Genomic DNA, 461,373 nt, shown 5'->3' on the forward strand with positions numbered 1-461,373 from the left:
GCGGAGTCGATATCGACGCAAACCTGTATACCCAGCGCCAGCAACAGCGTATTGAGCAGGTTCTCAAGGAACTGGATGCTGCGCCACTTCCTGCACCCGGTCAGTTTGGCGATGCCGACTACCGCGTAGCGGTCGGTGTGGCCTGGGGACAGTTCCGCAAACGTTTTTCCATTGCATCGCATCCAAAGCTGCAGCGCCTGCTGGAAATTGCCGGGGAAGATTCCATTTTTGTGGCGACGGCTCCGCCAGTGGCCTGAAATGGGTAAGAACGAAAAATAAAAAAGGGCCGGATGGCCCTTTTTTTATTTCCAATGCATTAATTTTTTCTGCGCCAGTGTATCGGTTACTGCGGAATATTTATCGAGAATATGGAAATAGCCTACGGGTAACTATACAGGGATACCATCTTTTCTGAGCGACGGCGAACGTCAGCTCTTTTCGAGAAATGTAATATTTTTATCGCGACCGCATCGTCAGTCACGTAAGCATCCTATGGCATTTTATTCATTGATTTCTCGGGAATATCGCCACGTATTTTTGCCTATGACTTTGCTGTATTTCATGGAGCTACTGATTTTTTTATAAAAATTGGCGCTTAGTTTGCCGGTAGACTTTGCAAGTGGATTGTATTCCAATCAGTTTGTTCGCCGGGAATCTTGTTTCATCCTTTTGCGTTCATCGCGATAACTTCGCGCAATCCTATCTAGATGACGATTTTTGCTCCACAAAAAAATAAACGCTAATTGGAGAGATACCATGAAGGTCCAACACCTAGTTACTTCGCTGTCACTGGTCGCACTGGCGGGCAGCCTGGGGACTCCGGCTTTTGCGCAGACCAGCGACGAGAGCCAGCAAGTGATTGAAGAAGTGGTTACAGTGGGTTCCAGAACCAAACCCCGTTCCGTAACAGAATCCCCCGTGCCGGTGGATGTACTCAATGCCAATGACCTGGCCAAAACCGGCAGCAGCGATATGCTCGATTTGTTGAAGGGCTCTGTTCCATCCTTTAACGTACACGACCAACCGATTAGTGATGCCGCCTCAATGATCCGTCCGGTCAACATGCGCGGCCTGTCCTCGGATTCAACCCTGATTCTGCTGAACGGCAAGCGCCGCCATCGCGCGTCTGTCATTGCCTTCCAGGGCGGTGGCCTGAACGACGGCGCCCAGGGCCCGGATATCTCCGTAATTCCCAGCATCGCCCTCAAACAGGTCGAAGTGCTGCGCGATGGCGCCGCGGCCCAGTACGGTTCGGACGCCATTGCCGGGGTCATGAACTTCGTGTTGAAAGACGACGCCGAGGGCGGTGCGCTGGAGCTAAAAACCGGCGAGTTTTTTGAAGGTGACGGCCAGACCACCGTGGTGGCGGGCAACTATGGCATGGCCATGACCGATTCAGGTTTCCTGAATTTAAGTTTTCAGATGAAAAATGCCGACGCCACCTCGCGCTCGGTTCAGCGCCCCGATGCACAGGCGATGATTGATGCCGGCAATACTTCTGTGCCGGTACCGGCCCAGGTCTGGGGCTCGCCCGAGATCGAAGACGACCTCACCCTGTTTGCCAATTTCGGCATCGACCTGAAAGACGGCAGCGAAATCTATGCGTTCGGTAACTACTCCAACCGCATGGTTGACGGTGGATTCTATTACCGCAACCCGAATGGCCGTGAAGGCGTATATACGGACGGTGATGGGATTCGACTGGTCGGCGCGCTGGATGGCAATGCGGCAAGCTGCGATGCCTACCGCACAACCCCGCTGGCGGATGGCTCCGATATGGTGGCTTCGGGATTGAGCGCGGACGATAACTGCTTCGTGTTCAACAAGATGATCCCCGGCGGTTACACCCCGCGCTTTATCGGCGACATTACCGATACTTCCATCACCGCAGGTCGTCGCGGCGAGCTGACCGATGGCTTCATGCAGGGCTGGAATTATGACCTGAGCGCCTCCGTTGGCCGTAACGAGGCAGATTTTGGTCTTAATAACACGATCAACCCGTCGTTTGGTCCGGACAGCAAGCGCGACTTTGACACCGGTGCCTACATCCAGCTGGAAAAAACACTGAACGTCGATGTGCAGAAGCAGTTCGATACCCTGAGTCTGGCCATGGGTGCCGAATGGCGTGAAGAGTCTTTCCAGATCATCGCTGGTGAAGGTATGTCCTGGCAGGTAGGGCCGCTGGCGGAACAGGGCTTCAATATCGGCTCACACGGTTTCGCCGGTTTCTCGATTGATTCTGCAGGCACCGCTGAACGCCGCAACTACGCGCTCTATGCTGACGTTGAGCAGCAGGTGACCGACGACCTGCTGCTGGGCGGCGCCGTGCGCTACGAAGACTTCGATTCATTCGGCGATACCGCCAACTACAAGCTGGTGTTCAACTGGCAGTTGACCGACAACATCGCGTGGCGCGGTTCCCACAGCACCGGTTTCCGCGCACCGACCCTGGGGCAGGCCTCCGTGGTCAACACCCAGACCTCCATCGTGGGCGGCCAGCTGACCCAGGCGCAAACCCTGCCGGCACCCAAGCTGGGCGAAGCGGAATTGACCCCCGAGGAGTCGGTTAACTTCGCTACCGGCCTGGTCATGTCCGCCGGTGCTCTCGACGTCACTATCGATGCCTATTACATCGAAGTAGAAGACCGCATTGCGCTGACCGATAACGCCACGCCCACCGATGCCCAGCGCTCAGCCATGGCGCTTGCCGGCGTGCCCAATCCGGAACTGATCGGACAGATCAACTACTTCGCCAACGATTTCGATACTGAAACCACTGGTGTGGATGTGGTCGCCACCTACGGTGCAGAGCTGTTCGGCGGCGCTACCGATTTCAGCCTGGCCTACAACTGGACCCAGACCGAGGTCAATGGCGGCGATGCCACCTGTGGTGGTGCCTTTGTGAATAACCAGGGGGAAATCTGTAAGGCGGTTCGTCTGGAGCGCGGCCTGCCGGAGCATCGCGCTTCCTTCACCGTGGCGCAGAACTGGGACAAGCTCAGCGCATTCGTTCGCACCAATTTCTACGGTGAGTACGTAGGGGTGCACGCGGACTGGTTTGGTGAGGAACTTAATCCCGAGTTCACAGTGGATATGGAGGTTTCCTACCAGGCCGCAGAAGCGATTGCCCTGACCGCCGGTGCGTCGAATCTGTTTGATGAGCGCGGCGGCAAGATCGACGGCTCCATCGTCGGCGAGGCAGACAATGTACTGGGTGGCCAGTACTACGAAACTTCGCCCTACGGTATTGGCGGCGGTTTTTATTACCTGAAAGCGAGTTATGAGTTCTAAAACATTGCGCTGCTTTTGAGGTTAAAAAAAGCGCCCTTCGGGGCGCTTTTTCATTTGGTCTTGCAAATGTACGAACACTGGTTTTACTTCTCACTGTTAGGCGGGTAGGAAGTCGAACAGCCCAATCGCAAAATCGGTTGCTGAAAGAAGGCACTGCTTGGGTTCCGATAGGGCTCGCGGGCTGATGAATTTACAAGCAGAGGTAATGTCATTAACCTCCGTCCGGAGTATGGCCGGTTGCCGTCTCAGCAGTTTAGTGTTTTTAGGTAGCGTGATAACAGGATTGGTTGTCCAAACCCCTGATGCCCGTCGCCGGAAGTACTACGCACAACAATAATCTTGAAGGGGAAAATTACATGCGCTATTCAATTGGCGTTTTTCTGATAGCGTGCTCGATGTTGGTCGCTGTTCCAGCTGCTCACGCAAAGGGGGGATTTTTTATTGGCGGTCAGAGCGGTCGCATTAATTTGTCGGATACGGATTTTACCGACGACAACACCGATATCCAGGCGTTGGGCCTGGGCTATCGCTGGCAAGCTGGCCGGATTGTGCAGGTCGGATTTGAAGTGGGTGGGGGCAAGCTGGGCAAATTGAAAGATGCCTATACTTACTCGTCTTATGATTATCAGTATTCGGCGCGTTCAATTCTGAATACCTCTTACGTCTATGCAGGAGCCAACGCACGATTCCAGTTTGGTGCGGAAAGCCGCTGGTTTGCACTAACCCGCATCGGTTACATGGGCTACGAGGAACGGTATAGCTTCGCGTATGAGGAGTACGATGCGTGGTACGACGCATACTACAGCTATGGTGATTCAGGTAAGGATAGTGGTGGTGGAGTCTATTTCGGTATAGGAATTGGCGTAGACGTAACATCAAACCTGAATATCAATCTGCAACACAGCGGCTACGCGTATTCCCCTTCAATTGATGAAGGTTACGAGGATGGCTTCTACACCGCAAATAGTACCGCCCTCGGATTGGAGGTGCGCTTTTGATTCACGGAAACCGTAAAGGCGGAGGAATTGCTCTTATTGTTGAGTAGCGAGCAATACCAATAAAAAACGGGCCCTAAGGCCCGTTTTTTATTTTCCGAAGAATCAGTTCTTCGCGCGCTTACGCATATTTTCCTGCAGGATTTTTTTGCGAATGCGGATGTGGTTCGGGGTCACTTCCACCAGTTCGTCGTCTTCGATGAACTCCAGTGCCTGCTCCAGGGTGTGGCGGATCGGCGGGGTCAGGGTCAGTGCCTCGTCGGTACCGGCAGCGCGGATGTTGGTCAGCTGCTTGGCCTTGGTCGGGTTCACCACCAGGTCGTTGTTGCGCGAGTGGATGCCCACAACCTGGCCTTCGTAGATGTCTTCACCGTGGCCCAGGAACAGGCGGCCGCGATCCTGCAGCGCGTACAGCGCGTAGGCCAGGGTCTTGCCCTTCACCATGGAAACCAGCACGCCGTTGATGCGCTTGGCCACATCGCCCTGCTTAACCGGGCCGTAGTGGTCGAAGATGCTGGTCATGATGCCGGAGCCGCTGGTCAGGGTCAGGAACTGGTTGCGGAAACCGATCATGCCGCGGGACGGCACGATGAAGGTCAGGCGCACGCGGCCCTTACCGTCCGGTTCCATATTGGTCAGGTCCGCTTTGCGCAGGCCCAGTTCTTCCATGATGGAACCCTGGTGCTGGTCTTCAACGTCGATCACTACCTGCTCGTAGGGCTCCTGTACTTCGCCGTCGATGATGCGCTGTACCACTTCCGGGCGGGATACACCCAGCTCGAAGCCTTCGCGACGCATGCTCTCGATCAGTACGGACAGGTGCAGTTCACCGCGGCCGGAGACCTTGAACTTGTCCGGGGAGTCGCCCTGCTCTACGCGCAGCGCCACGTTGTGGATCAGCTCCTGATCCAGGCGCTCCTTGATGTTGCGGCTGGTGACGTACTTGCCGTCCTGGCCCGCGAACGGGGAGTCGTTTACCTGGAAGGTCATGCTCACGGTGGGTTCGTCCACGGTCAGCGGCGGCAGTGCTTCCGGGTGTTCCGGGTTGCACAGGGTTTCGGAGATGTTGAGCTCGCCCACACCGGTGATACACACGATGTCGCCGGCGCTGGCCTGCTCAACTTCCACGCGCTCGAGGCCCAGGTAACCCATGACCTGCAGGATCTTGGCTTTGCGCTTGTTGCCTTCGCGGTCGAGGATCACCACCTGCTGGTTGGGCTTCAGGGTGCCGCGGGTAATGCGGCCAACGCCAATTACGCCCACGTAGCTGTTGTAGTCCAGGGCAGAAACCTGCATCTGGAAGGGGCCGTCCAGGTCAACTTTCGGCGGCTGTACCTTGTCGACGATCATCTGGAACAGCGGGGTCATGTCTTCCGCCATATCGGTGTCGTCGAGGCCGGCGATACCGTTCAGGGCGGAGGCGTAGATCACCGGGAAGTCCAGCTGCTCGTCGGTGGCGCCGAGGCTGTCGAACAGGTCGAATACCTGGTCCATTACCCAGTCCGGGCGCGCGCCCGGGCGGTCGATCTTGTTGATCACCACGATCGGGTTCAGGCCCTGCTCGAACGCCTTCTGGGTCACGAAACGGGTCTGGGGCATGGGGCCGTCCACCGCGTCCACTAGCAGCAGCACCGAGTCCACCATGGACAGTACGCGCTCTACTTCGCCGCCGAAGTCGGCGTGCCCGGGGGTGTCGACGATATTGATGCGGTAGTCGTTCCAGCGGATAGCCGTGTTCTTGGCCAGGATGGTGATGCCGCGCTCTTTTTCCTGATCGTTAGAGTCCATCACCCGCTCGGAATCGGCACTGCGGCGGTCCAGGGTGCCGGACTGCTGCAGGAGCTTGTCGACCAGGGTGGTCTTGCCATGGTCAACGTGGGCGATGATCGCAATATTGCGCAAATTGTCTATCACAGGGGTCTACCTCTGGGGTAAGCGTGGCGTCACGCAGAGTTAAGCGGGGCGGGAGCTTGGGGCCCAAAAGGCCTGCCCGGCGGCCAAAGGCGGCGATTATAGTGGCGATGCGTGACAACTGCGAGCGGGAATTGAATAAAAATAAGCCAATTTGGAGCTTCCGTGCCGTGGCTCGGGATTGGCGCGTGAAACCTGGCTCTGACCTTTCCGTCATTCGCAACCAGTTTCTTTATGTTGGTGCGGTTGAGCAATGGCGTGCTGCCTTGTCCGCCAGGCTTGGTTGTGGAAACAAACTGTTACAGATGCGGGCCTCGCGCGGCACGCGTCCCACGTTACAGTGCAACATGGCCAGTATTGTCTGGTGACGAGAATAATGACTCCGGAGCGCATTAGTACGCCTCGGGGCAAGCTAGTGGTACCCATATGAGCAATGAAGTAACTGAGCAAAACCCGCGCGATGAGAAAGAGCTGGCCACAGAAGCCAAGCCCGTCGCCGCGAGTGAATCCCAGGACGGCAGCACCGACAAGGTGACCGAACCCACCGCCGGTGAGCCGCAAAAGGCGAAACCCGAGCCGGTACGCAAATCCTGTTCCGCAGGTCTGGCCGCGTGGATGCATCAGAACCAGTTGTCGATTGCATTTACTTCTTACCAGTCGGGCCGTGTGTACATGGTCGGTGCTGAGCCCGGTGGCAAGCTGTCGTTCCACGAGCGTATTTTCCAGCGCGCCATGGGCATTGTGGGCAACCGCAAGCGCATCTACATGGGCGGCCTGTATCAGGTGTGGCGTTTTGAGAACGTACTGCAGCCGGGGCAGGTCGCAAACAAGATCTTCGATGCCTGCTATGTGCCGCGCAACGCACAGTTTACCGGTGAGGTGGATATCCACGAGCTGGGCATCCAGAAAGACGGCAAGATTGTATTCGTAAATACCAAGTACAACTGCCTGGCCGAGCCGAGCCTGACCCACAGCTTCCGCGTGATCTGGAAGCCGGAATTTATCAGCAAGATCGTGCCGGAAGACCGCTGTCACCTGAATGGCCTGGCGATGGTGGATGGCAAGCCCAAGTATGTCACCGCGGTGTGCAAGTCCGACACCATCGACGGCTGGCGCGAGCGCCGCAGCAATGGTGGCATTGTCATCGATGTGGAAACCAATGAGATCGTGTGCGAAGGCCTGTCCATGCCGCACTCCCCCCGTTGGGTCGGCGGCAAACTGTGGGTGCTGAACAGCGGCACCGGCTACCTGGGCTACGTGGATTTCGAAAACAAGCGTTTTGTCCCGCACACCTTCTGCCCCGGGTTTATGCGCGGCCTCGCCATCTACGGCGACTACGCCATCGTCGGCCTCTCCAAGCCTCGCTACGAGCGCTTTGAGGGTCTGGAGCTGGATCAGAATCTGGCAGACAAGGACTCCGAGGCGTGGTGCGGGGTGCAGTTCATCAACCTCACGAACGGCAATGTGGAGCACTGGATCCGCCTCGACGGCCCGGTCAGCGAACTGTTTGACCTCACCGTATTGCCCGGGGTGCGCTGCCCGATGGGGATCGGCCAGCAGAGCAAGGAAAACCTGACCATGGTGACCTTCGAAGACGCCACCGGCACCGGTGCAAAAACTGCCGGTTAACTGAATAGATTGGACTTGATCGTTTTGGGGGCAACAGCCCCCATTTTTTTGCCCGCGGTTTGTGTCGGGAACCGCAAGCGGCAGCGGCGCCGGCCTAGCGCTTGTTCGGCCAGCGCAGTATGGCGCGGGTGCCACCGAGATTGGGGGAGTGATCCAGGCGCAGCTCGCCCTCGTGCCACATCATCACCTTCTTGACGATATACAGGCCAAGGCCGTAGCCCTGGTCGTCGGTGGCAGAGCGGGTGAATGCATCGGTGAGTTCGAGGGCGTCGCCACCGAGGCCGGGGCCGTTATCTTCCACGGCGAGTGAGCAGAAACTGCCGTCGAAAGCGAAGCGCACATCCACGCGGTCGCGGGCGTATTTACTGGCATTGACCACCAGGTTCTGTACCGCAATCGTCAGTGCATCCGGTTCCAGCCAGGCCTCGCCATCGGGAAAGTAGTAGCCGATCTCCAGATCCGGGCACTGGACTTCCAGGGTGGATCCCAGCTCGGCGAAAAAATGTTCCAGTGCGACTGGCTTTCGCGAGATCAATTGCTCGTTGATTTCCACCCGGGCGAAACTCAAATACTTCTCCACCATCTGCTCGATATCGCGCGTCGCCCGGCCGATGACCTCGGCGCTTTCCGGGTCACTGCTGGCCAGTGCCTGCTGGAACTTGATGCGGGCCAGAGGCATGCGGATTTCGTGGGCGATGGTGCGCGCGAGATCCTGGTTCATCTGGAAATAGCCGGTGATGATGTTTGCCATGCGGCGGAAGGTTTCCGCCAGCGGGTAAATGGTGGAGCGCCGGCTGAACTGCTCCGGCATATTGAACGGTTTCTTGCTGAAGCGAATCGCCTGGTTCTGCAGGCGGTTGAGGTCGCGGAACATCGGCCAGGTCAGCAGTGCCAGCATCACCAGCATGGCGCCGATAAACAGCAGCCGCCACTGGGTCACGCTCTCTGCCGGCTGGTGCGGGAATGGGCCGATTTCGAGAATCACGTGCCCGTTGCGGTGATAAAACCGGATTTCGCCCTCGCCGGATTCCAGGCCCACGACTTCACCGGCATCCAGGCGCTCTTGCAGCTCCTGTGGAAAATGGATCGCGTTGTGCGGGTAGCTCTGGGCGATGGGCGAATCGCCGCGCTCAAGTGCTTCGGCCAGCTGCGCGGCGCTGATGGTGTATTCGTGGGGGGCGGCGGAGTAGAGGTTGTACAGCGCAGCAACCGATGAGTACACCACGATCAGCGCCAGCGCCAGAACACTGACGAGGCGCAGCATCTGCCAGCGCATCAGCGGTTCCCGCGGCTCGTCGTATTCAGCGAGTAGCCTCGCCCGCGAATGGACTGGATGGCGACACCACCGGGGATGGCGTCCAGCTTTTTGCGCAAGCGGCTCACGCGCATGTCGATCACGCGATCCAGGCCGTCGAACTCGCGCCCGATGACCCGGCGGAACAGATACTCGCGGCTGAGCAGGCGCGCAGGCTGCTCGGCAAATATCTGCAGCAGGTCGAATTCATTGGTGGTCAGCAGCAGCGGCACGCCATTCACGCGGGCATCCCGGCTCACCAGGTCAACGCTGAGCGGGCCGAAAGTGATGTCGGAGGTGGACGGCGCGGTATTGCGTGTGCCGCGCAGGTTGGCCTCGATCTTCGCCCACAGCAATTCGGGATCCACCGGCTTCACCAGGTAATCGCTGGCGCCCAGTTTCAGGCCGCTGACCTGGTCGTTTACCGAGCTGAGCGCGCTGAGGAAAATAAGCGGGCAGCTGATCTGGGTGCGGAACTGTTCCAGCAACTGGAAACCACTGGCGTCAGGCAACACCACGTCGGCGATGATGAGATCGTAGTGACGGTGGTGAATCGCCTTCATGAATTCACTGCCGTTGGCCGCGTAGGTCACATCGCAGTGCCGCTCAGACAGGAAGCGGGTAATCAGTGCCGCCAGCTGTTCGTCGTCTTCGAGCAGTAAAATGCGGTAGCCTGCGGTGTTTTGCCTGGCCCAGGTATCGATCGCGGTATTCACAACAGCCCCCAGCCGTAACGGCGGCGATGCCGTTTGGGTTGGTACTGGGCAATTTTCAGTGTGGCCGCGGCAACAGGCTCGCCACTCTCGCTTCTGGTCACCATAAATTGGATATCCTCGTCGCTGTCGACATAGACCTGGATATCCCTATCGGTTTCGCCCCAAAAACAGCGAATCAATCCTTTACCTTTTATAGATAGGCAGTAGCGCCCGTTATCATCCGCGTCGAAATCCACCGTCACCGATATGTGGCAGGTGGCATCTTCATCGCTGACTGCACATAAACTCGGGGTCAGCTGCAGCCCCGCGGTACTCCCTGCCATCGGCAGGCAGGCGCTTAAAAATAGCAGGATGCGCCGTTTCATCGCCCGCTTCCAACTGTGTATTGCACGCCGGCAAACCAGCTCAGGGTTTCCGGGTCTTCGATAAACTGCTCGTGTCGACCGTCGAGATCAAAATAGCTGTAGCGCGCCGCCAGTCGCAGTTCCAGCCGCTTGCTCAGCGGGTAGGAAAACTGCAGGCGGGCGTAGCGATCGGTGACATCATCGACCGGGTTGGATCTCAGGTAGCGCAGGTAAAACGCCTGCGCTTCCGATTCGGAGAAGTGGTAATAGTAATTCACCAGATCCGCATCTTTCTTCACTGCACCAATGCCAAACCCCAATACGCCGCCGAACAGGGGGTACTGCTTGTCGATGCTGATGTGGCTCTCGCTGCCGTAGTGCACTTGCGAGATATCGTGGAGCCAGGAAAAGGACACATCCGCGAAATCGGAGACGAGCGTGACGCTCGGGCCCGCAACCACGGATACCTTTCTTTCCAGGTCATCCACGCTGGGTGCAGCAGGGCTGTTGTGCACCAAGTAGGAGGAAATAGAGCCGGTGGTGATGGCTGTGGAATCCCCCAACTTATAAAAAATACCGTCTTCGTTCGGGCGCGCGATCACATCGATGTAAAAGCGTTCTTCTTCCAGCAGGGTGTAGCCGACTGTAAGGTCGGAAATGAAGAAGCGCTTTCCATAATAGGAGAAGGACGGCAGGAAATAAGTCTCGCCATCCTGCTTTCCGCTAATCGGATTTTCTAAAATGCCATAGCCGCTAGCGATGCTGACTTTCCACTCGGGCACCTGTACTTCTGCCGCCCTTACACCCAGGGAGCAGAATAAAAACAGCAGGGATATCAGCGTAACTCTATGCATCATGCAGCTTGGGGCGTCCTGAGTCTGACTTAATTTTGAGCATCTTGTATCACAGCGTAACGGGCTGCTCCACTGCACGTATACAAATCCATACAAACTGTTACAAAAAGGTTTCTGCCAGAGAAAATTTCGGTTGCGACCGGGATTTCCGAATTATTTTGCTTTTCTGGAAAGTAAGACCGCAAAGTCAGGTGTTTTGTGCGTTTTTCCCTATTTTTTCCTCTCCCATAGAACTCTGTTCGCACTTGCTATGAATTCCAGCACGTGCTGACTCTGCTGACAAACTGTTACTTGAAAGCCTTGGGCCACTGGATAGCGGCCATGTTTTTATGCCCGCCTCGGACACTCTCATAAAAAATTTACTCGAGTGCGAATAATCCAATCTCTGGGGAGAAGTACCTATGGCCGTAACAATAAATGGCTTTCCCGGAACCCCGAGCCAGCTGACATCAGCGGTTCGTAAGGCTCTATTCACTTCCGCCGCCGCGACGGCAATTGCCGTTGGTGCACCAGGCTATGCTGCTGCGGCTGAAATCAGCTGCGCGCCCGGTCAGCTCGGCTCACCGGTTGCTGGTGATTCTGTTGCCTGTGCGGGTAACTTCGATGAGTCCATCAACTTTGATGTGGTCGATGCGACCGTTGTGAATGCAGGGGTTGAGACCATCGTGCCCGGCGACCTGAGTGTCGTGGTTGCCGAAGGCAGCACCGCAGCGGGTATTTCTATTTCCTCGGTCACCGCAGCGGTTGCAGATACCGCGGCGACCGGCTCCATCGTGATCGAGAGCCATGGTGATATCGCCCGCGAAGGCGACGCCGGTATCGAGGTTCCGGACGGTGTCGAGCGTACCTATTACGACATGGGTATCCGTGTTGGCAGCGCCAACTCCAACGATGGTGGTCACTTCTTCGACAGCTACATGAAGCTGGATGAAAACGGCAAGGCGCCGCTGGACGAAGATGGCAACCCCACTGGCGAGCGCATCCTGTTCACCGACGCCGATGGCAACCCGATCAAGGTCGCTGCGGATGAGCTCTCTAGCTACTTGGGTGTGAATCCCGACAGCGCCGACTATGGCAAGTTGAGCAAAAATGGCCCTGAAGACAAGATCACCTTCCTGGTTGCCGAGGAAGGCACCTTCGAGGGTGGTGTCAGTGCGCTGGTCAACGCGGAAACCGAAGCCGGCAGTATTTCTATTACCAACACCGGTGATATCAGTGTCGGCAGCGGTCAGTCCGTTACCTATTACTCCGCGTTCACCGAAAAGCACAGCAGCTCCTACGATGAAATTGTAGCGTCCGGTAAAAATCCCTTCGGTGTCCTCAACAAAATCGATGTGGATGGCGATGGCGTTGCCGACATCAGTGTGTGGAACGGTGAGGACACCATCTTCGTCGATCCTGCCAATGCGCACACCGCCACCATTTTTGCCGGCGGCATCAATGCCAGCAGCACCACCGGCAATATCGCCATTGAGAACGCCGGTAGCATCACCGCGGGCGATATTTCCAAGGGCATTACTGCGTTTACCGAGAGCGGTGACATTGTCATCAGCAACAGCGGCGACATCGCCACCGGCAACGCCTCCTATGGCATCAGTGCATCCAGCGCGGTGCAGGCCATCGACTCCGGCATTACCTATACCTACAACTCCCAGGACAGCGGCACTGCCTACGCGGTGGAGTACAAGGCCGGCCGTTTCAGCCCGTTCAGCGGTTTTACTGGTCCCAGCTATACCCACTTCTACCGCGAATACACCGTTGGCTCGAAAATCGTTGACGGTACCGACAGCGTTATCGAAATCGCCAATAGCGGTAGCATCTCCGTGGGTGAGGCCGGTATCGCCATTCACGCGAAAAACCCCTCCGGTGCCGGCATTACCATCGTCAATTCCGGTGATATCGAAGTGGCCGAAGGTATTGGCGGTGCCGGCATCTATGCCTCCACCTCCGCGGGCCTGAGTGCCACCAAGGACAAGGTGGAAGTTGCCAGCTGTAACCCGTTCTTCGGCTGCCCGGCCAAGCCCTACTTCACCGTGGAAGAGGGAGAAGCCAACGAGCTGAATGTGGCCTACGGTCTCAGTGATCGCGAAGACAATATCATCGACCACAACGAAAACGGCGTTTACTACACCCATGAGGCGCCGATTCTGAGCGGCGTAGGTTTCCCCACCGGTTACTACTCCGAAGAAGTCACCAAGCACTACGCGGACGTTGTGCAGTGGAACGCCACCGGCTACTTCGACGACCGCGGTGATATCGCCATCGCCAACACAGGCACCATCGACCTGTCCGGTACCTACCGTGCCGCGGGTATCAGCGCCGTTGGTCACGGTGCCAAGACCATCCTGAACACCGGCGATATCGAAGCCGGCGCGCTGGGCACAGGCATTGCTACCCGCGGTGTCGGCGAGACCGTGATCGACAACCAGGGCAATATTTACCTGAGCGGTGCGGGCAGCGCGGCGATTCAGGTGCAGGCCTCGCCGTTCAGTATGGACAGCGTCGAGCAGACCGGTGCCGCCATTGACGAAGCCACCGCGGAAGCGTTTGGCGGCTTCGAAAATGGCGACGTGATTATTGTGAACTCCGGTTCCATCGCCGGTGCGGACACCAGCCACCTGGTCAGCTACAACGAAAACGGTGCGCTGGAAGCCTTCGCCACTACCAGCTTTGGTATCAATGCTTCCGCGCTGGGCTCGAATCGCACTGGCAGCGCCAACAAGTGGACCCAGTACGGCCAGGCGACCGTGGACAAGGTCAACGCCAGTAATTACGCCCGTGCCCAGGCGGATATGGAGGCCTACCTGGCCGGTGAAATCACCATCGATGAGGTGTACGAGTACACCAAGATCGAGATCGATGACAGCATCGAGCTGACCACCACCAGCATCCTGAATACCGGTGATATCGCCCTGTCGGATATGTCCCGCGGCATCGATGTCTCGGCGAAATACGGCGACGTGGTGGTGGAAAACCAGGGTACCATTTCCGTCGGCAACGGCATGCACGGCATGGCGCCGTCAACTTATGGCGCGGTCAGCAGCAAGTCCAGCGCGATCAACGTCAGCAACTTCGGTATCGAAGGCCTGGCGAATCACTACGTGGTCAACCGCGGCGATGTGTTCGCCGGTGATGTTGCCAATGGTGTCCGTTCCGAAAGCTGGCACGGTTCCAGCTCTGTGTTCAACGAAGGCAATATCACCGTAGGCAACGGCAGTCTGCTGGATGCCGATGCAATCGAGTACCGCGAATACAGTCACGGTGCTAACTCCACCGGCATGGCGTCTGTGGTTGGCGGTGGTAACGATGCTTACGCACTGGCGCACAACAGCGGCAATGTGACCACCGGTGACCGCGCCTTTGGCATGGTTTCTTCCAACGTATTCACGACCGGCGCCTTCCTGAGCGAGGAATTTGCGCACAACTACACCGCAGCGGCGATCAACACCGGCATTATCAGCACCGGCGACTACTCCACCGGTATGGGTGTGAACGGTTATATGGCGCTGGGCTACAACAGCGGCAGCATCAGCATTGGCAGTGGCCCGATGCAAAACTATTCGTATGTTGAGGTGGCCGCGGGTATGCGCACCCTCACCGAGGGCGGTTTGACCGCGACCCTGCTGAACACCGGTGACATTACCGGTGGCAACGAAGTGGCGGGCATGTTCGCTGAAGCCTTCTTCGCGCGCAGTGTGCAGTCCGACACCGGCAGCGTGATGGTGGGTGACGACTCCGCAGGCCTGGTGGCACGTGGACAGTCCCAGGGTATCGTGCAGAACGACGGCATGATCGTAACCGGTGACCGTTCCACCGGTATCCAGGCCTATACCACCAACTTCAATTACGGCGCTACCTACGCCACCGCGACCAACGCCGGTACGGTGAAAGTGGGTGATGAGTCCGTGGGCATGCAGGCCTTCGGTACTCTGGCGCAGATAATCAACACTGGCAGCGTTTCCGTTGGCGACGACTCCGTGGCTGTACAGCTGTCTTCCGCGATCGTGAATGCGATCGACGCTAACACCGGCGAAGAGTTTGTGCGTGCCGGTACTGTTGTGAACCAGGGTTCCATCATCGCCAGTGGCGAAGGCAGCCTGGCGATCCGTTCCACCCAGAACTACGCAGCCAATATCGTCAACCGCGGCCTGATCGAAGGCTCCGTGGTAATGGGCGGTGGCGACGACTTCTTCTACAACGGTGTGCGCACCGATGCCGACGGCTACCTGGTGGGCGCGGGCGTTATCCGCCTCAACAATGACTTCATCGACATGGGCGAAGGTAAAAATACCTTCCGCAACGTGTTCGGCGATATCGTGTTCTCCGGCGACAGCAGCATCGACCTGGGTGCTGACGGTGAGATGCAGAACTACTCATCCGGCGGCAGCTACGTAACCATCTCCAGTGTGGACGGCAACGCCGGTGACACCCTCACCATCAATGGTGATGTGCGTTTCAATGCAGTGCAGAGCAACAATGGCCTGTTCCTGCTGGATGTTGGCTCCATGGGCAGCGACCGCATTGTGGTTAACGGCAACCTCACGGCTGACGAAACCATCGACTCCGAAGGCAATACCCGGAAGTCCAATCTGCGTATCGCGATGAATGCGGTGGATCAGGGCAAGGGTGCCCAAACCACTGGCCCGGTGCTGAACGTCAACGGCGTATGGGATGTGGATTCCGTAGACCTGGCCGGTGTCGGCGGCGACTTCGCCGACACCATCCTGAGCGCCGAACTGCGCGCTGATGGCAATGGCAACTGGGTGATCGACTACACCGCTGGCCTGTCTGACCTGGGTGCGGCGGCGAGCTCTGTTTCCCACCTGGCGGAAAGCTTCTGGCTGCGTTCTTCCTCGGCGTTCTTCGACGGCGAGCGCGCGGCAAACGGCAGCGAAACCGCCCGCAGCGAAGGCCTGCACGCATGGTCGAGCATGTTCAGCACCAACAGCGATATGGAAAGCCAGGGTGATGTGGCTGGCCAGAGCCTGAGCTTTACCCAGTCCCTGGGTGGGCACGTAGCCGGTGCCACCTATTCCACCAAGCTGGGTGACCACTGGCTGTCTGTGAGCCCGATGGTTGGTCTGGGTACCGCCGACGGCAGCCAGCTGGCGCAGTCCTCCAACGCCAAGCTGGACACCAAGACCTACGCGATCACCGGTAGCTGGAGCATGAGCGATTTCTACGCGAACGCCATGTACCAGGTAGTGGATTTCGATGCGAATGTTCGCGCCCACGATTCCATGGCCTCCACCTCCGGCCAGGCCCATGGTTTCAGCCTGGAAGCGGGTTGGACCTACCTGTCCGAGTCCGGCATTGCGCTGACTCCGTTTGCGCAGTGGGATGACGTCAAGCAGGAAATCGATGCGTTCACCTCTTCTGACGGTGCCTTCGATTACGCCTACGACCTCGGTAACAGCAAGCGCGCGCGCCTCGGCCTGAACCTGCGCAAGTCCTTCTCCGTAAACGAAGGCTTCGCGATGCCGTATGCCACCGTCAGCGTGGTCGACCATATCACCAACGATATCCACAACCTGCACTCCAACGGTGTGGTGTTCACCAGTGATGTGTCCGGCAGCGGCTTCAAGCTCGACTTCGGTGTCGACGGCAAATACAAGCTGTGGACCTTCAAGAGCGGCCTCGGCGTACACGGCGGCGACACGGACAACAATGGCATCAGCGGCCATGTGGGCGTTTCGCGTAGCCTGTAACTCATGATCCACGGGGGCGCAGCGCGCCCCCTGCTCAAGAAATTTAAAAATTTCAGATGGGCGTTTGCCCACGGGAATTGACTATGTTTGTAAAAACAATGTTTGAAAAAAATAGACTCTCGCTGTGCGTTGCGATGGTTCTGGGTGCGGCCGTTTCCATGCCTCTGGCTGCACAGGAAAATGTTGAACAGAAAGCGGAATCCAGCAAAGAAGAACAGCAAACCAAGCAGACCAAAAAAGCGGTCAAAGGCCTGGTAACCCGCGAGAGCGAAGCGATTGAAAACGTCGTGGTGACCGGCTCCCTGATCCCGCGTAATACCTTCGATGGCCCCGATCCCATGACTGTGATCGGCGAAGAAGACATGAAGGCCCGCGGCCTCAACACCGTTGCCGACGTAATCGACTCGCTGGCGGCCAATACCGGCTACCGCGAAGGCGAAGCCGGCAACCTCCTGTCCGGCTTTACCGTGGGTGCCTCTGAGGCCAACCTGCGTGGCATGGGCTCCGGCCGTACCCTGGTGCTGGTCAACGGCCGCCGTATTGCCGACTACCCGATGCCGTTCGGTGGTGAGCAGAACGGTGCCGACCTGGGCACTATTCCCGGCACCGCCATGTCCCGCGTGGAAGTCCTGAACGGCAGTGCGTCCGCGATTTACGGTTCCGATGCAGTCGGTGGTGTGATCAACGTGATCACCAAGCGCGACATGGAACAGACCATCGTCACCGGCGACGTGGGCATGTATGAAGAAGGCTACGGCCTCAACAAAAACACCTCGTTCATTACTGGTAAGGTGTTTGACAAAGGCTCGGTAACCTTCAGCCTGGAACAGCGCACTTCCGATGCGGTCTACGCCGACGAAGTCGACTTCCTCAAGGACCGCGCCTACCTCACCACCGGTGTTGGTGTAACCCTGACTGACCTGAACGCGGGCACTCCGGGTCCGGTTTCGCCGATGGGTTACGACTGTGAAGCCGCCGGCATGGTCACCACCGAGACCTACGGTGAAGATGGAAAAACCGTATGTAATTTCGATGCCTCCGGTGGTATCGCGATGATCCCGGACATGGACCGCACCTCGACCTTTATCGACGGCCGCTACCAGTTCTCTGACACCATCACCGGTTTCATGACCTTCCTCGGCACCAAGCAGGAAGTATCCAGCTCGGCGCCAGCCGCCAACTGGTCCGGCACCATCATCAGCGCCGATGGCACCCGCGCGGTGAATGTTGCGCGCTCTTTCGTGCACGACCTGGGCTACACCACTTCCGGCTACGACCAGGAAATGTGGACCCTGATGATGGGTCTGGAAGGTGAAGTTGTGCTCGGCGATACCACCTGGAACTGGGACATCGGTTACTCCAAAGCCCGTTACAACATGGTGCAGAAGTACGGTGCCATCCGTGAAGACAAGCTGCGCGAATGGATCCTGGACGGCGCCCAGTACAGCCAGGAGCTGGCCCCCAACGTGTACGTGGTCAATAACAGCTTCTTCGACAACCAGCTGGTGGACAACGTATTCCGCGATGCCTCCGGTGATTTCGATGAGCTGATGGGCTACGCCACCACTTATGCGGGCTCCAGCGCGGACAGCATCAGCCTGAAAGCCGTTGGTGAGCTGAGCGACTTCGGCTTCCTGTACAACCCGGTGACCGTGGCACTGGTCGGCGATTGGGCCACCCAGTCCAGCCACATCAACCCGGACGAGCGCTCCCTGAACCTCGACGGGAACGGCTGGTTGAACGTGGGCGCGATTGAAGCCGGTGGCAGCCGCGATCGCATGGCGATTGGTGCCGAGTTCCTGATCCCGGTTGTGGAAGACCTGGAACTGACCTTCGCTACCCGTATGGATCGCTACGATGACTCGACGGCGATTGGCGGCCGCAACACCTCCTCGCTGAAGTTCCTGTACAGCCCGATGGACATGCTGAAGTTCCGCGGCAGCGTGGCGCAGACTTTCCGCGCCCCGGACATGTTCAACATTTACGGTGAGTCCACCGGTTTTACCGTGGTTGCGGATCTGCTCGGCAACAACTGTTACGCCGATGAGAACACCGATGACTGTGCGGTATACAACGTGGTTTCCACCCGCCGCGGCCGCCAGGACCTGGAAGAAGAAAAAGGTAAGGATCTTGGTTTCGGTTTGGTATTTACCCCGACCAACGACATCAGCCTGGCCGTTGACTGGTACAACGTACGCCTGGAAGACCTGGTGGTTACCGAGAGTGCTCCCGGCCTGATGCGCCAGGAATGGCAGTGTGCCACCGGTGTATTCGCCAGCGGCAGCGCCTTCTGTCAGAACGTGAATGATCGCGTGATCCGCGATGCTTCCGGTCGGGTAGAACGCGTCATCATCGAGCCGCAGAACCACGAATACACCGACATGGAAGGTGTGGACGTAACCCTGGCGGGCCAATGGGATTCCGCACGCTTCGGTAACTTCAATGCCCAGCTCAAGTACGTGAACATTCTGTCTTACGAGTGGCTGCAGTTCGCGGGCGATGAGCCGATCGAAATGCGCAACGGCCTGCGCGGCCAATCCACTCCGGCCAACAACAGCAACCTGACTCTGAGCTGGAGCAATCCGCTGACCGGTTTCCGCTCAGTGGGTGCGTCGCTGTTTATCCAGCGCCAGGGCAGTGTGAAAAACTTTGTGGGCACTGAGCGGATGGATCCCTACTACACCGCCAACCTGTCTGCCAACTACACCGCGAATGCACGTCTGAACGTGGGCGTGGCGATCAGAAACCTGACCGACGAAATGCCCAACAACGACTACAGCAACCGCTGGCCCTACTACTGGAGCTACCTGCAGCAGCCGTTCGGCCGCAGTGTAAACCTGTCGTTCAGCTACTTCCTGAGTAACTGATTTCCTGTTGATGTGTCGGCCGGTGCTTGATGATTATCTGTCGGGCGCCGGCCACAGGAGTTGAATAATGAAAGTTTTATCAATGCTTGGCGCCGCGGTGGTTACCGGTGCGATTGCGGCGATGAGCGCGCTGCCGGCGCCGGCAGTCGCGAAAGAAAAGGCTGACAAGCCGTTTGCCAGCCTGGGCGAAATGCCGGTTCCGTTTGAAGACCTGTTCCGCCCGGTGGCCTACACCAATATCCGTATTTCCCCGGACGGCAAATATTTCGCCGCTGGCCGTATGCGCGAAGATGGCATGACCGATGGCCTGATCATCGACCGTCGTACCATGGAAATTAAATCCACCCTGCAGATGTCTGGCGACGTTGGTGTCAGTGATATCCGCTGGGCCAACAAAGAGCGCGTACTGTTCAGCTTCACCATGAAATCTGCGGTCGCGGAAGACGCGAGCACTTCGCAGATTGCCGGCATGAACGTCGATGGCTCGCGCAAGGAAATCGTGTACACCGGCACCAGCGATTACGGTGGCGGTGAAGGCGCGGTACTGGCCGGCAAGATCGATGACAAGCACTACCGCATCGAGGTGTACCCGTCCGGCAGCAGTTTGAACTTCCCGCTGAAATATATTTACAAGCTGAATATCTACACTGGCAAGACTACCCGTATCGCCCGTTCCCCGATCCGTATGGGTCGCCCGGTGATGGACAAGAACGGTGAAATCACCCACTGGGTAGGCAAGCTTCCGGACGACTTTGATGCGACCGTTGTTGCCACCAAAAATGCCGGCGGCGATTGGGACGAAACCGTATTCCACAATAAGGACGGTTTCTTCGAGCCTATGGGCTGGACCAAAGACGAAGACTGGATGTGGTACACCGATACGATCGAGGCACCCACCAAAGGTCTGTACCGCTACAACGTGAAAACCGGTGAGAAGAAGCTGGTTTACCGTCACCCGAAAGTGGACTACGACCGCATCTTCAACGATGACGACGGCAACCCCTGGGGTGCACTGGTCAACTACGACTACCCGGTTGTTGTGTACATCGACGAAGATAACCACTATGCCAAGACACACAAGCGCCTGCAGGGAACCTTCCCCAACAAGCACATTCAGATCCTCAACCGTACCAGCGACGGCAATGAGTGGGTGGTGCACGTGGGTGACGACCGTGCGCCGGGCAAATACTACGTGTACAACCAGTTTGACGGCGCGCTGAAGTTCCTCGCCAACCAGGCGGACTGGATCGACCCGGCCAAGATTCCGGCTACCCACCCGGTGCGTTTCAATGCCCGTGACGGCCTGGAAATCAACGGTTACCTCACCCTGCCGGTGAACAAGGAAGCCAAGAACCTGCCGCTGATCATCCTGCCGCACGGCGGCCCGCATGGCCCGCGTGACTACTGGGGCTACAACAAGGAGCGCATTATCTTTGCCAACGCCGGCTACGCGGTGATGCATGTGAATTACCGCGGTTCCGGTGGCTACGGCCGCGATTTCCTGTTCGACTGGTACGGTCACTGGGGCATGGAAATGCAGGACGACCTGACTGACGCCACCCACTGGGCGATTCAGTCCGGTATTGCTGACGCAGACCGTATCTGTATCTACGGTGCTTCCTACGGCGGCTACGCCGCCATGCAGGGCGTCACCAAAGAACCAGACCTGTACCAGTGTGGTATCGGTTACGTCGGTGTGTACGACATGGAGATCTTCAGTACCCACGGTGATATCCGCCTGCGCAAGGCCGGCCGCAAGTACCTGGCGGAAGCCACCGGTACCGATCCGGAAGTGCACCGCCAGCGCTCCCCGGCGCGCAACGCCGAGCGCATCAAGGCACCGGTATTCCTGGTGCAGGGCGCCCGTGACGTACGCGTACCCATCGAACACTACTGGGCCATGCGCGATGCGCTGGAGAAGCAGGATCACGCGCTGGAAACCCTGGTTGCACCGCGGGCGTTCCACGGTGCGCGCGAGAAGGACAGCCAGCAAGAAATCTACTGCCGCATGATCGACTTCTTTAACCGTCACATCGGCGATGGCAAGCCCACCGATGCGCCGGCCAATGACTGTGTACCGGAAGGTGCCCACGGTCTCGAATACAAATACTACGAGGGGGTGAAACGTGGTTAAGCAACTGTTCGCAGCCGTTTCCCTGCTGGTGGCCAGCCAGGCATTCAGCCTGGACTGGCAGCGCCCGGACTGCTCCGGTTTTGACAGCTTCAGTGAATGCCGCAATGCCGAGCGCAACGGCTATCGCCAGCAGAAGCAGCAGGAGTTTCGCGAGAAGGGCCTGTCGTTCTGGTACTACGAGCGCCCGGATTTTTCCGACAACAAAAAAATCGAAAAAGCACTCAAGGACAAGGTCGAAGGTGCATTGTTTTTTTCGTTCAACGTTGAGCGGGATGGCAGTGTCTCCAGCGTTGTCCTGAAAGAAAAAACCAATGAAGAGGTGCAGGTGTTTGCAGCCCCGATTCTGGCTGCGATGAAAAACTGGCAGTTTGTGCCCTCGGAACAATCCTGGCCGAACCAGGAGTGGCGCTTTCAGTTTTACTATGAAGCTGAGCAGTGCGAAGAAGGCAAAGATGACGAAGATAAAAAGGCGTGTATGAGCGAGGAGCAATCCGCGAGCTGACACGCGATAAAGATTTCCTCTGGATCGGGAAAGCCCAACGGCGGCTCGCCGCCGATACCCCCCAGAAAAGCCCGGCATGGATGCCGGGCTTTTTTGTATCTGCGCCACGGCGCATCTGCTGCGTCAAACCAATATCTGGCTCAGCGCGCACTGCGATCATTAAAAAACCCGGCGAGTGCCGGGTTTTTTAATGGCGTGCCACCGCGTATATCAGGACGGCAGGCGGTGCAGTGCACAGATTTTGTTGCCGGAGGGGTCACGCAGGTAGGCAAGATAGAGCTTCATGCCGGAACCCTCGCGGGTACCGGGCGCGTCTTCGCAGCTGGTGCCGCCATTGGCTACGCCTGCCGCGTGCCATTCGTCGCCCTGCTCAGGGCTGGCGACGGTAAACCCGATGGTGCTGCCGTTACCGCAGGAAGCCGGATTTCCGTCGATGGGTTTAGTGAGTGCGAACACGCCGCCGTCGGTGAAGTAGAAGCAGCGACCCTTTTCATCAATGACACCGGGCTTGTAGCCGAGGACGCCCAGGATGGCATCGTAAAAGGTTTTGGATTCCTGAATATCGTTTGCGCCGAGCATTACGTGGCTGAACATCGTGATTCCTTCGAACTTTTGTGTTTTCGCGGCGAAAACGCGCCGCGGGTCGGAAGAGCATGCTAGGCCATAACGAGGATGCTGTGTACCGCTTTTACCGCAAAATGAGCGCGATGCTGTATGACCCCACGGGCACAGCCAGCCCCCCGTCGACGTTTCATCCCAGTTCGCCGTTCAGCACCTGCTTGTATACCCGGCCGGCCTCGGAACCGAATTCCTGAGCGTGCGGGTTCATGTAGCCGCACATCATGAACGCCAGGTGACGCTCTTTCTTGATATTCCAGAGGTCGGCCATCCAGTTCCACACTACGCCCTCAACCAGCGAATAGGCCTCGTAGCGGTCATTGTCGTCGTGGGCCAGCTGCCCATAGACGGAAACAAAATTCAGCCACTCCTGAAACTCTATGGATCCCGCCTGCAGCTGCTTGGAGGCTTGCCGGCGATGGATGGAGCGCGCGTGATAGCGAAGTCGGGTTAACGCGTCCTCGCCGGGTACTGGTGCTGCCATGCTGTTGCCGGACGCATCGGTCACTGACTGCTCGATGGCGGCGATGGCCGCGTCCGGGTTGCGGCAGTGCAATGTCTGCGCACGCGCTTTCCAGGTGGCGACCTTATCTTGTGTCAGCCATTCTTGCGCGTGCAGGCGGTCGGTATCGAGCGGCTTACCTGCAAGTGCGGCCTCTACGAGCGCCAGTTTCAAGTTGGCAGGATCTTCCGCGGCCGCGCTGCTATCTTCAGTCGCCTGGTCGAACGGAAGCTGTGACAACCAGCGTGGGCAGCCACATTCCAGCCACAAAAAGAAATAGCTGAATGGGTCGACCGACCTTGTCTTCATGCGCCGGTGGTAACAGAGCTCAATCAGCGAGGCCAGCGGCAGACGCCATTTGCTCCGCCATTTGTTACTTAGTGCCGCCACTTTTTTCCAGTCCTGTTCGCCCAGTGCCTGGGCCAGGATGCGCGCGAAACAAAAACGAATCATCGGCAGGGGAACGCATTCCTTGCGCAGGAAAAACAGGATTTCCAGTTGCTGCTCGAGTTCGTCGGGTGCACTGTCTGTATTCAGTGCCGCATGGAGCAACATATCACCACTGGTGATTCTGCCTTTTTTACGATCAATCTTTTTGCGCAGCCAGGCGAGGGTTTTCTGTCGCGCCTCGGGTGAAATCCGGCGTTTCCTGAGAAGTGCCCGGTAGCCATTGAATGCCGCACCTGCGCGTACCGCATGCCCATTGACTTTCAATATGAAAAAACTGAAGTAATAGCTCGGAATGACCCAGCCGGCGGCGATGGGAACGCGTATCCAGATTGACGGGAACAGCAGGAGTATCCCGGCGATCAGCAGGGCGACGCTGGCAGGGCTGTCGTAGGGCGCAAAAACGAAGTACGCGATGATTGCTGCGGCCCAGATAAGGACAACGAGTAGCCGAACCGGAGAGGCGACCTTGCGGCCATGATGTCCGCTGTTGTTGTAGGCCCTTAACGCAAAGAACAGAACCCAGAACAGGATGAATAAAATGTGCATCAGGCCACCCCGAAATACGCGCGCCACTGTGCGGCTGTGACTTGCGGTTTTTCCTGTTCCTCGCCGGGTAATGTCGGAGGCACATACCAGAATTCCGCCAACAGCCTTCGCTCAGGATCAATCAATACTGCCTGAGCTTCCCGGATGAGAAACTCGTCCCGTTCGAATGCGCCTGCGGGCGTGGTGAATTCGCCGGCCCCGGCCATTTGCAAGGCCAGCTTCCCGGTCAGCTCGCGCGCTGCGCGGTTTACGTCATTCAGGCTTGCGGATGGCGTAAGTTCCAATACCCAGAATGGCCAGGCGGAGAGCACCGGATTTTTAGAAAACGCCGGAATCATGGGTATCCTCGGCCGCGAGAACCACATCTGGAAGCAGTGCCCACAGCGACTGCGTAATGCCCCTGAGCTGCTCTGCTTTTCCCTGCTCAAGCAGGCTGTGCCCCTGGTCAACAAGCCGTTTGGCCCGCTTCATATCCCGCGCTTCGTGCACACGCGATGCGGCGTGATGGAATTGCTCAGACCAGAAATCCGGGCTCTTGCGGTAGGCGGCCTGGTTGATCCGCTCCAGTTGTTCAATGATTCTCTCCAGCTCGGTCACGCGCCCCGCTTCCAGTGCAGTGGCCATTTTCTTCTCGAGGTTGGCGAGTAACTGCTTGTCCGTTTCGCTGCCCCACTGTACGACGCAGTATTGCGCATTCAGGTACTCGGTTTCGCACTGGTCGCGCAGCTCGTTGATTTGTCCGCGCTGGGTGAGCTCCTCTACCTCGGCTTCGACTTCCAGCAGGTTGCGGTATAGCCGTTGCCGGCTATCTTCGTCTTCCATTGCGCCGGCCAGCTGGGTGCCGATTTCGCCCAGCTGTTGCTGCTGGCGTTCCAGGAGCCGCACCATGCTTTCACTGCGCTCGCGGAATGCATCCTGCTGTAATACGGCGACCCGCTGCTGCAGTGACTGCCACATGGCGCGCATGGCATGTGGATCGGCACTCGGGATGATGAGCTCGGCAACGCCGGATATGAGCAGGTTCTGGTCCGGCACTGAAGCCTGGGACTGCATGTTGCCGCCGCGATCCACCTCCAGGGAGATTTCTACCTTAGTGCCCGCGTACAGCGGCTTTTTCAGGTCTTTGGCCCGGATAACCAGATTGCCCACCCGCCGGCAGTAGCGGGCTTTGGCGCGCTCGCCCTGAACGATGGGGATATTGAGTTCCGCCTGCGTGCCGGGCATCAATGTATCGATCGTGGATTGGGTAAACGTACGTCGCGCCGGCAGTGGCGTGCCGCGCTCGAGAAAGGTTTTGACATAGCCATTGGCGAGCGCCACGCCGATGGAGCGCGACAGCGGCGGGTCGGAAAGGGTTAGCCCATGCATGATGGAAATTTTTTCCGGATGCGCGGGTACCCGCTGGCCCTGGGTGTCGAAGCAGCGCAGTTCAAACTGCGTGGCCCTGGTGGGCTGAATGCTGACGGAGGTCAGGAACGTATTTTCCTGGTTCAGGGCAATTTTTTCACCCTCCCAGCCGTCGCGAACAAACTGGATATGGGAAGGTGTGCTGCCACCGGCGCTGACCAGCCGCCCCATCACCGTGGGATCCAGTTCTGAGCAGACATTCGGGTACTGCAGCCAGAATTTGCAGCCGCTGGCGGTCTGCGGGTCGGCGCGTTCCTGTTCGCTGCCGAGGCCAATCGACACTGCGTACAGCGCTGCGCCTTCGGCCACCAGCGTCATGGGATTGCGGTCGGCGGCCGCCAGTGGTGCCAGCTCTGCGGTAATGCGGTCGCGGATTACCGGCATATTGGCCGGCCCACCCACAAGTACTGTGCGATCCAGACCGCCGTGTTCCATGCCGTGTTCTGCCAGCAGGCGCCGGCAGATTTCCAGTGCGCGGTTGAGGATCGGCTCGCACAGCAGTTCCAATTCCGCACGGGTCAGCGGCAGTTCGTCGACGATCTCCCGGCCGTCCAGCTCCAGGTCAATTTCCACCGTGGTCGAAGACTGGGTCGAGAGACGGATTTTGGCCTGTTCGACCTCGCTGTATAACTTTGCGGTCAGCGCTTTGTGCGCGGGGCTGTTCAGCGGGATGTGGATTTGATGCGCAACCTCGAGTTGGCGCACGGCCCACTCCGCGAGCAGGCGATCAATGTCGCGGCCGCCGAGAAAGTTGTCACCGTCGTGGCCGATCACTCGCAATAGGCCATCCCTCGCTTCCACCAGCGACGCATCGAAGGTGCCGCCGCCGAGGTCAAACACCAGCCAGGATTGGCCGACGGCGTCTTCAGTCCAACCGGCGGCAAACGCGGAGGCTACCGGCTCGGGCAGCAGCTCGACATTTTGCAGGCCGGCGAGATGTGCGGCCTCTGAGGTTGCCTTGCTCTGGGGGAGTTCAAATAGCGCGGGTACGGTAATGACGGCCTGGCTCGGGCGCACGCCCGCAGCGGCCTCGGTATCATCAAGCAGTGCCTTCAGTACTTCGGCGGAAAGCTGTTCTGGAGACCACTGCTTGCCGTGGCTGTCCGGGGCGGTGCGATTTCCGGTACCCATGAGGCGTTTGAATTCCCGGTGGGTATTTGCCGCGTCGCTGTCCAGGAACTTGCGGGCGCGGTCGCCGACCATGACAGTGTCGCCGGTGATGCGCACGATAGAGGGTGTGTTTTCCTGCCCGCGTTTGTTGGGTACCACCGCAACCTGTTCACCATCGAAAATCGCCGCCGCCGAGTTGGTGGTGCCCAGATCTATCCCCAGATACAGCTTGGTCATCCTGTTCCCTTTGGAATTATTTTTCTCGATTTTGGATTCTATAGGAATGGCAGTCCGCGATTCCAGAGCGAATCTTTGTGTTGCGGTATTCCAATTTAAGGCGGGAAGGCGGGTGGAGGCCGGCAGGAGCAAGTCAAGCCTGCCGAAGTGATGCAGGGCTCGTCGGCGCGCGTTGTGCTGATTTCATATTACGCAGGCGTGTCAGGTTGGACTCGCGGGTGTGTGGAGCGCCGGGTGGGATGAGCCGCGAGGATGAAGGCTAGAGCCCGGGGCCGTGTGCGGACCCCGGGACAGCAAAAAATCAGTGCTTCGGTTTCTCCGGCCGGTACACACCGACGTTGCGGTAACCTTCATCCAACAGATGTGACGCGTGCAGCTGGCTCATCACCCCGCGGTCGCAGTACAGCAGGTAGTGCTTGTCCTTATCCAGCTTGTGGAATGCAGTGCTCAGGCGGTAGAAGGGAATGGTTTCCACTTCGGTACCGTCGAGTTCCAGCGGGTTTACCTCTTCTTCTGTGGGGTGGCGGATGTCGATCACGGTGGCGCTGCCCGGTGCAGTGACAATCTCTACCGGCGGTGCATCTTCGCGCAGATCCTGCATGACTTCGTCGATATTCTGCATCACGCGGTTGCTGACAGCGCGATCGAGCACGCTGAAATCGAAGCGGGTTTCCTCGTGCAGCACTTTTTCCATCTTCGCGCGGGTGGTGGGTTTTACTGAAATCACACCGCAGTACTCCGGCATGTTTGCGGCAAATTCTTCAGTACCGATTTCCCGGGCGGTGCGAATGATGTCGGTTTTGTCGGAGGCGATCAGCGGGCGCAATACCAGGGTATCGGTGACACTGTCGATGACGGCAAGGTTCTTCAGTGTCTGGCTGGATACCTGGGCAATGGCTTCACCGGTAACCACGGCGTCCACTTCAAGCTCCTTGGCGATCACGGAGGCGGCGCGCAGCATCATGCGCTTGAGGGTAACCCCCATGTAGGAGTCGTCGACATTCTCGAGGATTTCCGCCACCACTTCGTCAAACGGTACCGTGACGAAACGCACCCGGTGCGACGCGGCGTATTTTTCCCACAGGTAGAAGGCCACCTCTTTTACGCCGAGCTCGTGCTGGCGGCCACCGAGGTTGAAAAACAGGTAGTGGGTACGGATGCCGCGCTTGATTGTCAGGTAGCTGGCGACGGTGGAGTCGAAGCCACCGGAGACCAGTGACAGGACCGGATCCTGGGTGCCGAGCGGGAAGCCGCCGAGACCCTGGTGCAGCTGCTCGATGATGTTCAGCTTGTCGTGGCGGATTTCCAGCTTCACCGTGATATCGGGGTTTTTCAGCTTTACGCCCGCGGCTTCGGTATTCTGGTTCAGGCCGCCGCCGACGTATTGCTCCACGTCCAGCGACTGGAAGTCGTGTTTACCGGTGCGCTTGGCGCGCACACAGAAGGTTTTGCCGGCGAGCTTGTCGCCCCAGGCGGCCAGGGTCTTCTGGTAGATATCGTCGAGGTCACCCAGCGGGAACTGCTGCACCCGGGCGAAGTTGGCAATACCGGGAGTGTGCGACAGCACTTCTTCGATGCGATCCGATAGGTGGGATACGGCGTCTGGTGCGATCACGTCAATCTTTTCCCAGTCCTTGCGCACCTGAATGCGGTCATCCAGCTGGCGCAGCAGCTTGCGCAGGTTGTCTGCGAGCTGGCGCGACATGCGCTTGCGCACCGGGTTGCTCTTGATAGTGATCTCTGGGAAAAACTTGACGACAAAGTGCATAGGGAGTGTGCCGAATACCGCGAGTGAAGTTGCCGGGGCTGCGGGGCGCCATGGCCCAGTTATAGGCTGGGAGCCGCAGACCCTGTAAAAGGTGGCGAATTATAAACTCGCCGGGGGGATTTTGCTTGTCGCACCAATATGGTGCTTTGCGGCGGGCATGGGTTTCATTTTGGTGCATGTTTGCTTGTGGTCGCGTCAATTTTGAGATTAAGCTGCCCCTTCGGCTATTGATTTATCGGCTCTGCGTCGGCGAGCGGCTGTTTTGGCGGCCTTGCCCCAATTTGGCACACTCCTTGCTTATTCAGTTGCCACAAGTACAGCGAATTGGCGCGACACATAACTTTTAATTCTTGGAGGACTGCAATGTCAGCGAAAACGCTCGGGCTCATTAAAGAGAGCGAAGCAAAATGGGTAGACCTGCGCTTCACCGATACCAAAGGTAAGGAACAACACGTTTCCATTCCGTCTAAGGAAGTTGGCAGCGAGTTCTTCGAAGAAGGCAAGATGTTCGATGGTTCTTCCATCGCTGGCTGGAAGGGCATCAACGAATCCGACATGATCCTGATGCCGGACGACGAGACCGCATTCCTGGATCCGTTCACCGACGAAGCGACCGTCATCATTCGCTGTAACATCGTTGACCCGATCACCGGTCAGGGTTACGAGCGCGACCCGCGCTCCATCGCACTGCGCGCCGAAGAGTACCTGAAGTCCACCGGTCTGGGTGACACTGTACTGATGGGTCCGGAGCCCGAGTTCTTCGTATTCGACGACATCACCTGGGGTGCCGAAATGGGTGGCGCCTTCTACAAGATCAACTCCCAGGAAGCGGCCTGGTCTTCTGGCGCCAGCTACGCCGAAGGCAACATGGGTCACCGCCCGGGCGTGAAAGGCGGCTACTTCCCGGTTCCGCCGGTCGACTCCCTGCACGACATTCGTGCGGCCATGTGTTCCGCGATGGAATCCATGGGTCTGGAGATTGAAGTGCACCACCACGAAGTGGGTACTGCTGGCCAGTGTGAAATCGGCGTTGGCGCCAACACCCTGACCAAGAAAGCGGACGAAGTTCAGATCCTGAAGTACGCGGTGCACAACGTAGCGCACGCTTACGGCAAGACTGCGACCTTCATGCCGAAGCCGCTGGTAGGCGACAACGGTTCTGGTATGCACGTGCACCAGTCCTTCAGCAAGGACGGTGTTAACCAGTTCGCTGGTGACGCTTACGCTGGCCTGTCTGAAACTGCCCTGTACTACATCGGCGGTATCATCAAGCACGCGCGTGCCCTGAACGCCATCTGTAACCCGGGCACCAACTCCTACAAGCGTCTGGTACCTGGCTTCGAAGCCCCGGTAATCCTGGCCTACTCCGCGCGCAACCGCTCTGCGTCTATCCGCATTCCGTTCGTGCCGAGCCCGAAAGGCAAGCGTATCGAGACCCGCTTCCCGGATCCGATCGCCAACCCTTACCTGGCCTTCGCTGCCCTGCTGATGGCAGGCCTCGACGGCGTGAAGAACAAAATTCACCCTGGCGACCCGGCGGACAAAGATCTGTACGATCTGGAGCCGGAAGAGCTGGCCGAGTACCCGACCGTTGCTTCCAGCCTGGAACAGGCTCTGGACGCACTGGATCAGGATCGTGCCTTCCTGACCGAAGGTGGTGTATTCACTGATGACGCCATCGACGCCTTCATCGCCCTGAAGCGTGAAGAAGTACAGCGTGTGAACATGACCACTCACCCGGTCGAGTTCGAAATGTACTACTCCTGCTGATCACTTTTCAGCAGTTATGGCCCTCGCCTTGCGCAGGGGCCCGCAAAAACCCGCGCCATCAGGTGCGGGTTTTTTTTATGTGGGTACACTAGCCTTTAACTGAATAGTCAGGGAAAAGAAGCACCATGAAGAACAATGTGAAGCGCCTTCTGGGCTCTGTTCTGGCGGTGGTTGTGGCCGTGCCTGTGATGGCTGCGGCGGACACGGCGAAGGGGCAGGATGTCAAACCGGTGACCTCAGCGGGAAGCACGGTGTACAAGGTGGTAGGCCCCGACGGAAAAGTCACCTTCAGCGATACGCCGCCGCCGGGTCAAAAGGCGGAGAAGGTCAGGATTGGGCCTACCAACGTGCAGCCGATTACGCTGCCGCGCCCTTTGCCCACAAGGAAACTGTCGCCCAAGTCCGACGAAGATGCCGGATATGATGACCTGGGGCCGGTTAATTTCGCCATTGTCAGCCCCGCCAATGATGCCACCATCCCGCCAGGGCAGCGGTATATCCTGTTGCAGGTGGCGATGGATCCTGTGCCCAGGGGCGGTTACGAGTTCTTTGCGGTGATCGACGGCCAGCGCTGGTCCGGCACCTCCAGCGGCACCAGTCTCGACATCTCCGCGCTGGAGCGGGGTACCCACACCATCCAGGCAGTATTGCTCGGGGTCAATGGTGAGCCGCTGGCGGAATCCCAGCCGATCCAGGTGCATGTGAAAAGACCGGGCGGGCAAGTGCCGGACTTCCCGGCCAAGCAGGCACCCAAGGCGCCCCAGATGCCTCAGGCTCCGGGCGTGGTTCCGCCAGGGCGACCCCAGCCACGCCGTTAATCCGCTTCCAGTTTGATCCCCAGTTTGGTGCGTGCCCACGCTGTCGGTTGCGCACCAAATATCCCCCGCGACTTCCCGCTCTGTACATCGACTGTCGGCAGTTGCAAATTGCAGCTGGTTAAATAATGCCCTATGCACCATAATGGTGCGCTAGTTTGACCGCTTCGCTGGGCATGCCCCGCAAGTGCCACCGCCCTTCGCTTTCTGCGCCATTTTGGTTTGCTTCTTGCACTGCCATTAGGCAACAGAACCGTACAGAGAACCGGAATACCGCATGCTCAATGATCGTCAGTTACGGCTACTGCTGGATAACCTCACTTCGGCCGTGCTGGTACTCGATGAAAACCTTTCGATTTGCTACCTGAACTCCGCAGCCGAGGATCTGGTGGCCGCCTCCAGTGCACGCGCCGTGGGCCAGCCACTGGCAGACGTGGTGCGCGAGTCCCTGTCTGCCGACCAGGCGTTGCGCAGTGCACTGGCCACCGGGCAGAAATACACCATGCGGCGGGCGCTGTGGATCCTGCACAACCTCGAAGAGTGCACGGTGGACTATTCGGTGACCCCACTCTCCGAGCTGGGCCTGCTGTTGCTCGAGGTGCAGTCCATGGATCGCCTGCTGCGGATTGCCCGCGAAGACGCCCTGCTCTCCGCCCAGGAAACCACCCGCAATCTGGTGCGGGGGATGGCCCACGAAGTCAAGAATCCGCTCGGCGGAATACGCGGAGCGGCACAGTTGCTGCAAAGGGAATTGAAAGATCTCGAGATGGGTGTCTATCCCGACGAGGGCCTGGCGGAATATACCCAGATCATCATTGAGGAAGCGGATCGCCTGCGTAACCTCGTGGATCGCATGCTGGGACCGCGCAAGCCTCTCGCATTGCGGCCGGTAAATGTACACGCGATTACCGAGCGCGTGGCGCAGCTGATCGAAGCCGAGTGCGATGGCGCTCTGCAGATCCAGCGCGATTACGACCCGTCGATCCCGGATATTCCCGCGGACAGCGAGCAGCTGATACAGGCGGTACTGAACATCGCTCGCAATGCCATGCAGGCCATCGATGAGAGTATCGGCCTCGCAGAGGGAAGCATTTCAGTGCGCACCCGGGTACAGCGCCAGTTCACCATCGGCCGGCGTCAGTGCCCGCTGGTATGCCGTATCGATATTGTCGACAACGGCCCGGGGATACCGGAAGACATTCGCGAGCGGATCTTCTACCCGATGATCTCCGGGCGCGCAGAGGGATCGGGGCTGGGGCTGTCGATCTCCCAGCACATCATCAATCAGCACCGGGGGCTGATCAAATGTGAAAGCCGGCCCGGTCAGACGGAGTTCCAGATTTATTTGCCGCTGTTGACGGACTAGCAGCCCATAAAAGACTTATTAAAAGAACGCAGACCGGAAAACTATTATGAACAATCGCGTTTGGATTATTGATGACGACCGCTCTATCCGTTGGGTACTGGAACGCGCACTCAGCCGCGCGGGCATAGATACCACCTGCTACGAAAACGGTGACCGAGCCCTCGATGACTTCTACAGCGAACAGCCGGATGTAGTCATCAGCGATATCCGCATGCCGGGATCCGACGGCTTTAAGTTATTGCAGCGCTTCCAGGCGGAGCGCCCCGCGCTGCCCATCATTATCATGACCGCGCACTCGGATCTCGATAGTGCGGTGGCCGCCTATCAGGGCGGTGCCTTCGAATACCTGCCGAAACCTTTCGATGTCGATGAAGCCGTGGCGGTAACGCGACGCGCGCTGGCACATGCCAATGAGCAGCAAATCGAAGAGCCGGTAACGATTGATAACGGCACCAGCTCGAAAGAAATCATTGGTGAAGCGCCGGCAATGCAGGAGGTGTTTCGCGCGATTGGCCGCCTGTCCCATTCCAATATCACGGTGTTGATCAATGGCGAATCGGGCACCGGTAAGGAGCTGGTGGCGCAGGCGCTGCACAATCACAGCCCGCGCAAGAGCCAGCCTTTTATCGCGCTGAACATGGCGGCCATCCCGAAAGACCTGATGGAGTCGGAGCTGTTTGGCCATGAGAAAGGTGCGTTTACCGGCGCCAGCGCCCAGCGCGCCGGACGCTTTGAGCAGGCCAATGGCGGCACCCTGTTTCTCGACGAAATTGGCGATATGCCGGCAGAGACGCAAACCCGTCTGCTGCGTGTGCTGGCTGACGGGGAATTTTACCGGGTGGGCGGGCACACGCCGGTTAAAGTGGACGTCCGCATCATCGCCGCCACGCACCAGAACCTGGAAAAGCTGGTGCAGGAACACAAGTTCCGGGAAGACCTTTTCCACCGCCTCAATGTCATCCGCATCCATATTCCCCGTCTCTCAGATCGCCGGGAAGACATCCCGCGCCTGGTGCGCCACTTCTTCAATAGTGCGGCGAAAGACCTGGGGGTAGAGCCCAAAATCCTGCTCAAGGAGACCGAAGAATACCTCGCCAATCTCGACTGGCCGGGTAACGTGCGCCAGCTGGAGAATACCTGCCGCTGGATTACTGTCATGGCTTCTGGCCGTGAGGTGCATGTGGATGACCTGCCCCCGGAACTCCACCAGCAGAGCGCCACCAGCGATGCGCCGCAGGACTGGCAGAAAGCCCTGCGTTTGTGGGCTGACCAGGCGCTCGCCACCGGCCGCCGGGAGATCCTCAGCGAGGCAGTGCCCGCCTTTGAGCGCGCACTGATCGAGATTGCTCTCAAGCACACTGCCGGGCGCAAGCGCGATGCCGCCGAGCTGCTGGGGTGGGGGCGGAACACGCTGACCCGCAAACTCAAAGAGCTGGGCATGAGTGGTGGGGAAGACTGATCACAGATCTTTCCCGTGCAATGATCGATGTAAAACGGGCGGCCATGGCCGCCCGTTTTTTATTTCTACACTGAAGATCTGCCGTGGCCTCAGCGGAGAATTACTTTCCACCGGGAAACTGACCGGCATCGCTGGAACCCGGTACGCTGCTTTGGTCTAATGCGCGGCCGTTTCATCTTTTAGTCACCGTTATCACGGAAATCGTCTTATGAGTAACCTGCCCAGTTGCCCACAGTGTGCATCCGAATACACGTATGAAGATCGCGACCTGTTTATCTGTCCCGAGTGTGGACACGAATGGTCCCAAAGTGCCAGTGAAGAAAATGAAGGCGGCTTGAACGTAAGCGATGCCAATGGCAACCGCCTGCAGGACGGGGATACGGTTACCGTCATCAAGGACCTGAAAGTTAAGGGTTCGTCGCTGGTGGTCAAGGTCGGCACCAAGGTGAAGAATATCCGCCTGGTGGATTCCGACCACAACATCGACTGCAAGATCGATGGGATCGGGCCGATGAAGCTGAAGTCCGAGTTCGTGAAGAAAGCCTGAGCCGGGCTCTCCCCAAAGTCTCCGCCTAGCGGGTTGTCGTGCTTGTCAGCCATATCAACCTGAGACCTCTCTGATTCAGTAAGGCAGTCGAAGAAATCTGAACCAAACTTGGAGTAGGTTTCTGCCCGGGTATTGCGGAATAGATGAAGATACTGGATGCGTGGCTTCCCCTGCCACTGGCCGGGGTTTATTTCGGCTGTTTCCTGCTGGTGATGGTGGCGCTGGCGTTTGGTTACGCGGCTGGCCGTCGTTTCACCAGGCGCCACGAAACGCTGCAGGATGCGTCCCTTGGCAGTGCCGTCGCCGCGACACTGGGGCTGCTCGCGTTTATGCTGGCCTTTACGTTCAACATGACCGCGGATCGCTTCAGTCAGCGCAAGGCACTGTTGATGGAGGATGTAAACGCGATTGGGACGACATATCTGCGCGCTGATTTCCTGAGTGAGGAAGGGCGTGGTGAGGCGCGTACACTTTTGCGTGAGTACGCCGCCCTGCGCAGTTTTTCTCCAAACAAATTCGGAGAGGAAGAATTTGCGCAGGCCAATAGACGCACCGAGGAAATCCAGAAAATGCTCTGGGCGCTGGTCGATCGCCACCTGCAGCAGAACTTTGACCCCACGCGGCTGCGGGCTTTTTATGAGCCCCTCAACCAAATGATCGATTTGCATGCCCTGCGGATACAGGTGGGGATGGTGCATAAAATACCCACGGCGATCTGGGTCGCGCTCTATGCGATCACTGCGTTCGCGATGTTCGGTATGGGTATGCAACTGGGGGTAAGCGGCAGTGCGTCGCCCCTCGCTGCTGTGGCCCTGGCCTTGTCGTTTTCGCTAGTGATTGTCTTGATTGCCGACCTCGATCGCAGCTATGAGGGCTGGCTGCTGGTGGATCAGGGCCCAATGAAAGCGTTGGCTGAATCGCTCAAGCGCGGAGCGGAAATACCCTGAAGAGAAAGCCCGCGCTACAGCAATCAATGTCCCGGCGGGGATTTGGTAATGGTCAGTACGATCTCGCCCACGCGGAAGCCCCATTTGCGCAGTTCGGACTCTCCGATCAGCACATTGTCTGTGGTCAGGTACATGCGGTCATCGACGGTCAGCTCGATTGTCGAATCTTTATAGGGCACGTCAAGCACATAGCGCATAAACGCCGCGTTACCCCGCACCCGAAGCTCCGCGGTACCGATGACGTCTTCTGCCGTGGCGTAAAAGACACGGGTGCCGCTGGCATCTTCCTGAGGTGTCAGCTGCCAGTTGCGGTACTGGATTTCACCGTCATCGAATTCAAAACGCTCTTTCAGTAAACCGCGACTGCCCTGCCAGCTGGCCTCAATCGTGGCATTAAACGTGCGTGTCACCTCGCCGCTGCGGTTCTTCACGATGCCGTGGGCCTGCAGCGATCCCTGAAAAAACTTCTCGGGAATGAACGCCGGGCTGCGACCATCGTAGTGTTCCAGGCCGGGAGCGCTGCAGCCGACACCCGTAAAAATGAACAAAAAAAAACAACCGCGAATTAAACCTTTCATGCGTTTTTCCCCATAACCTTCAGAAACCAGTGGTGTTTATACGGTGGATAACTGGGGCTGGATGACCGGGGAAAAATTGGCAGATCGGGAATGAGGCCTGCGGGAGTTGCCTACCGCTTCAGCCGCCAGATACGCGATCCGGCAGCTGAGGCAAAACTGCTTGGCTGTTGAACGAGTATTACTCCCGGGGCGCAGCCAGATCCTGTTCGCCATCCTTCTCAACGTCCTCGGCTCCCTCAAGTGGGGACGATTCCCTCGGCGGGATCAGCGGTTGTCCATTGCTGATGAACTCGCGCATGAATATTTCCCAAAAAGCCATAAACAGCGCGGCCAGCAAAGGGCCGATGGCGAAACCACTGATGCCGAACATGATCAGCCCGCCTACAGTAGAAAATAGCACGATATAGTCCGGTAACTTGGTGTCGCGCCCCACCAGGATCGGGCGCAGTAGGTTGTCCACCAGGCTGATGACCGCGACGCCGTACACCATCAACACCGTTGCCTTGACGGAATCACCGGTTGCATACAGATAAATTCCCGCCGGGAACCAGATCAATGCCGCGCCCACCGCAGGTAGCAATGACAGCATGGTCATGACCACGCCCCACAATAGGGGGGCGGGCAGGCCGAGGGCCCAGAAAATCAGGCCGCCCAGCGCGCCCTGGGTAACAGCCACAACCAGGTTGCCCTTGATGGTGGCCCGGGTTACCTCGGCAAATTTTGCCAGCAGCAGTTTTTCCCGCTCGTCGCCCAGTGGCAGTGCGCGAATCAGCAGTGCCACCAGCGAGTTGCCGTCGCGGATCAGGAAAAACGTCAGGTACAGCATGAGGCCGAGGCTGACGAAGAAGTTGAGGGTGTTTTGCCCGAGCGCGAGCGCATTTTTGGCGAGGAAGCTGCCGGCGGTCATCAGCCCACCCAACAGGCGCTCCTTGGCGCCGCTCAGGTCGATACCCATGCGTTCGAGAAAGGCATTGACGCCGGGAAAGGCAGCGCGAACCTGCTCGACCTTTTCCCCCAGGTTGATTTCCCCGGACTGCACGCGCTGGTAAAGGTTGGCCCCTTCACTGACAAACGAACTTGCCACCAGTAATACCGGAATCACCACCACCACAATGCACAGGAGCAGGGTCAGGAGCGCAGTGAGGTTAGGCCATTTGGGGAAGCGGTGCAGAAAATGGCGATACACCGGGTGAAAGATCAGCGCGGTCGCACAGGCCCAGAAAATAGGCGTGAAAAATGGCTTGAGCAGAAACGCGAAGGCCAGTGACACCGCCAGTAAAGCGTAAATAAAAGAGCGTCGTTCGAGTTTTTCCTGCACCCGGGCATCCTTTGCATTTGTTGTTATTGAACAGCCGGTTATGTAAACAGATAGGCCGCGGGTTTACCAGCGCCGGTATCCGCAGGTGTCGACGTGAAAACGGATGCCGCTGTAGATACCGAGCCCCATATTCCATTTGCGGCCATGGTTCTTGTGAATCCGGCGCAGCTTGGGCAGCAGCTGCTTGCGGGAGTAGTCGTCCTGCGGAATCATGTCCAGGCCGCAAAAGTGCATGTGCTTGCTGGTGCGTGCGCCGCCGGCTTTGGCGTTGTAGCTGGACGTGCGCCAGCCCGACAGGATGATCACCGGGCCCACTTCCGGGATGACAAATTCCTTCAGGGCCTTGAGTGTGTCCACCATGGTTTCCCAGTTCTCTTCCGGAGGGATCGCGAAGGGCGGCTCCCCGATTTTTTGCCAGTCACTCCCCTGGCGCATGAGCTGGAAGGGGGGGATCACCTCGGCGACCTCATTGATGGTGAGGAAGTGTGAAAGGCGATCGAAGTGCGCGCGGTTGTCTCCCTCCGTCAGGAACTTCTCAAATGCGGCAGCCGAAGCGGCGGCGTAACCCTTGATGTCGTGCACCATCGGTACATCCGGGACAACCACCTCCGGTATGGGCTCTGGCGTTGGGACATACTCCACCGGCGTCACGATACGCTCGGCGAGTTCGGCGACCTTCTCCACCGTTAATACCACCAGTGCGATGGTGCCGATCAGGGTCAGCGCGATAATCCAGATCAGCCGCCGCCGTTCGATGTGGATGTCGAAGAATTCGTGATCCGGTGTTTCTTTGATATCCATTGCTTACCGCCTGCTCATCCTTCCCGGGTTCGGTTACCAGCTGCGGAAGCCGCAGGTGTCGACATGAAAGCGGACGCCACTGTAAATCCCCAGTCCCATATGGCTGTCGGGCCCGAGGCGGGCGTGCAGGTTGCGCAATTCCTCAATCAACTCCTTGCGGCTGATATTGGAGCGCGGCACCAGGTCGAGTCCACAGAAGGTCTTGTGCTTGCTGCCTTTGGATCCGCCGGCCTTGCGGTTGTAGCGGTCGGTGCGGAAAGCCGAGACAACATCGACGGGGCCGATCGCGGGTATCACTTCGTCGCGGATCAGCTTGAGCGTGGGCAGCATGTTGTTCCAGTAATCGCGGGGCGGAATGGCGAACGGGGCCTCGTCGATATCCAGCCAGTCGCTGCCCTGGCGCAGCAGGTTTTCCGGTGCCGTGGCATCGGCAACACCGGCGCTTTCAAGGAAGCTGGTGAGCTCTCCGAACGCGCGCCGGTTGCGACCGTCGCGTAGAAACTGTTTGAGGCTTGCCTGGGTCGCAAAGCGGTAACCCTTGACTTCGTAATAGGGCTTTTCCAGAGATTTGAAGTGCAGGTAGAGCCACAGCGCCAGCAACAGGGCCAGCAATAGTGCAACGAGACCGGCAACAACCCACCAGTTGGTCTGTTGGCTCGGTGGCAGGCGCTCATAGCGGCGCCTGATTTTGAAAAATGGATTTCCCGACGGCATGCCCGTTGCCCGAATTTCCGCTGACAGGTTCGCCGGTCTGGCCGGCGCCGAGGTGCAATCACCAGCTTTCCCGGTGGGGAAATCCGGCCCTCTTTTCACTATAGCTTTCGCGCGAAAGCCTGCCTGCCGCCTGTGGCCGGGCATAAAAAAAGCGGCCCGTAGGCCGCTTTTCAGGGGGGCAGTGAGGGCCTTGGCTTACGCCTGCGGGCCCGCTGCTTTCACATCATCGCTGACGTTGAATTTTTCGATGTTTTCGGCAAACAGCGCGGCGAGCTTTTTCGCAGCGGCGTCGTAGGCGCCAGCATCCGCCCAGGCGTTGCGCGGGTTCAGGTAGCTGTTGTCTACGCCGGGCACCTGCACCGGGATATCCAGGTTCATGATTTCCAGGTGCTCGGTTTCTGCACCTTCCAGGGCGCCGCTCTGGATGGCCGCGATTACGGCGCGGGTTACCGGAATCGGGAAGCGCTTGCCGTTGTCGCCGGAGCCGCCGGTCCAGCCGGTATTCACCAGGTAAACCTTGGAACCGAAGTCTTGGATGCGCTTCATCAGCAGGTCGGCATACTCACGCGGGGCGCGCGGCATGAAGGGTGCGCCGAAGCAGGTGGAGAAGGTCGGGTGAATGCCCGCTTCTGCGCCCAGTTCGGTGGAGCCCACACGAGCGGTATAGCCAGACAGGAAGTGGTAAGCCGCAGCTTCCTTGGACAGGATGGAAACCGGGGGCAGTACGCCGGAAACGTCGCAGGTCAGGAAGATCACGTTTTTCGGTTCGCCGGCGCGGTTTTCCAGCTGGCGCATTTCCACGTGCTCCAGCGGGTAGGAGCAGCGGCCGTTTTCAGTCAGGCTGGTGTCGTGGTAGTCCGGGGTGCCGGCTTCGTCGATCACCACGTTTTCAACGATGGCGCCAAAGCGGATGGCGTCCCAGATCACCGGCTCGTTTTTCTGGCTCAGGTTGATGGTCTTGGCGTAGCAGCCACCTTCCATATTGAACACGCCACCTTTGGCCCAGCCGTGCTCGTCGTCGCCGATCAGGTAGCGTTCCGGGTCGGCAGACAGGGTGGTCTTGCCGGTGCCGGACAGGCCGAAGAACAGGCACACGTCGCCGTCTTTGCCCACGTTGGCCGCGCAGTGCATCGGCATTACGTCTTTTTCCGGCAGCAGGAAGTTCTGCACGGAGAACATCGCTTTCTTCATCTCGCCGGCATAACGCATACCCGCCAGCAGCACTTTGCGCTGGGCAAAGTTGATGATCACGCAGCCTTCGGAATTGGTGCCGTCACGGCTGGGGTCGCACTCGAAGTTGGCGGCATGCAGGATGCGCCACTCTTCCTTGCCCTTGGGGTTGTAGGTGTCCGGGCGGATAAACATGTTGCGGCCGAACAGGGTGTGCCAGGCGGTCTGGGCGGTAACTTTCACCGGGATGTAGTGGTCTTCGTCCTGGCCTACGTGCAGCTGCTGTACAAAGCTGTCGTGGCTGGCAACGAAGTCTTCTACGCGATTCCACAGGGCGTCGAACTTGTCTGCCGGGAACGGACGGTTTACGCCGCCCCACTCGATGCTGTCAGCGGTGGAGGGCTCTTCGACCACAAAGCGGTCAGCGGGAGAGCGGCCAGTGCGCGCGCCAGTTACGGTCACCAGGGCGCCGGTGTCGGAGAGTTTCCCCTCACCGCGCTGGAGTGCCTGCTCGACCAGTTGCGCTGACGCCAGGTTTTTCAGTACCTGCACCTTGTCGTCGATCTGTGCCATTCGTTTATTACCCGTGAAAGTTGTATCAGTGAAACAAATAGTAGGGGTCGACAGTAAAAACGGCGACCCAAGCTGATTGGCGGGCGCATTATGGCAAACTTCAAATTGCGCGGGTAGAAAAACTGTATGTTTTTTAGTCTATTGACAGCGTTGTCAGGTACTTTTTTGCAAAAAAAATATCAATTCTAGTGATGTAGTTTTTTTACTTCATAAATGCGGGAAATATTTGCTGACTACAGGGAAATTTACAAAACCGCGCCCTGGTTCTGGGCTGGCTGCAAAGTGGAAAAAGGGGGCTCAGGTAGCCGATATCGCGGGGTGTGGGCTCTCGGGATGAGAGCGGGATAGAGCATTGCGGGTTGGGGACTGCGCCGGGAACCCGGCGCAGTAACTGGCTCAGTGCAGGGTATGCGGGGGGGCGTTGAACAGGGTTTCGATCTTTTCGCGGTCGAAGCGGTACTGGCGGTTGCAGAACTGGCAGTCCGCGGTGATTTCCCCACCCTGCTCTTCCAGCAGCTGGTAGACATCTTCCGGCCCCATGGCGATCAGCGCGCGCGCGCTGCGATCCGGTGAGCAGCTGCACTTGAAGCGGATATTGGCTGTGCCCAGGGTCGCTGGTGCCAGCTCGTGGAACAGGCGAACCAGCAGCTGGTCGTGGGGCAGGTTGTGCAGCTCTTCCGGGGTAACAGTGGCTGCCAGGTGTACCGCGGTTTCCCAGGCCTCTTCGTTCTCTTCCTGGCTGGCGGCGTTATTTCCCGGTAGTACCTGCAGCATGATGCCGCCGACGGTGTCTGCGCTGGATTCAATCCAGAAGCGGGTCTGCAGCTGTTCTGACTGGGTGAAGTAGTCTTCCAGGCACCCGGCCAGCGTGTCCTTTTCCAGCGGCACTATGCCCTGATAGCGCTCCCCGTCCTGGGGATCCACAGTGATGACCAGGGCGCCACGGTTGCCGACCAGCTCGCGCAGGGTTGCGCCCTCCTTGATCTCCGCGCCTTCCGCGACTCGCGCCAGTCCGCGCACGTCGCTGTGGTGAGTGCACTCGGCGACCAGCAGTGGGACATCGCCCTCACCGCGGGCCTGAAGCATCAGGATGCCTTCAAATTTGAGCGTGGTGGAGAGCAGGCAGGCGGCGGCGAGAAACTCGCCCAGCAGCTTCTGTACGGGCTGAGGCAGGTCGTTGTGCTCGAGTACCTCCCGGTAGCTCCGGCTAAGCGTGACCAACTGGCCGCGGATATCGTGCTCAGAAAAGATAAAGCGTTCCAACTGGTCGGACATATCAAGGCGCCTCGCTAAAAAATGGGGGGGCGATTTTAGGCCGCTAAGGGCTTTTATGATAGCCGTGGACGATCCGGGTTCGTTGTTGGCAATGGTTTGCGGTGTTACTTACCCGCAGGACTGGCGAATCTGTGCTTCGAGCTCCCGGGCACGCTGTTCGCGCTCGCGCTCGCTGATCGTGGACTTATTGCCTTCGGCATCGACGAAGTACACCGGCCCCTTCAGTATTCGCAGCGACCGCTGTGCGCGGCTGCAGGCGGCCTGTCGCTGGCGTTGCTGGCTTTGCAGTTGCTGGCGTTTCTGGTCCTGGTAGTCGCGCTCTATCTGGTCGGCGCGGTGGCGATCCGGCAAGGTCTGCTGCCGGGGCGCATCGGCGCGATTCAGGGGCTTCAGCTGGCTGCCCACAGCCTCGGCTTTCGCCTCAAGCGGCGGGCGGTCGCCGAAGTGCACTTTGCCTTCGTCATCCACCCACCGGTACAGCTCTCCCGCCGCCGCCGGCAGGCTGGCGGCGAGTACGATCAAGAGCGCGAGTCCTTTCCCCATGATTGCAATTTCCTGCTCGCTGGATTCCTGTCGCTATTAAACCGCTTCAGGGCGCTGCTTCGCCAGCGCCGGCGTGCTCGCGGTTGGCGAGGGTACTGAACAGGCCCTGGGAGTGGCGCTCGGGAATCTGGTAGGTCTGCAGGATAAAGGGTTGCTGCTCGAGCGCGGAGGCGGCATCCAGCACCATGCGGTAACCCGCGCTGTCCTGCAAATTGATAAAGGGCGCTTCATTGGCCTCCATCAGCTGGGCGAATTGCTGGAAGTCCCGGACTTTGATGTCGTTGACCGATTCGATAATCCAGTTTTTCCAGTCGTGGTAGCCGAGGTTGACCGGCGCCGGCAGCACTTTGAGGGCGACCACGAGTTCCTGCTGTTCCGGGCTGGACCACTGGTTGCGGGCGTACAGGTATTCGATCGGCGCCTTGGAGTGCCAGTTGTTGCCCCAGCGCTTGATCAGGTTCATGTTCAGCGGCACGAACACCACGCCGCCGTAGATGTAGTAACGCGGGCGCTGGTCGAATTTCTCACCCTGTACCAGCGAGCGTGAGGGTGGTGTGGCCGCGAGGGTGATCCGGGCATTGTGGATCTCGCCGTTGCGTGCGAAGCGCACTGGCAGCTCGTCGCCCACGTGGTGGTGATCCACAGCGTAGTGGTAATTGGTGCGCTGGTTTTTGCGCCACTCGATGGTGCGATCGGCGGCGACCTCAAAGCCGTCCACCGCCAGCAGCACATCGCCGGGCTGCAGCACAGCGGCGGCCGGCGCGTCCGCAAACACGCGTACCACCAGGGCCCCCTGCTGATCCTCTGACAGGCCGGCAGCGGCTTTCATCGACGGGCTTTCCAGGCTCTGGGTAACCACGCCCAGTTCCGGGAAGCCTTGATGTATCCCGTCTTCGGCATCCTTGAGCACGTGCTCGATCACACTCGGGGGGACGAAATAGCCCAGGTTCTCGGCGCCGTTACTGTGGTTGGTCTGCATCGCGACGCCCACAATCCGGCCGCCGGAAATCACCGGGCCGCCGCTGTTGCCGGGATTGATTGCCGCGTCGATCTGGCCGGCCATCAGGTAGCTCTCGGCGTGGGCGTAGTACTGGTGTTCGACCCGCGACAGCACGCCACGGGTGATGGAAAGGGATTTGCCGCCAATCGGGTAACCGTAGACCGTCACTTCTTCCTGCAGATCCGGCAGTTTGCCCAGCGCGAGGGGGCGGGTGTCTTCGAAGAAGTTTTCGTCGTCGACGGTGAGCAGGGCCAGGTCGGCGTCGTGGGAGACGAATTTGACCTGCGCGCGAAACTTCTCGGCGTCGCCGTGGCGCTGTACCTGGATAAAGCTGCCGTTGGCGACCACGTGCGCGTTGGTAAGGATTTGCTTACCTTCTATCACTGCGCCTGAGCCGGACAGCTGCTGGGCGTTGAGCAGGGCCCAGGGGTTGAAGTAGTCGGGGGCGGCGGCAGTGGTGTAGATCTTGATGATCGAGCGCTTGATCTGCTCCCGCTCGCGGTTCTCCGCGCTGGCGGGCTGGGCGAAACACAGGATCAGCAGGCAGAAAGTCAGCAGTTGTTTCATTGCGGCGTTGCTTTATTCATTAGATTGTTGGGGAGTTTAGCACTTTGGCTCCGGCTGGCGGCTTGGGGCTCCGATTGTTGCGCGTACCACTTCTCCCTCCTGCGGCGGCCGGGAGCTGGGTGGGGTTTTCAGGACCGCTGTGCATACATTCCTGTACGCTTCGTCGGCAACGTCCCTGTTGCCGACGATCCTGAAAACCCCACCCAGCCCCCGGCCTTCACTTCGAGTACTGTGCTTCGTCGCTTTGGGAATTTGGCTCAAATTCCGGAGGGCACCACCAAAGCATGTCAGTCTTGCGACTCCTGTATAAAACGGTGAATCTGCCGACGCTGTTTTTTGTTCGGCCTTTCACTGGTGATCACCGCATTATTGGCCTTGCGCTCGGCGGCATACTGTTCCCTTTTCGCGATGCTTTCGTCCGTTTCCCGGTACAGCGCCTGGGCAATATCCGCCCCGCGGCGTTGATCCGATAGCGCGATGACCTCCACGACTTTTTCATCCCAGCCCTGACGAATCTTGAGCAGAGTGCCGGTAGAAATTTCCTTGCTCGCTTTTACCCGTTGGCCGTCGGCGTGCACCTTGCCGCCTTCGATTGCCTGTTTGGCAATACTGCGGGTCTTGAAGAAGCGTGCGGCCCATAGCCACTTATCGATACGTACTTTTTCCATCAAAAATCTTCAAAGCATTTGTTCGCTAACGAAGCGCGAAAATTGGGGTTGAAGGCTGGGTAATGGGTGGGGCTTTTCAGGATCGTCGGCGACAGGGATGTCGCCGCCGAAGCGCCCATGGATGGGTTCACAGCGGTCCTGAAAAGCCCCACCCAGTGCCCTGCCGCCACACTGGTGATTCAGCGTCAGAGATCAGGACGCTGTCACTGGGACGGATGCAAAATCTCGTCGAAATCATGAATCGCAGGAAAATCGGCAATCTCCCGCGCCGGACTCTTGCTGTCCGGCTGGCGGATGCACAGCAGATGCTCGATGCCGTAATCGCGCGCGGCACTGAGGACATGGAGGTTGTCGTCCACAAACAGGGTACGCCCGGGGTGGAACGGCTGGCGTTCCTGCAGGGCGTGCCAGAACAGCGTGCTTTCCTTGGCGTGACCCAGGTCGTGGGAAGAGACGATCTCGTCCAGCCACTGATCAATGCCGGTGATCTCCAGCTTGTGCCCCAGGCCATCCGGGTGTGCATTAGTGACCAGCAGCGCGCGTTTGCCCATGGTGCGCAGGCTGCGCAGGAAGCGATCAGTATGGGGCCTGAGCGCAATGCGATCCTCGATCTCGCGATAGATCGCCGGGACATCCAGCTTCAGGGTGTCGGACCAGTACTGCAGGCAGTACCAGTCCAGGGTGCCCCGCAACTCATCGGTCAGCTGGATAACCAGCGCTTGCGCTTCCGGCACGGAAATCCCGTTGGCCTCGGCATAGCGCAGCGGCAAATGCTCCATCCAGAAGTGGTTGTCGTAGTGCAGATCCAGCAGGGTGCCGTCCATATCCAGCAGCACCGTATCGATCTGGCTCCAGTCCAGCATACTTACCTCAACTGACCGCCGCCTGTGGGGCGCGGCTGTATAAAAATTCGGCGGACATTATGCCCTCAAGCGCTGCGACTCGACAAATCAGCGCGCATCAGGCCAAAAACCAGCAGGGCCTGGGCCCCGTAGTACGTCAGCATAATCCAGGTACCTGCCGCCGGTACCGGATCCACAAACCGATTGATCGCGATAAGCGCGTCGGAAACCATGAAGGTGACAGCGCCGGCAAACAGCAGCGAGGAACCGCTGCGGTGGGCGGCAGCAGACAGGGCCATGGCGACGATCGCCACAATGTAACAGGCCACAGGGATTGCCAGTTCACCGGCACCGGGCACTACCTGCCGGGCGAGCAGCAAGGCCGCGAGCAGTATCGCAACCGCGCGCAGAACAAAGCGGCGGCTGCCAAACCGGGGGGCGCGCAGGAAGTTTCCGGCGTAGGTCAGCTGGGCCAGCAGGAAGGCACCCAGGCCGAACACAAAGTGGTTGGGAAACTGGATGGCCAGAAGTACATCACCGGTCGCAGACAGCGCCAGCGCCACCAGGGCCAGCAGGCGTGTGGTGCCAGCGAGGTGCCGGTTCGCCAGCCATGCCAGCATCAGAATGGGCACAATTTTCAGCAGCGCCATCCAGTTGCCTTCAGTGTTGGTTGCATCCAGCGCCATATAGACCGCAGAAGACAGCGTGAACGCGAGCAGTGGTACCCGCTGATCGTTCAGTGAAGGCATTGCCGGGGGCGTGCTGGGGGTGGCCGCAGAGCTGTTCATCGTATTTCTCCCATTTTCTTATACATTTTTATCTTTTATTGTCGTGAGTATTCTTCAAAGCCCCCGGCGGCGCAATCCACCGGCAGGCGATTCCATAATTGATCAGGGAGTGAATAAATGAAAGCCAACAACATCCTCGAAACCATCGGCAATACCCCTCACGTGCGGATCAACAACCTGTTCCGCGACGACATCGAGGTATGGATGAAGGTCGAGCGCTTCAATCCCGGCAGCAGCATCAAGGATCGCATCGCACTGGGTATGATCGAGGATGCCGAGGCGAGCGGGAAGCTCAAGCCCGGTGGCGTCATCGTCGAGCCGACATCCGGCAACACCGGCATCGGGCTCGCCATGGTGGCCGCCGTCAGGGGCTATCGCCTGATCCTGACCATGCCTGAGTCCATGTCCATCGAACGCCGCAAAATCATGAAGGCACTCGGTGCCGAGCTGGTACTGACACCAAAAGAAAATGGCATGCCCGGCGCCATTGCCAGGGCCGAGGAAATCCTTGCCGAGCACGACAACAGCTGGATGCCGCAGCAGTTCACCAATCCGGCGAATGTTGAAGCACACCGCAAGACCACGGCAAAAGAAATCATTGCCGACTTTCCCGAGGGGCTGGATTACCTGATCACTGGCGTCGGTACCGGCGGCCATATCACCGGTTGCGCCGAAGTGCTGAAGGCGGCCATGTCGAATCTGCAGGTGTTTGCGGTGGAGCCCGAGAAGTCCCAGGTCATTGCTGGCAAGGAAAAAGGCATGCACCGCCTGCAGGGTATTGGCGCCGGTTTCGTTCCCGAGGTGCTGAACAGGGAGGCGCTGGATGGCACCGTCGCCGTCAGCGAGGAAGACAGCTTCGAAATGGCGCGCCAGTGCGCACTGAAAGAGGGGATTTTTGTCGGGATTTCCTCTGGTGCTTCGCTCGCCGCGGTGAAGCAGCGCGAGGGAGATTTTGCTCCGGGCAGCCGCGTGCTGATCTTCAGTTACGACACCGGCGAGCGCTATCTGTCGATCGACGACCTGTTCACAGCCTGATTCCCGATTTTCCCCGCTTCATTACCGCACCGCCGCCCCAAAAGGGCGGCGGTCTGCGTATAATCCCCGGTTTTTACGATAACGACTCAGGTTAGGGGGAATTCCATGGAAAACGTCGTCACGCGGGAACTGCTGGACAAGGTCATTGCCATCTCGGTAGCGGCAGGCGAGGCCATTTTGGAGGTGTATAACGCCAGTGGCGATATTGAAGTGGACACGAAGTCGGATGACTCGCCGGTAACGGCAGCAGACCTGGCGGCCCACAAGATCCTGGCGCCGGCCCTGGCCGAGCTGCTGGACGGGGTTCCGGTACTGTCCGAAGAGGGCCAGATGCCCGGCTATGACGTGCGTGGCCAGTGGGATCGGTACTGGATCATCGACCCCCTCGACGGCACCAAGGAGTTCATTCGTCGCAATGGCGAATTCACGGTCAACGTTGCCTTGATTGAAAACGGCGAGCCGGTGATGGGGGTGGTACACGTCCCGGTCCTGGACATTACCTATGCGGGTGCCAAATCCGCAGGCGCCTTCAAGCGCGATGCCACTGGTGAAAAAGAAATCCGCGTGCGCGCCATGCAGCCGCGACTCGACAACCGTGAGCCGATCGAAATCGTCGCCAGCCGCAGCCATGGTGCGGGCGCAGTAGATGCGCTGCTTGAGCGCATCGAGGGCAGCCTCGGCGAGACCGGCCTCAAGAATATGGGCAGCTCGCTCAAGCTGTGCCTGGTTGCCGAAGGGGCCGCCGACCTGTACCCGCGCCTGGCGCCCACCTGTGAATGGGATACCGCGGCCGCGCAGGCTGTAGTGGAGGCCGCTGGAGGCATCGTTGTGGATGAGCAGTTCAACCTGCTGCGCTACAACCAGAAAGAAGAACTGCTGAACCCGTTTTTCTACGTGATTGGCGACCAGTCATTCAACTGGAAAACCCTGCTCGTCAGTTAATTTCCTCGTCTAGGCTTTACCCAGTAACCGGCCGTTGCGTTGTTTCTAGCGACGGCCCTCCACTTCTGCGAGGTGAAGCCGTGGCCCATAACCAGAGCCCGCACGTCAATATTGATGAACACGAAATCCGCCTGCTGCGCCAGCGGCTGGAGCAGGAGATCCGCTGGCTAAGCAGTCAGATGGATGGGTTGCAGGGCTCTGATGTCAATCCGGATATTTCGCTGCTGCAAACCTACCGCGAAATGATTTTTTCCCGCAGGGCGCTACTGGGGCGCATACCCCGCTGACCCGGTCAATGCATCGCGGACATTTGAGCACCACCTATTTTTTCTTCCGCCCCACTGGGCACGACTTTTTCTCCCAGCCAATTGGGCTCGACGGCCCGCAGGGACAGATCGCGTTCCCTGCGCTTTGGCTACGCCTTTCCCTGTGTACAGGCGAAAACTAATTACGTCGCGCAATTTCTTTAGTTGATGACATTTTCGTTCATGCCCCAACAATTGCGTCTACGCTTGGTGGGATAAAAGTCAACGGATAAAGAGAGCCCTTCATGCGCTACCCGGTTGTGGTTCACAACATTGAGTTTGCCGGATACGGCGCCATCGCGCCGGACCTTCCCCACTGCCATTGCCACGGTGAATCGCTCGAAACCACCCTGCAGAAAATGGCGGAAACAATTACCGAACGATTGGAAGAATTGCAGGCGGCGGGAGATCCGGTACCGGAACCCGGTGATATTGAGGTGCTGCGAAAAAACCCGGCTTTTGTCGGCGGTATCTGGGCGATTATCGACGTAGAGTCCAATGAACTCAGCCCAAAACCCTGATCTTTATCCCGGTTACAGGCGTGCAGTATTGAATCCAGAAATTTAAAAATGCGCCGATAGATTCGGCCAGGAAGTGTTCGAGCCAAGGATGGTTAATATGAAGAAAGTGGTCTTTCTCCTTGCATTTTTTGCCTCCAGCTGTGCATTCGCGCAGTGGAATAACCCGTTTGATGCCTACTGCGCCGGTGAATACCGTTTCATTGGCACCCTCGGCGTGGGCGTGGGTGAACTGCAGATCAATGATGAACAGGATCTTGCCGGCTATGCCAGTATTGGAGTGACACCGGCGGCAGGCGTCTGGCAGGTGGAGTTGCGCTATACCGGATTTGACGACGGCAGCGTGTCGGTGGGGCAGTGGGGAATCGGCGCCAAGGTGGATTTTACCGTGACCTGCGATGTGCAGTGCCTGTACTGGATGGTGGGGTGGAACTACGGTGAATTCGATGTAAATACCATCGACAAATATGACACGATCTATGTGGTGAATGACGAAACCGATGACAACTACTGGAATGCCGGTATCGGTTATCGCTACAAGTGGACGCAGGACTTCGATACATCCATCGAATACAACTACAACGATTTAGACGCCCGGGTACACTTCTTCGACGGTGTTTCTGATGTGCGCTTCGACCTCGGGCACCTGCGCACCCTTACGGTCAATTTTGCTTACCGGTTCTGACAAGACATTTACGAAAACAGGGCGTTTGTGCAAGCAAGGCGCCGGCGAAAAACGACTAGAAAAATATGCCCAAAAAAGGGCCCGGAATTCCCGGGCCCTCCCATCAACAGTGCTCAATAGGCGTATGACAGGCTCAGGTTGAGGCCGTCATCCCGCCCCAGCTGATAGCCGTTGTAGTGGGCGGAAAGACTGCTGGTCCACTCAAGCCCCAGCCGGATGCCCGCAAGGGCGCCCTGTTGCGGCACCAGATTCGCGCCCACCGCCACATCAAAAAATTCACCGCCGTAGTTCGCCTGGAAGTCCGCCGGGCTGGCATGGTTGTGCGGGCCATTGTAGTGGCCGTTGATATCCAGCTGCTTTGCATAGGCAAGACGCGCGGATGCGCTCACCCAGTCTGTCAGCCGGTAGGCGCTCCAGACCGTAGCGCCATAGCGTTCACCAAAACTGAACCCGGAACTGTTCTTATCCTCCATGGGCAGGCGTGCGCTGCCCTGGGCGCCCCAGCTGAGGTTATTGCGGCCACTGGTATAGGTGACAGAGGGCATCAGATCCCAGGTCCCGCTGCCCAGTTGCATCCCATAGTGCACGAACCGGCCGCTGGCATTTTTCAGATCCACATCGCCGGTTGGGGCGCTGACCCCAAGTGTGGCGTGCAGCTTGTAGCCATTGTTGTCGGCAAGGCGGAATAGCCCGGCGAACACGGTGTCGCCAGTACCGCTGGTGCCGTGACTGTGACTGCCGTGCATGGCCATGCCGTCGCCGCTCATGTCTCCCATGTTCCCCATGCCCATATCGCCGTTTGTATCACCGGTGGTATGGCTGCCTGTGGTCATCGCCATGGTCATATCCATGGACATGGTCTGGGGCATAAACATCAGGGTCAGGTTGTCGTTCAGCGCATACATGATGTCCAGCATGTGCATTTCCATGGTCATATCGGTCGCCATCATGGAGAAGCCTGCTGCATTGAGCTCGGCACTGGAGGTCTTCTCCGATCCCTGGTAGAGGCCGGAATAGCTTTCGCGCATATACCGGTAACCGACCATCCACTCGCCTTGCTTGTGCATGTGGTCACTCATGACCCCGGCGGGGGCATGGCCCTCCGGCAGGAACGTGGGCGTGTTGCCGTCGTGGGCAAAAGCGGTGGCCGTTAGCTGGGTCAGCATCAGTGCGGTGGTGATTTTTTTCAGTTCGAAGCGAAACATGTGTGGTTTCCTGAGTTTTTTCAGCCGCGGCACCTCCGATTTTCAGGTGCGCGCGCGACTGCCCCTGCCGGCTGCGACAGGAGTCAACGATGTATTGGGTTTGGTCTTTTACAGCTGGTAATCAGGACAGCTGGTAATCAGGAAATTTCAGGCGGGGCGCGTCCGGGCGGGCGGATGTAGAGCGTAATCTTTGGGGAAAAATCGCGCGCGGCCGGGGCCCGGCCTGCGGCGGCAAGTACCAGCTCGGGCTGCCACTGGCCCGAGTGTGACGCCGCCACCGCGGTGGCGGAAAAACTGCAGTGATTGTCGGAAAAAAGTTTGGCCGTGGCACTATCGTGCTGGTGGCTGCCTGTGCCTGCTTCGGTCGTCGTCGCATTAGCGGGTTGCAGGTTGTGCGATACTGGATGCGACGGGTTGTGATGCGACGAGCTGTGGTGGGATGGCGAGTCTGTATAGCCGGCCCCGCCTGTGAGACCCAGCAACAGCGCGCTGCGGCTGTCGCCGTGACACAACTCGTACAGCGAGCCGCCGGCCACCGCTGCGGGCATAAAACCCGGCGGCACCAGCCCGCGCGCGGCCAGGAAAACACCCAGCAATACTACGGCAAGCCAGGGCGGCAGGCGGTAGCTGCGAGTGTTGATCGCGCGCGCAGGATGCTGTTTCAAGAGGGACTCTGTTTCTTAACCGGGGACTGGCGAGGTGGGGTCAGAGTTTACCACTGCGCTTCAGCTGCCAATAGGTTTCCACCAGCGACATGTGCATCAATTCCGGTTCCGTGTCGGCCAAAATAACATTGCGTGCACGCAGCTGCTGCAGCAACCGGCTGCGCCGCTGCAGGAAATCCCGCGTTGCCCCATTCTCCAGTGCACTCTCGAAATCCGTTACCGGCTGATCCAGCAGACGATCCAGGCTGGTTTCCCGCAGGCAGGCCACCATGACCAGGTGATGCCGCGAAAGCTGTTGCACCGCGGCGAGCAGTTCATCGCTGTCCTCGTCGCGCACGTTCGTCAGCAATATCACCAGCGCGCGCCGCTGCTGGCGGGCCAGCAGCAGCTCGGCGGCGGCGGTGTAGTCGCTGTGGGCGGTGCCAGAATGCAGGTCGTAGACCTGGTTCAGCAGCAGGTTGATCCCGCCCTCGCCCTTCGCCGGCGGCACCCGGCGCTGATCGCCGGCAAAGCACTGCAGCCCGACGGCATCGCCCTGGCGGATAGCCACATAGGCCGACAGCAACAGGGCATTCAGTGCGTGGTCGAAGTGGCTGAGTTCGCCATCCTGAGTGCGCATGCGGCGGCCACAGTCGAGCAGAAAGATGATTTCCTGATCCCGCTCATCCTGGTATTCGCGGCTCACCAGCTTGCGAGCGCGTGCACTTGCGCGCCAATCCACCTGGCGCTGGCTGTCGCCCAGGCGGTATTCCCGCAGCTGGCGAAAGTCCAGCCCTTCGCCGCGGCGCTGCTGCTGGTGTACCCCGAGAAATCGCAGGGTCTGCTCTGCAGAGAGCGCCTGCAGCGAGGAAATACCGAGGAAGTTGGGGTAAATCTTTGCCGACTGCTCTGTGCCCAGCAGGACTTTCTGCTGCCAGAGTCCCCAGGGTGACGCCACCAGCGCCTCCAGCCGGCCGAACTGTGCCAGCCCACGCTTGCGCGGCGTAGCCCGATAGCCGGTGTCGATACTGTGCCCGGGGGCGAGGTGGATCGACAGCGGCAGCTCCCCCGTGCGCAGTGCATCGGGGTGGCGGTCGGACAGCAGCAGGGTCAGGGGGCGCGAACCGTCGTTACTCAGCTGGACAGCCACGTGCTGGCCGACACCCAGGGCCAGGTTGCCCGGCAACTGCCGCTGTCCGTTGAGTCCATCGCAGGAGCGGCCGGTGATGAAGTCGAGCAGTGCGGCTGTGGCCAACAGCCCGAAGCCGATCCACCAGAATGTCTCCGCCTCGCTGGCAAGCCCCGGCCACCACAGGCGTGCAACACTCAGTAGCAGGGCTGCGGCGCAGCACCAGAGCAGCAGCCGGAGTAATCGCGGGGACGGTCTCACAGCCGCGGTGCCTCGACGGATTCGATGATCTGTGCAAGAACGTTGTCGGCAGTCTGGCCGTCGATTTCCATTTCCGGGGACACTGCTACCCGGTGGCGCATCACCGGGATCGCCATCGCCTTGATGTCATCCGGCAGCACAAACTCGCGACCCTGCATCAGCGCGTGCGCGCGTGCGGCGAGGATCAGGCCGATACTGGCGCGGGGGCCGGCACTGCGGCGCAGCTGGCTGGACTCCCGGGTGGCCCGTACCAGGCGCACCGCATAGCCGAGAACCTGCTGATCCAGTTCCACCTGCGGTACCAGGGCCTGCAGGCGCTGCAACTGCTCGGTGCCCAGGATGGGCTCGGCGTCCTGTTGCAGCTGCCGCTCAATGCGCCCGCTGCTGGCCGCGGCGGCGAGCTGCTCTTCCGCTGCCTGACTGGGGAAGTCGATCAGTACCTTGAGCAGGAAGCGATCCAGCTCCGCTTCCGGTAGCGGGTAGGTACCTTCCTGTTCGATGGGATTCTGGGTGGCCAGCACCATGAAGGGGCGCGGCGTCGGGTGGGCCTCGCCATCGATGGTCACCTGTTGTTCCTGCATGACCTCCAGCAGTGCGGCCTGGGTCTTGGCCGGTGCGCGATTGATTTCGTCAGCCAGCAGCAGGTTGGTGAACACCGGGCCGCGGCGCACTTCGAAACGGCTCTCGCCCATATGGAAAATGGCGTGGCCGGTAACGTCCGCGGGCATCAGGTCCGGGGTGAACTGGATGCGGCGGAACTCTCCGCCAAAGCCGCGCGCAAGGCTGCGCACCAGCAGGGTTTTGCCGAGCCCCGGCACCCCCTCCAGCAACACGTGCCCACCGGCGAGCAGTGCGATCAGCACCTGATCCACAACGGCCTGCTGGCCGATCACCACCCGGTTGATGCGCGTGCGCAACTGTTCGAGCAGCGTGCCCGCCTGTTGCCACTGGCTGGCGGTCTGGGCCTCGGCGTTGACCGGGGCGTGAACGGGGGTTTCGCTGGTGGTGATGTCACTCATAGGGCGGCCTCAATAATCTGGATGCTGCGCATGCGCGCGGTAAAGTCCTGTTCACTGCGGGGCGTTGCTTCCCACAGGGTGTTGAATACCTCTGAGCTGGCGAGCCCGCTGCGCGCGGCGACAGCCTCGGCAAGTTCCCGCTGTCGCGCCGGCGGCAGCGCGCGCGCTATCTCCGCGGGCTGCCCGCTGATTTTCTGCAACAGCGGGCGCCGGGCGCTTTCGAATAGCGCCTGGGCGCGATCACTGCGCCAGTAAAATTGTCCGCAGGCACGGATGTGTTCCAGCAGGGAGCGCCGTTCGGCTGGCGGGGACGGCCTCAGGGGGCCGAAGCGGCGGCTGCGGTTTGCGACCCACGCCAGCAGGGCGAGAAAGCCGGCAAGAAAGAATTCCGTGGCATAGCGCCGTGCCAGTGTACTGAGGCCATCAAAATGCGGGCGCGTGATCATCACCAGCTCGCGTTCGCCGACCAGGTGGGCGAGAAAATAGGCGTGATCGAACTCGCCGATACGCTCGTTCTGCCACAGGCCGACATCGGCCAGCACGGTGACGCGGCCGCGGCCGCGCTCGAACTGCACCATCGGCGATTGATCCGGGTAGTTGGCAAAGCGCACCCAGCGCAGGTAACCACCGTCCACCTCGGTGGCGTACTCCTCGGCCATGAGCTCATGGGTGAGCACCTGTACCGGGTTGAAAAACAGCGTGTACCCGGCGCCGCTGTCGCTGGTGAAAAAGAGCAGCCGGTCGTCGTCGACTTCCGGATTGCGGCGGCTTTCTTCCTCCAACTTCTCTTCTGCCGGCTTTTCTTCCGCGAATGCTTCGTCCGCGTCAACGTCGGTTTCCCTGTCAGCGCCCTGCCCGCGGTCAATGCGGCGATTGTGTTCGCGCATCAGCTCGCTCAGCGTCTTGGTGCGAATATCTGCCGCCTGCTCGCCAAAGACTTCGCGCACCTGTTGGTTGAAGTAGAGGTCGATTTCGCCGCGGGTGACGGCGAGCCCGAGATAATCCAGCAGCTGGTCGCGCTCGTGGTCGGCATTACCGCCGCTGGCGACCACAATGGCTTCGCCACCCTGCTCTACCCAGTGCAGGAACTGCTGCAGGCGCTCAGCGTTGTAAATCTGGCTGGAGCTCGTGAGAAACAGGGCATCGTCCTGTCCCAATTCACCGACCACGGCGATATTGTCAGCGCGCCGGTGGGGAATGCCCACGTCGGTGAGAAACTGCTCGGCCGCGAGAAAGCGGTTGCGGCGGGCCTCGGGGCCGAAGCCGCGGTCGACCTGTTCGCTGTAGCGCTCGAAAAAAAACAGGAACAGTGCCGCGGCGGCCGCCGCCAGCAGCAGGGTGATAGCAATGGCTAACCGGCTAACTTTCATCGCGGAATACCTCGCGCCACTGGTTGCAGAGTGATTGCAGGTGCGCCGTCTGTGGCGCGCGGTGGGCGTAGGCCTGGCGCTGCCAAGTTGCGGTGAGCAGGGTAAAAAACTGCACCAGCGCCGGTTGCAGGCGCGTGTCCTGAACCGCATCGTCGCGCACCAGTTGCGCGCACTCGCTCTCGGTAAAGTGATCCTGGAAATCACAGGCGTAACGCGAGATCAGGTTGGACAGGGTTGCTCTGTATAAAAGGCCAAGCGCCTCGCGCTGTTTGCCCGCCTGCCACAGGCGCTGCACTTCACCGGTGACATCCTCAGGCAGGCTTTCGCGGCGTACATCGAGGCCAAACAGGGTTTCGGGCTGGCTTTTCTCTGCCGGCACTCTGGGCTTATAACCCAGGCCGCGGCGAATGTGATGGCGGAAATGCCACAGCAGGAAGGCGATCAGTGCGGCCGCCAGTAGCCACAGCAGTACCTCGACAATAGCCGCCAGCAGCGGCCCGATATCCCCGGCTTCGCCAGTGGGTTCATCGCTGTCGGTTTGCCGCGCCTCCAGCCACTCCACCAATGCGATCAACCATTCTGGATAGCGGAATTCGCTGGATTTGAATTCCTTGAGGCGCCAGCCGCTGACTTCCTCCCGCTGGTGGAAGTCTTCCCCGGCCAGTGTTGCGTCGATGACTTCCTGTGCCTGGGCGGGGGTGACCGGATCCGCGTTCGCTGGTAGCGGATTACCCAGCAGCATTGCGAGACTGCAGGCCAGTACCATGGCGGTGGTCGCGGCGGCGCGCGCCCGTGGACTGCGTTGGCGTGCTGCCGGCGACTGCCGGTCGAGGCGCTCGCGCAACTTGCGAAACTGGATTTCGATATCCCAGGCTTCCAGCGCCACGCGACGGCCGATATACAGCATGAAGCCGCCGCAAATATAAAAGGGTGCGACGGCGGCCATTGCCAGCAGGTAAACGCCATTGGTGACCCAGGTATACAGGGTGACATCGGAAGCCAGCAGCGGTATCCAGTCGATTTCGAGCTGTTCCGGCAGCATCAGGTAACTGAGGGCCGCAATCCCGATCAGCAGCCCCATTTCCACATGGGCGCCGACGATATGCAGCCAGCTGGCGGTGCCTGCGCCATCGCGATGCAGCACCGAGATACGCGCCGAGCGCACCTGGCCGCGACTGCCTTCAAGCACCGTAACCGGAAGGTCGAAAGCGCGCGTGAAGCTGAGCCGCCGCACGCTGATCCACGACAGCCAGTCGCGCGCGTTAGCTTGGCGGAAGAGACCGAGCGCCTGCCGCCAGCCGAGGGTTTCGCCAAACAGTTGCCGGCTCACCACGAGCAATGGCAGCCGTTCGTAGGCGGGCTTCAGCCACCAGGCGGCCATCAGCCCCCAGTTTGGGTTCGCAGGAACCAGCAGGGCGGCGAGCAGATAGATCGCTGCAGCGGGCAGCAGCCACAGTCCGGCCATCAGTGCCCAATGGCGCCGCGCGAGCAGTACGCCCAGGTCGACGGATTCCCAGTTGGAGCGCAGGCGGGCTTCTACCGTGAGCTGGTTGAGGTTCACGCGGCACCTCCATTGGCTGGCTGCACAGCGGCTCCCGCCGTCGGATAGTGGCGGCCGGCGAGCACGCAGTAAGCGATCACCAGAAGCCAGAAGAAGCCACCCACGGCGAGCTTGACGCTGATATCGACCTGGGTGCTGGACGACCAAAAGGCTTCCAGGAATGCCGCAATCACCAGCATCAGGAAGGTGCCGTACATGATTTTCATCGCATCGCGCCCGGCATTGCGCAGGGCATGCATGCGCCGGAGCGCGCCCGGGTTCACGAGCGCGTGGCCGAGGCGCAGTCCCGCGGCACCTGCGAATACAATCGCGGTCAGTTCAAAGGCACCGTGGCCGATGACGAAGGGGTAGAAGGTGGAAGCGAAACCCACCCGGGATATATGCCCGAAGACGGCGCCGAGATAGATACCGTTGAACACCAGGAAGAATATGGAGCCGAGGCCGAACAGAATGCCGGAGGCAAAGGTACGGAAGGCGATGCCGATATTGTTCTTGATATAGAAGCCAAACATCATCAGGTCGGAATCCGAGCCGCGCTCGCGGCCGAGGACATCGTTGGCCGGGTCGTACATGGATTCAAACTGGGTGACCTGCTCCGGCGACATGACCGCGTAGATCAGCGCATCGTTCCAGTAACAGCCGAGCCCCATCACCAGCGCCGGGGCAAGGAACAGCGCGCACGCGAGCCACACGAACGAAGCCTGTTCACGCAGCGCGCGGGGAAAACCGCTGAATATGAATTCCAGCCAGCGATTGCCCGATACGGATGTCTGCTGGTAAAGGCGCTGGTGGCATTCCATTACCAGTTGGTTGAGACGAGCGATCAGGCTGCTGGTGTATTGGCGTTCCTTGGCCACTGCCAGTTGCTGACACAGGCGGCGGTAGCTGGCGGGCAGGTCTGAGGCCGCGTCATCTTCCGCCTGGGTATTTTTTTCATAGCCGGCGAGCCAGCGTTCAAGTTGCTGCCAGAGCGGTTGGTGGCGGGCTTCGAATTCTTTCTGCTTCATTTTTGCTGTCCCGCTTGTTTTTCCCGGCGCGCGCCGAGCAGCCAGCGCCCGATTCCCTGCAGCTGCTGCAGGCCGGAAGAACCGGATTTTCCGGTTAGGGGTTGCAGCAGGTCGGCCAGTTCCTGTTGGCGGGCGTTGCTGAGCTCGGTGTTTCGTTCAGTCAGGCTGACGATGGCCTGTTGATCCTGCAGTTGCAGGCCGCGGGGCGGCGGTGCTGGAGGCACGTCGGGCAACTGCGCGGTGTTCTTGTGAGGTTCCCGGTACACCACGATGGTGCCGGCAGCGAAGTCCCCCAGGCGTTGGAAATACCGGCTGCAGGTCATGCTGACAATGCCCGCGCTATAGCCAAACGGGAGAAAATCGGCGAAGCGCAGCAGGTTGCGCATGATTGATGCGCTCCAGGTAACCGGGGTCAGGTTGTCGTTGACCACGGCGAGAGAAAAGGCTTTTTTGCCGGGCGTCTGCCCGCCTTTGAGCACTTCGAAAAAGACCGGGTAAAACCACTCCAGAAAAAACGAGCCCAGGAGCCAGAAGCCCCAGCCGGCGCGGCCGGCGAATGTCAGCGCGATACCGAGCGCGAGCAGGATCAGGGAGCGGTAAAAGAGGTCGACCGCATAGGCGAGAATACGTGGCACCGGACCTGCCAGCTGTGCGGTAAGGTCAATGCCCTCCGGGGTCTCTGTCCCGTAGAGGGTATCCAGCCGGTTAATGTCGGGTTCGGATTGAGCGTGGCTGGACTGGTGCATCATATGGGCAAATCGCAGCAGGGGGAGTTGCGGTGGCGAAACCGCGAGTGGCTGCGCCACTCACGGTTGTCTGGCCACCTCGGGAATTACACGTCCGGGTTGGCTTCATGGCCGCCGAACATGTTGCGGTACAGTACACCGTACGCGATGCTCATCAGCGGAATCGCCCAGATAAGGCCGATCAGCAGTGCCAGGAAACCGGCCAGGTACACCAGGAACACCACAATCCCGAAACCGAAAATGGCGAACCAGTGCTTGGTGACCGCTTTACGGGAGGTCTCCAGTGCCTGCCAGGGCCCCATGTTCTTGTCCACAATCAGCGGGGTCATCATCAGGTAACCGATGGCCAGATAGATACCCGGCAGAACCAGCAGTACCAGGCCAACGGCAATCAGTAGGTACATCAGTACCATGCCAATCGCCAGCGGCAGCATCTTGTCGAAGTGAGCAAACACTTCGGTGCCGGAAACCGTTTCATCGCGGGCGATCTTGATGCCGATCATAATCAGACCGGCACTGAGCGGTGCGGTAGCCGCAAGAACGATAAGGTCAGAAAGGATACCGGCAACACCGCCGTTCTCGGAGGGGTCGGTCAAAGACTGGCCGGTGATCATGGCGGCAATGACGGAAATGGCAATGGTCGCCAGCGTGTACAGTATGACGCCCAGCCAGATGGTGCCCTTGTTACCACCGGTGCGCTGCCAGGCTTCGCTCAGGGTGTCGCCGATGGCTACCCGATAGTCTCCTGCAAGCGCTTTAGGGATGGAACCGAAGTTGGAAGCATCGCTGGAGGCTTCAGTCAGTTCCGCCTGGGGCGCGTTGTAAATATCACTCATGGTCGAAATTCCTTGATCGAGTGCGTTTTTGTTATTTGAGCGGATGGTTGTGGCGGCTCCGGGTGTAATCCGGCGCCAGCATCCGGACGGCCCAACGATAACACAGTCACAGAGCCCCATGGCGTGCAAATCACGCTTGTGTAATTGCCTGTAATTGGGCGCTGGGCGAGGATACTATTTCGGGTAGCGGGGCCCGGATTTGGGAAGTAAGGCGTTGAGTATGAAAAAGTGGTGGTGGCGCGGTTTATTGCTGCTGTTTTTGGGCGCTCTGGTCTATGCGGCTCTGCCGTGGTACTCCGCGCGTCAGTTGATCGAGGCGTCGCAACAGGGTGATGTGGCCCAGATGGAGCGCTATATCGACTTTCCGCAACTGCGAACCAATATCAAGCAGCGGCTGCAGCAGGAGCTGCGAACTTCGATGGGGCACAGTGTGCCCAAAGAATTCGACGGACTGTTCGCCGCGGGATCCGAGCTGATACTTGGGCCTGTGGTGGAGCGGCTGATTAGTCCGCAGGGAATCTCTGAGCTGATCCAGGGTCGCAGGGAGTGGCGCGAACTGGAAAAAGAATTAGCCGGCGCGGTTGCTCCGGGAAATGAACGCGACCAAATCCCGCCGACAGGCGAAGCCCAGACAGAATCCAGAACGGATGCGGCCCGCGCACAGGAGCGCCATCGGTGGCAATTGCAGCGCTGGTATTTCAGCGGAGTGAATCAGGTGATCGTAGTGTGTGGCAGTAACGCCGATGAAAAGCGAAAGCAGGTGGAGCTTTATCTCGAGCGCCAGGGACTGCGCTGGCGCCTGGTTGATATGGCGTTAGTGGATAGGCGTGAGCAAGAGGGTTAATTGTGGATACGAGTGTGGAAAAGTATGAGTCGGTGAATGTATTTGGCGATCCGTTGCTGGAGTGCAGTGCCAACCCTGTCACCGGTTTCTTTCGCGATGGCTGTTGCAATACCAACGGCCAGGATCTTGGTTCCCATACCGTATGTGTGGAAGTGACCGAAGCATTTCTGGAGTTTTCGCGGAAAAAGGGCAATGACCTGTCCACCCCAGTGGAAGAGTTCGGTTTTCCCGGTCTGCATCCGGGGGATCGCTGGTGTCTGTGCGCGGCTCGTTGGCTGGAGGCCCAGCAGGCCGATATGGCTCCGCGGGTTTACCTGCAGCGTACGCACCGGCAGGCACTGGACATAGTGCCCATGGCATTGCTGCGCCAATACGCGGTAGATCTCAATTGAGCGGGGATGTGTAAGGGGGAGAAAAAACAAAGGGCTCTGTAGCAAGCCATCCTAGCTTACTCAGAGCCAGCCTTGCGGCCAAACCAACTCACAGGATGAAAAATTGTTGGCGAGCACACAGTCCATGTTTCCCCTTCGGCTCTGTGAGACAACCTCCGGATATGCTCAAGCGTAAGCTTGCGCCTTGCGGAGTGAACGAACAATAGCCCTTTGGAGTCAAATGACGCCACCACGTAATTTATTTGTGACTGGCTCGCAAAAAATAGTGTGCGTTCTAGCATGTTTCGCAAAAGGCGACTGATTTATTCCTGCCGGTACCCAATCTGAATTCAGACTTTACTGAATCCTTCCGTCACATATTTTGACACCAGTTGTCCCGTCGTTTTACAGCGGGCTTTTTTCAGCAGGCTCTTGCGGTGATTTTTCACCGTGTTTTCCGAAATGCATAACACCTCGGCTATCTGCGCACTGGTTTGGCCGTGGGTAAGCAATTGCAGTATTTCTGCCTCGCGCGCGGTGAAGATGGAGAGTTTGTTTGCGAATTTTTTATTTTTCGGAGTGACATCAATATTGATAAAGGATTCGCCGCCGAACAAATGCAGAAGCGATAATTTGTAATTGTTGTCCGCGGTCAAATGAGAGATGTCGGTGTGAATCCCGAGTGCGGCGGCAGCGCCATACTCCTCGTCCGTGGCGAAAATAACGCTCTGGTGATTGAACAGGCGGTAATCGCCGGTGCGGGTTTTCATCCGAAAGCAGTAAGAGATCTTGTAGTTTTTCAGGTTCTGCCTGCCGATGTCGTCGCTCAGCATGCGGATGGCGGTCTCTTCCGCATTGGCAACGAACGACACATCCTCTGGATGTATGCAGTCGATAAGATCCTGGATCGACGCTGTAGCCGGGTTTAGGCCGAGCAATTCTTCTATGGACGGGCTCAGATATCTGGGCTGATCAATATCGCAAAAATGCACGATGAAGTGGTAGGACGGGCCGCTGCTGAAGGTGGCAGCCATGGCCTGATCGATTTCCTTTTGGCTCAGGCGGATTCTTTTGCTCGAGAAGAATTCCGGGAAATTATTCCGGGCCCGCTGGATCAGATTGGCTTCCTGTTCGCGATTGTTCATGGGTATGCTGTATTGCCTGTCTTGAATTTGTATTGGGTTATCGGGAGCGACGGGCTGAACTTAAATCAGGCCATCGACAATACAGCTACCCAGCAACTGGTTCATGTTCTGGCACTTGGCCTTTTTCAGGATTCTTTTGCGGTGATTTTTTACGGTAAATTCTGAAAGTGTCAGTTCCTTGGCAATTTCAGCACTGGTCAAACCGGTCGAAATCAGCCTGATGACGGTGACCTCGCGCTCGGTAAACAGCGTGTGGCTGGGTGTGGTCTCTGGCCGTGGAAGCACTACGTCCAAATTAAGGAATGACGGTTCCCCGTCCATGCCAATCAATGATACGCAGTGATTGTTCTCTGTGGCCAAATGGGAGATGTCGGTGTAAACCTTGAGCATCTTGCCCGCCCTTCCGGCCTGATCGGTCGTGAGCACGGCGGACTGGTGGTTGAACAGGCGGTAACTGCCATCGGCGACCTTCATGCGGAAGCAGTAGGAAAACTTGTACTGCTTGACTTTGTCGATGCCGATTTTGTCGCGAAACATTTTGATCGCGGTATCTTCGGCGCGGGCGACAAAGGCGATATCTTCCGGATGTATCTGGTCGAGGACTTCCGCAAACGTGAGGGTTTCGCGCTTGAGCCCCTGGACGCTTTCCATCTGCTCGCTGATATGCCGCAGGCTCAGGTCTGCCAGGTCAAAAACGAAATAGTAGAAAGGCCCGTTACTGAACACAGAGGAAACCAGCTGATCCAGGCTGAACTCGGACAGCTCAGTCATGTGCTTGGTAAACAGGTCACTGTGCTCCCGCCAAACCTGCAGCAACAGGTCAAGCGTTGGACGAATTGCGTCATCTTTCCCCGGCATTGCTAGGGATCCCCCAATTTTGTTGTCCCTACTCCCTATTCTCGTGTTGTTCTGGGAGTAAGTTGTGACATATGTCACGTTTCTAGTGGGACACTTGTACCAAAAGTGGATGGATGGACGCAATCAAAATTTAGGTCACCGCCATAAAAGACAGGTTGCCGGGCCAATATATCGCCAAACTGCTTTGATTTTGTGGGGTGAGATGGGCATGGGAGGTGTCAATAGCAGGTGCTGCGGAAAACCCGCAGCACCTGCTGTGCACCTTAAGAGGGCAGGAAGTCGATGGAGTAATTCAGTGTGGATTTCTCCACATTCGCGGTGCCAAAGTTGATCAGGCGAATGCGGGCCAGCAACTTGCGTTCAAGGTCGTCATCACCCAGTTCACTGCTGACCAGGGTCACCGCAGAAATGGTGCCGTTGGCCTCAATCACCAGCTTAACGGTGACCTTGCCGGCCAGGGTGGGATCCCGTCGCAAGGCGCGGTTGTAAATCGCAAAGATCGCGCCCTTGTTGGCTTCCATGATCTGGCGGATAGACTCCTCGCCGCGTGTACCGCGTTCACGGCGCGCTTCTTTGGCACTCGAACTGGCGGCGGCACTGGCTTCGGCCACTTCTACTTGCGTGGTCTTGCGCCCCGCGAGCGCTGAGCCCCCGGTATCGCGGCTCAGGCTGCCGGTGTTGATACCGCCGCTGGCTGCCTTGGACTTGTCACTGATCAGGGAGCGGTCAACTTTCTGCGCGCTGGCAGCGCCGCTGGACAGGTTGTTCGCGCTGGCCACCGCACTAACGTCGAGGCTGTCGCGCATGTCCATCAGGTCGTCCTGCAACTGCATCAGGCCGCTGTTGGCTGCTTTTTCCCTGGCCTTGGCCACCTCGGCCGCGGGGGCCTTTTCGGACAGCGGCTTTGGCTTCACGGTCTTGATGGGTTCCGGTTTGGGTTTTTCCACCGGCTTAGGTTCCGGTTTCTTCAATTCGGCCGGCTTTTTCTTCTCCGCTGGTTTGGGTTTGGGCTTTTCTACCGGCTTCGGCAGCTCCTTTTTTTCCAGGATCACCCGGGCCAGCTGGGGAGGCAGTTGTTCTTTCTGCTCCCGGGTCAATTCCGCGGCGGGAATAAAGGTAAACAGCGCACAGGTCACCACCAACGCAACCAGGCCGATTTTGAGGAACCGGGCAAAGCGCTGGTCTTCCTCTTCCGTGGCGGCCCAGGGCAGGGTTGAGTTGTAGTAGTGCCAGGGCATCAATGCGGATGAATTCATCGTTACCCTCCTCAGGACCCGGCCGCAGCCGGGTCTTCCGCCGCAGTCTGGGTAACCGCCAGGTCGATATCCCGGTAATCCGCCGCAGCACAGGTATTCATGATCTGCTTCAGCAGCGCATAGGGCACCTCTTCATCACCGAGAATGGTGATCGGGCGGCCCGTTGCCTGTTGTGCTTCGGACAGCGGTTCCGCGCGGCTGGCGAGGTACTTGAGTTCATCCAGCAGCGGCTTGATCTGTTCGTGGCTCGCGGGAATATCAGCAATTTGCGTAATAACGCGATTGCCCACAATGAGTTGTTTGCCATCTACCCGCACCACCGTGGTCGTCTCGGGCTTTTGCGTGGAGGTGGACTCCGGAAGTTTGATGGTCTTGTCGGCTTGCAGCACTTCCACATCGGAAGAGTTCACCAGCAGGAAAAACACCAGGATGGTGAAGATATCCATCAGTGAAACCAGGTTCAGCTTGGTCTGCTTATGCCTGCGCTGCTTGCGGCTCTTCAGCTTGCCGCCAATCGTCGCTTTCATATCAGTTGCCTGCTACCGGTTGATTCTCGGACGCACTGTTCTGTGACGTACCCGCCTGCGGCGCGTCGCCCAGTGATATCTGCGGGAACAGCTCCGCATCCACCACCGAGGCTGCCACCACCGCGCGGAACGAGCGCGCGGTATCCATGGCGGTCACCAGGGTGCGATACGGTGTTCCGGGCTCCGAGAGAATCACCAGATCCTTCTTGTCGATATCTTTTTCCCGCAGGCTGCGCTTCACTTCCTGCAATACATCGGACACCAGTTTGAAATCCGGCTGGCCGTCCCGGTGTGGAATCCGCTTCACGCGGATTCCGGCCGGATAATTGATGTCGATGAACTCGCCGCGCAGCACCATTTCCAGTTGGCGATTTTCAGGCTGTTCCTGCGCACTGGCGTCGGACAGACCCGGAAGATTCAGGTTCAGTATGGAAATATGGGAAAACACCATATTCAGCAGCAATACCGGTACCAGCACCGTCATCAGGCTCATGAACGAGGTGATGTCGAGATCCGGATCGGTTTCCAGCCTGCGTCGAATAGCCATGGTTATCTCTTTTATCGAGTTATTCTGGGTGCACGACGGATCAGGCAGTTGCGCCCGCTTTGGCAGCCGGGCGCGCCGTGGCTTCGGTTTTCTGGCCGCGGGTCAGGGTCAGCAGGTTGAGGAATTTCACACCGGCCATTTCCAGGCTGTCGATGATCTCGTTGGTTTTGTTCTGCAGCATGGAGTAAGCCAGCAGCAGTGGAATGGCGGAGATCAGGCCGAAGGCGGTGGTGTTCATTGCCACGGAGATACTGGAAGACAGCATCGATGCCTTCTCGGACGGGTCGGCGTTGGCTACCGCTGTAAAAGCAGCAATCAGGCCGATGATGGTGCCGAGCAGGCCCAGCAGGGTGGCGATGTTGGCCAGGGTTGCGAGGTAGTTGGTGCGTTTTTCCAGGCGCGGCACGGCTTCGAGAATGCTCTCTTCGATGGCGAGGGCAATGTTTTCATCCTTGCGCGCGTGCTGTGCGGTGGAGATACCGGCGGCGACGATTTTGCCCATGGGGGCTTTTTCCTGCTGCGAGTACTTCAGCGCTGCGGCGAAGTTGCGCTGCTGCATCAAGGGCAGTATCTGGCCGTAGGCACGACGGTTCGCCATCTTCGCACGGGACAGAAATACCCAGCGCTCTACTACCAGCACAATGCCAATAACCAGAACCAGGGCAATGGGATACATGAATGGGCCGCCGGTTTGGAAAAAGCGCAGCAGTGTGTTGAAAAACTCCATGGTCAAATCTCCGGGACTAAAGATTTAAAAATACATAAAAATGATGAACTTCCGTGTGAAGGGGATGACGCTGGGTATTGGTTCGTTAGACCTTCCGCGAGAGGGACCTCGCGGAAGAGCCCCCATGGATGGGTTCACGGCGTGTCTAACGAACCAATACCCAGTGGCAGCACCGCCACAGGACTTGTTTTAAAATTTGTTGCCAGCCCGATCAGGGCTCTCCTAATCTCGCTTGGTGGCGGCCAAGCACCGGGGATTATTTTTCGAAACCACTGTGAATACATCCCTGTACGTTGCGTCGGAAACATCCCTGTTTCCGACGCTTTCGAAAAATAATCCCCGGTAATTGGCCTTCGCGTCGTACTTCTGTACTTCGTTTGTCGAGTAAGAGAACGTTATTTATCGCCTTCCTGCTTTAGTAATTTTATTTCCCGCTGCAACTCAGAATATTCCTGATGCTGAAACGTATGGGTAATTGCATGCGGCAATGTGCTCTCAACCCGCTCCAGGCTCGCAGCCTGTTTCCACGGGATGATGTACAGCACCTTCGGCTGCTCCTGGCTGCCGATAATCGTGGATTCCAGAGTGATCACCTCACCGGATTCCTCCTGCGCAAATACAATAGCCGGGAGCAGCATAAACAGAAGTGAAACAATTTTCTTCACTGGTTACATTCTCCGCTCGAGATCCATGATCCAGCCCTTCAGTACCCGGTCTTCTTCCGTTTGCAGCGCCTGCGCCTCGCGGTAGTGATGCAAAGCCTGTTCCGGTTGGTGCAGGTAGAGGTCAAAAAGAATCCCCAGGTTGCGGTGCGCCGTGCTGAAATCCGGCCAGCGCGCCAGCGCTTTTTCGTACGCGCCCTGCGCTTCCTCAAAGCGGCCCTGATCCCGCAGCAATACGCCCAGGCTGTTCCAGGCAAATACATTGTTCTCATTCGCGGCCACCGCCTGCTTAAGGCTGCTTTCCGCCGGCTCCGGCTGCTTGAGCTTCATCTGCACGATGGACAGGTTCAGCCAGGCACCGGAAAGCTGTGGCCACTGGCTTACCACCTGCTGCAATTCTGTTTCTGCTGCGGTGTACTGCTGGCTTTCGAAAAACTGCCGGGCGCGCTGCAATGCCTGCTCCGCTTCAGCAGGGACACTGCCAGCCTGGGCAAGGTACGGATTTGGCGTAACCGCACGCTGGCCATTTTCATCCACGCTGGGTGTGGCTTCCGGCTCTACCGGATTACTGCCACAGGCGCTGAGCAGCGCGGCCAGCGACAGAGTACCAAACCACTTCAACATATTCAGATCAGTACGCAGCATCGCTCCACTCCACAGTCGTTTCCGGTTTGCGATAGCGGGCCGGCAGCAGCGTTTCCAGTGAGGAGAAGCTGCTTTTGATCCAGTCGTCATAAATTCCGCTGGCGGTGCGCTGGATATTGGCTTCGTGCAGCTCGATCGCCTTCTCCTCAAACGGATAAGCCTGCTCTTCCAGCAAAATTTCATACTGTTCCAACTCCAACGGATTCAGGCCATTGGGGCGCTGGGAGTCCATCAGATCCCGGCTCAGCTGGCGGTAAACCTCGGCGAGGCGGAAATTCGCCGCGGTGGTGAACTCGGCAATACCGAAGTCCAGCACCTTGCGGTAGTCGGCCACCGTGGCCTCCATCGCCTGTTTCTTGTTTTTCAGGCTCTGCTTCAATGGCAGGGTCAGCGACAGGCGCTCGAACCGCGCATAGCTCTGCGCTGCCAGCTCAGTCTGTGCGGAGGCAGCGAGATAACGGCCACGGGGTTCGGAAACCTTGTTGCCTGCGAGGCTCTGCAGCCACAGGTTGCGCTCACGCTGGTTGCCGGATGTTGCGTACAGGGAAACCAGTTGCTGCTGCGCCTCCAGGTTTTGCAGCGCCGGCTGGCGCCAGGTGCGCACGTACTGGCGGTAAGCATCAATGGCCTTCTGTGCCGCACCGGCCTGCTGGAATTGCTCCGCCGCCAGGTACAGCGAGCTGCGGCGCACTTCCGGGTCGCTGTCGTTTGCTGCCAGAAGCAGCAGCTCGTCGGCGGCGGCACCTGGCATATCCAGGCCCTGGTAAATCGCCACCGCCTTGGCGGTAAGTGACGGGGTCAGGCGATGGTTGGGGTAGAACTGGCGGAAGTCAGCAACCTCTGCGCGTGCCACCGGCCAGCGCTCGAGTTTGATCAGCTGGTTGATCGCATCGTACTGGGCCACCGCCGCCACCTCTGAGCGACCGCTGTCACGCACGCGCAGGAGCAGCGCGATGGCCTCTTCGGTGGGCGCAATGTATTCGAGGCTGTCACTGGTAAGGTGAACCTGCTGCAACAGGATTTCCGCCTGTTTGTAGATCGCTGACTGCAGGCGGTCGCGAATCGCCAGGTATTCCGGGTCACTGCTGGTGATACTGGCAAACAGCTGCGCGTAGGCACTTTCCGCGACCGGGAAATTGTCGGTTTCGAAGTGGCTGTGCCCCAACAGCAACAGAATGCGGCGACGCTGTTGGGCATTGGGGGGAGGCTGCCAGTTTGCCGCTTTTTCCGCGGCGGCGATGGTTTCCGCGTGGCGGAACTGCTCGAACAGGTTGTTGGCGGCATCCAGCTGTACCGCCAGAGCGCGGCTGTCCTGTGGCCAGGTTTCGGCAAACTTGAGGCTGGTCTCCGTTTTGCGATCCAGCCACAGGGTGGCCTGTTCCGGGTTCTTTTCCCGCTCGTGCATCTGCCCGGCCATCAGGATCGCGGCGTAACCCGCTTCGGTGGCCTGTGTCAGTCCGGTCCGTTCCGCGTATTCCCAGGCCACTTTGCTGTAGGCCTCGTAGGCCTGTGCATACAGGCCGGCCTCGTTCAGGCATTCGGCCATCAGGAACGTGAGCTGCGGGACTTTCGCGTCGTCTGGGAAGGTTTGCAGGTATTCGCCGTAAAGTGCCGAGGCGGCCAAAAATGCGGATTGGGAATCCCGTTTGGCTTTGGCCACTGCACTGGCTTTGCTGGTGCGCTTGGCGGCTTCCCGGGCCAGTGCCTGGCCGCGGGCGTGATCGAAGCGTGCCAGCTCCTCCAGCCACGGTTTCAGTTGCCCGCGCAGATCCGCGCGCAGTGCGTCATCGGCGTCTATCCAGTAGAGGCTGTTGATACCGTAGCGGGTGACGAAATCGCGTTTCGCCGGCAGCACCTCGCTGGGGAAATTGCCTTGCTGCAGGATTTCCACCGCGCGCACATGCATGGAAGGCGCGATACGGCTGTCGGGATTGCGCTCCACATAGGTCAGGAATGTCTGGGCACCATCGCGGTAGCGTTCGCTCTCCGCGTACCAGTCACCGAGGGCACGGTACAGTTCGTGCTGATAAGAACGAGAGGAACGAGAGGAGCGTGAGCTGGGCTCCAGATTTTCAGTATTAAAGGACTCGATCACCTCGGCCCCGCCCAGGTAATTGAAGCCCAGTGCCAGTACCCGCAGGGTATCGTCGGCCAGGCGACGCTGGCCTTTTTCCAGTTCATCGAGGGGCAGTGGCTTTTCGGAATTTTCTGCCAGCAGTTCGTCCAGCAGGCTCAGGAAGGTCTCTCCCGCGTCGCGATAGCGCGCATCCTTGAACCGGCTCCAGCCGAGCATATAGCGCGCATTCTGTGCGAAGGGGGTTTGCCCCTGGGCGAGTACCGCGGCGAAATCGCGCTCCGCCGCCCGGTATTGCCTGCGGCTGAAGGCAGCTTCGCCGCGGCGGAACAACGCTTCGGCAATGAACGGGGAATCCGGAGCGGTTTCGATAATGCTTTCCAGCGCGTTCAGCGCACCGCCGGTATTGCCGTCGATCGCGCGCGCGCGGGCCAGTCGGTATGCGAGGTAATCGTCGTCGGCGGAGGTTTGCAGCAGCGCTTCATAGCGGCGCACAGCCTCCCGGTAGGCGACGGCCATTTCGGGGTTGTCTGCCTGCTGTTGCTCGAGGCGCTCCATCTCAAGGTCGGCCAGGCGCAACTGAATCTGGCGCCGGGTGCGCGGATCGCTGTTTGCCGCCAGGGCTTTTTCATAACTGGTGATCAGCGTCGGCAGCGCCACCACGGGAACTACCACTTTGGGCTCCGGTGGCGGCAGGCTGGCGGCGGGCAGTTGTGCCAGCGTGGTGCCCGGGTCGAACTGGCTGGCACAGCCGCTGAACAGTGCGCTGCAGCAGATCGCGACTGCCAGCAGTTTCTTGTGGCGACGCATAGGAGAGAACCCGTGGGGTGAAACCGGCATCATGAATCCGCCCCTGCTGGCTCGCTAGTGGCCGTAGGCACTTTATCGGCTGTAGGCACTGCGTCGGCTGCGGGCGGCGCAAGCTGACCCTGCATGGCGGCGTCCTGAATCCGTGCGATGGCGAGGCGGGTATGCGCCATATATTGCTGCACGCGCTGTTGTGCCGAATAGAGGGCGGCCTGTAAATCCGTGCGGATCGCGTCTTCAACCTGCGCGCTCGCGCGATCGATATTGCGCTGCTGTTGCGCAAGGCGCAGGCCCGCATCCGAGACGCTGCCCGCCAGCAGGTTCAGTTGCGGCGCCTCGGCGGCGATGTGCGCGACGTGTCGCTGGCGCCGTGCGGCTTCGGTGAGTTCCGTCTCCAGCGCGGCAATGGCCTTGTGGTTTTTCCACAGGTTGTCGTGGTACTGCTCCGATGCCTGCCACTGCAGCAGGCCGCGTGCCCGTGCCAGCGTCTGCTGTTGATAGTTGCTGGTTTTGCCGGCGCGGGTCAGCCGTTGGTAGCGTTCTTGCGCACTGCGCAGCATTTCCAGGAACTCGGCAGCTTCGCCACCGTCGCTGGCCAGCAGCGCAAGCCCGTCCTGATCCGCTTCGATACGGGCAACGCTGGCCTTGAGCTTCGCCAGCTGCTGCTCGGCAATCTGTACCTGCTGGTCATACTGAGCACTTTCGTGCTGTTGCAGGATGCTGTTGCGGCGCTGTTCGCGCTCGTCGATCAGGTTGTGGAATTCCGGCAGCCGCTGCTGCCAGCGTACCAGTACCCGCTGCAGCTGTTGCAGGTCGCGCAATTCCGACAGCTGCAGTTGCAGGCGGTCGCTCTGCATCATCTGCAGCAGGTAGCGCTGGTTGTCGCGGATCAGCGGCGGTGTTTCGGCATCTTCCAGCCAGCCGTAGCGCTGCAGGTTCGGCACGCCCCCTTCGGTCTCTTCCATGAGTGGGAACTGCAGTCCGGCGCTGGCGCTGTGCAGTGCCTGCAGGTCTGCCAGTGCCTGCTGGTATTGGGCTTCCGCATGCTGGTAAGCCTGCAGGGCCAGCTGCGGGCGTTGCAGCTGTTCGTAACTGTATGGCAGCGCCAGCAATGCTTCCTGCACCTGCGGGGACAGCGGGTTCTGCTGGATCAGGTAACTCAGGGCATCCACGGCCTGTTGGTGGACGCCGCTGTTGACCGCGGCCCAGCCGAGGCCGAGCAGTGCATCGCCGGACCAGGGGGTGTCCAGGCGCACGCTGCGGAATTCCTCCGCCGCCGCCGCATAGTCGTTATTCAATGCCAGCGCATAACCGGCGCCGATACGGGCTTTGTCACGCAGGATACGCAGCTCTTCACCAGCTTCTGGATCACGCTCCACCAATGCTGCCGCGCGGCGATATTCCTGGGCCGCTGTGGATAACTGCTGCTGTCGTGCCAGCGCTGCGCCGAGGTTGATGTGCCCCAGTACCTGCTCGGCTACGGGCAGCTCCGCCATGGCCAGCAATTGTTGCGCCTGCTCCAGGTCGCCGTTGCGAATCGAAAGATTCAGCGTGAGCGAGGACTGGCGCAGCGCGCCGGATTTTTCCAGCTGGGTGGCCGCAGTGTCCCAGTTGCCGTGACGGTAGTTCAGTTCTGCAAGTTTCAGCCAGGCGATTTCGCGGAAGCGGCTGAGGCGCTGCTGATCTTCGTCACTGCCGGCGCGTTGCAATTGTTTTTCAAACAGGGTCGCGGCCTGTTTTTCCAGTCCAAAAGCGAGACTGATACCACCGCGAATCAGGTCGGCGTTATCCGCGTGATGGGCTATACCGCCGCGTAAATCCGATACCATCAGGGTGCTGAGGGCGTCAAAGGTATTGCCCTGGAAATAGTGATACAGCGCAGCGCCATAGCGCATGTCCTGCGCCTGCTGGTATTTGCGTTCACTGGATTGCGAAGGCGTGTCGGCGTTCTGGGCACCCGCGGGCGCGGCAGCGGTCAGCATCGCGGCAATGGCGAGTGTCAGCGGGGCGCGCTTCAGGGTTGTGGAAAACTGCATGGCGACGGCGAACTCAGGGCGCGGGCCATTCAATCACTTCGAACTCCGGCTGCTGCTTGCCGCTGGAATCAGTGATGCGCAGTTCGATCACTGCAGGCTCGTCGGTTTTCTTGAGTTCCAGGGTGGCGGCGCGCTTGAATTCGCGCTGCTCCGGGCCAATGCCGGTGAAGTAGGCAGTGATCGTGTGCTCGCCGGATTTCAGGTTGCCCTTGAACAGCGGCTGGATGCCACCGCGGATCAGCGCCTGGTTCTGGTGCTCGGTGTAGAGGTGGGTCTCCACCAGCGTGTTGTCGATGTGCAGCTTGACCGTATCCAGGTCAAAGAAATGGCCCACATCCATGGAGACATAAACCGCAACCTGGCTCTGCGCCGGGAACAGCAGGTCTTCTTCCAGTACCAGCAGATCCCGGTTCAGTTTCAGTACTTCCTGCTTCAGGTCCTCTAGGTCGCCACTGGGCATATCGCCGCTTTGCGAAATAGCCGGGCTGGCCAGGGTAAAGGCCAGCAGCGCGAACAGGGAGCGGAAATGGCGGCGCGGGGAATACATGTTGGTGCCTGAAGGTGTATGCATTGTTGTTTGGGTTGTCATCGGATTATCTCAGGGTGCCTCGTTTCCGGTGTGATCCAGTTGGCAATTACTGTTGCAGTCCGCTACTGAAAAACATCCGGTGACCCGCATCGATGACGATGGCTTCAAATCCGGGCAAATTTTCAATCAGAGTCAGGCCCTCCTGCTTACCCAGTACAAACACACTGGTGGAAAGGGGGTCGGTATCGAACCCTTTGGGGCCGATGATACTCACACTGATCAGCTTGTCGTTATCGTTCTCGTTACCGCGGTCATCGGTTTCCGTGGGCTTGCCGGTGGCCGGGTTGAAAATGTGGTGTACCCGGTGCTGGTCGTCGTCGATAAAAAAGCGTTCGTAGTCACCGGAGGTGGAGATCGCGGTGTCTTCCAGTGGGATCACCGCAGCATTCTTGCCTTTGTCGCGGGGATGGCGGATACCGACCAGCCAGGGCTTGCCGCGCTTGTCGCCGAGCAGGCGCGCATCGCCGCCGGCGCTGACGTTGGCATTCTGGATGCCGTAGTGTTGCAGAATCGCGACAGCGCGATCCACCGCATAGCCCTTGGCAATGCCGCCGAGATCGATTTTGGTGCGCGGGTCGTCGAACGCGAGCGTGCGATTTTCCCGGTCCAGTTTTATATGGCGGTAGTTGACCGCGGGCAGCAGTTTTTCCGTGGTTGCCCCATCCGCCTGTTGCCCCTCGCGAAAATCGTACAGGCTGCCGAGGGTGGCGAAGGTGATATCGAAAGCGCCCCCTGTCCTGTCGCTGTACCACAGCGACTTGTCCACAATCCCGGCCAGCTCTGCGCTAATGGGCACGGGCTTCCCCGCGCCGGCGCCGCGGTTTACTGCAGAAAGTTCGCTGTCGGCTTTGTAGGGCGAGAGCGCGCGATCAATACGGTGGAACTCTTCCATCACCGCGCGACTGATTTCCCGCGCCTTGTCTTCATCCTCGTGCCAGAACTGCAGGTGCACCTCGGTGCCCATGATGGCCTGTTTTTCATAGTGCCATTCGGCAGCGGCCTGGCCTGCGAGTAGCAGGCCGGCAAGCAGGGTGAAAAAACGCGAGCGATACATCGGTAAAACCACTGGTCAGCGAATGGGCGCGAAGGCGGTGAGACTGTCCATCAGGCTGGCATTACCGAGGCCGTGATTGGGGAACAGGCTGGCGAAGTTATTCTGCTCATTGTGCAACGCCATATAGTTCAGCACCACCGTCTGCACCAGCTGGTTGACGTTGTTCGCTGCCGGGCTGCCCGCTGTCTCTACGTCGCCGGAAGCACGCATATAACCCAATTGCTGGTGGCGGGCCTGTTCATCGGCGGTGCCGCCGAGCAGTTGCGGGCGGCCCGCGGGGTTGTAAACCAGGAAGAACGAAGCCGCGGTCTGCTGGTTGTCCCCGGTCCACACGCCCTTGCCGCGCCCCTCTGCGGAGTCATCGATCATGCCGTTACTGAATACGGAGCCATCGCTGAATACATAGATCATCAGCGGCTGGCCAACGCGCGCGGCGTACTCCAGGCAGGCACCGATGCAGCGGCCGGCACGCAGGTCGCGGATCTCGCCGGTCGCGCGGTCGCCGGTGTGGTAGTCGTAACCGCCCATGGTGATGGTGCCGGCGCCGGCATAACCGTTGATCACCAGTTTCATGGTGGAGGCGGCTTTCTGGAATTCGCGATCGCCAGAAAATTCTTCAGCAGTGAAAATGCCGCTTGGTCCGACAATGTCTGGATCCTGCACAGGGTCAAGGTCACTGGGATTGCCAAAGCGATCAGCCAGGTCTGCACTTTTCATATAACCGCACTTCACCAGATCCCGGATTACTGCATCGTTGGTGACTTTGCCCACTTTGTTTCCGGAAATGCGGTACATGGACTCCATCACTTCGACGGTATCTTCCTGGTTCAGCAGGCCAACCAGATCACCCACGTCTACCAGGCCGGTCACGTCAGAGGGGCGGTCCACTTTTGTCGGGCGCACTTCCGGATTGATCAGATCCGCCGGTGCCATGGAATTGCCACCGGATTCACTGGTCTGGGAACCAATCAGCGCTAGCAGTGATCCGTTGGCTCCGGCGCGGTTGATGCCGTACATGGGGTTGTGGGGATTGTTGCCGGTATCGTTTTCCGAGCGTGCCGGAATCACTGCGCCGTTGATGGCTGCGCGATTGCCTATAGCCACTTTATCCAGTATTCCGCGCAGCATCTGGCTGTCGCTGTGAAAGGCGAGACCGAGCTCGTTGTTGATAAAGCTGTTGCCGGCGGCGTCGGTGAGCGATGGGACCATGTCACCGGGTAAGCCCTGTTTGCTGTAGCCGGCGGTACTGAGAAAGTCCAGCTGGCCACCTTGCTTGCCGACAAGAACATTGGAGCCAGCAATATTGGCACCGCCGGCCAGGTCGAAGCAGATAAAAGGAATCTTACCCGCCCCATCCTTGCTCACTCCACAAACACTGCGAATAGCTTCAAGGTCTGAAGACAGTGCTGCCTGGGCAGCCCTTGGATTAGCAAACAGGCTGAATATCGAGCCGCCCAGCACGGTGGCCATACCGGCGCGAAAACCCTGGCCGAGGAAGTCCCGCCGGCTCACTGGGCGGTGATGATCCGGGTGGCGCAGTGGCTGATCCAGTTCGAAATGTTTTTTCTTGCTCATGTTTTCATACTCCGGTGCATTTGCTCCGGTTATCAGTGAATCAGAATCATTGCGCTGCCCATGGCTGCGGCACAGGTGGCTGTCACCGTGTTTACGGTGGTGGCTGGCTTGCTGCAATCGCCCTGGGTACAAATGGATGCCTTGTCGATCAGAGAGCTTAGCTCCGCGCGCACGACGCTCTCATCAGGTGCGCTATCCAATTGTTCACTGTGGCCAATGGCTGCGGGCCAGTCGATGGGCCGTCCGAGCAGCTTGTCCAGCAATGGGTTGATAATCTGGTCGCGTTTGGCCGTAGTATCGAAGGCTTCGTTGACGCTCGCGCTGAAGTCAAAACCTGGGAAGTATTCGGCACGCGCCACTTCATTATTGGCCAGGGTACTACAGTATTTAACTGCCAGTTGGGTAATACCCATCTGATGTGCGGCGAGGAAGCCGCGCACGTCGGCCTCCACTGGCAGCTGCTGTTTTACCTGCTCCCATGTTTCTGCGACCTCAGACATCGGAATGCCAGTTGCCGCCGACAGTGCCGCGTTAATCTGTTCAAAGCGACGGATGCCGATGCGCGGCTGCGGCGCAAGGTCTGCGGGGGCGGCGGGCGCTGCCGGCATGGCTTCTACGCGCACGAACTCCTCATCGCCCAAACGCTCAAACGTGAGGAAAAACTCGTCGGCCGTTGGGCCTTTTTCCAGCGAAATGATGGTACCCAGCGGCGAGAGTGTCTGGCCGCTTTCCGCGGTGTATTCGGACGCGCTCACGACCGTGTCGAGATTTGCCCAGGCCTGGCCAACGGCGGCCTCGCGGCCGTTGATGCCGATGCGCATGCCCTTGATGACAATGCCATCCGGCGACGCGCCGCTTTCGAGCGAGATGAATTTGGGCTCGCTGAACAGGTAGCCGTGGTTGTCGTACTGCTGGACTTCGAACATCACGTAGCCCTGCGGCACGCCGGTCTGCTCCTCGACCTTGAACAGCAACAGGTATTTTTCACCCACACCGGCTTCGTAGTTGGTGAGGATGTCGTCCTGGTTGAGGGCGCGGGAGTGGATCGCCAGCAGGCGGATGGAACCCTGCCATACGTGCTCGTTGGAAGCCTCGCTGCCGATCACCAGTGCATAGGTATCGTCCCAGGTAGACAGCAGGCCAGCGTCCACAGGATCGGCATCGCCGGTAAATTCACCGTTGACGTAGAGGCGGCGTCCGTTGATCGGATCGAACGTTGCCACCACATGTTGCAGGGTTGCCTGCACCCGCTCCGCCATATCGTCGGTGATCAGCGCGGGCATGCCGTCGGCATCGGTGCTGGTGTCGTTGCGGTTCTGGAAGGTGTAGTTGTACATCGCCTGGCCGAGGGTGAAGTTGCGGATATTGTTGCCAGCGGAGTAGCTGACGATCCGCGCCGGGCCTTCCTGCACCACATTGGCGGGGGCCACCCAGGCCTCGATGGTGTATTCGCCGGTCGCGCTCAGGGTATCGAACAGTTTTTTACTGGTCGCGGTCGCGCCCTGGGCCTTGCCGCCTTTCAACTGCAGTCCCCAGGAGCCGAGCCATTCCACATCCCCGGAGAGCTGCAGGTCGATGGCGGGGTTCACGCCGGAGGTGTCGTAGGCGGTGTTGCCGCTGCCGGTTTTGAATTCGTACAGGGCGATGGCGTTGTTCTCGATGCGACCGCCACCGCTGGCGACGATGCCGTCGGTGAGGTAGAGCGCTTTACTCAATACCCATTCCGGATCGACTTCCGTGAGTGAGATGCCGTTGGCGAAATCGCGGATGGCCGCGGCCATGGCATCGGCGTTGCTGGCGCAGTCGTTCCAGCAGTTGTGGAACTCGTCCCCGAGGCGCACCACAAAGCGGGAGTTTTCCGGGGTGTCGAGATCCATACGGGCCTTGGCGGCTTCGTAGGCTTTGTCCACATCGCTGCTGGCGAAATAGGGCTGCTGCGCAGTTGCGGCGTCTTCGCTGTGGCAGTTGGAACAGTAGAGTTCCAGCAGCGGATAGACCGTGGTGGCGAAATTGCCGCTGCTTTCCGGGAAGCTTTTGCTCGCACCCACGGTGCGTTCGGGTGGTGCGGTCAGGTTGATGGTGCTGGCTTCAGAGCCGGCAGCCGCCGCCCACTCTTCGATGTAGTTGGTGATGATTTCCGCACAGGCGTCGGCGCTGGACAGCCAGCAGTTGTGGCCGCTGGCCACTTTGGTGACGAGGCGGGATTCCGCCGGTTCCCCCAGGTTGACCAGCTCACGCCCTTCGCCGTGGGCGAGGTTGATGTCGTCCTTGCGCACGAAGCGCGGGCTCTGGTTGCCTTCGATATGGCAGCTGCCGCAGCGATTTTCCGCGGCGAGGTTGTCCCAGATATAGCGCTTGTAGTTCTGAACGTCCTCACTTTCCGGTGCCGGGCCTGAATAGGTGGCATCGCCGGGCGTGGGGTTGGTATTCGGCTGCTCTTCCGTCGCCTGACCACTGCCGCCGCTGCAGGCGGCGAGCAGGGTGGACGCGAGCAGGCCTGAAACGATCAATGCCTTGCGCAGCATTGTTTGTGCGTTTACCTGTTTCATATTCTTATTCCCCCGCACAGTAAACCGCAGCATCGGCATATACCTGCTTCAGCTTGTAACCGCCGCTGGTGAAGTCATCGGTAATACTCTCGATGCGGTTGCGATCCTGGCTGTCTTCTGGTGCGCGCAGGCAAACCTGTTCAAATACTTTTGTCACCTGGCACTGGGCAAAGGCGCGGCTGCTGGCCAGTTCGCGGCCCAGTGACTTGGCGCCGTTGCCGGAACCGGGAAGCGCATCGTCCCAGCCCAGGTACATGTTCGGCCCTTCGCGCCAGTAGTTGTCCCACTTGTCGTCCGGGATTACATAGCCATAGGGGAAGGTGGCACTGTTGATATGATTTTTCGCTTTCACCCGGGTGCCTGTTGCAGGGTCGGTTTCGCCGGTACTGTTGTAATCGAGAAAACCATTTTCGCCGGTGGGATCATTGTCGGCGTCGTAGATGAAATCGTAATAGGCGAAGGCCTGGGCCATCGGATCCATGCCGCTGTGGCAGCCGATGCAGTTGTTCTGGAAAACGCGGCTGTCACCGCCGGGGCTGCGGCTCACGTCCTGGCGGATGCGATCCGGCGTGCGTGAGGTATCGTGTACCTGCTCCATATCCCGGCACAGGTGGTTCATCAGGGTAAAGCGAAACATGGCGCGGTTGGTGCCGGCGTAAAAGAAAGACTTGGCGGCGCCGCGGCTGGTGATGATACCGGCGGTGGCATCGCTCGGCAGGCCGGTTACCGCAGACTGGGTTTTGCGCTCCAATGCGGTTTGCAGTGGATAGCCCCTGTTTTCCAACTCGACATAGTGATTGTTGTTGCTGTTGCTGTAAGCGGGCAGGCCCAGGCCGCTGGCGCCAGTGTAGAGGACGTCTTCGAATAGAATCTCGCGGAAGTCTTCGTCATCGCGCACTATGCCGATCACCGTCGCGGTGTAATCGTTCAGCGGGGCAAAATTGTCACCGTCCCGATTGGTCCAGGGCGTGGCGAGGTTTTTCAGGGTGACGTTGTAGAATGCATCATTTTCCATTGCCCGGTAGGCCGCCGCTTCGGGATTACCGCTGTCGATATCCTCGGCCATCGCCGTGAGCACCGAGACTTCGGGTTTTACCCCAGTGAGGCGGCTGTGGATCTGTGCGGCCTGCTCTTCCGGGCCGGCGAGCGCCGGGACAGTGAGGCAGGCAGACGCCGCGAGCAGCAGGCGCGCAGCGAACGATGACTTATTCATGGGTATGATTGCGCTGTAAACGTACGTTGTGACTGGCCAACGATACTAAAGAAGGTTCAAAAATTCGCCAGCGGGAAAAATTTAATCCGTGTTCTGGTTGGCAAAAACAGTGTGCGCGGCTTGAGCCTGTGGTGGGCAATCGCGAAAATCAGGCCAATAAATCTGGCAAACAGTCTGGGACGAACGTCCAGCTTTCCCGCCATCGTCACGGTGAGTGGTTACTACGGAAGAGGAAACTCCCTTGAACAAATTGTGTACGCTGGCCCATTTGTCCGGCGGACTCATTGCATTATTGCTGCTTGGGGGCTGCTCCGGTGGTAGCGGTGAAGGCTCCGGCCTGGGCGGTGGCGATCAGGCGGAAGACCCGGTGGTTGTCGATTACCCGGTGGCCTATGTGCGCCGCAGCCTGCGTTTTGAAGACGATGGTGCGCTGGTGGGGGACAGCCTTTATTCCCCCTCCGCCTTCAATCCCGGCGCAGAGCTTGTATTGCGCGATCGCGCCACGGCAAGCGCGCCCGAACGCGTACTGACCGAAGACCTGTTCGTCAGCGATGAAGCTGCCGGTATCGTATTCGAGGGTGGTTACGACGTTAAAGACCTGACCGTATCCGCCGATGGTCGGCTGATGGCCTTCGCCATGCGCGCACCGGATATCGAAGGCCTGGATGACGACGAGCAGCCGAGCTGGAATATCTGGCTGTACGATTTTGAATCCGCCGAACTGAAGCGCGCGATTTCGTCAGACCTGACTGCGGAAGCGGGTGATGATATTGCCCCCGCCTTTTTGCCCGATGGCCGCATTGTATTCAGTTCCACCCGCCAGCGCCGTTCCCGCGCACTGCTGCTGGACGACGACAAGCCGCAGTTCGGCGCGCTAGCGGAAGACCTGCGGGAGCCCGCTTTTGTACTGCACGTGATGGAAGCCGACGGCACCGATATCCGTCAGATTTCCTATAACCAGAGCCACGATCTCTCGCCCACCGTACTGTTCAACGGCCGCATCCTGTTCAACCGCTGGGACAATATGGGCGGGCGCGACCGCCTGAGCCTGTACACCGTCAATCCCGACGGCACCGACCTGCAGTTCCACTACGGCTACCACAGCCAGGCCACCGGCATCAGCGCCACCGGTGAACCTGTGCCTGCGGCATTCAGCAAGCCGCAGCAAATGCCCGACGGCCGTATCCTCGTCACCCTGCGCTCGCCGGAAGGTATTACCTACGGTGGCGATATGGTGCTGATCGATGCTGAGAATTTCACCGAAGCTTACAGCGAGCCGGAACAGGAAGGCGTACTGCAGGGGCAGGCGTCACTCTCGGTCGAGGAAGTGATTACCGACGGCGGCCTGTCCCCGCACGGTCTGTTTGCAAACGCCTGGGCATTTCACGACGGTACCAGTCGCCTGCTGGTGAGCTGGAGCGAATGCCGGGTGATCGAGCCGGAAACCGAGCTCGCCCGTCCCTGTACTGACGAGTGGCTGGCGACCGAGGGCATTGTGCCGGCAGACCCGCTCTACGGCCTGTGGATCTATGACTATGTAGAGGGCACCCAGCGCCCGATCATCCAGCCGGTAGAAGGCCTGATGATCAGCGAGGGCGTCACCGCCGACCCGCGCCCGGTGCCGGAATTTATTCCCGAGCCGATTCCCGGTGTGGATAGCGACCGCGACCTGGTGCAGGAAGGCATGGCGGTACTGGATATCCGCAGTGTCTACGACTTTGACGGCGAGCAGGTTGTGGATATCTCCACGCTGGCGGATCCACTGCAGACCACCGCCGCCGAGCGCCCGGCGCGTTTCCTGCGGGTGGTGAAAGCGGTGGGTATTCCCGACCGCGATACGCTGGACTTTGATCGCGCGGCTTTTGGCCGCAGCCGCGCGCAGACCATGCGCGAGATCATCGGCTACACCCCGATCCAGCCGGACGGCTCGGTGCGGGTAAAAGTGCCGGCGGATATGCCGCTCGCCATTTCCGTGGTGGATGCCGATGGCCGTCGTATTGTCGGCCGCCATAACAACTGGCTGCAGTTCCGCGCCGGTGAAGTGCGCCAGTGCCAGGGATGCCACAGCGCCGATAGCGAAGTGCCCCACGGCCGTACCGATAAACAGCCGCAGTCGGCCTGGGCCGGCGCGCCTACGAGCGGTGCTCCCTTCGCCAATACCGAAGGTGCGCTGATCGCAGAAATGGGCGAAACCATGGCCCAGCTGCTGGCGCGCATTGCCGGCGAGGCAAGCCTGGAAGGCGATATCCGCTTCAGCGACCTGTGGACCGACCCGGCGCTGCGTGCAAAGGACCCGAGTACCGAACTGCTGCTGAGCGAGCTGCTGACCCCGCAGCCCACCAGCCTTGCCTGCCAGAGTGCCTGGACCCCGGATTGCCGTGCGGTGATTCACTACCCCGAACATATCCAGCCGATCTGGGATCTGCCGCGGGAAATTACCGATGCGACGGGGACGGTGATCGAGGATCGCACCTGTTCCACCTGCCACACCAATCGCGATGCGGCGGGCATGGCGCAGGTGCCGCCGGGACAGCTGGATCTGAGCGCGGATCAGTCGCCGGTCAATACCAACTTCAGTACGTCCTATGTCGAGCTGCTGTTCAATAATCCTACCCAGGAACTCAGCGAGGGGGCGGTGCAGAATGTGCTGGTGCAGGACACCGACGACAATGGCGAGCTGCTGTTCGAAACCGATGATAATGGCGAGCTGATCCTGGATGCCGCCGGCAACCCGATACCTGTTATGGTTACCGTCGACATCGAGCGGATCATGGATACCGCCGGTGCCAGCGCGAGCCGCTTCTTCAGCGTATTTGCCCCCGGCGGCGCGCACGCGGGTGAACTCTCCGCGGCGGAATTACGCCTGATTTCAGAGTGGCTGGATATCGGTGCGCAGTATTACAACAACCCATTCGATGCACCGGTCAATTAAGCAGATGAAAAGGCAGCCCGGCAATTTTTCACTCCGACAGGCCTATTGGCTGCTGGCGCTGGCCGGCGCCCTCCTGGCCCCTTGTACTGCGATCGCGCAGCCCGTCGCCGAAGGCGGCAGTGTGGCGGTAACGGAAAGTTTCAGCGCGCGACAGTTCACCCAGCAGGCACCAGGGGATCTGCCCGAGGATGCCGAGCGGGTTGTGGTGGGTTCCGAATTCCTCAACCTGTACACCGGCCCGGGGCGCGGCTATGTGATCAGCAATGTGGTCGAATACGGCGAGCCCCTGTGGCTGCTGAAGCGCCGCACCGACTGGGTCAAGGTGATGACCCGCCGGGGCAAGACCGGCTGGGCAAAGATTGCCGACCTCGATGAAATATTCACCGCGCAAGGCGAGCCGGTGGCGGTGCCCACACCGGGTATCGACGACTACCGCGAGCAGAACCTGCGCCTCGGGTTTGCCTATGGCGATTTTGCCGGCGCCAACTCCATGGGGGTGTCGCTGGGCTACCGATTTACCCAGAATATCTCCGCCGAAGTGCGCGCAGCGCAGACCATCGGTGCTTACTCCGACAGCCAGACCTACCAGGTTGCGGTGGTGCACCAGCCATTTCCCCAATGGCGGCTGTCGCCCTACTTCCTGCTGGGAACCGGCATCAATATCACCTCCCCCAATGCCACCATCGTCGCCACCGAAGACCGCCAGGACACGGCGATGCTGACTGGCATTGGGGTCACGACCTATCTTTCCCGCCGCTTTGCCCTGCGCGCCGAAGTGGCCAATCACTACCTGCTCACCTCGCGGGAAAATAACCAGGAGATTGTCGAGTGGAAACTCGGGTTCGACGTATTTATGTAAGGCTCGCCGGCTTGCTGCTCGCGGGCTCGCTGTCCTCAGGCGCCCTGGCCCAGTACAGCCAGGATATCGACGAGATTATTTCGCCGGATCTGGAGCGCCGTGAAATCCGCGAGGCCAAGATCGACAGCGAAGACTTCGAATTCACCGCCTATCTCGGCGGCATCATGAGCGTGGAAGATTTTGGCTCCAATGCCCTGTATGGCGGCAGCCTTGCCTACCACATCAGCGAAGACTTCTTTATGGAAGCGGCCTACGGGCAGACCACCTTGGGCGAGTCCAGTTACGAGCGCCTCAGCGGTTCCGCGCCGCTGTTGACTGACGACGAGCGCGAGCTGTCCATGTACAACCTCTCGCTGGCCTGGAACTTCCTGCCAGGGGAGATTTTTGTGTTCGACGACTGGGCGCTCAACAGCAACCTGTACCTGATCGGCGGCATCGGCAATACCAGCTTTGCCGATGAGGAGCACTTCACCTACAACGTCGGTGCCGGCGTGCGGGTGCTGGCCCAGGACTGGTTGGCGGTGCGCATCGATGTGCGCGACCATATTTTTGAACACGAAATCTTTGGCGAGCCGCTGACCACCAACAACCTGTCGGCGCAGCTCGGTATTTCCATCTATTTCTGACTTGCTGCCTTTAAAACAATAAACCCGGAGAAATCGAATGCGTAAACTGATTGCCGCTCTCTGTGCTTCCGCCGCCCTGCTGGCCGGCGCCCCATCGATGGCCAAGGCACCCGCCAGCGACTTTACCCTGGCTTCCCTCAAAGACGGCAACCTGCGTCTGAGCGAACAGCGCGGCGACGTGATCATGCTGAATTTCTGGGCCTCCTGGTGCGGCCCCTGCCGCGAGGAAATGCCGCTGCTGAACGATCTGCACGCGCGTTACGAATCCGCCGGTTTCAAGGTTTGGGGTGTGAACGTGGATGCCAACCGCGACGACGCCCAGGCCATGCTGAAAAAAATCCCGGTGGAATTCCCGGTATTGTTCGACGGTGAAAGCCAGGTGAGCCAGCTGTTTGGTGTCGAAGCCATGCCGAGCTCGGTATTCATCGATCGCGACGGCAATGTGCGCTACGTGCACAAGGGCTACCGCAGCGGCGATGAGGCCGAGTACAAGAAAATCATCAAGGAACTGATCCGGGAATAAACCATGGCCAAGCGCGCGCTGTTACTTCTTCCACTGTTCCTGCTGCTGGGCGGCTGCGAAACCCTGATGCCGGAGCCCTGGGTAAAGCCCTACGAGCGGCATTACCTCGCGGATCCGATCATGAGCTTCGAGCGCGATCCGGTGGCCGCGGGGTATATGAACCACGTCTACGAAGCGCGTGAAGCCGCCAGGGGCGCAGAAGGTGGGTCAGGAGGCGGCTGTGGCTGCAATTGATCGTGCAAAAATCGTCGCGGCTATTATTGGGTTTTGGCTACCTGCCAGCCTGATCGCCGCGGTACTGCCGGAAGAGCGGGCCGATACCATGTACCACTCCTACAGTGGCGGTGGTGTCACCATCGATGGCCCGTCGATCCTGGTGCGCAAGAATGTCGGCAACAAGCTCTCACTGTCGGCCAATTATTACGTGGATATGATTTCCGGTGCCTCCATCGATGTGCAGGCAACCGCAAGCCGCTATTCCGAACAGCGCGATGAGTTTTCGCTGGGGGTCGACTATCTGGTGGATAAAGCCACCCTGAGTCTGAATTACACCAACTCCAGCGAAAGCGATTACCAGGCGGAAACCGTCGGTTTTGGTATCAGGCAGGATTTCTTCGGGGATCTCAGTACCCTGTCCATGCGTGTGAGCTTCGGCAGCGACGATGTCATGCGCAACGGCGACGAGGACTTCCTCGAGCAGGCCGAGCACCGCCGCTATGCCATCGGCTGGAGCCAGATCCTCACCCAGAAGCTGATTGCGGAACTGAGCGTGGAAACGGTGGCCGACGAGGGCTTCCTGAACAATCCCTACCGCAGCGTGCGCTACCTGGATCCGAATGCCGGCAGCGGCTTCAGCTACCAGGCCGAGCTCTACCCCACCACCCGCAACAGCGATGCCGTCGCCCTGCGCGCCAAGTACCGCCTGCCGTACCGGGCCGCGGTAAAAAGTGAATACCGCCGCTACGCAGACAGCTGGGGCATCAGTGCAGACAACCTGGAGCTGCGCTACACCCACCCGCTGGAGCAGGAGAACATCATTCTCGAGGGCAAGCTGCGCTTCTATAAACAGAGCGGGGCGGACTTCTACAGTGACCTTTTCCCCTACCTGAACGCCACCAACTTCCGCGCACGGGATAAAGAGCTGAGCGACTTCACCAGTACCGCTATTGGCATCGGCGCCTCCTACCTGTTGCCGGATCGCTGGTCCCTGTTTGATCGCAAGAACACGGTGAATCTCTATTGGGATTACATCATGTTCGATTACGACAACTTCCACGATGTGCGGGTGCACAACGGCGATTCTGTTTACCTACCGGGCGAGGAGCCCGCCTACAGTTTCAACGCCCACGTTGTGCGGCTGTTCTGGTCGGTGTGGTTCTGAAAAACTGATTTACAGGGGCCGCAAAGGCCCCTAAAGTTCGCCCGCATTGCCCGGTGACACCCGACTGCTCTGGCGGACTTTTCCTCCCGATTTCATCCGGTGCTCACCCGCGGCTGCCATACTCGAGCCAGCTGTGTTTCCCTCTGTTTTGCCACGCCCGGTGGATCCCATGTTCAGTTATCGCCACGCTTTCCACGCCGGCAACTTCGCCGATGTACTCAAACACTTCGTACAGGTGGAAATTATTTCGCACCTGCAGAAGAAAGACGCACCTTTCGACTATATCGATACCCACGCCGGTGCGGGGATGTACCGGTTGCAGTCGGATATGGCGCAGAAAAACCAGGAGTACCTGAACGGAATCGGCAAATTACAGGGCAGCGACGCCCTGCCGGAACTGGCGCCTTACCTGGCGCTCATCGACGACTTTAACCCGGGCGGCCAGCTGCAGCGCTATCCCGGTTCGCCGATGATCGCCGCCCAGATGTTGCGGGCCCAGGACAAAGGCTGGCTGTATGAGCTGCACCCCAGCGACGCCGAACTACTGCGCAACAACTTTGCCGGCAACCGCAATTGCCGGGTGCGCGTCGAGGACGGCTTCAAGGGCCTGAATGGCCTGCTGCCGACCCAGTCCCGGCGCGCGCTGGTGCTGATCGACCCACCGTATGAGCAGAAAGAGGACTACCAGCGCGTGGTCGCGGCGCTGAGCCTGATCCACCGCAAGATGGCCACGGCCACAGTGGCCATCTGGTACCCGGTGGTGGAGCGCAAGCGCATCGACAGCCTGGAAAAGCAGATCGCGGCCACCGGTATCCGCAAGATTGAACTGTTCGAGCTGGGCATTCGTGCCGACAGCGAAGGTCACGGCATGACGTCCTCAGGGATGATCGTGGTGAACCCGCCGTGGACGCTGAAGGAAAAAATGCAGGCGCTGCTGCCGAAGCTGGCACAGCTGCTAAGCGAGGACGGTGCAGCACACTTTCGCTGTGAGACCCTGGCCGGCGAATAGAGTTGCCCGTGAACGGATAGATATAAAAAAGCCCGGGAATTCCGGGCTTTTTTATTGGGGGGAGTTGACCTGGAATCAGTCCTTCCAGAACTGCCACCACTTCTCGCTGTGCTCGGCGCGCGCGGCCTGGCCCTGCTCGGAGCCCTTGTCCATCTCCTTGCGCTCCTGCTCAGCTTTCTTGGCCTGCTGCTTTTCCTTCCCCTTCAGCTTTTCTTCCGGCATCTCTGTATCGGACTTCTCGTCCTTGGGCAGGCGGGCCATACGGTCGACCTTCTTGCCGTCGTGCTTGCCTTCGGCATGCTCGTACTTGGCCTTTCTCTTCTCAGCAAACGCGCGCTTTTCTTCCTCGGTCAGGCGATAGGGCTCGGCTTTCGCCTCTGCCTTCTCATGGGCGTGGGCCTTGGCCGCTTCCTGGCGGGCTTCAATCTGCTCGGGGGTCGGCTTGTCTTTGCCGACGGCTTCGGGCTTGTCTGCCAGTGCCGGCGCGGAAATTGCCAGGCTGGTCATGGCGGCGATCAGAATCTTGTTCATGTGGACTCCTGTCGGTGTGTAGTAGTTGGGGGTAGTTTGCGTGTAGCTACGTGAATTGTGGCTGAACGGATTGTGAGGGTTCCGGGTGACGGTATCACGGCTGCACAGTGTGCTGTGTGAAGGGGCCAGCAAAAGGTGCGTTTCAAGTGGCAGTAGCGCAGCCTCGCCCAACCGGGTGGGGTTCACGCTTAAGTGTGTTGTTCATATTTTAAACGACTTGGAAGCCGGGGAATGAACCCCTGTGTGATTTTTGTTCAGGAAGTTGCGCGCCCTTACAGCATTCGTAGAAATCGGTGACAACTACGGGTTTATCCGGTAGTTTTTCACGGATAAATCGTGAGGCTATTCCCATTTTTTTGGCAGATCCGGTAGCTTCGCGCTGGCGGATCAAACTCCCTGGCGGCTTTGGCTTCGCTCAGGAACCAATGGAAGTGCATGAGCAGCAGAACTCAAAATAATTAATAACAACGCTCGGTAGTACATATGAACATCAGTGACTATTTCTCCAAGGTTCTCCAGGCACCACTGAAAAACATTCAATGGTCTTGGGGCGCAGAAAATGACAAGGCTGTTTTCCTGCGCAGCTGGGTGCCCGAGTTCGATGGCCGGCGTGTCTATGTGTTGGGAGACCGGGACGATTACGGCAGTCCGGGCTACGGCGAGCGCATCCGTCATATTGAATCCATCAACTCCGGCATGCCCGGCTTCGTGGTACTACTGGAACCACTGGACGCGACAGCTGACAAATGGACCATCAAGCGCTTTGAGGAAAAGGTCTATCCCATCAAATGTTTCGAGCGCGAAGCCGACGAGTGGTTTGCCGTGCTAGAGGACGGTGTTGAGATATCCGTAGCCAATGGATTCGATCCAGAAGCCGAGCTGGATAAGCTCATGGACTGCAACGCCACCGAAACAATCAGAAAGGCGGCCAAATCCTGGAAGCTTATTGGGGTAAAGGAGGGTGAGGCGATCTTTAAGCACCCTACCAAATTGACCCGCTTGATCATTGATGTCGACACTGGTGAGTACCGCCGAACATAAGCGCAACACCAACGCATTTTAGCCGTGGACATTTTCGGCAGCCACAGCGTTGATAGGTTTGACGATCTCGCCGGGCTAGAAGAAACATCCGTGCTGTGGCGCTTGGTAGTTGTTCTGCAGGTGTCAGTGATCTTCATGTTCTACGACCGGCATATTTTTTACGGCAAAGCGCGGCATTCCGAAGAGCGCAAAATCATCAAGTATTAAAGATAAATAATAAGAATGGAACACAATAAATACGACATCATTGGCGATATTCACGGCCATGCCGATGCGCTGATTGAACTGTTGGAAAAACTCGGTTACAGCGAAACTGAAACCGGCTACTCTCACCCAGAGCGCAAAGTCATTTTCCTTGGTGACTTTATTGACCGCGGTGAACACCTGGCCCAGCATCGAAAATTGCTGGGAGTGGTGATGAAGATGGTCAAAAATGGTCACGCCAAAGCCATTATGGGCAACCATGAATTCAACGCCCTGGCGTATCACACGGAAGTAAACGGCGAGCCCCTGCGCCCACACACAGATAAAAACACCAAGCAGCACCGGGCGTTTCTCAATGAATACGACAATGACCCGGAAGCCAAGGCCGAGGTGCTGGACTTCTTCTACACACTGCCCATGTGGCTGGATCTGGGTGCCCTGCGCGTCGTGCACGCCTGTTGGCATTCTGAACTGATCGAGCAGTTGGAACATAAAATCAACGGTGCTCGCCTGACCCGTGAGCTGGTGGTAGAGGCCAGTACTAAGGGTACGGAGCTGTATCACGCGGTTGAAACGCTTCTGAAAGGTGTAGAAGTCTCGCTGCCAAAAGGTGTGACTTTCCTAGACAAAAGCGGTCACCCACGTACTGATGTGCGAGTGCAGTGGTGGAACCGCGCCGCCAGTAAGCTGGGAGAGATCGCCCTGCCGCTTGGGGTGGATATCGGTGAGGCCGCCGCCCAGCCAGTGCGCGGCAATATTCCCTATTACCCAGAGGACAGTGTCCCCTGCTTTGTTGGCCACTATTGGCTCAAAGGCACACCAGCTCCACAGGCCCACAACGTTGCTTGTCTGGATTATTCCGTGGCCGCGAGTGAGGGCGATAGACAGCTAGTGGCCTATCGCTTCAGTGGTGAAAAAAACCTGAGCAAAGATAACTACGTATCCGTCCGTCCCGCATAACGGACGATACGGCTACCGGAACTCCACCTACTAAACAAAGAAGCCATTTAAAAGGCCACTGTATGTACCAGATCGACAAAAACGCCAATCGAATTTCTCCACTTAAAGAGAAGAAATTCTCCGAGCTGGGCTTCCGCGAGCGCGAACATTTGCAAGAATGGATTGCTGCGAATCCAGAAGTGCTTGGAGAGGAGCTGCTGATTATCCAGAAGGAGTTCGACGGCTTCGACGAAACCCGTGAGCGCCTCGATCTGCTGGCCCTGGACAAGCAGGGGCACCTGGTAGTGATCGAAAACAAACTGGACGATTCTGGCCGCGATGTTACCTGGCAGACCCTCAAGTACGCCTCTTACTGCGCTGGGCTTACCAAAAGCCAGATTGTCGCCATCTACCAACAGTATCTGGATAAATACGAGCAGGGCGACAGTGCCCAGCAGCGCCTTACGGACTTCTTCGACGATATTGAGTTTGACGAGCTCACTCTCAATCCGGGCTCCGATCAGCGCATTATTTTTGTGGCGGCTAACTTTCGTCGTGAAGTCACTTCCACCGCCTTGTGGCTAATGGATCACCGCATTCGTATCCAATGTATCAAAGCCGTGCCCTTCGCAATCGGGGAGCAACTGCTGCTCAAGCTGGATCAGATCATTCCGGTGAAGGAAGCCGAACAATATATGATCGGCATTAGCGAGAAGAAACAGGAAGAGCAATCCAACGAGCGCTCACTGGCAAACAGCCATCTGATACGGCAGAAATTCTGGAAAGTCTTTCTAGACACTATCCGCGAAAGTGACTGCCGACTCTACGACAACGTCAATCCGAGCAAGGATGGTTGGAGCAGTACTGGCTCCGGGGTGAGTGGCATTGTGTATATCGTGGTCTTTGGCCGCAATTGCATGCGGGTCGAGTTCTTTATCGGCCGCGGCAGCCAGGAGGAGAACAAGTATCTTTTTGACCAGCTGGCAGCCCGCCGCGAAGAATTTAATCAAAAATTCGGTGCCCCGCTGGACTGGGAGCGCCTGGATCATAAAAAGGCCTGTCGGATCAGTTATGAAGCTCCTGCTGACGGTTTCAACTCCGACGAATGGCCGCGTATTGCTACTTGGCTGACGGATCATGTATCTCGGCTCGAAAAGACCTTCCGGCCGGAAATTCCCAATCTGAAAAGCCTGCTGGCGCAGCGGCAGGAAGAGGGCGTGGGCGAAATTTAACGGCGATTTAGTCAAGAGTTGGATGAGTGGATCTTGGGGTTTGGCACGGGGTGGCAATTCGCAGTAGGGCCAGTGCATAGGGGCCGGAGGGCGATTTTGTGGGTGCGAAATTTTGGGCGGGCGCCGTAACCCCACCTTGCGGGTATGCAGGGAGTGGACTTGTGTAGTGGTCAACTTATTCCGGACAGTAAGTTAAGTTTTTCTTCGGCCTTTGCAGGCGGTATACCATCGTTGTGCTGGTGGGGACGTTCCCAGTTGTAATAGATCATCAGATAGTGGCTGATGTCCCGGCTTGCTTATGCGAAGGGGTGGTAGCCGAGCGAAGGTATCCATTCACTTTTCAGGCTGCGGAACAGCCTTTCCATCGGTGCATTGTCCCAGCAGTTACCACGGCGACTCATACTCTGGGTCATCCGGTATCGCCACAGTCGCTGCCGGAAAAGGCGGCTCGCATATTGGCTGCCCTGATCCGAGTTGATATCTTGCGGTTTCCCTCGATGCTCCCAAGCCATTTTCAACGCCTTTACTGCAAGCGCGGCATCTGGCTGTTCTGATATTGTCCATCCAACTATACGATGTGCATACAGGTCGATAACTGTGGTTAAGTAGCACCAGCGAGAACCGGCCCAGATATATGTGATGTCACCGCACCAAACCTGATTTGGTCTCTCCACATCGAACTGGCGATCAAGCTCATTCGGTATATCTGGTCGCTCAACGGTCGCCCTCTTGTATTTATGCGGGCCCGGCTGCTTACAGATCAGACCAGCCTCTCTCATCAGACTGCGAACTTTAAAGCGTCCGATAGCCACGCCCTGATCGTTGAGTAATCCTACGATTTTGCGGCTGCCCGCAGAACTATGGCTACGCGTGAAGATCTCGTTGATCTGGGTCCGGAGCTGTAGCCTGGAGGTGTCCACGACATTGTTCCGGTTCCTGTATTCGTAATAACATGATCGAGGTGCTTCAAACGCGTCACAGACCAGTTCCACGGACTCCTGCTCACTCAATCGGGCTATCAGCGCGTACGATTCATCTCGTCGGACATCAAGAGAGCGGTAGCCTTTTCTAGTATCTCTTTCTCCCGCTCCAGATGGTTGATGCGGGCTTCAAGTTCTTGGATTCTTTGCTGTTCCGGGGTGAGGGCTTTGCTGGCCGGCGTCACACCACCACGTTCAGCCTCGAGTTGGTTCACCCAGCGGCGGATAGCAGTTGTGCCGACATCCAAAGTCCGGGCCGCATCTGATATCGAATACCCTTGGTCAATGACCAAGCGGACAGCCTCCAGCTTGAACTCGGGGAGAAGGATCGACGTTGACTACTCATTGAACACCTCTGATTCGGGTGGCAACCTTACCACCTAAGTTGGTGTCCTGGATTAGTAAACCGCTACACTTTCAAAACTGATTGTGGTAGCAACGGTTCAGACCTTGAGGCCGCCGATGCTAGTAGAGGGCGCGTCGGACCTTATCCAGTCTGCGGCGAAAAAGATCACTTCTTCTGAAGGCGCGCGCGTCTTGCCCTTGAGGGCACATTCCCAGATAGTAAGCACCCGCCAACCACACTGTTCTAGGTTCTTCAGGTTACGGACGTCACGCTCAGCGTTTCCCTCGAGCTTTTTACGCCAGAAAGCCTCTCTGCTGGATGGCCACTTAAAAAGGTGGCAGCCGTGACAATGCCAAAAACAGCCGTTGACCTGTATTACCGCCCGATATTTCGGGAAAACGAGGTCGGGCCTGCCGGGAAGTCGCTTGCCCTGCCATTTGTAAGAACTCCCAAGTCTGTGTCTCAGCCCCAACCGGTGCAAACCACTACGTATGATTTTCTCCGGGCGAGTGTCCTGGCCACGAATGCCTGCCATCATTTGCGACCGCTTCTCGCGGTCTACAATGTCCATAAACTTGTATGTTCTGTATACATATACAGTCCTTCTCAATATACTCCAGTTAGCACTCGGGCTTTCATCTGGGTCAAACCTGTGACATTATCCGCTGGGTCAAACCTGTGACATCCGGTGTAAGCTGGGCCATCATGGTCCGGTCAAAAAGCAATCAAAAAGAAGTCTCTTCAGCATGGCACATCCACAAGATATACAACAGCTTCTTGGATCAGCAGTACGCATCTGGGGGCAGAAGCATGTTGCTGAAGCGATGGGAGTGGAGCGGGAGACTGTCAACCGGTGGCTCAAGAAAAAGGGCATTGATGAGCTGAACGGAAATTTTGCAAATTACCAGAAAGCACTCAAAAGCCTGTTTCCGGCTAAGCCTCGCGATTATGACAAGCGCAAGTTTGACTTCATTGACCTGTTTGCCGGTATCGGCGGCTTACGCAAGGCCTTTGAAGGTATCGGTGGCAAGTGTGTGTTTACCAGTGAATGGGATGAGTATGCCCAGCGCACCTATATGGCCAACCACTACGACGACCACGTAATAAACGGCAATATCAAGGATATTACTGAAGGTCACCGGCTCGCCGAGCAGCGGGGAGTGTGCGCAACGGAGCTTTCCGAGCGGGAGATTGCCGGTTTCATCGCTGAAAGCATCCCGGATCATCACGTTTTGCTGGCGGGATTTCCTTGTCAACCATTCTCCATCGCCGGGGTCAGCAAGAAAAATGCGCTCGGCCGCGCGCACGGCTTTGACTGCAAAATACAGGGAACCTTGTTCTTCGATATCTGCAAGATTCTGAAGGTAAAGCGACCCGCGTGTTTTTTGCTCGAAAATGTCAAGAACCTGAAAAGCCACAACAAGGGTGATACCTACCGAACCATACTCGAGGCCCTGGATGATGCCGGATATACGGTTCCGGTTCCTCAGGTAATGAATGCCAAAGACTGGTTGCCGCAAAATCGCGAGAGAATCGTCATTGTAGGTTTCCGCAAGGATCTCGGGATTGGTAACGGGTTTGATCTGGGCAAGGTAAAACCGAAAGCGGGTGAGGCGGTAGAGTCACTCGGAGAGCTTCTGGACCCGGCAAGCAGAATCGATCCCAAATACACGCTGACAGAAGGCCTGTGGAACTACCTTCGGGCCTACAAAGCAAAGCATCGTGGGAATGGTAACGGGTTCGGGTATGACCTGTTTACGCCCCAGTCAACCTATACCCGGACGCTGTCAGCCCGCTACTATAAGGATGGTTCGGAGATCCTCCTTGCCAAAAACCCCCGGCACGCTAGCAAGTGCGAGGATGGCAAAGACATCCCCCGGCGCCTTACGCCCGCCGAGTGTGCTCGACTGATGGGCTTTGACAGGCCGGGGGAATCCGAATTCAGAATACCGGTATCGGACACGCGCGCCTATAAACAGTTTGGCAACTCTGTCGTAGTGCCGATGTTTGAATCTGTGGCCCGTGAGATGAAAAAGCATATTTTTCAGGCGCTACGGCAGGAATCCCCCACAGAGAAAACGGCCAGTCATCGGCAGGGAGAGCTGTTCCTCGCAGGCTGATCAACCTGAAGGCTTTTCATTTTGCAGATAAATTCGCCAAGGCTCAGAATTTCGCTTCTGGGCCCTGGTGGAAACCTTTTCCGAATGGATTTGGGTACAACAAGGCGAATCCCGGCGGCTGACAGTTCCCGGAACTGGTTTTCGGAGATTCCTTCCTGCAGGGTAAACAGATATTTTACGCGGATCCGGTCCGCTTCATTGATAACCTGGCGCCAGCGGTCTTTCAGCGTGGTTTTGACGGCAAGCATGTTCAAGCGGCTGTCGGGAAAATTTCCGTCGTAGTAACTTTCACCATCGGGAAATAGGAAGTCTGGCCGTTTATTTCCCTCGGTCTTCACTTGTGTCGCAAAGCGGGTTAACCCCTCCTCGATGAAAATCCTCTCAAGGTGCAGCTCCAGCGACCTACCCGCACGGGATTTTCGGCGATTGCCAACAGAATTGGCAAGACTGATAAAGCTGCTGACGCTCTGAAACCCGTTACCGATCAACGGCATTACGTGACAGCTTTCCACCGTTCGGAACACCCGGTACTCATCTTCATATCGTTTCAGCAGTCGTTTATCCGGAGAAATACCGGAATAGGGGTAGGCCGTCGCTACGTAGTCGGAAATCTGCTTTCCTGTTGGAAAGTTAACGCCCCATTCTTCCGGGAGAGAAAGTTCTTCTGATGGACCGGGATGCACAAAGTGAGTCCCGCCTATCAGCGTTGTAAACGGCTGGAAAACGGTAACAGTAGGCAAAACTTCACCAATCAGCCCCTCGAGATAATCCTCTTCCTCCGTGTTGTCGCACATCCATATGTGAAGATAATCTGTGTCAAATCCGGCAACATTTTTCTCAAAAGCAACTATTGTCAGCGCACCGGTATTATCCGGGTCCTGTAAAGGCGCATATTCAACTCCCTGTTTCCAGCGGGTAATTCGCTGCTCGTCTCTTCCGTTGCGCTTATTCTCTGAGCGTTTGCTATTGTAATAAATAACCCGCAGGTACTGAGAAGGCAAATCATGCGATTGCACTTGCCCCTGACATATAACAGAAGGATTGGCCTCATCGTTCGTAAAAATTGACGGAAATGCGAGCCTGCTAAACTCGTGGGGAATATATATACCTGCCCCGTGGCCGCCGGTCAGCCCGGTGTCGTTGGCGGAAAGGCGTTTGACATAGGCGTGCCAGCTGGAGCCCTGCTTTTCCCCAATCCATTCTTGTAGTTTGGAAACGCTCACCTGCAATCAGCCCCTTGCCCTATCTGTTTTCCGACAGAATTCTGTTAATAACGTGTTTTTGACCAAACACCTCCAGTAGCGCCTGGGCGCGGGTAATACCCACATAAAGAAGTTCGTAGCTGGAGGAAATGTCGGTACTCGCAACAAGAAAGATCACCGGGCTCTCCAGTCCCTTGAATCTCCGGATGGTGTCGACGCAGATGTTATCGTCGTTCCGGTGTTCGGCATCTGATGCTCTGTATCTGCCTATGCGTACACCCCGACTGTCCCGGAAAGCTTCCAGCTCTTGTCTATCGGAAAAAAGAATTGCAATATCGCCGGGGCTGATATCTTCTGCATTGACCAGCTCGCCAACACGCTCAGCCAGCCTGGGTTTCAGATCGGAATCGCCGGAAATGACATGAAATGCTGGCTTTTCGCCATCAGGGCCTATTGCCCGAACCGGGCTGCCTTGATAGAAGTTTTCCGCGGTGTTAAAGATGGCCCGGGTATTGCGAAAGTTTCTGGTTAGCCTGTGCTTTGCCAGTGGAAGCGACTTGATATAGCTCGTACTTGTGTGCATGACACGCTGATTGTCATCGTAAAAAATGTACAGCACACCGTCCTCGCCATTCCTGACAACAACTTCAAGCGAGGCTAGCCAGTCATCGGTGAAGTCCTGTCCCTCATCAACAATAACTGCGTCGTATTCCTCAAGTCCTGCATCGCAAAAGTTATCCACCAGATCTTCTGCAAGTTCCGAAACACTGAATTCTTCCGGGTTCAGCCCGGCGCCAATGGCTACATCTCGGCAGTAGCGGTGGAAGTGCCTTGCTGTGACCCCGTGGTAACCATCCATTTTTTCCTGAAGGTAATTTCCAAGCGGTCTGTTAAAGCAAAGCAGAAGTACGCGCTTTCCGGCCTCTGCCAGCATTACTGTCTTCTCAATGGCGAGAATGGTTTTGCCTGTCCCCGCCGCTCCGGCTATCGCCATCCGCTGGTTTTCTTCCATTTCCTTCAGGATAAAAATCTGGTCATTCGTACGCAGGTTAATCGTCTGAAGATCATCCCTCAAATATGAGCCAAGGGGAACGTGAAGGTGAATCGGGCGGGTAAGCATGTCGCTCAGTGCGGCTACGCCGTCGTTACCAAGAGCTTCCGTCTTATCGTTTTCATCCAAAGTACCGTCAAGGCGCGAGGCGACCCATGCGTCCAGGTGGTTGATGTCGCTGTTGAAAGCGAAAAGTTTCAGTGGCATGTCCGGACGGAAATCCCTCGCAGGCCGGGTGCTGTGAGGTAATATGACTCCGTGTCTTGCACAGATATAGCGCGGCTTCCAGAGCGGAGATTCTTTCAGCTTCTCAAGAATGTGATATTTGCTTTTGCGTGCCTGCTCTACCGGATTCTTGATGTGGCGGGGGATCCCGTGCCGATCTGTACTGGACCAATTGTCGTCCCGGTCAATCTCAACCCTTCCTCCTTTGACTTCAATTGTCAGAAGGCCTTTCTGCGGGTGAGCAACTAGAAAGTCCGCCTCGCCATCAACTTCACTCCCGTCCGGGTTCGTACCAAGCCAGGGGCTGGAGTAAAACACGCAATAACGCTCATCCAGCTGCTCTCTTAATGCGTTGTATATCATGACCTCACTGGAGCGCCGAGCGTCATCTCGTATTTCCCTAGGCAAAGATTCCGGAAAAATTCTGGCCATCTAACGCGTTCCCCCGGTGGTCAAATCTGAAAAGAACCCGATGCTGCGGTCTTCCGGCGTTCCAACAAGCATGGCCCGGTCCAGAAACCGGTTGAAGTCCTCGCAGGAAGTCTCGGGTGCAAGCAGGCAGCTGTGGCATGCCGCAAGCGTGGCAGATTCTGTGGCAGCAACCAGTCCCTTGATGCATAGTGGGTCGGAGGAGCACCATTCATTGGCCCTTATTGCCTCGAGAAACATCGGGCCGAAGCGATCAGGCAATCCCTGTCGTTGAAGACCACCGAGAGTGCCATCGGAATCACTGGTCGCGGTGTAGATCATGACACCCGCCATATCTTGATCGTTGCTGCCCAGATATAGGCGCTCCCTCAGTGAGGCCGAAGAGTAGCCACATTGAAGGGCAAGCTGTTTCATAAGGATGTGTGCCAGAGAGTGGATCAGAAGGAAGCGGGCCCCAAGCTCCGGAGAAACTTCGCAGGATGAATCGTTGTCCGGATTAAGTACCCGGCTTTCCTTGTAGTTTTTCAGCGCGGATGCGCGAGCTTTAACTTCCGGCCTCGATTCCCAGGCGGAAAGCCGCTCTGGACACAGCGAGATAAAAATTCCCTCTCCACGAACTTCTATTGCTGGCAGCCAGCCCATAGGGCGTTGTGAAAGATATTGCGATCTGATCGGTGCCTGCCCTGAACTTCCCGGCATGGGCTCAATACGGGTGAATCCCTGAAGCGCTCGGATTTCTCGCAGGCTCACGACACGCAACAGACTGTTCAGGTGCGGCAGTGTTGATGGAAGGCTACAGGAGCGAACCTCAAATTCATCTCCTGCGCGTTGACGGCGTGATGCAGCCAGCCTGAACTGTTGATATTCGTCCCAGCGCAGGTTGCCACTACTGCATTTTTCACTCTCCGCTATTTTCTCCTCAACGAGTTCCTTGAAACTAGCCTTTTCGATATTGCCAATATCCTCGGATATTTGTTCCCAGAACTGATCGATATGGCGTTCCCGGTTCTCTTTTGCGGAATGTGTCTCATCCCCTTTGATAGTTGCAATGTCATTCCAGCGATATCCCAGCTGCCTGATGATTTCTTCAGACCAGGGAGGAATAACCAGTGCGGACTGCATCAGTGGGAAGTAAATATTGGACGCACCCCGTTGGAGCGTGACGGATTTTTGCTCGCAGACCTCGTCACCATCAATTAGCCATGGCCGTGCTCCGCTGCAGGCATGATCCTTGTGCGCCTCTGGAGAAAATATGAACTCCAAAGACTTCCGTTTTCCGCATTTCCCGCAGCTAAGTACAAGCCCTGCAAGACCGGGCCCTTCCGCCTCAAGCTTGAATTTTTTACCATTTGAGCATGGGGAGCCTGAGTGGACCCACCGGGACCAGGGGAAGTCTTCAAGGTGTCCGTGCCGGCAGGCTGTTACGAAACGAACAGGAACGACATATACATTTTCGTTGGACTCGGACTTGGAACTGCAACCGGAACAGTACCTGGAAGGGTCACCCGGGCTCTGGCCCCACCGTCGTGCTGGCTGGATGATGTGGCACTTCGGGCACTGTAGCCAGCCGGGGAAGCGCTTGCCCGTCAGCGGAATTACCGTGTCTTTATCGGAAGGCGTATCCGGTGATACCGGTGGCAATCGGAAATGGGATACATGAAGCTTCTGGGCAAGGCGTGGCTCAGTCAGTCTTTTCATATCAGAGGCGACTGCACCAGCTTCTTCGGCAGCTTGCTCCCAGTATTCGAGCCCACCCGCGACCACAGATACTGCTGCGCCTGATCCCGGCGCGCGGAAATCGATAATGGCACCCGGACCGTAGTTCATGATGATATTGCTTTGACGAATTTTTCCGAGCTCTTTTTTTGACATGTTTTCTTTCCTTTTATCGCTCCGTCAGAACGAACAGGCTTCCAGGCTCGACATTGCGCATCGAATTTGGGGTAGGGGTTGCTCTGCCGTGGTACGTGCCCGCTCTGGACTTGATTTCTGCAGCACGTTCCGCCGATAGGAGAAGACTTTTACTGTAGGCTCTGTCATTCCAGTAATTTTGATAATCCTTCGCGCTACCGAGCCATTTCTCCAGAAATTCCTGGAGTGCATCTTCAACGCTGTCGGCTTCTTCTTCGTCAATATCCTCTGCGCGAGCTACCACATACTCGATAAGATCCTGCAGTTGCTCCTCGTAATCACTGACCTTCCAGGCTTCATCGCTAAGCTCCGGAATCAGATGCCGTGCGAGGATGACCAGAACCGCATGCAGTGCCTTGTCCCTTGCTCTGGGTGCGAAAGGGGTGACGCTCGTCGCCTCGACTTCGCGATATAACGCCTTGTGCCATGTGTTGAATGTCTCGAAATGAGAGCGGTCCCTGGACTTGGCGTTATTGTAAATGGAAAGTACCAGTCCACCAGGTCCACCGCGCCGGCGACCGACCCGGCTTGTGGCCTGGATGTATTCCGCGATTGTCTTGGGCTGTCCATTCACGATCATTGAGCCGAGCCGTGGAACGTCCACGCCCACACTGATCATGTTGCTGGCAAGCACCACGTCACAGGTACCGGCCTCCTCGAATGTTTTGTTCAACTGGTCGAGGTAATTCTTGATTTCAGATGAGCTGACGCGGCTGGTCAGCTCCATCGGCTCGGATATCCTCCGGGTATTTTCTGTGCGTCTTCCCGAATAGTCTGCAAGGGAGTTGGTGACGTCATCCTGCATCAGAACAAGCGCGCCACCCAGCTCCCGCAGGGAATTGAAATAGGCAACCAGCGTCCAGAAGTCATCCCGGGTTTGATCTGAGATCTCGGGGGAGGACACTGCCTGTAACAGGCTCGCCGACAGGGCCTGAAGTGTGAATTTGGCAGATCTGCCAGCTGTGGTAATGCCAACATATTGGCGACCGGGGTCATCCTCGTCCTCTACGGCAAAGCCCGAATTACTTGCATCAAGAATTGGTGGCGGGAACAGGCAGGTTTCACGGTTGAACAGGTTTTTTATTTGTGACGACGCCTGTCGGATCGTCGCAGTGGAGGCGATAATTTTCGGGACTACTTCACCCCGGCTGCAGAGTTTGTCGATAGCAATTTCATAGATACCGGTCAGGGTGCCCAGTGGCCCTGATATCAGGTGCAGCTCGTCCTGGATGATCAGGTCAGGCTGGCGGAAACGGGTGTTAAGGCCAAACAACTGCGCAGTGTCTTTCTTGCGTGCAATTTGCGCGAATTTATCCACTGTTCCAATTACCAGCGAGGGCTTGTGTCTGTATACGCTGTTGTCGACCGTCCAGACGGGAAGTGGCGCTTCCCGCCAAAGACAGTCCGGATGATCACAATTGGCAATGATCTGTTCATTCGTGCTATCAATCTTCCAGCTCAGCCGTGTGTCTTTATGCCTAGGACAGTATTTGAGCTGGTCTGGTCGATTGTGCGCATGGGCATCGGCCATTGCGTCCCTAGCATCTTTGAACTTGTTGGGGGTTGTATCGGATCCGACCCACAAGCCAAGGGAAAAGGGAATATCCCCAAGGCTGACTTTAATGTCGGGCGGTGCTCCATATCCCTGCCTCAGTGCGTCACACGCACTTATCAGCGCCGCAGCGCGCTGGAACTGCTGTACCGTCAGCAGACGAAGTGTGTAGCGCATAAAAGAGGCCACGCCTGCTCCCTGTTCGCCATAGCGGAGTCGTCGCAGGATAATCGTGAAAGCGATCAGCCCGAGGTATGCCTCGGTTTTTCCTCCGCCTGTCGGAAACCAGAGCAGATCTGCGGTTTTACGGTGCTTGTGTTCATCATCCGCGACCGATTCCAGCGTGAGCAGAAAGAAACCCAGCTGGAACGGGCGCCAGATCAGTGGCGACTTGTCGTCCGGCGCGGCCCATTGTCGCTGCAACTGGATCGCCCGGTTGGCAAGCCTGAAGGCGGTTTGGACGTTGCTATCGCTTCCTATGAGGTCGATAGCGCCTTGCATACGTTGGCGAACTTCATCTGCGTTATTGATATGACTTCTGGCCTGGTCACGCAGATTTTCATCAAGTGACTCAATAGATTCATTCTGCTCCTGATACCACTGTTCATAGAGTGAAGGAAGTCTTTTCAGTCCGGATACAAGTTGATCGTCTCTTGCTGTCGATAGCCACTCAGTACTGAGAATACCTTCCTGGGAAAGAGGTGCGAAATTTTTTACCCCCTCGCTGCTCATTGCCTTTACCGTGCTTGTCGGAAGCCAGGTAGAAGCCACAGAGGAAACACCGTCTTCGTTTTCAGACCAGGTTGCTGCACATGTGTGGCCCACAGCGTATTCCTTCACATCCCGGTAAATAAGCTGTGCCATCCGGGTATCCTCATCAATTGCGGATCCACCCAGGGGGCGCGGACAGAAATGGGTGTTCTCACCGCAAGTGACGACGAGTCCAGTTTGAAAGAATGTAAGCTCTTCTGCGCGGGATCTTTCGTACTCCTTGGGTAACTTGTGTTCATTAATCATTGCCACAGTGACAAGTTGTTGCTTACCCCAGGAGCTTGTGCGTATATGCAGGCCAAGTCCTTCAATGCCCGTCTCTTGCGGCGGGAAGTCACGCGAAGGAAAATCAAGAGTGACATCTTCCAAGCGGGCATCCAGGGGAAACCTTTGCCATAAAACCCGCTTGGATTTTTCTCCGTCAGCTTGCGCGTCTTCTTTGGTGTTAGCGACCGGGCGATAGACGGCGCCTTGAATCTGGATGTTAACTGACGGCTTATCAGTCCCGTCGATAACAAACGAGATGCCTGCGCTGGCGGGCCGCTTGACCGTAGCCAGAGACACCTCGTCCTGGGAAACGTCATTTGCATCTATGTCCCGCCGTCCTTCCGCTTGCAGCTGGTCTGCATCCTCCTGCGCAATATCCGTTGCCGGTGGAAAAAGTATGCCGGTCAAGTAAACGTCAGTAGGGTATGCATGCAGTTGCTCATCCTCCCTGAGAGGGCCGAGGAGGTCCTCTGTGATTCGCTTCACCAATGTTGTCTTGTCTGACATTTCACTTGTCCCTGCTAGTTGAAGAAGACCTTTGGAAATCCGGTGATTACCGGTGCAAGCAAGAATCCACTATGGCGCCACGGGGGCAACAGCTGCTCCCGGTGTGCCTCGGGAATAACCAGCGTTGTTGCTCCGGTCATCCTGATATGTCTGATTTTGCTGCTGGGGCGGAGGCTTTTGGCACCATTTTTTTCGCTCACGATTCTGCCAATCCCCCAGAGGTCATACGAGAATGTCCTGGACATAAGCCCGATTATTCGTCCGGTTTCTGCGACCCTGATGATATTGGCCTTCAATGTATGTTCGTAGAATATTTCGAGCTCAACAGGTGTTTTCGAATTTTCCCAGAGCCACTGCTGGAGCTCTGCATGGTCGATCTCCAGTCGTTCATCAGCCAGTGATAAAGGGTCAATATCGCCGCCAAGACCGACTTCAATCATGCGCGCATTCTTGTCTTTGCGTGGCTTCCTGTAGGTTCTTCTGCCATCGTATCGCGACGAATACAGCTTGTTGCCCTGCCCAACCATCAGTCGTTTTCGTGCACGTGTTGCACCAACGAAAAGTACGCGCTCTTCCTCGGCAATTTCAGCCGGGCTCTTTACATAGTCGGATTCCGGATTGTCGTCTATAGACGAATCCGGAGGCAGCATCAGGTGAACCTGATTGGCCTCGCGCCCCTTGGAGGCGTGGATTGTCCCCAGCGTCGCTCCGGGCAGTTCGCTTTCGTCGACCAGGAGTTCAATCGGTGGTCTGTCCCGGCCAACCAGCTCCCGCAGTCGGGATACTTTTACCTTCCGGTCACGGGTACCGGCCATCTTGCGGAGGAGTGTCCATGCGTTTTCAACGGTTTCACTGTTCAGGCTTGGCGCTTCAACACCATGTGCTTCACATAGCTCACTGAACTGTTGTTGCTCGATGAGATCATCACCGTATTGTGCGAAGAGGTGTCCTATCCATGGATGAACCCGCTCTGGCATACCTGACATGCGAATTTTGTGATTGATACCGTCTTTCCACAGAAAGGCCGAGTCCATCAGCACTTCTGCGCGGGTGCGGTAGAGCACAAGGTGGTCGGACTTTTCAGCAATGTCCTGTTTGGTCGCAGGTCCTACCTTGCCGTGGGCACAGCTCGCAATCAGCTGCTTCATTTCTTTCCAGCCGGATTTATTGCTTTCCACCCGGTCAAGCAGCCTTTCTCTCCCCTGGGTGAAAAGGCGTTTCAGGTTCGGGTCGGTTGTGCGATGGATATTGTCCAGTCGTAGTCTTTGGAATTGGGAACGGCTCTCTGCCATCAGTCGTTCCACTACTGTGCGGGAGTGGTGTGTGTCACGCTGCTCTGAATCATTAGTGAATCCGTAAATCGCCTGTGCGCTGTCAGCGAATACGGTCACGCCGCAGGCCGGATCCAGATTCCGAATGATCTGCATTGCGAGTTCAGCGCGATCCCCTACCAGATCCTGACCTTCATCCAGAATGACATGCTCGAATTCCTGCAGGTAGTCGAGTAGGCCTTCATCTGCATCGTCGAGTAACTCTATAAAGCGCTTGATATTACCTTCATAGCTTCTCATCAGGATGGCCGGATCTCCCTCATTCAGGCCCTTGAGAACCTGCCAGGTAAAGGAGTCGAGGGTCAGAATCTGGAGCCCTTTGACCCGGGATTTGTCTTCCGTAAGCGCCTCGATACGGTCACGCAGTTCCTTGACGGCTGTCCGGGTAAAGCTGATCAGAAAAATCTTGGATGCTTCAAGATCGCCTTGTTCAACAAGGTGGGCGACCCGGGCACAGGCTACTGCTGTCTTGCCGGAGCCGGGGCCTGCCTCCACTATCCGGTAGGCGTCTTCATCCAGCTCTATTACCGTGCGCTGTTCGGAATCCCAGTTCGCAGGCGTGACAAATGCATCCGCTTCAGCGGGGAACACGCCTTTATCAGAGCCTTGGCCGGTTAGCGATGGCTCACTTGTTTTCGGCTCCGGTTGCTCGTGCTTCAGCTTATCCAGCTTGGCGCTTACACAGGATAACAGGCTCGGTACGCGTTTATTCCTCGTCCTGTGCCGAAGCTCGTCGAGAATGGATTCAAGGATCTCAACGTCAGACGTGTTTTTCTCGAAGAGATCTTGCAGCTGCTCGAAGGAGAGCTGGGTATAAGGTCTGTCTTTCATGGTTCCCGTCCCCGATTGTCGGGCTCCGGCGGTCAGGTCTTCTAACCGTGGAGCTCGAAAATCGACCAGCTCCGGGGCGATACGCCGGATGTTATTTTTATTTTGCGGGTTTCAGGTTTCGCACCCGAGTACCGATGGAACGATAGTACCGATGGGGGGGGGTTACGGCAACAATGTGATATGAGTCGCATTTCTTGTTCAGGAATCACCTGGGCTCTCTGTCGATAACGCCTCTGTATTTTCTCGGCGAGCATGTGCCTGCCCGGAGTGGGTGGGGAGTGAAACCCATCACATTTGCGGGTAGTATCCTCCGGTTGCCTGAAATAACTCGATAAAACTGGTTGGGCCGCGCTGGAATGGACAAAAAAAACTTTCCGAAGGTGATATCTGTACAAAATTTATCATCCCAGCGCTGGAATGGGCCGGATGGGATATCCATCGCCATCTGCGCAGGAAAGCAGCGGAGCAGAAAGCCAGAGGGCTCAGGCGCATAACGGACGAGGATGGGCAACTCGCCGTTGCCTGCCTCGGTAATATCCTGGTTGAATTGGAGTGGGGGCGCTGGTAAGCCTGATGTCCACAAAAGAAATAATAATAAAAAACCTGTTTCGAGAAGTGTCCGCCCATGTCGGGCAAGAGGATTACACCACCGCGCAGCGGCTCCTGGATCGTGCCGCCAATGAGTATGGGCGCCATCCTGAGGTTGATCGTTTTCTCGACAAGCTATACCGGAATCTTGGCCTGGAACGCCCACAAGCCGATCCTGGATTTGAGCTTCTTGACCTCCCCTCGGCTGACGACCTCGATTACTTGACGAAGCAGGAAGCTCTTCACCAAGAGGAAGATTTTGTTGTCGAAGTACCTCCCACTGACCCGGTGCCCAAAGCGCCCTCAGCGCGTAAAAAGCTACAACTGAAACGCAATCGGGGTGATAGTGACAGCGAGAGTACGGAAGGCCCTAAGATCGTTTACCGCAGCCGCGCCACCAAAAGCGCTTTTGAGTCCGCTGCAGAACCCGGCGAAGTTGCTACACATTCAGAACCTGAAAGGACAAACCAAGTCTCGGCTACCACAGAAGGAGAAATGGAAGCCGATCCCACTCCGGCAATTGTTGACTCCCCCGAGCCTTCTCCCGTTTCCGAAGCGCCAGTCCCAGTAATCCCCGACCCCGAACCGGAAGCGCTGACCCGACCGGATTCTTCCACGCCAACAGCGGAGAAATCCCAAGCCGTTTCGCCATCCCCGATAGCTGAGAGTTACGACGACGATGAAGACGTCGATTCGGAATATCTGGGCACCGAAGATTGGCAGCAGTCCCAGCTGCTTTTCGAGGAGGACGATACCGACGAAGAGCCAGCGGATGAAACGGCTTCACCTACCAGTGTGGATTGCAGCGAGGACTTTTCCTATGAAGACCTGCTCGCCCTGGATGAGTGGGACGATGCCGGCGAAGACGAGGACATCCGGGCGGACGACGAGCTGGGGCTCGACGAACAGCTCACGCTGCAGCAGCGCGCCCGACAGGTAGCCATCGAGTTCCGGCTGGAAAACGATCTGGACGAGGGTTGGCTCGCGTTCCTGACCGATGTATTCACCACACGTGGTCGTGGGGCGGTACGCAAGGCCATGCAGTGGGCCATCGACCGGGATATCAATCTGGAGCAGCTGGAACTGGCGCAAGAGCTTAAAGCCTTGTGGAAAGTACGGCAGGACTACTGGACCAACTTGAATCACGCCTGGGCGAGGGGAGAGTGCGCGGAGGCCACCTACCGCTTGCTGAGCTGGCGCCTGGCTATCCGTATTGTAACGGCGTTTGATGCCATTCCTGCTTTTGAAGAGCTGGACTTGATGTTGGAACACGAATACGAGTACTGGATTAGCCACATTGTTCTGCGCCGAACCTACCCCGTTTTCCAACGCTATCTCAGCAGTTATCGCTTCTCGGCCTCGCCGCGCCTGCTCCCCGCAAGTCAGGGCTATCACTTTACCGGGGAGGAGTGGGCTGAGCCGGAAGCCTTTTCGCTGGAGCCCGCTCACGGGTACCAGCTTGCACAGCAAATGACGGAAATGGGAGTCGACGGTGTGAACAGGCCTCCTGTCAGCAACTACGGATTCAGTGATATGCCGATGGATAAGCTGCAGGAGCGCTGGCAAAAGCCAGAAGATAACAAGGACAAAAAGGAGTCCGCCAAAGAGTCTCCCGCCCTGAAAGCCCGCGGCCCCAGAAAACAGCCGATCGTCAGGCGTACACCCGCCTTCCTGCTCGAAGAGGCAACTTCATGATCAATGAATCCCTATTACCGGTAAAAGGCTGCCTGGTGACCCGCGATGATATGGGCCTGGGCGTTGTTCAGGGTACGGTCAAGGGAACCAGCGGCTGGCGTGCCAAGGTCTTCTGGACGCAACTGAAGGACCACAAGTACGAACCCCTCGACGGTCTGCAAAGCGCCTTCAAGCCTCAGATGGAAGTCCAGCATCGAGCGACCATGATCGGCTGGGAAAGCCTGGGCCAGGGCAGGGTGATTAAATCCAGAGTGGTGGCCGGTAGTGAACAGGTGTTGGTGGAGTTCTTCCACTCCGGTGAACGACGCTGGCTGCCGTATCAGGTGCTGGAGTGGATCAAGGGGCCTGTGCATCGTTTTCAACTGAACCAGTTTGAGAAAGCCGGCAGTGCCGAGCGCATGCGCCTGCGGATTCTGGCCCACGCCATCGACAACTGGCACCAGAACACCGGCGCACTTTCCGGCCTGGATATCGACCCGCTGCCCCACCAGATCCATCTGGTGCACCACATCGTCAACTCCGGCAACCTGAACTGGATGATCGCCGATGATGTGGGCCTTGGTAAAACCATTGAAACCGGCATGCTGATCTCGGCGCTCAAGCGTCGAGAGGAAGCAAAGCGTATTCTGCTAATCACTCCCGCAGGCCTGACTAGGCAATGGCAGGAAGAACTCTACGAAAAGTTCGGGCTGGATGGCTTCCGTATCTACGGCAACGAGTTCACCATCGACGAGCCCCGCCACTGGAAGATGTACGACCATGTGATCGCCTCCATCGACCGCCTGAAAAGTGATGAACATTTGGAGCTACTGCGCCACGCCGAGCCATGGGACCTGGTGATCTTTGACGAGGCCCACCGCCTGAGCCGCCGCCAGTACGGGATGAAATTCGACTCCTCGCAGCGCTTTGACCTGGCCCGCACTTTGCGGCCACTGACAAAGGCGATGGTGTTGCTGACCGCGACCCCGCATCAGGGCAAGCAGGACAAGTTCCAGAGCTTGCTGCAACTGCTGCGCCCTGAACGTAAAGAGGATATCCGCGACCTCGCGCTGAACCCCGAGATCCTCGGTGAGATGGTATTCCGCAACAACAAGTCCGACGTGACCGACGCCGAGGGCAATTTCATTTTCCAGGGCAAGACGACCAAGTCGATAAGCGTGGGGGTCTCGCCAGAAGCGGTGGCCTTCGATAAGGCACTGCAGGAATATCTCCAGGAGGGCTACGCCGCAGGTAACAGACTCGGCTACAAAGGCAATGCCATCGGCTTCGTGATGACGGTCTACCGCAAGCTGGCGACCTCCAGTGCAGCAGCCATCATGGCGGCGCTACAGCGTCGACGGCAGCGCCTGCTGGTCGATGGACAACAACAGAAAGCGGCAATCGAGAGTGACGAACGCTTTATCGGTGAGACCGAGGAACTGTTCGACAGCAGCGCCACCGAATTTTTCCAAGGCGAATTGGAATTACTGGATGAGTTAATCGAGAAGTGTCGAGCTTACCTCGCCAATGATGAAAAACTGAATGGCTTTCTTAAGCAGCTTACTCCGCAGGTTCTGGCACGTAACCCAGACGAAAAAATCCTGATATTCACTGAATACCGTTCCACTCAGGAATACCTGCAGCACGCGCTGGCCAACCACTTTGGTGCACACAAGGTGAGCCTGATTAATGGCAGCATGGATCAGCCATCGCGCAAACTGGCGATCCAGCAATTTGAAGGTGAAGGCCAGTTCCTGATCTCCACCGAGGCTGGCGGCGAGGGCATAAACCTCCAGTCCAAATGCCACATCATGGTGAACTACGACCTGCCTTGGAACCCCATGCGACTGGTGCAACGCATTGGCCGACTCTATCGCTACGGCCAAAAGAAGCGTGTCGTGGTCTTCAATATGCAGGCTAAGAACACCCTGGATGACCAGATAACCCAGCTGATGTACGAGCGAATCGACCAGGTTGTAAACGATATGGCTGCGCTTGGTTCCGAATTCAATGAGCGCATGCACGACGATATCGTCGGTGAGATTGCTGGCTTGATTGATGTTGAAGAGATCCTGGAGGCTGCCAACGGCACCAGCATAGACCGCACTGCTGAACGGATCGAAGAGGCGCTGCAGCGAGCCAAAGAGTCAGCCGACAAACAGAAGGATCTATTTGAGCATGCGGAAACCTTCGATGCATCCCGGCTGGCAGGCAAGATAAATATCGAATCGCACCATTTACACAGCTTTGCAGAAGGGATGTATACGGTACTTGGTATCGAGGTTGTAGAGCGCTCTCATGGCAATAAGGTGTGGGCATTGCAGTTTTCTGAGCAGCAAATGGACGAGCTGGGCACCCGTCGCAGCCGCCGTAAGGTGACTTTTGATCGAGTGATTGCCAGCCAGTCTCGTGAGATTGAGTTGCTAGAGCCAGGTCATTTTTTATTCGATTATTTGCTCGACAAGGCGAGGCGCTATGAATTTGGTGGGGTGAACAGCGTTATCAAACTTGGCCAGGTTGCTGATCAAGAATCTAATAAGTCGTCGATGCCAAAGCTGCTGACAGCAGGTTACCTATGTTGGCAAGACCTTGCTGGTATACGCCGAAATCAGGAGTTCAGCATTTGGGGCGTGGATGGAGGGGGGAAAGTATCCAAAAACTCTCGGGCTCTGCTGCAGAAGTTAACCAGAAAGTGGGAGGATGGCGCGCTTGAGGTAGGGGCGGAGAAAGAGCTACTTTCCTCTGTGGAGCGAAGAATGGATGAAGGTTTGCAAGGTGACGCTTCTAAGTTGCTATTGCCGGAACTCAGGGAATTTATCGCTATAGGCAGGGTAGAGCCTTAGCCTTTATTCTAGTGGCCGGAATTGACTTGGGTAATCCTTAGATACCTTGATGGTTTGGATTGGATGGTTGTGTATTGTGCAGAGCGTTAGCTTCGCAGAATTCTAAAAAAAGATCCGGAAATAAGATTGTGTTTGATCTACCAGTGATGACCAGATGACATCGAGTTTAGTGCCCAGAGGTGGAAGAATCGTAATAGCCTAAGGGCTATTACGCCCCTGCGAGCTTCACGCTGGCGCGCTCGTTGTAAATCGCTGGCGCGATTAGTGGAACCACATCGGTGGTTCTCAACCACCTCCGAGTCGCTGTGCTTCCATCAATAGCACGTCGGAGAAGATGGGTTTTGTGATCTATGCTTGCGCCGGACATTCGGTTACTCGCCTCTTTCATAGGCCGGATCTCAGCCTGCTCTTCCGTATTAGGCCAATTCTCTGCTGCTCCGGGGTAAGGGCCTTACTGGCCATCATCTCACCGCCATGCCCAGCCTCTAGCTGATTCACCGAGTGGCGGATGGCGATTGTGCCAATATCCTGAAAGCGCGCGTCATCTGATATTGAGTACCCTTGATCCACGACCAGACGAGCAGTATCGAGTCTGAACTTTGGGGAAAAGGATCGACGCTGTCTACCCTTTGAGACACCTCTGTCTTACCACCTAAATTGGTGTCCGGGATTAGCAGGCCACTACAATCCCTGCTTTTAAAAGCTCGGTTAATCAGTTAGTTCGCATGTTATGGCACTAGTTTGGCTGGTTGCTTCAGTTTTGGGTGCGAGAATCAAGAGTTCTTCAATCGCAGATTCTTTAGAAATTTTTTGGGTTCCGGCATCAAACTCGGATGGGGTAAGTTTGTGTTCGAGAAAGAATTGGTACTGTGATTCATAGCCTTCCAGGACTGAATTTCTTGAAACCATATTGTTCATGGAAGTGATCAGTTCCTGTTCATTTTTATCCAGACTGTCTGAAAACAGGCTTTTCACTCTGGAGAATGTTGAACTGGAGGTTCTGGAACGCAGGTTGTCTATCCACTCAAAACCGCGGTCTTCATTGTGCGCGAAGTCCATCCAGGTGGCTAATTGACTGGAAGGCAGGAGTTCCACATATTTTTTTTCTAGGAATCTTTCTGGATTTTCCCCCAGAACAAGCTCTGAGGCGATCCGCTGGCTCTTCTGTCTCCAGGCTTTTCTGCCATTTCCGAGCTCAGCAACGGCTTTATCAAACATGCCCAGCTCTGCACTGCATCGTGCACGCATCAGGAAGGCGGTACAGAAGAAGTGTTGGTAAGTCATAGCCTCAAGCAGGTCATCCGACTGATCGAGGTGCTCGGAGTAATGCATGGCCGCGTGGCCCAGCGACTCTCTGGATGAGTGCAGGATATGAGTGCGATGCCCAATGTCGGTAGGTAAAGAGGCAAGCTCATCTGCCGCAAGAAGTAGGGAGGCTCGACGGTCGGTATCGAGGAAGGTCTTGATCCAGGTGACCTTTTTGTCGATCTCCTTTACTCGGTTCTCAACCTTTTTCAGGCTGGCGTAGAGCACGGCAAAGCTTACTGCACTGACGGCCAGATTCAGGCCGGAGAGGGCCATGGTGGCCTGGCTCATCTGGACCAACTGCTGGGTGGTCTTGGCGATGTTGTGGAGCTGAAAGGTATTGAAGATATCGAATGGCGCACTGAGGACACCCAGTGGATTCAAGGCTGAAGATGCCGCCGGTATAAGGTGCCTGACTATCCTACCTCCGGCATCACGGATAACGCCGCCGTGGACGGAATACTTACCACTTAGAACTCCCATTGCTACTGACTCCGGGATGCTGCGTTCTAGAGTTAGGAGGTGTTCGATCATTGGTGCCGCTGCTTATTTTTGTGATATGGGTCATGTTAATGGTTTGGGTTTGGTTTGGAAATGTTGGTGGGTGGAGGTGGTGAGGGTTCGGGTTTGGTGGGGGACTGCAGCGGCAGTGGTTGAGCGGAAGAATCGTAATAGCCTAAGGGCTATTACGCCCCTGCGGGCTTCGCGCTGGCGCGCTCGTTGCAAATCGCTGGCGCGATTAGTCGAACCACATCGGTGGTGCTCAACCGCCCCTCGGAACCATAAAAAAAGCCGCACCCTTTCGGGAGCGGCTTTTTGTATGGTGCCCAGAGGCGGAATCGAACCACCGACACGGGGATTTTCAATCCCCTGCTCTACCGACTGAGCTATCTGGGCTTCGCTTTTTACCGGGTGTCTCCGGTAGCGAGGCGCGTATTAAACCCGCTTCGCTTGGGGGAGTCAACCCTTTGATTGATAAAAAGTTTTTCCAATTGCGACCGGCGGTTCCTGCGCGGTCGCTTTGGTGGGTTCGGGTGGTCTATTTGTCGCCTTCCGGCACGAAGCCTTCTGCTGCGTCGTACTCTTCGCCGCTGAGGAATTTCGCCATCTGCTCGCTTAAATAGGCGCGGGCGGAGGGTTCCATCATGTTGAGGCGCTTCTCGTTGATGAGCATGGTCTGGTGTGCCATCCACTCCTGCCAGGCCTTGGCGGAGACGTGTTCGAAGATGTCCTGGCCTTTGGGGCCGGGCATGGGCGGGTTGGGGAGTCCTTCCAGTTCCTGTTGGTACTTGCGGCAGAAGACGGTGCGGGACATGGGTGCTCCTAGTAATTCACGTTTGGTTCGTTATGCCCTGGGCTGGCAAGACGACTTAATACGGTGCCAGTAATGGCTCTTTAAGCGCCAGCAGCTGTTTGACCAGCTTGGCGATGGGTGCCGGCAGTCCGAGATCCTGTCCGGATCGGGGCCGGTCGAGCTGGCGCAGTTTATACCAGCCGCTGGGGCCTTCTGCCACCTGTGTGGGCTTCTTCGGCAGGGTTATCCACACCGGGTGAATGTCCAGGTGGAAATGGCTGAAGGTGTGGCGCATGGGTGGCAGCGGCTGGATTTCAGTCGCGCTGAGGTCGCGGGCGGCCAGCCATTCCTGCGCGCTGGCTTCGCCACCGTCGTCGCCTTCCAGCTGCGGTGGTATCCACAGGCCGCCCCAGATGCCGGTGGCGGGGCGCTGTTCCAGGTACAGTTCGCCGTCGTGTTCGATCAGCAGCAGGGTAGCCTGGCGCTCCGGCTTCTCCTTGCGGGGCTTTTTGCCGGGGTAATCGGTGGGGTTGCCCTGCAGGCGCGCGGTGCAGTGTCTGGTAAACGGGCAGCGCTCACAGGCGGGCCTGGAGCGGGTGCAGAGGGTGGCGCCCAGATCCATCATGGCCTGGGTGTAATCGCCGCTGCGGCTCTCCGGGGTATAGCGCTCGGCGATTTCCCACAGCTGGTTGGCGACCGCGGTCTGCCCCGGCCAGCCTGCAACCGCGTGGATGCGTGCGAGCACGCGCTTTACGTTGCCGTCGAGAATCGGCGCGACGAGGCCCATGCTGATGCTGGCAATGGCGCCGGCGGTGGAGCGGCCGATACCCGGGAGTTCGGCCAGGGCCTCTACATCCGCGGGGAACTCACCGCCGTGCTGGTTGACCACCGTCTGTGCGCATTTGTGCAGGTTGCGCGCGCGGGCGTAGTAGCCGAGGCCGCTCCAGTGAGCGAGTACTTCGTCCTGGGTTGCCGCGGCCAGTGCTTGCACGGTAGGGAAGCTCTGCATGAAGCGCTGGTAGTAAGGGATCACTGCGCTGACCTGGGTCTGCTGCAGCATGATCTCCGATACCCACACCCGGTAGGGGTTGATGTCCTGCTGCCAGGGCAGGTCGTGGCGCCCGTGCTGGTCGAACCAGGTGAGCAGGTCTTGCTGGAATTTTTTTGGGGTAATCGGTTTTGGCATGGCTGAAACGAAAATGGGCACCGCTGAGGGTGCCCATGGTACGGTGTTCCGGCCCGCCGTCATACCCGCTTGAGGCGGTATGACAGCATGCGGGCTCAGTCGCCGCGGTTGAACAGGCCCTTGAACCTGTCCTTGAGGTCGTCCACCTTCTCTTTCACCTTGTCGCCGTACTTCTTCTCGGCCTTGTACTTCAGCTCTTCGCGGATCAGGTCGTCCAGGCGGCGACTGTCCGGTTTACAGGTGGTGGCGCCGGCCTCGTTGAAGTTGGCCTTGCAGCGCAGGGGAAGCGGGCGGTTGCGCCAGCGGTCGTTCTGCACCGAGCAGCCGTTGCCGGAGGTCTTGTTGCCCACCAGTGCCAGGCCGAGGGCGAAGTCGAACTTCTGCTTTTCCAGTTCGACGGTGCCGTCACCGGTCAGTGCGATGTTTTCCACTCCGGCGTTGATCTGCTGCACTTTGGCCATGTCGCCATCCAGGTTCACGCTGGCGCGCAGATCCTGCAGGCGGGTGCTCTGGGGCCAGTCCTTCTCCGGCATTGGCGTCTTCTCGGCGTAGCTCACCAGCTGGCACATGCCTTTTTCCAGGTTGAATGGCGCCAGCGCCAGCTCGGCGGCATTCAGTTGAACCGCAGCATTCAGGTTTTTCTGCAGTGCCAGGGTGTCGGCGCCACTGGTCTGGGCCACCCAGGTGATATCGGTTTTACCGGACAGCGTCACTTTGTTCGCATCCGCCGCTTCCGGTTCGTCACTGGCGAACAGGGCTTCCTGTATCTTGGAAATTTCCACGCCGGTCAGGCCGCCGCTCAGCTCGCCGCGGGCGGATTTGCCGCGCGCGTTGAATACGCCGGTGCTGTTCAGTTGGCCGCCGTAGAGGCCGGCGGCCAGTTTGTTCAGCTGGTAGAGGCCGTTATTGATGTCGACGGCCAGTTGCGGCTCGTCGATATCAAAGTCCAGTGCGCGCAGCTTTTTCAGGTTCAGATCCAGTTTGGCATTGAAGCCGCGCATGGATTCCAGCGGCAGGGGCACTGGCTGGGCTGCGGCCACGTCCGCGGCAAGCTCCTGCTCTTCCGGGGTGGCAACCGGCGGCGGCAGGTAGTCGTCCACATTCAGCTCGCCGCCGCTCAAGCTCAGTGCCACGGAGGGAGCGTCGCCGGCTTTGTAGCTGGCACTGCCGTTGAGGGCGTTGCCGTCCAGGGTCAGCTGCAGGGGCTCCAGCTTGAGCTGTTTGTCGGTGCCGCTGATGTCGGATTCGATTCGCAGCTTCTGCAGCGCGCTGGCGCTCTGGGCTTTGTATTCACTGCCGACGGCCGCCAGCCAGCCGGTGAGCGGTGCCACTTCGGTATTGAGGTTGAGCTGGATCTGCCAGGGCTGGTCGGCCTTTTCGCGGCGCACAAAGCCGCGCATGGAGACTTCCGCCTTTGCGCCTTCCGCACTGCTGAGCTTGATGTTGGCGGGCTGCAGGCGCAGGCCGTTTAGCCCCTTGTCGATCGCCAGTGAACTGTCGATATCGACGGTGATGGGTTCCGGCAGGTCGCTGCCGGCAATCTCCGCGGTCAGCGCCACCTTGCCGGGCTTGCCGCCGGGTACCAGGTTGTCGGCGCCTACGTGCAGCTTGCTGATCGCGTACTCGGTGCCGGTCTTTTTGTCGGTGTAGCGCAGCACGCCGTCTTCCACGCGCAGCTGTTCCAGGGCCAGGTGCAGTTCGCTGCTGGCTTCTTCGCCGGTCTCTTTCTCGGGCACTTCGAGTTTGGGCGGCTGGGATTGCTGTTGCTGTTTATCCAGCTCGGCCTTGGCCTCCATGGCGTCGGCGATCAGTTCCCAGTTGCCTTTGCCGTCCTTGCCCACGGTGAGTTCCACCTGCGGGCCTGCCAGCAGGATTTCCTTGGCTTCGATGCGTTTTTTCAGCAGTGGCATCAGCGCTACGCCGACGGCAACCTTGTCGGCCTGCAGCAGCGGCTCTTCCGGCAGTGGCAGCGGGGCCAGTTTTACGCCTTCCAGCTTCAGCGCAATATTGGGCCAGAGTTGCCAGCCGATATCGCCATCGAGGGTCAGGGCGATACCCTGCTCGGCAGCCAGTTCCTGAATTTTGGGTTTGTACTGGTTGGCATCGAGACCGGTGAGGAACCAGGCGATGATCCCGGCCAGCAGAGCAAAAAAAATGACGAGAAACAAAAGTCCGCGTTTGATCCAGGCCATACAGGCGTGTCCTTATTCTGGGGAAATTCGGAAAAAGGTGGCGCTACCCGGGCGGCGAGGCCGGGGTAGCGTAGATGCGGACTATTGAAGCAGGTGGCGGTCGGAAATGAAACCTTGTACCTGCATTGGCGTGGCTGGCGTCTCAATTAGAGAGACGCGGTGGGCGGTGCTGTGTTGGTGGCGTGCCTGTCGACACGGTTTTTCGGCACCGCAGGGTGCGGCCAGCAGCCGGTTACGCGTCGGTTCCCCGCCCAGCGCGCAGTACCAGCTCTGATACTGCGTTGTGCACGCGGAAAAAGACACTGCGAATGATCGCCACGGTGATGTTGGTGCCCTCTTTGATGGTAATGCCGATCAGTTTGCCCAGGCGAATGATCAGGCGCGTGACCCAGTGCGACAGCTTCTTGCCAAATTCGTAAGCCTTTTGCAGGAAGATCGCGAGCTGATCCAGCAGCGTAAAGGTTGAGCTGCCGGTGACCACCAGTGCGATTCCGGCGAGTTCCACCACTTTCTTCAGAACCCACATTACCGCTTCGGCAGCCACCCAGGCGGTGTTCAGGGTCAGGGATAGTGGGCCGTCGGATTCAAGCCAGCTTTGGATGCTGCGCTGGATCGGCGCTGGTGGGCGTTTCTTGCGCACCAGGTCCCAGTTGTGCTTTTCCTCGTTGCCTGACAAAGACGCTATGTAGTTCTTCATCAGGTGGTATTCAGCAGGATTGAGGGCCAGGCCGGACTTTAACAGGAGGTCACCGGGGCCGTTGTCGGAAACGTGGATGAATGGCCATGTGGGTACCATGGGCACGGGATCGGTGCGGTGGTATACGCGAAATATGTTGTTCTGGCCCAGGCGCCGGTCTGCACCATCCGCGAAAAAGTTCAGGCCGACCCGCGGGCTGCCAAACGTATACAGTTTTACCGTGCGGCCGCTTTTTGCCTTCAGGTAATCCGCAACGAGCGTGGCCAGGGCGCCGCCCAGGCTGTGGCCTACGCAATGGATGGTGTGGACTTTGGCCGGAAGGTTGCCGATGAATTTTTCCAGGTCGGGAAGTAGCGACTGGAAGCTGTAGAAAAACCCCTGGTGAACCTGGCCGCCGGTGTGGAATTGCTTCAGGCCTGCGTTGAGGTCGGTGAGGGCGTCGTAGCCGTTGGCGGTGCCCCTGACTGCAATCAGCGCCTCGCCCGTGCGATGTTTCGTTCCCAGTGCGGCCAGGCCCAGAGGCTGCTCTTTTTTCAGGACTATGAAGGCGCCGGTTTTTCCGTTCAGCTGGTTGCCCGGCTCGAAATCAAACTGGTCTGAATAAAGATCAAAAAACAGCTGCCTGTTTTTTTCGTTTTTAATCAGGTAAATGTCATTGGCAATATTTGCACTTAATTCCGGTGTGAGCAGCGCCATTTTGATTCCCTTCTTTTTTATGGTCAGTCTTCATTGGCCCAGGTACAGGGTGTGCTGAGGATGGATCCGAATGCCCGCTGGGTTTTTGCCTCGTTGCTTAGTTCGCACACAAGCTTGAGTGGTTTGCCATTCATTTCGCTGTTAAGTGCGGCTTCCCTTTTGGCGTAATTCCAGATCACATATTCCTTGTCGTCAAATTCGACCGTTATATATTGTGAGGAGACAAACTCCATCGGCAGGAACTTGGTGAAAGAAGTTTCGAACTGTGCCGGTAACGTTACTTCCCCGTTTTCGTCCGCATTGAATTCATCAACTATTTCTTTTCTCCAGTCGACGGTTCGAGTGACTTTGGCACCGTTTGCAGGCTTTCCGTCGAGCTGTATTGCAATGTGCATTTCGGAAAAGGTGCATGAGCGCATAGGGTTGGAACCTGACATGGCGACTCCTGGTTTAGAGCAAGAAACAGTGGTCATTATTGCAATAAAAATCCATTTAATTTTTTGCAATATTCTTCTCCGGGAAAACAAGTCTGGCCATTGTAATTGGAACGACTGATCTGTCGAGTCAATATCAGGAAATTTAAATTAACTGGTACGATGGTTCTTTTTATTGTGAGATTTATTGCCAATTAATTACGGGGGCTCGAGCCCTGACTGCCGTTTTTGTCTGGAAGCGTAATGCCCTTTTGGGATGGGCCGTGGTGAGTGTCGGCAGGTATGGCGGGGTGGAAGGGGAAGCTAGTGCCCGGCTAAGGTAGCCGGGCACTGAATGCTGAGTTGTTGGTACCGAAAACCCTAGAAATGGATCCTTACGCCGGCTTCGATACTGCGCCCGGCCTCCGGGGCGTAGTCGCGCAGCAGGGATGTGGCGTTGCGGATCTCCTCGTCCAGCAGGTTGCGCGCGTTGGCAAACAGCACGGCGTCGTTGCCGGCCAGCTTGAAGTTGTACTGCGCGGTGAGATCCATGCGGGTGTAGGCGGCGGTCGCTTCCTCAAGTTCGCCGGGGCGATCCTGGGCGGTGGCGCGGGTGTTACGCCACTGCCAGTTCCAGTTGTCATAATCGCCGCCGAGGCCGAAGCCGTAGCGCAGCGGCGGCAGGCGAGGCACGTCCCGGCTTTCGCCGGCAATGCGGTCGTCGAAGCTGGCGCGCACGCTATCGCCAAACAGGGTCAGGCTAAGGGACTGTGACAGCGGAAACTGCACCGATGCCTCGGCACCGTAAAAGGTGGCGTCGCGGTTGGTGTAGCCGTAGATATCGAACTCGCTTTCTTCATCCACCAGCCCGGTGTTGGCGGCGTAGATGTAATCACCAATGCGGTTGTAGAACACACTGGCTTCCACCTTGGCGGCATGCCAGCCATCGGCGTCCTTGTTGTGGTGGTGGTAACCCAGTTCCAGGTTGATGGAGTTTTCCTTGTCGAGGGACTCACTGCCGATGATGTAGCGGGACTCCGCCAGGTGCGCGCCGTCGGCAAACAGCTCTTCGGCCACCGGTGCGCGCTCGGCACTGGTGAGGCCCATGCTCAGGTGCTGGTGTTCGGCGAGGAAGTACTGCAGCGCGGTGCTGATGCCGACGAGGTCGAAGTCTTTGTCGTTACCGTATTCCGGTTCCACGTTGACGTTTTCCAGTCGCGCGCCCAGATCCAGGTGCCACTTGCCCCACTCGCGCTCCTTCATGGTGAAGGCGCCGATGGCACGGGTAATGGATGGGCGGATAAAGGCCTCGTCGCCAATCGCCGCGAAGTCCTTGCGGGACAACTGCAGGCCGTAGGCGCCGCGCCACTCGCCGCCGTCGTCATGGGTCAGCTCGATACGGCTTTCCCAGGCCTTGTTGGTGAACCGGGTGCCCTCGTCATAATGACCATCGTGGGGCTCCAGCTCCACATGCGCATAGTCGGTATGGCCGAGGCGGAAGCTGAGCTTGTCCCAGTAGTCATCGCCGAAGTCGTGTTCGCCCTTTAGGTCGTAGCGGGTCTGGGCCAGGTCGATACGCACACCGGCTTCCTCTGCGTGTTCCTCGTGGCCGTGCTCTTCCTCCAGCGCGTGCGCCTCACCCTCTTCTTCTTCGTGGTGGGCGTGGGTGCCGAGGGGGATGCCGTAGTTGTTTTCCAGACGGTTGACTGACAGGCCGATAAAGCCGCTGTCGGTCACCCAGGACAGGCCGGCACTGCCGCTCTTGGCGCGGGCATTGGTATTGCCCACGAAGCCATCGGTATTGAACTCTTCCTCATGGGCCTCTTCGCCCGCGTGCGCTTCGTGTTCGTGTTCTTTGTGCTCGAGGATTGCCAGGCCCGGGATCTGGGTGTTGCCATTTTCGCGGTACACGCCGTCCAGGTACCAGGCCAGGTTGCCGGCCCCGCCCTGCAGGCGGAACACACCGGCGTCCTGTGCGTTGGCGGTGTCGTGGCGCATTTCCACCGCGCCCTCAACGGCTTGCGGCACCTTGCTGGGGATGCGGCCGTCGATCACGTTCACCACCCCGCCAATGGCGCCGCTGCCGTAGCGCAGTGCCGCTGGGCCGCGCAGGATCTCAATGCTGTTGGCGAGCAGGGGTTCGATGCTGGCGGCGTGGTCAGAGCTGGTGTTGGACGCGTCTGCCACATCCAGGTTGTCGCTCAGGATTTTCACCCGGTTGGCGCTCTGGCCGCGAATGACCGGTAGGCCGACACCGCCACCAAACGAAGCGTTGGCAACCCCCAGCTGGCTGTTGAGGGTCTGGCCGAGAGTGGCGGCCGCGGACTTGCGCAGGTCGTCGCCATTCAGCACGGATACCGGCGCCGCGACCGCATCGGCGGGTTTAGCCAGGGGGGAAACGGTCACGTTGACCTCTTCCAGGGTCGCTTTCTTGTCGGCGGACTGCGCGGATACGGAAGCGGACAGCGCACAGGCAACAGCCAGCGCCAGAGTGTTTACTCGGTACATAATTTTTATTCCTGTCACGGATCGGCGGCGACCACCCAAAGGCCGGCGCCAAAAACTCAATTCGGGTTTTTATCGATCAGCTGAGTGACAGGGGTGCGGGCGGGCCGCGGGCGTTCTGGCGCTCCGGCTGGCTGTCGCGCGCCACCGGGGCCTGTTGCTGGATATAGAGGGGGGCCAGGTCTTCGCGGATATAGACGAAGGGGCCGCTGACAGCCGCGGGCATGTGGTTGAAACAGAGTTCGCACAGCTCGTGGGACTTGTCCTGCAGGTGAATATGCTCCGCCAGTACCGGCTGTGCGCAGATGAACGCAAGCAGCAGCACCAGGCTGGCCCAGAAACGGGATTTATGGGAGGAGCGCATATTCATGGGGGCGTATGTTATTTGATCGTACAGGCAAATCAAGTTTCATGTGAGACTATCGGCCAAAATCCATCCGGTTTGGGCGTATAATTCGCGCCTTCTACCTCATTGGGTGGCAAAGCTGCTGCCCAGTTGCAATCAAGGATGTAAAAGCCCATGCGCACCGCCAGCGTCAACCGCGACACCCTGGAAACCAAGATCAAGGTCAGCCTCAACCTCGATGGCAAAGGCACCGGCAAATTCGATACCGGCGTACCCTTCCTCGAGCACATGATGGACCAGATCGCCCGCCACGGCATGATCGACCTGGACATCACCTGCGATGGCGACACTCATATCGACGACCACCACACCGTGGAAGATATCGGCATTACGCTCGGCAAGGCCATCAACCAGGCGGTGGGCGACAAAAAGGGCATGACCCGTTACGGCCACAGCTACGTGCCGCTGGACGAAGCCCTGTCCCGGGTCGTGATCGACTTCTCCGGCCGTCCCGGGCTGGTGATGAACGTGCCGTTTACCCAGAAGCGCATCGGCCAGTTCGACACCGAACTGTTCTACGAATTCTTCCAGGGCTTCGTCAACCACGCCCTGGTCACCGTGCACATTGACTGCCTGCGCGGCCACAACGCCCACCACCAGATCGAAACCGTATTCAAGGCCTTCGGCCGCGCCCTGCGCATGGCGCTCACGCCGGATCCGCGTATGGAAGGCGCCATGCCCTCCACCAAAGGTGTGCTCTGAGGAAATTGCAGAATGCAGAAGATCGTCGTCCTCGACTACGGTATGGGCAACCTGCACTCGGTTGCCAGTGCCCTGCAGAAAGTTGCCCCCGATGACAAAGTCGTTCTCGCCACCACGCCGGAAGAGGCCGAAGGCGCTGACCGCCTGATCGTCCCCGGCGTCGGCGCCATCCGCGACTGTATGGAAGGCTTCATCCGCCCCGGCTTCGTGCCACTGCTGAACCAGTGCATCGAGTCCGGCATGCCGGTACTGGGTATCTGTGTGGGCATGCAGATCATGATGGCCCACAGCGAAGAGAATAACGGCGTCGATTGCCTGGGTATCTTCCCGCAGCCGGTGAAGTTCTTCGGTACCGACCTGCATGAAGAGGGCGCAGCTGGCGCCCGCGGCTCACGGTTAAAGGTTCCCCATATGGGCTGGAACCGCGTGCAGCAGAGAATCGTCCACCCGCTGTGGGCGGACATCGAAGACGGCAGCCGATTCTATTTCGTGCACAGCTACTATGTGCCGGCGGAGAACAATGATGCTGTGGCCGGGGAAACCACGTACGGCGTGAGGCTTGCAGCGGCGGTTACGCGGGAAAATATTTTCGCGACCCAGTTCCATCCGGAAAAAAGTGCGGATGCCGGTTTGCAGTTGCTGAAGAATTTCGTCAGCTGGAATGGCAGCGCCTGATTTTGCGTGAGAGTCTGCTTAATTGAAGCGCTGACGAAGTAACAATCTATTCGCGAAGGCGGAGTGCCGGGGATAGGGTTTCGGAAGCGTCGGCAACAGGGATGCTGCCGACGCAACGTACAGGGATGTATTCACAGTGGTTCCGAAACCCTATCCCCGGTGCTGCGCCGCCACCGGACCAGCAGAGAACGATGCGGGCCCGGATCAATCTACAGGAAGTGAATTAAATGATCGTAATCCCAGCCATTGATCTGAAAGACGGCCAGTGCGTACGCCTGCGCCAGGGTGAAATGGAAGACGCTACCGTCTTCTCTGATGACCCGGTTGCCACCGCCGAGCACTGGCTCAACCAGGGCGCCAAGCGGCTGCATCTCGTGGATCTCAATGGCGCCTTCGCCGGCAACCCGGTGAACGCCGAAGCCGTCAACGCCATCGCCCGGCAGTTCCCCAAATTCCCCGTGCAGATCGGCGGCGGCATTCGCGACCTCAAAACCATCGAGTGGTATCTCGATGCCGGTGTTACCTGGACCATCATCGGCACCGCCGCAGTCAAAAATCCAAAACTGGTTAAAGAAGCCTGCCGGGAATTCGAAGGTCACATCATCGTCGGCCTCGATGCCAAAGACGGACTGGTCGCCACCGAAGGCTGGGCCGAAGTGTCCGACGTACAGGCCACCGAACTCGCCAAGCAGTTCCAGGACTGCGGCGTCAGCTCGATCGTCTATACCGACATCGCCCGCGACGGCATGATGCAGGGCGTCAACATCGAAGCCACCCTGGAAATGGCCCGCGCAGTCCAGATCCCCATCATCGCCTCCGGCGGCGTCAGCAGCATCGACGACATTCGCCAGCTGCTCGAAGCCAAAGAGATCTACGGGGCCATCACCGGCCGCGCCATCTACGAAGACAAGCTCGACCTGCGCGAAGCGCAGAAACTGTGTGACGAGTGGGATAAATAGCAGGAAAAGTTTATGGGCCTCGCCAAACGCATCATCCCCTGTCTCGACGTCGATGCCGGACGAGTCGTCAAAGGCGTAAACTTTGTCGATATCCGCGATGCCGGAGATCCGGTGGAAGTCGCCCGCCGCTACAACGAAGCGGGTGCGGACGAAGTCACCTTCCTCGATATCACCGCCACCCATGAAGAGCGCGACACCACCCTGCACACCGTGGAAAAAATGGCCTCCCAGGTCTTTATTCCGCTGACCGTAGGTGGCGGTGTGCGCACCCTGCAGGATATTCGCAATCTGCTGAATGCCGGCGCCGACAAAACCGCGATCAACTCCGCCGCAGTGCACAATCCCGAATTCGTGCGCGAAGCGGCCGACCGCTTCGGCAGCCAGTGCATCGTGGTGGCCATCGATGCCAAGCAGGTTGGCGACGGCAAGTGGGAGATATTTACCCACGGTGGCCGCAAGCCGACCGGAATCGACGCGGTTGAGTGGGCAAAGAAAATGGATCGGTACGGCGCCGGGGAAATCCTGCTGACCAGCATGGATCGCGACGGAACCAAGAACGGCTTTGACCTCGCCCTCACTCGCGCGGTCAGCGATGCGGTGTCAGTGCCCGTGATTGCTTCCGGTGGCGTGGGCAACCTGCAACATCTCGCCGACGGCGTGCTGCAGGGTGGCGCCGACGCCGTACTGGCAGCAAGTATTTTTCACTTCGGGGAATATACCGTGGGCGAAGCCAAGGCATTCATGCAGAATGCCGGCATTGAAATGCGAATCTGACCAGGCTGGCTTCTGCGACGCTGATCTTCAGAACTTGTGCGCGTTGCGCCAGCGGCGCGCACGCAGACTGCCAAAGGGCCGGACATTCCCGGTGTATTCTCTGGCCGGATTCAGGAATTTTTCTACCGCATTTTCCGCTTCTGCGCGACAGGAATAGGGGCCGAATACCTTGCCCCCCCTGATATTGAAATACCAGTTGTCACCGAGTTTATAGAAGCGCTCTGCGCGGGGTGGGATTGGCTGCTCCTCTTCGCCACGGCGATACTGCTGCATGACTACCTCGCTACATCTTCAACTGCAAAACTTCAAAAAACCGGCACGCTCACTTTAATACTAGCCAAAGTTTGCGTGCCGGTTTTGCGCCTGACTTCCCGCTGGAAGTCCAGGGGGTTAACGGTTCTCTGCGCGAATCTGCGCTGCGTGCTCGGCAGGTGCCGCGCTGTCTGCGGTACTCGGTGCCGGTGCCTGGTAACGCTGCACGTAGAGGTTGAGCCCCTTGAGCACGTTCAGCGCCTCGAATACCTGGTTGTCCTGGCTGTACCAGTCCTCGCGCTTGGATTTCGCCCGCTTGCGGTCTTCCGAGCCACTTTCCGCACCGCCGTTGCCGTTGCCCAGGTGTCCGGCCAGATCCGCTTCAGTGGTGCGCGAGCGACCGTCCATGCGGGTAACCGTGGCGCGTTCAACGGTGATATCCGGCTTGATACCCTGGGCCTGTATCGAGCGGCCCTTGGGGGTGAAATACAGCGCAGTGGTCAGCTTGATCGCGCGGTCTTCATTGATCGGGATTACGGTCTGCACCGAGCCCTTACCAAAACTGTCGGTGCCCATTACCACCGCGCGGCGGTGATCCTGCAGGGCGCCCGCCACGATCTCGGCCGCTGACGCGGAGCCGTCATTGATCAGTACCACCAACGGCGCGCCCTTGGTGACATCACCGGGGCTGGCGGAATAGCGCAGGTTCGAGGATTCATTGCGGCCCTCGGTGTACACAACCAGGCCCTCTTCGAGGAAGGCGTCCACCACTTCCACCGAAGACTGCAGTACGCCACCGGGATTGTTGCGCAGGTCGATCACCAGGCCTTTGAGCTCGCCCTGCTTTTGCAGTTTTTTCATTGCCCGCATCAGGTCGCCGCCGGTGTCCAGCTGGAACTGGCTGATGCGCAGGTAGCCATAGCCGTCTTCGAGCATCTCGCCGCGCACACTGTACACCCGCACCTTGTCGCGCTTGAGGGTAACGTCGAATGGTTCCTTGTGGCCTTTGCGGCCGATGGTGAGCGTCACTTCGCTGCCCACCGGTCCGCGCATTTTCTCCACCGCTTCATCGAGGCTCACGCCGCGCAGCGACTTGCCTGCCAGGCGCAGGATGACATCGCCGGCGCGCAGGTCGGCGCGCGCAGCGGGCGTGTCGTCCATGGGCGTAACGATCGTGATGTAATCGTCTTCGATACCGACCTCGATACCCAGGCCGGCAAACTCACCGGTGGTGTTGGCCTGCAGGTCGTCGAAGGAGCGGCTGTCGAGGTAGGCGGAGTGGGGATCCAGTCCCTGCAGCATGCCCTTGATGGCATATTCCAACAGGGTGCTGTCGTCCACTTCCTCAACGTATCCCTGCCGTATCTGCTCGAAGACTTTGGCAAAGCTGCGCAGGTCCTCCAGTGGCAGGCGGGACTGGGCCTCAAGGGAAGGGGTCTCGGCACCGTCGCCCTGGCTGAGTCCGATCAGCGGCAATGCGGTAAGGGCTGCCGCGCCAATGAAGCGGGCCAGCGATTTCGGGGTGAACATAATCTGCGCGTCCTTGGCATTTATCGTTTCTTTCCAAGAAGAATTGTAGACCCGGAATTAGAACTGGGCCGGCAAACTGGCGGTAATTGCAAGGGAGTGGCGGGCGGGAGCAGACAGGGCAGGATTAACCTGGCCCGGCGTCAGAGCGCCGGGCGCGGAAGCGTGAAAATCAGCGATACAGATTGAACAGCTGCTTGTTTTCGGTGAGGTAAAGCCAGCCTTTGGCAATGCGGTAGATGCTCCAGACATACCAGGCAATCGCCAGTGGGAATGCCAGGAATGTGCCAAGCCCAAAGGTCAGCGCAAAAATAGCCAGGCCGATGACAAGCAGGATTGCGAGGAACAGCAACCCCTTCCAGAAGCTTTGGATCTGCCAGCGCAGGTGCTGTTCGTAATAGGTGCCCCGGGCGTCATCCAGCTTGATATAGGCCAGAATCAGGGCGATGAATATGGTGATGCCGATAAAGTAAGACAGGGCCTGCAGCGCGTAGTTGAGGTGGCAGATCTGCCGCAGGCTGCTGTCTCTTTCGATGTACTGTCCCTGTTGTGTACCGGTCTGTTCCATGACTCTTCCTTCTGTATCAGTGCGCATTGCTATCCGGGGAAATCTTGCGGGTTTGTCAGCATTTCGCCAAACGATACCGAAGCGCGAAATGCGCGACAAATTTTTATCGCACTTTGTCAGCGCTGCTTCTATATCAGCCGCGACACCAGGCGGTTGGATCCTGCGGCTTGCCGTGGCGGCGAATTTCGAAATACAGCCCGCTGTGGGAAAGTCCACCGGTATTGCCGACCTTGGCGATGGTATCGCCGCGCTCCACCCACTCGCCGATGGCGCGGGTCAGTGACTGGTTGTGTCCGTAGAGGCTCATGTAACCGTCGCCGTGGTCGAGGATGATCAGCATGCCCTGGCCGCGCAGGTAATCGGAAAACACCACCCGGCCGCGGTGAATGGCCTGAACCGGATTGCCCTCATTGGCGCGGATAGTGACTCCGGTCCAGGTAATACCATTGGCGCGGCGCTGGCCGAAGGCATTGGCGCGGCGACCCTGGGTCGGCCACTGCATGCGCCCGCGCTGCTTGGCGAACGGGGTCTGGTCGCTGGGGTTGATCAGGTTGGCGATCGCGCGGCCAACCTCGTCCACCAGGCGCTGCAGGCGGCTGCGGTCGCCGTGCAGTTTATCCAGTTCGCCGCTCTTGCTGGCCAGTTGTGTCGCCAGTTTGTCGAGGGTGCGCTGGCGCGCCTGCTGGGCGCTGGTCAGGGCGCGGCGCTTGTCTTCCAGCTGGTCGCGCTCGCGGGCCAGGGTATCCTGCTCGCGCTGGATGCCACTGCTGACGGTTTCTAGTTCGGAGAGGGTACTGACGTAGTCGTCGATGACGCGGCTGCGTTGCTTGAGAAAGTAGTCGTGGTAGCGGAGTTGGCGGGCGATGTGCTGGGGATCTTGCTGGTTGAGGAGCAGCTTGATCTGCTCCTGGCGACCGAGTCGGTAAGCGGCGGCGACTTCCTGCTCGACCCGCCGCTGCATACTTCGCCGGGATTCCTCCAGCTGTTTTTCTTCCTGCTTCAGTTCCTGCAGCTTCTGGCCGCGGCTCTGCATGTCGGATTTGATCTTGTCGATCCGCTGCAGCAGTTCGGAAATATCTTTCTCGTTGGCTTCCAGATCCTTGAGCAGCTGGTCGCGCTCACTTTTGACCTGGTTCAGCTCCTGCTGCAGGGTTTCGATGCGCTGCTTGATTTCCGCCAGCCGCGCCTGCTGTTCTTCATCGGCCGCCTGTGCAAAACAGGCGGGCGCGAACAGCAGGGCGGATAGCAGTGCAGCGATGGCATACGCAGAAAATTTCATGGCGAAAAGCTTACCTGAATTTGGCCCAGTCCAACTTAGTCCAACTTTACCAGAGGCTCGCCACTCATTTCTGCTGGTTGTGTCATACCCATCAGAGTCAGCATGGTCGGCGCCACGTCCGCAAGGCTGCCGCCGTCGCGCATGGTCACGTTGCGCTCACCCACATACACGAAGGGTACCGGCAGGGTGGAATGCTGGGTGCTCACCTGGCCGGAGCCGGCGTCGTACATTTCTTCCACATTGCCGTGGTCGGCGGTGATCAGCACCTCGCCGCCGGCGGCCAGTGCAGCCTTGATCACGCGATCCACACAGCCGTCCAGTGCCTCCACGGCTTTTACCGCGGCTTCGAATACGCCGGTGTGGCCGACCATGTCGCCGTTGGCGTAGTTGCAGATGATGGCGTCGAACTTGCCGCTCTCGATGGCTTCCACCAGCTTGTCGGTCACTTCCGGTGCGCTCATTTCCGGCTGCAGGTCGTAGGTGGCCACATCTGGCGATTTGATCAGCACGCGCTCTTCACCGCTGTAGGGCTCTTCGCGGCCGCCGCTGAAGAAGAAGGTCACATGGGCGTATTTTTCGGTTTCGGCGATGCGCAGCTGGGTCTTGCCCTGGTTCTGCAGGTATTCGCCAAAGGTATTGACCAGCGCTTCCGGCGGGAAGGCGCAGCTGGCGTTGATGTCGCCGGCGTATTCTGTGGTCATCACAAAGTCGGCCAGCTTGGGCTGCGCCGCGCGCTCAAAGCCGTCGAAGGCCGGGTCGGTAAAGGCGCGGGTCAGCTGGCGCGCGCGATCCGGGCGGAAGTTCATAAAGATCAGCGCGTCGCCATCGGCCAGCGGTGCCGGGGCGCCGATCAGGGTCGGGGCGACGAACTCGTCGTTTTCATCGCGCGCATAGGCCGCCGCGAGTGCCGCCAGGGCGTCGTCGGCCCGGTGCTTGGCGGTGCCCTGGGTAATCAGGTCGTAGACCGGCTGTACCCGGTCCCAGCGCTGGTCGCGATCCATGGCAAAGTAGCGGCCGCTGAGGCTGGCGATACGGGCATTGCCGACGGAATCGCATACCTGCATCAGGCGCGCGATGGAGGGCTCGGCACTGCGCGGCGGGGTGTCGCGGCCATCGGTAAACGCGTGGACGTAAATCGCCCTGGCTCCGCGCTGTGCGGCCAGGGTGACCATGGCGACGATATGGTCTTCGTGACTGTGGACACCGCCTTCCGACAGCAGGCCCATAATATGTACGGCACCGTTGCCGGCCACGGCCTTGTCGACGGCGGCGGTATAGGCCGGGTTGCGGAAGAAGTCGCCGTCCTGGATCGCCTTGTTGATGCGGGTGAAGTTCTGGTACACCACGCGGCCGGCGCCGAGGGTCATATGGCCCACTTCGGAGTTGCCCATCTGGCCTTCCGGCAGGCCCACGGCCATGCCGGACGTGTGGATCAGGGTCTTCGGGCGGGTGGCCCAGATCTCGTCCCATACCGGGGAGTTCGCCGCCGCAATGGCGTTGTGCTCGGCGTGCTCACTGTGGCCGAAGCCGTCGAGAATGAGCAGAACCAGGGGGCGTTTGGGCGATAACTCAGCGGATGCCATGGGATCAGATTTCCTGTGTTGGGTTGATAGAGATCTCGGGCGTCGATGCCGGAAAACTGGTGATTTTTGCGTCACCAATTTGCAGGGGGCGGATTTTAACCTGTTTCGGGTCGGAAGGTCAGGTATTGATCAGCTTTGGGTTGCCCCGTGCAGTGAAATTGCTGGTTAATAATTGGTCATGCCTCGTGTATACTCCGCCCCCTTTACAGGGCTCGGTCACAGGCCGGCTTTGACCACGGCGACCTTTCGGTCGCACACAACAACAAACAGAGAGTTATTGGGGGCGAAGTGGACTTTTTCGTCTTTATCAGCGAGCAATGGCTGCTGGTGAGCCTTTTGGTGGCGCTGCTTTATGCGCTGGCTATTTCCGAACGCCTGAAAGCGGGCAAACCCGCCTCGGCCCATGAGGCTACGCGGCTGATCAACAGCGATGAAGCCAAGGTGGTGGATCTGCGCGATCGCTCCGAGTTCACCGCCGGGCATATTGTGGACGCAATCCATATTCCCCACAGCGAGTTTGAGAAACGCGCTGGTGAACTGGCGCAGTTCAAGGACAAGACCATCATCCTGGCCGACAAGATGGGCCAACACGCCGGTGCCGTCGGTCGCCAGCTGAAGAAGGCCGGCTATAACGTGCGCCGCCTGGAAGGTGGCATGTCCGAGTGGTCGAACCAGAAGTTGCCGCTGGTCAAGGGTTGATCTATCACGGGGTAGCCGGCTCCTAGAGCGGCTACCCTGCGTATTCAGAGGTACTCAATCGTGAAAGACGTCGTTATCTATACCACCCGCTACTGCCCGTTCTGCATCCGTGCCAAGTACCTGCTGGACAACAAGAATGTCCCGTACAAGGAAATTTCCGTGGACGGCAAGCCGGGGCTGCGGGCAGAAATGACCGCCAAGGCCGGGCGACACACGGTGCCGCAGATCTGGATTGGCAATCATCACGTGGGTGGTTGCGATGAACTGATGGCGATTGAACGCAGCGGTCAGCTCGACAAGCTGTTGGCGTAATTCTCGGCCTGAAATTCAAGAAATTTTGATTACAGCCTTGAAAGGGTATTTCGAGGCCCCCATTTGAAGACTCATACAGGGAGTCTTCTATCAGGGAAGGCAGTTAATAAACCTTTTATAAAAGAACAGGCAGTAACATGGCTGAAGAACTCAACGGCGCAGCGGCCAACGCAGAAGCCCAACAAGTACAATTCGCGATGCAGCGCATCTACCTCAAAGACCTGTCCTTCGAGACTCCGATGGGCGCTGAGGTTTTCAAGAAGCAGTGGAAACCAGCTGTTAACCAGGAACTGAACACCAAAACCGCAAAGATCGACGAAGATCTTTACGAAGTGGCCCTGACCCTGACCATCACCGTCAAGCTGGAAGAAGAGACCGCTTTCCTGGTGGAAGTAGAGCAGGCTGGCCTGTTCGCCGTTAAAGGTCTGGAAGGCGCTCAGCTGGCGCAGGCTCTGAACACTGCCTGCCCGACCATCCTGTTCCCGTATGCCCGCGAAGTGGTAGACAACGTAGTGACCAAGGGTTCTTTCCCGGCCCTGATGCTGCCGCCGATCAACTTCGACGCCCTGTTCGCCGCTGCCCTGCAGCAGGCCCAGAAGCAGGCCGCCGAGCAAGGCGCAGAAGAGAAGACCGAAGCTTAATTTCGAGTTTCAGCTCTCTGATAAAAAGGCTCCTTCGGGGGCCTTTTTTGTTTTTTCGTTCTTATTTTTTGGCGCCTGTGGCGAGCACGCTGGCGGTAACTATTTGCGGGACACGCCGTAAACCCATCCCTGGGGGCTCGGCTGCGGCCGTCCTGGCCGCAGACGGTCCCGCAAATAGTTACCGCCAGCGCGCTCTTCGCATGTGATTTCAAGGCTATTCACGAAGCACAGCAGTGAGATATGAAGGGGCTGATACCTGATGCACGTTCGCGAGACCTTCTGCGACAGGGATGTCGCGGAAGAGCCCCCAGGGATGGGTTTACGGCGTGTCTCGCGAACGTGCATCAGGTAGCAGGCCCGCTACAAACTTTTTACGGAGCTACTCCATGAATTGGGATTTTTCGGCCCCTTACATTTACAAAGTCCAGGTAGCAGCAGAGCACGTTGACGGCCTTCACCACGCCAACAATGCAGAATACGTGCGCTGGTGCGAGCGCGCTGCCTGGGCGCACAGTGTGGAGCTGGGGCTCGATGTCACCAATTACCAATCCATGGACCGGGGAATGGCAATCCGGCAGGCGGGGTACGACTATATACTGGCCGCCAGAGAGGGCGATGAACTGCTGATCGGCACCTGGCTTACCAAGGTCGACGGCCGCCTCAATATGACCCGCAAGTTCCAGGTCTACCGCGCCGCCGATCAAGCCCTGATCCTGCGTGCGACCTGGGAAATGGTCTGCATCGAACTCTCCAGCGGCAAGCCCAAGCGCATGCCGCAGACCTTCAAGGACATCTACTGCCCGGCCGTGGTTGAAGAGGTTGCACCCGCGTCTGACCAGTGATCCGCATCGATAACCGCCAGCAACTGGAGTGGACATGAGCGAAGAGATCACCCTGACCAAAAACACCGGCGCCCTCAAAGGCAAGACGATTTTCATTACCGGTGCCAGCCGCGGCATCGGCCGCGCCATCGCCCTCAAGTGCGCCGCCGACGGAGCCAATATCGCCATCGCGGCGAAATCCGCCGAACCCCATCCCAAGCTGCCCGGCACCATCTACACCGTGGCCGAGGAAATTGAAGCTGCCGGCGGCAAGGCCCTGCCCATCCAGGTGGATGTACGCGATGAGCAGCAGGTCGCGGATGCGCTCAAGAAAACCGCCGACACCTTCGGTTGTATCGACGCAGTGATCAACAACGCCGGTGCCATCAACCTCACCAACGTCGAGTCGACGCCGCCCAAGCGCTACGACCTGATGCTCGACGTCAATGCGCGCGCGGTATACCTCACCGCCCACCTCGCCATCCCCTACCTGAAGCAGTCGGACTGCGCGCATATCCTGAGCCTGTCGCCGCCGCTGAACCTGGAGCCGCGCTGGCTGGGGCCCTTCGCACCCTATGCCCTGTCCAAGTTCGGCATGACCATCCTCAGCATGGGGCTCGCGGAAGAGCTGCGTGAAGCGGGGGTCAGTGTCGCAACCCTGTGGCCGCGCACGCTGGTGGCTACAGCGGCCATCGAGTTTGCCGTGGGATCAAGGGAAATGTTCGAGCAGAGCCGCAAGCCAGTGGTGATGGCGGATGCGGCTTACGAGGTCTTGATTACCCGCAACCAGGGGCTCAATGGGGCCCAGCTGATTGATGAGGTACTTTTGCACGAGCGGGGGGTGGAAGATTTCACCCAGTATGCGCACAATCCCGCCAAGGCCGACCAACTGGCGGTGGATCTGTTTCTCGACCCCTGAGTCGAGGGACGTGCCCGCCGCCGGGGCCATGAGTGCAGAGGTATTTCGGGGGAATTGTGGAAAAAGACGATCAAGAACTGTTTCACGGCGCCATGGGCGCGCTGGGTGACGTGAAGCCGCTGGCCCCGAAGCACAAGACCGTAAACCTCAACAAGCAGGCCGATGACAAGCTCAACCTGCGCGCACGCCGCGAAGCGGCTACTGCGCAGACCGCCCTGGAACTTAATCCGCTGGGCGGCGAGTTCGTGGAGCCGGTGGAACCCTGGGATCCGATCGAATTCAAGCGCGATGGCGTGCAGAACGGGGTTTATCGCAACCTGCGCCTGGGCAAGTACCACGTGGACGCGCGCCTCGACTTGCACCATCACACCATCGAAATGGCGCGCAGCGCGCTGTATCAGTTTGTACGGGATTGCATGGATTCGGATGTGCGCTGCGCCCTGGTGACGCACGGCAAGGGTGAGGGACGCAAGCAGCCGGCGCTGCTGAAAAGCTGTGTCAACGCCTGGTTGCCGCAGCTTCCGGAAGTACTCGCGTTCCACAGTGCACAGAAGCAGCACGGGGGGCTGGGAGCTACCTACATTCTGCTGCGCAAGAGCGAGCGCAAGCGGCAGCAAAACCTCGAGCAGCACCAGCGACGCAACCGATAAAAAATGCTTCCGCGTAACTTGTTTGTCACGTCTGCTATCTAATCTACGCCCACAACGAAATGTGGCTTGTCCGGTTGCGTTACTGCAGCCGCCTCAGCGTCGTTGTTCTTCTCTCTTTGCATCTAACCATCGTTAGTGCTTTAGCTTCCGGGTTTGGAAGTGCCTCCGCTTGGAGGATTGGTTTTACCCTTCTTGAATGGTATTTAGCGGCCCTGGTGGCCGCTTTTTTTTATGCTGCTTTTGCCCGGGTATCAGCCGCCGGCCGGGGGCAGTTCCCGCGTCTGCTGAAATTCCAGCCGGGTACCGTCGGCTCCGGTGAGTATCAGCCTGTCCACACCGAGATCGGCGCGGTTGACCCTCGGCAGCGCCAGCAGGAAATCCTGTTCCAGCTCGCTGCTGCTCCGGCGGTCGCCCATGCGGGAGATTTTGGGTGGCTTGAGCCATTCGATACCGCCGTCTTCGGCGAGCGAAAATTTGCCGAGGTAGGGGTTTGTGCCCGCACTGCCGCGGACGAAGCCCAGCTTGTCACAGGTAAAGTAGGGGCGGTCGCGCCAGACCTTGCGCCAGAACATGTGGGATTTATGCTCGCGGCCATCTACGGTCAGGCTCTCCAGTAGCCATTGATGGGTGCAAATGGTTTCGGTGGTTGCTTCTTCCATCAGAAGGGGGCTCGCGCCCTGCTCATCGACATGACTGCAGGCCGAAATGAGCAGCGATAGCAGCAGGGAAACTGCCAGAGAAAATCCCGGGCGCGGGGGCGCGAAGTGGACGTGGCGCTGAGCGGGCATGGAATCCTTCCGGTGACTGTTTGCGCCATTTAACATGATTTAGCCGCCGTCGTCTGTGACAAGTCCCTCCAATACCGGAACAAAAAGACGCAGCAGTCAGCGCTCTGACTTGATGTATTCGATATAGATATCGCCTGGAATATCACGCAGGATCAGGCGCGCACCGCCACTTTTGACGAACGCCTGGCGGGTACCGGACAGGGCGCGGAGGTACTGGCTTTCCTGCTCCATCATTGGCGGTGGCCCGGCTTTTTTGGTGGAAGCGAAACTCGCCGTATCCCAGAGTATCTGGCCGCTATCGGTAATCTGCATGCTGCCGCGGTAGGTATTGATGCCGCTTTTCCCCATGGCCTGGCCGTCGGTGTTGCACAGGAAGGTAAAGGATTCCGGTTGGTCTACCTGCACGGCATTGCCATTGAGTCGCAGGAGGCGCATCTCCCATTTGCTGCCACACACGCTGGACAGCGAGCCGGGTTGCTGGATGGGCTTGTCGTCACTGCTGCTCATGCCCACGCACCCGGCGATAACAATCCCCAGCCCCGCGAGCCAAACCAAAAAAAGCCTGCTCATAGTCGCTTGTCCCTGCTTGCAGATACCCCAAGCTTAGCCGGAGGCTGCGGAAACGCGTGGACTCCGGCGACAAGCTGAGGTGGATGCCGTCACAGTTGGGCGATAAATCGCCTGCCTAGGACTCGCGTACGCAACGCACGACGATTTTTGTTTCGAGCTCGCGCTCAAAGCAGCGGAATTTGGTGCCGTTGACGTTCAGTGACTTGGGGCTGCGCGAAGGCGCTTCGCTGGTTCTTACCGACATATGATCGGGTTGGCCCATATTGGGGGGGATGGCGCTGCTGAACGCCTGGTTTGCGTGACTTTCCCTCGGCTCGGTTGCGGTACAACCGGCGACAATCCCTGCCGCTACCGCCGCAGCCAGCAGAATACAACTGAATTTCTGCACGCTGATACCTCGGTGGCTGGTATGGCGAACGCGACACTTATCTGTCGCCTTCACTGTTCAGGTTAGAAGACCCTGATGCCAAAGAGGGGAAATGCCCGCCAATTTGTTTAAGGTTGCGCCGGAAAGAAAATCGCAGCGGCAAAAAAGGGGGCCACAGAGCCCCCAAGGTAAAACACAACGCTAATTGCGAAACGACTTAGAAGTTGTAGCTACCGGTTAGTGCAACGGTGCGCGGTGCGCCGTAGTAGCCGGTAACCAGCGCAGCGGAGTCATAGCCAGCGTTGCGGTACTCTTCGTCTTTCAGGTTTTTACCCTGCAGGCTCACCTGCCAGTTGCCATCGCCGCTGAAGTAGGTGACACCGGCATCCAGTAGGGTAACGGAACCTTCGTCCAGCAAGCTTGGCGCCGCGTAAATCTGGATACCGTCGCGGTAGGAAACCGAGCCATTCACTACCAGCTCGCCACCGGCAACGTCCATGTTGTAGGACATCTGGTAAAGGCCGGTAGTGGCCGGGCTGTACTGCAGGTTGTCCCAGGCATCGGCCAGGTCTACTTCCACGAATTCACCCGGGTTCGCGCCTGGCACCTTGGCCAAGACTTCCAGGTAATCACCGTCGGTGTAGCCGAGCACCAGGTTGGAGGTCAGGCGGTCGGTGAGGCTGGCCATCAGTTCCACTTCGAAGCCGCGGATCTCAGCCTCACCGGCATTGATTACCGAGCTGGCAAAGCCGCCGGTGGACTGGGAGAAGTCCTGCACCGTGACCTGCATGTCTTCATAGTCGGTACTGAATGCCGCGAAATTCAGGCGCACGCGATCTTCGAACAGCTGGGTCTTGATACCCACTTCGAAGGTGTCCGCAGTTTCCGGGTCGTAGCCGTTGACGGTTTCCGGAGTTACGGAGGCGTCGCCGCGCATATCGAAGCCGCCACTCTTGAAGCCAGAGCTGAAGCTGCCGTACACCATGGTGTCGTCATTGATCTGGTAGTTGGCCGCCACCTTGGGTGAGAACTGTCCCCAGGAGTCGCTATTGGTGTAGTCGGTCAAAATGCCGATTGGCTGTTCGAAAGCCGGCGTACCGTCATAGTGATCGGCAAACATCGGGGAATAGAGGCCGAAATAGTTCGCCTTGAACACGTCCGCGGATTTTTCGTCGCGGGTGTAGCGGCCACCGAGGATTACGCTGAAATCGTCAGTGATGGCATAGTCAAAATTGGCGTAAGCGGCGAGGCTCTCGGTATCCACGCTGCCGCTGACGTTCTGTGTCAGGCCGAGTGGCAGGGCCGGAGAGAGAATGCTGTAGATACCCAGTACGGCATCGAAGCCGCCGGATGCGGTGCCATCGTAATAGTAGATACCGGATACCAGGTTGGCGCGGTCGCTGCTCCAGTTCAGCTGGAATTCCTGGGTGAACTGTTCGTCGTCGTAGAACGCAGGCACATCGAAATCGGGGCGCGGGCTGCTGTCGAAGTCGATGTTGGTGGTGGTCTCACCAGTGCGGGTGGCGGTGATGGATTTCAGGGTGACGCTGTCGGACACTTTCCATTCCGCGGTCACGGATGCGCCGCTGCTTTCCACCGAGTTGTCGGAAGGCATGTTGGAGCGGTGATCGAAGACGTTATCGAGAGGCTGCTCGCCACCGTAGGGGTTGGTGAACATCAGGTGGCCGAAGCGCGCGTTGGAGTCGTCTTTGGTGGTGTCTGCTGCCAGGCGGATGAACCAGTCATCGTTCGGAGTGATTTCCATGGACACGCGGGCGCTGGTGACGTCTTTGTTGTAGTTGTCAGCACCGGTAATAATGTTTTCACCGAAGCCATCGCGCTGGTAGCTGGCTACCGCCGCGCCAACCGCTACCTTGCTGCCAAGGCCAACCTGACCGCTCAGCACCAGGTCGCGCTGGTTGTAGGAACCGACGCCGCCACGGATTCTGAATTCGGTATCACCGGTCATTTTTTTGGTGACATATTTCACCGCGCCGCCGATGGTGTTTTTGCCATACAGGGTGCCCTGCGGGCCGCGCAGAACCTCGATGCGCTCAACATCGAATACGTCCATCACCGCACCCTGGGGACGGGCAACGTAGATGTCATCCACATAGATGCCGACACCAGGCTCAAAGCCCCACAGAGGATCCTGCTGGCCGATACCGCGGATATAAGCGGTGAGGGTGGAGTTGGTGCCGCGGCTGACCTGCAGGGTGGTATTCGGGCTCAGCTTCTGTACGTCGGTCAGGTCGGCAACGCCGTTCTCGATCAGGGCGTCTTCGCCGAATGCGGTTACCGCTACTGGTACTTCCTGCAAAGACTGCTCGCGCTTCTGGGCGGTGACGGTCACTTCTTCCAGTGCCTTGTTGTCCGCATAGCTCAAGCTGGCGCCGCAGGCGAGCATGATGCCCACGGCGAGAGGATTGAATTTTATTGTTTTACGCATGACTCTCTCCGATCACCAGTTATGGTTTTTATATAGGAATGTTCCGGACTAGCACTCTAGCCACTCTCTGTCCCTTTGCCTGCTAGACCAAGGTATGACGATCCGGTGGTAGCGGGGGCAGGACAGAAAACAGACAATCGGTTAGGCTCTCAATATAACCAAAATAATGAAAGGTGCGCCAATTGTTCAGTCTGCCCATGCTGGCCGCCGTCGGCCTTGCCTACCTGCTGCTACTGTTCGCCATTGCCTTCTGGGGCGATCGGCTGCCGGCCGCCCGTATCCGTCCGATCAAGCCGTTGTTGCTGGCGCTGGCCGGTACCTACACCAGTGCGTGGATGTTCTTCGGTACCCCGGCGCAGGCGGTGCACGAGGGCTGGCTGCTGCCACCGACGTTTGTCGGCGCCAGCCTGATGCTGATTTTCGGTGCACCGCTGCTGGTGCGTTTTGTGCGTCTGTCCAAGCAACAGGGCTCCACCTCCATCGCCGATTTCATCAGTGCCCAGTACGGTGGCACCCAGTGGCTGGCGGCGGTGGTGGCGCTGCTGGCGGTGGTCGCCGTGGTGCCCTACTTGTCGCTGCAGCTGCGCGCCGTAGCGGACAGCTTCCTGCTGCTCGCCCGCGGCGACGACATCAATCCCTCGTCCGTCACCGCCATCGTCGCGGCGACCCTGGGCCTGTTTGCGCTGTTGTTCGGTACCCGGCATATCGACAGCAGCGTGCACCGCAATGGCATGTTGCTGGCGGTGGCCTTCGAGGCGCTGGTCAAGATCGGCGCGATCGTGGCGGTGGCCTGGTTCCTGCTGAACACCGCCTTTGACGGCGCCACCGACCTGACCCGCGCCGCGCTGGCCAGCGAGCGCGTTGCCGCCATGGCCGAGGCGCGCGGGGCCGACACCGGCTTTTTCGCGGTGGTGGTGCTGGGAATGGCCGCGATTTTCTGCCTGCCGCGACAGTTCCACATCCTGATGATCGAGAGCGATGACGAGCGCGATATCGGCCCGGTGCGCAAGCTGATCCCGGTGTATCTCGGCATCCTGTCGGCGGCGATTCTGGTGGTGGGTTACGGCGGCCTGCTGTGGCTGCCGGGCGCCGGCGGCGATGGTGCTGGCTACAGCAACCCGGAGCGTTTTGTGCTCGGCGTGCCGCTGGAAAGCGGCCAGTCGTGGCTGGCCCTGCTGGCGTTTGTGGGTGGCCTGTCCGCCGGTTCCAGCATGGTGATCATCGCCACCATTGCACTGTCCACCATGATCGCCAACACCATGATCGTGCCCTGGTGGCTGCGCCGCCTGCAGGCCAGGCCTGTGGGCAAGGTGCTGGGAACGGATCTGCGGCGGGTGCGGCGGGTGATTATCGGGCTGCTGATGCTGGCTGCGTTCGGGGTCAACGAGGCGATCGGGCCCGGGGTCAGTCTGGGGACTTTCGGGCTGCTGTCGCTGGCCCTGGTGGCGCAACTGGCACCGGCAATGATCGCCGCGGTGACCTGGCCATCGCACTGGCCGCGCCTGCGTTCACTGGCGGTGCTGGTGGGATTGCTGTTGGGTAGCGCGGTGTGGGCGCTTTCGGCACTGCCGGCGGCGCTTGGCCATGCGGACGTGCTTGGACTCTGGCTGGGGCTCCACTGGAATCCGCTGACTGTCAGCTGTGTCCTCGGCCTCGGGGTCAACGGTCTCGCACTGGTGCTGGTGTCACTGCTGCAGCAGCGCTTTGCGCCCCGCCGCGGCAGCGCGGAATCCGCGCCGGTGGACAAGGTGCGCCTGCGCCAGTTGCTGGCGCGCTTCGTTGGTGAGGATGCGGCAGACCGCGCGCTGGCGCCGCTGTTGCAGAAGACTGCGGGCAAGGTGGGGGCGCACGCGTACCGCGAGGCGGTGGAGAAAATCCTTGCCGGCATTGTCGGCAGTACCAGCGCGCGCCGCCTGGTTCGCCAGCTGAGCGAGCCGGACACCGCGGCACAGCAGCTGGATCAGGCTTCGGCCATCTACCAGTTCGGGCGCGGGTTGCTGCAGAGCAGCATCGACAACATCGACCAGGGCATCTCGGTGGTGGACGCCAACCTCAATCTGGTGGCGTGGAACCGCCGCTACCTGGAGCTGTTCCGCTACCCGCAGGAAATGATCTACGTCGGCCGCCCGGTGGCGGAACTGGTGCGCTACAACGCGAGCCGCGGCGAGTGCGGCCCCGGCTCGGTGGAAATGCATGTGGATAAGCGGGTGGAGCACCTGCGCAACGGCACTGCCTACCGGGTGCAGCGCCATCGCACCGACGGCACCGTGCTCGAAATCCGCGGCAACCCGCTGCCCGGCGGTGGCTTCGTCACCACCTATACCGACGTTTCCGATTACCAGCGGGCGCTGGCGGAGCTCACTGAAATACGTAACTCGCTCGAGCAGAAGGTGGTGCACCGTACCACCGAGCTGGAAACCGTCAACGACGAGCTGCAGGCGCTGAACCGCGAGCTGCACGCGGCCAGTGCGGGCAAGACCCGTTTCCTGGCCGCGGCCAGCCACGACCTTGTGCAGCCATTGAATGCCAGCCGCCTTTTCCTCGATGCACTGGCCGCGCGCGAACTGGAGGACAGCAGCCGCCAGCTGCTCACCCGCGCGGACAGTGCGCTGGCGGCGGCGGAGCAGCTGATCACCGATATGTTGCAGATCGCGCGCATGGATGCGGGGGATATCCGACCGGCATTCAGCGCGGTATCCCTCGACAGCATCCTCGACGACGCGGTGGCCCAGGCGCGCATTGCTGCCAGCAGCCGCGGCATTCGCCTGCGCTATCGCCGCAGTAATCTCTGGGTGCGCAGCGACGAAAAAATGCTGCGCCGCATCGTGCAGAACCTGCTGGATAACGCGGTCAAATACACCCGCCGTGGCGGTGTGCTGATCGGTGTGCGCCGTTGCGGGCAGGCGGTTTCACTGGAGGTCTGGGATACCGGAGTCGGCATCGCCGCAGAACAGCAGCAGGATGTGTTCCGGGAGTTCTGCCGCCTGACGCCGAAAGAACTGGCCGATGGCGGCCAGCGCCAGCACGGCTACGGCCTTGGCCTGGCCACTGTGGAGCGCCTGTGCCGCCTGCTGCACAGCCCGGTCACCCTGGGCTCGAAACCCGGCCGCGGCAGTGTGTTCAAGGTGCGTCTGGCACTGGCTGCGGCGCAGGCCGCAACCCGGGCATTGCCGGGAACCGCGAACGGGCGCGGGGCGAAGCTGGATCTGCAGGTGCTGTGTGTGGACAACGAGCCCTCGATTCTGGAGGCGATGGCGGCGCTGCTGGAAGGCTGGGGCTGTCGCGTGCATTGTGCCCGCGACCGGGCCGAGGCACTGGCGTGCGCAGAACCGGATCTGTTGCTGATGGATTTCCACCTGGATGACGGCGACAACGGCATCGACCTGGCGGCGGAATTGCTGGCGCGCTGGGGCGGCGATGTGCCCTGCGTGATCATCTCTGCGGAAAATACCAACACCGTCAAAACCCAGGCGCGCAGTGCCGGCTGGCAATTCCTGCAGAAGCCACTGCGTCCGGCGGCGCTGCGTGCGTTACTGCAGCAGCGACAAAAAAGCACAACGGCAGCGGTTCCTGCGACCAAGGTCGTATAGGCAAGGCGCAGCGACCGAAGCAGTCTGAAAGCCAATTCCATCAATAATAAAAAGCGGTATCCAAGCGATGAAAAAATACCTGTTGGAAATCCTGATGTTCAGCGCCTATGCGTTGTTCGCGGCCAGCTGGGTGTCGGGCGCCATTCTGACGCCGGCGATCCAGGCATCGTTCGGCGAGGAGGGCTTCGCCAACGCCACCTGGGGCAGCAACGTGATTACCCTGGCCAAGATCGTCGGCAACCTGGCGGCCGCCGCCCTGCTGATGCGCCTCGGTGCCAAGCGCGCCTTTGCCCTGGCCATCGTGCTGATTGCCACTGGCGGCTTTGGCGCACTGGCGGACAGCTACGGCGCGTGGCTGGTTTCGCGCCTGTCCCTCGGCCTTGGTGGCGCGCTGGCAATCGTCTATTTCGCGCCGGTGGTACTGCACTACTTTTCTGCCGAGGAGCGACCACTGATCAACGGTGTGAATGCGGCGGCCTTCAATACCGGCAACCTTCTCGCCCTGCTTTCGACCACCGCGCTGGCAACCTGGCTGGGCGCGTGGGAATCCGTCGTGGCACTGTATGGGGTGATGGTGTTGGCGCTGGGGGTGCTGTGGTGGTTGAGCGCCGAAGACTTTTCCCTGTCCGGTGGTGGCGACAAGCCTGCGGAAGACTATGGCCTCAGGGAAGGTATGCGGGAGTCTTTTAACTGGTGGCTGCCTCTGGCCTACTGCGGTGTTCTTTTCTGCTATATCGCCATATTTTCTCTGTTCCCGCTGATCGATGGCTTTGCCGTGGCCAGCAAGCACCTCTCTGCGGTAATGATCGCTGCGGGGATGGTGGGAACAGTCGCCGGTATTATCGCGACCAAGCGCCTTCCGTTGCGCTTGCCGGTACTGCGCTACGCGGGACTGGCGCTGGTGGTTTTTGCCGCATTGATGGTCACCAGTAAAAATCCGATGGTTGCCTATTCAGCGGCCGCACTCGCCGGTTTCTGCATGTTTTTGCCGATGACCGCTCTGGTCACCCTGCCACAGGAATTGCCGTGCATGACACCGGCAAGAATCACCGTAACCTTCGCCATGTTCTGGTCTGTCTCTTACGGGGTGGAAACGGCACTGATGTACGGTGCCGGCGTGCTGGCGGACATCAGCGGCGAGCCGGCGATGGCGGCGTACTTTGCGGTGGCCTGCTCGGCCTCCCTGTTTGTGTTCTCTTTCCTGTTGCCGGAGAGCGGCAAGAAACCGCTGTCTTCTGAAGAAAACCTGGAGGCCAACAATGCGTCAGCTTGAAGCAAAACTTGCCACCTGGCTGGAGGCGGTGAACGCGCAGGTGGCTGCGTTGAAAGCAGCCGGTTTCGAACCAACGCCGATCAGCGCGCGTGAAAGCCTCGCCAACCTCACGCGGACGTTTGTCGAGCCGGGGCCGGAAATGTCCGCATGTGAAACCCTGGTGCATGGTGGTGAGTACGCGGTGCCGGTGAGGATTTACCAGCCAGCGAAGCGCCAGCCGGGGCCGGTGATCATTTACTGCCATGGCGGTGGCCATATGGCGGGCAGTGTGTCGGTCTACGATCCCATTTGCCGCCGCATCGCCGATGCCTGTGGGCGGACGCTGGTTTCCGTTGAGTATCGCCTGGCGCCGGAAAATCCGTATCCGGCCGCCCTGAACGACCTGGTCAGTGTGGTGCGGCATCTGGGCGCGGCACTGGATAAAAAAGGCATTGAGCACGATGGCCGCTGGATCCTGATGGGGGATTCCGGTGGCGGCGCCCTGTGTGCCTCAGCGTCCCGCCTGCTGCAACACCAGCCGCATTCGGTGGTTGCCCAGGTGCTGATTTATCCGAGCCTGGATTACACGATGCAGCTGCCTTCCATTGTGGAAAATGGCAGTGGCTACCTGCTCGAGAAAGAAAAGATCCTCTGGTACTTCGAGAATTATTTCCAGGGGGCGGAAAACCCTTTTCAGACGTCGCCGCTGCACGGCGAATTTACGCAAAACCTGCCCAAGACCCTGGTGGTTACCGCGGAATTCTGTGCATTACGGGATGAGGGCAAGTTGTATGTGGATAAAGTGCGCGAGGCGGGTGTGGCGGCCGAGCTGATCAATTTTGACGATATGATCCATGCGTTCCTGAATTTGGAATCCATGGTGCCGGAAGCCTGTGGGCGGTTTTATCGGCATGTGGCGGAGTTTGTTGCGGGCCTCTGAGCTTGCATCGTGCTCTATTTTTCCTGTGTGGCGGCAGGGTAGCGGGTACAGGTTTTCAGGACCGCTGTGAATACATCCCTGTACGCTCTGTCGGCAACATCCCTGTTGCCGACAGTCCTGAAAACCTGCACCCGCTACCCTGCCTTCGTATCGAATCTATTTACGCTGTAAGCGAATCTCACGCAAAAAATAATTGGCTAGCTACGGCAAAATTGGGGTCTTCATCTCACGAAGCAGAGAGCGGAAAATCGAAGGCAAAGTGCCGGGTATCCGTTTTTGAAAGCGTCAGCGACAGGGCCGTCGCTGACGCAGCGTACAGGGATGTATTCACAGCGGTTTCAAAAACGGATACCCGGTGCTTTGCCGCCACGGTGGTTGGAAAAGGCCGGAGACCACAGCCTTCAAATCTGGATCAACGCCTGCGCTTCACGAATCAACTGCTTGCGATCGCGCAGTTCCAGCTTCCTGAGAATGGCAGTGACGTGACTTTTGACTGTGGGCTCGGTGATATCCAGATCAAAGGCAATCTGCTTGTTCAGCATGCCCTGGGCAATCATCTGGAAAATCTTGAGTTGCTGCGGTGTCAGCTGACCAAGCTTTTCTGCCAGTGCGCTCTCGCTTTCCGCTTCCAATGCTTCAGCACTGAACCACTGCTCGCCCGCCAGCACGGATTCGATACATTGCAGAATTTCATCCGGGCGCGCGGTCTTGGAGAGAAAGCCGCTGGCGCCGAGGCTCGCAGCCTGCTGGATTACCGCGTGCCTGTCGCTACCTGAAACCACTACCACGGGAACGGCCGGATAATCGTTGCGGATGCGCGCGAGACCGCTGAAGCCCTCGCTGCCGGGCATGTTCAGATCCAGCAACAGCAGATCCACTTCGGTATCGGCAAGCCGTGCCAGGGTGGAATCCAGATCCTCGCTCTGCAGCAGGTCTGAATTCGGAAAGTGGCTGGATAGCGTGGTCACCAGTGCATCACGGTACAGCGGGTGATCGTCGGCAATCAGTAATTGATAATTCACGGCAGCACCCTGAAGGATGAAGGAATCGGGTGCCAACGATACTACTGCGCGCTCCATCCACCGTCCACCGGCAAGGCGGCACCGGTAATGGTGCCGGCGAAACTGCCACACAGGTACAGCGCCAGTTCGGCGATGGCTTCCGGGCCGGTGGCGCGTGCCAGCGGCTGCTTGGCGCCCACCAGCTGTGCCCGCGCGGACTCGATATCGATCTGTTGCTCGCGGGCTATGGACTCGATCTGCGGCTGGATCAGCGGGGTTTCCACCCAGCCCGGGCAGATGGCGTTGGCGGTGATGCCGGCGTCGGCATTTTCCAGTGCCAGCACCTTGGTTAATCCCACCAGTCCGTGCTTGGCCGCGCAGTAGGCTGCCTTGTTTTCCGAGGCCACCAGGCCGTGTACCGAGGCAATATTGATGATGCGTCCCCAGTTGCCCGCGCGCATCGCAGGCAGCAGTTCGCGGCTCAGGAAAAAGCCCGCGCTCAGATTGATCGCGAGGATCTGGTGCCACTTGTCGGTAGGGAACTCGTGGGCCGGCGCGGTGAACTGGATGCCGGCATTATTGATGAGCACCGAAGGGTTGCCGATGGCCTCGCGGGTGTCCGCCGCCAGTTGCACGCAGCCTTGTTCTTCCGCGATGTTCGCACTGCTGAAACCCACTTTCCCCGCATAGCCGGAAAACGCTTCGCACAGTGCGCGGCCTTCTTCAGGTGTGGCCAGCCCATGCAGCATCACATGGTGACCCGCGCGCGCGAAGCAGTGGGCAATGGCGAGGCCGATGCCACTGGTGGAACCGGTTATGAGTACGGCGTGTGATGAATCCTGCTGCACAGCAAACTCCCGCGGCTGTTATCACTTATTGTTTGCAGAAATCCTAACGCGGCTGTCCCGGTCGGTCTGTATGACCAAGGTATGAATTGCACGAAGCCGCCCGGAAGGCGGCTTCGATGTTTATACGGGATTGCGAGCCCGCTCAGCGGCGATGGCCATGCCCGCCATGGTGGCGTCCCGGGCGCGTGCTGTGATGGGGACGGTTATAGTGGTGCGGGCGGTTGTAGTAGTGACGGTTGTTATACCGACCGTGGTGACGATAGTAGTGGTTGCCGCGATACCGGTAGTGACGGGGGTAGTAACCGCGCGGGTAATAGCCGCGATAGTAGCGCGGGGAGGAATAGTAAAAAGAAACGCTGCTGGACGGATAGACATACGGGCGTGAGTAGGGGTAGGTGGAATAACCGACGCTACCGGAGCTGTAATAGCCATCGGACACACAGGCACCGAGTGTCAGGGTTCCGAAGACGGTTGCGGCCAACAGGCCTTTCTTGACGAGTCTCTTCATGGTGACTTCTCCGTGATTTGGAGTTGGCAGTGCACCGCAGCAGGTATGTCTCGCGCATACCTTACAGCTGCGAATGCGCTAAGCGGTATCGTGCAGATCAGCGGGGCTGTTGCGGGTACCGGTGATAGTGAGACGGGGATCCGCCGCGGAACTGACCGCCTTGCCAGTAGTAATTGGGATGGCGCACATTGTGGCAGCGTCCATCCTGATGGCAGTGGTAGTAGCGGCCCTGCACTGAGTAGTACCCGGGGCGATCACTGGTATTGATGGCCGTAGTGGTACTGGTCATATCCTGCATGCTGCTGCACCCGGAAAGGGTAAGTAGTGCAGCGGCACCAATCGTCCCTGCGAGTCCTCCATAAATACGCTTCATATAAACCTCCACGCCGAGCGGCGGGTCTCAACTGTTCACTTCCGATCCGTATTACACAGGTACGTGTTGACAAAAACGGGCAGCGGCCTGTGGCAATGCGAAACTCAAGTGGAAACCAATTAAAGGGTGGCGCAGTGGCGATCACGACGGTTTGAGGTGAAAGGCAACAACCAAAACGAAATGAGAGAAGTGGGGGATAGACGAAAAAGGAAGAAAGGGCGCCGACCGGGAGGCCGGCGCAGGGGCGTCAGGCCGAGAGCAGTTGCTGCAACTGGTTGTCCAGCAGCTGCTGGAGCTTGGGATTGAGCGCGGTCACTTCCGCCCCCCAGGCGGTGTCGTGGTACTGGATGCGGTTATCCAGGGATTCGTCGTCGCGCAATGCCGGGTGCAGGCACAGGCCGCGCGACTGGGACAGCAGTTGTTCTCCGCGGAAGTCGAACTCTGTGGATTTTGTCGGCAGCACCGCCACAGCCAGCTGCAGTCCGGTCGCGCGGCTCGACTGCTGCAGCCCGCGCAACAGCAGGCCCGCGCAGACGGCGCGGAAGGCGGCATCGTCGCCAGCGAAACCGAGACCAACGGCAGGCCCGGCACTGGGCAGGGCCTGGCCATCGTAGATGCGCGAGAGCAACTTCAGGCGCCCCTCGAGTTCTGTCTCCAGGTTGTCGAGGGCGCTGCGCGAGAGCTGGTTCCCCAGCTGTGCCCAGTTGAGGGGACGCAGGTAGAGGCCGGCGGTGATTTCCGGCGGCGGTTTCGGCTGTGCCCGCGGCACCGTGAGCGCGGCGCGCCGCGCAGGTCGCACCTGGGTTACCGCCAGGGCGCAGGCGGCGCTGAACGGGAGTGCGAAAACCAGGCACAGCAGCAGGCTTGCCCAAGGGTAGGCGGTGCTCTCACCGGGGCGCACGTTCAGGGAGACGCTGCCGGCGAGGCTGTCGTGGAGCACCACCGGCTCGGTGATGGTCTCGCCCCGCTCCCGTTCCCCGGCCTGTGCCAGCGGACTGGAGTCCACGTCCTGAACCGTTACCCCGTAAATGGCTGGCAGTGCGAGCGCTTGCTGGGCCAGCAACTGCAGGCTGATGCGGTCACCGGCCACAATCTGTTCCAGGCTCTGCGCTGCGATCAGCGTGGCCGCGGCGCGCGCGCTGGCCCTGTCGCGCGCGGCCGTGCTGGCTTTCTGCTGGCCGTAGGCGTGGCCGAGGGTCGCGAGGCAGAACATTGCCACGGTAAGCCAGATCGCCGCCGCCAGCAGCTGCTGCTGGCGGGTGCGGCTAAGTCCCTGGATAAAGTCGGGGATCTGCTGTGAAAGTGCGGAAAATCGGGAAAAGTGCTGTTTCATAATTGTTATTGCCGTTTGCTCGCGGCCACCGGGCCAGCGTTCGATTTTATCCCACTCCTTCAGAGAAAAAAGGCGCCGGGCTATAATGCGCGGCCAAATTGCGCGCGGATTCCCCGCGCCTACCTACCCGCGTCTACCTAGATAGACTCAGCACAGAGAGCCAGCCATGGATGCATCTCCCACCGCCACCCAGCGCCAGCAGGCGTTTTCCCTGACGGCCGCAGCGCTGGACAGCCTCGCTTCCGACGGCATACGCGTGCGCTACCTGCGCCTTGATCGTGGCGACGATCACTGGCACCTGGGATTGCAGTGGTCACCGGAGCAGCAAACCTCGCTGGTCAATGGTGAGGTTTTCGCCGCACTGCCTGCGGCGCCTGCGCCGGTGCGCGCGCCCTGGTGTCTCACCCTGCTGACGGATACCCTGCAGCTGGCACAGTTGCAAGCTGTGCGCCACTTTGTCGCCGCGCAGCAGTGGCGCTTGATTGCGGCCGATACTCTTGCGTGCCGCGAGGACTGCACGGTGGTGCGTCTGCAGCTTGATGCCGCACTGGATTTTCACGCTGCGCGACAGGCACTGCTGGCGCTGGCGGAGCGGATCGGCGTTGAACTGGTACTGCAGACCGGCGCGAGCCATAAACCGCCCAGGCTTGCCTGTTTCGATATGGACTCCACCCTGATCCAGGCGGAAGTCATCGACGAGCTGGCCAAGATCGCCGGCGTCGGCCATCAGGTAGCGGAAATCACCGCAGCGGCGATGCGCGGTGAACTGGATTTCCAGCAGAGCTTCCGCAAGCGCATGAGCCTGCTGCGCGGCTTCACTGAGCAAAGCCTTTCTGAAATTGCCCCGCAACTGCCCCTGATGACCGGTGCCCAGCGGCTGCTCAGAGCCCTGCGCGCACTCGGTTGTAAAACCGCGATTCTCTCCGGCGGCTTTACCTATTTCGCCCACTACCTGCAGGCCAACCATCTGGCGGTCGACGTTGTGCACGCGAACCAGCTGGAGTTTGAAGCCGGTAGCCTGACCGGCGGTGTGATCGAGCCGATTGTCGACGGCGCGCGCAAAGCGCTGCTGCTCGAGGAGCTGGCTGCGGAAATGGAACTGTCTCTGGACGAAGTGATTGCGGTGGGTGACGGCGCCAATGACCTGCCGATGCTGTCGCTGGGCGCACTCGGCATCGCGTTTCATGCAAAACCGAAAGTGCGCGCCGAGGCGCCGCAGGCCATCGACAGGTTCGGCCTGGACGCGGCGCTCTACCTGTTTGGTCTCAACGACCACCAGATTGCCGCACTGCTCGAGGACTGAACCTCAGGCATTGTTCCTCGCCTGAACAGCCGGAGCCCCAGCGGGGCTCCGGCGTTCGGTCAGCCTTTTCCCGCACCGATCAGCGAACTTTCCAGCTCACCCATACCGCGCGGTATGTCGACGGGTACCCGAAGGTCGCGCATGGTGCAGCCGAGCGCGTGTAACGTGCGGAATAAATTCTGCGCGCGGCACTGTTCTCCCATCTGCCCGATACGCACGATCGGCAGCCCGAAGGATCCGGAAATTTCCACCTGATAGTTCTGGGACATATACGCACAAATTTCGCGATTGCCCAGCGTGCCCGGCGCCTCGATACCGATTACCGAATTCAACCGGCTCTCTTCAGGGATGAAGAGCTTGAGTCCCATTGCCTGAATGCCGTTTTGCAGGGATTTCGAGCAGCGTTCGTGGCGTGAGAACCGCGCCTCGAGGCCTTCCAGACAGATAAGGCGCAGCGCTTCATGCAGCGCCAAAACCCCGGAAACCGGCGCGGTGTAGTGGTAGGAACCCTTGTGCCAGAAATTCTCGGCGAGCTGGGCATCCAGGCACCAGTGCGACGGTGTCCACTGCCGGCTTTGGATTTTCTGCCAGGCATCTTCTGAAAAGGCCACCAGGGAAACACCGGGGATGGACGACAGGCCTTTCTGCCCTCCGGTAATGACCGCATCGATTTTCCAGTCGTCCATCTGCAGTGGCATTGTGCTCAGGGTACACACGGCATCGACGATGGTGATGCAGCCTCTTTTCTTTGCCTCAATGGCCAGCGCTGGCAGGTTTTTATTGAAGGTGGTGTTCGATGTTTCCCCCTGCACAATGGTGATGCAGTCGGGCTCAAAGGTTTCGATGGCAGCAATGAACCGATCGAGTTCGACCTGGGATTTTTCCGGGCAGGACAGGGTTTCAACCGTAGCGCCAAGGCGCTGACACATTTCCGCCATGCGGTGACTGAAGTAGCCGTTGCACACACACAGTACCCTGGTGTCTTTGGTCACCAGGTTCGCAATCGCCATTTCCATCGCCGCCGAACCGGGACCGGCAACCCCCAGTATCCAGGGCGAGCGGGTCTGGAAAACGTACTGCGACATCTCTTTCACCTGCCCGATGATTTTTGACATGGTGGCGCCGAGGTGATTGATCACGTTCCTGTTCGCATTGGCCACCAGTTCTGGAATCGGTACCGGACCTGCGCCCATCATCAGCAGTGGCTCGGCCGGCAAGATATCGTTGAGCGAAGAAATTTTCGGGGCGGGTAGAAGTCCGGTTTCAGTGACGTGTTCCATACAGATTTTTTCAGTTCAGGAGTTTTGGGTTAATAACGTTTTCAGGTTTGGCGGACAGGCTCAATCGATTTTCGCGGACAACAGGTTTTCCTTGGTTCGCATAGCGTGTAACTGGGCTGACAAACGTTCAGCAAAAAGCGGGCAAAACATGGGACGGGAGTACTCGATACCAGGCTTCTCCTCCCGCATGTGGATGCACACTGGGGCACGGTAGAACGTCGATATTTCAGGCCTGGACACCGGTTTCTGCCTGGGAGCGTTTATATCAATCAGGCACTCAAACAGGCAGTCGGGAGAGCGGCGACAGAAATACTCAGTAGGAGCGAACGAGACCAATGGCCGGAGACAGCCCGGAGCTGATTTCCGCAAACGGCATTGGCGGTCTGCGCTCGCGCTTGCCGTCCTGGTAGCACACTTGCTGATCGCAGGCCGTGACAGCCAACATCAGCGCGATCAAAGCGAGGGCGGCGAGAAATCGTGAGCGCATGGTTGTCCCTATTATGCGATTGGCGATTGTCATCGGGGGGTAGTGCCAATTAGACGAGCGGCAACGAAAAATAGTTGCACTCGGGGTGGCTGAGCTTAAGAGAATTGCGCCGCTATTCACAGTCCTCTGCGCAGTATTGCCAATATCTGGCGCGAAACTCCTTGTGTCGCACCGGGCACTGTCCACTGTGCTCGCCGGTGAGCACAGTGGGCAGGCCATTGTTATATCTGTGTCGTATCAGTCCAGCGCCTGGGGCGGGTGTTCCGCCTCCAGATCGGCGACATCGCGGCTGACCTGTCCCGGCGAACCGGTGCGCCGCGCCAGCACATCGTAGGCGACGGGCACGATGTAGACGGTGAACAGTGTCGCCGCCAGCACCCCGAACAGCACCACGGTACCGATCACGGCGCGGGTCTCGGAGCCCGCGCCGGATGACAGCAGCAGGGGCAGCGATCCGGCGGCGGTGGTAATGCCTGTCATCAGGATGGGCCGCAGGCGCGTACCTGCGGCCTCGCGCAGGGCCTGGCCGAACGCCATGCCGCGATCCCTCAACTGGTTGGCGAATTCCACGATCAAGATGCCGTTCTTGGCCGCGAGCCCCACCAGCATGATCAGGCCCACCTGGCTGTAGATATTCAGCGACTGCTGTGTGGCCAGAAGCCCTGCCAGCGCGCCCGCCATGGCCAGGGGCACGGTGAGGATGATCACCAGCGGGTGCACGAAGCTCTCGAACTGTGCCGCGAGCACCAGGAATACCACCAGGGTGCCGAGCAGGATCGCGAACAGGATGGTGTTGCCGGAGTCCTGGAAGTTCTTCGACTGTCCCTTGTAATCCACCATCGGTGTGCCATCCAGCTTCTCGTCCACCAGCTGGTTCAGGTAAGTGAGCGCTTCACCCAGTGCCAGGCCATCGGCCAGGTTGGCATCCAGGGTGATGGAGCGGATGCGGTTGTAGCGCTGTAGCTGTGGCGAGTCGGCGTACTCGGAAACCTCGATCAGGCTCTGCAGCGGAATCAGCGCGCCGCTGGTGGTGGAGCGCACGTAGATGTTGTCGAGGCTGTCGGGACTGCGCTGCAGGGCCCTTTCGCCTTCGAGAATCACGTCGTACTCCTCGCCGTTGTTGATGAACGTGGTGGCGCGCAGGGAGCCAAACATGGTTTGCAGGGTGGTGCCCACGTCGCTTACCTGCACACCGAGGTCGGCGGCGCGCTCGTAATCCACGTTGATACGCAATTGCGGTTGGGTCTCCTTGTAATCCCAGTCGGCGCCCAGCAGGCCGGGGTTGGATTCGGCCAGTGCGTCATTCAGCTGGTCGCGCCACTGGGTCAGTTGTTCGTAGCTGCTGCCGCCGAGCACAAACTGCACCGGCTTGCCGAGTCCGCCGCCAAAGCCCTGGCGCATTACCGGGAAGGCGCGCACGCCGCTCAGGTCAGCGACACTGGCCCGCACCTGGTTCATCAGCTCGAAGCCGGATGGACGCTCGCCCCAGGGCGCCAAGGTGAAGATCACCATGCCGGTATTGAACGTGGCCGAAGTGCCAAAGGAGCGCGGCGAGCGCACCAGCAGGCGCCTCACATAACCCTTTTCCACCAGCGGCATGGTGCGCCGCTCGATCTCTTCCATATACTCCTGCATGTAGTCGTAGCTGGCGCCCTCGGGGCCGTTCACCAGCAGGAAGAAGGCGCCGCGATCTTCCCGCGGCGCGTATTCGCTGGGAATAAACCGGAACGCCAGTGCGGCGAACCCGAGCACGGCCACGAATACCGCGCCGGCAATCCAGTGGTGGCGCAGGAAAAAGTCCAGCCCGCGGCTGTAGCCGTGCTGTACCCGCGTGAGCTGTGCGTCCATAAAGCGGGTGATCGGGCTGCCCTGGCTGCTGGGGCGCAGCAATTTCGCGGCCACCACAGGCGACAGGGTAAGTGCGGTGATGGACGAGAAGATCACCGCCGCCGACATGGTCAGGGCAAACTCGGAAAACAGCCGGCCGATGTCGCCTTCGAGAAACGTGATCGGCGCGAACACCGCCACCAGCACCAGGGTGGTGGCAACGACGGCAAAGCCTACCTCGCGGGTGCCGCGGTAGGCGGCCAGCAGGGGTGGCTCGCCGTATTCGTCCATGCGCCGGAACACGTTTTCCAGCACCACGATGGCGTCGTCCACCACCAGCCCGATGGCCAGTACCATCGCCAGCAGCGTGAGCAGGTTGATACTGAAGCCGAAGGCGTACAGCAGGATCGAAGTCGCAATCAGGGACACCGGTACGGTGACGGCCGGCACCAGGGTCGCGCGCCAGTTGCCGAGAAACAGGTAGATGACCAGCACCACCAGGATCACTGCAATGATCAGGGTGGAGTACACCTCGTCGATCGCCTCGGCCACGAATACCGAAGCGTCATAGCTCTGCGCCAGGTGCATGCCCTCGGGCAGGCTCTGGTTCACCCGCACCAGTTCTTCCTTGGCCGCCTCTGCCACGGCGATGATGTTGCCGGTGGACTGACGGCTAATGCCGATGCCCACCATGGGTTCGCCGTTGCCGCGGAAGGTCGAGCGCTCCTCCACCGAACTCAGCTCCACACGCGCGACGTCGCCGAGGCGCACCACGTGACCGTTGTCACCGGTGGTGATGGCGAGCCGTGCGAAATCCTCCGCGCTGGTGAACTGGCGCTGCAGGCGCAGGGTGAACTGGCGCTCGCTGGACTCCAGGTAGCCCGCCGGCAGCTCGCGGTTCTCCGCGCGCAGCGCGCGCTCGATATCGCCGCTGGTGACGTTGTGTGCAGCCATGGCGCTGCGGTCGAGCCAGATCCGCATGGCGAAATCCTTGGCGCCGCCGACCCGCACCCGGGCCACGCCGTCGAGCACGGAAAAGCGGTCGACCAGGTAGCGGTTGGCGTAGTCCGTGAGCTCGGGAATGCTGAGGCGATCGGAGGTGAGGTTGAGCCACAGCACCACATCGTCGTTGCTGTCGACTTTCTCGATCTCGGGGGGATCGGCCTCCACCGGCAGGTTGTTGAGCACACCGGCAACCCGGTCGCGCACATCGTTGGCGGCGCCGTCGACGTCGCGGTTGATGTTGAACTCGATCGAGATCGACGAGCGCCCGTCGGAGCTGGAGGAGCTGACGGTTTTGATACCCTCGATACCGGCGATGCGATCCTCGATCTGGCGGGTGATGCGGTTCTCGACGATATCTGCGGAGGCGCCGGGATAGTTGGTGGTGATCGACACGATGGGCGGGTCGATGTCCGGATATTCCCTGAGTGCCAGGCGGTCGAAACTGATCAGGCCGAACACCACCAGCAGCAGGGACAGAACCAGCGCGAGTACCGGGCGCTTGACCGCTGTATCACTGATGATCATTGTGCGGCGGCTCCGGTCGCTTGCTGCAGGGATACCGCCTGGCCGTCGCGGATGTGCAGGGTGCCGCGGGTAACCACCTGCTGGTCGGCGTCGAGCCCGGACAGGATTTCCACCTTGCCCTCGTAGCGGCGGCCGAGCTGTACCTGCCGGCGGCGCACAACCGGCTCACTGCCGCTGTGGTCGACCACGAACACGGACTGGCTGCCGGCCAACGGTATCAGTGCGCTCTCGGGGATGGTAAGCGCGGTGCGGGGATTGCTGATGATACGCACGCGCAGCAGCATGCCGGGCTTGAGCTGTTCATCCGGGTTTTCCAGCCGCGCGCGCACGGTAAAGGCGCGGGTCTGCGGGTCGACCCGGGCTTCGGCGATCATCACTTCGCCGTTGAACACGCGCTCCGGCATGGCCTGGCTCACGGCCTCGATTTTCATGCCGCCGTAGACCGCCGCAAGCTGCCGCTCTGGCACCGTAAAGTCGAGCTTGATGCGAGAAATATCCTGTAGTGTGGTGATCTCGGTGGTCGGTGTGACGAGACTGCCGAGGCTGATATTGCGCAGCCCCAGCTGGCCGTCAAAGGGGGCGCGGATGATGCGGTCATCGATGCGCGCTTGCAGCGCCTGCACCTGCGCACGGGTTTCGGCGACCAGGGTTTCACTGGCTTCCAGCTGTTCGCGGGTGGCGAGGTTTTTCTTGACCAGTCCGCGCAGGCGCTCGGTGTCGCGCTCGTGACGCCGCAGGCTGGCGCGGGCGCCGGCGAGCTCGGCCTTTTCCTCGCCGTGGCTCAGCTCCACCAGTACATCGCCGGCCTTTACCCGCTGGCCGCTTTCGAAGGCCAGGCGGGAAACATACTCGGTCTCGCCGGCGCGCAGGGAGACAAACTCCCAGGCTTTTGCCGTGCCCAGGGCCTCGATCGGGTTGGACACTTCCTCTTGGGTTACGGATGCTGTGCGCACGGCAACCGGCATGCTGCCGGGTGAGTTCTGGGCCGGCGCAGGTTGGCTGAGGGCGAACAGCGTGAGACTGATGACACCGAGAGTTTTCATTATTGGAGGTACTACCTGGGTTTTGAATCGGGTTCTTGGTTGCGGGCGCTATTTTACGCACGGAACGCCGGCATGGGCAGCAGACTGAGCAGCAACATCCGGGCCAGCTTGTGGGCGTGCTGCCTGAAGATACGGGGAGGGGGTGTGATTGGATTCGCCGGCCGCACCCGCCGTAACGGGCGCGACCGGGACTATACCGGCAGGTTAGCGCCGCTTATTCGCTGTCGTCACCGTAGATGATTTTGCTGTTGACCTTGACGGTCAGCGGGTGGTAACCCGGCTTGGCTTTCTCGAAGATGCGCTTGGCTTCGTCGGTCTTGCCGTGCTCCACCATATTGCGATACAGCGGACGCAGGAACTTATTGCGGCCTATGCTGACCAGGAAATCCTCCAGCCGTGCGTTGGCCGGCTGGTAATCATTGCGCACGGCAATCATCAGCCAGCTGAAAGCGATTTCATTGTTCTTGGACTGGGTCAGGTCAAATGCTTCATCCAGTGCCTTCAGCTGGTCTTCGCTCAGTTTCTCCGGCATGCCGTCGAGGAAGTACTTCCACTGGTGGAAGGTCCAGCCTTTGGTGTCGATGTCACTCGCCTTGATTTCGCCGTTCAGCCACTGCTCGCGGATCGGATCCAGCTTGGTGAACGCATCGGACTGCGGGTGCGGTGCGCCTTCCGGGATGCCCGGCTCGAAAATCCATTGTTGGATACGCGCGCGATCCAACTGCTCCGGGTACTGCTTGAGCAGGGTCTGATCCAGGTACTTCACGAAGTCTTCCGTGGTGATGCTCTGGAACGCAAAGTGATTGAAGTACTCCAGCAGGAATTTGTCGAAATTCTCGCGGCCGACTTTCTGTTCCAGCTCGTACAGGAACAGTGAACCTTTCTCGTACGGAATGTTCGAGAACACTTCATCGGGATCGCGGCCGCGCAGGTCGATGGCCATGATCTCGTCTTTGTCTTCGCGATCGTCCAGATCCGCTTTCAGGTCGTCGTAACCCAGCGCCATCTCCATCTTGTAGCGATCGTCGCCGTACACAAACTGCATGATGCGGTTGGTGAGGTAGGTGGTGAAGCCCTCATTCAGCCACAGGTCGCGCCAGCTGGCGTTGGTGATCAGGTTGCCGGACCAGGAGTGGGCCAACTCGTGGGCGATCAGCGCCACCAGGCTCTTGTCGCCGGCAATTACGGTGGGGGTGATGAACGACAGGCGCGGGTTTTCCATGCCGCCGAAGGGGAAGCTCGGGGGCAGGATCAGCAGGTCGTAGCGATCCCAGCGGTAGGGGCCGAAGTTCTGCTCGGTGGCCTCCAGCATGGATTCGGTGTCTTCGAACTCCTTCGCCGCCGCTTCCAGCAGTTCCGGCTCGGCGTACACACCAGTGCGCTCGCCCATGGGCTTGAATTCGAGATTGCCGATGCCGATCGCAATCAGGTAGGAAGGAATGGCCTGGGGCATTTCGAACTCGAACACGCCGTCCATTTCCGCATCCGGATCATTGTTGGCGCTCATGACTGCGCGCAGATCCTTCGGCGTGCGGATGGTGGCCTTGTAGGTCACGCGCACTTTTGGGGAATCCTGCAGTGGGATGAAGCTGCGGGCGTGGATGGCCTGGGCCTGGGTGAACAGAAACGGGTGCTTTTTGCCGGCGGTTTGCTGCGGTTCCAGCCACTGTACACCGGAGGCGCCCGGGGAGGTCTGGTATTCGATGGCGACCTTGTTGGCGCCCTTCGGCAGGGTGATTTTCAGCGGGGTGCCCAGGTGCGGATCCTGCTTGCCCAGGCTGAACTTGACCGGTTTCAGGTCGCTGCCAATACCCGCGCGTACGGCCTTGATATCCAGTTCGCGGGTATCGAGGATCAGCGGCTTGTTTTTACTGTTCAGCGCCTTGATGTCCAGGATGGCCTGGCCAGAGAGCACCTTGTTGTCGAAGTCGGCGGTGAGGTCGAAATCGACATGCTTGACCACGTAATCATTGCTGTTGGCAAAGGAGTGGTAGTCGACACCGGACTCGGGCGCAGCCTTGTCTGCCATAGGCGCCTCTTTCTCGAGGTTCTCCGGCTTGTACTCGGTGGCGCTCTCTGGGATCTGCTCGGCGCTCGGCTTTTCCGCCGGGGCTTCGCTTTTGCTGCAGCCGGCGGTAACGGCGGCGAGGGAGCAGGCCAGCAGGCCGGCGCCGATCAGGCGGCCGAATCTGGCGTTGAACAATTGGGGCGACATGCGATGGCTCCGTGATTGTTGTTGTGCTTGAAGTGAAGGAAGCGGATAAATTCTTCGCGGCACAGAATACCGAATTGCGGTAGCAACTTGGAAATTCGGTGCAGAAAATTATCGCTCTGGCGTAAAACAGTCTGTTTTTTATGCGGGCGGGATAGGCTGCGGCAGCGGCGGACTGGCCGCCACTGCCGGATTGTGGTCAATCCAGGCTGAAATCGAAATTCATCTCGTCCGCCGGGGGCTGCACATAGTAGCCCTGGATGTAGTCGGTGCCGGTCTGCCACAGGGTGGGCAGCATGCTGGCCTGCTCAACATGCGGAACGATCACCTGAGTGTTGATGGACTTCAGCTGGCCGACCAGCTTCACCAAATTCTCGCTGTCTTCGCCCTCGTCCTGGACTTCGCGCACGAAGGAGGCATCAATCTTGGCGATGTCGACGCTGACGTGTTCCAGTGACTTGAATGGGCTCAGGCCAGTGCCGAAGTGGCAGATGGCCACGCGGCAGCCCATGTCCTGAACCAGTTTGGTGAAGTCGCGGGCGGCGTGCAGGTTGCTGTTGATATCCTCGGCGCGCAGCTGGAAGGTCACCGCTTTGGGCGGCACTTTTGCTGCTTTGAACGCGACGCCGAGCCAGGCGGGCAGGCTGGTGTCCTTGAGGGAGGCGGCGGTCAGGTGCAGCAGTAGCGAGACTTCTTCGCCTTTGGCGCGATGCGCCGCGGCGGCCTTGATCGCGCTGAGGATGACCCAGCGATCCATTTTGGTGGACAGCCCTGCATCGCCAAGGGCTTCGAGGAAGGCGATGGGGGCCAGCTGCTCCTTGCCGTCCACAAGGCGCACCAGCACTTCGTAAATCTTTTCGCCACTGCCCTGCAGGCTGAGAATCGGCTGGTAAAGCAGCTTGAGGTTGCCGGCTTCCAGAGCCTGGACGACACGGGCGCGGTGATAGGTATCGGCGTCGCCAGTGGCTTCGCTGTCGGGCTCGAACAGGGCAAAGCCGTTGCTGGTGTGTTTGGCGAGGGCCTGCTCGTGGGCCTTGCGCGCCTGCTCAAGTACCTTGTCCGCATTGCCGGAGGTTTCGCTCATCAGCGAGATGCCGATGGAAGCGGTGATATGCAGGGTCTTGTCGGCGGCTTCGAAAATGGTGTCGGCGATTTTCTGCAGCAGCTCTTTGGCGCGCATTTCCGCACTGTCCGGCGTGGTTTCCGGCATCAGCAGGCTGTAGCTCGATTCCCCATAGCGGGCGATGACGTCGCCGCGGCGCACGCAGCCCTGCAGCAGCTGGGCGAGCTTGCGGTGCATGTCGTCGGTACCGGCTACGCCCAGGATCTGCTGTACAGACTCTTCGTAGCGGTCGATCTCGATATGCATCAGGCCGCCAGTACGCTGGGAGCCAGCGGCGGACTGAATCGCGGTGTCGAGCAGTTGTACAAAGCGCTGGCGGTTGTACAGGCCGGTGGCCGCATCGCGGTGCTTGGCTTCGCTGAGCTTGGCTTCCAGTTCTTCAGTATTGCCCGTGCTGGCGGCGATACGCACCTGCAGGCAGCGCTCTTCGTCGTAGATGGTGGTGAGTACTTCGGCCTTGATGGGCAGCGGCGTGCCTTTGGCGGTTTTCGCCGTGAACTGCCACTCTTGGGCTTCCACTTCGTTGTTGTTGATCGCGCACTGGCGCAGGAATTCCCGCGCGTCTGGCTGCTCGCCCTCGGCGATCATGTCGATCAGCGGCTGATATTCCACATCGTCGCGGTCTTCGTAGCCGAAACGCTCGGCGAAGGAGCTGTTGGCGTACACCAGCAGCCCGTCAGAAACGTAGGCGATGGCGTCTTTGGAGCTGTCGAGCAATTCCTTGGTGCGTTTCAGGGTCGCGTGGTAGCGGCGATCGTGGATCCGGGCCTGGCGGCGCTCTTCGAGGGCGACCAGTTCGCGCTGTATCACCAGCAGCAGGTGCTGGTCGTCGTCCACGGTAATCACATCCCTGGCGCCGGCCTTGAGCCCTTCAACGACTGCTTGTGAACCGGTGCGTTCGCTGATCAGGATGGTCGGGACATCTTTCTGCAGCTTGTTGATGGTGCGGATCGCCGTGGTCGGGTCCAGTTGCTGGCTCTGTTCGGTGGCAATCAGAAGATCCCAGGCGTGTTCCTGCAGGAGCTTGGTCAGGGCGGCTTCACTGGTGACATGCTGGGCGCGATTGGAGCGCCCCGCATTGTGCAGCATGCTCACCAGTCGCTGGGCTTCGGCGGGGGAGTCATTAATCAGAAGAAGTCGAATGGTGTTGTCGCTGCTCATTTTTTTCCCGTTGTACTGCTTTGCGGCGGTTTTTTTTGACTTTCTTCAACCCTTGCGCCCAATGGCCCTGAAGACAGGCACTACCGTACCAGTCATGCAGGGGGCGCAGGAGGATAGCCACATGGCCAGTAGTTTAGGCCGCGCGCGCGGTGGGGAACAAGTGCATAGTCGGCAAAGCGGGCTTATCGAGTCCATTGCCACTGTACAGCGCGCGGGATCAGGAAAAATCGAAGATGGCAAAACTGCCGGTACCCAGTGTCCGCTGATGCAGCGTCACGCAGCGGGCTTGCCCGGCGGCTACCACATCGACGCTATCACCGGGCTGGAACAGTGGGGTGGGCAAAATCAGCTCCGGTGCGCGGCCGCAGTCACCGGTGAGGAGGGCGGCGATGGGATCCGTGCGCCGTCCATCCCGGGTGTGGCGGTGGACGCGAACCGCACTGGTATGACCGCCGAGCAGCTCAACCCCGGCGCGGCACTGATCCGGGAGCGCATACTGCCAGCGCACCACAGCCACTTCCCAGCGGCCACTCATAGCGATGCCGATCAGGTCGCCACTGCGGAGTTTGCCGTGCACCCCTGGGGGTAAGCGCAGGCCCGCGCCGTTGGGACTGGTATTGAGCAGGGTGCACGGAATACTCCGGTAGCGTCCCTGGTCGCGGTGCTCGTGATCCCGTCGCGTGGTGGGGGCGCTGGGCAGGGCTACTTCATATTCTGCGAGCGAATCTCCGGTGCGGAAATCCACCGCGCCAACGTCCATGACCAGTCGCTGAGTCTCCCGGGCGGGCGAGCCAAACGTCGCCCCGACTTCCGGCGGTGCCGCGGCGCTGCGGTTCAGGTGGTGGCAAATGGCGGTAATACCGATGACGACTTCACAGCGGACATTCACCGGGGTTCGGCGGCCGTCGCGGCTGAGGTCCCCACCCCACAGGTTGTGCACCCTTTGCAGCACATCGAGCGCAATGTCGGCCGGCCGCTGCATGCGGAGCTGCAAATGTCGCAGTGGCCGGCCGAGGTCAACGGTCCAGCCCTGGGGTATTGAAAAGTGTCTGGGTTCCACCCCGGCATTCTGCAGGCGCATCGACGGGATCGGGGCCTGATCCAGTTTGATATTGGCCAGCAGGGCGCGGCTTCCGGGGCAGTGCTGATCCAGGATGGTCGCGTCCTTCGCCCATCGCCCGCACAGTCGCCACAAGTCCTGTTGTTCGGTGCTTGAGAATTGCAGGGGGTTGGTGCTGGCGAAAAGCGCGCAGTGCAGATATGGGGTGTTAAGACGTTCTATTCCAAGAACATTGGCACTTGGCTGCTTGCGCGCGAACGGGTCAAAAACCCGGTGCCGGCTCAGTCCCCGTTCACGTGCCAGCTTCAATAGCAGTTGCAGTCGAATCCAGGTGTGCTTGGGGGTGGCGAGATGGAACTGGCTACTGATGTAAATCAGGCGCCGCAGGCTGTCACTGGCGCGGTGCAGGGCCAGGCGCAGGTGCCGCCGGGCAAACGGGGTATCGCGATCATTGGCCAGCTCTGCGCACACGCTGGAGAATGCCTGAGCGAGGTGCTGATGCAGGATACAGGCAATTTGCACCGAGCGGTGGGCCTCCCGGGTCTGGGCGCCGCCGTATTGGGGGAGCTGGGCCAGCCCGAGGCTTTGGCCAAGCTCGATCACCGCGGGCCGCAAAACTTCCAGGCAAGCGAGCCGCTGGCTGGCTTTGGCCTGCCAGCGGGCGATCTCGCTCAACAGGCTGCGCAGGGTTGCTGCGCGACGCTGTGCCGCTTCATCACCAATGTTCTGGGGAAGGGCGTGCCGAAGCCAGCGTTGCAGCTGGCGGTGGTTGCGGCAGCCACAGGACAGCCGGGGTAAATCGCGCTTTGCGGTGGTGAGTTTGTCGCCGGGGTTGCCGGCCCTTCGATGGTCTCGGGGTTCTGGCCGACTGATGTCGCGGCGTCCGGCTCGGGCATCCCGCCCGATCTCCGGTTCGGCTATTTGTGCATCCTGCATGGTAATGACCGGTTTTTATCTTTCCGGAGTATACGAGGCGCATCAGCCTAAACAATTCATTGGGGTGGATTCACGCGACAGAAATGTGAGGTTACGCCAGATGAATTGAGTGCTGATATGCAATAAAGGCGCTCAATTTTCCTCGGGCCAGCTCGGGTCAACTCGTGTCACACGGGTGTTTTGGATCTTTCGCCCGGGATTTCCCGAACCAGACGGGGTACCAGGTAGCCCGGCAGGCGCTGGCGGATGGCTTCCACAAGATCCTTTGCCCGCGCATCACTGACCTCGAAGTGAGCCGCGCCCTGCACCCGGTCTAGCTGGTGCAGGTAATAGGGTAGTACACCTGCGTCGAACAGCGCTTCCGATAGTGCCGCCAGCGCTTCTACCGAGTCGTTGACGCCCCGCAGCAACACCGACTGGTTGAGCAGGGTGACCCCGGCGCGGCGCAGCCGGGCCAGTGCCGCGCGCACGTCGCCATCGATTTCATTGGCGTGGTTGCAGTGCAATACGAGCACGGGTTTCAGCCGACTGTTGGCGAACCAGGACAGCAATTCATCGTTAATCCGCGAGGGGGCAACAATGGGCAGGCGCGTGTGAATACGCAGCTTGTCCACGTGCGCAATGGCTGCCAGCTCACCTGCGAGCCATCCCAGCTGGCGGTCGTTCAGTACCAGGGGGTCGCCACCGCTCAGGATGACTTCGCACAGGTCGTGCTGGGCGCGGATGTAATCCAGGGCTTGCTGCCACTGGCTGCGGTTCAGGTGGTTGTCGCCGTAGGGAAAGGCGCGGCGGAAGCAGTAGCGGCAATTAATTGCACACTGGCCTGCCGTAATCAGCAGCAGGCGGCCGCGGTACTTGTGAACCACGCCCGGCACAGGGTTGGCATTGGCTTCTTCCAGGGGGTCGTTGCTGAATCCCGGGGTGGCATCCAGTTCCAGCCCTGAAGGCAGTGCCTGTAATAGCAGCGGATCATTGGGGTCGCCCGCGCGGATACGCTGGAGGTAGGGACGCGGCACCCTCAGCTGGAAGAGCTTTGCTGCTGCCTGCAATTGTGGCAGCTGCCCGGCACTCAATTGCAGCAGGTCGAGTAACTCCTGCGGGTCAGTGACCAGATCAGCCATTTCCTCCTGCCAGCGGCGGCTCCCGCTATCAATCAACCGAACATGTGTCACTGGCAAATCCGCACTCATAGGCCTGTACATCAAAAGGCGCGATTGTACCAGAAATCGGTTTTGTGGCGATTTCTTGTACAGATCCCGCGTGGTAACAAATATTTTCTTCGAGGGATACCTGACAGAACTGCTAGGTGACGCTCCCGGCTGTGATCCATAGGCTTCGCACCGTTGTCGGCGACTTGTCAGTCGCATTTGGCGAAGGGTGATGGTCGGGTGCCGAGTGTACATCTGCCTCCCCTTCCCGGCATCGCCGCAGATTGCGGTTTTCCCCCCAGCCACCTGTTAACCATTCGATCAGTGAGTCAGGAAACCATGGAACAAGTTCAGAGCAAGCGCCCGGCGGTGAAAAAAACAGAACCCAAATCGAGCGCTGCGCAAGCGGCAGCCGGTAAGCGTGAACCAACCACACCTCTTGAACCGGTGCCACCGAGTAACACCGCACTTTTCCCCGCAATCACCGAAATGCCGGAGAATCGCGAACACGTACTCTGGTATGACTCCCGCGTTTTGGACAGCCTGAGCGCCGAAGAACGCAAGGCTATTGTGCAGCGCCTCGGGCAGGGCAGATACAACGGTGTGGTGCTTTATGGGGATAATTTCGAGTCCCTGGACCAGGGTGTGTCTCCGCGATTGCAGCGGGTATTGCACCTGGAAAATCGCCAGGAGTGGCAGAAGTTTGCCGAGCTGCTCGAAAGCGATGCGGGCAAAAAGCAAATCTCTGTCATCTCCAGCCAGCAGGCAGACGTACTGGCCTGTGCCCGTGAGGCGGGCTACCGCACAAGCCTCCGTATGCATGTCGACAACGCGGCAAGCCTGCATGCGTCGTTCCACCAGGGAATGCACTACGACCACCTGATGGTGTCATTCAAGGATCCCACCAATATCCCCCTCGAACTGGTTATTGCCGAACTGCACAAAACCAATACGGTGCTGCTGAAAGAAGTTCACCAGGATGTGGACGATGCGGTGATCGCTCTGGGGGTGCTTGAACTCGGCAGTGACGGCGTGCTGGCCAGCTTTACCACCATGGAACAGTTTGATCGCTTTGCCAGCAAGATGGACGCCCAGGACTCTCCGAAAATCGACATCCAGGTAGGCACCATCGACCGCATAACGCACCTGGGACTCGGTTACCGTGCCTGTATCGACACCACGCACATGTTCAATCCGGACGAGGGCATTCTTGTCGGCTCCACGTCGACCGGGGGTCTCCTCTGCTGCCCGGAAGTTTTCCATTTGCCGTACATGGAACTGCGGCCGTTTCGCATCAATGCGGCATCGGTGCACAGCTACGTGTTCCAGAGCAATGATCGCACCGCTTACATCAGCGAGCTGCGTGCAGGCAGTCAGTTGACGACGGTCAATTCCCGTGGCGAAACCAGGCAGGTTTATGTAGGGCGCACCAAAACGGAAATTCGCCCACTGCTGCTGATCGAAGCCTCTTTCCCGGAGAACCGCAAGGTCAACATCATCATGCAGGACGATTGGCATGTACGCATTTTTTCCGATCAGGCCAAACCCCTCAATGTCACCGAATTGAAACCGGGAGACCGCGTTCTTGGTTTTGGTACCGAGCCCGGACGCCATGTCGGGGTAAAGGTAGACGAACACATCATCGAACTTTGATTCCTGCCACAACCAGGCGCCGCTGTGCGCCTGGTTTATTGCCTTCAATCAAAAAAGAGGAGTGTGGAAGTGCACCAGGTACTGATTACCGGCGCTACAGGTTTTGTTGGCAGCGCACTTGCGGCCAGCTTTCTCGCCCGCGGTGCAGGCGTCACGGCGATATCACGCAATGACCCGGATGGCGTTCGCACCTTGAATGCCATTTTGAGTGCAGCACATGGGTTTGAACTGGACATCAGCGGGGCAGTAAAAAAACACCTGCGCGTTATTGATATCGATTTCGCCACGCTTGAAAGCACCTTGTCTGACGAGGTGCTGGAAAATATTACGGAAGTTTGGCATGTGGCGGCGGAAATGAGCTATTCCGCGCACAAGCTTGCCCAGTCTTTCGAGACCAATGTGGGAACGACCGCCCGGCTCTACCAGGCTGTCGCACAGCGCGCTTGCGGGTGCCGCCGCTTCTATTATGTTTCCACTGCGTATGTGGCCGGGCTCGCCGGAGGGCCGGTACGCGAGCAGCTGCATGCGCAGAGTCAAATGGTCAACACTTACCAGGTGACCAAATGGAGCGCGGAACAATCGCTGCGCTTGCTGCATGAGCGGCACAAACTGCCGGTATCGATTTTCCGCCCCACCGTCGTTGTCGGTCACAGTCACACCGGCTGGACGCTGCGAAATGGTTTCGGTTTCTACATGTTCCAGGATGCGGTGCTGGCCGTTGCCCGTGCCGGGCACAAGGAGCTGGCCCTTGACCTGCTGCCCAGGATTCGTCCCGATCTGGTTCCCATTGATCAGCTTGCGAACGATGCCTGTTCACTGACACTGCGCAACGACGTCGGAACAGAATTCGAAGTATTTCATAGTGCTGGTGGCATCGGTGTGGCGATAGACGAGCTGGTGAAGGTTTGGGGTGAAGTGGCGCGGGTGAAAACCCGGCTGGGAAAACCCACCACGTCACTGGAACAGAAGTTTGATCGCGCCATCGGGCCCAACCGTCCGTTCGCCATGACCGAATGGCAGTTTGATCGATCCAGCCTGGATGCTGCGATCGATCGCCATTCGCCGGTGCGTCCGCTGTCCCGTGAGCAGATACGCAACCTGTGTCAGTGGTATGCCGGTGATGTCGCACTCGAGCATGCCCGCCATGCTGTTGAGGCCGGTTGAGGTATCCGGTTGTGACTACGCTAGCAACAGCTGAAGTCGATGTTTCACGTCAGGGGGCGTTTCCTCCCGTGGACGCTCTGGCGGAAGTGTTTGAGCATCTGGCGGAAATGGCCAATGTCAACACAAACCAGATCATCGTCGTAAGTGGCCGTCTGGATCCCGAGATTCTGCAGCAGAGCGTTTCCCGCGCGGCCGCGCAGATTCCATTGCTGCATACACACCCGGTTGGCGGCCGCCTTCAGCCGAGGGATACGGCAGCACACAACTGGGTTGTGCATCGGGAATATGCGGGGGCCTGTGATTTTTCCGATTCTGATTTCCGTCACCTGCTGATGGACTTCAGCGATCAAAACCGCCTCTCATGGCGGCAGCGCCCGCCTCTGCAGGTGTTGTTGATAACCGCTGCGGACGGCACCAATTCCTGCGTTTACCTGAGCAGTCACCATGGGGTTGCCGATGCGCGAAGCGATTGTCTGCTACTGCGTTCAATCATCGATCATTACGCGTATCTGAGCGGAGTACCGGGGGTTACGCCTCCAGCCAGCGAGCTGCCATTTTCCCCTTTGCCGCGAATCCGCCCCCAGTGGTATCGGCCGCTGGCGCGAGCATTGCGCTTGCTGCGGGCGGGCTTCAGCGTTGTTGCGGATCTGGTGCGCAGCGACGGTGGCTTAGCGGTCGACTATGCCGGCCAGCGGTGGGAGCCAGGTACCGGGCACAATGCGATCGCGCAGCTCGATTTCTTTCAAAGCCTGATGCCGCTGGAACTGGAATCCCGCGTGGCGCGGACTGCGCGCACCGCTGGTGTTACGGTCAATACGGTGTTGTGTGCGGCGCTGGCGCAAATGATGGATCGCACTGCTGGCAGTGTGGCGAATGGTCATCTGCGGATTACCTGTGCGGTCAGCTTACGCCGCCTTATTGAGCGGGATTACGATCGCAGCTTCCGCAACTACCTGATCCCCAGCAATATCCGCCTGCACCGGGGCCAGGACTCCTTATCACTGGTGCGCAGTGTGCACCGGGCAATTGGCCATGCGCGCAGTGACCAGCAGGTTGGCACCGAGCTCGGTCGCCTTGAAGCTTTGCTGCCTCTGCTGCGCCTGCGCCGCTTGCGCGGGCTGACGCGAACGATGCTGAACCGATGCCAGGGAACCAATGCCTGCTATTCGAACCCGGGGCGCATCGAGGAGAACTTTTCCGAGTTCGGATCCCTTGAACACGCCACCCAGAGCTATGTGGGTTTTGGCTGTCTGGTGCCGCCGTACGATTTCATTCTCTACACCCCTACGGTTAATGGGCGTATGCAACTTGACCTGGTATATCGCCGCGCCGTGTTCAGCGATATCAAACAGCAGTTCGTCGCACCTTATCTCGAAACGTTACAGCAACTGCTGGACGACATGGATTCCTGTTCGGAGTTAAAACAGAAATGACTGATTTATTACTGGCCGCATTCCTTGTCGTTCTGGGATATCTGTTTTTTATCTTTGTACGCCTGGGATTTATCGGTCGCCTTGCCTTGCTGGCGCGGTGGGATGACCGGGTTGACTCCGTGCTTGAGTATGCCGCGCATCGTCACGGCGACCGCAAACTGGTGGAACTGGCGCAGCCCCTGAGTTGGAGTGACAAGAAGCAGTGGAGCGCCATGGACATTCTCGCTGTGGCCAATCGGATATCGGCGTGCCTCCATCACCTGGGCGTCAATGAGGGTGACCGGGTTGCTATCTATAAATCCAATCAGTTTGACTACTTTATATTTTCGGTAGCGGCGCTGCGTATAGGTGCCATCGCGGTGCCAATCAATGTCAATGTGGCCGCGGATATTGCGGCAGGTTACATGGAACGCGTGGGTGTAAAGTTGCTCATGAGCGATGCCGGAGGATGGGAGAAACTTGCCAATCTTGGAAAAGAGTTTCCCTTTGCATCTCTGAGGCAAATGGTCGTGGTTGACCAGTTAGAGCACTGCGAGCAGGCGCCCGTTTGGCAACACGCCCTGGCCGACCTGCTGGCTGCTGATCTATCTCCGGCACCGATGCGCAGACGCGGCGCGGCGGATCCGCTGTATATCGTGCATACGTCCGGTACTACCGGCGTTCCCAAAGGCGTTATTCTCAAGCAGGAAGGTATCGCGCAGTCGCTGCGTTCGATTGTGCTATTCAATCCGGTTTCTCCCCGTGATCTCGCCTGTTTTGCCTTGCCACTAAACCATCAGGTGTCCCACCTCTATCTGCACGGTGTTTTACTGATGGGGGTTCCGTGTGTTCTCGATGGCGAGATGACCGCCGATGGCCTGATGCAATTGCTGCGGCGGCGCAAACCCAGCATCTTCTTCGGGTTCCCGATTACTTATACCCGCCTGATCGAAGCAGGCGTCACCGATCTGGATCTGGAGTGCCTGCGAATCTGGGGCACGACCGCCGACGCCAGCCACGAAGTTCATCAGCGCGCGCTTTTGCCCCATGGCTCATTCTTCAAACGTATAGGTCTTCCGTTTCGCGGCTCGCTTTTTGTTGATGGATTGGGTTCCAGTGAGGTTGGTATTGCCGCGCTACTGCGAATCACCACGCCGTGGACGAAAAAATTCGGTCGCCGCGTTGGTCGCCGCACCCCGCTGGGGCCGCAAATAAAAATTGCTGATGCCATGGGTAACCCCGTAGCGCAAGGCGAGGTGGGGCGCTTGATGATTCGCGGCAAGAGTATGTTCGGCGGGTACTGGAATGCCCACGATGTGTTCTATTCCGCAACGCGTGATGGTTGGTGGTTTACCGGTGACATGGTGCGACTCGGTGATGATGGCGAGGTCGTGCACCTCGATCGTGAAGTCGATGTGATGCACACCGCCCGAGGCGTAGTTTACACGCTGCCGATTGAAGAAATCGTGCTGAAACATCCCGCGGTACTCGACACCTGTGTTTTTGGCGTGTGCCCCGAAAAAGGCGCACAGGAGGTGCCCGCAGCGGTAGTGGCACTGCGCAGCGAAGCGCAGACCACAGATCCCCAGGCCCTGCACAACGAACTGAATCAGCTGCTTTCCCAATCCCAGCATTTGGCGCATTTGTGGGTTATCGACTGGCAGGCCTTTCCGATCGGCGCGACCGGAAAAACCCTGAAAAGACAGCTGCGTGAACGTTACAGCGACCTGCTGCAAGCCGCCCAACAGATTCCTTCCCGCGACCGTGAGTACACACCATGCGACGTCAGCGAACTGCATTCCTCCTGATCATCGCATGGTCGTGCGGTGTTGCTGTATCGCCCGCGTCGGCCGATACGAACTGGGCGTTTGCGGCAGATCCAGGAACCCGCTGGGCCAGCGAAAGCGAGTGGACCCTGCAGTTGCTACATGAGCGTGAAGAATTGTTTGCGCCGCTGGGTGGCGACTCCGCCCAGCGCAGCGCCGCCGAATTGAGGCTGGACTTCCAATTGCGCTGCAATGCGGTTCCCTGCGAGGGAACCCGCTTGATTCTCAAACCGCGCCTGGTGGCAGACAGGCATGACCGGCCGGCTGCGCTTCCGGATCCGAAGCCGGACTGGCTGGCAGAAGGGTATGTCCTGCATGAATCCGGGAAAAGTGTGCGCATTGGCGCCGGCAAACGGCTGATGGGATGGGGGCCTTCGCTGCTGTACAGCCCGACCAATCGCCTGTTTCCCGACAACGGTGCGGTCACGCCGCGGCGCGATATTCCGGGTAAGCCGATGGTGTTTGGCAGTGCGAACTTTTCCTCACGCGGACGGGTCACGGCGCTAGTTGCGGACCCTCGCCTCGATGATGTGGCGGGTATCGACAGTGACGGGGGCTTTTCACTGGCGCGGGCGGAATGGAACTGGGTGGAAGGCCAGCTGACAACAGCCGGCGCCGTCACCGGTGGTGGCGGAGGGTTTCGTCCCTACGTCGGCGGCTACGTTCAGCACGGTATTGGTGATGCGTGGACGATTGGGGCGGAGGTCGCAGCCTCGCGCGGCTACGCGGACGGTGAAGCCGATGCGGCGGGACTGTTGCAGAACCGCCAGCGCTCGCGCTGGGACGGTGTTGCGAACCTGCGCTACGGCGCCACCTCTGGTGCCGAGATCGGCGTGGAGCTCATTTACAACGGATTCGCACTCAGTGACGAGGAAATACGAAACCCACTGCTTGCCGCCTACCCGTCGGCCGGGCGCGGGCCGTCGCGCAATCGTCCCTTGCACCCTTTTGTGCAGTCGCAATATCTACTGGTGCAAGGCACCTGGCCGAAACTGTTTGGCGACCGCCGTTGGGGTTTGACCACGCGGTTTTTACAGGGCCTGGATCGCAGCAGCACCAGCGCGTTTTCCGAATTGTCTTTTAGTCCCGGTGACACCAGCACCCTTTATCTGGGCGTGTCGCACAGCCGCGCTGGTCGCGAACTGGAAATGAGCCAGCCGGTAACACGCAGTATTTATTTCGCGGTGGACGCCTTTTTCTAGGCGACGGAATCGATGGTGAGAGTTAAGGAAACAAGGAGAAAAAATGAACCTGGTCGAATTCAAGTCCGTCAGTAAACGCTATCGGCTCGGCGAGCTGGAAGTGACCGCCCTGGAGCAGGTCGACTTTGCCGTAGCTAGAGGCGACTTTGTTGCCTTGACTGGTCCCAGTGGCAGCGGCAAAACCACCATGCTGAATCTGATAGGGTGCCTGGATTACCCCAGTGATGGCGAAATTCGCGTGTTGGGGCAGCCAGTTAACCAGCTGGATGATCGCTCGCTGGATAGGCTGCGCAGCCAGACCTACGGGATTATTTTCCAGAACTTCAACCTGATTCCTGTGCTCACCGCGCTGGAGAACGTTGCACTACCCCTGTATTTACACAAACTGCCAAAATCGGAAATGGATCGTCGCGCGCATCGCGCACTAGAGTCTGTGGGCTTGTCGCGTTTCACCGACTTTCTTCCGGACCAGCTTTCCGGTGGGCAGCGTCAGCGCGTCGCGGTTGCCAGGGCGTTGGTCACCGAGCCCAAACTGATTCTTGCAGACGAGCCCACAGCCAGCCTGGACAGCGCCAGTGCACTGTCACTGGTTGAGTTGATGAAGAACCTCAACCGGGAACAGCAAGTGACATTCGTTTTCTCCACGCACGACCAGCGTTTGTTGTCGCATGTTGATCGCGTAGTGGAGTTGCGTGATGGCTGCCTGATGGCGGCTGCGGATACACAGCTGCATGCGGAAGCGGACAGCACCGCAATGGCAACTGGCGAGAGTGAGGTGGCGTGATGTGGGCCCTCGCTTTTCGCAATCTCTATCGCGACCGGCGTCGCACTATTGCCACGGTCATTGCAGTAGGCGTCGGTTTGTTCGCAGTGCTGATGTTTCTCGGGTATATCCGCTTTGTAGAGAGCTCGCTGGCATCGGTGGTGATCTATCGGGATGTGAATGCCCATGTGCAGGTCTACCGCAAGGACGGCCCCGCGCAACTGGCTGCCAGCCCGGCCAAGTACTCCCTGGATCGAACGGATCAGCAAATGATTCGTGAGGTCGCTGCCAGCCTGCCGTACTTCCTGCGCGCGTCCGAGCAGCTGATGGGTGTCGGCATGGTACAGGCCGGTGGCGAGAGCGCGGTATTTTTGGCGCGTGGTGTCGACCCGGAGTTTGAGAAAGTACTGCAGGCAGAAAGTCCCCTGGCGCCAACGACAAGCCTGCCGGACGACGGTCTGCTGCTCACCACACAATTGCAGGATTTACTCCGCTACCCGGAGCGCGGTACTGAGCTGCAGTTATTCAGTGCCTCCTATGCCAATCGTATGAATGCGATTGAGGCACCACTAGCGGGTGAATTTTCCACTGGTATCGAGGCGATTGAAGACAAGGGGCTGAAGGCGCCGCTGACGCTGCTGCAATCACTCTACGACACGGACGCGGTATCGCGCGTGCTCATTCAGCTGGACGATCGCTCCCACAGTGCAGATTTTCGTCGCGAGCTGGCTGCGGCGTTGGCGAGCCGCGCACCGGATCGCTTTGAAGTGACCACTTGGGATCATCCGCAAATTGGCCAGCTCTATGCCAGCTTCATGGGATTTTTCACCATGGTGTTTGCATTCACGGGTATTGTCGTATTCACCATCGCCCTGATCACTATCCAGCACACTGTGGCCATGAATATTGCAGATCGCACCCGGGAGATCGGCATGTTGCGGGCAATGGGTTTTAGCCGCGGGCGCGTTGCCGGCGTTTTCCTGCGCGAAAGCGTGCTCACTACGTTGGCTGCGGCGCTGCTGGCAATAATTTCCGCATACATTGCGAACATCGGTTTGCGCGCTTCCGGTGTGGAAACCCAGCTGCCGCGCATCGCTGAGCCGACTGCGCTGGCACTGGAACTGCCGTTGTACTGGGCCCTCGTGGCAACGGCATGCATGGGTGCCGGTATTACCTTGGGCGCGCTGCTCAGTGCCAGAAGGCGGATTGGCGGAGATGTGCGGCCGGGTACCCGCGGGGTGCCACTTACGCGCTTGCTGGCGTCCGGCGCCTGCCTGTTATTCGCACTGGGATTATTGCCTCCAGCGCCTGCGCAGGCGCAAAGCCAAGATGTGGCCAGTGAAGGCGCGGCAGCGCCGGGCGTGGATGTACTGCGCGACTGGTTGCGCTCGGCAGATCTCGCCCGCGGAGGATGGGGCAGTTATCAGTGGAAGCTGCATATTCGTACGGAAGACCCCGCTGGCGCGACGGATACACAGTACGACATTGCGGTGCGCGACGGTCGAGCGATTGCGTTAACCACGGCACCGCGACGCTATCGCGGAGAAAAAATCCTCATCGCATCCCGCGCTATGTGGTACGCCAAGCCGGGATTGCGCAAACCCGTCAGTATCAGTCCGCAGCAGCGGCTGGTTGGCGAGGCGGCCAATGGCGATATCGCCGCGACCCAATATGCCCGGGACTACACCCCTGAATACCTGGGTACTGAAGTGATCGACGGTGTGCCGTGCGACAAGCTGAAACTCACGGCAGCGTCCGAGGGTGCCACTTACGAATCCATTATCTATTACCTGGATCAGCACACACGCCTGGGCATCAAGGCGGAGTTCCTGACCGCCAGTGGCATGACCTTCAAGCGCGCCTTCTTCGAGTACGGGAACAGGGTGCAGGTGGACGGATCAGAGCTCCCGTTTATTTCGCGCATGAAAATCGTCAATGCGAACTTTCCTGAACGCTACAGCGTGCTTGAGTACGACCAGGTCACCAGGGCGAATCCGCCTGAAAGCCTGTTTTCCGTCGACACGCTGATGACCCTGTAGGAGGCGTCATGAATATCTCTCTTTTGCTCGGTATGTCGTTGCGCAATCTTTGGCGAAATGGGCGCAAATCCCGTGGCACCTTTGCGGTGATGTGCGTATCGATCCTCGCTTTGTGCCTGCTGTCCGGTTACATGCAGGCCAATGTTGAATTGATTCGCGATGCCTTTATGCGCTGGGGAGCGCGTGGACATCTGGTGATTGAAAAGCCGGCTTCTGATCTGGCCCGACAGGTTGAGGGCGCTGGTCAAATACCGCTTACCCTGAAAACGCAGGCCCGCATCGAGGCCGTGCTCAAGGGCGATGCAGATGTTGTTACGAGTGCCCGCATACTGCGTATTTCCGGCATGGTGTCGAACGCGACGGTCAGCACGATTTTTGCCGGTATTGGCCAGGACGTGCAGGAAATTCGCCAGATCAAAGGGCCTGCCTACGAGTTTGACGTGGTCGCCGGCACACCGCTGTGGATGGAGACACGTGCGCAACCGCTGATTCTCGGCCAGGGCCTTGCGGCCATTCTCGGCTGTCAGGTTCCCGACACCGGCTTTGCACCGCTGCAACCTGGTGATACACCGGTCTCGCGTCCGCTGGACTGCCCTGAAATCCCACTTGAGCTTACCGCGGCAACGCGCGGAACCGCGCGCATCAATGTGATACAGGCACAGCCCACCGGCATTATGGATTGGGGGATCAAGGAGGTGAACGATCGCCTGGTGGTGCTGCCGATGGCCGATGCCCAGAGCCTGCTGAATACCTCGGATGTCAGCGAATATCACGTGCTGCTGCGCGAGGGCGTCAGCCTCAGCGCAGCGCGCGATCGTATCGCTGCAGCTTTGCAAGCGGAGGGCGTCGAGGGGGTCGAAGTGTTCCGCTGGTCTGATCGAGCCGCATTCTATGTGCAGGTAAAGGCGGTACTTGGTGGCTTTCTCAATTTCATCGCATTTATTGCCTGTGCGATTGGGTTCACCAGTCTGCTGAATGCCAGCTACATGAATTTTTCGCAGCGCGCGCGCGAATTCGCCACGTTGCGCAGTCTTGGCTTCCCGCGACGTTTCGTTCTCGGCCTCACTGCACTTGAGAACAGCTGGCTGGCGCTGGGCGCAGCGGCACTGGGCATCGGCGGTGCATCTCTCATTGTGCTGGCCGTACGCCGGGCTCAGATCATGTGGACGCCACCGGGTTCGAGCAATGCGGTGCCGGTCGATCTGGCGTGGGTATGGCCAACTTATATCGCGGCGGCATTAGCAGTCGTTTTGATTGCAGCCTGCGCCAGCGCCATCCCCACGCGAAAAATTCTTAGACGGCCAATCCGCGCTGTTTTATCCGATCGGTGACCCTGGCCCGAAACATGGAAAGGAGACAGTTCAATGACTGAAATGGCACGCAAGCGTCGCTGGCAGCGTTTTGTTGATCCGCAGTCCGGCAGGGCGCTGATCGTTCCGCTCGATCACGGCCTGACGATGGGACCCATCTCCGGAATAGCCCGGCCCGAAGATATTTTTTCATGGGTCAATTCAGGTGCAGTTACCGGAGTGGTTTTGCACAAGGGGCTGGCCGCACGGCTCGCTGGCGATCTCGAATGCGGCCTGGTGGTTCATCTTACCGGGTCTCTCAGTCTCGATGAAAAACCGGATTTAAAACATCTGGTAACGAGCGTCGAGGCTGCGGTTCGCCTTGGTGCCGATGCCGTTTCCGTACAAACGAATTTTTCCGCCGCGACCGCTTCGCACAATTTGCGTTTGATGGGCCAGGTGGTGGATCAGGCCCACGCCTGGGGCCTGCCGGTAATGAGCATGGTGTACGACAAGTCGCCGTCCACTGGCCAGGCGCTGCTGCGCATCCGGCACTTCATGCGCGCTGCGGTGGAACTGGGCGTGGATGCGCTGAAGGTGGCGGCGCCGACGTCCCTGGAGGCGGTGCCCGAAATGCTGGACGGGATCCAGAGCCACACACCGGTGCTGTTTGCTGGTGGGACACTGGCCGATGAGCGCGCCTTGCTCGATCTTGCGGCTGCGGTCCGGCGCTATAACGCGGGCGGTATGTGCGTGGGGCGCAATATATTTCAGCGGGCAAATCCCGCGCGGACCCTCGGGCGCTTACTGGACGTATTTCGCGGTGGCACCACCACAGAAATCGCATTTGCTTGCAGGGAGACAAGGGATGAGGTGGAAGTGGCTGTATAGCACAGCGCAATTTAATACCCGCCGGCCAGACCGGGTTCATCGTCCAATTTGCTGAACAGAGAGAAATTTTGCCGTGATCCATATTGATGCCAGATCAAATAATGTCGACCTGCTGGTTGATCGCCATGTCCGTGCCGGGCGCGGAAACCACCCTGCGTTGGTGGAGTGTAATCTGGCTGGCCGCCGCACCCTGACGTACTGTGAATTGCAGCGTGCGACTTTGGCAGCCGTGCGGGAATTGCACGTGCAATTAGCGGGTAGCCGTTTTCAAAGACACATTGCCCTTGTGGGCGGCGCCACTCTGGAGAATGTTGTGTATTGGCTTGCGGCAATGCGCGCGGGCCACCTGCCTTTTCTGGTGCACCCCGCGCTTCCTGAAGATCAGTACGCCACCTTGTGGGAAGGTTTCGATCCGGATCTGATCCTGGCTGACCGCTGCGCGGAAGCGGCCCTGGGTCAGGGTGCGGAACCGATGCTATCGGTCGAGGAACTGGTCAGTGCTGGATCGGCGTTGCCGCAACCCGCAGAAGTGAGCGCGTTGTCTGCCAGTCTGGATTTACGCCCGGCACTGGTGCTTGCGACTTCAGGCTCCACGGGCAATCCAAAGCTGTGTGTGCACAGCCACCGGGCCTTTTGGGAATTTGAGCGCACAGTGACACGCCCCATGTGGGGCATTCGGCCAGATGATCGCGTACTGGCGAGCAGTGGTCCGTATTTCTCCTTCGGCCTGCAGGGATTGCATGTACCCCTGAGTCAGGGCGCCACTGCAGTGATGCTGCCGCAGTGGCAGCAGCACACGGATTTCCTCGATGTTATCGAGGCGGAGGCAGTAAGCGTTTTCCTCGCCGTTCCAACCTTATATCACTTGCTCATGGCCCGCGCGCAGCGGAATTACCACCTGGACAGCCTGCGCCTTTCCATGTCTGCGGGTGAGCGATTGCCGCCGGTTATTCGCCAGCGCTGGGAAGCGTGGAGTGGCTCGCAGATGCTGAACTCGATCGGCACCACGGAAACCTTTGCACCTTACCTGTCGGAATGTTCGCAGGGCGCGCGTGCACTGCAGCGTGTGGCGGGTTTTCACTATACCGAAACCAGGCACGGGCATGACGGCTCGCTATCCCTTGCTCTCAGCAATGGCTGCCTGATGTTGGGGTACCTGAATGCGGATACCGATTGCCTGCGCGAGCCTGTGCCGGTCGAGTTTGATACGGGCGACCTGTTTCTGCGAGAAGAGGCCGGCTACCAATTTGTATCCCGCATCAGTGAGCGCATCAAAGTGGCGGGCCACTGGGTAAGCCCGCAGGAGCTGGAGGAATTTCTGCTCGCGGACAAGCGAGTCGAAAAAGCGGCGGCATTGCCCGTGGAAACACCGGACGGTTTGACGCGGTTGCGAGCGTATGTGGTGGCAAAAAGTCATGGCTACACGGCGACAGCATTGATCGATGACCTGATGAAACGCATCCGCGACGAGTTGCATCCGCGGGCCTTGCGACCTGACCGCATCGAGTTGGTCGAGGACATTGCCACTACGCCCAGTGGCAAACTCAAGCGACAGGAATTGCGCGGCCTGGTCGAGCGCCCGGCGGCGAAGGCCGGGGCGATGTTAACCAGCTGACATTGACTGTCTTGAACCCGCCCATGGCGTTGCTTGCCGTGGGCGGGGTGGGATCAGGGATGGATCAGCCTCAGGGAAAGTGCCCGCGCAACAGCCTGTCGCCGATTAGAGACGCCCAGCTTATGGATGATATTCCTGACGTGAAAATTCACAGTGGCTTCCGAACAACTGAGGATGCGCGAAATTTCCCACGAGGATTTTCCCGCTGCCGCCCAGTGCAGGCATTCGCCCTCGCGCCGGGTCAGCTTCACGGCGCACTCAAACGCGGACTCCTCGATGCGGCAGATGGCTTCATACGCATACGACGTCATCAAGTGAATCGTCGGCAAAGTTTCGGTCAACCAGGATTCCAGGCGCTCATCAAAACCCGCCCCGTTAGCTACCGTGATCATCATAGCGCGGTTGTGCACGGCGCTGTGAAGTGCGGTGGCGACTCCGGAAGCGATACCGTGCGACACCGACTCTTCATACAGCTGGCTGGCCTGTCCGGGAAAGTGGGCCCTGTGCCAAATGAGCGGTACCAGCGACTGCCGGCAGTGACCAACCACGGGGTCGAGCTTCTCCCAGCCCTGATGTTTATAGCGCTCTACGCAGGAGCGCGGATAGTTGGTGTGCACCCGATAGCGGGGATCTCCGGATCCCGCTTTTCCCTCGACACCGATAAGAAAAAAGTCAAACCCTATGGCGTTGACTGCTTGCTCGATATGCGTTTTGACCTGCTCGATGGTCTTCGCTGCCAACAAATCAGGCAATGCCCGAACCACTTCCATTTGCGGGCTCAAGTCGTTTCACCTCCATTAAATCCGAATTTGTTGAAGTATGCCGCTGCGGTTAGCCATAGATAGGAAAATTTTATCTCAATTTCATGACAGTCAGGGGGGGTAATCGGTACCTCCGGGCAAAACTGAGAACAAATGCCGATGAGGTCGCAATCGGCCGGTTTAAACTGTACACACACTGGAATTGAAAGGAGAAAACTCCAGATGGATATGTACCTTGAGTTGCTTGAAAATAATAAAGAAGCCCTGATCGAACGTGCCAGGGGGCACTCATTTTTGCAGCGCTGTCGAACAGGGGATGTTCCGCTCGCGGAGCTGAAGATTTTTCTCGCGCAACAGGGCCTCTACAGCGCTTACTTTACCCGCTACCTGTGCGCGATGATGGCTAGCCTTCCGGATAACGATGCGGTGTTGGCGCTGGCAGAAAACCTGTTTGAAGAATTGGGCCTTGAGCCCGGAAGCCCACAGCCCCATCACCTGATATTCCGCGATATGTTGCGGCACTTTGATATCGATCTTGCGCGGAGCCCCATGCTGCCTGGCACTCGTCGATTAATAGAACGGATGTTCCATCATTGCCGCGATTTGTCGCCCAGTGCCGGTTTGGGCGCATTGTGCCTGGGTGCAGAAGCGCTGGTTCCGCCGCTGTATAGCGACATCGTCGCCGGTTTTCGCGCTCAGGGTGTGAGTGACAAGGCACTGGAATTTTTCCTGTTGCATATCGAGTGTGATGACGGCCATGCGGAGACTATTCGGGACATTATGGTGGGCATCGCGGACAGGGATCCCTCCCAGATTGACGTGATGTTGAACGCCGGGCGTGACATGGTTGATGCGCGCCTCCATTTCTTTGACTCTATCGAAGATTGTTTTCGGAAAACGCAGACTGCGCAGCCAGAGCAGGATCGCATGCGCGAAGCAATTCCAGCATGAGTGACCTATTGCCACCGGTTATTGATCCTGAGAGGAGAGATTTTTCATGGCCGACACAATGATGCTGGATAAGGAAACACTCGTGCAAAATGCGCGAGAGAAAATGACCCGGCACCTCGCAATGCCGGATTGGTCGCTGCGGGAAAAAATAGCGCTTACCTGCCGGATTTTATTTGGCGAAGGACACGATTCAGGCCTCGCGGGACAGATCACTGCGCGTGCTGAGGCGCCGGGCACCTATTACACCCAGAGGCTCGGCCTCGGCTTTGACGAGATAAATGCTTCCAATTTACTGGTCGTCGATGAGGATCTGGAACTGGTAGCCGGAGAAGGGATGCCCAACCCGGCCAATCGTTTTCACTCCTGGATTTATCGGTCGCGGCCGGACGTAAACTGTATTGTGCATACCCATCCCCTGCACATCTCGGCGTTGTCCATGTTGGCTCGTCCGCTGCGAATTGCGCATATGGACACCTGCCTGTTGCATGATGATGTCGCGTTACTCGAAAAGTGGCCTGGCGTCCCGGTTGGGAACGGTGAGGGCGAAATTATCGCGGGTGTGCTTGGAAACAAGCGCGCCGCGTTGCTCGCCCACCACGGGCTGGTGGTCGCGTGCCGCTCGGTCGAGGAGGCATGTGTGATCGCGATTCAGTGCGAGCGCGCCGCCAAACTGCAGCTGCTGGCCGAATCCGCCGGAGCCATCCAGGAAATCGACTCGGTACTGGCGACCGAAGCGCACGACTGGGTTCTGCAGGAAAAGCGGATTCAGGCCACATTTGCCTACTTTGCCCGCCGTGCATTGCGCGCCCTGTCCGGCAGCGGTGAGAGTCCGCTGGTATAGGTGGCGACGGGCGCGGCCGATTTGGTCACGCCCGTCACAGGATCCGTCACTCGGGCAATTTTGACGTAGGAGGCTGCTCCCATGCTGCACAGGCTGCACCGAATCTCGGCCCTGCTGATCGGCTGTTACGTTGCCGGTCATATTGCCAATCATATGCTGGCGCTCCTGGGTGTGGATGCCCATATCGCCTATATGGAGCAGTACCGGCACATATACCGCGCGCCGGTCATTGAGCCTGTGTTGCTGACCTGTGTGCTGTTTCAGGTGGCGTCCGGGCTGGTGTTTATCGCGCGCCGCTGGGGTAAACGCCGGGGCTTTTTCGACCACGTCCAGGCGATTTCCGGTGGGTATCTCGCGTTCTTCCTTCTTTTTCATGTCGGTGCGGTGCTGTACGGGCGGACGGTTCAGGGCGTCGATACAAACTTTTACTTTGCCGCTGCCGGTTTGCACCTGGGTTATTTCCCGCTGTTCTTCATGCCGTATTACACGCTTGCCGTGGCGGCATTCTTTTCCCATGTGGCCTGTGGCCTGCGCTGGCTGTTGCGCAGTCACCTGTCACAGCGTTTGCGTGACCGCCTGGCCATAGCGGTGATGCTGCTGGGTTTACTGCTGGGACTGGTTATTGTTGCCGCCTTTGCTGGCGCTTTCTATGCCGTCGAGATCCCTTCAGCCTACTGTTTTAGCGATTGCTAGAGCTTGCTGTTCGTTCTTGCTGCGTCACTCCTGTATAATCCCGCCCCATTCTGTGATGACCATTAGGGCTTTCTTTATTTATGGCTAGCTACTCCACCAACGAATTCAAGGGCGGTCTCAAGGTAATGCTGGACGGCGACCCTTGCTCCATTGTGGAAAATGAATTCGTCAAGCCCGGTAAAGGGCAAGCGTTTAACCGCGTCAAGCTGCGCAACCTGAAGACCGGTCGCGTGTGGGAGCGTACTTTCCGTTCCGGTGAGAGCCTGGAATCCGCGGACGTGATGGACCGCGATATGGAATATCTCTACAACGACGGTGAGTTCTTCCACTTCATGGAGCCGGAGACCTTCGAGCAGCATCAGGCCGATGCGAGCACTGTTGGCGATGCGGCCAAGTGGCTGAAGGAACAGGACGTGTGCGTGGTAACCCTGTATAACGGCGCGCCGCTGGCGGTGACTCCGCCCAACCACGTTATCCTGGAAATCGCCGATACCGATCCGGGTGTACGCGGTGATACCGCTCAGGGTGGCACCAAGCCGGCGACCCTGGTTACCGGTGCTGTGGTCAAGGTGCCGCTGTTCCTGGAAATTGGCGACACGATCAAAGTGGACACGCGCTCCGCTGAATACCTGGGTCGCGCCAAGGAAGACTGATCGCGACAAGGCCGTCCCGGCAGGCACCTGTGAGCAGGTTCGGCGGCGGCCAGAATTGTGGGTGCAAACCTGGCTACTGCAGTCTCACCCAGTGTCCTGTCGGCAGCGCCTGATGCTGCTGGCAGGTACCAAAACTGTACCTGATACCCGGCGTTCACGTTCGGGATCACTGCCGTTCGGCAACTACACTCAACCTCTCAGATCATTTTTGCTGCCTGATACCCATGGCTGATGCTCTCTGGCGCCCGACCGCCCCCCTGGACAATCTCCGCCGCCGCGCCACACTGCTGGCCGATATCCGGCGTTTTTTCACTGAGCGCGATGTGCTCGAAGTGGAAGTGCCGGTGCTTTCCCGCCGCGCCACCAGTGATCCCCACATTGAGTCCATCAGTGCCGACTGCAGCGGGGACCGGGCCTATCTGGCAACCAGCCCGGAATTTGGGCTCAAGCGCCTGGTGGCGGGAGGCTTCGGCGATTGCTACTACCTTGGCAAGGCGTTTCGCGACGGTGAGGCCGGTGGCCGCCACAATCCCGAATTCACCATGCTGGAATGGTACCGGCTGGGGTGGGATGACCACCGCCTGATGATCGAGGTGGGGGAGCTCCTGTCGCGGCTGCTGAAGATCTCGCGCGTCTGCTCCTACAGCTACCGGGCATTGTTCCTGCAAATGCTGGGGCTGGATCCACACCGGGCGACCTTCGCCGAGCTCAAGGCGTGCGTGACTGAGCATCTGGACATTTCCTTCGAGCCGGCCGGGCGGGATGAGTGTCTCGACCTGCTGATGAGCCACTACATCGAGCCGCGCATGAGTTCCGGTATCACGCTGTTGTATGACTTCCCGGCGAGCCAGGCGGCCTTGGCGCGGGTGGAAGAGGACGAGCAGGGGGTTCCCGTCGCGCGGCGCTTCGAAGCCTATGTAGGTGGAATGGAGCTGGCGAACGGTTACTGGGAACTGACCGATGCCGCGGAGCAACTGCGTCGCTTTGAAGCAGACCAGCGCTACCGCGAGGCGCACGGCAGGCCGGTTCGGCCATTCGAGGAGCGTCTGGTGGAGGCTCTGGTTGCGGGGATGCCCGATTGTGCCGGCGTTGCCCTTGGCGTGGATCGGCTGGTGATGCTGGCCTGTGAAGCGGAGCGCATTGACCAGGTGGTAGCCTTTCCGATCGACCGCGCCTGAACCAGCCCGGGCCGGGGGTGACCCGGCCTGGGGTCAGCTGTTTTCGCCACCGCGGTCCGGGCTATTTCCGTTAGCGCCCTGGCGAGAGTTGGGCACGTGCGCGCCACTGCGCTCGGGGGCGAAGTCGAAGCGTGTTACTTCGCCCACAGCGTAAAAGCCGGCATTCAGCCACAGATCCTGCTGCTCCTCATCCACCAGTGCCACCGTGTGTTTGTGGTGGCTGTGGATAACTTCGCCGAGCAAGTGCTGGAACATGGCGGTGCCGATGCCGCGCTTGCGGAATTCCGGCAGGGTGCCCAGGTCGTAAAAGCCGAGGGCATCGGCAGAAGAAAACAGGCTGCCGGTGGCGACAGGCTGCCCCTGAAACAGGCCGAGATAAAACTTCAGGCGGCTGTACTTGTGCTCGGGCAGCGTGGAGACATGCTGGTAAAACTTTTTCACCTGCGCCCGCTCCCGCGGACTGTCGTGTATTTCTGCGATCAACTCACCGAAGGACAGCAGATCCTCCGCGTTGGCTACCGCACGGATCTCGAGATCCGCGAGCGGCTTGCCGTCCGTTGCGAGCTGTTTGACTTCCGCGGCCATCGCAATGAGCGGGGGCTGCTCCACCAGGCCCATTTCTTTCAGGGCTTCTTCGTCCAGCGGCCGGCTGGCACAGTGCCAGAGGGAAAAGGGGCTGTGGCGTTCGGCAAAGTAATCCACCACAAAGCGCTGGAGAATGCGCGGCAGTGCCACAGCGTTGCTCACAACCTGGTTAAAGCGGGTGGAAAGCAGGCCGCTATCGGTGCGCAGCAGGCCGGTGATTTCCTTGCTCTGTTTGGGGTTGAGCAGGTCGGCGCAGTATCCGGCACGGTTTTCCAGATTGCGGCAGACGAGATTTTTGGCACTGAGACTGTATTTCATGGTTACAGGATAGCTCCGCCGCAGGGACGCGGTATTGGGTGGATTGCGGAGCTGTCAGTAAATTCAGCCCAACTGATCGACCTGCGACAGGGCACATTGGTTCATTGACAGTGCCGGTTGGTCGCAACTGGCCACGCCAATCACTTTCGCGGGCACTCCCGCCACCAGGGACTTCTCGGGTACCGGCTTGAGCACCACGCTGCCGGAGGCGATCTGCGAACAGCGGCCGATCTCGATATTGCCGAGGATCTTAGTACCGGCACCGATCAGTACACCGCAGCGAACCTTCGGGTGACGGTCGCCAGACTCTTTACCGGTGCCGCCAAGGGTGACCGACTGCATGATCGACACATTGTCTTCCACCACCGCGGTTTCGCCGATGACGATGCCGGTGGCGTGATCCAGCAGGATGCCCTGCCCGAGCTGCGCGGCGGGGTGGATGTCGACCGCGAACACCACCGAGATGCGGTGCTGTAAAAACAGCGCCAGCGAGCGGCGGTTCTGCAGCCACAGCCAGTGGGCCACGCGCCACGCCTGCAGGGCGTGGAAACCCTTGAAGTACAGGAAGGGTTCGTAAAGCGAGTGGCAGGCGCTGTCGCGCTGATCCACCGCGGCGAGGTCGGCGCGGGCCGCGGCGCCGATGGCCGGATCCGCCTGCAGCGCCTCGTCGATCACCTCGCGGATCAGCAGTGCCGGTGCCACGGCACTGTCGAGCTTGTTGGCGAGGTGGAAGCTGAGGGCGGCTTCCAGCGTGGTGTGATTGAGAATGGTGGCGTGCAGAAAACTCGCGAGAATCGGTTCCCGCTCAACCTGTACCGCCACGTCCCGGCGGATGCTGTCCCACAGTGCGTCCTGATCCAGCCCGGTTTGGGTATCTTCCATTTTGTACTCCTTCCTTTCGCGTGAGCGTAGCGCGGTTACACCGCGCCCAGTGTCAGCGGCGGCTCCTGCAGCATGGAAAGCTGCTCGCGCAGCGCGACTATGTGCTCCGCCCAGTAGCGCGGGGTATTAAACCAGGGAAATGCCATCGGGAACGCCGGATCCTGCCAGCGCCGCGCGAGCCAGGCGGCGTGGTGCATCTGGCGCAGGCAACGCAGCGGCTCGACCAGTTGCAGCTGCTGCGGATCGAAAGGGTGGAAAGTCTCGTAGCCTTCCACCACGGCGTCGAGATAGGCGGTCTGCTCGGCGCGATTGCCGGAGATCAGCATCCAGATGTCCTGGATCGCCGGCCCCTGCATGCAGTCGTCGAGATCGACAAACCAGGGGGTATCGTCGCGCCACAGGAAGTTGCCGCTGTGGCAGTCGCCGTGCAGCCGCAGGGTCTGCCAGTCGCGCTCGAATGCCGGCGCAATCTGCTCGAGCACGTGGGCACTGACGGTTTCGTAGGCCTCGCGGTTCTCCCGCGGCAGGAAATCGCCGCTGAGGATGAACTCGCGGCTTTCGATGGCAAAGGTCTCGAGCGAGAGCGCGCGGCGGTGTTCAAACGGGCGTGCGGCGCCAATGGCGTGAATCCGCCCGAGCATGGTGCCTACCTGTTCCAGGTGGTCGAAGTTATCCAGCTCCACCTGGCGGCCGCCGCGGCGTGGGAACAGCGCAAAGCGGAAGCCGTGGGCTTCGTGCAGCGTGTCGCCGTTGATTTCCAGCGGGGCCACCACGGATACCTCGGCCTCGGCCAGTTCGCGGGAAAACTGGTGTTCTTCGCGGATCTGCGCATCGCTCCAGCGCTCCGGGCGATAGAACTTGGCGATCAATGGCTGGGATTCGTCGATCCCGACCTGGTAGACGCGGTTCTCGTAGCTGTTGAGGGGGAAAATGCGCGCGTCGGAGAGCAGGCCGACACTTTCCACACAGTCGATTACGGTATCTGGCGTCAGGGAATCGTAGGGGTGCTGGCTATCTGACATGTCGTACATCGCGCTTGTGGCCGGCTGGGAAGCGCATGCTAACGCGCCGTACCTGGCAGCACAATCAAACAACGCCGGTGGTGTTTCTCAATGGCGATCCGCAGACGGCCACCTTCCGCGATTCCCGGCTTGGCCGGGGCCTGTGGCGCGGGTATTCAGTGGTCGCTGAATTCCCGCGCCCGGTGCCACGGGGGCTCAAACCGCGATTTTTTCCAGCGCCAGGCTGCCGATGGAATAGCCGGCACCAAAGGAGCAGATAACGCCCTTGCTGCCCACCGGCAGGTCGTCGCTGTGCAGGTTGAACGCGATCACTGAGCCGGCACAACCGGTATTGGCGTAGCGATCCAGCACGATGGGCGCGCGCTCGGGAGTAGCTTCATCGCCCATCAGTTTTTTCGCGATCAACTGGTTCATGTTGATGTTGGCCTGGTGCAGCCACCAGCGGCTGATGGCCTTGGGCTCGATGCCCAGCTCTTCCACCTGGCTTTCCAGGTGCGCGGCGGCCATCGGGCAGACTTCCTTGAACACCTTGCGGCCGTTCTGGCGGAACAGCTTGCCTGGGCCGAACGGATCCACATCCGCGGCGCGGGAGGTGTAGCTGAAGTTGGAGCGGATATTGTTGGAAAACACGGTCTTGGCCTTGGTGCCGAGAATTTCCCAGGCCGTTTCCGCGTTGCAGCCTTCGCGGCGCTCGATCACGCTGGCCACGGCGACATCACCGAAAATAAAGTGGCTGTCGCGGTCGGTGTAGTCGACTTGCGGTGAGGCCAGTTCCGGATTGATCACCAGAACCGCGCGCGCGGAGCCCGAGCTCACCGCGTCTACGGCGCGCTGCAGGGCAAAGGTGGCGGAGGAGCAGGCCACTTCCATGTCGAAGCCGAATCCGTCGATGCCCAGTGCACCCTGGATCTCGATGGCGATGGCCGGATAGGAGCGTTGCAGGTAAGACGCGCTGACAATCACGGCGTCGATGTCTTCCGGGCGCTTGTTGGCCTTTTCCATTGCCAGGCGTGCGGCCTTCAGGCCCATTTCCGCCTGCAGGCACAGCTCGTCGTCGGCGCGCTCCGGCAGGTAGGGGCGCATGCGCTCGGGATCGAGGATGCCCTCTTTGGAGATCACATAGCGGTTTTTGATACCGGAAGCCTTCTCGATGAACTCGGCGGAGGAGTGCGGCTTGGCCTCAACTTCGCCGGCTTCGATGGCGGCGGCGTGCTCGCGGTTGAACTTGTCCGCGTAGGTGTTCAGTGCAGCTACCAGTTCTTCATTGCTGATCGCTTCTGGCGGCGTCCACAGGCCGGTGCCGCTGATGACGATGCCGCGGGGCATTTTGTATTCACTCATCATTACTTCATCCTGTGTGTCGCGCCTGGCCACGGCCGGGCGACCTTCTACTTTAACGTTAGCAGCCTGTATACGCAGTGATCACTCGGCCACGAAGGGCGTGTATTGTGACGCCAAGGGGCACTCTGGTCTAGAAAACGGCGCCCAAGTACCAGGTAGATGCTGGGCCAGACTGGAAAAGGCTTAGGGCGTTCTGGCCAGCGCGTAAGTACTCACCAGTCGCGCACCGGCGGCCAGCAGGGTCGCAGAGGCCGCTTCAACGGTGGCGCCGGTGGTGACCACATCGTCCACCAGGCCAATATGCAGGTCTTTAACGTCTGCAGATGCGCGAAAACTCCGGGACAGGTTTTTCAGGCGCTCACTGCGCTTGAGCTGCTGTTGGCTGCCGGTAAACGCTGTTTTACGGAGCATCCGGGCCTTCACCGGCAGCTGCCAATGTCGCCCCCAAATATCGGCAATCAGCTGCGCCTGGTTGTAGCCGCGCACGAGCTGGCGGCGCCAGTGCAGTGGCATGGGTACGAGTACATCCGGGCGCTGGTCATCGGCGACAGGTGGCAGCAGTTGCTGCGCTGCGACCTCGGCCAGGGTGCGCCCGGCGGTGAGGTCTGCGCGATATTTAAAGCGCTGGATCAGCTGCGCGATCGGGTAGGCGTAGAGCCAGCAGGCGTGGCAGCGGTGGTTGCTCGGCGGTTGCTGCTGGCAGCGGGCGCACAGGGTGTCAGCGCCGCCGGTCAGCGGCAGCGCACACAGCCGGCAGGCGTGCCCGAGCAGCGGGAGTTCCTGGCGGCACGGCGTGCAGGTGCCGCAGGCGTCAGCGCCTCCGGCGTTGCACAGTACACAGTGAGTCAGGCTTCGCCGCAGCTGGCCCGAAATATAAGCGAACACGCCGGAGTCCCTCCCTGACGATCCGTAAAAATGACCTGTAAACCATTTGTGGTTCATTTGGTTGACAGCGGTTGGGCCACCGCTACACTGGCAGGCCTTCAACCTTCGATCCCCGGCCAGATAATGACCAATAAGTCTCGCGGCCCCCGAGGAGAGTAATCCCTGTGACTGCCACCCAGCAAATTCCCGAAGCGACTATCCGCCACGACTGGACTCGCCAGCAGGTGCTCGACCTGTTCGCGCTGCCGTTCAACGATCTGCTGTTCACCGCGCAGCAGGTACACCGGACACACTTTGACGCCAACCGGGTTCAGGTGAGCACCCTGTGTTCCATCAAGACCGGCGCCTGTCCGGAAGACTGCACTTACTGCCCCCAGAGCGCCCGTTACGATACCGGCCTTGAGCGCGAAAAGCTGATGAAGGTGGAAAAGGTGGTCGAGGAGGCGCGCGCAGCCAAGGCCAGCGGTGCCACTCGCTTCTGCATGGGGGCGGCCTGGCGCTCGCCGAAAAACAAGGACATGCCCTACGTCACCCAGATGGTGCGCGAGGTCAAAGCGCTGGGCCTGGAAACCTGCATGACCCTCGGCATGCTCAGCGATGAGCAGGCGAAAGACCTGGCGGACGCCGGCCTGGATTACTACAACCACAACCTGGATACCTCGCCGGAATACTACGGCGAGATCATTACGACCCGCACTTACCAGAATCGCCTGGATACCCTGGCCAATGTGCGCGCAGCGGGTATGAAAGTTTGTGCGGGCGGTATTATTGGCCTCGGCGAAGGGGAAAAGGATCGCGCCGGCCTGCTGATGCAGCTGGCAAACCTGCCCGAGCACCCGGAGTCTGTGCCGATCAATATGCTGGTAAAAGTGGCGGGTACACCGCTGGCGGAAAACGAGGATCTGGATCCGTTCGAATTTATCCGCTGCATCGCCGTGGCCCGCATCATGATGCCGAAATCCCACGTGCGCCTGTCGGCCGGTCGCGAGTCGATGAACGACGAGATGCAGTCGCTGGCATTCCTCGCGGGTGCCAACTCCATTTTCTATGGCGAGAAGCTGCTCACCACCGGCAACCCGGAAGCCAACAAGGATATGCAGCTGTTTGCCCGCCTCGGCATCAAACCCGAGGAGTACCAGCAGTACGAGGACGAGACGGCAGTGGAAGCCGAGCTGCAGGCGCAGATTGCCGAACAGCAGAATGATCCGTTCTTCTACGACGCCGCCAAGGCGTAATTCGGGTCAGCGGTTTTGACCTCCAGCCTGCAAGCCTTCCTGCGCGAGCGCCTGGCCGAACGCCGGGCGCAACAGCTGTACCGCAGTCACAAGATTCTGGACGCCGCACCGGGGCCGGTAGCGGTGGTGGACGGTCGCGAGCTGGTGACCTTCAGCAGTAACGACTATCTGGGTCTTGCCACCCATCCCGAGGTGATCGCCGCGCAGCAGCGGGGTGCCGGGCTGGGTGCCGGGGCCACGGCCTCGCACCTGGTCAATGGCCACTTCGCCATCCACCAGCAACTGCAGGACAAAATTGCGGAAGTGACCGGTCGCGACGCGGCGCTGCTGTTTGGCAGCGGCTATATGGCGAATGTCGGCGTGATCAACGCGCTCGTCGGTCGCGGGGACTTTGTGGTGCAGGACAAACTCAACCACGCCTCCCTGATTGACGGCGGTCGCCTCAGTGGCGCCCAGTACCTGCGCTTCGGCCACAGTGATCTCGCGGGGCTGGAGCGGCAGCTGCAGCGGGCGCGCGACCGCGGTGACGGCAAAATCCTGCTGGCGGTGGACGGCGTCTACAGCATGGATGGCGACACCGCGCCACTGGCCGAGATGGCCCGGCTCTGCGCGCACTACAATGCGTGGCTGATGGTGGATGAAGCCCACGGCTTTGGCGTCATGGGCAGCGACGCTTTCCCGTCGGCAGGCAGTGCCGCCGCTGCGGGCCTGGATCAGGACTCGGCGCCCATAATCATGGGCACCCTGGGCAAGGCGGCTGGAAATGGCGGTGCCTTCGTGGCGGGTTCCAGAGACCTGATCGATTATCTCACCCAGTTTGCGCGTACCTACATCTACACCACGGGAATGCCGCCTGCGGTGGCGGCGGGCAATTTGGCCGCAATCGAGCTGATGCAGCGGGAACCGCTGCGCCGGGTCCTGCAAAACCGGATTGAATATTTCCGCACGCGCGCAGGCGCGCTCGGTCTGCCACTGAAAAATTCCCTGAGTGCCATCCAGCCCCTCGTGCTCGGCAGTGAGGAAACCGTGCTCGCCGTGGCGCAGCACCTGCAGCAGCGGGGCTTTCTGGTCGGTGCCATTCGTCCACCCACGGTTCCGGCCGGCACGGCGCGGTTGCGGATTACCCTGTCGGCGGCCCATTTCGAACAACAGATCGACGGCCTGCTGGGTGCGCTGGTTGTCGCCCTGAATGAAATTCGCAGGCCGGAAAGTGCCGGGGAGGTTGAGTGAGCGCCCAAATAGAGCACATTGTGTTCCTGCACGGCTGGGGAGGTGACAGCCGCTGCTGGGCGCCACTGCTTGGCGAACTCGCAGGAGTGGCTCAGGCGTGCCACTGCATTGACCTGCCGGGTTTCGGGAAACGCGCCACAGACGGCTGGCCCGATACCGAAACCCTGCTGGCGGAACTCGAGGCCGAGCTGCCTGAACACTGTCTGCTGGTCGGCTGGTCTCTGGGTGGGATGCTGGCGGCGCAGCTGGCCGCGCGCTCGCACAAGGTGCGCGCGCTGGTGACCATTGCTGCGAATGGTTGCTTTGTCGCCCGCGAAACCTGGCCCGGCATGGCGCCGGCGGTGTTTGAACAATTCTGCAGTGCCCAGCGCAGTGACCCGGTAAAAAACTGGCAGCGCTTTTGTGGTCTGCAGGCTCGCGGCGACAGCGCCATGCGCAGCCTGCTGAAAATGCTCAAAAGCTGGCAACCGGAAACCGTACCCGCAAGCTGGGATCCGGCGCTGGAATGTCTTGGCCAGCTGGATAACCGTGCAGCCCTGTCCCGGCTGAGCGTGCCGGCGCTGCACATTTTCGGCGCTGAAGATGCGCTGGTGCCGGTGGAGGCTGCGGCGCAGCTGCGCGGGCTGGGCTGCCAGGTCGAGATTGTTGAGGGCGCGGGACACTGCCCGCACCTCGGCAATCCGGGCGCAGTGGCGGGACTGCTGAAACGCATGCTGGCGGAACCGGATCAAGCGCCCCTGGAGAAGACCGCAGTGGCCCGGGCCTTTGGCCGGGCAGCGGCCAGTTACGATGCCGCCGCCCACCTGCAGCGGGCGGTCTGCCGACAACTGCTGGGGCGGGTCGACGCGCTTGGCGGCGGGCAGCCGCGGCGCATCCTGGATCTTGGCAGCGGCACCGGGTTTGGCAGCGCGCTATTGCGCCGGCGCTTCCCGCAGGCGGAGATCATCGCCCTCGATATTGCCCCGCAAATGCTGGCCTATGCGCGAGACCACCGGCCGCAAGCGGATGCCTATATCGCCGCGGATGCCGAACAGCTGCCGCTGGCGGATGACTCTTTTGATCTCGTGTTCTCCAGTTTCGCCCTGCAGTGGTGCTATCGCCTGCCGCAGCTGTTTGCAGAAATTCGCCGCATTACCGCGCCGGGCGGGCGGGCACTCATTTCGACCCTCGGCCCCGGTACCCTGCATGAACTCAAGGACAGCTGGGCACGGGTGGATGACGGGGTGCATGTGAACCGTTTCCTGCCGGCGGCCGACTGGCTGAACTCAGCGCAGGGCGCGGGCTTGCGGGCAACGCTCGAAAGCGAGATGCGCGTGCTGCACTTTGACAGTGTCACGGCGCTGATGCGTGAGCTGAAAAGCATTGGCGCACAGAATGTGAACCGCGGCGCGGGAAGGGGGCTGTTGGGGCGCGCGCGCCTGCGCAAGCTGGCGGACGCCTATGATCACTTCAGGGGGGCTGCGGGATTACCGGCGACTTATGAAGTGCTTTACCTGCAGCTCGCCCGAGAGGCGATGGAACTACCGCAGGGACCGGCCGCAGCGCAGGCGGGAGGGCCCGCCGCGGCGCGGCAGGCCCGGGACTGAACCCGACTCAGGGGAAGATTTCGATCGGCGTACCGGTATTGACCATGGCCCAGATTTCGTCCATCTCCGGGTTGGTGACGGCGATACAGCCATCGGTCCAGTTCATCCGCGTGAGGTATTTTTCGATACCTTTCCAGTGCGGTTTCTGGCCGTGAATCATGATCGCGCCACCGGGGCTGCGACCCATCTTTTTCGCCCGTGCGCGGTCAGCAGCGTTCGGGTAGGAAACCTGGATAGCCCGGTAATAGGTGCTGTTTTTCTTTTTCCAGTTCAGGGTGTAGCGGCCTTCTGGCGTGCGCGAATCACCCTCATACTGTTTATGCCCCACGGGATTCTTGCCAAATACCACTTTGTAACTTTTCACGACCTTGCCGGCGCGCTTAAGCTGCATCAGGTGTTTGGATTTGTACACGACCACTTCATCCACAGGCTGGATCTTGGCAAGTGCCAGGGTCGGCAAAAGAAGCAGGGCAATCAGACTCAGTTTTATGTATCGCATGGCTCTCGACGGTTATCAAAGGGTTTCCGGGGCAAAAACAGCTTCCCTGCTCTCGCGCGCCAAGGCTCCTGCCGAGGTGGCGGGGGAACACTGGTTGCGCGGTGCGACTTAAACACGCAAATGCGTTATGACAGCGCTGTCTTAGGCTGTCTGCCCAGACCAGAGTCGGGGCACTTATTAGGCAATTTTCCTAACCCCGATGGCTCTTCGTGAAGAGGGGTGTTCAAATATTGCTCTAGATGGACAATTTATCATCACGTAGGCGACGTTTAAAGAGGCGTCAAGAAAAAAGACTGAATTGATAGAGGAAGATTCCGTGACCCACACGTTTTTCGTGACCGGTACCAATACCGAAGTCGGCAAAACCTATGTCAGCGCTGCGCTGCTGCAGGCGGCGGCAGCGCGTGGACTGCAGACGGCTGCGGTCAAACCGGTGGCCTCCGGCTGCGAGCTCACCGAAGAGGGGCTGCGCAACAGCGATGCGCTGACCCTGCAGCAGGCCATGACCCTGGATTTGCCCTATCAGCAGGTGAACCCGGTAGCGCTGGAGCCCGCCATTGCGCCGCATATCGCGGCAATGGAGGCGCGCAAGAACCTGGATGCCGGCAGGCTCGCCGGTGTCTGTCGAGGCGTGATGAGCAGTGCCGCCGATTTTGTGGTGATCGAGGGCGCGGGTGGCTGGCGTGTGCCTCTGGGGCCGCGCACGATGCTTTCGGATCTGCCCCGGACCCTGCAATTGCCGGTCATCCTGGTCGTCGGTATGGAGCTCGGCTGTATCAATCACGCGCTGCTGACCGCCGAAGCCATCCGCCGCGACGGCCTGCAACTGGCGGGTTGGGTTGGCAACTTCGTGCGCGAGGCCGGCATGGCGCGGGCCGAGGAAAACCTGGGCACCCTGCGCGCGCTGCTGCCGGCACCCTGTCTCGGGGTGCTGCCGTTTGATGAGCAGGCAGACTACCGCAATGCAGCGGCCCTGCTGGACCTGTCTCCACTGTTGCCGGCGGCCGATCAGCCAGAAGCGGAGTAATCCGCCCAATACCCCGCCCTGTGGCCGAGAAATCGGGCCCGGGGCAACTACTCGTCCCTTCTGAAAACGACTGACCAAGCGCCCGTATTCCTGCGGGTGGCTTGACTTAGGCATGCCTTGGCCCTAGATTCAAACAATTGTTTGAAACAACTGATTGATCTCAAGATTCTGGAGAAGCGAGACCATGGCCGAGTACAAGGCGCCACTGCGCGAGATGAATTTCTTACTGCACGAGGTATTTGAGGCAGACAAGCTGTGGGCGCGCTTGCCAGCGCTGGCGGAAACCGCCGACCGCGAAACGGCTGATGCCATCCTCGAAGAGATGGCCAAGGTCGCCGCCAATACCCTCGACCCGATCAACCGCTCCGGTGACGAAGAAGGCTGCCACTGGAACGACGGTGTGGTGACTACCCCGAAGGGCTTCCCGGAAGCTTACGCCACCTACTGCGAAGGCGGCTGGGGCGCTCTGGTGGGCAACCCGGAATTCGGTGGCATGGGCATGCCGAAAATGCTGGGTGCGCAGGTGGAAGAAATGATCTGTGCCGCCAACATCTCCTTCGCGCTCTACCCGGTGCTGACCAACGGCGCCTGCCTGGCGATCGACGCCCACGCTACCCAGGAGCTGAAAGAAAAGTACCTGCCGAACATGTACGCCGGCACCTGGGCCGGCGCCATGGATCTGACCGAGCCGCACGCCGGTACCGACCTGGGCATCATCCGCACCAAGGCGGAGCCGCAGGAAGACGGCAGCTACAGCATCACCGGCTCCAAAATCTTCATTACCGGCGGTGACCACGACCTGTCCGAGAATATCATTCACCTGGTACTGGCCAAGCTCCCGGACGCGCCGAAGGGCCCGAAAGGCATCTCCCTGTTCCTGGTACCAAAGATACTCGTCAACGAAGACGGCAGCCTGGGCGAGCGCAATGGCGTGAGCTGTGGCTCCATCGAGCACAAGATGGGTATCAAGGCTTCCGCCACCTGCGCCATGAACTTCGACGGCGCCAAGGGCTGGCTGGTGGGCGAAGTGAACAAGGGCCTCGCCGCCATGTTCACCATGATGAACTACGAGCGCCTGGGTGTAGGTATTCAGGGCCTGGGCGCTTCCGAGCGTTCCTACCAGAGTGCCATCGAATACGCCCGCGACCGCGTGCAGAGCCGCTCCCCGGAAGGTGCCAAGCAGCCGGAAAAAGCTGCAGACCCGATCATCGTGCATCCGGACGTGCGCCGCATGCTGCTGACCCAGAAAGCCTACATCGGCGGTGGCCGCGCCCTGTCCACCTATGTGGCCAAGTGGCTGGATATCGCCAAGTTCGGCGAGGGTGAGGAAAAACAGCACGCAGAAGCCATGGTGGCGCTGCTGACCCCGGTGGCCAAGGCCTTCTTCACCGACAAGGGCCTCGAGTGCACCGTGATCGGCCAGCAGGTGTTCGGCGGCCACGGTTATATCCGCGAGTGGGGCCAGGAGCAGCTGGTGCGCGACGTGCGTATCACCCAGATCTACGAGGGCACCAACGGTATCCAGGCACTGGATCTGATCGGCCGCAAGACCGTGGCCAACGGCGGCGCCTTCTTTGATCTGTTCGCCGCAGACGTGCAGTCGTTCATTGATGCCAACAGCGATAACGAAGCCCTGGCGGAATTCATCCAGCCGCTGGCGACCGAGCTGCAGCGCCTGAAAGACGTGACCGCCGCGGTGATCGAAGCGTCCAAGACCGACCCCAACGCGCCGGGCGCAGCTTCCGTGGACTACCTGAACCTGTTCGGTTATGTGGCTTACGCCTACATGTGGGCGAAAGCGGCAAGCGTTGCACTGCCGCAGGCCGAAGCGGACGACTTCTACCGCGGACAGGTAAAAACCGCACGCTTCTACTTTGCCCGTCTGCTGCCGCAGGCCACGGCGCTGGCCACCAGCGTACTCGCCGGCAGCGCCACCCTGATGGACGTGGAAGAAGACCTGTTCTGATTTTCGGCGACGACATCCCTGAATTTGATCTGCTGATCAGCCCCGCCTAGCGGGGCTTTTTTCGTTATGGCGTCTCTTATAGACTCGGGGCATCACAATAAAAAAGCCTGAGGCCAGTACCCTCATGACAGAAAAAGATCACGCTGTTGCCGCGAAAAAACTCTCAGCCGAAGACCAGGCCAGGGTAGACCAGTACCTGCAAAGCGGTCATAACGATGTGGAGCGCAAGCCATTCCGCCCCCTCATGTTGCTGGCGGTGATCGTCGGTGTCCTCACGGCGCTGTCCCTGCTCAGCCTGTTCATCGCACGTACCAAGGGGGTGGTGTGATGGCCGGAACCGAACAGGAAGCCGGGCGATTTATTCCTCTCGCTTTCCAACGACTCGACGAAGCTGACATGGCCACGCGGGCACGAGCGTTTTACCAGCACATGCGCAGCCGGCGTTCGGTGCGGGATTTCTCCGCGCAACCGCTGCCGCGCAGTGTGATCGAGGACGCACTGCGCACTGCCGGCAGCGCCCCCAGCGGCGCTAACATGCAGCCGTGGCATTTCAGCGTGGTGGAGTCTGCGGAAGTAAAACGCGAGATTCGCCTGGCGGCGGAAGAAGAGGAGCGGGAGTTCTACCAGCGCCGCGCGTCTGACGAGTGGCTGGATGCCCTGGCGCCGCTGGGCACCGATGCCCATAAGCCATTTCTCGAGACTGCCCCCTACCTGATCGTGATCTTCCTGAAAAAGTTCTCTGCGGCTGAAGGCGGCGAACAGCGTAAGAATTACTACACCTCGGAGTCGGTCGGTATTGCCACCGGGATGCTGCTGGCGGCCCTGCACAATGCCGGTGTGGCCACCCTCACCCATACCCCCAGCCCGATGAAATTTCTGAACCGGATCCTCAAACGCCCCGACTCCGAGCGCCCCTATATGATTGTGGTGGCGGGGCTGCCGGCGGACGGCGTACAGGTTCCCGCAATCGGCAAAAAACCTTTGCAGGAGATCGCGGAATTTATCTGACTTGCCGGGTCTGCCACCCAATTTTGAAAGGGATTTATTCGATGAAAGGGAAAATATTCGCCACGCTGCTGCTGGCTTTTGGCATTTCCGGTTGTGACACTTTGGGGCGCATAGCGCTGGAGCAGGCGACTGACAGCCGCATACGCTATGGCGCGCAGTGTGAGTCACTACGTATGCAATGCCGCCCTGAGAACTACCGGCAGTGGCAAACATCCAAAGGCGAGCTGGGATGCTCGTGCGCTGGTTCGCCCGAGCAGTCTCGTTACCCGACCGGTATACAGGATCCGCTCTAGCACGGCAGTGTGAACCGCTGGTTTAACCGACGTTGTGGCCGTTGTTGCCCCTCGCGATCAAATACTGCCACTCGGGCTCGGCCACTGGCTGTATCGACAGGCGCCCCTGCTTCACAAGTACCATCTCGGCCAGTGCCGGATCCCGCTTGATCTCTGCCAGTGGCACCGGGCGCGCAAACTGGCTTTGCCACTGGATGTCGACGCAGAACCATCGGGGTTTATCTGTGCTGGCCTTGGGATCGAAGTATTTGCTCTCCGGGTTGAACTGCGCCGGATCCGGGTAGGCGGCCCGGACTACCCTGGCAGTGCCCACGATGGCGGGGACTTTACAGGCACTGTGATAGAACAGGACGCCATCGCCCTCGGCCACCTGGTCGCGTAGGAAGTTGCGTGCCTGATAGTTGCGGATGCCGTCCCAGCGACCGGTTTGCCCGGTTTCTGCCTTCAGGTCATCCAGGCCGTATTCATCCGGTTCCGACTTGAAAAGCCAGTACTTCATCCGCGTTCCCCTCGGTTTGATCGCGCCATCTGCGGCAATCTGTCTGTCTGATGCGTTTGGTGGTATTTCGCCGGCGGCACCGGTCGTTTAGTCTATTTTCCCAGATTGGCGCACTTTCTGCGCCGTTTATGGAGATTTATGGGTACTTCGGTTTTCAGCTGGCTGTCAGACAAGCTCGCCTCCCAGCGCTGCCAATACTGGGCGCTACAGTGCAGCGGCTGGGGCGGTTATACCCTGCTGACGTTCATTGGCGGTTTTTTCTGGGTGGAGAATCACTGGCTCTACACCGGCTATATCGCCGTGGCAGCCGCATCCGGTATCGCCATATCCGAAGCCATGCGCCGTGGATTCCAGAGGCTGTGGGACAAACCGGCAGCATCGCGCCTGACAGGCTCGCTGCTGGTGGTGATACTGGCTGCGGCGCTGTGGGCAGCGATCAAATTCGGCGGTTCCCTGTGGCTGTACGGCAAGGAGAGCGAGGAACACCCGGTCGTGCTCGGGGTGTACTGGTTCTCCTATTCGTTCCTGATTTACATGACCTGGGCGGCGCTTTACTACGGCATCAAGTATTACCAGGCCTCTCTGCTGCAGCAGGAAAAGGCCCTGAAGGCGGAGTCCATCGCGCATCAGTCGCAGTTGAAGATGTTGCGCTACCAGCTCAACCCGCATTTCCTGTTCAATACCCTGAACGCCATTTCGACCCTGATTCTGGATCAGGACGGGAAGACCGCCAACAATATGGTGACCCGCCTGTCACAGTTCCTGCGTCACTCGCTGGACAACGACCCGATGCAGAAGGTCACCCTGGCAAAGGAGGTCGAGGCGCTGGAGCTGTACCTGGATATCGAGAAGGTGCGCTTCGCCGATCGCCTGCAGGTCAACGTGGATCTGGAAGGGGATGCGCCAAAGGGCCTGGTTCCCAGTCTGCTGCTGCAACCTCTGGTGGAAAATGCGATCAAATATGGCATCTCCCAGCGCGAGTGGGGTGGTGAGATCAATATCCGTGCGCGGGTGTTTGCCGGTGAGCTGCTGATCGAGGTAAGTGACAATGGCCCCGGGGTTTCAGAGGCGGCACTGGCGGGGCTGGGCAAGGGCAGCGGCGTCGGTATCCGCAATACCTGTGAGCGCTTGCGCGCGCTTTATGGCGACGAGCAGAAAACCCGCTTCTGCAACCTGCCCGGTGGCGGGCTGGCGGTAAACCTGCGAATCCCGTTCGAGCAGGATGCCTGAGCCACGAGATGTAGTTCGAATTCAATAAACGGTAAGTACACATGACCGGTAGCAGTGACATTCTCAAGACCATCATCGTTGACGACGAACCCCTGGCCCGCCGCGGTCTGCGCCTGCGCCTGGAGCACCTTGGCGGTGTCGAGGTGATTGCCGAGTGCAGCAATGGGCGCGAAGCCCTGGAGCAGATTGTCGCGCTGCACCCGGATGTAGTCTTTCTCGATATCCAGATGCCGGGAGTGAGTGGGCTGGAACTGGTGCAATTGTTGCCACAGGAAGACCTGCCGCAAATCGTGTTTGTCACCGCCTATGACCAGTACGCGGTGGAGGCATTCGAGATCAATGCGGTGGACTATGTGCTGAAGCCCATCGAAGAAGAGCGTCTCAGCCTTGCCCTCAATCGGGTGCGGCAAAAACTCGGCAGCGAAAACCTGGCGGCCCAGCGTGAACAGCTGCTGGAGGCGGTAGCAGACCTTACCCAGGAATCGCCGGAAGTTCTGGAGGAAAGGCTGGCCGCAGGCGAGCTGGGTGGCAGCCGTTATCCGGAAAAAATTGCGATCAAGGATTCCGGTAAAATTACCCTGGTTCCCGCGCGGGAGATCGACTGGATCGATGCCGCCGGTGACTACATGTGCGTACACGCCAAGGGTGAAACCCATGTGATGCGCATTACCATGAAGGAGCTGGAGCAGCAGCTGGATCCGAAAATTTTTCAGCGTATCCACCGCTCCACCATCGTCAACCTGCAGCGGGTGCAGGAAATCTGCGCGCATATCAATGGCGAATATCACCTGGTGTTGAGCAATGGTGAGCGCCTGAAGATGAGCCGCAGTTATAAAAACAAGGTTCAGCACTTCGTTTAAGTGTAATCCCGGCATTATTTGTACCCTATAACTCCCGGCGCGACTGAACCAACACGCCGGGAGTTCCCATGCCCTCATCCGATATCGAGCTCGCCACCCGGCCCATGCTGAAACTGCTGGCCGACAACTGGTGGGTGCTGCTTGTGCGCGGCCTGTTCGCGATACTTTTCGGCGTGCTGACATTTGTCTGGCCCGGGATCTCCCTGCTGAGCCTGATTATCCTGTTTGGTGCCTATTCCCTGGTGGATGGCGTTATTGCCTTGTACGGAGCCTTCAAGGGCCGGGGTGAAACACGCGGCTATTCGCTGTGGTGGCTGCTGTTTGTGGGCTTCAGCGGGATTGCCGCAGGTATCGTTACTTTTATTTATCCACAGGTAACGGCGCTGGTGCTGGTGATTTTTATCGGGGCCTGGGCGCTGGTGCGTGGGATATTCGAGATCATCGGCGCGGTTCGCCTGCGCCGGGAGATCGAGCACGAATGGCTGCTGATTCTCGCTGGCGTTATCTCGGTGCTGTTTGGCCTGGCCCTGCTGGTCAGTCCCGGGGCGGGGGCGCTGGCGCTGCTGTGGCTGATCGGTGGATACGCGATTCTGTTTGGCCTGATCCTGGTGTGGCTGTCATTTCGCCTGCGCAAGGTGGCGCGAATGTAAATTACGCGGGCGTCAACCGACTGGCATAGTTTGCGCATGGCGAGAAAGCATCGTCGCTCAACATTGATTTGCCGCCACGTGCGGGGCAAACTGGGTTCGGCATAGCTAAACAATAACAAGAGCCCGATATGAGTGAAGCACTGATCTTCCTCGATCCCAATGCAGGAAAAAGTCTGCAATCACAGATACGGGAAAAACTGATACAGGGCATTTTCTCCGGCAGTATTCCCGCCGGGCACAAGATGCCTTCTTCGCGCCGCATGGCCGAGCAGCTGAGTGTCGCCCGCAATACAGTGGTGCTGGCTTATCAACAGCTGGTAGATGACGGTTTGCTGGTTACGCGTGAACGCAGTGGTTTTTTCGTCAGCGATACCATTCCTCAGCAGGGGGTAATCAGTTACGGCCCCGCCGCCGCGTCTGTGAATGACGAAGCTGAGCGACGTTTCTGGCGTGTGCACTGCAACCCGGTTACGGTCAACCGTCGCGCGCTGCAGGCGCGACCAGCGAACTGGTTGCAGTACCCCTTCCCCTTTGTCAGCAACGAATACGATCCCCGGCTCTATCCTGGCAATGAGTGGCGAGAGTGCGCGCGGGATATATTCAGTGCCCGGGAAGTGGCACAGTGGGCAACGCTTGGCAGCAATGAAGATGACCGTTTCCTGGTTGAGCAGGTTTGTACCCGGCTCTTGCCGCGGCGCGGAATTTATGTGGATTCCGGCCAGTTACTGCTGGCCAGCGGTTTGGATCAGGCCTGTTACCTTCTGGGTGAATTGCTGCTCGGCAAAGGGCGCAAGCTCGCACTGGTGACGCCCGCAGCCCCCGAAACTGCTGATATTTTTCTGGGTACTGGTGCCGACCTGCTGTCTCTGGGACAGGACTCCGATGGCCCTGTTATCGACGGCCGGCTGCATGAAGCGGACTGTGTTTACCTGGAGCCGAATGTCCAGAACCCCACCGCCGTTACCACAAGTCTCGAGCGTCGCAGGCAAATTCTGCAACAGGTTCAAAGTCAGCAGGCTGTGATTATTGAAAATGACTGCGAACTCGATTTTTGCTACCACGCCAATGCACTGCCGCCACTAAAGAGTATGGAGCAGGGCAACTCAGTCATCTATCTGTATCAAATTCCGAAAATTATTGATCCGGGGATGCAGCTCGCGTTTGTGGTTGCACCGAAGCCCGTAATTCGGCGACTGCGGGCATTAAGGTACACGCTGCGGGAAAAGGTTCCGGCACTGAATCAGCGGATGTTGGGGAAATTTATTGCAGAAGGTCACTATGACGCTGCACTGTTCCGAATTACCCAGCAGTTGCGCGAGCGCTGGGTGGCACTTGGTGAAGCCCTGATGTATCACCTGCCCAAGCTCAAGGTCCGCAGGGCAAGCTGTGGCACCAGTTGCTGGCTTGAGCTGCCTGAGCATATTGATGCCCATCAGTTGCAAGTACTGGCGGAAAAGAACGGCCTTCTCCTGGAAGCGGTCGGCGACGGGCATGCCGTGCGACTGGGTTTCTCCGCGATTGACACCGGCAAGATAGAGGCCGGGATCAAGATTCTGGCAAACCTGATCGACGGCGAGCTGGAGGCTGCAGAGGAGAACCTGCATTGCGCGATCGGACGACGCCTGTCCGCCGAAAACCTGGCTAATGAAATGCCGGGTGCCGTTTTGCTCGGTACCAACACTCTCGGCGAGTATTACAGAATCGAACTGAGGCCGGATGGCACCATGCTGGGTTATTCGCGCAACGATGTGGATATTGATGAGACCGATACCGGGCGTTGGTGGCTGGATGGTGACCGATGGGTGCGGCAGTGGAGAAACTGGTCCTACGGCCGCCGGGCCAGCTTCCATGTGGTTATCGACGGGCATCGCATCAAATGGTTTGGCGAAACCGGTAAATTGATCGATACGGCGATCATCGCCAGTGAGTAGCCGGCCTACGATACGTTTTCCGGAGGTATTCCCCCGGATCAAATAAACGTTTGGGTATGCCAGATGATAAGCCGGTTACGATTGGCCAGGTACCGGATCCAGTCGCGTTGCCGCTGCCACAGCCGGCAGGCACAGTAGCAGTACAGCAGTCGCGATCAGTACCAGCTGAGTATAACTGCCACCTCCACTAATAAAGTAACCGGCCAGCAGCGGGCCGCAGGCCAAGCCGGATTTCGAAGCAAAGCCGCCAAAGGCCCCCATCTGGCCCGTGGCATCGAAACGGGATGCCATCGTAAGAAAATAGGGTACGCAGAATGCCCAGGTCATTCCGGTGACCACATTGGCAAGGATGAACACCGGGCGAATATTACTGAATACAAACAGTGCCAGTCCGACAATGGTTATCACCAGCGCCGCCAATAGCGGACCGGCCAGTGGCAGGCGCTGTCCTGTCACCGCTGCCAAGGCAGCACCGCTGATCGCAATCAAATTGGCCCAGAATAGGGTCTGGCTGATGAAATCGAGAGAAAGTTCAAACGACTTTCCGAGATCGAAGATAAACGCAAACAGGGCCATATTCGCCAGCTGAAAGCAGAATAGGGCGATAAGAGTCACTGCGATCGGCACTAGCTGCCGTTGGTACCCCGAACCTGCCTTTGCCACTCGAGAGGTGGGCTCGCCTGCTTGAGGCAGAGGGTACTCGGCAATCAACGGCAGTATAAAAAGTGTAATTGTACTGAAGCAGATAAGTGCATAAAAAGGCACATAAGTGCCGTGCTGTTTGACCAGTGGTGGCAGCAGCAGCATACCGATCGCGCCACCTATGTATTGCACCAGTAACACCATGCTGTAGCTGCGGCCAGCGATACCGCTGCGTGCAATTACCGCAAACCCCAGCCCTACCAGAGCTCCGCCGAGGATGCCATGCAGCAGCCGCAGGGGAATGAGCAATTCAAGGTTTCCCAGTTTGATAGTCAGGACGTCCATGGCGATAGAGCCACACAGCAATGCCATTGCGGTTAGCTTCCAGCGCGGGATATACCGGATCAGCCAGGATATACAGAAAGCGCCAATTACTGCGCCTATCGTGTTCGAGAAAGTGATTTTTCCTGCCTGCTCTGCGGATAGCCCGGCTCCGGCCATGAGTGCGTCGACGATGACGGGAAAGATATTGACGTAGTAGAGCCCCGCCGATGACAAAAAAGCCAGGAAGAGGCTCGCCAGCCAACCGTCACTGACCAGAAAGCGCCGGCGAATCTGCATCGGTTCAGGCTGCGCATCTATGCCCGCGCGTGCTTGGCCACTGTTTCCCTGCATATTTGCTCCGGAACTTGCTTCGGTGTTTATCTGTGCGGCATTCGCGCCGCCCTGTTGCGGATCAAAGCTAACTTATTACACGCCTGCGGATAGTGCCAGTTGACGCTCGGGGATGGAGCCACTTTCCGCGATTGCAGTCATTTTGGGACTAAAAAACCAAGGTGGACTAGCTGGGCCCGCGAATCTGGACCTATAGCTTGTTGATTACCTGGTTCAAGATTGAACCAGGTCGGGCGCAAGGCGTCCTGATGATGCTAAGCAGGGATCCATGAGTGATGAGTAATAAACGCCGTGCCTTCGGTATCGCCGCGCTACAGCTGAAGCTGGACGAGGTCGACAACCTCGAACTGTTGCTGCAGAAAATCCAGCGCACCAAGTTGCGCTACCCATGGGTCAAGATGGTTGTCCTGAGCGAGCTGGCAGTGCGCGGCGTGGGTGCGCAACATGCCTGCGAGTTGCCTTCCCCGCAGGAAAATGCATTTTGCCGCACCGCGCGAGAGCTGGGTATATGGCTGATACCGGGTTCCATGTATGAAAAATGTGGCGCTGCGGTATTCAATACAACACCGGTCATCGCACCCTCCGGTGAAGTCGTTGCACGCTACCGGAAGATATACCCGTTCCTGCCGTATGAAAAAGGCGTGACCGGTGGTGACCGATTTGTCGTATTCGACGTGCCCGGCGTGGGTCGCTTTGGCGTGTCCATCTGCTACGACATGTGGTTTCCGGAGACCACCAGGGCACTGGTCTGGCTGGGCGCTGAAGTCATTATCCATCCTACCAAGACCGACACCATCGATCGCAAGGATGAACTCTCTATTGTTCGCGCCAGTGCCTCGATGAATCAGTGTTACATCGTCGATGTAAATTCCGCAGGCACGCAAGGCGTCGGCCATTCTCTGGTTGTCGGCCCAGAGGGGGAGACGATCCATCAGGCAAGTGTCGAGGAAGAAATCATCGCGTTTGAAATTGATGTGGAAAAAGTCGAGCAGGTTCGCGAGCGCGGTATGAAAGGCCTGGGCCAAACCCTGAAAAGTTTTCGCGATGGCCGTGTGCGCTACCCCCAATACGAAGAGGGTGCTGTTTCCGCGGCATTGGAAAACCTTGGGGAGCTGAAAATTCCAGAGTAACTACAAATATTCCGTTTCCACTCAAAGGATGAAAAGTAAGGAGTCACGGCGTTATACACTGTCTGGCACTAGGTTGTCGCGGTGTGCCGGCAAGTAAAACCCATACAGGCGGGCGCTGTCTGGCCGGCGAAAAAATCACAATACGAGAACCAAACCTAGCAGAGGGCATCATGAAAACTACGTTCAAGCAGGGGTTTAGCAAGTCTAGATTGGCCGGCGCGGTTGCCGCGGTATCTGCGGGAACGATGTTTGCTGTTCCAAACGCTGTATTCGCACAGGAAGCGGATAGCGTTGAAGAAATCATCGTTACCGCAACACGCCGGGATACCAGTATTCAGGACGTTCCCTACAATATCAGCGCCGTGTCCGGGGATGATCTGGAAAAAGCGAATATCAAGGACGTATCGGAATTGATGCGCTCCCTGCCCGGGGTGCAGTACATTGACCGCGACTGGCGCTCCGGTGGCGTGGTGAACGGTATCCTGATGCGCGGTGTGAACATTGACGCCGGCACCCAGGGTGATGTGCAGCTGAGTGCTGCGCCGCCGGTTGCCACTTACCTGAACAATACGCCGTTGTTTGTCAGCCTGGCACTGCGCGATATCGAGCGCGTGGAGGTGTTGCGCGGCCCGCAGGGCACGCTGTATGGATCCGGCGCACTCGGGGGCGCCGTGCGGTACATTCAGCGCGCGCCGAAAATGGAAGAGTTTGAGGCGAATGTTTCCGGCTATTACAGCCAGACCGAGGGTTCGTCTGGCTGGAATCACGGCGTCGATGGCATCGTCAATATCCCGATGGGGGACAAGCTGGCGGCGCGAATGTCTTTCGGGACATTAAAACGAGCGGGCATTATTGATTACGCCAATGCTTATGTACTCGATGGTTCCGCGGTACCGGTACTTGAGAACCCTGCAGATGTCGTAAATAGCCCTGCACTGTATCAAGACATCGAAGATGCCGATGAGGTCAACGTAGATTACGCGCGGGCCAGCCTGCGGTTTGAGCCAAATGAGAAGTTCTCGGCACAACTGGATTACTTTACCCAGGAAGGTGACGCCGGTGGCCGACGCCAGCAGACCGAAAGCATGGACGACTATGAATTCGGCGGTCTTATTTTGGAACCCTCGGAGCGGGAACTGGATCTCGTTAGCCTGGAACTCGAAGTGGATCTCGGATTTGCCACGCTTACATCCAGTACCTCGCAATACGATCACGATTCCACTGCGGTGACCGACAACACCGGGTTTTATGCCAACGCCGGTTTTGGCTTCTACTATGCCGGCTCGCCGCGACCGCTGAACCGTGCCACCCGCACGTTCGAAGACAGTTCGCTGGTGCAGGAGTTGCGCCTGGTATCGAATACAGAAGGCGCAATTGACTGGATCCTCGGCGCCTACTACCAGGATCAGAATTTCGGCATGACCCAGCTTTCGGAGACTCCCGGGCTGAATGATTGGGTTGTTGCATCGCTGGAGCAAGGTGCCCCCGGGCTCGATGAAGGCCCCTGGCTGCCGGAAACCGGCGCTGACTGGTATGCCTACTGGTGGTTAATGGATACCTCCAGTGATGTGGATTGGCGTTACAGTCGCAACATGAACTATGTCGAAAAAGCCTTTTTCGGTGAGCTTACCTACCATGTTTCCGATCGCTGGCAGGTTACAGCCGGTGCGCGCAAGTTCGATGTGGAATCCGAAATCGACAGCCGCGCCGAACTGCCGTTCTGGTTCATGCTGGATGAGTTTGATCAGTCATTCAGTGATTCCGATACGATCTTCAAGCTGAACACCTCGGTGGACCTGACGGAAACCGATATGGTCTATGCCACCTGGTCGCAGGGCTATCGCCGTGGTGGGGCCAATGCCGTATCCACGTCGGGGCCATTCCCTGAAGATCCGGGCCTGCTGAGCTATGGGGCTGATACCGTCGACAATTACGAAATCGGCATCAAGGGTACATTGGACAGAAGACTCCAATACAATGCCGCACTTTTCCGGGTGAACTGGGACGATGTGCAGCTGAATACGGCTGGCCCTGTATCCGGGTACTTTGTCGTGGTAAATGGTGATGAAGCGGTAAGCCAGGGGCTCGAACTGTCATTGAATGGGCAGTTTACCGATACCCTGGATGGCGGCATCAGCTACACCTATGTCGATGCCGAGCTGACCGAGGATATTCTTTTCCCCGGGCAAACTGTCAGTACACGTGAGGCGGGATCAGCCTTGCCGGGAATTCCGGAGCATGCTGTTACTGCTCGTATTGGTTACCTGCAGTCACTGAGTAGTGGCCTGTCAATGTATTACCAGATGAATGGTTACTACCAGTCCGAAACCGAAAACAGTGCGTCGAGCAGTCCGCGCGAGGCGGCCACGCACGATGGTTTCGCTTTGCTCAATGCATCTGTTTCTCTCTCTGCTGATGCCTGGAACCTGGATCTGTTCGTAAAAAATATCGCGAATGAAGACGGGGTGACCGGCGCGCGTACCCAGGCTACCTGGGGCCAGAATTATGCCGGCAGTCAGTCGCAGTGGTTTAACTACAGTTATGCCAACGACGCATCCAGCAGCTTTATCACCATGCCCAGAACCTTGGGTATGTCTGCGACCTATCGTTTCTAAGCGGAGAGTTCCTGACCTTTCGGGAAATGCTTGGCCGGTCTACTCGACCGGCTTTTTTATTCCTGCGATTGAGGCGATCTGCTAAGGTCTCGGGTGGTTAAACTTTGACTTTATACGATGGGTGAATCCTTGGCAGTCACCAGTAATCAGGATCAAAGCAGGTATCGGCAGGCCGTACAGCTTTTCAGGGACAAATCCTTTGAAGCTGCGCTGGTGACGATAACGGATGCGATAGAGCATAATCAGTTGCTCGAATCGGAAGTCATCAACGCTGGCCGTCTGCAGGCGGATATCCTGCTGGCCCAAGGTGAAGTGCAATGCGCACTGGCGGTACTGAATCAAACCCTGGGCAAGATTGCGCAAGGCCATCCGGCTTATCTCCCGGTCATGCTGCACCGGGCATCCATCCTGCTGCGTGCCGGAGATATCGCCGGCGCTGCCCGGCTGGACTACAGCGCTCTGATGGCATGCAGCGACGTCACTCTGCTGGCACAGGCTGGCTACATCTATGCATTGTGTGAGCAGCATGAGAAGGCCTTGCAGGTGTATCGCGCAGCGCTCAGACTGGATCCGGATCAGCCACAATTATTGTTTAACCTTGCATCGGCCTGTCGTGCCATGGGGTTACTGGATGAGTCCGAAACACTTTACAACAGAGTGATTGCCCGCAAACCCCAGGACTGGGAGGCGTACAAAAATCGCAGTGACCTGCGTACCCAGACCCCGCAGCGCAATAATGTCGATTCCCTGAAGGCTCTGATATCCAGCAGAGAACTGCCCATGCAGGGGCGTGTGCAGTTGAGCTTTGCCCTGGCCAAGGAGCTGGAAGATCTGGGCCACTTTGAGGAAAGTTTCCACTTCCTCGCGCAGGGTTGTGCCGCACGCCGTGCTGGTTTGCGCTATGACCTGGATAAAGACCTGTCAGTAATGCATGCCATTCGCGAGACTTACGATGCCGGATACTTCCGCACTTCGGGTTACTCGGGCGAAGAGGGCAAGGGCATTATCTTTATTCTCGGTATGCCGAGAACCGGTACTACCCTGGTCGATCGAATACTTACTGCGGCCAGTGGCGTGGTTTCCGCGGGCGAGCCCGATACCTTTGCCCGCTATCTCACCGAAATGGTCGTTTCCCAGCGCACTTCAGAAATTCCTGACAAGCCTGCATTCGTCCGGGCGTCTGGCAAACTGGATTTTGCCCGGCTGGGCCAGCGCTATGCGGAACAGTTGAACGCACGCGCGGCACAGCGACACGCGAGTATCATCATCGATAAAAATCCGATGAATTTTCTCTACGCAGGTTTGATCCAGCGTGCCTTGCCTGGCGCGCGGATTATTCATCTGCGGCGCGGTGCCATGGATACCTGCTACGCGATATATAAAACTCTGTTCAAAACTGCTTACCCATTTTCCTATGACCTGGACGAACTGGGGCGCTACTACCTTGCTTACCGCGATCTGATGGCCCATTGGCACCGGGTGATACCCGGGTGTATTTACGATCTGGATTACGAAGCCCTGGTGCAGAACCCCGAAAGCGAGGCTCGCAAGCTGCTGGAGTATTGCGGGCTGAGCTGGCAGGACGCCGTGCTGGATTTTCACCGCAACCGCGCGCAGGGGACGGCGACCGCCAGTGCCGCTCAGGTTCGGCAACCCATGTATACCTCATCCATCGGCAAGTGGCGACGCTACGAGCGTCAACTGGCACCGCTGATACACAGGTTACAGCAGGGTCAAGTCGGCCTGTAGAAAGTGAGGAGTCCATGGGTACATGCATGCGGTATCCATTTCTCTGCCTGGCGGTAGTGACATTGCTTACGGGCTGCTATTCCCTGGGGCCAGAAAGCAGGCACTTTTCAGCCGATCCCATTTCAGGGAAAAGTCCCGTTAAGGGTGCTGCGCCCAGTGACGGCAACGAGGCAGATTTTTATTTCGGGGCTTTAAACACGCTCACAGGCAGCGGCCGGGTGTCGCGAACGTTACTTACTTACGATGACCTGATTCCCGGTATCGGCTCCGGTGCGCCGGTCAATCTTTCTGCCTACGCTCTCCCGGAGGGGGCGGCTCATCCCGTGCATGTATTTGCGGGCACACTTGCGCTCAGTGGTGAGAAGACGGCGGGTAAGTTTGCCGAGATCAAGGATCTCTACGGTTACACCGGTGGTGATGACCACCCGCGCAAACATCTGCCGCCGTTTGAGTTCCAGTTCCTTCAGGCGGGGAGTTATATCTTCCCTCTGCGGCGGGAATCGATCGCCGGCAATCATCCGGACTGGGAGTATGTACTGACACCGGGCCGAGTGTGGCAGGAGCAGGGTGACCTCGGGTACAGCCGGGTTGCACTACCTTTTGCGCTGCAGGAGCGCAATGCCAACTGCATGCACAACGGGGTACTGAGTTTTCTGTTTAAGGCCGATGGTTCGATTTCAAGGGCGGCCTATCAGATCAGCAGCGAAACCTGTCTGTATTTCAAGGCCGACTGGTGGGGAATACTGGAGGCCTCTTACACGCCGCAAATAATCCCCGACCAAAAGGCACTGATCCAGCGCTACCAGAGAGAGCTAGACGCGCGTATGCCGGTGAAGCCCTTGTCGGCCCTGGCGGTGGATTATCCGGGGGCCGATTACGCAGTGTTTGCCAACCCCAGTGGCAACGATTCGCCCGAAGTTACTCTCGCCGGATTCGTGGTTGACGGAACGCACTACCGCGGCGATTGCGCAACCCGTCATGGTGACTACCCCTACTGCGACTCCCTGGTACTTCCATCTTATTCCACTGCTAAGGGGCTGTTCGCCGGTTTGGCCATGATGCGCCTGCAGCAGTTGTATCCCGGTGTACGCGACGCCGAAGTCAGCCGTTACATTGATGCCTGCAGCGACCACCGCTGGCACGATGTCACGCTGAACGATCTTCTGGATATGACGACCGGCAATTACCACAGCGATGCATACATGGAAGATGAAGACTCGCCGCACACGGAGGGACTGTTTTTTGCGGAAAAACACCAGCAAAAAATCCAGTACAGCTGCGACTATTACACCCGAAAAAGTCCACCGGGCAGCCAGTGGGTGTATCACACTTCGGATACCTATATTGCCGGCACTCTGATGGCCGAATACCTGAGGGCGTTGGGCGGTGATGAGGTCGATCTGTTTACCGATATTGTGGTTTCCGATCTCTGGGATCCCATCGGAATCAGCGCGACGGGCCGCTACACGCGCCGGACCTATGACTCGCGCCGGCAGCCTTTTTCAGGCTGGGGCCTTATGTGGTTACCTGACGATGTTGCGAAGATTGCGCGTTTTGTTGCGCTGGACGAGGGCAGGGTCGATGGCCAGGCAAAGCTGAACGTCGACGAGCTGGATGCGGCATTACAGCGGCGTTCCGCCGATAAAGGTGCCGAGCCTCTGGCCGCCTATCGCTACAACAACGGATTCTGGGCCTATGATGTGGGCGGGCAGCTGGAGGGTTGTAGCGGAGAGCTGTGGATCCCGTTTTTATCCGGGTATGGCGGCATTACCATCGCACTTTTGCCAAACCAGAGTATCTACTATTACTTCAGTGACCGCGGTGACTTCGGCTGGTTACACGCTGTGCGTGCCGCACACAGTATTCGTCGCCTTTGCCCGTAATTGCTCGAGTGCGTTACCAAAATAAAAAACGGCAGCCAGTGGCTGCCGTTTCTGGTTGCGCAATTCGCGCGTTACTGCACGCTGGTGACCAGTGCCTGGCCTTGTTCCTGTAATGCCATACACAGGTTGATGCTTTCATCGGTTTGCGCCAGTGCGCGTTCATAACCGGGTACCAGTTTTTTCTGCTGGGTGAACAGCATCTGTACTTCCTTCAGGGAGCCCAGGTCACAGAAGCCTGCGGCAAAGCGCGGGGTGTTGCGACGCCACTGTTCCGGGATCTTGGCGACCACAGCACTGAAGTTGTCGCGCAGCCAGTCCCAGTTTTTGGCCTGCAGTGTCGGCTCAGAGAGCGCGTTCTGGATCAGACCGAACGCTTCCCGCGCGCCCATCGCATCGCTCAGCGCCAGGCTGTGGATAGTGCCGAGCTGCGACGGATCGGTAATGCGGCCGAGGGCATTGGCACTGGCGCTGTCAAACAGCGGGTCGTCAAGTTCGCTGCGAATGCGGATCAGGTGATCGACAAATGCCTTGCCGGAATCCTGCACGGCAACGGTCAGTGCGCTCTCGTAGAGGTCGGAGTCGAGTGCTTTGGGATCCCGCGCCCGGTTAAAGCCGGTGAACTTTTCGGCCTTTTCCTTGAGCAGCTGGCGTGCGGCCGGCTGTTTCGCATCCAGTGCGAGAACGCCGAGCAGTGTACTGTGCAGCAGCTTGCTGTCGTTGTCGCTGCTGTTTTCCAGCTGCGCGACTTTTTCGCCGTACAACTTCTGCAGGAATGCATGCCAATCCGCCTGCTGGTCTTTTTGTGCGTAGCGATCCCCGTATTTTGCCAGGTAGCCGAGCGGCGCTTCGACCACCTGGCGCTTGTCCGACCCGGCTGACTTCTGGATCGCGGCAATCAGTAATTGCGGCTGGAGTTGGCCGGCCTCGAACGCGGCAAAGGCGCTGTCGATAACGGCCAGCTGCTCGGTGGGCGCGAGGCTGTCGAACTGCTCGATCAGTGCCTGCCAGGCCTGCTCTGGCATGGAAAAGCGGTAGTAGCCGCTGCCGTTGACGTTCGGCAGCACCCACGCCGGGCAGGCGCCACCGGAGACTTCCAGAGACTGCTCCGGCTCGGTGAGGAATTCGCACTGCTCGGTTCCGCTGCTGCTGCGCATGCAGAACGGGATGCTCCATTTTTTACCGGCGTCGGCAATCGGTGAACCGAGGGGCTTGTAGCGCTGTTGCTGGATGTGCACCTTGGCTTTGCCCTCGGTGTTGCAGTCCAGGGTCAGTTGCAGCAGCGGTACCCCCTTCTGTTCCACAAACGTGCGGAAGGTGTCGGTGAGGCGCGGGCTCTGGGTTTCCTCGCCAATCACGCGGTAGAAGTCGGGGGAATCGGCTACGCCATCGGCGAAGGTTTCGATGTAGCGACCGAGAGCCGGGCGGAAGGTATCGGCACCGAAGTACTGGTCGACCATGTGGATGACACCCAGGCTCTTGGCGTAGGTGATGGCGTCATAGGCGTTGCGGATATCGTTGTTGTCGTCGATCGGCTCGCGGATGGCGCGGGTACTGGCAAGTGAATCCAGCTTCATCGCGCTGATGGCGCGCACGGCGGCATTCAGGTCATGGCCGCCGTCTGGCTCCATGATGATCAGTACCAGCGGCGTACCCCAGGTGGCAAAGCCTTCCTTCAACCACAGGTCGTCCCACCAGGGTGGGGTAACCAGGTTGCCGAACCACATGTGCGCGATCTCATGGGCGTGCACGCCGAGCAGGGCCAGGCGCAGGCCCGGCGCTGGCTCTTCGCCTTCCACCAGGATGCGCTGCTCGCGATAGGTGATGGCCGCAGAGAGTTCGGTGGCGCCACTGGGCCACTGGGGCGCGGCGATGATGTCCAGCTTGCGGAACGGGTAGGGGCGCTGCAGCTGCTCTTCAAAAATGCGCAGCATTTCGGGAGTAACATCGAGGATGTATTTCAGATCCTTGCCGCGGCCCTTGCGCGCGAAGCCGCGCAGGGGCAGCTCTTCTTTACGGTATTTGTTCGCGGGAATCGCCGGGCGTTCCACCACATCAAACGGGCCTACCGCCAGTGACAGCAGGTAGGTGGGCATGGGGCGGGTCTGGGCAAAGGTGACCTTCTCCATGCCATTGCCGGCGTCAGTGCGGTTTACTTCCGGGGCGTTGCCGATGGCCACATAGCCTTTGGGGATGGTCAGGTTGATGTCATACGTCGCTTTGAGGCCCGGTTCGTCGAACCCGGGCAGGAAGCGCCGCGCCTGGATGGATTCGGACTTGGCCAGTGCATAGGACTCGCCCTGTTCCACTACCTTGAACAGGCCGGCCAGGTTTTTATCAAACGGCGCGCTGTACTTGATGCGCAGGGTGATTTCCCCGGCGGGCACACCGCCGGCAAAATCCACTCTCACTACACCGCTTTCCAGCAACTGGCGGTAATGCGCCGGCACTACCTTGTCCTTTGTCGCGTTTTCGCCACTGGCGACCAGTGCATTGATATCGGCGACATCGATGTTGTTGCCGTGCATCCAGATGTGGTCGGTGGGTGCGTCCAGTTCGATGTCGATCTCTACCTGGCCGTCAAAGCGCTCCTGGCGGGGATCCAGGTTGAGGTCGAGGCGGTAGGCCCTGGGGCGGACGCCATCGGGCAGTTTGCCGGCGGGCGGCTGGCCATCGTTTTCGGTGGTGGTGGCCACTGCGTCCGCGGAGGTTTCGGCAGCGGGTTTATCCACAGTGGGTGTGGACTTGTTCTTGGTATCGCAGCCGCTGAGGACGATCAGTCCTGCAAGGATGCTGGTGAGGGCAAGTTGTCGCATGATTTCCGTTATTGGTTGGGAAAACTCCTATTTTAGCGGTTTGCCGGGGAGAATTTAAAAGGCAAACGGGACAGGTGGGTTTGCGCGGGCGCCGGGTGGAGTTTTGTGCCACCCCGGCGCCGGCTCCCTGAGTTACAGATGTGGAATCGTCAGCACCGATTGCCGGTCGCGCCGGTAGGGCACGGTGATGTCGTAATGGGTATCTGCGGGCTTCTGGTAAATGCTGCCCTGGGTATCGATCGCCAGGGTCACCACATGCCCGGCGGGCACGTCGTAGGAGGTGGTGAACAGTTCCAGGGCGATTTTCTGCGCGCGGCCGACGGTGGCATTGCGCAGGGTAAAGGGCGCGTGGGTGATCAGCCTGCCCCAGCCAAAGGCGTCGGTATCGTACAGGTGCACCTGCAGCTGTACCTCTGGCTTGCTCGGCACTATCCACATTTCCAGGGTGGGGGTGCCGCGGATCCTGAACGTGCTCCAGTGCAGTGGCGAGTTGTACTCGATGGCGTAATAGCCGTTGATACCGGTCATGTTGGTATAAATCGGTATGCCGAAGCCCTCAAGCACGTCTGACAGAAGCGGGATGCCGGTGCCGGCCTTGGTGTCGGCGCCGCCGTGAAACTCGTTATTCCAGCCCCAGCCGCTGTAGGTGCCGGTTTCCATGCTGGCGTTGTTGAAGTAGCTCAGGCGCGGGTGCAGATAGTAGCGGGCAGTCTTGTCGGTTACCGGGAAGTCGGCGAACTGTTCCCGCCGGTTGCTGATGCGCACCGTCATATCGACCCTGGGCTCGCTGTCGATACCGTTGGCCTCGCCTTTCAGGTAGTGGTCGAACCAGCGGAAACTGGTGGCCCAGATATGCCCCTCATTGCCGCCGAGTATTTCACCCACCGCGTGAGTGCCCGGATTCAGCATTAGTTTCTTGGGCCCGTCCAACAGACTGTAAAGCTGGGTCATGCTGTTGGGTTTGAACAGGTAATCGGCGAAGTTGTTCGACATCAGCACCGCGGTACCGTTGGCATTCAGCTGGTCTACATAGCTGAGTGCAGAGCGCGGTGCGGCGAAGTTGTACACGCTGTCGATATCATTGCCGGAGCGCAGATTGCTCCAGAGGGTATCCACCGCAGGGTCGAGGTTGAAGGCGGTGAGGGTCAGCAGCGTGCCCCACACCAGGTTGACCGTATCGTTGGGGTACAGCCCCTCGACGATGTCGGACCAGCCGGAAAGCGCCGCCACAGCATCCACCCGCGGATCCTGGGCTGCGACCACCAGCGAAGTGCCGGCACCATAGGAAATACCCGCCAGCCCCAGCTTGCCCACCGGGTAATGGGCCTCGAGCCAGTCAATCAGGACCCGTGCATCGGCAATCGTATTCGGGCCGCTTACATCCACTGTGCCGCCAGAGGCACCGAAGCCGCGGGTGGAGTAGCTCAGCACCAGATAACCATTTTCGGCCAGCGCTTTGGCCTGGGCCAGATACTGGTTCTTGTCCAGCACCCAGCTGTTGGTGAACAGCACCGTGGGGTAGCCATCCGCCGGCGCCGGGGTTTCCGGGATAAACAGGTTGGCGTCGATCTCGGTGCCGTCAAAGCTGGTGATTTCCACATCAGCGATAAAGGTGGGGCCGGCCTGGGACGGCAATGGGGTGAACAGCGACAGGGCGCCGGCGAGCAGCGCCGGCAGGGCGAGTGTCTTCATCGTTTTCTCTCGGGTTGTTTTGTTTTATTGCTTTTATTCGTGCCTGAGGCGGTGCTGATTTACAGGCGTTCCCGATTCTAGAAGAGCGGTTGGGGGCAATTCTGACCGTTAGTGCCAACTGGAATGGCATTCCCGGTCACTGGCGGAGGGTTAAACGCGAAACTCTTCGGTCGATGTGTGACTGGTACGGACTTTCAGGTCGAAACCCAATGGTCACGCCTGTGGCGCGCACTGGCGACTGGCACGCGACGGCGCCATTTTCATTGAGCCCGCGAGGGTGAAGTATAGACCGTTACCGGTGTCCCGAGAGTTCTGGAGATAAATTGGTCTTTTTTTGACCAGCGAAAACAGGTAGTGTGCCCATTCGCGCAACGGTGTTCAAAAAACAGCCAGTTGCCCCGAGCATTTTCAACCGGGTGGCCAGAATATGTTTTCAAGATTGCTTGCTTCCGTAGTCATATTTTCCAGCGCTCTGCTGTTTGCTGGGGGCGCCATGGCAGGCAATCTGGCCAAAGATACCTGGCATCAAATTGACAGCGCTAATTTTCACATCCTCACCAATGGTGACCCGGCTGCGGTGCGCACGCTGGCGGAGGATCTCGAGCGCTATCGCGCCGTGGCCCTCGACCTGCTGGGTGCGAAAGATGACGGCACCAAGCTGACCATCTATGCCGCTGCGGATCGCGACAGCTACGCCGGCCTGGTGGGCGACGATCTCGCCGAGCTGACCAACGGCCTGTTCGACACAACGGCGGAGGGCAGCTACGCGCTGGTAAATCTCGACGGCCGTACCGGTGAGCGCCAGCTGGAAGCGCGGGAGTTCCTGTTTCACGAGTACACCCACTTCCTGAGCTACAACGGTACCACCACTCACTACCCCTACTGGTATAGCGAGGGTTTTGCCGAGTTCATGTCCACCATGACCTTTGGCCCCAACAACACCTACCAGATAGGTGCCATCCCCGGCGAACGGGCCATGACCCTGCTGTACACCAGCCCGCTGCCGCTGAAGCAACTGCTGGAAGCCACCGCCTACAATACGCCGGATGAAGACAAAGGCCGGGTGTATGCCAGCGGCTGGATGCTGGCCCACTGGCTGATCATGAACAGCGGCAAGGCCGAGCAGTTCAAGGGCTTTGTGAAGGACTACAACAACGGCGCCGATCCGGTCAAAGCGCTGACCAAGAACCTGGGCATGTCCTTCAGCCAGATTGAAAAGTCGTACACCGCGCGTTTCCAGAACGGCAAGTTCGACCTCGCCCGCGGCAAGGTGCCGGCGAGCTTCAAACCGGCGCGCCCGAAAGTGAAAGCGCTGAGTGGCCAGCAGACCGTGGTGGAGTTGGCGCGTTTCCTGGTGAAGTCTGGCTATAACCTCGAGGGCATCGAATCGATGGTGCGCTACGCGGAAAAGAATGGCCTCTACACCCCTGAACTCAACGCGGTGCGCGCCGATGCCGCTACCCGTGTCGGTGATTTTGCGCGCGCCGAACAGATGCTGGGTCAGGTGTCACCGAGCGATCGCAAGAGCTTCTGGTACCAGAAAGCCGAAGGCTGGTTGTGGCTGAACCGCGAAATGGGCAACTTCGGCGAAGATCGCAATAAAGCGGCTCTGAAGAAGGCGCGTGACACTTTCGTCAACCTGGTCAACAACCAGTCCGAGCAGGCCATGCACTGGTACGGTCTGGCGCTGACCATGGAGATGCTGGGTTACCCGAAAAAGCAGTACACGGAAATGCTGGAGCAGGCCTACCTGCGCGCGCCCCGCGAACAACACATTGCGCAGTGGATGGCCCAGGAGCTGTACAACCAGAAAGACGCGGAGTATTTCGCCCAGGTGGCCCAGCCGCTGATGCTGGAGATGACCAACGAAGCGGAATACAACCAGATGAAGATGATGCTGGCGGAGCTGAAACCGAAGAACTCTGAGGGCCCCAAGGGCGGGGCCAAAGGTACCGCCAAGGATAGTGACAAGCTGTCGGCCCCTTAACCGCCACCGACCGCTGTCATTTGTACACTGGGGAGCCAAAGGCTCCCTTTTTTTGTCCGGCTTCGCGGCAGGTACGGCGCCTACTGCTCATAAAGTTCAAGGGGCAGGCCGTCCGGGTCACTGAAAAAAGTGAAGCGCTTGCCGGTGTACTCGTCTGTCCGCACCGGCTCCACCTCCACGCCCTGCTGTTCGAGCAGGGCCTTGCTCTCTTCGACGGAATCCACCACAAACGCCAGGTGTCTTAGCCCCTGTGCTTCCGGGTAGCTGGGCCTTGCCGGTGCGCCGGGAAATGAAAACAGCTCCACCTGGCCACCGTCCGGCAGTTGCAGGTCGAGCTTCCAGGAGTCCCGCGGCTGGCGGTAATTTTCCGCAAGTATTTTCAGCCCCAGGATTTCGCTGTAGAAATGCCGCGAGCGCTGGTAGTCAGAACAGATGATGGCGGCGTGGTGGATCGCTTTCAGCTTCAGCATGAACTTCTCTGGTTTTGTGCACTCGCCAGAGTCTGGCAAACGAAACGGTGAGCAGGGAAGTAAAACAGATAAGAATCGGGCCGGCCAGCGTGGTGCCGGTGGGGTTCAGTCGAGGGATTTGAGTTTGCCTCGGAAGCTGTCGATATCCCGGTAACCCTTTGCCTGCATGATTGTGGATAACTCACCGGCGATGCGTGCAAAGCAATCGACCCCCTCGCGCATCAGCTGGGTGCCGATCTGCACCGCACTCGCGCCACACAGAATATGCTCGAAGGCGTCCTCGCCGGTTTTTACCCCGCCGCAGCCGATAATTGCAATATCCTCCCGCAGCAATGTGTAGAACTTGCGCACATTGGCCAGCGCGGTGGGCTTGATGAAATCGCCGCCGATCCCGCCAAAGCCGGACTTGGGCTTGATCACCACCGACTCGGCCTGTACATCGATCACCAGTCCATTACCGATGCTGTTCACGCAGGTTACAAACGCGATCGGGAAATCGTTCAGCACCGCCGCCATCATGTCGAAGTGTGGCAAGTCGAAGTAGGGCGGCAGCTTTACCCCTAACGGCTGATCCACATACTCGAATATGCGCTCGAGCAGCGCGCGGCTCTGCTCAAAGTCGTAACCGGTTTGCGGTTTTCCGGGCACATTGGGGCAGGACAGGTTCAGCTCGATTGCCGAGATCGCCGCTTCCCCGGCCAGGGCCCGGACAATCTCGATATTGTCGTCGTGGCTGAGGCCGGATACCGACATGAAATAGGGCTTGCCAAAGGACTGCGCGCGGCGGGCGTACTCCAGGTAATAGCGGTAGCCCTCGTTGGGCAGCCCCATGCTGTTGATGCTGCCCCAGGCGGTCTCCACATAGCGGGGCTCGGGGTTGCCCGCGCGCGGTTCCAGGGTGGCGCTCTTGCTCAGGATAGCACCGGCCTCACTGTTGCCGAGAGCGTCGAGTTCTTCGCTCGTGGTGCACAAAGGGCCGGAGGCGTTGTACAGGCAGGAGGTGAGTGACGAACCGGCGATGGTGGTTGCTAGGGAAACAGAGCGGGGCATAGCGGCGCCTAAATCAGCAGAAACACACAGGGTGACTTCTTTAGGTTCTAGCAGATCCACTGCCCTGCGGCCTGCGCCAGCGGCAGATAAAGCGCGTATTTCCCCGGAGCTTCAACACCCCGGAGCGCAGCCTGTGTTTGTGCTCAGTGAAAAGGGAAGCCCTGATTGTTGCCGAGAATGTCCCGCAGAACGGCAGCGCCATCGGGACTGTGCAGCCAGATCAATGCGCCGATATTGGCCAGCACGGTGAGCCAGAAAATAAACCGGAACGGCTGCTTGCGCGATTTGTGCCGCAATGTCTTCTGTGCCACCAGGGCCCCGGGCCAGCCGCCGGCCAGTGCCAGCAGGTGCAGGCTGCTCTCCTTGGTGCGCCAGCGGCCCTGGCGGGCGGCAGACTTGTCGAGATAATAGAGCAGGTAAGTCAGCAGGCTGAAAACCCCATACGCCAGCAAAATCACCGGCGGCAATTTCCCTGAGGCGACCGAGAGCGCGACCAATCCCAAAAATACCAGGGCAATGACTATTGGCGCTGATTTCCCTTTTTCGCTCCTCTTGTGACTCTGGTGATCCGCCACTTGCTCGCCGGCATAAACTGCGTCGATCGCGCGGGTGCGCCCGCCTTTGTCGGTGGACACCCGGTAAATTACCGTATCGCCCACGTTGGGACGGCGCTGCCGGTTGTGGAAAGCTTTTATATGAACAAACACCTGCTTGCCGCCCGCCATCGGTTCGACAAAACCAAACCCCTTGTCATCATTCCAGTTAACGATTCTGCCTTTGCTACGCTTGCCCTGCTCCGCCATTTGCTGCCTGCTGTTTACCTGTTGCCTGAAGCGCGCGTTTGAACGCGAGCACTGGGGATATAGTGGTTACGGGATGTTGCAGCGATTCACCCAGGGTGTAAACCACACTCGGGCATTTATCGCGTTTGCTGCAGAGAGGTTCCAGGATAACAATACATAAATCAGAGCGATCAGGATTTAAAAGTGCCGGTGTGTTTGCTACCGTACGCGGCCTTTTATGGATTGCGCGCGTGGCTAGGATGGCTAATTTACTTGCGTGGCAATACTGGTCCTCGCCGTATGCAAGGTCGGCGGTGGTCTGGTTTGCCTTCTTCTTGCTGTATAACTTCTATTGCTTCTTCTGGCGTCACTACATAGGTGGAGGCCTGTACGATTTTACCGAGTCGCAAATATTCTGGGTGAAGGAGTGGGGTGTTGTACTGCTGCTGAGCTTTATCGGCCTGAGCCTGGTGGAGCGTACTCACGCAAACAGGCTGGTCAATCTCTCGGTCATCGGTTTTGGCGCTGTGTGCCTGGTGAGCAGCACGTCGAGAATATTTATTGACTACGGGTTCTACGGCACGAACTGGGGGCAATCACTGGTGGTGCTGGCTCCCAAATACCTGATTGCAAGTATGTTTGTGGTCGCCGGCTGGTGGGCCTGCCTGTTGCAACGGGAAGGTGGCCATGGGGTTGATGTGGAAACCGCAGCAGCGCAGGGGGAAACCCTGCAGGTCGAACACCTGGGCGTACCCAGATCCCTGCCGCTCGCACAGATTCAATACATTGCTGCTGCAGGCAATTACGTCGAAATACATGACAAGTTCCACAGCTATGTCCAGCGTGGCACCATCAAGCAGTTCGCTGATCTGCTACCTGATACCGAGTTTATGCGCGTGCATCGCAGTTACATTATCAATCTGCAGAAAGTGACTCAGCTAACCAACGCCGAAAGCGGCGCGGCCAGCATAGTGCTGGAACAGGGGCACAAGATTGCTGTGAGTAAAACGTATAAGCGCGCACTGAAAAACAGACTCGCCCATCTTTTGCCCCACTGCGCTCGTCCCTAAACCGGTCAGTTCATCACAAACCGCTTAAAAACAATGACTTAGGCTCTATCTTTGTTGCCGAAACAATCACCAGCAACGAGGTAGCGATGAACGCAAAAGCACAGACAGGCCACCGCGTCCTGCACTGGGTAATGGCAGGGCTGATATTTGTATTGCTTGGGTCCGGTTATTACATGACCACTGAGAGCGACTACGCGCTCTACCACTGGCACAAGTCAGTCGGGATCGTGGTGGCGAGTCTGCTCGCCGGACGCATCTTCTACCGCCTGATACGGCCCTGGCGATCAACTGTCGTAGGCACCCGGGAAGTTGCGGTCAGAATTTACCATTGGCTGTTGCTTGCCGTGATACTGGCGATGGTGCTTTCCGGGCTGAGCTACAGCGGTTTTGGTGGCTACGGTATCGCGCTGTTTGGGGTAGAACTGCTGCCCGTGAACCCAGGGCCCGGAGGAGAGATAGTGCCGCTCGCGGCTGGGCTCTCGGATTTCGGCCGGAACCTCCATGTCACCACCGGTTATCTGCTCCTGTTGCTGATAGCCATACATATCGGCGCAGCACTCAAACATCACTTTATCGACAGAGATAACACCCTGGTATTTATGCTTAAGGGCCGACAATAAGGAATGTTGACTATGAAATGTTGCCAGATTTTTTTCCTGGGCCTGCTGCTCTTTTGGGGCGCACACCTGCAGGCACAGGCGAACTCACCGATTCCGATGAATGTTGCTGAGGGCGAGGAATTTTCCGATCTGCACGCTTTTGGTGAGGCGGTGGGTGACAAACGCATCGTATTACTGGACGAGCTGACCCATGGCGAGCATGAAAATTTTGCGCTCAAAGCGCGTCTGGTGCGATATCTGCACCAGCACAAGGGCTTCGGCGCACTGGTGCTGGAAAGCGGCTTGTACGACGTGGCGCAGATCTGGCAGCAGCCGGAGAAATCCATTCGCAGCCAGGCACCGGGCAATATTTTTTACATGTACGCAAACAGTGAGCCGGTGAATGCGCTTTTTGATTACATAGACGCACAGCGCAAAAGTGAGCGCCCACTGGAGCTGGCGGGTTTCGATGGCCGCCTCAGTGGTGAGTATTCACTGGCCGGTGTGGGATCTTTTATCAAAGCCTCGTCAGAACGCTTTGCTCCCGAACTGAGTAAAAGTGTGGATTGGCAAGGATACCTGGCGCTAACGCAGCAAGTACTTGCCCGCAATGCCGGGAAGACCACCGAAGAGGAGAAGCTGCAGTATGTGCATACCAGCCATCGTTTGATGGCTGCGCTAAACCAGGCAGATCTTCAGGGCCAGGGTTACGCGCGAGCGGACTATGCGGCGCGGCTCATCCACGGTATTGCGATGGTTGCCCAGAATCTCTGGGGACAGCGCCGTCAGGACGAAAACGACATTGCCATGGCCGACAATGTGCAGTGGCTGTTGGACAACCAGCTCAAAGGCGAAAAGATCATCGTTTGGGGGCATTACGTACACCTGAACTACGCCGGCACGGTGCCGCACCGCTACGACAATCTGGGCAGCCTGCTGCGCCGCCGTCATGGAGATGATATGTACCAGGCGCATATCGCCGCCAGTGAGGGTCGCTATCGCAGTTTTGTGGATATGCAGGTAAAAGCCATTGAGTCGCGCCCCCAGCCCTATGTGGAAAAGACTGTTATTCAGCAGCAGGCGCAAGCCGAAAAAGGCGCTGTGTTCCTTGGGCGGGCAGCCATTGATGAACTGGTAGGGCGCAACCCGAAAGAAGCCGTGTTTTACGGTATGCAGTATGCAGATGTTATCCCCGGCCCGGAATGGTCGCAGTATTGGGACGGGATGTTTGTAGTACCGGAAAGCTCCCCTTCCGCAGCCAGCCCGGGAGGAGAGCTGGCGGAAAGGGAGTAAGCGGTCAATAGGATTGGCTGGGCACAATTGTATTGTGCCCAGCAGGCAGAACGCTAAAACTCTGTAGCTTGTTCTTTTTTGAGCTGGCTTTGCATCAGCCCGACGAGGGTTAATTCTTGAGGTTGCGCCTGCATTGCCAGTCCAGTGATAACGCCCAGTTGATTCTGTTGCGGCTGGTTCTGGCTGAGTTTCCACTTGCCGGCGATTGAAATTACCTCTATTTCCAGCCCGACAATCGCAGGTAGCATTTTTTCGATGTAGCCGACCGGCGCATCAGCGGTAGACCAGGGGCTATCCTGGCTGGCCTCGTGTTGTACAGTCAACTCGTCGATTAGTGCTCTAATCCACTCTGAATCCTGAATAAAGCGCACGCGACCCTTTACGTGTACCACGGCATAATTCCAGGTAGGTACGCCTTTGCCGCTCTCCTGCTTGGTCGGGTAAAAGTTTGGGGATACGTAGCCATTTGGGCCATGAAAAATGGCAAGTATTTCACTGCCCTCTTGGGCTTGCTTCCACAGCAGATTGCCTTTGCTAATATGTGCCTTAAGCACTTTATTTCCTTTGTCCCCTGTGAGCAAAAATGGCAGGTGTTGCGCGTCCAGACCGGACTCGGTGTGAGTGACCAGGGTTCCGAAAGGAAAGTCACGAATCAGCTGATCCAATAGCGCCGGGTCTTCCTGCTGGAAGGCTTTAGGTATGTACATACATCTACCAGGATAGTGTCTATAAAAATTGGTGCCGGGGTTGGTATTCTAGCCGCATCCAACGAAATAACGCAGTTCAGTGATGCCTAATGTCAAGACGTCGAAGAGTGTTAAAATCACCGAAAATTGAATGATCCAGTTTGTGAGTGACCAATTGTCGACAGAGCGGTCTTAGTGCTCGTCCCCGGCGTAAACCCACATCGGCTCGGTGTTGCCTGCCCTTTCAAAGCCAAGCGCCTTGTAAAACTCGATAGCATCACCATCTGCAGTCAGCATTTGCTGGTGAAAATCACCATAAATGTCCTGCATTGCCTGCATCATTTTGCGGCCAACACCTTTACCGTGAAACGCCGGGTCAACCAGCATATGGGGATAGTACACCACCAGATGGCCGTCGGAGATGGCGTTGCCAACGCCGACCAGTACACCTGAAACCCGTGCCGTGACCAGTGTATGCGAGTTGCGCAGGGCTGGGATGAGCCGGTCAGGCTTTTCGGCGGATGACCATTTGTTGGCCCGGTACAGTTTTAAAATTTCATGTTCGGTGATCGTTCCATTGATCTCTATTTCTACATCCATATCTAACTCTGCTTATCGATCTTCTAATTTTGTTTGGTTTTTCATTCCTTCTCCTTATTTTTGAAGGCTTCCTGTGTTTTAGATTTTTTGCCGCTTGTTGGCGCGTTATAAATGTGATTAATTGCTGCCTTATCCCAGACCGAAGAAGCGCAGACCGAGTTTGATTGTGGCGCTGAAGCCTGCGGCTAGAATATAAAAGAGAAAGAATGCTGATGCTGCACCAGCGCCAGTTCCCCAGGTTTTTGCTTTGTTCGAAAGGATTATGAAAAATCCAATAATTCCTAACAGCCAAAATAGCCAAAAACTGTGGGTAAAAAACGGTAAAATGTTGAATGCAGCAAATACAGTAAAAAGCGACATTCCCTCCTTTTTTTCTGAGTAATGCAATGTGTTGGCTAAGACAAGCGCGCCGTAAATAGCGTATGGCCACCAGGACAGCCAGGCGAAGTTAGAGGCAGCTGGCTCGGAAGTAGCGGCGGTTTTATTGGATAAATCTACAATGGCCTTACCATCTTGCACTACCAGCCAATATATCAGCAGAACTATTATTGCCTGTCCTGGCAATTGGTAGAGCAACAGTTCTGGTCCTGTCCTAAGTTGATTAAGACGATGCAGTAGCCTCTGGGCTATCATTCCGCTAAGAATGATCATCATAAGAGATGCGGATACAAGCCAGAAGTTGTCGGTGTAAAAAAATGCTAAAAACGGACTCAGGATCATTATGCTATCGCTAACCTGATAGCTGGAATAGTCAGTTTGTTGGCCAGTAGCGAGGGTGCGGCGATGTTCTTTCATGTCAGCGATAAGACCGACAATGAGAGCGATGCCCACGCTGATTAAAAGGTAGGTTTCTTTCATGATTGGGATACAACTGGGGTTGTAAAAGTGTTTTTTAGTGTATTGATCAGTGCTATATAAACCTTGAATTCATAGGTTTGCCGAAAATTTGGATGTCCACTTTTGAATGCGCATGAAGGTCCTTTTAGTGCTGCCAAGTTAATGAGGTTGGAATGTCTGTATCAGTTTGTTGCTGACTCACCTTTCCGCAAGTATGAAAAAAAGCCACTTCTACTCCTGTATTGATCGTCTTGAAAGTCTAATTTTAGAGTGTGTTGACTTGTCAGACTTAATGTAACTCTCAGATCTGGATATCGTGTTTTCATCTATGAATTCAAATTCCAGCCAGTTCTGATGGTTGGCCTGTAAGCTATCAAGATTAGTTGCATCAAGGAATTCGAATGAGGGGGCATTTATGTTGCCTGAACTTTTCAGCTTTAGTCTGGGTTGGTTGCCTTGGGGACAATAATGTGTAGCAAGCAGGTTTTCACCATCTAGGTGGTACATCGTCATGGAATGCGATGCGCCTTTGTAGACCCAGTTTTCAACTAGTACGCTACCATTGGCGCTGAGATGAAATGAAATGTAAAAAGTTTCCCCATCGCTGCCCTCTTTATTCCAATCTCCGACGAGCGTTTTCAACTTTTGGAATGAATCAGCAGCGATATTTGTCTGCTCGGCAATGGCAGAAGTGCATATTAGGGCAAGGAGGATTACCCAGAAAGGTTTCATTGAGTCAATTCCTTATGACGATTTGATTTTGGTTTGTATGTCCTAATATTTACAGCGAATCTACGGGTGCTTCCAACGACAACAGCACGGCTGTCGCCAGTGGCAGCCATGCGTACTCGCTAAAATTCACCGATCAGTCTCGCCTGCTTTCCCCGCTTCAAGGATGGGAGGCCCGGCTTCTGTGGGAATATATATTCTCTCGCCTTTGCCTTCTTGAAGGCCCTTTATCCATATATAGCGTGGGTATTCCTCATTGTTCTTGGGAGATTCCCCGATAATCCTGTTCGCCTCGGCCACTGCCTTGGCTCTTTTTATATCTGCCAAACCCTCTGCCTTTGCATGAGCAACGTTTGCCTTGTCCTCTGCTTCGGCAAGGGTGACTTTGGCTCTGGCCCGCATTAAGGTGGCTTGCTCGCGGGCCTTTGCTTCTTCAATGAGGGTCTGCTTTGACCATTCCGCTTCCTTAATTGAGAAAGGGGAATCCAGAGCGAAGCTCTATTTTGAGCTGTTTTTATGTTTTATTTAACGGGGAGCGTTGAAGTCATCATTCAAAACAGTTTTCGACTGATACGCGACTTTTTGAAGGTAAAGTATTTTCGCCGGGTCCTCTGTGGTCGCTAGCTCAATATTCATGTTTATGCTGAATTTAACGGCGTTTCGTGTAATACCAGTGTCCTGGCCAAAGCCGCCATTTCCTAACCTCAATAGAACTTAGCGGTTTATTCAGTAGTGAGCGGATGTATCACCATATCTGTTTGCGGGTACATGCTCTTGGGCATATATAGGAACATCTCTATCTACGCTTTCACTACCAACTCCTCCAAAAACAATCTTACCTTGGGCTGCTCTGCCGCACTGCTTTTGAATGTAACCGCATTTTGTATCTGATAACAGAAACGTTGTGGGAACAGTGTTACCAATTGGCCATTCTCTAGGTACTGATGTGCCAAGTATTGCGGTAGGAAACCGATGAACTTTCCGGACAGGATCATCGCCAGCCGCGCGGCCATGTGGTTGGCAGTGGAGCGGTTGGGGAACAGGCGGTACAGGTGCGCCGCGCCAGAAAGTACCGCGTGGCTGGGGGCCGCGAGTTCCTGTTCGGTCAGGGTTTCCTCCGGCAGGTTGGGATCCATGGCGCAGGGGTGGGTGGCACCGCAGTAGAGCATCGACTGGTGGCTGAACAATGGCTGGTAGCTGAGGCCGGGGCGGCGTGAATGCAGTGGGTTGATGCCCACATCGGCGCGGCCAGCGAGGATTTCCAGCTCGAGTTCCTGGGGCGCAGCGAGCTGTACATTCAGCTTCAGCTGCGGCGCGCGCTCGCGCAGGCGCGCGAGGGTTGTGGGCAAATTCAGCTGGGGGATATCGAGGACATCGTCGGGCAATACGATGCGCAGCTCCCCGGTGAGTTGCGACTGGATGGCGTTGACCTGGCTCTTGAACTGGGCGAGATGGCCGTCCAGCTCTTCGATGGCCTGGAACAGGGCTTCGCCTTCCGGGGTGAGCTTGAAGTCGGCACGGCCGCGCGAGCGCAGGCACAGCTGCATACCGAGGCGGGTCTCCAGGTCGCTCAGATGCACGCTGATGGTGGAGCGGCTGATATTCAGCGCCACTTCCGCAGGCGCCAGGCCGCCCGCGTGCACCACTTCGCGAAAGACCCGCAGCAGGCGGAGATCCATATCGCTCATGCGCCCGGAAAGGGCGGACTTGGCGGGTTGTTTGGGGTTGGGGCTGGATTTTGAGGCCACGGGCGTCACCACTTGTGAGTATTGGCAGGGACGTTAGCGCAAAGTTTGGTTTTGGTAAATTTTAGTTTCAAAAATTCTACTATTCGCGGCTGAATACCCGGTCCAGAATCCCTGCATACGTTGAAATCAGTGATTTTTAAGGGGTATTCGATGGAACTGAACAATAACCAATTGTTGAAAACCCAAAACTATATCGAGGGCCAGTGGCGGGATGGCGCCGCGAAGTTGGCGGTTACTGACCCGGCAACCGGCAAGGTGCTGGCGGAAATCGCCGATGGCACCGCCGCTGACGCCGAGCAGGCGGTGGCCGCGGCCCATGCGGCCTTCCCGGCCTGGAGCCGCAAGACCGCCGGCGAGCGCGCGGCGATACTGAAGCGCTGGTACCAGCTGATTGTGGATAACCGTGAAGACCTGGCGCGCCTGCTGACCCTGGAGCAGGGCAAGCCGCTGGCGGAAGCCCTGGGCGAGATCGATTACGGCGCCTCTTTCATTGAATGGTTTGCTGAGGAGTGTCGCCGCGCCTACGGCCAGACCATTCCGACGCACAATGCGGGCATGCGCCTCTCCACCATCCGCCAGCCGGTGGGTGTGGTGACCTGCATCACCCCGTGGAACTTCCCCAACGCGATGATCACCCGCAAGGCGGGGCCGGCGCTGGCCGCAGGCTGCACCGTGGTGGTGAAACCGGCGAGCGAGACGCCGCTGTCGGCCCTGGCGCTGTGTGCCCTGGGTGAAGCGGCGGGTCTGCCGGCGGGTACGCTGAACGTGGTGGTGGGATCCGATTCCGCGGCCATCGGCAGGGTGCTGACCCAGGATCCGCGCGTGGCCAAGTTTACCTTCACCGGTTCGACGCCGGTGGGCAAGCTGCTGATGGCGCAGTGCGCGAGTACGGTGAAGAAGATGTCCATGGAGTTGGGCGGTAATGCGCCGTTTATCGTGTTCGACGATGCGGATATTGATATGGCGGTAACCGCATGCATGGCGACCAAGTTCCGCAACGCAGGTCAGACCTGTGTCTCTACCAACCGCATTTATGTGCAGGAGTCGGTGCACGATGCGTTTGTGGATAAGTTGGCGGCGGCGATTGAGAAGCTGCAGGCGGGTCACGGCCTTGAGGAAGGCACTACACTGGGGCCGTTGATTTTCCGCCGCGCGGTGGATCGCGTGCACGGTCTGGTGGAAGAGGCAGTGGCCAATGGCGCGAAGCTGCGCCTGGGCGGTGATTTCCTGCCGAACGGTGAGAACTATTACGCGGCGACGCTGCTGACGGATGTGGATGACGCGATGCGTATTTCCCATGAGGAGATTTTCGGCCCGCTGGCGGTGGTGCAGAAGTTCCGCGAGGAAGAGGAAGTGATCCAGCGCGCCAACAATACGCCGTTCGGGTTGGCGGCGTATGTGATGAGTGAAAACATCCACAGGGCGAATCGCGTGGTCGAGGCGCTGGAGTACGGCATGGTGGCCTGCAATGCGGGTGTTTTCTCCACCACAGTGGCGCCGTTTGGTGGCATCAAGGAATCCGGCATCGGCCGCGAAGGCGGCGTCGAAGGCATGGCCGAATTCTACGAGACCAAGTACTGCTGTTACGGGGTTTGAGCCTGGTCGCGACCCGCTGACTGTCCAAGACCTGTTGTAGCGGCAAAGCGCCGGGGATCGTTTTTCGAAACCGCTGTAAACCGATCCCCGGTGCTTCGCCTTCGTTTCTGACCCGGTTACTGCGTCAGAAAAACATTGAAAATTACTTAATGAACTCGGAGCGAGTCATGTCCGAACTGAATACCAATGCATTCTGGATGCCCTTCACCCCAAACCGCTCTTTCAAGGCGGCGCCGCGTATTGTTGAGCGTGCGGAAGGCATTTACCTGTTTGAAAAATCCGGCCGCAAGATCATTGACGCTACCGCAGGCCTGTGGTGTTCCAACGCCGGTCACTGCCGCAGCGAAATTGCCGATGCGATTCACCAGCAGGCTCTGAAGCTGGATTACAGCTCCATTTTCAATTTTGGCCACGAACTGAGCTTCGAATACTCCGAGCGCCTGGTGCAGTACACCCCCGACGGCCTGAACAAGGTGTTCTTCGGCAACTCCGGTTCCGAAGCGGTGGAGTCTGCGCTGAAGATCGCGCTGCAGTACCAGCGCGCGCGTGGCAAGGGCAGCCGCACCATGTTTATCGGCCGCGAGAAGGGTTACCACGGGGTTAACTTCGGTGGTATTTCTGTCGGCGGTATCGCACCCAACTACCAGAGTTTTGGCCAGCCGGTGAAGGCGAATCACATGCGCCATACGCTGGATATTGAGCGCAATGCCTTCAGCAAGGGCCTGCCGGAGCACGGGGTGGAACTGGCGGAAGACCTGGAGCGTCTGGTGGCCTTCCACGGTGCGGATCAGATTGCCGCGGTGATCGTGGAGCCATTCTCCGGTGCCGGTGGTGTGGTGCTGCCGCCGAAGGGTTACCTGCAGCGCCTGCGCGAGATCTGCGACAAGCACGATCTGCTGCTGATTTTTGACGAGGTGATTTCCGGTTGGGGCCGTACCGGTTCGCCGTTTGCGTCGCAGGAATTCGGTGTGGCCCCGGATATGATCACGTCCGCAAAAGGCATCACCAATGCCACCGTGCCGCTGGGTGCGGTGTTCGTGAACGACAAGATCTACAACACCGTGGTCGACGCAGCGGCGGAAGGCATGGTGGAGTTTTTCCACGGTTATACCTACTCGGCGCATCCGGTGGCCTGTGCGGCCGGTATGGCGACGCTGGATATCTACGAGCGCGAAGGGCTGCTGACCCGTGCCGCTGGCGACATCGGTAAGTACTGGGAAAATGCCCTGCACAGCCTGGCTGATCTCGACAATGTCATCGATGTGCGCAATTACGGTCTTGTCGGCGCGATCGAACTGCGCGCGCCGGAAAACCTCAAGGGCAAGTTTGGGGCCAAGGCGTCGGCACTGGCGTGGGAAGCGGGTGTGATGGCGCGCGGTATCGGCGATGCGCTGTGCATGTCGCCGCCGCTGATCATCGAAACCCACGAAATCGATGCGATCGTGAGCAAGCTGCGCGACGTTATCGCCGGTCTGCGCTGATCTTTCGGCAATTCCTGCGCAAGTCGCTCGGGGTCGTCCTGACACCCGAGTGCATGATGCGCTGAGGCCAATCGTTATTTTGAATTGGGCTCAGCGATACTAGACTAAGGGTGTAGTCGGCTGTGTGCCACAAGTGCGGAGCTACAATGAAGTGCTTGTGCGCTATGACACAAATCGCCGGTCTCATGAGAGAGGGCGGCGCTGCCGACTACCCTTTTTAGCATTGTGCAGCCGTTGCCGCCTGCCTGCGGGGAGGCGGCAGTGGCTGTGCGGTGCTGCTTAACTGCAGACTGCAGTCTTTTCCGCGGGGGCGATGATACTACCTGACCAAGTTGTACTGAGGTGGTCATGGCGCTTGCCCGACATTTCCTTGTGATTCTTCTTCTATTGGTTTTCTGTGCCGGTGCGCAGGCCCAGTCCTCTGGCCAGTCAAGCCTGGAGGCGACCGACGATTATCAGCGCGATCCCAACCGGTTGCGTTCGCTGCCGGAGTCGGCAACGAAACTGCAGCTGAGTGGCCAGACGTACTATTACACGGGTGGCTATTTTTACCGGCGCGAGGATGACGGATATCTGCGGGTGGAGCCGCCGCTGGGGGCGAGGCTGAATTTTCTGCCCTATGGCAGTGCCGGATTCGACATAGACGGGCAGCGCTTTTATCTCAGCGGCACCGGAACCTTCTATCGTTTCGACCCCCGTCGCGGCACCTATACCGTCACTACGCCACCCTACCAGTGGCGGCGCTATTACGGCGGCGGCGCTATTGTTGGCGCCTATGAAGATCGCCTGTACGGTTACGAGGCAGAGCTCGAGGCCGAGAAGCTCAAAGAGCGCATCGGTATCCCCCGTGCGTACCCGCCTCCTGCAGTCGATGACGAGCAAGTCGTGCCTCTGGTGGAATCCGAGCGTCGCGGCGTCTATCGCGATCCGCGCCGCCGCCCGGGACGACCCTACGCAAATGTTCGACCGGATTATGATTCTGCCGGCGAGCGCTATGACGACCGCGCTCTGCTGGAGAGCGCCTGCCGCGAACAGGCGGCCACCGCTGCCCGGCGAGGCAGTAGCCTGGAAAGCCAGCGCCTGCGGCTATACCGGCGCGCCTATCGCGATTGCATTCAGCGTTTCGAGCCCCGATAAGCGCTTCGCCTGCTCATCTACACTGTGTGAAGGTCGTGCGGCCCGGTGAACAGGAAAGGAATCTGTATTCTCTGGATCTGCTTGCTCAAGAAAGGCGCGCGGCTTTGCTGCGGCCGGCCATAGCCAGGGCCGGTCAGTGGCACGCGTACAACTGCCTGAACAGGGACGTCGATGGTCGTCATTCCCACCCGAGAACTTTTCCACCCCGGTAGCCTCCTCCGCCAGTGCCTGCTGTGCGCGTGTGTGACCCTGTTCATGTTGCTGGCCGCCGCGGCCTCGGCGCAGCTGCCCGGTTCTGCGCCGAAAGAATTTTCTCCCGTCATCCCCGATTTCGATAACCTCGCGGCCGACTGGTGGACAGGCTGGCCGGACGCCAAGCCGGATCAGCGCAAGCAGTGGCTGGCGGACGTGGACAAGGCCTGGCGGGAGTGGAGTAAAAACCTGCCGGAGGAGGAAGATCTGGCCAAGCAGGTTGCCTCGGTCAACGTGCGCATCGATGGCATCCGCAATACCTGGGTCAAGCGTGAGCAGCTGAAAAAAGTGGGTGTATTGCAGGATGTGGAGTTTCCTGACACACCGAGCATCCTGCAGTGGGCGCAGGCCGACGCCGGTGTTGCGCGCGGCCGGCAGCGCTATAACGGGCTGCAGCTGGAAATGTCGCAGATGGATGAGAGCGTCGCCCAGTCACTCAGCCGCCTGCGGGAAAAGGTGCTGGAGCTGCGGGATATCGGCAAGAAAGACGCCGACCATCTGGTGGCGACGGTCGCACTGTTTTATGCCCAGATCGCCCATTTGCAGACGCTGGAAGAGCAGCGGATGCTGCGCGAGCAGCTCACCGCGTGGGGCGACGAACTGAAATTTGCCGACACCGAACTGAAGCGCATGCTCGATGAACTTCAGTACAGTGAGGAGGCTGACAAGCGCCTGCAGAAAGCTCAGAGCGCGGAAAAGGGCACACTGGAGGAGCTGGCCAAAGAGCGCAGTGCGGCGCAAAACCTTATCTTTGAAACCTCCGATGCCACGGTGACCCTTCAGGAACAGATCAAGATCATGAATTACAGCGTCGAGGCGCTGGCCAACCGTCTCGAACTGCGCAAGCAGGAACTGCTGCTGGCAATGAACAGCGTGCTGCAGCCGGATGCAAAAAAGCAGGAGCTGTCGCTGAGCAAGGATCTGGTTCCAAAAACCCAGAGTATCCGTGAGAACCTGACCCGGCAGTTGAATATTCGCCAGCGGCAGATTGTCGCCTGGGCCGGCGAAGACGCTAAAAGCATGAATAAATGGTGGCGCCAGTTTGAAAAGGTCGACAGCGGTCTCAGCCGAGTGGGCGACCTGATCAACGATGTACAGCGCTACGAAAATGCGCAGCTCTACGTTTACCAGCGCCAGCAGGGCTGGTGGCAGACGCTGGGGGATCAGATTGGCCACCAGCTGAGGGATATACGCAACAGCTGGCGCAAGCTTGCCAATTACAAGCTGTTCACCATCAGTGAACAGCCGATCACCCTGCGGGATATCGCGCAGATGATTCTGGTGATCATCGGCGCCTGGGCGGTGTCGCGCCTGCTGGCGTGGTTTTTCCGTCGCATGGTGCGGCGCAAGCGCACCAGTGAGCATGTCGCCTACAACCTGGAGCGGGTGTTCAACTACTGTATCGTACTGATCACCTTTCTGATCGTGCTCAGCATGGTGGGCCTGGATACTTCCAAGCTGACCCTGATTGCCGGGGCCCTGTCGGTGGGCCTGGGTTTCGGCATGCAGGCGATTTTTTCCAATTTTATCTCCGGCATTATCCTGCTGTTTGAGCAGCCGTTGCGGGTCGGGGATCTGGTGGAACTGGAGTCCGGGGTGTTCGGGCGCATCCGCGACATCAATGTGCGCTCGACCCGCATCACCACCCGCGACAATGTGGACATCCTGGTGCCCAATTCAGAGTTTGTCACCGGGCGGGTGACCAACCACACGCTGGAAGACCCGGTGCGGCGCATCCATGTGCCGTTCGGCGTGGCCTATGGTACTGACCCGGAGGTGGTGCGCGAGGCGGCCATGCAGGCGGCAGAGCGGGTACCGGTGACCTTCAGCAACTGGCAGCGCAAGACCGAAGTGTGGCTCACCGGCTTTGGCGACAGCTCGCTGGATTTCAAGCTGGTGGTATGGGTGAACAGCAATGCGGTTTCTTCCCTGGGTGACCTGGCTGCCATGTACAACCTGGAACTGCTGCGGGAGTTTGACGAGCGCGGCATCGAGATTCCCTTTCCGCAGCGGGATGTCCATGTGCGCAGCTGGGGCCCGCCGGTGCCGGGTGTGGCGACGTCGCACAGCGAGAGTATTTCAGTTCCCCACGCCGGCTCTGCAGGTGTCGAGGACTGGCATGGCGATGAGGGCGCCGGTGACGGCTCCGATGACGCGGGAGGCGGGGATGACGGCGCCGGCGGTGAATCCGGAAGCGCTCCCGGTCATTAGGCCACTGGCCGCGCGCCGACTGTTGGTGATCCGCGCCGCGACCTGTATTCTGGGCCCTGACTAAAAATTCCTCAGGGACGCGTCTGTGCTGATCATTCCTATCCAGAACAAACCCGACTGGCGGCGACCGCCTCTGGTGTGTTTTGCGTTGATCGTCATCAACCTGCTGGTATTCGTGCTCTATCAGGGGGGCGACGAGGCCCGCTGGCAGCAGGCGGAAGATTTTTATTTCGACAGTGAATTGCCCGAACTGGAGGAGCGCCGCTTCTTCGAGTTTGTCGACCTGGAGCACCCGGAGTGGCGTACCCAGGCCCAGGGGGCGGGCGAAGAATTCATATACCAGCAGCTATTGTGGAGCCACGAGTTTCACCATTGGTTATTGCCGCGGTTGCAGGCCGAAGGTGAGCAGCAGTGGCTGCAGCAACGGCGGGAATTTGCCGGGTTGCGGGATCGGCTCTCCAGTTTTGCCTACGGCCTGACCCCGGCGGAGCCGACTGTTCAGGGCCTGTTCGGGCACATGTTCCTGCATGGCGGCTGGGATCACCTACTGGGGAATATGATCTTCCTGCTGTTGTTTGGCCTCTCGGTGGAGTTGGCCCTCGGGGCGCGCTGGTTTATCGGGCTTTACCTGCTGGGCGGCCTGGCGGCGGCGGGACTGCACTGCCTGGTGGAGGCTGGTAGCCGGATGCCGGTGATTGGCGCATCCGGGGCGGTGTCTGCAGTTATGGGCATGTTCGTCGCGGTTTACGGGGTGCGCCGGCTGCGTTTCTTCTACACCCTGGGTTTTGCATTTGGCGAGTTCAGCGCGCCGGCGTTGCTGGTATTGCCGCTGTGGCTCGGCAAGGAAGTCTTCGGGTACCTGTTTGGCAGTGACAACATTGCCTACTGGGCGCACTTCGGCGGGCTGGTGGCCGGTTTTGCCGCTACCATGCTGCTGATCCGCCTGCGTCCAGCGGAAACCCTGCATGTCGAGGAAGACCTGCCGCCGTCCCCGGCGCAATTGGCACTGGCGCGTATCGAGTCCATGCAGAATCACGGCAAGTTGCTGGAAGCGGGGCAGGCCGCCGCCGCGGTGATCCGCCAACACCCAGAATCCCTGCCGTTAATCCACAAGGGCATCGAGCTCTCTGCGCTGGCGCCCAATTCCGAGGCGCATCATCGCGCCTGTATGGCGCTGTTTGCGCTGGCACAAAAGCCCGGTGGCGACTTTGTGCCCATCGCGCAGGGGGTAAGGGATTATCTCGGGCGCACCGCGGTGCCGCGCGCGCTGACGGTTAAAATCAGTCTGGTGCTGGCACAGCGTGCGGCACAGGAAAAAGACTGGGCGCTGGTGGAAGAGTTGCTGCAACGGTTGGTGGCGCGCCAGCAGCGGCACCCGCTGATGGCGCGACTGGCGCAGGGACTGGTAAACCACTACCGCCGCTGTGGTGATGAAGAGCGCGCTCGGCGAGCAGTGGCACTGGCTCAGGCTTCTGTTCTGGCGGCGGCGCAGTAAACGCGCCGCGGGGCGGTCAGGCTGTGGCTGGCGCTTCTGCGGCGAGAATCTTCAGCAGTTGCCTCGCCTCACCGGTAACGCGGCTGTTGGGAAACTTCTGCAGCACAAAGGTCAGCAGTTTCCGGCTATTGTCCGTGCGGTTAAATCCGTCCATATAGATTTTGGCCAGCAGCAGGTAGGCCGTATCCAGGCGCGTGTAGTCCGGGTCGCTCTTGTGCAGGTTGTTGATGAGTGCCAGCGCCGGCTTGAACTGGTGCTGGTGATACAGCGCCTCGGCCAGCTGGTGGCGCAGCAGGGACTTGTCGATCACAGGAGCGCCCTGGGTTGCGCTGTGGGTCAGGTACAGCTCCGCTGCCTTGTGCGCCTGGCCGAGATTCACAAACCGCTCCAGCAGGTGTGGTCCCAGTTCACGCAGGGCTTTTTTGTCGTCGATGGCCAGCAGTAGCCGGTAATACCGGTCGTTGAGGGCAATATCGCTGGGGTGCTGGCGCAGGGCCGTCACCAGTTTCTTGCGGGCCTCCTCGCCGCGGCTCTCCCGCAGCAGAATCCGCGCATCGGCCAGCGCCTTGCGCCGCTCAAACTCCTTTTCCTCTAGGAATTCTTCGTCATCAATAACCGCGCTGACGCCCAGTTTCTGCTGCCGTGTCAGGCAGATGTAACCCATCATGGCACTGGTGACGATGGAAAAATAACTGGTGGCAAAGCCAAACACCGGCAGCAGCATCCACTCCGGAAGTCTTTCTGCCACGATCGGCAGCAGGTAGCCAGGCGCTGCGGAAACCGCGCTGGTGGAAAGCCATAGCAGCCAATAGGGCCAGCCGATAATCAGCGTGAACTGCAGCAACTTGAGCGGATTTGCCGCGGCACGCAGGCTGTGCTCAAGCGCCAGCACGATCATTGCCGCGGGTGCCAGCAACGACAGTGCGATGGAGTAAACCTGCACCGCACCCTCCCCGAGCCCCGCCATCAGCACACCGGCCCCACCGGCGATCAGGATCATCCCGATCACCTTGCCCAGCATCGCCCAGCTGCGCCCGTCCTGTGCGTCGCCGTAGGTCGGTGCCTGCAGCTGGCCCCTGGCCAGCTGTTCGATGACCAGCAGGTTGTAGCGGATCACCAGTGCAGTCACCGCCACAATGACAACGATCGAGATCAACCCGAGCCCGGTCATGGCCAGCGCGGCCACCGCGGCGATCGCCGATATGCTCAGCGGCCCCGCTGCCAGCCCGTAGCGAAAAAAGAATGGCGCCATTTGCCAGAATGGCTGCGCCTTGTTACTCGCCCCCACATTGCTCAGGCGCTGGTTACACAGCACGCACTTGGGGGTGGATTTGTAATAGTTGTCTGCCGCGCCGGGTACGCAATCCGTGCAGTAGCCCCTGTGGCATGGCTGGCAGTGCCAAACGCTGTGGGCACCGGAGTGGTAGTTGCAGGACTCGCCCATGGTTACTTCCCTGTAAACGTAAATTCAGTCCTTCGAGTTTATCGGCAGTATCACCGCTGGCGCAAACGACCACTTGTGCGATGCTAAACTGGCCCCCATATCAATGCCTTAACACACTCCAAAACATCAAGGTGTACAGATGACAACAGCGATGCAGGTACGGCTGGAAACCACCGCGGCGGCGGCACAATGGGGCAAGAATGCGCTCCTGAGCTTCAGTGATAACGAGGCGCGCATCCACGCGACCGAGGCCACTGGCGGCACCCTGGTCGCGGTGCAGCGGGCTGCCCGTCGCCTCGACGGCATGGGCGTCACCGACGTCGAACTGACTGGCGCCAACTGGGATATCGAGAGTCGCTGGAGTTTCTGGGCGGGCTATTACAACCCCAACCGCAAGAGCACATTTGCCTGGGGGCTGGATAATGGCGAGGACCTCAAGGAACTGGAGGCCCGCAAGGCCGCGAGCCTGTGGGTGCGGGAAATCACCAACGGCAGCCCGGAAACCGTCTCCCCCCGTGCCCTTGCCGAGAGCGCGGCCGATATGTTGCAGCAGCTGGCCCCGGATGCGGTGAGCTATCGCATAGTCGCGGGCGATGAACTGGTGCAGGAAGGCTTTGCCGGTATCTACAATGTGGGCCGCGGCAGTGTGCGCGAACCGGTCATGCTGCAGCTCGACTACAACCCGACGGGCAATGCCGACGCGCCGGTGGATATCTGTCTGGTGGGCAAGGGCATCACCTTTGATTCCGGTGGCTACAGCATCAAGCCCTCTGCCGGCATGGCTACCATGAAGTCCGATATGGGCGGCGCGGCCATGGTCAGCGGCGGCCTGGCGCTGGCGATAGCGCGGGGACTGCAGAAGCGTATCAAGCTGTACCTGTGCTGTGCGGAAAACCTGATTTCCGGTACCGCGTTCAAACTCGGCGATATCATCCACTACAAAAATGGCGTCACTGCTGAAATCCTCAATACGGACGCGGAAGGGCGTCTGGTGCTGGCGGACGGCCTGATTGCGGCCAGTGAAGAAAACCCGCGCTATATCCTCGATGCCGCAACCCTGACCGGTGCCGCCAAAATGGCCGTGGGCCGGGATTACAACTCGGTACTGAGCTTCGAAGATGAAATGGCGCAGAAGGTGCTGGATGCCGCACGCCTGGAAAATGAAAAAGCCTGGCGCCTGCCGCTGGAGAAGTTCCACCTGGAGCAGATTCCTTCCGGCTTTGCGGAAATAGCCAATATTGGCATCGACGGCAGCCCGGGTGCTTCGACTGCCGCGGCGTTCCTGGCGCGCTTCGTTCGCGACGAAGGGCGCGCGTGGGTACATATGGACCTGTCGGCCTCCTATTCCCCCGCGGCCAACGACCAGTGGGCCCAGGGTGCCAAAGGCCACGGCGTTCGCACCATTGCCAGATTCCTGCTGGACAACTAAGGCTCAGAGCGGAATAGCAGCCCTGCAAGGCGCTCCCGAAGCGCCTTGCTTTTAATGTGCTTTGACAGCGGCGCAGAAACTGTGAGGAGTGAAACCATGGAAGAGTATCAGGTAATGATTCAATCCCGGGAGTGGCTGGTTGGCTGGGGCACGCTCTCGCTTATCAATGCGGGTCTGGCGCAGGGCAAAAATCGCAGCGGACTTTTCTGGTGGATCATCAGCCTGATCTTCGGGCCGCTGGCGACACTGATTATTGTTTTGTTGGGGAAAGTACCCGAAGAGCGTTGAATGCTTTCTCGCGGGTATGGAGATGAGGTTGCGATCTGCTGGAAGTAAACCTGCGCTCTGTCAGTAACGATCTGTTTACCCTGTCGCGATGCTTTGTGAAATTTGTAGAGCACTGCCATAAAAAACCGGCCAAAAGCCGGTTTTTTATGGCGCTCGAGTGTCAAACCACGGCACCGATATGCCAGGGCGCGAATTCGTTGTCGCCGTAGTTGAGCTTTTCACTCGCGCTGCGCTCGCCGGAAGCGATGGAAAGAACATACTGGAAAATGTTCTCACCGCATTCCGCTACGGAATAACGTTTGTCGAGAATACCTCCGCAATCCACGTCCATATCCTCGCGCATGCGCTCAAACAGCATGGAATTGCTGGCCAGCTTGATACTGGGCACCGGCTTGCCACCAAAGGCCGAGCCGCGGCCGGTAGTAAAGCAGACTACATTTGCTCCGCTGGCAACCTGGCCGGTAACCGATACCGGGTCGAAACCGGGGCTGTCCATAAACACCAGGCCTTTCTTGCGCACCTGTTCTGCATAGAGGTAAACATCCTGCAGTGCGGTGGTACCGCCTTTCGCCTGCGCGCCGAGCGACTTTTCGGCGATGGTGGTAAGGCCACCCGCCTTGTTGCCCGGGGATGGATTGTTGTTGAGTTCCACCCCATTCATGCTGGTGTACTTTTCCCACCAGTGAATACGATCCACTAATTTCTGTGCAACCGCAGGGGTGGCGGCGCGGCGGGTCAGCAGGTGTTCGGCCCCGTAGATTTCCGGTGTTTCCGAGTAGATCACGGTACCGCCATTGCGCACCAGTATGTCCGCGGCGGCACCGAGGGCTGCGTTGGCGGTAATGCCGGAATAGGCATCACTGCCACCGCATTGCACCGCCAGGGTCAGTTCTGAAGCCGGCACCGGCTGGCGCTGGCAGGCATTGGCCGCCGGCAGCATGGCGGTGAGGCGCTCGATACCGGCTTCAATCGCGGCACGGGTTCCGCCGAGCTGCTGAATGGTCATTACCTGGAAAGCGTCGCTCTCCTGCAGGCCGGTTTCGCGCATCATGCTGCTGATCTGCATCGCTTCACAGCCGAGGCCAATCAGCAGCACACCGGCGAAATTGGGATGGCGGATATAGCCGTGCAACGTGCGCAGCAGTGTCTGGTAGCCCTCCCCGGAGGTGGACATGCCGCAGCCGCTGTCGTGTCCCAGGGCAACGATACCGTCGATATTTGGGTAGTCGCCCAGTAAACCGCTGTTTTGGAAGTGCGCGGCTACCGCGCGGGAAACCGTTACCGAACAGTTCACCGTGGATACCACGGCCAGGTAGTTGCGCGTGCCCACTTTGCCATTTGGGCGCAGGTAGCCATCGAAAGTGGCGCGCTGCTCGGGGGCAACTAACTCAGTGGGGATATAGTTTTTGCAGAATTCATGTTCCGGGCGGTGGTTGCCGGCTTCGAGATTGTGCTCGTGTACGTGCGTACCCGGCGCAATATCCTCGCGTGCGAAACCGATGACCTGGCCGTACTTGATAATCGCTTCACCCTGGCGGATGAACCGCACACATACCTTGTGCATCGCCGGTATATCGGTAATCAGGGCCAGCATGCTTCCACCCCAGTTCACCAGTGTTCCGGCGGGCAGCGGAGCCTTGCTGACGGCGACATTATCGTCGGAATGAATGTGAATGAGATCCATCTTTTTCTGACTCCGCTTACAGACTAGAAAGGGATCTGTAGCCAGCTGCGGTTATGGTTGTCGTTATGATTGGTCGCAATCTAACACTATATTGGTAAGGCCGCAATCGTAAGTCTAGCGTAATTTGGTAAGACTGAGGTGGAAACAATCGTATTGTGGTGGCTAAACCCCATCTGCTAAACTGCGCCGACATAAATCGGCAACTTTATATATAGATACGATTCTGACACGGGAGTGGCTTAATGCAGGGTGCGCGACTTTATCAGCAAGTGGCGGAGAAGTTGGCCGCCGCGATCGCCGCGGGCGACTATCCCGCGGGTACCCGCTTGCCTGCGGAGCGCAAGCTTGCCGAGCGTTTCGAGGTGAGTCGTCCCACCGTGCGCGAGGCGATCATCGCGCTGGAACTGGCGGGATGTGTAGAAGTTAAGGGTGGTTCCGGTGTCTATGTGACGAGCCAGGAAGTCAGTGGTTTTTCTGCCGGTGAATCCGATATCGGGGCTTTCGAAATCCTGCAGGCGCGGATCATGTTCGAAGGCGAAGCGGCAGGCCTGGCCGCCCGTGAAATGACAGAAGAGGAAGTCACCGAACTGGAGTCCATCCTCCAGGAAATGGTCGCGGAGAACGCGACGGAAGCCACTGCAGAAGTCGCGGATGAGAAGTTCCACCTGCATATCGCCCGCGGCACCCATAATGACGCTGTAGTCTCTGTGTGTGAGCACCTGTGGAAGCTGCGCAACAGTTCCTCGGTTTCTGCGCGAATTCTGGAAAAAGTGCGCCAGACGGGATCCAAGCCCCGTATTGAGGAGCACCGCAAGATTCTGGATGCAATCCGCAAGCGCGATCCCGAAGGTGCGCGTAACGCGATGCGTGATCACCTGCAGCGTGTTGTGCAGCAGTTGCTGGATGCCACCGAGGCCGAGGCACTGGAGGCGGCACGCCGTGAAATGAACGCGGCACGCCAGCGTTTCGCCCTGCCCTGAGATCTTTTTCCGCTATTCTGTCGATGGGCCAGCCGCTCATAAACTGAGCTGGCCCGATTCCCCTGTTATCCCCCACCGCGTTTCCCGCTTGCCTCCGTTCACAGCGCCCCTTGCTGTAGCCTGAATTCCAATCGAATAGGTTCACTTGTGGTGAGTCTTGCCGGCCATTTCATCCCTGTGGATTATTGCCCTGCTTAAATTGGTATGACAGTATTGCCGCAACCTCCATTCTGGTCTTGCCACATTTTCTGGCACTACCGAGTTACTGCATAAAAAAATAAGCCCCGGGAGGCGCCTATGACCGGACTGAACCGGCGAGTTTTTCTGCAATCCCTGATGGCCGCCGCCGTAGTGCCCGCCATTCCCTACCTGATTCCGCAGGCCCTGGCGATGAGCCGCCCGCCACAGGCGCAGTACAGCGGCCCGTGGCGCGCCGTGCCTGAAATACTGTCGTCCATCAAACTGCCGGCAATTCCGGCGCGGGACTTCAACCTGAGGTCGCTGGGTGCCAGGGGTATGGGCGAAGATGCCAGTGCGGCGTTTGCGCGTGCAGTGGAAGAGTGCCGCAGCGCCGGCGGCGGGCGCATCGTCGTCCCGGCAGGCAAGTACCGTACCGGGCCGATTCACCTGGTCTCGAACACGGAACTGCACCTGCAGGAAGGTGCGGAGATTCACTTTATCCCCGAGCCCGAACGCTACCTGCCCGAGGTGAAAACCCGCTGGGAAGGCCTCGAGCTAATGGGCTACTCCCCCCTGATCTATGCCTACCAGTGCGAAAACGTTGCTGTTACCGGCAAGGGATTGATCGATGGTGGAGCCGACTGCGACACCTGGTGGCCCTGGAAGGGCAAAAACGGTAAATGCACACAGAGCTCCGATGATGGCGTGACCCAGCACGCGGCCCGCAAGGCCCTGATGGATGACGCGGAAAAAGGCCTGCCGGTTGCCGATCGTCACTACGGCGAGGGGGCCTACCTGCGCCCGCCGCTGGTGCAGTTTTACGAGTGCAACAACGTCCTGATCGAGGGCGTTACCCTGGAGAACTCCCCGTTCTGGGTGATCCATCCCGTACTGTGTGAAAGCGTCACTGTGCGCGGGGTCACCACCCGCAGCCACGGCCCCAATTCTGACGGCTGCGACCCGGAATCCTGCCGCAACGTGTTGATCGAGGACTGCCTGTTTGACAACGGCGATGACTGCATTGCGATCAAGTCTGGTCGCAACGCCGATGGTCGCCGGGTCAATGTGCCCACCGAAAATGTGGTGGTGCGCAACTGCCAGATGCGCGATGGCCACGGCGGGCTGGTACTCGGCAGCGAAATATCTGGTGGAGTGCGCAATGTTTTCCTCGAGGACTGCGTCATGAGCAGCCCGAACCTGGAGCGCGGCCTGCGGATCAAGACCAACGCCATGCGCGGCGGGAACATTCACGATATCTACGTGCGTAACCTGAGAATCGGCCAGGTCAGGGATGTCATCGTGATCAACTTCTTCTACGAAGAGGGTGACCAGGGCGACTTCGACCCGAATGTTTACAACATCCAGGTCGAAAACCTGGTTTGCGATCAGGCAGAGCGGGCCTTCCATATTCGCGGATTTGCCCGCGCGCCAATTCGCGGGCTGCAGATTTCGAACAGCCGCATCCAGCGGGCCGGCTCCCTGGGTGTGATCGAGGAGGTGACTGGCCTGACCGTTGACGACGTACAAATCAATGGCAAGGCCTTTCAGCCGAGCTGACGCGAACCCCGCTAACCGGCATGAACTGTGGGCGGCTGCCGCAGAGTTTGTGGTCGTCGCCAGCAATTCGGCGCGAAAATCAACGCAATTGGCCAGCTAACCCATCGATACTTCTTGAAATTGGTCAGCCAAAAGTTGCCAGTTGGTAATCCGTGTGCGAAGATCGGCTCGCCTAATAAGTAATAATAAGCGGTAAAACCAAAAAACCGGGTTTTACCAAAATAACGACGATAGCGGAGATGAGAGTCATGAAGACTTTTGAGCTCAAACCCCTCACTCTAGCGATGGCCATAATTGCGGTACCGGCTATAGCTCAGGAAGCCCAGCAAGCAAACAGGGACGACGCCAGCCTGGAAGAAGTTACGGTAACCGCCAGTTACCGCGACAGCCTGTCCAAAGCCCTGGATCAAAAGCGCGATGCGGTAGGTAGTAAAGACACTATTCTGGCGGAAGATATCGCCGATTTCCCTGACCTTAACCTGGCTGAATCCCTGCAGCGTATTCCGGGTGTAGCGATTACCCGCGATGCCGGTGAAGGCCGCAATATTTCTGTACGCGGCCTCGGTGCTCAGTTTACGCGTGTGCGTATCAATGGCCTGGAAGCGATCTCCACCACCGGTGGCGCCGACTCTTCCGGTGGCGCCAACCGCGACCGATCTTTCGATTTCAATACCTTTGCTTCCGAACTCTTCTCAAACCTGACAGTACACAAAACCATGTCAGCGGATTTGGATGAAGGCTCTCTGGGGGCAACGGTGGATCTGAATACCGGCCGTCCGCTGGATATGGCTGATGACTTCACCTTTGCTGCGAACATGCAGTACGGCTACAACAGCCAGTCGGAAGAAGCGAATCCGCGTACTTCGTTCCTGGTCGGTGGCAAAAACGAAGCCGAAACATTTGGCTGGATGGCGTCTTACTCATATTCCGATCGCAACATTCTCGAGCAGGGATTCTCCACAGTACGCTGGACCAAGAGTGAAGAGATCGCCAACTGTTCTGCTTGTGCCGACGATGCCGAGCTGGCCGCGCTGAATGAAGGCTTTTTCCCGCGTATTCCTCGTTACGGAAAATTTGCCCATGAGCAGGAGCGCCAGGGCTTTACCGGCACCCTGCAATTTCGCCCCACCGACCGCACTGAAATCCTGGTTGATTACCTGACCTCGAATTTCGATGCGACCCGGGAAGAAGAGTTTGTTTCCGTCAGTCTCAAAGAAAAGAGCAATTACCCGGAGTTCGACGTAACTGACTACGTTATGGATGGCAGTGGCACCATTACTTCCATGACTGTAGACAATTACGATCTGCGCGTTGAACATCGTTACGATGAACTGGAAACCGAATTCGAGCAGTTCTCGATCCGCGCATCCCACGACTTCACCGACCGCCTGCGCGGTGACGTATTGTGGGGCTCCTCCGAGTCCAATTTCAGCAACCCGACGCAGACTACCGCCATCGTGGATGCAATTGATGTACAAAACACTTTCTCCTATAACGCGACGACTGCTGGTGGCAGCATCGACTTCGCCGATTTCGATACTTCAAATCCGGCAAATTTTGACTTTGTAGAGCTTCGTCACCGTCCGAATACTGTAGACAACACATTTGATACCGTTGCCTTCAACCTCGAATTTGACCTGACCGAAGAACTCAGCCTGAAAGGCGGTGTGTCGCAGAAGAGCTTTGAGTTTGACGTGCAGGAAATGCGTGCCGGACCAAAATTCAGCGGCATTTCCGCTACCGAGCTGCAGGGCCGTAGCACCAGCATGAATGGCGTTACCTGGTTTTCCCCCGATGTGGATTCCACTCTTGCAACTTACGCCGACGCAGTTGCTGACAGTATGGCTCCTCGTGCCCAGGATATCCGCAATGTGAAGGAAGACAGCACCGGCTACTATGTGCAGCTGGGTTGGAACAGCGAAATTGGCGGGATGCCGTTGCGCGGCAATGTGGGTGTGCGCAGGGTTACCACCGAGGTGGATTCCAGTGGCCTGACCGACCTGGATGGCGAATTGATCGGCGTGAACGTGGTGAACGAATACACTGATACGCTGCCGTCCCTGAACCTGGCGCTGGATGTACACGAAGACATGGTTGTGCGTTTTTCTGTTGCCGATGTCATGGCGCGCCCGTCGCTGGGCTCCCTGACTCCGGGGGGTAGCATCGACCAGTTCAACGGCGCGGTGAAATACGGTAACCCGAATCTGGATCCATTCCGCGCGCGTGCTTACGACGTGTCTTACGAATGGTACTTCTCTGACGACGCCGTATTCGCGGCCGCCTATTTCTACAAAGATATAGACTCCTTCATTACTTCCACTACCGATACCAATCGCCGCTGGGCCGAAACCGGTCTGGATGCTTCCCTGCTGCGGAATGAAGGTTCCAATGGCGTGGACGATCTCTGGGATATTTCCCGTAACGTCAACGGCGACGGTGGTGAGCTGAACGGTATCGAGCTGCAGTACCAGCAGGTGTTCTTCGACAATTACGGTCTGTTGCTGAACTACACCTACGTCGACTCGGAAATGAACTACGCCAAACCTGGCGAAGAACCGATTTACGACGTGCTTACCGGTATGTCCAAGAATACCTACAACGCCACCGTCTACTACGAGAACGAAGACTTCAGTGCGCGTGTCTCCTACTCCAAGCGCGATGATTACCTGACCCAGTCTCCGGCTGCCGTTCGCAATGACAACGACAAGGAGTACACCGAAGGCACTGCCAACATCGACTTCGTGGCAAGCTACAACGTAAACGACAACTGGAAACTGAGCTTCGAGGGCATCAACCTCACCAACGAGCCGAACCGCCAGATGATCGATACTGCAGGCCGCATCGTGGTGGATCACACCACTGGTCGTCAGTACTACGTCGGTGCGCAATACAAGTTCTGATTGGATTTACCGATACAGAATGATGTAGTAACGGCTGGGTGCAGGAATTCTGCCGGTGGAAACACCGGCGTGTGGATTCGCAATCGCACCCGGCCGTTTTTCGATTCCATTACAGAATAAAACCCGAATTCGTGGAGAAGTCTGTGAAACTGTCTGAGAAGTCCAATCGCAATATCGGCGTGAATGCCGCGGCATTTGCTCTGGCGGTCGCCACGCTGACTGCCTGTGGCGAGAAATCAGAAAAATCCAGTCAGGAAGGTGCCGCAGCAGCTGCTACTGGGGCCGCAAGCACGATCGCAACCCTGGAACTTTCCAATCCGTCTGGTTTTCCTCGTGTGGATGAGGCGGTTTACCTCAGTTACTACGAACTCGGTCTCGAGCAGGGATTCGCATCACCAATAGCGGTGTGGAACCAGGCGGACGTCATTCCGGTTCAGGCGATCGATAAGGATGCGGATGGCAGCAGGGACGGCATTTTGTTCACAGTGGATGTCGCTGTGGACGAGACCCTGAAACTGCGCATCGCAAAGGCGGATGCTCAGCCATTGCAGAGCGCCAAGCGCACACAGGCGGAAATATCGCACAAAGTGGGCGGCGAATGGAAAGAGCGCGAATACCTCGGTGGCAGTTTCCAGAATGTGAACGTGCTGGAAGTACCTGCAGAGCACACAGATCATTCATGGTACATCCGTTACGAAGGTCCGGGTATTGAGTCCGACCTCGTCGGTTACCGCGTGTACCTGGACTGGCGCAACGGTTTCGATATTTTTGGCAAGCAAACCCGCGAGCCGGTACTCCACGGCGTGGGGCAGGACGGGTTTGATTCCTACCACGAACCTGCAGACTGGGGCATGGACATCCTCAAGGTCGGCAGTGCCCTCGGTGTTGGTGGTTACGGCTACTGGGATGGCGAAAAAGTCATTCGTGTAAGTGATGTGCAGGACTGGCGTGCTGAAATTACCGAAAATGGCAATCTCTACTCCGCCTTCAAAATCGACTACACAGGCTGGAAACCAGTCGAAGACAAGCGGACCGATCTTTCTGCGGTACTGTCCATGCATGCAGGCAGTCGCCTGGTGGAAGTGAATGCAAAAACCAGCGAAGAGCTGGATAACCTGGTGGCCGGTATCGTCAATCACCCGGGTACTGAGCTGATTGTTGGTGACATGGATATCACCGGCCATGCCTGGACCTATATCGGTACCTATGGTGCGCAGAGCCTCGACGGCAGCAATCTGGGTATGGCGGTGCTGGCGAAGCGTAAGGCCATCGACGAAGTGACCAGCGACGAGCACAACCAGGTGGCGATCCTCAAGCCGGCGGACAAGGAAATACAGTATTACTTTGTTGCAGCCTGGGAAAAGGAGGTGGCAAGTGAGCATGGCCCGATTACCAGCAAAGCCGAGTTTGAAACTTACCTGAAACAGGAAGCGGAAAAACTCACCAAGCCCCTGCGCCAGCGCCTGACCACTGCGGCCAGCGAAGCGGAAACCAAGCAGCCACTCACCGCTGAGGTGGCACTGGAATGGAGCAAGCGTTTAGCGGATTCAGAATTGCAGCGCAAAACCCTGGACTACGCCTTTGGTGGGTTCGACCATATCCGCAAGCGCCCGTCCTACTTTGAATACACCACTGGCATGGTGATGCAGGCCTACGATGAACTGAACCAGGTGGCACCGGAAACCCGCTACAGCGACGCGGTGAATACGGTAATGGGCTCATTCGTAAACCCGGATGGCAGTATCAACGGCTATGAACAGGACAAATACAACATCGACAGCATCCGTGCCGGCACCGTGCTGTTGCGCATGTATGAGCGCAATCAGGAGCAGAGCTACAGGAAAGCCGTAGACACACTCTATGAGCAGCTGGAGCACCATCCTCGCACCTCTGAGGGTGCCTTCTGGCACAAGAAGCGCTATCCGTATCAGGTATGGCTGGATGGCGTGTACATGGGTATTCCGTTTCTCGCCCAGTACGAACAGCTGATGCACGACGACCCGGATGTTGCTGAAGTGCTGGCGGAATTCAAATTGGTGCACAAGCGCCTGAAAGACCCGGAGACCGGTCTCTACTATCACGCGTGGGATGAAAAGCGCGAGCAGGAGTGGGCCGACAAGGAAACCGGACATTCCGGTTACCACTGGGCCCGCGGCATGGGCTGGCTGGCGATGGCATTGGTGGATGTGCTGGATTACCTCCCACAGGAAAATGCGGAAGAGCGCCAGTACCTGCTGGATATGATCGCCGAAATTGCACCGGTCATCGAGCAGTACCAGGATCCAGAAACCGGTACCTGGTGGCAGATCATCGACAAGCCCGGCGAGCGCGGCAATTACCGTGAGTCCACCGCCAGCACCATGTTCACCTATTTCTACGCCAAGGCGCTGAACCAGGGCTATCTGCCAAAAGACAAATATCTGGAGACCGCCAAAAAAGCCTATCAGGGGCTGCTTGATGAGTTCGTGCAGGTACACGCCGATGGCACCATCAGCATTACCGACATGTGCCAGGTTGCAGGTCTCGGCTATGGCCGCGATGGCAGCTACGAGTACTACATGAGCGAGCCGATCTACGACGACGATCCCAAGGGCACTGCGCCGTTTATTACGTCCGGCGTTGAGATGTACAAGTTGTTGCAGTCTGAATCTTAAAACTTTCGCTATAGCAGGTAGGTTCGTAGCCGAAAGGAAGATTTGAAGGCTTTGATGGCCGGGGCCTACTCGAGAGACCGTCTGCGGCCAGGACGGCCGCAGCCGAGCCCCCATGGATGGGTTTACGGCGTGTCTCTCGAGTAGGCCCCGGGTAGCAAAGCCGCCACTGATATCACTACGAAGCTTCACCTGTGAAGATGTATAAATACGGGGCCGATCATGACCACTACATTTGAAGAACGTTTTGCCAGTCACCCGGCAGACTATGTGCAATACGACACCGAGCGCCTGCGCGATGAATTCCTGGTACCGAAACTCTTTTCAGCGGATACCGTGCACCTGACTTACAGCCACGTTGACCGCATGATGATCGGTGGTGTCATGCCAGTCGATACCGAGGTCAAACTGGAAACGGTCGACGCGCTGAAATCCGACTATTTTCTGGAGCGCCGCGAGCTGGGCGTTATCAATATCGGCGCTCCGGGCTGTGTCGAGGTGGACGGTACCGTCTATGAAATCGGCACCAAGGAAGCACTGTATGTGAGTCGCGGCTCTCAGGACGTGAAGTTTTCCAGCAACAGCAAATCCGCACCGGCGAAATTCTACATCCTGTCGACACCCGCCCACCGTGAGTTCCCGACCCGTAAAGTGGGGCAGGGGGATGCGCAGGTCATCGAGCTGGGTGCGTCCGAAACCTGCAACAAGCGCACGCTGCGCAAACTGCTGGTGAAAGATGTACTGGAAACCTGCCAGCTGCAGATGGGCATGACTGAACTGGCGGCGGGCAGCTGCTGGAACACCATGCCCTGTCATACCCACAGCCGCCGCATGGAAGTCTACATGTATTTCAATGTGCCCCAGGATCAGGCGGTATGTCACTTCATGGGGCCTCCCCAGCAGACTCGCGCCATATGGATGGCGAACGAGCAGGCGGTTATCTCGCCGACCTGGTCATTGCACTCCGGCGTCGGTACCAGCAACTACACCTTTATCTGGGGTATGGCTGGAGAGAATCACGATTACGACGATATGGATAAAGTACAGCCAAACGAGCTTCGCTGATCCAAAAAAAATACATGTTTGCCAGAAGCCTTCAAGCCGGTTGCTGGCAAGAAATTAGAGGTGCGTTATGTCCAAGTCACTGTTTGACCTCAACGGAAAACTAGCGCTGGTAACCGGTGCTACCCACGGCCTGGGTATGGCAATGGCCGAAGGCCTCGGGAACGCCGGTGCAAAGCTCGTTATCACCGGTCACTCCTCGCAGGAAAAACTCGACGCTGCGGTTGCCACATTGCGTGAGAAGGGCCTCGATGCCCACGGCTACCTGTTCAATGTTACCGACGAGCCTGTAGTCAATGACATGGTCGGCGTGATCGAACAGGAGCAGGGAGCGATTGATATCCTGGTAAACAATGCGGGAATCATTCGGCGCGTACCACTGCTGGAGATGGAACTGTCCGAGTGGAATAAAGTTCTGGATACCAACCTTACCGGCGTGGTGACCATGACCCGACCGGTGGTACGGCGCATGATTGAGCGCGGCGCGGGCAAGATCATCAACATCTGCTCCATGATGAGTGAGTTGGGGCGCGATTCTGTTTCGGCCTATGCCGCGGCAAAAGGCGGCCTGAAAATGCTGACGCGCAATATGGCCACCGAATGGGCGCGCCACAACATCCAGGTGAACGGTATTGGTCCTGGCTACTTCGCGACTGCCCAGACCGCACCCATCCGTGTGGATGGCAATCCGTTCAACGACTTTATTATCAATCGCACGCCGGCAGGTCGCTGGGGTAACCCGGAGGACCTGCAGGGGGCAGCCGTATTCCTCTCCAGCGAGGCGAGCAATTTCGTGAATGGCCAGATCGTCTATGTCGATGGTGGAATCCTCGCCACCATTGGCAAGCCAAGCAACGAAGCTTAACGCCGCCCTGCAATGGTCTGATGGAAGCCTGGTGCGCTTCCATTACAGCAACCGTCAATAACGTCACTATCGCATTGCCGGGCCCTGCCCGGCTTTTTTATGCCGCTACCACCCTCCAGCATACTTCGTGTCCGCTAACCCATAATCCTGTGCTGACTCTCGCGCTTTCCATGTCAAATTATCCCTGTGTTGCTTGCGGTGGGTCTTAGCCTTTCTAGACTGAAGGAAGAGAGCGAGAAGCGGCGCGTGAATCCCTGTGTAGCCCATACAGCATTCGGGCATATCCAGCGCTGGCTTCATTTCATTTGGCAATGAAGCAGGTATTTCATCTTGGCCAAAATCGATCAGCAGGAGATGGCAGCGCACAAACGCCGGGAGGGACGGCTGGTGCTGTTTATTCTGGTTTTTCTCTTTCCGCTGCTGGCCGTGGCCATTGTTGGTGGCTACGGATTTTTCATCTGGATCATGCAGATGATCTTTGGTCCACCTGGGCCACCGGCATAATCCCCAGGCTCTACTCCGTTATTCAGTCAAGTGTGATGCGGTGACTCCTCTCCGAAAGGCTATTGCCGAAGCATTCCGGTCTGGGGCGTCGTTAAACGCGCCCGGAAAATTGGTAGGTAAGAAATGCCCTGTTCCGAATCAGAAACAGACGATGGAAAGGCGCTGCACATTGTCAGCCTGATCGCTCATGTACTTCCGCAACGACAAGCCGCGGTCAGTGCATGGATAGAGCGCCAGCCCCAGCTGGATATCCAGCTGTCCACGCCTGAGGGAAAGCTGGTTTTGCTTTTAGAGGCTGGAGACCGCTTTGAAATCAATGACCGGATTGCCAGCATCCGCGACCGGCAGGGGGTGGTGAATGTTGTGATGGTCTATCACCGGGAAATGCCACTCGCCGAGGCAGGGGACTTTCTGGTGGAAGATGCTGCAGACCCACAGCCCGTGAAAATTCTGGGAGATGAATAGCATGGCCATTACCCGACGCGAATTTACCCGGGCCAGCGCACTGGCGGCTGCGGCAACAGCAGCCGGCCTGGCCGTTCCGGCCAGCGCTCAAAACCTCATCGCCAAAGGTGACAGCAACGAACTGAAATGGAGTAAGGCACCCTGCCGATTCTGTGGTACCGGCTGTCATGTCATGGTGGGCACCAAGGGCAATCAGGTAGTGGCCACTCACGGTGACATCAAAGCGGAAGTCAATCGTGGCCTGAACTGTGTAAAAGGTTATTTCCTGTCAAAAATCATGTACGGCAGCGACCGCCTGACCAAGCCGCTGTTACGCATGAAGAACGGCCGCTATCACAAAGACGGAAAGTTCACCGAAGTCTCCTGGGATCGCGCTTTCGATATCATGGAGGAAAAGTACAAGACGGCGTTGAAAGAGCATGGCCCCGAATCGATCGGCATGTTCGGTTCCGGGCAGTGGACCGTCTGGGAGGGCTACGCCGGCAGCAAGTTCATGAAGGCCGGCTTGCGCAGTAACAATATCGACCCGAATGCGCGGCACTGCATGGCCTCCGCCGTCATGGGTTTTATGCGTTCTTTCGGCATCGATGAGCCCATGGGCTGTTACGACGATATCGAAAATGCGGATGCATTTGTGCTGTGGGGATCAAACATGGCAGAAATGCACCCGATTCTGTGGAGCCGGGTAACGGATCGCCGCTTGTCTCATCCCGGCAGTAAGGTAGCGGTCCTGTCTACCTATGAACACCGCAGTTTCGAACTGGCGGATATACCCATCATATTTACCCCACATTCCGACCTGCTCATCCTGAATTTCATTGCCAACTACATCATCGAGAATGGCAAGGTAAACCAGGACTTCGTCAAGAAACATACCCGCTTTGTGCGTGGGCAGACCAACATCGGTTACGGCTTGCGGGATGAGCACGAGCTGGAGGTCAAGGCTGAAGGCCGATCCAAGGCGAATACCTGGACGGACATGAGCTTTGAAGAATATGCGGACTTCGTCAAAGAGTTCACGCTTGACCGGGTTGCGAAGGAAACTGGCGTTCCCGAGGAGCGACTCACCGAGCTGGCGGAGCTCTATGCCGATCCCAAAGTCAAAATCATGTCGTTCTGGACAATGGGCTTCAACCAGCATACCCGCGGCGTGTGGGCCAATAACCTTTGTTACAACATTCACCTGTTGACCGGGAAAATCTCCAGTCCCGGTAACAGTCCGTTTTCACTTACCGGGCAGCCATCGGCCTGTGGAACCGCGCGGGAAGTCGGCACTTTCGCCCATCGGCTGCCCGCGGATATGGTGGTCACAAACCCGAAGCACCGCGCAACGGCAGAAAAAATCTGGAAATTGCCGGCGGGCACAATTCCCGAAAAGCCGGGGTTTCATGCGGTTGCCCAGAGTCGGGCCCTGAAGGATGGAAAACTCAGGGTCTACTGGACCCAGGTGACAAACAATGCCCAGGCCGGCCCGAATTTGATGGAAGAGCTGTTGCCGGGCTGGCGCAACCCGGACACGTTCATCATTGTTTCCGATGTGTACCCGACAACCTCTGCACAGGCTGCCGATCTTATTCTGCCATCGGCCATGTGGGTGGAAAAAGAAGGCGCATATGGCAATGCTGAGCGCCGTACTCAATTCTGGCATCAGCTGGTCAAGCCGCCGGAAGGCGCAAAGTCCGATCTCTGGCAGCTGGTGGAATTCTCCAAACGGTTCAAGACCGACGAAGTTTGGCCCAAAGATCTTTTGGATAAAGCACCGGAGTACAAGGGCAAGACCCTGTACGACGTGCTCTATGCCAATGGCAAGGTAAACCGCTTCCAGAATTCCGAGCGGGATGCGGAGTACAGCAATGACGAAGCGGATGATTTCGGCTTTTATATTCAGAAGGGGCTTTTTGAGGAGTACGCGGAGTTTGGCCGCGGCCACGGGCACGATCTTGCGCCATTCGATCGCTACCATCAGGAGCGCGGTCTGCGCTGGCCCGTAGTCAATGGCAAGGAAACCCTCTGGCGGTTCCGCGAGGGTTACGACCCTTATGTGAAAAAAGGTTCGGGAGTTCAGTTTTATGGCTATGAAGACGGCCGCGCGCGCATATTTGCACTGCCGTATGAACCCCCGGCGGAATCCCCGGATAAGGAGTATCCCTTCTGGCTGTGTACCGGACGTGTGCTTGAACACTGGCACACGGGGTCAATGACCCAACGGGTACCGGAGCTGTTCCGGGCGGTACCCTATGGCCTTGTGTATATGAATGCAGACGATGCGAAAGCGCAGGGCTTCCGGCGCGGAAGTGAGGTCAAGGTCATCAGTCGCCGCGGGGAAATGGTTGGTCGGGTGGAGACCCGCGGGCGGATCATGCCGCCCGCAGGGCTGGTGTATGTACCCTTCTTTGATGCCGAGCGGCTGATCAACAAGGTCACGCTGGATGCGACAGATCCGATTTCCAAACAGACGGACTTCAAAAAATGCGCGGTTCGTCTGGAACTGGTTAATCTGGCGTAGGCGCCCGAGGTGAGATCATGAACAGAAAGCAGGTATTTGCCGCAGTCGCGGCAGTTATCATCCTCGCGTGCGGTTTGGCCACGATCGCCGAGCAGTTCCCGCCCACGCCGGGACCTGACGGCATCCGCAAGGGCGGAACGCTCTTTGAGGAACTTACCCCGCAACAAATAGCCGATCCGGTAAATGCGCAAGAAAAGCGGGTTCGAGCCTACCCGGAGCAGCCACCCACCATCCCGCATACCATTCGCGATTATCAGATCGACAAAAACAATAATCGCTGCCTCGACTGCCACACGCGCATCCAGACCGGTGTCAGTGGGGCACCCATGATCAGTATTACGCATTTCATGGATCGGGATTTCCAGGTTTTGGCAACCGTAGCGCCAAGACGTTACTTCTGTCTGCAATGCCACGTACCGCAAACCAGCGCGAAGCCACCGGTGGGTAACACTTTCCAGGATGTGGATATTCTTATGCGCAACCAGAAAGGCAAGCAGTCCTCCGAGAGCGGAGAGTAGGCCTGGTGAGGTGCGAAACAAGCAAGCTGCGGGAAGTGTGTAATGATCAAATGGGTTAAAAGCTACTGGCAGACGCTGCGCGAACCACCGATCGCATTCAGCCTTGGTTTTCTACTGTTATCTGGCTTTATTGCCGGGATCATATTCTGGGGCGGTTTCAACACCGCACTGGAAGCGACCAATACGGAGAAATTCTGTATCAGCTGCCACGAGATGCACGACAATGTGTATCAGGAACTGAAAGGTACGGTGCACTGGACAAACCGCTCCGGCGTACGTGCTACCTGCCCGGACTGCCATGTGCCCCATGAATGGACGCACAAAATAGCGCGCAAAATGCAGGCGTCAAAAGAAGTCTGGGGCAAGATTTTCGGGACGATAAATACCCGCGAAAAGTTTCTCGACAAGCGTCTGGAGCTGGCCAAGCACGAGTGGGCGCGGCTGAAAGCTAACGATTCACTCGAATGCCGCAATTGCCACGACTTCGAATATATGGACTTCAGCGTGCAGAGTGAACGGGCGCGGCGCCTGCACTCCACGCAGCTGGCTACCGGTAATGCGACCTGCATCGACTGCCACCGCGGCATCGCCCACCAGTTGCCGAATATGGCCGATGAGGATGCGTGGGGGCCAGACAATCCCGAGCACGACAACAGCGAATTTCCATCCGAGGATAAACCGGAGTAGCGCCAATCTTCGGCAGCAAAAAAAAAGCCCGCGGCATTCACCGCGGGCCTGAATAATGCTCGAATACTGGAGATTCAAGCGATGACTACAAAAACAAGAATGATCCAAACAGAATTATTTACACAGCGCTGAAGCGTTCGCGTACACAAGCCAGGGTGCCATTTTCGGAAAGCTTTTCCAGCCATTCGGCCACCGCTTCCTGCAGGCGCTCGTTGTGGCGGAGGTCATCGCCAAATACCGGGGTAAAAGCGAGGAAAGCCGCAGTCAGTGCGTGGGGATTGCCGGACTGATGGTCGTGCAGCTCTTTCAGCTGCGCCGCCAGAGGGTCTGAAACCTCAATTGCATTTCCGGATTCATCTACGGCGGACACGTAGCGGATCCAGTTGGCGAGGGCAAAGCTCAGCACATCGATCGGACCCTGAGTTTCCAGCTGGTGACGGAGGGTGCCCAGCCAGCGCTGGGGAATCTTCTGCGAGCCGTCCATCGCGATCTGCCAGGTGCGGTGCCGCAGCGCGCGGTTTTCAAATCGTTCAATCAGCTGTGCCTGATAGGCGGCAACATCAAAATCCGTTGGCACCTCGATGGATGTCGTGGCCTCGGTCTTCATAAAGTGCAATGCCAGCTTGTTGAATGCCGGCTCCGCCATCACCTCGGCAACGGTCTCAAAGCCCGCGAGATAGCCGCTGTACGCCAGCATGGAGTGGCTGCCGTTCAGCAGGCGCAGCTTGATCAGCTCATAGACCTCTACATCGTCCACAAAGGTCGCGCCGGCCTTGTCCCAATCCGGGCGGCCGCGCAGAAAATTGTCTTCTACTACCCATTGTGAGAAAGGCTCCGCCATCACCGCCGCCTCATCGCGACAGCCCAGTAACGCTTCCAGCTCATCGCGGTCTGCGTCAGTCGTCGCGGGTACAATGCGGTCGACCATGGTCGCAGGAGTAGTCGTATTATCCGCGATCCACGCCGCAAGCTCGGCGTCAACCTGTTGCGCATACTGCACCAGCACGCGGCCCAGCAGCTTGCCGTTGGACGGCAGGTTATCGCAGGACAGAACGGTAAAGCCCGGCAGGCCACGCGCCTTGCGTAACTTCAGCGCACCGACGATAAAACCCAGTGCGGATTTAGGCTGCCCGGGATTTTCCAGGTCGTGCACCACATCCGGATGCTGCGGGTTCAGGTTACCGCTGGCGGGGTCGTGACAATACCCCTTCTCGGTAATGGTCAGGGAGACGATCCGAATTTCTTCGCGCGCCAGCAACTCCAATAGCTGCTGCGGGCTTTCCGGGGCTACATACACATCGCTTACGGCACCGATGATCTGCACCTTGGTGCCGGCATTGGATTTTTCCACTAAGGAGTACAGGCCGTTTTGCGGCACCAGCTGATCGCGCACACCGGGGGAGCGCAGGCTCGCGCCGATAATGCCCCAGCTATTCTCCCCGGCGGCAATACGGTTTTCGGTGTACCACGCCTGGTGCGCGCGGTGGAATGCGCCGATGCCCAGATGCACGATGCCGGGAGTGACTTCATTGCGGTCGTAGGCGGGTTTGATGACCTCGGGAGGGAGGTTTTCGAGAATGCTGTTGTTGAGTCTTTCTTGGCTCATATTTTTCTACTCGGTTGAGCGAATTCGTATTCGCTTACGAAGTAACGCGGCTGAATTTAAGCAGGAGTGCCGGGGATATGTTTTCAGAAGCGTCGCAAACAGGATGTTTGCGACGCAGCGCCCAGGGATGGGTTCACAGCGGTTCTGAAAACATATCCCCGGTGCTCCGGCGCCACTGAACTAGCAACAGAGCACCAGAGCACGGATTAGAATCAGAGCTTGTAGGCTTTCTTCGCCAGATTGTAGGCGAGGTCCGCGGCCAGTTCGAAGGCTTCGTCTTCCTGCAGGCGGTGGTCCGCGACCAGTTGTGCCAGCCAGGTGCAGTCCATACGGCGTGCCACATCGTGACGGGCGGGAATGGACAGGAACGCGCGGGTGTCATCATTGAAGCCTACGGTATTGTAGAAACCAGCGGTCTCGGTCACCTGCTCACGGAAACGACGCATGCCTTCCGGGCTGTCGTGGAACCACCAGGCCGGGCCCAGCTTCAGCGCCGGGTAGTGACCTGCCAGCGGCGCCAGTTCGCGGCTGTAGCTGGTTTCATCCAGGGTAAACAGAATGATGCTCAGGTTTGGCTCATTACCCACCGCTTCCAGCAAAGGCTGCAGCGCGTGCACATAGTCGGTCTGGGAAGGAATGTCACAGCCCTTATCGCGGCCGAAGCGCTCAAACACCACCTTGTTATGGTTGCGGAACGAGCCCGGGTGAATCTGCATCACCAAGCCATCCTCAATGCTCATGCGCGCCATCTCGGTCAGCATCTGCCCGCGGAACAGCTCCGCATCGGCCGCGCTGCAATTGCCATCGCGCACTTTCATAAACAGCGCTTCTGCTTCCGCCGGCGACAGGTTCGCAGTAGTGGCAGTGGGGTGGCCGTGGTCGGTCGAGGTCGCGCCCATCTTTTTGAAGAATTCCCGGCGATTGCGCAACGCCGCCAGGTAGCCAGCCCAGGAAGAGGTATCTTCACCGGTGATTTCCGCCAGCTGCGCCAGGTTATCCACAAAGCCTTCAAATTCCGGATCGAGCACAGGATCCGGGCGGAAGGCGGTGATCACGCGACCTTTCCAGCCACTGTCCAGGATCTTCTGGTGATGGCGCAAGTCGTCCAGCGGCGACTCGGTGGTAGCAATCACCTCGATATTGAAACGCTCAAACAGTGCGCGCGGCAGGAACGCCGGCTGGCGCAGGTAACTGTCGATACGCTCGTAGTATTCCTGGGCGGTGTCGCCATTAAGCTGCACATCCAGCTCGAACACATCGTGAAAAACGGTATCCAGCCAGGTGCGCGATGGTGTACCGCGGAACAGGTAGTAGTTTTCCGCAAAAATCTGCCAGATCTTGCGAGGATCCTGTTCAACCGGCGTGCCGTCGTGGGTGCGGATGCCCAGACTCTCCAGCGGAATACCCTGGGAATAGAGCATGCGGAATACATAGTGATCCGGGCGGATCAGCAGATTGGTCGGATTACCGAAAGGCTGGTTGTCGGCAAACCAGGAAGGATCCGTGTGTCCATGTGGGCTGATGATCGGCAGATCCTTGACGCTCTCGTAGAGCTTGCGCGCGATATCCCGGCTGACCTTATCGGCCGGAAACAGACGGTCGGGATGCAGAATCAGGGGGCGTGTCATTTCGGATGCTTCCAGATTTTCGGGTTGTTTTTGGGGTGGCCGGAGTTAAGCGTCCAGCCCCTGTTTATTCTTGTATGTTCTCATCGCCACTTAGGCAATCATGCCTATGCGCAACTGTCGTCCCTGATCGAGTTTAAATGTGGGGTACAACAGGGAAAAAGGCCGGCTCCCTCGGCGACGGCCTGTAGGGAGCGGGCGGTGTGCGCCAAAACTGGGGAAAAGGAAGCCCAAACCAGCTTCAATAACCCAATGCGCCAGGCGATGGAGAAAACCCCAGTGCATCAACAGCACCGAGTGTTGTCATGGTGCCAAAAATTGGTTATACCAGTCAACCATTCTGGTAAGGCATTTTGTCTGCAGCCCTGATAGCCTTTACTATTCGGGGCGCGTGGTCATGGAAGCCAAAAGATAACAAGCACAAATGTACAGCGGGAGAGTCGAGTGAAACTGGCGGCACTGGGAGAGGTAATGGTTGAGCTGGCACCGCAGGTGGCGGGCCAGGCAGGCGAGCAGGGGCGTGCGCTGTTGCGTCAGTCCTACGCCGGAGACACCTATAACACCGCGGTGTATGCCGCCCGTTACGGCGTATCAGTCAGTTACGTAACCCTGCTGGGGGATGACCCCTACAGTGAGGAAGTACTCACCCGGCTCGAAGGTGAAGGCATCGATACCAGCGCCATCGCGCGCTTGCCGGGGCGCTGTCCCGGACTCTACATGATCCAGAATACCGCTGATGGCGAGCGTTACTTCACCTACTGGCGCGGCGAGGCACCAGCGCGGGAACTGTTTGCCGATCCAGTGCGTCGCGAACTGCTGAAGGCGCATCTGCTCCAGATGGCTTGCCTGTACCTTTCCGGTATTACCCTCGCAATTATGACCGCCAGCGCCCGCACTGAGCTGCTCGGTTTCCTGCGCGAATACCGCGCCGCCGGCGGCCGCGTGGCCTTCGACAGCAACTACCGCCCCCGCCTGTGGCGCTCGGCGCAAGAGGCCCGTGAAGTGGTCGCGGCCTTTATGGCAGTCACCGATATGGCACTGCTCACCTTCGAAGACGAGCAGGCCCTGTGGGGCGATATAGACGTTGCAGAGTGCCTGCAGCGCAACCGTGGTCACGGCATGGCAGAGCTTGTGATCAAGCGCGGTGCCGAACCGGTACTGTTGCACTACGAGGGTGAACTTACCGCCGTCGGTGTGCCACCAGTGGCGCTGGTCGTGGATACCACCGGCGCTGGCGACTCCTTCAATGCTGGCTATCTGGCGGCGAGGTTGCAAGGTACGAGCCCGGAGGCATCCATTGCCGCAGGTAATCGCTGTGCCGCACAGGTCATCGGTTACCGGGGCGCCATCATCCCGCTGCCTGAATTTGTGAGCGCGGCGCAGTCGTCGGCGCCGGAAGCCTGTTGAGTGACTCTCATCGCAGGTTAAAAAGACGTTGAGTTGGCGCTATATTCATCTTTAGTGCGGGCCGAGCCTTTGGGCTCCCCCCTGCACCCCTTTTCTGCGAAAACCACGATCAGGGAATGGGCGCCATTGCATTGCGCCGCCTGACCGCTGTCGATACAATGGCCTGACCAGTTTGGTCTTCCGCTGGCGATGAGCAGCAGCAAGCACCAGAAAACCTGTAAATCGATAAGAAATAAATCGCAGGTAAAACGATGATGATAACGAGAAGGTTCTTTCGTTGGCCCAGCGCCTGCGGCGCGTATTGTCTCAGCGGCCGCGGTACTCGCCGGTTGTTGGTTGCGGCGCTGGCAGGCTCCGCGCTGATACTGGCCAGCTGTGGGTTCAAGGAATCCCAGGTGGCGCTCAAGCTCGCACACACTCTGGATCAGCAGCACTCCGTACACCGCGCCATGGTGTTTATGGATGAGCGCCTGCGGGAGCTGTCCGGCGACTCCATGCGCATCGATATCTATTCCGGCGGCCAGCTGGGCAGCGAGCGCGAACTGATCGAACTGCTGCAGATTGGCAGCCTGGCCATGACCAAGGTCTCCGCCAGCCCCATGGAGGGGTTTGTGCCGGAGATGAAGGTCTTCAATCTCCCCTATGTGTTCCGCGACTCCGAGCATTTCTGGAATGTGCTGCAGAGCGATATCGGCAAAGACCTGCTGGTAGCCTGTGAGCGCGCGCGCCTGCGCGGCCTGGGTTATCTGGATGCCGGCAGCCGCAGTTTCTACATGAACGATGTGGCCGTGCAGACCCCGGCGGATCTGAACGGGCAGAAAATCCGCGTTCAGAACAGCCAGACCGCGATCAAAATGGTAAACACCCTGGGTGGTGCCGCCACCCCGGTGAGCTGGGGCGAACTCTACACCGCACTGCAGCAGGGTGTGGTCAATGGTGCGGAAAACAACCCGCCCAGTTTCTACCTCTCCAAGCACTACGAAGTCTCCAAGTACTACACCCTGGATGAGCACACCTATGTGCCGGATCTGCTGCTGATCAGCACCGAGGTGTGGAACAAGCTGAACCCGCAGCAGCAGGGCTGGCTGCAACAGGCTGTCGATGAAGCCGTCGATTACCAGCGCACGCTGTGGCAGGAGTCCACCGAGGAATCCCTGGCCGCGGTCAAGGCAGCCGGTGTGGAAGTGATCTACCCGGATAAGCAGCCGTTTATCGATGCGGTAAAGCCCCTGCATGACAGCTATGAAGGCACCGAAGTTGGCGCGCTGCTGGCAGAAATAAAAGCAATAAATTAGTCCGGTTGGCGAGGAATCAGGCCAGCCCGCAGGAGCCTGCTTTCATGCGAGCAGAAGTTTTCGCCTGAAAGCAGTCACTTGTAAGATAAGAATTAATAAAAAATAAAAGCCCACTAAATAACCATAAAAAGTGGAACGCAAAAGATGATGCAAAAAGTTGAAAAAGCACTGGGTACTGTGCTGGCTGCATTGCTGGCACTGATGGTGCTGGATGTAACCTGGCAGATCCTGACCCGTTTTCTGCCCATGCAGCCGAGCTCGTATACGGAAGAGCTGGCGCGGTACCTGCTGGTGTGGATTGGCCTGCTCGGCGGCGCCTTCGCGTACCGCAAGCGCTCCCACCTGGGCATCGACCTGCTCACCAACGCGCTGCATGGCAATGCGCGCAAATTCCTGCAGATTTTTGTCGTAATGGTGTGCTTTGTTTTCGCTGCCGGAGCGATGGTGTACGGCGGCAGCAAACTGATGCTGCTGACCTTCGAGTTGGAGCAGTACTCAGCGGCACTGAATATTCCCATGGGCTACGTCTACAGCGTCCTGCCGCTGTCCGGCCTGCTGATCTGCCTGTTTTCTGTTGATCACCTCGTCGAGCTGGTCAGGGCGAAAGTCGAGCTGCCGGCGGATTTCGACTCGGATGTTCATCCCTACAGCGAAGGCCTGGAGTCTGGCGGTGTGATGAGCGAGCAAAAAGAAAAACAGAAACAGCCCGAAGCTGCAGAAGCCTGAGCGAGGAGAGACACCGTGGAAGTTGCCGTTATCGTACTGCTGGTCAGTTTTCTGATCCTGCTCGCCCTGAATGTGCCCATTTCCATCAGCATCGGTGCGGCTACCGTGCTGACCATGCTGTGCACCATCGATTTTGATCCCGCCATGATCACCATGGCCCAGCGTATGGCCAGCGGTATCGACAGTTTTGCATTGCTTGCAATCCCGTTTTTTATTTTCTCCGGCATGCTGATGGGCAGCGGCGGCATTGCCCGGCGCATCATCGACTTTGCCCGGGTTCTTGTCGGCATGTTGCCCGGCGGCCTGGCGTTCGTGAATATCATCAGCTGCACGCTGTTTGGTTCCATTTCCGGTTCTGCGGTGGCGGCGACTTCGGCCATCGGCGGCTTCATGATTCCTTCGATGACCAAAGAAGGCTATGACAAGAATTTCAATACGGCGGTGACAGTTGCATCTTCCACAACCGGCCTGTTGATTCCGCCCAGTAATATTTTGATCGTATTTTCCCTTGCCAGTGGTGGCGTTTCCATCGCCGCGCTGTTTATTGCCGGTTACCTGCCGGGGCTTTTACTGGCACTCGGCCTGATGGTGGTGTGCGGTATCTGGGCAAAAGCGAAAGGCTATCCGGTGGGTGAAAAGCCCACGCTGAAAGAGGCCGTGCAGAAGACGGTGGATGCGGTACCCAGCCTGTTTCTGATTTTTATCGTAATTGGCGGCATCATCAGCGGTTTCTTCACCGCCACGGAAGCCAGCGCCGTGGCCGTGCTCTACTCGCTGCTTTTGTCCTGTGCGGTTTATAAGGAAGTGAAGTGGGGTGAATTGCCGGCGTTGCTGACCAAATCCGTGGAAACCACGGCGATCGTGATGTTCCTGATTGCGGCCTCTTCGGCGATGTCGTGGATCATGTCGTACCAGAATATTCCGCAGACCATCAGCCAGGCATTGATCACTCTCAGCGAAAACCCACTGTTGATCCTGCTGACCATCAACCTGATCCTGCTCGCCGTTGGCGCATTTATGGATATGACGCCGGCGGTGCTGATTTTCACCCCGATCTTCCTGCCAGTGGTTACCGAGCTGGGTATGTCACCGCTGCAGTTCGGCATTGTGATGATCCTCAACCTGTGTATCGGGCTGTGCACGCCGCCGGTGGGCAGTGTGCTGTTTGTGGGTGCGAGTATTTCCAAGACATCAATTACCGCGCTGATTCGCCCGCTCTTGCCGATGTACCTGATGATGTTTGTGGTGCTGGCTCTGGTCACCCTGGTGCCTGCGATCAGCGAATTCCTGCCGCGGGCACTTGGGTTGATTGAATGACGCTTTGTTGGATCACTATTCGAAGCGTAGAGTGGTATTACCACTAATCTAGATTTGTTTACCTTGCATCATCATCAGGATGGAACTTCGCCGGGCTTATAGCCCGGCTTTTTTATGCCCATGTGCTATTGGTCAGCCGAACGAACTTACACGCCGGTTTATTTTTCCTGCGTGCCCCGATCTGATTACCGTCAAAAATCGTTTTTATTGTGTAATTTAGCGTCAGCGTGTGCCTGGATGGGGCTATTGGCGCCACTGGCGCTGCTGTTGGAGGAATCTGGTGATCGATTCAACGCACAATTCCCTAAGTTTGGCCAAACAATATCGTTAACAGGCTTTACAGTTATTTTATAACTGGCTAACCTCTCCTATCTTTTTGGTATTGCCAATTTTCTGCTGAAGAGCACTTGAAACAACAATAATGGCAAACCAGTGAATAGGGCGGACCCCGCTGTATCCCGCCCACAGCGATGATGATTGGTCCGACTCCCCTTCCGTAGTATCCCGGGGCAACTCTCCGCGGCCGGTCGTCCTTACCAACTACGCAATAATAAAAACGGAAGGTCACATGCAATTTGAGCTGAAGAAAACGGCAATGCTGGGTGCATTGCTGGGCAGCCTCGTGTCCGCGGGTGTTACCGCAGATGACGGGTTTGCCTCCCTGAACGGCGGGACAACCGGCGGCGCCGGTGGTGAAGTTGTCTACGCAACCACCGGAACAGAAATCCACCAGGCACTGTGCAATCGCGCTTCCAGTGATACGCCGATCATCATTCACGTCGAAGGCGTCATCAACCACGGCAATACCACCAAGGTATCCGGCGCCAGCTGTAATACCGCCGAAGACAAGATCGAGATCAAGGAAGTCAGCAACGTCTCGATCATTGGAGTCGGCAGCGGTGCACTGTTCGATGAGCTGGGTATCCATCTGCGCAGCGCGTCCAACATCATCCTGCAGAACCTGCACGTGCGGAACGTAAAAAAATCCGGTTCGCCCACGTCCAATGGTGGCGATGCCATCGGTATGGAAAGCAATGTGTACAACGTGTGGGCCGACCACCTCACCCTGGAAGCCTCCGGTGGTGAAAGCGAAGGCTATGACGCGCTGTTCGATATGAAGGCGGAAACCAAGTACGTCACCCTTTCTTACAGCATTCTGCGCAACTCCGGTCGCGGCGGTCTCGTCGGCTCCAGCGACACCGACGACAACAACGGCCCGGTGACGTTTCACCACAACCTGTACGAAAACATCGATTCCCGTACACCGTTGTTGCGCCACGCTACGGCGCATGCCTACAACAATTACTATCGCCAGTTGAACGCGTCCGGCATGAATCCGCGTATCGGCGGTGTGATGAAGGCGGAGCACAATTACTTCGAGGACTCGAAAGATCCGCTCGGGACTTTCTACACCGACGACATGGGTTACTGGGAAGTGAACGGCAATATATGGTCGAACATTACCTGGACTGCAGAGGGTACCGACAACCATCCCGCCGGCCCGAATCCCGTGTCCACAACCACGGTCAATATTCCCTACAGTTACAGTCTGGATGACGCCGCGTGTGTGCCGCAGATCGTGCTCGCTGCTGCGGGTGCCAATACCGGATTGCTCGTATCTGATGGTGCCTGTGAGGTTGATCCGGGCTCTTCGTCTTCTTCATCTTCCGGTGGCAGTACTTCCAGTGGTTCCTCCAGCTCCGGGGGCACCAGCTCCTCGTCGAGTTCTTCGTCCTCATCCAGCTCCGGGGGCACCGGCAGCTCGGGTGGCGGTGTGCCAGCTGAGCTCGGCCCCAACCTGGCGTTGTCCGGTGATGCCGACGGTACCAGTAAAGGCGGCGGTACCAGTTACGGCAACGCAGTGGATGGCGACCTCACCACCTACTGGCAGCCATCGTCCACCAGCGGCGAGCGCATCTCCGCGAAAAACTTCGGTAGCATTTTCAACACGGTGATCATCCGCGAGATTGGTAATGCTGTGCGGGGCTGGCGCCTGGTAAATAACGACACCGGTGCTGAACTGGCATCCGGTAGCAGCATTGGCAGCGAGATGCAGGTTTACCTCGGCGATGTGAGCATGGACAAGATCAACCTGATGATCGACAGCGCCAGCAGTGCACCGCAGATTGCCGAGCTGGAAATCTATAACGCTAGCGGTGACGTGGGTTCTTCCTCTGGTGGTACCAGTTCCGGCAGTTCATCCAGCTCCGGCGGCAGCAGTTCCGGTGGCACGGTGGATCTCGCGGTAACCACTTCCGGTTCCGACGCCCACCTCAACTGGAATGTTACCAATATCGATATCCAGAACCAGGAGGTATATCGGGATACGGATCCCGATCCGAGTGGTCGTGTGAGGATCGCTACCAGTGTTGCCGGCAATAGCTACACGGATGCTGGCCTGGCGGACGGTAACTACTACTACTGGATCAAGGTGACTGATACCGCGGGTGTCGTGACCAACTCCAACGGCGACGATGCGGTAATTGTCACGGCGGTATCCACCCTGAAACTGGAGGAGGCCGAGGCTGGTTTCTGCGCGGTAGACGGTGCACTGGAGAGTGAACACGCAGGCTTTACCGGTGCCGGCTACGCCAACACCGACAACAGTGCCGGCATGGGCGTGGGCTGGTCGGTGGTGGTTCCGGTGGCAGGCGCCTACACATTGCAGTGGCGCTTTGCCAATGGATCCGGTGATCGCCCGGCCGCAGTGCTGGTGAATGGCAGCAGCCAGGGCAGTGTGGCCATGGCGGATACCGGTGCCTGGAGCAACTACACCGACAGTGCCTCGATAAGTGTCAATCTTGTTGCGGGCTATAACGAAATCCGCCTGGAAGCGACTGGCGGCAGCGGCCTTGCCAATATCGACAGCCTTTCTGTAACCGGGGTTGCCCCGGAAGCCGGTGACTGTGCCGGTGGCAGTGCCTCCAGTAGCAGCTCCTCTTCCGGTGGCACCACCAGTTCCTCCAGCAGTAGCTCCTCTTCGGGAGGCACAACCAGCTCGAGCAGCAGTTCGTCCTCTGGCGGATCGACCAGCAGCAGTTCATCAAGCTCTTCCTCTGGAGGTAGTTCGTCTGGCGGCGCTTTCCCGTCTCCAGAGGTGAGCAATGCCTGCTACACCCTGGCCACCGATCCGAATGTGAACTGGCGGGATTCTGCCGAGCTGGATACCGACCAGGAAATTGTCGAGTGCCTGTTCCAGACGCTCGGCCGCGCCGTCGGCTACGGTGAAAATGCCATGGGTGGTTACGACCCGAACGGCAACAGTCAGCTGACCGTCATCACCAAAAATGATCCACAGGGACGCTCGGTTGAGCAGCAGATTCTCGATGCGGTCACCGGTGACGACTACAACTGGATCGTGTTCGACAAGTTTGATTTTGCCAGTGAGTCCGAAGTGGCGATGTACCGCAATAACTGCGGCGATGCGGCGGTGCAGGCTGCGATTGGCGGCACCGAAGCGCAGTGTATTGATTACCGCCAGTGGTGTGCGGACAACGGTTACAGTGATCACGACGCCTGTATGGCAGAGTTTTTCAATAATCGCCTGAACAACGCCAGCCTGCCGATCCGCAATACCAAGATCGGTTCCCACAAAACCCTCGACGGCCGTCAGGCCAACGCCTACTTCCGCTTCAATGGTTTTGCCATCGGTGCCGACAGCAGTGGCGCGCCTACCCAGACTGCCGAGCACGTGATCCTGACCCATCTGCATTTCCGCGGCGCCGGCCATACCGAAGATCACGGCCTGGATCCGGACATGATTCGCAACACCGGCGCGTCTCATGAAATCTGGATTCACAAGAACACCTTCGATACCACCGGTGACTCGGCGTTTGATGTGAAAGTGGGTGCCTACAACATCACCATGAGCTTCAACAAGCTGGTGAATGTAAAACGTGCGGCCCTGCATGGTTCCAGTGACAGTCGAACCATCAATGAGCAGATTCGCACCACCATGCACCACAACATGTTTGTCACGACCGACGACCACTACAGCAGTCTGGGAAATACCTTGCGCCGTATTCCGCTGATCCGTCGCGGTACTTCGCACATGTTCAATAACTTCTTCATGAACTACCGCAAGGACATTCTGAGTGTGCGCGTGGGTGCGAGTGTGCTGTGGCAGGACAACATGTTCCTGATCAACCGGGATTTCCAGGAAAAAGATGACCCGATACAGGCGTTGACTGAGCGTGGTGATGAACTCGCACGGGATGTGGCGGATGGCAATTTCCGCACCGACGGCTCCCTGCTGTGGTTCTCTGACGCCGCCTGCAACCTGGATCCGGCAATTGAGTACGAGATCACCAATGCCTCCGGTTCGGTGGGTGACCTGTCCCTGGATTACACCCAGTACTCCCGCGATGTGATGGCTGCGCAGAACCTGCCTGCGAGCCAGGCGATGGCCGACTACATCATCGCCACGGCCGGAAAAAATGGCGAGATCCCGTTCAACTCACCATTAGGTTTTGACCAGAGCTATGTCATCGGTCTTGGGGAGGTCGCCTGCCAGTAAGCGTAGTCCACCGACTGATGTGAATGGCGAACCCAGCCACCATCTGGTGGATGGGTTCGTGCGTTTTTATCTGGGTTACACATTCATCCGCCCTGCCGCAGTTCTATTGGGGGAATGAGCAGGGCGGTGGATACACCGCTGATTCAGAGATGGTCAGCGGAATTAAAACAAGAGAGCAGATAACAAAAAGGAGAAGCCGATGAGAGTTCACGGCGTTTTGATGGCCGCATTGCTCGGCAGCCTGTTGGGCGGCTGTAGTGATGACGGAACCAAAAAAGAACTTGTCGAGCTGGAGCCGATCGTGAAGGCGGAACCGGAGCCCGAACCAGGTCCCGAACCAGAGCCCGAACCAGAGCCCGAACCAGAGCCCGAACCAGAGCCCGAACCAGAGCCCGAACCAGAGCCCGAACCAGAGCCTGAACCAGAGCCTGAACCAGAGCCCGAGCCCGAGCCCGAGCCAGAGCCTGAACCAACGGCCTTCATCTGCCCGGAAACCGGCCTCTATTTTTGTGACGATTTTGAAGATGGTGAATTCGCCAGTACCTGGGATGCAGTGATCGATGGCTACGGCCTTGCCGATCCGGGCACGTTCGACATCCTCGACGATGGCAGCAGCAAATCCCTGCGCTTTACCGCCGGCACCCGCGGGGTAAACCTGCGCGAAGGTGAGTTGATCCTGGTGAAGCCGGAAGCCTTTGGCAGTGTCCCGGCGGACTATTTTGTTGAGTACCGCATTCGCCCCCGTAACAACAGCAATACCGGTAATAAATACCTGTATGGCATAGGCCGCTACCAGGGGCCGTTGCAATGGTATTTCGGCGGCCTGAACATGCAGAGCAGCAGTGAATCCACCCAGGTGGAAGCGGGCCATGCGTCAACGCCGGATGGCGGTGCCACCGGTTCGGTCAGCCGTCTGGTGCAAGCGGGGAAACCGCTCGTGCTGGGTACCCAGGATGGCGTGGATGGCACCTGGTATACCGTGCGTTACGATCTGGTAGGCAGCAGCGTAACGGTGTATCTGGATGGCGAAGAGCTGGGTACCTACACCGATGATGCCAGCCAGTATAACGCGGCCGGCCTGATCGGATTCTTTACCTATAACCGCTCGTTTGAAGTGGATTACGTAAAAGTCGGCGACCCGGCTGTCAAACCGGTGCAGCTCACCATCGACTACGCCGAGCCGGCCTGGGTCGCCACCGCCGGGGATCCGCCACTGCAGATCAATGTCACCGCGGTGAAAAGTGATGGTGTTACCGCGGATACGTTTAGTGTGGTATCCAGCGATGCCTCCGTCGTTTCCGTGACAGTGAATGGCACAGCCGTTACGCTCAATCCGCTCGCCGAAGGTACTGCCGACATCACGTTTACCAGTGGCTCCGACAGCAGCCTGCAGCGCACGGTGCACGCAGAAATCGCCAAGGCGTTTGCGATGCCGGCGGTGGACTATGGGGATATCAGTGCGAAGGTGACGCCGCTACCGGGTGCTACCGGCGAGTACGAAGATACGCGGCTTAGCATTACCTTTGACGGTGTGCCAACGTTGAATGCTGAGGTTGGCTCAGTGCGTATCTTCCGCGCCGACGATGACAGCGAGGTGGACGTCATCCGCGCAGGTGGTGAAGCCGACACGCTGGGCTACCTGGGGCAGGGCAGTGCCCGCACTATCGCGGTAAATCCGTTTGTGGTGGAAGGCAACACCCTCACCATCTCTCCGCATACCGCAATGCTGGAGCAGGGCGTTGAATATTATGTGGTGATCAGTAGCGAACTGGTAAGCGGTACCGAACTCAATGGTGTGACCTTTGCCGGCCTCGGCAAAAATGCCGGATGGACATTCACCACCCGCGCGGCGGGACCCGCAGGTGCCGACGTGACGGTCGACGATGATGGTGCTGCCGACTTCCGGACTGTGCAGGGTGCACTGAATTATGTGATGGAAAATGTAGGTGCGAACGATCCGGCAACGATCACCATTGCCGCGGGCAGCTACCGCGAGCCGCTGTTCCTGACCGGTAAGAACAACCTGACCATCAAGGGGGCCGGGGCTGATCAGACGCGGATTCATTATGAAAACTACGAGGGGTTGAATAGCGGCAGTGACAATCGTGCCCTGTTCCTGGTCAAGAGCAGCGACCTGCTCATGCTGGAAGACCTCACCATCGAAAATACCCACCGCCGCACCGGTGCGGGCGATCAGGCGGAAACCATTTACTTCAACAGTGACGGTCGCCTGATTGTGCGCGATGCCGCTTTTATTTCCGAGCAGGACACACTGCTGTTGAAGGGGTACAACTGGTTCTTCAACTCACTGGTTGCCGGCAATGTGGATTTCATCTGGGGCTACAGCACCGCAACCGTGTTTGAGGAAACCGAGATCCGCTCATTGGGCGACTCCAAGTTCGAAGCCGGTTCCACAGGTAGTGGCGGATATGTCCTGCAGGCGCGCACTCCGGTAGCGAGCGCGCCGGGCTTTGTGTTCCTGAACTCAAAACTCACCCAGGCTGCAGGCCCTACCGGTGTCACCATCGAACCAGGCAGTACTTATCTTGCGCGCAGCGGTGGCAATAGCAGTTACTACGACAATGTCACTTTCATCAATACCGCCATGGATTCCCACGTGGCAGGCATTGGCTGGGCCTATGCCGGCATCAACAGCCAGCCTGCACCTAACCCGGGTGCGGCATCGGCCGATGCGGGCTGGCGTGAATACGGCAGCACCGACCTCGGTGGCAATCCGCTGGATCTGAGCAATCGCTGTGACAGCAACGGCAGCTGCTATCTGTTGAGCGAGGAGGAAGTGGCCAGCCGCTTCTGCTCGCGCGCGCAGATTTTCTCCAGCTGGAATGGCGGTGAAGGCTGGGATCCGTATCCGGAAGATACCAGTGATGACCACTGTGTGATTGAAACCGCACCTGCGGAAGCCTGGAGCGGTAATGGCATTGTGCTGGGAGGCAGTACTACCGGTATCAGCGGCAGCATTGACGCACAGACCGAGGACAGCGTGACCTTTACCGCCCAGGGCGGCAAGTTTGAAAGCACAAAAATGTCTTTCTACATGGTGTCCCAGCAGGTAACCGGTGATTTCACTCTCATTGCCAGGGTCAAGTCGGTAGGTACCTTGCGGGAAAATGCGTCCTATCAGTTCCCCGCTGGCCTGATGCTGTGTGAATGCGATACTGCCAGCGCAACCAGTTCGGTTTTCGGGCATGCGAGTGTCAACGACCTGACTGAAGATGCCACCGTTAATCTGGTGGCCAGTTATGGTCATGTGACTGCAGCGGGTGGTAGTTGGGGTAAAACCGGAAGTACCCCGGTTGCCGCCGGAGACAGCCTGTACCTGAAGCTGGAGCGCAGTGGCGAAAATTACACTGCGAGCTATTCCATTGATGGGGGTGCGACCTATAGCGGCCTCGGCGGCGGTGGCCTTTCCGGACTGCCGGATACTGCCAGTGTCGGACTGTTTGCTGCACCCAATGGCTCAGGCAGCCAGAGTTTTACCTTCGAAGATATCCAGTTGACTCAGTAACCAGCTGAAAGGCGCTCCGCAGCAATACGTTGCTGTCCGGGGCGTTTTCCCAAAGTACAAATGCCGCGTTTTTGCGCGGCATTTGTATTTCTCCGGATAGGAATATTCGCCTTTGCCGGCATTTGTGGCGGGGCGCACTCGTCACGCGAGGCGAAAACATAATGCGCAAGCTATGCCGTATCGGGTTTGCACGCCAGTGGTCTGACAGCCATTGGGAAGCTGAGTAAAAGCCAGCGTTGCTGGCAAGCCACTCCTCTGCATTTGAGGTGCGGTTCGGCAGATAAACAAAACTCCGATTGCCAATTTCAGTTCCACTTTTGTTTTGGTCAGGCCAAATTTCGGGTGTATTACTAAGCGCTTTTGCGGATAAGTTCGCGTTTTACGAGGTAATGCCGTGTAATTTCACTACATAATCGTCGCAAAATTGCACAACAATTGGGCATTTTGTCCGGCAAATCCACGCTCGCGGTATTGGTCATCAAAAACTCCCTTACCAATTACGGTTTGGCCTTGTCTATGCCAAACCAATCTGTTTTCATTGCCAAACCAATAAGTATTAGAAGCTGGGCCTTAGTGGTATCCAGGCTCATAAAAATAACGATTGAACATGAGAGATGAGGTGAGGATGAAAGCTTTACGCTGGACTCAGTCTGCGCTTGCGCTCTGTATTATGGGAACCCTGACTGCCTGCGGGAGCGGCAGCGACAACAGCGCCGGAGAGGGGGATATTGCAGATCTCCCCGAGCCACCTCCCGTCGTAGTGGTGCCGCCAGAAGAGAGTGGCATCGTCAACACCCCGCTTCCGTTGCTGGAAAACTTTGGTGAATACACCGGTTTCGATGACAGTGACACAATCGATTTCTTCAGCGACAACTACAAGTCCCTGGCGACAGCGCAAGAAAACAGCGAGTACGAAGATGCGTTCCCGTACTTCTATTACCCCACCTGCTGTTTCTTCCTCGAAGACGATCCCAACAACGGGCCGGCGGTGGATAAAACCCGTCTCGCGATTATCAGCGATAACGGCGACCCATCGCTGCTGGTGAGTAACGCCCGCTTCAGTATTGCCCAGACCCGTTCCGAACTCGCCGGTGAGGTTGCCGACCCCAAGAAAAACTCGACCAGCGGCAGTGCCGCAGCAGGTTGGGGTGAACTCGACCTGTCCGAGCCCTACCGCATTTCTTTCTGCGTGGCCTCTGCCAGTGGCTCAAGCAGCAAGACCCAGATCTATGTAGACAACAACTCCACCGGTGAAGCGAACTCCCTGCATGGAAGCGATTCCATTATTTTTGACGTGCCCACCGATGCACTGGTCGTGGGCAAACGGGTAGTGATCAATGTGCCCGGGGATGTGTACCTGCAACAGGATGGTGAGCCGGTGCTGGATGTCCCTGCACTGGTGGGTACCGAGCAATCCTTCCTGCAATTCCGGGTGTCCAGTGGCGGTACCGCAATCATCGACGACCTGTTGATCGAGAAGCAGACTGAAAACGGCCAGGCGGATCTGCCGGCCTGTACCCCATTCCAGCCCGCCACAGCGCCGGATGTGCCGGAGGGCCTGAGCCTGTTTGCGACGGACGCGCAGATGTCAGTGAGCTGGGACTCCGTACTGGGAGCCGCCACCTATGATGTGGCCTATGGCACCAGTAGCGACATTGCTGCCGCGACCCTGGTCGAGGGACTGGAGAAATCCGATACCACCCTCACCGATCTGGAAAATGGCAGTGAGTACTACGTATGGGTACGTGCGGTGAACAATGTTGGGCCGTCTGACTGGAGTGCTCCAGCGACCGCCACACCTGAAGCGCCCGTGGGTGACAGCTGCACGGTAACCGAGCAGGTGAATCCATCCCCGGCCAACGGCATCCTCTGGAACCTGTACGATGGGTGTACCCACCCGGGTACCTTCGGCTCTGTTGTGATCAACGGCAGTGAAGACGCAAACTTCGCCATGGATCCGGAGGAGGAGCCGTTCTTCAGCACCAGCGAGCTGGGCGTAATGAACCTCGACACCATCGGTGCCGATGCCAAGCCCGTCGGTGACCTTACCGGAATTATCGCCGGCGACGCGGCTACCTATCCGAAATACTTCACCTTTATTGCGCGTATCGATACTGCTTACGCAGCGAGCCAGGGTGCGCGCGGTTTTGAAATCGAAACCCACCTCGGGGATGCCGGTATTGATGGCCGCGGTCCGGCGCGCATCAAAACCGTCCTGCGTCCTGACAGCGGCAAGCTGCAGTTGGAGCGCTTCCTTTCCACCCTCGAGGCCGACGGTGATGAGGAAACCGCGGAAATCGACATGGACATGAGTGATGGGTTCCACACCTATCAGGTCACCTTCACGGTAAACGACCCGGCCACAGCGGGTACCGATTACATCACCGCAACGGTCTACCGCGACGGTGTTGAAGAGGGCAGCTTTGTCGGTAACGGCCGTGACGGCGGTTCCTCCACCAGCCAGTTGCGTATTGGTGAGGGCTCCAGCAGCGCTTTCTATGCGGATGTGGACTGGATGGTGTGGAGCGATAGCGCCACTGCTGCCAGCCTGACCCCGGAGCAACTGGTGGGCGAGCTGCCCTCCGATATCGGCGATCTGGCGGAATACGCGGGTGACGGCCAGGAGCCTGAAGTAGATCCCAACCTGGTGCTGAGTGAAAACTTTGACGCTGCCAGCGACGGCGATGGCGCCAGCAGCAGCCTGTTTACCGCCGCATACAAGAGTATTTCCAGCAACCCGGTCTTGCCGTTCTACAACGCCAACAACGCGGCATCCCGCATCGCGGTAGCCGGAGGCGCGCTCAGCTTTTTCAACGCGCGCTTCACCCTGGGGGATCCGGACGGCGCAGACAAAACCACCACAGACCTGGACACTACCACCCGCGGCGATATCGACCTGAGTAAACCGTACATCATCCGCTTTGACGTGATCACCAATGACCACCCTGCGGATGACGATGGCAAATGCCAATTGTATGTCGACAACGATGGAACCAGTTCGGATCAGTCGATCCACGGCGGTGATTCGAAGATCTTCGAGAAGCTGGTCGGCGTTATCTCCGATACCGACAGCGCAACCGGCCCGGTGACCATCACGGTTAGCCCGGATGAGACCGGTTACCTCGTGGGGACTGCCACCTCATTCATTCAGTTCCGCTGCGACAGCCGCGTGGATACTCCGGTTGCCATCGATAACCTGGTTATCGAGTACCAGTAAAAATAGCGAAAGACGGCTGCACCTGCGGGTGCAGCCGCAATTGGCACATTGCCTAAGAACAAGGGAGATGGGAGAGTCAAAATGACCTATAAAAAACAGATTCTCGCCGTGGCCATTGCCATGGCCGCCTCCACCAGTCTGGCAGCCCAGGAAGCTCAGCAAGCTGAGACCGAAGCGCAGCCGCAGCAGGTGGAAGCACAACAGATTGAAACGGTGGAGGAAGAAACTTCTTCCGGGTATTCCGCTGGTCTCGCTGCACAGAACGCTGAAACCGAAACGGGAATTCAGCCTGAAGCGGCACAACAGATCGAGCCGGCAGAAGACGAAAGCTCTTCCGATTTTGCGGTCGAGGAAGTCTACGTCGAAGGGGTAAAGAGCGCAGAACTGAATGCCCGCCAGGCCGAGCGGGACAAGAACGTATTCAGCTCCGTCATCACCCAGGATGACTCCGGTAACTTCGCGGACCAGAACGTGGCGGAATCCCTGCAGCGCCTGCCGGGTATCACCCTGCAGAGCTCCGAGGGCGAAGGTAAATTTATCAACCTGCGCGGTCTGGGCCCGGGCTTTGTCTCTGTCCAGATGAACGGTTCCGAGATGGCCAACAGTGGCGGTGGCCCGGCAGACTCCGAAAGCCGTGGTTTCTCCCTCGATGCGCTGCCAGCGGATGTACTGCAGTCCATCGAAGTACTGAAGTCTCTGACGCCGGACATGGATCTGAACTCGATCGGTGGCAGCGTCAACGTCACCACTATTTCCGCGCTGGATCGCGGAGAGAACACCGTCAAGCTGCGCGCTCAGGGTGCCTACCAGGATCAGAGCGGCGAAAGCTCGCCCAAGTTCACCCTGCAGGGCACTAACATTTTTGCCAATGAAACCATTGGCTTCAGCTACTCACTGTCCTATGAAAATCGCGTGAGCGAAGGCTATGAATCCCGCGCCCATGACAGCAGCCTGCCGCGCTACATTTCGGTCGACGGTGTGGATGGCCCGATGCTGATTCCGTTTGAATTGCAGAATCGCCAGGAGAACGCCGAGCGCGAACGTATCGCCGGCATTTTTGACCTGGAATACCGGCCCAACGATAGCAGCAAGTACTACGCCCGCTACAGCAACACGGTGTACACCGATGAAGACATCGCGATGCGCGAATACTACCGCTGGGGGCAGGCAGATGACGACGAGGTCGTGTACCTGGACCCGGCCACCAATACTTTTGGCAGCGGTGGCATCGACCTGCAGCATCAGTATTTCATGCAGGAATCCGAAAGCGACACCAAGGTATTCGCGCTCGGCGGTGAAAACCTGTTCGGTAACGGTTACACCCTCGACTACGAGCTGACGCATTCCAGCGCCACCCAGGATACGCCCGACAGCCGCCGGGTGCAGTTCCGTGTGCGCGACATTACCGCGCTGGGCCGCACTGGCGATGACTTCCTCAACGGCCAGATTGTGCACCCGGACCAGCTTGCTACGCTCGCCGGGCTCGAGAGCATGGCCGGCGGTAACGTCGGCCCGAATGGTTACCTGGTCGGCGAGCAGGTTCAGGCGAACATGCTCTACGATAACCTGTTTATGGAGCAGGCCTATCGAGAAGACACCATCGACCAGGCCAGTCTGAACTTGCGTAAAGATTTCGACATGGGCCCGGTAAACTTCGTGAAAACCGGTTTCAAAATCAAAAACCGTGAGCGCAACCGCGACAAGAACCGCATAAGCGTGGATCCCCGCGATAAATATTTCTATGGCTGTGCTGGTGACGAGGCCTGTGAGGACTCCGCGCGTTCCGCACTGGGAAATTACGAAACCTTTATCCCGGACAATCCCCTGTTTGACCACGCATTTATCAGCAAGGCCGCGGCGGAACAGCTGATCGACGCTACGCGTAAAATCGGTGACAACTACGACCCGGAAGAGCGCGAGCTGGAAAGTACCCGCAACGACTATGACATCACGGAAGATACCGCGGCTGCCTACGTCATGGGTGAGTTCCAGGTCACCGAAACCGGTGCCCTGATTGCGGGTGTACGTTATGAAAAGACCGACTTCAACTCCACCGGTTATCTTTCCATTCGCAACGACCGCGAAGAGAGTGCGGATCAGCTGGAGTCGTTCGATATTGCCGTGCCGCTGGACGACACCGCGAACTCCTACAGCGGCCTGTTCCCGAGCCTGCACTATCGCGATGAGCTGCGCGATGACCTGCTGTTGCGCGCGTCGCTGTGGACATCGTTCTCCCGTCCATCCTTCGATGAGGCCCGTGCCTATGCCCAGGTACGCGACCGGGTGATCTTCTGTAACTACGACGCCGCAGCGGGTCTTGCAGGCGATGACCAGTGTTCCGACAGGCCGGCCGACCTGCAGGGTGCTATCGCAGAGGCGGACTATACGGACGAGTACAAATCCCGGAACCTGACCATGTCCTCGGACAACATCGTGGAAATCGGCAACCCGAAACTGGATCCGATGACTGCCACCAACTTCGATATTTCCCTGGGTTGGTACGCGGATGAGAACCTGTTTATCCAGGCGGCGGCGTTCTACAAGCAGATCGATGACTTCATTGTGGAAGTGTCCGGTGCAGACCTGAACCTGGCCGACCTGCCGTACACCCTGCCGGTGAATCAGGTGACGATGTTCAATATTCCGTCCGACCTGCAGCTCTCCAACGCGCAGACATTCCTGAATGGTAAAGGGGCCGATGTCTACGGTCTTGAGGTCACTTACAACCAGTACTTCATGGAAGGCATCCTGGCGAACTTCTTCATTCAGTCCAATTTCACCCTGCTGAATTCCGAAGCGGATGTGGGTGCGAGCGTACGTGCGGACAAGATTCGTCTGCCGGAACAGGCGGACGTGACTGTGAACACCACCCTTGGTTGGGAGAATGATGACTTCTCCGTGCGCTTTATCACTAACTACCGCAGTGAAATCCTCAAGCGCATCGGTTCCTGTACCGATACCGACATAGCGGCGGATGCGGCCCTCGGTTACGCACAGAACTGTAATGCGTGGGCGGATGTTTACCAGGATGCCGGCGTGACCTACGACATCAAAGCGACGTACAGCGTGAACGACAGCATCAAACTGTATTTCGATGCGGTGAATATCACAGACGAAAGCAATATCCAGTACTTCGAGGGTAATGCGGCCTCCAGCGGACACATGATGTACCTGCGGGAAACCTATGGCCCCACTTACCAGCTGGGATTGAACGTTCAATTCTGAGTTTGAATGCGCATTCGGTAGCCACATTTGCCCCGCTCCGCGGGGCTTTTTTGGCTGAAAAAACAAGAACCACGAGTTACTGCCCGGGCATAAACGGGAGCCGGCCGCTTCGCCGGTTCCACGGGGGTGGCAATTTGAGACCACGGAAAATAGGTGCATCCATGCAACACAATTTATTCACCAGCATTACTGCGCTCGCGGTGTCGTTACTTCTAACGGCCTGTGGTGGCGGCTCCAGCGGCTCGGATACCTCCCCGCCAGTGTTTGGTTCGTCCTCCAGTTCTTCCTCATCGAGCAGTTCGTCTTCCGGGGGCAGCTCCAGCTCATCGAGCAGCTCCTCCTCCGGTGGCAGCTCCAGTTCTTCCAGCAGTTCATCTTCCGGTGGCAGTTCCTCCAGTTCATCGTCTTCCGGTGGCGCAACCGAAATATCTGCAGCCTGTGAACAGCTGGCGACGGATCCGGCAGTGAACTGGCGCGATTCCGCAGAGCTGGATACAGACCAGGAAATTGTGGCGTGCCTGTCGAAAACCCTCGGCCGTGCGGTGGGCTACGGTGAAAATGCGACTGGTGGTTACGATGCGGCGGGTAGCAGCGCGCTGGTGGTGATCAAGAAGAACCAGGCCAAGTCCGTCGAGCAGCAAATTTATGATGCAGTAAGCAGTGACAGCTACAACTGGATCGTATTTGACAAGCTGGACTTCGCCAGTGAAACAGAGCTCTCCTTTCACAAGCTGTACTGCAACCGCAGCGAGATGCAGACCGCGATTGGCGGCACCGAAGCCCAGTGCATGGATTACACCCAGTGGTGTGCGGACAACGGTATTACTGACGCACAGGCGTGTTTGCAGGAATTCTTCAATGTGCGCCTGAATACCAGCGGCGTTTCATTCGGTAATGCGGGTGTTGGCTCGAACACGACCATCGACGGACGCCAGGCCAATGCCTACTTCCGTTTCAATGGTTTCGAGGTCAGCGATAAAGATAATGTCATCTTCACCGGTCTGGACTTCCGCGGTGCGGGTCATACTGAGGATCACGCACGGGATCCGGACATGATCCGCAATGACGGCGCCACCAATGTGTGGATTCACCAGAACAGCTTCGATCTCACCGGGGATTCCGCCTTCGACGTCAAAGGCGGCGCCCGCGATATCACCATGTCATTCAACCGACTGGTGGATGTGAAGCGCGCGAGCCTGCATGGTTCCAGTGATACTGAAACGGGCGTGGAAAATATTCGCACGACCATGCACCACAACGCCTTTATCACGACCGACGCGCGTTATGCGGATTTCAGCAGTACTGCGCGCCGCGTGCCGCTGATCCGCGGTGGCCGCACCCATATGTTTAACAACGTGTTCATGAACTACCGCAAGGATGTATTCAGTGCCCGCGTTGGCGCGCAGGTTTTGTGGGACAGCAATGCGCTGTTTGTGAACAGCAGCCACGGCGTTTCCACAAGTACCCTTGCCGCCGAGCTGGCGCGGGATAACTACACCAGTGATGACGCCGGCAACCAGAGTAACTTCCGTTCCGAGGATTCTTTGGTATGGCTGTCGGACGCTGCGTGCACGCTGGGTGAATCGAGTTCGGAAATCACCAATGCCTGGGGTACGGTCGCAGACCTGAGTGCAGACTACTCGGAAGACTCCCTGGACATGATTGATGCACAGAAAACAGCGGCAGGGCAGGATCTGGTGGACTATGTCCTGTCTACCGCGGGTGTTGGCGGTGAGTTGCCATTCAACTCACCCCTGGCCAACAGCCAGGCCTACGTGCTCGACCTCGACAAGGCGGTCTGCCAGTAATCCTTGGCATTGCCCCGCCTGAAGCCGGGCGCGGCCGATGTAGACGGTGCAGGGTGCCCGCTGCTCGCGAGAGCACCGGGCACTTTGTGTATCGGGATTGCTGATCTGCACAAAACTGACCCATAGGTCTGTACAATATCGGCTAAAGCAACGATTAATTTTCGCTAGTGGCAATCGTTCGCAATAATTCACCCATCACACAACCTCAGCCGAACAACGGCGGAGGCGTGGCAGAGGATGAATACGATGAAGAAGACCTGCAGTTTTGCCGTTGTGCACATGGCCGTAGCCTTTACGGTGGGCTTCGCAATGACCGGGGACATCCTGGTCGGCAGCGCCCTGGCGCTGGTGGAGCCGGCATGCAATACCGTCGCGTACTATTTCCACGAAAAGTGGTGGAGTCGCAGCGGAAACTACAAAGGCGACGATGGAAGCAATAGAAGCGGCGTTTACGCGGCTTGAGTGCAATCGCGGACTTCAGTTGTAACCAAAAACAAAACAGCGTTCCAATTCTTCCGGTGGTCGGATGTCAACGTTGCTTCGTTTGCCGTCGGCAGACAGGGCGGCCTCGGGGGCGGGTGAGCCGGTTTCCGATCCCGGCAGTGGATGGGCACTGCGAGGGTTGCGGGCGGGGGACTGCGGTCTTTCCGGTAACTGCGTTTTCATAACCGGTACTGCTCTCTCGTTCGGTATCTGTTACTGCGGAGGTGCCTGAACCTGCACCAAATTGTTGTACTTCTAACTTTAGTGTAAGCGGGGCGCGGTCAGCGCAGCTTTTGCGCCAGCATTACCTGCTGCACAGGAGAAATCCCCCGGGTGTGAAAATGGTGGCAAAAAATGGGTATTTCAGCCGCCGGGGTAGGGGATGAACTCCTGATCGTCGCCGGGCACTGTTGGGAACTTTCCGGCTTTCCACTCGGCGATGGCCTGCGCAATACGCTCCTTGCGACTCGAGACAAAATTCCAATCGATATGGCGCTCCCCCAGCGCTTCGCCGCCGATAATGGCGATACGGCTTTCAGCCTCGGCTTCCACAACCACGCCAGCCCGGGGCTTGAAAATGGCCAGCGCAAATTCCGGGATGCTGGACTCCCTTGCCCGTAGCGCTCCACTGGCCACATACACCGCGCGTTCATCCGCCGCTGGCAATTCGAGCTTCTGCCCCGCTTGCAGGTGTGCTTCCACATACAGAGTGTTGGCAAAGGTCTGCACCGGGGACGCGCAACCGTAGGCACTGCCCATCATCACCCGCACCGCTACGCCGTCGACACTGGTGGTGGGAATGTCGGCGGACGGGTAGTGCGTAAACGCCGGGGCCAGCTCTTCGTCCTTTTCCGGCAGTGCCAGCCACAGTTGCAGCCCGTGCAGCCGGTGGTCGCTGGCGCGCAGGGTTTCCGTTTCCCGCTCGGAATGCACGATGCCGCGCCCGGTGAGCATCAGGTTGATATCGCCCGGGCGAATGGCCTGCAGGCTGCCGAGCGAGTCGCGGTGCAGGATTTCCCCTTCAAACAGGTAGGTGACGGTGGCGATGCCGATATGGGGATGCGGGCGTACATCGATCCCGCTGCCGGCGGCAAATTCCGCCGGCCCCATGTGGTCAAAGAAAATCCACGGCCCCACCATTCTGCGCTCGCGGGTGGGTAGCACCCGGCGCACGGAGAATCCGCCCAGATCCTTTTCCCGCGGCTCGATAATCAATTCGATAGCGCCACAGCCGGCGACGGTATCGCATTCCTGAATGGCTTCCGGGGTGAGGTTGCTCATGCTTCCCTGTCCTGTGCATGGGTGTATTTATTTGCTCAGTGCTGCAGCCGCCGAGTCCAGTCACACAGAGCGTGAACCAGCTTGGCGATATGCTGGCGGGTGTCGTCGTCGGTCAGCTGGCCGTTTTCAAACTTCTTGTGTGCGCTGGCGATCATCACTTCGGGCTTGTTGATGAAATGCGCATCCAGATAAATCAGGATGCGCCGCAGGTCGTACTGGGCGCGGGCGCCGCCGAACAGGCTCATACTGGCGCTCATCACCGCTACGGGCTTGTCGGCAAAGGGCTGTGGATCCAGGCGCGACAGCCAGTCGATGGCGTTCTTCAGCACGCCGGACACCGAATAGTTGTACTCGGGCGTGGCAAACAGTATGGCGTCGGCGTCGAGCACCTGCCGGCTCAGCTGCTCGACGGCACCGGGAACCTGTTTGTCCTTCAGATCCTGATCATAGAGCGGGATTTGTGCCAGTTCTGCAAAAGAAATTTTCGCCTGGTCGCCAGTCAGTCCGGCAGCTGTGTGCAGGGCAGCCTTGTTGAAGGAGTCTTTCCGCAGGCTGCCGCAGATACCAAGGATTTTTATGGGGGTGGGTGACATGCGATTGGTCTCGAAGGCTGTGGAAAACTTCAAAGATAGCAGTCGCAGCCACCCATCGATGATCCGCCGATACGGTCGCAACAAATCAATTACGGCAAAAGCTATTTAAGGCTTCTTGTAAATAGATTTTTGCAATCGCTCTGAGAGAAACATACCATTTCAGTCGTGGTGCCAAGACCCCTATCTTTATTCCTGTAGTCAACGACGTAAAGGGAACTCATCATGACCAAACGCATCACCACTAACAGCAACGCACCGGTACTGGATTGCAACTACAGCAACAATTACTACGGTGACCAGGTATGTGTTCTGAAAAAATCATAACCGCACTTGTTACCGAGCTTGTTCTGAAAGCACTTGATACCCATACCCGGGAAAAAGAAGCCGGCCGCAGTTGAGCCGGCTTGCTGATATATTTTTTACCGGTTGAATCCGGGCCAGTCAGAGGATGTTATGGGTTCAGTTTCCGGTCTTTAAGAAACCAGGTTGCGAAAACATTCTCCACCACGGGTACCACATTGATGCCCACCATCCACTGCGGGCCGAAGGCATCCGGGCGCTGGGTGTAATAGTTGGCTTCCACACTGAATTTCCAGGGTGTTTTGCCCAGAATGACGGTTTTACCCACAGACAGGTTGATCGGCACCGTCCAGGTCTCGGTTTTCCAGTTGTAGGTCGATATTGGTGCAGTACTGATACTCCATGCATTACCCGGCAGGTAGGCGGCAAACCCCTGTAAGGTAGTAAGGCTTACGCTCTCGTCTCCCCAGCCCGCCACATCCCACTGGTGATTGGGAAAAAAACCGACGATGTATTTTTTCGACATCTTCGCAATCAGAAATTCGGGGCCCAGCAAGACTTTGCCACCGCCGAGTTCGCTGACGGTTGCCGTGGGCAGGGTGCCGGCGATCCCGCCGGACAGGACCAATCCGGACTCCGTCATGTGGCCGTAGGCGACATCAAATCCGATATCCCCCAGTCCAAGCGACTGGGTGAACTTTCCCCTTTCTTCGTCATAGACGGGCTGATCAAAAAATACTGGAAATGCCGGACGTACAAAGAATGTGTCGCCGCCACCGAGCTTAATTGGGAATGATGGTTGAAACAGCAGCTCGTAGCCGCGCTGCCCATCCGCATCGGGCAGGCTCCCTTCAAACCAGCGGAATTGATTTTTGAAGGTCAGGCGCGCCAGAGAGGTGTTGGGGTTGGAAAGTTGGCGGCTGACTTCATTGGCGGACATATCGCCGTCCTCTGCTTCAATGCAGGATGCCGCGCAAAGCCATAGCAGCAGAATCTGGACTGGTCGGAAGTGCACTGTCAGGGCTCCGCGTCTGATTGCCTGGATAGTCGTGCCTGTAAGCCTAGTTCGCCAAGCGGGTCACCGTGTTGATCAGTGTGCGGAATAATCAGTCATGGCGGCAGTATGTTAAATTGCGCGAATTTACATCTGTGCAGCGACAGTCTGCGAAGTGGATGTCTCCCTGTTATCCGCATACAACAGAGCCGCTGAACGACTATGAAACTACGCCGCCTCTTTTCCTCCGCGACCATTGGCCTTGCGGTTCTGCTCTCGGCCTGCTCCGGACCGGAAACCCCGCAACAGGTAACCGAGACGTTCTGGGAAGCTGCGATCAATGAAGACGCATCCGTTGTCGCCCGCTACTCGACCCTGGAACGTGCTGAGGACTACGACGCTTTTTCTGCGGACTGGCACAACTATCGCCCGCAGTGGGGCAGGGTGGTCATCGATGGCGACCAGGCCAGCGTGGTTTCCAAGCTGTCGAGCACCGAAGAAACCGGGCCGCGCCGCCGCAAATTTACGACTTATCTGGTTCGCCAAGACGGCGAATGGCTGGTGGATTACGAGCGCACAGCCATGAGTATTAATGGCGGGGTATTTGGTGACCTGTTGAAGAAGTTCGACCTTTTCAGCCGCGACCTGTCGCAGCAGCTCGACGAGAAAACCATTGAGGCGGGCTCACAGATGGAGCAGATGCTGGAAGAGCTGGAAAGCGCCGGCAAAGATCTGCGCGAGCAGGCCAATGAGGCCCTGGAGATCTATTCGGAAGAGCTGCGCCGGGCGATAGAAGAAGTGGATGAGTCCCTGCAGCGGGCGCTGGAGGAAAACAGCGAAGACTTGCACGGACAAGACGAGGCTCCGCAGAAGGAGCCGGTGCTGATATAAATTGAGGACTCTGTAATAGCCCGGGTTGGTGACGGTCTTATTGTTTGCCTGGCCTACTTGCTTTCAGCCTGGCAACCTTCGGTTGGCAGTTGTGATGGAGAAGCGTTTGTTGGGACTCCGGTGTTATCTCCCGGGAGGTGCGCCGGGCCGATAGCCAGGCAGCCGGGCAGGGGGCGCGGTTGGATACGCTCCTCCACAAAAGCCGCCACCTCTTCCTTGGGCGCGCGGTGGTCGGCGTCTTTGGGTTTGGATTTGTCTCTGTATCCCTTGTCACTCCACATATACAGGATGTGCTTGGCCTGCTCTACCTCTGTTTTTGTACATTGGAACAGTGGGTAGTGCCCCTCGGGGTTGGCGATGGAGGCCTGCTCCTGCCTGGCGGCTTCCGAGAGCTGCACCGTAATGGTGGACATAATCTTTTCCATCAGCTCGCGGTAGTTGGTGATGGGGGAGCGCTGCTTCCGATAGGCATTGCTGGTGTTGGACAACCAGCGCGAAACGGAAAACGTCGCGCGCAGGCAGCGGCGGTGGCCGATGGGACACAGCCAGTAAAATTCGTCGGAGCGTATGTGTAAAGATTGCGCTTCGAAGTAGAGCCAGTGGCTGCCGTTGCGGGCGAGCCACTGGTTGTTCAGTGGCGCTAGGTGGTCGCGCCAGCGATACTTAGTCAGGTCAAACGGGTCGCGCTCTTCTTTGTAACCCAGGTGGCAGCTCGCCAGCCAGTCTTCACTGAATAATCCCTTGGCGTAGCGCAGCATGTCGTCGCGGCGAAACAGGCTACAGTTGATTGGCAGTTCGTCGATTTCTTCTACGACCAGTTCCACTTCCAGATTCCCGAGGCTGCCGCGGTCCAGCAGGGGGCGCCCGGTAAAATTCCAGCCGCACGTCCAGATTTTGATGCGACGATCTGCATATTCGCTGCCAGGAGGGAAAGGAGCTTTGGTATTGTCGATGGCTTCAAAAGTACCGGGGGCGTTCAGATCGAAGGCGTTCGGTTCATTGTCACACGCAAAAGGCATGTAAACGCTAGGTTGCAGCGGGGGCGCTTGTAAACTTACCTGCGTGCCCGACAGGTCCTTTATTACCGGGCGTGCCTTGCGCCAGTCGGGCCCCTTGGGATTTTGTTCGTTGCCAAACCACATGTTGATATCCTGTTGCGGCGCCGATTCAGGGCTTATTGCGGTTGTTGATCAGCTGCTCCAGCTGATCGCCGGTGTTCTTGAAGTAATGATTGCGCGCACCGGGCAACGAGGCCACTACTGTAGGCGCGAACTTGTGCAGGGCTTTTACTACCGCGACCGCCAGGGCCGCGGATCCCCCGGTAGCCGCGGCGAGAGCGCCGGCCGCGCCTGCTGCTCCCCATTTCTTGATCAAGTAATCACCGGTTTGATAGGCGAGGTTTACAGTTTTCCCCAGCCGCTCTTCCCGCGGGGTGTTGTGAATCAGGTCGTTACCTGCGCTCAGCAGTGGCGCCAGGCCAAACTGTTCGCCGCCGATGGTCTGTGCCAAGCCGGGTGAGGCGTTGTGCCATTTGTCGTCCTGAGTGTCCATATTTAGCTTGCGGCGGGCAAGGTCTGCGCGGAAACGGCTGCGGGTGTGGTCGCTGAGGAAGATTTTCTGGCGCTCCTGCAAGTTAATCTGCTGCCGTTGCAGTTGCTCCATGGCTTCAATCAATACCCATGCGCCATCATCGTGGCTGGTCCACTCTACATGCAGGCCCTGCTGATGGGCTTCCAGCATGTGTTGGGCAAGAATGTGCGCGGCCTTGCGCTGCTGCGCCGTACCCTCATTGCCAAAGGAGTTGAGGGTGCGCCAGCCGGCCAGCCATGCGCTGTTTTCCGGGGGTATATAAAGCAGTTGGAAGCCGGATTTTTCTAAGCCGCTGCGCTTGGCTTTGTCGCCGCGGCTGATATGGCTGGTCATCACCGGTACGACGCGGTCTTCGCCAAGGTATTGCCCGTTGACCCCGGCTTTTATCGGTTTTTCGGCTGTCCCTGGCACCAATGCGGTGCCGGTCAGTTGCGGGCTGGGCTCCTCCGAAAAGTCGAGGTTGGCGCGTCTGTTTGGTTCTATTTGCCACAACGCGGGCCGGGTTTTGCTCTGTGCATGGTCCGGCACCATCCGGATCGCCACAATCTCCACATCCGTCTGGCAGTCCCCGTAATAGCTGTTCAGCTCATACTCAATTTCAAACCCGCCGGCGACGAGCAGGCGCCGGCTCGGGTTGTTGGGTTGCAGCATGGCGTTGAGCGGACTTACGTCGCCGCGCAGGCTGTCGACGGCTTTGATCAGTGTCTGTGCGTGGTAGCCGGCGCTGCTTTGCTGTGTGCTGAGTTGACGGAAGTTGTCCAGCAATTCCCGGTCGCTGCCATTGGCAAAAATTGCGCGCCCGGAATTGCGTACGCCCCACGCCTGTAGAGCATTTGATTGTTGAGGCGCTTGCAGTTGTCCCATGAGCAAAATCCTTTTGCGTGTTATTCCATCCTTTGATTTGTGCGGGGAGACTATCAAAACGGTGGGAAAAGTCGCAAAAATAGTTGAGGCACCATGGTGCTAACTATGTATTTTGTTAGGAAAGCAGGGCCAGTAAGTCCTCACTGCTGCCCGGCAGTTTGCTGGATTTGGTGGCATCGAACAGGGAATCCGCCAGCGCCTGTTTGTGCCGCTGCATTTGCTGAATGCGCTCTTCGACGGTGTCTTCCGCAACGAGCTTGTACACGAATACCGGTTTATCCTGGCCGATACGGTAAGCGCGATCAGTGGCCTGGTTTTCCACAGCCGGGTTCCACCAGGGGTCCATGTGGATCACCACATCCGCAGCGGTGAGGTTGAGGCCGCTACCGCCCGCCTTGAGACTGATCAGGAATACCCGAACCTCTCCGTTCTGGAATGCATCAATCGCCTGCTGCCGCTTGCGGGTCTGGCCGGTGAGCTTGGTGTAGGAAATACTCTGTGCATTGAGCTGCTCCTCGATCAGCTTCAGTACCTGGGTGAACTGGGAGAAAATCAGGATATTGCGACCTTCTTCCAGCAGTTGCGGCAGGGTCTCTGCCAGCCAATCCAGTTTGGCACTCTCCTGGGGACGGCCAGTCCCACCCAGTTTGACCAGACGGGGATCAATACAGGCCTGCCGAAGTTTCAATAAGGCATCCAGAAATTCGATCTGGCTCTTGGCCATGCCCTGGCTCGCAACCAGCGCGCGAATGCGTTCTTCCATACTCGCACGCACACTTTCGTACAGTGCACGCTGCGTGCCGGGCAGTTGCAAATACTGCACGGTTTCCGTTTTTGGCGGCAAATCAGAAACCACTTCAGTCTTGGTGCGTCGCAACATGAATGGCCGAACCTTGCGCGCGAGTTCCCGCTGGCGCTCTGTGTCCCGGTCATTTTCGATGGGGGTGCGGTACAGCTGCTGGAATGCCTTGCGCCCGCCCAGTAACCCCGGCAGGGCAAAGTCCATCAGCGACCAGAGTTCCCCCAGGTGATTCTCCAGTGGTGTACCCGTCAGGCACAGGCGGGCTTCACTGTCGATTGTGCGTACGCACTCGGCAATTTTGGTGGTGGGATTTTTAATGGCCTGGGCTTCGTCCAACACCACCAGGCTGAATTTGTTTTTGTGGTAGCGCGCCTCGTCACGTACCAGCAGCGGGTAGGTAGTAATGACCAGGTCGCTTGTGTCCAGCTGCCTGAATGCGGGATCTCTATCGGGCCCGTGAATCAGTGTAACCTTCAAATCTGGCACAAATTGCGCAGCCTCATGCAGCCAGTTGCCGGTCAGGCTGGTTGGCGCGACCACCAGCACCGGCACGTCGAGCGCGCCCTGCTCTTTGATGTGTTGAACCAGCGCGAGGGTCTGCAGGGTTTTACCCAGGCCCATATCATCGGCGAGGATGCCGCCAAAGCCATAGCGCTGGAGAAAGACGAGCCAGTTAAATCCTTCCTGTTGGTATCCGCGCAGTTCGGCATGGAGCCCTTTGGGCACCGGAATATTTTCGAGCCCAGAAAAATCCCGCAGGCGCTGCATCAATTTGCGGGTAAGCGGTGCCTGCCGCTGATCCAGTTGCGGGATATCCGCCAGTTGCGCAGCCTGGAATGGGGGCATCAGCATCGGTTTGTCGAGTTTTTTCTGGTTGAGCAGGTCGGCCAGGATCGTGCGGATGCTATGCAGGGGTTTGGTGTCTACCTGTACCCAGTCGCCGTTGAGGGTCAGAGTAAGCTCGTCGGGCGTGCCGCATTCGAGCCAGTGTTCCAGCAATGTCGCGGTCTGTAATTTGCTGCCGTCGGCCAAGATGAGATCCAGACCGAGCTGGAACCAGTGATTTTTCGCATCGGCGATATTAATGGAAAAGTGCGCCTGCTTGATGTCAAAGCGGTAGCTGGGATGCGTTTCCACTGTCCAGCCATCCTGCTCCAGTTCCGGCAGAGTGTGTGTCAGGAAATGGTTCCACGCGGCGGGAATATTCGCGGGATCTTTCTCATCCAGCAGCCAGATTTCCCGTTGCCCGCCGAGTTCTTCCATCATCAGGTAGAAACCCTGCTCATGGATTTCATCACAGCAGGCGTGTTCGGCTTGGATATCGCGCTGGATCTGATAGTGATGGCCGCCGCGCTCGCAGAGCGTTTCGGCGCCACTGAAATCCTTGCTGTAAGGCGCGGGCAGGGCAAAGCCGGCGTAAGCGAAATGTACGTATATGGCGGGCAGCCGGTAGCGCCCAACATCCAGCGTCAGCAGAGTCAGGGTTGGGGTGAATTCGGTAACCCGGCTGAGCACAGGTTCAACCGGCAATGGCAGCTGGTCTTTCGGGATCAGCTGGCGCACTTGTACGGCCATGTGTGCCAGATCCCTTTCGGCCACGGGTGGCATGCAGAGCAGGTGTGTCAACTGGTTGCTCGGCACCGTAGTGAAAATATCGCCGATGCTGGCCGCTTCCATATCCAGGTAACTGGGCGGGGTAACCGGGATTGGCAGCCAGCGGGCCGGATCATCGATGCCTTCCAGTTCCCCGACCAGCTGCTGTTGGTCGTGCTCCACCGTACGCCAGTGCCAGTGGAGATTTTTTGCCGGCCCTTTGCTGATGGCATTGTCATCAAAGAAGAAACGTTCGCTGTTCAGTAAATGGACCAGCGCGCGGTGGCCGGACTCGCCACGCAGTTCAAGCTGGCCAGCGGCGTTGGCGCGCGGGAGCAATTGCAGGATGCTGACATCTGCGTCCAGCAGGTGGCCGGGACGGTTCCAGCCCAGATTGCGGACGTCCGGCTGAAAATAACGCAGCTGGCTCCAGCTACCGTCTTTTTTCAGGTACCCCTTTCTGGTAATGAGGCGCAGTCGTGCCGGAGAGGCGCGTCTGTCCACTTCCAGAAAATACACCAGGTAATGGCGGCCATGCTGTAGAGGCTCCTCCTCCCGCCGCGGTGCTGGCGGCAGGTCCGCCAGCCATTGCTGCCAGTCAGCCTGTTTGGGCTGCATGGCAGTTCTTTTGCCAGGCTGAGTGGATTGTGCCGACTGTTCACTTGCGTCGGCAATTTGCGCGTCCCGGTACAGTTTTAGTGCTGTTGCTACGGCATGTTTGCAATTGAGTGACACCGGGCAGGAACATAGTCCGACCAGCCTGCCGGCATCCACATCCAATTCTACGCGGTAGATATGCCGCGCAGAGCCTTTCACGCGACCGTGGTAAATCTTCTTTGTTTCATCGTAATAAGCCTCCAGAACCCGCCCGCGTTCCAAATAGTCCTGCCCGCGGGCAAAAGATCGGCTGTCGGCCATTCTTTGGATGTCGGTGAGACGAAATGTGATCAAGGAGGCTCCAGTGGCTGGTGGCGAGACAGTTACAAATTAGCCGTAGGGGCCATTGCCGGTCGTGGCGGGATACCAATGTGGTGAAACTTTACCATGATGCGGGTGCGATGATCAGCGGTGGATTTGGCGCGGCCTGCCTACTTTGCGATACAACAATCACAGTACCGTGTCACAGATTGGTGGCTGCACATTCGTATCCCTGAATCGTTGGCAGGTATGCTATGCCTGTTATCCAGAAAATTAGTAGAGGATAGTCTATGCCGGTTTTGTCCAGTCTCCGGTCGTATGTTGAGAGCTTCAGGTTTTCCAGGATCGGTCTGGTTTTAACGGCGGCTCTGGTTCTGGTTGCCTGTGAAAAAGCAGACTCGGCGAAGCAGGTGCCGCTGACATCAGAGGTGAAAATCCTGGAATTGCGCGCACCCGATTGCGGGCGTGACGAGGATTGCCCATCAGTAGCCATTACACGGGAGGTCTTTGCTGGGCAGCCGGCACTGAATGAGGCCATTCAGCGGCAATTATTGCATCAATTACAAGGCAATGGTGACGAGTCTGGGGCCTCAGGAGGTGGCAGTCTGGAGGACGTAGCCAAGGCGTTTATTGCCGAAGCTGCGCAAGCGGCAGATGTTTCTGCAGCCCAATGGGATCTCAGCGCCGAAGCAAAAATCCTAAACCGCCGCGGTAACCTGCTGACAGTCGAGATCAGCACTTACATCTATAGCGGTGGCGCGCACGGCATGCCTGCAATGCACTGGCTGAACTGGGATCTTGCGGCGGATAGTGAGGTGACTCTGGATGATGTGATCAAGCCGCAGCAGAAAGAAGCATTTTGGGCGTTGGTGGAAGCGGCACATAAGCACTGGCTGGAAAAGCAGAAAGCGGATGATGATTTTCGCAACAACTGGCCTTTTGCGCGCACGGAAAATTTTCGTTTTGATGATGAGGGAATGGTATTCCTGTACGGCGTTTACACACTTGCGCCGTACTCTTCCGGTTTTGTTGAATTGAATGTGCCCAGGGGGGAACTGGATAAAGTGATTTTGGATACGTATCTACTGCAGGAATAATCGAGCCCTGCGGCATGAAATGGCAACGTACCGTTGAGGCTGGACCGGATTCGCCGCCTCGACAAGTTACGCTAGAAAAACCATTTATTGCCGGAGGATTTTCTCCATCGCCTTGCCCTTTGCCAGCTCATCAATCAGCTTGTCCAGGTAGCGTATTTTGCGCATCAACGGATCTTCGACGTCTTCCACGCGCACCCCGCAAACCACACCCTTGATCAGAATACATTTAGGGTGAATGGACGGCGCCTGTGCAAAAAAGGTGGATACATCATTTCCCTGCTCGATTTGCTGTTGTAATCCGGTCTGATCGTAGCCGGTGAGCCAGCAGATAATCCGGTCTACCTCGTCTTGTGTACGACCTTTGCGTTCGGCTTTTTGTACATACATCGGGTAAATCCTGGAGAAGGGCATCGCGAATATTTTGTGTGTAGGCATGCTGGCTGTGCTCTCGTGTTGATATCTGCGAAGACTGGAACTCTGCCCCTAAACGCTACTGACTGTTCATTAAATCGATGTCAAAGCTTGATTTTATAGCCTTTCACTAGTCGGGATGAACCCGGCAGGTTCACCTCCTTTGGCCTGGGAAAGTGCCAGCAACCGGAATCTTTTGATTGGCGCGGGTAAGAACTGTCAATCTTTTCAGGGCCGCCCCGTTTCTTTCTGGTTTATAGTGATAGCCCATCGCGCTTTTCTGTAACCGGGCGGCAAAGGCCAGCTTTTGCGGGATGCCATTTTGTCCCGGTTGCCATACGGTCGGGATTAGCCAAAAATTCCCGGGCCAACAGCCGTATTCGTCCTTCCGGAGTCCCATGTTAATCAACGCAGATTTCTCCCTGCCCGCCGCAGTCACCGCCGATCAATACCAGTGGAAAGCCTCGCCGCAGAGCGGGGTCGAGCGGGTGATGCTCGACCGTGTGGGGGAAGAAAAAGCCCGTGCCACCAGCATCGTGCGGTATGCCGCCGCATCCCGCTTTCCTGAACATCAGCACCCTGGCGGCGAAGAGATTCTGGTGCTCTCCGGCACCTTCTCCGATGAGCACGGTGACTATCCGGCCGGCTGGTACCTGCGCAACCCGCCTGGCACAAGCCATGCCCCCTTCAGCGATGAGGGCGCGGTTATTTTCGTTAAGCTCTGGCAGATGCCCGCAGATGAGCGGCGCAGCGTAAGGATAGACACCAGCGCCCCGGCCGTGTGGCACAGTGCCGGCGACCGCGAGACCTGCCCGCTGTTCACGGGCGACTATGAGCAGGTATGCCTGCAACGCCTGGCTGCGGGTACCGCGATGTTTCCCGAGGCGGTCGAGAGTGCCGAACTGCTGGTGCTCAGCGGCGCGCTGGTCGCCGGCGAGCAGTGCTATGGGCAGGGCAGCTGGATCCGCCTGCCTGCGGGTGAATATCCGGAGTTCACTGCCGGTGCCGAAGGCGCAACGTTTTACCTTAAGACCGGCCACCTCGGTGGTGCGCTGCCGGAGATCCCGGGTTGAACACCGCAAGTGTTGCCATAGTTGGCGGAGGCCTGAGCGGGCTATATGCCGCGTATCTTCTGGAGCAGCGCGGCATCAAGGATTATGTCCTCTTCGAGGCGCGGGGCTGTTTGGGTGGCCGAATTGCCTCGGCGAGTGCCGTGAATGGTGTGCCGGGGGAGCGCGGCGTGGAGGCACCAATCGATCGCTTTGACCTGGGGCCTACCTGGTTCTGGCCCGGCATTCAGCCCCAGTTAGACCAGCTGATTCGCGAGCTCGGCCTGGAGCGGTTCGAACAGTTCGAGACCGGCGACATGATGGTGGAGCGCACGCCCAGTGCGCCCCCGCAAAGGATGCAGGGATATCTGACCTCACCCGCTTCCATGCGCCTGCGGGGTGGCATGGGAGCGCTCACGGATGCACTCTGCGGTCACCTGGACGCGGGGCGTATCTTTATCAGTCATGCCGTGCGCCGTATCCGCGCCGATGCCACATATATCGAGTTAGATACGGAAGACAGCACCGGACGAAGCATCCCCTGGCACGCCGAGCATGTCCTGCTGGCGATACCGCCGCGCCTGCTGGCCGGCAGCATCGAGTTTTCCCCGGCCCTGCCGGAAGCGCTGGCGCAGGCATGGCGCGCGACTGCCACCTGGATGGCGCCCCACGCCAAGTATGTTGCTGTCTACGATACGCCGTTCTGGCGCGACCACGGCCTGTCTGGTGAAGCCCGCAGCGCGCGGGGGCCGCTCACCGAGATCCACGATGCGTCGATGCCCGAAGGCAGCGGGGCACTGTTCGGATTCTTTGGGGTGCCCGCGCAGGTGCGCATGGGGGTGTCGGATGAGGTGCTCTGTTCTCACTGTCGGGCACAATTCGTCAGGCTGTTCGGTACCCAGGCGGCGACCCCCAAAGCGGAATTCATCAAGGACTGGGCCAGGGATCCCTATACGGCGACCGCTGCCGACCTTGATGAAGCGGGTCACCACGGACAGGCGCCACCGAGCACTGCCGGCTCGGGGCCATGGCGTGAGCGCCTGACCGCCATTGCCAGTGAGTTCTCGCCGCAGTTTCCCGGCTATGTGGCCGGCGCGATCGAGGCCGCAACCATGGGCGTGGAGCGGTTGCCCGAGCATCCGGGCTGAAGCCCACCGGTAATCCGGAGCTGGAAGACCCTGAACGCGCCGGAAAGAATAATGTCGATCACGAAAAATCAGGTATGGAAAGTAGTAACTCCAGCACAGTCGAGCTGATCACCAAACCAGACGGGCGCACAGCCCGCGGCAATATCTGGCGACTGGCGATTGCCCAGGCACTGGCCGGCGCGAACTCTGTCGTGGCTTATGCTACCGGTGCCATCATGGGCAACAACCTGGCTCCGTCACCCGTACTGGCGACACTGCCGCTATCCATCTTCGTGGTGGGTATGGCGCTTTGTATCCTTCCAGCGGGGGTGGTCGCCGGCCGCTTTGGTCGCCGCGCGGCATTTTTGGCGGGCGCAGGTGCTGGCGTCATTGCCGGTCTGCTGGCGATGTACGCGACGTTTGTGGATAGTTTCTGGTTGTTCTGCGTGTCCACGTTTTTTGGCGGGGCCTATGCGGCAGTGGTGTTGTCGTTTCGTTTCGCTGCGGCTGATGCGGTAGCACCAGAGCGCAAGGCTCAGGCGCTGTCCATGGTGATGGCCGGCGGTGTTGCGGCCGGTGTCGTTGGTCCCCAGCTGGTCACCTGGACGATGGATCTGTGGCCGCAACATCTGTTCGCGGTGACTTTCCTGGCGCAGGCTGCTGTGGCAGTGGTGTCGGCAATGGTGCTTTTCGGTGTCGATCTCCCGAAACCCTCGGCCACTGAACTTGGTGGCGGACGTCCGCTGAGCCGCATCGTGCGGCAGCCGCAATTTATCGTCGCGGCGACCTGCGGGGCCATCTCTTACACACTGATGAACTTCCTGATGACTGCCGCTCCTCTGGCCATGCACCTGCATGGGCATTCACAGGCGTCGTCCAACCTCGGCCTGCAGTGGCATGTCATCGCCATGTTCGCGCCCAGCTTTTTTACCGGTAACTTGATTGCCCGTTTCGGCGCTGTACGGGTTATGGCGGCGGGCCTGCTGTTAATCGGCGCATCCGCCGGGATTGGTCTGGATGGAACCGATGTCGCGCACTTCTGGTGGACGCTCATCCTGCTGGGGCTGGGATGGAACTTCGGGTTTCTCGGTGCTTCTGCACTGGTGCTGGAGTGCCATACGCCGGCGGAGAAGACCCGGGTGCAGTCGCTGAATGATTTCATTGTGTTCGGGCTGATGGCACTGGGGTCATTTCTGTCCGGTGGCATCCTGAGTGCTTATGGATGGGATGTAGTGTTGTGGGTTTCGTTTGTGCCACTGATTTTCACAATATTTGCACTCGCGCTGCTGCAGAGCCGCAGACTTCCAGCCGGTTAGCCAGTCGATCACTTGGGGCACCTCGATTCGGATGCTTTTGTACTGAGACCATTGCTTGATCATGGGGTATATCGGGGGTGGTGGTACGGTGAAGATCTCTTGTTCACGCGCTGTGTCGGTCTGCACGCACAGATGTTGCTGCATGACAGCCGGAAAAATTGGGGAAAAGGATTGCAGTATTGTGCTTTGGCTGGGGCGTGAAGCTGGATAGGTGGGAGAGTGGTGGGCCTTCCGGGACTTGAACCCAGGACCTGCCGATTATGAGTCGGATGCTCTAACCAACTGAGCTAAAGGCCCCCAAAGAGGTGCTTGCGACAGTGCGCGAGCGGGATGGCAAAGTACTCGATTTTTCCCGTCAAATCAATATTTTGCCATCCGGGGGCACATTGGTGGGGGTTACCAGTTCCAGTTGAACCCGAGATTGGCGCTGCCGCCGGACCAGTCGAGGTTGTCGAGGGAGCGCTGGAATCCGACATTCAGAAAAGCGCTGCCGAGGCGATGGTCGAGCAGGACTATGCCGCCACCAAATTCGCTCCAGGTGGCTTCGCGCTCCATGTCGAGCTGCAGCTTGAGGTCGAACTGCAGCTGATCGTTACCGCCGAGGGTGTGCCAGACATTACCGTAAAGGTAGGCGCGTAAATTAAGGCCGGCGATATCGCTCTCTGTGTTGTATGCGCGCAGGCCAAGACGGAAATTCACTTCAGGGGTCATATCCGGCTCCACCCAGGAAACCCCGTCATTGAATGCGCTGAGGTTGCTGTAGTTCACCACCAGCTGGGCCTGGGGTTCGAGGTTGAAGCTGTCACCAGCCCGCAGCGTGACACCCTTTTCCATGGCGGCGGTGAGCTGTGGGCCGTAGGCTGTATCGCCCATCCCGCGCAGTGATTCGCTGTGTAATTTCAAATAGGCGACCTTTGCGGTGAAGTCGAAGTAGCTCTGGTCGGGTCTGTAATCGTTGAAGTAATAGCCGGCGTATATCGTGCCCAGCTCATTGCGGCCTGAGCGGTAATTGTCGAAGCCGCGAGCAAATCCGAAGACGTCGCCACGGGCCTGGCTGCTGCCGAAAAAGAGTCCCATTTCCCGCGCTCCACCGGTACAGGTGGGTTCCCCCCAGAAATTGCTTCCGATTTGCAGGCCGGTTATCTCGCCATCGAAGCGGTTGTTCACGTCACCGCGCCAGTTCTGATCTGTACTCAGGTGATACACGCGCATCCAGTCGTCATTGACTCCGTCAAACCAGCTGCGCTGTTCGCCGCGGCGCCTGTGGTAGCTGCCAATTTCCTGCAGGGAGGTGAGCCGGGCCAGTGATTTTGCCTGGGCGTAGAGGGGAATCTCAGGCCGGTACAGGTGCACGGGGGGGGCGCTGGCGGCTGGCGTGGCCTGTGCCGGGCTGGCTGCTGTGGTGCCGATCCCGAGCATTGAAACACTGCCGCTGTCGGCGGGTGCCGTGGCCGGCTGATCTCCGGGGCGCAGGGTCGAGCGCAGATACCAGTTGTCACTTTCACCGGGATCATCTGATCCCCGGAAGAGGAAGTATTCGTAGGGCCCGGCGGAAACGGAGCCGTCCATGTAGAAGGCGCCGTCGTCGGTGGTGCCACCGTCCCGGGTTTCTATAACGAGAATGCCATCTTCGGTCGGTGCACCGCTGCCGGCGAGTCGGCGAAATACCAGCTCAGTACTGCCGCTGGCATGGCCGCGATTAATGATCAGCCGATCGCTCAGGCTGTCGTCATCCCCGGCCACCATGTCCATGTAAATGCGCCCGCTACCGCCGTAATCGCCATCGATCAGCAGGCGATTGGCTGAGGTACCGCGCAGGTCGATGGTGCCCTGATTGTGGACTGCAAGGGGCTGCCCGGCACTGGAGAGAATGCTGGCACTGAAGTAGGGGAGCAGCAGGGCGCTGGACTGGGAGATTTCCAGCAGGCCCGGCAAGGCGTCGCTGCCGCCGAGGGTGAGGTCGCTGGTGAATTCGAGGCGCGTCTGCTCCATAAGCCGCAGCGTTTCCCAGTGCTGCAGGCGGGCGGGGTTTTGCAGGGTGACACCGTACAGACTCAGGCTGTCGTTGCCACCGCCGCCGCTGATCAGCGTGTAATCACTGTGAGTAACGTAACTGTCACCGTGCAGGCTGTAGTGATCGTCACTGCTGCCGAGCAGGATGTCGGCTAGGGTGAGGGGGGAGATCAGTGCAGCAGTGAGGGGGATGGCAAAGCTGAGCAGTTTGGGCGAGCAGGTGCAGGCAGCTCTCCCGTTGCGGGGATACGACATAATTCCGTCCCTGGGCGTTATTGGCAATGCGCACGCAGATCCGTTGCGTGCAGTCCAGTAGGTGCGTCAGTTCCGGAAAGTTTAGCCGAGGGCAGGGGGTGGGCCGGACACCGGGCCCGGCGGTCACAAATATTGTCAGCTTATCCAGCGGGGCAGGAGGATGCAGCCCCAGCTGGCCAGCCACAGCAGCAGGGAAAGGGAAACCGCGGCGGAAGCGGTGTCCTTGGCAATTTTGGACAGCGGGTGTTTTTCCGGGCCGATGCGGTCGACGACCGCTTCGATGGCGCTGTTGAGCAGTTCAACAATCATGACCAGCAGGGTGACGCCGATCAGCAGTGCGCGCTCGACGCCGGTGTTGCCCAGCCAGAGTGCTGCGGGGATCAGGATGATCGCGAGGGTGACTTCCTGGCGAAAGGCCGCCTCATTGCGCCAGGTGGCTAGCAGCCCGGCCCAGGAGTAGCCGGTGGCGTCGATCAGGCGGGAGATGCCGGTTTTTCCGGGCTTGTTCACGAATTGCTCTTGCATGGCTGTGTACTTGTGATCCCTGGTTGCAGTCACGGCTTGCGAGCCGTTGGTTCTGCGGCGGATTCTGGCCGCAGGGGTGTCAAAAAAGTGTCAAAAAAAAGCCCGGGCTAGCCGGGCTTTTCTGTGGACTTAGTCGTCCAGGAAGCTGCGCAGGTGTTCGGAGCGCGAAGGGTGGCGCAGTTTGCGCAACGCCTTGGCTTCGATCTGGCGAATTCGCTCGCGGGTCACGTCGAACTGCTTGCCCACTTCCTCGAGGGTGTGGTCAGTGTTCATGTCGATACCGAAGCGCATCCGCAGAACCTTGGCTTCACGGGCCGTCAGGCCGGCAAGCACGGAGCGGGTTGCGTCGTGCAGGCCGGTGGCGGTTGCGGTGTCTACCGGGGAAGACTGGTTCTGGTCTTCGATGAAGTCGCCCAGATGGGAGTCTTCGTCGTCACCGATCGGCGTTTCCATGGAGATCGGCTCTTTGGCGATCTTCAGCACTTTACGCACTTTGTCTTCCGGCATATCCATGCGCTCGCCCAGCTCTTCCGGCGTGGGTTCGCGGCCCATCTCCTGCAGCATCTGGCGGCTGATGCGATTGAGCTTGTTGATGGTCTCAATCATGTGCACCGGAATACGGATGGTGCGCGCCTGATCCGCGATGGAGCGGGTGATTGCCTGGCGAATCCACCACGTGGCGTAAGTGGAGAACTTGTAGCCGCGGCGGTATTCGAACTTGTCCACAGCCTTCATCAGACCGATGTTGCCCTCCTGAATCAGATCCAGGAACTGCAGGCCGCGGTTGGTGTACTTCTTGGCGATGGAGATTACCAGGCGCAGGTTCGCCTCAACCATTTCCTTCTTGGCGCGACGGGAGCGGGCTTCACCGATGGACATGCGGCGGTTGATCTCTTTGATCTGGCCGATATCCAGCATGGCCTTGTCCTGGGCCTGGGTCAGCTTGCGCTGGGCGCGCTGAATCTCTTCTGCTACCTGACGCAGGGCGTCGGAGTAGTCGCGCTTTTTCTTGATGATGGACGGGATCCAGTCATCGTTGGTCTCGTTGCCGGGGAATTCCTTGATAAAGGTCTTACGCGGCATACGGGCGCGCTTGATACACAGGTTCATGACGATGCGCTCTTGCTCGCGCACTTCGTCCAGAATGCTGCGTACCTGGTTGTACAGCGGGTCGAACTGGCGCGGGGCAAGCTTGAAGAAGCGGAAGATCTCGCCCACGGCTTCCATGGCCTCACCGGCCTCTTTGGAGTCGCGGCCGTGCTTCTTGATTGCGGCGTCAGCTTTCTTCTGCGCGGCGATCAGGGCACTCATGCGCTCTGCGAGCTCTTCCGGGTCGATGCCGCCTACGTTTTCCTCTTCCTCCTGGGTGTCGGAATCGTCGTCGTCATCATCGGCGGCGTCGTCGCTGTCATCGTCGCTGCTGTCGTCGACTTTGCTTTCTTCCGCAGCCTGGCCTGCCTGCGCACCGGGAGGCACATCTTCGGCAGGGTCAAGCCAGCCGGCGATCACGTCGGGAATACGGCGCTCTTCTTTCTCGATCAGCGCGTACTCGTCGATGACCTGCTGCACGGCGCCGGGCCAGTAGGCGAGAGCAGCCATCAGCTCGCGCAGGCCTTCTTCGATGCGCTTGGCGATGGCGATCTCACCCTCGCGGGTAAGCAGTTCCACGGTGCCCATTTCGCGCATGTACATGCGCACCGGGTCGGTGGTACGGCCGACATCGGATTCCACTGCGGCCAGGGCCGCGGCAGCCTCTGCGGCGGCGATTTCATCGGCGGAGCTATCGCCCTCGGCCATCAACAGTTCTTCGGCATCGGGTGCGCTTTCGAACACCTTGATACCCATGTCGTTGATCATGCCGATGATGTCTTCGACCTGATCCGGATCGGAGATGTCTTCCGGGAGGTGGTCGTTCACCTCCGCATAGGTCAGATAGCCCTGCTCTTTACCGCGGGCGATCAGTTCCTTGATGCGGGAGGTGGTTTGTTGCTGCTGGGTTTTGTCGGTCATGCACAACCCTGAATTCTGGGGATTGAAAATCTGGACTTTTGTCTGGACAAAGACGCGGGATTATAGCGTATTTGCGATAGCAATAACCACAGTGACTGTCAAGGCAGTGGTGGCTTAGAGATATGGGCGCCTGTCGTCTGGATCCCGCCAGTCCGTAGGCGGGAAGTGGATATGGAGCCATGTGGGCAAATTTCAAGGGTTCAACACAATGAATTGCCGGTCAGTCTGATTTGCGCCGCCAGTGGGCCAGCAGGGCCAACTGTTCGGCGCCCAATTGATTGCCGCTGCTCTTCAATTGGTCGAGCAGGTCGCGGTTGCGCTGCTTCTCCGCGGCGCGCTCCAGTCGGCGCAGGCAGTCGCTGAACTCGGTTTGCGGATCGTACTCCTCATACTGGCCGTTGATGGCCAGCAGGCGCGCGCCAGTGACCAGCTGCGAGTTGCCGAGTTGTGCCAGCTGGTCGCAGGACTCCGCGCCATGGTGGGCACGCCAGTACCCGAGCAGCTGGTTGAGGTTGTAATCGGGGCGGCTCTTGAGCAGGTCAACGAGGTCGGCGAACAGCTGCAGGTCGGCATCGTTACTGGAGCGAAAATGGGCACTGTCGTCAATGAGCTGGGCCAGCTGCGGGTGGTGCAGCAGCAGGGCGATCAGCATGCGCTCCGCGGGCAGCCGGTATTGACCACTGCGGCGAGTGGGAGCGCCCTGGCGGAAGTGCTCCTCCGCGATGGATGCGTGCTCATCCGCCGGTATGTCGTAATCGTCATACTCCGGAGGTGTGGCGAAGTCTTCCGGCCCCGGGGGCGGGCTCTGCAACGGTTGGCCTGGAGGCGGCTGCACCGTTGCCGGCGGGGTCGGCTGTGGTTTGTTCTGTGCGGGCGGTGCAGCGGGCTGGGCCTGCTGGGCCAGTTTGGCCGCGCGGGCCTTTTCCGCGGCGATGACTTCTTCCAGCATCTCCAGTTCAAGGCCGGTGCGCCGCGCCAGTTGCTGGAACATCAGCTGGCGATAGACGCCGGCAGGCAGCAGGTCGAGCAGGGGGGCGGCGGCCTTGGACAGGCGTGCGCGCCCGTCCATGGTCTGGAGGTTGATCCCTTCGCCGAGCAGGTCGAACAGGAAATCCTCCAGTGGGCGGCCCTGCTCATCAATCATCTGGTCAAAGCGTTCGCCGCCGATCTGGCGCACCAGGGTGTCGGGGTCTTCCCCTTCCGGCAGTAACAGGAAGCGCAGGCTGCGGCCGTCCTGCATATGCGGCAGTGCGGCCTCCAGGGCGCGACGGGCAGCAGTGCGGCCGGCGTTGTCGCCGTCAAAGCAGAACACCAGCTCCTGGGTGTGGCGGAAGGCCAGCTGGATATGCTCCTCGCCGCAGGCTGTGCCCAGTGTGGCGACTGCGCAGCGGATATCGAACTGGGCCAGGGCCACCACATCCATGTAGCCCTCCACCACGATCAGCCGCTTGAGTTCCCGGTTGGCCTGACGGGCTTCCCACAGGCCATAGAGCTCGCGCCCCTTGTGGAAGATCGGTGTTTCCGGAGAGTTGAGGTACTTGGGCTTGTCGTCGCCCAGCACCCGGCCGCCGAATCCGATGGTGCGTCCGCGCTGGTCGCGGATCGGGAACATGATGCGGTTGCGGAAGCGGTCGTAATGGTGGCGTTTGCCGGGTTCGGTCTTGCCCGGGTTGCCGTCGCTGTCCTGGCGGCGGATGGCGAGGCCGGCCAGCTCCAGCTGCTCCGCCTTCTCTGCAGTGGTGCCCAGCTGGTTGAGGAGGTTGTCCCAGCCTGGGGGTGCCAGGCCGATACCAAAGTCCTTGGCGATAGCCCCCGTCAGCCCCCGGTTGCGCAGGTAGGCGATGGCCTTGGCGGCGACCTTGTGGTCTTTCAGCTGGCTGCGATAGTAGTCCGCGGCCTTTTCGGTCAGCTGATAGAGGGACTGGCTTTCCTGCTGGCGCTTGATCTGCCCCGGGGCCAGCTGCTCGCGCGGCACTTCGATGCCCAGGCTGGCGGCGAGTTTTTCCACCGCTTCCGGGAACGGCAGGCGGTCGTATTCCATAAGGAATCCGACCGCATTGCCACTGGCGCCACATCCAAAGCAGTAATAGAACTGTTTGTCCGGGCTGACGGTGAAGGAGGGTGTTTTTTCATCGTGGAACGGGCAGCAGGCAGAGTAGTTTTTCCCTGTCTTGCGGAGCTTCACCCGGCTATCGACCACCGGGACTATGTCGGCGCGGGCCAACAGGTCGTCGATGAAGTACTGGGGTATCTTGCCTGCCATATGCGGATTCTTTGCTGGTCGCGATTTAGTTGAAGGCAGCCTTGACCAGCTTGCTGACCGCGCCCATGTCCGCGCGGCCCTGCACCTGGGGCTTAACCAGCGCCATGACCTTGCCCATGTCTGCCATGCTGCTGGCACCGGTTTCCGCTACGGCGGCGGAGACGATCTCGGCAATTTCGGCTTCGCTCAGCTGTTCCGGCAGGAACTCCTGGATCACCTCAATTTCCTGCTGTTCCACTGCCGCCAGTTCCGGGCGCCCGGCTTTTTCATACTGGGTGATGGAATCGCGGCGCTGCTTGGTCATTTTGTCCAGCAGGGCGAGAATGCGGGCGTCATCCAGCTCGATACGCTCGTCCACTTCCACGCGCTTGATCTCGGCGTTGATAAGTCGCAGGGTCGCCAGGCGGGCCTTTTCGCGCGCTCTCATGGCATCTTTGGTGGCGGTGGAGAGGGTTTCCTTGAGTGTGCTCATTGGTGTTCGTCCGGTTTCGGTTACGAATGGGAATTCAGGTGGTTGGGGCGACTAAGCATAGCGCCAAGCCCGGCCAGCCTGAAGAGGGCTGAGCGGTGTCCTGCGCGGTGAGCGGGCAATAAAAAACGGCGCGCGAGCGGACTCGGGCGCCGTTTTGATCGCGAACCGTGTTCGCATCAGCGTGCTGTGATCGAGAGAATGAGCTCGAACTCAGTAGAGACGCTGGAACTTGCGGTTTTCGCGCTGCATTTTCTTGGCGTGACGCTTAACAGCAGCGGCAGCCTTGCGCTTGCGAACGGAAGTGGGCTTCTCGTAAAACTCACGGCGACGTACTTCGGAGAGTACACCGGCTTTCTCGCAGGAGCGCTTGAAGCGGCGCAGGGCGATGTCAAAAGGTTCGTTGTCTTTGATACGTACTGAAGGCATTAGCTTACCTGTTAAATTCGTTTCTCTCGGCCTATCCGGCAAATTGCTCATCTCGCAGATGCAATCCGGAGGCCGGTTCACAGCGAGGGCGCAAATTCTATACAGATGATTTGGCCTTCGCAAGCCTTGCGGGCGGAATCTCTGCGACTGCCAGTCCCGCTTTGGACAGGATGGCAACTATAGTGCAGCGGAGAGCCCCTTCCCTGATGGGGGTATTGAGGGGATCCTATGGACTGCGCCTGCTAGAGAGTATGATAGCGCCCCCAAAGCCACCTCCGCAGCCCGGTGGTGGCTGAATAGTGAGTCATTTGAATAGACGAGAGAGCTTTGCGAGTACTCGGAATTGAAACCTCCTGCGATGAGACCGGCGTTGCCCTGTATGACAGCGAGCAGGGGCTGCTGGGTCACGCCCTTTACAGTCAGGTGAAGCTGCACGCCGACTATGGCGGGGTAGTGCCAGAGCTGGCCAGCCGCGATCACGTGCGCAAGCTGTTGCCCCTGATTCGGGAAGTGATGGCAGAGAGCAATACTGTTGCGGCGGACATCGACGGGGTCGCCTTCACGGCGGGCCCGGGCCTGATCGGCGCCCTGATGGTGGGCGCCTGTGCTGGTCGCGCACTGGCGTACGGCTGGAATGTGCCGGCAATCGGGGTGCACCACATGGAGGGCCACTTGCTGGCCCCTATGCTGGAGGAAAACCCGCCTGCGTTCCCGTTTGTGGCATTGCTGGTTTCCGGTGGGCATACCCAGTTGGTGGATGTTCAGGGGTTGGGGCACTACGAGCTTCTGGGGGAATCCCTCGATGATGCCGCCGGCGAGGCGTTCGACAAGGCGGCCAAGATGCTGGATCTCGATTACCCGGGTGGACCGCGGCTGGCGGCGCTGGCTGAGCAGGGGGATCCTCTGCGGTTTACCTTTCCGCGGCCGATGACCGATCGCCCGGGTCTCGACTTCAGTTTTTCCGGCCTGAAAACCTATACCCTGACCACCGTGCAACAGCATGCCCTGGAAGATGGCCTGCCGGATGAGCAGACCTGTGCCGATATTGCTGCTGCGTTCCAGGATGCGGTTGTGGATACGCTGGTGATCAAGTGCCGCCGCGCGCTCAAGCAGGCCGGGCGCAAGACATTGGTTATTGCCGGCGGGGTCTCCGCAAACAAGTTGCTGCGCCAGCGCCTGGAAGCGCGCCTGGCAGAAGACGGTTGCAGTGTGTATTACCCGCGCCACGAATTCTGCACCGACAATGGCGCCATGATCGCCTACGCTGGCTGCCTCAGATTGCAGGCCGGGCAGCGGGCGGATCTCGACATAGAAGTCCGTCCGCGCTGGCCGCTTACTGAGCTGGCCGGTGTGCGGGACGGAAAATAGGGAGAACTGGATTGGATATCGTATATATCCGCGACCTGAAGATAGACACCATCATCGGTATCTACGAATGGGAGCGCGAGGTGAAGCAGACCGTAAGCCTGGATCTCGAGATGGCTTTTGATATCAGGGAAGCGGCGCGCACCGACAACATTGAGCACACCCTCAACTACAAGGCTGTGGCCAAGCGACTGATCGCGTTTATCGAGGGCAGTGAATTCCTGTTGGTGGAAACCATGGCCGAGCAGGTGGCGGAGATCGTGCGCAAGGAGTTCAATGTGAGCTGGCTGCGCCTGCGCCTGTCCAAGCCCGGCGCTGTGCGCGGTGCGCGCGATGTAGGGGTGATTATCGAGCGCGGCAGCAAGTTGGCCGCTGGAGCGGTGTGAGTATGGCCAGGGTCTATCTGAGTCTCGGCAGCAATATCAATCGTTGCGAGCACCTGAGTGCCGGCCTCGATGCGCTGGTGCGTGAATTCGGTGACCTGCAAATGTCGCAGGTCTACGAAAGTGAGGCGGTCGGATTTGAGGGCGACAATTTTTATAATCTCGTTGCTGCGGTAGAAACTGACCTGCCAGTAGGTGAGCTGGCGCTGCGGCTGCGCCAGATTGAAGACGACAACGGCCGCCTGCGCAGCGGTCCCAAATTCAGTGCGCGAACACTGGATATCGATATTCTCACCTACGATGATCGCGCCGGGGATGTGGATGGGGTGACGCTCCCGCGCGATGAAATTCTCAAAAATGCGTTCGTATTGTTGCCGCTGTCGGAGCTGGCGCCGGATTCGGTGCATCCGGTTGAGGGAAAAACGTATCAGCAGTTGTGGGACGAATACGATCAGGCCTTACAGAAACTGTGGCCGGTGGAATTTGACTGGCCGTGAGGTGAGGCGATAAAAAAAGCGGCCATGATGGCCGCTTTTTTATTTTGAGGCCGCCGGAAAATCAGCTCAGGCTTGCCAGTGCTTCTTTGGTGAAAGGCACAATCTCTTCTTCGCGGCCTTCGCGTACTTTTACCAGCCAGTTCGGATCCTGCAGCAGCGCGCGGCCTACAGCGATCATATCGAACTCGTTGTTGTCCATGCGGCGAATCAGCTCGTCCAGGCCGGTGGGGTTGGCGGTGCCGCCCATGCCCTGGTTATTGCCACCGATAAAATCGTCGTCGAGACCGACGCTGCCGACAGAAATTACCGGTTTGCCGGTAAGTTCCTTGGTCCAGCCTGCGAGGTTCATGTCAGAGCCTTCAAATTCCGGTACCCAGAAGCGTCTTGTGGAAGCGTGGAAAATGTCGACGCCGGCATTTACCAGCGGGTTCAGGAAGCGCTGCAGTTCTTCCGGGGTCTGCGCCAGGCGGGCGTCATAGTCCTGCTGTTTCCACTGGGAATAGCGCAGCACGATTGCGAAGTCCTCACCCACCGCATCGCGCACCGCCTCAACAATCTCTACCGCAAAGCGGGTACGGTTTTCCAGGGAGCCGCCGTACTCGTCGTCACGCTGGTTGGTGCCCTCCCAGAAAAACTGGTCGATCAGATATCCGTGGGCGCCATGGATTTCGACACCGTCAAAACCGACCTCTTTGGCGGCTCTGGCTGCATCGGCGAAGGCCTTGATGGTGTCCTGAATGTCGGCCCTGGTCATGGTATGGCCGCTGGGCTTGCCGGGCTTGAACAGGCCGGAAGGTGAGTGGCCGGGAACAGATTTGTCCGGGCCGGTGCCTTCCTGGCGCACCGATCCTACATGCCACAGCTGGGGAATGATCTGGCCACCGGCGGCATGCACTTCATCCACCACATTTTTCCAGCCGGCCAGGGCTTCCTCTCCATGGATGGCGGGCACATTTTCGTATCCATTGGCGGCGGGGTGGCCGACGAAGGTTCCTTCAGTGATGATCAGGCCCACATCGCCCTCGGCACGGCGGCGGTAGTATCCGGCCACCTGGTCGTTGGCGACATAGCCGGGCGACGCGGTGCGGGTCATCGGGGCCATGGCCACGCGGTTGCGCAGTTTCAGGGATTTGTGCTCGAAAGGACGCAACAGACTGTCCAGCGACGCGCTCATATCACACTCCGGGTAATTCTCAGGTAATACATAAAACCGAACCCGCCTGGGCGGGTCAATATGGTTGCGTTATGAAACTTCATTTGGTTTCTTATTGCAACCTTATTCACTTATACTGCCCGGCATGACACGTAAACGATTTGATGACCTGGGTTGCTCGGTAGCCTGTGCGCTCAACGAAGTGGGTGATTGGTGGTCGCTGCTGGTAATCAAGCAGGCGATGCTGGGCACGCGGCGCTTTGTTGATTTCCAGAACAGCCTCGGCATAGCCAAGAATATTCTGTGTGACCGCCTGTCCCGCCTGGTCGACAACGGTGTGCTGGTGCGCGTGAACGTCGGAGAGCACGGCACGCGCTATGAGTATCGCCTGACCGAAAAGGGCCGGGATCTGTTTACGGTAGTGGTTGCGCTGCGCCAGTGGAGTGAGCGCTGGAACGGCAACAAGGATGAGATGCGTTTGGTCGCGCGTGACACAGGTATGCCGATCGCCCCGGTGGCAGTGCAGAGTGCGGATGGAGACCCGTTGAGGATTACGGACGTACTGTTTGTCGATGAGAATGGCGAGCCAGTGGAGCAGGCAGGCTAATGGCAGGGCGCAGCCGGCAACCGGCAGCGCCCTTCAGTTCCGCTTTATTTCTTCCCGTTTTTCAACTGCCGTAACGTCTCTTGGTGTTGTCGCAGCTCAGGCTTGTTGGCAAAGATTTCCTCTTCCGACAGTCCTTTCAGCTCGTGGGGGAAAACCAGCCATGCATCGGTTTCATGCAGGTAATAGTCTGGTGTCTGGTTGGTGCGGTTGCGGCTGGGCTTGAAGTACGGGCAAGCGATGCGAATTTCCGGGGTGTTTTTCTTGCAGGCCTTGCGCATGTCCGAGATGGCCTGCTGGACACTGAGGCCGGTATCGTAAACGTCATCTACCATCAGCATTTTCTGGTGCGATTCCACCTGCTTGATGAGGTAGGTGAGGCCGTGCACCTTGACCTCTTTCTCGCGCTGATCCAGTCCTGAATAGGACGATGTCCGGATGGCGATATGATCCGCGTGGAAGCCCAGGAAATCGAACATCTCCTGTACCGCGATCCCGATTGGTGCGCCGCCGCGCCAGACGCCGACGATGTAGTCAGGGCGAAAGCCGCTTTCCACCACCTTCAGTGCCAGCGTATAGGAATCCTCCAGCAGGGACTGGGCGGAAATGTACTGTTTTTCACTCACGCGGATACCTCTCTTCGTGCCGCGGTTTACATGTTCAGGCTGCGGCCCCCATCAACCGCCAGCACCTGGCCGGTAATATAGGGTGCATAGGAAACCAGGAAGCGCGCCGTGCTGGCAATGTCTCTCGGGTCGCCACTGCGTCCCAGCGGGATGCGTGCCAGTATCTGTTCTTTGTTATAGCCTTCATTTTCCTGTTCTGGCCACAGAATTGCACCCGGCGCTATGGCATTGACGCGCACCTCAGGTGCCAGTTCCCGTGCGAGGCTCTTGGTCAGCATAACCAGTCCGGCCTTGGCGGCGCAGTATACGGTGTGCTGGGGCATGGGTTTTTCGGCGTGGATATCGGCCAAATTAACGATACACCCATTGTGCGCCTTCAGGCTGGGCGCCAGTGCCTGACACAGGAAAAACGGTGTTTTCAGGTTGCTGCCGACCAGTGTATCCCAGTGTTCCTCATTGGCGGTGCCTATGGGGGTGGGGAAGAAGGCGGAGGCATTGTTGACCAGCACGTCAAGGCCGCCAAAAGCGTCCAGTGCTGTGTTAGCCAGCGCCTCGCACTCTGCGGCGCTGGACAGGTCGCTCTGTAACGCGATTGCGGAGCGGTGGCGCCTGGCATTCAGGGATTCGACCAGGCTATGCGCCGCGTCAGCTGAATGGCGGTAGTGAATGATGATGTTGTGGTCGCGATGTAGCTCTTCCGCAATGGCGCGTCCGAGCCGGGCTGCGGCGCCGGTAATCAGGGCGGTGGGCATCTTATCTGCTCGTCAGGATGTAATTAGCGTACGGGGAAGTGGGTCAGGCACGATAACAGTCTTTCAGTGCGGCAATGGCTTCAATTCGCGCGCGATCCAGTGCCTTGCCCAATTCTGCACCCTCAAAGCCGGCATCCATCAGGGCCTGGGGGCTTACAGCAGCTGCTGCATCCCGCGCGGCACGTAAATAGTTCACCTGGGGGTAGTCCCGGTCTTCCATCCCCAGGCGTCCGCGGGCATCGGCTTCGCAGCTTAGCAGGAACTGTTCATACTTCTGCGGGTTGCGCAGGCCGTCGAGGGCGCGCAGCAGTTTCATGATGGTTTGCGGGCGCAATTCAAACGCCTTGTGGCAGTGGAGGTGGTACTCACATACCCCGAGCGCCAGGGATTTGATCGGATTGGGTACTCTCAGGCGCTCGCACACAGCTTTGACGAGCGGCAAACCGGCACTCTCGTGGCCCCGATGGCTGGGCAGGACTTCTTCCGGCGTGATGCCCTTGCCCAGATCGTGTACCAGCACGGCGAAGCGCACCGGCAGTTCTGCTGGGGCCTGGCGCAGGGCGCGCAACACGTGATCCCCGGTGTCCACTTCCGGGTGGTGCTGCGGTGGCTGAGGCACCCCGAACAGGCGGTCGACCTCTGGCAGCAGGACTGCCAGTGCGCCGCATTCACGCAGCACCTCAATAAACACATCAGGGCGTGGTTCCAGCAAAGCGCGGCTGACTTCTTTCCAGACGCGCTCTGCCACGAGATGTTCCACTTCCCCTGCATCTACCATCCCGCGCATCAGCGTCATAGTTTCCGGCGCTACGGAAAAGCCCAGCGGTTGATAGCGCGCGGCGAACCGGGCAACGCGCAGGATTCTCAGGGGATCCTCGGCGAAGGCTGGGGAAACGTGCCGCAACAGGCGTGCGTGCAGATCCGATTGTCCGCCGTAAGGATCAATGATTTCACCGTCTTCGGTTTCCGCCATGGCATTGACGGTGAGATCCCGGCGCTGGAGATCCTGCTCGAGGGTGACATCGGGACTGGCGTATACGGTGAAGCCGCCATAACCGTGGCCGCTTTTGCGCTCGGTGCGTGCCAGGGCGTGTTCGTCGCCGGTTTCGGGGTGCAGGAATACCGGGAAATCCTTGCCTACCGGGCGAAAGCCAAGCGCCAGCATTTCAGCCTCGGTTGCCCCGACGACCACCCAGTCTTGCTCGTGTACCGGGCGCTGGAGAAGTTTGTCGCGCACTGCGCCGCCGACGAGATAGGTTTTCACAGGAACCCCTCCGGGGAGTGGTCTTGTTTGGGGCTGATAAAAGAATGGGGGCCGGAATTTGCCATAAATCCACTAAACCTGGCTGTGTCGCGGCTGGCGTCAGGGTGAAAGACAGAGAGAAGGGGCTGGAAGATAAAAAAAAGGCCCCGAAAAAACAAGGGGGCCCAGGGTCTTAGGGTATTCGTAAATACGAAAGCTCAACAAGCTCGTGCGCGCCAGGAGGGGGTGGATAGGAGCAAAAAGACCGAAATTGCTACGCTATCGCATCAGATGGGCGCATATTGCTGGCGAATTAGTGACCATTCAGCAATGTGGCGACTATTCTATTTAACCTGTCATACCTGTCAACCTTGGATATTACGAATTTATTGAGGGGAGTGCCGGCTAGTTCGTTAAACATATATGGGCGTAGTATTTACACCTGTTTATTTGCTTTAATGCAGCATAATTGATAATTAAAAGCGCGATTCGTGGGGGAAAGTAATAATTATGAGCGAAGTGAACGTGCTAACTACGGGTGAGGCGGCCCGTTATTGCGGAGTCAATTTCCGCACAGTAATCCGCTGGATCGAACGCGGGCAGTTGAAAGCCTACAAACTTCCCGGTCGAGGTGATCACCGGATTTGTGTGGAAGACTTTGTCAGCTTCCTGCGCGACAACGCGATGCCGGTTCCCGCTGATCTTGCCGCGGCAAGCCGCAAAGTATTGCTGGTTTCTGCGGCGCCTGAGCTGGTAGCCAGCCGCCTTGTGCTCCAGCAGGCGGGATTTGATGTGGATCTGGCTACAGACAGTTTCTCGGCCGGGGCATTGCTGGTAAGTGCCAAGCCCGCGGTTCTTGTCCTTGATGCCAACCTGGCGGGTGTGGAAGGTTTCCAGATTCTGGACATGATCCGATCGCGCAGCGAATTTTCATCTGTGACAACCCTGCTGGTGGCTCCAGAGGGTGAAGTCGACCAGCAGCGCTGGGTGACGGCCGGGGCAGATGCGGTTGTGCCTGCTAACTGTGACCGCAATGCACTGCTGGCCCGAATCAACCTGCTGCTGGACTTGTAACCGGGATTTTCGGATTGGAGCTGGCTCTCTCCATGACGCGAAGCGGGCGTTAGCCCGCGTCGACATTTCCTGCCTGCGGGATACAACTGGCTGCCGCCGCTGACTCAAATCGGTTTCGGCACCAGCATGTATTCCTCTTCCTCTGAACGGTCTCTTCCCTGCTCTGGGCAGTGGAAGCTCGCTGTAATTTCATCCCCATTAAAGCTGTGTAAATGCACATCAAAGCCCCACAAGCGGTGCAGGTGGCGCATGACTTCGGCTGTGTCGCGCCCCAGTGGGCGGCGCTGGTGCTGGGTGTGGTGCAGCGTCAGTGAGCGATCCCCCCTGGTATCTACGGAGTAGACCTGGATGTTCGGTTCCCGATTGCCAAGATTGTACTGGCCTGCAAGCTTGGCGCGGAGCTCGCGGTAGCCATCTTCATTGTGAATTGCGTTGACCAGTATTTCCTTTTCGCGGTCGTCGTCTGAAATACAGAATAATTTCATATCCCGCATGACTTTGGGGGACAGGAACTGCAGGATGAAACTCTCGTCTTTGAAGTCGCGCATGGCGAACTGCAGTGTTTCTTTCCAGTTGGTGCCGGCAATATCCGGGAACCAGGCCCGATCTTCCTCTGTGGGGTTCTCGCAGATGCGCCTCAAATCGGTGAAAATACTAAACCCGAGTGCGTATGGATTGATGCCGTTGTAATACGGGCTGTCGTAAGATGGCTGGTAAATTACACTGGTGTGGCTCTGGAGGAATTCCATCATGAAGCCATCGGTGACTTTACCGCGCTGGTAGAGCTCGTTTAGTAAGGTGTAATGCCAGAAGGTAGCCCAGCCTTCATTCATGACCTGGGTCTGGCGCTGTGGATAAAAGTACTGCGCCATCTTGCGGACGATTCGCACAAGCTCTCGCTGCCAGTTCTCCAGCAGCGGTGCATTTTTTTCGATGAAATACAGGATGTTTTCCTGGGGTTCATCAGGGAAGCGCTGGACTGCAACCTGCTCGTCACCTCCATTCAACTTCGGAATGGTTCGCCACAGGTCATTGAGTTGGCGCTGCCGATACTCCTCACGTTCTTTTTGTCGCCGCTCCTCCTCATGTGCGGAAATAGGATAGGGGCGCTTATAGCGATCCACACCGTAATTCATCAGGGCATGGCAGGAATCCAGTAATGCCTCGACTTCATCGACGCCGTGTCGCTCTTCGCAGCGGGCGATATAGTTTTTGGCGAACAGAAGGTAGTCAATAATACTGCTGGCATCAGTCCAGCTTCTGAACAGGTAGTTGCCTTTAAAAAATGAATTGTGCCCATAACTGGCGTGAGCGATCACCAGGGCCTGCATGGCCATGGTGTTTTCTTCCATGAGGTAAGCGATGCAGGGGTTTGAGTTGATTACAATCTCGTAAGCCAGTCCCATGCGTCCGCGCTGGTAGTTGTTCTCAACGCTGATGAATTGTTTGCCGAAGGACCAGTGGTTGTAACCCACCGGCATTCCAACCGATGAGTAGGCATCCATCATTTGCTCTGAACAGATGATTTCTATCTGGTTGGGATAGGTGTCCAGCCCGAATTCCTTGGCAATTTGCCCAATTTCCCGGTCGTATTCCTGAATAAGCTCGAAAGTCCACTCGGAAGTTGTGGAAATTGGTTGCTTGTTTTCAAATGTGGTATCGAGCATCACGCGGCAACCTTCTGACTGAATAACTGGCGGAATACCGGGTATATATCCTGAAGGTCGACGATCTGCTCCATGGCGAAGTGGTCAGGAAACACCTGGGCAACGCTCTGGTATTCCTCCCACAATGCCTGATGGTCACGGGGAGTAATCTCTACGTAGGAGTAGTACTGCACGTGGGGCATGATGTCATCGATGAGGATTTTATGGCAGGTGCTGGAGTCGTCATTCCAGTTGTCGCCATCCGAGGCCTGCGCGCCATAGATATTCCATTCGCTGTCGGGATAGCGGTCGCGCATGATATCGCGCATCAGTTTGAGTGCGCTCGAAACAATGGTTCCGCCGGTTTCCCGGGAGTAGAAAAACTCCTGTTCATCGACCTCTTTGGCGCTGGTGTGGTGTCGAATGAATACTACTTCGGTATATTCATAACTCCGTTGCAGGAATAGATAGAGCAGCAGGAAGAAACGCTTGGCCATATCCTTTGTGGCCTGATTCATCGAACCGGACACGTCCATCAGGCAGAACATAACGGCCTTTGAGCGTGGGCGCGGCTGGCGAACCAGGAGGTTGTACTTCAGGTCGAAGTCGTCAAGGAATGGGATCCGATTTACCCGGCTCCTTAGATCTTCGATTTTGAGCCGAAGCTGCTCAATAATCCTCTGGTCGCGGAGTGCTGGATCTTTCTCTTCCTCCAGTTGTAACTCCTGTTCCAGTAATTTGAGATTGCGGCGCTTGCCACCGCTCAATGCGATGCGCCGTGCATTGGCCGCGCGCATGGAACGAACAACGTTCAAGCGGCCTGGTGTGCCCTCGTTGCTGATTCCTGCCCGAACAACCTGGAACGACTCATTTCCCGCAAGCTTGCGTTTTACCATGTTGGGCAGTTGCAAACCTTCGAACATAAAGTCGAGGAATTCTTCCTGGGAAATCTGGAAGACAAACTCATCCATGCCTTCGCCGCTGTCACTGGCGCCGCTGCCGCCAGATCCACTTCCCTGTCCCTGCCCAGGTCGCGGAATTCGGTCGCCGGTGATGAACTCCTTGTTGCCGGGTAACACCTGTTCCATGTGGCCGCCGCGGCCATTCGAGAATATGGGCTCATTCAGGTCGCGGGTGGGAATACTGATCTTCTCGCCTTTGCCCATGTCGGTGATGGATCGGCTGTTCATCGCTTCGCCGACAGCCTTCTTGATATGTGCCTTGTAACGGCGCAGGAATCGCTGGCGGTTTACGGTGCTTTTCTTCTTGCCATTCAGGCGTCGGTCGATGATATAGCTCATAGTACTGCCTTAGACCTGGTGCATTCAGGTCGTAAATTGGCGGCCACCATGGGTGGCCGCCAGTGGGCCGGCTGGAGTTACTGAGATTTGCGCACCCGTAGATACCACTCGGAAAGCAGTCGCACTTGTTTCTCGGTATATCCACGCTCAACCATGCGGTCAACAAAATCTGCATGTTTCTTCTGGTCGTCTGCAGAAGCCTTGGTGTTGAAGGAGATTACTGGGAGAAGGTCTTCCGTATTCGAGAACATTTTTTTCTCGATCACTGCGCGCAATTTCTCATATGAACGCCAGTCCGGATTCTTGCCCTGGTTGCCAGCGCGGGCGCGCAGGACAAAGTTGACTATTTCATTGCGGAAATCTTTCGGGTTGGAGATTCCGGCGGGCTTTTCAGTTTTCTCCAGCTCTTCATTGAGCGCTGCGCGATCCAGTATTTCGCCGGTCTCCGGATCCCGATATTCCTGATCCTGAATCCAGAAGTCTGCATAGGTCACATATCGGTCAAACAGGTTTTGACCGTATTCTGCATAGGACTCCAGGTAGGCCGTCTGGATCTCCTTGCCGATGAACTCTACATAACGGGGTGCCAGGTACTCCTTGATGAATCCAAGGTAGTTCTCCTGAATTTCCGGCTGGAATTGCTCCTGCTCAATTTGTTGCTCAAGTACGTAGAGCAGATGTACCGGGTTGGCCGCCACTTCGGTTGCGTCGAAATTGAATACCTTCGACAGGATCTTGAACGCGAAGCGGGTTGACAGGCCATTCATACCCTCGTCGACACCGGCGTTGTCACGGTACTCCTGCATGGTCTTTGCTTTGGGATCCGTGTCTTTCAGGTTTTCGCCATCGTACACTCGCATCTTCGAGAAAATGCTGGAGTTCTCCGGGTTTTTTACGCGGGAGAGAACGGAAAACTGCGCGAGCATACGCAGGGTGTCCGGCGCGCAAGGTGCATTCGCGAGGGAGCTGTGTTCCAGCAGCTTGTCGTAAATCTTGATCTCTTCTTTAACCCGCAAGCAGTAGGGTACTTTTACGATATAGATCCGATCAAGGAATGCTTCATTGTTGCGATTGTTCCGGAACGACTGCCACTCGGATTCGTTGGAGTGGGCGAGGATAATGCCGTTGAATGGAATTGCACCGAGACCTTCCGTACTGTTGTAGTTTCCTTCCTGGGTTGCGGTAAGGAGCGGGTGCAGTACCTTGATGGGGGCTTTGAACATCTCCACGAATTCCATCAGGCCCTGATTGGATCGGCACAGGCTTCCGGAAAAGCTGTACGCATCCGGGTCGTTCTGCGGATAGTCCTCCAGCTTGCGAATGTCGACCTTGCCGACCAGCGCAGAAATGTCCTGGTTGTTCTCATCGCCCGGTTCGGTTTTCGCAATAGCGATTTGATCGAGTATCGATGGGCGGACTTTTACGACTCTGAATTTACTGATGTCTCCCTTGTATTCATGCAGTCGTTTCACTGCCCAGGGCGACATGATGGTATTCACGTAGCGGCGAGGGATGCCATAGTCTTCTTCCAGGATTTGGCCGTCCTCAGTAGGGGAGAATAGCGCCAGAGGCGACTCAAATACTGGCGACCCCTTGATGGCGTAGATGGGTACTTGCTCCATGAGTGACTTGAGCCGCTCTGCCAGGGAAGACTTGCCGCCGCCCACCGGGCCGAGTAGATACAGGATCTGCTTCTTCTCTTCGAGGCCCTGGGCCGCGTGACGGAAGAAAGAGACAATCTGCTCAATTGCTTCCTCCATTCCATAGAATTCATTGAACGCCTTGTATCGCTTGATGACCTTATTGGAAAAGATGCGCGAGAGTCGGGGGTCGCGAGAGGTGTCGACCAGCTCCGCCTCGCCAATGGCCATCAGCATCCGCTCTGCGGGTGAGGCATAGGCGCTGCGGTCGTTTTTGCACAGTTCCAGGTACTCCTGGATGGTGAGTTCTTCTTCCTGAATCGACTCGTAGCGTTCCAGGTAGTGATTGAATATCGACATGTCGTACGACTCCCTGTAGCGTACCGCGCCAGTAACCGGCCTCCTGCCGTGGAGTGCCAATTGCGCTGCAGCGTGGTGGTGATCGCGAATACATCCCGCAACGATTGCTGAAGAGCGCTGACGCGCGAGAACGCTATCTTTATTGCCTATTGATTGCGCGACGGTTCTGCTGTCGCACAGGGGACTGCATTCAGTTCCCGCATCTTCAGGATAGCCATGGTTGTGACGTTCAATGTCGGATAGCCGCAAGAAAGGTTGATATATGCGCCTGTTTTGCGAATGGCTTCCAGCGCGTAAAATGCGTCACATTACTCATGCCTGGATCGGAAAATCTTCCGGTATTCAGCGCAATAGCAAAAAATACGACATGAAAACCGCGAAATAAGGAAAATCATGAAAGTTTTGGTTACCGGCGGTGCCGGCTATATCGGCAGCCATACCTGTGTGGAATTGATAGAGGCCGGGCTGGAGCCGATTGTGGTGGACAATCTCTGTAACAGTAGTGCAGAAGCGTTGCGAAGGGTGGAGGCTATTACCGGCAAAGCGGTGGCGTTGCATCGGGTGGATATCCAGGATGCCGAGGGGTTGCGAGAAGTTTTTCGCCAAAACCAGGTGTCAGCTGTGATTCATTTTGCCGGCCTGAAGGCTGTTGGTGAATCAGTTTCCCAGCCCCGTCGTTATTACCAGAACAATGTTGCTGGTACGTTGACCCTGTGCGAAGTGATGGAGGAGTTTGGTGTTCGCCAGTTAATCTTCAGTTCTTCTGCCACGGTGTATGGTGATCCGGCGAGTGTGCCGATTCGTGAAGATTTCCCTACCGGCGCGACCAATCCATATGGCGCCAGTAAACTAATGGTCGAAGACATCCTGCGCGATCTCTGTAAGGCACCGGGCAATACATGGAAAGTCAGCCTGTTACGCTACTTCAATCCTATTGGCGCCCATGAGAGTGGCACGATTGGCGAAGATCCTGCAGGTATTCCCAACAACCTTCTGCCCTATGTAGCCCAGGTCGCTGTTGGCCGTTTGCCGCAGTTGCAAGTTTTCGGTGATGATTACCCGACACCGGATGGCACCGGGGTGCGGGACTACATTCATGTTGTTGATCTTGCCCGGGGGCATTTGGCGGCTTTGCACCGGATGCAGCAGGTTGATGCTTCAAGTGGGTGTCACACTTACAATCTTGGCACCGGTCGCGGCAGTTCTGTGCTGGAAATTGTTCGTGCTTTCGCTGAGGTTTCCGGAAGAGAAATTCCCTATGCGATTGTTCCGCGCCGACCGGGAGATATCGCAGAGTGTTATGCAGATCCCGCATATGCCGAACAGGAGCTTGGCTGGCGAGCAGAGTATGATTTGAATCGAATGGTTGAAGATACCTGGCGCTGGCAGTCCAATAACCCTAATGGATACCGGGAGTCCTAAGTAAGTCTTGGTGCTGGCATTTCGCCGGTGAACCGTGTTTCATGGTGCGTGTTTACTGGCGAATTGAGACTTCGACTGGTTAGAATGAACTTGAAAAAAAAGATTGATTGAGCGGTAGATACCTGAAACTTGATAAAAACCTACATGGAGGCTGGGGGGATGAGTGAAGGGCTGAAATTTGGAATGATGGAGGGGAGCTACTTTCCACTTGTGGTAACACATGAGGATCCCTCGTTCGATATTGCCCATTGGGCACAGCAGAATCGAAGTGAAATTCGTGAGCTGCTAAACAAGCATGGTGCAGTCCTGTTTCGCGGGTTTGATATTAAGGATATTGCCGAGTTTGAGCGATTAGCGGTTGCATCCACGAATGGCGACTGGGTTCCATACCTGGAAGCGACATCTCCCAGGGACCATGTCCAAAGCCGGACTTCGACTTCTACTCGTTACCAAAATGATCGCACGATCTTCTTCCATAACGAGAAATCCTATTCCGGCGAATGGCCATACAATTTGTTTTTTTACTGTGATGTAGAACCGAAGGTCGGTGGGGAAACGCCACTTTCAGATTGCCGTCAGCTGTATCTGGATATTCCGGAAGATATCCGTGAAAAGTTTGAGCGAAAAAAGCTCAAGTATGTCCGAAGGTTCAGCAACAATATGGGAATTCCATGGAAGCAGGCTTTCAATGTTGAAACCCGTGCTGAGATGGAGCAGTTTTGCCGCGATAACTATATCAACGACCTGCAATGGGCAGATGATGGTACTCCCATACTCTCATACGTGAGGAACACGGCCATAGATCACCCATTAACTGGTGAGAGAGTTTGGTTTAATCACGGCACCTTTTTCAATGTTCATTCCCTTGAGCCTGAGCTCAAGGAGTTTTTCCTCGAAACCGTTGGGCAGGATGGGTTGCCTTACAATACCTACTATGGCGATGGAGAGGAAATCGAGGAGGAAGTTGTTCAGGTTTTGCGCTACTTGTATGAAAAAAATTCTTTTTCATTTAAGTGGCGGCAGAGAGATGTCATATTGATTGACAATATGCTTCTCTCTCACGGCCGCCGCCCTTTTGAAGGTGAACGTAGTATTCTTGTCACCATGACCGGTCGAGTGGACTACACCGAAGTCAACTCGATTTAGCCGTAGCGGTTACGGATATGACGGGTGTTGCTGCAGTTGCAGTAGCACCTGATCCAAAGTAGATAGTGTAAAGTTTTTGTCCCATATACAGGGATAGGCCAAAAAAGGCCGTCATAGATAAGGCAAGTCCTGCCGGTACCCCCATCGCAGTAATAAGCTCAGCCAAAGGGCGAACCAGCTCATGGCCAATAAATAGTGGGAAGGCCAGAATCCCAATCACTGATAATATTTGCAGAGATGAATCGAGCGGGCCAACTTCGCTGGACTGCTTGCGACAAAGATAATTAAAGATGCCGACAGTGCCTAGCAGGATGCAGCCCAAATAGAATGGCCAAGTCCAAAGGTACAGCCCTTTTGGCCAGTCGAACCAGCGAACATATTCTCCGGTTTCCACCGAAATTATTACCGATAAAAGTATCAGTAATGCACCGGCATGGGCATAAGGAGCGAGTGAATCTCCGCGCTCTATTGAATGCTTCAGGGAGTTGCCAATGGCTGCTCCCAGCAGAACACCCGCAGACATTTCCAGGTAGTTGTATTTTGCCGTGAGCAGAAGAATCCAAGGTTGGACCAGTGCGTTTTGGGACGGTGCGATCTCTGTAGAATCAATAGCCAAATGAAGACAATAGAATGCGCAGGAAAAGGACAGGCAGGTCATACTGAATGCGCTGAATAACCGTAATACTCGTAGCCACAATGGAATGCTGAGTACTGCGAACAAATAGTAGAAAATTACTGAATAATAAGCGTTGGCAACATCAAGCGGTTTAAGCCCCTCACCTGCCATATAGATATTGGCTATACGTATCAATGCCAGAGCGGTCATGCCGGCTACAAGCAGCAGAACATTGCGCATTGCAAGCTTGTCTACGGATTTTCGGTTTTTATCAAACCGAGGCAACATAAAGAAACCGATGCCCGCGCCAAATACGATCGCAAACCCGGGTGTCCCGGAACTGTAAACCGGCGCCAAGTAGCGGTTTATCTGCCCGGCTAAAGCTGGTAAACGCTCAATAACACCTGGCATCCAGTGCGCAGCAATATTCATAAGGACCAAGAGTCCCCGCATTGCATTCAGTGCCAGACTTGCGGACGCCATGGGCGTTCGAAAATTTTCACCGATTTCAGGAGGTTGTTGTTGAGTATTGCCCGTTGTTGGGCTTGTGGCTACTTTATGCGTGTGGTCTATTTCTTGATATTTTTTTTGCGAGGCGAATTCTGGTTCTGTAGCAAGTATCTGACGGATACTCATACCTTCAAAAATTTTCCGACAGGTTGTTCGCTTCAAACCCGCTGCTTCCATGCGCATGGTGACGCGAATAGCCGATAGTGAGTCACCGCCTAGGTCGAAGAAGTTGTCATCAAGCCCGATGTTGTCGATTTTCAAGGCCTCTCGCCAGATTTCAACCAGTCTGAATTCCATGCCATGATCGATTTCTCTTGCAGCCTGTCGGGATTCGTCACCCAAATCTAACGGTGCCTGGCTATTCTTGGTCTGCTGGACTATTTGGGCAATGGTGAACCCTTGAAAAATTTTCTTGCAGGTTTCTTTAGGGACGCCAGCCTTCTCCATGCGAAGTGCGACACGGATGGCGGAAAGTGAATCACCGCCCAAGCCAAAAAAGGTCTCGTTTTCGCTGACCTGATCCAGCTTTAGTACGTCTTGCCAGATGGCAATAAGGCTTTTAGATAGCGTATCTTTGGGGAGATCCTCGAGCGAAGTTGCGGCGTTGGTGGCACAATCTAGGCTGTTGAGTATTTGCGAAATACTGAGGCCGGAAAAAATTTTCCGAGAAACTTCGCGAGGAATGCCAGATTTTTCCATTCGGGTAGCGACGCGAATTGCGGAGAGGGAGTCACCGCCCAAGTCAAAGAAATTGTCTTGGACTGATATTGGGTGCACCTTGAGAATTTCTTCCCAGATTGCGATAAGCTGGCTTTCGCTAGCTGTGCTTTCATTAATAGATTCTGGGCGAACTGGAGGAATCGGTGCGGCGGATGGCGGGGTATTCGAGTTTAAGAGTTTGGTCAGTTCATTTCGCTTTACTTTGCCCGTGCTCGTTTGGGGAAACGCTTCGAGCTTCAGTAGTGGCCAGTTGGCACCTCTAATGCCATTGTCAGCAAGTATTTGGCGAAAGGCATCGGTCAAGAGTAGATCTGGGCATTTACATTGACTGGAAATTGCGAGTGCAGGCTGATCTCCAAGGTCTTTGTGGGGAACTTTAAATACCGCAATTCCAGATTGCAGTTTAAGACGGCTGCGTAACGCTTGTTCGAGGCTATCGGGAGAAAGTTTTATCCCCCCGCAATTGATCAGGTCATCCATGCGACCATCAAAGAACAGATATCCATCGACTTCGTGGCCGCGGTCATTGGTGGTGAACCAGCCTTCGCTGTCTACCAGGGATTCCTTCCGCCCTTCAATTAAAAGCGCACTGGCCATGTGTGGGCCGCGTATCTGGATTGCGCCGGTTTCACTGATTTTTAACTCCACACCGGGCGTTGCGTGACCGACCGACTCCAGTTGGTGTTCTGGTGTTTTATCGATACGTAAAAATGTTGTGCGGGATGCTTCCGAAAGTCCGTAGTGTTGCGCAATATATGCATTCGGAAAGAGTTCGCGAAGCTGTACTTTTTCCTCCGCACTCATGTATTGGCTGCCGATTTCAATCCAGCGCACCTTTGCGCCGACATGCTCGAATAGTTTTGGCTCTTCCAGTAGCAGGCGCCAAAGTGATGGCACGGCGGAGATGGCGTTTATTTCATCCCTCTCCAGCATCTGCTGGATTTCTATGGGATTGAATCCGTGTTCGGGCAAAAAGAACCTGCCTCCGACGGCGCTAACTGCCCGGCAGCGTCCAAATCCGAACGAATAGTTGACGGGGACGCCAACATATTCGCGAATAGTAGAGTCCATTTCCATCGCGGAAATAATCCGCTCGGTTGTATTCGCTAGTCCCTGATGGGATAACAGGACGCCTTTTGGTTGCCCCTCAGTGCCCGAAGTAAACAGAATCTGGGCGCCGCGTTTAGATTTTTTGGGCGTGTATGCCGGTCCGTCATACCAGCCAAACACCTCACGGATGGATATTGTTTCTTTGATTTGGACGTTCGGTACGCGCCGTGGATCCCAGTCGGTGCCGATATTTATGAAGAGATCGCCTTGGTTCAGTACCGTAAATGCTTGGTGGACGTATTCAAGGGAGTTCTTTGCTTCAAGTCCTGTGGCTAGCTCGGTCATTTGACGGTCCTGTCGAATCAGCTCGTTTTTCTCGGTTTGGAAGGCGCGACACAAGCGCTGAGTGCCTGTTTGCAAAAGGCAGCGTTGATGACTCAAAAATGAGTGAGCAGGAATGGAAGGGAGGTCGAAAGGAGCGACGCCTTCGTGGGTAGGTATAACGATCCCTGTTCATTTCAATGCTGCCCAGTTGTGGTCACGGGCATTTGGCGCGATTTTCTTTACAATCCACTGTATTCGCGCCAGAAACCATTATTTACTGAAAGCAGGGGAATAATCTAGCCCGCGGGAGAAATGCGTGACGGGTCAGAGGGATTCATCGCAATCCGCACAGTAAAAGCTTTCATCATCCAGCCGCATCGCGGTCAGATAGCCTCCCCAGACGCAACCGGTGTCCAGGGCATACACATTCCTGGTATTCGCCTCGCCTTCCAGGGCGGCCCAGTGCCCGAAAATGACCCGGTCGTTTTTTGTTTTGCGGTGGTCAAAACTGAACCAGGGACGGTAGTCGTGGTGTGCCGCCAGCGGGCCCTGTTTGGTGACGAGATCCAGAGTGCCGTCCGCTTTGCAGAAGCGCATGCGGGTGAAATAGTTGGTGATCGAGCGCAGGCGTTCGACGCCGATCAGGTGGTCACTCCACAAGTGTGGTTCGTTGCCGTACATACCGAAGAAATAGGCCTCGGCCATGGCCGGATCCTGCAGCGCCCTGTGCACCTCTCCAGCGAGTTCCAGCGCCTTGCTCATACTCCACATCGGTGGGATACCGGCATGTACCATGGAGAAATACTTGCCGGCCACTTTCTTGTGCACCATGAGTGGCTGCTTTTGTAGCCAGCCCAGGAGTTTGTCGGCGTCCTTGGCTCGCAACACTTCGGCCAGATCGTGTTCCTTGTCTGTCAGCCGCTTGGCGCCGTGGGCGAGTGCCAGCAGGTGCAGGTCGTGGTTGCCGAGCACGGCGGTGATCTGGCTGCGGTGTTCGTAGAGAAATCGAAGGGTGCCGAGGCTGTCGGGGCCTCGATGCACCATATCCCCAGCCAGCCAGAGCTTATCCCTGTCGGGATTGAAACGGATCTTCTGCAGCAGCCGGTGTAACGGTTCCAGGCAGCCTTGTATATCGCCAATTGCGTAAGTAGCCACGATGCGGTCGCTTACTCGGTGTCTTGTGCTGGTGGTGCCAGCGTGGAACAGAAGTCGGCGAGCTGCACGTATTCCTGCACGCTGAGGGTTTCGGGGCGGCGGCTGGTATCCACGGGCAGCTGTGTCATGTCCATATCCGGGAACAGCGGCTTGAGAGCGTTGCGCAGGGTCTTGCGGCGCTGCTGGAAGGCGACGCTGACGATGCGCTCCAGCAGTTTTTCGTCTTTGGCCGGGTGCGGCAGCGTCTGGTGAGGGATCAGGCGAACGATCGCGGAATCCACTTTTGGCGCGGGGCGGAAAGACTGGGGGGGTACCGGGAACAGGCCCTGTACGCGGCAGAAGTATTGGGTCATGACGCTCAAGCGCCCGTAAGACTTGGCGCCCGGCACCGCCGCCAGGCGATCCACCACCTCTTTCTGCAACATAAAGTGCATGTCCTGCACTTTGCCGCGGAAGCTCAGTAGGTGGAACAGCAGCGGGGTCGAGATGTTATACGGCAGGTTACCAACAATGCGCAGTTGCTCTCCCTCACCGGCCAGGCTGCCGAAGTCGAATTTCAGCGCGTCCTTTTCGATGATGGTGAAGTCCGGGTAGTCGCGGAACTTGAATTGCAGCATCGGAATGAGGTCGCGATCCAGCTCAACCGCAGTCAGCGAAGGGCAGCGATCCAGCAGCAGAGCGGTAATCGCGCCCTGCCCCGGGCCGATTTCCACCAGCTTGTCAGTGTCTTTCGGGCCGATGGCACGCACGATGCGCTCAATGATGTTCTCGTCCACCAGGAAGTTCTGGCCGAAGCGCTTGCGCGCCTTGTGTTGGAAAAAATTGTCCATGAATTGGTTTGTTCGCCTGCAAGCAGGCTCCTGCAAAGAAGAGTCGTTAAATATGACGCAGTTGAGCCAGGGTGATGGCCTGGCTCAGGGCCGCCTCGAGGCTGCCGGTCTCGGCGATACCCTGCCCGGCGATATTGAGCGCGGTGCCGTGATCCACGGAAGTGCGGATGAATGGCAATCCCAGGGTGATGTTGATGGCGCGCCCGAAACCCTTGAATTTTAACACCGGCAAGCCCTGGTCGTGGTACATGGCGAGTACGGCGTCGCAGCGGGCCAGCTGGGGCGGGGTAAACAGGGTATCTGCGGGCAGGGGGCCAATGAGCTCCAGGCCAAGTGCACGCAGGGTGTCGAGTGCGGGCTCGATGACTTCGATTTCCTCGCGCCCCAGGTGACCGCCTTCACCGGCGTGGGGGTTCAGGCCGCATACACCGATACGCGGACGCTCGATACGGAACTGGTCGCGCAGGCTGCGGTGCAGGATCGTGAGTACCTGCTGCAGGGATTGTGTGCTGATTGCGGCGCTCACATCTTTCAGCGGCAAATGGGTCGTGGCCAGGGCAACACGCAGGTCATCAGCGGCGAGCATCATCACCACTTTTTCCACGCCCGCCTGTTCGGCAAAGAATTCAGTGTGACCGGAAAACGGCACTCCGGATTCATTGATCACGCCCTTGTGCACGGGGCCTGTCACTACGGCATCGAACTCCCGGGTCAGGCAACCCGCAGCCGCGCGGCGCAGGGTTTCCAGCACGTAGGGGCCATTCGCCGGATCCAGTTGGCCGGGGGTGGCGGCGTTGGCCAGATCAACTGGCACAACGTGCAGGCTGTTTGCCGGTGTGGGTTCCGCAGGGGTATCTGCGCGAAATGGAATGAGCGTGAGAGGCATGTTCAGGCGGGCAGCCGCCTCACTCAGCAGCGTCGGATCGGCAATCGCAATTATCTGGGCCGGGCCGCTGGCGGGCCCGGAAGCGGCCAGTTTGACCGCCAGTTCAGGGCCTATCCCGGCGGGCTCGCCGGGCGTAAAGGCAATGCGGGGGATCATGGGCCTTACTGTTCTTCGCTCGGCTTCACGTCAGCGGCGGACGCATCCCCGGCTTCGGGCAGCTTGATTTCCACGAACGCCTGGTCGCGGATCTCCTGGCGCCAGTTCTGCAGTTCTTCCTCATAGCGGCGGTTGCGCAGCAGGTTGGCTGCCTGGTTGCGGATGTATTGATCCGTCATATCCTGCTGGCGGCGGCCTTCGACGCGCAGCAGGTGCCAGCCAAACTGGCTGCGGAATGGCATGCTCATCTCGCCTACCGGTGTGCTGTCCATCGCCTGGGTAAACTCCGGTACAAACTGGCCAGGGTTGGACCAGCCGAGGTCACCGCCCTGCAGCATGGTGCCGATATCTTCAGAATTCTCTTTCGCGGCATCCTCGAACTTGAGGTCGCCAGACTCGATTTTGCCACGCAGATCCATCAACAGCTTGTAAGCGTCGTCGTCACTGCGGATGGCGGAAGTCTTGACCAGGATGTGGCGCACTTTGGTTTGCTCTACGACCTGCTCAGAGGCACCGCCGCGTTGGTCATGAATTTTCAGGAGGTGGAAACCGGCGTCACTGCGGAATGGCTTGGACGTGTCGCCCACCTTCAGGTCTACCAGGGCATCGGCGAACAGGGTAGGGAGCTCTACGGTCTTGCGCCAGCCGAGGTCGCCGCCTTGCAGGGCGTTCTGGCCGGACGAGTTGCGGATGGCCAGTGCGCGGAAGTCTTCACCGCCAATGGCTTTTTCGTAGATGGATTCCGCTTTGGTGCGCGCCGCGGCCACTTCTTCCGCGGGTGCACTGGAGCCCACTGCGATCAGGATATGGCCGAGCTGGTACTGGGGCGACTTCCAGAATTCGCCCTCTTTGGAGCGCAGGAAGTTGTTGATGTCCTGGTCGGTAATCTGGATGCGGCGGTTTACGCTGCCCTGTTCTACCCGGCGGATAATCAGCTCGTGTCGGATCTGCTGCCGGAAGGCGTTATTGGAGATGCCATCCGCTTCCAGCTTGCGTTGAAACTGCTCCGGAGACAGCCCCATGTTCTGCTGCACCCGGGCGATTGCCTGATCCAGCTCGCTGTCAGAGATGGTGACACCGGCGCGCGCGCCCATCTGCAGCTGCAGGCGTTCGACAATGAGCTGCTCCAGCACCTGCCGGCGCAGGATGTCCATGGGTGGAGCCTGCACGTTTTGCGCGGCGATCTGCTGAGTGATGGTATTGAGGCGCTGTTGCAGCTCACTGGCCATGACCACATCGTCATCGACAACGGCAACCACTCGGTCGAGTTTCTGTACCTGAGCCAGGGCTGGCAATGTGAATGCGCACAGAGCGGCAAGGGTCAGCAGGCCGCGGCGGGTGAAGTTGAACATCTGCATTATTGTCATCACTGTTTCAGTACTTCTCTTTGTTCAAAGTTGGCAATGCCCTGGCTGAGCATACGGGTAACCGAGCCGCCAAGGCCAGCCAGACCTTTCAACTGCAGTTCCAGGTAGATGCCCTCGTCGAACTCAAGCTCTTCGGGGGTCACAACGTCTGCCAGGTCATTGTCGAGTCTGCGACGCCATACTACGCGAGTGCGGTAGCAGCATGTGTCGTATTCGATCCCGGCCAGGTACTCCAGTTCCCGGTCAAAGGTAATATCGTAGTTTGCCCGCGCCAGCAGGGACAGGCGAGTGTTTATGGGCCACGCCGCCGAGAGGTCGACCTGTTCGACCGGGCCTCGGGTCAGGTTGCCGTCGTCGTCGAACACTTCATCTGCGCGCAGGTAGCGGTAGCCGACATTGAACAGTCTGAAGTCGTCGTCGAGATAGCGCAGGCTGACGTTGCCGCGATCAATGGTGTGATCGCTGTCATCGTAGATCAGTTCGCTGCTGATGCGCAGGTCATTGGTGGGGCGGCTTTCCAGGCGTGCGGCGAACTCGGAACGCGGTGCCAGTTCGACTTGGCCATTCAACTCGATACGGACGTCGTCGGCGTAGAAAATCTGCCCCGCACTGGCGGAAAACAGGTCGCGGCCGCTGGCCGGGTCGATGATGCGGGATGTCAGGCCCAGCGCGGCGCGATCCGCATCATCGATGCGGTCATGGCCATTGAAGCGACTGCTGCGGAACAGCTGGTCATAGCTGAACGTAAACAGGGACGTATCGAACAGCAGGTCGTTGCCGCCGTCGCGGGGGCGGGTGCTGACATTGAAAAAGTCGCTCTGATCCGCCTCACTGCTGGTAAAGGCGAACAGGCGGGGCTCCAGGGTCTGGATATATTCGTGGCCGAAGAACAGGCCGTCGCGCTCGAAGAACAGCCCGGTGTCGATAGACAGCTGGCCGGCGGAGGCTTCCGGGGTATCCAAGGCTGGGTCAGCGAGAAAGGTATCCTCGAGCTCGTAGCCGAGGTAGATCCCGGTGAGTTTCGGGTTGAAAAAGCCCCACAACCACTGTTTGTCCCAGCCGAAGCTGTAGTCGATCCGGGTGCGCGTGGCATTGACGAAATTGCGGCTGCTCTCGGTCACGCTGTCAGGGTCATCCACATCGGCAATAAAACGGATGGTCTGGGTATCCGAGTGATCAAAGCCGGTAACCTCGTGCTCCATCAGGAGTTGCCAGTCGCCCCACTTGTAATTGCCGTTCAGGTTGACCCGGGGCAACTGGCTGTAGGTGTCGAAGCGATCCTTGACCAGCTGCTGGTATTCCTGGGCGCGCACGCTGGCAAGCCAGTGCTCACTGGCGAGGCTGGCCTCGGCCATCTGACTGAGGGCGGTTTCCGCGGACGCGTTGACGTTCTGCGGCACCTGCAGGTCGGCCGTGTCGAGGTCGCGGAAATAATCCGGGTCGCTGACCTTGGCGTAGTCGACATTGGTGCGCCACAAGCCGCCATTACCGCCCCTCTGGTTCACATTCACGAACCAGCGATCCTCACCCTTGGCGGGCAGTACCAGGTCTTCCGGGAAGCCCTCGCGGATCAGCTCACGGGCATCTTCATCATTGCCGCCCTTATCGTCGGGCAGGCCGGCAAGGCGAACCTCGGTGTTGAACAGCGGGCTCAGGTAACGGGTTTCCAGTTCCAGGCCGGTTCCGCGGTACTGGATATAGCGGGGTGTTATGGTGGCGTCGAGCTGGGGGGCTATGTTCCAGTAATAGGGAATGCCGATGTCCCAGCCATTGTCCTCATCGTTGCTGATACTGGGGAACAGGAAGCCGGACATGCGGTCGCTGCCCACCGGGAAGCGCAGGTAGGGGAAGTAAAACACCGGGATGTCGGCGATTTCCAGGCGCACATTGCGCGCGGTGCCCTGGCGCTCCACATTGTCGATGGCGATTTCGCCACCGGTCATGCGCCAGAAAACGTCATCCGGCTCACAGCGTGTATAGGTACCCTGAGTGAGGATCAGCTCACCGCTGGCTTCCCGGGAGGCATGCCGGGCGGTGCCGTGCACAAACTGGTCGTGCACTACATAGGTTGCGTCTTCAATCGAGGCGGCCTTGCTGTCGGTCTGGATCTCGGCGGCTTTGCCGCGCACCAGCAGGTTTGGCTCGCGCATCTCGATCGCGCCGCTGAGATAGGCGGAGTTTTCGTTGCGGTTGATATCCACCTGGTCCGCAAACAGCTGGCGGTAGCCCTGAGTGGCGTGCACATTGCCCCGCAGCTGGGCGGTGCCGTCGTCCAGCCAGTTTGCGTTATCCGCAGTAGCCCTGAGTGGGGCCTCTTCCGGCAGCAGGTTGGCGTCGGGGTAGTCTCGCGCCGGCGCGATGAAGGTGCCGCCGCAAACCGGCGGTAGCAGGCTGCGCTCTTCCGCGTCCAGCTGACTCCTGGGAAACCAGTCGAGGTGCAGGTACGGATTTTCACCGGACTGAGACACAGGCGCGGTTTCCTCGGCGGCCGCCCACAGGGGCTGCGCGGCAAGGAAGCCAATAACGAGTGTGCGTGGGCGCGACAATTGTCCTATTGCTAGCGCCAAACGGCGCCAGTGGGCAGCTTCCAGCATCGAATGAATTGTTCCGGCTATCTTTAGAGTCTGTTCCGTTGGCGAGATTGCGCGATAGCAGCCGCGGCTGCGCAGCCAGAGTGCCCGGATGATGCCGGCAATTGTGACAAGATTCATTGAACCTGTGACGCTGCCAGCGGGTCTGAAGCGCAAAAATCAGCGAAGGATTCTACTTGAATGGCCGTAGCCATGGAAACAATAGCGGGTGATACGTGCCGCGAGCGCAGTTACAATGCACAGTTTTTAGGCGGTCATCCATTCGCACCGGGCCGAGGCGCGCGCCGATCCGGTAAAGTTGGCAGCACCAGTAGCGTCCCAATGTCGCTGCGGGAAACAAATAATAGAGCAGTAAATCGAAAGCAGGTGGTGGATGACTGAGTGTGTAAACGAAAGCCAGGATGAGCGTCGCGAGCAACTGCGCGAGTGGGCCGCACGCGCGCTTGAGGGCGGACATGAGCAGCTTGGCTTGCCGCCGCTACGCGAAACCCTGAGTCTTCAGCCGCTTTCCGGGGACGCGGGCTTTCGTCGCTATTTTCGCGCTGATACGGCCCCAAGCCTGATTGCGGTGGATTCGCCGCCGCAGAAAACCAATGTGAAACGCTTTGTGGCGCTGGCGGATTACCTGCGCCGGAACGGCATCCACACGCCCCTGGTGATCGCCGCCGATGTCGAGCGTGGTTACATGCTGTTGGAAGATCTCGGCGATACCCAGCTCTTGCGGGCACTCAATAGTGACAGCGTTTCGGGGCTGTATGCCGAGGTGTTGAATGAGCTGCTGTGCCTGCAGCAGATCCCGCGCGCAGAAGGGCTTTTCCCGCCCTATGACCGCGAGCTGTTGCATTTGGAAATGCGCCTGCTGCCGGAATGGCTGATTGGCAAGCTGCTGGGGCGGGCGCTGAGCGAAGAAGAAAATCACCTGCTCGAGCGCACCTTTGCGCATCTGCTCGACAGCGCCTGTGCCCAGCCCCAGGTACTGGTGCACCGGGATTACCACAGCCGCAACCTGATGGTGAGCGAGGGGCAGCGCCCGGGCGTGGTGGATTTTCAGGATGCCGTTTGGGGGCCGGTCACCTATGACCTGGCTTCGCTGCTGCGCGACTGCTATATCCGCTGGCCTCGCGAGCAGGTGGAAAACTGGGCGCTGGCCTACGCGGCCATTGCTGTCGACGCGGGAATTATCCCGGAAGTGGCACCTGAGACCTTTTTGCGCTGGTTTGACTGGATAGGCCTGCAGCGTCATATCAAAGTGCTGGGCCTCTTCCCGCGCCTGTATTTGCGCGACGGCAAACACGGGTACCTGCCGGATCTGCCTCTGGTGATTCGATACACCCTGGAAGTCAGCGAAAAGTATCCCGAACTGCAGCCATTCGCCCAGTGGTTCCGCGCCGAAATCCTGCCATTGATCGAGCAGCAGGACTGGTATCGCGACTACCGCACTGCCGGAGAGCGCGCCACGGCAGCAGCTGAACAGCCCGAATAAGCAACGTATGAATACCTCAACTCATAAGGCCCCGGTTGCCATGCTGCTCGCCGCTGGTTTCGGCAAGCGCATGCGACCACTCACCGACTTCACGCCCAAGCCGCTGATCCCGGTACTGGGCAAACCGTTGATCGAGTATGCGCTGGAGCGCCTCGCGGCGGCTGGCGTATCCCGGGTGGTGGTCAACCTGGCGCATCTCGGCGAGCAGATCAGGGATCACCTGGGGAGTGGCGAGCGCTGGGGAATCCAGATTCAATACTCCGTGGAAGATCAGCCGCTGGAAACTGCCGGTGGTATTACCAGGGCGCTGCCCCTGCTGGGGAGCGAGCCCTTCCTTGTAGTGAACGGCGATGTCTGGTGTGACTTTGACTTCACCCACTGGATTCATCGCCCGCTGCCTGACGGTTGCCCGGGCCGCCTGCTGATGGTGCCCAATCCGCCCCATAACCCCGAGGGGGATTTTGGCATCGACGGCGGCTTGCTGTCGGGAACGGCCAAGCCCCGCTACACCTTTGCCGGCATCAGCTGGCTGCGGCCGGAAATCCTCACCTCTTATCCGCATGCCCGCGAGTGCTACGGGCTCGGTGAGGTATTTACCCACAATGAAGACCTGATGCAGGCGGAAGTCTATGGGGGTGACTGGTGTGATGTGGGGACGCCAGAGCGGCTGCATAACCTGGAGCTGCGGCTGCGTGGCGAATCGTAAGCGCGCGATACCGCGAATACCGCCCGTACGGATTGAAACTTTGCCCGTGCGTGTGGCCACCACCGCGTTATTTTCGGTGGTCGGGCCTGCAATACAATTAAACCAATGATATTTGGACGAGATGATGCCGGATTACAAAATTGCCCCTTCCATTCTTTCTGCTGACTTTGCCCGCCTGGGCGAAGAGGTCGACAATGTGCTCGCCGCTGGCGCGGACTGGGTGCACTTCGATGTGATGGACAACCATTACGTGCCCAACCTCACTATCGGCCCGATGGTGTGCAAGGCGCTGCGCAATCACGGCGTGGAAGCGCCCATTGACGTGCACCTGATGGTCGAGCCGGTCGATGACATGATCCGCATGTTTGCCGACGCCGGGGCCACCTACATTACCTTCCACCCGGAAGCCAGCAAGCACGTAGACCGTTCGCTGCAGCTTATCCGCTCCCTCGGCTGCAAAGCCGGTCTGGTCTTCAATCCGGCCACCAGCCTGGATGCAGCCCAGTATGTGATGGACAAGCTCGACATGATCCTGCTCATGTCGGTAAACCCGGGTTTCGGCGGGCAGAAGTTTATCCCGGCCACCCTGGGCAAGCTCCGTGAAGCACGCAAGCTGATCGACGACTCCGGCCTGGATATCCGCCTGGAAATCGACGGTGGTGTGACCAAAGACAACATTCGGGAAATCGCCCAGGCCGGTGCCGACAGTTTTGTCGCCGGTTCCGCGATCTTTAATGCGGATGACTATGCTGAAATCATTAAAGCCATGCGCGCAGAATTGGCGCAGGCTTAAAGCGCAATATGGGGTGGCGCTCCGTATCCGGGTTCGGCGGGCGTGAGCCTGAATTGAAGCTGGAGTGCCGGGTAAGGGATTTTGAAAGCGTCGCAAACAGGGAAGTTTGCGACGCAGCGTACAGGGACGTATTCACCGCGGTTTCAAAATCCCTTACCCGGTGCTCCGGCGCCACAGTGGGCGAGAAGAGCCTTGAAGAACCCCCGAAAGCCGGAGCTTGCCCACCCCACAAGACATTTGTACACTTGCTCGCCGGAATACAGGGAAGCAACTCGACGCTGCGAGATTCTGACATTGAACTGCACTGCCCACCTCAACAACAGCTGGCGATGGCGCCACTGATCCGCTCTGAAGTCTGACGACCCATGCCGGTCGCCCGGACGCCTTTCCCGCGGGTAGGATTCCACAACACAGACGTGGCCCGGCCCCCGAAAAAACAAAGTAAAACAAAGCATTGCATAGACACGGAGTCGCCATGACCCCCAGCGAATACGCCCAACTTGCGTCTGCAGGATACAACCGCATACCACTGGTCCGCCGCGTACTGGCCGACATAGAAACCCCGCTGACCACCTACATGAAGCTCGCCGCCCGCGATGGTGGCCGCTACAGCTACCTGCTGGAATCGGTGCAGGGCGGTGAAAAGTGGGGGCGCTATTCCATTATCGGCCTGCCCGCACGCACCATCCTCAAGGTATCCGGTCACGAGGTGACCATCGAGCGCGATGGTAAAATCGTCGAGCAGAGCACCGTCGAGGATCCGCTGGCCTTCGTTGAGACGTTTCAGGGCCGCTACAAGGTGCCGGAACTGCCGGGGCTGCCACGTTTTAACGGTGGCCTGGTGGGTTACTTTGGCTACGATTGCGTGCGCTATATCGAGCCCAGGCTGGCGAACAGCTGCCCGCCGGATACTCTCGGCAACCCGGATATCCTGTTGATGGTCAGTGACGAGCTGGTAGTGTTCGACAACCTCGCCGGGGCCGTGATCTTTATTGTGCACGCGGATCCTGCGCAGGAAGATGCCTACGCCCAGGCCCAGCGCCGCCTGGACGAACTGGTCGGTCAGCTGTCACAGCCGCTGACTGCAGTGGATCCGCTCGGCATTGATGGCGATCACACCGCGGAAGAAACGTTTACCTCCCATTTCGGCGAAGATGCCTTCAAGCAGGGCGTGCACACGGTGAAAGAGTACATCCTCGCCGGCGATGTGATGCAGGTGGTTCCATCCCAGCGTCTGTCTGCGCCCTATACCGCGCCGCCGCTGAACCTGTACCGCGCCCTGCGCAGTCTCAACCCTTCGCCCTATATGTATTTCCTCGACCTGGGTGACCATCAGGTAGTGGGCTCCAGTCCGGAGATTCTGGTACACCTGGAAGACGGCGATATGACCGTGCGCCCAATTGCCGGCACCCGCCGCCGGGGCGCGACCGAGGAGCAGGACCTGGCGCTGGAGCAAGAACTGCTGGCAGATCCCAAAGAAATCGCTGAGCACCTGATGCTGATCGACCTGGGGCGCAACGATGTTGGTCGTGTGGCGCAGACCGGTACTGTACAGGTGACCGACAAGATGGTGGTGGAGCGTTACTCCCACGTGATGCATATCGTTTCCAATGTCACCGGCAAGATTAAGCCCGGACTGACCGGAATCGACGCGCTGCGCGCTGCCCACCCCGCGGGCACCTTATCCGGGGCACCGAAAATCCGTGCGATGGAAATCATCGACGAGCTGGAGCCGGAGAAACGCGGTATCTACGGCGGTGCTGTGGGTTACCTGGCGTGGAACGGCAATATGGACACCGCAATCGCCATTCGCACAGCGGTGATCAAAGACCAAAAGGTTTACGTCCAGGCCGGCGCCGGCCTGGTGGCAGATTCAGACCCACAATCCGAGTGGGATGAAACCATGAACAAGGCCCGTGCGCTGTTCCGCGCGGTGGCCATTGCAAACGGGCAATAACGCGTTGAGCGCGCAACCATTGGAAGAAGTAGTACCGATGAGCGAACTTTCTGTACCGCAGAAAAATACTTTGGCCGAAACTTGTCGCCGTCTGGCCGAGGCGCCGCTGTTCAGTCAGGTCATCATAGGCCTGATCCTGATCAACGCCGTGGCGGTAGGCATGGAAACCTCCAGCTGGATACTGGAGCGTTACAGCGGCCTGTTGTACGGGGTGAACCAGCTGATCCTGGTTGCATTCATGGTCGAGGCGTTGGTCAAGATCGCCGCCCACGGCAGTCGCCCGTGGCGCTATTTCGCCAACGGCTGGAACTGCTTTGACTTCAGCATCATTGTGCTGAGCCTGATCCCGGCGGCTGGCCCGATGGCCACCCTGGCCCGCCTGGTGCGGGTATTGCGGGTGCTGCGTCTTGTATCGGCCTTTCCGGAGTTGCGCCTGCTGGTGGATACACTGCTGCGCAGTCTGCCGAGCATGTTCCATATCAGCCTGCTGATGGGCATCATTTTTTACATTTACGCGGTGGCGGGGTACTTCCTGTTCCACGAAATCGATCCGACCCACTGGCGCAGCCTGCCGATTGCACTGCTGAGCCTGTTCCGGATTGTTACCTTCGAGGACTGGACCGATATCATGTACACGGCAATGGAGACCATGCCGTATGCCTGGCTGTACTTCATCAGCTTTGTGGTGATGGGGGCGTTTGTGATGATCAACCTGTTTATCGGTGTGGTGCTGAACAACCTGGAAGAAGCCAAGCTGCGCCGCCTGGATGAGCTGAGCATGCCGCCCAGCCAGACTGAAATCCTGCGCGAGCTGCGCGCGACCCAGGAATCCCTGGCCCGCCTGCAGAAGCGGTTGGGGAATGAATTAGAACTGTCGGACGGGAATGAAAAAGGAACCAGATCATGATCCTGATGATCGACAACTACGACTCCTTCACCTGGAATGTGGTGCAGTACCTGGCGGAGCTGGGTGCCGAGGTCGTGGTCAAGCGCAACGATGAGATCAGCGTGGCGGACATCGAGCGGCTGAACCCGGAGAAGATCGTGATCTCTCCCGGCCCGTGTACACCCAATGAGGCGGGCATCTCCATGGAGGCCATTCGCACCTTTGCCGGCAAGGTTCCGATACTCGGAATCTGCCTTGGGCACCAGAGTATCGGCCAGGTATTTGGTGGTCGGGTGGTGCGTGCCGGGCAGGTCATGCACGGCAAGACGTCACCGATCGTGCACAGCAACGTTGGTGTGTTCAAGGGTCTGTCGAACCCGTTTGAGGCTACCCGTTACCACTCGCTGGTGGTGGAGAAGGGCAGCCTGCCGGAGTGTCTGGAAGTTACCGCGTGGACAGAAACGGAAGACGGCGAGATTGACGAGATCATGGGACTGCGTCACCGTGAGCTGCCGATCGAAGGGGTGCAGTTCCATCCCGAGTCGATCCTGACCCAGCACGGGCACGATATGCTGAGGAATTTTCTGGAGTCTTGAGGTTCGGCGTCTCGACGATGGCCGGTGGCGGCGCTGCTACCGGTATCCGTTTGCGAGACACGCCGTGAACCCATCCCTGGGGGCTCTTCGAAAACATCCCTGTTTTCGAAGGTCTCGCAAACGGATACCGGTACCAGCGCCTGTGCGTCGAAGTCCGGTTCCTTTGCACCCCCGGGGCTAATTCAAAGGGAAGGGGAGTAGAACAATGAATATCCAGCAGGCCATTGCCAAACTGGTGGATGGCGACCACCTCACCAGAGCGGAAATGCGTGATGCCATGGGGCAGATCATGCAGGGGGACGCGGAAGATGCACAGATCGGTGCTTTCCTGGTTGCCCTGCGGATGGGCGGCGAGACGGTGGAGGAAATCACCGGTGCCGTCGAGGTCATGCGCGAGCTGGCCACCAAGGTATCCATCGACCTGACCAATGCTGTGGATATTGTCGGAACCGGTGGTGACGGTGCCAACCTGTTTAATGTCTCCAGTGCATCGAGCTTTGTCGCCGCCGCCGCCGGGGCGCGGGTTGCCAAGCACGGCAACCGCTCGGTTTCCTCCGCGTCCGGTGCCGCGGATCTGCTGGAAAAGGCCGGAATCTATCTGCCGCTTTCCCCGGAGCAGGTGGCCCGCTGTATTGACGGCGTGGGGGTGGGTTTCATGTTTGCTCCCAGTTACCACAGCGCCATGCGCCACGCGATCGGCCCGCGCAAGGCGCTGGGCTTGCGCACCATCTTCAATCTCCTCGGTCCGCTTACCAACCCCGCCGGTGTCAAACGCCAGGTGATCGGGGTCTATGACCCGCACTATTGCCGCATGCTCGCGGAGGTACTGCAGAGCCTGGGCTCAGAGCATGTGATGGTGTTGCACAGCGACGACGGCCTGGATGAAATCAGCCTTGCCGCCGATACCCGTGGCTGGGAACTGAAAAATGGCGAGCTTAAAAAGATTACACTGAGCCCGGAAGATTTCGGCATTGAGCGCCAGAACCTCGATGGCCTGTGTGTCGATGGCTCGGAAGCGTCACTGGCGCTGATCCGCGATGCCCTCGGCAAGCGCGAAACCCCCGCCGGTAACAAGGCAGCTGATATTATTGCCCTCAATGCCGGCATGGCGATCTATGTGAGTGGCGTTGCCGCGAGCCCCCAGGAGGGGGTGAGCATGGCCCAGGATGCCATCTACACTGGCCTCGCCGGAGAAAAAATAAACGAGCTGGCCGCATTTACCAGCGCATTCAAAGAGTGAAGTAATGGATACGCCAACGATTCTGAAAACCATCGTTGAACGCAAGTGGCAGGAAATTGCCGAACGCAAACAACAGGTTTCCCTGGATGAGATCCAGCAGCGCGCCCTGCAGCAGCCGCCGTGTCGTGGATTTGTGGGCGCGATCGAAGCCAAGCGCAACGCTGGTGAGGCCGCCGTGATCGCAGAGATCAAAAAGGCATCGCCGAGCAAGGGGGTGATCCGCGAAGATTTCATCCCGGCCGAGATTGCCACCAGCTACGAAAAAGGCGGCGCAGCCTGTCTATCCGTATTGACCGATGTGGACTTTTTCCAGGGCGCCGATGAATACCTGCAGCAGGCCCGCAACGCCGTGCGTCTGCCAGTCATCCGCAAGGATTTTATCGTCGACCCCTACCAGGTCTACGAGGCCCGTGCGATTGGTGCCGACTGCATCCTGTTGATCGCGGCCTGCCTGGATGACGCGAAGCTGAAAGAGCTCAATGACCTGGCAATCGAGCTGGGTATGGACGTGCTGGTGGAGGTGCATGACCGCGTGGAGCTTGAGCGCGCGCTGCAGTTGCCGAATCGCCTGATCGGAATCAACAACCGCAACCTGCATACGTTTGAAGTGCAGCTGGAAACCACCTTCAAATTGCTGGATCTGATTCCGGACGACCGCATTGTCGTGACCGAGAGTGGCATTCACACCACCGACGATGTTGCCGCAATGCGTGGCCACAATGTGGATACTTTCCTGGTTGGCGAAGCGTTTATGCGTGAGCCCGAGCCAGGCCGTCGCTTGCTGGAACTGTTCAACTGATCCTGCCAGTTGGCAGGCCGGGCGACCGCCTGCCACCTCAAGGCCACCTTCCCCACAACACTCGTGCCCATAACCACATCGGCGCGAAATGCAGTACCATTGGGTCATGGACCTGCTGCAAGATTTCAACGTTGTCGAGCCCAGCCCGGTGATCCGCCGGCCGGATTATTCCGCGCTGCGCCAGAAACTGCCGGAGCTGGACTTTGCCTGCGACCAGCCGCTGCCGGAATCGGTGGTTTCCTACCGCAATTTTTACCGGCTGAACTTTGCCGAGGCGAGCGCGACGGGCATCGGAACCTTCAAGGCGGCAGGCTTTGAGCTTGTTGCGCAATACTGGCTGGTGGATGCCCCCAAGGGCACCCTGTTTATCTGCCACGGCTATTTTGACCACACCGGGATATACGGTGCCGCCATCCGCTTCGGCTTGGAGCGGGGCTATAACGTGGTTATTTTCGATTTCCCGGGGCACGGTCTCTCCAGTGGCGAGCCGGTGGCCATCGATACCTTCCTGCAGTATCGGGAATCCCTGGAGACGATACTGCGCCGGGCGCAGGGGAAAATGCCGGAACCCTGGCACGGCATGGGCCAGAGTACCGGTGGGGCCGCCTTGCTCGGCTATCTGCAGTACAGCTATTGGCAGCCATTCGACAAGATCATGCTTCTGGCCCCGCTGGTGCGTCCCGCGCGCTGGCACCTGCGCAAGTGGATGTATTACCTCGGGCGCTACCTGATGCCGCATCCCAACCGCGGGTTCAACATCAATACCCACGATGCGGAATTTGCCCGCCGCCAGGCACATCGCGACCCGCTACAGTCCCCGGTGATGTCGATTCGCTGGCTGGGGGCTATGGTGGACTGGCTGAAATCTTTTCCCAAGACCGCACGCAACTCCAAGCGGATTCTGGTGGTGCAGGGCACCGACGATGGCACGGTCGACTGGCGCTATAACATGCGCGCTATCCGCGACCGCTTTCCCAACAGCAAGAGAGTCATCGTACGTGGCGCCCGCCACCAGATGATCAATGAAACCCAGCCTTACCGGAAACAGATCATCCAGGCTCTGGACGACTGGCTCGCAGAGTAAGGCGGTTCACTCACAGCGCGGTCTTCCTCAACTGGCGGCGCTTCTGCCGCTGTACCAGCGCATCAATCGAATAAAGCAGCAGTGCAAACCACACGATGGCGAAGGTGACCAGCTTGCTCTCGCTCAAGGGTTCCCCATAGACGAAGGTCGCCAGCAGCAGCATCAGGGTTGGGCCGAGGTACTGCAGGAAGCCCACGGTAGACAGGTTCAGGCGGCGCGCGGCGATATTGAACAGCAGCAGTGGTGTCAGGGTGATGGGGCCCGCAAACAGCAGCAGGCTGTTCAGCTGCCAGGAGTTGGTGAGCAGATTGCTGGATGGGCTGTCCGTCCACAACAGGAAGCCGATGGCGATGGGCAGCATATACAGGGTTTCCACGGCGAGGCCGGTCAGACTGTCGACCGGGGCGCGCTTGCGCACCAGACCATAGAAGCCAAAGGTCAAAGCCAGGAACAGGGCAATCAGCGGCACACGTCCAAACTGCCACAATTCGTAGCCGATCCCGACAGCCGCCAGCGCCACGGCCAGCCATTGCAGTGGGCGCAGTCGCTCGCCCAGAAACAGCACGCCGAGCAGCACACTGATCAGGGGGTTGATGTAGTAGCCGAGGCTGGCATCCAGAATGTGCTGGTTGGTGATTGCCCAGATAAACACCAGCCAGTTGGTACCGATCAGCAATGTGGACAACAGCAGCGTGGTCATTTTCTTGCGCGAAGCCAGGGTCTCCCGGAAGTCTTTCAGCTTGCCAAGCAGTACCAGCAGCACCACGGCGAGGATGAATGACCAGACGCTGCGGTGACTCAGGATTTCCGGGGCGGAAATGCCGTCGAGCAAATTGAAATACAGTGGCGCCAGCCCCCAGATGAGAAAGGCACCAATGCCGGCCAGCAGGCCTGCCGCGGCGGAGTCGGAATTCTGGTTTTGCACGTGAAACAACCCTTGGCTCTGCGCACAGCGGAAACTGCACTGCGGGATGCGGAAGCGAGCCGGTCAGTCAGGAAGAAAAGAAAAAGAAACCCGGGCGGCGGGTAGCCGTCCGGGTTTGGCAGAGTCTAACAGACGCACGGCGCGCCTGTCAGGAAGGGGGCTTAAAACAGTACGCGGCAGCGCAGGGTGCCGGGAATGTTCTTGAGCTTCTCCAGCGCCAGATCCGAGTACTCCGCATCCACGTCGATTACCACGTAACCCACGGTTTCGTTGGTTTGCAGGTACTGGGCGGAGATATTGATGCCGTTTTCCGAGAACACCTGGTTGATCGCGCCCAGCACACCGGGCACATTCTTGTGGATGTGCAGCAGGCGGTGTGTGCCGGAGTGGCCGGGCAGGGCAACTTCCGGGAAGTTCACGGAGCTGGTGGTGGTGCCGTTGTCGGAATAAAGCGCCAGCTTGTCGGACACTTCCACGCCGATGTTTTCCTGGGCTTCTACCGTGGAGCCTCCGACATGCGGCGTCAGCAGGGCATTGTCGAGGCCGCGCAGTGGCGATACGAACTCGTCGTCATTGCCGCGTGGTTCCACCGGGAATACATCGATTGCAGTCGCCGCCAGGTGGCCGCTCTTAAGTGCTTCCGCCAGCGGCTCGATTTCCACAACTGTGCCGCGGGAAGCGTTGATCAGGATGGAGCCCTTCTTCATCTTGGCAATCTGCTCGGCGCCGATCATCCACTTGGTGGAGGGCAGTTCCGGCACGTGCAGGGAAACCACGTCAGACAGGGCCAGCAATTCGTCGAGGGAGTTCACCTGGGTGGCGTTGCCCAGCGGCAGCTTGGTGACTACGTCGAAGAAAATCACGCGCATGCCGATGCCTTCAGCCAGCACGGAAACCTGCGAGCCGATAGCGCCGTAGCCTACCAGGCCGAGGGTCTTGCCGCGGGCCTCGTAGGAGCCCACTGCGGATTTCTGCCAGCCACCGCGATGGCAGACCATGTTCTTTTCGGGAATGCCGCGCAGCAGCATGATCGCTTCGGCGATCACCAGTTCAGCTACGCTACGGGTATTCGAGTAAGGTGCATTGAACACCGCGATACCGAGATCGGTTGCGGCTTTCAGGTCTACCTGGTTGGTGCCGATGCAGAAGCAGCCCACGGCGATCAGCTTGGGCGCGTTTTCCAATACCTTGCGGGTCAGTTGGGTGCGGGAGCGGATCCCGATAAAGTGGGCATCGGCGATCTTCTCGATCAGCTGATCTTCCGGCAGCGCGGTCTTGATATATTCCACGTTGGTGTAACCGCGGGAAGTCAGCAGGTCTACAGCGGACTGGTGTACGCCTTCCAGCAACAGAATACGGATTTTGTCTTTCTGCAAAGACTCTTTTGGGAAAGCACTGGGCGGAGCCATATCGAATCTCTTGGCCGTGCGCGATGACATTACCAATAACGGGGACATCGCGGCATATTAGCGAAAAAGGGCGAAAGTCAGTTGGAGCTCGCCGGGGATCCCGGCGAGGGCCGCATCATACCACAAGGGTTTTCCAAAGCTTTATACGCAATGTCTATCCTAGCTATCGAATTTGGTTATGTATAAGCATCAATTTACCTGTAATTCTCCTGTCGACCTGCCGTTGGGCAAAATAGTGTGTGTCGGGCGCAACTACGCTGCCCATGCGGAAGAGCTGAACAACCCCATTCCCGAAGAGCCGTTGTTGTTCATCAAACCGGCCACTTCTGCAGTCCCCATGAGTGAACCTATCCACTTGCCACGGGGGCGGGGCAGCTGCCATTTCGAGGGCGAGCTGGCACTGCTTATCGGTGAGCGCCTCACGGGTGTGAACCCTGCAGAGGTTCCGCCGGCAATTGCCGGCCTTGGGCTGGCGCTGGATCTGACCCTGCGGGAGTTGCAGGCGGACCTCAAAAAGCAGGGCCAGCCGTGGGAAAAGGCCAAGGGCTTCGACGGCGCCTGCCCCTTGTCGCCTTTCGTGAAGTTGGACTGGCTGCCCAACTGGGACGAGCTCACCTATACCCTGTGGCTCAATGGCGAGATCCGTCAGCGGGGCAAGACCAACCACATGCTGACGCCGATCCTGGATCTGGTGGCTTACATCAGCGGCTATTTTACCCTGATGCCCGGCGATGTCGTTCTCACTGGTACGCCCGCGGGCGTGGGCGAGTTGCTGGTGGGCGACCGGATAGCGATGGGGCTGGAGGAGGACTGGCTGCGGGTGGAAACCTCGGTGACCTGAGATCCCGTTGGCCGGCCATGCCTGCTGCAGGTGATGACCGATGGCGGCCGCTTGATTGATCGGTACCATCGGATACCCGCCGCACCCGGAGTCAGGGGCGGCGGTAACTGGATATTGGAAAGCGGGGTTCAAACCCGAGTTGCCGGTACAGGCCCTCGCCCATTTTCGATGCCTGCAGGGTGACATAGCGCGCACCGGATTGCTGGCAGTGGTTCAGCAGGGCCTGCATCAGCGCACGTGCGATACCCTGGCCGCGGAAGGTATCGGGCACACCGACCTGGTGGATCCCCATCACCTCACCGGTGCGGAACAGCAGGGCGGTGCCCACCGGCTTGCCGTCGCGTTCTGCCAGCCACAGGGAGGCGTCCGCGCGGGCCATCAGGCCGGAGATCACCGGCACATCGAGTGCATAGCCGAAGGCCTCTCCGCACACCCTTACCCAGATATCAATGTCGATTGCAGACTGTACCGGGCGCAGCGCCAGGCAGTTGTCGAGGCCCACTGGCGCCCGGGTTGCCAGTTCCAGGTGCATCGCCAGTTGCTCGAGGCAGGGTTCAAACCCGGACTCACGCAGTGCCGATTCCAAGTGCCTATTCTCACCCCACACCGGCACCATCGCCGCCGGCCCAAAGCGCTTCAGGATGTTCTGCAGGGCCTCACTTTCAGGAAGAACCCCATTGCTTCCAAACCAGTGGCGGTTGGGCCAGCGATGGCAGGCATATACGTCCACTGTTTCGGCGCCAAACAGGCGCTGTGCGCCCGCGGCGCGCCACAGCGCGGTGAGGTTTTCAATGTTGGCCTTATCCAGCGCATCATCGCGGAGAGAGTTATTGCTGAACTTGTCCGCTTCGTCCTGTGTCATTACGCGTTCCATGGTTGCTCCGGGTATTTCATTCCCAGTTAATCAGTACTATGCCGGCCATCAGTGCCGCGACGCCCGTTCCCCGCAGGAGGGAAATCGGCTTGGCGGGCAGGTCGAACCAGCCGAAGTGGCTGGAGATCACGGCCACCAGAATCTGCCCGGTCAGGGCAAACGACATCATGCTGCCAACCCCCATGCGTGGGATCAGGAAGTAGAACAATCCCACCCCAAAGGCACTCAGCAGGCCCCCGAACCACAGATACCAGGGCACAGCCTGGATGGCGGCGAGCGTGGGGTACTGGCGCACGGAGACCGCGATGGCGAGCACCGAGACCAGGCAGCTGACTGCAAATGCGACCGCGGTGCCGAGCAGGGAGCTGCGCAGCAGGACGCCGAGCTGTGCATTGATGCTGGCCTGTACCGCAATTGCTGCGCCGGCCAGCAATGCCAGGGCTGCGAGGGCCATCATGCTAGACAACCTGGGCGAAATCGCTCGCCGCCAGGCGTACTTTTGCGAGTCCCGCATGATCATCGTCCGGGTGACGGCGTCCCAGGGCGCACACGGCGGTTGCCGTGAGCCCCTGCTCGATCAGCCCCAAAACCTGGTCGAATCCGTGTGACGCGAACCCGGTCATCGGGCAGCTGTCGATCCCCATGCTGGCCGCCGCTGTGAGCAGTGTTCCCAGGGCAATGAAAACCTGTTCCCGCGCCCAGCCCGTGCGCTGGGCCGGCGTCATGCCGGCGATCACGGTTTTCATATGGTTGGACATGCCCGCGTGGGCTTCTTGTGATAGGGCGCGTGCGCTGCCGAGCAGGGCCATATAGCGGTCAACCGTGTGTTCACCCAGATCGGTTTCGGCGGCAAATACCAGCAGGTGCGAGCAGTGCAGGATCTTGTCCTGTCCCATGGCGTGGGGAAGCAGGCTTTTGCGCACTTCCCGGGAGTCCACCTGGATCAGCCGATAGGGCTGCAAACCATAGGCCGAGGCGCTCAGCCGGGTGGCGTCGACAAGGGTTTCGATATCGCCCGCCGGCAGGCGCTCTTCACTAAATCGGCGCACGGCGTAACGCCATTGCAACGCGGATAATACTTGCATCGCTCTCTCCTGAATCTGGCACTTGATGAGGGAAAAGAGTAATTCCCTGGAACGCGGTGCAGTCTAGGGGGGCGGGTTGCCGCAGGCATTTACATAGGTTGATCGATCAGCAGGTTTTTTCGTATCCGGCTAAGTTGTGTGGGTGTTATCCCCAGATGGGAGGCAATGTGGTACTGCGGCAGACGCTGGGCCAGGTTTGGGAAGTCCTGCAGAAAGCGTTGATAGCGCACACTGGCCCCTTCCTGTACCAGGGAGACTTCCCGGGGCTCCTTGTGCATCAGCCAGTGCCGCTCAAGATAGTGGATGTGGTACAGCTTCAGGTCTTCATGTTCCTGAAGCAGGCGGCGGTATCCAGCGTGGTCAATTTCGATGATGGCGGAGTCTTCCAGCGCATCGATGGTGTAAAGCGACGGTTCACCGCGCAGCAGTGCCGTCATCGAGCCGGGGAAGCGCCCCTCGGGGAAAAAGTTCTTGTTGTACTGCGCGCCTTTTTCATCGATTACGTACACCCGCAACAGGCCCTGATGAACGTACGCAAATGATCGGGGTGTTTCCCCCGCAGCGTAGAGTTCTGTGCCTTTTTTAATCTGGCGCCAGGTGCAGATCGCGCGATAGGCGCTCCAGGTAGCATCGCTGAGCGGGTAGTAGTCATGCAGGGTATTGCGCAAGGCGATGAATGCGGCTTCTTGCCGGGACAGGGATTGGGGGGGTGCGGAAGACATGAAACTCCTGGCCGGGCCCGTGAAATGGAGCCGTTTTGTTGCCTCTTGGGCTGATTTCGGGCGGCAATTATAAATAGCCCTCGCGCGTGTCCCCAGCTAAATTTGACTGGGGTGGTTGCGGCGGCCTGGTGGGGCCATCACCAGTGGAAACTAAGATTGTCCCATTCCAAAACCACCACTAAGATGCGCACATTTGTACTCATTCAGCGGGAAAAGCGATGACAGATCTCAACCAGAAGGCCACCATCCGAATCCTCACTACCGGTGGCACCATTGAAAAGAGCTACTGCGAAGCTGAAGGCACGTTGAAGAACCGCGCCTCCATCATTCGCGATGGCCTGATTGCCAGCCTGCGCCTGCCCTACACCCATCTGGAACTGGAAAGTGTCCTCAACAAGGACTCGCTGGAGATGGACGACAGCGACCGCATGCAGATCTGCAGCGCCATTGCCCGCACAGCCGAGGAAGGTGATCCGATCGTGGTGCTGCACGGCACCGATACCATGTCGGTCACTGCCGAGTACTGCTACAAGCAGATGGGGACGCCGAAAGTCGCGGTGGTGTTCACCGGCGCCATGAAGCCCATGGGCTTTATCGATTCCGACGCCCGCCAGAACGTCACTGAAGCCCTGCTGGCCGCGCGGCTGATGGATCCCGGCTTCTATATCGCTTTCCACAACCGGGTGTTCGAGATGCCCGGTGCGCGCAAGAACCTGGAAACCGGTACTTTCGAGGCTGTCTGAGCACAAATTTCACGGTATGATGCCGGGCTCTTTGATTTGTGATCACATTTTAGGTATAAACTGAATAATTCTTCAGTTTTAACCGTCTTCTACCAAAAATCGAGGTGTGCCATGGCAGAACAGAATAAGACCCCGCAAACCCTGCAGGAGTGGCAGGCGCTGGCCGCCGAGCTGAACATCGAGGGACGCGCATTTATCAACGGCGAATATGTCGATGCGCTCTCCGGTGAAACCCGCCCGAGCATCAACCCCGCCGATGGCAAAGAGCTGGCGCAGATCGCCAGCTGTGGCCCGGCCGATGCCGAGCGCGCGGTGAAAGTGGCCCGCGACACCTTTGAATCCGGCGTGTGGTCGCACATGCCGCCGATGCAGCGCAAGAAAATCCTCGTGCGTTTCGCCGAGCTGATCGAGCAGAACAGGGTTGAAATCGCCCTGCTGGAGAGCCTCGATGCGGGCAAGCCAATCAGCGATACCATGAACGTCGATGTACCCAGCGCGGTGACCACCATCCGTTGGAACGCCGAGGCGATCGACAAGATTTATGACGAAATTGCCCCCACTGGCCCGACCGAGATCGGCCTGATCACCCGCATGCCACTGGGGGTGGTTGCCGCCATCGTGCCCTGGAACTTCCCGCTCTCCACCACCGCGTGGAAACTGGGCCCGGCATTGGCAACCGGCAACAGCGTGATCCTGAAGCCGGCATCGAATACCCCGCTGACGGCGATCAAACTGGCGGGGCTGGCGAAAGAGGCCGGCCTCCCCGATGGCGTGCTGAATGTGCTTCCGGGGCCGGGCAGCAGCCTGGGCAAAGCCCTCGGCCTGCACATGGATATCGACGGCCTGACCTTCACCGGTTCCACTGAGGTGGGCAAGACCCTCACCGAATACTCCGGCCAGTCAAACCTCAAGCGCACTTTCCTCGAACTCGGCGGCAAGAGCCCGAATATCGTGTTTGCCGACGCGGACCTGGACAAGGCGGCGGAAGCGGCAGCACTGGCCGTGTTCTACAACCAGGGGGAAACCTGTACCGCAGGAACCCGCCTGCTGGTGGAAAAAGGCATTGCTGATACCTTCATCGAAAAAGTGAAGAAAGCCTCCGAGCGTTTTATGCCTGGTCATCCGCAAGACCCGAACACGGTGATGGGTGCGCTGATCGACCAGAGCCAGTTCGATACCGTGGAGTTTTACGTTGCCAAGGGCCTGGAGCAGGGCGCACAACTGGTGTGCGGCGGCAAACCCGCGGCTGCGGTGGAAGGTGGGCACTATTACGAGCCGACCATTTTCAAAAGCGTCAGTGGCGATATGACAATCGCCCGAGAGGAAATCTTCGGCCCGGTGCTGTCGGTGATCGAGTTCGAGACCGAGGAAGAGGCGCTGAAGATTGCCAACGACTCCATCTACGGCCTTGCGTCTGGCGTATGGACCAAAGATATCAGCCGCGCTCACCGCATGGCTCGTGATATCCGCGCCGGTTCCGTCTGGGTAAACAACTACTTCGGCGGTGACATCACCGTACCGTTTGGCGGGTTCAAGCAGTCCGGCAACGGCCGCGACAAGTCCCTGCACGCACTGGACAAATACTGTGAGCTGAAGTCCACCTGGATTGATATCAGCTAAATCCGGATTTGATTTTGACTCCTTTGGGCCGCCTGTGCGGCCCTTTTTTGTGGCCCGGCATAATTGACGCGGAGCATGCGTGAGACCGGCTGTTGCGGTATCCCCACCCCGGTAATTAACGTGATTGCCAACATGTGAAGCTGAATTCTGTGATGAGTGACCATCGCTCGTCGCTGAATCCCGACTAAGATGATGGGCAAGCTGGCTCTGCCGCCTGCAGTGCCATGAGGAGGCCTCAAATGACAGAAAGCCAAAACCGCGTGCCCTCCCTGATCCTGGGATTGGGAATATTTCTTGGCCTCGCCGCGCTGGGATATTTTGTGCTGCAAGCGGTGGAGCGCTTTAAAGGCTTCGAGCGCACGGTGACCGCAAAAGGCCTGGCCGAGCGTGAATTTCCGGCGGATATCGTCATCTGGCCGATCCAGTTTACCGCTGCCGATAATGACCTCACGGCGCTTTACCTGACCATCGCCGGCAGCAGTGAAAAGATCCAGCAGTACCTCGAAAAGAAGGGTGTAGCGGCTGAAGCCATCTCGGTATCGCTGCCCTCGATCACAGACAAATCCGCCCAGCAGTACGGCGGCAACCAGAATTCCCCCTATCGCTACACCGCCTTGCAGACGGTGACCGTATATTCCGATAAGGTCGACAGTGTGCGGGCAGCCATGCCGGGGCTCGCAGACCTGGGGCGCGATGGAATCGTGTTCTCCCAGGGTAACTATCAGGCACAGCCGGAATATATCTTTACCCGTTTGAACGAAGTGAAGCCGCTGATGGTCGAAGAGGCCACCAAGCAGGCGCGCTTTGTGGCAGAGAAATTTGCCGGGGACTCCGGCAGCCGGTTGGGCAAGATTCGCCGCGCATCACAGGGACAGTTCAGCATCGGCGACCGCGACAAGAATAATCCGCATATCAAGAAAGTGCGGGTGGTCTCCACTATTGAATATTACCTCGCAGATTAAGGTGAATTTATGAAACACCCCCTGATAGCAACACTACTGATGGCCGCCATGACCACCGGCGCGGCCGTGGCGGTCGCCAAGCCGGATAAGTCCGGCGATCTTCCGCCGGGTTTGCAGAAGAAGGTAGATCGCGGCGGCGAGCTGCCCCCGGGCTGGAAGAAAAAACTGCAAAAGGGCCATCGGTTGGACGATTCCATCTACAGTCACGCGGTGATTGTGCAGCCAGTGGATCGCCATGGCCTGGTCACCGTGCGTATCGAAGGTGAGCTGGTTCGTCTTGTCCACGCGACCCACGAGATCGTCGACATTCTTTCTCACAGATAATGTGCATCGGAGCCTGCTGACGCTATACCTGCAGGCTCCGGCTTGATTTTTAGAGTTTGATAGCTGTGGAGCAAAACCGATGGGAACATTTCATCACGGCTTTTCCGTCAGTATCGAACGCGCCGGTGACGAGCGTGTATTACTTTCCCTGCATGCCCGCGGCAAGCTCGAACATCAGGACTATGAAACCTTTGTTCCCATGCTTGAGTCTGCGATCGCCGGCATGGAGCACCCAAAAGTCGATGTCCTGTTCGATATGCGGGAGCTCGAGGGCTGGGAGATCCGGGCGGCCTGGGATGACCTCAAGCTAGGCATCAAACACGGGCGCCAGTTCAACCGTGTTGCCATGATCGGCAGCAAATACTGGCAGGAAGCCGCGGCGAAGATCGGCAGCTGGTTTATTGGCGGTGAAGCCCGCTTGTTTGACGAACCGGCAGAAGCCTTGGCCTGGCTGCAGCAAAGCGCATAAACTGTTTTCCTCCTATTTCCCAAACAGCCCCTGCCCTGCCGGCAGTGGCCGTTTGTCATATCCTGCGAAAATAAACTCGATTACATCTTGGTGGGGAAAGCGCATGTTTGAATGGATCGCGAGCCCGGAAGCATGGGTGGCACTGGCTACCCTGGCGGCTCTGGAAATTGTCCTAGGTATCGACAATATCATCTTCATTTCCATTCTGGTGGGGCGTCTGCCGGACCATCAGCGAGAGCCGGCGCGCCTGATCGGTCTGGCGCTGGCGATGATTACCCGTCTGGGATTACTGTTTTCGATTGCCTGGATCATGGGGCTCACCGAACCATGGTTTACGGTATTGGGCGAAGAAATTTCCGGACGTGATGTGATATTGATCGGCGGTGGCCTGTTCCTTTTGGCCAAGGCAACGCATGAAATCCACAACAGTCTTGAGGGCGTTGACGGCAGTGCCGGCAGCGCAGCCGCGGCCAGCTTTGGTATGGTGCTGGTGCAAATCGCGATTCTGGATATCGTATTCTCCCTCGACTCGGTGATAACCGCGGTCGGGCTGGTGGACCATGTCTCCATCATGGCCATCGCAATCATCCTCGCGGTTGCCGTCATGCTGTTCGCCGCCAGGCCCATCGGGGACTTCGTCGACCGTCACCCGACCATCAAGATGCTGGCACTTTCCTTCCTGATACTGGTGGGCGTTACCCTGATTATTGAAGGGTTCGACGTGCATGTGCCCAAAGGCTATATCTATTTCGCCATGGCATTTTCGGTCGCGGTGGAAATGCTCAATATCCGTTTGCGGAAAAAGCAGGCTTCAGCGGTGAAACTCCACAAAGCTTTACGGGAAGATTAGTCGAGACAAAAAAGGGGCGATACCATCGCCCCTTTCCTATTCAGGCCACCTGTTTCAGTCGTCGGCGACCCGGTGTCTGCGGCCGTGTCGGGTAATTCGGGCCGGTGGGAACTGAACTGTTGTGGAGGTACTGCAGGATCGCATCCTGCAAGCGGGCAGCGCCTCCCTGTATCCCCTGGTTGCCGAAAAGGCGATTGAACTCAATCACATAGGGGTGCTCGCCGACCATCGCAATATCCCAGCCGGCGTGGTTGATATCCAGGGTGCGCGCCAGGTGCAGGGCCAGCTCGATGGCCGCCTGTGGTACCGGGCTGTGATCCACGCTGCCGCCCTTGGAGACGTTGTTGTAAAACCCCTGCGCGGACTGCAGGCGCCAGTAAGCGGTTACCACCTGATCACCCACAATCACAATGCGGATGTCGCGGTCGATGGGCAGCCACTCCTGTACGTAGAGCACGTCTGTCTTTTCGAGGTAGGCTTTCCAGTCTTCCCGGTCTTCAATCAGCCAGACACCACAGCCCCGGGCAGCCTTGGGCAGCTTGGCGACAAAGGGGTGATCCATTTGATCCCACAGGGTGGCCGCATTTTCCGGGGTGTTGGCCAGGATCCGGGTACAGGGAGTATTGGACGGGGCAACCAGCTCGAAGGCCCGGGTCATTTCGATCTTGTTGTGGCCCAGGCGATAGCTCGATTCACTGGGAAAAACGCGAGCGCCGAGGCTGTAGGTAAGGGCGTTAAGCTGCCAGTATTCGGGGAACAGAACCCATTCCGCCTCGGCAATTTCCGCTTTGTACTTGAAGACCTCTTCGGGCTTTAATTGCAGTGTATCTGCGAAACCGAGCGTTCTGAAAACGTCAAAAGAAACCCATGCCACCGGTTAAAACACACACAAGTTGAGATGCGCGTTTTTACCGGCAGCAGGGTTCTGGCGTCAAGCTTTTTCCGCCAGAACACAGGGCGATTTCTGACCGATTAGCCGGCAACCTTCGCAGTTACCTGGATCTCGATCTTCATGGCATCGTCCAGCAGGCGGGCTTCGAACACGGTGGCTGCCGGGCGTACTTCGCCCAACCATTTCTGCAGCACCGGCCAGCAGGGCTGGAAGTCGTCGCGGTTGGGCAGGATATAGGTCACCCGGACAATCTCCGCGATGGAAGAGCCGGCTTCTTTCAGGGCCTGTTCAATATTCGCAAAGCACTGGTCGGCCTGTTCGGCGGCATCGCTGCTGATGGAGCTAGTGGCGTAGTTGTAGCCGGTGGTGCCGGATACGAAGACATAATCGCCATCGACCACTGCTCGGGAATAGCCGATCTTGGTTTCAAACTCCGATCCGCTGGAAATAAGCCTTCTGCTCATGAGTTGTCCTCCGTGAGAGCATAAATTTTGGAGGCGCGATCATGGCGTGTTCCGCGTTTTCACGCAACGCTCGTATAGCGCTTCGGTTTGTGTGCCTGAACCGTCAGACCATCTTTATCCACATCGGCGGGCCACTTTAACGTTGGGCCAGTTTCTGAAACCCTGGCGTCGGGGTATAACCTCCGGATTTCGTTGAGATCGCTTTGCGATAGTTCTGCAGCCCGCCGATGCGCTTTTCACCAGGCGTGTAATGGATATCAAAGCCGTTAGAGTCAACACGGAAGCCGCCACCAGACATTGGCGTATCGGCAACGCGCGGTGCTGCTGTCATCGCCGCGTCATTTGGTTCGTTGTAACCGCTGTCTGAAATGGCCAATAGACGGTCTTTCTCTTATTTTAATTTGGCGGTTTTTATCGGGGTTTTATACCAGGCTTTACTTGTGTGAGCAGTTTCTCACTCGTCGAGGGCACAGATATATAAATGGTAGTGGCGAACAGGTTTAGGTGAAATAGCAGGCTTTTTCTACGGATTCTGCCATTAAGTTCGCTGCTCTCCGGCCGACATAATTATTAGGCCTTTTGATCCATTTGAGATTTACCCGCTCTCATACACTTTCATTCGTTCGAAAATTTGTGCTCGTTCGGGCGGGTTTTCTTTGCTTGGCGCAAAATGACCCAAAAGGGCTATTGAGGCGCTGTGCCGCAGCCGGCATCATCCGCGCCTCGCGTTTTAATTGTGACGCAGTTCTCAAAATGGCGTTTGCTGGGGTAATTGTTAGGTGCCATTTACGGAATCTTGCGTTTCAACTCGGGTGTTGGGGCTCGAGCGGAGACGTATCAGGAAGACACTCAAGTTAAAAGAATTGGGGAATACAAGAATGTATAAGAAGCTTGCTTTGGCCATGGCGGTCACGGCGCTCACCGCCTGTGGCGGTGGTGGCGGTAGCAGTTCGCCGGATACAGATGGCGGCAACAGCGGCGGTAACAACAATGGTGGTACCGGCACGGCCAGCCCGGTACCGGTAGGTGGTACTGCAGCGAAGGGGATTATCTCCGGTGCACAGGTGGTTGCGAAGAGCGATACTGGCGTAGTGCTCGGCAGCGCAGTTACTGCAGAAGATGGTTCTTACTCCATCGAACTCGACGGTTATACCGGTGCCATTCGTCTGGAGCTGAGTGCACCTGAAAGCGACATCGCACTGGTAACCTGTGACACTGCAAAGTGCCGTACCGCCGGTGAGAATGATCAGGACAGTAATGCCGATGGCGTCATTACTTTCTCTGAACAGTACGCTCTCGACTACACACTGAGCTCCGTGGTGTTCGTCGAAGAGTCCGCGACCTCAATTACTTCCAGCATTACCGCATTGACTACTCTGGTTGCAGAAAAAGCGGGCACGACTCTGGATCAGGCGTCGATCAGCGCAGCCAATGCCTTTGTTAAGGATACTTTTGGCCTGGACGCTGATCCGAGTACCGTAGCTCCGGTAGACCTCACCAGCGCGACATCTGCTGGTGAGCAGGATCTGCGCTTCGCGCTGATCAACGCCGCAATCGAAGCGGCTGCGGAAGGCGGTGACGTTGCAGCGCAGCTGGAAAGCCTGAGTGCGGGCTTCGCTGCCAACACCGTGGATGCCGCGCTGCTGGAAAACGTGAACGCAGCAATCGACAGTGTCGCCACCGCGACCAGTGAAGGTAACAGCGAACTGGCCGGGGTAGCCGATGCGGCTGCGGGTGCGATAAAGGCAACAGGCGACGCGATTGTAGAAAATTGTGCGAATGGGATCTGTACACCCGATGTAGAAGTGATCGGTGACCTGACCAGCAATCTTGAGCAAGCCAAGGCGCTGGTAGCCACCGCGCGCAAGGTGTCGGTTGAGGCCCTGGAAGCGATCAAATCCGAACTGGACGAGACTTCTGAAGGCTATAACCAGGACAACCTGGTTGTACAGATGGATAGCGCAGCGCAGATCCTGTCAGATGACAACCGCGAAAACATCGGCGCTATCGCTGAAGTGGCGGGCCTGCTGGCAGAGCAGATCTTCCGTGACATTGCGGGTGAACAAGTATTCACAAGCCTGGCTGACGCCGCAGCGGCCGCCTATGGTGAGGCCGAGCATTGCGAATGGATGGCAACGGAATACCAGGCGCAGTGCCGGGCTGATTACGAAGCTGAAAAGGCTGTGTATGTGGCCAAGTTCGCGGCTGGCACTGTCACTCATACAGGCCAAGCCTGGAGCGTGACCGATGCCCTGTTTGATGCAGACGGCAACGCGACCACCACTGAAGACCAGGTGGCAATTGACCTGACCATCGGCATGCCCGAGATCCAGTCCAAGGTATTCGAAGGCGAAGAACGCCTATACGTTGAGGCGGGTACACACGTGCTTGCTATCCGTGGTATGGCAACCCTGGGTGACAGCAGCTTCAAGATCAATGAAGGTTCAGGTTTCTCTCTTGAGCTGTCTGAGCAATTGATCGACATCAATGTGGGTACCGGCGAGGGTGAAGATCCACTGGGCGAACCGCAGATTGAAAACCTTGCGCTCAACCTGGATGCAGAAATTTTTAATGCCACCTACCGCTTTAACGGCTCAGTGGAGATCACCGGTGAAAAATCGGAGGCGATGTACAACTCCTTCGACCCGGCGATGAACGACAAATCCGCGCACGCTCTACTGCCGGAGAAGCTCGCACTTTCCGGGGTGTTTGAGGAGCTGGCCACGGCGAAATCCCTGGAAGCTTCCGTGGTGGTAACCATCGATAACGCCGATGACTTCCTGTACGTGCTGGAGGGCTTCGAACGCGATGACCTGACCAGCTACAGCTATAACGCCGCGGATAACACCGTGACCGTTAAGATCGGTGAGGGAAACAACTACGCGGTTGCGACTTATGCGCTCACCGAAGTGGTATACGATGAGTACTACAGTGAGTTCTTTATCAGCGCTTCCTGTAACGAAGTTGTTGGGGATGCCAGCTGCCCGGTGCAGCAGGATTACTACTTCTGGGGACTCAACGACGTTCGCTCCGATCTGACCCAGCTGGAGTGTGAGAGTGCGTCTTACAACGGCTACTGGGACTGGGCATCCAACAGTTGCTACATCTGGGTAAGCCCGGAACAAAGCAATGTTGTGCAGGATCTGCGCGTTGCGTTCACCGCGGAATACAGTTATCTGCTGGACGGCCTGTACGCTGGCGTAGCTGGTGAAGGTTGGTACCGCGCTGGCCCGAGCGAGTGGTGGCCGGACTATGTTGGCAAATCCATTCTGGCCGGTACCAGTGGCACCATTGCGTCGGAGCTGGTTGAATCCGACATCAACTTCGACGCTGAAAACCGTTACCTGAAAGCCACCTTCCGTGTAAGCGCCCATGGTAACCTGTCCGCAAACCTTCCGGCGATGGATGTCGAGCTGGTAGCGAAGCGCACTGGCTATGAAGTGGCGGAAGTGGTTCTGAGCCTGGCCTGGGGTACTGACAGCCTGCGGGTTGAATATCCCTTCAGTGGCGAAGGCAGCAACACCATCATTCTGTCCGACGGCAAGGGTGCTGAGTTCAGTCTCGAGCTGGCTGCTGATGGCGAGACCGTTACTGGTGTAATTACCAAAGACGGCACCGTATACGGTACCCTGGCAGAAGAAAATAACGCTTATGTGATTACCTGGATAGACAATGGTATTGAAACACTGCTTTAAGCGGTGTGACTCTCACAGGAGCAATAAAGGCCACCTTTGGTGGCCTTTTCTGTTTTTGATACTGGTGAATGTGCCGGAAGAGTCAGTCGCACTGGAAAATAATGGGATTCAGCTGCAATTCACCACACGAACCGTGAGTGAAGCGCTGCCGATCAAAGAATTCGCCGATGAGTGGCGCCAGCCACCGGGCAAAGGTGACAGTACCTGGACCCGCAATCGCTTCTTTCAGGGCGTATGGTATGAGGGATGGGGCTTTGGATATACCCAGCGTTTCGACTATCAGCTGGGCTACAACGAGGCCACCACGGATCTCTATTATCGGGATGAAAATGACCTTGATGCACCCGCAGGGCGGGTACCGGTTTTGCTGAAAATCTCCCAACTGCGAGCACAGGGTGTAAAACTCCAACGCCGTTGGCAATGGTCATCCGGATTTTTCGCGCAAGCGGATCTCTCCTTGTTGAGTGCCAGTGATTTTCAGGATGGGATTCTTGCCGGCGAGTTGGGGAGCAACGGCGACTTTTTTTCCGGTAGTGCCAGGCTCGACTATCGTTACAGCGAAGACCTGTTGCTGGAGCACCAGTTTGAGCCACCTAAAGGGCGGGGCTTGGCGCTGGATCTGAATCTGGGTTATACGGGAACGCATCGCTCAGCCAGGCTGATACTTCAGGATCTGTACAGTGCAATCGAGTGGCGGCAGGCGCCGCATACTCAGGGCGCATTTGATACTGTTGATCGGGATGTGGCGAATGCAGTGCAGCTCAGCCCTTTGTTTTCTGGCAAGCGCCTGCTGACCGACTATCGCCAGCGCATGCCGCTCTTCGCAGAGGCGCAGTATACGGAATACCGACCGTCATCTGACTGGATGCTGGATCTCGAATACTTCGATGGCGATTTACGCTACCGCCCTGGTATACGCTGGGGGCGATTGCCGGGTAACCCCTACCTCGGGTACGAAATGATTGATGGGCAGTGGCTCGTACAGTTCAGTGATGATCGGGGCATGTGGAGCTTCCAGCTGGGATCTGACAGTACAAGCTGGGAGAAGGCCAATAGCCTGACGCTCGCATTTGGCTTTAGCCTGCCGGTTTTCTAGGCATCAGGTACCACAGGAGTGCCGCTACGATGAGGAGGGCGGGCACATCGCCCAGTAGATTGGCCCGCTCAGTTTTATCCGCCAGAGCCTGAATCAACATGATTCCGCCATGTACGATGCTGGACCAGATCGTAAACCAGATCAGGCTGCGATTTGCCAGTGGATCGCGGGCAGCGAGGATCAGGAATACGCCCAGCGTTGCATAAATGCCCATGATCATTTGTTCGTATTCAGGCTGGCGTGGGGTCCAGCCCCAGCCTTCCGGCCAGATCCACATCATCATGGCATAGATGCCAAAGATGAAGAAAATGCCGGTCACTACCAGTAATATTTTCAATAATGTCAATTTCCTGGCTGCTTCCATAATCTGATTCCACAAATTTCAATTTACCGGAGCAAGCATAGTTACTTCTGGAAAAATCTGTTGATTGATAAGTCGTATGGTATTAGCTGGCGGAGTAAGCTCTCAAAAATATTTACGCCTCTGGAGCGGATTTTATGACGTGTTGATTGTTACTGGAGAGTACCCTCTGATCCCTTAGTTGATAGATGTTACGTAAATTAAGTTGTGCAGCGGTATTGTCTGCATCCAAATACAGTGCATGGTTATAACTCATTTCTGCCAGATCAAGAGCGCCGTGCTGCCGGTAGAGGTAGCCGAGGGTTGTCCAAGCAATTGCAGATTGCTGATGTAGCGCCAAAGCGTTGCCTATATGTGAAAATGCCAATGGCAAGTCGCCATTGTTGGAGGCCTCCAGCGCCAGGTTGTTCATATACATGGATTTAACTTCTTCATCTCCCAGAGGGATATGTGGATACCGGGATCGTGGCGTGAAGTTGATCTCGATCACTTGTGAGGACCAGCCATAGGATACTTCCGCATTAATATGCAAAATACTTTGCTGTACCTGTCGGCCATTCGCATTGCGGATTTTTGCGCTGCCTAGTGGTGCGTCTACCCGATTGAAATGTGCTTCCAACCCTACCCCTCGTGCCAGGGCAACGATTAACGCCGCGAATGAAATACAATTTCCGCGTCTATCTTTGAAAGCTTCAGCTGCATTTGTGGTTCGATTCAGGTCGTATTCGAGTCTGAATTCATTGAGCTTGAGAGTCCGGATTGCTTGACGGAATCGTCGGCTAGGGGTGAGGGAAGGATCGATGGATTTCAGGAAGTCTTGCATTTCTTCACTGGTGGCAAGTAAGTCCGTTGATTTTTCTGACGTAATACCGCTAGCTGCAACTCGTGTCTGCTCAAGAATGTGCCTGGTATTTTCGGGCGAGTAGTGCGCCTTGATATCAGGAGTTTGGGTTGCACAACCCATTTGAAAAATAATGATCAAAATCGCAATCCAGCGCATTAGTCCATTCCTCCTTGTAGGTATCTTTTAAGATGCACCTAAATTGGAAAACGGATGTTCTGTAACGGTGGATGCCCGGAATTAGTCGATAAACTGAATCGCCAGGTCTCTGCGGCGCGATGAATGGAAGCTAGCAGCGGGTGAACGGAATTGGCTGTTGGTCGCGTAAAAGGGGGTGAATGACAGCGATTGTTGCGTTGTACAGATCTGTGATCTTTGGTAGAGGTTTCTCGGCGTGGCAAATGCTGGGGAATGGGTGCCCCGGAAATATTCCGGGGCAGGCCGCGCGGAGCGTCGGGCAATAATGTTTACTTGTCCTGATTCTCCAGTCGGATCTCCTCTTCCCGGCGCAGATATCCCGCCTGTTCGGCATCCTGCTCGAGTCCTTGGCTCATGGGCATGGCGCGGGTTTGCTGGTTTAGCTGGTGGAGTTGTGAAGCATTGCCGAGATCACGCGCACTGGTAATCGTAGCGATGGATTCGCGATCCTTGAGGAAGTTGACTACGTCGGTTTTGATGCTCTGCAGCTCCCGTTCATCCCGGTGCATTTCCAGGATATGGCGGGGGTGTTCCAGGTTTTGCATGCCAGTGGAGGCAAAGGTGGATGACACGATACGGGACACCACGACCCATGGCGTGATACTGCTGCGAACCAGGGTATTTTCAGAGCGGGTGCTGTCGTGAATACCGGTACCCGTGGAAATCTTGGACTCGGTAAAGGTACCTTCACACTTGAAGTACACCAGCAGCGACTCGAACTGGATTTCAGCAAAGTAGATGTGTGCGGCATTGCCCAGCAGCTGACCAAACGACTTGAGCAGGAAGCCGACAAGTAACAGGTGCAGCGCACCCATACCCATGCCCAGCAGGGTAAAGATCTGTTCGCTGTTCAGGATCTGCTTGAGCGTGCCGGTTTCCGGCGCAGCGATAAAGCTGTAGATATCCACGGCTTTGTACGCCAGCATCAGGGTGAACAGTATCGCGATGACGCTCAATACATTGCCGCCGATGAGGGTTGCCAATCGGACTTTCCTGAAGCCCTCGCCCAGATCCAGGGGCTTCACCCTGGGCTGTACTTCCTGGATCATCTCGCCGCGGAATCCGCCTTTGCCGTCGGTTTGTTCCTGTAGCTGAGGATCCAGCTCGCGGTAAACCCGGTTTGGCACTTCCTTGTAACGGCGATTTGCCATCACCAGGTTATCGAGATTGATGAAAATCTCATTAGGATGTACGGATTCCTGCCAGTTCTCCCGCAGCTCGGAAACTTCGACAACCGGGGTGGTGGCGGACAGGCGCATGCGCATCAGCGCGAACACCAGTGCAGCGCTGCCTGCACCGAGGAGCAGCACGGAAAAAATATACAGGCCGGGATTCAGTGATGGGATCTGGGCGGTGAATGTATCCAGCTGCTCAGGCGTTACCCTGCTTTTGGCGAATATCCAGGATGCGACCAAGCCGGCGATCACCGGCACAATCAGCGCAAGGCTGATGGTCTTGGTCAGGGCACTGCCGCCGAGAGACTCAATATGGCGCTCAGCCTTGCGGTTGATCGGCTTTCCTGCCCGTCGCCAGACCAGGAGCAGGTAAACCATCAGCAGGATGGAGTACACCGGGAACAGCAGTTCACCGGCTGCACCGGCAAAGCCCGCAAGGGACACAAAGGCCACCAGGCCATAGGCGATCAGGCCCACTGCGGTACTGACCCAGGCGCCAAAAAGACGCTGGGCAAAGTTGCGTATCGGGTAGGGCATGAACAGAAGCTTGGGCACAAAGGTGTGCAGCAGGCGCGCGAGGAAACCCTGGGGTTCGGTGAAGGTCGCGTTCTTGCGGCCGACCAGCATTTCTTCCAGTTGCTTTGCGGTATAGGCCACATAGCTGGACTCTTCCTGGGCGGTACTGCTTTCCGACTTGCTGCGGTTGGTGGCGAGCGAGGTGGGGTGGTTGCGGCCGACAAAATAGCGCAGGGTTGCGTAGATGCCGCCCGCAAGTACCTTGATACCGCCGCCGAGCAGCAGCAGGCCGAAGGCCATAAGGATCCAGCCGGCGCCGGCATTCTCTTTGACCGTGCCTGCCGCAGAAATCAGCAGAACCAGACCGGCGATGGCCTGTAAACCACCGCGGACGGCGTTAACCGCGCCCTCGGCCTTGAATGGATTTTTAAGCCCAAGGTCGATCGATCCATAATCGAACGCCATGCTCACCCCCTGAAACGTGTAATGCTCTAAAAAATGGATTGGCAAAGCGTGCTTGGCGTTTGTGAAATTCCGCACACTTTTCCGGGGTGGGGTTATAGCACGGTTATCAGGTACCGGCGAGTTGCCGGGCGGATTTCCCAAGCCAAGAAAAAAGGCCCCGAAGGGCCTTTAATCAAGGGTTCAATGTCAGCCGGCAGTGTGGCTGCCCATGGCTTCCGCCATGTCCAGGCAGCGCTGGTTTCTGAAATGACGATTTTTCAGGGCTTTCTCCAGCAGCGGATTCAGTTGCTTGCCGCTATTGAGGATGCCTTCTACCTGTTCAACGCCATCCTTACTGCAGTTCAGTGGGAACAGGCGTGCATAAGTGCCCACCAGCTCCGGTGCGTCACTGCTGTTCACTTCGTCCAGTGCGGCAACAATGCGATCCGCGTTGGCAACGTACAGCTCCTGCTGCCCGGTGGGGAACAGGGCGCTGGCGGCATACTTGAGCTGTGCCAGTTTGAACTGGTCGCGGTGCTCCAGGATGTTGCCCAGCCACTTGGCCTTGACGGCCTGCTGCGGGCGCATGGCTTCGGCGGCGATGGCATTCAGCTGCGAGCGGTCGGAACTGTCTTTCGCCAGTTCGTCTTTGATCGCTTTTTCATAATCACCGAAGAGGTGCTCATTCTGCAGCGCAATCAGGTTCCAGCGCTTGTCCGGATCCAGGCTCAGGCCCTTGATGCTGAGCTTGCCGTTCAGCAGTTTCTCGGCATTGGCCAGAGCCTGTTGGCTGTGGGCAACGCTGGTGAAGGTTGCGAACCAGACTTTCTGCGCATCGCTACCTGCTGCGGCGCTGTTCAGCTGATCCCAGGCAAAGCTTTCAATCGCCTGTTGCAGTTGTTTGCGCTCGCTGCCGTCCATGTCGATCTGGCTCATCACCATGAAGTGGCCAGTGAGGTGGCGGGAGATCATGCGAATGACGTTGATGTCCTGCTCGGCGCCGCCATTGGCGAGGGCGAAGCGCACGTAGTCGTCCATCGGCAGTTTTGCATCCAGCACGCTGTCTTCGAGGCTCTGCCACATCATGAGGCGGGTGAAGGGGCTCGCGATGTCGTTGATGTGCTTGGACATGTTGTCCACGGATACCTGATCCAGGGTGACCTTGGCAAAGGCCCAGTCGCCCTCATTGGGGTACACGATCTGCGGGCAGACTTCGCCTTTGGCTGCGGTGACTTCGGTGCTGGCACCGCTGTAAGTCACCGGGATGGCCTTGCTCAATACCATCTCGTCGCCCTGCAGGTTGTACAGGCCAACCTGGGTACGCTGTTCGCGCAGGGTCGGGTAGTCCGCCGGTGCACTCTGCTCGATGGTCAGGCTGGCGATCTTGCCGCCTTCACACTGGAAGCTGGCGTGGATGCTGTTGAGGCCCGCCTGGTACAGCCACTGCTGTTGCCACTCACTCAGGTCCTTGCCGGCGGCCTTGCCGAGGTGACCCATAAAGTCATTCAGGGTGGAGTTCTTGTAGGAGAGGTCCTTCAGGTAGTTGGAAACCCCTTTGCGGAACTCTTCCTTGCCCAGGTAGTAAGGCAGCTGCTTGAGGATGGAACCACCCTTGCCGTAGGTAATACCGTCGAAGTTGGCGAATGCCTCATCGGTGTTTTTCACCGGCAGCTGGATTGCATGGGTGGTGGGCAGCTGGTCTGCATCGTAGGCCCACTGCTTGGTACCCAGGTAGAAGTTCTCCCAGGCATCGTCGAATTCGCTGTTTTCCGCCAGCGCCAGGTTGGCCATGTAGGTGGCGAAGCTTTCGTTCAGCCACAGGTCGTCCCACCAGTTCATGGTTACCAGGTCGCCGAACCACATGTGCGCCATTTCGTGGGCGATTACGTTGGCCAGGCGCATGCGCTGGGCCTGGGTTTTTTCGCCGCGGGAAACGTAGGTTTCATTGAAGGTAACCGCGGCCACGTTTTCCATGGCGCCGGCGTTGAAGTCGGGCACGATGACCTGATCGTATTTAACGAACGGGTAATCCACTTCGAAGTACTTCTGGAAGAATTCAAAAGACTGTTTGGTGAAGGTGAACCAGTCTTGCGGCTTCACGTATTCCGCCAGGGTTTTGCGCGCGAACAGGCGCAGCGGGATACCGTCGGCATCGTCTTCCCACACGGTGAAAGGACCGGCGTGCAGTGAGAAAATGTAGGAAGAAAATTTCTTCGACTGCGGGAATACCCAGTGGTTGACGTCGCCGTTCGCCTTCACGCTTTCCTCACGCACGGAAGAAATCACGCTCCAGTCTTTCGGCGCGGTCACATCCAGGGTGTAGTGCGCTTTCAGGTTCGGCTGGTCGAAGTGCGGGAACAGGCGGTTGGCGTCGTAGGGTTCGAAGTCGGTGTACATGTACACCTCGCCATCCACCGGGTCTTCAAAGCGGTGCAGGCCGGAACCGTTCGTGGAGTACACGTGGGTGTAGTCGATCGCGATGGCGTGCTTGCGGCCTTCCAGGTATTTCGGTTCGATGGTGATGAACTGGCCGTTGTAGGCAAACGGAACGGTGTTGCCATCGACCTGCACGTCTTTCACTTCACCGCCGGCAAAGTCGATGGTCAGCGGCTGCAGCAGGTTGCGGCGGAATTGGGTGTCAGCAATCACGCGGCCGGAAAAGACTTCGCCGGTCTTGTCGATGGTGACAGACAGGGTGTAGTCCACCTGGGCGATCTGCTCCTTGCGCAGCTGGGCATAGGTTTCAGACAGTCCCGGTACGTCAGCACGGGCCTCGGCGGATTTGGCCTGCGCATGCGCGGTGCTGGTGCCTGCAGTCTGTTGGAGCTGGTTTGGTTCGAGGCTGCAGGCAGCCAGTACGGCACTGCACAGCACGCCAAGGGCGAATTTTCCGGAATGGTTCATAAAGACCCCGTGTAAATTTGTTATGCGGGAGCGCGTTGTGACAGGATTTTCAACGCGAGGTGCATCCTTATATCACGGGGCAGAATTTCATATAGGCGCTTCATCCCGGTGAAACGGCATTTCATCGCGGATGCTCGAAGGGGCCGTTTTTCCGGCAGCGAAAACAAAATGCCCCGCTTGAAGCGGGGCATTGGCGTGGGTCATTGGCGCGGCAGCTTGTGCGAGATTTCAGAACGCGCGCGACCAACCGAAACGCAGGATATCCTGATCCATGGCCAGCTCGGCTTCGCCACCACCAAATGCGGCGGGGATGGAGTTGTTGCCCTGCACTTTGTTCTCGAACGCGTGGGTGTAAGACACGGTGAACTCGCCCACGCTGGTATTCCAGTCTGCGCCGAGGCTCCCGTGATCCTCGATCACACCGGGGGCGAGGATATTGATAAAGGCTTCACCGTCGGGGATCGGCTGCTCGGCGTGGCTGAAGCCGGCGCGCAGGGTGAGCGCATCGGTGAGCCGGTAGGCGGCGCCAATCTTGGTTACTTCCACGTCCTCCCAGCCAAAGCCGGGGCCATCTTCGGCGCCCAGCGGCTTGCCCTCGAACAGCAGGCCGAGGGAGTTGCCCACGGAACCGGTGTCGCTATACAGGATACGTTGCCAGTCCGCCGCCAGCGTCAGGCGCGGGGTCGCCGTCCAGCTCAGGCCGGCGCCATAGTTTTCCGGGATGTCAAAACCGCCGCCATCGGCGAACAGACCCTGATAGCGGTCGAAGTCGCTGGTCTCAATCCGCGAAGACCAGGTGAGCCCCAGGCTCAGGTTTTCGTGCAGGCGGCCGATCCAGCCGAGTTTTACCCCCCAGCCGTGGGCGGTGTCGTGTCCGCGGTCGGTGACGTTGCCGGCACTGGCGGAAACGTAGGGGTTGTCGAAAGCCTGCAGGCCGGTGGCTTCAAAGCGCTGCACGGCGAAGGTGGCGGCAACCCCGAAGGCGTGTTCCGGCGTCGGGCGGTAGGCCAGCGACGGAGTGATGAACAGCTGGGCGAGATCCACGCCGGCGGCTCCACTGGAGCCGAATGCGGCAAACGGGTTGCTTTCATAGCTCGTGTTCATGCCGCCGTTGCCGTATACGGCAATGCCGTAGCTCAGGCTCGGCGACAGGGCGCGGGTGTAGCCCAGCTCGGGGATGACGAAATCGGTCTTGTCATTGCCGTCGTAGTCGCCGTCGGCACCGGCCTGGTTGCCGCTGATACGCGCACTGCGATCAGGGCTGAACCAGGTGAGGCCTATGTCCAGTCGATCGCCCACCAGCGCGGTGCCCGCGGGGTTGTTGGCCGCGGTCAATGCGTCCTGCGGCAGGGCGATGCCCACGCCGGCCATCGCCTGCGCCTTGGGGCCGGCACCTTCGACGAAATAGCCATTGGTGGCCTGGGCGGAGAAGGCGGTGAGCAGTGCGGTGGAAGAAGCGATGGCGGCGGACAGGGGGGCGAGCTTGATGGTCATTGAACCTACTTAGTCAGGGCAAAAATTCGCACAGGGGGCGCTAATTGGGACGCTGATTCTAAGTTGGCGGTCATTGGCCGGTGAAATATGAAATATTTCTATGCTTATGCCCAAGTGGCGCCGCAGACAGCGCTGGTGATCGCAGCTCGGGATTCGGTGGAATGGCAAACTGCTGCGGTCGCTTGAGACGCAGCGGGAAAAACTCCCGCTGGCGATCCTGACATCGTATAGGGTTTAGCGCGTGCGCCGGGTGGCTCAGAAGGTCACGGCCGCCTGCGGTCGCAGTGCCGAAGGCGTGGTCGCCAGTGAGCTGAGCAGAAACCAGCGTGGCAGCGTATTGACAAGTTGGCGGTCGCCGACAATCTTGAGGCCGCGCTGGGTGCGAGCTTCTTCCAGTGGCAGCGTGCCGCCCCAGACTTCGATCAGTGTGCGCGCTGAACCGCTGAAGTAGACGTTTACATCCCGCCCCGGATCCTCGGTGCACAGGTCGCGTTCCGAGCCATTGGCCATCAGCCACCAGTTTGGAAATACCGGCACATCATTGAACTGGAATTTGAGTACGGCTTTACCGCCGGGGAAGTAGCTGTCGTCCAGGCGCCGCTGGATGTCCCATAGCAGTAACTCCGGATCCAGTTCCTCGTCGGCGATTTGTGCCCGGGCCCAGTACAGGCCCCAGTGCCCCAGCATGACTACCAGGGGGCCGACGGCGCGCCCGGATTCAGTCAGGAAGTATTCGTAGCCCTTGCCACCGTCAATCCTCTGGCGGTAAAGCAGTTCCGCCTGCTCCAGCTCGCGCAGGCGCTTGGCGAGTAAAGAAGGGGAAATACGTGACAGGCCGCGCTGCAGCTCGCTGTATTTACAGGTGCCGTGCAGGAGTTCGCGCAGGATCAGCAGCGTCCATCGTTCGCACAGGAGTTCCGCAGCCTTGGCGACGGGGCAAAACAGGCCGTACTTCATTATTGTTCCCTCAATAAGGTTTGGTGATACGGCAGCTACATAATCTGTAGCGAGATACTACATCTTATGCACTAGGTGACCAATTTTTCCTTTGCCAGAATGCACGCCTGTCGCAACTGATGAGCAAAAACAGGGAGAACATCATGGCAACGGAAACTGTGCGGGAATATCCATCCACCCCCGGTAATGGCGCTTCAATCACCAGTCGCACGCTGGTTTTTATTTACAGTATTTTCGCCTACGCAGTGGGCTGCTCGAGTCTGGTCGCACTCATCCTGTGGATGACCGGGCTGTTGCCCGTCGGGCTGCCACTGATTGCCCAGGGGCCCGTATTCGACAGCAGTGGTGTGGCAATCGCATGGAACCTGGCGTGGGTCATTGGTTTCGGCTACAAGCACACCGCCATGGCGCGTCCTCGCTTCAAAAACTGGTACAGCCAGTATTTTCCCGAAGCCAGCGTGCGCAGTACCTATGTGCTGGCCACCGGTGTTTACCTGCTGCCAATGCTTTATTTCTGGTCGCCGATGCCGGCGTCGGTCTGGCAGGCTGAAGGCATCACCCATGCCATACTCCTTGCCCTGGGTGGGCTCGGCTGGGTGATTCTGTTTGCCGCCACCTTCACCATCGACCACTTCGAACTATTTGGTTTGCGGCAGGGGTGGGAACACCTGCGCGGGCGCCCGGTTTCCAGCCCGCACTTTGTGCAGCGCGGTCTCTACCGCTATATCCGTCACCCGATCATGACCGGCATGTTGCTGGGCATCTGGTTCGTGCCGGAAATGTCAGCGCAGAAACTGCTGATGACGCTGGCACTGACTGCCTACGTGTTTATCGGTTTGTGGTTTGAGGAGCGCGCGCTGAAACGCACACTGGGTGCTGACTACGAAGAGTACAGCCGGCAGGTGGGACGCCTGCTGCCCCGGCTCGGTCGCTGAAATCCCGTTAGCGCAAAGGTATAAAACAAAAAAAACCGGCACGGGGCCGGTTTTTTTTGCGTCTGGAAAAACTCAGTTGCTCGGGAAGGAGAACTGCGCACCTTCACGCACACCACTGGACGGCCAGCGCTGGGTGATGGTTTTGCGATTGGTGTAGAAGCGCACACCATCCGGGCCGTAGGCGGACAGGCTGCCGAACAGGGAGCGCTTCCAGCCGCCGAAGCTGTGGTAGGAAACCGGCACCGGCAGCGGTACGTTGATACCCACCATGCCGACGAGGATGTTATCGCTGAAGTAGCGCGCCGCTTCGCCGTCGCGGGTAAAAATGCAGGTGCCGTTGCCGTACTCGTGATCGTTGATCATCTGCATGGCTTCTTCCATGCTGTTGGCGCGCACTACCAGCAGCACCGGGCCGAAGATTTCTTCTTCGTAGCAGGTCATGCCCGGCTTTACGTTGTCGATCAGGGTACCGCCGACAAAGAAACCGTTCTCGTAGCCGGCCACTTTCGGGTTGCGGCCGTCCACCACAATGGTGGCGCCCTGCTGCTCGGCGCTGGTGATGTAGCCATTCACCTTGTTCATGTGCGCTTCGGTGATTACCGGGCCGAAGTCGTTGCTGCTGTCGGTGTAGGCACCGACTTTCAGCTTCTGCATTTCTGCGCTCATTTTCTCGATCAGTGCATCGGCGGCGGCGTCGCCCACGCACACGGCTACTGACAGTGCCATGCAGCGTTCGCCGGAAGAGCCAAAGGCGGCACCGGTCAGTGCGGCTACCGCATTGTCCATGTCCGCGTCGGGCATGATGATCGCATGGTTCTTGGCGCCGCCCAGAGCCTGGCAGCGTTTGCCATGGGCGCTCGCGGTGGCGTATACGTATTCGGCAATCGGGGTGGAGCCCACGAAGCTGACGGCCTGCACGTGGGGATCGGTGAGCAGGGTGTCCACGGCAACCTTGTCACCGTTCACCACGTTCATTACGCCGTCCGGCAGGCCGGCTTCCTGCAGCAGCTTCGCCAGGTACAGGGAGGCGGACGGGTTGCGCTCGGATGGCTTCAGTACGAAGGTGTTGCCGCACACGATCGCCAGCGGGAACATCCACAGCGGTACCATCGCCGGGAAGTTGAACGGGGTGATACCGGCCACCACGCCGAGCGGCTGCATCTCGCTCCAGGAGTCGATGTTCGGGCCCACATTGCGGCTGTGTTCGCCTTTCAGCATCTGCGGCGCATAGCAGGCAAATTCCACGTTCTCGATGCCGCGGGTCAGTTCGCCCATGGCGTCGTGGGAAATCTTGCCGTGCTCCTCGCCGATCATTGCGCAGATCTGCTCGGCGTTGTCTTCCAGCAATTGCTTGAACTTGAACATCACCTTGGCGCGTTTGGCCGGTGGGGTGTTGCGCCACGCGGGGTAGGCGGCCTGGGCGGCAGCAATGGCTTCCTCGACAGTGCTCTTGGCCGCGATGGCCACCTGCTTGGTTGCCTCGCCGGTCGCCGGGTTGAAAACGTCCTGGGTGCGCTCGGCAGCGTCTACTACCTGGCCGTTGATAAAGTGACCCACAATGCTCATGTCTTTCCTCGCTCTCAATTCGGTATTCGTCGTTTTTTTATCGCCATGCCGGACCTGATCCGGCATCCAGCGTCGAGCCACTGGACTCCGGCCTGTGCCGGAGTGACGTGTGGGGGAATTAACCCGCCGCTACCTCGGCAACAGCATCGCCGAGCGCGCTGACCAGGGTGTCGACTTCATCGGGCTGCGCCACAAATGGCAGGCCCAGCTGGATGGTGTCGCCGCCGTAGCGCACGTAGAAACCCTTCTCCCACATCTTCATGGCGATCTGATAGGGACGCAGCAGCGGCTCACCCGGTGCCGCCTCGATGGTGAGGCCGGCGGCCACGCCGCAGTTGCGGATGTCGGTGATCAGAGGGCTGCCTTTCAGCTGGTGCACACGCTCTTCCAGCACTACCGCCAGTTCCCCGGCGCGGGCGAACAGGTTTTCCTTCTCCAGGATATCCAGGGAGGCCAGTGCCGCCGCGCAGGACACCGGGTGCGCGGAGTAGGTGTAGCCGTGTGGCAGCTCCAGCAGGTACTCTGGGCCACCCTGCTCCATAAAGGTGTCGTAGATTTCCTGCTTGGCAATCACCGCACCCATGGGCACCGCACCATTGGTGAGCTGTTTGGCGGTGTTGAGGATGTCCGGGGTTACGCCGAAGGCCTCGGCACCGGTGGCGGCGCCCATGCGGCCGAACGCGGTGATCACCTCGTCGAAGATCAGCAGGATGTTGTGCTGGGTGCAGATCTCACGCAGGCGCTGCAGGTAGCCCACCGGCGGCGGCAGCACACCGGCGGAACCGGCCATCGGCTCCACGATCACCGCAGCGATGTTGGAGGCGTCGTGCAGGGCGATCATTTCCAGCAGCTCGTCGGCCAGGTGTGCGCCTTCCTCCGGCATGCCCTTGCAGAACTTGTTCTGCGGCAGCACGGTGTGCGGCAGGTGGTCGGCATCCACGGCAGTGCCGTACAGGGCGCGGTTGGCGCCGATACCACCGACGCTGATACCGCCGAAGTTCACCCCGTGGTAGCCCTTGGCGCGGCCGATCAGCTTGGTCTTGCTGGGCATGCCCTTCTTGCGCCAGTAAGCGCGGGCGATCTTCAGGGAGGTCTCGGCCGACTCGGAGCCGGAGCCGGTGAAGAACACGCGGTTCAGGCCTTCCGGCATGAACTGGGTGATGCGTTCGGCCAGTTCGAAAGCCTTCGGGTGGCCAAACTGGAACGCCGGGGAGTAGTCCAGGGTACGTAACTGCTCACTTACTGCATCGGCGATTTCCACGCGGTTGTGGCCGGCGCCACAGGTCCACAGGCCGGAGAGGCCATCGAAGATACGGCGGCCATCGGCGCTGGTGTAATAGCAACCATCGGCACCGGTAATGATCCGCGGGTCTTTCTTGAACTGGCGGTTGCCTGTGTAGGCCATCCAGTGGGCATCCAGTTGAGACTGGGTCAGCCCGGCAAACTTGTCGCTCACGCTACTCTCCATTTCTTGTTATTTCCGCCCTGTTGGCGGTTGAGTTGCGGCAAATGTAGAAGAGGATCAAAGTTTCATAAATTGCAATTTATCGATCTTTAGTTTCATATATATGAAACTTTGTGAGGGGAAGCCATATGGCGCGCAAACAGGCAGCACTGCTGGGGCAGCTGAGTGACATCGACCTGCGGCTGCTGCGGGTATTCCGCGCGGTGGCGGAGGCGGGAGGCTTTACCGCGGCGGAGCTGGAGCTGAATGTGGGGCGCTCCACCATCAGCCGGCATATCAAGGACCTGGAAGTGCGCCTCGGGGTCAACCTGTGCCGCCGTGGTCGCGGCGGCTTCGCGCTCACCGATGAGGGACGCCAGATCTACCAGGCCACCCTCCGCTTGCTCGCTTCCCTGGACACTTTCCGCGGTGAGGTGGCGGATGTGCACAAGCGCATGACCGGGCATATCGCCATCGCCCTGTTTGACAAGATGGTCACCAACCCTGCGGCCCGTATCGGCGAGGCCCTGCGCCGCTTCGATGACCTGGCGCCGGAAGTGAGCCTGGATATCCACATCGAGCCCATCAACGAAATTGAGCGCGGGGTGATGGAAGGGCGTTTCCAGCTGGGGGTAATTCCCGCGCACCGCGCATCCCCCAGCCTCGAATACCAGCACCTGTTCTATGAGCAGATGTACCTCTATTGCGGCTATCGCCACCCCCTGTTCGAAACCGCAGACATCTCTATCGACGACGATGCGATCCGCAACTCGAAGTATGCAGGGCTTGGTTACCACTCGCCGAACATGGAGGTGGGCAATCGCCTGGGTCTCGAGCGGGACATTACCGTCAACGACCAGGAGGCCATCGTCCACTGCCTGCAGTCCGGCCGCTATATCGGCTATCTGCCGGATCACTATGCGGAAACGTTTTTGAAGAAAGGGGAGATCCGGGCGATCTGTCCACAGCGCTATCACTACGAATGCGATTTCGTCGCGATCCAGCGGGTTTCACCGAGGCCGTCACGGATTGTCCAGACATTGTGGGACTGTTTGGCAACTGTGCATGTCTAACGTACCAAAAAATATATTTACCAGTATTGGCCGTATAAAACTTAGCTCCCATTAATAGCAATGAATATTCGGGGCGTCTTGGAAGGCAGTTGTACTTAGGGTACCTTGCGCGACTTTAAAATCTTTGACCCGAATGGATTTGAAATGACAAGGATTGATCGCCTGGATGCCCTAAGGGGGATTGCTGCTCTGTTGGTGGTTTGGCAGCACACCTCCGAATCCTTCGTAAAAATTCCTGGAGTGGCCGAGCGCGGGAGCTGGTTGGCTGATGTGGCCTGGAGTGTGGATTTCGGGCGTATCGGTGTTGTGTGCTTTTTCCTGATTTCGGGATTTATCATTCCTCATAGTTTTTCTTCGGGGCAGGGGGCGTTAAAACAGTTTGCAGTTAGACGCTTCTTTCGGCTTTTCCCCATCTACTGGCTTTCCGTGTTGCTCGCAATTCTTATTGGTGGTGTTTTTGCCAGCCGGTCATGGGAGCCGGCAACCATTGTGGCGAATCTTACCATGCTGCAGAAAATCTTTGGCTACGCGCACATACAGGGGCTGTACTGGACTCTGCAGGTCGAATTGATCTTTTACAGTATCTGTGCCGGTCTGTTTTTTGCCGGAAAACTGCGCAACATGGTTTTCTTGACGATTCTTTCAGTCGGGCTGGTAGCCCTGTTTGCTGTGCAGGAAATTTTCATTCGACTGCAGGGGTGGGGTTTAGGTGTGTCAGCAGAGTTGAGGTATATCCCTTACTTTCTGGCGATAATGTTTTGCGGGACGATCCTGCGAGCAGTGATCTGGGATGACAATAGCTTGAGGATGAAGATTTTCTTCCTGATGGCACCTGCAGCAGCGTTTTCTATCCCGGTGGGTGTTCTTTTTCTGCACTGGGTTGGCATTTCCGTTATCGATGCGCCGATTCGTTTTGGTGCGCCCTACCCGATAGCTCTGGCAGTTTTCCTGTTGGCGGTATTTTTGCCGTGGCAGGTGCCGAAGCTGCTTTCCTGGCTGGGTCTTATAAGTTACTCAGTCTATTTGTTTCACCCGGTTGTAATGACACTGGTGCACTGGCTACACAAGCAATCTTGGGCCGCTTTTACCGGCCACTGGTCCCTGTGGGTATTCATGGGGTGGGCGTTTTTGGTCACTATTCTGATCGCATCAGCGACATACTATCTCGTGGAGCGGCCCGCGATTCAACTCGGACGGCGATTTAGCCGTGGCCGGGAAGTCGAACCGCTCGCTGTGGCATAACCATGGTTTGATGGGATTGATTAGGACTTTTATAGAGGTAAGTCTTAAATTAGCCTGAATTGCCGACGCCTTGCCTCCGCGAGGGCCTGTCGCCGCCGCATTTCCCGCTCAAGCTTCCAGCGCCGTTTATCTTCGTCTGTGGGCCATGCATCTGCTTCGGCCAGGGTGTGGATAACCGCCCGCCATAACTGTTCACAGTCCAGTCGCAGGGGGTTGTGGATAATCGGGTAGCGGTTTTCCTCATCACAGACCTGCAGCCAGCCGTGCAGCTGATGGTGCACCAGCAGTGTCGCCCTGGTATTGGAGCTTTTGGCCGCAAGGTTAATGAATGCCGAATGCAGCTGTGCACGGAAATTCTGTGTGCCCGCCATAAAGGCCACCGTGTTTTCGTGGTATTTCAGCTGCAGCTGGTAAAAGCGGTTGGGATGCATGGCTCTGTGCTGTTTGGCTGTGTACCGGTCAGAAGGAGACGCAGGTGTGGTTGCGCAGCCTGAGAACCGCCTGTTGCGCAAACTGCGTTTTGTAGGCCTGCATCACTTCCGCGATGGCCTTTTCACTTGTCCGGTTACCCGGGTGTACCACCAACAATATGTAACTGGGTTCGTGAATGATGTCGCCGGTACCGGATTGCCACTGCCCTGCGCCAGATAAGACGGTCAGTCCACGGGGGAACCTGGGTGTGATGGTATCTTGCAGAAATGCCCGCCACGCGTCGTCGTCCACGTCGCCGTCCGGCATTTTGGTTCCGAAAAACAGTTGGTCGTAAACCTGCGGGGTTTCGCCAGTGCGACAAGTGAGTGCAAGAGGGGAGGAGGGCGTAAGCGGGGTGGTACAGGCGGTAAGGCCAAAGCCAGCCACCATGTAGCCGATAAGAATGATGTTGCGCAAGCGCCCTCCCTGTCTCGCTGTATCAGTGCAGGAGACAGGTTACAGAGGGCGCGTGGCCAGTTCCAGTTAGAAGAAGATGAACTTGGCAATAAACAGTGCCGCCAGCGCATAGACGCTGATGCTCACATCTTTGGAGCGGCCGCTCAGGGTCTTGATCACTGCATAGGCGATAAAGCCCAGGGCGATACCGTTGGCGATGGAGAACGACAGCGGCATCATCACCGCCGCGATCACCGCCGGTGCGGCTTCGGTAATGTCATCCCAGTCGATGTTGGACAGGCCGGAAGTCATCAGCACCGCCACATACATCAGCGCGCCTGCGGTGGCACAGGCCGGCACCATTCCCACTAGCGGCGAGAAGAACAGGGCCAGCAGGAACAGGCCTGCACACACAACAGCGGTAAGACCGGTGCGGCCACCGGCGGCCACACCCGCGGTACTTTCCACATAGGTGGTGGTGGTGGACGAGCCGATCAGGGAGCCCACGGCAGACGCGGAGCTGTCCGCCATCAGGGCTTTACCCATACCCGGAAGCTGGCCTTTCTCATCCAGCAGTTTGGCGCGGTCGGCGGTGCTCAGCAGAGTGCCGGCGGTGTCGAACAGGTCCACAAACAGGAAGGCGAAGATCACGCTGATCATGCCTACGTTCAAAGCACCGGCGATGTCCAGCTGCAGGAAGGTCGGCGCCATGCTCGGTGGTGCCGACACCAGGCCGCCAAATGCAACCTTGCCCATGATCAGCGCGATGGCAGTCACCACCAGAATACCGATCATCACCGCACCGAGTACCTTGCGGTGAGCCAGCGCAGCAATCAGGAAAAAGCTCAACGCGGCCAGCACCGCATCGCTGGAGGTGATATCACCGAGGGTCACCAGGGTCGCCGGGCTCGCAGTGACGATACCGGCACTTTTCAGCGCGATGATCGCGAGGAACAGACCCACGCCGGCGGCCAGTGCCTGGCGCAAAGACATCGGAATACTGTCGATGACCCACTGGCGCACCTTGAAGATGCTCAGCAGCAGGAACACCACACCGGAGATAAACACCGCGCCCAGCGCCACCTGCCAGCTGTAGCCCATCTCACCGACAACCACGTAGCTGAAAAACGCGTTCAGGCCCATGCCGGGTGCCAGGGCAAAGGGGTAATTGGCGTAGAGCCCCATGATCAGGCAGCCAACCGCAGCGGCGAGACAGGTCGCAGTGAATACCGCTCCCTGATCCATACCGGCGGCCGCCATGATATTGGGGTTCACAAACACGATGTACGCCATGGTCAGGAAGGTCGTCAGGCCGGCGACAACTTCCTGGCGCACGCTGGTCTGGCGTTCCGAAATCTTGAACAAACGCTCCAGCAGCGAGGGCTGCGGAACTGCGTGTGACGCGGGTGTTGAAGTAACCGGGGTCGTGGTGTTTTCAGTCATGTTTTGGAGGCCGGGTCTTGTTTTGGTTGATTGATCAATTGCTGGATTCGTCCAGCAAACCTCTCTGCGATCAGAAGTGGTACTTCACCAGCAAGTTCACATTGCGCTCGTTGGAGTCGATACCGAAGGTGCCGTCCTTGATGCCAAACTTGTCATTCCAGTGCACATACTCCACACCGGCATACAGCTTTTTCGGTTTGCCGGCGCGCGCACCGATATCCCACTTCAGCTGCGACGTGAAGTTCATGCTTGAGTGTGCGTCGGCGGATGCGCTGGCCCAGTCGAGGAAACCGTCGTAGAGAAATTCTTCGCTGCCCAATTTAAACGGCAGGCCCCACGCCAGCGTCAGCTGTTCGTTATCGGCCTTGTCTTCATTGTTGCGCTGGTACAGGTTCGCCTGGAAGAAAGTGAAACCGGGTACATCCAGATCGAAACCCACACCAGCGAGAGTGTTTGCAAAATGTGGGCCGGTTGCGGTGAGGCGATCGGGGTCATCCATATTGCCGAGCTCGAGCTGCCCTGCCAGCAGGACGTCCTTAACCGGACCAAAAGCCAATTTCTTGCCGCTCAGCTTGCCCAGGCTCAGGCGCGGGGATATTTCGGAGTACCACTCTTTGGAGTTGTCATCCGACACCAGATAATCACTGAACAGGAACAGGTCACCCCAGCTGTGGCCACTGGCGTGCTCAAAGGTCATCACGGTGCGCTTGGAGTCGTTGCTGTCCAGGCTGTAGTGCACCTTGTAGTCGTTGCCGCGCAGGCCGGTCAGGCTGTTGTCCTGCCAGAACATTTCGGCGGAGCTGGAGACAGAGAACAAACCGGCGGCAAAAGCCAGTAGCGGGGACTTGGTCAGCTTCATTGGGTACCTCAGATTCGGCTGGCGGAGTCCATCCCGCGGCGATTGGCGACTTAATAGTCAGAAATTGGTTAAAAAATAAGCGCGGAATCTACCGGAATTAGACGTGCTTTTCCACTGCCATGACGGGCAATTGTGCTGCGAATGACCGCAGGGTAAGGGGTGTTTTTTGCTTTCAGTTGGGGATTCCTTGGGGCGCTGTTTGGAATTGGAGCTCTCACATAAGCCGAAGATTCGCCTGCGTGCTTGAATTCAGGTCGGGTATTCCTTCGACAGGGACGGAAGCTTTGATCCCGCCCGGCATCCCGCAGGGGGCCGAGGGGGTAAGAAGCGGCTCCCGCGTCTCGCCGGTCGCTGCGTTCTGCTAATCTGCCAGTGAGTTTTCCACTGCTGCAGGCGTGTGAAATCAACTGTGCCTGCAGGCAAACCTGCCGCCAACCGGTGTGCTTGCCATCGAGAGGAACGTCGATGAAATCCAACTGTATGCACCTGGCGATACCCGCCGGTGACCTGGAAGCAGCGAAAACCTTTTACTGTGATGTGCTGGGCTGCAAAACCGGCAACAGTGAAGCCGGGCGCTGGGTGGACATTGATTTCTGGGGCAATGAACTCACGCTGCACCAGAGCGAGGAGCAGCTGCCCAGTGTGCGCCACGATGTGGACATGGGCGCGGTGGCGGTGCCGCACTTTGGTGCGCACCTGCCGAACGATGAATTCCAGGCATTGAAGGGGCGCATCGAGGCCGCCGGCCTCACTTACCTGGACAAACCGTATCGTCGGTTTGTGGGCAATGAATACGAGCAGGAAACCTTCTTTATCCAGGATCCCAACGGAAACGTGCTGGAAATGAAATCCATGGTCAATCCCGAGCTGATGTTCAAATAGCCACCGGGGATCCAGCCCGCGCTGCTGGGGGCTGCACACCCGAATCGAGCATTAAAGATTAACGATGCTGGTCAGCGCGGTGAACGTGGTGGCGGTGCCGAGCAGGGTCAGATAGCCGATACCCAGGATCGTGAATTTGACCGAAGTCGCCAGCCAGCCCTGCCGGTAAACCCGTTTCTGCATCAGCAGCAGGTACACCGGCACCCACACGGCCAGCGCGCTCAGCGTCAGGGTAAACAGGGTGTCTACAAAAGTTCCTGGTGTTGCCAGCCAGGCGCGCAGATCGAACAGCACGACCGCCAGCAATAAAGCCAGGGACAAAAACGCGTGGCTGTGCAGGGCGACGATCAGGTGCTCCATATACAGGCGGCGCTTCAGCAGATACAACACGCTGAGGAGCAGCGCAAAAAATGGCAGCATGATAAACAGCGCCGATGGAATCGCGCCAAACAGGGCATCCTTGAGCAGGTTTGGATCCTGCTGGATACGCCCGATGTTGTTCGCCAGTCTCTCGCTCTTCTTTTCCAGCCAGGTATTGATTGCCTGCGGTGCGCCGGCGATCTGCAGCGGGTTGGAGTTGCGCTGCTGCGGTTGGCTGTCACTGTCGATAACGGCAGTCGGATCCAGTTCCCGGATACGGCGTTGTGCCTGGCCCCGCACCACCTGTTCAAAACCCGCCATCACGCCGCGCATACCCGGTACATCGGTGGATTCCCTGGCCGCGTCCTCGATGTCCGCAAGGGCCTGGTCACGCAAGCGCAGGACTTCCTCAATGCTGGTGGCCTCGGCGATATTCTGTTCAACGCCGGACAGCTGAATCCGTCCTTCTGCATCGGTGACGTTCACAGTAGTGACATCACGCCAGTCGCTGCTGAACTGTGCCAGGAAGAAAGCTGTCAGGCACAGGAACACAAACAGGCGCACCGGACTCACATAACGCATGCGGCGGCCAGCGAGATATTCATTGGTCAGGAAGCCGGGTTTGCAGAGCAGTGGGCCGAGGGTGCGTGAAATCCGCGAATCGAGGCCGAACACCGATTCGAAAAAATCCCCAATTAATTCCGGGAAGTGCCGCACGAGGCCTTTTGCCGGCTGGCCGCAGGCGTAGCAATGAGATCCGAGCAACGGCTCGTTGCAGTTCCCGCACCTGGCTTCCGGTGTGCCTGCCGGATCATTAGCCGTCGGTTTAGGTGCCTGCTCCGGCAGCTGCCCGCTTGTTGTTTCCTGTTCCGTCAGGATATCCGTTTCACTCATGGCGCAATCGCGGGCCCGCCGCATAAATCAGAGACTAAGGGTTAACCCGTGAATACCGGCTGCAAGCGCGGGCAAACGGGCGTGGAGGATGCCTGATCATAAGGGCAAACCGGCGCCCGGGACACTACCGGCCGCTTGTGCGATCTCGCCAGCTGCAACGATGAATGCTGTTTTATCCCTCGAGACAGGTGAGGCAGGCGAGGTGTGCCGACAAGTAAAGATTGTCGTGCCAATACTCGTGGCGACGATCAATGAAACCGGCACCTGCGTACTACGCTAAACGGTTCAGAGTGCGGGAAAGAAGCGGTGCCGAGGATCCTGCGCCAATGATAAAAATCCGAGGGCACAATGACCATTCTCGCGATCGATCTGGGTACCACCAACAGTGCCTGCGCCATCTGGCGTGACGGCGACGCCATATATATCCCCAACAAACTTGGCGACCTGCTTACGCCTTCGGTCGTGGGCATTGATGCCCGCGGTGAAGTACTGGTGGGCAGGGCGGCGAAAGAGCGGCTTATTACAAACCCGGCCGATACCGTGGCTGTGTTCAAGCGGTTGATGGGTACCTCGCATAAAGTCGTCATCGCCAACCGGACATTCAATGCCGTCGAACTGTCGTCACTGGTGATCAAATCACTCAAGGAGGATGCCGAGGCATTTCTCGGGTGCCCGGTGGAGCAGGCGGTTATCAGCGTGCCAGCCTACTTCAATGACAACCAGCGTTTTGCCACCAAGAAAGCCGGTGAACTGGCCGGCCTCAGGGTCGATCGCCTGATCAACGAACCGACAGCCGCTGCCATGGCCTACGGGCTGCACGAAAAGAAAGAGGGGGTGTTTGTTGTCGTGGATCTCGGTGGCGGAACCCTGGATGTAACCGTACTGGAATTTTTCGAAGGCGTGATGCAGGTGCATGCTTCGGCCGGAGACAACTTTCTGGGCGGGGAAGATTTTGTCGACGCCATGGTGGATGCCGCACTGAAACTCGCGGGTTGTGACCGAAGTGGGCTGTCGCCGACAGAGCTGCACCAGCTGCATATCAAAATGGAAACGGCGAAACGCCGCATATCCGGTGCGGCACAGGAGATTACTTTTACCGGGGCAGGACAGTCCCATTCGATTTCGGTCGACAGCGACTGGTTTGTCAGGGTGGTAACCCCGCTGCTGGTGCGACTGCAGCGACCGATTGGGAACGCGCTGCGGGATGCAGGTATCTCACCGTCGGAAATTGACGAGGTTGTGCTGGTTGGCGGAGCTACCAAAATGGCCGCGGTGCGTTCGGCGGTGGCAAAACTGTTCCGTCGCTTGCCGGCCTGTACGATTGATCCTGACTTTGCCGTGGTAAAAGGTGGGGCAGTGCAGGCCGGGTTGGCAACGAAGGATGCCGCACTGGAGGATCTTGTGCTGACCGACGTATGTCCGTTCACCCTCGGCATCAACTCGCTGGATGGAGACAAGGGTGAGTATCTTGAGGTGTTTTCTCCCATCATTGAGCGCAACGCCACCGTGCCCGTCAGCCGGGTCAAGCGCTTCTATACCGTAGCGGACAATCAGACTGAAATTAAGATCAGCGTCTATCAGGGGGAGCACCGGCAGCCGTCCAAGAATGTCTTTCTTGGCAGTATGGATATTGCAGTGCCGAATAACCGGGCCATGGAAGAGTCGGTTGACGTGCGCTTCAGCTATGACATGAACGGTATTCTGGATGTTGATGTCACCGTGGTGAGCAGTGGGCGTAAATATAACAAGGTCATCAAGAATTCCCCTGCCAGCCTCAGTGAGGAGGAATTCAAGAAATCCCTGGCACGCCTGCAGAAACTGAAATTCCACCCGCGCGAGAGTGAGAAAAACCGAGCGCTGCTGGCGCGGGGGGAGCGCCTGTACGAAATGTCACTCGGCGAAAACCGCGAGAGGATCGGCCAGATAATTTCCGGTTTTGAGGCGGTACTGAATCGCCAGAACGAAGTGGACATCGCCAAGGCACAGAAGGAGTTTGAGCAGCGGCTGGAGGAGTATGATCTGGAGGAGTGGCTGTAATGAACTGCTGGGGCATTCTCGAGATTCCGGAGGCCAGTGATCGCATTACGATCAAGAAGGCCTATGCACGCCTGATCAAAAAGTTCCGGCCGGATGAAGCGCCGCAGGAATTCCAGAAAATCAACGATGCGTACCAGGAGGCACTCTTTCGGCTCGAATATCCTGGCTCCACTGATGATCAGACGCCACATGGGCGAAGCGAGCCGCTTGGCGAGGACACCGCGAAGGGAGACGCCGTACCGGAAGAATTCCTGCCCCCGGGGATGACCGCAGAAGTGTTTCACCGTATCAATGAGGCGATAGAACATTTTCCGGAGGATCAGTTTGAGCTGGAGCTGGAGGATTACCGGATTACGCGGCAGGATGGGGGCTTTACCGTCGAGTGCCTGAGCGCGCTGGAGGCCCAGGAACCGGCACAGTACCTGGATGACCCCCAGCAACAGGCCCTGGCGGATGCGCTTGCCCGGCTGGACTCTATCTTCGCCGCACCGGATACCGCCAATGAAAGGCACTGGGATTTTCTCGCCGACTGTCGCTATCTGCTGGATGCGGAATTCCGCTACCACCTGACGGGCCAAATCCTGCAGAAAATCGCCCAGTACAACCTTTCGCGGTCTGGAGCTGCGCAGGCACCGGTGGGGGTGGGGGCGATGGAGCGGCTCGATCAATATCTCAATTTTAGCCAGTTGAGCAATTCCGATTTTCACTGGATCAGTGAGCGGGAGTGGAATGCACTTCGTGTGCCGCGTGATGCGAGTTCGCCGGCTGGACTGGGTGTCAAAGGTGGGCGAGTGGAGCGCGCGAGCCTGATCGGATTTTATGAAGCCACGGATCGGGGTATCTGGCGGGAACTGATGCCACTGTTTGGCGGTGCGGTGATGGTTACTGGGCTGGTATTGCTCGCGATTTTCTTATATTCACGAGGTTTCAGTCAGTTCTTTTCTCTGGCAATACCCGCATTATTGACTCTATTTTTCAAGTGTTACTTGTCAAGTCGGTAAAGGCCGCTTCGGCAAATCAGTTTTTTTAGATCAAAAAAAACGGGCCCGTAGGGCCCGTTTTCGGATATCCAGTACGATTACAGTACTACGATATTCTCTGCCTGCAGGCCTTTGGCGCCTTGAGTTACATTGAACTCAACGGCCTGGCCTTCGGTCAGGGTGCGGAAGCCGGTGCTGGCGATGGCGCTGAAGTGCGCAAATACGTCTGGGCCAGACTGCTGCTCAATAAAGCCAAAGCCTTTGGTTTCGTCGAACCACTTAACGGTTCCAGTCACTGTATTGGACATTGATAAATCCTGGTGTTGAATCGGATTGGTGCCTACGAGAGGCGGTGTTGCTTGGAAAATAAGCCGAGACTTAAAAACACAGGACGAGGTATTACGAGTAAAACAGCGAAATGTAGATTGTAAATATTTGGCTTTCTTTCTAGCAGGCAACCACTCTATAGGTATCCGGGCGGGCTGTCTACAAAATGTTCAGGTTTCTGTGAATTCTCTGCCGGTTGGCCAGTCAGGCGCACGGAATCCGGGCACTCTGGGGGCTTTAGTGGCCTGCAGGGGCTCTTTCCGCTTGTCGCGTCCGGGAACAGGGGCCGTTTTCCGGCGTTTCACTGGCGACGAGGAGGTCAGCCGTTGTTGTCGATCTTTTCGCGCAGCCGGCCGAACACATCGCGGATCAGTCGTTTTGCTGCCGGCGTTTTCTGGTCGATCTCACTGCGCAGTGCCAATAATTCCTGATTCTCCGGCTCCACGGCCAGGCCGCGCTTGACGTTGCGATCCGCCATTTTGAGGTCGCCTTCCAGCAGGCTGGCACGGGCGCGACGGGTGTATTCCGCCACCACCAGCCGGATTCCGGCCTGCGCGTGCGGATTATCGGCATCCAGTGCCAGTGCCTCGCGGTAAAAATGCAGGGCGTTATTGTCTTTTGGACGGTTCAGATCCCCGCGCTCCAGGGCCTCGGCGCCGCGTGCCACGTAGTCCTGCACCCGTCTTTCTGTCACCAGGGCCAGCCCTTTGAGGGCGTCGCGATTGTCCTCATCCAGCAGCAGTACCTGGCGAAAGTAATAACGGGCGTTGTCCTGTTCCGGGAATATATAGCGCTCCTGCTCCAGGCCCAGTTCTGCCTGTTGCAGCAGGCGGTCGATCTCACGATCCGTCTCGCTTTCATGGGTGAGTGCGAGCAGCAGGAGTACTGCGCTGGCAATCCCCGCAGCTGGCAGCAATAAGCGCTGTTTGCCAGCAAGCCAGCGCCGGATATCCGGGCGCCTGTGCTTGGAGGAACCGCCGGGGTTGGCCGGCAACAGCAGCGGATCAATTGCTGCTACCAGCTCTTCACTGCTGCGAAAGCGCGCGCCGGGCTGTTTGGCCAGCATGCGCGACAGCAGTGGCGACAGGTAGTCGTAATGGGCCGGCAACTCGGGCAGCGGCAACTGGATATGATTAATGGCTGTACTGGTATGGCTCTCGCCCTTGAACGGGTTATACCCGAGCAACAGCTCCAGCAGGATCACACCCAGGCCGTAGATATCGGTGGTGATATCCAGCGGCTTGCCCTGGGCTTGCTCGGGGCTGCTGTAAGAAGGGCTGCCGAGGCTGAAGCCGGCCTGGGTCAGGTCCGAGTTGTTGTCCACATCCTTGGCGATGCCGAAGTCGGTCAGCACGGCGGTACCGTCGTCGCGGAACAGGATATTGGCCGGCTTTACGTCGCGGTGGATGATGCCTTTGGCGTGCACCACCGCAAGTCCCTGGGCAATCTCGCGGATCAGGCGCAATACCGCATCGGGTTCGCGAAAACGTTCCCGATTTTCATCCAGGTCACCACCGCCCACAAACTCCATCGCGATGTAATGGTCGCCACCGGGCAGGGTGGAAATATCGTGGATGGTGATGATGTGGGGGTTGCTGAGGCTGGCAATAAAATGCGCTTCGTTGATAAAGCGTTCATTCAGCTGCGCTTCGTGGCTGTTGCGCAATACCTTGATCGCCACCTTGCGGTTCAGGGATTCCTGGGTGGCCAGGTAAACCGATGCCATACCGCCCTGGCCAATGGGGCCGTGCACGGTGTAACCGGGTATATGAAGTTGGGAGTGCGTCATAACTTCCAGCTTTGCCAACAGAGGGGGTGGGCTGCCGAAGTGGTCTTCAGCAATCGATGTACCAATGGGAAGCTGGCAAGGATACCGATGCAACAAGGTGAGATAAACCGACACCGGCACAAAACCGGGCAAGATACCGCTGGCTAGCGGTAATGGACTGGCACAGCAGCCTGTGGACGCTGGCGAGGCTGGTACAAAGCGGTGATATTTTGTGCAGTTCGGTATTGTGCACAGGCAAGGCGGCAAAAAGGCGCACGTTCCTTGCCGCCAGGAGTAATCAGGTGGTAAACCGGTGCAGGGCAGGCCTCACCACCGGTTTTTGATCCGAAGCAGGACAGTCAGCGTAGCTGGCGGTAGCGCAGGGAGCGCTACTGTTGGCCTGCTATTTACCCTGTTCCTGCTGTTGCAGCTCGGTCATGAAATCACAGGTAATGAGCTTGATACCACGCTCTCTCGCCACTTCCTCGACCCGCTTTTTGATCTTCGAACGAACAAAGACCGGAGCCATTTTCAGGGCTTCCTCGGCGAAGATATCCCATTCCAGTTCTTCAGTGCTCATGGCTCAGTCTCCAAGTTTGGCTATCGCGATCTGGTAATTGTTGTGCTGATTTCAAAGTCTATCGGCTGGGGGAGTGGTGAATATGCGAAAAGTCATTTTTGGACTAAGGTTCCAATCGCCTCTCTTCCATTATTTTCAGATCCTTTGACAACACCCCGTAGCCGAGCCACTGCCCTTTGCCAGTATCGGCTGATTTGGCTCGCACGAGGCTCGGGGGAGAAGGTCGATCTTTGCCGGCGATTTTCATATGCTTCGGTGCTTATCCTAGGCAGGGCGTATCATCGAACATTTCGCACACGCCAAAAGCGTCGCTCGCCCCGTTCACTCCACACACTGTGCAACCAGTAACTCTCTATGACGAACTCCCCCGACACCGCAGGCAGCGCCGCTGCAAACATGAGCGCGCGAGACATGATGTCTGCGCTGTGGCAATTCGTGCGCCCCTACAGAGCGGTGCTGGCCGGCTCGGCTGTGGCGCTGGTTTTTACCGCAGGGATCACCCTGTCAATTGGGCAGGGCGTGCGCCTGCTGGTGGATCAGGGGCTGACGGGAGATTCCAGTGAAGCACTGGCTCATGCAGTGCTGGTCATCATGGTGTTGGCGGTACTTATGGCGGTGGGCACCTATGCGCGGCATTATCTGGTGTCCTGGCTTGGGGAACGGGTAGTGGCGGATCTGCGCAAGGCGGTGTTCGACCATATCGTTACCCTGCACCCGAGCTACTTCGAGACCAACCGCAGTGGCGAAATCATGTCGCGCCTCACCACCGACACCACGCTGTTGCAACACATCATCGGCACTTCCTTTTCCATGGCGTTGCGCAGCGCGCTGATGTTCGTGGGCTCCCTGATCCTGTTGCTGTTCACCAACCTGAAACTGAGCCTGATGGTGCTGGTGGGGGTGCCGCTGGTGCTGCTGCCGATCGTGCTGTACGGACGCCGGGTAAGGAAGCTGTCCAAGGCCAGCCAGGACTCCATCGCCGATGTGGGCAGCTATGCGGGTGAGGTTATCCAGCATATAAAAACCGTGCAGAGCTACACCCGCGAGCGCGACGAGCAGCGCGCGTTCGCCCGCGAAGTGGAAACCGCGTTCGATGTCGCCAAGCGGCGTGTGCGCCAGCGCTCTTTGCTGATTGCCGTGGTGATCCTGCTGATGTTTGGCGCCGTGAGTGCGCTGTTATGGGTCGGCGGCAATGACATGATCGCCGGGCGCATGAGCAGCGGCGACCTCGCCGCCTTTGTGTTTTACGCGATGATGATGGGCTCTGCGGTTGCCACCATTTCCGAAGTATACGGGGAGCTGCAGCGGGCCACCGGTGCCACTGAGCGATTAATGGATCTGCTTGGCGTTGAAGCGGAGATTCCACCGAGCGTGTCACCCGCGGAACCTGAGTTATCCACAGGCGCCAAAAAGGCAGAGGTCATTTTTGAGGCTGTGGATTTTAGTTATCCCTCGCGCCCCGATCAGCCTGCGATACGCGGGCTGACCCTGAAGGTCGCAGCGGGCAAAAGCCTCGCCCTGGTGGGCCCTTCCGGCGCCGGCAAGTCCACCCTGCTGGAACTGCTGCAGCGCTTTTACGACCCCCTGGGCGGGCATATCACACTGGATGGTGTGGATATCCGCGAGATGGATACCGGCACCCTGCGCCGGCAGATTGCCGTGGTGCCACAGCAGCCGGCCCTGTTTACCGCGGATGTCTGGTACAACATCCGTTACGGCAAGCCCGATGCGAGTGATGAGGAAGTGATAGCCGCGGCCAAGGCCGCCCATGCACACGAATTCATCACGCAACTCCCGGATGGCTACAACAGCCATTTGGGCGAACAGGGCACGCGCCTGTCCGGAGGCCAGAAGCAGCGCCTGGCCATCGCCCGCGCGATACTGAAAGACCCGAAAATCCTGCTGCTGGACGAAGCCACCAGCGCCCTCGATGCCGAGAGCGAATATCACGTGCAGCGGGCACTGGAAGCGCTGATGCAGGGACGCACCACCATGATCATCGCCCACCGGCTGGCGACCATCCTGCATGCAGACAGCATTGCGGTCATGGATCAGGGGCAGGTTGTGGCGCAGGGCAAGCACGCGGAACTCGTTGAAATTTCGCCGTTATACAAGCGCCTGGCGGAGCTGCAATTCAAGGAATCCCGCGTTTAATTTTCGTTAGGCACTTATACATGATCCGTGTGGCAAGATTCGATACCGTTTGATAACAACGAAAAATGATTCGAATGCCGCCATATCAATAGAAGCAAGTTAGCAGGGATAGGCTTATGCCAGAGGGAAGTTCAGTCGTTGTTTTACGAAAAGGGAGTGCACTCGATTCGCTTCTGGCAGGGCTCGGGAAGCTTGGAGTTTCTGGCATCGATCAGGATTTTGACGAGTCAGATCGTTTCCTGGTCGTGTCTTTCGGGCATGAGGGGGATTACAGTGAGGCTCGTCTAACCGCATTGCTAAGGAAACTGGCAAAGGAAGCGTGCGGTGAACAATTCCGGGCGCTTCACCAAGATGAGTACGGCCAAGAAATTTTCTGGGTCTGCAATCAGGGAAAAATTCGCAAGTATCAGCATGGAGAGGATGACGAGGGTGCCGGTATCGTCAAGGCTTATCGTCATTTTCATGCCGATCTGGGTAACCTCTGGTTTGGGTTTCACTCTGAGGATGATATTGAGGTGATGTCCGAACGATTTGGACACTTTGATAGTCAGGGTAAGAAAGCAAAGCAGGCATTTCGTGCTGCTGACTACAGTGCAATGATCAATACAGGTGAAAAATTTCTTGAGCAAATGGTTCGGGCGCCCTATGCCTCCAGTAAGTGGGACTTCCATATACCAGTATATGAGTCGTTTGCTAAATATTATGCCGCAAAGAGCGCTGTTCCCCCGGATGAAGGAACTTTCAGGTTTCAGCGCACATTTTATTTTCCCGATTTCCTGGGCTATGCGTGGAGTTGGTCATTTCAGGGCAAGGAAGTGGTTCTGTTATTGACCTTTCCCGGTAGCCTGGGCATGGATCGTAACCTCATTGTGAACAAATCAGGCTTGTCTCTCGATCAGCTCATTATTCTTGATTGGCACGGTGAGATATCCCTGCTTTCAAGGTACGAGCTTGGCGAGCGAAGCGAGGTGAGTGTCTTATTTGAACAGCTTGTCGAATGCCATGATCCTTTTACCAATGAAAAATTATACCCACCTTCCACGGACTACCTGTGGCAAAGTTTGCCATCCGGCTACCAGTTGCTGGTAAATGAATATGGATTTGATGGCATGACAATCAATGTCAACCTTCATCTTGGTAAGAGTGAAAAAGGCAGGTATTTTTGCGCTGATTATGGCGGTGACATTCCCTCGGTTACAGTAAATGACAGGAAATTTTGTCAGTGGCTGGATGAGATCCCTGAAGAAAAATGGTCGGTACTGGCCTTCGCGCCCAAAGGCCATGAGGGGACAAATGTGATCTATTGTCGCGCTCAGGTAGTCTTCGACGAAAAGATGAACATCAAGAGCGTGTTGTGGGCCAAGGTCAGTCGGATCTATCGTGATGATGAAGGTAAAAGCCTGGAGGATCACTGGATCTTTGCGGGAAGCACTTGATCAAGTGCCGGCTATAAAATTTTCGGTATCAGTATATTGATACTGGTGGGGGGAAGAGGCGATTCATTGCGCCTCCGTCCGCCACACTTTCGCAGGCAGCGTCTCAATATTTAAAAAGGTTTACCCCGAGAATCCCTCCTGCAGCTGGTTGGCGATCACACCCGTGGATTCTTCCGAAACAATCGCGTAAATACCGGTTTCATGATCGCGAACTACGTTCATATATCTCTCATCGGTCATAAAGACACTCAGGCGTCTGCCGATCACGATGCGGCCCAGTAGATGCTCAAGCTTTTTACTGGATAAATCTCTGCTGATGTTGCCAAGGTTGATGCGATTCCATTTGGGATCCAGTAGTGTCGAGATATCCGTGAGCGTAAACTGGCTTATATCCTTCCGCACAAGATAGCCAAGCAGGGTGTAAAGGAGATCAATGTTGGGGAATAATAAAAAATCGGTTTCGCTATGCCAGTTTTTTATATCTTCAGGCGTTATTTTTTCTCCCAGAGTGAAGTTTCCTGCAGGAATTTTTTTTGACTTCAAGTTGGGGTCATTAGCGATCGCCGCTTTCCATATAGCCTTAAATTTCTCTTTATAGGGCTTTTTCAGGGACTTGCACTGCACGACAAGATTGTTGAAGTTTTCTCCCGTTACCGCAATTCCGGAAAAGTCAGCGCCGTGATCCAGTAGCATTTGCACCATCTCTCCGGCACGCTTCCGGGTCGAGAAGTCGCCAATGCCAAAGTCACGACTGAGGGCATGGACAATGGGCGTTGCACCGTTAATGTCCCTGGCGTTTACATCGGCTCCTTGCCTGATAAGCCATTCAGCCTGTTCGAGATTGGAAAAAGCTGCAGCCCGGATCAGCGCACTTGAGCCGCTCAATGTGCTTCTTTGATCCACATCGACGCCCAAGCTGTGTAGCTTTTCCGTTATCGATAATGCCAGGGTCACTTTCTTGGCCATACTTGAACGCTCAATGGCGTCGTACATTACTGGCGTGCCAGCAGTCCTGAGGTATGGATCGCGCTCGCTGAGCCAGTCCGCAGTAGCCCAAGCGCCATAAAAGCAAGCCCAGCCCGTCACTGCCCTGTCGTTAGTGAGGCCCATATCCAGCTCGACTTGACCAAGGATCCTGAAAATGGACTGAAGTTGCCTATACCGATTGGCCAGTGAACTGGTTGGGCTGAGGGACATTTCGAGCAAAATACCAGAAGCCAGCCAGACCGGTGCTCCTTGCATAAAAGCATCTTTACTCAGTCGCTTGTTAAGGTTGCCGCCTTTTTCGATAAATACCTGAAAGCTCTCCGCGTATTTCTTCGCTGCCGACTTTCGCATACCGGCATTGCCCGGGCTGTTGATCATCTCCTCGGCGCGGTAAAAGGCCTTGAGAAGTTCCAAGACCATAAGCGCATGGTCGGGCTTGGCAATGTTGCCAATACAGCTGATGGTAGTTTCTTCCATGATTCCCAATCCGGATTTTCGTTCAGTGACAGGATTAATCAGGCTTAGTCAGAAACGACTTCCCAGCTGCCTTCATTGAAAACGAGAGCGGCCTCGGAAGCGAACAGATCTGGGCAGTTGTTGTGCCACCATTCCCATGCTTCCGGAGATTTTTCCTTAAGTAACTCGAATGCGTCCAGAGCCAATACGATGGGAGAGTTGTAATGTATTGATTTACCAGAAGAGGCATCAACTTCGGGGGGGATCTCGTCAATCTCCAGGTCGCCATTAAGCGCACCTGCGGTGAGCGGGAGCTTCATTCCAATCCACTGCTCCCTTACCCAATCAGGAGCAAAGCCCGACGGGGTTGAAGTGATTAGCAGTGAGCACCCGGAGTCCTGGCTGACCATGCCAAGAACCTCCTCGCTGAGGTATTCGAACACATCCTTGTCATGCCCTTGCTGGTCATAAACCTCGTTGCCATTGATAAAGAGCTTGCCATCTTGATGGACGATGCTGGAGAACTCCGACTCATCGTACTCTTCATCATGTTCGTAGTTTGCGCTTATTGCCTCTACAAAAGGGCCGAATAAAACGAACATCTGGAAGAGAAAGTCCAGGCCATCACTTCCGCATACAAAAGTCGCGGAAACAGATGCGCTTTCAGCATCTAATATTTCAAGACCCTCCAGGTACTCCAGGTACTCCGGGTACATCTCGTGAAGTGCACCGAAATCCTTGAGCGCGGAAGATGGCAGAAACTTTAGTGCATCCCGGCATCCGTCAAGATCGAAATTTGAAAGGCATTCCATTGCTTGCTTGAATTCACGGGCGTGGTCTTGGCTCGTCAGTGAGAGGTTTACGTAGGATTCCATACTTCCCTTACTCAGCTACTAGATTAAATGCAAAGGCAGAGTGGCAGTCATTGCCTGTTTTTTTGAGTATCGCTTATGGCATCAATGACACCGCTAATCAGTCGAGGGTCCTGGTGTGTAATCATTCCCAGGGAACATGAGCGCCGAAACTGGTTTTGTCCCAAAAGCCTTGTCGCTGGTGCGGCGATAGCACCGGAATACAAGTAATACCGAAACGGCGCGGCTCTGGCCCATCAAGGCGCATTTTATAACATGCAAAATGTCACTTTTGCAGAACTAATTACCCTAAATGATCTATGGTTTGGGATATTTTCTCGATGGTATGGCGGGCAAGATGTGGGCGTTGTGGGTGGGCGTAAAGAAATATCACCTGCGAGGCGGCGTACAGCCGGCGCGCCCTGTCAGGTTCAGAAACAAAAAAGCCGGCAGTGGAGGCTCTGCCGGCTTTTTTGTGGATGCGTTTTCCGCAGGGAGGATCAGGCCGCTTTGGCTTCCGCGCGTGCGCGGTCTGCCAGGTACTCGTCGTAGGTGCCCTGGAAGTCGATCAGTTTATTGTCCTTGATCTCCAGTACCCGGGTGGCCAGGGACGATACGAACTGACGGTCGTGGCTGACGAAGATCAGGGTGCCCTCGTAGTGGGACAGGGCCTTGTTCAGTGCTTCGATGGATTCCATATCCAGGTGGTTGGTGGGCTCGTCCATGACCAGCACGTTGGTGTCCATCATCATCAGCTTGCCGAACAGCAGGCGGTTTTTCTCACCACCGGAACACACCCGCGCCTTCTTGTTGGCGTCGTCAGCGGTAAACAGCAGGCGGCCGAGCATGCCGCGCACGGTCAGGTCGTCGTGCTTGGGCGTGCGCCACTGGGACATCCACTCGAAGATGGTCAGGTCGTTGTCGAAGTCGGCACTGCTGTCCTGCGGGCAGTAGCCGATGGCCGCATTTTCCGACCACTTCACCACGCCGCTGTTGGCTTGCAGCTCGTCCACCAGGCAGCGCAGGAAGGTTGTCTTGCCGACACCGTTCTCGCCAATGACCGCCAGGCGCGCGCCTGCTTCCAGAATCATCTCTCCACCGGCAAACAGCGATTCGCCTTCGAAGCCGTGGGACAGGTCTTCGAGGGTCAGCGCCTGGCGGTGCAGCTTCTTGCACTGCTGGAACGTGATGTAGGGTTTTACCCGGCTGGAAGGCTTGATCTCCTCCAGCTTGATCTTCTCCATCTTCTTGGCTCGCGAGCTGGCCTGCTTGGCCTTGGACGCGTTGGCGGAGAAGCGGTTTACGAACGACTGCAGTTCTTCCAGCTCGGCCGATTTCTTCGCATTTTCAGCGTGCAGCTGTTCCTGAATCAGGGTGGAGGCCGCAACAAAGTCCTCGTAGTTGCCCGGGAAAATACGCAGCTCACCGTAGTCGATATCCGCCATATGTGTGCACACCTGGTTCAGGAAGTGGCGGTCGTGGGAAATGATGATCATGGTGCTGCGGCGCTGGTTCAGCACCTCCGCCAGCCAGTGGATGGTGTGGATATCCAGGTTGTTGGTCGGCTCGTCCAGCAGCAGGATGTCCGGATCCGCAAACAGCGCCTGCGCCAGCAGTACCCGCAGTTTCCAGCCCGGGGCTACCTGTTTCATCAGGCCGAAGTGCAGGGATTCCTCGATGCCCGCTTCCAGCAGGATCTCACCGGCACGGCTCTCGGCACTGTAGCCGTCCAGCTCGGCGAACTGGACTTCCAGGTCGGCCACGCGCATGCCGTCTTCCTCGCTCATCTCCGGCAGCGCATAGATGCGGTCGCGCTCCTGCTTGATCTCCCACAGGCGGGTATCGCCCATGATCACCGCGTCCACCACGGTGTATTCCTCGAACGCGAACTGATCCTGGCTCAGGATGCCCAACGTGCAGCCGGGGGCAATGGATACATTGCCGGCGGTCGGTGCCAGCGCACCGCTCAGGATCTTCATAAAGGTGGACTTGCCGCAGCCATTGGCCCCGATCAGGCCGTAGCGGTTGCCATTGCCGAACTTGGCAGAGATGTTTTCAAACAGCGGCTGGGCACCAAACTGCATGGTGATGTTGGCGGTGGTGATCAAGAGCGTGTTCCCGAGGGCTTGGAGGTGGGCGGTATTGATAAATGTCGCCGGCGCGCAGGCGGACGGCGGGCCGCGCACTATAAAGATTCGGAAAGCCAGTGTCGAGAAATATGTTTAAAAGTTGAGCAGTGCCCGAGCTCGAAGGCTCAACGAGCGCAATAGCCGTGCCCACTGAATATGTGGTCAGGAAGCGAGCATATCCAGGATACTATGTCGCAGCCAAGCCTGCGACGGGGTCTCCTGTGTACCCGGGCAAGATGGCGAAATACCGTGATCGACCCACGCTATGGGGCAAAATTGTCACAGCTTCTGTGACAGTCGCGGGTTCCGTGAAGGCAAGGTAAATATTACTTTGCGTGGAACCTGCGCTGCATTGACTTGCTTCTTGCTTAAAGAGGTTACTTGCCCTGCTTGATGTACATGGCGATCTTGTCCGCATGTCCCTCGATCAAACCGCGTGCTGAACCGGTTGCGGTTGGGTTCTTGGATACGACTTCCATCTGGCCGACGACACTGTCAGTTTGCAGGTCACGAATAATGACGGTGGTGGTAATGTTGTCGGCGCCGGCCATGACTCCAGCCAGGGCGCGGGCCGCACCGTGACGCATGTAATAGTTGGTGAACGTAATCTCAACGACCTTGTTCGGCTCAGTGCCATTGACTAGTCCGAGCGCCTGGAATTTTGTATTCAGCTGGTTCTTGAAAATGGACATGCCCTTGTCGGTGACGCTAGCCTGATCGATTATTTCGTACGAAAAGGAATCGCTGGCCTGGTAAGCGAACCCCTGCACCACATTCAGGTTGGTGCCGACACAGCCTGACATAATGATTGCCAGAGTAGAAAGCAGGGCGATTTTCAGAGACTTCATTTTTTTCCTTATTGTTTTTTGGATGTTTTTTAGGCGCAGTCAATTGGTGATGAATATTCGTCAGACTTGACGTGATCTGCGGGAGAATTGTGATACGCATCATGAGTTGACTGCGGAATGTTTTATAGCACGCAGGTGCAATCAAGGCCAGATGTACCGACATACTGATTCATCCCAATTTGGATGGCTGTTCGCGGGATTCCCCAGCTTGAGATACGGCTATGCAGTTGGTCGCTGGCGTTGTCCGAATCTGCTGGTGTGACAAGCCCAAAATTAAAGCAAGTCCTAAAAAGCACCGCTGCACGTGTGGCTCGGCAATCATGGCCACTTATGTTTTTTTCAGGAATTAATCTTGGAAAAGTTAAAAAGGATGTGACCGGCGACTACACTGAAACAGTAACCTGCTATTACATTTTCGCAGTTAAAAAAAGAGCCCGGAGCCCCTGCGCAATGCAATACACAGGGACTCCGGGCTCATTTGCGTATCCAGGCTGAAATCAGAACTCGAATTCAGTCTGCCAGCGCAGGGTCGCGTCTTCGGTGGTGTCGTTCAGGCCGAACATCACACCCAGCTCCCACTTCATTTTGCTGTCGCCGAAACGGGTATTGCCCAGCAGCGCAGGGCCAATGGCCTGGGTGTACTCGTCCACGTAATACTCAACCGCAGGCTCCAGGCTTGGGCCCATGCGATATTTCACCTGCATTGATCCCAGAGCTTCAAGCTCGTCTTCAGTCCTGTCATCGCCGAACTGCTTCTCCAGGAAGATGTTGGCAGTGGCGACGAGTTTGCCGAAGCGCTTTTGTATGATAGGGCCGGCCTTGAATTCCCACAGGTCGTACTCGAGTTCTTTCTCGATCTCTACCAGGGCGCCGAAGTCCGCCCAGTATTCGCCCGCTTCGCTCAGCTGGAACTTGTTCTCGATTTCGACTTCTTCAATTTCGAATTTTCCGTCTTCCTTTTCACCAATGAGGTAACCCTCGACAAACCAGTTCTGGGTTACACCATAACCTACCGCGAATTTCACTTCGTGTGCGTCGGACGACTCGAGTCCGTGGATACCGCGCATCTCCAGTTCCAGCTCACCCAGTTCAACCTGAGGGCCGTAGACTTTATCGATGCCGGCAAAGGAGGGGGCGGAGAACAGCGCCGCGGCAAGTGCAGCCGTGGGCAAGACATTACGAGTTTTCATCGGGGATGGATCCAATTAATTAATTATTTGTGAGCTCAGAATTCGGCACGCTGGCATTTTCTTCGGGCGACTGTTTCTGTTTTGCCAGTCGCATGCCCGAGCCGATCAAGATAAGGGTCGCTATGTAGAAACTGAGGTGAACAGCGGTGGGACGATCCTGGTAGCCGATCAGTACGTGCAGCACTTCGCCAACCATGGAGCGCTGGGACAGCAGGCTCGAAGTGTTCCACAGTGGTTTGCTGCCGGAGATCACGCCGGCCTGTACCAGGTAACCGGCTGCGCTTGCGGCCATACCGGCGGCCAGGAGCAGGATCATCCAGCCGGTAACGCGGAACAGTTGTGCGGGGGGAATACGCAGGAGGCCGAAATAAATCAGCGCGCCAAACGCGCAGCCACCGGCCAGCCCCAGCAGCCCACCGATAAGCAGCGAACTGCCGTCGCTCCCGCCGGCGGCGATGCCGTGCATGAACAGCACGACTTCCGAGCCCTCACGCAGAACCGCCAGGCCAACGGCGGTAGACAGGAAGTACATTGGCAACTCGCCGCTGGACACGCTGCTACCGACGCGTTTGAGGTGGGTAATCAGTGTCTTCGCATGGCGAGACATCCACATGTTGTGCCACGCGAGCATCGCCACCGCGCTGAACAGAATTGCGGCGTTAAACAGCTCCTGTCCGGCACCCTCGAAGGACATCGAGATCTGCTCTGCAATGCTGGCCACCAGTACCGCACCTGCCAGGCCGCCAGCGACGCCGGCAGTTATCCACAGGTGCCGCTTCAGTACACCCTGGGTCGCAGCCAGCACGATAGTGATCACCAGTGCGGCTTCTAGAACTTCGCGAAAAACGATAATCGCTGAACTGAACATGGAGTTATCTGCCGGAAAATTATTGGGCGACGATGGTCCCTTGGGCGGTGTCTTCGTGGAATTCGCCGAAGTAGCTGTATTCACCCGGTTCCATCGGATCCAGGAAGATCACCACCTTGCTGTTGCCGGACACAATTTTTTCCCGGTACAGGTCGTAGCTTTCGAACTCTTCCGGGGTCGGATCCTGGTTGACCACCAGCAGCTTTACCTTCTGTCCCGCGGGCACTACGAGTTTGGCGGGTTCGAATTTGTGATCCTTGATCACGATGGTGAATTCCTTCACTTCTGCCATGGCGTTAGAGGCGGCGGCCGAGAGTGCCAGGATTGAGGCTGTAACGAGTGTGCGTACCATTAGGTTCAACTCCAATCTAAATAAGAACGCTTCGCATTATATTGATCTCATTCCTTACAACAAGCTTACAAACGGTTAATTTCACAGCAATGGACAAATCGTACAAAAAGTGAACGGGCTTGAACGGCTGACGCGACGGGGGCAGGGGTTAACGGCCGCAGCTGAGGTGGCAGGCGTTGTGAAGGGGGACAGACGGAAGAAAAAGAAGTGGGGAGAGAGTGAAATGGGGAAAGAGAGTTCGGCTGGGTGTTTACCCGACCCTAGCCACAAAGACTGGCCGCTCGCCGGGGAGCGCCCGCGAGTGCGGGCGCTGGGGGCAGGGGTGCCGGGCGATCAGGCTTCCACTTGGACATACGGTGCAAGGAACGTCATGTAGTCGGCCTTGCCAATCGGGGCGCCCAGCTTACGCAGGATGGCGTAGGCCATGGAAATGTGGAAATACACATTCGGCATCAGGAAGTCGTTGATGTACTGGCGTGCCGGCAGGTCGGCGAAGCGGCCCGGGCCGAGACCGAGGTGTTTCACTTCATCCAGTTTGCTGTCATCTGCGGTTATGCCGGCGATCATTTCTTTGGTAGCGGCGATATGCGCTCGTGCCTGCGCCAGTGAGCCCACCTCAGCACCGAAGTTTTCAATCGGCTGATCCGCGCACCACTGGGCGAAACCGCGCGGCTGGTTGCAGACAAACGCAATCTGGGTACCAAACGGATGCATGTCTTCCGCCAGTCGCTCCTGCATCAGTGCGTCCGCATCGGCAACGTGCTGCTCGCCGATAGACAGAATGTGCTCGAGCACGTCCAGGCGCGAAGTGAAGATACGTTTGATCTCATTGATTTCTTGGTTGGCCATGATGGATTCTCATTGGGGAAATTGTATGCACGAAACATACGCTTAATGGCGGCGAGTTTGGCTGATTCAAGGGGGGGGAGTGTGTGGACGGTGCTGGTGGTTTGGGTAGCTGATGGTGTGGATGGCTGGTGCGGGCACCGGGCCGCCTTCGCAGACGACACGGTGTCGCGGCTACCTATGCTAAGGCACTACAGCTCACGATTCTTGATCGTGGGATCCAGGGTTACCTGGCTGACCACGTTGCCGTGATCGTCGAGCTTGTACGCGACCAGAGAATAGGTGTAGAGATTCTGGTTGTCGTCCTTGTCCGTAACCTTGAGGGTGCGGTGGTCGTCCTCGGTTTTCTGGTTATAAAATTCGGTGCCGTTGTCGCCGCTTGGCTGGAAGGAATCCGGTATGTTGGCATCGCCAACAACAAACTTATAACCTTCCAGAAAGCCGCTCTTCAATTTGAATACCAGCTCTACCGGCGCCGTGTTTTCCTTGACCCGGATATTGCCAGACGCATCAATCGAAACCGAATTGGTTTCCGTGTCTGCAGAAAATTTTGCATCGCATTCCCATGCGGGTGCATAGTCGATTTCAATTTCAAATTCAATTTGCTGTACAGCATCCATAACTTCACCCATCGTCATCTCCTTGCGTTGGTTTGTACTTCTTGTTTTACCGCTTTGCTGAATCCGATACATGCCTGTATTACATCGGGCAGGGCATCGGGATTTTCATCGAGTCCTTCCAGTTGCTTGTCCAGAATAGCCGCACCACAATTCATCAGGGTTCCGGAGGACAGTTTGATCTGCTGTAGCATCTCTCGCCCCTGCGAGAGCAATTCGCTGCGCGCGACCACCGATAGCTGCGGGTCGGAGGCCGTTAGCAACCGGGTGAGTACGCTTAACTGGACAAAACTGTCTTCATGGAAGTGGGATCCCTCACCTGCACGCCATTGTGCAAATGCATTGGCGCTCTCCAAGAGTTGCGTGCGGCTTTGGTTAGCCGAATATTTCAATGGCAACAGTAGCTCCGCACGCCAGCGCAATTTTTGCGCGTGCAGGTGATCCGGGAGCGCGCTGGCCAGGGCGCGAATCTCTGACAACATCGCGTCAGGTGCAGGGGATAGTTCCGGCTGGTTCGAGTAAATGGCGGCGATCAGATAAAACTCGTAAGCGCGGATCTTGAAATCCGTATTTGCGGGATCCAGCTGTAGCAGCTTGGCGGCGGTCTTGTGCCCCAGCTGGATAAAGTGATCCCGTTGCTCATGATTACCCAGCGCATGGTAGTGATTTACCAGCGCATTCTGCGCGGTAATCACGTAGTCGGTCAGGTTTGCCCGCTGTGGCTCTTCAGTGAGCCAGGCGTCGATCATTTCCAGCTGGCTAAGTCGGAATTCAATGGCCTTCGTTTGATCGCCCTTGCGGTTATAGGCTGTGGCAATCCAGGCTTCGTTATTGATTGCCGCCTCGCGTGACTCCTCGTCCTGGGGAAGGCGCGACAAAATATTTTGGGCCTGCACAAACAGCGCCAGGCTCTCATCCAGTGACGCCATCTCAATTTTCATTACCGCGAGCGTATTGAGCGCGTAAAAAACTTCCCGCTGCCAGTCCGGATTTTCCGGCTCGCTCGCGGCCAGCCTTTTTGCCAGGGCCAGATACTGTTCAAACCAGCGCAAGGCCTCCTGGAAACTGCCGCGCTGATAGTCGGGAAACCCGACCCAGAACACGCTCTGTGCATGGTCGAAAATGCGTTGTGGGTTATTCGGATCCTGTGCAAGCAGTTCTGCCGTTGCGTTGGCGGCATTGCCAAACAGCACCACAGCACCATCGGTATCGCCGGCGAGATTGCGGATTTCCCCAAGCAGGTGCATGGCTGCGGCCTTTCGCCCGAGGGCATCTTGTTCCAGATGCTGGTCACTGCGCGCGTCGTAAAAGTCGAGCACTTTTTTGCCGACCACATCGAGTACGTCCAGGCGACCAACAGGCTCCAGCTTGTCGCGCAGGTCGGTCAACATGAAGTTGATCAGGTCTTCAGCTGCGAGCCGGCGCTGCTCTGCCAGGTCCCGCGCGGCCATGGTGGTATAGGTGAGGCCGCTGAGCACCGTCACCGCGACCATCGCCGCCGCAGTGATGAGTTTCTGGATCCTCAGGCGCCGCTGGTGATCGCGCTGTACCAGCTCATCCAGTGCCAGGCCGGACATGGCCGTAATCAACTTGAGCAATGCCAATCGTTTGCCATCGCCCTGCGGCCGCAGGTCGGAGGCCAGCGGCTCCGCGGCCGTTTCGCTCAGGTTGCCGCTTTCATCCAGGCGAAAGCGTAGTGCCTGCGGCAAGCACTCCTGTTCCGGTGAGCCGCTGGCACTGGCAAACGGCTCGCCCGCAACAATCACGGCGAGAATTCGGGACTCGCCGTACTTTCGCTTGAAGTAGAGGATCTCTTCGTTCACCCACTTGGAACGGGCAGAAGCTGGCGAGCACACCACCAGCAGATAGTCACTTTGATCCAGCGTGCTGTGCAGCTCCTGCCCAAGGTCAGCGGCTACGGAAAGGTCGGTTCTATCCCTGAAAACTTTGCCAAATCTTGCCGGCAGTACGCCTGCTGACGTTTTTCTACCGATCAGGTTTTTCGGAAAGCGAAAGGATTCCAGCGCCCTTTGTAGCCAGATGGCGCAGCGTTCGACTTGATGGCTGTAACTAATGAAAGCCCGGTACCGCTGGGGAGAGTGGGTGTCGCTCATGGGATGAGCCCGGTTCCGGCTAGGAATAAAGGTAGCGGCCAGCTTATTCGATAAATTTTTTCTTTGCCAGCGGGCAATAGTGGGGATAGGTCAGAATGTCAGTTGGGCACTATTTCCAACGGGGGCAACAGGGGGGCTCCTCGGCGGGCAAATCGTGTCGCCGTGTGGATATAGTGCCGCATCGGCAATCACTGCGGTGCGGGAGGTGCCCAATCGGGTTACCTGCCCGCAGCGGCTGCAGGTATCGTAGCTAGAGCGCGTAGCGCGCAATATAGTGGGCGATGTCCATAAGCCGAGACTTGCCACTGAATTCGAAGCGCACCTTGCCCAGTGAGGAAAAATAGAGCTCCAGTTCGCTGTCGATGTCGAAGGTGCCTGAGGTTTCCACCGAGTAGGCCACAATGTTCTTGTAGGGCAGGGACGTGAAATCTTTTTTGCTGCCGGTGATGCCCTGAACATTAACCGCGATAATGCGCTTGCTGGTAAATACCACCCCGTCGCGCATGGATTTGAACGAATCCAGCACTTCCTCGCCGTCGAGCAGCAATGGGGCTACTTTTTCGGCAAAGTCTGAATTCTGCTTAAGTTTGAACAGGCTCTTATTGTTAAAGTCGATCATTGGCTTACTGTCTGCTTGTGGCGATTAAAATTTTTGGGGAAAGTTCGGTGCGTATGTTTATACCGTCACTAAACTTTTGCCTACCTTATATTACTCGTCGCTGAATTTGCATAATAATTCCACCACAACCTGATGTGTTTCCCAGATATTTCTACGAGCGACTATGGCTATGTCCGCAATACCCCAAGCACGGCTAGAGCACATTTACCAGACTGAATCGCGTCGGGTACTGGCAACCCTGATTCGCCTGCTGGGGGATTTTGACCTGGCGGAAGAGGCGCTGCACGAGGCCTTTGCTGCGGCACTGGCACAGTGGCCCGCAGACGGCATACCGGATAACCCCCGGGCCTGGCTGGTATCCGCCGGTCGTTTCAAGGCCATTGACCAGCTGCGCCGCAGGGCGCGCTTTGATGTGTCGTACGAAGATATCGCTGAGCGCCTCGAAGCAGAACTGACGATTGAACCGGAAGAAGAACCGGCTATCGAGGATGACCGGTTGCGGCTGATCTTTACCTGCTGCCACCCGAGCCTGGCGCCGGAAGCGCGGCTGGCGCTCACCTTGCGCGAAGTGTGCGGCCTGACCACCGAAGAAATAGCCCGTGCGTTCCTCACCTCCGCGCCCACCCTGGCGCAACGTATCGTGCGCGCCAAGGCAAAAATCCGAGATGCAAACATTCCCTATGAAGTCCCGGACGCAAGCCAGCTGCCAGAACGCCTTGAGAGTGTACTGCATGCCATTTACCTGATCTTCAATGAGGGATATTCCGCCTCCGCCGGTGACGCGCTGATCCGCCACGACTTGTCAGCCGAGGCTATTCGTCTCGCGCGCCTGTTGTGCGAGCTGCTGCCCGAGCCTGAAGCCGAGGGCCTGCTGGCGCTGTTGCTTCTACAGCACTCGCGCCGTGCGGCCCGTGTCTGTGCCGCCGGCGATCTCATCCTGCTGGAACAGCAGGATCGGACACTGTGGGATCAGCAGCAGATCCGCGAGGGTATAAACCTGGTTCTGCGTGCGCTGGCGAGCCGCCGCTTTGGTGCCTACACCCTGCAGGCTGCCATTGCCGCAGTACATGCGGAAGCCGCTTCCTTCGAGGCCACGGACTGGCCACAGATTGTCGGCTTGTATGAAGCTTTGCTGGAAATGACCCCGTCACCAGTAATCGAACTCAACCGCGCAGTAGCGGTGGCGATGCGCGATGGTCCCGAGGAGGGACTGCGGTTGATCGAGACCCTGCTTGCGCGGGGTGCGCTTGCGGATTACCACCTGTGCCATGCCGCCCGCGCTGATCTGTATCGGCGCCTTGGGCAAAAGGATGAAGCTCGCGCCGCCTATAAGGCTGCCCTGACCCTGACACAGCAGGGGCCGGAACAGCGTTTTCTCGCGCGCCGCCTTGCCGAGCTGGACGCTGGCTGACTCGAATAGAAAAAAATTTTATTCACCTGTCGAATTTCACCAATCCCGTTCGACTAACCAGTGAACGGCTCAAAATCAACGGAGCTATCCGCATTGCATCACAGTGTCGCCTTGCACCGGCGGGCACTATAGCGATAAACCATTTCGGGCGAACTTCGCCGTTACGGAAACACAAGGAGCACTGCATGAAGTATCTGGCGTTGGTCTATTACGATGAAACCCTGATGGAGCGCAAATCCCAGCAGGAATGGGATGCGCTCAATCAGGAATGCATCGCGTGTGTCGAGCACCTGAGTGCCGGCGGTCACTTTATCAGCGGAAGCCCGCTATTGCCCACAAGCTCTGCCACCACGGTGCGGGTGCGCGACAATCGTGTCACGGTTACCGATGGCCCCTTTGCCGAGACCAAGGAACAGCTGGCTGGCTTTTATATGCTGGAAGCGAAAGACCTCAACGAGGCTATCGCGCTTGCCAGCAAAATACCCCCCGCCCGCTACGGCTCGGTGGAGGTGCGCCCGGCACGGGAGTTATTGGCAAGCGGTAACGAGGCCGGCGGTAACGCTATTGAATTGGCAGGAGAGGCACAATGAGTGGCACGGTACGTTTGCATCGCGTGTTGCGCGCACCGACCGAGCGCGTGTATCGCGCGTTCCTGAATCCGCACGCAATGGCCAAGTGGTGTCCGCCAGATGGTTTTTATGCCACGTACGAACACCTGGATGCGCGGGTGGGCGGCACCTTCAAGGCATCCTTTACCAACTTCAGTAATGGCCAAAGCCACGCCTTCGGCGGCGAATTCCAGGAGCTGGTGGAGAACCGGCGGATCCGCTACACCGATGCTTTCGATGACCCGAATGTACCGGGAACCATGAGCGTTACCGTCGAGCTCAAGGCGGTGTCCTGCGGAACGGAGCTCACCATCATTCAGGAAGGTATCCCCGAAATGATCCCGCTGGAAATGTGCTATCTGGGCTGGCAGGAATCCATGGCTGCACTGGCCCGGCTGGTCGAGCCGGAGATCAGCGAGTAGCGACGCCTTTATAAACTGTTAAACAACGATGTCATCAACACAAGGAAATACCGTGAAAAACTTCCTCGCTATCTATCTGGGCACGCCAGACTCCATGCAGAAATGGGACCACCTTTCCGAGGCAGAACAGCAGCAGCGCATACAGGAAGGCATGGCCGCCTGGAATGGCTGGATGGAAACACACAAGGATATTCTGGTAGCTGAGGGTGGGCCGCTGGGCAAGACCAAGCGCATCGATTCCGCTGGCGTCAGCGACATTCGCAACAACATTACCGGTTATGTCATTGTCAAAGCCGAATCCCATGAAGCCGCCGCGAAGCTGTTTGAGGGCCACCCGAGCTTCAGCATCTTCCCTGGGGATGGTGTAGAGGTAATGGAGTGTATGCCGATTCCCACTGCGTGAATGTAGCTTGAAATGAAAAATGCCCCGATGCAGAAGGAGTTCTGGCGGGGCGTTTTGCTATCCGAAAGCGACCAATCAGAATTGGACGGCCGGGCTTTTCCCCAGCGCTTTCATGGGCACAATGTCCGGCTGCGGAAAGGTTTGATGGAACCGCGCACAGTACCCGCATCCCCGGTCGCTGGCTCGAATTTCCCGGACGCGACAGGTAATTGAAACGAACAGGTTTGCTGCAGGTAATCCTATGTACGCCTCAACGGCGTACAACGAGGGCATCTGTTTGAAGAGGGCGGGACTAGGCCTGGCTAGCGGGCTTTATCACAAAGCCTTTTTCGATACCGGATTGGAAACCGACTTTTTCATACAGCCTGTGCGCGGCTACCCGGCTTTCACCAGAAAGCAGCATGACTTTGTAACAACCTGATTCCCAGGCTGACTCAAGGGCCTTCTGCATAACCTTCTGGCTCAGGCCCCTGCGCTTATACTGCTCGGCAGTAACCACATGCTCGATGATTCCGAATGGCCGGGCGCCATTCGTGATCGTCGGCACTATGCCCAGCTGGCAGGTGGACGCCAGTTCGCCATCAATCTCGGCGACGATCAGCTGGACGTTTGGACTGGTCAACAACGCTTTCCAATGCGTCACCGCATCGTCCGCATCGATTACCGGGTCATGCGGGCGCAATTCACCGTAGAGTTTCAGTAAGCCCTGAAGGTCGCCTTCGTTGCAAAGTCTGACGTGTTCCATATCGACATTTTCCCGCTTACTGAATTATGCGTTTTCGGCCGAGATGCGCTGGCTATAGCGTTTTCCCAGGGCAATGCCGGCTGCGAGGAACAGAATGTGGATTGTCAGCATGATTACCATCGGTAGGCTCAGGGCCGCAAACGGGTTTTGCAGGGGCGCCTGGTAAATGAGCGCAGTGCCAACGATCGTGTAAAGCCAGAAGCCTGCCAGCAGGGACAGCAATGCCGGGCCGGTCGCCAGCGATAAGCGTTTAACGACTAAATAGCCCGCTGCAAGCAGTGGTAAGCCGTACGCGAGTATCTGCTGAACTGAAGTTAGCAAAACAAACCCCAAATTTGGGCTTTGTTGAAACCATGAAAAAAATTCTTTAGGGATAGTTACTGCGGCAAGGTAGCCCATAAGCGTCATGCTGATCGCTGACGCAAGTGCTCCGGCAATGGCTGCGAGAAATATCTTGCTGTATACGTTCATAGTCCTGATCCTTTGGATATCTTGCCGCTCTTCCTGACGGCATTTTTTTATGATCTGTATCGCGTATATGCGGGGCAACGGTCGGCGTCCTGTTGCCGGCGCCTGCAGATTGCCCCTTGTGCTTTTATAGTGTGCCCGTGTTTATTAATGATTGGAACTTCATTTCTTTATTGCGCCCCAGGGGGTTTTGGCGGCGGGCTGCGCTGGCTTGTCCGTTGGTTGCTCCCGTTTGCCGGGTTTGCTCGGTTTGCCGGGTTTGCTCGGTTTGCGGCTTTTGGACGAAAAGTTCAGGTTCGACGCCGGTAGATCCTTCACGACCGGAAACTCCTCGATGGTTACGCGATCGATGATTTTTCCCAGCCGGCGCTCTACCGCGCACAGCCGCTTGAAATCGTCTTTGGAGACCAGTGACACCGCCTCCCCAGATAGCCCAGCGCGGCCGGTGCGGCCGATGCGGTGGATGTACTCGTCGGCCTCGTCGGGCATATCGTAATTCACAACCCGCGCCAGTTCATCGATATCAATGCCGCGCGCGGCCACCCCAGTGGCCACCAGAATCTTGATCTTGCCCGCCTTGAAGTCATCCAGTATGCGCGAACGGGAGGCCTGGCTTCTGCCGCCATGGATGGATTCCGCCGCGATGCCGCGTTTCTCCAGCTGGCTCACCAGCTTCGCGGCACCGTGCTGGGTGCGGATAAAGATCAGCGCCTGATCCCAGTTGCGCTCCCTGATCAGGTGGCTGAGCAGCGCCGACTTATTGTGCTTGTCGACTGCAATCAACCACTGGGAAATTTTCGGTGCGGTTTTCTGGTTGTGGGCGATGGATACTTCAAACGGGTTATCCACCACACTGTCTGCCAGGGATTTGACCTGACGCGACATGGTGGCGGAGAACAGCAGGCTCTGGCGCTCGTGGGGAAGGCGCGCAATGATTTTATTCAGGTCGTCGATAAAGCCCATATCCAGCATGCGGTCGGCTTCGTCCAGTACCAGTATTTCCAGCTCGTCAAAATAGAGAGCGCGCTGGTGCGCAAGATCCAGCAGGCGCCCCGGGGTGGCTACCACAATATCCACACCCTCGATCAGCTGTTGCTTCTGCGGCTCCAGGTCTACGCCACCCACCATCGCCATCGAGGCGACGTTGAGGTGCTTGCCATACAGCTCGATGTTGTCCTGCACCTGCATCCCCAGCTCGCGGGTAGGCACCAGAATCAGCGCGCGCAAACGCTTGGCGCGGCGCTTACGCTCACCGCTCAGCGCCTGCAGTATCGGCAATACAAAGGCGGCAGTTTTGCCGGTTCCGGTCTGCGCAGTGCCAATCACGTCGCGCCCGTCCAGAATGGCCGGGATCGCCTTGCGCTGGATTTCGGTTGGGGTGGAATAGCCTTTGTCTTCAAGGGCTTGCAGGATCGGATCGCTCAATCCCAGGGTGCGGAATGTCATCTGGACTCTCTGTTCGGGCATGGGCCGCTCGGTGCTCGGCGGCGGGTTTCAGCGCGGCATGGTAACAGTAAAGCCCAGAATCGATGGTGGTCTTTAACCGCGGCAAGGGCGTTTCACGCCGCCGCCATCGCCAGCAGCCTCTCCGCCTGGCGGCGCAATTCCCCCCGCAACTCCGTTGGCGCAAGAATCTCGAAGGTAAATGGCAGCCGCACCAGCTGCGCCGCAAACCAGTTCAGGCAGCCGGTGTGTGCCCGCCACAGTACCGCATCGCCTTTTGGGGTAAGCAGCCCCAGTTCCTCGCCGAGTACCGCGCTGGCACTGGCAAGATCCGTGTGCAGCAACAGCTCCACGTCGATGCCCGCGTCCATGCGGGCAAAGCTGGTGGTGAGATAGGCGGCGGCATCAAAATCCCGTGGGCGCTGGAACGGGATATCCAGCTGGCGCAGCTGCTGCATACGGTCGAGGCGAAAGGTGCGGAGTTCTGCACGCAGGTGGCAGTGGCCCACCGCGTACCAGCGGCCATAGCGGAACACCAGGCCGTACGGGTCGAACTCGCGCTGCGTTGAATTTCCGATGCCGCCGTTGCTGTCGCGGCCACCGGTGTAGCCGAACACCGTGCGGCGCTGGTGCTGGGTGGCGCTGGCCAGGGTTGCCAGCGTGACACTGTCTGCGGCCGCGTTCGGCACCAGCTCCAGTGTCACGCTTTCATCCAGTGCGCGCAGCTGCTGTCGCAGCTTCTGTGGCATCACCCGTTCGAGCTTGGCCTGGGCACTGGCCACCGCGCTGGAGATATCGCCCACACTCAGGCTGCGTGCCGCCAGCAGGCCGAGGGAAATGGCCAGGGTTTCCTCGTTGGTGAACATCATCGGCGGCAGCTTGTAGCCAGACACCAGCCGGTAACCGCCATGGCGCCCGCGCTCCGCCGTCAGGGGAATGCCGATCTCTTCAAGCGTCGCGATATAGCGGCGCAGCGTGCGGCCGTCCACCCCGAGTGTCTGTGCCAGCGCACTGCCTGTGGCGGTACCGTGGCTCTGCAGCAGTTCCAGCAGCGCCAGTACCCGCGTCGTCGGATTCGACATCAGTTGCATCCTGCAAAATTTAATAGGGCGGAATATAGCCTATTTAGGAATTACAGTGCTCCCGTTCCGATCACTAGCCCAGGCAACCGCCGGGCAATAAGCAAACCAAACAGCAATGGAGAGCTGCAATGAACGATGAAGTCATCCTGTATACCAACCCGCAATCCCGTGGCCGCACCGTGCGCTGGATGCTGGAGGAGCTGGCTGCGCCCTATCGCACAGAGGTGCTTGAATACGGCGGCAGCATCAAGTCGCCGGCCTACCTCAAGATCAACCCCATGGGCAAAGTGCCGGCCATTGTGCACGGCAACCAGGTGGTGACAGAAAGTGCCGCCATCTGCGCGTACCTGGCGGATGCCTTCCCACAGGCGGGGCTGGCACCGCGCCCGGAAGAGCGCGGCAGCTATTATCGCTGGCTGCTGTTTGCCGCGGGGCCACTGGAGGCGGCGATTACCGACTTCAAAATATTCGGTATTGAACCCGACGCACAGAAGCAGACGATGGTGGGCTATGGCTCCTATGGGGCCGTGCTCGATACCCTTTCCGGCTGGTTCCGGGAGCACCGCTACGCAACCGGCGATCGCTTTACCGCCGCCGATGTGTTTGTGGGTGCACAGATCGCCTGGGGGCTGGAATTCGGCACTATTGAAAAGCGTATCGAATTTATCGACTACGCCAAGCGCGTCACCGACCGCGACGCCTACGTGCTTGCGACAGAAAAAGATGATGCGCTGGAGGTGACCGCCTGATGCAAAAGACCTACCAAGGCAGCTGCCACTGTGGCGCGGTCAAATATGAAGCGGATATCGACCTGGGGGCTGGCACCGGCAAATGCAACTGCTCTATGTGCACCAAGACCCGGGAGTGGAGTGCGGTGATCAAGCCGGAAAATTTCCGCCTGCTGCAGGGTGATGATGCGCTCAGCAACTACCAGTTCGGCAGCAAACAGGTGTATCACCCGTTCTGTAAGCACTGCGGCGTGCGATCGTTCGGCAAGGGCTATGTGGAAGAGCTCGGTGGGGATTTTGTCGCAGTGTATGTGACGGCGCTGAACAATATTGATCCGCGGGAGTTGATCGACGCACCAGTTCAGTATTTTGATGGGCGCAACGACAACTGGTTTAACACGCCGGCGGAAACGCGTCACTTGTAATCGCAAGCGCGGCCCGGCACTGGGCCGCTGACACCTGAAATGATCCTTCTGACTCAGGGGGCTGCGAGCGGATTATTCACAGCTGAGCGCTGCGGAACCGCGCAATGGCTTCGGCCAGCTGGTCCAGTGCCGGGCCTAGTGCACGGGTAACCTGTTGCGGGTTGCCAAATTGCTCGCGGGCCTGCTGTTGAGGGGCCAGCTCCAGCAGAAAAGCGCCGCCGCTGGATTTGCCGGCAATATGCAAAGTCTGGTTTTTCTGCATACGCAGCTTATCCGTATAGTCCGGTCTCAGCCTGGCACCCTGTCTCGCCAGCGTCTGCAGAATTTTGTCCTGCTCCAGTAATTGTGTGGCGAGAGCCTTAGTGCTGGCGCTGAGCGAGCGGTCGTCCACAATAATCTGTGCTCCGCCAACGTACTCGGCATCGGCCAGGCTGGCTTCGGGCGGTAAGCGGTCGGCATCAAAATGGAGTGCCACAATCGTGCTGCCTGCATGCACCGCGCTGCGTAACAAATCGTCGTAGGCGGCATAGGCGTTATCGAAATCCAGTTTGTTGGCAATGCGCGCGGTGGGGAGCTGCTCTTCAACGCGCGCGATTTCCACCGTAAGCCCCTGTGCCCGCAGCGCCCCGGCAAGGTAGTCTGCAGCCGGGTCGATATAGTCGCGCTCGCGGCCCTCGGCGCCGTTACTGGCCTCACTGTACTCGCCCGGGCGAGTGTGGTCGGTGGCAATCAGGACAGCCACACCATCGAGCTCAGGTTGTGAGCGCTCGGCAGCGTTTACATGGTCTGCGAGCAGCGGCAGACAGACGGCACACAGGGTGGAAAGTATTAGCGGGAGTGGAGTACGCATGGCAACCAGTGTCTTTTTATCAGTAGAGCCTCAAATGCTGGTGCCTTGGTCTGCGCGCGGCAAATCCCAAACCATCGGCCCGGCCTATGCATCTGGCACTCGCTGCCAATGGGTTTTGGGTCATGAAACCGAGTGAGAGTAATTTTCGAAGGTGCCCGGAAGAACCCCGGGCATTGTTGCGCGGTTACATCACCCAATCGGGCAAGCCGCATTCTCCCCCTCACCCCAGGCCATCACCGGCTGCATAAACCAATGCGACCCCCAGGGCGAATAGCCGGTGATCGACACGCCGGCATCCTGCTCCTGCTCCACATTGATCACCGCCACTATATTGCCGCCCTCGTGCTGCGGGCCGCTCAGGCCCAGGGCTTCTCGGCGTATGGTGAACTGGGTGAGGGTGTCGGTGACGGCGGTGATGGCGTAGTGCCAGATGCCGGAGGCGCCGCCGATCAGGTTGTTGAGGGTATTGATGGTGGCGTCCTGACGGATGCCCTCCACGCAGCTGTCCATATTGATCTGCAGGTTGCGCACGGAATCCCGGTAGGGGATGGCGGGGGCGGTGCTGTATACCCGGCCAAAGGTGGAGTCGCTCAGTTTCTCGGCAAATTCGTCGGGGTTATTGGGGGGCAGCAGGGTGGCGCAGCCCTGCAGGGCGAGGGTGCCGAGTAGCAGGCAAAGAGTCTTTTTCATCTGGGATCTGCTCTTTTTCGTGTTGTTTATTATCTGGTAACGGTCGTGTGTAACTGGCAGGGCGCGATCGGTTACCCGCTGGGAATGGCGCCTGCTCGCCGTTTGGGGTGTGTTATAGCACGCAAAAACCTCGCGGAGGATAGTGTGTGACATGGCGATAACTGGAAGTTTGCGCTCGCTCACATTGTGTGCCACCGCCACGTCGTTGGGGCGCAAATTGATGCCTTAACGGAGCTCCCAGTGCGGTCGGTTACGTTGAGCGCCTGACCGCTGCCAGTGCCGCCTTGATCCGCTGGCGCAACCAGGCCCGCAACGGATCGTCCTGGGTGCGCTGGTGCCAGATCTGCAGAATATCCACGTCCGGAAGTTTGACCGGGCAGGGGTAGGTCACCAGGTCGGGCAGGCTGCGGCAGGCCTGCTTGGCCACCGAACTCAGGCAGGTGATCAGCAGGTCACTGCCCTCGACGGTGGTGGCGGGGGACAGGAAGCTCGACAGTCCCGCCACGATGCGCCGCTGGTGGCCGAGCTTGTGCAGTTTCTTGTCCACAATACCGTCCAGGTCACCGGTCAGGGTGGTGACCAGGTGCCCGCAGGCCAGGAAGGCTTCGAGGTCCAGTTCCCCCTGTATGTGCCGGTTACTGCGGCTCGCCAGTACGCTGAAGCCCTCCTTGTGCACCCTCTGCTGATAAAAAGACGCGGGCAACTGCTCGAAGAAGCCCGCAATGGCGATATCGCAGGCGCCGGTTTCCAGCTCGGTGCGCGGCAGGCGGCCGCGGGTGTTGTGAAACACCAGCTGCAGTTTGGGCGCCTGCTCACTGATCACCGGCAGCAGTTTGGGCAGCAACAACTGTTCGATAAAGTCGGTGCCAAAAATATGCACCCGGTCTTCCCGCAGCAGGAAGCTCTCTTCGTCGCAGTAGTCGTAAAAGGATTCCAGCGAGCGCACCAGCGCCTGGATCTGCGGCGCCAGCTGGTGTGCCCGCGGCGTCGGCGTCAGTCCGCGCGGGGCGCGGGCAAACAGGGTGTCGTCGAACTCGCTGCGCAGCTTGGCCAGCTTGTGGCTGAGCGCCGGCTGGCTCAGGTTCATGCGCTCCGCCGCCACCGAGGCGTTGCGCTCCTCGTACAGTACCTGGAACAGCTTGAGCAGGTTCAGGTCTTTATTCCCGATATTCATAGTTTCCGATATTCAAATTTTGAAAGACTGTAATTCAATGAATCGAATTATCTTATATCAGGATCTGCCCTAGCATAGCCCCCAATCCGGCAGCGGCCCGCCCGAGCGGGGCCGGCTGCCGGCGCAAACTGTCTATTGGAGACCTTACATGAAGAAACTGTTTTCGATCGTTGTGGCGCTACTGGCGCTGTCGTCCGCAAGCCTCGCCCTGGCCGCGCCGCGGGTATTGATCGTGGCCACCAGCCACGAGCAGATGGGGGATACCGACGAGAAAACCGGCCTGTGGTTGTCGGAACTGACCCACCCCTACCACGAGCTCAAAAAGGCGGGCTTTGAAGTGGAAATCGCCAGCATCAAGGGCGGTGCGGTACCGGTGGACGCGCGCAGCCTGGCGGATGACGATGCGGTGAACTTTGAATTCCTCGCCAGCCCGCAAACCCGCAGCCTGCTGGACAACACCCGCAAGCTCGCGGACGTCAGTCCCAAGCGCTACCAGGCCATCCTGTTCGCCGGCGGCCACGGCACCGTGTGGGACTTCCCCAAGAGCCCCGCGGTGAACAGCGTCGCCTCCGCCATCTATGCAGACGGCGGTTATGTGGCGGCACTGTGCCATGGCCCGGCGGCGTTGCTGAACGTCACAGGCCCAGACGGCAAGCCGATTATTGCCGGCAAGAAGGTCGCGGGCTTCAGCAATGTGGAAGAAAAAGCGGTGGGCCTGGCAGAGGTAGTGCCCTACCTGCTGCAGGACGAGCTGACCGCACTCGGCGCCAACTACCAGGAAGGCAAAGCGTGGGAAAGCTTTGTGGTACAGGACGGCCGCATCATCACCGGCCAGAACCCGCAGTCTGCGGCGGAGCTGGGTCAGGTGCTGGCCAAGGCCCTGAAGAAGTAAACGCTAGCTCGTAAACGTAAAGAGCCCGGTGACTGACTGTGTTGAGACTGACACAGGTGGTCACCGGGCTCTTTTGTTTCTCATGTAGAGGTAAAAGCCTACTATCAACGGATTGGGATTACCTATGCTACGGATGCAGAGGGCATAAATATCCGACTGTCATTGAATGTCATGAGCAAAGAAAAAGTTAAGCACATTAGCGATAAGCAGCGAGAGCGTGACTCCAGAGATATTTCGGAAGCCATTCGTCGTGCGCGACAGCATATTCGCAATATCGACTCGGATGAAATCAATGAGCCCGATGGTCTTGTATCGGGTGATATGAAAAAAATTCTCGACGACCCGGACCCTTACGAAGATGACACCGGCGATGAGCACGGAAAGTAATAACCCGAAAGAAAAATTGGACAAGCAGATTCAGGAAATTCCAGGTGAGGTTGATCCAAAGTCAGTAATTACTGACGCGGCGCCAACTATCTGAGCTGATAATATTTCAACCTCTTTTAACTCGCTATTAATCGCGGTTGAAAATTGTGTGTTTGTATTGAACTTCATCCTCAACTTCTTCAGACCTGAAGACGCTGAAAACAGTTTGTTGTGAAGAGGCAGCCTCTAAGGCATGGGCGGCAACATCATTGCCGTTATCGCCGATTACTTCCCACTGAGCTTGATCAAAGCGGATTATTTTAGAGGCATCGACGAGTTCGAATTTCTTGTCCATAAGGCCATTTCTTGCGTTGCCTACTATTTCTTGCAGTGTATTTAGGATGTCAGCCGAAGATGGTGAAGGCACAAATGCCTCGCAAAAATAGAAATCGCAGTCGTCAAAATCAATGTCGCAGCCGGGAAGGGCGCGGCATTTCAAAAATACAATCCATATGTCAGTTGAAGTCATTTTTCGTTTCGTCTAATGAATCTGACACAAAGTAGACGTGAGCAGCTAATCCGCGCGAAGAGATAGTTCGGTAGTTCCAGTTTAGGGGCCGGGTATTTGTTGCTCACTACGATTAGGGCCGTTTATATCACAATGTGATTCGCAGTCCAGCAAAGTAATGGATTGGATGCAGGTGGCAACGTACAGTGTGGAATACCCGAAGAACCTCGCGGTTAACGGCAGCGGCTCAAATATTTACACCGACGGAGGTAATGCCATCCTGGCCACTACGACGAACGGCTTTCAGCGAGAATTCTTCCGTAAATACCAATGCCTTATTCTTACGTATGGTACACCTCCGTGTTAGGCAGAAACCTAACTATACAGGGTGTCTACTTTCTGTGGGTAAGTCTTGAACCTAACGCCAAGCTCACCGGCAAATTTGGAGCGCAGCGGAAAATTTTTCCGAATGCAGCGCCTTGTTAGAGCATTTACATGGACAGCCTGAATTCTTCAATTTTTGCTCCGATTAAATCTTCAGCACCGCCCGATGATAAAAGCATATTTTCTACATCAGTATCGTCAAGTACAAGAATCAATTTTTGATGTACCATCCATTGTTCTCGAATGGTGTGCAAGCAACCAGCGGAGTCACCGCCATTTCTAGAAAATATGATGCCAAATAAACCCGCTCCATGAGGCTTTAGGTAATTCGCGATTTGAAGGACATCACTCTTCTTCACTTTTCTAGAGTAATTTTTTGCATCTACGACAACATAGTCTGCAGAGTATTTTTCGCGCAAAAATGACCAAAACCCATCCGTTGCATAATTTGGTACAATGAAATCTCTTCGGTTTGACTTGGTAAAATCGTTAACTTCTTGAATCGGCTTATCAAGAGGAGGGCAAAATAATTCTTCTATGATTTCACCAATGAGGCCCTGATATAAGTAGCAATCTTTACGACCCGGATTACATGCCTTTAACTTGCCAAGCAAGTCTCGATCTCTACTACCTTCTTGCTCCCCGGCAATGGCAGTTAGAAGCATTTTAAAGTAGCTACTATCAGCTTTTTGTATTCCCGCTTTGAAATTCTTAATGAGATAGTCTGCGTCCCACACCTCTATGTCGTGAGATTCAATGTTGTGCTTTATCTCGTTCGGCAATCTACCAGGTATGGCCAGGACTTTTTTGCATTCGCCTATAAGCTTGCCGTACTCCAAAATTTGTTCGATTATTTTAGAGCTGTGGCTTCTTGTGATTGCTTTATTGGATTTACACTCAATAAGGATCTTCGCTTTCCGGCTGTCTTCTATAAGAATGTCTGCTCTTGCCCTTTGAGATTCTCCAATTATCGCTTCAAGTTGAATATTTTGATTAGGGCTCGTTTCCTTAAGAACCTGATAAAGGAAGTTTACAAACTCAATCTCTTTTGGACCCATGTCCATATACCGATGACAATTTGGGCATAGCAGAAGGAAATTCTCTTCCGCCATGCTACCACCTTGATGGAGCGGCGTAATCGAAGCTAGCTCTAAAGGGATTTGCTCTCCAGAAATGGAGCACATTGCACATTTATTATTGTGTTTTGCAATGAGGTTCGCCCGCATTTCAGCCGACGGAATCCTTCGTTTATTTAATGTATGATCCATGATCTATTTTCGAACTCGAATTTCGCTCTAACGCCGCAATCAGGCGCGGCTTACTTTGTGTGCTTTTTGCACGAAAATGGGAGCGCAGCGACAGTGCAAAAAGCGCACAAAGTAAGACGTCGGCTGCATTGCTTTTTTAGCTGCCTATAGCAGGCTGGACTCCGCCCTTCCTTCTCTTGTAAATAACGCTATTAGAGAAAATTTGGAGAACGCGCTACTTGTAGACAGGTGTTCTTTACACCAAAATTTTACATTTTCAGCGTAGTCTTTGACTGAAGACTCCCACTCTGAAATTGAAGCAAAACACTCGGGTTGGAATCTGCGATCTATATGAGTGAACTGGCATTTGACCGCAATGGGTGAATCTATTTCCTTAGCATCGTCAGTAACGACAATAGTTAGAACCGAGTAGACAACATCCCATTCAATCAAAAAAAATCTAGAGTTATGCTTAATATTTTTGTGCAGGAAGCTTATTGAATAGTCTAAGCAATCAATGACATCAGAATTTACAGAGCGATCATCTTCAGATTCGCGATCTGAAAAATGAATTTCGTGCTCCGTTAAGTCACCAACTACTACACCAAATGGATTTGGCCCAGTATTTTTACTCCACTCTAATCCCATCAAAATCCCTACTATGTATGCTATTTACTCGCTTTACAGCTAACGCCCACAGCAGGGGCAGCTTACCTTATGCGCGATTTGCGCGAAAATGGGAGCGTAGCGACCCGCGCAAAACGTGCATAAGGTAAGCTGTCCCGCGGAGGCCCGAAGGGCCGGAGCTTTACTGCCTGTGATTGTTATGAGCTTTGCCACTGTTCCATACGCTCTCTTGAGATGCTAACTGCTTGCTCACTGAATAGATCAGGGTAACGAAGGATGACATTTTCAAATGCATAATCCTCTAGCCCCATTTCTACTAGAGAGGTATAACCTTGAGTTTCAGTTGGACGGTTGACAGCTCTTTCTACGGCACCAATGATCCCGTGGCGAGAAATCATTTGCCAAGTGCGGCCGGCACGAGTTTTCTTCCCATTCTTTGTACTCAACACTTCTTCGTATGCATACACAGCCTCAAGAGCTTCGCGTTCCGCTTGCGTCTCCGCACCATAAGCTTCTGCGCGAAGCTGAACAGCACGCTCTTTAGCTTGTAGAGCCAAATCTTCGCGCCCTCGCTCGCTACAGTTCTTTGCAAAAATTTCGCATTTTTCGGGAGTAATTATCTTTTTAACTTTATCGTCCATGCATATTCTCGAATTTGACTGAATCATAACGCCCAGCGCAGGCGTAGCCAGCGCGGAGCGCATTTTGTGTTAATGTTTGAGCGCCAGCGAGTAACACAAAAGGTGCGTAGCGTTGGCTGTCGCTCTGCCGCTGCTTGTTACATGCGGCTACAGAGCACCGGCTTCAACAGCTTTGTTGAGTCTTTCCTCTACTACGCGCCACAATGCTTTACTACCCGAAGATATTTTTTTTGAGTTAACCTCAAATACCTGTTCTTTAGAAATGTTGTTTTTCTTCCAGCTGTGGCCGTTATCATAAATATTGTGTAGTAGTGGAGGTAGCCGATCTATTGACTTGGCAAATTTTGCGTCCGGAGTTAGGCCATCCTCAAACTCTTCCCACAGCTGAATAAATTCAGATGCCAAATGTTGTGGAAGGATATTTAGCGTTTCTTTAAGACTATCCTTCTCTTCCATTTTCTCAGCATCAGATAAAGCCTGATACACGATACGGTCCCCGCTACCTATTTCGCCCAGATCATGAATAAGCAACATTTTTACGACTCGGTTTATATCCACAGCTTCATTTGCATACTCTTTGAGCACAAGCGCACAAAGTGCCACATGCCAACTATGTTCACCGGAATTTTCATAGCGCTCTAGGCCAACTGGTCGAGTTTTTCGGGTAACCGCCTTTAGTTTTTCTACTTCAACAATGAACTCAAGAATTTTTTCGATATCTTCCATGCGACCTCTTTCGGCATGTAACAGTTTATTCAATAGCCCCAGATCTAGGAATAATGCCTAGATCTGGAATTAAATGCCTATATCTAGGCATTCTGCCTAAATATGTTCGTCCGCTGGTTCGAGCCAGAACTCCACTGAAGCGCTTGGGGCAGTGGTAGCTATGCTGACTTGCTGAGCTGGTTGCCGCTCTTGTTTGCGCTTCAGTTACTATTTGGGGAAAGTAAAATTTCTATGAGCGAGGGAGAGCCTTTGGTGCGAAATGTGACGCAGTTCTATTTTATGTTGTGGCGTCTGTTATAACACGCAGCCCTATGATTGGCGAGGCGCTGTAATCGGCTGCAATTTTCGAAGTTTGTACTCACTTACATTTTGCGGTGCGGACGCTTGGGTATCGCCGATCAGAGATAGCTTTCATGTTATGGACTTGTTCTTCAGCCTTGTAGGTACTCGCTAGTGTGTATCCGGTAAAGCGTTCTGGTATTTCAGGGACGCATCCCTTACAGCCGTAGCTCCACCATCCATACCCAATTTAACCTCAACCCACCGACACCCCGTCGCCCAACCCCACGACTCCTGCTATCTTCCTCTGCATAACAATGCAAAGAATCGCCCCATGCCCCGCAACCTTACCGCCTCATTGGCGCTGCTGACCGCACTTTCCATCCCGGCTCTCAGCCTGTTCGGCTGCGACCGCTCCGGTACCCAGTCCGAGCCGAAGCCGCAATCAGAGGCGGCGTCCAAGGCCCCGGCCGAGCAAGAAGCCAAGCCCGATTTCTCCATCGACTACCAGCAGTTCCAGCTGGATAACGGCCTCAACGTGCTGTTCCACTTCGACCGCTCCGATCCGGTGGTGGCGGTGTCGCTGACGGCCCATGTGGGTTCGGCGCGGGAGAAGGAAGGGCGCACCGGCTTTGCCCATCTGTTTGAGCATCTGCTGTTCCTGGAGTCGGAGAACCTGGGCAAGGGTGGGCTGGATGCGATGAGTGCGCGCATTGGCGGCTCCGGGGCCAATGGTTCCACTTCCCGCGATGTCACCAATTACTACCAGACGGTGCCCAAGGATGCGCTGGCGAAGATGCTGTGGGCGGAGGCGGACAAGCTGGGCTGGTTTATCAATACGGTGACCGATCCGGTGTTTGAGGGTCCGGTTGACGGTGCTCCATTCAGAATACCCAAGCGAAAAGCTATCTCCGGTACGCTGATGTCCGAGATCTTTAGGAGGTTGGTAGCCTGTTAGTGGTGGCAAGCCGGCAGCCCTGCTGAGGCCATATGGCCTCGGCGGACTGTCTCACACAGTTATGTGTTGGAGTGGCTGAGTATTTCAGATTTGGAATATCTCTGTTCCAGCGGGTGTTTCAAGCTGAACGCGCTGCCTGATACATGGATGTTGAGGCCCTGTGCAGCCGCTTTTCGGATGTCCGAGGTGTGCGCAAAAATCAGGTAAAAGACCCGCGCAAAAAATGCGTAGCCGATGATCATAAATACGACTTCTGCGATCGTGAGGTAGGTGGACTCAAGCGCGCCGAAGCTGTCACTCTGCAGCAAATACGCGATAGACATAGAGATGAACCCTATTACAAAGCCCAGCATATTCGCTCTGAGGATAATCTCGTTATCTGTTTCAATCCTTTCTGGAAACATCATGCTCTCTCTCCTTGTGAACACGGTCTTGTTTAATCGTCCCTGGTATAGGCATGCCGCCTAACTGATTGGTTGGTTATCCCGGTAAATTTCCTGATATTTTTCCGGTATTTTCCCGATATTCATCCCCGTCTTCAAAATTATAAACAATGGTTTGCGAGAAATTGGCCTCATTTTACAAAAGTTAGATCAATTCCATTAGTGCGCTAAGTTCTATAGCTGGTAGTTCCACCCCAGCTGCAACACTTCATCATCTACCCCAAACGGCAGGCGCCCGGAGGCGTACCCTACAAACGCATAACCGCGCTGGTTGTCACTGGGGATGCGCAGCGAGAACTGCAGCAGCCGGCTGCGGTGCAGGTTCGCATCTACGATGGCTTGCTCGGCATCCAGTTCGCGGTAGTAGCGGTAGTCGTAGGCGAGGATTACGTCGCGGCCGTCAAACTGCGCCAGTGGAGTGGTCATGGATATTTCTGCTGCGGCGCGGTAGTAACTGTCGAGCTTGCCCAGCAGTTGCTCCCGCACTTCATCCTCTTGGGGATCAACCTGGCCAACGGTGAGGGACATGACCGGTTCTGCGAGCAGCAGGCTGTCGCTCCCCGGGCGACCGGTGGCGGCGCGGATGATGCTCGGGACAAAGTCCAGCAGTGAGTAAAACTGCCGTACAACGTGGCTTCCCTGTGCCGATGGCATTTCCCAGGCGGCGGTGAGGCCGGCCACGGTATTTTTGTTGTGGAACTCCTGATCCGTCTCGTAGCTGATTGCGCCCTTTACCTGCCAGCTGCCGAACGGGCACCGGTTGCGCGGGCTTTCGCCTTCGGGCAGTTGCGGAATGGTACCGGGCTCGATGGCGATCGGTGCCTGCATGGTAGCTACAACGGTTTCGTAGCAGTCACCGGTGGTCGCGATGTCCGTATCCAGGCCGAAGTGCATCAGATCCTGTGCACGAATGTCATCGTCGAACGAGTAGATCCCACGCGCAGAAGCATTGATGAACCCCAGCTCGATATCCTGAAACGCAAAATCGATTCCAAGGCCGGTGCGCTGGTTCTCGCTTGAGCTCAGTGCCACCAGCTTGACGGAGTTCCTGTCCGTGATCTCGGCCTCGGTAGCTGCCGCGCACAGCAGGCCGAGTGCGCACAGGGCCACGGATATCCGTTTTGCCATCATGCGGTTCCTTCCAGCTCGTCGGCGAATACCAGCTGCCTGTCCAGCAGTTGTGCGAGATCGTCCAACGTCTTGCCTGCGGGCTGCTTGAGCAGGTTCGCCACTTGTGTTTTCAATGTTTTGAGGTGGGCGCTGGTGCTTTCGCCCGCTGGCAGGTTTTCAAAACGCGGGTGATACAGCCGAAACAGGTAGGCAGTAAATTTGTCGGCGGTGTTTATCGCCTTTACATCCTGGTGAAGCGCAGAGGCACCGGGGTTGTAGTAGCGCAGCATGGTCAGCGAGTAGCTGCCGGCACTGGAGAATGGTGTCAGGGTTGCGTTGATCTCCGCTACTTCCGGATGTGCAAGCGTGCCCCAGGCCGCGCCTGCAGCCATGTTGGGTTTGCTCCAGGACATGTGGATTTCCCGTAGTTATTGAACTGAGATCGTTTCGACAGCAAGCGATGGGTGACACCAGAGAATACTGCGCCGCGCCGACCGGGAACAGAGGAATACCGACGGGTAAGGGCGAACAGGCAGCAATTTGGCGCGCAATTCTTTTCTGGTTTGCGTGTTCATGGTGCTTGGCTCATGTGCACGGGATATTTGCATAGAAAGAGTGCAGGGAATGGGGACAAAGAAAGGCTGCGCTGAAAGAGGGCTTGGGGCAGGACTGACGCTTGCGGTAAAGCGCGTGATTTCAACGCCGGACGGATCTGGTGCTTGGGGCCATCGCTGTCGCCCGGTGCCCACAGTCCTGCTATCTTCCCGTCAATAACGAACAGGTGAACGCACCAGGTACAGGAACGCATCATGTTAAGGAATTTATTCGGGTCGGCGGCATTGGTTGCCGCCGCATCCATTCCCGCCCTAGGGCTGGTCGGTTGTGACAAGCCCGCTACCGAATCCACATCCAGGCCCGCAGCGCAAACCGCTACCCAATTCGCCATCGACTACCAGCAGTTCCAGCTGAAGAACGGCCTCAATGTGCTGTTCCATATCGATCGCTCGGATCCGGTGGTGGCGGTATCACTGACGGCCCATGTGGGGTCGGCGCGGGAGAAGGCGGGGCGTACCGGTTTTGCGCACCTGTTCGAGCACCTGCTGTTCCTGGAGTCCGAGAATCTGGGCAAGGGCGGGCTGGATGCAATGAGTGCGCGCATCGGCGGCTCCGGGGCCAATGGCTCCACCTCCCGCGATGTCACCAACTATTACCAGACCGTACCCAAAGATGCGCTGGAAAAAATGCTGTGGGCCGAGGCGGACAAGCTGGGCTGGTTTATCAACACCGTGACCGAGCCGGTACTGGCGAAGGAAAAACAGGTGGTGAAAAACGAGAAGCGCCAGAGCTACGACAACCGCCCTTACGGCCACACCCAGTACGTCATCGACCGCAACCTGTACCCGCAGGGGCACCCCTACAACTGGCAGGTGATCGGCTCTCTGGAAGACCTGCAGAACGCGACGCTGGCTGATGTGAAGGAATTCTTCCGCCGCTGGTATGTGCCCAACAACGTGACCCTGGTGGTGGCCGGGGATTTCGATACCGAGCAGGCCAAAGCCTGGGTGCACAAATATTTTGATGAGGTACCGGCGGGCGAGCCGATCGAGCGCGCACCGAAACAGGCGGCGGCTCTGAAGGCACCGGTGCGCCGCGTCCACGAAGACAACTTCGCCCGCGAGCCGGCGCTCACGCTGGCGTGGCCCGCGGTGGAGCGCTACCACCCGGACAGCTACCCGCTGGCGGTGCTGACCGAATACCTGTCTGACGGCAAGCGCGCGCCCCTGTACCGGGTGCTGGTGGAAGACCAGCAGCTGACCGCCGACGTGTCCATGGGCGGTTACGAATCCGAGCTGGCGGGGCAGGTCCAGCTGCAGGTGCAGGCGTTTGAGGGGCGCGACCTCGACCAGGTGTTCGCGGGTATTGAACAGGCATTTGCGCTGTTTGAGAAAGAAGGTATCGCGGAAAAAGACCTGGAGCGCATCAAGGCGGGTCAGGAAATCGCTTTCTACAATAGCCTGTCCAGTGTGCTCGGCAAGGGCTTCCAGCTGGCCCAGTACCAGATCTACGCAGGGAATCCCGGCTATGTGACTGAGGATATCCAGCGCCTTCTGGCGGTGACCGCCGACGATGTGCAGCGTGTTTACCATAAGTACATCAAGGGCAAACCATTTGTAGCGGCGAGCTTCGTACCCAAGGGCGAAGCCGAGCTGGCGCTGGCGGATTCCAGCGTGGCGCAGGTGGCGGAAGAGCAGATCGTCAACGGCGCTGAGGAGCAGTTCGATGCCTCGGTGCAGGCAGACTACGAGCGGACCCCGTCGACGTTTGACCGCAGCAAGGAACCGGAATACGGCGAGCCCGCGGAAACCACGGTGCCTGCCGTGTGGCAGGCAACGCTGGCAAACGGTTTACAGGTCTCGGGTATCGAAAGCCGCGAAGTGCCCACGGTGAACTTCAGTTTGGTGATCGACGGTGGTCAGTTGCACGAGCAGCTGGACAAGACCGGCGTGGCCAACCTGACTGCGATGCTGATGCAGCGCGGCACGGCCAAGCGCACACCGGAGGAACTGGAAACAGCCATCCAGACCCTCGGTGCCAGTATCGAGGTCTCGGCAGATAAAGACAGTTTCCGTTTTGATGTCACTACCCTTGCGCGCAACTTCGAGGCAGTGTTTGCACTGCTGGAAGAAATGCTGCTGGAGCCGCGCTGGGACGCAAACGAACTGGTACTCGCCAAGAAGAATGTGGCGAGCCAGCTGACCCGCGCCGCCTCCGAGCCCAACGCCATTGCCAGCAATACCTTTGCGCGCCTGCTGCATGGCAAGGACAGCGTTCGAGGTTACAGCCTGCTGGGTACCGAGGACTCTGTGTCTGCCATCACCATGGACGACCTGAAGGCCTACCACCGCGACTACCTGTCGCCCAGCGTGACCCGCACCCATGTGGTGGGTGATATCACCCGGGAAAAATTTATTGCCGCCACCGAATCACTCGCAAAGCGCTGGCCCGCACACAAGGTGGAAATCCCCAATCCACCGTCCGTGGCTGTGGCACCGGGTATATATTTTGTGGACGTGCCGGATGCCAAGCAGTCGGTACTGCGCATCGGCCGCCCAGCCATGTCTGCGCTGTCGGAGGATTACTACCCCGCTGTATTCACCAACTACATTCTCGGCGGCGGCGGTTTTGCATCGCGCCTCACCCAGGAATTGCGTGAAGGCAAAGGCTACACCTACGGCATCGGTTCCGGCCTCGCAGCGGAGAAAACCCAGGGTGTCTTCCAGATCGGCACCGGCGTGCGCGCCAATGTCACTGCGGAATCCGTGGAGCTGATTCGCGATATTCTCAAGGACTATGCGCCGACCTATACCGGGGAAGACCTGCAAACCTCACGCTCCTATTTGACCCGAAGCAACGCGCGTGCGTTCGAGACCGCGAACGCCAAACTCGGCCTGCTGGAAAACATGAGCACCTACGGCTGGCCTGCCGACTACGTGCGCCAGCGCGAGGCTATTGCCAATGGCATGACGGTGCAGAATGTGCAGAAAATCGCTGAAACCTATATGCAGCCGGATTCCATGATCTGGGTGGTTGTCGGCGACAGGGCCACGCAGCTCAGTCGTTTGCAAAACCTGGGATTCGGTGAAGTGACACTAATTGACGGCGCGCAGCTGACCGAGGCCGCAGCGGCTTCGGAGGTGGTGCAGGTAGCGCACTAATACGCCGATCCGCTGCTTTTCGCCATCTACGGCGCCCGAGCCTATAACCTTTGTATATGCGGGAAAACGCTTGCTCGCGAGGGAGGGCGCTTCCCACCTGCTCAAGTGGCAGTAGAAGGTTTGCAGGAGGAAGATATGGCTTGTGGTCACCTTAAAGTCGGCGCTCCGGACTGGCGATCTCTCCATCACATCTCGCAGCTGGTTCCGGATGATCCGAGGGATCAGGCCCAGTTTCGCCTGCCCGGTGACGTCAAAACGGTTGGTGAAACGTTTGTTGTCGGTATCATCCCGGTTGTGCGCCTGGTGCTGCCCGGACATTGCAAAGGTGAGTGGGTTGCTGCAAACCTGCACTTTGCCGAGCACAGTGCGGATCTCCGTGCGGCCCTGGTCGAGGAGTGGGAGCAGGAGCTCGACAGTAGCAAGAAGCCTCCGGAATCGTTTCACCTGGATATCGATTTTGGTGAGGTGACCTTTGACGACCTGATGGAACTGCTGGAAAGCGAGGGTAATCTCGGTGATTTTCCGGTGAGCGCCATGTTGCGGCTCGCGGTCAGCTTCTCCGGGAAGGGAAAAAAGAACGGCGCGAGCGAGCTGGTGTCGCCGTGCTTCCGCGGGGAAATGCTGGCAACGCATATCGACTATATCCCGAGCCCCCCGGATCCCGGGCATCCCTGGCCCTATTTTGAGTGTCATTCACACTGGTTCCGCGAACCACTCAAGAAGAAAGATCGGCGCTGGTTTACCAAGTGCTTCGGCAGTTGCCCGAAAACCCGTTGTGCCTGTAATAAAAAGGGCCACGGCCACTGCTGGGGATTGCATTTCTGCTGGTGCTGAACGCAATGCCCGCTTGCATGTAGCGGGTATCAGGAAGGACGCCCACGAACCATGGACTATAAACTCTACTATTGGGATCTCCCATTTCGCGGTGTATTTATCCAGCTACTTCTGGAAGATGTGAATGCGGCCTATACAAAGCACGATGCTACCGAAATTTACCCGGAGCGTAGCTTAAAAATTGCTAACCCCGGCATGGCCTCGCCCTACCTGTATGACTACCAACTCAAGAAATATTTTTCGCAGATGCCGGCGATAATGATGCACGTCGCCAGGCGATATGGCTACCTGCCCAAGCGTGACGAAACCCATACCCTTGCCCTGAAAACTATCCTTGATTGCAATGACGTGCTTCTGGAAATCACCAACTTCCACGGGCTGGCGATGTGGGACAGGAAAAGCTGGGAGACCTTCCGCTACTCACGCCTTTCGGACTGGATGAGGGTTTTCGAAAAGACCGGGTTGGATCATGGTCTGGAAAAAGACGAAGGCTTTCTGCTTGGCTCAACGGTTTCGGTAGCGGATATCGCCACTTCTGCGTTGTTTGGAACCATGATGTATGCGTTTCCTGCTCTGGAGGCGGATCTGGAAGAGCACGCGCCTGCGGTGTTGGCCCTGGTAAGGCGCATTGAAGGGCGCCCTGCGATACGGCACTTCTTGGAGCAGCAGCGTAGCGTTTGGGAGCGCAGTTATTGCGGCGGGCAGATCGAGCGATCCCTGCGCAAAATGCTGGCGTCCTGATTTTGCACAAGGCATTAAAAAAGGGGAGCCGAAGCTCCCCAAGTATGCCTACAGGATGATGGATCAGAAAAAACCGAGCGGGTTGGTGTCGTAACTTACCAGCAGGTTTTTGGTCTGCTGGTAGTGCTCCAGCGCCCGTTTGTGGGTTTCACGGCCGATGCCGGACTTCTTGTAGCCACCGAAGGCGGCATGGGCCGGGTACTGGTGGTAGCAGTTGGTCCAGATGCGCCCGGCCTGGATATTGCGGCCCATGCGATAGGCGAGGTTCATGTCCCGGGTCCACACGCCTGCGCCCAGTCCGTATTCGGTGTCGTTGGCAATCGCCAGCGCCTCCGCCTCGTCCTTGAACGTAGTGACACCCACCACCGGGCCGAAGATTTCCTCCTGGAAAATACGCATCTGGTTGTGGCCTTTCAGCAGTGTCGGCTGTACGTAATAACCCTTGCGGAATTCGCCCTCGAGCTGTTCGGCGCCGCCGCCAAAAATGACCTCGGCGCCTTCACGCTGGCCGATTTCGATATAGGTCATGATCTTGTCGAACTGCTCCACCGAAGCCTGGGCGCCGACCTGTGTTTCCGTATCGAGCGGGTTACCGCGCCTGATTGTCCTGGTGCGTGTGACCACATGCTGCATAAAGTCGTCGTAGATGGATTCCTGGATCAGGGCGCGGGATGGGCAGGTGCAGACTTCCCCCTGGTTGAAAAACGCCAGCACCAGTCCTTCCACCGCCTTGCTGATAAATGCCTCTTCCTGCTGCATCACATCGGCGAAGTAGATGTTCGGGGATTTACCGCCCAGCTCCACGGTTGAAGGAATGAGGTTGTCCGCTGCACACTTGAGGATGTGACCACCGACGGCGGTGGAGCCGGTAAACGCGATCTTGGCGATGCGGTTACTGGAGGCCAGTGCCTGGCCGGCTTCCTCACCGATACCATTGACGATATTGATTACCCCGGCGGGCACCAGATCGCTGATCAGTTCCATCAACACCAGAATCGAGGCTGGCGTCTGCTCTGCGGGCTTCAGAACCACGCAATTTCCCGCGGCCAGGGCAGGGCCCAGTTTCCAGGCGGCCATCAGGATCGGGAAGTTCCACGGAATGATCTGGCCGACCACGCCCAGTGGTTCGTGCAGGTGGTAAGAAACCGTGTGCTCGTCGAGCTCCGCCATGCTGCCTTCCTGTGCGCGCAGGCAGCCGGCGAAGTAGCGGAAGTGATCAACCGACAGCGGGATATCTGCGGCCAGTGTTTCGCGCACGGCCTTGCCGTTATCCCAGGTTTCGGCCACCGCCAGTAGTTCCAGGTTCTGCTCGATGCGGTCGGCAATTTTCAGCAGGGTATTGGCGCGTTCGGCGGCGGCGGTCTTGCCCCAGGCATCTTTGGCGGCGTGGGCGGCATCCAGTGCCAACTCGATGTCGGCTGCGCTGGAACGGGGCACTTCACAGAATACCTCGCCGGTCACCGGCGAAATATTTTCCATGTAATTGCCATGAACCGGTGGCACCCACTCGCCACCGATAAAGTTTTCATAGCGCGCTTTGAAGTTGATCAGGGCGCCATCCTGTCCGGGTTGTGCATAGATCATCGCTATTTTCCTCTTCGGGAGATTATTCTGTTTGTTGGTGCCTGCCGGAGGCGTTGTGCTCTACCGGCACCGGGGGTACTCTTGAAGCGCGATGAGATCCCCGGCTTATTGGGTTGTTGGCCACTAGAACATAACGACTGTGGGCGCAGGGTACTTTCCCCTGAGTACAGATCAGTTGACCCTGAATCCAGCGCCTTGCAATAAAATAAAAACAACGACAGAAATCCTATGAGCGAAGCACTGACCTGCAGCCGGCGTCAGCCGCGGGAGCTGGTGGAGAACCGGGTGTCGTTTGCCGGCCCCAGCTCCGAACTGAGCATTTACGACACCTATCTCCCCGCTGAGCGGGTTGGCCTGTCTGCGGGCGAATTGCTGTATTGCGGCATGATCAGTGGGCGCAAAGTCATGCATGCCGCCAATGACTACAGTGCAGACTTCCTGCCCCAGGAGTCTTTTGTGCTGGCTCCCGGCGAGCGGGTTGCGATTGACTTTCCCGAAGCGCGGATTGAAAACCCAACCTCCTGCCTGACCGTCGAAATAACCCGCGAACGGGTTGAGAAGATCTGTGCTCAGTTGAATGGCACGGCACCGCTACAGCGAGAGTTCGAGGATTGGCGTTACCGCCCGGATTCTTTGATTCACACTCGCCACAGCCCGGCTACACAGTCGCTGTTGCAGCGCCTGGTTAGTACGTTTACCGAGAATTCCGACGATCGTGATTTACTGGTGGATTTCGGCATCAGCGAGCTGGTTGTGCGCATGTTGCGCCAGCAAACGCGAAGCTTCCTGCTGAGCCTGTGCGAGAGCAATCCTGAGGTCAATGGGTTGGGCGCGGCGCTGCATCATATCCAGCAAAACCTGGATCAGCCGCTGGATATTGATTTGCTGGGAAAAATCGCCTGCATGAGCCGCAGCCGTTTTTTCAGTGAATTCAAAAAACACCTTGGCTGCACGCCCCTGGAATTCCAGCAGCACCTGCGTATGGAGGCGGCCAAAGTGCGCTTGGCGCGGGGCGAGTCCGTGACGCGCGTATGTTTCGACCTCGGTTATCGCCATCTGAGCCATTTCAGTCGGCGCTTTCATCAGCAGTTTGGTATCAGCCCAAAGCAGTATCGTGATTCCTGCGCAGTAGCTATCGCACAGTAGGATTCTGATTGTCAATTTCACTTTCTCGCCCGATATCATCACTGTTAACGGGTTCTGCCCCGCGCCACTTGAAGCGAGGTTTATCCCTCGCTCGTCTATTCTCCTCTAGCCAGAAGTAGTCAGCCTGTTCAGGCATTACGTCACTTAACTGCCTCATTTCTTTGCCGGCTGTTGCGTAAAAATGGGGAAAAACGCCAATTGGAGGGCGCATGAAATCAGTATCGGGAAAGAGGGGTTACACGGCGGCCACAATGGTTTTTGCGGCTGCTTTGTGCAGTGGCAATGTCGCCAGCGCCGAAGAATACAGTATCAAAAAGGGAGAATTTGCCGGGTCTTTTGAGACCTCATTTTTTACGTTTAATGGAGAGACAGTTATTTCAACGATTGCGAATGGCAGTACCGACAAGAAAGGCCCTGGAGAATACCAGAGCCAAACGCTCAGTGACCTGACTTACTTCTCCCCGGCGCGCTATTGCAAAAGTGCGGATGGTCAGTTTGACGGAATCGCATTTTTTGTGTCTAAGTCAAGGGCTGTATTGACGTTCAAAAAGGGGCAGCTTTACCTGGAAGCCGGGTCAGGCAGCGCGCCAGTAAATCCAGATGGTTGTATGTACGTGGACACCAATGATGGCCAGAACCACTTCGAACTCGGGGTGACTTACAATGTCACCGGCGGTTCTGGCAAGTTTTCAGGTGCCAGCGGCAGCCTCTATAGCGAGTCTGAAGGGGTCGTGCTCGAGGCCACCGAAGGCTACGTTGGTGACGCCCTGTTCGGCGCGACTACCGGGAAATTAAGCGGGGACTTTTGTACGGACTGCCCTTAGTCGCAGGTCGAGGACATGTAAGCATGCTTGTAGGAATTCAGCCGGGGCAGTGGTTATTCCCGGCTGCTTTCCTCCACCGCATTTAACAAAAGGCTCAGGGCATCATTAAAACATCCATCCCCATGTAAATGATTGATACCTGGCTCATGCAGATTGGCTGCGATTACGTCGGGCAATCTTAATCCGGGCAATGTCATGCCGAACAGGGCTGGAGATGGTGCAGCCGCTTGTGCTGATCCGCGCTTGTAGACCGACAACCCCTCTTTGTAGGTTTGCAATACCTTGAGATCATCCAGCTGATCTTGTGGCACTGTCAGTGGGTTGTCAGAAAGTACAACGAGATCAGCGAGTTTTCCCACTTCAATAGATCCCTTTTTGTCTTCCTCAAAATGCTGCCACGCTGGCCACAGCGTCATGGCTTTCAGTGCTGTTGCTACCGGTACGCGATGTTGCGGGCCGAGCACGCGGCCGCTGCGGGTGCGGCGCGTCACGGTGGCAGAGAGCACACGCATGGAATCCGGCAGCGCTACCGGCGCATCGTGGTGGGTGCCGAACATCATCCCCTGCTCAAGTATCCAGCCGGTGGGCGAGATATTTTCCGCGCGCTCCGGCCCGAGTACGGATTCCCGGTGATAGTCACCCCAGTAAAAGGTATGCATGGGAAACAGTGAAGGGAAAATCCCAAGTTTCTTGATCTCGTCCACCTGATCCCTGCGCAATGTCTGCCCATGAATCAGTACCGGGCGGTTGTGTACCTTCGGATGCTTGGCTTCGGCGGCCTTGACCGCCTTGATGAACAGGTCGATGGCAGCATCGCCATTGCAGTGCACGATAATCTGCCAGTTGTTGGCATAGGCTTTCTCTACAGCGTCCAGCGTCTGCTGTTCGGTGATGGCGGCATAGCCGCGGTAGTCCTTGTCCTGGCCCGGTGGCGGTTTGAAATAGGGCTTGGTCAGCCAGGCGGTTTTTCCCTGGGGCGAGCCGTCGATGGTGAGCTTGGCGCCGCCCACCCGGAGGTGGTGGTGGTATTCCCGCGTAGGGTGGATATCAGGAACCTCAAGAATATCCGGGTAGACGATCACGTCGATCTTCAACGCGCCGCTGTCTGCCACGCGCCTTAGCGCATTCAACGAGGCGCCGGTGGCCCGCCCCTCCTGCGCGGTGGTGTAGCCATAGGACGCGAGCAGCCTGGTACCTTCGATCGCAAAGCGCTCGTTGGCTTGCGCGTCCAGCGACTTGCCAAAGGCGGCGGCAAGCTGAAAGAACGCATATTCCTCTGCGACCCCATTGGGCGTCTTGGCGTCCGCCTCGCGCTGGAACACGCCGCCTTCCGGGTTTTTGGTGTCAGCAGAGATGCCTGCAATTTTCAGTGCCTTCGAGTTGCCCACACCAATGTGCCCGGACTGGTGAATGATCAGGATCGGGAGTTCTGTGGAAACCTGGTCGAGATCCTTGCGGGTAGGGTGTCGCTGTTCTGCCAGCTGTGAATTGTCGTAGCCGAAACCGACTATCCAGCCGATCTGTTTGATGGCGCTCTGGTTGGCTGAGGCCCAGTCTTTCAGCAGTTTCAGCAGCGAAGGGATGTCTTTGCCCGTGCCGTCCGGCGGTGGCAAAAGATTCGCGGTCATTGCCTGGATGCCGATCATCCATGCGTGACCATGGGAATCCACAAAGCCGGGGAGCATGGTCTTGCCCGCGAGATCAACTTTCTGCGTGTTTACGCCGGCGGTTTTTGACACGTCCTCGTATTTTCCAACCGCGAGGATTTTTCCATCCTTGACTGCCACGGCGTCTGCTTTGGGCTGCGCGTCATTGATGGTAAGGATAGTGCCGTTGTGGAATATGGTGTCCGCTGTGCCTGCGCCCAGCGCCAGTAGCGGGGTTACGCCAAGCAGTGTTGCGATAAATAAGCGCAGAAATACATGCATCAGGTCGGCGACCTCAATAATTGCCGTGTGTCACTGCAATATAGCCCCGATTGCCGGTGCTTCAGTCAAAGCCTTTGGTGCCTGATAAGATTTCGGGGCCAGCGATGAATAACCTCATTCTGGCCCTGACTGCAACGGGTCAAAAGGTGTCAGGCGCATGGATAATCTGACGGGCCCGCTTCTTAAGGTCTGCGAGTTCTTCCGAATCCATTTTGTCCAGTAGGCTCAGCATCATCGCCATACGTGGATTTTCGTTAAAGTACTCGCGTTTCTCCGCGAGGAAATTCCAGTAGAGGCTGTTGAATGGGCAGGCATCTTCGCCGGTTTTTTCCTTCACGTTATAGTGGCAATCCTGGCAGTAATTGCTCATCTTGTTGATATAGCTGCCGCTGCTGATATAGGGTTTTGTAGCTACCAGGCCACCGTCGGCAAACTGGCTCATGCCACGGGTATTGGTGATCTCGACCCACTCGATGGCGTCAATATAAATACCCAGATACCACGCATCGACCTGGTCTGGGTGTACCTGGGTAAGCAGGGCGAAATTGCCGGTAATCATCAGGCGCTGGATGTGGTGCGCATAGGCGTGCTCGAGACTGTTTTTGATCGCCTGGTGCAGGCAGTTCATGCGTGTGTCTGCGGTCCAGTAAAAGTCCGGCAGTGAGTTGTGGTTCTGCAGGCGATTACACCTGGCGTAGCCCGGCATCTCGCGCCAGTAGACTCCGCGCATATATTCACGCCAGCCGAGGATCTGCCGCACGAAACCCTCGACTTCGTTGATGGAAATGGTGTCTTTGTTTTGTTGCCAGTGTGCGATGACTGCATCGATGACTTCGCGGGGGTGTAACAGTTTGCAGTTCATGGCGAAGCTGAGGCGGCTGTGGAACAGGTAGGTCTCGTCCGGATCCATGGCATCCTGAAAGTCGCCGAAGTGCACCAGCAGGTGTGTGCAGAAGTGCCGCAGCACTTTCAGGCAGTCCTCGCGGGTGGTGGGCCAGGAAAAATGCAGCGCATCGATCTGCCCGAACGTCTGTACCCCGGCCTGCTCGATGCGCTGCAGTGTCTCGCGCACATCCTTGCGGAAGCCGCGTTCGTGGGGAATGGCGGGTTCACCTTTCCACTTCTTGCGGTTGCTTTTATCGTAGTTCCACTCACCGCCGGTCGGCGCGTCGCCATCCATCAGTACATTGTGCTGGCGCCGCATATGCCGGTAGAAACTCTCCATCAGCAGTGACTTTTTGCCGTCAAAAAAGCGCGCCAGCTCATCTCTGCCTGTCAGGAAGTGTTCGCTGTCGAAGGCCTCTGATTCGATACTGAGGTCGTCGGCCAGCTGTTGCAGCTGCTGGTCGAGCCGGTATTCGTCGGGCTGTTGATATTCAAATTTCTGGATACCGTGGGAGTGGACCAGGTTGGCGATATTGGTGCCGAGCTTCTGGGTGTTGTCCGGATGGTCGAGGCGGTAGTGGATGACCTGCTTGCCCCGCGCTTGCAGCCACTCCGCAAAAGCTTGCATCGCCTCGAAGAAGGCGACGACTTTCTGGATGTGGTGACGGACGTAGTCGGTCTCCTGGCGCATCTCGGCGATGAAATACAGGGTGTCGGCATCGTCGCTACGGAACCAGGAGTGGCTGTGATTGAGCTGGTCGCCGAGGATCAGTCGCAGGGTTTTCAACAGCTGGTTCCGTCCCTTGGTTACTGATGAGGTGTTTCTGTTTGAAAGTAGTGTGTTCTACGTTCCCCGGCCAGTAACGGTTTTCTCCTGCCTACTTTTCCAGATAGAACTCCGAGTAATTCTTCAAGGCGTTGAAATCGCCGTACAGGTATTTCTGCGGAAACCCCGGTGAAATGACAACGAATCTGACCAGGACGCCCGGTTTCCCGAATGGTCGCTTGAATGGCTCCAGATAGAGCGCCAATGTCAGTGGCTCGGCCGCCAGGGGCCCGACAGGGGCGCGGTAGGTAATTGTACGGTCGGTGACTTCGATGGAGGTTTTGGGGAATTTTGGCAGGGACAGATCCTTCAGGTTGATGTTGTCATTCGCCAGTGACTCAGGTGAGGTTCCGGCTCTGCGCTGTTGCCAGATGGCTTGCTCACGCGCCGAACGGATCTGCTCGAAAACGGACCAGAGATGGTTGTTGAATGTGTTCCAGAACGGATTGACCAGCTCCGGATTGGTACCAAATACCCAGTGGGTTTTCTCCTCGAATAGCCGCGGCTGACTTTCCTGATCTATCTGGGTATGCAGGATACCTGCAAACAGGCGCTGATCCCGCTTGACGGCATTGCGTTCCAGCGCTTCAGGTAGTTGCTGCTGCTTTTCGAAATGGAGATAGGTCTGGTAGTTGCGCCAGACTGCGTATCGTGCGAGTGCGGAAAATATTGCGCTGGCGACTTCACTGCTTTCATTGGGGCGCAGTTTATGGGTGCGAAGCTTGGCCAGCGACTGCTCGAGAAACTCCCGCATTTCCTGTTGCTCGCGGTCGTAAATCGCCTGTGCATCATCCAGTTCGCTGCTGGGATATTCATTTCTGCCGAGACTGAGCTGCTTGGCCGCAAGGGAAATTTGCTCCATGGCTTCGCGTTTCGCGCCAAATCCGGCAAGCCAGTTCACTGATACTGCGATGCATACTACGGATGCCGCCAGCGTAACCAAGGATACCCCCGAGGCCCCTTGCCGGCGATCCGGGAGCAGGAGCAGGATCGCCAGTCCGGCGAGGCTGAGGAGGCCGAGCAGGCCGACTTTACTGGAGTAGCCCTTGACTTCCGCGAACAGGAAGCAAGCCCTGAGCAGGAGCAGGTGTCCGATAATGAAAGGCCAGTAGCCGAAATCGATGCCGGCACCGGGCAGTGCCTGTACCTTGTTCAGGTAGCCATCAGCGATAAACACGATGGTAAGAAAAAGGCCCGAAAGTGACAGCCATTTCGCAGCCCTGATACTTTCTCCATCCGCGCTGGTGACTTCGGGCAGGGCGAAATGTTGCGAATCCTGTGGCTCTGCAGTATCACCACTCACTTGCGCGGCTAGCGACTCTGCCTGGCGGTATTTTTCAAAGTAGAGGCCACAGGACTGGCACTGCTCCGGTGTAATTTCATGGGACTGGCATTTGGGGCAAGCCGGGGCATCGCCGGAGTCATTGGCCGATTGTGATAGCGCGGCAGGCTGGGCGTTCGCTGGCTGATTTTCCAGTCTCACATCCGTTTGTTGCGCGACCTGGTCACGTACTTCGCTGATTTCCCCTAGAGCGCCAATTTTTGCAAACTGTCGCTGGTATGACCTGGCGGTAAACTGGTTGATACCCTCACGGCGAAAGCTGCTGCGGCCATCCAGCAGCGGTAGCGTATCCTCGATCGAGACCTGGAATATGTTAGCGAGGGCAGTGGCAACCTCGCCGGGCTTGGCTGAAGGGTGCAGCTTTCCGTTGAATTCAAAGGTATAGCGCTTCATGTTGCTTAGGCCAGCGGGTTGCGAATCAGCTGGCAGCAAAAGGCCAGCAGCATGAGTTGTTCCGTGGTCGTCCGCTCCGAATCCAGCAACTTTATTGCGGGCTCGGGCTCCAGGTATACCAGAGCCACGAGATTGCCACCGGCGTTGAGTACCGGGCGCGCGGAATCGAGCAGCCATTGCTGATCGCCGTTGTGTGTGGCCTTGCCCGCGCGCTTCCTGCGCATAAAACCGAACAGTTTTCCCAGGTACTCCGAATAGGTGGCGACGGTGCCGAGGGCGGTGTTTTCCAGCAACTGGTCACGTATCTGGTTCGCCAGCTCCTGTCCGCTATGGGTGACCCGTATATGCCGGTGCCACTGAAAAAGCTGCATGCCCCCTGCGTCGCATAGTTCGGCGCTCTCTGCGGAGTGCTGCAAACTGGCGATATGGGTGCCGTTATCGTTGTAGATCCGGTGCTGGATACGGCCAATTTTGGTATTGCACTGTTCAAGTACAGCGATACGTTCCTGGTGCTGGCTATCGCTCAGTGAATAGAGCTGTCGAGGCTGCAGCCAGCGCGGCAGGCAGATAATGGTCAGTAACAGGAAGGCGATGCCGGAAATAGTGACCAGGAGATTTTGCTGAAGGTGGACCGACAGAAAATGCAGTAAATAGCGCTGCAAGATCAGCCCGACAAATGTGCAGGCCAGCAGGAGTACCAGTGGATTCCAGTAGGCTGAATAGGTGTCTAGCTTTACCGCAGATTGACCCCGCTGGGTTTTGATCTCCTGCGTATGAGGCAGGCTGACCAGTGGCGGCGCTATCCTGTGGGATTCCGGGATCAGGATTGTCTGGTCGTGTTTGGTCGATTTGCTGTGCTTGGTGGTTTCTGTAATTCCGGCCTTAAAACACTCGGGGGTAAACTGGATTTTCAGCTCGGTGCGCAGCCCCACTTTGGTCAGCTTCTGTTGCCAGGATCGCGCACTGGCCCAGTCCAGTTTTTTCTTGATCGTTACCACCTTGCCGGACAGCAAGCGGTTCGCTACTGACGGCTCGAGCCCAAATTGCTTTTGCAGGTTTAGCCCCACGTGCTCCACTGAGCGCCCTTCGACAACGCGTCCGCGCGTGATTACTTGGTACTTTTCCATTTAGTCGTCACCAATACCTAGGCGCGATTCAATAGTGGCGGCACTGTATCGGCCAAGTAATAGCAGAGCGACTGCACCGGTGAGCGTGACCAGCGGAAACAGGGCAATATCATTCTCGAAAGGCTGGAAGTTTGCGTGCATTGCAGATAGCGCGGCGAGCAGCCAGAGGGCACTGGCGATCAGGCGGATCAGGTTTTGTCGGCGTACCTGGCGCAGCACTATGACAAACCACGCGGAAGCAAGTGGCTTTTCTTTCAAAATTGGTTCTCCATAACCAATGGGGAGGCAGGACTCCACCGCGAAAGATATTGAAGGGCGTGAAGGCGCTGTGATCCCGCTCGCCCGCGTCGTGGAAAACGGGTGCGGGGCAGGTGCGCGGTTCCGCAATTTTTGTGTGACGTGTTTTATAACATGGTTCCGACGGAAAATGGGAGGTCTGGAGGTGGGTGAAAAGGGGTTGGTTGGTAATCACATACCGTCGGCTGTGTGTAGTTTGCTGCAACCAGGCCGGCTCTTTCTTTGTATTCTGTAACCACTTTGCACGAGAGACGCGCAGGCCAGGGCTGACTTCAGCTACGAGAGGTGTTTTTCGAAAGGATATGTACTCATTTGATGGCAGCCTGTCTAAAGACGGCGGGCGCGGCGACGCTCCTCACCTCTGCTCGGCATCCGCCGGACTACAATTGCTGGCGACTGCAAATAACGAACAGACTCGCTGAGGCGGCGCGCAGCTCGTGCCGGAAAGGGATTTTGACGCATAGCCAAGAGTATTCCACGGGCCGGAGAGGACACACGGCGCTGCAACTTGCGGTGCTGGTGGTACCGATCACGATTACGCTGTGGCTATTGACGCTGCTGGATCCGGTACATGCCCAGGGTGCACTGGTTTTTGGCATCGAGTGGGTGCCGAGCCTTGGGGTGGCACTTTATTTTCTGGTTGATGGCCTCAGCCTGCTTTTCGCGCTGCTGGTTAGTGGTATCGGTATTTTTGTCACTGTCTATGCTGCCGGTTACCTTCGCGGTCACCCTCTGTTGCCGCGTTTTTACTTTTATTTATTGTTGTTCATGTCTGGCATGCTCGGCCTGGTGCTGGCAGGCAACTTGATCACGCTGTTTGTATTCTGGGAAATTACCACGCTTGCCAGCTACCTGCTGATCGGTTTTGACCATGCCAGCGCCACCGCACGGCGATCGGCATTACAGGCGCTACTGATTACCGCTCTCGGTGGCCTGGCATTGCTTGCGGGACTGCTTCTGCTGGGCATTACCGCGGGTAGTTTCGATCTGCTAGTCGTGTTGGCGCAGGGCGAGCGGATGCGGGAAAGCCCACTCTACACCGCAATTTTTACACTCATTATTCTTGGTGCCTTTGCAAAATCTGCACAGGTTCCCCTCCATTTCTGGTTGCCCAATGCTATGGCGGCCCCGACTCCGGTGAGTGCCTATTTGCATTCAGCGACCATGGTCAAGGCCGGCATCTATCTGATCGCGCGGCTGCATCCGGTGCTGGCTTCCACTGACCTGTGGATCTGGACTCTGACGCTGGTAGGGGCTGCTACGGCGGTCATGGGCGCGGTGATGGCATTGCGCCAGACCGACCTCAAACTGGCCCTCGCGTACACGACATTGGTGGCGCTGGGCACCTTGACCATGTTTCTGGGTTCTGACGACACCGTGGCGGTGGCGGCCGCGGTCACATTTATCCTGGTGCATTCTTTTTATAAAGCGGCGCTGTTTATGGTGGTGGGCATTGTCGATCACCAGACTGGTACCCGGGATCTCCATGCATTGGGCGGTCTGGCCGGGCGGCTGCCGGTGACGTTTATTGCCGCGTTGGCGGCGGGTCTCTCGATGGCGGGCTTCCCGCCCTTTCTCGGTTTTATCGGTAAGGAACTGAAGTACGAGGGCGCCCTGGCAATTGCCACGGAGCCGGTGCTGGTGGCCGGGGCGGCAGTGTTTGCCAATGCGCTTATGGTGGCTGTGGCTGCCACGGTGGTACTGAAGCCCTTCTGCGGCCGTCGGCCTGCAGCGCTGGCCGAGGTCCGCGAGGCACCGGCGGCTTTGTGGGTCGGGCCACTGCTGCTCGCCGCCCTGGGGTTGACCTTCGGCCTGGCACCGGGGCTGGTCGCGGACAGTCTGGTGCAGCCCGCGGTGACTGCGATCCTTGGCAGGCCGGAAGTGGTAAAGCTGAAGCTCTGGCACGGGATAAATCTGCCTCTGCTTTTGAGTGTACTGACGCTGGCATTGGGGGTTGCCGCCTTTGTGTGGCAGCACCGCACCCGGGCGCTGCTGAGTCTGGCGGCGCGCTGTCTTCCCTTTAGTGCAGACCGTTTCTGGGATCGCGCGCTGGCCGCGTTGCGGCGGGGTGCGTATGTGCAGACGCGTTTTCTGCAGCACGGTTTTCTGAAGGGTTATCTGGCGGTGACCTTCGGGGCCGTAGCTGTCTGTCTGTTATGGGTACTGGCAGATAGTGGCGGTCTGTCGGGTGAGCTGAACTGGCCCAGCCTGACCGTCAAGGGATGGGCGGCGTTGGCTCTGGTGCTGGCAGGTACGCTGGTGGCGGCCGGCTGTCGTGAGCCGCTGACGGCGATTTGCAGCCTGGGCGCCATGGGAGTGGGCATCGCGCTGATTTACCTGTTCTTCGGCGCGCCGGATGTGGCGATCACACAATTACTGGTGGAGACCCTCTTCCTGGTGCTGGTGGCCCTGGTTTTGCACCGCCTGCCGTTGGCCAGCGAGATCCATATTCCCCGGTGGCGCATCGCCGATGCTGCGCTGGCCGCATCGGTGGGGATCGCCGTTACCCTGACGATGCTGGTGGTGCTGCAACAGCCATTCGACAGCGGTACTAAAGACTACTTTGAGCAGGCTGCGGTGCCGGAGGCATTCGGGCGCAATATCGTCAACGTCATCCTGGTGGACTTCCGTGCCCTGGATACATTCGCCGAGGTGGTAGTGGTTCTGATCGCCGCTGTGGGGGCTGCCGCCCTGCTCGGGGGCTCACTGAGGCGCAGGGGATCGCAACAGCTGAAAAACCCGGGGCGCAGGTTGTGAATTCCATTGTGCTGCAGGGGGCAACACGCCTGTTGGTAGCCCTGCTGCTGTTGTTTTCGGTCTACATGCTGCTGCGCGGCCACAATCTGCCGGGCGGCGGATTTATCGCCGGCCTGATTGCGGCGGCAGCGTTCATTCTCTATGCATTGGCCTGGGATGTCCGCACTGCGCGCGTGGCGCTGCGTGTCTCGCCGACGCGACTGGCCGCCAGCGGCGCACTGCTGGCGGCGCTGTCTGCAGTACCTGGTGGGTTGTGGGGGCAGCCGCCCTTCACCGGTCTGTGGCTGTTTGTTGGCGGTGATGCAGGTGACAAGGGCGTACCCCTCAGTACGGTTTTGCTGTTCGATATCGGGGTTTACCTGACGGTACTGGGCTCGGTGCTGACCCTGTTCTTTACCCTGGAGGAAGACTGACGTGGAAACGGCCCTGGCTGTACTCGTCGGCATCATGGCCGCTACAGGTGTTTACCTGATGCTGACGGCTAACCTGCTGCGTTACATGTTTGGCCTGGTGTTGCTGAGCAATGCTGCGAATCTGGCGATCTTTGCCGTTGGTCGGCTAACGCGTGCGGTGCCGCCGTTGGTGCCGGAAGGACTGAAAGCACCGGCGGAGCCGGTGGCGAACGCTCTGCCGCAAGCGATGATTCTGACAGCGATCGTTATTGGCTTTGGCTTGCTGGCATTCACGCTGGCGCTGATTGTGCGCTGCTATCGCGATCTGGGTACCCTCGATGCCAGCACCATGCGTCTGGCGGAGCCCCCCATGGCCGATGGGGAGCACTGACTTGGGCTGGCTGCTGGCGCTGCCATTTTTGATCCCCATTGTCGCCGGGCTTCTGGCGCTGATGGTCCGCAACAAAGTGTGGCTGGCACGCACCATCGGACTGTTCGGGTGTGTTGCGTTGCTGCTGGTGACCGCGGGCATTTTCATTTTGGTCATCCGGCACGGGCCGCTCGCGGCGCAGATGGGTAACTGGCCTGCCCCTTTTGGTATTACGCTGGTGGCTGATCGGCTCAGCGCCATCATGCTACTGGTCGCCGGGCTGGTGGGGGTGTCGGTGGCGGTGTTTGGGCTGGCGGATATCGACCGGCGTCGTGAGCGGTTGGGCTACCAGGGATTTTTCCAACTGCTGTTGGCTGGTGTCTGTGGCAGTTTTGTCACCGGCGACCTGTTCAACCTCTACGTCTGGTTCGAGGTGATGCTCATCGCTTCGTTCGCGCTGCTGGTGCTGGGCGGCGACCGGCTGCAGCTGGATGGTGGCATTAAGTATGTGGCGCTTAATCTCGTATCGACCTTGCTGATGCTGATCGCTATTGGGTTGATATACGGTCTCACCGGCACTCTGAATATGGCAGCCCTGCATCTGGCGATGGCGGAGGTACAGCAGCCGGCTGCAATCAATACGCTGGCAGTGTTGTTTATCGGTGCATTTGGCATCAAGGCCGCATTGTTTCCTCTGTTTTTCTGGTTACCTGCGTCTTATCACGTACCGCCGGTGGCGGTCACGGCAGTTTTTGCCGGGCTGCTGACCAAGGTGGGGGTCTACGCACTAATACGGACTTTCACGCTGATTTTCCCGGCAGACCTGGCTCTGGCACACGAGCTGCTGTTGGCAATGGCACTGCTGACCATGGTCACCGGTGTTCTGGGTGCGGCAGCGCAATACGAATTCCGTAGAATTCTTGCTTTTCACATCATCAGCCAGATCGGGTTTCTGGTACTCGGGCTGGCGCTGTTCAGCCCGCTGGCGTTGGCTGGCTCCATCTTTTACATGGTCCACAATATTGTGGCCAAGACCAACTTGTTGCTGATTAGCGGTACTGCCCGGCGCATGGTGGGTAGTTTCGAACTGGCAAAAATCGGAGGTCTTTACCGTGCAAGCCCGTTGCTGGCCGCGCTATTTTTTATCGCTGCGTTCAGCCTTGCAGGCTTCCCGCCGCTTTCTGGCTTCTGGGCCAAGCTTCTGCTGGTGATGGCAAGTCTGGAGCAGGCGGCCTACTGGGTGGTGGCGGTAGTGCTACTGACGGGCGCGCTGACCCTCTATTCGATGAGCAAAATCTGGGCCGGGGCATTCTGGGAGCCCCATCCGCACAATGGCCCAAAGCCACTGCGCATGTTCGATCCATCAGAGCGCCTACAGCGGCTGGCACCGTCGGTGGTACTGGTGATTGTTACCCTGGGCCTGGGTTTATTTCCGGAGCCGATGATCGCGTTTTCCAAGGCTGTGGCGGAGGAACTGTTAAACCCGACCGGTTACATCGATGTGGTTTTGAACGGGCGCGGAAACTGAGGGCATAGGGGTGAATACAGCGTGAAGCTTTTTCTGATGAATATTCTTCTGGCGATCAGCTGGTCAGCCCTGACCGGCAATGCTTCGCTGGCGAACTTTATGGTGGGGTTTGCGATTGGCTACGGTGCCATTGCGCTGTCGCCGGTGCACTCGGGACGCCGGGAATACTTCCGCAGGTTGCCACATATCCTGGGGCTGTCACTTTTTTTTCTGCGCGAACTGCTGGTGTCCGGCCTGCGTACTACGCGTGAAGTTCTGTCCCCGATACGGCGCAGTCGTCCACAGGTAATTCGCGTGCCCACCGAGCTGCGCGACCGCAACCAGCTGCTGCTGTTTTCTCAGCTGGTTTCGCTGACGCCCGGTACTCTGGTGCTTGACGTTTCGCCAGCGGGCGATGCCCTGTATGTACACACGATGTTTGTGACCGATGCGGAAAAATTTCGCAGCGAGCTTCGTGATGGTCTGGAAAAAAGGATTCGGGAGGCTCTCGGCTGATGTTACAGATGATCATGGAAGGGCGTTCACCATTGTTGACTCTCGCGGTGAACGTCGCATCCTGGTTCTTGTTGCTGGCGTTAGCCTTGAGTTTTTACCGCCTCGTTCGCGGCCCATCGCTGGCTGACCGGGTGGTGGCGCTGGATGTGCTGAATATCCTCGCAGTGGCTTACTGTGCGCTGTTGGCGATCGCGTCCGGCCGGGCGATTTATCTGGACGCGGCGATCGCACTGGCTCTGGTGGCCTTTCTGGTAACAGTGGCCTTCGCACGCTTTGTGGAGCGCAGCGAAGCGGTTTCCCCTCCGGGAGCCGATGCGGGAGGTCACCGTGGTGATCGCTGAAGTGCTGCTGGCATTGCTCATTCTTGCGGGAAGCTTTTTCGGCCTTGCCGCGGCCGTGGGACTGGTGCGAATGCCGGATATCTATATGCGCATGAGTACTTCAGGAAAGGCCGCGACCCTGTGTTGCGGATTGCTTTTATGCGGGGTGGCACTTCTTTTCCAGGATGCGCGCATAACTGCGCGGGCTGTGGCTGCAATCTTGTTTCTCTTCCTGACGGTGCCGGTGGGTGCTCATATGATTGCGCGAGCCGCATTCCGTACCGGCTCGCCTATGTGGGGCAGGCCGGGTACTGATCAGGATGTGAAACTGGATGCGTCGGATCAGGAGTTGTGAGTAGCCGTACCAGACCCCAATTTGGTCTGCAGACGGCGGGACATATGGCTGCTCAAGTTTGCATGGGAGTTTGTGGATTGCACCACAGCTGGCGGTAGCTGCCGCCGGGATCGTACTGCTCGGCCTGCCGTTGAATATTGAAGCGTCGATCACGGGGGGCATTGCCCACGCCGCTGTTGTACATCCAGTTGCCATAATTGCTGTGGACGTCGTAGTCGATCAGCAGGCTTTCAAACCAGGCGGCACCAATGCGCCAGTCCTGTTTCATTTCCCGGGCCCAGAAACTGGCCACGTTCTGCCGGCCGCGGTTGCTCATCCAGCCGGTCAGTGCCAGCTCACGCATATTGGCATTTATAAAGTCGTACTGTGTTTCCCCACGGATCCAGTTCTGCAGCGTTTGCGTGTCGTGGTGCCAGTCGTACTCCTGCCCGCGGATACCATTGAGGCTGAATATTCGGTCGCAATGCTTGCGGGATATGTATTTAAAAAAATCCCGCCACAGCAGCTCGAACACCAGCCAGTAAGTGTCTTCATTGGCAATGACGTCACGCTCAAACGCACGCAACGCCCAGTAGACCTGGCGGGGGGACAGGCTGCCGTTGGCCAGCCACGGAGACAGCTTACTGCTGTATTCGGTGCCGATAAGGCCATTGCGCGTCTGCTTGTAACGAGTGATGTTTTCACTCTGCCAGAAGTAGTGTGTCAACCGTTGCGCCCCCGCTGTACTGCCGCCTGCAAATGGAAAGGCGCTACGAGGGTCGATAGAAAAACCATCCAGCCCAAGATCCACGAGGGTTGGGAGCTCGCCCTCTGGCACCGGAGCGCGACGATTTTCGGCTGGGCACGCCGGTGGTATCGCAAGCGCTGCACGTACATTCCAGTTGGCTTCCACCACCTTGCGGAACGCGGTAAAAACTTCAGGTATCTCGGAAACATCCCCGTATGGGAGATCATCCGGATGCACGAGAAACTGGTCGTAATATGCGTGCAGCTTGAGCGTTTGGTTTTGCCGGTGCGTGCGCAGGTGACCAATCTCAATGCGCTCGTCCCGCGTCCATTCCTGCTGCAGGTAAATATCTCGAATTCCGCAATCTGTCGCCAGCGCGGTGATTTCATCGGCAGGGAAACCGCGGCGTATGATTAGCGGTATATTGAGTGCTCGAAGCTGGCGGCGAAGATCCTGCAGGCTCTGCAGGAGAAACTGTGCGCGAAATTTTTCGGTGCGCAGAAAGCCGTTGGCGTCGCGCTGGAAAAACTTGGGATCGAAACAGTAGAGCGCGATGACCCGCCCTTTACCTGCACATGCGGCGGTGAGTGCGGCATTGTCCGCGCAGCGGAGGTTGTTGTGAAACCAGACCAGGTTCATGGCGGGCGTTGCTGCTGCTTGCGCTGACGACGACAGCGTTCACTGCAGTAGCGGACACTGTCCCAGCTGTGTTTCCATTTGCGTCGCCAGAGGAAGGGGCGCTGGCACACTGGGCAGATTTTCGCTGGCAGATCCGACTTGCGCTTCACGGTCTGAACCCGGTGTACTTTCGCAACGGCTTCAGTCCCGCAGAATTTCCCTGGAGATGATCAGTTTCATGATCTCATTGGTGCCCGCGTAAATACGCTGGACGCGCGCGTCGGCCCAGGCGCGGGCGATGGGGTATTCCCACATATAGCCAAAGCCGCCGTGCAATTGCATACATTCATCGAGCAGCTTGCACTGGAAATCGGTAGCCAGCAGCTTGGCCTTGGCGGCAGTGGATACGTCCAGTTTGCTGTCGTAATGCAGTTCCAGGCAGCGGTCGATGAACACCCGCAGAGCGGTGAGTTCACTGTCGAGTTCGGCGAGTTTGAACTGGGTGTTCTGGAAGGCGGCGATTGGCTTGCCGAACGCTTTGCGTTCTTTCACGTAATCGATGGTCCAGCCAATGGCGGCCTCGCAGTTGGCGATGGCATTGACGGCAACGCTGAGACGCTCCTGCGGCAATTCCTGCATCAGATAGATAAATCCCTGGCCTTCACCCCCCAGCAGGTTTTCCACCGGCACTTTCACATCGTCGAAGAACAGTTCCGAGGTGTCCTGGGCTTTCATGCCCACTTTTTCCAGGTTGGTGCCTTTCTTGAATCCGGGAGAGTCGGCTTCCACCAGCAGCAGGCTGACGCCGGCGGCCCCTTCGCCGGGGTTGGTTTTGGCAACCACTACTACCAGGTCTGCGTGCTGGCCGTTGGTAATGAAGGTTTTGGAACCGTTGAGGACGTAATGATCCCCATTTTTAATCGCGCTGGTGCGAACTCCCTGCAGGTCCGAGCCGGCGCCGGGTTCCGTCATGGCAATTGCGGTGACTATATCGCCACTGATACAGCCGGGCAGGTACTTCTGCTTCTGTTCTTCGGTGCCGTAATTGACGATGTAAGGCACGGCGATATCCGAGTGCAGTCCCCAGCCGATTCCGGTCAGACCCAGTCGGGAAATCTCTTCATCAACGATGGCGTTGTAGCCGAAGTCGAGCTCGAGGCCACCGTACGCCTCGGGAACTTGCGGGCACAGAAAGCCCATGGCGCCAGCTTTGCGCCACAGCTCGCGGTCGACCTGCCCGTCTTTTTCCCACTGGTGGTGATAGGGAGCGGCCTCGGTTTCGAGGAACTTGCTGACGCTGTCGCGAAACTGTTCGTGTTCAGTGGTATAGACCGTTCTTTGGATCATATGCGGTGCCGATTATTTTTTTTAAGGATTGTCAGTCCCAATAAATTAGCTCATGTCCCAAGCGTCGCAATAGCGAATAGCGCGGATTCTTGCCTCGGGCATTAAGAATCCTGATTTGTTTCCGAAGTCTTATTCGGAAACGGCCTAATCGGTGGATTTGGGTGCCGTACACTGAGAGGAGTATTTCCGAAGAGCGCAATCGAGAGGTAAACCAATGGCTGACAATCTTCTGGAAATGGCGGTTCGCCATTTGGGGTCTTCAGGGCTGGGTGCGCTGGGCAAGGCCTTGGGGCTACCGGACGGCCAGGCTGAACCTGCATTCACGACCAGTGCGGCATCGGTGATCGCCAGTATGTTGAACAAGGCCGGTAGCGAGAGCGGCCTGGGTGCGTTGATGAATCTCGTCACTGAGAGCAATTCTCTGGACTTGTCATCCCCGGCTGACATCTTCACGGATCCGGGGAAAATGACCAGCCTGCAGCAGGCTGGTGGCAGTCTGCTCGATGGGATTCTCGGAACCAAGCGCGATGGCGCAATTGGTGTGCTGTCATCGGCGCTGGGGCTGGACAGCACCAAGAGCGGCAGCCTGCTGCGTATTGCGGCGCCGGTGATCATGTCCCTGGTGGGCAAGCTGGTGAAGAGCAAGGGGCTGAATATGGGTGGCCTCGCCGCGCTGCTGCTGGGGCAAAAGGCCCATGTGCGCGACAAGATTCCGCCAGGCCTGCTGAAAGAGCTGGGCGTGGCAAACCTGGATGAACTGGCCGAGCGCACGGTGGTGGAAACCACCCCGCGCGAGAAGGTACGCGCGGCGGCAACGCCGCCACCGGCCAGGAAAGGGGGTATCGGCAAATGGCTGTGGCCGCTGTTGATCGCCCTGGGTGTGCTCTGGGCGCTGAATATGTGCGCTAAAAAAGACCGGCTGGATGATGGCACCGGAGCGGTGATCGAACAGCAGGAGGAAGTGATCGTCGAGGAAACACCTACAGAGCCCATGGAAACGGCCCCGGATACCGGGCCTGTGGAACCCATGGAAACCTCCCCGATGCCGCCGGCTACAGATGAAGCGACTGCTGACTTCGGTACGGCATTCCGGGAGTACCTGGCCAACGCCCAGCGGGATCCGAACCGCGAGTTTGCCCTGAATATCGAATTCCCGACCGATGGCAGCATGCCCAATGCGGAGTCCCTGCCAGACGTACAGACGCTGATCAAGATCATGCAGGAATTCCCGGGGCTGTCCATTGCGCTGGAAGGGCATACTGACACCGATGGCGACGCTGCGGCCAACCAGAAGCTGTCTGAATCTCGTGCCCAGGCGGTGATGAAGATGCTGACGGATGCCGGCATCGACGCGAGTCGCGTAAGCGCCACCGGTATGGGATCTTCCAGCCCGATTGCCGACAACGACACTGAAGAGGGCAAGCAGAAGAACCGCCGCATTGCGGTGAAGGTGACCAGCTTCAGCGAGTAATGACGAGGTACTAGGTCTGAACCCAAAAAAACCCGCGGCATGCCGCGGGTTTTTTTATGTGCACATTAACTGCGGAATTTTTCCCGGTAGGCGCCTGGTGCCAGGCCGGTCCACTTCTTGAACGCGCGATTGAAAGCACTGGGTTCGGAGAAGCCAAGCCGCTCGGCAATTTCTGCGACGGCGGTTTCCTGCTGCTTCAGCTGGTACATGGCCATATCGCGGCGCACGGAATCCTTGATGTCCTGCCAGCTATTGCCTTCATCCTTCAGGCGTCGACGCAGCGTCTGTGGCGACGTGTACAGGCGTTCGGCCACATCGTCGAGGGAAAGGTTCTCGATGCTGTTGTCGCTCTGCAACATGCGGCGTATGCGGCCGGTAAAACTGTTGTCAGACTTGTACTGGGTCAGCAGGCATTCCGGCGCACGCGAGAGAAACTCCGATAGCTGTTGAGCGTCGCGCACCAGCGGCATGCTCAGGTAGCGGGTGCTGAACACCAGGCAGGTTTCCTTCTGGTGGAAGTAGTGCCGGCAGGGGAACATGTCGTTGTATTCCTCATCGTAGTCCGGCGGCGGAAAAGCCAGGTGCACCCGCTCCAGCAGGATGGTGCGATCGATCAGCCAGCTGAAAAAACGCAGCCAGATCACCGCAATGGACTCGACGAAGTTCTGGTTCGGCAGCTGCTTGGCGTTGCCGTGATGGAAGATCAGGCGGGCCTCCTCGCCGTCGTCTACCAGTTTGATGTGCAGGTCATCGCTCACCATACTGACGAAGCGCCCGGAGCGCAGCAGGGCGCGGCGCAGGTTGGGGCAGCCAAGCACGGCGTGTCCCATCATGGCAAAGGTGCCCGGCTGCCACGGACGTGCCAGGTACCCGCCGGACTCGTCCCCCAGCAGATCCCACAACTGGCGCAGCAGGCGCGCCAGCTGCTCGCGCCCAATGCGTGCGTCCGCTTCGGCACTGCTCGCCGGGTCAATGTCGGCATCGCGCAGCAGCTGTTCGCAGTCGATGCCAGCGGCGCGCGCGCCCACAAGATGTGCGTGCACGGTGGCGGCCAGAATCCCCTTTTGCGCGTAGTGTGCCTGCTGTTCTTCTTGCTGCCCGGTGTGCGCGGAGGTATCCCCGCTGGCACCTGGCTGAATTTCTGTCTCCATGGTCACGCTTCCGGCTAATTTTTTGGCTCTCATCGGCGTGGCGGATTATGCAAAAAGGTGCATAAAAAGTCCCGTCCCGACGGTGGCAGATCGCCCGCAGCTTGGTGTGATGTGACCGTTCCGTGCTACAAATGCGGGAAAGTTTATGTCCAAGGGAGTAAATCTTGAGTCAGTTACCCAGTGTATTGAACCCCACCATTTGCAGGCGGCTGTTGATTACCTACCTGATTGAGCAGTTGCCGAAACCCAATAACCCTGCTCTGGAGGAGGTCACCGGCTGGCCCCGCCGCACCGTGCAGGACATCATCGCCAAGGGATTGCCGGGGCACGGCACCCGGGTGGCGTTCGTGCAGCAGGGGGTGCGCAATAACGATGGTTATTACTCGCTGGAGGACTGGGGATCGATTGACCGGGAATGGGTATACCGGCACCTGACGGCGATTTGCCAGGCGTTGGAACTGGCGCCGGAGAAGGTGCCGGCGCCGCAGGAGAGCTGAGCGGGTAGGGGAGAGACCGGCTTACTGCGCCGGGGAATCTCGCTGCAAAATGGTGTTGACCTGATTCAACAGCTCCGGGTCTGAGCGCAGCTGCTCGGCAATGGACTGGTATTCCTCTTTGCTGAGGCCCGCGCCCTGTACGGCGGAAAGCATTTTGCCCTGGGCTTCTACGTTGATCGCTTCTGCGGCAGCGGCATCGGCGGCAGCTTTGAGTTTGGGGGCATATTCGCGGCTGAGATCCACGATTGCGCGGTACGCATCGGCAAATTTTTCAAGCTGTGCCTGACTGACAGTTTCGGCAAATGCACCGCCGGCGGCGAGCAGCAGTGCAAGGGCCGCGGTGTAGATAAAGTTTGGCTTCATGAGCACCTCTCGATTTATCGGATAAAACGCATCTGTGCGGGGCGCACGCCCAGCGTTTTTGGAGGGCTACAGAGCCTTGGCGGGATTGGGCGGCAAAGCTGCTGTCTGCAAAGGGTAGTCGTTATTGGGTCGCGCTTGCGTTATTCGCCGCCATCCTGCGAGGGTGTTGACCGGTGTCTCAGAACAGGCCGAGGAACTTTTTGCGCTTCTTCAATGATGCTTCGCAACTGTTGAGTTGCCGCTGGTAACTTTGGGAGCGCGCGGAAACCTTGTGGGCGACATTCTGGAGCCATTTTTTGTTGCGGTAAGTGCGGCGGTTAAAGCCGCCATGCCCCTCGTGGTAGGCGAGGTACAGGCTGTAGGTGTCGTTGGGCTTGATACGGCACTGGCGCTGGCTGGTGTTGTGGTACCAGCCTACGAAGTCGATCGCATCGGCAAAGTCATCGCGATCGGCGCCGTAGTTACTGGTGGCGCGCTGGTAGCCGCGCCAGGTAGCGCCAAGCGCCTGGGCGTAGCCGTAGGCATCCGAGGGGCGCGGGCCGGGAAAGATCCACAGGATCCGGGTGCGCGGTGGCTTGGCGTCGTGTACGAAGCGGGATTCCTGGTGCAGGGTCGCCATCATGCTGGCGATGGGTGTATTCCATTTGCGCGAGGCTTTGGCGGCATCGTGATACCAGTCGTCTTTCTCACGGAATATCTCACAGATATCGTCCGTATTACTGGGCGGGGTGGTAGCGCAGCCCGCCGCCAGCAGCGGCAGGGCGAGTAGCGCGAGTTTGAGCTTGTTATTGTTGTCAGCCATCAGTCTCGGTCGGGTTGCTTCACACTTTGGATTTTATGGTCTTTACGCCATCGGCGGTGCCGAGTAACAGGATATCAGCTGGACGGGCCGCGAACAGACCGTTGGTTACCACGCCGGTGATATTGTTGATCGCGGCTTCCAGCTCAATGGGCTTGGCGATCTGCATGTTGTGTACGTCGAGGATGACGTTGCCGTTGTCTGTCACCACGCCTTCCCGGTAAACCGGGTCGCCGCCCAGTTTAACCAATTCCCGCGCCACATAAGAACGCGCCATGGGTATCACTTCAACCGGCAGCGGGAAGTCCCCGAGTACCTTCACCCACTTGCTCTCGTCAGCAATGCACACAAACTCATCGGAACAGGCGGCGACGATCTTCTCGCGGGTGAGGGCGGCACCGCCACCTTTGATCAGCTCCAGCAGCGGGTTGGTCTCATCTGCGCCGTCAACGTACACGCGAATGCTGTCCACGGCGTTGAGGTCGTAGACCGGGATGCCGTGGGATTTGAGTCGCTCAGCGGAGGCTTCCGAACTGGCGACGGCGCCATCGAACAGGCCTTTTTTCTCGGCCAGGAAGTCGATGAAAAAATTCGCTGTGGAGCCCGTGCCCACACCGACGATGGTCTCGGCCTCCAGCATGGGGGTGATGTATTCGACGGCGGCGCGGGCGACTTCGCGCTTGAGTTGATCCTGGTTCATGGGTGGTCCTGCGTCCTTTTGTGCAACTTTTGCTATCAAAAATTCGGTTTTCGAATATTTTTTCGCGCAAAAATGGTTTTAAAGTGGCTTTGCTGCTGTGTAGGGATTAGACTGGCGGGCTCTGTATAATCTACCGGCTGCCGATTTCTGTCATGCCCAAGTCCTATATCAAGCGCATTTTAGACGCGCGTATTTACGATGTCGCCACTGAAACCCCGTTGGAGCCGATGCGGCAGCTGTCCCATCGCACGGGTAATCGCATTCAGCTGAAGCGTGAAGACCTGCAAGCGGTGTTTTCATTCAAGATTCGTGGCGCTTATAACAAGCTGCTGCAATTGCCCCAGGAACAGCGTGCGCGCGGTGTGATTGCCGCCTCCGCCGGCAACCACGCCCAGGGGCTGGCGATGGGTGCCCAGCAGCTGGGTATTCGCGCCACCATCGTTATGCCTTCCACAACACCAGCGATCAAGGTGAACGCGGTGCGCATGCGCGGCGCGGAAGTGGTACTGCACGGCGATACGTTTGACGAGGCGGCGGCACGGGCGAGGGAGCTGGTGGAAGAGCGCGGGCTGGTGTTCGTGCATCCGTATGATGACCCGGACGTGATCGCGGGCCAGGGCACGGTAGCGATGGAACTGCTGCGCCAGCAGCCGGGCCACCTCGATGCGGTGTTTATTCCCGTAGGCGGCGGCGGCCTGGCTGCCGGTATGGCGGCATACATCAAATATGTGCGGCCGGAGATCAAGGTCTATGCGGTGGAGCCGGAAGATGCGGCCTGCCTGAAAGTGGCCATGGATGCCGGCTACCGCGAGCGCTTGCCGCAAGTTGGCCTGTTTGCTGACGGCGTCGCGGTAGCGCAGATTGGCGAGGAAACCTTCCGGGTATTGCGCGAGACCATCGACGGTGTGATCACGGTAACGACCGACGAGATTTGTGCGGCGATCAAGGATATCTTCGAAGACACGCGTTCGATTGCCGAACCGGCTGGTGCCGTGGGCCTGGCGGGACTGAAAAAGTACATAGAAGAGAGCGGCTGCCAGAATCAGGCGCTGGCTACGGTGTGCAGCGGCGCCAATACCAATTTTGATCGCCTGCGCTATATCAGCGAGCGCACCGAGATTGGCGAGAAGCGCGAAGCGGTATTGGCAGTGACGATCCCCGAGAGGCCTGGCAGCTACCTGCAGTTCTGCCGCGATCTGGGCGACCGCTCCATTACCGAATTCAATTACCGCTTTGCCGGCGGCGACAGCAATGGCAGCGAGGCGCATATCTTTGTCGGCATGCAGGTGACGACGGATGCCGATCGCCAGCAACTGGTGCGACAGTTGGCCGAGCGCGATTACCAGGTGACGGATCTCACCGACAATGAGATGGCGAAGTTGCATATCCGCCATCTTGTCGGGGGGCGTGCGCTGGGGGTGGAGAATGAAGTGGTCTACCGCTTTGAATTCCCGGAGCGCCCCGGGGCCTTGCGCAACTTCCTGGAGCAGTTGGCGGGGCGCTGGAATATCACCCTGTTCCACTACCGCAACCACGGTGCAGCCTACGGGCGGGTACTCGTTGGCCTGGAAGTGGCGGAGGCCGATCGGCCGGCGCTGCGCGAGTTACTGGATCAGCTGCATTACCCTTTCTGGGATGAGACCGAGAACCCGGCCTATCGCTTCTTTTTGGCCCGCGGCGCCTGATCGGGCACAGGTCTTGCACCCGACTGGTGCGTCGCGCCCCGGCCCTTGCGTCGAGTAGTTCACAGCAAGCGATCTGTCGAACTTGCAATTTCTGAAATGTGAGGTTTCTCTCAAAAAAAAATACTTGACGGGTTACTATTTGGCCACTGATCGAGTATCTTTTAACCGGTTGACGAGACGTTGAATCTTTAGTGAAAAGGCCGAGAACTTTTTGCGGAGAGGCAGTCTAAGACACCGGACCGGCGGCGCAGATCGCCGGCAGATACCAAAAGATTCGAAAACTACAAGATTCGAAATTTACAGGATGGTCCCATGAAGCCCGATGCATTGACACTCGCAGTAGTTGTCTTTGTCGCGGGGGTGTTGCTGAGCAGTGCCGGCCTGACAGAGGTGTTCTCCTCTGATCAGGAAGAAGCTCCGGCGGCGCTTCAGCAGGGCGTGGTTACTCGCTAACCTCGCAGCCCGCGCGTAGCAAAATCAAAAAAGCCGAACCCCAGGGTTCGGCTTTTTTGTTTCCGGGGTTGTGGTATCGCCAGGTGGCGCTAGTCGCAGTGGTACAGGCGCTGATCGGTGGCGACCATCGCGAGGGGAATATCCCAGTTATCCACAGGTAACCTGTCGACACATTGCAGTTGGTGCGCGGTACCGATCAGCCTGGGGCCGCAGCCCGGCAGCTGGTGCTTGAAGGCGAAGGTGCGGTCGTAGAGACCGGCGCCCATACCCAGGCGACCGCCATGGGGATCGAACGCGACCAGAGGCAGCAGTACCACGTCGAGAAAGTGCGGCGCACGCAACTGGCTGTGGGTTTTGCCACTGAGTGGCTCGGGAATGCCGTAGCGGTTGCGGAAACTCAGGGGCTCGCCGTACCAGCGATGAAAGGCCAGCTTTTGCCTGGGGCGCTGTGGCAGTACTGGCAGGTAAAACTTCTTGTCCGGAAAGCGTTCCAGCAGGAGGCGCAGGTCGACTTCGCCATCCATCGGCCAGTAGATACCTATATGCTGCGCCTGTCGTATGTCCGCACTCAGTGCCAGGCGATTGCACAGGCGGCGGCTGGCGGTACGTTGCTGATTGGCATTCAGTGCGCGGCGCGCAGTGCGCATGAGGCGTCGCAGCTGAGACTTCGGCAGCTTGCCCGCGTTGGATAAAGTGTGGGGATCCGGCATCGGTCAGGTGTGCACAGAAAGGAAATAAAAGAGCCCCGGAAGATGCGGCTGATGACGTAGCCTTGAACCGTAAGGCTCAAGGTGGCGGTTCCCGAGATGCATTAGGCTTTCCGCTACGTGGCGGACTTGCACACCAGCACCCGCTGGAAACCTCCAGGGTGATATTATCGGCTCGAGGACATAGTCAACTGGCCAACCCTCCAGGGCCAGACGAAGTATAACTCTTGGGGCTACAAAAGGCTAAAGGGCTTTTGCCGGAAAATGTGCTCCGGGCGCCAATGTCAAGAGTATCCAGGTGCGGGAGTGGCGCGAGCCGGGGAATCAGGACGCGTCGAACTTGCTCAATGCAGCCTGCACTTTTTCGTGCAGGCGCTCAATCATCTGCTCTTCCACTGGCTGGCGAGCGAGCTCCGCCTTGGCCTGGATCAGTTCGTGAGCAATATTGAGGGCTGCCATTACGGCGATACGTTCGCCGCCGATGACTGAACCACTGTTGCGGATGCGGGCCATGCGTTCATTGAGCAGTTTTGCCGATGCCTGCAGGCCGGCCTGCTCTTCTTCCGAGCAGGCAACGCGATACTCCTTGTCGAGTATGGTTACGGCCATGGTGGCGGTGTTCTGGGGTTTGCTGCTCATTGGTTTTCTTGGTTCAGCCCTTTCAGGCGGTTGATCATGGTTTCAACCCGGCTGCGGGCCGCTTCGTTGTTCTGGATTAACCGTTGGCGTTCATGTTGCCACTGGCTTTGCTGTTCACGCAGTGCGCGATTGTCGGCGGCCAGTTGCTGGAGCTGGTTGATCAGCGTATCCAACTTGAGTTCTAACGCCTGTATTTTGTCCATATTTCCTGCGTTTACGATTCGCCGCGAACCCCTGCGGCTGATGTCGGGCAGGGTCGCCGGCAACGGGACTACCTGCGGGCGGCGGTTTACTCGAATGAAGCGTCCGCCGTCTGTCATCCTCACCAAATCGTGCAACAAATGTGCGGTGAGGTCGCTTATACCTGTGCCACGACTGTCAGCGCCGGGCGATTCCGCTACTATATTGCTGGCGTATTAGAGGGTCAATTACCCCGCACGATGTTGCCCCACACAATTTCACCAGTTTGTGGAAAAATCGCACCCAAAACACACCCGGGTTGAGACATGTGTGGTTTTTGTTTCGACCGCCCTTCGAATTATTTAGGAGTAGAGTATGGCTGCAGCGGATAGCCTGTTTGACGATCTCGCCAGCCAGATCCTGGCCGCCGGTGGCAAAATTGGCCCCAGTGAACTGCATGGATTTATTTGTGGCCTGCTCAGCAGCGGCGCGCGCCCGGATAAATCGCGCTGGCAGAAGGAGCTTGTGGAATTCCTTGATCTGGAGGCGATTCCAGCCGACCTGCAGCGGGATGCCGTCGCCCTGGCGGACGATAGCCTGAAGGCACTTTCAGACACCGAGTTCTCTTTCCAGCCACTTTTGTCAGGCAGCGAAGACCTGGCCGAAAAAGGCCAGAGCCTGTGCCTGTGGTGTGAGGGGTTCCTGCATGGTTTCGGCGTCGGGAAATATTCCCGCGATCTGCTGCCCACCAGTAGTGAGGCGTTGAAAGACCTTACCGAAATTGCCCAGCTGGACGCCCAGCAAATGGAAAACTCCAAAGAGCAGGAAGCGCAGCTGTTTGAAGTCCAGGAGTATGTACGTGTTGCGGCACTGAATATTTTTGTCGAATGTAACGGCCCTGGCGGTGACGGCGGTACCCTGCCTGCGGATGGCGGACATACGGTGCACTGATGACAATCTCCCGCGCGGAATATATACGTCGCCGACAGCGTTTGCTGGAAGCCCTGCCGGAAAACAGCCTTGCTATTGTGCCTTCGGCGCGGGAGCAGCTGCGCTCCCGAGATACCTATTTCCCTTTTCGGCAGGACAGTGACTTCAATTACCTGACGGGGTTTGCCGAGCCCGAGTCACTGCTGGTGATGATGCCCGGCAGGCAGCAGGGGGAGTCACTGCTCTTTTGTCGCGAGCGGGATGCGGAAAAAGAACTTTGGGATGGCCCGAGAACCGGCCCGGAGCAGGCTGCGGAAACCTGTGGCCTGTGCGATGCCTTTCCGATTGGCGACCTGGATGACATTCTCCCGGGGCTGATGGAAGGGCGCGATTATATTTACTACACCATGGGACGTTTCCCCCAGCTGGATCGCCGCCTGCAGAGTTACCTCGCAGCCATTGCCAATGCGCCCGGAACCAAAGGTGCTCCGGAAATAATCAGCCTCGATCCCCTGCTGCACGATTTGCGCCTGTTCAAGAGCGCGGCGGAAATCCGCCTGATGGCGCGCGCCGCCGAGATCAGTGCGCAGGGCCACTGCCGGGCCATGGCCGCGTGTCGGCCGGGCCTGTCGGAGTATCACCTCGAAGCCGAATTCCTGCACAGCTGCATGGCGGCGGGCGCGCGTGAACTCGCTTACCCGAGTATCGTGGGCGGCGGAGCCAATGCTCTGGTTATGCATTACTGCAGCAACAGTGCACCGCTGCGAAATGGCGACCTGGTACTGATGGATGCCGGATGCGAGTTCCGGGGTTACGCGGCGGATATCACCCGCACCTTCCCGGTCAACGGCCGCTTCAGCGGGGCGCAAAAAGCCGTGTACGAAATTGTTCTGGCCGGCCAGCAGGCCGCCATCGACCATATTGCCGTTGGCAACCACTGGGATCAGCCTCACCTGGCAAGCGTCAAAGTAATTACTGAGGGCTTGAAAGAGCTCGGTTTGCTGCGGGGAGATCTCAGCGGCCTGATCGAGTCCGGGGCCTACCGGCGTTTTTACATGCACCGGGTAGGTCACTGGCTTGGGATGGATGTGCATGATGTTGGCGATTACAAGGTGCATGGCCAGTGGCGCCAGCTTGAGGCGGGTATGGTGATGACGGTGGAGCCCGGGATCTATATTCCCGCGGGTGATGAGCGGGTTCCGGAAAAATTCCGCGGTATCGGAATTCGTATTGAAGATGACGTCGCGCTGATGAAGGGCGGGCCGCAGGTGTTATCGTCGGCGGCGCCCAAGTCGGTTGCCGATATCGAGCACCTGATGCGCGCAGGTGACCTGGTTCAGGAGGCTCTGCTGTGAACGCGAAAGACACTGTAGATGTGGCGATTGTAGGCGGCGGCATGGCCGGGGCCTGCCTGGCGCTGCTGCTTTCCCATCACTGCCCGGATTTAAAGGTGGCATTGCTGGAAAAGCACGGCTTGCAGGAACCTGGGGGTGCGATCGAACTCCCCAGTTTTGACGCCCGGGCAACGGCGATTGCTGCCGGCAGCCTGCAGGTATTTGACCAGCTGGGGTTGTGGCCCGACTTGCGAGAATTCGCTGCGCCGATCCGCCGGGTCGAGGTGTCGGACCGGGGGCACACAATGGGGGCGTCGCTCGATGCCGGGCGCGAAGCGCACGCAAGCTTTGAAGGGATGCTCGGCGCGGTAATCGAAAACGCGGCCCTGGGGCCGGCTCTGTACCGCGCCCTGTCTGCCACTGCGACCCGGGTTCTGGCACCGGCGCAAGTCGCCGGGGTGTCTGTGAATTCAGCTGGCGCCAGTGTGGGGTGGCGGGGTGACGGTGGCAGCGAACAACAGTTGCAGGCCGGGTTGCTGGTCATTGCCGATGGTGTGGATTCGCCGCTGTGTCGCAGTCTCGGCATCGAAACCCGTGAAGTGCACTACCAGCAGCGCGCGCTGGTCACTACTGTTGGTCTTCTGCGCGATCACGGCGGAGTGGCGTACGAGCGCTTTACCGACTCCGGGCCGATGGCCCTGTTGCCGCTTCCGAAGCGCAACGGTGTCCATCGCGCGGCGCTGGTCTGGACTTGCGATGAAGGGGACGCGGATCAAATCATGAACCTGCCGGAGCGCGAGTTTATTGCCCGTCTGCAGGAGGCTTTCGGCTGGCGGGCGGGGCGGATCCTGCGCGCAGGCAATGTGCACGGATACCCGCTCAAGTTATCACTGGCGCGCGAGCAGGTGCGCCGCAGTATTGCCCTGGTGGGTAACTGTGCGCACTTCCTGCACCCGGTGGCCGGGCAGGGGTTCAATCTCACCTTGCGAGACTGCGAAGGGCTGGCGCGAACCCTCGCACTACACCAGTCAGAGATTGCCCGCGGGCAACTTCTCGCCGGAGAGCTAGACTTAATGCAGGCGTACTGGCGCGAACGTCAACTAGATCAGCAACTGACGATTGGCTTTAGCGATCGCACACCACCACTCTTTGCGGCACGCAACCTGTTCGCGCAGGGACTGCGGCAGGCGGGCCTGCTGGGACTGACCCTGGCGCCGCCCCTTAGGTCGGGTTTCGTGCGCCAGGCTGCGGGTCTGGGTATTTAATTTTCATAAGGCATCGGAATAAGAACCGGAGACCAACGGCCTATGAACAGACAACGGATGGATATCACCATCGTTGGCGGCGGTATGGTGGGCATGGCACAAGCGGCTCTGCTGGCCGTGCGCCACCCTCAACTGCGAATCTCACTGCTCGAGGCATCGACCATCGAACCACAGGTCAAGCCGGATGCGTACGATGCCCGCGTGGTGGCCCTGACGGAAGCTTCCCGGGAACTGCTGGAAGAAGTCGGTGCCTGGCAGCTGATCGCCGGCAAGCGGGAGTGTCCCTATACACAGATGCGGGTCTGGGATGCCGAGGGCACCGGCTCGGTCTGGTTTGATTGCCGCGATGTGAAGCTGCCAAACCTGGGCCACATTGTGGAAAACAATGTGGTACTGGCGGCACTGCGGGAGCGTGTGGAGGCTCTACCGAATGTGGATCTGGTGACCGGCTTCAAGCTGGAAAGCTGGTGGCGCGACTGTGGCCTCTGGCACCTGCAGGCCCGCAACGAGAATCACGATGCGATTGACGGCCTGAATGAAGCGCCGCCGGTGCTTACCACACGGCTGTTGATTGGCGCTGACGGCGCCCGCTCCCGGGTCCGGGACATGCTGCGCATCCGCACCCGGGATGTGGAGTACAAGCAGACGGCACTGGTGTGCGTGGCGCGCTGCGAACAGTCCCACCAGTTCACTGCCTGGCAGCGCTTCCTGTCTACCGGGCCGCTGGCGTTTCTGCCACTGTCCGGGCTCGGTGACGACAAACACTGCGCGGTAGTCTGGTCTGCCGATGATGAGCTCGCCCGTGAACTGGTGATGCTGGATGACAAGGCGTTTGCCCTGAATCTGGAAAAGGCCTTCGAAAGCCGGCTGGGCACCGTGGAATTTGTCAGTGAGCGATTCTCCTTTGCACTGCGGGCGCGCCATGCAGAAGCTTACTTTGGTCCGGGGGCCGCGTTGATCGGGGATGCCGCGCACAGCATTCATCCGCTTGCCGGGCAGGGCGTCAACCTGGGGTTGATGGATGTGCGGGTGCTGACGGAAGAAATTGACCGCGGACTCAAGCGCGACCTGAACCCTTCCCATGCTTCAGTGCTGGCCCGCTATCAGCGCCGGCGTAAAGGCGAGAATGCCGCGACCCTGAAAGCCATGAGTACCTTCAAGTCCCTGTTTGGCGCCGGCGACTTGCACTGGCGCTGGCTGCGCAATACGGGGTTAAGTATGGTGGATGCGAGTCCGCTGTTGAAAAAGCGGATCATTATGCGCGCCATGTCTGTGTGATGCGTCCTGTTAAGCGCGGCTGCGCGGGCCGCGCTTTTGTATCTCCGCGGTGTCTCTGCCCGCGCTACTGTCGCTGCCGGTTTTGCCGGCCCGCCCCGCAAAAATTTGTTAGAGTCCCCGCACACTTTAATCATCGAAGTCAGCCCGCCGCCATACCGGTGCTGGCGGTTGCTGTCGGTACAGGGGTGCAGAGTTGAGCGATTGGGTAACTGTCTACGAATTTTCCTTGCAGGATGACCTTTCCGCGGTGGCGGCGTTTATTCGTCGCCATCAGTTGCCAATGCGTATCAGTGAAGAACGCAATCACCAGTGCGTAGCCACACTGGCACCGCAACTGGTAGAGCCGATGCGACAGCTGCTGCAACGCTGGCAGGCGGGTGAGGTGGCGCTGGAGAATATCTCGGTGCATGTCTACGAGCAGCAACCACAGGGCGAGCAGGTTGCGGCTGCTGATAACCCCGACAGCGACCCCGTCCAGCCTGCTGATCCGGCGGATTCCCCTGATCCCGATGAGCCGGTTCCCGCTGCGTCGACGGCGGGCCAGGTGCCGCATTCGGTGATTCCCCAGTGGCCCCTGAGCCAGACGCCACTTTGCCTTTTGCTGGTAGTGCTGTGTTTTCTGGGCTGGTTTTTGCAAATCATGGGGTGGGATTCTGGCCTGATGATTTACCCCCAGGTTGCAGGCTCTGTTCATGGGTCCGACTCCAGCCTGAACATGCATTTGGCCCAGGGTGAATACTGGCGACTCTGGACGCCGGCAATCATCCATTTTTCTTTGCCACACGCGCTGTTCAACAGCCTTGGGGTGTGGATCGTTGGCCGCTCGCTGGAAGCGCGCGCGGGAACCTTGCTGTTCGGGCTTTTGGTATTGATCAGTGCGCCGGTATCCAACCTCGCGCAGTATTTTTGGTCGCCGGAAGTAAAATTCGGCGGAATGTCTGGCGTTGTCTACGCGCTTGTTGGCGCGGCCATTGTGATTCAGCGCTGGCAGCCCGGCTGGAGGGAGGTGCCGCCTTCGATCCTGTGGACCATGGTTGTGTGGTTGTTCCTGTGCGCATTTGGAATCATCGAGTACCTGCTTTCTGTCGGTATCGCCAATGCCGCCCATGTCGGGGGCTTTGCCACCGGCGCGGTTCTTGCTTTACTGTTCTGCCTTGCCGGCGGCGGCAAGCATTTCGCCCCGGAGCCTCCCTCCCGGAATTCAGCACGTGAGACTTTCTGATTTCCTATGTTGCTACTGGTTATATATGTTCTGATCGCACTGGGGTTTTCTTTCCTGTGCTCCATCGCCGAGTCCGTAATCCTGAGTGTCACCCGGCCGTACATCAGTTTGCTGGAGCGGGATGGGCAGCGCGCGGGGCGCGTATTGCGGCAGTTGAAGGATGATATCAATGCGCCGCTGGCTGCAATCCTGACCCTGAATACTGTCGCCCACACCGCTGGCGCCGCCGGTGCCGGTGCCCAGGCAGCCGCGGTATTTGGCAGTCATTACCTGGGGATTGCCTCTGCGATTCTCACGCTTCTGATCCTGGTGTTTTCTGAAATCATCCCCAAAACCCTGGGCGCGCTTTACTGGCGTCAGCTGGCGCCGGTAACCGGTTATTGCCTGCGTTACCTGGTGTGGGTATTGAAGCCATTTGTGTGGTTGTCGGAATGGCTTACCCGCGGGCTCACCCGGGGGCCGACACTCACCGGCTTCAGCCGGGAGGAATTTGCGGTCATGGCCGAGCTGGGTGAGGCCGAAGGTCAGCTGGAACGCCACGAGACCAGCATCCTTCACAACCTGTTTTTTACCCTGCGCGACCACACCGTGCGAGAGGTGATGACACCGCGCACCGTAGTGTTCTCCCTGTCCCGGGATATGACCGTCGGCGAGGCCTATGGCGAAGTGGAAAGAAGCCGCTTTTCCCGTATTCCGATCTACGAACAGGATGATCCGGAGCTGGTGGTGGGGTTTGTGCTCAAGCAGGATCTGCTGCTGGCCTATGCGCGCGGCGAGCTGGATCGCCAGCTGCGCAGCCTCAGTCGCGACCTGCTGATGTTGCCGGAGACGGCCGCGATCTATCAGGTGTTTCACAAAATGCTGTCGCGGCGGGTACAGATCAGCGCGGTGGTGGATGAATACGGCAGCCTCGAGGGGCTGGTGACGCTCGAAGATATTCTCGAAACCCTGCTGGGCGAGGAGATCGTTGACGAGGCGGATAAAACCCCGGATCGGCAGGAGCTGGCAAAGCGCTTGTGGCGCTGGCGATCCAAGCGCTATGGCCTGCGGGTTGATGAGTCGGCCCAGTCTGAATCGGACGAAGAGGAACCCCATGAGGCCCTGCAACGCAAAATTGGCGAGGTGTTGAAGGGCGATGGCGATAAAGACAGGGATAAAGACGGCTGACACAGGAACACCGGGGCTGTCTCAGGTTCCAAGAAGCAGTAAACCGTTTGCGCGCAACGGGGGTATGGGATTAATGGCTGGCGGCACTCGGGCGATAAATGTCCGCCATTCGTCGCAGGGCACTTGAAAAATACCTGCGGCGGGCAGATAAAGAAGTAACTGAACAAGAAACTGAAATCACTGAGCGATTAAGCGTGCGCCTCGGAATTCTGCTGGTACTTCTGCAATCCATGTTGCTCTGCGCCGAAGGGCGTGCAGAGCCGATGGTATTGCAGCTGGATGCTGCGGATAAGCAGATCAGCACGCTGTTGCAGGATCCAGGCTCATCGCCATCGGATGACGGTGAGCCGCAAATCGTTTCAGCCGCGCACTTGCGTTCGCCATCACCAGCGTTGGCGATGCCCCTCACACACCCTTCCGGCTCCTTCTTTTCTCACGCGCGTGTTGCGCACACCATTCGCGGGCCTCCTGCCCGGTAATAATTTTTCTTTCCCTACACCGTTATACCCCGGCGGATTTCTGTTTTACCGGCCGGAGAGTAAAGAAGTTTGGGTGTGCAGTTGCGCGCTTTGCAAACGCGCACCCGATTTGAAGAGAATTATTGCCATGAAAAAGCTCAATCTCACGCCTCTGCATGACGCAGACAAGTTGGTATTTCCGGAGGAGTTTGATGACTTGTCACTGGATTCGCCGGCGCTGAATTTCGTCACTGACTTCAAACAGCACCACCCTTCGATCCTGACCGCTTCGGTTTCGGCGATGGATGCGGCGCAAGTTTTGCGCACAGGCCACCTCACCTCGGTTCTGGTCATGGATCATCGGGGTGACTTTATTGGCCTGCTCACAGCCGAAGACGTTTCCCACCAACGGGTGATGCAATATGTGGCGGCGGGGATCAGCCGCCACGAGCTGACCGTCGGTGACCTCATGCGTACCCGTGACCGGTTACAACAGTTGAGTTTTGACGAATTGAAGCACGCCAGTATCCGTGACGTACTCGGGACACTGCGCCGGAGCGGGCAGCGTCACTGCCTGGTGGTGGATACCGATCGCCATCAGGTGCGGGGGCTGATCAGTGCGGACGAGGTGGCGGCACGCCTGCATATGGAGTTTCCGATAGAGACTCCAGCGAATATTGCCGAGCTGTTGCGCTCCGTAACCGCGATGCACTGAAAAGCGAATGGCGCAGACGGCCCGGCCCGGTTAGCGGGCCGGGTCGATATTTTCCCCGAGGCTGTTATTCACCCGGAACCAGCCGGTAACGCTGTAGCGGGAGCGATTGCTGGTGAGCACTTCGTGGGGAAAGTCCTCGGACAGGAAAACCACCATTTGTCCGAACCGCGGGGCAACTTTCTCTATTACCTCGTCGCTGTCGGGCGCATAGATCTGCAGTTCCCCGCCGTCCTTTGGCTGCCAGTTGGGGGTCAAGTACAGAACCGTGCTGACAATGCGGTTGGTGCCGCCCTTGAACGCGTCCACATGCTTTTTGTAGTAGCTGCCGGGCTCGTAACGGGCATAGTGGCACTCGTAGTCAAACAGGCCCAGAAAGAGCCGCCGGTTCAGGCCCAGGCGCAGGCTTTCCGCCCATTCCAGGTAGGCGCTGACCGCCGGGTTGCTCTTGTCGAGCCAGAAGATCTCGTCGGTGCGCACAAAGTGGTTCAGCTGGTGGTCGCTCTCGCGGCCGATGCCTGCGCTTTGGAAGCGGGTGCGGTCGATGGAGCGGAAATGGCGCAACAGGGCGCCCAGTAATGCCGGGGGCAGTGGCGCGGGCAATACGATATAGCCGGGGCCGCGCAGGGCCGTCGCGATGCGGTCGAGCGGATCCTCACCATCGGGGGCGCGACGCCAGAGATCTTCCGCCGCAGAATGCAAAGTGTTCAATAGGGGTAAGTCCAAACCGGTGGCCTGGGTGGCCGCTATCGGGGAGGGTACGCCGCGCAACAGAGGGCTGGGCCGGTCTGGCGCGGGCACTATTTATACTGTCTGTTTTCTGTTCGCGCCAGCGATAATTTCCACAATTTTCGCCCGGGTATTGGCCGCCGGCAAACACGGATATGGCGGCCGGGCTCGCTACGGTTCGCCGCCGCCGACCGCCGCCAAGCCCGATTACCCCTGGGCTTTACTGGTGGGTGAAAATTGCGCCAAGTGCCTGTGGGTCGGCGCCCTGTCCTCCACTCAGGCAAATACATAAAATTTTTCACTGTTGCTGCTAGTCTTTGCAGAGTGTTGCCATCTGGCATCTCCCGTTCCGCGGCCGTTAGAATACGCCGCCATAAATAGCCGCTGGCAGCCGCAGGGCGCGGTGGTATCAGGAAACACCTTCAGACATCGGGAATCAAAATGGGAAACAAAACGGCACTTTACGATGCCCATGTCGCCATGGGCGGCAAAATGGTGGATTTTGGCGGCTGGGATATGCCCCTGCATTACGGCTCCCAGCTGGATGAGCATCACAAGGTGCGTAAAGAAGCCGGCATGTTCGACGTTTCCCACATGACCGTCGTCGATATCGAGGGTGCCGGTGCAACCGATTACCTGCGCAAGCTGGTTGCCAATGACGTGGCCAAGCTGGCCGGTAATCCCGGCAAAGCGCTCTACACTGGCATGCTCAATGAAAAAGGCGGCGTAGTAGACGACCTGATCGTTTACTTCCGCGACCCGGGCTACCGTGTGGTTGTAAACTGCGCGACCCGTGAGAAAGACCTGGCTTGGATGAACCAGCAGGCACAGGAATTTGACGTAACCCTGACCGAGCGCCCGAACCTGGCGATGGTGGCCATCCAGGGCCCGCTGGCGATCGAGAAGGTCAAGGAAGTGATGGGCATCGACTGGACTGCGGCGATTGACGGGCTCAAGGTCTTCCAGAGTTTTGCGCGCGGTGACTGGTTTGTGGCGCGCACCGGTTATACCGGTGAAGACGGCCTGGAAATCATGCTGGCCAATGATGATGCCAGTGGCTTCTGGCAGGCACTGGCGGACGCGGGTGTCGCTCCCTGTGGTCTGGGCGCGCGCGACACGCTGCGCCTGGAAGCCGGTATGAACCTGTACGGCCACGAGATGGATGACGAAACCTCTCCGCTGGAAGCCAATATGGGCTGGACCATTGCGTGGGAGCCTGAGTCCCGCGATTTCATCGGCCGCAAGGCGCTGGAAGCGCAGAAACAGGCCGGCGTGGAGAACAAACTGGTGGGCCTGGTACTGCAAGAGCGCGGTGTTTTGCGCGCTGGCCAGTCCGTAGTAGTGGACGGCACCGAGCGTCGCGGTATCATCACCAGCGGTACATTCTCACCGACACTCGGCTACTCCATTGCGATGGCACGGGTGCCGGTCAGTGTGGGGGATACTGCCCAGGTTGAGATCCGCAACAAACTGGTTCCGGTTCGGGTGGTTAAGGCGAGCTTTGTACGCAACGGCAAGCCCCTGGTGTAAGCGTTTTCGTTACACCGATATTCTGAATTCCGATTTATTTGCAGACACTGCTTAGCAGTTTATTTTGAGGGAAACGCTCATGAGCGAGATTCGCAGCGAATTGAAATACGCTTCCAGCCACGAATGGGCTCGTCTGGAAGAAGACGGCACTGTTACCGTGGGCATCAGTGACCATGCCCAGGATGCCCTGGGTGATGTGGTTTACGTTGAAACCCCGGAAGTTGGCGCCACGCTGTCTGCCGGTGAAGAAGCGGGTGTCGTTGAGTCTGTAAAGGCGGCCAGTGACATCTACTCGCCGATCTCCGGTGAAGTGGTTGCAGTGAACGAAGCGCTGGCAGACGAGCCGGAAACCGTTAACTCCAGCCCCTACGACGATGGCTGGTTCTTCCGTATCAAGCCCAGCGACGAGAGCGAGCTGGACAAGCTGCTGGACGCGGACGCTTACAAGGCGGAAAGCGAAGAGGACTGATCCCTTTTCGATACGCCAACAAAAACGCCGGGCTATGCCCGGCGTTTTTGTTTGTGCGGTGATGCGACCCTTGGCGGCGTTCGGCGCCTCGTTGCCAGCCGCTGGTGGCTCGTCAGTGCCCTGAAGTCGCCGCCGCCTGCTGTGGCTGCACCAGTGCCTTCAGCCCCAGGTCCTGAAGGTACCCGTGCAGTTTTTCCTCGATCTGTTCCGGGCACTCCATCTTCAATACCTGCTGCAGCAGGCGGTCGAGTTCGGATTTCTTCACTTCCCGCAGTGCAGCTTTGACCCGCGGCAGGTTGGTGGCGTTCATGGACAGCACATCGTAGCCCATGGCGACCAGCAGCAGGGCGCCGCCGGGATCCCCGGCCAGCTCACCGCAGATTCCCACCTTGGTACTGGTTTCGTGCCCGGCCGTAACCACTTGCAGCAGCGCCTGCAACACGGCGGGATGGAAACTGTGATAGATGCTCGCCACGCGGCTGTTGTTGCGATCCACCGCCAGCAGGTACTGGGTCAGGTCATTGCTGCCCACCGACATAAAGTCTACCCGCGCGGCCAGTTCGCGCGCCTGATACACCGCAGAGGGAACCTCAATCATGATTCCCAGCGGCGGGCGCTGGATGGCGTAGCCTTCGTCCAGCAGCTCATCGTAGGCGCGGTCGACCAGTTTGCGCGCGGCCTCCAGTTCGCTCACACCGCTGATCATCGGCAGCATGATGCGCAGGTTATCCAGGCCAACGCTGGCTTTCATCATCGCCCGCACCTGGGCGAGAAAAATTTCCGGGTGGTCGAGGGTAACGCGGATGCCGCGCCAGCCCAGGAAAGGATTGGTCTCGTCGATCGGGAAGTAGGTCAGCGCCTTGTCACCACCGATATCCAGCGTGCGCATGGTGACCGGTCGTGGGGCGAAAGCCTGGAGCTGTTCGCGATAGATTTCCCGCTGCTCCTCTTCCGACGGGAAGCGGTCCCGGAGCAGGAAAGGCACTTCGGTGCGATACAGGCCGACGCCTTCGGCGCCGCGCTCAAGGGAGCGCACCACGTCGGCCATCAGTCCGGTATTTACCCACAGGCGTACCCGGTGGCCATCCGCGGTTTCACACGGCAGCTTTGCCAGGTGATCGAGATTGCGCGCCAGCTCGCGCTCTTCCTCGACGATCGCATCGTAGCGGCGCTTCAATTCGGGCCCCGGGTGAATGTGCAGCTCCCCGCGGTAGCCATCCACCACCAGATCCGCGCCGTCGATCTGCTCCCAGGGCAGATCCTGGGCACCCATCACCGCTGGCAGGCCCATGGCCCGGGCAATGATGGCCACATGGCTGTTGGCGGACCCTTTCACTGAAACCAGGCCGGCGAGCTTGCTCGGCGGCACATCCGCGAGCACCGCGGCAGTCAGTTCCTCGCCAACCAGAATGGTGTTTTCCGGGTAGTCCCGCTGGCTTTGCTGTTGCTGGCGGAGATGCATCAGCACCCGTCCACCCAGGTCGCGAACATCGGCAGCGCGATCGCGGAAATAGGAGTCGGACATGGCCTCGAAGCGGCGCACGTGTTCCAGCATCACCTCGGCCCAGGCGCGACTGGCGGTGACCTGTTGGCGAATACGCTCACACACTTCAACCGCAATCGAGTTATCGTCGAGCATGCTGATGTAGGCGTCGAACAGGGCGCGCTCTTCCTTGTTCAGGTTGTCCTTGAGCTTTTCGCCCACGGCCCGTATCTCATCCCGCGCTGCGGCAAGGGCGTCCTGGAACAGCTCCAGCTCTGCATCCACATCGGTGGTGCAGGCGAAGGGCACGGTGGCGAGGTTGGCAGGCGGCGCCACGATGTGCGCGCGGCCGATGGCGACGCCCGGCGACGCGGCAATACCGCCAAATTTTGCTTCGTGGCGCTGTTGGCCAATGGTGGCCAGGGCCCCGGTCGCTTCGGCGTGGGCGATAACGCCGGCCAGCTGGGCAGACAGGGTCACCAGGAAGGCTTCTTCGCCCTCGTCAAAACGACGTTTTTCTGCCTGCTGGATGACCAGTACGCCAAGGACGTTGCGGTGATGGATGATGGGGGTGCCGAGAAAGGCTGAGAAACGTTCTTCGCCGGTGGCGGGGAAGTACTGATAGGCGGGGTGGGCTTCGGCCTGCTCCAGGTTGATCGGTTCCTCGCGGGTAACCACGTTGCCCACCAGGCCCTCGCCGGGCGCCAGGTAAACCTGGCCCACCGCATCCTGGTTCAGGCCCTGGGTGGCCATCAGGACGTAATTACCGGTTTGCTTGTCGCGGAGGTAAACCGAGCACACTTTGGTATGCATCACCTCACGCACGCGCCGGACGATGATATCCAGCACCGAGGGCAGATCCCGGGCGGTGTTTACTTCCTGAACGATGCTACGCAGTGATCCGAGCAAATTGGCTTCCTCGCCGTATGTCTATGGCTCCGGTAGGAACCGGAGAGCGCTGGCGGTCGAGGGCGACCGCCGCGCTGGCCGGGTTAGCGGTCGCGCTGGAGCCAGCGTCTTTCCAATTGTAATTGCGTGGGCGCCAGCTCTGTGAGTGCACGCCGGTAGACTTCCCGCTTGAACGTCACCACTTTAGTCAGCGGGTGCCAGTAACTCACCCAGCGCCAATGGTCGAACTCCGGTTTGTAGCCGTTGTTAAAGCTGATATTGCTCTCTTCGGCCTTCAGCTGCAGTAAATACCACTTTTGTTTCTGGCCTATGCACAGTGGCTCAGAGCGCTTGCGCACCAGGCGCTGCGGCAACCGATAGCGCAGCCAGCCCCGGGTGGAGGCCAGCATGGTGACCTGGCTGCGGGTGAGCCCGATTTCTTCATAGAGTTCCCGGTAAAGCGCCTGTTCGGGTGTTTCACCGGGATTGATGCCGCCCTGCGGGAATTGCCACGCGTCTTTGCCGCCTACCCTGCGCGCCCAGAGAGCCTGGCCGCGCTCGTTCAGAACGATGATACCGACGTTGGGACGAAAGCCCTCACTGTCGATATTGCTGTCGTTATTCGAACCGTTACCAGTGGCTTCTGCGGCCTGCCGGCGGTCATTTCTACCGCTCTTGGTCTTGTCGTTGCGCGCAGAATTTCTGGCGGGTTTGCGGCGTTTTTTTCGCCCGGCGGGGGATTGCTTGCCGTCGCCCAAAATACCGTCCTCAATTCTGTATGGTGCGGTGTTTGCCGCACGCAGTTGTCCAGCATTGTTCCACAGCGACTGAATTACGGCAATTCAGTGAAGAGGGTCTGTGTAAGCCTTTTATCGGCGGGTTAGAATCGCCTGCCATTTCGGCGTCTAAATAGCAGTCCTGATGTGCGGCGGAGCAATGGGTGATTGGGACACCGGGCACAAAATTGACCGGCAAGATCACATGCGCGTCAAGTGTGCCCTATAGTGAAGAAAGGAGAGTTTTGTGCAGTTGGCGATTTTTGATCTGGACAACACCCTGATCGGTGGTGACAGCGATCACGCATGGGGTGAGTTCCTCGTTGCCCGCGAATGTGTGGATGGCGAACGTTTTCGCAGTGAGAACGATCGTTTCTACCGCGATTATCAACGGGGGGCTCTCGACATTTTCGCCTATCTGGAATTCGCTCTCGAGCCGCTCGCCCAGATGACACGGGGACAACTGGAGAACCTGCAGCGGGAATTCATGCAGGAGGTGATCAGTGAGATCTGGTTGCCCAATGCGGAAGACCTGATCCAGCGGCACCGGGATGCCGGCCACCACATCATGATCATCACCGCAACCAACCGCTTTGTGGTGGCGCCGATCGCCCAGCGCCTGGGGGTCGACACCCTGCTGGCGACCGAGCCGGAGGAAGTCGATGGCCGCTTTACCGGCCGTGTCGCCGGGGAGCCGTGCTTCCAGGGCGGCAAGGTCTTGCGCCTGCAGGCCTGGCTGGAGGATAACCGGCATTTTGCGCGCGGCGAAAAATGGTTTTACAGCGATTCCATTAACGACCTGCCACTGCTGCAGCAGGTGGAACACCCGGTCGCGGTGGATCCGGACGAGCGCCTGCAGCGGGAAGCGCTGGAGCGTGGCTGGCGTGTAATCAGCCTGCGCGGCGATCGCGCGGCGTATTCTGACGCGCTAACGTTTTAATCAGTGCCCTGTGATGGACATGCCGGTCGCAGGGCTGGCTTCACATTTCAGTTTGGATATTTCGGGAACGACATCAGGTGAGTAACGCAGTACGACACGGGGTACTTCTTCCATTGGCCGCCACATCACTGGTGGGCTTTCTTCTGTTCAGTGCGGGTTGTGAACGGCAGTCGGAGTCAACTGCGGCGGTGGCAGAGAGCCCCACTGCCAGTGCAGGGACTGCGGTGAACAGTGCCGCAGCGGAGACCCTGTCGAATGCGTTCTGGCAGGCCGGACAGACCCAGCTTATCGACAGCAAGGCTGCGGTAGACGCACTGAGTCGCGCGGTCACCACGCTGCTTGAGTCACCGACGGAAGATCACCTGGAGGCCGCCAAGCTGGCGTGGCTGGATGCGCACCGGGAACTGTCCGCGTCACAGCCCTATATCCAGGTTGCTTTTGCGCCGGCGGATCTGCACCAGCAGGGCGAAGACCTGTTGCTGGCCCTGGATAGCTGGCCGGCCCAGGCGGGTTACCTGGATACCGTGCCGGGTTATTCGACCAGCGGCATCGTCAATGACACCGCCATTGAGTTGACCCTGGCCAACCTGCGCAAACAGCACCGCCTGACTGCGCACGAGGAGGCCAGTACCGGATTCCATGCACTGGAAGTCATGCTGTGGGGGCCGACCAGCGAACGCACCGCGGATCAGTTTGAGGCCGCTTCTGGTGGCGAGCATCCTGAAGCGCAGGCGGCGAACCGGCGCCGGGAGTTGACCCGCCTGATCACAGAAGGGATTGCCGAGGATATCCAGGGCCTGGCGAACCGTTGGCCGCTTAACGCCAACGACCTGTCCCAGCGCTTCCTGTCCCAGTCTCCAGCGATGCGGATGCAAACCGTGCGTACTGCGCACGTGCAACTGT

At 58.1% G+C, this 461,373-nt stretch carries 389 protein-coding genes, 2 tRNA genes, 1 other RNA gene and 2 pseudogenes (2 of these 394 running past the window's edge); 187 read left to right on the forward strand and 207 right to left on the reverse strand.

Annotated features, from left to right (window positions below):
• From ACNKU7_RS00275 to ACNKU7_RS00285, 3 genes are all read left to right on the forward strand, one after another.
• A protein-coding gene (locus ACNKU7_RS00275; RefSeq protein ID WP_418294945.1) for a glutathione S-transferase family protein crosses the window boundary here: on the forward strand, positions 1-257 show its final stretch. Its footprint begins 307 nt before the window's first position; 257 of the gene's 564 nt are visible here — the last part of the coding sequence; the start codon falls outside the window, past its left edge; the stop codon is at positions 255-257.
• Between the two features lie 499 nt (positions 258-756).
• Positions 757-3,291 carry a TonB-dependent receptor plug domain-containing protein gene (locus ACNKU7_RS00280; RefSeq protein WP_418294946.1) on the forward strand — a complete coding sequence of 845 codons (2,535 nt, stop codon included), beginning with the start codon at positions 757-759 and terminating at the stop codon, positions 3,289-3,291.
• Between the two features lie 356 nt (positions 3,292-3,647).
• Complete coding sequence (locus ACNKU7_RS00285) at positions 3,648-4,289, forward strand: outer membrane beta-barrel protein (protein WP_418294947.1); 642 nt, start codon at positions 3,648-3,650, stop codon at positions 4,287-4,289.
• 102 nt (positions 4,290-4,391) lie between these two features.
• Here ACNKU7_RS00285 and typA read toward each other — a convergent pair whose 3' ends face one another.
• Entirely contained in the window at positions 4,392-6,200 is a 1,809-nt protein-coding gene (gene typA / locus ACNKU7_RS00290) for a translational GTPase TypA (RefSeq protein WP_418294948.1), read from the reverse strand.
• A gap of 423 nt (positions 6,201-6,623) precedes the next feature.
• Between typA and ACNKU7_RS00295 the strand changes: the two genes are divergently transcribed.
• Positions 6,624-7,826 (forward strand): TIGR03032 family protein, encoded by a 1,203-nt coding sequence (locus ACNKU7_RS00295; RefSeq protein WP_418294949.1) that lies wholly within the window; start codon positions 6,624-6,626, stop codon positions 7,824-7,826.
• 94 nt (positions 7,827-7,920) lie between these two features.
• On the opposite strand, the gene ACNKU7_RS00300 is transcribed toward ACNKU7_RS00295, so the two are convergent.
• From ACNKU7_RS00300 to ACNKU7_RS00315, 4 genes are read right to left on the reverse strand one after another with little or no spacing between them, the layout of a single operon-like run.
• Positions 7,921-9,102, reverse strand: coding sequence for an ATP-binding protein (locus ACNKU7_RS00300; RefSeq protein WP_418294950.1), 1,182 nt, complete (start codon positions 9,100-9,102; stop codon positions 7,921-7,923).
• Positions 9,102-9,836: a response regulator transcription factor gene (locus tag ACNKU7_RS00305; protein WP_418294951.1), complete on the reverse strand. Its 735-nt coding sequence runs from the start codon at positions 9,834-9,836 to the stop codon at positions 9,102-9,104. The genes ACNKU7_RS00300 and ACNKU7_RS00305 overlap by 1 nt, the downstream gene beginning before the upstream one ends.
• The gene (locus ACNKU7_RS00310) at positions 9,833-10,201 is read right to left on the reverse strand and encodes a DUF3019 domain-containing protein (protein ID WP_418294952.1); all 369 of its coding nucleotides are present in this window, start codon (positions 10,199-10,201) and stop codon (positions 9,833-9,835) included. Before ACNKU7_RS00310 ends, ACNKU7_RS00305 begins: the two co-directional genes overlap by 4 nt.
• Entirely contained in the window at positions 10,198-11,037 is an 840-nt protein-coding gene (locus ACNKU7_RS00315; protein ID WP_418294953.1) for a MipA/OmpV family protein, read from the reverse strand. The genes ACNKU7_RS00310 and ACNKU7_RS00315 overlap by 4 nt, the downstream gene beginning before the upstream one ends.
• A 398-nt stretch (positions 11,038-11,435) precedes the next feature.
• Between ACNKU7_RS00315 and ACNKU7_RS00320 the strand changes: the two genes are divergently transcribed.
• From ACNKU7_RS00320 to ACNKU7_RS00335, 4 genes are all read left to right on the forward strand, one after another.
• Complete coding sequence (locus ACNKU7_RS00320) at positions 11,436-16,742, forward strand: hypothetical protein (RefSeq protein WP_418294954.1); 5,307 nt, start codon at positions 11,436-11,438, stop codon at positions 16,740-16,742.
• 83 nt (positions 16,743-16,825) lie between these two features.
• Positions 16,826-19,609 carry a TonB-dependent receptor plug domain-containing protein gene (locus ACNKU7_RS00325; protein ID WP_418294955.1) on the forward strand — a complete coding sequence of 928 codons (2,784 nt, stop codon included), beginning with the start codon at positions 16,826-16,828 and terminating at the stop codon, positions 19,607-19,609.
• A 67-nt stretch (positions 19,610-19,676) separates the two neighbouring features.
• The gene (locus ACNKU7_RS00330) at positions 19,677-21,743 is read left to right on the forward strand and encodes an alpha/beta hydrolase family protein (protein WP_418294956.1); all 2,067 of its coding nucleotides are present in this window, start codon (positions 19,677-19,679) and stop codon (positions 21,741-21,743) included.
• Positions 21,736-22,245: an energy transducer TonB gene (locus tag ACNKU7_RS00335; protein WP_418294957.1), complete on the forward strand. Its 510-nt coding sequence runs from the start codon at positions 21,736-21,738 to the stop codon at positions 22,243-22,245. Before ACNKU7_RS00330 ends, ACNKU7_RS00335 begins: the two co-directional genes overlap by 8 nt.
• Positions 22,246-22,455: 210 nt before the next feature.
• On the opposite strand, the gene ACNKU7_RS00340 is transcribed toward ACNKU7_RS00335, so the two are convergent.
• The 5 genes from ACNKU7_RS00340 to thiI form a co-directional block, all read right to left on the reverse strand.
• The gene (locus ACNKU7_RS00340; RefSeq protein ID WP_418294958.1) at positions 22,456-22,839 is read right to left on the reverse strand and encodes a VOC family protein; all 384 of its coding nucleotides are present in this window, start codon (positions 22,837-22,839) and stop codon (positions 22,456-22,458) included.
• A gap of 157 nt (positions 22,840-22,996) precedes the next feature.
• A complete protein-coding gene (locus ACNKU7_RS00345; RefSeq protein WP_418294959.1) occupies positions 22,997-24,361 on the reverse strand; it encodes a hypothetical protein in 1,365 nt (454 codons plus the stop codon).
• On the reverse strand, positions 24,361-24,699 hold the full coding sequence (locus ACNKU7_RS00350; protein WP_418294960.1) for a hypothetical protein: 339 nt from the start codon (positions 24,697-24,699) through the stop codon (positions 24,361-24,363). The genes ACNKU7_RS00345 and ACNKU7_RS00350 overlap by 1 nt, the downstream gene beginning before the upstream one ends.
• Positions 24,680-27,115: an Hsp70 family protein gene (locus ACNKU7_RS00355; protein WP_418294961.1), complete on the reverse strand. Its 2,436-nt coding sequence runs from the start codon at positions 27,113-27,115 to the stop codon at positions 24,680-24,682. The genes ACNKU7_RS00350 and ACNKU7_RS00355 overlap by 20 nt, the downstream gene beginning before the upstream one ends.
• 301 nt (positions 27,116-27,416) lie before the next feature.
• Positions 27,417-28,883 carry a tRNA uracil 4-sulfurtransferase ThiI gene (gene thiI / locus ACNKU7_RS00360; protein WP_418294962.1) on the reverse strand — a complete coding sequence of 489 codons (1,467 nt, stop codon included), beginning with the start codon at positions 28,881-28,883 and terminating at the stop codon, positions 27,417-27,419.
• Positions 28,884-29,246: 363 nt separating this feature from the next.
• Between thiI and glnA the strand changes: the two genes are divergently transcribed.
• The 6 genes from glnA (at position 29,247) to ACNKU7_RS00390 (ending at position 35,787) form a co-directional block, all read left to right on the forward strand.
• Complete coding sequence (gene glnA, locus ACNKU7_RS00365) at positions 29,247-30,653, forward strand: glutamate--ammonia ligase (RefSeq protein WP_418294963.1); 1,407 nt, start codon at positions 29,247-29,249, stop codon at positions 30,651-30,653.
• 125 nt (positions 30,654-30,778) lie between these two features.
• Positions 30,779-31,471, forward strand: a complete 693-nt coding sequence (locus ACNKU7_RS00370; protein ID WP_418294964.1) for a DUF4124 domain-containing protein — start codon at positions 30,779-30,781, stop codon at positions 31,469-31,471.
• A 274-nt stretch (positions 31,472-31,745) separates the two neighbouring features.
• Positions 31,746-32,834 (forward strand): nitrogen regulation protein NR(II), encoded by a 1,089-nt coding sequence (glnL, locus tag ACNKU7_RS00375; protein WP_418294965.1) that lies wholly within the window; start codon positions 31,746-31,748, stop codon positions 32,832-32,834.
• 46 nt (positions 32,835-32,880) lie between these two features.
• On the forward strand, positions 32,881-34,293 hold the full coding sequence (glnG, locus tag ACNKU7_RS00380; protein WP_418294966.1) for a nitrogen regulation protein NR(I): 1,413 nt from the start codon (positions 32,881-32,883) through the stop codon (positions 34,291-34,293).
• Between the two features lie 208 nt (positions 34,294-34,501).
• Positions 34,502-34,840: a zinc ribbon domain-containing protein YjdM gene (locus ACNKU7_RS00385; protein ID WP_418294967.1), complete on the forward strand. Its 339-nt coding sequence runs from the start codon at positions 34,502-34,504 to the stop codon at positions 34,838-34,840.
• Between the two features lie 143 nt (positions 34,841-34,983).
• Positions 34,984-35,787 carry a bestrophin-like domain gene (locus ACNKU7_RS00390; protein ID WP_418294968.1) on the forward strand — a complete coding sequence of 268 codons (804 nt, stop codon included), beginning with the start codon at positions 34,984-34,986 and terminating at the stop codon, positions 35,785-35,787.
• Between the two features lie 23 nt (positions 35,788-35,810).
• Here the strand turns inward: ACNKU7_RS00390 and ACNKU7_RS00395 are convergent, their stop codons facing one another.
• The 11 genes from ACNKU7_RS00395 to ACNKU7_RS00445 all read right to left on the reverse strand — a co-directional run bounded on the left by ACNKU7_RS00395 (position 35,811) and on the right by ACNKU7_RS00445 (position 46,624).
• Entirely contained in the window at positions 35,811-36,365 is a 555-nt protein-coding gene (locus ACNKU7_RS00395) for a DUF3833 domain-containing protein (protein WP_418294969.1), read from the reverse strand.
• A gap of 178 nt (positions 36,366-36,543) precedes the next feature.
• Entirely contained in the window at positions 36,544-37,683 is a 1,140-nt protein-coding gene (locus ACNKU7_RS00400; protein ID WP_418294970.1) for an AI-2E family transporter, read from the reverse strand.
• A gap of 63 nt (positions 37,684-37,746) precedes the next feature.
• On the reverse strand, positions 37,747-38,484 hold the full coding sequence (locus ACNKU7_RS00405) for a D-Ala-D-Ala carboxypeptidase family metallohydrolase (protein ID WP_418294971.1): 738 nt from the start codon (positions 38,482-38,484) through the stop codon (positions 37,747-37,749).
• A 33-nt stretch (positions 38,485-38,517) separates the two neighbouring features.
• Positions 38,518-39,198, reverse strand: a complete 681-nt coding sequence (locus tag ACNKU7_RS00410) for a D-Ala-D-Ala carboxypeptidase family metallohydrolase (RefSeq protein ID WP_418294972.1) — start codon at positions 39,196-39,198, stop codon at positions 38,518-38,520.
• 195 nt (positions 39,199-39,393) lie between these two features.
• Positions 39,394-40,941 carry a phosphoenolpyruvate carboxykinase gene (locus tag ACNKU7_RS00415; RefSeq protein WP_418294973.1) on the reverse strand — a complete coding sequence of 516 codons (1,548 nt, stop codon included), beginning with the start codon at positions 40,939-40,941 and terminating at the stop codon, positions 39,394-39,396.
• Between the two features lie 396 nt (positions 40,942-41,337).
• A complete protein-coding gene (gene hslO, locus ACNKU7_RS00420) occupies positions 41,338-42,216 on the reverse strand; it encodes an Hsp33 family molecular chaperone HslO (protein ID WP_418294974.1) in 879 nt (292 codons plus the stop codon).
• Between the two features lie 108 nt (positions 42,217-42,324).
• A complete protein-coding gene (locus ACNKU7_RS00425) occupies positions 42,325-42,759 on the reverse strand; it encodes a DUF4124 domain-containing protein (RefSeq protein ID WP_418294975.1) in 435 nt (144 codons plus the stop codon).
• 46 nt (positions 42,760-42,805) lie between these two features.
• The gene (locus ACNKU7_RS00430) at positions 42,806-44,326 is read right to left on the reverse strand and encodes a S1C family serine protease (RefSeq protein WP_418294976.1); all 1,521 of its coding nucleotides are present in this window, start codon (positions 44,324-44,326) and stop codon (positions 42,806-42,808) included.
• Between the two features lie 287 nt (positions 44,327-44,613).
• Positions 44,614-44,994 (reverse strand): RNA-binding S4 domain-containing protein, encoded by a 381-nt coding sequence (locus ACNKU7_RS00435; RefSeq protein ID WP_418294977.1) that lies wholly within the window; start codon positions 44,992-44,994, stop codon positions 44,614-44,616.
• A 203-nt stretch (positions 44,995-45,197) separates the two neighbouring features.
• Complete coding sequence (gene yrfG / locus ACNKU7_RS00440; protein ID WP_418294978.1) at positions 45,198-45,857, reverse strand: GMP/IMP nucleotidase; 660 nt, start codon at positions 45,855-45,857, stop codon at positions 45,198-45,200.
• Positions 45,858-45,922: 65 nt separating this feature from the next.
• On the reverse strand, positions 45,923-46,624 hold the full coding sequence (locus tag ACNKU7_RS00445) for a lysoplasmalogenase (RefSeq protein WP_418294979.1): 702 nt from the start codon (positions 46,622-46,624) through the stop codon (positions 45,923-45,925).
• Positions 46,625-46,741: 117 nt separating this feature from the next.
• Between ACNKU7_RS00445 and cysK the strand changes: the two genes are divergently transcribed.
• The 5 genes from cysK to ACNKU7_RS00470 all read left to right on the forward strand — a co-directional run bounded on the left by cysK (position 46,742) and on the right by ACNKU7_RS00470 (position 50,109).
• Positions 46,742-47,659 carry a cysteine synthase A gene (gene cysK, locus ACNKU7_RS00450; RefSeq protein WP_418294980.1) on the forward strand — a complete coding sequence of 306 codons (918 nt, stop codon included), beginning with the start codon at positions 46,742-46,744 and terminating at the stop codon, positions 47,657-47,659.
• Between the two features lie 105 nt (positions 47,660-47,764).
• On the forward strand, positions 47,765-48,601 hold the full coding sequence (gene cysQ, locus ACNKU7_RS00455) for a 3'(2'),5'-bisphosphate nucleotidase CysQ (protein WP_418294981.1): 837 nt from the start codon (positions 47,765-47,767) through the stop codon (positions 48,599-48,601).
• Positions 48,602-48,681: 80 nt separating this feature from the next.
• Positions 48,682-48,888, forward strand: coding sequence for a hypothetical protein (locus tag ACNKU7_RS00460; protein WP_418294982.1), 207 nt, complete (start codon positions 48,682-48,684; stop codon positions 48,886-48,888).
• 263 nt (positions 48,889-49,151) lie between these two features.
• Positions 49,152-49,427: a type II toxin-antitoxin system HicB family antitoxin gene (locus tag ACNKU7_RS00465; RefSeq protein ID WP_418294983.1), complete on the forward strand. Its 276-nt coding sequence runs from the start codon at positions 49,152-49,154 to the stop codon at positions 49,425-49,427.
• A gap of 97 nt (positions 49,428-49,524) precedes the next feature.
• The gene (locus tag ACNKU7_RS00470; protein ID WP_418294984.1) at positions 49,525-50,109 is read left to right on the forward strand and encodes an outer membrane protein; all 585 of its coding nucleotides are present in this window, start codon (positions 49,525-49,527) and stop codon (positions 50,107-50,109) included.
• 113 nt (positions 50,110-50,222) lie between these two features.
• Here the strand turns inward: ACNKU7_RS00470 and ACNKU7_RS00475 are convergent, their stop codons facing one another.
• The 9 genes from ACNKU7_RS00475 to ACNKU7_RS00515 form a co-directional block, all read right to left on the reverse strand.
• On the reverse strand, positions 50,223-51,314 hold the full coding sequence (locus tag ACNKU7_RS00475; protein ID WP_418294985.1) for a transporter family protein: 1,092 nt from the start codon (positions 51,312-51,314) through the stop codon (positions 50,223-50,225).
• 137 nt (positions 51,315-51,451) lie between these two features.
• Positions 51,452-51,979 carry a hypothetical protein gene (locus tag ACNKU7_RS00480; RefSeq protein ID WP_418294986.1) on the reverse strand — a complete coding sequence of 176 codons (528 nt, stop codon included), beginning with the start codon at positions 51,977-51,979 and terminating at the stop codon, positions 51,452-51,454.
• Between the two features lie 40 nt (positions 51,980-52,019).
• Positions 52,020-53,348 carry a DUF58 domain-containing protein gene (locus ACNKU7_RS00485; protein ID WP_418294987.1) on the reverse strand — a complete coding sequence of 443 codons (1,329 nt, stop codon included), beginning with the start codon at positions 53,346-53,348 and terminating at the stop codon, positions 52,020-52,022.
• Positions 53,345-54,367 (reverse strand): AAA family ATPase, encoded by a 1,023-nt coding sequence (locus ACNKU7_RS00490; protein ID WP_418294988.1) that lies wholly within the window; start codon positions 54,365-54,367, stop codon positions 53,345-53,347. Before ACNKU7_RS00490 ends, ACNKU7_RS00485 begins: the two co-directional genes overlap by 4 nt.
• A complete protein-coding gene (locus tag ACNKU7_RS00495; RefSeq protein ID WP_418294989.1) occupies positions 54,364-55,737 on the reverse strand; it encodes a DUF4350 domain-containing protein in 1,374 nt (457 codons plus the stop codon). Before ACNKU7_RS00495 ends, ACNKU7_RS00490 begins: the two co-directional genes overlap by 4 nt.
• Positions 55,727-57,298, reverse strand: a complete 1,572-nt coding sequence (locus ACNKU7_RS00500) for a DUF4129 domain-containing protein (protein WP_418294990.1) — start codon at positions 57,296-57,298, stop codon at positions 55,727-55,729. The genes ACNKU7_RS00495 and ACNKU7_RS00500 overlap by 11 nt, the downstream gene beginning before the upstream one ends.
• On the reverse strand, positions 57,295-58,305 hold the full coding sequence (locus ACNKU7_RS00505) for a stage II sporulation protein M (RefSeq protein ID WP_418294991.1): 1,011 nt from the start codon (positions 58,303-58,305) through the stop codon (positions 57,295-57,297). The genes ACNKU7_RS00500 and ACNKU7_RS00505 overlap by 4 nt, the downstream gene beginning before the upstream one ends.
• On the reverse strand, positions 58,302-59,111 hold the full coding sequence (locus tag ACNKU7_RS00510) for an RDD family protein (protein WP_418294992.1): 810 nt from the start codon (positions 59,109-59,111) through the stop codon (positions 58,302-58,304). Before ACNKU7_RS00510 ends, ACNKU7_RS00505 begins: the two co-directional genes overlap by 4 nt.
• Positions 59,112-59,137: 26 nt before the next feature.
• Positions 59,138-59,887 carry a DUF2189 domain-containing protein gene (locus ACNKU7_RS00515; protein ID WP_418294993.1) on the reverse strand — a complete coding sequence of 250 codons (750 nt, stop codon included), beginning with the start codon at positions 59,885-59,887 and terminating at the stop codon, positions 59,138-59,140.
• A 220-nt stretch (positions 59,888-60,107) separates the two neighbouring features.
• Between ACNKU7_RS00515 and ACNKU7_RS00520 the strand changes: the two genes are divergently transcribed.
• The gene (locus tag ACNKU7_RS00520) at positions 60,108-60,731 is read left to right on the forward strand and encodes a DUF2939 domain-containing protein (protein WP_418294994.1); all 624 of its coding nucleotides are present in this window, start codon (positions 60,108-60,110) and stop codon (positions 60,729-60,731) included.
• Between the two features lie 2 nt (positions 60,732-60,733).
• Positions 60,734-61,123 (forward strand): DUF2237 family protein, encoded by a 390-nt coding sequence (locus ACNKU7_RS00525; protein ID WP_418294995.1) that lies wholly within the window; start codon positions 60,734-60,736, stop codon positions 61,121-61,123.
• Between the two features lie 329 nt (positions 61,124-61,452).
• Here ACNKU7_RS00525 and ACNKU7_RS00530 read toward each other — a convergent pair whose 3' ends face one another.
• The 15 genes from ACNKU7_RS00530 to ACNKU7_RS00600 all read right to left on the reverse strand — a co-directional run bounded on the left by ACNKU7_RS00530 (position 61,453) and on the right by ACNKU7_RS00600 (position 79,366).
• On the reverse strand, positions 61,453-62,247 hold the full coding sequence (locus ACNKU7_RS00530) for a LuxR C-terminal-related transcriptional regulator (protein ID WP_418294996.1): 795 nt from the start codon (positions 62,245-62,247) through the stop codon (positions 61,453-61,455).
• Positions 62,248-62,307: 60 nt separating this feature from the next.
• Positions 62,308-63,105, reverse strand: a complete 798-nt coding sequence (locus ACNKU7_RS00535; protein WP_418294997.1) for a LuxR C-terminal-related transcriptional regulator — start codon at positions 63,103-63,105, stop codon at positions 62,308-62,310.
• A gap of 263 nt (positions 63,106-63,368) precedes the next feature.
• Positions 63,369-64,361: an AgmX/PglI C-terminal domain-containing protein gene (locus tag ACNKU7_RS00540; protein WP_418294998.1), complete on the reverse strand. Its 993-nt coding sequence runs from the start codon at positions 64,359-64,361 to the stop codon at positions 63,369-63,371.
• Between the two features lie 11 nt (positions 64,362-64,372).
• On the reverse strand, positions 64,373-64,888 hold the full coding sequence (locus tag ACNKU7_RS00545) for an ExbD/TolR family protein (protein WP_418294999.1): 516 nt from the start codon (positions 64,886-64,888) through the stop codon (positions 64,373-64,375).
• Between the two features lies 1 nt (position 64,889).
• The gene (locus ACNKU7_RS00550; RefSeq protein ID WP_418295000.1) at positions 64,890-65,435 is read right to left on the reverse strand and encodes an ExbD/TolR family protein; all 546 of its coding nucleotides are present in this window, start codon (positions 65,433-65,435) and stop codon (positions 64,890-64,892) included.
• A gap of 40 nt (positions 65,436-65,475) precedes the next feature.
• Positions 65,476-66,162 (reverse strand): MotA/TolQ/ExbB proton channel family protein, encoded by a 687-nt coding sequence (locus ACNKU7_RS00555; RefSeq protein ID WP_418295001.1) that lies wholly within the window; start codon positions 66,160-66,162, stop codon positions 65,476-65,478.
• Between the two features lie 395 nt (positions 66,163-66,557).
• Complete coding sequence (locus ACNKU7_RS00560) at positions 66,558-66,827, reverse strand: hypothetical protein (protein ID WP_418295002.1); 270 nt, start codon at positions 66,825-66,827, stop codon at positions 66,558-66,560.
• Between the two features lie 3 nt (positions 66,828-66,830).
• Positions 66,831-67,469 carry a tetratricopeptide repeat protein gene (locus tag ACNKU7_RS00565; protein WP_418295003.1) on the reverse strand — a complete coding sequence of 213 codons (639 nt, stop codon included), beginning with the start codon at positions 67,467-67,469 and terminating at the stop codon, positions 66,831-66,833.
• Positions 67,456-70,353 carry a tetratricopeptide repeat protein gene (locus ACNKU7_RS00570; protein ID WP_418295004.1) on the reverse strand — a complete coding sequence of 966 codons (2,898 nt, stop codon included), beginning with the start codon at positions 70,351-70,353 and terminating at the stop codon, positions 67,456-67,458. Before ACNKU7_RS00570 ends, ACNKU7_RS00565 begins: the two co-directional genes overlap by 14 nt.
• A gap of 29 nt (positions 70,354-70,382) precedes the next feature.
• On the reverse strand, positions 70,383-72,419 hold the full coding sequence (locus ACNKU7_RS00575; protein WP_418295005.1) for a hypothetical protein: 2,037 nt from the start codon (positions 72,417-72,419) through the stop codon (positions 70,383-70,385).
• Positions 72,400-72,957: an AraC family transcriptional regulator gene (locus ACNKU7_RS00580; protein WP_418295006.1), complete on the reverse strand. Its 558-nt coding sequence runs from the start codon at positions 72,955-72,957 to the stop codon at positions 72,400-72,402. The genes ACNKU7_RS00575 and ACNKU7_RS00580 overlap by 20 nt, the downstream gene beginning before the upstream one ends.
• Before the next feature lie 64 nt (positions 72,958-73,021).
• Entirely contained in the window at positions 73,022-74,029 is a 1,008-nt protein-coding gene (locus ACNKU7_RS00585) for an FAD:protein FMN transferase (protein WP_418295007.1), read from the reverse strand.
• Between the two features lie 15 nt (positions 74,030-74,044).
• Positions 74,045-75,604 (reverse strand): hypothetical protein, encoded by a 1,560-nt coding sequence (locus ACNKU7_RS00590; protein ID WP_418295008.1) that lies wholly within the window; start codon positions 75,602-75,604, stop codon positions 74,045-74,047.
• 32 nt (positions 75,605-75,636) lie between these two features.
• Positions 75,637-78,153 (reverse strand): LamG domain-containing protein, encoded by a 2,517-nt coding sequence (locus tag ACNKU7_RS00595; protein WP_418295009.1) that lies wholly within the window; start codon positions 78,151-78,153, stop codon positions 75,637-75,639.
• A gap of 4 nt (positions 78,154-78,157) precedes the next feature.
• Positions 78,158-79,366, reverse strand: a complete 1,209-nt coding sequence (locus ACNKU7_RS00600) for a hypothetical protein (RefSeq protein ID WP_418295010.1) — start codon at positions 79,364-79,366, stop codon at positions 78,158-78,160.
• A gap of 241 nt (positions 79,367-79,607) precedes the next feature.
• On the opposite strand from ACNKU7_RS00600, the gene ACNKU7_RS00605 reads away from it, so the two are divergent.
• From ACNKU7_RS00605 to ACNKU7_RS00635, 7 genes are all read left to right on the forward strand, one after another.
• Positions 79,608-82,298, forward strand: a complete 2,691-nt coding sequence (locus ACNKU7_RS00605; RefSeq protein ID WP_418295011.1) for an HzsA-related protein — start codon at positions 79,608-79,610, stop codon at positions 82,296-82,298.
• Between the two features lie 4 nt (positions 82,299-82,302).
• Positions 82,303-83,157, forward strand: coding sequence for an SH3 domain-containing protein (locus tag ACNKU7_RS00610; protein WP_418295012.1), 855 nt, complete (start codon positions 82,303-82,305; stop codon positions 83,155-83,157).
• Positions 83,127-83,783 carry an outer membrane beta-barrel domain-containing protein gene (locus ACNKU7_RS00615; RefSeq protein ID WP_418295013.1) on the forward strand — a complete coding sequence of 219 codons (657 nt, stop codon included), beginning with the start codon at positions 83,127-83,129 and terminating at the stop codon, positions 83,781-83,783. The genes ACNKU7_RS00610 and ACNKU7_RS00615 overlap by 31 nt, the downstream gene beginning before the upstream one ends.
• Positions 83,784-83,820: 37 nt before the next feature.
• A complete protein-coding gene (locus ACNKU7_RS00620; protein WP_418295014.1) occupies positions 83,821-84,306 on the forward strand; it encodes a TlpA family protein disulfide reductase in 486 nt (161 codons plus the stop codon).
• 3 nt (positions 84,307-84,309) lie between these two features.
• Entirely contained in the window at positions 84,310-84,540 is a 231-nt protein-coding gene (locus ACNKU7_RS00625; RefSeq protein WP_413231497.1) for a DUF4266 domain-containing protein, read from the forward strand.
• Positions 84,527-85,687, forward strand: coding sequence for a DUF3570 domain-containing protein (locus ACNKU7_RS00630; protein WP_418295015.1), 1,161 nt, complete (start codon positions 84,527-84,529; stop codon positions 85,685-85,687). The genes ACNKU7_RS00625 and ACNKU7_RS00630 overlap by 14 nt, the downstream gene beginning before the upstream one ends.
• A 133-nt stretch (positions 85,688-85,820) precedes the next feature.
• Complete coding sequence (locus tag ACNKU7_RS00635) at positions 85,821-86,696, forward strand: 23S rRNA (adenine(2030)-N(6))-methyltransferase RlmJ (RefSeq protein WP_418295016.1); 876 nt, start codon at positions 85,821-85,823, stop codon at positions 86,694-86,696.
• Positions 86,697-86,771: 75 nt separating this feature from the next.
• On the opposite strand, the gene ACNKU7_RS00640 is transcribed toward ACNKU7_RS00635, so the two are convergent.
• On the reverse strand, positions 86,772-87,227 hold the full coding sequence (locus ACNKU7_RS00640) for a hypothetical protein (protein ID WP_418295017.1): 456 nt from the start codon (positions 87,225-87,227) through the stop codon (positions 86,772-86,774).
• 483 nt (positions 87,228-87,710) lie between these two features.
• Between ACNKU7_RS00640 and ACNKU7_RS00645 the strand changes: the two genes are divergently transcribed.
• The 4 genes from ACNKU7_RS00645 to ACNKU7_RS00660 all read left to right on the forward strand — a co-directional run bounded on the left by ACNKU7_RS00645 (position 87,711) and on the right by ACNKU7_RS00660 (position 90,643).
• A complete protein-coding gene (locus tag ACNKU7_RS00645) occupies positions 87,711-88,268 on the forward strand; it encodes a hypothetical protein (protein ID WP_418295018.1) in 558 nt (185 codons plus the stop codon).
• Between the two features lie 24 nt (positions 88,269-88,292).
• Positions 88,293-88,475: a hypothetical protein gene (locus tag ACNKU7_RS00650; protein ID WP_418295019.1), complete on the forward strand. Its 183-nt coding sequence runs from the start codon at positions 88,293-88,295 to the stop codon at positions 88,473-88,475.
• 15 nt (positions 88,476-88,490) lie between these two features.
• Positions 88,491-89,432 carry a metallophosphoesterase gene (locus ACNKU7_RS00655; RefSeq protein WP_418295020.1) on the forward strand — a complete coding sequence of 314 codons (942 nt, stop codon included), beginning with the start codon at positions 88,491-88,493 and terminating at the stop codon, positions 89,430-89,432.
• Between the two features lie 62 nt (positions 89,433-89,494).
• Positions 89,495-90,643 carry a DUF4268 domain-containing protein gene (locus ACNKU7_RS00660; RefSeq protein WP_418295021.1) on the forward strand — a complete coding sequence of 383 codons (1,149 nt, stop codon included), beginning with the start codon at positions 89,495-89,497 and terminating at the stop codon, positions 90,641-90,643.
• A gap of 170 nt (positions 90,644-90,813) precedes the next feature.
• On the opposite strand, the pseudogene ACNKU7_RS00665 reads toward ACNKU7_RS00660, so the two are convergent.
• Together ACNKU7_RS00665 and ACNKU7_RS00670 are read right to left on the reverse strand one after the other, a co-directional pair.
• A pseudogene (locus ACNKU7_RS00665) lies at positions 90,814-91,969 on the reverse strand (IS3 family transposase).
• Positions 91,970-92,066: 97 nt separating this feature from the next.
• Positions 92,067-92,540, reverse strand: coding sequence for a very short patch repair endonuclease (locus ACNKU7_RS00670; protein ID WP_418295022.1), 474 nt, complete (start codon positions 92,538-92,540; stop codon positions 92,067-92,069).
• 175 nt (positions 92,541-92,715) lie between these two features.
• Between ACNKU7_RS00670 and dcm the strand changes: the two genes are divergently transcribed.
• Positions 92,716-94,089: a DNA (cytosine-5-)-methyltransferase gene (gene dcm / locus ACNKU7_RS00675; protein ID WP_418295023.1), complete on the forward strand. Its 1,374-nt coding sequence runs from the start codon at positions 92,716-92,718 to the stop codon at positions 94,087-94,089.
• On the opposite strand, the gene ACNKU7_RS00680 is transcribed toward dcm, so the two are convergent.
• The 5 genes from ACNKU7_RS00680 to ACNKU7_RS00700 are packed head-to-tail and all read right to left on the reverse strand — an operon-like array spanning position 94,056 to position 104,166.
• Complete coding sequence (locus ACNKU7_RS00680; RefSeq protein WP_418295024.1) at positions 94,056-95,312, reverse strand: type II restriction endonuclease; 1,257 nt, start codon at positions 95,310-95,312, stop codon at positions 94,056-94,058. The two genes, dcm and ACNKU7_RS00680, sit on opposite strands and share 34 nt — an antisense overlap.
• A 19-nt stretch (positions 95,313-95,331) precedes the next feature.
• The gene (locus ACNKU7_RS00685; protein ID WP_418295025.1) at positions 95,332-96,999 is read right to left on the reverse strand and encodes a nuclease-related domain-containing DEAD/DEAH box helicase; all 1,668 of its coding nucleotides are present in this window, start codon (positions 96,997-96,999) and stop codon (positions 95,332-95,334) included.
• The gene (gene drmB / locus ACNKU7_RS00690) at positions 97,000-98,868 is read right to left on the reverse strand and encodes a DrmB family protein (protein ID WP_418295026.1); all 1,869 of its coding nucleotides are present in this window, start codon (positions 98,866-98,868) and stop codon (positions 97,000-97,002) included.
• Between the two features lie 13 nt (positions 98,869-98,881).
• Positions 98,882-102,004: a helicase-related protein gene (locus ACNKU7_RS00695; protein WP_418295027.1), complete on the reverse strand. Its 3,123-nt coding sequence runs from the start codon at positions 102,002-102,004 to the stop codon at positions 98,882-98,884.
• Positions 102,005-102,018: 14 nt separating this feature from the next.
• Complete coding sequence (locus tag ACNKU7_RS00700; protein WP_418295028.1) at positions 102,019-104,166, reverse strand: UvrD-helicase domain-containing protein; 2,148 nt, start codon at positions 104,164-104,166, stop codon at positions 102,019-102,021.
• Positions 104,167-105,249: 1,083 nt separating this feature from the next.
• Here ACNKU7_RS00700 and ACNKU7_RS00705 point away from each other — a divergent pair.
• The gene (locus ACNKU7_RS00705; protein WP_418295029.1) at positions 105,250-106,449 is read left to right on the forward strand and encodes a hypothetical protein; all 1,200 of its coding nucleotides are present in this window, start codon (positions 105,250-105,252) and stop codon (positions 106,447-106,449) included.
• Entirely contained in the window at positions 106,446-109,271 is a 2,826-nt protein-coding gene (locus ACNKU7_RS00710) for a DEAD/DEAH box helicase (protein WP_418295030.1), read from the forward strand. The genes ACNKU7_RS00705 and ACNKU7_RS00710 overlap by 4 nt, the downstream gene beginning before the upstream one ends.
• Before the next feature lie 384 nt (positions 109,272-109,655).
• Here the strand turns inward: ACNKU7_RS00710 and ACNKU7_RS00715 are convergent.
• The 10 genes and pseudogenes from ACNKU7_RS00715 to ACNKU7_RS00760 form a co-directional block, all read right to left on the reverse strand.
• Positions 109,656-109,883, reverse strand: a pseudogene (locus ACNKU7_RS00715) (transposase); the annotation flags it as partial.
• 96 nt (positions 109,884-109,979) lie between these two features.
• Positions 109,980-111,110 carry a hypothetical protein gene (locus ACNKU7_RS00720; RefSeq protein WP_418295031.1) on the reverse strand — a complete coding sequence of 377 codons (1,131 nt, stop codon included), beginning with the start codon at positions 111,108-111,110 and terminating at the stop codon, positions 109,980-109,982.
• A gap of 287 nt (positions 111,111-111,397) precedes the next feature.
• A tRNA-Phe gene (locus ACNKU7_RS00725) sits at positions 111,398-111,473 on the reverse strand.
• A 142-nt stretch (positions 111,474-111,615) separates the two neighbouring features.
• The gene (locus ACNKU7_RS00730; protein WP_418295032.1) at positions 111,616-111,891 is read right to left on the reverse strand and encodes an oxidative damage protection protein; all 276 of its coding nucleotides are present in this window, start codon (positions 111,889-111,891) and stop codon (positions 111,616-111,618) included.
• 55 nt (positions 111,892-111,946) lie between these two features.
• The gene (mutY, locus tag ACNKU7_RS00735; protein ID WP_418295033.1) at positions 111,947-113,056 is read right to left on the reverse strand and encodes an A/G-specific adenine glycosylase; all 1,110 of its coding nucleotides are present in this window, start codon (positions 113,054-113,056) and stop codon (positions 111,947-111,949) included.
• A gap of 95 nt (positions 113,057-113,151) precedes the next feature.
• On the reverse strand, positions 113,152-115,248 hold the full coding sequence (locus tag ACNKU7_RS00740; protein ID WP_418295034.1) for an AsmA family protein: 2,097 nt from the start codon (positions 115,246-115,248) through the stop codon (positions 113,152-113,154).
• A gap of 232 nt (positions 115,249-115,480) precedes the next feature.
• Positions 115,481-116,641: a lipase family protein gene (locus tag ACNKU7_RS00745; protein ID WP_418295035.1), complete on the reverse strand. Its 1,161-nt coding sequence runs from the start codon at positions 116,639-116,641 to the stop codon at positions 115,481-115,483.
• Positions 116,642-116,664: 23 nt separating this feature from the next.
• Complete coding sequence (locus ACNKU7_RS00750) at positions 116,665-117,147, reverse strand: DUF6795 domain-containing protein (protein WP_418295036.1); 483 nt, start codon at positions 117,145-117,147, stop codon at positions 116,665-116,667.
• Positions 117,148-117,435: 288 nt separating this feature from the next.
• Complete coding sequence (locus ACNKU7_RS00755; RefSeq protein WP_418295037.1) at positions 117,436-119,562, reverse strand: TonB-dependent receptor; 2,127 nt, start codon at positions 119,560-119,562, stop codon at positions 117,436-117,438.
• 76 nt (positions 119,563-119,638) lie between these two features.
• Positions 119,639-119,929, reverse strand: coding sequence for a hypothetical protein (locus ACNKU7_RS00760; RefSeq protein ID WP_418295038.1), 291 nt, complete (start codon positions 119,927-119,929; stop codon positions 119,639-119,641).
• Between the two features lie 150 nt (positions 119,930-120,079).
• Between ACNKU7_RS00760 and hisB the strand changes: the two genes are divergently transcribed.
• The 4 genes from hisB (at position 120,080) to hisF (ending at position 123,075) form a co-directional block, all read left to right on the forward strand.
• The gene (gene hisB, locus ACNKU7_RS00765; protein ID WP_418295039.1) at positions 120,080-120,667 is read left to right on the forward strand and encodes an imidazoleglycerol-phosphate dehydratase HisB; all 588 of its coding nucleotides are present in this window, start codon (positions 120,080-120,082) and stop codon (positions 120,665-120,667) included.
• A gap of 12 nt (positions 120,668-120,679) precedes the next feature.
• Positions 120,680-121,342 carry an imidazole glycerol phosphate synthase subunit HisH gene (gene hisH, locus ACNKU7_RS00770; protein ID WP_418295040.1) on the forward strand — a complete coding sequence of 221 codons (663 nt, stop codon included), beginning with the start codon at positions 120,680-120,682 and terminating at the stop codon, positions 121,340-121,342.
• Positions 121,343-121,569: 227 nt separating this feature from the next.
• Complete coding sequence (gene hisA / locus ACNKU7_RS00775; RefSeq protein ID WP_418295041.1) at positions 121,570-122,301, forward strand: 1-(5-phosphoribosyl)-5-[(5-phosphoribosylamino)methylideneamino]imidazole-4-carboxamide isomerase; 732 nt, start codon at positions 121,570-121,572, stop codon at positions 122,299-122,301.
• 12 nt (positions 122,302-122,313) lie between these two features.
• Positions 122,314-123,075: an imidazole glycerol phosphate synthase subunit HisF gene (gene hisF, locus ACNKU7_RS00780; protein ID WP_418295042.1), complete on the forward strand. Its 762-nt coding sequence runs from the start codon at positions 122,314-122,316 to the stop codon at positions 123,073-123,075.
• Between the two features lie 27 nt (positions 123,076-123,102).
• Here hisF and ACNKU7_RS00785 read toward each other — a convergent pair whose 3' ends face one another.
• From ACNKU7_RS00785 to gpmI, 5 genes are all read right to left on the reverse strand, one after another.
• Positions 123,103-123,348 carry a DUF6316 family protein gene (locus ACNKU7_RS00785; protein WP_418295043.1) on the reverse strand — a complete coding sequence of 82 codons (246 nt, stop codon included), beginning with the start codon at positions 123,346-123,348 and terminating at the stop codon, positions 123,103-123,105.
• A 117-nt stretch (positions 123,349-123,465) separates the two neighbouring features.
• Positions 123,466-124,857, reverse strand: a complete 1,392-nt coding sequence (locus ACNKU7_RS00790; RefSeq protein WP_418295044.1) for a S41 family peptidase — start codon at positions 124,855-124,857, stop codon at positions 123,466-123,468.
• Between the two features lie 169 nt (positions 124,858-125,026).
• Positions 125,027-125,422, reverse strand: a complete 396-nt coding sequence (locus ACNKU7_RS00795) for a DUF4870 family protein (RefSeq protein ID WP_418295045.1) — start codon at positions 125,420-125,422, stop codon at positions 125,027-125,029.
• Positions 125,423-125,555: 133 nt separating this feature from the next.
• The gene (locus ACNKU7_RS00800) at positions 125,556-126,701 is read right to left on the reverse strand and encodes a murein hydrolase activator EnvC family protein (protein ID WP_418295046.1); all 1,146 of its coding nucleotides are present in this window, start codon (positions 126,699-126,701) and stop codon (positions 125,556-125,558) included.
• Between the two features lie 35 nt (positions 126,702-126,736).
• Positions 126,737-128,284, reverse strand: a complete 1,548-nt coding sequence (gene gpmI, locus ACNKU7_RS00805) for a 2,3-bisphosphoglycerate-independent phosphoglycerate mutase (RefSeq protein WP_418295047.1) — start codon at positions 128,282-128,284, stop codon at positions 126,737-126,739.
• Between the two features lie 288 nt (positions 128,285-128,572).
• On the opposite strand from gpmI, the gene ACNKU7_RS00810 reads away from it, so the two are divergent.
• From ACNKU7_RS00810 to smrA, 6 genes are all read left to right on the forward strand, one after another.
• Positions 128,573-128,983 carry a rhodanese-like domain-containing protein gene (locus tag ACNKU7_RS00810; protein WP_418295048.1) on the forward strand — a complete coding sequence of 137 codons (411 nt, stop codon included), beginning with the start codon at positions 128,573-128,575 and terminating at the stop codon, positions 128,981-128,983.
• Between the two features lie 60 nt (positions 128,984-129,043).
• Positions 129,044-129,295 (forward strand): glutaredoxin 3, encoded by a 252-nt coding sequence (gene grxC / locus ACNKU7_RS00815; RefSeq protein WP_418295049.1) that lies wholly within the window; start codon positions 129,044-129,046, stop codon positions 129,293-129,295.
• A gap of 137 nt (positions 129,296-129,432) precedes the next feature.
• The gene (secB, locus tag ACNKU7_RS00820) at positions 129,433-129,936 is read left to right on the forward strand and encodes a protein-export chaperone SecB (protein ID WP_418295050.1); all 504 of its coding nucleotides are present in this window, start codon (positions 129,433-129,435) and stop codon (positions 129,934-129,936) included.
• Positions 129,937-130,322: 386 nt separating this feature from the next.
• Positions 130,323-130,778, forward strand: coding sequence for an acyl-CoA thioesterase (locus ACNKU7_RS00825; RefSeq protein ID WP_418295051.1), 456 nt, complete (start codon positions 130,323-130,325; stop codon positions 130,776-130,778).
• A gap of 34 nt (positions 130,779-130,812) precedes the next feature.
• The gene (locus tag ACNKU7_RS00830) at positions 130,813-131,676 is read left to right on the forward strand and encodes an SDR family oxidoreductase (RefSeq protein ID WP_418295052.1); all 864 of its coding nucleotides are present in this window, start codon (positions 130,813-130,815) and stop codon (positions 131,674-131,676) included.
• A 56-nt stretch (positions 131,677-131,732) separates the two neighbouring features.
• Positions 131,733-132,326: a DNA endonuclease SmrA gene (gene smrA, locus ACNKU7_RS00835; protein ID WP_418295053.1), complete on the forward strand. Its 594-nt coding sequence runs from the start codon at positions 131,733-131,735 to the stop codon at positions 132,324-132,326.
• 251 nt (positions 132,327-132,577) lie between these two features.
• Here the strand turns inward: smrA and ACNKU7_RS00840 are convergent, their stop codons facing one another.
• The 4 genes from ACNKU7_RS00840 to ACNKU7_RS00855 form a co-directional block, all read right to left on the reverse strand.
• Complete coding sequence (locus ACNKU7_RS00840; RefSeq protein ID WP_418295054.1) at positions 132,578-133,114, reverse strand: META domain-containing protein; 537 nt, start codon at positions 133,112-133,114, stop codon at positions 132,578-132,580.
• Positions 133,115-133,210: 96 nt separating this feature from the next.
• The gene (locus tag ACNKU7_RS00845; protein ID WP_418295055.1) at positions 133,211-133,684 is read right to left on the reverse strand and encodes an META domain-containing protein; all 474 of its coding nucleotides are present in this window, start codon (positions 133,682-133,684) and stop codon (positions 133,211-133,213) included.
• Between the two features lie 115 nt (positions 133,685-133,799).
• Positions 133,800-134,072: a hypothetical protein gene (locus ACNKU7_RS00850; RefSeq protein ID WP_418295056.1), complete on the reverse strand. Its 273-nt coding sequence runs from the start codon at positions 134,070-134,072 to the stop codon at positions 133,800-133,802.
• A 196-nt stretch (positions 134,073-134,268) separates the two neighbouring features.
• Positions 134,269-136,500, reverse strand: a complete 2,232-nt coding sequence (locus tag ACNKU7_RS00855; RefSeq protein WP_418295057.1) for a TonB-dependent receptor — start codon at positions 136,498-136,500, stop codon at positions 134,269-134,271.
• A 182-nt stretch (positions 136,501-136,682) separates the two neighbouring features.
• Here ACNKU7_RS00855 and ACNKU7_RS00860 point away from each other — a divergent pair, with 182 nt between their 5' ends.
• The 3 genes from ACNKU7_RS00860 (at position 136,683) to ACNKU7_RS00870 (ending at position 142,282) form a co-directional block, all read left to right on the forward strand.
• Positions 136,683-140,090 carry a hybrid sensor histidine kinase/response regulator gene (locus ACNKU7_RS00860; RefSeq protein ID WP_418295058.1) on the forward strand — a complete coding sequence of 1,136 codons (3,408 nt, stop codon included), beginning with the start codon at positions 136,683-136,685 and terminating at the stop codon, positions 140,088-140,090.
• Positions 140,091-140,157: 67 nt separating this feature from the next.
• Positions 140,158-141,363, forward strand: coding sequence for an MFS transporter (locus ACNKU7_RS00865; protein ID WP_418295059.1), 1,206 nt, complete (start codon positions 140,158-140,160; stop codon positions 141,361-141,363).
• Entirely contained in the window at positions 141,350-142,282 is a 933-nt protein-coding gene (locus tag ACNKU7_RS00870) for an alpha/beta hydrolase (RefSeq protein ID WP_418295060.1), read from the forward strand. The genes ACNKU7_RS00865 and ACNKU7_RS00870 overlap by 14 nt, the downstream gene beginning before the upstream one ends.
• A 401-nt stretch (positions 142,283-142,683) precedes the next feature.
• Here ACNKU7_RS00870 and ACNKU7_RS00875 read toward each other — a convergent pair whose 3' ends face one another.
• From ACNKU7_RS00875 to ACNKU7_RS00895, 5 genes are all read right to left on the reverse strand, one after another.
• A complete protein-coding gene (locus tag ACNKU7_RS00875) occupies positions 142,684-143,304 on the reverse strand; it encodes a response regulator transcription factor (protein ID WP_418295061.1) in 621 nt (206 codons plus the stop codon).
• Positions 143,305-143,345: 41 nt separating this feature from the next.
• Positions 143,346-144,131, reverse strand: coding sequence for a 3-hydroxybutyrate dehydrogenase (locus ACNKU7_RS00880; RefSeq protein ID WP_418295062.1), 786 nt, complete (start codon positions 144,129-144,131; stop codon positions 143,346-143,348).
• Positions 144,132-144,273: 142 nt separating this feature from the next.
• Entirely contained in the window at positions 144,274-144,639 is a 366-nt protein-coding gene (locus ACNKU7_RS00885; protein WP_418295063.1) for a hypothetical protein, read from the reverse strand.
• Between the two features lie 97 nt (positions 144,640-144,736).
• Positions 144,737-145,012 (reverse strand): hypothetical protein, encoded by a 276-nt coding sequence (locus ACNKU7_RS00890; RefSeq protein ID WP_418295064.1) that lies wholly within the window; start codon positions 145,010-145,012, stop codon positions 144,737-144,739.
• 247 nt (positions 145,013-145,259) lie between these two features.
• Positions 145,260-146,345 (reverse strand): hypothetical protein, encoded by a 1,086-nt coding sequence (locus ACNKU7_RS00895; protein ID WP_418295065.1) that lies wholly within the window; start codon positions 146,343-146,345, stop codon positions 145,260-145,262.
• Between the two features lie 166 nt (positions 146,346-146,511).
• Here ACNKU7_RS00895 and serB point away from each other — a divergent pair, with 166 nt between their 5' ends.
• Positions 146,512-147,648 carry a phosphoserine phosphatase SerB gene (gene serB, locus ACNKU7_RS00900; protein ID WP_418295066.1) on the forward strand — a complete coding sequence of 379 codons (1,137 nt, stop codon included), beginning with the start codon at positions 146,512-146,514 and terminating at the stop codon, positions 147,646-147,648.
• 59 nt (positions 147,649-147,707) lie between these two features.
• Here the strand turns inward: serB and ACNKU7_RS00905 are convergent, their stop codons facing one another.
• From ACNKU7_RS00905 to epmB, 8 genes are all read right to left on the reverse strand, one after another.
• Positions 147,708-148,928 (reverse strand): pyridoxal-phosphate-dependent aminotransferase family protein, encoded by a 1,221-nt coding sequence (locus ACNKU7_RS00905; protein WP_418295067.1) that lies wholly within the window; start codon positions 148,926-148,928, stop codon positions 147,708-147,710.
• Between the two features lie 313 nt (positions 148,929-149,241).
• On the reverse strand, positions 149,242-149,415 hold the full coding sequence (locus ACNKU7_RS00910; protein WP_418295068.1) for a hypothetical protein: 174 nt from the start codon (positions 149,413-149,415) through the stop codon (positions 149,242-149,244).
• 237 nt (positions 149,416-149,652) lie between these two features.
• Positions 149,653-152,772 carry an efflux RND transporter permease subunit gene (locus ACNKU7_RS00915; RefSeq protein ID WP_418295069.1) on the reverse strand — a complete coding sequence of 1,040 codons (3,120 nt, stop codon included), beginning with the start codon at positions 152,770-152,772 and terminating at the stop codon, positions 149,653-149,655.
• Positions 152,769-153,815 carry an efflux RND transporter periplasmic adaptor subunit gene (locus ACNKU7_RS00920; protein WP_418295070.1) on the reverse strand — a complete coding sequence of 349 codons (1,047 nt, stop codon included), beginning with the start codon at positions 153,813-153,815 and terminating at the stop codon, positions 152,769-152,771. Before ACNKU7_RS00920 ends, ACNKU7_RS00915 begins: the two co-directional genes overlap by 4 nt.
• A gap of 214 nt (positions 153,816-154,029) precedes the next feature.
• A complete protein-coding gene (locus ACNKU7_RS00925) occupies positions 154,030-156,030 on the reverse strand; it encodes a M1 family metallopeptidase (protein WP_418295071.1) in 2,001 nt (666 codons plus the stop codon).
• A 196-nt stretch (positions 156,031-156,226) separates the two neighbouring features.
• Positions 156,227-158,311: an EAL domain-containing response regulator gene (locus ACNKU7_RS00930; RefSeq protein ID WP_418295072.1), complete on the reverse strand. Its 2,085-nt coding sequence runs from the start codon at positions 158,309-158,311 to the stop codon at positions 156,227-156,229.
• 217 nt (positions 158,312-158,528) lie between these two features.
• Positions 158,529-160,307, reverse strand: a complete 1,779-nt coding sequence (locus ACNKU7_RS00935; RefSeq protein ID WP_418295073.1) for a hypothetical protein — start codon at positions 160,305-160,307, stop codon at positions 158,529-158,531.
• Positions 160,308-160,474: 167 nt separating this feature from the next.
• Positions 160,475-161,497, reverse strand: coding sequence for an EF-P beta-lysylation protein EpmB (gene epmB, locus ACNKU7_RS00940; protein ID WP_418295074.1), 1,023 nt, complete (start codon positions 161,495-161,497; stop codon positions 160,475-160,477).
• Positions 161,498-161,794: 297 nt separating this feature from the next.
• Between epmB and ACNKU7_RS00945 the strand changes: the two genes are divergently transcribed.
• The 10 genes from ACNKU7_RS00945 (at position 161,795) to ACNKU7_RS00990 (ending at position 175,309) form a co-directional block, all read left to right on the forward strand.
• Entirely contained in the window at positions 161,795-163,108 is a 1,314-nt protein-coding gene (locus ACNKU7_RS00945; RefSeq protein ID WP_418295075.1) for a 3-dehydroquinate synthase II domain-containing protein, read from the forward strand.
• A gap of 69 nt (positions 163,109-163,177) precedes the next feature.
• Entirely contained in the window at positions 163,178-164,272 is a 1,095-nt protein-coding gene (locus ACNKU7_RS00950; protein WP_418295076.1) for an SDR family oxidoreductase, read from the forward strand.
• An 11-nt stretch (positions 164,273-164,283) separates the two neighbouring features.
• Complete coding sequence (locus tag ACNKU7_RS00955) at positions 164,284-165,705, forward strand: hypothetical protein (protein WP_418295077.1); 1,422 nt, start codon at positions 164,284-164,286, stop codon at positions 165,703-165,705.
• The gene (locus tag ACNKU7_RS00960) at positions 165,702-167,492 is read left to right on the forward strand and encodes a class I adenylate-forming enzyme family protein (protein WP_418295078.1); all 1,791 of its coding nucleotides are present in this window, start codon (positions 165,702-165,704) and stop codon (positions 167,490-167,492) included. Before ACNKU7_RS00955 ends, ACNKU7_RS00960 begins: the two co-directional genes overlap by 4 nt.
• Positions 167,462-168,712 carry a hypothetical protein gene (locus ACNKU7_RS00965; RefSeq protein ID WP_418295079.1) on the forward strand — a complete coding sequence of 417 codons (1,251 nt, stop codon included), beginning with the start codon at positions 167,462-167,464 and terminating at the stop codon, positions 168,710-168,712. Before ACNKU7_RS00960 ends, ACNKU7_RS00965 begins: the two co-directional genes overlap by 31 nt.
• Before the next feature lie 43 nt (positions 168,713-168,755).
• Entirely contained in the window at positions 168,756-169,496 is a 741-nt protein-coding gene (locus ACNKU7_RS00970; RefSeq protein ID WP_418295080.1) for an ABC transporter ATP-binding protein, read from the forward strand.
• Entirely contained in the window at positions 169,496-171,514 is a 2,019-nt protein-coding gene (locus ACNKU7_RS00975) for an outer membrane lipoprotein-sorting protein (RefSeq protein WP_418295081.1), read from the forward strand. Before ACNKU7_RS00970 ends, ACNKU7_RS00975 begins: the two co-directional genes overlap by 1 nt.
• 8 nt (positions 171,515-171,522) lie before the next feature.
• Entirely contained in the window at positions 171,523-172,845 is a 1,323-nt protein-coding gene (locus ACNKU7_RS00980) for an ABC transporter permease (RefSeq protein ID WP_418295082.1), read from the forward strand.
• Positions 172,846-172,878: 33 nt separating this feature from the next.
• A complete protein-coding gene (locus ACNKU7_RS00985) occupies positions 172,879-173,694 on the forward strand; it encodes a class I fructose-bisphosphate aldolase (RefSeq protein WP_418295083.1) in 816 nt (271 codons plus the stop codon).
• 73 nt (positions 173,695-173,767) lie between these two features.
• The gene (locus ACNKU7_RS00990; RefSeq protein WP_418295084.1) at positions 173,768-175,309 is read left to right on the forward strand and encodes an AMP-binding protein; all 1,542 of its coding nucleotides are present in this window, start codon (positions 173,768-173,770) and stop codon (positions 175,307-175,309) included.
• Positions 175,310-175,362: 53 nt separating this feature from the next.
• Here ACNKU7_RS00990 and ACNKU7_RS00995 read toward each other — a convergent pair whose 3' ends face one another.
• Positions 175,363-176,079: an autoinducer binding domain-containing protein gene (locus ACNKU7_RS00995; RefSeq protein WP_418295085.1), complete on the reverse strand. Its 717-nt coding sequence runs from the start codon at positions 176,077-176,079 to the stop codon at positions 175,363-175,365.
• A 213-nt stretch (positions 176,080-176,292) separates the two neighbouring features.
• Between ACNKU7_RS00995 and ACNKU7_RS01000 the strand changes: the two genes are divergently transcribed.
• The 5 genes from ACNKU7_RS01000 (at position 176,293) to epmA (ending at position 180,386) form a co-directional block, all read left to right on the forward strand.
• Positions 176,293-177,021 carry a TenA family transcriptional regulator gene (locus tag ACNKU7_RS01000; RefSeq protein ID WP_418295086.1) on the forward strand — a complete coding sequence of 243 codons (729 nt, stop codon included), beginning with the start codon at positions 176,293-176,295 and terminating at the stop codon, positions 177,019-177,021.
• A 46-nt stretch (positions 177,022-177,067) separates the two neighbouring features.
• The gene (locus ACNKU7_RS01005) at positions 177,068-177,862 is read left to right on the forward strand and encodes an aldolase (protein ID WP_418295087.1); all 795 of its coding nucleotides are present in this window, start codon (positions 177,068-177,070) and stop codon (positions 177,860-177,862) included.
• An 81-nt stretch (positions 177,863-177,943) separates the two neighbouring features.
• A complete protein-coding gene (locus tag ACNKU7_RS01010; RefSeq protein WP_418295088.1) occupies positions 177,944-178,555 on the forward strand; it encodes a hypothetical protein in 612 nt (203 codons plus the stop codon).
• A gap of 80 nt (positions 178,556-178,635) precedes the next feature.
• Entirely contained in the window at positions 178,636-179,208 is a 573-nt protein-coding gene (gene efp, locus ACNKU7_RS01015) for an elongation factor P (RefSeq protein ID WP_418295089.1), read from the forward strand.
• Between the two features lie 224 nt (positions 179,209-179,432).
• Entirely contained in the window at positions 179,433-180,386 is a 954-nt protein-coding gene (gene epmA / locus ACNKU7_RS01020; protein ID WP_418295090.1) for an EF-P lysine aminoacylase EpmA, read from the forward strand.
• 33 nt (positions 180,387-180,419) lie between these two features.
• Here the strand turns inward: epmA and ACNKU7_RS01025 are convergent, their stop codons facing one another.
• From ACNKU7_RS01025 to ACNKU7_RS01045, 5 genes are all read right to left on the reverse strand, one after another.
• Positions 180,420-181,289 (reverse strand): GNAT family N-acetyltransferase, encoded by an 870-nt coding sequence (locus ACNKU7_RS01025; RefSeq protein ID WP_418295091.1) that lies wholly within the window; start codon positions 181,287-181,289, stop codon positions 180,420-180,422.
• Positions 181,290-181,352: 63 nt separating this feature from the next.
• On the reverse strand, positions 181,353-182,171 hold the full coding sequence (gene cysE / locus ACNKU7_RS01030) for a serine O-acetyltransferase (protein WP_418295092.1): 819 nt from the start codon (positions 182,169-182,171) through the stop codon (positions 181,353-181,355).
• A gap of 35 nt (positions 182,172-182,206) precedes the next feature.
• Positions 182,207-183,193: a serine/threonine protein kinase gene (locus ACNKU7_RS01035; RefSeq protein ID WP_418295093.1), complete on the reverse strand. Its 987-nt coding sequence runs from the start codon at positions 183,191-183,193 to the stop codon at positions 182,207-182,209.
• Between the two features lie 195 nt (positions 183,194-183,388).
• On the reverse strand, positions 183,389-184,534 hold the full coding sequence (locus tag ACNKU7_RS01040; protein WP_418295094.1) for a beta-ketoacyl-ACP synthase III: 1,146 nt from the start codon (positions 184,532-184,534) through the stop codon (positions 183,389-183,391).
• Between the two features lie 183 nt (positions 184,535-184,717).
• The gene (locus ACNKU7_RS01045; RefSeq protein WP_418295095.1) at positions 184,718-185,419 is read right to left on the reverse strand and encodes a ComF family protein; all 702 of its coding nucleotides are present in this window, start codon (positions 185,417-185,419) and stop codon (positions 184,718-184,720) included.
• A 164-nt stretch (positions 185,420-185,583) separates the two neighbouring features.
• On the opposite strand from ACNKU7_RS01045, the gene bioB reads away from it, so the two are divergent.
• Genes bioB through bioC form a run of 3 tightly spaced genes read left to right on the forward strand, consistent with a single transcriptional unit; the run spans position 185,584 to position 189,470 of the window.
• On the forward strand, positions 185,584-186,654 hold the full coding sequence (gene bioB, locus ACNKU7_RS01050; protein WP_418295096.1) for a biotin synthase BioB: 1,071 nt from the start codon (positions 185,584-185,586) through the stop codon (positions 186,652-186,654).
• A gap of 15 nt (positions 186,655-186,669) precedes the next feature.
• Complete coding sequence (gene bioF / locus ACNKU7_RS01055; protein WP_418295097.1) at positions 186,670-187,884, forward strand: 8-amino-7-oxononanoate synthase; 1,215 nt, start codon at positions 186,670-186,672, stop codon at positions 187,882-187,884.
• On the forward strand, positions 187,881-189,470 hold the full coding sequence (gene bioC / locus ACNKU7_RS01060; protein ID WP_418295098.1) for a malonyl-ACP O-methyltransferase BioC: 1,590 nt from the start codon (positions 187,881-187,883) through the stop codon (positions 189,468-189,470). Before bioF ends, bioC begins: the two co-directional genes overlap by 4 nt.
• 7 nt (positions 189,471-189,477) lie before the next feature.
• Here bioC and ACNKU7_RS01065 read toward each other — a convergent pair whose 3' ends face one another.
• Positions 189,478-189,969: a L,D-transpeptidase family protein gene (locus tag ACNKU7_RS01065; RefSeq protein ID WP_418295099.1), complete on the reverse strand. Its 492-nt coding sequence runs from the start codon at positions 189,967-189,969 to the stop codon at positions 189,478-189,480.
• A 316-nt stretch (positions 189,970-190,285) separates the two neighbouring features.
• On the opposite strand from ACNKU7_RS01065, the gene bioD reads away from it, so the two are divergent.
• From bioD to ACNKU7_RS01090, 5 genes are all read left to right on the forward strand, one after another.
• Positions 190,286-190,996: a dethiobiotin synthase gene (gene bioD / locus ACNKU7_RS01070; RefSeq protein WP_418295100.1), complete on the forward strand. Its 711-nt coding sequence runs from the start codon at positions 190,286-190,288 to the stop codon at positions 190,994-190,996.
• A gap of 184 nt (positions 190,997-191,180) precedes the next feature.
• Positions 191,181-192,962, forward strand: a complete 1,782-nt coding sequence (locus tag ACNKU7_RS01075) for an acyl-CoA dehydrogenase C-terminal domain-containing protein (protein WP_418295101.1) — start codon at positions 191,181-191,183, stop codon at positions 192,960-192,962.
• A gap of 124 nt (positions 192,963-193,086) precedes the next feature.
• A complete protein-coding gene (locus ACNKU7_RS01080) occupies positions 193,087-193,290 on the forward strand; it encodes a DUF3094 family protein (protein ID WP_418295102.1) in 204 nt (67 codons plus the stop codon).
• Positions 193,290-193,970 (forward strand): nitroreductase family protein, encoded by a 681-nt coding sequence (locus ACNKU7_RS01085; protein WP_418295103.1) that lies wholly within the window; start codon positions 193,290-193,292, stop codon positions 193,968-193,970. The genes ACNKU7_RS01080 and ACNKU7_RS01085 overlap by 1 nt, the downstream gene beginning before the upstream one ends.
• A 41-nt stretch (positions 193,971-194,011) precedes the next feature.
• Positions 194,012-194,263, forward strand: a complete 252-nt coding sequence (locus ACNKU7_RS01090; protein WP_418295104.1) for a hypothetical protein — start codon at positions 194,012-194,014, stop codon at positions 194,261-194,263.
• A 22-nt stretch (positions 194,264-194,285) separates the two neighbouring features.
• On the opposite strand, the gene ACNKU7_RS01095 is transcribed toward ACNKU7_RS01090, so the two are convergent.
• The gene (locus tag ACNKU7_RS01095) at positions 194,286-194,762 is read right to left on the reverse strand and encodes an EVE domain-containing protein (protein WP_418295105.1); all 477 of its coding nucleotides are present in this window, start codon (positions 194,760-194,762) and stop codon (positions 194,286-194,288) included.
• 138 nt (positions 194,763-194,900) lie between these two features.
• Here ACNKU7_RS01095 and ACNKU7_RS01100 point away from each other — a divergent pair, with 138 nt between their 5' ends.
• From ACNKU7_RS01100 to ACNKU7_RS01115, 4 genes are all read left to right on the forward strand, one after another.
• Entirely contained in the window at positions 194,901-195,992 is a 1,092-nt protein-coding gene (locus ACNKU7_RS01100) for a sensor histidine kinase (RefSeq protein ID WP_418295106.1), read from the forward strand.
• Between the two features lie 41 nt (positions 195,993-196,033).
• Positions 196,034-196,852: a LytR/AlgR family response regulator transcription factor gene (locus tag ACNKU7_RS01105; RefSeq protein WP_418295107.1), complete on the forward strand. Its 819-nt coding sequence runs from the start codon at positions 196,034-196,036 to the stop codon at positions 196,850-196,852.
• A 68-nt stretch (positions 196,853-196,920) separates the two neighbouring features.
• The gene (locus ACNKU7_RS01110) at positions 196,921-197,502 is read left to right on the forward strand and encodes an HdeD family acid-resistance protein (protein WP_418295108.1); all 582 of its coding nucleotides are present in this window, start codon (positions 196,921-196,923) and stop codon (positions 197,500-197,502) included.
• A 128-nt stretch (positions 197,503-197,630) separates the two neighbouring features.
• On the forward strand, positions 197,631-199,433 hold the full coding sequence (locus ACNKU7_RS01115) for an aminotransferase-like domain-containing protein (protein WP_418295109.1): 1,803 nt from the start codon (positions 197,631-197,633) through the stop codon (positions 199,431-199,433).
• A gap of 75 nt (positions 199,434-199,508) precedes the next feature.
• Here ACNKU7_RS01115 and ACNKU7_RS01120 read toward each other — a convergent pair whose 3' ends face one another.
• Positions 199,509-200,750, reverse strand: coding sequence for an MFS transporter (locus tag ACNKU7_RS01120; RefSeq protein WP_418295110.1), 1,242 nt, complete (start codon positions 200,748-200,750; stop codon positions 199,509-199,511).
• A gap of 275 nt (positions 200,751-201,025) precedes the next feature.
• Here ACNKU7_RS01120 and ACNKU7_RS01125 point away from each other — a divergent pair, with 275 nt between their 5' ends.
• From ACNKU7_RS01125 to ACNKU7_RS01140, 4 genes are all read left to right on the forward strand, one after another.
• Positions 201,026-201,880, forward strand: a complete 855-nt coding sequence (locus ACNKU7_RS01125) for a carbon-nitrogen hydrolase family protein (RefSeq protein ID WP_418295111.1) — start codon at positions 201,026-201,028, stop codon at positions 201,878-201,880.
• Between the two features lie 170 nt (positions 201,881-202,050).
• A complete protein-coding gene (locus tag ACNKU7_RS01130) occupies positions 202,051-204,495 on the forward strand; it encodes a TonB-dependent receptor (RefSeq protein WP_418295112.1) in 2,445 nt (814 codons plus the stop codon).
• Positions 204,496-204,624: 129 nt separating this feature from the next.
• Entirely contained in the window at positions 204,625-206,244 is a 1,620-nt protein-coding gene (locus ACNKU7_RS01135; protein ID WP_418295113.1) for a tetratricopeptide repeat-containing sulfotransferase family protein, read from the forward strand.
• Between the two features lie 218 nt (positions 206,245-206,462).
• The gene (locus tag ACNKU7_RS01140; RefSeq protein WP_418295114.1) at positions 206,463-208,127 is read left to right on the forward strand and encodes a serine hydrolase; all 1,665 of its coding nucleotides are present in this window, start codon (positions 206,463-206,465) and stop codon (positions 208,125-208,127) included.
• A 71-nt stretch (positions 208,128-208,198) separates the two neighbouring features.
• On the opposite strand, the gene ACNKU7_RS01145 is transcribed toward ACNKU7_RS01140, so the two are convergent.
• Positions 208,199-210,940 carry a M1 family metallopeptidase gene (locus ACNKU7_RS01145; RefSeq protein ID WP_418295115.1) on the reverse strand — a complete coding sequence of 914 codons (2,742 nt, stop codon included), beginning with the start codon at positions 210,938-210,940 and terminating at the stop codon, positions 208,199-208,201.
• A gap of 132 nt (positions 210,941-211,072) precedes the next feature.
• On the reverse strand, positions 211,073-212,632 hold the full coding sequence (locus ACNKU7_RS01150; protein WP_418295116.1) for an alpha/beta fold hydrolase: 1,560 nt from the start codon (positions 212,630-212,632) through the stop codon (positions 211,073-211,075).
• Between the two features lie 493 nt (positions 212,633-213,125).
• On the opposite strand from ACNKU7_RS01150, the gene ACNKU7_RS01155 reads away from it, so the two are divergent.
• Positions 213,126-214,619 carry a hypothetical protein gene (locus tag ACNKU7_RS01155; RefSeq protein ID WP_418295117.1) on the forward strand — a complete coding sequence of 498 codons (1,494 nt, stop codon included), beginning with the start codon at positions 213,126-213,128 and terminating at the stop codon, positions 214,617-214,619.
• Positions 214,620-214,699: 80 nt separating this feature from the next.
• On the opposite strand, the gene gloA2 is transcribed toward ACNKU7_RS01155, so the two are convergent.
• From gloA2 to ACNKU7_RS01170, 3 genes are all read right to left on the reverse strand, one after another.
• The gene (gene gloA2 / locus ACNKU7_RS01160; RefSeq protein ID WP_418295118.1) at positions 214,700-215,089 is read right to left on the reverse strand and encodes an SMU1112c/YaeR family gloxylase I-like metalloprotein; all 390 of its coding nucleotides are present in this window, start codon (positions 215,087-215,089) and stop codon (positions 214,700-214,702) included.
• A gap of 105 nt (positions 215,090-215,194) precedes the next feature.
• Positions 215,195-216,139, reverse strand: a complete 945-nt coding sequence (locus tag ACNKU7_RS01165; protein ID WP_418295119.1) for a dihydroorotate oxidase — start codon at positions 216,137-216,139, stop codon at positions 215,195-215,197.
• Between the two features lie 143 nt (positions 216,140-216,282).
• Positions 216,283-216,942 carry a DUF1294 domain-containing protein gene (locus ACNKU7_RS01170; RefSeq protein WP_418295120.1) on the reverse strand — a complete coding sequence of 220 codons (660 nt, stop codon included), beginning with the start codon at positions 216,940-216,942 and terminating at the stop codon, positions 216,283-216,285.
• A gap of 239 nt (positions 216,943-217,181) precedes the next feature.
• Between ACNKU7_RS01170 and ACNKU7_RS01175 the strand changes: the two genes are divergently transcribed.
• The 3 genes from ACNKU7_RS01175 to ACNKU7_RS01185 all read left to right on the forward strand — a co-directional run bounded on the left by ACNKU7_RS01175 (position 217,182) and on the right by ACNKU7_RS01185 (position 219,883).
• The gene (locus tag ACNKU7_RS01175; RefSeq protein ID WP_418295121.1) at positions 217,182-217,991 is read left to right on the forward strand and encodes a LytTR family DNA-binding domain-containing protein; all 810 of its coding nucleotides are present in this window, start codon (positions 217,182-217,184) and stop codon (positions 217,989-217,991) included.
• 86 nt (positions 217,992-218,077) lie between these two features.
• Positions 218,078-218,611 carry a cytochrome b gene (locus tag ACNKU7_RS01180; protein ID WP_418295122.1) on the forward strand — a complete coding sequence of 178 codons (534 nt, stop codon included), beginning with the start codon at positions 218,078-218,080 and terminating at the stop codon, positions 218,609-218,611.
• A 12-nt stretch (positions 218,612-218,623) separates the two neighbouring features.
• Positions 218,624-219,883: an erythromycin esterase family protein gene (locus ACNKU7_RS01185; protein ID WP_418295123.1), complete on the forward strand. Its 1,260-nt coding sequence runs from the start codon at positions 218,624-218,626 to the stop codon at positions 219,881-219,883.
• 53 nt (positions 219,884-219,936) lie between these two features.
• Here ACNKU7_RS01185 and ACNKU7_RS01190 read toward each other — a convergent pair whose 3' ends face one another.
• From ACNKU7_RS01190 to ACNKU7_RS01215, 6 genes are all read right to left on the reverse strand, one after another.
• Positions 219,937-220,590 (reverse strand): FMN-binding negative transcriptional regulator, encoded by a 654-nt coding sequence (locus ACNKU7_RS01190; RefSeq protein ID WP_418295124.1) that lies wholly within the window; start codon positions 220,588-220,590, stop codon positions 219,937-219,939.
• 171 nt (positions 220,591-220,761) lie between these two features.
• The gene (locus ACNKU7_RS01195) at positions 220,762-221,169 is read right to left on the reverse strand and encodes a GNAT family N-acetyltransferase (RefSeq protein ID WP_418295125.1); all 408 of its coding nucleotides are present in this window, start codon (positions 221,167-221,169) and stop codon (positions 220,762-220,764) included.
• Positions 221,170-221,298: 129 nt separating this feature from the next.
• Positions 221,299-222,027, reverse strand: a complete 729-nt coding sequence (locus tag ACNKU7_RS01200; protein WP_418295126.1) for a hypothetical protein — start codon at positions 222,025-222,027, stop codon at positions 221,299-221,301.
• Positions 222,028-222,237: 210 nt separating this feature from the next.
• Positions 222,238-222,738, reverse strand: a complete 501-nt coding sequence (locus ACNKU7_RS01205) for a hypothetical protein (protein WP_418295127.1) — start codon at positions 222,736-222,738, stop codon at positions 222,238-222,240.
• A 126-nt stretch (positions 222,739-222,864) separates the two neighbouring features.
• Positions 222,865-223,137 carry an SPFH domain-containing protein gene (locus tag ACNKU7_RS01210; protein ID WP_418295128.1) on the reverse strand — a complete coding sequence of 91 codons (273 nt, stop codon included), beginning with the start codon at positions 223,135-223,137 and terminating at the stop codon, positions 222,865-222,867.
• A 398-nt stretch (positions 223,138-223,535) separates the two neighbouring features.
• A complete protein-coding gene (locus ACNKU7_RS01215) occupies positions 223,536-224,483 on the reverse strand; it encodes a LysR family transcriptional regulator (protein WP_418295129.1) in 948 nt (315 codons plus the stop codon).
• A gap of 150 nt (positions 224,484-224,633) precedes the next feature.
• Between ACNKU7_RS01215 and ACNKU7_RS01220 the strand changes: the two genes are divergently transcribed.
• The 5 genes from ACNKU7_RS01220 to ACNKU7_RS01240 all read left to right on the forward strand — a co-directional run bounded on the left by ACNKU7_RS01220 (position 224,634) and on the right by ACNKU7_RS01240 (position 232,655).
• A complete protein-coding gene (locus tag ACNKU7_RS01220) occupies positions 224,634-226,079 on the forward strand; it encodes an NAD-dependent succinate-semialdehyde dehydrogenase (protein WP_418295130.1) in 1,446 nt (481 codons plus the stop codon).
• A 167-nt stretch (positions 226,080-226,246) separates the two neighbouring features.
• Positions 226,247-227,560, forward strand: a complete 1,314-nt coding sequence (gene aptA, locus ACNKU7_RS01225) for an omega-aminotransferase AptA (protein ID WP_418295131.1) — start codon at positions 226,247-226,249, stop codon at positions 227,558-227,560.
• Positions 227,561-227,908: 348 nt separating this feature from the next.
• On the forward strand, positions 227,909-228,697 hold the full coding sequence (locus ACNKU7_RS01230; protein ID WP_418295132.1) for a DUF6515 family protein: 789 nt from the start codon (positions 227,909-227,911) through the stop codon (positions 228,695-228,697).
• A 171-nt stretch (positions 228,698-228,868) separates the two neighbouring features.
• Positions 228,869-231,160 (forward strand): mechanosensitive ion channel domain-containing protein, encoded by a 2,292-nt coding sequence (locus ACNKU7_RS01235; RefSeq protein WP_418295133.1) that lies wholly within the window; start codon positions 228,869-228,871, stop codon positions 231,158-231,160.
• Between the two features lie 85 nt (positions 231,161-231,245).
• Positions 231,246-232,655 (forward strand): rhomboid family intramembrane serine protease, encoded by a 1,410-nt coding sequence (locus tag ACNKU7_RS01240; protein WP_418295134.1) that lies wholly within the window; start codon positions 231,246-231,248, stop codon positions 232,653-232,655.
• 16 nt (positions 232,656-232,671) lie between these two features.
• Here ACNKU7_RS01240 and ACNKU7_RS01245 read toward each other — a convergent pair whose 3' ends face one another.
• The gene (locus ACNKU7_RS01245) at positions 232,672-234,099 is read right to left on the reverse strand and encodes a tetratricopeptide repeat protein (protein ID WP_418295135.1); all 1,428 of its coding nucleotides are present in this window, start codon (positions 234,097-234,099) and stop codon (positions 232,672-232,674) included.
• A gap of 139 nt (positions 234,100-234,238) precedes the next feature.
• Here ACNKU7_RS01245 and pepB point away from each other — a divergent pair, with 139 nt between their 5' ends.
• Together pepB and ACNKU7_RS01255 are read left to right on the forward strand one after the other, a co-directional pair.
• Complete coding sequence (gene pepB, locus ACNKU7_RS01250) at positions 234,239-235,528, forward strand: aminopeptidase PepB (RefSeq protein WP_418295136.1); 1,290 nt, start codon at positions 234,239-234,241, stop codon at positions 235,526-235,528.
• Positions 235,529-235,624: 96 nt separating this feature from the next.
• On the forward strand, positions 235,625-235,816 hold the full coding sequence (locus tag ACNKU7_RS01255) for an antitermination protein NusB (RefSeq protein ID WP_418295137.1): 192 nt from the start codon (positions 235,625-235,627) through the stop codon (positions 235,814-235,816).
• A gap of 160 nt (positions 235,817-235,976) precedes the next feature.
• Here the strand turns inward: ACNKU7_RS01255 and ACNKU7_RS01260 are convergent, their stop codons facing one another.
• Positions 235,977-237,500 (reverse strand): UxaA family hydrolase, encoded by a 1,524-nt coding sequence (locus ACNKU7_RS01260; RefSeq protein WP_418295138.1) that lies wholly within the window; start codon positions 237,498-237,500, stop codon positions 235,977-235,979.
• Between the two features lie 242 nt (positions 237,501-237,742).
• On the opposite strand from ACNKU7_RS01260, the gene ACNKU7_RS01265 reads away from it, so the two are divergent.
• The 11 genes from ACNKU7_RS01265 to ACNKU7_RS01315 all read left to right on the forward strand — a co-directional run bounded on the left by ACNKU7_RS01265 (position 237,743) and on the right by ACNKU7_RS01315 (position 252,375).
• Positions 237,743-238,480, forward strand: coding sequence for a FadR/GntR family transcriptional regulator (locus ACNKU7_RS01265; protein ID WP_418295139.1), 738 nt, complete (start codon positions 237,743-237,745; stop codon positions 238,478-238,480).
• A 297-nt stretch (positions 238,481-238,777) separates the two neighbouring features.
• Positions 238,778-240,217, forward strand: coding sequence for a glycoside hydrolase family 28 protein (locus tag ACNKU7_RS01270; protein ID WP_418295140.1), 1,440 nt, complete (start codon positions 238,778-238,780; stop codon positions 240,215-240,217).
• Positions 240,218-240,465: 248 nt separating this feature from the next.
• Positions 240,466-243,117 (forward strand): TonB-dependent receptor, encoded by a 2,652-nt coding sequence (locus ACNKU7_RS01275; RefSeq protein WP_418295141.1) that lies wholly within the window; start codon positions 240,466-240,468, stop codon positions 243,115-243,117.
• Between the two features lie 143 nt (positions 243,118-243,260).
• Positions 243,261-245,771: a DUF4861 family protein gene (locus ACNKU7_RS01280; RefSeq protein WP_418295142.1), complete on the forward strand. Its 2,511-nt coding sequence runs from the start codon at positions 243,261-243,263 to the stop codon at positions 245,769-245,771.
• Positions 245,772-245,990: 219 nt separating this feature from the next.
• Positions 245,991-246,833 (forward strand): 5-dehydro-4-deoxy-D-glucuronate isomerase, encoded by an 843-nt coding sequence (gene kduI / locus ACNKU7_RS01285; RefSeq protein ID WP_418295143.1) that lies wholly within the window; start codon positions 245,991-245,993, stop codon positions 246,831-246,833.
• A gap of 67 nt (positions 246,834-246,900) precedes the next feature.
• Positions 246,901-247,695 (forward strand): gluconate 5-dehydrogenase, encoded by a 795-nt coding sequence (locus tag ACNKU7_RS01290; protein ID WP_418295144.1) that lies wholly within the window; start codon positions 246,901-246,903, stop codon positions 247,693-247,695.
• A 330-nt stretch (positions 247,696-248,025) separates the two neighbouring features.
• Positions 248,026-248,199: a periplasmic nitrate reductase, NapE protein gene (locus tag ACNKU7_RS01295; protein ID WP_418295145.1), complete on the forward strand. Its 174-nt coding sequence runs from the start codon at positions 248,026-248,028 to the stop codon at positions 248,197-248,199.
• 123 nt (positions 248,200-248,322) lie between these two features.
• On the forward strand, positions 248,323-248,664 hold the full coding sequence (locus ACNKU7_RS01300; protein ID WP_418295146.1) for a chaperone NapD: 342 nt from the start codon (positions 248,323-248,325) through the stop codon (positions 248,662-248,664).
• 1 nt (position 248,665) lies between these two features.
• Positions 248,666-251,170: a nitrate reductase catalytic subunit NapA gene (gene napA, locus ACNKU7_RS01305; protein ID WP_418295147.1), complete on the forward strand. Its 2,505-nt coding sequence runs from the start codon at positions 248,666-248,668 to the stop codon at positions 251,168-251,170.
• Between the two features lie 17 nt (positions 251,171-251,187).
• A complete protein-coding gene (locus ACNKU7_RS01310) occupies positions 251,188-251,688 on the forward strand; it encodes a nitrate reductase cytochrome c-type subunit (RefSeq protein WP_418295148.1) in 501 nt (166 codons plus the stop codon).
• 42 nt (positions 251,689-251,730) lie between these two features.
• Complete coding sequence (locus ACNKU7_RS01315; RefSeq protein WP_418295149.1) at positions 251,731-252,375, forward strand: cytochrome c3 family protein; 645 nt, start codon at positions 251,731-251,733, stop codon at positions 252,373-252,375.
• 118 nt (positions 252,376-252,493) lie between these two features.
• Here the strand turns inward: ACNKU7_RS01315 and ACNKU7_RS01320 are convergent, their stop codons facing one another.
• Together ACNKU7_RS01320 and uxaC are read right to left on the reverse strand one after the other, a co-directional pair.
• Entirely contained in the window at positions 252,494-253,981 is a 1,488-nt protein-coding gene (locus ACNKU7_RS01320) for a mannitol dehydrogenase family protein (protein WP_418295150.1), read from the reverse strand.
• 212 nt (positions 253,982-254,193) lie between these two features.
• Positions 254,194-255,609, reverse strand: coding sequence for a glucuronate isomerase (uxaC, locus tag ACNKU7_RS01325; protein ID WP_418295151.1), 1,416 nt, complete (start codon positions 255,607-255,609; stop codon positions 254,194-254,196).
• Positions 255,610-256,050: 441 nt separating this feature from the next.
• Here uxaC and ACNKU7_RS01330 point away from each other — a divergent pair, with 441 nt between their 5' ends.
• The 10 genes from ACNKU7_RS01330 to ACNKU7_RS01375 all read left to right on the forward strand — a co-directional run bounded on the left by ACNKU7_RS01330 (position 256,051) and on the right by ACNKU7_RS01375 (position 277,105).
• A complete protein-coding gene (locus tag ACNKU7_RS01330) occupies positions 256,051-257,013 on the forward strand; it encodes a sugar kinase (RefSeq protein ID WP_418295152.1) in 963 nt (320 codons plus the stop codon).
• Between the two features lie 362 nt (positions 257,014-257,375).
• Positions 257,376-258,308 carry a TRAP transporter substrate-binding protein gene (locus ACNKU7_RS01335; protein ID WP_418295633.1) on the forward strand — a complete coding sequence of 311 codons (933 nt, stop codon included), beginning with the start codon at positions 257,376-257,378 and terminating at the stop codon, positions 258,306-258,308.
• A gap of 144 nt (positions 258,309-258,452) precedes the next feature.
• Positions 258,453-259,034, forward strand: a complete 582-nt coding sequence (locus tag ACNKU7_RS01340) for a TRAP transporter small permease (RefSeq protein ID WP_418295153.1) — start codon at positions 258,453-258,455, stop codon at positions 259,032-259,034.
• A 15-nt stretch (positions 259,035-259,049) separates the two neighbouring features.
• Positions 259,050-260,351, forward strand: a complete 1,302-nt coding sequence (locus tag ACNKU7_RS01345; protein WP_418295154.1) for a TRAP transporter large permease — start codon at positions 259,050-259,052, stop codon at positions 260,349-260,351.
• A 568-nt stretch (positions 260,352-260,919) separates the two neighbouring features.
• The gene (locus ACNKU7_RS01350; protein WP_418295155.1) at positions 260,920-264,867 is read left to right on the forward strand and encodes a pectate lyase family protein; all 3,948 of its coding nucleotides are present in this window, start codon (positions 260,920-260,922) and stop codon (positions 264,865-264,867) included.
• A 199-nt stretch (positions 264,868-265,066) separates the two neighbouring features.
• Positions 265,067-268,393: a pectinesterase family protein gene (locus tag ACNKU7_RS01355; protein ID WP_418295156.1), complete on the forward strand. Its 3,327-nt coding sequence runs from the start codon at positions 265,067-265,069 to the stop codon at positions 268,391-268,393.
• A gap of 625 nt (positions 268,394-269,018) precedes the next feature.
• Positions 269,019-271,610, forward strand: coding sequence for a fibronectin type III domain-containing protein (locus ACNKU7_RS01360; RefSeq protein ID WP_418295157.1), 2,592 nt, complete (start codon positions 269,019-269,021; stop codon positions 271,608-271,610).
• 81 nt (positions 271,611-271,691) lie between these two features.
• Positions 271,692-274,835, forward strand: a complete 3,144-nt coding sequence (locus ACNKU7_RS01365) for a TonB-dependent receptor (protein ID WP_418295158.1) — start codon at positions 271,692-271,694, stop codon at positions 274,833-274,835.
• A 161-nt stretch (positions 274,836-274,996) separates the two neighbouring features.
• Positions 274,997-276,643 (forward strand): pectate lyase family protein, encoded by a 1,647-nt coding sequence (locus ACNKU7_RS01370; RefSeq protein ID WP_418295159.1) that lies wholly within the window; start codon positions 274,997-274,999, stop codon positions 276,641-276,643.
• A 246-nt stretch (positions 276,644-276,889) separates the two neighbouring features.
• The gene (locus ACNKU7_RS01375) at positions 276,890-277,105 is read left to right on the forward strand and encodes a DUF2061 domain-containing protein (RefSeq protein WP_418295160.1); all 216 of its coding nucleotides are present in this window, start codon (positions 276,890-276,892) and stop codon (positions 277,103-277,105) included.
• Between the two features lie 384 nt (positions 277,106-277,489).
• Here ACNKU7_RS01375 and ACNKU7_RS01380 read toward each other — a convergent pair whose 3' ends face one another.
• The 3 genes from ACNKU7_RS01380 to ACNKU7_RS01390 form a co-directional block, all read right to left on the reverse strand.
• Entirely contained in the window at positions 277,490-278,407 is a 918-nt protein-coding gene (locus ACNKU7_RS01380; RefSeq protein WP_418295161.1) for a pirin family protein, read from the reverse strand.
• 35 nt (positions 278,408-278,442) lie between these two features.
• Positions 278,443-279,033 (reverse strand): NADPH-dependent FMN reductase, encoded by a 591-nt coding sequence (locus tag ACNKU7_RS01385; protein ID WP_418295162.1) that lies wholly within the window; start codon positions 279,031-279,033, stop codon positions 278,443-278,445.
• Positions 279,034-279,451: 418 nt separating this feature from the next.
• A complete protein-coding gene (locus tag ACNKU7_RS01390) occupies positions 279,452-280,240 on the reverse strand; it encodes a hypothetical protein (protein WP_418295163.1) in 789 nt (262 codons plus the stop codon).
• 276 nt (positions 280,241-280,516) lie between these two features.
• Here ACNKU7_RS01390 and ACNKU7_RS01395 point away from each other — a divergent pair, with 276 nt between their 5' ends.
• Positions 280,517-281,185, forward strand: a complete 669-nt coding sequence (locus tag ACNKU7_RS01395; protein WP_418295164.1) for a hypothetical protein — start codon at positions 280,517-280,519, stop codon at positions 281,183-281,185.
• A gap of 53 nt (positions 281,186-281,238) precedes the next feature.
• Here the strand turns inward: ACNKU7_RS01395 and ACNKU7_RS01400 are convergent, their stop codons facing one another.
• The 3 genes from ACNKU7_RS01400 to ACNKU7_RS01410 form a co-directional block, all read right to left on the reverse strand.
• Positions 281,239-282,204: a hypothetical protein gene (locus ACNKU7_RS01400; RefSeq protein ID WP_418295165.1), complete on the reverse strand. Its 966-nt coding sequence runs from the start codon at positions 282,202-282,204 to the stop codon at positions 281,239-281,241.
• A gap of 148 nt (positions 282,205-282,352) precedes the next feature.
• Positions 282,353-283,639 (reverse strand): hypothetical protein, encoded by a 1,287-nt coding sequence (locus ACNKU7_RS01405; RefSeq protein WP_418295166.1) that lies wholly within the window; start codon positions 283,637-283,639, stop codon positions 282,353-282,355.
• 115 nt (positions 283,640-283,754) lie between these two features.
• A complete protein-coding gene (locus ACNKU7_RS01410) occupies positions 283,755-286,985 on the reverse strand; it encodes a DEAD/DEAH box helicase (RefSeq protein WP_418295167.1) in 3,231 nt (1,076 codons plus the stop codon).
• Between the two features lie 257 nt (positions 286,986-287,242).
• Between ACNKU7_RS01410 and ACNKU7_RS01415 the strand changes: the two genes are divergently transcribed.
• A complete protein-coding gene (locus ACNKU7_RS01415; protein ID WP_418295168.1) occupies positions 287,243-288,049 on the forward strand; it encodes a DUF3298 and DUF4163 domain-containing protein in 807 nt (268 codons plus the stop codon).
• Positions 288,050-288,133: 84 nt separating this feature from the next.
• Here the strand turns inward: ACNKU7_RS01415 and ACNKU7_RS01420 are convergent, their stop codons facing one another.
• Positions 288,134-288,484, reverse strand: coding sequence for a DUF2200 domain-containing protein (locus ACNKU7_RS01420; protein ID WP_418295169.1), 351 nt, complete (start codon positions 288,482-288,484; stop codon positions 288,134-288,136).
• A gap of 374 nt (positions 288,485-288,858) precedes the next feature.
• Between ACNKU7_RS01420 and ACNKU7_RS01425 the strand changes: the two genes are divergently transcribed.
• From ACNKU7_RS01425 to ACNKU7_RS01435, 3 genes are read left to right on the forward strand one after another with little or no spacing between them, the layout of a single operon-like run.
• Entirely contained in the window at positions 288,859-289,533 is a 675-nt protein-coding gene (locus ACNKU7_RS01425; RefSeq protein ID WP_418295170.1) for a cupin domain-containing protein, read from the forward strand.
• Entirely contained in the window at positions 289,530-290,657 is a 1,128-nt protein-coding gene (locus ACNKU7_RS01430; RefSeq protein WP_418295171.1) for a flavin monoamine oxidase family protein, read from the forward strand. The genes ACNKU7_RS01425 and ACNKU7_RS01430 overlap by 4 nt, the downstream gene beginning before the upstream one ends.
• Before the next feature lie 20 nt (positions 290,658-290,677).
• On the forward strand, positions 290,678-291,952 hold the full coding sequence (locus tag ACNKU7_RS01435; protein ID WP_418295634.1) for an MFS transporter: 1,275 nt from the start codon (positions 290,678-290,680) through the stop codon (positions 291,950-291,952).
• A gap of 220 nt (positions 291,953-292,172) precedes the next feature.
• Here the strand turns inward: ACNKU7_RS01435 and ACNKU7_RS01440 are convergent.
• The 7 genes from ACNKU7_RS01440 to rpsU all read right to left on the reverse strand — a co-directional run bounded on the left by ACNKU7_RS01440 (position 292,173) and on the right by rpsU (position 299,916).
• Positions 292,173-292,249, reverse strand: a tRNA-Ile gene (locus ACNKU7_RS01440).
• A gap of 99 nt (positions 292,250-292,348) precedes the next feature.
• Complete coding sequence (locus tag ACNKU7_RS01445; protein ID WP_418295172.1) at positions 292,349-294,220, reverse strand: autotransporter family protein; 1,872 nt, start codon at positions 294,218-294,220, stop codon at positions 292,349-292,351.
• A 135-nt stretch (positions 294,221-294,355) separates the two neighbouring features.
• The gene (locus ACNKU7_RS01450; protein WP_418295173.1) at positions 294,356-294,745 is read right to left on the reverse strand and encodes a diacylglycerol kinase; all 390 of its coding nucleotides are present in this window, start codon (positions 294,743-294,745) and stop codon (positions 294,356-294,358) included.
• Positions 294,746-294,874: 129 nt separating this feature from the next.
• Positions 294,875-296,755: an RNA polymerase sigma factor RpoD gene (rpoD, locus tag ACNKU7_RS01455; RefSeq protein WP_418295174.1), complete on the reverse strand. Its 1,881-nt coding sequence runs from the start codon at positions 296,753-296,755 to the stop codon at positions 294,875-294,877.
• Between the two features lie 220 nt (positions 296,756-296,975).
• The gene (gene dnaG / locus ACNKU7_RS01460) at positions 296,976-299,018 is read right to left on the reverse strand and encodes a DNA primase (RefSeq protein ID WP_418295175.1); all 2,043 of its coding nucleotides are present in this window, start codon (positions 299,016-299,018) and stop codon (positions 296,976-296,978) included.
• Positions 299,019-299,043: 25 nt separating this feature from the next.
• Entirely contained in the window at positions 299,044-299,490 is a 447-nt protein-coding gene (locus tag ACNKU7_RS01465) for a GatB/YqeY domain-containing protein (RefSeq protein ID WP_418295176.1), read from the reverse strand.
• A 210-nt stretch (positions 299,491-299,700) separates the two neighbouring features.
• On the reverse strand, positions 299,701-299,916 hold the full coding sequence (gene rpsU / locus ACNKU7_RS01470) for a 30S ribosomal protein S21 (RefSeq protein ID WP_010133379.1): 216 nt from the start codon (positions 299,914-299,916) through the stop codon (positions 299,701-299,703).
• Between the two features lie 327 nt (positions 299,917-300,243).
• On the opposite strand from rpsU, the gene tsaD reads away from it, so the two are divergent.
• The 3 genes from tsaD to folK are packed head-to-tail and all read left to right on the forward strand — an operon-like array spanning position 300,244 to position 302,161.
• The gene (tsaD, locus tag ACNKU7_RS01475; RefSeq protein WP_418295177.1) at positions 300,244-301,284 is read left to right on the forward strand and encodes a tRNA (adenosine(37)-N6)-threonylcarbamoyltransferase complex transferase subunit TsaD; all 1,041 of its coding nucleotides are present in this window, start codon (positions 300,244-300,246) and stop codon (positions 301,282-301,284) included.
• Between the two features lie 11 nt (positions 301,285-301,295).
• On the forward strand, positions 301,296-301,667 hold the full coding sequence (gene folB, locus ACNKU7_RS01480) for a dihydroneopterin aldolase (protein WP_418295178.1): 372 nt from the start codon (positions 301,296-301,298) through the stop codon (positions 301,665-301,667).
• 2 nt (positions 301,668-301,669) lie between these two features.
• Positions 301,670-302,161: a 2-amino-4-hydroxy-6-hydroxymethyldihydropteridine diphosphokinase gene (folK, locus tag ACNKU7_RS01485; protein WP_418295179.1), complete on the forward strand. Its 492-nt coding sequence runs from the start codon at positions 301,670-301,672 to the stop codon at positions 302,159-302,161.
• Positions 302,162-302,222: 61 nt separating this feature from the next.
• On the opposite strand, the gene ACNKU7_RS01490 is transcribed toward folK, so the two are convergent.
• Positions 302,223-303,335 carry an NADH:flavin oxidoreductase gene (locus tag ACNKU7_RS01490; RefSeq protein ID WP_418295180.1) on the reverse strand — a complete coding sequence of 371 codons (1,113 nt, stop codon included), beginning with the start codon at positions 303,333-303,335 and terminating at the stop codon, positions 302,223-302,225.
• 124 nt (positions 303,336-303,459) lie between these two features.
• Here ACNKU7_RS01490 and ACNKU7_RS01495 point away from each other — a divergent pair, with 124 nt between their 5' ends.
• Positions 303,460-303,921 carry a winged helix-turn-helix transcriptional regulator gene (locus ACNKU7_RS01495; RefSeq protein ID WP_418295181.1) on the forward strand — a complete coding sequence of 154 codons (462 nt, stop codon included), beginning with the start codon at positions 303,460-303,462 and terminating at the stop codon, positions 303,919-303,921.
• Between the two features lie 44 nt (positions 303,922-303,965).
• Here ACNKU7_RS01495 and ACNKU7_RS01500 read toward each other — a convergent pair whose 3' ends face one another.
• From ACNKU7_RS01500 to ACNKU7_RS01510, 3 genes are read right to left on the reverse strand one after another with little or no spacing between them, the layout of a single operon-like run.
• Positions 303,966-304,544, reverse strand: a complete 579-nt coding sequence (locus tag ACNKU7_RS01500) for a phosphoribosyltransferase (protein ID WP_418295182.1) — start codon at positions 304,542-304,544, stop codon at positions 303,966-303,968.
• Between the two features lie 26 nt (positions 304,545-304,570).
• A complete protein-coding gene (locus ACNKU7_RS01505; RefSeq protein WP_418295183.1) occupies positions 304,571-305,296 on the reverse strand; it encodes a pteridine reductase in 726 nt (241 codons plus the stop codon).
• Between the two features lie 43 nt (positions 305,297-305,339).
• Positions 305,340-306,560 carry a multifunctional CCA addition/repair protein gene (locus tag ACNKU7_RS01510; RefSeq protein ID WP_418295184.1) on the reverse strand — a complete coding sequence of 407 codons (1,221 nt, stop codon included), beginning with the start codon at positions 306,558-306,560 and terminating at the stop codon, positions 305,340-305,342.
• A 489-nt stretch (positions 306,561-307,049) separates the two neighbouring features.
• Between ACNKU7_RS01510 and ACNKU7_RS01515 the strand changes: the two genes are divergently transcribed.
• Entirely contained in the window at positions 307,050-307,613 is a 564-nt protein-coding gene (locus ACNKU7_RS01515; protein WP_418295185.1) for a helix-turn-helix domain-containing protein, read from the forward strand.
• A 104-nt stretch (positions 307,614-307,717) separates the two neighbouring features.
• On the opposite strand, the gene ACNKU7_RS01520 is transcribed toward ACNKU7_RS01515, so the two are convergent.
• From ACNKU7_RS01520 to ACNKU7_RS01530, 3 genes are all read right to left on the reverse strand, one after another.
• Positions 307,718-309,280 carry a SpoVR family protein gene (locus tag ACNKU7_RS01520; protein WP_418295186.1) on the reverse strand — a complete coding sequence of 521 codons (1,563 nt, stop codon included), beginning with the start codon at positions 309,278-309,280 and terminating at the stop codon, positions 307,718-307,720.
• Complete coding sequence (locus tag ACNKU7_RS01525) at positions 309,280-310,560, reverse strand: YeaH/YhbH family protein (RefSeq protein ID WP_418295187.1); 1,281 nt, start codon at positions 310,558-310,560, stop codon at positions 309,280-309,282. Before ACNKU7_RS01525 ends, ACNKU7_RS01520 begins: the two co-directional genes overlap by 1 nt.
• Positions 310,561-310,637: 77 nt before the next feature.
• Positions 310,638-312,560 carry a PrkA family serine protein kinase gene (locus ACNKU7_RS01530; RefSeq protein WP_418295188.1) on the reverse strand — a complete coding sequence of 641 codons (1,923 nt, stop codon included), beginning with the start codon at positions 312,558-312,560 and terminating at the stop codon, positions 310,638-310,640.
• A 393-nt stretch (positions 312,561-312,953) separates the two neighbouring features.
• On the opposite strand from ACNKU7_RS01530, the gene galE reads away from it, so the two are divergent.
• Complete coding sequence (gene galE, locus ACNKU7_RS01535; protein WP_418295189.1) at positions 312,954-313,982, forward strand: UDP-glucose 4-epimerase GalE; 1,029 nt, start codon at positions 312,954-312,956, stop codon at positions 313,980-313,982.
• A gap of 159 nt (positions 313,983-314,141) precedes the next feature.
• Positions 314,142-315,128 carry a TauD/TfdA family dioxygenase gene (locus tag ACNKU7_RS01540; RefSeq protein ID WP_418295190.1) on the forward strand — a complete coding sequence of 329 codons (987 nt, stop codon included), beginning with the start codon at positions 314,142-314,144 and terminating at the stop codon, positions 315,126-315,128.
• Here the strand turns inward: ACNKU7_RS01540 and ACNKU7_RS01545 are convergent.
• The 6 genes from ACNKU7_RS01545 to ACNKU7_RS01570 form a co-directional block, all read right to left on the reverse strand.
• On the reverse strand, positions 315,115-318,369 hold the full coding sequence (locus ACNKU7_RS01545; protein WP_418295191.1) for a phosphopantetheine-binding protein: 3,255 nt from the start codon (positions 318,367-318,369) through the stop codon (positions 315,115-315,117). The genes ACNKU7_RS01540 and ACNKU7_RS01545 overlap by 14 nt on opposite strands.
• Positions 318,370-318,672: 303 nt before the next feature.
• Entirely contained in the window at positions 318,673-319,503 is an 831-nt protein-coding gene (locus tag ACNKU7_RS01550; RefSeq protein ID WP_418295192.1) for a symmetrical bis(5'-nucleosyl)-tetraphosphatase, read from the reverse strand.
• An 11-nt stretch (positions 319,504-319,514) separates the two neighbouring features.
• Complete coding sequence (rsmA, locus tag ACNKU7_RS01555) at positions 319,515-320,333, reverse strand: 16S rRNA (adenine(1518)-N(6)/adenine(1519)-N(6))-dimethyltransferase RsmA (protein WP_418295193.1); 819 nt, start codon at positions 320,331-320,333, stop codon at positions 319,515-319,517.
• A 46-nt stretch (positions 320,334-320,379) separates the two neighbouring features.
• Positions 320,380-321,375, reverse strand: a complete 996-nt coding sequence (pdxA, locus tag ACNKU7_RS01560; RefSeq protein ID WP_418295194.1) for a 4-hydroxythreonine-4-phosphate dehydrogenase PdxA — start codon at positions 321,373-321,375, stop codon at positions 320,380-320,382.
• Positions 321,376-321,380: 5 nt separating this feature from the next.
• Positions 321,381-322,742, reverse strand: coding sequence for a peptidylprolyl isomerase (locus tag ACNKU7_RS01565; protein ID WP_418295195.1), 1,362 nt, complete (start codon positions 322,740-322,742; stop codon positions 321,381-321,383).
• Positions 322,742-325,453, reverse strand: a complete 2,712-nt coding sequence (locus ACNKU7_RS01570; protein ID WP_418295196.1) for an LPS-assembly protein LptD — start codon at positions 325,451-325,453, stop codon at positions 322,742-322,744. The genes ACNKU7_RS01565 and ACNKU7_RS01570 overlap by 1 nt, the downstream gene beginning before the upstream one ends.
• 253 nt (positions 325,454-325,706) lie before the next feature.
• On the opposite strand from ACNKU7_RS01570, the gene ACNKU7_RS01575 reads away from it, so the two are divergent.
• From ACNKU7_RS01575 to ACNKU7_RS01615, 9 genes are all read left to right on the forward strand, one after another.
• A complete protein-coding gene (locus tag ACNKU7_RS01575; RefSeq protein ID WP_418295197.1) occupies positions 325,707-326,816 on the forward strand; it encodes an aminoglycoside phosphotransferase family protein in 1,110 nt (369 codons plus the stop codon).
• A gap of 7 nt (positions 326,817-326,823) precedes the next feature.
• Positions 326,824-327,522 (forward strand): nucleotidyltransferase family protein, encoded by a 699-nt coding sequence (locus ACNKU7_RS01580; protein ID WP_418295198.1) that lies wholly within the window; start codon positions 326,824-326,826, stop codon positions 327,520-327,522.
• A 124-nt stretch (positions 327,523-327,646) separates the two neighbouring features.
• Positions 327,647-328,315: a ribulose-phosphate 3-epimerase gene (gene rpe / locus ACNKU7_RS01585; protein ID WP_418295199.1), complete on the forward strand. Its 669-nt coding sequence runs from the start codon at positions 327,647-327,649 to the stop codon at positions 328,313-328,315.
• A 475-nt stretch (positions 328,316-328,790) separates the two neighbouring features.
• The gene (gene trpE / locus ACNKU7_RS01590; RefSeq protein WP_418295200.1) at positions 328,791-330,272 is read left to right on the forward strand and encodes an anthranilate synthase component I; all 1,482 of its coding nucleotides are present in this window, start codon (positions 328,791-328,793) and stop codon (positions 330,270-330,272) included.
• Between the two features lie 37 nt (positions 330,273-330,309).
• Positions 330,310-331,179, forward strand: coding sequence for an ion transporter (locus tag ACNKU7_RS01595; RefSeq protein ID WP_418295201.1), 870 nt, complete (start codon positions 330,310-330,312; stop codon positions 331,177-331,179).
• Positions 331,176-331,754 (forward strand): anthranilate synthase component II, encoded by a 579-nt coding sequence (locus tag ACNKU7_RS01600; protein WP_418295202.1) that lies wholly within the window; start codon positions 331,176-331,178, stop codon positions 331,752-331,754. Before ACNKU7_RS01595 ends, ACNKU7_RS01600 begins: the two co-directional genes overlap by 4 nt.
• 205 nt (positions 331,755-331,959) lie before the next feature.
• Positions 331,960-332,994: an anthranilate phosphoribosyltransferase gene (gene trpD, locus ACNKU7_RS01605; protein ID WP_418295203.1), complete on the forward strand. Its 1,035-nt coding sequence runs from the start codon at positions 331,960-331,962 to the stop codon at positions 332,992-332,994.
• Between the two features lie 4 nt (positions 332,995-332,998).
• Positions 332,999-333,793: an indole-3-glycerol phosphate synthase TrpC gene (gene trpC / locus ACNKU7_RS01610; RefSeq protein WP_418295204.1), complete on the forward strand. Its 795-nt coding sequence runs from the start codon at positions 332,999-333,001 to the stop codon at positions 333,791-333,793.
• A gap of 88 nt (positions 333,794-333,881) precedes the next feature.
• Positions 333,882-334,877, forward strand: a complete 996-nt coding sequence (locus ACNKU7_RS01615) for an alpha/beta hydrolase (RefSeq protein WP_418295205.1) — start codon at positions 333,882-333,884, stop codon at positions 334,875-334,877.
• Between the two features lie 10 nt (positions 334,878-334,887).
• Here the strand turns inward: ACNKU7_RS01615 and rarD are convergent, their stop codons facing one another.
• Both rarD and serA read right to left on the reverse strand, forming a co-directional pair.
• Positions 334,888-335,802: an EamA family transporter RarD gene (gene rarD / locus ACNKU7_RS01620; RefSeq protein WP_418295206.1), complete on the reverse strand. Its 915-nt coding sequence runs from the start codon at positions 335,800-335,802 to the stop codon at positions 334,888-334,890.
• Between the two features lie 161 nt (positions 335,803-335,963).
• A complete protein-coding gene (gene serA / locus ACNKU7_RS01625) occupies positions 335,964-337,211 on the reverse strand; it encodes a phosphoglycerate dehydrogenase (protein ID WP_418295207.1) in 1,248 nt (415 codons plus the stop codon).
• Positions 337,212-337,389: 178 nt separating this feature from the next.
• On the opposite strand from serA, the gene ACNKU7_RS01630 reads away from it, so the two are divergent.
• Positions 337,390-338,052 (forward strand): fumarylacetoacetate hydrolase family protein, encoded by a 663-nt coding sequence (locus ACNKU7_RS01630; protein ID WP_418295208.1) that lies wholly within the window; start codon positions 337,390-337,392, stop codon positions 338,050-338,052.
• Between the two features lie 91 nt (positions 338,053-338,143).
• Here ACNKU7_RS01630 and ACNKU7_RS01635 read toward each other — a convergent pair whose 3' ends face one another.
• The 4 genes from ACNKU7_RS01635 to ACNKU7_RS01650 form a co-directional block, all read right to left on the reverse strand.
• The gene (locus ACNKU7_RS01635) at positions 338,144-338,926 is read right to left on the reverse strand and encodes a GNAT family N-acetyltransferase (protein WP_418295209.1); all 783 of its coding nucleotides are present in this window, start codon (positions 338,924-338,926) and stop codon (positions 338,144-338,146) included.
• Between the two features lie 16 nt (positions 338,927-338,942).
• The gene (locus ACNKU7_RS01640; RefSeq protein ID WP_418295210.1) at positions 338,943-339,383 is read right to left on the reverse strand and encodes a DMT family transporter; all 441 of its coding nucleotides are present in this window, start codon (positions 339,381-339,383) and stop codon (positions 338,943-338,945) included.
• 1 nt (position 339,384) lies between these two features.
• Positions 339,385-340,011: an NAD(P)H-dependent oxidoreductase gene (locus ACNKU7_RS01645; protein WP_418295211.1), complete on the reverse strand. Its 627-nt coding sequence runs from the start codon at positions 340,009-340,011 to the stop codon at positions 339,385-339,387.
• Between the two features lie 89 nt (positions 340,012-340,100).
• Complete coding sequence (locus tag ACNKU7_RS01650) at positions 340,101-340,733, reverse strand: Crp/Fnr family transcriptional regulator (RefSeq protein WP_418295212.1); 633 nt, start codon at positions 340,731-340,733, stop codon at positions 340,101-340,103.
• A gap of 218 nt (positions 340,734-340,951) precedes the next feature.
• Here ACNKU7_RS01650 and ACNKU7_RS01655 point away from each other — a divergent pair, with 218 nt between their 5' ends.
• The 6 genes from ACNKU7_RS01655 to ACNKU7_RS01680 all read left to right on the forward strand — a co-directional run bounded on the left by ACNKU7_RS01655 (position 340,952) and on the right by ACNKU7_RS01680 (position 345,701).
• Positions 340,952-341,476, forward strand: coding sequence for an asparaginase domain-containing protein (locus tag ACNKU7_RS01655; protein ID WP_418295213.1), 525 nt, complete (start codon positions 340,952-340,954; stop codon positions 341,474-341,476).
• Between the two features lie 111 nt (positions 341,477-341,587).
• Positions 341,588-343,096 (forward strand): aldehyde dehydrogenase, encoded by a 1,509-nt coding sequence (locus tag ACNKU7_RS01660; RefSeq protein ID WP_418295214.1) that lies wholly within the window; start codon positions 341,588-341,590, stop codon positions 343,094-343,096.
• A gap of 239 nt (positions 343,097-343,335) precedes the next feature.
• Positions 343,336-344,058, forward strand: a complete 723-nt coding sequence (locus ACNKU7_RS01665) for an SIMPL domain-containing protein (protein ID WP_418295215.1) — start codon at positions 343,336-343,338, stop codon at positions 344,056-344,058.
• A 9-nt stretch (positions 344,059-344,067) separates the two neighbouring features.
• Positions 344,068-344,382 carry a hypothetical protein gene (locus tag ACNKU7_RS01670; RefSeq protein ID WP_418295216.1) on the forward strand — a complete coding sequence of 105 codons (315 nt, stop codon included), beginning with the start codon at positions 344,068-344,070 and terminating at the stop codon, positions 344,380-344,382.
• 79 nt (positions 344,383-344,461) lie between these two features.
• Positions 344,462-344,851 (forward strand): SpoIIAA family protein, encoded by a 390-nt coding sequence (locus ACNKU7_RS01675; RefSeq protein ID WP_418295217.1) that lies wholly within the window; start codon positions 344,462-344,464, stop codon positions 344,849-344,851.
• A 103-nt stretch (positions 344,852-344,954) separates the two neighbouring features.
• On the forward strand, positions 344,955-345,701 hold the full coding sequence (locus ACNKU7_RS01680) for a TerC family protein (RefSeq protein WP_418295218.1): 747 nt from the start codon (positions 344,955-344,957) through the stop codon (positions 345,699-345,701).
• 40 nt (positions 345,702-345,741) lie between these two features.
• Here the strand turns inward: ACNKU7_RS01680 and ACNKU7_RS01685 are convergent, their stop codons facing one another.
• The 3 genes from ACNKU7_RS01685 to ACNKU7_RS01695 all read right to left on the reverse strand — a co-directional run bounded on the left by ACNKU7_RS01685 (position 345,742) and on the right by ACNKU7_RS01695 (position 347,433).
• Positions 345,742-346,575 (reverse strand): ATP-grasp domain-containing protein, encoded by an 834-nt coding sequence (locus ACNKU7_RS01685; protein ID WP_418295219.1) that lies wholly within the window; start codon positions 346,573-346,575, stop codon positions 345,742-345,744.
• Between the two features lie 98 nt (positions 346,576-346,673).
• Positions 346,674-347,057 (reverse strand): RidA family protein, encoded by a 384-nt coding sequence (locus ACNKU7_RS01690; protein WP_418295220.1) that lies wholly within the window; start codon positions 347,055-347,057, stop codon positions 346,674-346,676.
• 136 nt (positions 347,058-347,193) lie between these two features.
• On the reverse strand, positions 347,194-347,433 hold the full coding sequence (locus tag ACNKU7_RS01695; protein ID WP_418295221.1) for a hypothetical protein: 240 nt from the start codon (positions 347,431-347,433) through the stop codon (positions 347,194-347,196).
• 502 nt (positions 347,434-347,935) lie between these two features.
• Between ACNKU7_RS01695 and ACNKU7_RS01700 the strand changes: the two genes are divergently transcribed.
• Positions 347,936-350,752: a hypothetical protein gene (locus tag ACNKU7_RS01700; RefSeq protein ID WP_418295222.1), complete on the forward strand. Its 2,817-nt coding sequence runs from the start codon at positions 347,936-347,938 to the stop codon at positions 350,750-350,752.
• A gap of 55 nt (positions 350,753-350,807) precedes the next feature.
• Complete coding sequence (locus ACNKU7_RS01705) at positions 350,808-351,848, forward strand: hypothetical protein (RefSeq protein ID WP_418295223.1); 1,041 nt, start codon at positions 350,808-350,810, stop codon at positions 351,846-351,848.
• Here the strand turns inward: ACNKU7_RS01705 and ACNKU7_RS01710 are convergent.
• From ACNKU7_RS01710 to ACNKU7_RS01735, 6 genes are all read right to left on the reverse strand, one after another.
• Positions 351,829-352,185, reverse strand: coding sequence for a DUF6632 domain-containing protein (locus ACNKU7_RS01710; protein WP_418295224.1), 357 nt, complete (start codon positions 352,183-352,185; stop codon positions 351,829-351,831). The genes ACNKU7_RS01705 and ACNKU7_RS01710 overlap by 20 nt on opposite strands.
• 139 nt (positions 352,186-352,324) lie before the next feature.
• Complete coding sequence (locus tag ACNKU7_RS01715; RefSeq protein ID WP_418295225.1) at positions 352,325-353,209, reverse strand: transglutaminase domain-containing protein; 885 nt, start codon at positions 353,207-353,209, stop codon at positions 352,325-352,327.
• A gap of 308 nt (positions 353,210-353,517) precedes the next feature.
• Positions 353,518-355,404 (reverse strand): hypothetical protein, encoded by a 1,887-nt coding sequence (locus ACNKU7_RS01720; protein ID WP_418295226.1) that lies wholly within the window; start codon positions 355,402-355,404, stop codon positions 353,518-353,520.
• Between the two features lie 186 nt (positions 355,405-355,590).
• Positions 355,591-358,287, reverse strand: coding sequence for an aminopeptidase N (gene pepN / locus ACNKU7_RS01725; protein WP_418295227.1), 2,697 nt, complete (start codon positions 358,285-358,287; stop codon positions 355,591-355,593).
• 228 nt (positions 358,288-358,515) lie between these two features.
• Positions 358,516-359,781, reverse strand: a complete 1,266-nt coding sequence (locus ACNKU7_RS01730) for an OmpP1/FadL family transporter (protein WP_418295228.1) — start codon at positions 359,779-359,781, stop codon at positions 358,516-358,518.
• 255 nt (positions 359,782-360,036) lie between these two features.
• Entirely contained in the window at positions 360,037-360,738 is a 702-nt protein-coding gene (locus ACNKU7_RS01735; protein ID WP_418295229.1) for a winged helix-turn-helix transcriptional regulator, read from the reverse strand.
• A 143-nt stretch (positions 360,739-360,881) separates the two neighbouring features.
• Between ACNKU7_RS01735 and ACNKU7_RS01740 the strand changes: the two genes are divergently transcribed.
• Positions 360,882-361,673, forward strand: a complete 792-nt coding sequence (locus ACNKU7_RS01740; RefSeq protein ID WP_418295230.1) for a methyltransferase family protein — start codon at positions 360,882-360,884, stop codon at positions 361,671-361,673.
• Between the two features lie 72 nt (positions 361,674-361,745).
• Here ACNKU7_RS01740 and ACNKU7_RS01745 read toward each other — a convergent pair whose 3' ends face one another.
• Positions 361,746-363,239, reverse strand: a complete 1,494-nt coding sequence (locus ACNKU7_RS01745) for a CoA-acylating methylmalonate-semialdehyde dehydrogenase (RefSeq protein ID WP_418295231.1) — start codon at positions 363,237-363,239, stop codon at positions 361,746-361,748.
• A 118-nt stretch (positions 363,240-363,357) separates the two neighbouring features.
• Entirely contained in the window at positions 363,358-364,707 is a 1,350-nt protein-coding gene (gene aptA, locus ACNKU7_RS01750; protein WP_418295232.1) for an omega-aminotransferase AptA, read from the reverse strand.
• A 125-nt stretch (positions 364,708-364,832) separates the two neighbouring features.
• Between aptA (ACNKU7_RS01750) and ACNKU7_RS01755 the strand changes: the two genes are divergently transcribed.
• Together ACNKU7_RS01755 and ACNKU7_RS01760 are read left to right on the forward strand one after the other, a co-directional pair.
• A complete protein-coding gene (locus ACNKU7_RS01755) occupies positions 364,833-365,756 on the forward strand; it encodes a LysR family transcriptional regulator (protein ID WP_418295233.1) in 924 nt (307 codons plus the stop codon).
• Positions 365,757-365,900: 144 nt separating this feature from the next.
• Complete coding sequence (locus tag ACNKU7_RS01760) at positions 365,901-366,998, forward strand: acyltransferase family protein (protein ID WP_418295234.1); 1,098 nt, start codon at positions 365,901-365,903, stop codon at positions 366,996-366,998.
• Between the two features lie 44 nt (positions 366,999-367,042).
• On the opposite strand, the gene ACNKU7_RS01765 is transcribed toward ACNKU7_RS01760, so the two are convergent.
• The 4 genes from ACNKU7_RS01765 to ACNKU7_RS01780 form a co-directional block, all read right to left on the reverse strand.
• Positions 367,043-367,429 (reverse strand): hypothetical protein, encoded by a 387-nt coding sequence (locus ACNKU7_RS01765; RefSeq protein WP_418295235.1) that lies wholly within the window; start codon positions 367,427-367,429, stop codon positions 367,043-367,045.
• A 28-nt stretch (positions 367,430-367,457) separates the two neighbouring features.
• Positions 367,458-367,886, reverse strand: coding sequence for a DUF3574 domain-containing protein (locus tag ACNKU7_RS01770; RefSeq protein ID WP_418295236.1), 429 nt, complete (start codon positions 367,884-367,886; stop codon positions 367,458-367,460).
• A gap of 66 nt (positions 367,887-367,952) precedes the next feature.
• On the reverse strand, positions 367,953-369,308 hold the full coding sequence (locus ACNKU7_RS01775) for an NCS2 family permease (RefSeq protein WP_418295237.1): 1,356 nt from the start codon (positions 369,306-369,308) through the stop codon (positions 367,953-367,955).
• A gap of 70 nt (positions 369,309-369,378) precedes the next feature.
• Positions 369,379-370,167 carry an outer membrane protein OmpK gene (locus ACNKU7_RS01780; protein ID WP_418295238.1) on the reverse strand — a complete coding sequence of 263 codons (789 nt, stop codon included), beginning with the start codon at positions 370,165-370,167 and terminating at the stop codon, positions 369,379-369,381.
• A 465-nt stretch (positions 370,168-370,632) separates the two neighbouring features.
• On the opposite strand from ACNKU7_RS01780, the gene ACNKU7_RS01785 reads away from it, so the two are divergent.
• Positions 370,633-371,049, forward strand: a complete 417-nt coding sequence (locus ACNKU7_RS01785; RefSeq protein WP_418295239.1) for a VOC family protein — start codon at positions 370,633-370,635, stop codon at positions 371,047-371,049.
• A gap of 51 nt (positions 371,050-371,100) precedes the next feature.
• Here ACNKU7_RS01785 and ACNKU7_RS01790 read toward each other — a convergent pair whose 3' ends face one another.
• Positions 371,101-372,303 (reverse strand): DUF3667 domain-containing protein, encoded by a 1,203-nt coding sequence (locus ACNKU7_RS01790; protein WP_418295240.1) that lies wholly within the window; start codon positions 372,301-372,303, stop codon positions 371,101-371,103.
• A 348-nt stretch (positions 372,304-372,651) separates the two neighbouring features.
• On the opposite strand from ACNKU7_RS01790, the gene ACNKU7_RS01795 reads away from it, so the two are divergent.
• Complete coding sequence (locus ACNKU7_RS01795; RefSeq protein ID WP_418295241.1) at positions 372,652-374,340, forward strand: Hsp70 family protein; 1,689 nt, start codon at positions 372,652-372,654, stop codon at positions 374,338-374,340.
• On the forward strand, positions 374,340-375,341 hold the full coding sequence (locus ACNKU7_RS01800; protein ID WP_418295242.1) for a J domain-containing protein: 1,002 nt from the start codon (positions 374,340-374,342) through the stop codon (positions 375,339-375,341). Before ACNKU7_RS01795 ends, ACNKU7_RS01800 begins: the two co-directional genes overlap by 1 nt.
• A gap of 77 nt (positions 375,342-375,418) precedes the next feature.
• Here the strand turns inward: ACNKU7_RS01800 and ACNKU7_RS01805 are convergent, their stop codons facing one another.
• The 3 genes from ACNKU7_RS01805 to ACNKU7_RS01815 form a co-directional block, all read right to left on the reverse strand.
• On the reverse strand, positions 375,419-375,628 hold the full coding sequence (locus ACNKU7_RS01805) for a cold-shock protein (protein WP_418295243.1): 210 nt from the start codon (positions 375,626-375,628) through the stop codon (positions 375,419-375,421).
• Positions 375,629-375,966: 338 nt separating this feature from the next.
• The gene (locus ACNKU7_RS01810) at positions 375,967-377,436 is read right to left on the reverse strand and encodes a protein kinase domain-containing protein (protein WP_418295244.1); all 1,470 of its coding nucleotides are present in this window, start codon (positions 377,434-377,436) and stop codon (positions 375,967-375,969) included.
• A 382-nt stretch (positions 377,437-377,818) separates the two neighbouring features.
• On the reverse strand, positions 377,819-377,995 hold the full coding sequence (locus ACNKU7_RS01815) for a hypothetical protein (RefSeq protein ID WP_418295245.1): 177 nt from the start codon (positions 377,993-377,995) through the stop codon (positions 377,819-377,821).
• Positions 377,996-378,349: 354 nt separating this feature from the next.
• On the opposite strand from ACNKU7_RS01815, the gene ACNKU7_RS01820 reads away from it, so the two are divergent.
• Complete coding sequence (locus ACNKU7_RS01820; protein ID WP_418295246.1) at positions 378,350-380,149, forward strand: ABC transporter transmembrane domain-containing protein; 1,800 nt, start codon at positions 378,350-378,352, stop codon at positions 380,147-380,149.
• A 116-nt stretch (positions 380,150-380,265) separates the two neighbouring features.
• Positions 380,266-381,585 carry a hypothetical protein gene (locus ACNKU7_RS01825; RefSeq protein ID WP_418295247.1) on the forward strand — a complete coding sequence of 440 codons (1,320 nt, stop codon included), beginning with the start codon at positions 380,266-380,268 and terminating at the stop codon, positions 381,583-381,585.
• A 120-nt stretch (positions 381,586-381,705) separates the two neighbouring features.
• Here the strand turns inward: ACNKU7_RS01825 and ACNKU7_RS01830 are convergent, their stop codons facing one another.
• The 11 genes from ACNKU7_RS01830 to ACNKU7_RS01880 form a co-directional block, all read right to left on the reverse strand.
• On the reverse strand, positions 381,706-383,049 hold the full coding sequence (locus ACNKU7_RS01830) for an ankyrin repeat domain-containing protein (protein WP_418295248.1): 1,344 nt from the start codon (positions 383,047-383,049) through the stop codon (positions 381,706-381,708).
• A 44-nt stretch (positions 383,050-383,093) separates the two neighbouring features.
• Positions 383,094-383,903, reverse strand: a complete 810-nt coding sequence (locus tag ACNKU7_RS01835; protein ID WP_418295249.1) for a hypothetical protein — start codon at positions 383,901-383,903, stop codon at positions 383,094-383,096.
• Between the two features lie 476 nt (positions 383,904-384,379).
• Positions 384,380-385,987 (reverse strand): ABC-F family ATPase, encoded by a 1,608-nt coding sequence (locus ACNKU7_RS01840; RefSeq protein ID WP_418295250.1) that lies wholly within the window; start codon positions 385,985-385,987, stop codon positions 384,380-384,382.
• A 398-nt stretch (positions 385,988-386,385) separates the two neighbouring features.
• Positions 386,386-386,856 carry a DUF4410 domain-containing protein gene (locus ACNKU7_RS01845; RefSeq protein ID WP_418295251.1) on the reverse strand — a complete coding sequence of 157 codons (471 nt, stop codon included), beginning with the start codon at positions 386,854-386,856 and terminating at the stop codon, positions 386,386-386,388.
• A 497-nt stretch (positions 386,857-387,353) separates the two neighbouring features.
• Positions 387,354-388,046, reverse strand: coding sequence for a hypothetical protein (locus ACNKU7_RS01850; RefSeq protein WP_418295252.1), 693 nt, complete (start codon positions 388,044-388,046; stop codon positions 387,354-387,356).
• Between the two features lie 19 nt (positions 388,047-388,065).
• A complete protein-coding gene (locus ACNKU7_RS01855) occupies positions 388,066-388,914 on the reverse strand; it encodes an FTR1 family iron permease (protein ID WP_418295253.1) in 849 nt (282 codons plus the stop codon).
• Between the two features lie 19 nt (positions 388,915-388,933).
• Entirely contained in the window at positions 388,934-389,266 is a 333-nt protein-coding gene (locus tag ACNKU7_RS01860) for a cupredoxin domain-containing protein (protein ID WP_418295254.1), read from the reverse strand.
• A 333-nt stretch (positions 389,267-389,599) separates the two neighbouring features.
• Entirely contained in the window at positions 389,600-390,115 is a 516-nt protein-coding gene (locus ACNKU7_RS01865; RefSeq protein WP_418295255.1) for a DUF1993 domain-containing protein, read from the reverse strand.
• 188 nt (positions 390,116-390,303) lie between these two features.
• Positions 390,304-390,744: a hypothetical protein gene (locus ACNKU7_RS01870; protein ID WP_418295256.1), complete on the reverse strand. Its 441-nt coding sequence runs from the start codon at positions 390,742-390,744 to the stop codon at positions 390,304-390,306.
• Positions 390,745-390,746: 2 nt separating this feature from the next.
• A complete protein-coding gene (locus ACNKU7_RS01875; protein ID WP_418295257.1) occupies positions 390,747-392,843 on the reverse strand; it encodes a TIR domain-containing protein in 2,097 nt (698 codons plus the stop codon).
• 250 nt (positions 392,844-393,093) lie between these two features.
• Entirely contained in the window at positions 393,094-393,462 is a 369-nt protein-coding gene (locus tag ACNKU7_RS01880) for a PH domain-containing protein (protein ID WP_418295258.1), read from the reverse strand.
• Positions 393,463-393,631: 169 nt separating this feature from the next.
• Between ACNKU7_RS01880 and ACNKU7_RS01885 the strand changes: the two genes are divergently transcribed.
• The 4 genes from ACNKU7_RS01885 to ACNKU7_RS01900 all read left to right on the forward strand — a co-directional run bounded on the left by ACNKU7_RS01885 (position 393,632) and on the right by ACNKU7_RS01900 (position 396,306).
• Positions 393,632-394,873 (forward strand): RNA polymerase sigma factor, encoded by a 1,242-nt coding sequence (locus ACNKU7_RS01885; RefSeq protein WP_418295259.1) that lies wholly within the window; start codon positions 393,632-393,634, stop codon positions 394,871-394,873.
• A 185-nt stretch (positions 394,874-395,058) separates the two neighbouring features.
• Positions 395,059-395,463: a YciI family protein gene (locus ACNKU7_RS01890; protein WP_418295260.1), complete on the forward strand. Its 405-nt coding sequence runs from the start codon at positions 395,059-395,061 to the stop codon at positions 395,461-395,463.
• Positions 395,460-395,903: an SRPBCC family protein gene (locus ACNKU7_RS01895; RefSeq protein WP_418295261.1), complete on the forward strand. Its 444-nt coding sequence runs from the start codon at positions 395,460-395,462 to the stop codon at positions 395,901-395,903. Before ACNKU7_RS01890 ends, ACNKU7_RS01895 begins: the two co-directional genes overlap by 4 nt.
• Before the next feature lie 52 nt (positions 395,904-395,955).
• Complete coding sequence (locus tag ACNKU7_RS01900) at positions 395,956-396,306, forward strand: YciI family protein (RefSeq protein ID WP_418295262.1); 351 nt, start codon at positions 395,956-395,958, stop codon at positions 396,304-396,306.
• Between the two features lie 292 nt (positions 396,307-396,598).
• Here ACNKU7_RS01900 and ACNKU7_RS01905 read toward each other — a convergent pair whose 3' ends face one another.
• The 4 genes from ACNKU7_RS01905 to ACNKU7_RS01920 all read right to left on the reverse strand — a co-directional run bounded on the left by ACNKU7_RS01905 (position 396,599) and on the right by ACNKU7_RS01920 (position 400,044).
• Positions 396,599-397,051 carry a GNAT family N-acetyltransferase gene (locus ACNKU7_RS01905; RefSeq protein WP_418295263.1) on the reverse strand — a complete coding sequence of 151 codons (453 nt, stop codon included), beginning with the start codon at positions 397,049-397,051 and terminating at the stop codon, positions 396,599-396,601.
• Between the two features lie 24 nt (positions 397,052-397,075).
• Positions 397,076-397,522, reverse strand: a complete 447-nt coding sequence (locus tag ACNKU7_RS01910; RefSeq protein ID WP_418295264.1) for a hypothetical protein — start codon at positions 397,520-397,522, stop codon at positions 397,076-397,078.
• Positions 397,523-397,681: 159 nt separating this feature from the next.
• A complete protein-coding gene (locus ACNKU7_RS01915; protein WP_418295265.1) occupies positions 397,682-398,986 on the reverse strand; it encodes a DEAD/DEAH box helicase in 1,305 nt (434 codons plus the stop codon).
• A 92-nt stretch (positions 398,987-399,078) separates the two neighbouring features.
• On the reverse strand, positions 399,079-400,044 hold the full coding sequence (locus ACNKU7_RS01920; RefSeq protein WP_418295266.1) for a helix-turn-helix transcriptional regulator: 966 nt from the start codon (positions 400,042-400,044) through the stop codon (positions 399,079-399,081).
• 128 nt (positions 400,045-400,172) lie between these two features.
• Here ACNKU7_RS01920 and ACNKU7_RS01925 point away from each other — a divergent pair, with 128 nt between their 5' ends.
• Positions 400,173-400,793 carry a glutathione S-transferase family protein gene (locus ACNKU7_RS01925; RefSeq protein ID WP_418295267.1) on the forward strand — a complete coding sequence of 207 codons (621 nt, stop codon included), beginning with the start codon at positions 400,173-400,175 and terminating at the stop codon, positions 400,791-400,793.
• Positions 400,793-401,197 carry a GFA family protein gene (locus tag ACNKU7_RS01930; RefSeq protein WP_418295268.1) on the forward strand — a complete coding sequence of 135 codons (405 nt, stop codon included), beginning with the start codon at positions 400,793-400,795 and terminating at the stop codon, positions 401,195-401,197. The genes ACNKU7_RS01925 and ACNKU7_RS01930 overlap by 1 nt, the downstream gene beginning before the upstream one ends.
• A 76-nt stretch (positions 401,198-401,273) precedes the next feature.
• On the opposite strand, the gene ACNKU7_RS01935 is transcribed toward ACNKU7_RS01930, so the two are convergent.
• The 3 genes from ACNKU7_RS01935 to ACNKU7_RS01945 form a co-directional block, all read right to left on the reverse strand.
• Positions 401,274-402,047, reverse strand: a complete 774-nt coding sequence (locus ACNKU7_RS01935; protein ID WP_418295269.1) for a hypothetical protein — start codon at positions 402,045-402,047, stop codon at positions 401,274-401,276.
• Positions 402,048-402,236: 189 nt separating this feature from the next.
• Positions 402,237-402,737 carry a hypothetical protein gene (locus ACNKU7_RS01940; protein ID WP_418295270.1) on the reverse strand — a complete coding sequence of 167 codons (501 nt, stop codon included), beginning with the start codon at positions 402,735-402,737 and terminating at the stop codon, positions 402,237-402,239.
• A gap of 250 nt (positions 402,738-402,987) precedes the next feature.
• The gene (locus ACNKU7_RS01945; protein ID WP_418295271.1) at positions 402,988-403,911 is read right to left on the reverse strand and encodes a LysR family transcriptional regulator; all 924 of its coding nucleotides are present in this window, start codon (positions 403,909-403,911) and stop codon (positions 402,988-402,990) included.
• Positions 403,912-404,059: 148 nt separating this feature from the next.
• Between ACNKU7_RS01945 and ACNKU7_RS01950 the strand changes: the two genes are divergently transcribed.
• Together ACNKU7_RS01950 and ACNKU7_RS01955 are read left to right on the forward strand one after the other, a co-directional pair.
• On the forward strand, positions 404,060-404,803 hold the full coding sequence (locus ACNKU7_RS01950) for a type 1 glutamine amidotransferase domain-containing protein (protein WP_418295272.1): 744 nt from the start codon (positions 404,060-404,062) through the stop codon (positions 404,801-404,803).
• A 171-nt stretch (positions 404,804-404,974) separates the two neighbouring features.
• Entirely contained in the window at positions 404,975-405,190 is a 216-nt protein-coding gene (locus tag ACNKU7_RS01955) for a hypothetical protein (RefSeq protein ID WP_418295273.1), read from the forward strand.
• A 127-nt stretch (positions 405,191-405,317) separates the two neighbouring features.
• Here the strand turns inward: ACNKU7_RS01955 and ACNKU7_RS01960 are convergent, their stop codons facing one another.
• The 5 genes from ACNKU7_RS01960 to ACNKU7_RS01980 form a co-directional block, all read right to left on the reverse strand.
• Complete coding sequence (locus tag ACNKU7_RS01960) at positions 405,318-405,698, reverse strand: hypothetical protein (RefSeq protein WP_418295274.1); 381 nt, start codon at positions 405,696-405,698, stop codon at positions 405,318-405,320.
• Positions 405,699-406,168: 470 nt separating this feature from the next.
• Complete coding sequence (locus ACNKU7_RS01965) at positions 406,169-407,329, reverse strand: HNH endonuclease (RefSeq protein ID WP_418295275.1); 1,161 nt, start codon at positions 407,327-407,329, stop codon at positions 406,169-406,171.
• A gap of 144 nt (positions 407,330-407,473) precedes the next feature.
• On the reverse strand, positions 407,474-407,956 hold the full coding sequence (locus ACNKU7_RS01970; protein WP_418295276.1) for a hypothetical protein: 483 nt from the start codon (positions 407,954-407,956) through the stop codon (positions 407,474-407,476).
• A gap of 176 nt (positions 407,957-408,132) precedes the next feature.
• Positions 408,133-408,576 (reverse strand): hypothetical protein, encoded by a 444-nt coding sequence (locus ACNKU7_RS01975; protein WP_418295277.1) that lies wholly within the window; start codon positions 408,574-408,576, stop codon positions 408,133-408,135.
• Between the two features lie 147 nt (positions 408,577-408,723).
• Entirely contained in the window at positions 408,724-409,302 is a 579-nt protein-coding gene (locus ACNKU7_RS01980) for an HD domain-containing protein (RefSeq protein WP_418295278.1), read from the reverse strand.
• A gap of 613 nt (positions 409,303-409,915) precedes the next feature.
• Here ACNKU7_RS01980 and ACNKU7_RS01985 point away from each other — a divergent pair.
• Positions 409,916-410,539 (forward strand): M16 family metallopeptidase, encoded by a 624-nt coding sequence (locus ACNKU7_RS01985; protein ID WP_418295279.1) that lies wholly within the window; start codon positions 409,916-409,918, stop codon positions 410,537-410,539.
• Between the two features lie 59 nt (positions 410,540-410,598).
• Here ACNKU7_RS01985 and ACNKU7_RS01990 read toward each other — a convergent pair whose 3' ends face one another.
• The 3 genes from ACNKU7_RS01990 to ACNKU7_RS02000 all read right to left on the reverse strand — a co-directional run bounded on the left by ACNKU7_RS01990 (position 410,599) and on the right by ACNKU7_RS02000 (position 412,505).
• Positions 410,599-410,946 (reverse strand): hypothetical protein, encoded by a 348-nt coding sequence (locus tag ACNKU7_RS01990; protein ID WP_418295280.1) that lies wholly within the window; start codon positions 410,944-410,946, stop codon positions 410,599-410,601.
• Between the two features lie 210 nt (positions 410,947-411,156).
• Positions 411,157-412,110 carry a hypothetical protein gene (locus ACNKU7_RS01995; RefSeq protein ID WP_418295281.1) on the reverse strand — a complete coding sequence of 318 codons (954 nt, stop codon included), beginning with the start codon at positions 412,108-412,110 and terminating at the stop codon, positions 411,157-411,159.
• On the reverse strand, positions 412,110-412,505 hold the full coding sequence (locus ACNKU7_RS02000; protein WP_418295282.1) for a hypothetical protein: 396 nt from the start codon (positions 412,503-412,505) through the stop codon (positions 412,110-412,112). The genes ACNKU7_RS01995 and ACNKU7_RS02000 overlap by 1 nt, the downstream gene beginning before the upstream one ends.
• Positions 412,506-412,901: 396 nt before the next feature.
• Here ACNKU7_RS02000 and ACNKU7_RS02005 point away from each other — a divergent pair, with 396 nt between their 5' ends.
• From ACNKU7_RS02005 to ACNKU7_RS02015, 3 genes are all read left to right on the forward strand, one after another.
• Positions 412,902-415,808 carry a M16 family metallopeptidase gene (locus ACNKU7_RS02005; RefSeq protein WP_418295283.1) on the forward strand — a complete coding sequence of 969 codons (2,907 nt, stop codon included), beginning with the start codon at positions 412,902-412,904 and terminating at the stop codon, positions 415,806-415,808.
• A 135-nt stretch (positions 415,809-415,943) separates the two neighbouring features.
• Positions 415,944-416,642 (forward strand): hypothetical protein, encoded by a 699-nt coding sequence (locus ACNKU7_RS02010; protein ID WP_418295284.1) that lies wholly within the window; start codon positions 415,944-415,946, stop codon positions 416,640-416,642.
• A gap of 51 nt (positions 416,643-416,693) precedes the next feature.
• Complete coding sequence (locus ACNKU7_RS02015; RefSeq protein ID WP_418295285.1) at positions 416,694-417,383, forward strand: glutathione S-transferase; 690 nt, start codon at positions 416,694-416,696, stop codon at positions 417,381-417,383.
• 63 nt (positions 417,384-417,446) lie between these two features.
• Here ACNKU7_RS02015 and exaC read toward each other — a convergent pair whose 3' ends face one another.
• Positions 417,447-418,967: an acetaldehyde dehydrogenase ExaC gene (gene exaC, locus ACNKU7_RS02020; RefSeq protein WP_418295286.1), complete on the reverse strand. Its 1,521-nt coding sequence runs from the start codon at positions 418,965-418,967 to the stop codon at positions 417,447-417,449.
• 228 nt (positions 418,968-419,195) lie between these two features.
• On the opposite strand from exaC, the gene ACNKU7_RS02025 reads away from it, so the two are divergent.
• Entirely contained in the window at positions 419,196-420,113 is a 918-nt protein-coding gene (locus tag ACNKU7_RS02025) for a helix-turn-helix domain-containing protein (RefSeq protein ID WP_418295287.1), read from the forward strand.
• A 209-nt stretch (positions 420,114-420,322) separates the two neighbouring features.
• Positions 420,323-420,937 (forward strand): hypothetical protein, encoded by a 615-nt coding sequence (locus tag ACNKU7_RS02030; RefSeq protein WP_418295288.1) that lies wholly within the window; start codon positions 420,323-420,325, stop codon positions 420,935-420,937.
• 53 nt (positions 420,938-420,990) lie between these two features.
• On the opposite strand, the gene ACNKU7_RS02035 is transcribed toward ACNKU7_RS02030, so the two are convergent.
• From ACNKU7_RS02035 to ACNKU7_RS02055, 5 genes are all read right to left on the reverse strand, one after another.
• The gene (locus tag ACNKU7_RS02035; protein ID WP_418295289.1) at positions 420,991-422,865 is read right to left on the reverse strand and encodes an amidohydrolase; all 1,875 of its coding nucleotides are present in this window, start codon (positions 422,863-422,865) and stop codon (positions 420,991-420,993) included.
• Between the two features lie 139 nt (positions 422,866-423,004).
• On the reverse strand, positions 423,005-424,537 hold the full coding sequence (locus ACNKU7_RS02040; RefSeq protein WP_418295290.1) for a cryptochrome/photolyase family protein: 1,533 nt from the start codon (positions 424,535-424,537) through the stop codon (positions 423,005-423,007).
• Positions 424,538-424,628: 91 nt separating this feature from the next.
• Complete coding sequence (locus ACNKU7_RS02045) at positions 424,629-426,311, reverse strand: hypothetical protein (RefSeq protein ID WP_418295291.1); 1,683 nt, start codon at positions 426,309-426,311, stop codon at positions 424,629-424,631.
• Positions 426,312-426,316: 5 nt separating this feature from the next.
• Entirely contained in the window at positions 426,317-427,438 is a 1,122-nt protein-coding gene (locus tag ACNKU7_RS02050; protein WP_418295292.1) for a hypothetical protein, read from the reverse strand.
• Entirely contained in the window at positions 427,439-427,696 is a 258-nt protein-coding gene (locus ACNKU7_RS02055; RefSeq protein ID WP_418295293.1) for a hypothetical protein, read from the reverse strand.
• Between the two features lie 492 nt (positions 427,697-428,188).
• On the opposite strand from ACNKU7_RS02055, the gene mbhE reads away from it, so the two are divergent.
• The 7 genes from mbhE to mnhG are packed head-to-tail and all read left to right on the forward strand — an operon-like array spanning position 428,189 to position 433,952.
• Entirely contained in the window at positions 428,189-430,492 is a 2,304-nt protein-coding gene (gene mbhE / locus ACNKU7_RS02060) for a hydrogen gas-evolving membrane-bound hydrogenase subunit E (RefSeq protein ID WP_418295294.1), read from the forward strand.
• Positions 430,489-430,905, forward strand: a complete 417-nt coding sequence (locus ACNKU7_RS02065) for a Na+/H+ antiporter subunit B (protein ID WP_418295295.1) — start codon at positions 430,489-430,491, stop codon at positions 430,903-430,905. The genes mbhE and ACNKU7_RS02065 overlap by 4 nt, the downstream gene beginning before the upstream one ends.
• A 1-nt stretch (position 430,906) precedes the next feature.
• The gene (locus tag ACNKU7_RS02070; protein WP_418295296.1) at positions 430,907-431,275 is read left to right on the forward strand and encodes a Na+/H+ antiporter subunit C; all 369 of its coding nucleotides are present in this window, start codon (positions 430,907-430,909) and stop codon (positions 431,273-431,275) included.
• The gene (locus ACNKU7_RS02075) at positions 431,262-432,782 is read left to right on the forward strand and encodes a Na+/H+ antiporter subunit D (RefSeq protein ID WP_418295297.1); all 1,521 of its coding nucleotides are present in this window, start codon (positions 431,262-431,264) and stop codon (positions 432,780-432,782) included. Before ACNKU7_RS02070 ends, ACNKU7_RS02075 begins: the two co-directional genes overlap by 14 nt.
• A 21-nt stretch (positions 432,783-432,803) precedes the next feature.
• Entirely contained in the window at positions 432,804-433,277 is a 474-nt protein-coding gene (locus ACNKU7_RS02080; RefSeq protein ID WP_418295298.1) for a Na+/H+ antiporter subunit E, read from the forward strand.
• A complete protein-coding gene (locus ACNKU7_RS02085) occupies positions 433,277-433,618 on the forward strand; it encodes an MrpF/PhaF family protein (protein WP_418295299.1) in 342 nt (113 codons plus the stop codon). Before ACNKU7_RS02080 ends, ACNKU7_RS02085 begins: the two co-directional genes overlap by 1 nt.
• On the forward strand, positions 433,590-433,952 hold the full coding sequence (gene mnhG / locus ACNKU7_RS02090; RefSeq protein ID WP_418295300.1) for a monovalent cation/H(+) antiporter subunit G: 363 nt from the start codon (positions 433,590-433,592) through the stop codon (positions 433,950-433,952). Before ACNKU7_RS02085 ends, mnhG begins: the two co-directional genes overlap by 29 nt.
• A 52-nt stretch (positions 433,953-434,004) precedes the next feature.
• On the opposite strand, the gene ACNKU7_RS02095 is transcribed toward mnhG, so the two are convergent.
• Genes ACNKU7_RS02095 through ACNKU7_RS02105 form a run of 3 tightly spaced genes read right to left on the reverse strand, consistent with a single transcriptional unit; the run spans position 434,005 to position 436,644 of the window.
• On the reverse strand, positions 434,005-435,318 hold the full coding sequence (locus ACNKU7_RS02095) for a DASH family cryptochrome (protein WP_418295301.1): 1,314 nt from the start codon (positions 435,316-435,318) through the stop codon (positions 434,005-434,007).
• Complete coding sequence (locus tag ACNKU7_RS02100; protein ID WP_418295302.1) at positions 435,315-435,467, reverse strand: DUF2256 domain-containing protein; 153 nt, start codon at positions 435,465-435,467, stop codon at positions 435,315-435,317. Before ACNKU7_RS02100 ends, ACNKU7_RS02095 begins: the two co-directional genes overlap by 4 nt.
• 31 nt (positions 435,468-435,498) lie before the next feature.
• Complete coding sequence (locus tag ACNKU7_RS02105; protein WP_418295303.1) at positions 435,499-436,644, reverse strand: acyl-CoA dehydrogenase family protein; 1,146 nt, start codon at positions 436,642-436,644, stop codon at positions 435,499-435,501.
• Positions 436,645-436,858: 214 nt separating this feature from the next.
• On the opposite strand from ACNKU7_RS02105, the gene ACNKU7_RS02110 reads away from it, so the two are divergent.
• Positions 436,859-438,115 (forward strand): OmpA family protein, encoded by a 1,257-nt coding sequence (locus ACNKU7_RS02110; RefSeq protein WP_418295304.1) that lies wholly within the window; start codon positions 436,859-436,861, stop codon positions 438,113-438,115.
• 65 nt (positions 438,116-438,180) lie between these two features.
• Here the strand turns inward: ACNKU7_RS02110 and ACNKU7_RS02115 are convergent, their stop codons facing one another.
• Positions 438,181-439,266, reverse strand: a complete 1,086-nt coding sequence (locus tag ACNKU7_RS02115; protein ID WP_418295305.1) for an AraC family transcriptional regulator — start codon at positions 439,264-439,266, stop codon at positions 438,181-438,183.
• A 164-nt stretch (positions 439,267-439,430) separates the two neighbouring features.
• Here ACNKU7_RS02115 and ACNKU7_RS02120 point away from each other — a divergent pair, with 164 nt between their 5' ends.
• Positions 439,431-439,763 carry a helix-turn-helix domain-containing protein gene (locus tag ACNKU7_RS02120; protein WP_418295306.1) on the forward strand — a complete coding sequence of 111 codons (333 nt, stop codon included), beginning with the start codon at positions 439,431-439,433 and terminating at the stop codon, positions 439,761-439,763.
• Positions 439,764-439,784: 21 nt separating this feature from the next.
• On the opposite strand, the gene ACNKU7_RS02125 is transcribed toward ACNKU7_RS02120, so the two are convergent.
• The 3 genes from ACNKU7_RS02125 to rpiA all read right to left on the reverse strand — a co-directional run bounded on the left by ACNKU7_RS02125 (position 439,785) and on the right by rpiA (position 441,625).
• Positions 439,785-440,126, reverse strand: a complete 342-nt coding sequence (locus tag ACNKU7_RS02125; RefSeq protein WP_418295307.1) for a DUF4168 domain-containing protein — start codon at positions 440,124-440,126, stop codon at positions 439,785-439,787.
• A 178-nt stretch (positions 440,127-440,304) separates the two neighbouring features.
• Positions 440,305-440,928, reverse strand: a complete 624-nt coding sequence (locus ACNKU7_RS02130) for a transglycosylase SLT domain-containing protein (protein WP_418295308.1) — start codon at positions 440,926-440,928, stop codon at positions 440,305-440,307.
• 19 nt (positions 440,929-440,947) lie between these two features.
• Positions 440,948-441,625, reverse strand: a complete 678-nt coding sequence (rpiA, locus tag ACNKU7_RS02135) for a ribose-5-phosphate isomerase RpiA (protein WP_418295309.1) — start codon at positions 441,623-441,625, stop codon at positions 440,948-440,950.
• A gap of 152 nt (positions 441,626-441,777) precedes the next feature.
• Here rpiA and ilvA point away from each other — a divergent pair, with 152 nt between their 5' ends.
• On the forward strand, positions 441,778-443,310 hold the full coding sequence (ilvA, locus tag ACNKU7_RS02140; RefSeq protein ID WP_418295310.1) for a threonine ammonia-lyase, biosynthetic: 1,533 nt from the start codon (positions 441,778-441,780) through the stop codon (positions 443,308-443,310).
• 312 nt (positions 443,311-443,622) lie between these two features.
• Positions 443,623-443,763, forward strand: coding sequence for a hypothetical protein (locus tag ACNKU7_RS02145; RefSeq protein ID WP_418295311.1), 141 nt, complete (start codon positions 443,623-443,625; stop codon positions 443,761-443,763).
• Between the two features lie 89 nt (positions 443,764-443,852).
• On the opposite strand, the gene ACNKU7_RS02150 is transcribed toward ACNKU7_RS02145, so the two are convergent.
• The 4 genes from ACNKU7_RS02150 to ACNKU7_RS02165 all read right to left on the reverse strand — a co-directional run bounded on the left by ACNKU7_RS02150 (position 443,853) and on the right by ACNKU7_RS02165 (position 445,375).
• Complete coding sequence (locus ACNKU7_RS02150; RefSeq protein ID WP_418295312.1) at positions 443,853-444,473, reverse strand: 5-formyltetrahydrofolate cyclo-ligase; 621 nt, start codon at positions 444,471-444,473, stop codon at positions 443,853-443,855.
• Positions 444,474-444,501: 28 nt separating this feature from the next.
• A non-coding RNA gene (gene ssrS / locus ACNKU7_RS02155) (6S RNA) lies at positions 444,502-444,683 on the reverse strand.
• Positions 444,684-444,794: 111 nt separating this feature from the next.
• Complete coding sequence (locus tag ACNKU7_RS02160) at positions 444,795-445,109, reverse strand: cell division protein ZapA (protein WP_418295313.1); 315 nt, start codon at positions 445,107-445,109, stop codon at positions 444,795-444,797.
• Positions 445,106-445,375 (reverse strand): TIGR02449 family protein, encoded by a 270-nt coding sequence (locus tag ACNKU7_RS02165; protein ID WP_418295314.1) that lies wholly within the window; start codon positions 445,373-445,375, stop codon positions 445,106-445,108. The genes ACNKU7_RS02160 and ACNKU7_RS02165 overlap by 4 nt, the downstream gene beginning before the upstream one ends.
• A gap of 289 nt (positions 445,376-445,664) precedes the next feature.
• On the opposite strand from ACNKU7_RS02165, the gene ACNKU7_RS02170 reads away from it, so the two are divergent.
• The 8 genes from ACNKU7_RS02170 to ACNKU7_RS02205 all read left to right on the forward strand — a co-directional run bounded on the left by ACNKU7_RS02170 (position 445,665) and on the right by ACNKU7_RS02205 (position 453,658).
• On the forward strand, positions 445,665-446,240 hold the full coding sequence (locus ACNKU7_RS02170; protein ID WP_418295315.1) for a UPF0149 family protein: 576 nt from the start codon (positions 445,665-445,667) through the stop codon (positions 446,238-446,240).
• Positions 446,240-447,574, forward strand: a complete 1,335-nt coding sequence (locus ACNKU7_RS02175; RefSeq protein ID WP_418295316.1) for an aminopeptidase P N-terminal domain-containing protein — start codon at positions 446,240-446,242, stop codon at positions 447,572-447,574. The genes ACNKU7_RS02170 and ACNKU7_RS02175 overlap by 1 nt, the downstream gene beginning before the upstream one ends.
• Positions 447,571-448,818: an FAD-dependent monooxygenase gene (locus ACNKU7_RS02180; RefSeq protein ID WP_418295317.1), complete on the forward strand. Its 1,248-nt coding sequence runs from the start codon at positions 447,571-447,573 to the stop codon at positions 448,816-448,818. The genes ACNKU7_RS02175 and ACNKU7_RS02180 overlap by 4 nt, the downstream gene beginning before the upstream one ends.
• Positions 448,819-448,860: 42 nt before the next feature.
• Positions 448,861-450,096 (forward strand): UbiH/UbiF/VisC/COQ6 family ubiquinone biosynthesis hydroxylase, encoded by a 1,236-nt coding sequence (locus ACNKU7_RS02185; protein WP_418295318.1) that lies wholly within the window; start codon positions 448,861-448,863, stop codon positions 450,094-450,096.
• A gap of 193 nt (positions 450,097-450,289) precedes the next feature.
• Positions 450,290-451,318, forward strand: coding sequence for a rhomboid family intramembrane serine protease (locus ACNKU7_RS02190; RefSeq protein ID WP_418295319.1), 1,029 nt, complete (start codon positions 450,290-450,292; stop codon positions 451,316-451,318).
• Between the two features lie 6 nt (positions 451,319-451,324).
• Positions 451,325-452,485 carry a hemolysin family protein gene (locus ACNKU7_RS02195; RefSeq protein ID WP_418295320.1) on the forward strand — a complete coding sequence of 387 codons (1,161 nt, stop codon included), beginning with the start codon at positions 451,325-451,327 and terminating at the stop codon, positions 452,483-452,485.
• A gap of 194 nt (positions 452,486-452,679) precedes the next feature.
• Positions 452,680-452,964 carry a hypothetical protein gene (locus tag ACNKU7_RS02200; protein WP_418295321.1) on the forward strand — a complete coding sequence of 95 codons (285 nt, stop codon included), beginning with the start codon at positions 452,680-452,682 and terminating at the stop codon, positions 452,962-452,964.
• 127 nt (positions 452,965-453,091) lie between these two features.
• Positions 453,092-453,658 (forward strand): CBS domain-containing protein, encoded by a 567-nt coding sequence (locus ACNKU7_RS02205; protein ID WP_418295322.1) that lies wholly within the window; start codon positions 453,092-453,094, stop codon positions 453,656-453,658.
• Between the two features lie 30 nt (positions 453,659-453,688).
• On the opposite strand, the gene ACNKU7_RS02210 is transcribed toward ACNKU7_RS02205, so the two are convergent.
• Positions 453,689-454,366, reverse strand: coding sequence for a 2OG-Fe(II) oxygenase (locus tag ACNKU7_RS02210; protein ID WP_418295323.1), 678 nt, complete (start codon positions 454,364-454,366; stop codon positions 453,689-453,691).
• Between the two features lie 459 nt (positions 454,367-454,825).
• On the opposite strand from ACNKU7_RS02210, the gene gcvT reads away from it, so the two are divergent.
• Positions 454,826-455,914: a glycine cleavage system aminomethyltransferase GcvT gene (gene gcvT / locus ACNKU7_RS02215; protein WP_418295324.1), complete on the forward strand. Its 1,089-nt coding sequence runs from the start codon at positions 454,826-454,828 to the stop codon at positions 455,912-455,914.
• A gap of 79 nt (positions 455,915-455,993) precedes the next feature.
• Positions 455,994-456,383, forward strand: coding sequence for a glycine cleavage system protein GcvH (gcvH, locus tag ACNKU7_RS02220; protein ID WP_418295325.1), 390 nt, complete (start codon positions 455,994-455,996; stop codon positions 456,381-456,383).
• Between the two features lie 112 nt (positions 456,384-456,495).
• Here gcvH and ptsP read toward each other — a convergent pair whose 3' ends face one another.
• Together ptsP and ACNKU7_RS02230 are read right to left on the reverse strand one after the other, a co-directional pair.
• On the reverse strand, positions 456,496-458,775 hold the full coding sequence (gene ptsP, locus ACNKU7_RS02225; protein ID WP_418295326.1) for a phosphoenolpyruvate--protein phosphotransferase: 2,280 nt from the start codon (positions 458,773-458,775) through the stop codon (positions 456,496-456,498).
• A gap of 83 nt (positions 458,776-458,858) precedes the next feature.
• Positions 458,859-459,512 carry an RNA pyrophosphohydrolase gene (locus ACNKU7_RS02230; protein WP_472439822.1) on the reverse strand — a complete coding sequence of 218 codons (654 nt, stop codon included), beginning with the start codon at positions 459,510-459,512 and terminating at the stop codon, positions 458,859-458,861.
• A gap of 265 nt (positions 459,513-459,777) precedes the next feature.
• Between ACNKU7_RS02230 and ACNKU7_RS02235 the strand changes: the two genes are divergently transcribed.
• Positions 459,778-460,470: a histidinol-phosphatase gene (locus ACNKU7_RS02235; protein WP_418295327.1), complete on the forward strand. Its 693-nt coding sequence runs from the start codon at positions 459,778-459,780 to the stop codon at positions 460,468-460,470.
• A 77-nt stretch (positions 460,471-460,547) separates the two neighbouring features.
• Positions 460,548-461,373: the 5' portion of an imelysin family protein gene (locus tag ACNKU7_RS02240; RefSeq protein ID WP_418295328.1), read on the forward strand. 377 nt of this gene lie beyond the right edge of the window; only the first 826 of its 1,203 coding nucleotides appear in the window; its start codon is at positions 460,548-460,550; its stop codon lies off the right edge, out of view.

The organism is Microbulbifer weihaiensis (assembly GCF_048323715.1).
Classification (GTDB): Bacteria; Pseudomonadota; Gammaproteobacteria; order Pseudomonadales; family Cellvibrionaceae; genus Microbulbifer.

Coding starts and splice junctions, on each gene's coding strand:
- ACNKU7_RS00280 (WP_418294946.1), top strand. CDS start 757: ATGAAGGTCCAACACCTAGTTACTTCGCTGTCACTGGTCGCACTGGCG.
- ACNKU7_RS00285 (WP_418294947.1), top strand. CDS start 3,648: ATGCGCTATTCAATTGGCGTTTTTCTGATAGCGTGCTCGATGTTGGTC.
- ACNKU7_RS00295 (WP_418294949.1), top strand. CDS start 6,624: ATGAGCAATGAAGTAACTGAGCAAAACCCGCGCGATGAGAAAGAGCTG.
- ACNKU7_RS00300 (WP_418294950.1), bottom strand. CDS start 9,102: ATGCGCTGGCAGATGCTGCGCCTCGTCAGTGTTCTGGCGCTGGCGCTG.
- ACNKU7_RS00310 (WP_418294952.1), bottom strand. CDS start 10,201: ATGAAACGGCGCATCCTGCTATTTTTAAGCGCCTGCCTGCCGATGGCA.
- ACNKU7_RS00315 (WP_418294953.1), bottom strand. CDS start 11,037: ATGATGCATAGAGTTACGCTGATATCCCTGCTGTTTTTATTCTGCTCC.
- ACNKU7_RS00320 (WP_418294954.1), top strand. CDS start 11,436: ATGGCCGTAACAATAAATGGCTTTCCCGGAACCCCGAGCCAGCTGACA.
- ACNKU7_RS00325 (WP_418294955.1), top strand. CDS start 16,826: ATGTTTGTAAAAACAATGTTTGAAAAAAATAGACTCTCGCTGTGCGTT.
- ACNKU7_RS00330 (WP_418294956.1), top strand. CDS start 19,677: ATGAAAGTTTTATCAATGCTTGGCGCCGCGGTGGTTACCGGTGCGATT.
- ACNKU7_RS00340 (WP_418294958.1), bottom strand. CDS start 22,839: ATGTTCAGCCACGTAATGCTCGGCGCAAACGATATTCAGGAATCCAAA.
- ACNKU7_RS00345 (WP_418294959.1), bottom strand. CDS start 24,361: ATGCACATTTTATTCATCCTGTTCTGGGTTCTGTTCTTTGCGTTAAGG.
- ACNKU7_RS00350 (WP_418294960.1), bottom strand. CDS start 24,699: ATGATTCCGGCGTTTTCTAAAAATCCGGTGCTCTCCGCCTGGCCATTC.
- ACNKU7_RS00355 (WP_418294961.1), bottom strand. CDS start 27,115: ATGACCAAGCTGTATCTGGGGATAGATCTGGGCACCACCAACTCGGCG.
- thiI (WP_418294962.1), bottom strand. CDS start 28,883: ATGCACTTTGTCGTCAAGTTTTTCCCAGAGATCACTATCAAGAGCAAC.
- glnA (WP_418294963.1), top strand. CDS start 29,247: ATGTCAGCGAAAACGCTCGGGCTCATTAAAGAGAGCGAAGCAAAATGG.
- ACNKU7_RS00370 (WP_418294964.1), top strand. CDS start 30,779: ATGAAGAACAATGTGAAGCGCCTTCTGGGCTCTGTTCTGGCGGTGGTT.
- glnL (WP_418294965.1), top strand. CDS start 31,746: ATGCTCAATGATCGTCAGTTACGGCTACTGCTGGATAACCTCACTTCG.
- glnG (WP_418294966.1), top strand. CDS start 32,881: ATGAACAATCGCGTTTGGATTATTGATGACGACCGCTCTATCCGTTGG.
- ACNKU7_RS00385 (WP_418294967.1), top strand. CDS start 34,502: ATGAGTAACCTGCCCAGTTGCCCACAGTGTGCATCCGAATACACGTAT.
- ACNKU7_RS00390 (WP_418294968.1), top strand. CDS start 34,984: ATGAAGATACTGGATGCGTGGCTTCCCCTGCCACTGGCCGGGGTTTAT.
- ACNKU7_RS00395 (WP_418294969.1), bottom strand. CDS start 36,365: ATGAAAGGTTTAATTCGCGGTTGTTTTTTTTTGTTCATTTTTACGGGT.
- ACNKU7_RS00405 (WP_418294971.1), bottom strand. CDS start 38,484: ATGGATATCAAAGAAACACCGGATCACGAATTCTTCGACATCCACATC.
- ACNKU7_RS00410 (WP_418294972.1), bottom strand. CDS start 39,198: ATGCCGTCGGGAAATCCATTTTTCAAAATCAGGCGCCGCTATGAGCGC.
- ACNKU7_RS00415 (WP_418294973.1), bottom strand. CDS start 40,941: ATGGCACAGATCGACGACAAGGTGCAGGTACTGAAAAACCTGGCGTCA.
- hslO (WP_418294974.1), bottom strand. CDS start 42,216: ATGTCCGACCAGTTGGAACGCTTTATCTTTTCTGAGCACGATATCCGC.
- ACNKU7_RS00425 (WP_418294975.1), bottom strand. CDS start 42,759: ATGGGGAAAGGACTCGCGCTCTTGATCGTACTCGCCGCCAGCCTGCCG.
- ACNKU7_RS00430 (WP_418294976.1), bottom strand. CDS start 44,326: ATGAAACAACTGCTGACTTTCTGCCTGCTGATCCTGTGTTTCGCCCAG.
- ACNKU7_RS00435 (WP_418294977.1), bottom strand. CDS start 44,994: ATGGAAAAAGTACGTATCGATAAGTGGCTATGGGCCGCACGCTTCTTC.
- yrfG (WP_418294978.1), bottom strand. CDS start 45,857: ATGCTGGACTGGAGCCAGATCGATACGGTGCTGCTGGATATGGACGGC.
- ACNKU7_RS00445 (WP_418294979.1), bottom strand. CDS start 46,624: ATGAACAGCTCTGCGGCCACCCCCAGCACGCCCCCGGCAATGCCTTCA.
- cysK (WP_418294980.1), top strand. CDS start 46,742: ATGAAAGCCAACAACATCCTCGAAACCATCGGCAATACCCCTCACGTG.
- cysQ (WP_418294981.1), top strand. CDS start 47,765: ATGGAAAACGTCGTCACGCGGGAACTGCTGGACAAGGTCATTGCCATC.
- ACNKU7_RS00465 (WP_418294983.1), top strand. CDS start 49,152: ATGCGCTACCCGGTTGTGGTTCACAACATTGAGTTTGCCGGATACGGC.
- ACNKU7_RS00470 (WP_418294984.1), top strand. CDS start 49,525: ATGAAGAAAGTGGTCTTTCTCCTTGCATTTTTTGCCTCCAGCTGTGCA.
- ACNKU7_RS00475 (WP_418294985.1), bottom strand. CDS start 51,314: ATGTTTCGCTTCGAACTGAAAAAAATCACCACCGCACTGATGCTGACC.
- ACNKU7_RS00490 (WP_418294988.1), bottom strand. CDS start 54,367: ATGAGTGACATCACCACCAGCGAAACCCCCGTTCACGCCCCGGTCAAC.
- ACNKU7_RS00495 (WP_418294989.1), bottom strand. CDS start 55,737: ATGAAAGTTAGCCGGTTAGCCATTGCTATCACCCTGCTGCTGGCGGCG.
- ACNKU7_RS00505 (WP_418294991.1), bottom strand. CDS start 58,305: ATGAAGCAGAAAGAATTCGAAGCCCGCCACCAACCGCTCTGGCAGCAA.
- ACNKU7_RS00515 (WP_418294993.1), bottom strand. CDS start 59,887: ATGAGTGATATTTACAACGCGCCCCAGGCGGAACTGACTGAAGCCTCC.
- ACNKU7_RS00520 (WP_418294994.1), top strand. CDS start 60,108: ATGAAAAAGTGGTGGTGGCGCGGTTTATTGCTGCTGTTTTTGGGCGCT.
- ACNKU7_RS00530 (WP_418294996.1), bottom strand. CDS start 62,247: ATGAACAATCGCGAACAGGAAGCCAATCTGATCCAGCGGGCCCGGAAT.
- ACNKU7_RS00535 (WP_418294997.1), bottom strand. CDS start 63,105: ATGCCGGGGAAAGATGACGCAATTCGTCCAACGCTTGACCTGTTGCTG.
- ACNKU7_RS00540 (WP_418294998.1), bottom strand. CDS start 64,361: ATGAATTCATCCGCATTGATGCCCTGGCACTACTACAACTCAACCCTG.
- ACNKU7_RS00545 (WP_418294999.1), bottom strand. CDS start 64,888: ATGAAAGCGACGATTGGCGGCAAGCTGAAGAGCCGCAAGCAGCGCAGG.
- ACNKU7_RS00550 (WP_418295000.1), bottom strand. CDS start 65,435: ATGGCTATTCGACGCAGGCTGGAAACCGATCCGGATCTCGACATCACC.
- ACNKU7_RS00555 (WP_418295001.1), bottom strand. CDS start 66,162: ATGGAGTTTTTCAACACACTGCTGCGCTTTTTCCAAACCGGCGGCCCA.
- ACNKU7_RS00565 (WP_418295003.1), bottom strand. CDS start 67,469: ATGCTGCGTACTGATCTGAATATGTTGAAGTGGTTTGGTACTCTGTCG.
- ACNKU7_RS00570 (WP_418295004.1), bottom strand. CDS start 70,353: ATGCGTCGCCACAAGAAACTGCTGGCAGTCGCGATCTGCTGCAGCGCA.
- ACNKU7_RS00580 (WP_418295006.1), bottom strand. CDS start 72,957: ATGCATACACCTTCAGGCACCAACATGTATTCCCCGCGCCGCCATTTC.
- ACNKU7_RS00585 (WP_418295007.1), bottom strand. CDS start 74,029: ATGTATCGCTCGCGTTTTTTCACCCTGCTTGCCGGCCTGCTACTCGCA.
- ACNKU7_RS00590 (WP_418295008.1), bottom strand. CDS start 75,604: ATGAGCAAGAAAAAACATTTCGAACTGGATCAGCCACTGCGCCACCCG.
- ACNKU7_RS00595 (WP_418295009.1), bottom strand. CDS start 78,153: ATGAAACAGGTAAACGCACAAACAATGCTGCGCAAGGCATTGATCGTT.
- ACNKU7_RS00600 (WP_418295010.1), bottom strand. CDS start 79,366: ATGAATAAGTCATCGTTCGCTGCGCGCCTGCTGCTCGCGGCGTCTGCC.
- ACNKU7_RS00610 (WP_418295012.1), top strand. CDS start 82,303: ATGAAAAGGCAGCCCGGCAATTTTTCACTCCGACAGGCCTATTGGCTG.
- ACNKU7_RS00620 (WP_418295014.1), top strand. CDS start 83,821: ATGCGTAAACTGATTGCCGCTCTCTGTGCTTCCGCCGCCCTGCTGGCC.
- ACNKU7_RS00625 (WP_413231497.1), top strand. CDS start 84,310: ATGGCCAAGCGCGCGCTGTTACTTCTTCCACTGTTCCTGCTGCTGGGC.
- ACNKU7_RS00640 (WP_418295017.1), bottom strand. CDS start 87,227: ATGAACAAGATTCTGATCGCCGCCATGACCAGCCTGGCAATTTCCGCG.
- ACNKU7_RS00645 (WP_418295018.1), top strand. CDS start 87,711: ATGAACATCAGTGACTATTTCTCCAAGGTTCTCCAGGCACCACTGAAA.
- ACNKU7_RS00655 (WP_418295020.1), top strand. CDS start 88,491: ATGGAACACAATAAATACGACATCATTGGCGATATTCACGGCCATGCC.
- ACNKU7_RS00660 (WP_418295021.1), top strand. CDS start 89,495: ATGTACCAGATCGACAAAAACGCCAATCGAATTTCTCCACTTAAAGAG.
- ACNKU7_RS00670 (WP_418295022.1), bottom strand. CDS start 92,540: ATGGACATTGTAGACCGCGAGAAGCGGTCGCAAATGATGGCAGGCATT.
- dcm (WP_418295023.1), top strand. CDS start 92,716: ATGGCACATCCACAAGATATACAACAGCTTCTTGGATCAGCAGTACGC.
- ACNKU7_RS00685 (WP_418295025.1), bottom strand. CDS start 96,999: ATGGCCAGAATTTTTCCGGAATCTTTGCCTAGGGAAATACGAGATGAC.
- drmB (WP_418295026.1), bottom strand. CDS start 98,868: ATGTCAAAAAAAGAGCTCGGAAAAATTCGTCAAAGCAATATCATCATG.
- ACNKU7_RS00695 (WP_418295027.1), bottom strand. CDS start 102,004: ATGTCAGACAAGACAACATTGGTGAAGCGAATCACAGAGGACCTCCTC.
- ACNKU7_RS00700 (WP_418295028.1), bottom strand. CDS start 104,166: ATGAAAGACAGACCTTATACCCAGCTCTCCTTCGAGCAGCTGCAAGAT.
- ACNKU7_RS00705 (WP_418295029.1), top strand. CDS start 105,250: ATGGAAGCCGATCCCACTCCGGCAATTGTTGACTCCCCCGAGCCTTCT.
- ACNKU7_RS00710 (WP_418295030.1), top strand. CDS start 106,446: ATGATCAATGAATCCCTATTACCGGTAAAAGGCTGCCTGGTGACCCGC.
- ACNKU7_RS00720 (WP_418295031.1), bottom strand. CDS start 111,110: ATGATCGAACACCTCCTAACTCTAGAACGCAGCATCCCGGAGTCAGTA.
- ACNKU7_RS00730 (WP_418295032.1), bottom strand. CDS start 111,891: ATGTCCCGCACCGTCTTCTGCCGCAAGTACCAACAGGAACTGGAAGGA.
- mutY (WP_418295033.1), bottom strand. CDS start 113,056: ATGCCAAAACCGATTACCCCAAAAAAATTCCAGCAAGACCTGCTCACC.
- ACNKU7_RS00740 (WP_418295034.1), bottom strand. CDS start 115,248: ATGGCCTGGATCAAACGCGGACTTTTGTTTCTCGTCATTTTTTTTGCT.
- ACNKU7_RS00745 (WP_418295035.1), bottom strand. CDS start 116,641: ATGGCGCTGCTCACACCGGAATTAAGTGCAAATATTGCCAATGACATT.
- ACNKU7_RS00755 (WP_418295037.1), bottom strand. CDS start 119,562: ATGTACCGAGTAAACACTCTGGCGCTGGCTGTTGCCTGTGCGCTGTCC.
- ACNKU7_RS00760 (WP_418295038.1), bottom strand. CDS start 119,929: ATGAATATGCGCTCCTCCCATAAATCCCGTTTCTGGGCCAGCCTGGTG.
- hisB (WP_418295039.1), top strand. CDS start 120,080: ATGCGCACCGCCAGCGTCAACCGCGACACCCTGGAAACCAAGATCAAG.
- hisH (WP_418295040.1), top strand. CDS start 120,680: ATGCAGAAGATCGTCGTCCTCGACTACGGTATGGGCAACCTGCACTCG.
- hisA (WP_418295041.1), top strand. CDS start 121,570: ATGATCGTAATCCCAGCCATTGATCTGAAAGACGGCCAGTGCGTACGC.
- hisF (WP_418295042.1), top strand. CDS start 122,314: ATGGGCCTCGCCAAACGCATCATCCCCTGTCTCGACGTCGATGCCGGA.
- ACNKU7_RS00785 (WP_418295043.1), bottom strand. CDS start 123,348: ATGCAGCAGTATCGCCGTGGCGAAGAGGAGCAGCCAATCCCACCCCGC.
- ACNKU7_RS00790 (WP_418295044.1), bottom strand. CDS start 124,857: ATGTTCACCCCGAAATCGCTGGCCCGCTTCATTGGCGCGGCAGCCCTT.
- ACNKU7_RS00795 (WP_418295045.1), bottom strand. CDS start 125,422: ATGGAACAGACCGGTACACAACAGGGACAGTACATCGAAAGAGACAGC.
- ACNKU7_RS00800 (WP_418295046.1), bottom strand. CDS start 126,701: ATGAAATTTTCTGCGTATGCCATCGCTGCACTGCTATCCGCCCTGCTG.
- gpmI (WP_418295047.1), bottom strand. CDS start 128,284: ATGGCATCCGCTGAGTTATCGCCCAAACGCCCCCTGGTTCTGCTCATT.
- secB (WP_418295050.1), top strand. CDS start 129,433: ATGGCTGAAGAACTCAACGGCGCAGCGGCCAACGCAGAAGCCCAACAA.
- ACNKU7_RS00825 (WP_418295051.1), top strand. CDS start 130,323: ATGAATTGGGATTTTTCGGCCCCTTACATTTACAAAGTCCAGGTAGCA.
- ACNKU7_RS00830 (WP_418295052.1), top strand. CDS start 130,813: ATGAGCGAAGAGATCACCCTGACCAAAAACACCGGCGCCCTCAAAGGC.
- ACNKU7_RS00840 (WP_418295054.1), bottom strand. CDS start 133,114: ATGCCCGCTCAGCGCCACGTCCACTTCGCGCCCCCGCGCCCGGGATTT.
- ACNKU7_RS00845 (WP_418295055.1), bottom strand. CDS start 133,684: ATGAGCAGGCTTTTTTTGGTTTGGCTCGCGGGGCTGGGGATTGTTATC.
- ACNKU7_RS00855 (WP_418295057.1), bottom strand. CDS start 136,500: ATGCGTAAAACAATAAAATTCAATCCTCTCGCCGTGGGCATCATGCTC.
- ACNKU7_RS00865 (WP_418295059.1), top strand. CDS start 140,158: ATGAAAAAATACCTGTTGGAAATCCTGATGTTCAGCGCCTATGCGTTG.
- ACNKU7_RS00870 (WP_418295060.1), top strand. CDS start 141,350: ATGCGTCAGCTTGAAGCAAAACTTGCCACCTGGCTGGAGGCGGTGAAC.
- ACNKU7_RS00885 (WP_418295063.1), bottom strand. CDS start 144,639: ATGAAGAGACTCGTCAAGAAAGGCCTGTTGGCCGCAACCGTCTTCGGA.
- ACNKU7_RS00890 (WP_418295064.1), bottom strand. CDS start 145,012: ATGAAGCGTATTTATGGAGGACTCGCAGGGACGATTGGTGCCGCTGCA.
- ACNKU7_RS00895 (WP_418295065.1), bottom strand. CDS start 146,345: ATGAAACAGCACTTTTCCCGATTTTCCGCACTTTCACAGCAGATCCCC.
- serB (WP_418295066.1), top strand. CDS start 146,512: ATGGATGCATCTCCCACCGCCACCCAGCGCCAGCAGGCGTTTTCCCTG.
- ACNKU7_RS00905 (WP_418295067.1), bottom strand. CDS start 148,928: ATGGAACACGTCACTGAAACCGGACTTCTACCCGCCCCGAAAATTTCT.
- ACNKU7_RS00910 (WP_418295068.1), bottom strand. CDS start 149,415: ATGCGCTCACGATTTCTCGCCGCCCTCGCTTTGATCGCGCTGATGTTG.
- ACNKU7_RS00915 (WP_418295069.1), bottom strand. CDS start 152,772: ATGATCATCAGTGATACAGCGGTCAAGCGCCCGGTACTCGCGCTGGTT.
- ACNKU7_RS00920 (WP_418295070.1), bottom strand. CDS start 153,815: ATGAAAACTCTCGGTGTCATCAGTCTCACGCTGTTCGCCCTCAGCCAA.
- ACNKU7_RS00925 (WP_418295071.1), bottom strand. CDS start 156,030: ATGTCGCCCCAATTGTTCAACGCCAGATTCGGCCGCCTGATCGGCGCC.
- ACNKU7_RS00930 (WP_418295072.1), bottom strand. CDS start 158,311: ATGAGCAGCGACAACACCATTCGACTTCTTCTGATTAATGACTCCCCC.
- ACNKU7_RS00935 (WP_418295073.1), bottom strand. CDS start 160,307: ATGCAGGATGCACAAATAGCCGAACCGGAGATCGGGCGGGATGCCCGA.
- epmB (WP_418295074.1), bottom strand. CDS start 161,497: ATGAGTGCGGATTTGCCAGTGACACATGTTCGGTTGATTGATAGCGGG.
- ACNKU7_RS00945 (WP_418295075.1), top strand. CDS start 161,795: ATGGAACAAGTTCAGAGCAAGCGCCCGGCGGTGAAAAAAACAGAACCC.
- ACNKU7_RS00960 (WP_418295078.1), top strand. CDS start 165,702: ATGACTGATTTATTACTGGCCGCATTCCTTGTCGTTCTGGGATATCTG.
- ACNKU7_RS00965 (WP_418295079.1), top strand. CDS start 167,462: ATGCGACGTCAGCGAACTGCATTCCTCCTGATCATCGCATGGTCGTGC.
- ACNKU7_RS00970 (WP_418295080.1), top strand. CDS start 168,756: ATGAACCTGGTCGAATTCAAGTCCGTCAGTAAACGCTATCGGCTCGGC.
- ACNKU7_RS00975 (WP_418295081.1), top strand. CDS start 169,496: ATGTGGGCCCTCGCTTTTCGCAATCTCTATCGCGACCGGCGTCGCACT.
- ACNKU7_RS00980 (WP_418295082.1), top strand. CDS start 171,523: ATGAATATCTCTCTTTTGCTCGGTATGTCGTTGCGCAATCTTTGGCGA.
- ACNKU7_RS00985 (WP_418295083.1), top strand. CDS start 172,879: ATGACTGAAATGGCACGCAAGCGTCGCTGGCAGCGTTTTGTTGATCCG.
- ACNKU7_RS00995 (WP_418295085.1), bottom strand. CDS start 176,079: ATGGAAGTGGTTCGGGCATTGCCTGATTTGTTGGCAGCGAAGACCATC.
- ACNKU7_RS01000 (WP_418295086.1), top strand. CDS start 176,293: ATGGATATGTACCTTGAGTTGCTTGAAAATAATAAAGAAGCCCTGATC.
- ACNKU7_RS01005 (WP_418295087.1), top strand. CDS start 177,068: ATGGCCGACACAATGATGCTGGATAAGGAAACACTCGTGCAAAATGCG.
- ACNKU7_RS01010 (WP_418295088.1), top strand. CDS start 177,944: ATGCTGCACAGGCTGCACCGAATCTCGGCCCTGCTGATCGGCTGTTAC.
- efp (WP_418295089.1), top strand. CDS start 178,636: ATGGCTAGCTACTCCACCAACGAATTCAAGGGCGGTCTCAAGGTAATG.
- epmA (WP_418295090.1), top strand. CDS start 179,433: ATGGCTGATGCTCTCTGGCGCCCGACCGCCCCCCTGGACAATCTCCGC.
- ACNKU7_RS01025 (WP_418295091.1), bottom strand. CDS start 181,289: ATGAAATACAGTCTCAGTGCCAAAAATCTCGTCTGCCGCAATCTGGAA.
- cysE (WP_418295092.1), bottom strand. CDS start 182,171: ATGGAAGATACCCAAACCGGGCTGGATCAGGACGCACTGTGGGACAGC.
- ACNKU7_RS01035 (WP_418295093.1), bottom strand. CDS start 183,193: ATGTCAGATAGCCAGCACCCCTACGATTCCCTGACGCCAGATACCGTA.
- ACNKU7_RS01040 (WP_418295094.1), bottom strand. CDS start 184,534: ATGAGTGAATACAAAATGCCCCGCGGCATCGTCATCAGCGGCACCGGC.
- ACNKU7_RS01065 (WP_418295099.1), bottom strand. CDS start 189,969: ATGCGATACATAAAACTGAGTCTGATTGCCCTGCTTCTTTTGCCGACC.
- ACNKU7_RS01075 (WP_418295101.1), top strand. CDS start 191,181: ATGGCCGAGTACAAGGCGCCACTGCGCGAGATGAATTTCTTACTGCAC.
- ACNKU7_RS01080 (WP_418295102.1), top strand. CDS start 193,087: ATGACAGAAAAAGATCACGCTGTTGCCGCGAAAAAACTCTCAGCCGAA.
- ACNKU7_RS01085 (WP_418295103.1), top strand. CDS start 193,290: ATGGCCGGAACCGAACAGGAAGCCGGGCGATTTATTCCTCTCGCTTTC.
- ACNKU7_RS01090 (WP_418295104.1), top strand. CDS start 194,012: ATGAAAGGGAAAATATTCGCCACGCTGCTGCTGGCTTTTGGCATTTCC.
- ACNKU7_RS01095 (WP_418295105.1), bottom strand. CDS start 194,762: ATGAAGTACTGGCTTTTCAAGTCGGAACCGGATGAATACGGCCTGGAT.
- ACNKU7_RS01100 (WP_418295106.1), top strand. CDS start 194,901: ATGGGTACTTCGGTTTTCAGCTGGCTGTCAGACAAGCTCGCCTCCCAG.
- ACNKU7_RS01105 (WP_418295107.1), top strand. CDS start 196,034: ATGACCGGTAGCAGTGACATTCTCAAGACCATCATCGTTGACGACGAA.
- ACNKU7_RS01110 (WP_418295108.1), top strand. CDS start 196,921: ATGCCCTCATCCGATATCGAGCTCGCCACCCGGCCCATGCTGAAACTG.
- ACNKU7_RS01115 (WP_418295109.1), top strand. CDS start 197,631: ATGAGTGAAGCACTGATCTTCCTCGATCCCAATGCAGGAAAAAGTCTG.
- ACNKU7_RS01120 (WP_418295110.1), bottom strand. CDS start 200,750: ATGCAGGGAAACAGTGGCCAAGCACGCGCGGGCATAGATGCGCAGCCT.
- ACNKU7_RS01125 (WP_418295111.1), top strand. CDS start 201,026: ATGAGTAATAAACGCCGTGCCTTCGGTATCGCCGCGCTACAGCTGAAG.
- ACNKU7_RS01130 (WP_418295112.1), top strand. CDS start 202,051: ATGAAAACTACGTTCAAGCAGGGGTTTAGCAAGTCTAGATTGGCCGGC.
- ACNKU7_RS01145 (WP_418295115.1), bottom strand. CDS start 210,940: ATGCGACAACTTGCCCTCACCAGCATCCTTGCAGGACTGATCGTCCTC.
- ACNKU7_RS01150 (WP_418295116.1), bottom strand. CDS start 212,632: ATGAAGACACTCGCCCTGCCGGCGCTGCTCGCCGGCGCCCTGTCGCTG.
- ACNKU7_RS01155 (WP_418295117.1), top strand. CDS start 213,126: ATGGCAGGCAATCTGGCCAAAGATACCTGGCATCAAATTGACAGCGCT.
- gloA2 (WP_418295118.1), bottom strand. CDS start 215,089: ATGCTGAAGCTGAAAGCGATCCACCACGCCGCCATCATCTGTTCTGAC.
- ACNKU7_RS01165 (WP_418295119.1), bottom strand. CDS start 216,139: ATGCCCCGCTCTGTTTCCCTAGCAACCACCATCGCCGGTTCGTCACTC.
- ACNKU7_RS01170 (WP_418295120.1), bottom strand. CDS start 216,942: ATGGCGGAGCAGGGCAAGCGTAGCAAAGGCAGAATCGTTAACTGGAAT.
- ACNKU7_RS01175 (WP_418295121.1), top strand. CDS start 217,182: ATGGCTAATTTACTTGCGTGGCAATACTGGTCCTCGCCGTATGCAAGG.
- ACNKU7_RS01180 (WP_418295122.1), top strand. CDS start 218,078: ATGAACGCAAAAGCACAGACAGGCCACCGCGTCCTGCACTGGGTAATG.
- ACNKU7_RS01185 (WP_418295123.1), top strand. CDS start 218,624: ATGAAATGTTGCCAGATTTTTTTCCTGGGCCTGCTGCTCTTTTGGGGC.
- ACNKU7_RS01190 (WP_418295124.1), bottom strand. CDS start 220,590: ATGTACATACCTAAAGCCTTCCAGCAGGAAGACCCGGCGCTATTGGAT.
- ACNKU7_RS01195 (WP_418295125.1), bottom strand. CDS start 221,169: ATGGATGTAGAAATAGAGATCAATGGAACGATCACCGAACATGAAATT.
- ACNKU7_RS01200 (WP_418295126.1), bottom strand. CDS start 222,027: ATGAAAGAAACCTACCTTTTAATCAGCGTGGGCATCGCTCTCATTGTC.
- ACNKU7_RS01205 (WP_418295127.1), bottom strand. CDS start 222,738: ATGAAACCTTTCTGGGTAATCCTCCTTGCCCTAATATGCACTTCTGCC.
- ACNKU7_RS01210 (WP_418295128.1), bottom strand. CDS start 223,137: ATGCGGGCCAGAGCCAAAGTCACCCTTGCCGAAGCAGAGGACAAGGCA.
- ACNKU7_RS01220 (WP_418295130.1), top strand. CDS start 224,634: ATGGAACTGAACAATAACCAATTGTTGAAAACCCAAAACTATATCGAG.
- aptA (WP_418295131.1), top strand. CDS start 226,247: ATGTCCGAACTGAATACCAATGCATTCTGGATGCCCTTCACCCCAAAC.
- ACNKU7_RS01230 (WP_418295132.1), top strand. CDS start 227,909: ATGGCGCTTGCCCGACATTTCCTTGTGATTCTTCTTCTATTGGTTTTC.
- ACNKU7_RS01235 (WP_418295133.1), top strand. CDS start 228,869: ATGGTCGTCATTCCCACCCGAGAACTTTTCCACCCCGGTAGCCTCCTC.
- ACNKU7_RS01245 (WP_418295135.1), bottom strand. CDS start 234,099: ATGGGCGAGTCCTGCAACTACCACTCCGGTGCCCACAGCGTTTGGCAC.
- pepB (WP_418295136.1), top strand. CDS start 234,239: ATGACAACAGCGATGCAGGTACGGCTGGAAACCACCGCGGCGGCGGCA.
- ACNKU7_RS01255 (WP_418295137.1), top strand. CDS start 235,625: ATGGAAGAGTATCAGGTAATGATTCAATCCCGGGAGTGGCTGGTTGGC.
- ACNKU7_RS01260 (WP_418295138.1), bottom strand. CDS start 237,500: ATGGATCTCATTCACATTCATTCCGACGATAATGTCGCCGTCAGCAAG.
- ACNKU7_RS01265 (WP_418295139.1), top strand. CDS start 237,743: ATGCAGGGTGCGCGACTTTATCAGCAAGTGGCGGAGAAGTTGGCCGCC.
- ACNKU7_RS01270 (WP_418295140.1), top strand. CDS start 238,778: ATGACCGGACTGAACCGGCGAGTTTTTCTGCAATCCCTGATGGCCGCC.
- ACNKU7_RS01275 (WP_418295141.1), top strand. CDS start 240,466: ATGAAGACTTTTGAGCTCAAACCCCTCACTCTAGCGATGGCCATAATT.
- kduI (WP_418295143.1), top strand. CDS start 245,991: ATGACCACTACATTTGAAGAACGTTTTGCCAGTCACCCGGCAGACTAT.
- ACNKU7_RS01290 (WP_418295144.1), top strand. CDS start 246,901: ATGTCCAAGTCACTGTTTGACCTCAACGGAAAACTAGCGCTGGTAACC.
- ACNKU7_RS01300 (WP_418295146.1), top strand. CDS start 248,323: ATGCCCTGTTCCGAATCAGAAACAGACGATGGAAAGGCGCTGCACATT.
- napA (WP_418295147.1), top strand. CDS start 248,666: ATGGCCATTACCCGACGCGAATTTACCCGGGCCAGCGCACTGGCGGCT.
- ACNKU7_RS01310 (WP_418295148.1), top strand. CDS start 251,188: ATGAACAGAAAGCAGGTATTTGCCGCAGTCGCGGCAGTTATCATCCTC.
- ACNKU7_RS01315 (WP_418295149.1), top strand. CDS start 251,731: ATGATCAAATGGGTTAAAAGCTACTGGCAGACGCTGCGCGAACCACCG.
- ACNKU7_RS01320 (WP_418295150.1), bottom strand. CDS start 253,981: ATGAGCCAAGAAAGACTCAACAACAGCATTCTCGAAAACCTCCCTCCC.
- uxaC (WP_418295151.1), bottom strand. CDS start 255,609: ATGACACGCCCCCTGATTCTGCATCCCGACCGTCTGTTTCCGGCCGAT.
- ACNKU7_RS01340 (WP_418295153.1), top strand. CDS start 258,453: ATGATGCAAAAAGTTGAAAAAGCACTGGGTACTGTGCTGGCTGCATTG.
- ACNKU7_RS01350 (WP_418295155.1), top strand. CDS start 260,920: ATGCAATTTGAGCTGAAGAAAACGGCAATGCTGGGTGCATTGCTGGGC.
- ACNKU7_RS01355 (WP_418295156.1), top strand. CDS start 265,067: ATGAGAGTTCACGGCGTTTTGATGGCCGCATTGCTCGGCAGCCTGTTG.
- ACNKU7_RS01360 (WP_418295157.1), top strand. CDS start 269,019: ATGAAAGCTTTACGCTGGACTCAGTCTGCGCTTGCGCTCTGTATTATG.
- ACNKU7_RS01365 (WP_418295158.1), top strand. CDS start 271,692: ATGACCTATAAAAAACAGATTCTCGCCGTGGCCATTGCCATGGCCGCC.
- ACNKU7_RS01370 (WP_418295159.1), top strand. CDS start 274,997: ATGCAACACAATTTATTCACCAGCATTACTGCGCTCGCGGTGTCGTTA.
- ACNKU7_RS01375 (WP_418295160.1), top strand. CDS start 276,890: ATGAAGAAGACCTGCAGTTTTGCCGTTGTGCACATGGCCGTAGCCTTT.
- ACNKU7_RS01380 (WP_418295161.1), bottom strand. CDS start 278,407: ATGAGCAACCTCACCCCGGAAGCCATTCAGGAATGCGATACCGTCGCC.
- ACNKU7_RS01390 (WP_418295163.1), bottom strand. CDS start 280,240: ATGTCCGCCAATGAAGTCAGCCGCCAACTTTCCAACCCCAACACCTCT.
- ACNKU7_RS01395 (WP_418295164.1), top strand. CDS start 280,517: ATGAAACTACGCCGCCTCTTTTCCTCCGCGACCATTGGCCTTGCGGTT.
- ACNKU7_RS01400 (WP_418295165.1), bottom strand. CDS start 282,204: ATGCCTTTTGCGTGTGACAATGAACCGAACGCCTTCGATCTGAACGCC.
- ACNKU7_RS01405 (WP_418295166.1), bottom strand. CDS start 283,639: ATGGGACAACTGCAAGCGCCTCAACAATCAAATGCTCTACAGGCGTGG.
- ACNKU7_RS01415 (WP_418295168.1), top strand. CDS start 287,243: ATGCCGGTTTTGTCCAGTCTCCGGTCGTATGTTGAGAGCTTCAGGTTT.
- ACNKU7_RS01420 (WP_418295169.1), bottom strand. CDS start 288,484: ATGCCTACACACAAAATATTCGCGATGCCCTTCTCCAGGATTTACCCG.
- ACNKU7_RS01425 (WP_418295170.1), top strand. CDS start 288,859: ATGTTAATCAACGCAGATTTCTCCCTGCCCGCCGCAGTCACCGCCGAT.
- ACNKU7_RS01445 (WP_418295172.1), bottom strand. CDS start 294,220: ATGTCGTATCCCCGCAACGGGAGAGCTGCCTGCACCTGCTCGCCCAAA.
- ACNKU7_RS01450 (WP_418295173.1), bottom strand. CDS start 294,745: ATGCAAGAGCAATTCGTGAACAAGCCCGGAAAAACCGGCATCTCCCGC.
- rpoD (WP_418295174.1), bottom strand. CDS start 296,755: ATGACCGACAAAACCCAGCAGCAACAAACCACCTCCCGCATCAAGGAA.
- dnaG (WP_418295175.1), bottom strand. CDS start 299,018: ATGGCAGGCAAGATACCCCAGTACTTCATCGACGACCTGTTGGCCCGC.
- ACNKU7_RS01465 (WP_418295176.1), bottom strand. CDS start 299,490: ATGAGCACACTCAAGGAAACCCTCTCCACCGCCACCAAAGATGCCATG.
- rpsU (WP_010133379.1), bottom strand. CDS start 299,916: ATGCCTTCAGTACGTATCAAAGACAACGAACCTTTTGACATCGCCCTG.
- folK (WP_418295179.1), top strand. CDS start 301,670: ATGGCCAGGGTCTATCTGAGTCTCGGCAGCAATATCAATCGTTGCGAG.
- ACNKU7_RS01490 (WP_418295180.1), bottom strand. CDS start 303,335: ATGAGCGCGTCGCTGGACAGTCTGTTGCGTCCTTTCGAGCACAAATCC.
- ACNKU7_RS01495 (WP_418295181.1), top strand. CDS start 303,460: ATGACACGTAAACGATTTGATGACCTGGGTTGCTCGGTAGCCTGTGCG.
- ACNKU7_RS01505 (WP_418295183.1), bottom strand. CDS start 305,296: ATGCCCACCGCCCTGATTACCGGCGCCGCAGCCCGGCTCGGACGCGCC.
- ACNKU7_RS01515 (WP_418295185.1), top strand. CDS start 307,050: ATGAGCGAAGTGAACGTGCTAACTACGGGTGAGGCGGCCCGTTATTGC.
- ACNKU7_RS01520 (WP_418295186.1), bottom strand. CDS start 309,280: ATGCTCGATACCACATTTGAAAACAAGCAACCAATTTCCACAACTTCC.
- ACNKU7_RS01525 (WP_418295187.1), bottom strand. CDS start 310,560: ATGAGCTATATCATCGACCGACGCCTGAATGGCAAGAAGAAAAGCACC.
- ACNKU7_RS01530 (WP_418295188.1), bottom strand. CDS start 312,560: ATGTCGATATTCAATCACTACCTGGAACGCTACGAGTCGATTCAGGAA.
- galE (WP_418295189.1), top strand. CDS start 312,954: ATGAAAGTTTTGGTTACCGGCGGTGCCGGCTATATCGGCAGCCATACC.
- ACNKU7_RS01540 (WP_418295190.1), top strand. CDS start 314,142: ATGAGTGAAGGGCTGAAATTTGGAATGATGGAGGGGAGCTACTTTCCA.
- ACNKU7_RS01545 (WP_418295191.1), bottom strand. CDS start 318,369: ATGACCGAGCTAGCCACAGGACTTGAAGCAAAGAACTCCCTTGAATAC.
- rsmA (WP_418295193.1), bottom strand. CDS start 320,333: ATGGACAATTTTTTCCAACACAAGGCGCGCAAGCGCTTCGGCCAGAAC.
- pdxA (WP_418295194.1), bottom strand. CDS start 321,375: ATGATCCCCCGCATTGCCTTTACGCCCGGCGAGCCCGCCGGGATAGGC.
- ACNKU7_RS01565 (WP_418295195.1), bottom strand. CDS start 322,742: ATGACAATAATGCAGATGTTCAACTTCACCCGCCGCGGCCTGCTGACC.
- ACNKU7_RS01570 (WP_418295196.1), bottom strand. CDS start 325,453: ATGAATCTTGTCACAATTGCCGGCATCATCCGGGCACTCTGGCTGCGC.
- ACNKU7_RS01575 (WP_418295197.1), top strand. CDS start 325,707: ATGACTGAGTGTGTAAACGAAAGCCAGGATGAGCGTCGCGAGCAACTG.
- ACNKU7_RS01580 (WP_418295198.1), top strand. CDS start 326,824: ATGAATACCTCAACTCATAAGGCCCCGGTTGCCATGCTGCTCGCCGCT.
- rpe (WP_418295199.1), top strand. CDS start 327,647: ATGCCGGATTACAAAATTGCCCCTTCCATTCTTTCTGCTGACTTTGCC.
- trpE (WP_418295200.1), top strand. CDS start 328,791: ATGACCCCCAGCGAATACGCCCAACTTGCGTCTGCAGGATACAACCGC.
- ACNKU7_RS01595 (WP_418295201.1), top strand. CDS start 330,310: ATGAGCGAACTTTCTGTACCGCAGAAAAATACTTTGGCCGAAACTTGT.
- ACNKU7_RS01600 (WP_418295202.1), top strand. CDS start 331,176: ATGATCCTGATGATCGACAACTACGACTCCTTCACCTGGAATGTGGTG.
- trpD (WP_418295203.1), top strand. CDS start 331,960: ATGAATATCCAGCAGGCCATTGCCAAACTGGTGGATGGCGACCACCTC.
- trpC (WP_418295204.1), top strand. CDS start 332,999: ATGGATACGCCAACGATTCTGAAAACCATCGTTGAACGCAAGTGGCAG.
- ACNKU7_RS01615 (WP_418295205.1), top strand. CDS start 333,882: ATGCAGTACCATTGGGTCATGGACCTGCTGCAAGATTTCAACGTTGTC.
- serA (WP_418295207.1), bottom strand. CDS start 337,211: ATGGCTCCGCCCAGTGCTTTCCCAAAAGAGTCTTTGCAGAAAGACAAA.
- ACNKU7_RS01630 (WP_418295208.1), top strand. CDS start 337,390: ATGTATAAGCATCAATTTACCTGTAATTCTCCTGTCGACCTGCCGTTG.
- ACNKU7_RS01635 (WP_418295209.1), bottom strand. CDS start 338,926: ATGGAACGCGTAATGACACAGGACGAAGCGGACAAGTTCAGCAATAAC.
- ACNKU7_RS01640 (WP_418295210.1), bottom strand. CDS start 339,383: ATGATGGCCCTCGCAGCCCTGGCATTGCTGGCCGGCGCAGCAATTGCG.
- ACNKU7_RS01645 (WP_418295211.1), bottom strand. CDS start 340,011: ATGCAAGTATTATCCGCGTTGCAATGGCGTTACGCCGTGCGCCGATTT.
- ACNKU7_RS01650 (WP_418295212.1), bottom strand. CDS start 340,733: ATGTCTTCCGCACCCCCCCAATCCCTGTCCCGGCAAGAAGCCGCATTC.
- ACNKU7_RS01655 (WP_418295213.1), top strand. CDS start 340,952: ATGACAGATCTCAACCAGAAGGCCACCATCCGAATCCTCACTACCGGT.
- ACNKU7_RS01660 (WP_418295214.1), top strand. CDS start 341,588: ATGGCAGAACAGAATAAGACCCCGCAAACCCTGCAGGAGTGGCAGGCG.
- ACNKU7_RS01665 (WP_418295215.1), top strand. CDS start 343,336: ATGACAGAAAGCCAAAACCGCGTGCCCTCCCTGATCCTGGGATTGGGA.
- ACNKU7_RS01670 (WP_418295216.1), top strand. CDS start 344,068: ATGAAACACCCCCTGATAGCAACACTACTGATGGCCGCCATGACCACC.
- ACNKU7_RS01675 (WP_418295217.1), top strand. CDS start 344,462: ATGGGAACATTTCATCACGGCTTTTCCGTCAGTATCGAACGCGCCGGT.
- ACNKU7_RS01680 (WP_418295218.1), top strand. CDS start 344,955: ATGTTTGAATGGATCGCGAGCCCGGAAGCATGGGTGGCACTGGCTACC.
- ACNKU7_RS01690 (WP_418295220.1), bottom strand. CDS start 347,057: ATGAGCAGAAGGCTTATTTCCAGCGGATCGGAGTTTGAAACCAAGATC.
- ACNKU7_RS01700 (WP_418295222.1), top strand. CDS start 347,936: ATGTATAAGAAGCTTGCTTTGGCCATGGCGGTCACGGCGCTCACCGCC.
- ACNKU7_RS01715 (WP_418295225.1), bottom strand. CDS start 353,209: ATGCGCTGGATTGCGATTTTGATCATTATTTTTCAAATGGGTTGTGCA.
- ACNKU7_RS01720 (WP_418295226.1), bottom strand. CDS start 355,404: ATGGCGTTCGATTATGGATCGATCGACCTTGGGCTTAAAAATCCATTC.
- pepN (WP_418295227.1), bottom strand. CDS start 358,287: ATGAACCATTCCGGAAAATTCGCCCTTGGCGTGCTGTGCAGTGCCGTA.
- ACNKU7_RS01730 (WP_418295228.1), bottom strand. CDS start 359,781: ATGACCATCAAGCTCGCCCCCCTGTCCGCCGCCATCGCTTCTTCCACC.
- ACNKU7_RS01735 (WP_418295229.1), bottom strand. CDS start 360,738: ATGAAGTACGGCCTGTTTTGCCCCGTCGCCAAGGCTGCGGAACTCCTG.
- ACNKU7_RS01740 (WP_418295230.1), top strand. CDS start 360,882: ATGGCAACGGAAACTGTGCGGGAATATCCATCCACCCCCGGTAATGGC.
- ACNKU7_RS01745 (WP_418295231.1), bottom strand. CDS start 363,239: ATGAGCATTGTGGGTCACTTTATCAACGGCCAGGTAGTAGACGCTGCC.
- aptA (WP_418295232.1), bottom strand. CDS start 364,707: ATGGAGAGTAGCGTGAGCGACAAGTTTGCCGGGCTGACCCAGTCTCAA.
- ACNKU7_RS01755 (WP_418295233.1), top strand. CDS start 364,833: ATGGCGCGCAAACAGGCAGCACTGCTGGGGCAGCTGAGTGACATCGAC.
- ACNKU7_RS01760 (WP_418295234.1), top strand. CDS start 365,901: ATGACAAGGATTGATCGCCTGGATGCCCTAAGGGGGATTGCTGCTCTG.
- ACNKU7_RS01765 (WP_418295235.1), bottom strand. CDS start 367,429: ATGCATCCCAACCGCTTTTACCAGCTGCAGCTGAAATACCACGAAAAC.
- ACNKU7_RS01775 (WP_418295237.1), bottom strand. CDS start 369,308: ATGACTGAAAACACCACGACCCCGGTTACTTCAACACCCGCGTCACAC.
- ACNKU7_RS01780 (WP_418295238.1), bottom strand. CDS start 370,167: ATGAAGCTGACCAAGTCCCCGCTACTGGCTTTTGCCGCCGGTTTGTTC.
- ACNKU7_RS01785 (WP_418295239.1), top strand. CDS start 370,633: ATGAAATCCAACTGTATGCACCTGGCGATACCCGCCGGTGACCTGGAA.
- ACNKU7_RS01790 (WP_418295240.1), bottom strand. CDS start 372,303: ATGAGTGAAACGGATATCCTGACGGAACAGGAAACAACAAGCGGGCAG.
- ACNKU7_RS01795 (WP_418295241.1), top strand. CDS start 372,652: ATGACCATTCTCGCGATCGATCTGGGTACCACCAACAGTGCCTGCGCC.
- ACNKU7_RS01800 (WP_418295242.1), top strand. CDS start 374,340: ATGAACTGCTGGGGCATTCTCGAGATTCCGGAGGCCAGTGATCGCATT.
- ACNKU7_RS01805 (WP_418295243.1), bottom strand. CDS start 375,628: ATGTCCAATACAGTGACTGGAACCGTTAAGTGGTTCGACGAAACCAAA.
- ACNKU7_RS01810 (WP_418295244.1), bottom strand. CDS start 377,436: ATGACGCACTCCCAACTTCATATACCCGGTTACACCGTGCACGGCCCC.
- ACNKU7_RS01815 (WP_418295245.1), bottom strand. CDS start 377,995: ATGAGCACTGAAGAACTGGAATGGGATATCTTCGCCGAGGAAGCCCTG.
- ACNKU7_RS01820 (WP_418295246.1), top strand. CDS start 378,350: ATGACGAACTCCCCCGACACCGCAGGCAGCGCCGCTGCAAACATGAGC.
- ACNKU7_RS01825 (WP_418295247.1), top strand. CDS start 380,266: ATGCCAGAGGGAAGTTCAGTCGTTGTTTTACGAAAAGGGAGTGCACTC.
- ACNKU7_RS01830 (WP_418295248.1), bottom strand. CDS start 383,049: ATGGAAGAAACTACCATCAGCTGTATTGGCAACATTGCCAAGCCCGAC.
- ACNKU7_RS01835 (WP_418295249.1), bottom strand. CDS start 383,903: ATGGAATCCTACGTAAACCTCTCACTGACGAGCCAAGACCACGCCCGT.
- ACNKU7_RS01845 (WP_418295251.1), bottom strand. CDS start 386,856: ATGAAGTCTCTGAAAATCGCCCTGCTTTCTACTCTGGCAATCATTATG.
- ACNKU7_RS01850 (WP_418295252.1), bottom strand. CDS start 388,046: ATGAAAACTCGTAATGTCTTGCCCACGGCTGCACTTGCCGCGGCGCTG.
- ACNKU7_RS01855 (WP_418295253.1), bottom strand. CDS start 388,914: ATGTTCAGTTCAGCGATTATCGTTTTTCGCGAAGTTCTAGAAGCCGCA.
- ACNKU7_RS01860 (WP_418295254.1), bottom strand. CDS start 389,266: ATGGTACGCACACTCGTTACAGCCTCAATCCTGGCACTCTCGGCCGCC.
- ACNKU7_RS01865 (WP_418295255.1), bottom strand. CDS start 390,115: ATGGCCAACCAAGAAATCAATGAGATCAAACGTATCTTCACTTCGCGC.
- ACNKU7_RS01870 (WP_418295256.1), bottom strand. CDS start 390,744: ATGGGTGAAGTTATGGATGCTGTACAGCAAATTGAATTTGAAATTGAA.
- ACNKU7_RS01875 (WP_418295257.1), bottom strand. CDS start 392,843: ATGAGCGACACCCACTCTCCCCAGCGGTACCGGGCTTTCATTAGTTAC.
- ACNKU7_RS01880 (WP_418295258.1), bottom strand. CDS start 393,462: ATGATCGACTTTAACAATAAGAGCCTGTTCAAACTTAAGCAGAATTCA.
- ACNKU7_RS01885 (WP_418295259.1), top strand. CDS start 393,632: ATGTCCGCAATACCCCAAGCACGGCTAGAGCACATTTACCAGACTGAA.
- ACNKU7_RS01890 (WP_418295260.1), top strand. CDS start 395,059: ATGAAGTATCTGGCGTTGGTCTATTACGATGAAACCCTGATGGAGCGC.
- ACNKU7_RS01895 (WP_418295261.1), top strand. CDS start 395,460: ATGAGTGGCACGGTACGTTTGCATCGCGTGTTGCGCGCACCGACCGAG.
- ACNKU7_RS01905 (WP_418295263.1), bottom strand. CDS start 397,051: ATGGAACACGTCAGACTTTGCAACGAAGGCGACCTTCAGGGCTTACTG.
- ACNKU7_RS01910 (WP_418295264.1), bottom strand. CDS start 397,522: ATGAACGTATACAGCAAGATATTTCTCGCAGCCATTGCCGGAGCACTT.
- ACNKU7_RS01915 (WP_418295265.1), bottom strand. CDS start 398,986: ATGCCCGAACAGAGAGTCCAGATGACATTCCGCACCCTGGGATTGAGC.
- ACNKU7_RS01920 (WP_418295266.1), bottom strand. CDS start 400,044: ATGTCGAATCCGACGACGCGGGTACTGGCGCTGCTGGAACTGCTGCAG.
- ACNKU7_RS01925 (WP_418295267.1), top strand. CDS start 400,173: ATGAACGATGAAGTCATCCTGTATACCAACCCGCAATCCCGTGGCCGC.
- ACNKU7_RS01930 (WP_418295268.1), top strand. CDS start 400,793: ATGCAAAAGACCTACCAAGGCAGCTGCCACTGTGGCGCGGTCAAATAT.
- ACNKU7_RS01935 (WP_418295269.1), bottom strand. CDS start 402,047: ATGCGTACTCCACTCCCGCTAATACTTTCCACCCTGTGTGCCGTCTGT.
- ACNKU7_RS01940 (WP_418295270.1), bottom strand. CDS start 402,737: ATGAAAAAGACTCTTTGCCTGCTACTCGGCACCCTCGCCCTGCAGGGC.
- ACNKU7_RS01945 (WP_418295271.1), bottom strand. CDS start 403,911: ATGAATATCGGGAATAAAGACCTGAACCTGCTCAAGCTGTTCCAGGTA.
- ACNKU7_RS01950 (WP_418295272.1), top strand. CDS start 404,060: ATGAAGAAACTGTTTTCGATCGTTGTGGCGCTACTGGCGCTGTCGTCC.
- ACNKU7_RS01955 (WP_418295273.1), top strand. CDS start 404,975: ATGAGCAAAGAAAAAGTTAAGCACATTAGCGATAAGCAGCGAGAGCGT.
- ACNKU7_RS01960 (WP_418295274.1), bottom strand. CDS start 405,698: ATGACTTCAACTGACATATGGATTGTATTTTTGAAATGCCGCGCCCTT.
- ACNKU7_RS01965 (WP_418295275.1), bottom strand. CDS start 407,329: ATGGATCATACATTAAATAAACGAAGGATTCCGTCGGCTGAAATGCGG.
- ACNKU7_RS01970 (WP_418295276.1), bottom strand. CDS start 407,956: ATGGGATTAGAGTGGAGTAAAAATACTGGGCCAAATCCATTTGGTGTA.
- ACNKU7_RS01975 (WP_418295277.1), bottom strand. CDS start 408,576: ATGGACGATAAAGTTAAAAAGATAATTACTCCCGAAAAATGCGAAATT.
- ACNKU7_RS01980 (WP_418295278.1), bottom strand. CDS start 409,302: ATGGAAGATATCGAAAAAATTCTTGAGTTCATTGTTGAAGTAGAAAAA.
- ACNKU7_RS01985 (WP_418295279.1), top strand. CDS start 409,916: ATGCCCCGCAACCTTACCGCCTCATTGGCGCTGCTGACCGCACTTTCC.
- ACNKU7_RS01990 (WP_418295280.1), bottom strand. CDS start 410,946: ATGATGTTTCCAGAAAGGATTGAAACAGATAACGAGATTATCCTCAGA.
- ACNKU7_RS01995 (WP_418295281.1), bottom strand. CDS start 412,110: ATGGCAAAACGGATATCCGTGGCCCTGTGCGCACTCGGCCTGCTGTGC.
- ACNKU7_RS02000 (WP_418295282.1), bottom strand. CDS start 412,505: ATGTCCTGGAGCAAACCCAACATGGCTGCAGGCGCGGCCTGGGGCACG.
- ACNKU7_RS02005 (WP_418295283.1), top strand. CDS start 412,902: ATGTTAAGGAATTTATTCGGGTCGGCGGCATTGGTTGCCGCCGCATCC.
- ACNKU7_RS02010 (WP_418295284.1), top strand. CDS start 415,944: ATGGCTTGTGGTCACCTTAAAGTCGGCGCTCCGGACTGGCGATCTCTC.
- ACNKU7_RS02015 (WP_418295285.1), top strand. CDS start 416,694: ATGGACTATAAACTCTACTATTGGGATCTCCCATTTCGCGGTGTATTT.
- exaC (WP_418295286.1), bottom strand. CDS start 418,967: ATGATCTATGCACAACCCGGACAGGATGGCGCCCTGATCAACTTCAAA.
- ACNKU7_RS02025 (WP_418295287.1), top strand. CDS start 419,196: ATGAGCGAAGCACTGACCTGCAGCCGGCGTCAGCCGCGGGAGCTGGTG.
- ACNKU7_RS02030 (WP_418295288.1), top strand. CDS start 420,323: ATGAAATCAGTATCGGGAAAGAGGGGTTACACGGCGGCCACAATGGTT.
- ACNKU7_RS02035 (WP_418295289.1), bottom strand. CDS start 422,865: ATGCATGTATTTCTGCGCTTATTTATCGCAACACTGCTTGGCGTAACC.
- ACNKU7_RS02045 (WP_418295291.1), bottom strand. CDS start 426,311: ATGAAGCGCTATACCTTTGAATTCAACGGAAAGCTGCACCCTTCAGCC.
- ACNKU7_RS02050 (WP_418295292.1), bottom strand. CDS start 427,438: ATGGAAAAGTACCAAGTAATCACGCGCGGACGCGTTGTCGAAGGGCGC.
- ACNKU7_RS02075 (WP_418295297.1), top strand. CDS start 431,262: ATGGGGAGCACTGACTTGGGCTGGCTGCTGGCGCTGCCATTTTTGATC.
- ACNKU7_RS02085 (WP_418295299.1), top strand. CDS start 433,277: ATGTTACAGATGATCATGGAAGGGCGTTCACCATTGTTGACTCTCGCG.
- mnhG (WP_418295300.1), top strand. CDS start 433,590: ATGCGGGAGGTCACCGTGGTGATCGCTGAAGTGCTGCTGGCATTGCTC.
- ACNKU7_RS02095 (WP_418295301.1), bottom strand. CDS start 435,318: ATGAACCTGGTCTGGTTTCACAACAACCTCCGCTGCGCGGACAATGCC.
- ACNKU7_RS02105 (WP_418295303.1), bottom strand. CDS start 436,644: ATGATCCAAAGAACGGTCTATACCACTGAACACGAACAGTTTCGCGAC.
- ACNKU7_RS02110 (WP_418295304.1), top strand. CDS start 436,859: ATGGCTGACAATCTTCTGGAAATGGCGGTTCGCCATTTGGGGTCTTCA.
- ACNKU7_RS02115 (WP_418295305.1), bottom strand. CDS start 439,266: ATGGAGACAGAAATTCAGCCAGGTGCCAGCGGGGATACCTCCGCGCAC.
- ACNKU7_RS02125 (WP_418295307.1), bottom strand. CDS start 440,126: ATGAAGCCAAACTTTATCTACACCGCGGCCCTTGCACTGCTGCTCGCC.
- ACNKU7_RS02130 (WP_418295308.1), bottom strand. CDS start 440,928: ATGGCTGACAACAATAACAAGCTCAAACTCGCGCTACTCGCCCTGCCG.
- rpiA (WP_418295309.1), bottom strand. CDS start 441,625: ATGAACCAGGATCAACTCAAGCGCGAAGTCGCCCGCGCCGCCGTCGAA.
- ilvA (WP_418295310.1), top strand. CDS start 441,778: ATGCCCAAGTCCTATATCAAGCGCATTTTAGACGCGCGTATTTACGAT.
- ACNKU7_RS02145 (WP_418295311.1), top strand. CDS start 443,623: ATGAAGCCCGATGCATTGACACTCGCAGTAGTTGTCTTTGTCGCGGGG.
- ACNKU7_RS02150 (WP_418295312.1), bottom strand. CDS start 444,473: ATGCCGGATCCCCACACTTTATCCAACGCGGGCAAGCTGCCGAAGTCT.
- ACNKU7_RS02160 (WP_418295313.1), bottom strand. CDS start 445,109: ATGAGCAGCAAACCCCAGAACACCGCCACCATGGCCGTAACCATACTC.
- ACNKU7_RS02170 (WP_418295315.1), top strand. CDS start 445,665: ATGGCTGCAGCGGATAGCCTGTTTGACGATCTCGCCAGCCAGATCCTG.
- ACNKU7_RS02175 (WP_418295316.1), top strand. CDS start 446,240: ATGACAATCTCCCGCGCGGAATATATACGTCGCCGACAGCGTTTGCTG.
- ACNKU7_RS02185 (WP_418295318.1), top strand. CDS start 448,861: ATGAACAGACAACGGATGGATATCACCATCGTTGGCGGCGGTATGGTG.
- ACNKU7_RS02195 (WP_418295320.1), top strand. CDS start 451,325: ATGTTGCTACTGGTTATATATGTTCTGATCGCACTGGGGTTTTCTTTC.
- ACNKU7_RS02205 (WP_418295322.1), top strand. CDS start 453,092: ATGAAAAAGCTCAATCTCACGCCTCTGCATGACGCAGACAAGTTGGTA.
- gcvT (WP_418295324.1), top strand. CDS start 454,826: ATGGGAAACAAAACGGCACTTTACGATGCCCATGTCGCCATGGGCGGC.
- gcvH (WP_418295325.1), top strand. CDS start 455,994: ATGAGCGAGATTCGCAGCGAATTGAAATACGCTTCCAGCCACGAATGG.